At 61.5% G+C, this 452,107-nt stretch carries 409 protein-coding genes, 5 tRNA genes, 1 other RNA gene, 37 pseudogenes and 1 riboswitch (2 of these 453 only partly in view); of the genes and pseudogenes, 203 read left to right on the forward strand and 249 right to left on the reverse strand.

Translation table 11 applies throughout. From position 1 onward, the window contains the following. Positions 1-445 carry the 3' portion of an ATP-grasp domain-containing protein gene (locus ACZ1G0_RS00295; RefSeq protein WP_472735110.1) on the forward strand. The gene continues 710 nt to the left of window position 1, outside the view, so only the last 445 of its 1,155 coding nucleotides appear in the window; its start codon lies beyond the left edge, outside the window; the stop codon is at positions 443-445. Here ACZ1G0_RS00295 and ACZ1G0_RS00300 read toward each other — a convergent pair. Continuing rightward, the gene (locus ACZ1G0_RS00300) at positions 442-750 is read right to left on the reverse strand and encodes an HNH endonuclease (protein ID WP_472735111.1); all 309 of its coding nucleotides are present in this window, start codon (positions 748-750) and stop codon (positions 442-444) included. The genes ACZ1G0_RS00295 and ACZ1G0_RS00300 overlap by 4 nt on opposite strands. A 61-nt stretch (positions 751-811) precedes the next feature. Here ACZ1G0_RS00300 and ACZ1G0_RS00305 point away from each other — a divergent pair, with 61 nt between their 5' ends. Beyond that, a complete protein-coding gene (locus ACZ1G0_RS00305; RefSeq protein WP_472735112.1) occupies positions 812-2,131 on the forward strand; it encodes a mechanosensitive ion channel family protein in 1,320 nt (439 codons plus the stop codon). Beyond that, complete coding sequence (locus ACZ1G0_RS00310; protein WP_472735113.1) at positions 2,121-3,284, forward strand: TIGR03862 family flavoprotein; 1,164 nt, start codon at positions 2,121-2,123, stop codon at positions 3,282-3,284. The genes ACZ1G0_RS00305 and ACZ1G0_RS00310 overlap by 11 nt, the downstream gene beginning before the upstream one ends. Before the next feature lie 139 nt (positions 3,285-3,423). Here the strand turns inward: ACZ1G0_RS00310 and ACZ1G0_RS00315 are convergent, their stop codons facing one another. The 9 genes from ACZ1G0_RS00315 to ACZ1G0_RS00355 all read right to left on the reverse strand — a co-directional run bounded on the left by ACZ1G0_RS00315 (position 3,424) and on the right by ACZ1G0_RS00355 (position 14,869). Further along, a complete protein-coding gene (locus ACZ1G0_RS00315) occupies positions 3,424-4,560 on the reverse strand; it encodes a DNA recombination protein RmuC (protein ID WP_472735114.1) in 1,137 nt (378 codons plus the stop codon). Beyond that, positions 4,557-6,359, reverse strand: a complete 1,803-nt coding sequence (gene mutL / locus ACZ1G0_RS00320; RefSeq protein WP_472735115.1) for a DNA mismatch repair endonuclease MutL — start codon at positions 6,357-6,359, stop codon at positions 4,557-4,559. The genes ACZ1G0_RS00315 and mutL overlap by 4 nt, the downstream gene beginning before the upstream one ends. Before the next feature lie 31 nt (positions 6,360-6,390). Next, positions 6,391-7,707 (reverse strand): M16 family metallopeptidase, encoded by a 1,317-nt coding sequence (locus ACZ1G0_RS00325; RefSeq protein WP_472735116.1) that lies wholly within the window; start codon positions 7,705-7,707, stop codon positions 6,391-6,393. Then, a complete protein-coding gene (locus ACZ1G0_RS00330) occupies positions 7,704-9,038 on the reverse strand; it encodes a M16 family metallopeptidase (RefSeq protein WP_472735117.1) in 1,335 nt (444 codons plus the stop codon). Before ACZ1G0_RS00330 ends, ACZ1G0_RS00325 begins: the two co-directional genes overlap by 4 nt. Before the next feature lie 84 nt (positions 9,039-9,122). Then, entirely contained in the window at positions 9,123-9,644 is a 522-nt protein-coding gene (locus tag ACZ1G0_RS00335; RefSeq protein ID WP_472735118.1) for a DUF3035 domain-containing protein, read from the reverse strand. A gap of 57 nt (positions 9,645-9,701) precedes the next feature. Then, positions 9,702-10,169 (reverse strand): signal peptidase II, encoded by a 468-nt coding sequence (gene lspA / locus ACZ1G0_RS00340; RefSeq protein ID WP_472735119.1) that lies wholly within the window; start codon positions 10,167-10,169, stop codon positions 9,702-9,704. 110 nt (positions 10,170-10,279) lie between these two features. After that, positions 10,280-11,869 (reverse strand): bifunctional phosphoribosylaminoimidazolecarboxamide formyltransferase/IMP cyclohydrolase, encoded by a 1,590-nt coding sequence (purH, locus tag ACZ1G0_RS00345; RefSeq protein ID WP_472735120.1) that lies wholly within the window; start codon positions 11,867-11,869, stop codon positions 10,280-10,282. 18 nt (positions 11,870-11,887) lie between these two features. Beyond that, positions 11,888-13,588, reverse strand: coding sequence for a heparinase II/III family protein (locus tag ACZ1G0_RS00350; RefSeq protein WP_472735121.1), 1,701 nt, complete (start codon positions 13,586-13,588; stop codon positions 11,888-11,890). Positions 13,589-13,618: 30 nt separating this feature from the next. After that, a complete protein-coding gene (locus tag ACZ1G0_RS00355; protein WP_472735122.1) occupies positions 13,619-14,869 on the reverse strand; it encodes an RsmB/NOP family class I SAM-dependent RNA methyltransferase in 1,251 nt (416 codons plus the stop codon). A gap of 58 nt (positions 14,870-14,927) precedes the next feature. Here ACZ1G0_RS00355 and ACZ1G0_RS00360 point away from each other — a divergent pair, with 58 nt between their 5' ends. Continuing rightward, complete coding sequence (locus tag ACZ1G0_RS00360; RefSeq protein WP_472735123.1) at positions 14,928-15,149, forward strand: DUF1674 domain-containing protein; 222 nt, start codon at positions 14,928-14,930, stop codon at positions 15,147-15,149. Here the strand turns inward: ACZ1G0_RS00360 and ACZ1G0_RS00365 are convergent. Further along, positions 15,146-15,523 carry a dihydrodipicolinate reductase gene (locus ACZ1G0_RS00365; protein WP_472735124.1) on the reverse strand — a complete coding sequence of 126 codons (378 nt, stop codon included), beginning with the start codon at positions 15,521-15,523 and terminating at the stop codon, positions 15,146-15,148. The two genes, ACZ1G0_RS00360 and ACZ1G0_RS00365, sit on opposite strands and share 4 nt — an antisense overlap. A gap of 51 nt (positions 15,524-15,574) precedes the next feature. After that, positions 15,575-16,387, reverse strand: a complete 813-nt coding sequence (gene dapB / locus ACZ1G0_RS00370; protein WP_472735125.1) for a 4-hydroxy-tetrahydrodipicolinate reductase — start codon at positions 16,385-16,387, stop codon at positions 15,575-15,577. A 94-nt stretch (positions 16,388-16,481) separates the two neighbouring features. Here dapB and rbfA point away from each other — a divergent pair, with 94 nt between their 5' ends. The 5 genes from rbfA to ACZ1G0_RS00395 are packed head-to-tail and all read left to right on the forward strand — an operon-like array spanning position 16,482 to position 19,937. After that, a complete protein-coding gene (rbfA, locus tag ACZ1G0_RS00375) occupies positions 16,482-16,877 on the forward strand; it encodes a 30S ribosome-binding factor RbfA (protein WP_472735126.1) in 396 nt (131 codons plus the stop codon). Continuing rightward, the gene (locus ACZ1G0_RS00380; RefSeq protein WP_472735127.1) at positions 16,874-17,578 is read left to right on the forward strand and encodes a phosphodiester glycosidase family protein; all 705 of its coding nucleotides are present in this window, start codon (positions 16,874-16,876) and stop codon (positions 17,576-17,578) included. Before rbfA ends, ACZ1G0_RS00380 begins: the two co-directional genes overlap by 4 nt. Before the next feature lie 15 nt (positions 17,579-17,593). Then, entirely contained in the window at positions 17,594-18,505 is a 912-nt protein-coding gene (gene truB, locus ACZ1G0_RS00385; protein ID WP_472735128.1) for a tRNA pseudouridine(55) synthase TruB, read from the forward strand. A gap of 2 nt (positions 18,506-18,507) precedes the next feature. Then, complete coding sequence (locus ACZ1G0_RS00390; RefSeq protein ID WP_472737743.1) at positions 18,508-19,047, forward strand: DUF1643 domain-containing protein; 540 nt, start codon at positions 18,508-18,510, stop codon at positions 19,045-19,047. Further along, positions 19,044-19,937 (forward strand): alpha/beta fold hydrolase, encoded by an 894-nt coding sequence (locus ACZ1G0_RS00395; protein WP_472735129.1) that lies wholly within the window; start codon positions 19,044-19,046, stop codon positions 19,935-19,937. Before ACZ1G0_RS00390 ends, ACZ1G0_RS00395 begins: the two co-directional genes overlap by 4 nt. 53 nt (positions 19,938-19,990) lie before the next feature. Here ACZ1G0_RS00395 and ACZ1G0_RS00400 read toward each other — a convergent pair whose 3' ends face one another. Both ACZ1G0_RS00400 and ACZ1G0_RS00405 read right to left on the reverse strand, forming a co-directional pair. Further along, the gene (locus ACZ1G0_RS00400; RefSeq protein ID WP_472735130.1) at positions 19,991-21,289 is read right to left on the reverse strand and encodes a calcium-binding protein; all 1,299 of its coding nucleotides are present in this window, start codon (positions 21,287-21,289) and stop codon (positions 19,991-19,993) included. A 171-nt stretch (positions 21,290-21,460) separates the two neighbouring features. After that, entirely contained in the window at positions 21,461-22,561 is a 1,101-nt protein-coding gene (locus ACZ1G0_RS00405) for a calcium-binding protein (RefSeq protein WP_472735131.1), read from the reverse strand. Between the two features lie 197 nt (positions 22,562-22,758). Between ACZ1G0_RS00405 and rpsO the strand changes: the two genes are divergently transcribed. The 3 genes from rpsO (at position 22,759) to ACZ1G0_RS00420 (ending at position 26,058) form a co-directional block, all read left to right on the forward strand. Next, positions 22,759-23,028 (forward strand): 30S ribosomal protein S15, encoded by a 270-nt coding sequence (gene rpsO, locus ACZ1G0_RS00410; protein WP_472735132.1) that lies wholly within the window; start codon positions 22,759-22,761, stop codon positions 23,026-23,028. Positions 23,029-23,248: 220 nt separating this feature from the next. After that, the gene (pnp, locus tag ACZ1G0_RS00415) at positions 23,249-25,393 is read left to right on the forward strand and encodes a polyribonucleotide nucleotidyltransferase (RefSeq protein ID WP_472735133.1); all 2,145 of its coding nucleotides are present in this window, start codon (positions 23,249-23,251) and stop codon (positions 25,391-25,393) included. Positions 25,394-25,539: 146 nt separating this feature from the next. Further along, entirely contained in the window at positions 25,540-26,058 is a 519-nt protein-coding gene (locus ACZ1G0_RS00420) for a Flp family type IVb pilin (RefSeq protein WP_472735134.1), read from the forward strand. Here ACZ1G0_RS00420 and ACZ1G0_RS00425 read toward each other — a convergent pair. Next, positions 26,055-26,753: a hypothetical protein gene (locus ACZ1G0_RS00425; protein ID WP_472735135.1), complete on the reverse strand. Its 699-nt coding sequence runs from the start codon at positions 26,751-26,753 to the stop codon at positions 26,055-26,057. The two genes, ACZ1G0_RS00420 and ACZ1G0_RS00425, sit on opposite strands and share 4 nt — an antisense overlap. Before the next feature lie 161 nt (positions 26,754-26,914). Between ACZ1G0_RS00425 and ACZ1G0_RS00430 the strand changes: the two genes are divergently transcribed. Continuing rightward, on the forward strand, positions 26,915-28,936 hold the full coding sequence (locus tag ACZ1G0_RS00430; RefSeq protein ID WP_472735136.1) for a PhoX family protein: 2,022 nt from the start codon (positions 26,915-26,917) through the stop codon (positions 28,934-28,936). A gap of 49 nt (positions 28,937-28,985) precedes the next feature. On the opposite strand, the gene ACZ1G0_RS00435 is transcribed toward ACZ1G0_RS00430, so the two are convergent. Together ACZ1G0_RS00435 and mbfA are read right to left on the reverse strand one after the other, a co-directional pair. Continuing rightward, positions 28,986-29,918 carry an AEC family transporter gene (locus ACZ1G0_RS00435; protein WP_472735137.1) on the reverse strand — a complete coding sequence of 311 codons (933 nt, stop codon included), beginning with the start codon at positions 29,916-29,918 and terminating at the stop codon, positions 28,986-28,988. Positions 29,919-30,037: 119 nt separating this feature from the next. Beyond that, positions 30,038-31,012 carry an iron exporter MbfA gene (gene mbfA / locus ACZ1G0_RS00440; RefSeq protein WP_472735138.1) on the reverse strand — a complete coding sequence of 325 codons (975 nt, stop codon included), beginning with the start codon at positions 31,010-31,012 and terminating at the stop codon, positions 30,038-30,040. Positions 31,013-31,137: 125 nt separating this feature from the next. Between mbfA and ACZ1G0_RS00445 the strand changes: the two genes are divergently transcribed. Continuing rightward, the gene (locus ACZ1G0_RS00445; protein WP_472735139.1) at positions 31,138-31,752 is read left to right on the forward strand and encodes a TetR/AcrR family transcriptional regulator; all 615 of its coding nucleotides are present in this window, start codon (positions 31,138-31,140) and stop codon (positions 31,750-31,752) included. Between the two features lie 34 nt (positions 31,753-31,786). Here ACZ1G0_RS00445 and ACZ1G0_RS00450 read toward each other — a convergent pair whose 3' ends face one another. Continuing rightward, a complete protein-coding gene (locus ACZ1G0_RS00450; RefSeq protein WP_472735140.1) occupies positions 31,787-32,899 on the reverse strand; it encodes an S-(hydroxymethyl)glutathione dehydrogenase/class III alcohol dehydrogenase in 1,113 nt (370 codons plus the stop codon). A 75-nt stretch (positions 32,900-32,974) separates the two neighbouring features. Between ACZ1G0_RS00450 and ACZ1G0_RS00455 the strand changes: the two genes are divergently transcribed. The 5 genes from ACZ1G0_RS00455 (at position 32,975) to infB (ending at position 38,688) form a co-directional block, all read left to right on the forward strand. After that, positions 32,975-33,223, forward strand: a complete 249-nt coding sequence (locus tag ACZ1G0_RS00455) for an I78 family peptidase inhibitor (protein WP_472737744.1) — start codon at positions 32,975-32,977, stop codon at positions 33,221-33,223. 129 nt (positions 33,224-33,352) lie between these two features. Beyond that, positions 33,353-33,940 carry a ribosome maturation factor RimP gene (gene rimP / locus ACZ1G0_RS00460; RefSeq protein WP_472735141.1) on the forward strand — a complete coding sequence of 196 codons (588 nt, stop codon included), beginning with the start codon at positions 33,353-33,355 and terminating at the stop codon, positions 33,938-33,940. Beyond that, the gene (nusA, locus tag ACZ1G0_RS00465; protein ID WP_472735142.1) at positions 33,941-35,560 is read left to right on the forward strand and encodes a transcription termination factor NusA; all 1,620 of its coding nucleotides are present in this window, start codon (positions 33,941-33,943) and stop codon (positions 35,558-35,560) included. It abuts the gene before it with no gap. A gap of 18 nt (positions 35,561-35,578) precedes the next feature. Further along, a complete protein-coding gene (locus ACZ1G0_RS00470; protein WP_472735143.1) occupies positions 35,579-36,211 on the forward strand; it encodes an RNA-binding protein in 633 nt (210 codons plus the stop codon). Further along, positions 36,208-38,688 (forward strand): translation initiation factor IF-2, encoded by a 2,481-nt coding sequence (gene infB / locus ACZ1G0_RS00475; protein WP_472735144.1) that lies wholly within the window; start codon positions 36,208-36,210, stop codon positions 38,686-38,688. Before ACZ1G0_RS00470 ends, infB begins: the two co-directional genes overlap by 4 nt. A gap of 57 nt (positions 38,689-38,745) precedes the next feature. Here the strand turns inward: infB and tspO are convergent, their stop codons facing one another. Genes tspO through ACZ1G0_RS00490 form a run of 3 tightly spaced genes read right to left on the reverse strand, consistent with a single transcriptional unit; the run spans position 38,746 to position 41,802 of the window. Continuing rightward, positions 38,746-39,207 (reverse strand): tryptophan-rich sensory protein TspO, encoded by a 462-nt coding sequence (tspO, locus tag ACZ1G0_RS00480; RefSeq protein WP_472735145.1) that lies wholly within the window; start codon positions 39,205-39,207, stop codon positions 38,746-38,748. Between the two features lie 22 nt (positions 39,208-39,229). Beyond that, on the reverse strand, positions 39,230-40,237 hold the full coding sequence (gene crtB, locus ACZ1G0_RS00485) for a 15-cis-phytoene synthase (protein WP_472735146.1): 1,008 nt from the start codon (positions 40,235-40,237) through the stop codon (positions 39,230-39,232). After that, positions 40,234-41,802, reverse strand: coding sequence for a phytoene desaturase (locus ACZ1G0_RS00490; protein ID WP_472735147.1), 1,569 nt, complete (start codon positions 41,800-41,802; stop codon positions 40,234-40,236). Before ACZ1G0_RS00490 ends, crtB begins: the two co-directional genes overlap by 4 nt. A 132-nt stretch (positions 41,803-41,934) precedes the next feature. On the opposite strand from ACZ1G0_RS00490, the gene crtA reads away from it, so the two are divergent. From crtA to bchO, 4 genes are read left to right on the forward strand one after another with little or no spacing between them, the layout of a single operon-like run. Beyond that, positions 41,935-42,636, forward strand: a complete 702-nt coding sequence (crtA, locus tag ACZ1G0_RS00495; protein ID WP_472735148.1) for a spheroidene monooxygenase — start codon at positions 41,935-41,937, stop codon at positions 42,634-42,636. Next, positions 42,633-43,637 carry a magnesium chelatase ATPase subunit I gene (gene bchI / locus ACZ1G0_RS00500; RefSeq protein ID WP_472735149.1) on the forward strand — a complete coding sequence of 335 codons (1,005 nt, stop codon included), beginning with the start codon at positions 42,633-42,635 and terminating at the stop codon, positions 43,635-43,637. Before crtA ends, bchI begins: the two co-directional genes overlap by 4 nt. Beyond that, positions 43,634-45,343 (forward strand): magnesium chelatase subunit D, encoded by a 1,710-nt coding sequence (locus ACZ1G0_RS00505; protein ID WP_472735150.1) that lies wholly within the window; start codon positions 43,634-43,636, stop codon positions 45,341-45,343. Before bchI ends, ACZ1G0_RS00505 begins: the two co-directional genes overlap by 4 nt. Continuing rightward, positions 45,340-46,206 (forward strand): alpha/beta fold hydrolase BchO, encoded by an 867-nt coding sequence (gene bchO / locus ACZ1G0_RS00510; RefSeq protein ID WP_472735151.1) that lies wholly within the window; start codon positions 45,340-45,342, stop codon positions 46,204-46,206. The genes ACZ1G0_RS00505 and bchO overlap by 4 nt, the downstream gene beginning before the upstream one ends. 28 nt (positions 46,207-46,234) lie before the next feature. Here the strand turns inward: bchO and ACZ1G0_RS00515 are convergent, their stop codons facing one another. The 15 genes and pseudogenes from ACZ1G0_RS00515 to bchF all read right to left on the reverse strand — a co-directional run bounded on the left by ACZ1G0_RS00515 (position 46,235) and on the right by bchF (position 62,092). After that, the gene (locus ACZ1G0_RS00515) at positions 46,235-46,702 is read right to left on the reverse strand and encodes a c-type cytochrome (protein ID WP_472735152.1); all 468 of its coding nucleotides are present in this window, start codon (positions 46,700-46,702) and stop codon (positions 46,235-46,237) included. Between the two features lie 82 nt (positions 46,703-46,784). Beyond that, positions 46,785-47,996, reverse strand: coding sequence for a 5-aminolevulinate synthase (gene hemA, locus ACZ1G0_RS00520; protein WP_472735153.1), 1,212 nt, complete (start codon positions 47,994-47,996; stop codon positions 46,785-46,787). After that, on the reverse strand, positions 47,986-48,789 hold the full coding sequence (gene puhE / locus ACZ1G0_RS00525) for a putative photosynthetic complex assembly protein PuhE (RefSeq protein ID WP_472735154.1): 804 nt from the start codon (positions 48,787-48,789) through the stop codon (positions 47,986-47,988). Before puhE ends, hemA begins: the two co-directional genes overlap by 11 nt. A 67-nt stretch (positions 48,790-48,856) precedes the next feature. After that, positions 48,857-49,982: pseudogene (gene acsF / locus ACZ1G0_RS00530) on the reverse strand (magnesium-protoporphyrin IX monomethyl ester (oxidative) cyclase). Then, complete coding sequence (locus ACZ1G0_RS00535; RefSeq protein WP_472735155.1) at positions 49,979-50,275, reverse strand: hypothetical protein; 297 nt, start codon at positions 50,273-50,275, stop codon at positions 49,979-49,981. Before ACZ1G0_RS00535 ends, acsF begins: the two are co-directional and overlap by 4 nt. Positions 50,276-50,277: 2 nt before the next feature. Continuing rightward, the gene (gene puhC / locus ACZ1G0_RS00540) at positions 50,278-50,757 is read right to left on the reverse strand and encodes a photosynthetic complex assembly protein PuhC (protein WP_472735156.1); all 480 of its coding nucleotides are present in this window, start codon (positions 50,755-50,757) and stop codon (positions 50,278-50,280) included. A 17-nt stretch (positions 50,758-50,774) separates the two neighbouring features. Then, a complete protein-coding gene (puhB, locus tag ACZ1G0_RS00545; RefSeq protein WP_472735157.1) occupies positions 50,775-51,344 on the reverse strand; it encodes a photosynthetic complex putative assembly protein PuhB in 570 nt (189 codons plus the stop codon). Positions 51,345-51,451: 107 nt separating this feature from the next. Beyond that, positions 51,452-52,219, reverse strand: a complete 768-nt coding sequence (puhA, locus tag ACZ1G0_RS00550; protein WP_472735158.1) for a photosynthetic reaction center subunit H — start codon at positions 52,217-52,219, stop codon at positions 51,452-51,454. 17 nt (positions 52,220-52,236) lie between these two features. Continuing rightward, the gene (locus ACZ1G0_RS00555) at positions 52,237-53,679 is read right to left on the reverse strand and encodes a PucC family protein (RefSeq protein ID WP_472735159.1); all 1,443 of its coding nucleotides are present in this window, start codon (positions 53,677-53,679) and stop codon (positions 52,237-52,239) included. Then, positions 53,676-54,344: a magnesium protoporphyrin IX methyltransferase gene (bchM, locus tag ACZ1G0_RS00560; protein WP_472735160.1), complete on the reverse strand. Its 669-nt coding sequence runs from the start codon at positions 54,342-54,344 to the stop codon at positions 53,676-53,678. Before bchM ends, ACZ1G0_RS00555 begins: the two co-directional genes overlap by 4 nt. Next, positions 54,345-55,215: pseudogene (bchL, locus tag ACZ1G0_RS00565) on the reverse strand (ferredoxin:protochlorophyllide reductase (ATP-dependent) iron-sulfur ATP-binding protein). 41 nt (positions 55,216-55,256) lie between these two features. After that, a complete protein-coding gene (locus tag ACZ1G0_RS00570) occupies positions 55,257-58,808 on the reverse strand; it encodes a magnesium chelatase subunit H (RefSeq protein WP_472735161.1) in 3,552 nt (1,183 codons plus the stop codon). Next, positions 58,798-60,339 carry a ferredoxin:protochlorophyllide reductase (ATP-dependent) subunit B gene (gene bchB, locus ACZ1G0_RS00575; protein WP_472735162.1) on the reverse strand — a complete coding sequence of 514 codons (1,542 nt, stop codon included), beginning with the start codon at positions 60,337-60,339 and terminating at the stop codon, positions 58,798-58,800. The genes ACZ1G0_RS00570 and bchB overlap by 11 nt, the downstream gene beginning before the upstream one ends. After that, positions 60,336-61,604: a ferredoxin:protochlorophyllide reductase (ATP-dependent) subunit N gene (locus ACZ1G0_RS00580; RefSeq protein ID WP_472735163.1), complete on the reverse strand. Its 1,269-nt coding sequence runs from the start codon at positions 61,602-61,604 to the stop codon at positions 60,336-60,338. The genes bchB and ACZ1G0_RS00580 overlap by 4 nt, the downstream gene beginning before the upstream one ends. Then, entirely contained in the window at positions 61,601-62,092 is a 492-nt protein-coding gene (bchF, locus tag ACZ1G0_RS00585) for a 2-vinyl bacteriochlorophyllide hydratase (RefSeq protein WP_472735164.1), read from the reverse strand. The genes ACZ1G0_RS00580 and bchF overlap by 4 nt, the downstream gene beginning before the upstream one ends. 305 nt (positions 62,093-62,397) lie before the next feature. Between bchF and ACZ1G0_RS00590 the strand changes: the two genes are divergently transcribed. The 6 genes from ACZ1G0_RS00590 to ACZ1G0_RS00615 all read left to right on the forward strand — a co-directional run bounded on the left by ACZ1G0_RS00590 (position 62,398) and on the right by ACZ1G0_RS00615 (position 68,644). After that, positions 62,398-63,186, forward strand: coding sequence for a cobalamin B12-binding domain-containing protein (locus ACZ1G0_RS00590; RefSeq protein WP_472735165.1), 789 nt, complete (start codon positions 62,398-62,400; stop codon positions 63,184-63,186). Positions 63,187-63,228: 42 nt separating this feature from the next. Then, complete coding sequence (ppsR, locus tag ACZ1G0_RS00595) at positions 63,229-64,665, forward strand: transcriptional regulator PpsR (protein ID WP_472735166.1); 1,437 nt, start codon at positions 63,229-63,231, stop codon at positions 64,663-64,665. An 84-nt stretch (positions 64,666-64,749) separates the two neighbouring features. After that, a complete protein-coding gene (chlG, locus tag ACZ1G0_RS00600) occupies positions 64,750-65,658 on the forward strand; it encodes a chlorophyll synthase ChlG (protein ID WP_472735167.1) in 909 nt (302 codons plus the stop codon). After that, the gene (locus tag ACZ1G0_RS00605) at positions 65,655-66,938 is read left to right on the forward strand and encodes a BCD family MFS transporter (protein WP_472735168.1); all 1,284 of its coding nucleotides are present in this window, start codon (positions 65,655-65,657) and stop codon (positions 66,936-66,938) included. Before chlG ends, ACZ1G0_RS00605 begins: the two co-directional genes overlap by 4 nt. Before the next feature lie 3 nt (positions 66,939-66,941). After that, a complete protein-coding gene (locus ACZ1G0_RS00610; RefSeq protein ID WP_472735169.1) occupies positions 66,942-68,120 on the forward strand; it encodes a geranylgeranyl diphosphate reductase in 1,179 nt (392 codons plus the stop codon). After that, positions 68,117-68,644, forward strand: coding sequence for an isopentenyl-diphosphate Delta-isomerase (locus ACZ1G0_RS00615; RefSeq protein WP_472735170.1), 528 nt, complete (start codon positions 68,117-68,119; stop codon positions 68,642-68,644). The genes ACZ1G0_RS00610 and ACZ1G0_RS00615 overlap by 4 nt, the downstream gene beginning before the upstream one ends. A 16-nt stretch (positions 68,645-68,660) precedes the next feature. Here ACZ1G0_RS00615 and dxs (ACZ1G0_RS00620) read toward each other — a convergent pair whose 3' ends face one another. The 13 genes and pseudogenes from dxs (ACZ1G0_RS00620) to ACZ1G0_RS00680 form a co-directional block, all read right to left on the reverse strand. Then, positions 68,661-70,505 carry a 1-deoxy-D-xylulose-5-phosphate synthase gene (gene dxs / locus ACZ1G0_RS00620; RefSeq protein ID WP_472737745.1) on the reverse strand — a complete coding sequence of 615 codons (1,845 nt, stop codon included), beginning with the start codon at positions 70,503-70,505 and terminating at the stop codon, positions 68,661-68,663. Positions 70,506-70,692: 187 nt separating this feature from the next. Next, positions 70,693-71,816, reverse strand: a pseudogene (pufC, locus tag ACZ1G0_RS00625) (photosynthetic reaction center cytochrome PufC). Between the two features lie 2 nt (positions 71,817-71,818). After that, entirely contained in the window at positions 71,819-72,793 is a 975-nt protein-coding gene (gene pufM / locus ACZ1G0_RS00630; RefSeq protein WP_472735171.1) for a photosynthetic reaction center subunit M, read from the reverse strand. Positions 72,794-72,796: 3 nt separating this feature from the next. Next, entirely contained in the window at positions 72,797-73,657 is an 861-nt protein-coding gene (gene pufL / locus ACZ1G0_RS00635) for a photosynthetic reaction center subunit L (protein ID WP_472735172.1), read from the reverse strand. A gap of 129 nt (positions 73,658-73,786) precedes the next feature. Next, positions 73,787-73,945, reverse strand: coding sequence for a light-harvesting antenna LH1, alpha subunit (pufA, locus tag ACZ1G0_RS00640; RefSeq protein WP_472735173.1), 159 nt, complete (start codon positions 73,943-73,945; stop codon positions 73,787-73,789). A 12-nt stretch (positions 73,946-73,957) separates the two neighbouring features. Then, a complete protein-coding gene (pufB, locus tag ACZ1G0_RS00645) occupies positions 73,958-74,107 on the reverse strand; it encodes a light-harvesting antenna LH1, beta subunit (RefSeq protein WP_472735174.1) in 150 nt (49 codons plus the stop codon). A gap of 134 nt (positions 74,108-74,241) precedes the next feature. Continuing rightward, a complete protein-coding gene (gene pufQ, locus ACZ1G0_RS00650; RefSeq protein WP_472735175.1) occupies positions 74,242-74,469 on the reverse strand; it encodes a cytochrome PufQ in 228 nt (75 codons plus the stop codon). Beyond that, on the reverse strand, positions 74,462-75,943 hold the full coding sequence (gene bchZ / locus ACZ1G0_RS00655; RefSeq protein ID WP_472735176.1) for a chlorophyllide a reductase subunit Z: 1,482 nt from the start codon (positions 75,941-75,943) through the stop codon (positions 74,462-74,464). The genes pufQ and bchZ overlap by 8 nt, the downstream gene beginning before the upstream one ends. Continuing rightward, positions 75,937-77,508, reverse strand: a complete 1,572-nt coding sequence (bchY, locus tag ACZ1G0_RS00660; protein ID WP_472735177.1) for a chlorophyllide a reductase subunit Y — start codon at positions 77,506-77,508, stop codon at positions 75,937-75,939. The genes bchZ and bchY overlap by 7 nt, the downstream gene beginning before the upstream one ends. After that, positions 77,501-78,502: a chlorophyllide a reductase iron protein subunit X gene (locus ACZ1G0_RS00665; protein ID WP_472735178.1), complete on the reverse strand. Its 1,002-nt coding sequence runs from the start codon at positions 78,500-78,502 to the stop codon at positions 77,501-77,503. The genes bchY and ACZ1G0_RS00665 overlap by 8 nt, the downstream gene beginning before the upstream one ends. Then, positions 78,499-79,433, reverse strand: a pseudogene (gene bchC / locus ACZ1G0_RS00670) (chlorophyll synthesis pathway protein BchC). Before bchC ends, ACZ1G0_RS00665 begins: the two are co-directional and overlap by 4 nt. A 122-nt stretch (positions 79,434-79,555) precedes the next feature. After that, positions 79,556-80,536, reverse strand: coding sequence for a methyltransferase (locus tag ACZ1G0_RS00675; RefSeq protein ID WP_472735179.1), 981 nt, complete (start codon positions 80,534-80,536; stop codon positions 79,556-79,558). A gap of 148 nt (positions 80,537-80,684) precedes the next feature. Further along, the gene (locus ACZ1G0_RS00680) at positions 80,685-81,557 is read right to left on the reverse strand and encodes a polyprenyl synthetase family protein (RefSeq protein ID WP_472735180.1); all 873 of its coding nucleotides are present in this window, start codon (positions 81,555-81,557) and stop codon (positions 80,685-80,687) included. A gap of 79 nt (positions 81,558-81,636) precedes the next feature. Here ACZ1G0_RS00680 and crtD point away from each other — a divergent pair, with 79 nt between their 5' ends. From crtD to hslV, 3 genes are read left to right on the forward strand one after another with little or no spacing between them, the layout of a single operon-like run. Next, the gene (gene crtD, locus ACZ1G0_RS00685; RefSeq protein WP_472735181.1) at positions 81,637-83,166 is read left to right on the forward strand and encodes a 1-hydroxycarotenoid 3,4-desaturase CrtD; all 1,530 of its coding nucleotides are present in this window, start codon (positions 81,637-81,639) and stop codon (positions 83,164-83,166) included. Between the two features lie 38 nt (positions 83,167-83,204). Continuing rightward, positions 83,205-84,032 carry a carotenoid 1,2-hydratase gene (crtC, locus tag ACZ1G0_RS00690; RefSeq protein ID WP_472735182.1) on the forward strand — a complete coding sequence of 276 codons (828 nt, stop codon included), beginning with the start codon at positions 83,205-83,207 and terminating at the stop codon, positions 84,030-84,032. A 36-nt stretch (positions 84,033-84,068) separates the two neighbouring features. Further along, entirely contained in the window at positions 84,069-84,617 is a 549-nt protein-coding gene (gene hslV, locus ACZ1G0_RS00695) for an ATP-dependent protease subunit HslV (protein WP_472735183.1), read from the forward strand. Here the strand turns inward: hslV and ACZ1G0_RS00700 are convergent. Then, positions 84,614-85,186: a helix-turn-helix transcriptional regulator gene (locus ACZ1G0_RS00700; RefSeq protein WP_472735184.1), complete on the reverse strand. Its 573-nt coding sequence runs from the start codon at positions 85,184-85,186 to the stop codon at positions 84,614-84,616. The genes hslV and ACZ1G0_RS00700 overlap by 4 nt on opposite strands. A gap of 55 nt (positions 85,187-85,241) precedes the next feature. Here ACZ1G0_RS00700 and ACZ1G0_RS00705 point away from each other — a divergent pair, with 55 nt between their 5' ends. Genes ACZ1G0_RS00705 through ACZ1G0_RS00715 form a run of 3 tightly spaced genes read left to right on the forward strand, consistent with a single transcriptional unit; the run spans position 85,242 to position 89,579 of the window. After that, positions 85,242-86,324: an alpha/beta hydrolase gene (locus tag ACZ1G0_RS00705; RefSeq protein WP_472735185.1), complete on the forward strand. Its 1,083-nt coding sequence runs from the start codon at positions 85,242-85,244 to the stop codon at positions 86,322-86,324. 18 nt (positions 86,325-86,342) lie between these two features. Next, entirely contained in the window at positions 86,343-87,644 is a 1,302-nt protein-coding gene (gene hslU / locus ACZ1G0_RS00710; RefSeq protein ID WP_472735186.1) for an ATP-dependent protease ATPase subunit HslU, read from the forward strand. Between the two features lie 30 nt (positions 87,645-87,674). Continuing rightward, on the forward strand, positions 87,675-89,579 hold the full coding sequence (locus ACZ1G0_RS00715) for a sensor histidine kinase (RefSeq protein ID WP_472735187.1): 1,905 nt from the start codon (positions 87,675-87,677) through the stop codon (positions 89,577-89,579). Here the strand turns inward: ACZ1G0_RS00715 and ACZ1G0_RS00720 are convergent. The 10 genes and pseudogenes from ACZ1G0_RS00720 to ACZ1G0_RS00765 all read right to left on the reverse strand — a co-directional run bounded on the left by ACZ1G0_RS00720 (position 89,576) and on the right by ACZ1G0_RS00765 (position 99,077). After that, positions 89,576-90,894, reverse strand: a pseudogene (locus tag ACZ1G0_RS00720) (sigma-54-dependent transcriptional regulator). The gene ACZ1G0_RS00715 and the pseudogene ACZ1G0_RS00720 sit on opposite strands and share 4 nt — an antisense overlap. Then, positions 90,887-91,012 (reverse strand): hypothetical protein, encoded by a 126-nt coding sequence (locus ACZ1G0_RS00725; protein ID WP_472735188.1) that lies wholly within the window; start codon positions 91,010-91,012, stop codon positions 90,887-90,889. The pseudogene ACZ1G0_RS00720 and the gene ACZ1G0_RS00725 overlap by 8 nt, the downstream one beginning before the upstream one ends. After that, a complete protein-coding gene (locus ACZ1G0_RS00730) occupies positions 91,009-92,244 on the reverse strand; it encodes a c-type cytochrome (protein ID WP_472735189.1) in 1,236 nt (411 codons plus the stop codon). Before ACZ1G0_RS00730 ends, ACZ1G0_RS00725 begins: the two co-directional genes overlap by 4 nt. 2 nt (positions 92,245-92,246) lie before the next feature. Beyond that, on the reverse strand, positions 92,247-93,404 hold the full coding sequence (locus ACZ1G0_RS00735; RefSeq protein ID WP_472735190.1) for a formate dehydrogenase subunit gamma: 1,158 nt from the start codon (positions 93,402-93,404) through the stop codon (positions 92,247-92,249). A 104-nt stretch (positions 93,405-93,508) separates the two neighbouring features. Beyond that, the gene (fdh3B, locus tag ACZ1G0_RS00740) at positions 93,509-94,102 is read right to left on the reverse strand and encodes a formate dehydrogenase FDH3 subunit beta (RefSeq protein WP_472735191.1); all 594 of its coding nucleotides are present in this window, start codon (positions 94,100-94,102) and stop codon (positions 93,509-93,511) included. Positions 94,103-94,115: 13 nt separating this feature from the next. Beyond that, positions 94,116-97,013 carry a formate dehydrogenase subunit alpha gene (locus tag ACZ1G0_RS00745; protein WP_472735192.1) on the reverse strand — a complete coding sequence of 966 codons (2,898 nt, stop codon included), beginning with the start codon at positions 97,011-97,013 and terminating at the stop codon, positions 94,116-94,118. A 105-nt stretch (positions 97,014-97,118) separates the two neighbouring features. Further along, positions 97,119-97,304, reverse strand: a complete 186-nt coding sequence (locus tag ACZ1G0_RS00750) for a twin-arginine translocation signal domain-containing protein (RefSeq protein ID WP_472735193.1) — start codon at positions 97,302-97,304, stop codon at positions 97,119-97,121. A gap of 29 nt (positions 97,305-97,333) precedes the next feature. Next, a complete protein-coding gene (locus ACZ1G0_RS00755) occupies positions 97,334-97,930 on the reverse strand; it encodes a TorD/DmsD family molecular chaperone (protein WP_472737746.1) in 597 nt (198 codons plus the stop codon). Between the two features lie 5 nt (positions 97,931-97,935). Further along, a complete protein-coding gene (locus tag ACZ1G0_RS00760) occupies positions 97,936-98,547 on the reverse strand; it encodes a DUF3306 domain-containing protein (protein ID WP_472735194.1) in 612 nt (203 codons plus the stop codon). Then, a complete protein-coding gene (locus tag ACZ1G0_RS00765; RefSeq protein WP_472737747.1) occupies positions 98,544-99,077 on the reverse strand; it encodes a DUF3305 domain-containing protein in 534 nt (177 codons plus the stop codon). The genes ACZ1G0_RS00760 and ACZ1G0_RS00765 overlap by 4 nt, the downstream gene beginning before the upstream one ends. A gap of 362 nt (positions 99,078-99,439) precedes the next feature. Here ACZ1G0_RS00765 and ACZ1G0_RS00770 point away from each other — a divergent pair, with 362 nt between their 5' ends. Further along, positions 99,440-101,380: a 4Fe-4S binding protein gene (locus ACZ1G0_RS00770; protein WP_472735195.1), complete on the forward strand. Its 1,941-nt coding sequence runs from the start codon at positions 99,440-99,442 to the stop codon at positions 101,378-101,380. Here ACZ1G0_RS00770 and ACZ1G0_RS00775 read toward each other — a convergent pair. Next, positions 101,374-102,093 (reverse strand): hypothetical protein, encoded by a 720-nt coding sequence (locus ACZ1G0_RS00775; RefSeq protein WP_472735196.1) that lies wholly within the window; start codon positions 102,091-102,093, stop codon positions 101,374-101,376. The genes ACZ1G0_RS00770 and ACZ1G0_RS00775 overlap by 7 nt on opposite strands. Positions 102,094-102,146: 53 nt before the next feature. Here ACZ1G0_RS00775 and ACZ1G0_RS00780 point away from each other — a divergent pair, with 53 nt between their 5' ends. The 4 genes and pseudogenes from ACZ1G0_RS00780 (at position 102,147) to ACZ1G0_RS00795 (ending at position 104,577) form a co-directional block, all read left to right on the forward strand. Further along, a complete protein-coding gene (locus tag ACZ1G0_RS00780; RefSeq protein ID WP_472735197.1) occupies positions 102,147-102,338 on the forward strand; it encodes a DUF6494 family protein in 192 nt (63 codons plus the stop codon). Continuing rightward, positions 102,339-103,410: pseudogene (locus ACZ1G0_RS00785) on the forward strand (Mrp/NBP35 family ATP-binding protein). A gap of 19 nt (positions 103,411-103,429) precedes the next feature. Beyond that, positions 103,430-104,107 carry a biotin/lipoate--protein ligase family protein gene (locus ACZ1G0_RS00790; RefSeq protein WP_472735198.1) on the forward strand — a complete coding sequence of 226 codons (678 nt, stop codon included), beginning with the start codon at positions 103,430-103,432 and terminating at the stop codon, positions 104,105-104,107. Further along, positions 104,104-104,577: a DUF6505 family protein gene (locus ACZ1G0_RS00795; protein WP_472735199.1), complete on the forward strand. Its 474-nt coding sequence runs from the start codon at positions 104,104-104,106 to the stop codon at positions 104,575-104,577. Before ACZ1G0_RS00790 ends, ACZ1G0_RS00795 begins: the two co-directional genes overlap by 4 nt. 90 nt (positions 104,578-104,667) lie before the next feature. Here ACZ1G0_RS00795 and ACZ1G0_RS00800 read toward each other — a convergent pair whose 3' ends face one another. The 6 genes from ACZ1G0_RS00800 to ACZ1G0_RS00825 form a co-directional block, all read right to left on the reverse strand. Next, positions 104,668-105,462, reverse strand: a complete 795-nt coding sequence (locus tag ACZ1G0_RS00800) for an ABC transporter substrate-binding protein (RefSeq protein WP_472735200.1) — start codon at positions 105,460-105,462, stop codon at positions 104,668-104,670. Next, positions 105,459-106,163: an ATP-binding cassette domain-containing protein gene (locus tag ACZ1G0_RS00805; protein ID WP_472735201.1), complete on the reverse strand. Its 705-nt coding sequence runs from the start codon at positions 106,161-106,163 to the stop codon at positions 105,459-105,461. The genes ACZ1G0_RS00800 and ACZ1G0_RS00805 overlap by 4 nt, the downstream gene beginning before the upstream one ends. Then, positions 106,160-106,864: an ABC transporter permease gene (locus ACZ1G0_RS00810; RefSeq protein ID WP_472735202.1), complete on the reverse strand. Its 705-nt coding sequence runs from the start codon at positions 106,862-106,864 to the stop codon at positions 106,160-106,162. Before ACZ1G0_RS00810 ends, ACZ1G0_RS00805 begins: the two co-directional genes overlap by 4 nt. A 140-nt stretch (positions 106,865-107,004) precedes the next feature. After that, positions 107,005-107,592: a Smr/MutS family protein gene (locus tag ACZ1G0_RS00815; RefSeq protein WP_472735203.1), complete on the reverse strand. Its 588-nt coding sequence runs from the start codon at positions 107,590-107,592 to the stop codon at positions 107,005-107,007. Then, on the reverse strand, positions 107,582-108,424 hold the full coding sequence (locus ACZ1G0_RS00820; RefSeq protein ID WP_472735204.1) for an MltA domain-containing protein: 843 nt from the start codon (positions 108,422-108,424) through the stop codon (positions 107,582-107,584). The genes ACZ1G0_RS00815 and ACZ1G0_RS00820 overlap by 11 nt, the downstream gene beginning before the upstream one ends. Then, the gene (locus ACZ1G0_RS00825; RefSeq protein WP_472735205.1) at positions 108,421-109,086 is read right to left on the reverse strand and encodes a Tim44/TimA family putative adaptor protein; all 666 of its coding nucleotides are present in this window, start codon (positions 109,084-109,086) and stop codon (positions 108,421-108,423) included. Before ACZ1G0_RS00825 ends, ACZ1G0_RS00820 begins: the two co-directional genes overlap by 4 nt. Positions 109,087-109,184: 98 nt before the next feature. Here ACZ1G0_RS00825 and ACZ1G0_RS00830 point away from each other — a divergent pair, with 98 nt between their 5' ends. After that, a complete protein-coding gene (locus tag ACZ1G0_RS00830; protein ID WP_472735206.1) occupies positions 109,185-109,652 on the forward strand; it encodes an FxsA family protein in 468 nt (155 codons plus the stop codon). A 42-nt stretch (positions 109,653-109,694) separates the two neighbouring features. Beyond that, positions 109,695-110,195, forward strand: a complete 501-nt coding sequence (secB, locus tag ACZ1G0_RS00835) for a protein-export chaperone SecB (RefSeq protein ID WP_472735207.1) — start codon at positions 109,695-109,697, stop codon at positions 110,193-110,195. 49 nt (positions 110,196-110,244) lie between these two features. On the opposite strand, the gene dnaQ is transcribed toward secB, so the two are convergent. The 4 genes and pseudogenes from dnaQ to ACZ1G0_RS00855 form a co-directional block, all read right to left on the reverse strand. Further along, complete coding sequence (gene dnaQ, locus ACZ1G0_RS00840) at positions 110,245-110,922, reverse strand: DNA polymerase III subunit epsilon (RefSeq protein ID WP_472735208.1); 678 nt, start codon at positions 110,920-110,922, stop codon at positions 110,245-110,247. Further along, positions 110,915-111,495: pseudogene (coaE, locus tag ACZ1G0_RS00845) on the reverse strand (dephospho-CoA kinase). The gene dnaQ and the pseudogene coaE overlap by 8 nt, the downstream one beginning before the upstream one ends. Further along, positions 111,492-112,325, reverse strand: a complete 834-nt coding sequence (locus ACZ1G0_RS00850; protein WP_472735209.1) for a shikimate dehydrogenase — start codon at positions 112,323-112,325, stop codon at positions 111,492-111,494. The pseudogene coaE and the gene ACZ1G0_RS00850 overlap by 4 nt, the downstream one beginning before the upstream one ends. Continuing rightward, the gene (locus tag ACZ1G0_RS00855; RefSeq protein ID WP_472735210.1) at positions 112,322-112,912 is read right to left on the reverse strand and encodes a Maf family protein; all 591 of its coding nucleotides are present in this window, start codon (positions 112,910-112,912) and stop codon (positions 112,322-112,324) included. The genes ACZ1G0_RS00850 and ACZ1G0_RS00855 overlap by 4 nt, the downstream gene beginning before the upstream one ends. A 387-nt stretch (positions 112,913-113,299) precedes the next feature. Between ACZ1G0_RS00855 and hemJ the strand changes: the two genes are divergently transcribed. From hemJ to ACZ1G0_RS00890, 7 genes and pseudogenes are all read left to right on the forward strand, one after another. Further along, on the forward strand, positions 113,300-113,749 hold the full coding sequence (gene hemJ / locus ACZ1G0_RS00860) for a protoporphyrinogen oxidase HemJ (RefSeq protein ID WP_472735211.1): 450 nt from the start codon (positions 113,300-113,302) through the stop codon (positions 113,747-113,749). A 109-nt stretch (positions 113,750-113,858) separates the two neighbouring features. After that, a pseudogene (gene rho, locus ACZ1G0_RS00865) lies at positions 113,859-115,129 on the forward strand (transcription termination factor Rho). A 9-nt stretch (positions 115,130-115,138) separates the two neighbouring features. Beyond that, positions 115,139-116,404: a tRNA uridine-5-carboxymethylaminomethyl(34) synthesis GTPase MnmE gene (gene mnmE / locus ACZ1G0_RS00870; protein WP_472735212.1), complete on the forward strand. Its 1,266-nt coding sequence runs from the start codon at positions 115,139-115,141 to the stop codon at positions 116,402-116,404. A 2-nt stretch (positions 116,405-116,406) separates the two neighbouring features. Beyond that, entirely contained in the window at positions 116,407-118,278 is a 1,872-nt protein-coding gene (gene mnmG / locus ACZ1G0_RS00875; RefSeq protein ID WP_472735213.1) for a tRNA uridine-5-carboxymethylaminomethyl(34) synthesis enzyme MnmG, read from the forward strand. After that, positions 118,275-118,862, forward strand: coding sequence for a 16S rRNA (guanine(527)-N(7))-methyltransferase RsmG (rsmG, locus tag ACZ1G0_RS00880; protein WP_472735214.1), 588 nt, complete (start codon positions 118,275-118,277; stop codon positions 118,860-118,862). The genes mnmG and rsmG overlap by 4 nt, the downstream gene beginning before the upstream one ends. Then, entirely contained in the window at positions 118,855-119,637 is a 783-nt protein-coding gene (locus ACZ1G0_RS00885; protein WP_472735215.1) for a ParA family protein, read from the forward strand. Before rsmG ends, ACZ1G0_RS00885 begins: the two co-directional genes overlap by 8 nt. Beyond that, positions 119,638-120,522 carry a ParB/RepB/Spo0J family partition protein gene (locus tag ACZ1G0_RS00890; RefSeq protein WP_472735216.1) on the forward strand — a complete coding sequence of 295 codons (885 nt, stop codon included), beginning with the start codon at positions 119,638-119,640 and terminating at the stop codon, positions 120,520-120,522. Here the strand turns inward: ACZ1G0_RS00890 and ACZ1G0_RS00895 are convergent. Genes ACZ1G0_RS00895 through rph form a run of 5 tightly spaced genes read right to left on the reverse strand, consistent with a single transcriptional unit; the run spans position 120,512 to position 123,699 of the window. Next, entirely contained in the window at positions 120,512-120,865 is a 354-nt protein-coding gene (locus tag ACZ1G0_RS00895; RefSeq protein WP_472737748.1) for a YbaN family protein, read from the reverse strand. The two genes, ACZ1G0_RS00890 and ACZ1G0_RS00895, sit on opposite strands and share 11 nt — an antisense overlap. A gap of 4 nt (positions 120,866-120,869) precedes the next feature. Then, entirely contained in the window at positions 120,870-121,991 is a 1,122-nt protein-coding gene (gene hemW / locus ACZ1G0_RS00900; RefSeq protein WP_472735217.1) for a radical SAM family heme chaperone HemW, read from the reverse strand. Continuing rightward, entirely contained in the window at positions 121,991-122,371 is a 381-nt protein-coding gene (locus tag ACZ1G0_RS00905; RefSeq protein ID WP_472735218.1) for a RidA family protein, read from the reverse strand. The genes hemW and ACZ1G0_RS00905 overlap by 1 nt, the downstream gene beginning before the upstream one ends. 3 nt (positions 122,372-122,374) lie before the next feature. Further along, complete coding sequence (gene rdgB, locus ACZ1G0_RS00910; RefSeq protein ID WP_472735219.1) at positions 122,375-122,989, reverse strand: RdgB/HAM1 family non-canonical purine NTP pyrophosphatase; 615 nt, start codon at positions 122,987-122,989, stop codon at positions 122,375-122,377. Next, the gene (gene rph / locus ACZ1G0_RS00915) at positions 122,986-123,699 is read right to left on the reverse strand and encodes a ribonuclease PH (protein WP_472735220.1); all 714 of its coding nucleotides are present in this window, start codon (positions 123,697-123,699) and stop codon (positions 122,986-122,988) included. Before rph ends, rdgB begins: the two co-directional genes overlap by 4 nt. A gap of 102 nt (positions 123,700-123,801) precedes the next feature. Here rph and hrcA point away from each other — a divergent pair, with 102 nt between their 5' ends. Together hrcA and ACZ1G0_RS00925 are read left to right on the forward strand one after the other, a co-directional pair. Continuing rightward, positions 123,802-124,866, forward strand: coding sequence for a heat-inducible transcriptional repressor HrcA (gene hrcA / locus ACZ1G0_RS00920; protein ID WP_472735221.1), 1,065 nt, complete (start codon positions 123,802-123,804; stop codon positions 124,864-124,866). A gap of 2 nt (positions 124,867-124,868) precedes the next feature. Then, complete coding sequence (locus ACZ1G0_RS00925) at positions 124,869-125,447, forward strand: nucleotide exchange factor GrpE (protein ID WP_472735222.1); 579 nt, start codon at positions 124,869-124,871, stop codon at positions 125,445-125,447. Positions 125,448-125,471: 24 nt separating this feature from the next. Here the strand turns inward: ACZ1G0_RS00925 and ACZ1G0_RS00930 are convergent, their stop codons facing one another. Together ACZ1G0_RS00930 and ACZ1G0_RS00935 are read right to left on the reverse strand one after the other, a co-directional pair. After that, positions 125,472-126,299 (reverse strand): PfkB family carbohydrate kinase, encoded by an 828-nt coding sequence (locus ACZ1G0_RS00930; RefSeq protein WP_472735223.1) that lies wholly within the window; start codon positions 126,297-126,299, stop codon positions 125,472-125,474. Beyond that, positions 126,296-128,557, reverse strand: a complete 2,262-nt coding sequence (locus ACZ1G0_RS00935; protein WP_472735224.1) for an NADP-dependent malic enzyme — start codon at positions 128,555-128,557, stop codon at positions 126,296-126,298. The genes ACZ1G0_RS00930 and ACZ1G0_RS00935 overlap by 4 nt, the downstream gene beginning before the upstream one ends. Positions 128,558-128,606: 49 nt before the next feature. On the opposite strand from ACZ1G0_RS00935, the pseudogene mutS reads away from it, so the two are divergent. Next, a pseudogene (gene mutS, locus ACZ1G0_RS00940) lies at positions 128,607-131,271 on the forward strand (DNA mismatch repair protein MutS). Here mutS and dnaJ read toward each other — a convergent pair. Next, a pseudogene (dnaJ, locus tag ACZ1G0_RS00945) lies at positions 131,268-132,412 on the reverse strand (molecular chaperone DnaJ). The pseudogenes mutS and dnaJ overlap by 4 nt on opposite strands. A 78-nt stretch (positions 132,413-132,490) precedes the next feature. Next, positions 132,491-134,413: a molecular chaperone DnaK gene (gene dnaK / locus ACZ1G0_RS00950; protein ID WP_472735225.1), complete on the reverse strand. Its 1,923-nt coding sequence runs from the start codon at positions 134,411-134,413 to the stop codon at positions 132,491-132,493. A gap of 204 nt (positions 134,414-134,617) precedes the next feature. Here dnaK and ACZ1G0_RS00955 point away from each other — a divergent pair, with 204 nt between their 5' ends. Then, positions 134,618-135,283 carry an alpha-ketoglutarate-dependent dioxygenase AlkB family protein gene (locus ACZ1G0_RS00955; RefSeq protein WP_472735226.1) on the forward strand — a complete coding sequence of 222 codons (666 nt, stop codon included), beginning with the start codon at positions 134,618-134,620 and terminating at the stop codon, positions 135,281-135,283. On the opposite strand, the gene ACZ1G0_RS00960 is transcribed toward ACZ1G0_RS00955, so the two are convergent. After that, positions 135,284-136,105, reverse strand: a complete 822-nt coding sequence (locus tag ACZ1G0_RS00960) for an ABC transporter permease (protein WP_472735227.1) — start codon at positions 136,103-136,105, stop codon at positions 135,284-135,286. A 120-nt stretch (positions 136,106-136,225) separates the two neighbouring features. Between ACZ1G0_RS00960 and cysQ the strand changes: the two genes are divergently transcribed. From cysQ to ACZ1G0_RS00995, 7 genes are all read left to right on the forward strand, one after another. Beyond that, positions 136,226-137,002: a 3'(2'),5'-bisphosphate nucleotidase CysQ gene (gene cysQ / locus ACZ1G0_RS00965; protein WP_472737749.1), complete on the forward strand. Its 777-nt coding sequence runs from the start codon at positions 136,226-136,228 to the stop codon at positions 137,000-137,002. 128 nt (positions 137,003-137,130) lie between these two features. Next, entirely contained in the window at positions 137,131-138,030 is a 900-nt protein-coding gene (galU, locus tag ACZ1G0_RS00970; protein ID WP_472735228.1) for a UTP--glucose-1-phosphate uridylyltransferase GalU, read from the forward strand. A 46-nt stretch (positions 138,031-138,076) separates the two neighbouring features. Continuing rightward, positions 138,077-139,093: a glycosyltransferase family 2 protein gene (locus ACZ1G0_RS00975; RefSeq protein WP_472735229.1), complete on the forward strand. Its 1,017-nt coding sequence runs from the start codon at positions 138,077-138,079 to the stop codon at positions 139,091-139,093. Positions 139,094-139,206: 113 nt separating this feature from the next. Further along, entirely contained in the window at positions 139,207-140,217 is a 1,011-nt protein-coding gene (locus ACZ1G0_RS00980; protein ID WP_472735230.1) for a glycosyltransferase family 2 protein, read from the forward strand. Next, complete coding sequence (locus ACZ1G0_RS00985) at positions 140,214-141,905, forward strand: DUF5927 domain-containing protein (RefSeq protein ID WP_472735231.1); 1,692 nt, start codon at positions 140,214-140,216, stop codon at positions 141,903-141,905. Before ACZ1G0_RS00980 ends, ACZ1G0_RS00985 begins: the two co-directional genes overlap by 4 nt. Continuing rightward, positions 141,905-143,311, forward strand: a complete 1,407-nt coding sequence (locus ACZ1G0_RS00990; protein ID WP_472735232.1) for a nodulation protein NodH — start codon at positions 141,905-141,907, stop codon at positions 143,309-143,311. The genes ACZ1G0_RS00985 and ACZ1G0_RS00990 overlap by 1 nt, the downstream gene beginning before the upstream one ends. 10 nt (positions 143,312-143,321) lie before the next feature. Next, positions 143,322-144,080: an SDR family oxidoreductase gene (locus ACZ1G0_RS00995; protein WP_472735233.1), complete on the forward strand. Its 759-nt coding sequence runs from the start codon at positions 143,322-143,324 to the stop codon at positions 144,078-144,080. 47 nt (positions 144,081-144,127) lie between these two features. Here ACZ1G0_RS00995 and ACZ1G0_RS01000 read toward each other — a convergent pair whose 3' ends face one another. From ACZ1G0_RS01000 to ACZ1G0_RS01035, 8 genes are all read right to left on the reverse strand, one after another. Continuing rightward, positions 144,128-146,275: an NADP-dependent isocitrate dehydrogenase gene (locus tag ACZ1G0_RS01000; protein WP_472735234.1), complete on the reverse strand. Its 2,148-nt coding sequence runs from the start codon at positions 146,273-146,275 to the stop codon at positions 144,128-144,130. Positions 146,276-146,420: 145 nt separating this feature from the next. Next, complete coding sequence (locus ACZ1G0_RS01005) at positions 146,421-146,885, reverse strand: PTS sugar transporter subunit IIA (protein WP_472735235.1); 465 nt, start codon at positions 146,883-146,885, stop codon at positions 146,421-146,423. Positions 146,886-146,929: 44 nt separating this feature from the next. Continuing rightward, positions 146,930-147,502, reverse strand: coding sequence for a ribosome hibernation-promoting factor, HPF/YfiA family (gene hpf, locus ACZ1G0_RS01010; RefSeq protein ID WP_472735236.1), 573 nt, complete (start codon positions 147,500-147,502; stop codon positions 146,930-146,932). A 184-nt stretch (positions 147,503-147,686) separates the two neighbouring features. Further along, positions 147,687-148,442 carry an LPS export ABC transporter ATP-binding protein gene (gene lptB / locus ACZ1G0_RS01015; protein ID WP_472735237.1) on the reverse strand — a complete coding sequence of 252 codons (756 nt, stop codon included), beginning with the start codon at positions 148,440-148,442 and terminating at the stop codon, positions 147,687-147,689. Then, positions 148,439-148,927: an LptA/OstA family protein gene (locus ACZ1G0_RS01020; protein WP_472735238.1), complete on the reverse strand. Its 489-nt coding sequence runs from the start codon at positions 148,925-148,927 to the stop codon at positions 148,439-148,441. Before ACZ1G0_RS01020 ends, lptB begins: the two co-directional genes overlap by 4 nt. 17 nt (positions 148,928-148,944) lie before the next feature. Continuing rightward, on the reverse strand, positions 148,945-149,547 hold the full coding sequence (gene lptC / locus ACZ1G0_RS01025; RefSeq protein WP_472735239.1) for an LPS export ABC transporter periplasmic protein LptC: 603 nt from the start codon (positions 149,545-149,547) through the stop codon (positions 148,945-148,947). Positions 149,548-149,553: 6 nt separating this feature from the next. Beyond that, on the reverse strand, positions 149,554-150,168 hold the full coding sequence (locus tag ACZ1G0_RS01030) for a ribonuclease D (protein WP_472735240.1): 615 nt from the start codon (positions 150,166-150,168) through the stop codon (positions 149,554-149,556). A gap of 61 nt (positions 150,169-150,229) precedes the next feature. After that, positions 150,230-150,316: transfer RNA gene (locus ACZ1G0_RS01035), tRNA-Leu, on the reverse strand. A gap of 146 nt (positions 150,317-150,462) precedes the next feature. Here ACZ1G0_RS01035 and ACZ1G0_RS01040 point away from each other — a divergent pair. Continuing rightward, entirely contained in the window at positions 150,463-151,443 is a 981-nt protein-coding gene (locus ACZ1G0_RS01040) for a complex I NDUFA9 subunit family protein (RefSeq protein ID WP_472735241.1), read from the forward strand. Here ACZ1G0_RS01040 and ACZ1G0_RS01045 read toward each other — a convergent pair. Then, a complete protein-coding gene (locus ACZ1G0_RS01045) occupies positions 151,440-152,240 on the reverse strand; it encodes an undecaprenyl-diphosphate phosphatase (protein ID WP_472735242.1) in 801 nt (266 codons plus the stop codon). The two genes, ACZ1G0_RS01040 and ACZ1G0_RS01045, sit on opposite strands and share 4 nt — an antisense overlap. A gap of 162 nt (positions 152,241-152,402) precedes the next feature. Between ACZ1G0_RS01045 and ACZ1G0_RS01050 the strand changes: the two genes are divergently transcribed. The 7 genes from ACZ1G0_RS01050 (at position 152,403) to ACZ1G0_RS01080 (ending at position 162,548) form a co-directional block, all read left to right on the forward strand. Continuing rightward, entirely contained in the window at positions 152,403-153,839 is a 1,437-nt protein-coding gene (locus ACZ1G0_RS01050) for an NAD(P)-dependent oxidoreductase (RefSeq protein WP_472735243.1), read from the forward strand. Between the two features lie 116 nt (positions 153,840-153,955). Beyond that, the gene (locus tag ACZ1G0_RS01055) at positions 153,956-154,696 is read left to right on the forward strand and encodes an alpha/beta fold hydrolase (protein WP_472735244.1); all 741 of its coding nucleotides are present in this window, start codon (positions 153,956-153,958) and stop codon (positions 154,694-154,696) included. Further along, positions 154,683-159,221: a glutamate synthase large subunit gene (gene gltB / locus ACZ1G0_RS01060; RefSeq protein ID WP_472735245.1), complete on the forward strand. Its 4,539-nt coding sequence runs from the start codon at positions 154,683-154,685 to the stop codon at positions 159,219-159,221. Before ACZ1G0_RS01055 ends, gltB begins: the two co-directional genes overlap by 14 nt. A gap of 99 nt (positions 159,222-159,320) precedes the next feature. Continuing rightward, positions 159,321-159,977 carry a monofunctional biosynthetic peptidoglycan transglycosylase gene (gene mtgA, locus ACZ1G0_RS01065; RefSeq protein WP_472735246.1) on the forward strand — a complete coding sequence of 219 codons (657 nt, stop codon included), beginning with the start codon at positions 159,321-159,323 and terminating at the stop codon, positions 159,975-159,977. A gap of 50 nt (positions 159,978-160,027) precedes the next feature. After that, positions 160,028-160,693, forward strand: coding sequence for an FtsZ-binding protein FzlA (gene fzlA, locus ACZ1G0_RS01070; protein WP_472735247.1), 666 nt, complete (start codon positions 160,028-160,030; stop codon positions 160,691-160,693). Then, positions 160,693-161,715: a tRNA epoxyqueuosine(34) reductase QueG gene (gene queG / locus ACZ1G0_RS01075; protein ID WP_472735248.1), complete on the forward strand. Its 1,023-nt coding sequence runs from the start codon at positions 160,693-160,695 to the stop codon at positions 161,713-161,715. Before fzlA ends, queG begins: the two co-directional genes overlap by 1 nt. Further along, positions 161,712-162,548: an SDR family oxidoreductase gene (locus ACZ1G0_RS01080; RefSeq protein ID WP_472735249.1), complete on the forward strand. Its 837-nt coding sequence runs from the start codon at positions 161,712-161,714 to the stop codon at positions 162,546-162,548. The genes queG and ACZ1G0_RS01080 overlap by 4 nt, the downstream gene beginning before the upstream one ends. Here ACZ1G0_RS01080 and ACZ1G0_RS01085 read toward each other — a convergent pair. Then, a complete protein-coding gene (locus ACZ1G0_RS01085; RefSeq protein WP_472735250.1) occupies positions 162,545-162,733 on the reverse strand; it encodes a hypothetical protein in 189 nt (62 codons plus the stop codon). The genes ACZ1G0_RS01080 and ACZ1G0_RS01085 overlap by 4 nt on opposite strands. Positions 162,734-162,927: 194 nt before the next feature. On the opposite strand from ACZ1G0_RS01085, the gene ACZ1G0_RS01090 reads away from it, so the two are divergent. Next, the gene (locus ACZ1G0_RS01090) at positions 162,928-163,422 is read left to right on the forward strand and encodes a L,D-transpeptidase family protein (protein WP_472735251.1); all 495 of its coding nucleotides are present in this window, start codon (positions 162,928-162,930) and stop codon (positions 163,420-163,422) included. Here the strand turns inward: ACZ1G0_RS01090 and dalA are convergent. Beyond that, a complete protein-coding gene (dalA, locus tag ACZ1G0_RS01095; protein WP_472735252.1) occupies positions 163,419-164,003 on the reverse strand; it encodes a divisome-associated lipoprotein DalA in 585 nt (194 codons plus the stop codon). The two genes, ACZ1G0_RS01090 and dalA, sit on opposite strands and share 4 nt — an antisense overlap. Positions 164,004-164,171: 168 nt before the next feature. On the opposite strand from dalA, the gene ACZ1G0_RS01100 reads away from it, so the two are divergent. The 3 genes from ACZ1G0_RS01100 (at position 164,172) to ACZ1G0_RS01110 (ending at position 165,975) form a co-directional block, all read left to right on the forward strand. Further along, complete coding sequence (locus ACZ1G0_RS01100) at positions 164,172-164,759, forward strand: L,D-transpeptidase (RefSeq protein ID WP_472735253.1); 588 nt, start codon at positions 164,172-164,174, stop codon at positions 164,757-164,759. Positions 164,760-164,995: 236 nt separating this feature from the next. Then, on the forward strand, positions 164,996-165,175 hold the full coding sequence (locus ACZ1G0_RS01105; protein WP_472735254.1) for a hypothetical protein: 180 nt from the start codon (positions 164,996-164,998) through the stop codon (positions 165,173-165,175). A 101-nt stretch (positions 165,176-165,276) separates the two neighbouring features. Then, positions 165,277-165,975, forward strand: a complete 699-nt coding sequence (locus ACZ1G0_RS01110; RefSeq protein ID WP_472735255.1) for a ceramidase domain-containing protein — start codon at positions 165,277-165,279, stop codon at positions 165,973-165,975. Here ACZ1G0_RS01110 and ACZ1G0_RS01115 read toward each other — a convergent pair. The 3 genes from ACZ1G0_RS01115 to ACZ1G0_RS01125 all read right to left on the reverse strand — a co-directional run bounded on the left by ACZ1G0_RS01115 (position 165,887) and on the right by ACZ1G0_RS01125 (position 170,751). Continuing rightward, positions 165,887-168,847 carry an error-prone DNA polymerase gene (locus ACZ1G0_RS01115; protein ID WP_472735256.1) on the reverse strand — a complete coding sequence of 987 codons (2,961 nt, stop codon included), beginning with the start codon at positions 168,845-168,847 and terminating at the stop codon, positions 165,887-165,889. The two genes, ACZ1G0_RS01110 and ACZ1G0_RS01115, sit on opposite strands and share 89 nt — an antisense overlap. 124 nt (positions 168,848-168,971) lie before the next feature. Next, positions 168,972-170,147, reverse strand: a complete 1,176-nt coding sequence (rlmN, locus tag ACZ1G0_RS01120; RefSeq protein WP_472735257.1) for a dual-specificity RNA methyltransferase RlmN — start codon at positions 170,145-170,147, stop codon at positions 168,972-168,974. 76 nt (positions 170,148-170,223) lie between these two features. Then, a complete protein-coding gene (locus ACZ1G0_RS01125; protein WP_472737750.1) occupies positions 170,224-170,751 on the reverse strand; it encodes an invasion associated locus B family protein in 528 nt (175 codons plus the stop codon). A 135-nt stretch (positions 170,752-170,886) separates the two neighbouring features. On the opposite strand from ACZ1G0_RS01125, the gene ACZ1G0_RS01130 reads away from it, so the two are divergent. After that, positions 170,887-171,912 (forward strand): asparaginase, encoded by a 1,026-nt coding sequence (locus ACZ1G0_RS01130; RefSeq protein WP_472735258.1) that lies wholly within the window; start codon positions 170,887-170,889, stop codon positions 171,910-171,912. Here the strand turns inward: ACZ1G0_RS01130 and ACZ1G0_RS01135 are convergent. Both ACZ1G0_RS01135 and hspQ read right to left on the reverse strand, forming a co-directional pair. Beyond that, positions 171,909-173,993, reverse strand: coding sequence for an ATP-binding protein (locus tag ACZ1G0_RS01135; protein WP_472735259.1), 2,085 nt, complete (start codon positions 173,991-173,993; stop codon positions 171,909-171,911). The two genes, ACZ1G0_RS01130 and ACZ1G0_RS01135, sit on opposite strands and share 4 nt — an antisense overlap. Before the next feature lie 80 nt (positions 173,994-174,073). Further along, the gene (gene hspQ, locus ACZ1G0_RS01140; protein WP_472735260.1) at positions 174,074-174,400 is read right to left on the reverse strand and encodes a heat shock protein HspQ; all 327 of its coding nucleotides are present in this window, start codon (positions 174,398-174,400) and stop codon (positions 174,074-174,076) included. 81 nt (positions 174,401-174,481) lie between these two features. On the opposite strand from hspQ, the gene ACZ1G0_RS01145 reads away from it, so the two are divergent. Both ACZ1G0_RS01145 and ACZ1G0_RS01150 read left to right on the forward strand, forming a co-directional pair. After that, positions 174,482-175,363 carry an AEC family transporter gene (locus ACZ1G0_RS01145; RefSeq protein WP_472735261.1) on the forward strand — a complete coding sequence of 294 codons (882 nt, stop codon included), beginning with the start codon at positions 174,482-174,484 and terminating at the stop codon, positions 175,361-175,363. A gap of 65 nt (positions 175,364-175,428) precedes the next feature. Further along, positions 175,429-176,013, forward strand: a complete 585-nt coding sequence (locus tag ACZ1G0_RS01150; RefSeq protein ID WP_472735262.1) for a transglycosylase SLT domain-containing protein — start codon at positions 175,429-175,431, stop codon at positions 176,011-176,013. A gap of 148 nt (positions 176,014-176,161) precedes the next feature. On the opposite strand, the gene ACZ1G0_RS01155 is transcribed toward ACZ1G0_RS01150, so the two are convergent. Then, positions 176,162-176,578 carry a MerR family transcriptional regulator gene (locus ACZ1G0_RS01155; protein ID WP_472735263.1) on the reverse strand — a complete coding sequence of 139 codons (417 nt, stop codon included), beginning with the start codon at positions 176,576-176,578 and terminating at the stop codon, positions 176,162-176,164. 72 nt (positions 176,579-176,650) lie between these two features. On the opposite strand from ACZ1G0_RS01155, the gene ACZ1G0_RS01160 reads away from it, so the two are divergent. Then, the gene (locus ACZ1G0_RS01160) at positions 176,651-177,220 is read left to right on the forward strand and encodes a methyltransferase family protein (RefSeq protein ID WP_472735264.1); all 570 of its coding nucleotides are present in this window, start codon (positions 176,651-176,653) and stop codon (positions 177,218-177,220) included. 65 nt (positions 177,221-177,285) lie between these two features. After that, a complete protein-coding gene (locus ACZ1G0_RS01165) occupies positions 177,286-178,467 on the forward strand; it encodes an MFS transporter (protein WP_472735265.1) in 1,182 nt (393 codons plus the stop codon). A 147-nt stretch (positions 178,468-178,614) separates the two neighbouring features. Here the strand turns inward: ACZ1G0_RS01165 and ACZ1G0_RS01170 are convergent, their stop codons facing one another. The 5 genes from ACZ1G0_RS01170 to ACZ1G0_RS01190 all read right to left on the reverse strand — a co-directional run bounded on the left by ACZ1G0_RS01170 (position 178,615) and on the right by ACZ1G0_RS01190 (position 182,981). Beyond that, positions 178,615-179,712 carry a DNA methyltransferase gene (locus tag ACZ1G0_RS01170; protein WP_472735266.1) on the reverse strand — a complete coding sequence of 366 codons (1,098 nt, stop codon included), beginning with the start codon at positions 179,710-179,712 and terminating at the stop codon, positions 178,615-178,617. Between the two features lie 104 nt (positions 179,713-179,816). Beyond that, the gene (locus ACZ1G0_RS01175) at positions 179,817-180,428 is read right to left on the reverse strand and encodes a ribonuclease HII (protein ID WP_472737751.1); all 612 of its coding nucleotides are present in this window, start codon (positions 180,426-180,428) and stop codon (positions 179,817-179,819) included. A gap of 38 nt (positions 180,429-180,466) precedes the next feature. Then, positions 180,467-180,886, reverse strand: a complete 420-nt coding sequence (locus tag ACZ1G0_RS01180) for a hypothetical protein (RefSeq protein WP_472735267.1) — start codon at positions 180,884-180,886, stop codon at positions 180,467-180,469. A 100-nt stretch (positions 180,887-180,986) separates the two neighbouring features. Then, positions 180,987-182,189, reverse strand: a complete 1,203-nt coding sequence (locus ACZ1G0_RS01185) for a hypothetical protein (RefSeq protein WP_472735268.1) — start codon at positions 182,187-182,189, stop codon at positions 180,987-180,989. 21 nt (positions 182,190-182,210) lie between these two features. Continuing rightward, complete coding sequence (locus ACZ1G0_RS01190; protein WP_472735269.1) at positions 182,211-182,981, reverse strand: hypothetical protein; 771 nt, start codon at positions 182,979-182,981, stop codon at positions 182,211-182,213. 231 nt (positions 182,982-183,212) lie between these two features. On the opposite strand from ACZ1G0_RS01190, the gene ACZ1G0_RS01195 reads away from it, so the two are divergent. The 6 genes from ACZ1G0_RS01195 (at position 183,213) to ACZ1G0_RS01220 (ending at position 187,249) form a co-directional block, all read left to right on the forward strand. Next, the gene (locus ACZ1G0_RS01195) at positions 183,213-183,689 is read left to right on the forward strand and encodes a hypothetical protein (protein ID WP_472735270.1); all 477 of its coding nucleotides are present in this window, start codon (positions 183,213-183,215) and stop codon (positions 183,687-183,689) included. A gap of 94 nt (positions 183,690-183,783) precedes the next feature. Beyond that, positions 183,784-184,212, forward strand: coding sequence for a hypothetical protein (locus ACZ1G0_RS01200; RefSeq protein ID WP_472735271.1), 429 nt, complete (start codon positions 183,784-183,786; stop codon positions 184,210-184,212). A 31-nt stretch (positions 184,213-184,243) separates the two neighbouring features. Further along, the gene (locus tag ACZ1G0_RS01205; protein WP_472735272.1) at positions 184,244-184,870 is read left to right on the forward strand and encodes a MotA/TolQ/ExbB proton channel family protein; all 627 of its coding nucleotides are present in this window, start codon (positions 184,244-184,246) and stop codon (positions 184,868-184,870) included. An 8-nt stretch (positions 184,871-184,878) separates the two neighbouring features. After that, positions 184,879-185,340: an ExbD/TolR family protein gene (locus ACZ1G0_RS01210; protein ID WP_472735273.1), complete on the forward strand. Its 462-nt coding sequence runs from the start codon at positions 184,879-184,881 to the stop codon at positions 185,338-185,340. Next, the gene (locus ACZ1G0_RS01215; protein ID WP_472735274.1) at positions 185,340-185,744 is read left to right on the forward strand and encodes an ExbD/TolR family protein; all 405 of its coding nucleotides are present in this window, start codon (positions 185,340-185,342) and stop codon (positions 185,742-185,744) included. The genes ACZ1G0_RS01210 and ACZ1G0_RS01215 overlap by 1 nt, the downstream gene beginning before the upstream one ends. Then, entirely contained in the window at positions 185,741-187,249 is a 1,509-nt protein-coding gene (locus tag ACZ1G0_RS01220) for a hypothetical protein (RefSeq protein ID WP_472735275.1), read from the forward strand. Before ACZ1G0_RS01215 ends, ACZ1G0_RS01220 begins: the two co-directional genes overlap by 4 nt. A gap of 6 nt (positions 187,250-187,255) precedes the next feature. On the opposite strand, the gene ACZ1G0_RS01225 is transcribed toward ACZ1G0_RS01220, so the two are convergent. From ACZ1G0_RS01225 to icmH, 5 genes are all read right to left on the reverse strand, one after another. Next, positions 187,256-189,697 (reverse strand): serine/threonine protein kinase, encoded by a 2,442-nt coding sequence (locus ACZ1G0_RS01225; RefSeq protein WP_472735276.1) that lies wholly within the window; start codon positions 189,695-189,697, stop codon positions 187,256-187,258. Then, positions 189,694-190,554, reverse strand: coding sequence for a PP2C family protein-serine/threonine phosphatase (locus tag ACZ1G0_RS01230; protein WP_472735277.1), 861 nt, complete (start codon positions 190,552-190,554; stop codon positions 189,694-189,696). The genes ACZ1G0_RS01225 and ACZ1G0_RS01230 overlap by 4 nt, the downstream gene beginning before the upstream one ends. A gap of 141 nt (positions 190,555-190,695) precedes the next feature. Further along, entirely contained in the window at positions 190,696-193,239 is a 2,544-nt protein-coding gene (gene tssM, locus ACZ1G0_RS01235; protein WP_472735278.1) for a type VI secretion system membrane subunit TssM, read from the reverse strand. Then, positions 193,236-193,550, reverse strand: coding sequence for an OmpA family protein (locus tag ACZ1G0_RS01240; protein WP_472735279.1), 315 nt, complete (start codon positions 193,548-193,550; stop codon positions 193,236-193,238). Before ACZ1G0_RS01240 ends, tssM (ACZ1G0_RS01235) begins: the two co-directional genes overlap by 4 nt. A 1-nt stretch (position 193,551) precedes the next feature. Beyond that, complete coding sequence (gene icmH / locus ACZ1G0_RS01245) at positions 193,552-194,631, reverse strand: type IVB secretion system protein IcmH/DotU (RefSeq protein ID WP_472735280.1); 1,080 nt, start codon at positions 194,629-194,631, stop codon at positions 193,552-193,554. A 283-nt stretch (positions 194,632-194,914) separates the two neighbouring features. On the opposite strand from icmH, the gene ACZ1G0_RS01250 reads away from it, so the two are divergent. Beyond that, entirely contained in the window at positions 194,915-200,743 is a 5,829-nt protein-coding gene (locus ACZ1G0_RS01250; protein ID WP_472735281.1) for a beta strand repeat-containing protein, read from the forward strand. 100 nt (positions 200,744-200,843) lie between these two features. On the opposite strand, the gene tagH (ACZ1G0_RS01255) is transcribed toward ACZ1G0_RS01250, so the two are convergent. Then, complete coding sequence (tagH, locus tag ACZ1G0_RS01255; protein ID WP_472735282.1) at positions 200,844-202,511, reverse strand: type VI secretion system-associated FHA domain protein TagH; 1,668 nt, start codon at positions 202,509-202,511, stop codon at positions 200,844-200,846. A gap of 52 nt (positions 202,512-202,563) precedes the next feature. Continuing rightward, positions 202,564-203,157, reverse strand: a complete 594-nt coding sequence (locus ACZ1G0_RS01260; protein ID WP_472735283.1) for a DUF6931 family protein — start codon at positions 203,155-203,157, stop codon at positions 202,564-202,566. 232 nt (positions 203,158-203,389) lie between these two features. Here ACZ1G0_RS01260 and tssA point away from each other — a divergent pair, with 232 nt between their 5' ends. The 27 genes and pseudogenes from tssA to ACZ1G0_RS01395 all read left to right on the forward strand — a co-directional run. Then, positions 203,390-204,430, forward strand: a complete 1,041-nt coding sequence (tssA, locus tag ACZ1G0_RS01265; RefSeq protein WP_472735284.1) for a type VI secretion system protein TssA — start codon at positions 203,390-203,392, stop codon at positions 204,428-204,430. 71 nt (positions 204,431-204,501) lie between these two features. Beyond that, complete coding sequence (gene tssB / locus ACZ1G0_RS01270) at positions 204,502-205,014, forward strand: type VI secretion system contractile sheath small subunit (protein WP_472735285.1); 513 nt, start codon at positions 204,502-204,504, stop codon at positions 205,012-205,014. Between the two features lie 6 nt (positions 205,015-205,020). After that, positions 205,021-206,514 (forward strand): type VI secretion system contractile sheath large subunit, encoded by a 1,494-nt coding sequence (gene tssC, locus ACZ1G0_RS01275; protein WP_472735286.1) that lies wholly within the window; start codon positions 205,021-205,023, stop codon positions 206,512-206,514. A gap of 59 nt (positions 206,515-206,573) precedes the next feature. Further along, positions 206,574-207,095 (forward strand): Hcp family type VI secretion system effector, encoded by a 522-nt coding sequence (locus tag ACZ1G0_RS01280; RefSeq protein ID WP_472735287.1) that lies wholly within the window; start codon positions 206,574-206,576, stop codon positions 207,093-207,095. 92 nt (positions 207,096-207,187) lie between these two features. Next, the gene (locus ACZ1G0_RS01285; protein ID WP_472735288.1) at positions 207,188-208,006 is read left to right on the forward strand and encodes a type VI secretion system accessory protein TagJ; all 819 of its coding nucleotides are present in this window, start codon (positions 207,188-207,190) and stop codon (positions 208,004-208,006) included. Positions 208,007-208,009: 3 nt separating this feature from the next. Next, positions 208,010-208,507 (forward strand): type VI secretion system baseplate subunit TssE, encoded by a 498-nt coding sequence (gene tssE, locus ACZ1G0_RS01290; RefSeq protein ID WP_472735289.1) that lies wholly within the window; start codon positions 208,010-208,012, stop codon positions 208,505-208,507. A gap of 6 nt (positions 208,508-208,513) precedes the next feature. Further along, positions 208,514-210,391: a type VI secretion system baseplate subunit TssF gene (gene tssF / locus ACZ1G0_RS01295; protein WP_472735290.1), complete on the forward strand. Its 1,878-nt coding sequence runs from the start codon at positions 208,514-208,516 to the stop codon at positions 210,389-210,391. Beyond that, positions 210,355-211,386, forward strand: coding sequence for a type VI secretion system baseplate subunit TssG (gene tssG, locus ACZ1G0_RS01300; protein WP_472735291.1), 1,032 nt, complete (start codon positions 210,355-210,357; stop codon positions 211,384-211,386). The genes tssF and tssG overlap by 37 nt, the downstream gene beginning before the upstream one ends. Positions 211,387-211,399: 13 nt before the next feature. Then, positions 211,400-214,117, forward strand: a complete 2,718-nt coding sequence (gene tssH / locus ACZ1G0_RS01305) for a type VI secretion system ATPase TssH (protein ID WP_472735292.1) — start codon at positions 211,400-211,402, stop codon at positions 214,115-214,117. A gap of 69 nt (positions 214,118-214,186) precedes the next feature. Next, on the forward strand, positions 214,187-215,434 hold the full coding sequence (locus tag ACZ1G0_RS01310) for a hypothetical protein (RefSeq protein WP_472735293.1): 1,248 nt from the start codon (positions 214,187-214,189) through the stop codon (positions 215,432-215,434). 187 nt (positions 215,435-215,621) lie between these two features. After that, entirely contained in the window at positions 215,622-216,449 is an 828-nt protein-coding gene (locus ACZ1G0_RS01315) for an ion transporter (RefSeq protein WP_472735294.1), read from the forward strand. Beyond that, positions 216,446-220,027 (forward strand): type VI secretion system contractile sheath small subunit, encoded by a 3,582-nt coding sequence (gene tssB, locus ACZ1G0_RS01320; RefSeq protein ID WP_472735295.1) that lies wholly within the window; start codon positions 216,446-216,448, stop codon positions 220,025-220,027. Before ACZ1G0_RS01315 ends, tssB (ACZ1G0_RS01320) begins: the two co-directional genes overlap by 4 nt. Then, positions 220,027-220,323 carry a hypothetical protein gene (locus tag ACZ1G0_RS01325; protein ID WP_472735296.1) on the forward strand — a complete coding sequence of 99 codons (297 nt, stop codon included), beginning with the start codon at positions 220,027-220,029 and terminating at the stop codon, positions 220,321-220,323. Before tssB (ACZ1G0_RS01320) ends, ACZ1G0_RS01325 begins: the two co-directional genes overlap by 1 nt. Positions 220,324-220,344: 21 nt before the next feature. After that, positions 220,345-222,441 (forward strand): type VI secretion system Vgr family protein, encoded by a 2,097-nt coding sequence (locus ACZ1G0_RS01330; protein WP_472735297.1) that lies wholly within the window; start codon positions 220,345-220,347, stop codon positions 222,439-222,441. Positions 222,442-222,454: 13 nt separating this feature from the next. Beyond that, positions 222,455-223,066 carry a DUF6931 family protein gene (locus tag ACZ1G0_RS01335; protein WP_472735298.1) on the forward strand — a complete coding sequence of 204 codons (612 nt, stop codon included), beginning with the start codon at positions 222,455-222,457 and terminating at the stop codon, positions 223,064-223,066. A 72-nt stretch (positions 223,067-223,138) separates the two neighbouring features. Next, positions 223,139-223,363 (forward strand): PAAR domain-containing protein, encoded by a 225-nt coding sequence (locus ACZ1G0_RS01340; protein ID WP_472737752.1) that lies wholly within the window; start codon positions 223,139-223,141, stop codon positions 223,361-223,363. A 10-nt stretch (positions 223,364-223,373) separates the two neighbouring features. After that, the gene (locus ACZ1G0_RS01345; protein WP_472735299.1) at positions 223,374-223,859 is read left to right on the forward strand and encodes an FHA domain-containing protein; all 486 of its coding nucleotides are present in this window, start codon (positions 223,374-223,376) and stop codon (positions 223,857-223,859) included. Then, positions 223,856-224,797, forward strand: coding sequence for a type VI secretion system-associated FHA domain protein TagH (gene tagH, locus ACZ1G0_RS01350; protein ID WP_472735300.1), 942 nt, complete (start codon positions 223,856-223,858; stop codon positions 224,795-224,797). The genes ACZ1G0_RS01345 and tagH (ACZ1G0_RS01350) overlap by 4 nt, the downstream gene beginning before the upstream one ends. A 30-nt stretch (positions 224,798-224,827) precedes the next feature. Then, positions 224,828-226,168: a type VI secretion system baseplate subunit TssK gene (gene tssK / locus ACZ1G0_RS01355; RefSeq protein ID WP_472735301.1), complete on the forward strand. Its 1,341-nt coding sequence runs from the start codon at positions 224,828-224,830 to the stop codon at positions 226,166-226,168. Positions 226,169-226,260: 92 nt separating this feature from the next. Further along, complete coding sequence (tssL, locus tag ACZ1G0_RS01360; protein WP_472737753.1) at positions 226,261-227,706, forward strand: type VI secretion system protein TssL, long form; 1,446 nt, start codon at positions 226,261-226,263, stop codon at positions 227,704-227,706. After that, positions 227,645-231,286, forward strand: coding sequence for a type VI secretion system membrane subunit TssM (gene tssM, locus ACZ1G0_RS01365; RefSeq protein WP_472735302.1), 3,642 nt, complete (start codon positions 227,645-227,647; stop codon positions 231,284-231,286). Before tssL ends, tssM (ACZ1G0_RS01365) begins: the two co-directional genes overlap by 62 nt. Positions 231,287-231,299: 13 nt before the next feature. After that, the gene (gene tagF / locus ACZ1G0_RS01370; protein ID WP_472735303.1) at positions 231,300-232,028 is read left to right on the forward strand and encodes a type VI secretion system-associated protein TagF; all 729 of its coding nucleotides are present in this window, start codon (positions 231,300-231,302) and stop codon (positions 232,026-232,028) included. A gap of 97 nt (positions 232,029-232,125) precedes the next feature. Further along, the gene (locus ACZ1G0_RS01375) at positions 232,126-232,974 is read left to right on the forward strand and encodes a M15 family metallopeptidase (RefSeq protein ID WP_472735304.1); all 849 of its coding nucleotides are present in this window, start codon (positions 232,126-232,128) and stop codon (positions 232,972-232,974) included. Positions 232,975-233,046: 72 nt separating this feature from the next. Continuing rightward, the gene (locus ACZ1G0_RS01380; RefSeq protein WP_472735305.1) at positions 233,047-233,325 is read left to right on the forward strand and encodes a hypothetical protein; all 279 of its coding nucleotides are present in this window, start codon (positions 233,047-233,049) and stop codon (positions 233,323-233,325) included. Continuing rightward, positions 233,297-234,001, forward strand: coding sequence for a winged helix-turn-helix domain-containing protein (locus ACZ1G0_RS01385; protein ID WP_472735306.1), 705 nt, complete (start codon positions 233,297-233,299; stop codon positions 233,999-234,001). The genes ACZ1G0_RS01380 and ACZ1G0_RS01385 overlap by 29 nt, the downstream gene beginning before the upstream one ends. Positions 234,002-234,065: 64 nt before the next feature. Beyond that, positions 234,066-236,573, forward strand: coding sequence for a methyl-accepting chemotaxis protein (locus ACZ1G0_RS01390; RefSeq protein ID WP_472735307.1), 2,508 nt, complete (start codon positions 234,066-234,068; stop codon positions 236,571-236,573). Positions 236,574-236,751: 178 nt separating this feature from the next. Next, positions 236,752-237,830: pseudogene (locus tag ACZ1G0_RS01395) on the forward strand (IS3 family transposase); the annotation flags it as partial. 582 nt (positions 237,831-238,412) lie between these two features. Here ACZ1G0_RS01395 and ACZ1G0_RS01400 read toward each other — a convergent pair. Then, a tRNA-Arg gene (locus ACZ1G0_RS01400) sits at positions 238,413-238,489 on the reverse strand. Positions 238,490-238,635: 146 nt separating this feature from the next. Here ACZ1G0_RS01400 and ACZ1G0_RS01405 point away from each other — a divergent pair. Then, the gene (locus ACZ1G0_RS01405) at positions 238,636-239,622 is read left to right on the forward strand and encodes a LacI family DNA-binding transcriptional regulator (RefSeq protein WP_472737754.1); all 987 of its coding nucleotides are present in this window, start codon (positions 238,636-238,638) and stop codon (positions 239,620-239,622) included. Here the strand turns inward: ACZ1G0_RS01405 and ACZ1G0_RS01410 are convergent. From ACZ1G0_RS01410 to ACZ1G0_RS01425, 4 genes are all read right to left on the reverse strand, one after another. Further along, complete coding sequence (locus ACZ1G0_RS01410) at positions 239,619-241,031, reverse strand: L-serine ammonia-lyase (protein ID WP_472735308.1); 1,413 nt, start codon at positions 241,029-241,031, stop codon at positions 239,619-239,621. The genes ACZ1G0_RS01405 and ACZ1G0_RS01410 overlap by 4 nt on opposite strands. 66 nt (positions 241,032-241,097) lie before the next feature. Beyond that, positions 241,098-241,982, reverse strand: a complete 885-nt coding sequence (locus ACZ1G0_RS01415) for a lysophospholipid acyltransferase family protein (protein WP_472735309.1) — start codon at positions 241,980-241,982, stop codon at positions 241,098-241,100. Beyond that, positions 241,979-242,722 (reverse strand): glycosyltransferase family 25 protein, encoded by a 744-nt coding sequence (locus ACZ1G0_RS01420; protein ID WP_472735310.1) that lies wholly within the window; start codon positions 242,720-242,722, stop codon positions 241,979-241,981. Before ACZ1G0_RS01420 ends, ACZ1G0_RS01415 begins: the two co-directional genes overlap by 4 nt. Next, the gene (locus ACZ1G0_RS01425; protein WP_472735311.1) at positions 242,719-243,744 is read right to left on the reverse strand and encodes a glycosyltransferase family 4 protein; all 1,026 of its coding nucleotides are present in this window, start codon (positions 243,742-243,744) and stop codon (positions 242,719-242,721) included. The genes ACZ1G0_RS01420 and ACZ1G0_RS01425 overlap by 4 nt, the downstream gene beginning before the upstream one ends. 344 nt (positions 243,745-244,088) lie before the next feature. Between ACZ1G0_RS01425 and ACZ1G0_RS01430 the strand changes: the two genes are divergently transcribed. Continuing rightward, positions 244,089-244,676: an alpha-1,2-fucosyltransferase gene (locus tag ACZ1G0_RS01430; RefSeq protein ID WP_472735312.1), complete on the forward strand. Its 588-nt coding sequence runs from the start codon at positions 244,089-244,091 to the stop codon at positions 244,674-244,676. On the opposite strand, the gene ACZ1G0_RS01435 is transcribed toward ACZ1G0_RS01430, so the two are convergent. From ACZ1G0_RS01435 to ACZ1G0_RS01450, 4 genes are read right to left on the reverse strand one after another with little or no spacing between them, the layout of a single operon-like run. Continuing rightward, positions 244,673-245,803: an ABC transporter ATP-binding protein gene (locus ACZ1G0_RS01435; RefSeq protein ID WP_472735313.1), complete on the reverse strand. Its 1,131-nt coding sequence runs from the start codon at positions 245,801-245,803 to the stop codon at positions 244,673-244,675. The two genes, ACZ1G0_RS01430 and ACZ1G0_RS01435, sit on opposite strands and share 4 nt — an antisense overlap. Further along, positions 245,764-246,408: an ABC transporter transmembrane domain-containing protein gene (locus ACZ1G0_RS01440; protein ID WP_472735314.1), complete on the reverse strand. Its 645-nt coding sequence runs from the start codon at positions 246,406-246,408 to the stop codon at positions 245,764-245,766. Before ACZ1G0_RS01440 ends, ACZ1G0_RS01435 begins: the two co-directional genes overlap by 40 nt. 38 nt (positions 246,409-246,446) lie before the next feature. After that, the gene (locus ACZ1G0_RS01445) at positions 246,447-247,676 is read right to left on the reverse strand and encodes a Coenzyme F420 hydrogenase/dehydrogenase, beta subunit C-terminal domain (RefSeq protein WP_472735315.1); all 1,230 of its coding nucleotides are present in this window, start codon (positions 247,674-247,676) and stop codon (positions 246,447-246,449) included. Between the two features lie 53 nt (positions 247,677-247,729). Further along, positions 247,730-248,380: a fumarylacetoacetate hydrolase family protein gene (locus ACZ1G0_RS01450; RefSeq protein ID WP_472735316.1), complete on the reverse strand. Its 651-nt coding sequence runs from the start codon at positions 248,378-248,380 to the stop codon at positions 247,730-247,732. 101 nt (positions 248,381-248,481) lie between these two features. Between ACZ1G0_RS01450 and ACZ1G0_RS01455 the strand changes: the two genes are divergently transcribed. Continuing rightward, positions 248,482-249,504 (forward strand): aspartate-semialdehyde dehydrogenase, encoded by a 1,023-nt coding sequence (locus ACZ1G0_RS01455; protein WP_472735317.1) that lies wholly within the window; start codon positions 248,482-248,484, stop codon positions 249,502-249,504. On the opposite strand, the gene ACZ1G0_RS01460 is transcribed toward ACZ1G0_RS01455, so the two are convergent. From ACZ1G0_RS01460 to ACZ1G0_RS01470, 3 genes are all read right to left on the reverse strand, one after another. Next, complete coding sequence (locus ACZ1G0_RS01460; RefSeq protein ID WP_472735318.1) at positions 249,501-250,370, reverse strand: nickel/cobalt transporter; 870 nt, start codon at positions 250,368-250,370, stop codon at positions 249,501-249,503. The two genes, ACZ1G0_RS01455 and ACZ1G0_RS01460, sit on opposite strands and share 4 nt — an antisense overlap. Continuing rightward, positions 250,361-250,975: a DUF1007 family protein gene (locus ACZ1G0_RS01465; RefSeq protein ID WP_472735319.1), complete on the reverse strand. Its 615-nt coding sequence runs from the start codon at positions 250,973-250,975 to the stop codon at positions 250,361-250,363. The genes ACZ1G0_RS01460 and ACZ1G0_RS01465 overlap by 10 nt, the downstream gene beginning before the upstream one ends. A gap of 188 nt (positions 250,976-251,163) precedes the next feature. Beyond that, positions 251,164-251,814, reverse strand: a complete 651-nt coding sequence (locus ACZ1G0_RS01470; RefSeq protein WP_472735320.1) for a carbonic anhydrase — start codon at positions 251,812-251,814, stop codon at positions 251,164-251,166. 151 nt (positions 251,815-251,965) lie between these two features. Here ACZ1G0_RS01470 and ACZ1G0_RS01475 point away from each other — a divergent pair, with 151 nt between their 5' ends. The 4 genes and pseudogenes from ACZ1G0_RS01475 to ACZ1G0_RS01490 all read left to right on the forward strand — a co-directional run bounded on the left by ACZ1G0_RS01475 (position 251,966) and on the right by ACZ1G0_RS01490 (position 254,657). Beyond that, positions 251,966-252,349 (forward strand): hypothetical protein, encoded by a 384-nt coding sequence (locus tag ACZ1G0_RS01475; protein WP_472735321.1) that lies wholly within the window; start codon positions 251,966-251,968, stop codon positions 252,347-252,349. Between the two features lie 71 nt (positions 252,350-252,420). Then, positions 252,421-253,807: pseudogene (locus tag ACZ1G0_RS01480) on the forward strand (leucyl aminopeptidase family protein). A gap of 137 nt (positions 253,808-253,944) precedes the next feature. Beyond that, a pseudogene (locus ACZ1G0_RS01485) lies at positions 253,945-254,013 on the forward strand (hypothetical protein); the annotation flags it as partial. A gap of 365 nt (positions 254,014-254,378) precedes the next feature. After that, on the forward strand, positions 254,379-254,657 hold the full coding sequence (locus tag ACZ1G0_RS01490; protein WP_472735322.1) for a C40 family peptidase: 279 nt from the start codon (positions 254,379-254,381) through the stop codon (positions 254,655-254,657). Positions 254,658-254,663: 6 nt separating this feature from the next. On the opposite strand, the gene ACZ1G0_RS01495 is transcribed toward ACZ1G0_RS01490, so the two are convergent. Next, positions 254,664-254,993: a DUF2794 domain-containing protein gene (locus ACZ1G0_RS01495; protein WP_472735323.1), complete on the reverse strand. Its 330-nt coding sequence runs from the start codon at positions 254,991-254,993 to the stop codon at positions 254,664-254,666. 302 nt (positions 254,994-255,295) lie between these two features. Between ACZ1G0_RS01495 and ACZ1G0_RS01500 the strand changes: the two genes are divergently transcribed. Next, positions 255,296-255,985, forward strand: coding sequence for a DUF4336 domain-containing protein (locus tag ACZ1G0_RS01500; protein ID WP_472735324.1), 690 nt, complete (start codon positions 255,296-255,298; stop codon positions 255,983-255,985). 419 nt (positions 255,986-256,404) lie between these two features. Here the strand turns inward: ACZ1G0_RS01500 and asnB are convergent, their stop codons facing one another. Both asnB and ACZ1G0_RS01510 read right to left on the reverse strand, forming a co-directional pair. Beyond that, entirely contained in the window at positions 256,405-257,931 is a 1,527-nt protein-coding gene (gene asnB, locus ACZ1G0_RS01505; RefSeq protein WP_472735325.1) for an asparagine synthase (glutamine-hydrolyzing), read from the reverse strand. Between the two features lie 120 nt (positions 257,932-258,051). Further along, positions 258,052-258,918 carry a branched-chain amino acid aminotransferase gene (locus tag ACZ1G0_RS01510; protein ID WP_472735326.1) on the reverse strand — a complete coding sequence of 289 codons (867 nt, stop codon included), beginning with the start codon at positions 258,916-258,918 and terminating at the stop codon, positions 258,052-258,054. A 151-nt stretch (positions 258,919-259,069) separates the two neighbouring features. On the opposite strand from ACZ1G0_RS01510, the gene ACZ1G0_RS01515 reads away from it, so the two are divergent. The 8 genes from ACZ1G0_RS01515 to ACZ1G0_RS01550 all read left to right on the forward strand — a co-directional run bounded on the left by ACZ1G0_RS01515 (position 259,070) and on the right by ACZ1G0_RS01550 (position 266,030). Beyond that, the gene (locus ACZ1G0_RS01515) at positions 259,070-259,573 is read left to right on the forward strand and encodes a MarR family winged helix-turn-helix transcriptional regulator (protein WP_472735327.1); all 504 of its coding nucleotides are present in this window, start codon (positions 259,070-259,072) and stop codon (positions 259,571-259,573) included. Continuing rightward, positions 259,570-260,271 carry a response regulator gene (locus ACZ1G0_RS01520; protein WP_472735328.1) on the forward strand — a complete coding sequence of 234 codons (702 nt, stop codon included), beginning with the start codon at positions 259,570-259,572 and terminating at the stop codon, positions 260,269-260,271. Before ACZ1G0_RS01515 ends, ACZ1G0_RS01520 begins: the two co-directional genes overlap by 4 nt. Positions 260,272-260,325: 54 nt before the next feature. Next, positions 260,326-261,252 carry a histone deacetylase family protein gene (locus ACZ1G0_RS01525; protein WP_472735329.1) on the forward strand — a complete coding sequence of 309 codons (927 nt, stop codon included), beginning with the start codon at positions 260,326-260,328 and terminating at the stop codon, positions 261,250-261,252. After that, the gene (locus ACZ1G0_RS01530; protein ID WP_472735330.1) at positions 261,249-261,491 is read left to right on the forward strand and encodes an exodeoxyribonuclease VII small subunit; all 243 of its coding nucleotides are present in this window, start codon (positions 261,249-261,251) and stop codon (positions 261,489-261,491) included. The genes ACZ1G0_RS01525 and ACZ1G0_RS01530 overlap by 4 nt, the downstream gene beginning before the upstream one ends. A gap of 1 nt (position 261,492) precedes the next feature. Next, a complete protein-coding gene (locus ACZ1G0_RS01535) occupies positions 261,493-262,362 on the forward strand; it encodes a polyprenyl synthetase family protein (RefSeq protein WP_472735331.1) in 870 nt (289 codons plus the stop codon). Positions 262,363-262,374: 12 nt separating this feature from the next. Further along, complete coding sequence (gene dxs, locus ACZ1G0_RS01540; protein WP_472735332.1) at positions 262,375-264,297, forward strand: 1-deoxy-D-xylulose-5-phosphate synthase; 1,923 nt, start codon at positions 262,375-262,377, stop codon at positions 264,295-264,297. Between the two features lie 3 nt (positions 264,298-264,300). Further along, positions 264,301-265,224, forward strand: coding sequence for a restriction endonuclease (locus ACZ1G0_RS01545; protein ID WP_472735333.1), 924 nt, complete (start codon positions 264,301-264,303; stop codon positions 265,222-265,224). Positions 265,225-265,370: 146 nt separating this feature from the next. Beyond that, positions 265,371-266,030 (forward strand): androgen-induced gene 1 family protein, encoded by a 660-nt coding sequence (locus ACZ1G0_RS01550; RefSeq protein ID WP_472735334.1) that lies wholly within the window; start codon positions 265,371-265,373, stop codon positions 266,028-266,030. Here ACZ1G0_RS01550 and ACZ1G0_RS01555 read toward each other — a convergent pair. The 8 genes and pseudogenes from ACZ1G0_RS01555 to hslO all read right to left on the reverse strand — a co-directional run bounded on the left by ACZ1G0_RS01555 (position 265,984) and on the right by hslO (position 275,111). After that, complete coding sequence (locus ACZ1G0_RS01555; protein WP_472735335.1) at positions 265,984-266,793, reverse strand: ion transporter; 810 nt, start codon at positions 266,791-266,793, stop codon at positions 265,984-265,986. The genes ACZ1G0_RS01550 and ACZ1G0_RS01555 overlap by 47 nt on opposite strands. A gap of 3 nt (positions 266,794-266,796) precedes the next feature. Continuing rightward, on the reverse strand, positions 266,797-268,020 hold the full coding sequence (locus ACZ1G0_RS01560) for a class I SAM-dependent RNA methyltransferase (RefSeq protein WP_472735336.1): 1,224 nt from the start codon (positions 268,018-268,020) through the stop codon (positions 266,797-266,799). 89 nt (positions 268,021-268,109) lie between these two features. Beyond that, a complete protein-coding gene (locus ACZ1G0_RS01565; protein WP_472735337.1) occupies positions 268,110-269,963 on the reverse strand; it encodes an ABC transporter ATP-binding protein in 1,854 nt (617 codons plus the stop codon). Beyond that, positions 269,960-271,800, reverse strand: a pseudogene (locus ACZ1G0_RS01570) (ABC transporter ATP-binding protein). Before ACZ1G0_RS01570 ends, ACZ1G0_RS01565 begins: the two are co-directional and overlap by 4 nt. A gap of 101 nt (positions 271,801-271,901) precedes the next feature. Then, positions 271,902-272,405, reverse strand: a complete 504-nt coding sequence (locus ACZ1G0_RS01575; protein WP_472735338.1) for a LysE family translocator — start codon at positions 272,403-272,405, stop codon at positions 271,902-271,904. Beyond that, complete coding sequence (locus tag ACZ1G0_RS01580) at positions 272,402-273,568, reverse strand: CCA tRNA nucleotidyltransferase (RefSeq protein WP_472735339.1); 1,167 nt, start codon at positions 273,566-273,568, stop codon at positions 272,402-272,404. The genes ACZ1G0_RS01575 and ACZ1G0_RS01580 overlap by 4 nt, the downstream gene beginning before the upstream one ends. Then, positions 273,565-274,125, reverse strand: coding sequence for an NUDIX hydrolase (locus tag ACZ1G0_RS01585; RefSeq protein WP_472735340.1), 561 nt, complete (start codon positions 274,123-274,125; stop codon positions 273,565-273,567). Before ACZ1G0_RS01585 ends, ACZ1G0_RS01580 begins: the two co-directional genes overlap by 4 nt. Continuing rightward, the gene (hslO, locus tag ACZ1G0_RS01590) at positions 274,122-275,111 is read right to left on the reverse strand and encodes an Hsp33 family molecular chaperone HslO (RefSeq protein WP_472735341.1); all 990 of its coding nucleotides are present in this window, start codon (positions 275,109-275,111) and stop codon (positions 274,122-274,124) included. The genes ACZ1G0_RS01585 and hslO overlap by 4 nt, the downstream gene beginning before the upstream one ends. Before the next feature lie 75 nt (positions 275,112-275,186). Here hslO and ACZ1G0_RS01595 point away from each other — a divergent pair, with 75 nt between their 5' ends. After that, complete coding sequence (locus ACZ1G0_RS01595; RefSeq protein ID WP_472735342.1) at positions 275,187-275,621, forward strand: NUDIX domain-containing protein; 435 nt, start codon at positions 275,187-275,189, stop codon at positions 275,619-275,621. A 125-nt stretch (positions 275,622-275,746) separates the two neighbouring features. On the opposite strand, the gene ACZ1G0_RS01600 is transcribed toward ACZ1G0_RS01595, so the two are convergent. Further along, positions 275,747-278,002 (reverse strand): transglycosylase domain-containing protein, encoded by a 2,256-nt coding sequence (locus ACZ1G0_RS01600; RefSeq protein ID WP_472735343.1) that lies wholly within the window; start codon positions 278,000-278,002, stop codon positions 275,747-275,749. 216 nt (positions 278,003-278,218) lie between these two features. Between ACZ1G0_RS01600 and ACZ1G0_RS01605 the strand changes: the two genes are divergently transcribed. From ACZ1G0_RS01605 to ACZ1G0_RS01615, 3 genes are all read left to right on the forward strand, one after another. Beyond that, on the forward strand, positions 278,219-278,557 hold the full coding sequence (locus tag ACZ1G0_RS01605) for a P-II family nitrogen regulator (protein WP_472735344.1): 339 nt from the start codon (positions 278,219-278,221) through the stop codon (positions 278,555-278,557). A gap of 23 nt (positions 278,558-278,580) precedes the next feature. Further along, on the forward strand, positions 278,581-279,882 hold the full coding sequence (locus ACZ1G0_RS01610; RefSeq protein WP_472735345.1) for an ammonium transporter: 1,302 nt from the start codon (positions 278,581-278,583) through the stop codon (positions 279,880-279,882). A gap of 241 nt (positions 279,883-280,123) precedes the next feature. Continuing rightward, on the forward strand, positions 280,124-281,302 hold the full coding sequence (locus ACZ1G0_RS01615) for a type III PLP-dependent enzyme (protein WP_472735346.1): 1,179 nt from the start codon (positions 280,124-280,126) through the stop codon (positions 281,300-281,302). 257 nt (positions 281,303-281,559) lie between these two features. On the opposite strand, the gene trxA is transcribed toward ACZ1G0_RS01615, so the two are convergent. The 8 genes and pseudogenes from trxA to regB all read right to left on the reverse strand — a co-directional run bounded on the left by trxA (position 281,560) and on the right by regB (position 293,434). Next, positions 281,560-281,880: a thioredoxin gene (trxA, locus tag ACZ1G0_RS01620; protein WP_472735347.1), complete on the reverse strand. Its 321-nt coding sequence runs from the start codon at positions 281,878-281,880 to the stop codon at positions 281,560-281,562. A 68-nt stretch (positions 281,881-281,948) separates the two neighbouring features. After that, positions 281,949-285,282, reverse strand: a pseudogene (gene addA / locus ACZ1G0_RS01625) (double-strand break repair helicase AddA). Further along, on the reverse strand, positions 285,279-288,242 hold the full coding sequence (gene addB, locus ACZ1G0_RS01630; protein ID WP_472735348.1) for a double-strand break repair protein AddB: 2,964 nt from the start codon (positions 288,240-288,242) through the stop codon (positions 285,279-285,281). Before addB ends, addA begins: the two are co-directional and overlap by 4 nt. Next, entirely contained in the window at positions 288,235-288,906 is a 672-nt protein-coding gene (locus tag ACZ1G0_RS01635; RefSeq protein WP_472735349.1) for a nucleotidyltransferase family protein, read from the reverse strand. The genes addB and ACZ1G0_RS01635 overlap by 8 nt, the downstream gene beginning before the upstream one ends. Continuing rightward, positions 288,903-289,883 carry an aminoglycoside phosphotransferase family protein gene (locus ACZ1G0_RS01640; RefSeq protein WP_472735350.1) on the reverse strand — a complete coding sequence of 327 codons (981 nt, stop codon included), beginning with the start codon at positions 289,881-289,883 and terminating at the stop codon, positions 288,903-288,905. Before ACZ1G0_RS01640 ends, ACZ1G0_RS01635 begins: the two co-directional genes overlap by 4 nt. After that, complete coding sequence (gene tsaE, locus ACZ1G0_RS01645; RefSeq protein ID WP_472735351.1) at positions 289,870-290,352, reverse strand: tRNA (adenosine(37)-N6)-threonylcarbamoyltransferase complex ATPase subunit type 1 TsaE; 483 nt, start codon at positions 290,350-290,352, stop codon at positions 289,870-289,872. The genes ACZ1G0_RS01640 and tsaE overlap by 14 nt, the downstream gene beginning before the upstream one ends. A 39-nt stretch (positions 290,353-290,391) precedes the next feature. Then, positions 290,392-291,984 (reverse strand): PAS-domain containing protein, encoded by a 1,593-nt coding sequence (locus ACZ1G0_RS01650; RefSeq protein ID WP_472735352.1) that lies wholly within the window; start codon positions 291,982-291,984, stop codon positions 290,392-290,394. Between the two features lie 60 nt (positions 291,985-292,044). Continuing rightward, positions 292,045-293,434 (reverse strand): annotated as a pseudogene (regB, locus tag ACZ1G0_RS01655) (sensor histidine kinase RegB). A 136-nt stretch (positions 293,435-293,570) separates the two neighbouring features. On the opposite strand from regB, the gene ACZ1G0_RS01660 reads away from it, so the two are divergent. Beyond that, the gene (locus ACZ1G0_RS01660) at positions 293,571-294,125 is read left to right on the forward strand and encodes an ActR/PrrA/RegA family redox response regulator transcription factor (protein ID WP_472735353.1); all 555 of its coding nucleotides are present in this window, start codon (positions 293,571-293,573) and stop codon (positions 294,123-294,125) included. 399 nt (positions 294,126-294,524) lie between these two features. Here ACZ1G0_RS01660 and ACZ1G0_RS01665 read toward each other — a convergent pair whose 3' ends face one another. The 3 genes from ACZ1G0_RS01665 to ACZ1G0_RS01675 form a co-directional block, all read right to left on the reverse strand. Next, positions 294,525-295,403, reverse strand: a complete 879-nt coding sequence (locus ACZ1G0_RS01665) for a LysR family transcriptional regulator (protein ID WP_472735354.1) — start codon at positions 295,401-295,403, stop codon at positions 294,525-294,527. Between the two features lie 330 nt (positions 295,404-295,733). After that, a complete protein-coding gene (locus ACZ1G0_RS01670; RefSeq protein WP_472735355.1) occupies positions 295,734-296,219 on the reverse strand; it encodes a GNAT family N-acetyltransferase in 486 nt (161 codons plus the stop codon). Beyond that, the gene (locus ACZ1G0_RS01675; protein ID WP_472735356.1) at positions 296,212-296,814 is read right to left on the reverse strand and encodes an HD domain-containing protein; all 603 of its coding nucleotides are present in this window, start codon (positions 296,812-296,814) and stop codon (positions 296,212-296,214) included. Before ACZ1G0_RS01675 ends, ACZ1G0_RS01670 begins: the two co-directional genes overlap by 8 nt. A 92-nt stretch (positions 296,815-296,906) precedes the next feature. Between ACZ1G0_RS01675 and ahcY the strand changes: the two genes are divergently transcribed. Then, complete coding sequence (ahcY, locus tag ACZ1G0_RS01680) at positions 296,907-298,295, forward strand: adenosylhomocysteinase (protein WP_472735357.1); 1,389 nt, start codon at positions 296,907-296,909, stop codon at positions 298,293-298,295. A 157-nt stretch (positions 298,296-298,452) separates the two neighbouring features. On the opposite strand, the gene rpiB is transcribed toward ahcY, so the two are convergent. The 4 genes from rpiB to ACZ1G0_RS01700 form a co-directional block, all read right to left on the reverse strand. Continuing rightward, on the reverse strand, positions 298,453-298,893 hold the full coding sequence (rpiB, locus tag ACZ1G0_RS01685) for a ribose 5-phosphate isomerase B (RefSeq protein ID WP_472735358.1): 441 nt from the start codon (positions 298,891-298,893) through the stop codon (positions 298,453-298,455). An 82-nt stretch (positions 298,894-298,975) separates the two neighbouring features. Beyond that, positions 298,976-300,202 (reverse strand): D-amino acid dehydrogenase, encoded by a 1,227-nt coding sequence (locus ACZ1G0_RS01690; protein ID WP_472735359.1) that lies wholly within the window; start codon positions 300,200-300,202, stop codon positions 298,976-298,978. 133 nt (positions 300,203-300,335) lie between these two features. Beyond that, a riboswitch (glycine riboswitch) is annotated at positions 300,336-300,418 on the reverse strand. 72 nt (positions 300,419-300,490) lie between these two features. Beyond that, on the reverse strand, positions 300,491-302,014 hold the full coding sequence (locus ACZ1G0_RS01695) for a calcium-binding protein (RefSeq protein WP_472735360.1): 1,524 nt from the start codon (positions 302,012-302,014) through the stop codon (positions 300,491-300,493). A gap of 98 nt (positions 302,015-302,112) precedes the next feature. Next, positions 302,113-302,688: a TetR/AcrR family transcriptional regulator gene (locus tag ACZ1G0_RS01700; protein WP_472735361.1), complete on the reverse strand. Its 576-nt coding sequence runs from the start codon at positions 302,686-302,688 to the stop codon at positions 302,113-302,115. A 132-nt stretch (positions 302,689-302,820) separates the two neighbouring features. Between ACZ1G0_RS01700 and ACZ1G0_RS01705 the strand changes: the two genes are divergently transcribed. Both ACZ1G0_RS01705 and grxC read left to right on the forward strand, forming a co-directional pair. Further along, positions 302,821-303,327, forward strand: a complete 507-nt coding sequence (locus tag ACZ1G0_RS01705) for a YkgB family protein (RefSeq protein ID WP_472735362.1) — start codon at positions 302,821-302,823, stop codon at positions 303,325-303,327. Between the two features lie 50 nt (positions 303,328-303,377). Next, positions 303,378-303,647 carry a glutaredoxin 3 gene (gene grxC, locus ACZ1G0_RS01710; RefSeq protein ID WP_472735363.1) on the forward strand — a complete coding sequence of 90 codons (270 nt, stop codon included), beginning with the start codon at positions 303,378-303,380 and terminating at the stop codon, positions 303,645-303,647. Here grxC and ACZ1G0_RS01715 read toward each other — a convergent pair. After that, the gene (locus ACZ1G0_RS01715; protein ID WP_472735364.1) at positions 303,553-304,248 is read right to left on the reverse strand and encodes an HD domain-containing protein; all 696 of its coding nucleotides are present in this window, start codon (positions 304,246-304,248) and stop codon (positions 303,553-303,555) included. The two genes, grxC and ACZ1G0_RS01715, sit on opposite strands and share 95 nt — an antisense overlap. A gap of 72 nt (positions 304,249-304,320) precedes the next feature. Here ACZ1G0_RS01715 and ACZ1G0_RS01720 point away from each other — a divergent pair, with 72 nt between their 5' ends. The 3 genes from ACZ1G0_RS01720 (at position 304,321) to clpB (ending at position 308,756) form a co-directional block, all read left to right on the forward strand. Beyond that, entirely contained in the window at positions 304,321-305,043 is a 723-nt protein-coding gene (locus ACZ1G0_RS01720) for an extensin-like domain-containing protein (RefSeq protein WP_472735365.1), read from the forward strand. 71 nt (positions 305,044-305,114) lie between these two features. After that, a complete protein-coding gene (locus tag ACZ1G0_RS01725; RefSeq protein WP_472735366.1) occupies positions 305,115-305,456 on the forward strand; it encodes a DUF2853 family protein in 342 nt (113 codons plus the stop codon). A gap of 687 nt (positions 305,457-306,143) precedes the next feature. Beyond that, complete coding sequence (gene clpB, locus ACZ1G0_RS01730) at positions 306,144-308,756, forward strand: ATP-dependent chaperone ClpB (protein ID WP_472735367.1); 2,613 nt, start codon at positions 306,144-306,146, stop codon at positions 308,754-308,756. 30 nt (positions 308,757-308,786) lie between these two features. Here the strand turns inward: clpB and ACZ1G0_RS01735 are convergent, their stop codons facing one another. The 4 genes from ACZ1G0_RS01735 to ACZ1G0_RS01750 all read right to left on the reverse strand — a co-directional run bounded on the left by ACZ1G0_RS01735 (position 308,787) and on the right by ACZ1G0_RS01750 (position 312,025). Continuing rightward, positions 308,787-309,974, reverse strand: coding sequence for a DUF2235 domain-containing protein (locus tag ACZ1G0_RS01735; RefSeq protein ID WP_472735368.1), 1,188 nt, complete (start codon positions 309,972-309,974; stop codon positions 308,787-308,789). Between the two features lie 60 nt (positions 309,975-310,034). Further along, on the reverse strand, positions 310,035-310,340 hold the full coding sequence (locus ACZ1G0_RS01740; RefSeq protein WP_472735369.1) for a DnaJ family domain-containing protein: 306 nt from the start codon (positions 310,338-310,340) through the stop codon (positions 310,035-310,037). Between the two features lie 36 nt (positions 310,341-310,376). Then, a complete protein-coding gene (gene rsgA / locus ACZ1G0_RS01745) occupies positions 310,377-311,450 on the reverse strand; it encodes a ribosome small subunit-dependent GTPase A (RefSeq protein WP_472735370.1) in 1,074 nt (357 codons plus the stop codon). A gap of 89 nt (positions 311,451-311,539) precedes the next feature. Continuing rightward, complete coding sequence (locus ACZ1G0_RS01750) at positions 311,540-312,025, reverse strand: fasciclin domain-containing protein (protein WP_472735371.1); 486 nt, start codon at positions 312,023-312,025, stop codon at positions 311,540-311,542. 172 nt (positions 312,026-312,197) lie between these two features. Between ACZ1G0_RS01750 and ACZ1G0_RS01755 the strand changes: the two genes are divergently transcribed. Together ACZ1G0_RS01755 and ACZ1G0_RS01760 are read left to right on the forward strand one after the other, a co-directional pair. Further along, the gene (locus ACZ1G0_RS01755; protein WP_472735372.1) at positions 312,198-313,709 is read left to right on the forward strand and encodes an FMN-binding glutamate synthase family protein; all 1,512 of its coding nucleotides are present in this window, start codon (positions 312,198-312,200) and stop codon (positions 313,707-313,709) included. A 76-nt stretch (positions 313,710-313,785) separates the two neighbouring features. After that, positions 313,786-314,169, forward strand: coding sequence for a SpoIIAA family protein (locus ACZ1G0_RS01760; RefSeq protein ID WP_472735373.1), 384 nt, complete (start codon positions 313,786-313,788; stop codon positions 314,167-314,169). Positions 314,170-314,232: 63 nt separating this feature from the next. On the opposite strand, the gene ACZ1G0_RS01765 is transcribed toward ACZ1G0_RS01760, so the two are convergent. Both ACZ1G0_RS01765 and ACZ1G0_RS01770 read right to left on the reverse strand, forming a co-directional pair. Beyond that, positions 314,233-314,829 (reverse strand): enoyl-CoA hydratase/isomerase family protein, encoded by a 597-nt coding sequence (locus tag ACZ1G0_RS01765; protein ID WP_472735374.1) that lies wholly within the window; start codon positions 314,827-314,829, stop codon positions 314,233-314,235. Then, on the reverse strand, positions 314,826-315,569 hold the full coding sequence (locus tag ACZ1G0_RS01770; protein ID WP_472735375.1) for an SDR family oxidoreductase: 744 nt from the start codon (positions 315,567-315,569) through the stop codon (positions 314,826-314,828). Before ACZ1G0_RS01770 ends, ACZ1G0_RS01765 begins: the two co-directional genes overlap by 4 nt. A 78-nt stretch (positions 315,570-315,647) precedes the next feature. Here ACZ1G0_RS01770 and ACZ1G0_RS01775 point away from each other — a divergent pair, with 78 nt between their 5' ends. Then, positions 315,648-317,126, forward strand: coding sequence for a hypothetical protein (locus ACZ1G0_RS01775; protein WP_472735376.1), 1,479 nt, complete (start codon positions 315,648-315,650; stop codon positions 317,124-317,126). Positions 317,127-317,204: 78 nt separating this feature from the next. Here the strand turns inward: ACZ1G0_RS01775 and ACZ1G0_RS01780 are convergent, their stop codons facing one another. Continuing rightward, positions 317,205-318,530: an MmgE/PrpD family protein gene (locus ACZ1G0_RS01780; protein WP_472735377.1), complete on the reverse strand. Its 1,326-nt coding sequence runs from the start codon at positions 318,528-318,530 to the stop codon at positions 317,205-317,207. A 207-nt stretch (positions 318,531-318,737) separates the two neighbouring features. Here ACZ1G0_RS01780 and ACZ1G0_RS01785 point away from each other — a divergent pair, with 207 nt between their 5' ends. Next, positions 318,738-318,866 carry a hypothetical protein gene (locus ACZ1G0_RS01785; protein ID WP_472735378.1) on the forward strand — a complete coding sequence of 43 codons (129 nt, stop codon included), beginning with the start codon at positions 318,738-318,740 and terminating at the stop codon, positions 318,864-318,866. Between the two features lie 21 nt (positions 318,867-318,887). Here the strand turns inward: ACZ1G0_RS01785 and ACZ1G0_RS01790 are convergent. After that, positions 318,888-318,964, reverse strand: a tRNA-Met gene (locus ACZ1G0_RS01790). Positions 318,965-319,057: 93 nt separating this feature from the next. Here ACZ1G0_RS01790 and ACZ1G0_RS01795 point away from each other — a divergent pair. Together ACZ1G0_RS01795 and ACZ1G0_RS01800 are read left to right on the forward strand one after the other, a co-directional pair. Next, a complete protein-coding gene (locus ACZ1G0_RS01795; RefSeq protein WP_472735379.1) occupies positions 319,058-319,882 on the forward strand; it encodes an FAD-binding oxidoreductase in 825 nt (274 codons plus the stop codon). Then, a complete protein-coding gene (locus tag ACZ1G0_RS01800) occupies positions 319,882-320,433 on the forward strand; it encodes an FAD-binding oxidoreductase (RefSeq protein WP_472735380.1) in 552 nt (183 codons plus the stop codon). The genes ACZ1G0_RS01795 and ACZ1G0_RS01800 overlap by 1 nt, the downstream gene beginning before the upstream one ends. Before the next feature lie 41 nt (positions 320,434-320,474). On the opposite strand, the gene ACZ1G0_RS01805 is transcribed toward ACZ1G0_RS01800, so the two are convergent. Continuing rightward, positions 320,475-321,737 carry a DUF2254 domain-containing protein gene (locus ACZ1G0_RS01805; RefSeq protein ID WP_472735381.1) on the reverse strand — a complete coding sequence of 421 codons (1,263 nt, stop codon included), beginning with the start codon at positions 321,735-321,737 and terminating at the stop codon, positions 320,475-320,477. 346 nt (positions 321,738-322,083) lie between these two features. Next, positions 322,084-323,030: pseudogene (gene hemC / locus ACZ1G0_RS01810) on the reverse strand (hydroxymethylbilane synthase). Positions 323,031-323,144: 114 nt separating this feature from the next. Here hemC and hemE point away from each other — a divergent pair. Both hemE and ACZ1G0_RS01820 read left to right on the forward strand, forming a co-directional pair. Beyond that, the gene (hemE, locus tag ACZ1G0_RS01815) at positions 323,145-324,188 is read left to right on the forward strand and encodes a uroporphyrinogen decarboxylase (RefSeq protein ID WP_472735382.1); all 1,044 of its coding nucleotides are present in this window, start codon (positions 323,145-323,147) and stop codon (positions 324,186-324,188) included. Positions 324,189-324,212: 24 nt separating this feature from the next. Then, the gene (locus tag ACZ1G0_RS01820; RefSeq protein ID WP_472735383.1) at positions 324,213-325,346 is read left to right on the forward strand and encodes an NAD(P)/FAD-dependent oxidoreductase; all 1,134 of its coding nucleotides are present in this window, start codon (positions 324,213-324,215) and stop codon (positions 325,344-325,346) included. Positions 325,347-325,964: 618 nt separating this feature from the next. Here the strand turns inward: ACZ1G0_RS01820 and hemF are convergent. Next, a pseudogene (gene hemF, locus ACZ1G0_RS01825) lies at positions 325,965-326,848 on the reverse strand (oxygen-dependent coproporphyrinogen oxidase). A gap of 275 nt (positions 326,849-327,123) precedes the next feature. On the opposite strand from hemF, the gene ACZ1G0_RS01830 reads away from it, so the two are divergent. Then, positions 327,124-328,479 (forward strand): D-alanyl-D-alanine carboxypeptidase family protein, encoded by a 1,356-nt coding sequence (locus ACZ1G0_RS01830; RefSeq protein WP_472737755.1) that lies wholly within the window; start codon positions 327,124-327,126, stop codon positions 328,477-328,479. Positions 328,480-328,651: 172 nt separating this feature from the next. Next, positions 328,652-328,858, forward strand: a complete 207-nt coding sequence (locus ACZ1G0_RS01835; protein WP_472735384.1) for a cold-shock protein — start codon at positions 328,652-328,654, stop codon at positions 328,856-328,858. Positions 328,859-328,953: 95 nt separating this feature from the next. Here the strand turns inward: ACZ1G0_RS01835 and ACZ1G0_RS01840 are convergent, their stop codons facing one another. The 10 genes and pseudogenes from ACZ1G0_RS01840 to ACZ1G0_RS01885 all read right to left on the reverse strand — a co-directional run bounded on the left by ACZ1G0_RS01840 (position 328,954) and on the right by ACZ1G0_RS01885 (position 336,367). Further along, a complete protein-coding gene (locus tag ACZ1G0_RS01840) occupies positions 328,954-329,733 on the reverse strand; it encodes a succinate dehydrogenase iron-sulfur subunit (protein WP_472735385.1) in 780 nt (259 codons plus the stop codon). A 12-nt stretch (positions 329,734-329,745) separates the two neighbouring features. After that, entirely contained in the window at positions 329,746-330,009 is a 264-nt protein-coding gene (locus ACZ1G0_RS01845) for a hypothetical protein (RefSeq protein WP_472735386.1), read from the reverse strand. Positions 330,010-330,046: 37 nt separating this feature from the next. Beyond that, positions 330,047-330,847 (reverse strand): sulfotransferase domain-containing protein, encoded by an 801-nt coding sequence (locus ACZ1G0_RS01850; protein ID WP_472735387.1) that lies wholly within the window; start codon positions 330,845-330,847, stop codon positions 330,047-330,049. A gap of 28 nt (positions 330,848-330,875) precedes the next feature. Further along, a complete protein-coding gene (sdhA, locus tag ACZ1G0_RS01855) occupies positions 330,876-332,690 on the reverse strand; it encodes a succinate dehydrogenase flavoprotein subunit (RefSeq protein WP_472735388.1) in 1,815 nt (604 codons plus the stop codon). A gap of 13 nt (positions 332,691-332,703) precedes the next feature. Beyond that, complete coding sequence (gene sdhD / locus ACZ1G0_RS01860; RefSeq protein WP_472735389.1) at positions 332,704-333,075, reverse strand: succinate dehydrogenase, hydrophobic membrane anchor protein; 372 nt, start codon at positions 333,073-333,075, stop codon at positions 332,704-332,706. 11 nt (positions 333,076-333,086) lie between these two features. Then, entirely contained in the window at positions 333,087-333,470 is a 384-nt protein-coding gene (gene sdhC, locus ACZ1G0_RS01865; protein ID WP_472735390.1) for a succinate dehydrogenase, cytochrome b556 subunit, read from the reverse strand. Between the two features lie 254 nt (positions 333,471-333,724). Further along, positions 333,725-334,754, reverse strand: a pseudogene (locus ACZ1G0_RS01870) (MaoC family dehydratase). Continuing rightward, positions 334,751-334,954 carry a DUF1737 domain-containing protein gene (locus tag ACZ1G0_RS01875; RefSeq protein ID WP_472735391.1) on the reverse strand — a complete coding sequence of 68 codons (204 nt, stop codon included), beginning with the start codon at positions 334,952-334,954 and terminating at the stop codon, positions 334,751-334,753. Before ACZ1G0_RS01875 ends, ACZ1G0_RS01870 begins: the two are co-directional and overlap by 4 nt. A gap of 1 nt (position 334,955) precedes the next feature. Further along, positions 334,956-335,500: pseudogene (locus ACZ1G0_RS01880) on the reverse strand (NnrU family protein). 6 nt (positions 335,501-335,506) lie between these two features. Further along, complete coding sequence (locus ACZ1G0_RS01885; RefSeq protein WP_472735392.1) at positions 335,507-336,367, reverse strand: HpcH/HpaI aldolase/citrate lyase family protein; 861 nt, start codon at positions 336,365-336,367, stop codon at positions 335,507-335,509. A 257-nt stretch (positions 336,368-336,624) separates the two neighbouring features. Between ACZ1G0_RS01885 and ACZ1G0_RS01890 the strand changes: the two genes are divergently transcribed. Further along, the gene (locus ACZ1G0_RS01890; RefSeq protein ID WP_472735393.1) at positions 336,625-336,927 is read left to right on the forward strand and encodes a hypothetical protein; all 303 of its coding nucleotides are present in this window, start codon (positions 336,625-336,627) and stop codon (positions 336,925-336,927) included. Here ACZ1G0_RS01890 and ACZ1G0_RS01895 read toward each other — a convergent pair. Further along, positions 336,924-337,679 carry a sulfite exporter TauE/SafE family protein gene (locus ACZ1G0_RS01895; protein WP_472735394.1) on the reverse strand — a complete coding sequence of 252 codons (756 nt, stop codon included), beginning with the start codon at positions 337,677-337,679 and terminating at the stop codon, positions 336,924-336,926. The two genes, ACZ1G0_RS01890 and ACZ1G0_RS01895, sit on opposite strands and share 4 nt — an antisense overlap. Positions 337,680-337,837: 158 nt before the next feature. Here ACZ1G0_RS01895 and mdh point away from each other — a divergent pair, with 158 nt between their 5' ends. The 10 genes and pseudogenes from mdh to ACZ1G0_RS01945 all read left to right on the forward strand — a co-directional run bounded on the left by mdh (position 337,838) and on the right by ACZ1G0_RS01945 (position 350,339). Further along, positions 337,838-338,800 carry a malate dehydrogenase gene (gene mdh / locus ACZ1G0_RS01900; protein ID WP_472735395.1) on the forward strand — a complete coding sequence of 321 codons (963 nt, stop codon included), beginning with the start codon at positions 337,838-337,840 and terminating at the stop codon, positions 338,798-338,800. Between the two features lie 256 nt (positions 338,801-339,056). Beyond that, the gene (gene sucC, locus ACZ1G0_RS01905) at positions 339,057-340,250 is read left to right on the forward strand and encodes an ADP-forming succinate--CoA ligase subunit beta (protein WP_472735396.1); all 1,194 of its coding nucleotides are present in this window, start codon (positions 339,057-339,059) and stop codon (positions 340,248-340,250) included. A 24-nt stretch (positions 340,251-340,274) separates the two neighbouring features. After that, positions 340,275-341,072: a class I SAM-dependent methyltransferase gene (locus ACZ1G0_RS01910; RefSeq protein ID WP_472735397.1), complete on the forward strand. Its 798-nt coding sequence runs from the start codon at positions 340,275-340,277 to the stop codon at positions 341,070-341,072. A 19-nt stretch (positions 341,073-341,091) separates the two neighbouring features. Next, positions 341,092-341,979: a succinate--CoA ligase subunit alpha gene (gene sucD / locus ACZ1G0_RS01915; protein WP_472735398.1), complete on the forward strand. Its 888-nt coding sequence runs from the start codon at positions 341,092-341,094 to the stop codon at positions 341,977-341,979. 187 nt (positions 341,980-342,166) lie between these two features. Beyond that, positions 342,167-345,123, forward strand: a pseudogene (locus ACZ1G0_RS01920) (2-oxoglutarate dehydrogenase E1 component). Positions 345,124-345,128: 5 nt separating this feature from the next. After that, the gene (gene odhB / locus ACZ1G0_RS01925) at positions 345,129-346,616 is read left to right on the forward strand and encodes a 2-oxoglutarate dehydrogenase complex dihydrolipoyllysine-residue succinyltransferase (RefSeq protein WP_472735399.1); all 1,488 of its coding nucleotides are present in this window, start codon (positions 345,129-345,131) and stop codon (positions 346,614-346,616) included. Positions 346,617-346,816: 200 nt separating this feature from the next. After that, complete coding sequence (locus tag ACZ1G0_RS01930; protein WP_472735400.1) at positions 346,817-347,695, forward strand: Abi family protein; 879 nt, start codon at positions 346,817-346,819, stop codon at positions 347,693-347,695. Continuing rightward, the gene (locus tag ACZ1G0_RS01935) at positions 347,692-348,114 is read left to right on the forward strand and encodes an MAPEG family protein (RefSeq protein ID WP_472737756.1); all 423 of its coding nucleotides are present in this window, start codon (positions 347,692-347,694) and stop codon (positions 348,112-348,114) included. The genes ACZ1G0_RS01930 and ACZ1G0_RS01935 overlap by 4 nt, the downstream gene beginning before the upstream one ends. Before the next feature lie 59 nt (positions 348,115-348,173). Beyond that, positions 348,174-349,565, forward strand: coding sequence for a dihydrolipoyl dehydrogenase (lpdA, locus tag ACZ1G0_RS01940; protein ID WP_472735401.1), 1,392 nt, complete (start codon positions 348,174-348,176; stop codon positions 349,563-349,565). A 129-nt stretch (positions 349,566-349,694) separates the two neighbouring features. After that, positions 349,695-350,339, forward strand: coding sequence for a TerB family tellurite resistance protein (locus tag ACZ1G0_RS01945; RefSeq protein WP_472735402.1), 645 nt, complete (start codon positions 349,695-349,697; stop codon positions 350,337-350,339). Here ACZ1G0_RS01945 and ACZ1G0_RS01950 read toward each other — a convergent pair. Both ACZ1G0_RS01950 and ACZ1G0_RS01955 read right to left on the reverse strand, forming a co-directional pair. Further along, entirely contained in the window at positions 350,308-350,952 is a 645-nt protein-coding gene (locus ACZ1G0_RS01950) for a GntR family transcriptional regulator (RefSeq protein ID WP_472735403.1), read from the reverse strand. The two genes, ACZ1G0_RS01945 and ACZ1G0_RS01950, sit on opposite strands and share 32 nt — an antisense overlap. Beyond that, positions 350,942-351,659 (reverse strand): annotated as a pseudogene (locus ACZ1G0_RS01955) (M48 family metallopeptidase). The gene ACZ1G0_RS01950 and the pseudogene ACZ1G0_RS01955 overlap by 11 nt, the downstream one beginning before the upstream one ends. A gap of 82 nt (positions 351,660-351,741) precedes the next feature. Here ACZ1G0_RS01955 and ACZ1G0_RS01960 point away from each other — a divergent pair. Beyond that, complete coding sequence (locus ACZ1G0_RS01960; RefSeq protein WP_472735404.1) at positions 351,742-352,062, forward strand: TIGR02300 family protein; 321 nt, start codon at positions 351,742-351,744, stop codon at positions 352,060-352,062. 69 nt (positions 352,063-352,131) lie between these two features. Continuing rightward, a tRNA-Ala gene (locus ACZ1G0_RS01965) sits at positions 352,132-352,207 on the forward strand. A gap of 111 nt (positions 352,208-352,318) precedes the next feature. Here the strand turns inward: ACZ1G0_RS01965 and betA are convergent. The 3 genes from betA to betB are packed head-to-tail and all read right to left on the reverse strand — an operon-like array spanning position 352,319 to position 355,640. Beyond that, a complete protein-coding gene (betA, locus tag ACZ1G0_RS01970; protein WP_472735405.1) occupies positions 352,319-353,965 on the reverse strand; it encodes a choline dehydrogenase in 1,647 nt (548 codons plus the stop codon). Next, complete coding sequence (locus tag ACZ1G0_RS01975) at positions 353,962-354,186, reverse strand: DUF6552 family protein (RefSeq protein WP_472735406.1); 225 nt, start codon at positions 354,184-354,186, stop codon at positions 353,962-353,964. The genes betA and ACZ1G0_RS01975 overlap by 4 nt, the downstream gene beginning before the upstream one ends. Further along, positions 354,186-355,640 (reverse strand): betaine-aldehyde dehydrogenase, encoded by a 1,455-nt coding sequence (gene betB, locus ACZ1G0_RS01980; RefSeq protein ID WP_472735407.1) that lies wholly within the window; start codon positions 355,638-355,640, stop codon positions 354,186-354,188. Before betB ends, ACZ1G0_RS01975 begins: the two co-directional genes overlap by 1 nt. 25 nt (positions 355,641-355,665) lie before the next feature. On the opposite strand from betB, the gene betI reads away from it, so the two are divergent. Further along, the gene (betI, locus tag ACZ1G0_RS01985; protein ID WP_472735408.1) at positions 355,666-356,274 is read left to right on the forward strand and encodes a transcriptional regulator BetI; all 609 of its coding nucleotides are present in this window, start codon (positions 355,666-355,668) and stop codon (positions 356,272-356,274) included. 55 nt (positions 356,275-356,329) lie between these two features. Here betI and betC read toward each other — a convergent pair whose 3' ends face one another. Further along, on the reverse strand, positions 356,330-357,838 hold the full coding sequence (gene betC, locus ACZ1G0_RS01990) for a choline-sulfatase (protein WP_472735409.1): 1,509 nt from the start codon (positions 357,836-357,838) through the stop codon (positions 356,330-356,332). A gap of 139 nt (positions 357,839-357,977) precedes the next feature. Here betC and ACZ1G0_RS01995 point away from each other — a divergent pair, with 139 nt between their 5' ends. The 4 genes from ACZ1G0_RS01995 to ACZ1G0_RS02010 are packed head-to-tail and all read left to right on the forward strand — an operon-like array spanning position 357,978 to position 362,565. Then, positions 357,978-358,634 (forward strand): ABC transporter ATP-binding protein, encoded by a 657-nt coding sequence (locus ACZ1G0_RS01995; RefSeq protein ID WP_472735410.1) that lies wholly within the window; start codon positions 357,978-357,980, stop codon positions 358,632-358,634. Further along, the gene (locus ACZ1G0_RS02000; RefSeq protein ID WP_472735411.1) at positions 358,631-361,006 is read left to right on the forward strand and encodes an FtsX-like permease family protein; all 2,376 of its coding nucleotides are present in this window, start codon (positions 358,631-358,633) and stop codon (positions 361,004-361,006) included. The genes ACZ1G0_RS01995 and ACZ1G0_RS02000 overlap by 4 nt, the downstream gene beginning before the upstream one ends. Further along, positions 360,996-362,027 carry a lipocalin-like domain-containing protein gene (locus ACZ1G0_RS02005; RefSeq protein ID WP_472735412.1) on the forward strand — a complete coding sequence of 344 codons (1,032 nt, stop codon included), beginning with the start codon at positions 360,996-360,998 and terminating at the stop codon, positions 362,025-362,027. The genes ACZ1G0_RS02000 and ACZ1G0_RS02005 overlap by 11 nt, the downstream gene beginning before the upstream one ends. Next, positions 362,020-362,565: a pyridoxamine 5'-phosphate oxidase family protein gene (locus tag ACZ1G0_RS02010; RefSeq protein ID WP_472735413.1), complete on the forward strand. Its 546-nt coding sequence runs from the start codon at positions 362,020-362,022 to the stop codon at positions 362,563-362,565. Before ACZ1G0_RS02005 ends, ACZ1G0_RS02010 begins: the two co-directional genes overlap by 8 nt. 87 nt (positions 362,566-362,652) lie before the next feature. On the opposite strand, the gene ACZ1G0_RS02015 is transcribed toward ACZ1G0_RS02010, so the two are convergent. Further along, entirely contained in the window at positions 362,653-364,107 is a 1,455-nt protein-coding gene (locus ACZ1G0_RS02015) for a serine aminopeptidase domain-containing protein (RefSeq protein ID WP_472735414.1), read from the reverse strand. 79 nt (positions 364,108-364,186) lie between these two features. On the opposite strand from ACZ1G0_RS02015, the gene ACZ1G0_RS02020 reads away from it, so the two are divergent. Continuing rightward, positions 364,187-365,017, forward strand: a complete 831-nt coding sequence (locus ACZ1G0_RS02020; RefSeq protein ID WP_472735415.1) for a flagellar motor protein MotB — start codon at positions 364,187-364,189, stop codon at positions 365,015-365,017. On the opposite strand, the pseudogene ACZ1G0_RS02025 reads toward ACZ1G0_RS02020, so the two are convergent. Further along, a pseudogene (locus tag ACZ1G0_RS02025) lies at positions 365,014-365,821 on the reverse strand (LOG family protein). The gene ACZ1G0_RS02020 and the pseudogene ACZ1G0_RS02025 sit on opposite strands and share 4 nt — an antisense overlap. Before the next feature lie 121 nt (positions 365,822-365,942). Between ACZ1G0_RS02025 and dapD the strand changes: the two are divergent. Next, positions 365,943-366,770, forward strand: coding sequence for a 2,3,4,5-tetrahydropyridine-2,6-dicarboxylate N-succinyltransferase (gene dapD / locus ACZ1G0_RS02030; protein ID WP_472735416.1), 828 nt, complete (start codon positions 365,943-365,945; stop codon positions 366,768-366,770). Positions 366,771-366,813: 43 nt separating this feature from the next. Beyond that, positions 366,814-367,152 carry a hypothetical protein gene (locus ACZ1G0_RS02035; RefSeq protein WP_472735417.1) on the forward strand — a complete coding sequence of 113 codons (339 nt, stop codon included), beginning with the start codon at positions 366,814-366,816 and terminating at the stop codon, positions 367,150-367,152. 3 nt (positions 367,153-367,155) lie between these two features. Here ACZ1G0_RS02035 and ACZ1G0_RS02040 read toward each other — a convergent pair whose 3' ends face one another. After that, entirely contained in the window at positions 367,156-368,013 is an 858-nt protein-coding gene (locus ACZ1G0_RS02040; protein WP_472735418.1) for an N-formylglutamate amidohydrolase, read from the reverse strand. 124 nt (positions 368,014-368,137) lie between these two features. Between ACZ1G0_RS02040 and ACZ1G0_RS02045 the strand changes: the two genes are divergently transcribed. Both ACZ1G0_RS02045 and ykgO read left to right on the forward strand, forming a co-directional pair. Beyond that, positions 368,138-368,212 (forward strand) — tRNA-Val (locus ACZ1G0_RS02045). Positions 368,213-368,283: 71 nt separating this feature from the next. After that, positions 368,284-368,409 (forward strand): type B 50S ribosomal protein L36, encoded by a 126-nt coding sequence (gene ykgO / locus ACZ1G0_RS02050; RefSeq protein WP_008562923.1) that lies wholly within the window; start codon positions 368,284-368,286, stop codon positions 368,407-368,409. Positions 368,410-368,568: 159 nt separating this feature from the next. Here ykgO and ACZ1G0_RS02055 read toward each other — a convergent pair whose 3' ends face one another. Further along, positions 368,569-368,841: an NfeD family protein gene (locus tag ACZ1G0_RS02055; RefSeq protein ID WP_472735419.1), complete on the reverse strand. Its 273-nt coding sequence runs from the start codon at positions 368,839-368,841 to the stop codon at positions 368,569-368,571. Continuing rightward, positions 368,841-369,728, reverse strand: coding sequence for an SPFH domain-containing protein (locus ACZ1G0_RS02060; RefSeq protein WP_472737757.1), 888 nt, complete (start codon positions 369,726-369,728; stop codon positions 368,841-368,843). The genes ACZ1G0_RS02055 and ACZ1G0_RS02060 overlap by 1 nt, the downstream gene beginning before the upstream one ends. 192 nt (positions 369,729-369,920) lie before the next feature. On the opposite strand from ACZ1G0_RS02060, the gene ACZ1G0_RS02065 reads away from it, so the two are divergent. From ACZ1G0_RS02065 to dapE, 3 genes are all read left to right on the forward strand, one after another. Further along, a complete protein-coding gene (locus tag ACZ1G0_RS02065; RefSeq protein WP_472735420.1) occupies positions 369,921-370,526 on the forward strand; it encodes a Y-family DNA polymerase in 606 nt (201 codons plus the stop codon). Then, positions 370,517-371,050, forward strand: coding sequence for a DinB/UmuC family translesion DNA polymerase (locus ACZ1G0_RS02070; RefSeq protein WP_472735421.1), 534 nt, complete (start codon positions 370,517-370,519; stop codon positions 371,048-371,050). Before ACZ1G0_RS02065 ends, ACZ1G0_RS02070 begins: the two co-directional genes overlap by 10 nt. Positions 371,051-371,177: 127 nt before the next feature. Further along, positions 371,178-372,311, forward strand: coding sequence for a succinyl-diaminopimelate desuccinylase (gene dapE, locus ACZ1G0_RS02075; RefSeq protein WP_472735422.1), 1,134 nt, complete (start codon positions 371,178-371,180; stop codon positions 372,309-372,311). A 20-nt stretch (positions 372,312-372,331) separates the two neighbouring features. Here dapE and ACZ1G0_RS02080 read toward each other — a convergent pair whose 3' ends face one another. The 5 genes and pseudogenes from ACZ1G0_RS02080 to ACZ1G0_RS02100 form a co-directional block, all read right to left on the reverse strand. Continuing rightward, entirely contained in the window at positions 372,332-372,919 is a 588-nt protein-coding gene (locus tag ACZ1G0_RS02080; RefSeq protein WP_472735423.1) for a Pr6Pr family membrane protein, read from the reverse strand. A gap of 3 nt (positions 372,920-372,922) precedes the next feature. Beyond that, the gene (yaaA, locus tag ACZ1G0_RS02085; RefSeq protein WP_472735424.1) at positions 372,923-373,699 is read right to left on the reverse strand and encodes a peroxide stress protein YaaA; all 777 of its coding nucleotides are present in this window, start codon (positions 373,697-373,699) and stop codon (positions 372,923-372,925) included. Positions 373,700-373,750: 51 nt separating this feature from the next. Then, the gene (locus tag ACZ1G0_RS02090; RefSeq protein ID WP_472735425.1) at positions 373,751-374,086 is read right to left on the reverse strand and encodes a hypothetical protein; all 336 of its coding nucleotides are present in this window, start codon (positions 374,084-374,086) and stop codon (positions 373,751-373,753) included. A 116-nt stretch (positions 374,087-374,202) separates the two neighbouring features. Beyond that, positions 374,203-376,240 (reverse strand): annotated as a pseudogene (gene recQ, locus ACZ1G0_RS02095) (DNA helicase RecQ). Between the two features lie 205 nt (positions 376,241-376,445). Continuing rightward, positions 376,446-376,847, reverse strand: a complete 402-nt coding sequence (locus tag ACZ1G0_RS02100) for a DUF6525 family protein (RefSeq protein ID WP_472735426.1) — start codon at positions 376,845-376,847, stop codon at positions 376,446-376,448. Positions 376,848-377,013: 166 nt separating this feature from the next. On the opposite strand from ACZ1G0_RS02100, the gene ACZ1G0_RS02105 reads away from it, so the two are divergent. Further along, entirely contained in the window at positions 377,014-378,054 is a 1,041-nt protein-coding gene (locus ACZ1G0_RS02105) for a TRAP transporter substrate-binding protein (RefSeq protein ID WP_472735427.1), read from the forward strand. A 63-nt stretch (positions 378,055-378,117) separates the two neighbouring features. On the opposite strand, the pseudogene rsmD reads toward ACZ1G0_RS02105, so the two are convergent. Beyond that, positions 378,118-378,654: pseudogene (rsmD, locus tag ACZ1G0_RS02110) on the reverse strand (16S rRNA (guanine(966)-N(2))-methyltransferase RsmD). Then, a complete protein-coding gene (locus ACZ1G0_RS02115) occupies positions 378,651-379,853 on the reverse strand; it encodes an NAD(P)/FAD-dependent oxidoreductase (protein ID WP_472735428.1) in 1,203 nt (400 codons plus the stop codon). The pseudogene rsmD and the gene ACZ1G0_RS02115 overlap by 4 nt, the downstream one beginning before the upstream one ends. Positions 379,854-379,934: 81 nt before the next feature. Between ACZ1G0_RS02115 and ACZ1G0_RS02120 the strand changes: the two genes are divergently transcribed. After that, a complete protein-coding gene (locus ACZ1G0_RS02120; RefSeq protein ID WP_472735429.1) occupies positions 379,935-380,423 on the forward strand; it encodes a redoxin family protein in 489 nt (162 codons plus the stop codon). Positions 380,424-380,525: 102 nt separating this feature from the next. Here ACZ1G0_RS02120 and ACZ1G0_RS02125 read toward each other — a convergent pair whose 3' ends face one another. From ACZ1G0_RS02125 to ACZ1G0_RS02150, 6 genes and pseudogenes are all read right to left on the reverse strand, one after another. Beyond that, positions 380,526-380,801 carry a 4a-hydroxytetrahydrobiopterin dehydratase gene (locus tag ACZ1G0_RS02125; protein ID WP_472735430.1) on the reverse strand — a complete coding sequence of 92 codons (276 nt, stop codon included), beginning with the start codon at positions 380,799-380,801 and terminating at the stop codon, positions 380,526-380,528. Then, positions 380,798-381,976, reverse strand: coding sequence for a GNAT family N-acetyltransferase (locus tag ACZ1G0_RS02130; RefSeq protein WP_472735431.1), 1,179 nt, complete (start codon positions 381,974-381,976; stop codon positions 380,798-380,800). The genes ACZ1G0_RS02125 and ACZ1G0_RS02130 overlap by 4 nt, the downstream gene beginning before the upstream one ends. A gap of 30 nt (positions 381,977-382,006) precedes the next feature. Next, positions 382,007-382,756, reverse strand: a complete 750-nt coding sequence (locus tag ACZ1G0_RS02135; protein WP_472735432.1) for a glycerophosphodiester phosphodiesterase family protein — start codon at positions 382,754-382,756, stop codon at positions 382,007-382,009. Continuing rightward, a complete protein-coding gene (locus ACZ1G0_RS02140; protein WP_472735433.1) occupies positions 382,753-383,211 on the reverse strand; it encodes a RidA family protein in 459 nt (152 codons plus the stop codon). Before ACZ1G0_RS02140 ends, ACZ1G0_RS02135 begins: the two co-directional genes overlap by 4 nt. 10 nt (positions 383,212-383,221) lie before the next feature. Further along, positions 383,222-384,523, reverse strand: a complete 1,302-nt coding sequence (locus ACZ1G0_RS02145; RefSeq protein ID WP_472735434.1) for an HlyD family type I secretion periplasmic adaptor subunit — start codon at positions 384,521-384,523, stop codon at positions 383,222-383,224. Next, positions 384,520-386,254: pseudogene (locus ACZ1G0_RS02150) on the reverse strand (type I secretion system permease/ATPase). Before ACZ1G0_RS02150 ends, ACZ1G0_RS02145 begins: the two are co-directional and overlap by 4 nt. Before the next feature lie 163 nt (positions 386,255-386,417). Here ACZ1G0_RS02150 and ACZ1G0_RS02155 point away from each other — a divergent pair. Together ACZ1G0_RS02155 and ACZ1G0_RS02160 are read left to right on the forward strand one after the other, a co-directional pair. After that, the gene (locus ACZ1G0_RS02155) at positions 386,418-387,161 is read left to right on the forward strand and encodes an MlaA family lipoprotein (RefSeq protein WP_472735435.1); all 744 of its coding nucleotides are present in this window, start codon (positions 386,418-386,420) and stop codon (positions 387,159-387,161) included. Next, positions 387,154-387,750 carry an MlaC/ttg2D family ABC transporter substrate-binding protein gene (locus ACZ1G0_RS02160; RefSeq protein ID WP_472735436.1) on the forward strand — a complete coding sequence of 199 codons (597 nt, stop codon included), beginning with the start codon at positions 387,154-387,156 and terminating at the stop codon, positions 387,748-387,750. The genes ACZ1G0_RS02155 and ACZ1G0_RS02160 overlap by 8 nt, the downstream gene beginning before the upstream one ends. On the opposite strand, the gene ACZ1G0_RS02165 is transcribed toward ACZ1G0_RS02160, so the two are convergent. Next, positions 387,747-389,009 carry a SpoIIE family protein phosphatase gene (locus tag ACZ1G0_RS02165; RefSeq protein WP_472735437.1) on the reverse strand — a complete coding sequence of 421 codons (1,263 nt, stop codon included), beginning with the start codon at positions 389,007-389,009 and terminating at the stop codon, positions 387,747-387,749. The two genes, ACZ1G0_RS02160 and ACZ1G0_RS02165, sit on opposite strands and share 4 nt — an antisense overlap. 137 nt (positions 389,010-389,146) lie before the next feature. Here ACZ1G0_RS02165 and ACZ1G0_RS02170 point away from each other — a divergent pair, with 137 nt between their 5' ends. Next, positions 389,147-389,485: an Hpt domain-containing protein gene (locus ACZ1G0_RS02170; protein ID WP_472735438.1), complete on the forward strand. Its 339-nt coding sequence runs from the start codon at positions 389,147-389,149 to the stop codon at positions 389,483-389,485. On the opposite strand, the pseudogene ilvA reads toward ACZ1G0_RS02170, so the two are convergent. Both ilvA and ACZ1G0_RS02180 read right to left on the reverse strand, forming a co-directional pair. Next, positions 389,482-390,715 (reverse strand): annotated as a pseudogene (gene ilvA / locus ACZ1G0_RS02175) (threonine ammonia-lyase IlvA). The gene ACZ1G0_RS02170 and the pseudogene ilvA sit on opposite strands and share 4 nt — an antisense overlap. Then, complete coding sequence (locus tag ACZ1G0_RS02180; RefSeq protein ID WP_472735439.1) at positions 390,708-391,466, reverse strand: hypothetical protein; 759 nt, start codon at positions 391,464-391,466, stop codon at positions 390,708-390,710. Before ACZ1G0_RS02180 ends, ilvA begins: the two are co-directional and overlap by 8 nt. Positions 391,467-391,562: 96 nt before the next feature. Between ACZ1G0_RS02180 and ACZ1G0_RS02185 the strand changes: the two genes are divergently transcribed. Continuing rightward, complete coding sequence (locus ACZ1G0_RS02185) at positions 391,563-392,783, forward strand: argininosuccinate synthase (RefSeq protein WP_472735440.1); 1,221 nt, start codon at positions 391,563-391,565, stop codon at positions 392,781-392,783. Positions 392,784-392,890: 107 nt separating this feature from the next. Here the strand turns inward: ACZ1G0_RS02185 and ACZ1G0_RS02190 are convergent, their stop codons facing one another. Genes ACZ1G0_RS02190 through ACZ1G0_RS02200 form a run of 3 tightly spaced genes read right to left on the reverse strand, consistent with a single transcriptional unit; the run spans position 392,891 to position 395,630 of the window. Then, positions 392,891-393,874, reverse strand: coding sequence for an NADPH:quinone reductase (locus ACZ1G0_RS02190; protein ID WP_472735441.1), 984 nt, complete (start codon positions 393,872-393,874; stop codon positions 392,891-392,893). 43 nt (positions 393,875-393,917) lie between these two features. Continuing rightward, on the reverse strand, positions 393,918-394,925 hold the full coding sequence (locus ACZ1G0_RS02195; RefSeq protein ID WP_472735442.1) for an NAD(P)H-quinone oxidoreductase: 1,008 nt from the start codon (positions 394,923-394,925) through the stop codon (positions 393,918-393,920). 18 nt (positions 394,926-394,943) lie between these two features. Further along, complete coding sequence (locus ACZ1G0_RS02200) at positions 394,944-395,630, reverse strand: COQ9 family protein (protein WP_472735443.1); 687 nt, start codon at positions 395,628-395,630, stop codon at positions 394,944-394,946. A gap of 102 nt (positions 395,631-395,732) precedes the next feature. Here ACZ1G0_RS02200 and rpsU point away from each other — a divergent pair, with 102 nt between their 5' ends. Continuing rightward, positions 395,733-395,939: a 30S ribosomal protein S21 gene (gene rpsU, locus ACZ1G0_RS02205; RefSeq protein WP_472735444.1), complete on the forward strand. Its 207-nt coding sequence runs from the start codon at positions 395,733-395,735 to the stop codon at positions 395,937-395,939. A 69-nt stretch (positions 395,940-396,008) separates the two neighbouring features. On the opposite strand, the gene ACZ1G0_RS02210 is transcribed toward rpsU, so the two are convergent. The 4 genes and pseudogenes from ACZ1G0_RS02210 to ACZ1G0_RS02225 all read right to left on the reverse strand — a co-directional run bounded on the left by ACZ1G0_RS02210 (position 396,009) and on the right by ACZ1G0_RS02225 (position 399,610). Beyond that, complete coding sequence (locus tag ACZ1G0_RS02210) at positions 396,009-396,632, reverse strand: hypothetical protein (RefSeq protein WP_472735445.1); 624 nt, start codon at positions 396,630-396,632, stop codon at positions 396,009-396,011. Positions 396,633-396,636: 4 nt separating this feature from the next. Beyond that, entirely contained in the window at positions 396,637-396,771 is a 135-nt protein-coding gene (locus ACZ1G0_RS02215) for an aa3-type cytochrome c oxidase subunit IV (protein ID WP_472735446.1), read from the reverse strand. A 141-nt stretch (positions 396,772-396,912) separates the two neighbouring features. Then, positions 396,913-397,934, reverse strand: a pseudogene (locus tag ACZ1G0_RS02220) (MBL fold metallo-hydrolase). A gap of 9 nt (positions 397,935-397,943) precedes the next feature. Further along, positions 397,944-399,610 (reverse strand): annotated as a pseudogene (locus ACZ1G0_RS02225) (acyl-CoA dehydrogenase). A gap of 85 nt (positions 399,611-399,695) precedes the next feature. Between ACZ1G0_RS02225 and ACZ1G0_RS02230 the strand changes: the two are divergent. After that, complete coding sequence (locus ACZ1G0_RS02230) at positions 399,696-400,622, forward strand: L-threonylcarbamoyladenylate synthase (RefSeq protein WP_472735447.1); 927 nt, start codon at positions 399,696-399,698, stop codon at positions 400,620-400,622. 30 nt (positions 400,623-400,652) lie between these two features. Here the strand turns inward: ACZ1G0_RS02230 and ACZ1G0_RS02235 are convergent, their stop codons facing one another. The 4 genes from ACZ1G0_RS02235 to ubiA are packed head-to-tail and all read right to left on the reverse strand — an operon-like array spanning position 400,653 to position 403,840. Beyond that, positions 400,653-400,979, reverse strand: coding sequence for a hypothetical protein (locus tag ACZ1G0_RS02235; RefSeq protein WP_472735448.1), 327 nt, complete (start codon positions 400,977-400,979; stop codon positions 400,653-400,655). After that, positions 400,972-402,480 carry an OmpA family protein gene (locus ACZ1G0_RS02240; RefSeq protein WP_472735449.1) on the reverse strand — a complete coding sequence of 503 codons (1,509 nt, stop codon included), beginning with the start codon at positions 402,478-402,480 and terminating at the stop codon, positions 400,972-400,974. The genes ACZ1G0_RS02235 and ACZ1G0_RS02240 overlap by 8 nt, the downstream gene beginning before the upstream one ends. Beyond that, positions 402,471-402,824: a hypothetical protein gene (locus ACZ1G0_RS02245; protein WP_472735450.1), complete on the reverse strand. Its 354-nt coding sequence runs from the start codon at positions 402,822-402,824 to the stop codon at positions 402,471-402,473. The genes ACZ1G0_RS02240 and ACZ1G0_RS02245 overlap by 10 nt, the downstream gene beginning before the upstream one ends. Before the next feature lie 56 nt (positions 402,825-402,880). Further along, positions 402,881-403,840 carry a 4-hydroxybenzoate octaprenyltransferase gene (gene ubiA, locus ACZ1G0_RS02250; protein ID WP_472735451.1) on the reverse strand — a complete coding sequence of 320 codons (960 nt, stop codon included), beginning with the start codon at positions 403,838-403,840 and terminating at the stop codon, positions 402,881-402,883. Between the two features lie 11 nt (positions 403,841-403,851). Here ubiA and ACZ1G0_RS02255 point away from each other — a divergent pair, with 11 nt between their 5' ends. Genes ACZ1G0_RS02255 through ACZ1G0_RS02270 form a run of 4 tightly spaced genes read left to right on the forward strand, consistent with a single transcriptional unit; the run spans position 403,852 to position 407,051 of the window. After that, positions 403,852-404,574, forward strand: a complete 723-nt coding sequence (locus ACZ1G0_RS02255; protein ID WP_472735452.1) for a 16S rRNA (uracil(1498)-N(3))-methyltransferase — start codon at positions 403,852-403,854, stop codon at positions 404,572-404,574. After that, on the forward strand, positions 404,571-405,116 hold the full coding sequence (locus ACZ1G0_RS02260; protein WP_472735453.1) for a hypothetical protein: 546 nt from the start codon (positions 404,571-404,573) through the stop codon (positions 405,114-405,116). The genes ACZ1G0_RS02255 and ACZ1G0_RS02260 overlap by 4 nt, the downstream gene beginning before the upstream one ends. Then, on the forward strand, positions 405,113-405,655 hold the full coding sequence (locus ACZ1G0_RS02265) for a hypothetical protein (RefSeq protein ID WP_472735454.1): 543 nt from the start codon (positions 405,113-405,115) through the stop codon (positions 405,653-405,655). Before ACZ1G0_RS02260 ends, ACZ1G0_RS02265 begins: the two co-directional genes overlap by 4 nt. 25 nt (positions 405,656-405,680) lie before the next feature. After that, positions 405,681-407,051, forward strand: coding sequence for a glutamate--cysteine ligase (locus ACZ1G0_RS02270; RefSeq protein ID WP_472735455.1), 1,371 nt, complete (start codon positions 405,681-405,683; stop codon positions 407,049-407,051). Positions 407,052-407,105: 54 nt separating this feature from the next. Here the strand turns inward: ACZ1G0_RS02270 and ACZ1G0_RS02275 are convergent, their stop codons facing one another. From ACZ1G0_RS02275 to ACZ1G0_RS02315, 9 genes and pseudogenes are all read right to left on the reverse strand, one after another. After that, a complete protein-coding gene (locus tag ACZ1G0_RS02275; RefSeq protein WP_472735456.1) occupies positions 407,106-407,468 on the reverse strand; it encodes a hypothetical protein in 363 nt (120 codons plus the stop codon). A 12-nt stretch (positions 407,469-407,480) separates the two neighbouring features. Next, positions 407,481-407,933: a hypothetical protein gene (locus ACZ1G0_RS02280; RefSeq protein ID WP_472735457.1), complete on the reverse strand. Its 453-nt coding sequence runs from the start codon at positions 407,931-407,933 to the stop codon at positions 407,481-407,483. Positions 407,934-407,966: 33 nt separating this feature from the next. Then, positions 407,967-408,497, reverse strand: coding sequence for a GbsR/MarR family transcriptional regulator (locus ACZ1G0_RS02285; protein WP_472735458.1), 531 nt, complete (start codon positions 408,495-408,497; stop codon positions 407,967-407,969). Positions 408,498-408,555: 58 nt separating this feature from the next. After that, positions 408,556-409,011, reverse strand: coding sequence for a DUF805 domain-containing protein (locus ACZ1G0_RS02290; RefSeq protein ID WP_472735459.1), 456 nt, complete (start codon positions 409,009-409,011; stop codon positions 408,556-408,558). Continuing rightward, a complete protein-coding gene (plsY, locus tag ACZ1G0_RS02295; RefSeq protein WP_472737758.1) occupies positions 409,008-409,619 on the reverse strand; it encodes a glycerol-3-phosphate 1-O-acyltransferase PlsY in 612 nt (203 codons plus the stop codon). Before plsY ends, ACZ1G0_RS02290 begins: the two co-directional genes overlap by 4 nt. Beyond that, positions 409,609-410,884: pseudogene (pyrC, locus tag ACZ1G0_RS02300) on the reverse strand (dihydroorotase). Before pyrC ends, plsY begins: the two are co-directional and overlap by 11 nt. Further along, positions 410,881-411,321, reverse strand: coding sequence for a hypothetical protein (locus ACZ1G0_RS02305; protein ID WP_472735460.1), 441 nt, complete (start codon positions 411,319-411,321; stop codon positions 410,881-410,883). Before ACZ1G0_RS02305 ends, pyrC begins: the two are co-directional and overlap by 4 nt. Further along, positions 411,318-411,854, reverse strand: a complete 537-nt coding sequence (locus ACZ1G0_RS02310; protein ID WP_472735461.1) for a hypothetical protein — start codon at positions 411,852-411,854, stop codon at positions 411,318-411,320. Before ACZ1G0_RS02310 ends, ACZ1G0_RS02305 begins: the two co-directional genes overlap by 4 nt. Before the next feature lie 4 nt (positions 411,855-411,858). After that, entirely contained in the window at positions 411,859-412,824 is a 966-nt protein-coding gene (locus ACZ1G0_RS02315; RefSeq protein WP_472735462.1) for an aspartate carbamoyltransferase catalytic subunit, read from the reverse strand. A gap of 192 nt (positions 412,825-413,016) precedes the next feature. Here ACZ1G0_RS02315 and ACZ1G0_RS02320 point away from each other — a divergent pair. The 4 genes and pseudogenes from ACZ1G0_RS02320 (at position 413,017) to ACZ1G0_RS02335 (ending at position 419,251) form a co-directional block, all read left to right on the forward strand. Continuing rightward, a pseudogene (locus ACZ1G0_RS02320) lies at positions 413,017-413,795 on the forward strand (uracil-DNA glycosylase). After that, positions 413,792-414,334: a molybdenum cofactor biosynthesis protein B gene (moaB, locus tag ACZ1G0_RS02325; protein WP_472735463.1), complete on the forward strand. Its 543-nt coding sequence runs from the start codon at positions 413,792-413,794 to the stop codon at positions 414,332-414,334. The pseudogene ACZ1G0_RS02320 and the gene moaB overlap by 4 nt, the downstream one beginning before the upstream one ends. A gap of 75 nt (positions 414,335-414,409) precedes the next feature. After that, complete coding sequence (locus ACZ1G0_RS02330) at positions 414,410-415,876, forward strand: efflux RND transporter periplasmic adaptor subunit (protein ID WP_472735464.1); 1,467 nt, start codon at positions 414,410-414,412, stop codon at positions 415,874-415,876. Between the two features lie 3 nt (positions 415,877-415,879). Then, a complete protein-coding gene (locus ACZ1G0_RS02335; protein ID WP_472735465.1) occupies positions 415,880-419,251 on the forward strand; it encodes an efflux RND transporter permease subunit in 3,372 nt (1,123 codons plus the stop codon). Here the strand turns inward: ACZ1G0_RS02335 and ACZ1G0_RS02340 are convergent. After that, entirely contained in the window at positions 419,248-420,036 is a 789-nt protein-coding gene (locus ACZ1G0_RS02340) for a protein-disulfide reductase DsbD domain-containing protein (protein ID WP_472735466.1), read from the reverse strand. The genes ACZ1G0_RS02335 and ACZ1G0_RS02340 overlap by 4 nt on opposite strands. Before the next feature lie 174 nt (positions 420,037-420,210). Here ACZ1G0_RS02340 and ACZ1G0_RS02345 point away from each other — a divergent pair, with 174 nt between their 5' ends. After that, a complete protein-coding gene (locus tag ACZ1G0_RS02345; protein ID WP_472735467.1) occupies positions 420,211-420,732 on the forward strand; it encodes a YqgE/AlgH family protein in 522 nt (173 codons plus the stop codon). Here the strand turns inward: ACZ1G0_RS02345 and ACZ1G0_RS02350 are convergent. The 17 genes and pseudogenes from ACZ1G0_RS02350 to ACZ1G0_RS02430 form a co-directional block, all read right to left on the reverse strand. After that, positions 420,729-421,168, reverse strand: a pseudogene (locus ACZ1G0_RS02350) (molybdenum cofactor biosynthesis protein MoaE). The gene ACZ1G0_RS02345 and the pseudogene ACZ1G0_RS02350 sit on opposite strands and share 4 nt — an antisense overlap. Next, positions 421,168-421,413, reverse strand: coding sequence for a molybdopterin converting factor subunit 1 (gene moaD / locus ACZ1G0_RS02355; RefSeq protein ID WP_472737759.1), 246 nt, complete (start codon positions 421,411-421,413; stop codon positions 421,168-421,170). The pseudogene ACZ1G0_RS02350 and the gene moaD overlap by 1 nt, the downstream one beginning before the upstream one ends. Before the next feature lie 2 nt (positions 421,414-421,415). Further along, on the reverse strand, positions 421,416-422,078 hold the full coding sequence (gene pgsA / locus ACZ1G0_RS02360; RefSeq protein ID WP_472735468.1) for a CDP-diacylglycerol--glycerol-3-phosphate 3-phosphatidyltransferase: 663 nt from the start codon (positions 422,076-422,078) through the stop codon (positions 421,416-421,418). A 77-nt stretch (positions 422,079-422,155) separates the two neighbouring features. After that, positions 422,156-422,866: a purine-nucleoside phosphorylase gene (gene deoD / locus ACZ1G0_RS02365; protein ID WP_472735469.1), complete on the reverse strand. Its 711-nt coding sequence runs from the start codon at positions 422,864-422,866 to the stop codon at positions 422,156-422,158. A gap of 12 nt (positions 422,867-422,878) precedes the next feature. Further along, on the reverse strand, positions 422,879-424,738 hold the full coding sequence (gene uvrC, locus ACZ1G0_RS02370) for an excinuclease ABC subunit UvrC (RefSeq protein WP_472735470.1): 1,860 nt from the start codon (positions 424,736-424,738) through the stop codon (positions 422,879-422,881). 273 nt (positions 424,739-425,011) lie between these two features. Continuing rightward, complete coding sequence (locus ACZ1G0_RS02375) at positions 425,012-425,794, reverse strand: SDR family oxidoreductase (RefSeq protein ID WP_472735471.1); 783 nt, start codon at positions 425,792-425,794, stop codon at positions 425,012-425,014. Positions 425,795-425,804: 10 nt separating this feature from the next. Then, on the reverse strand, positions 425,805-426,746 hold the full coding sequence (locus ACZ1G0_RS02380; protein ID WP_472735472.1) for a calcium/sodium antiporter: 942 nt from the start codon (positions 426,744-426,746) through the stop codon (positions 425,805-425,807). Between the two features lie 7 nt (positions 426,747-426,753). Beyond that, entirely contained in the window at positions 426,754-426,942 is a 189-nt protein-coding gene (locus tag ACZ1G0_RS02385) for a hypothetical protein (protein ID WP_472735473.1), read from the reverse strand. Between the two features lie 3 nt (positions 426,943-426,945). Continuing rightward, complete coding sequence (locus tag ACZ1G0_RS02390; protein ID WP_472735474.1) at positions 426,946-427,743, reverse strand: S49 family peptidase; 798 nt, start codon at positions 427,741-427,743, stop codon at positions 426,946-426,948. A 67-nt stretch (positions 427,744-427,810) separates the two neighbouring features. Next, positions 427,811-428,908, reverse strand: a complete 1,098-nt coding sequence (locus ACZ1G0_RS02395) for a flagellar basal body P-ring protein FlgI (protein ID WP_472735475.1) — start codon at positions 428,906-428,908, stop codon at positions 427,811-427,813. Beyond that, positions 428,905-429,912: a hypothetical protein gene (locus tag ACZ1G0_RS02400; RefSeq protein WP_472735476.1), complete on the reverse strand. Its 1,008-nt coding sequence runs from the start codon at positions 429,910-429,912 to the stop codon at positions 428,905-428,907. The genes ACZ1G0_RS02395 and ACZ1G0_RS02400 overlap by 4 nt, the downstream gene beginning before the upstream one ends. 3 nt (positions 429,913-429,915) lie before the next feature. Further along, entirely contained in the window at positions 429,916-430,281 is a 366-nt protein-coding gene (locus ACZ1G0_RS02405; RefSeq protein WP_472735477.1) for a flagellar basal body rod C-terminal domain-containing protein, read from the reverse strand. A 208-nt stretch (positions 430,282-430,489) separates the two neighbouring features. After that, positions 430,490-431,371 (reverse strand): annotated as a pseudogene (gene flgK, locus ACZ1G0_RS02410) (flagellar hook-associated protein FlgK); the annotation flags it as partial. Positions 431,372-431,382: 11 nt separating this feature from the next. Next, complete coding sequence (locus ACZ1G0_RS02415) at positions 431,383-432,708, reverse strand: flagellar hook protein FlgE (protein WP_472735478.1); 1,326 nt, start codon at positions 432,706-432,708, stop codon at positions 431,383-431,385. A 104-nt stretch (positions 432,709-432,812) separates the two neighbouring features. Then, complete coding sequence (gene mepA / locus ACZ1G0_RS02420) at positions 432,813-433,670, reverse strand: penicillin-insensitive murein endopeptidase (RefSeq protein ID WP_472735479.1); 858 nt, start codon at positions 433,668-433,670, stop codon at positions 432,813-432,815. Then, complete coding sequence (locus ACZ1G0_RS02425; protein WP_472735480.1) at positions 433,663-435,015, reverse strand: MFS transporter; 1,353 nt, start codon at positions 435,013-435,015, stop codon at positions 433,663-433,665. The genes mepA and ACZ1G0_RS02425 overlap by 8 nt, the downstream gene beginning before the upstream one ends. 61 nt (positions 435,016-435,076) lie before the next feature. Continuing rightward, positions 435,077-435,604, reverse strand: a complete 528-nt coding sequence (locus tag ACZ1G0_RS02430) for an acyl-CoA thioesterase (RefSeq protein ID WP_472735481.1) — start codon at positions 435,602-435,604, stop codon at positions 435,077-435,079. A gap of 110 nt (positions 435,605-435,714) precedes the next feature. Here ACZ1G0_RS02430 and ACZ1G0_RS02435 point away from each other — a divergent pair. Continuing rightward, positions 435,715-436,001: pseudogene (locus ACZ1G0_RS02435) on the forward strand (YggT family protein). Here the strand turns inward: ACZ1G0_RS02435 and ACZ1G0_RS02440 are convergent. Then, the gene (locus ACZ1G0_RS02440; protein WP_472735482.1) at positions 435,945-436,187 is read right to left on the reverse strand and encodes a hypothetical protein; all 243 of its coding nucleotides are present in this window, start codon (positions 436,185-436,187) and stop codon (positions 435,945-435,947) included. The pseudogene ACZ1G0_RS02435 and the gene ACZ1G0_RS02440 overlap by 57 nt on opposite strands. A 91-nt stretch (positions 436,188-436,278) precedes the next feature. Here ACZ1G0_RS02440 and ACZ1G0_RS02445 point away from each other — a divergent pair, with 91 nt between their 5' ends. From ACZ1G0_RS02445 to ACZ1G0_RS02455, 3 genes are read left to right on the forward strand one after another with little or no spacing between them, the layout of a single operon-like run. Beyond that, complete coding sequence (locus ACZ1G0_RS02445; RefSeq protein ID WP_472735483.1) at positions 436,279-437,178, forward strand: D-amino acid aminotransferase; 900 nt, start codon at positions 436,279-436,281, stop codon at positions 437,176-437,178. Continuing rightward, the gene (locus ACZ1G0_RS02450; protein ID WP_472735484.1) at positions 437,175-437,843 is read left to right on the forward strand and encodes an SGNH/GDSL hydrolase family protein; all 669 of its coding nucleotides are present in this window, start codon (positions 437,175-437,177) and stop codon (positions 437,841-437,843) included. Before ACZ1G0_RS02445 ends, ACZ1G0_RS02450 begins: the two co-directional genes overlap by 4 nt. Then, the gene (locus ACZ1G0_RS02455; RefSeq protein WP_472735485.1) at positions 437,840-438,547 is read left to right on the forward strand and encodes a sulfotransferase-like domain-containing protein; all 708 of its coding nucleotides are present in this window, start codon (positions 437,840-437,842) and stop codon (positions 438,545-438,547) included. The genes ACZ1G0_RS02450 and ACZ1G0_RS02455 overlap by 4 nt, the downstream gene beginning before the upstream one ends. A 16-nt stretch (positions 438,548-438,563) precedes the next feature. On the opposite strand, the gene ACZ1G0_RS02460 is transcribed toward ACZ1G0_RS02455, so the two are convergent. Next, positions 438,564-439,301 carry an HAD family hydrolase gene (locus tag ACZ1G0_RS02460; RefSeq protein WP_472735486.1) on the reverse strand — a complete coding sequence of 246 codons (738 nt, stop codon included), beginning with the start codon at positions 439,299-439,301 and terminating at the stop codon, positions 438,564-438,566. Between the two features lie 103 nt (positions 439,302-439,404). On the opposite strand from ACZ1G0_RS02460, the gene clpS reads away from it, so the two are divergent. Genes clpS through ACZ1G0_RS02480 form a run of 4 tightly spaced genes read left to right on the forward strand, consistent with a single transcriptional unit; the run spans position 439,405 to position 441,886 of the window. After that, the gene (gene clpS, locus ACZ1G0_RS02465; RefSeq protein WP_472735487.1) at positions 439,405-439,728 is read left to right on the forward strand and encodes an ATP-dependent Clp protease adapter ClpS; all 324 of its coding nucleotides are present in this window, start codon (positions 439,405-439,407) and stop codon (positions 439,726-439,728) included. A 13-nt stretch (positions 439,729-439,741) separates the two neighbouring features. Beyond that, positions 439,742-440,719, forward strand: a complete 978-nt coding sequence (locus ACZ1G0_RS02470) for a methyltransferase (RefSeq protein WP_472735488.1) — start codon at positions 439,742-439,744, stop codon at positions 440,717-440,719. After that, on the forward strand, positions 440,720-441,520 hold the full coding sequence (locus ACZ1G0_RS02475; protein ID WP_472735489.1) for an SDR family NAD(P)-dependent oxidoreductase: 801 nt from the start codon (positions 440,720-440,722) through the stop codon (positions 441,518-441,520). A 24-nt stretch (positions 441,521-441,544) separates the two neighbouring features. Beyond that, positions 441,545-441,886 (forward strand): RidA family protein, encoded by a 342-nt coding sequence (locus tag ACZ1G0_RS02480; RefSeq protein ID WP_472735490.1) that lies wholly within the window; start codon positions 441,545-441,547, stop codon positions 441,884-441,886. 55 nt (positions 441,887-441,941) lie between these two features. On the opposite strand, the pseudogene ACZ1G0_RS02485 reads toward ACZ1G0_RS02480, so the two are convergent. Then, a pseudogene (locus tag ACZ1G0_RS02485) lies at positions 441,942-442,690 on the reverse strand (DUF1013 domain-containing protein). 130 nt (positions 442,691-442,820) lie between these two features. Between ACZ1G0_RS02485 and ACZ1G0_RS02490 the strand changes: the two are divergent. Beyond that, positions 442,821-443,450, forward strand: coding sequence for a ribonuclease T2 family protein (locus tag ACZ1G0_RS02490; protein ID WP_472735491.1), 630 nt, complete (start codon positions 442,821-442,823; stop codon positions 443,448-443,450). Here ACZ1G0_RS02490 and ACZ1G0_RS02495 read toward each other — a convergent pair. From ACZ1G0_RS02495 to ACZ1G0_RS02525, 7 genes and pseudogenes are all read right to left on the reverse strand, one after another. Continuing rightward, a complete protein-coding gene (locus ACZ1G0_RS02495; RefSeq protein ID WP_472735492.1) occupies positions 443,447-443,872 on the reverse strand; it encodes a hypothetical protein in 426 nt (141 codons plus the stop codon). The two genes, ACZ1G0_RS02490 and ACZ1G0_RS02495, sit on opposite strands and share 4 nt — an antisense overlap. 45 nt (positions 443,873-443,917) lie before the next feature. Then, positions 443,918-445,291 carry an EAL domain-containing protein gene (locus tag ACZ1G0_RS02500; protein ID WP_472735493.1) on the reverse strand — a complete coding sequence of 458 codons (1,374 nt, stop codon included), beginning with the start codon at positions 445,289-445,291 and terminating at the stop codon, positions 443,918-443,920. A 106-nt stretch (positions 445,292-445,397) separates the two neighbouring features. Then, positions 445,398-445,996, reverse strand: a pseudogene (gene recR, locus ACZ1G0_RS02505) (recombination mediator RecR). Beyond that, positions 445,997-446,341 (reverse strand): YbaB/EbfC family nucleoid-associated protein, encoded by a 345-nt coding sequence (locus tag ACZ1G0_RS02510; RefSeq protein WP_472735494.1) that lies wholly within the window; start codon positions 446,339-446,341, stop codon positions 445,997-445,999. Positions 446,342-446,586: 245 nt separating this feature from the next. Then, positions 446,587-446,973, reverse strand: a complete 387-nt coding sequence (locus tag ACZ1G0_RS02515; protein WP_472735495.1) for a hypothetical protein — start codon at positions 446,971-446,973, stop codon at positions 446,587-446,589. After that, on the reverse strand, positions 446,949-448,700 hold the full coding sequence (locus ACZ1G0_RS02520; RefSeq protein WP_472735496.1) for a DNA polymerase III subunit gamma/tau: 1,752 nt from the start codon (positions 448,698-448,700) through the stop codon (positions 446,949-446,951). The genes ACZ1G0_RS02515 and ACZ1G0_RS02520 overlap by 25 nt, the downstream gene beginning before the upstream one ends. A gap of 40 nt (positions 448,701-448,740) precedes the next feature. After that, positions 448,741-449,166 (reverse strand): Lrp/AsnC family transcriptional regulator, encoded by a 426-nt coding sequence (locus tag ACZ1G0_RS02525; RefSeq protein ID WP_472735497.1) that lies wholly within the window; start codon positions 449,164-449,166, stop codon positions 448,741-448,743. A gap of 106 nt (positions 449,167-449,272) precedes the next feature. Here ACZ1G0_RS02525 and rocF point away from each other — a divergent pair, with 106 nt between their 5' ends. Both rocF and ACZ1G0_RS02535 read left to right on the forward strand, forming a co-directional pair. Beyond that, the gene (rocF, locus tag ACZ1G0_RS02530) at positions 449,273-450,220 is read left to right on the forward strand and encodes an arginase (RefSeq protein WP_472735498.1); all 948 of its coding nucleotides are present in this window, start codon (positions 449,273-449,275) and stop codon (positions 450,218-450,220) included. Positions 450,221-450,225: 5 nt separating this feature from the next. Next, complete coding sequence (locus ACZ1G0_RS02535; RefSeq protein WP_472735499.1) at positions 450,226-451,272, forward strand: ornithine cyclodeaminase; 1,047 nt, start codon at positions 450,226-450,228, stop codon at positions 451,270-451,272. Positions 451,273-451,532: 260 nt separating this feature from the next. Here ACZ1G0_RS02535 and ffs read toward each other — a convergent pair. Next, an RNA gene (ffs, locus tag ACZ1G0_RS02540) (signal recognition particle sRNA small type) lies at positions 451,533-451,631 on the reverse strand. 37 nt (positions 451,632-451,668) lie between these two features. Then, positions 451,669-451,992: a hypothetical protein gene (locus ACZ1G0_RS02545; RefSeq protein ID WP_472735500.1), complete on the reverse strand. Its 324-nt coding sequence runs from the start codon at positions 451,990-451,992 to the stop codon at positions 451,669-451,671. Positions 451,993-452,041: 49 nt separating this feature from the next. On the opposite strand from ACZ1G0_RS02545, the pseudogene nudC reads away from it, so the two are divergent. After that, positions 452,042-452,107 (forward strand): annotated as a pseudogene (nudC, locus tag ACZ1G0_RS02550) (NAD(+) diphosphatase) (it continues 872 nt past the right edge of the window).

Consider the following 452,107-nt stretch of genomic DNA (forward strand, 5'->3'; position numbering starts at 1 on the left):
GGAACAGGCCTTCTTCGTGTCCGAATTCATCGACTACGCCTGCCCCACGGATGGCACATACCGGAAATACCGGATCACTTTGACCGATGGCGTCGCCCAGCCCTGCCATATGGCCATCGCGGACCAATGGGACGTTTGGTATTTGAACGCAGGGATGGATCAATGTGCGCACAAACGCGCCGCCGAGGCGCGCTTTATGGACACCTTCAAGGATGATTTCGCCCATCGTCACGGGGCAGCTTTGGCAGCCGTGGCACAGGTGTTCGGCCTCGACTACTTCGGCGTGGATTGCGCCGAGGATGCACACGGTAACCTTGTGGTGTTCGAGGTCGACAACGCCCTGATCGTCCACGATATGGATTGCCGCACGACATTCCCCTACAAGGCGCCGCACATGCGGCACGTCTTCGACGCCTTCAGCGCCCTTTTACACCGCCGCTGCTAACTGCGCTTCCACCCCCGCCGCCCGTGGGCCGTCTTGCCATGGAAATCATCGGGCCGCTTGCGCACCCACTTGATGAACTTTTCCAAACGGGGATGGCGGCGCAGCGCCTCGGGCGTATTCCAGACCCGGGCCAGCTCCGCCTCTGACGCGCTGGCGTGGATTTCATTATGACACACCTGATGCACCAGAACCGTAGGCCCGCCCTTTCCGCCGCGCAGTTTCGGCACAAGGTGGTGCAAGCTTTGCTTGGCGTGCGGCGGGATCGGGCGTTCGCACAACGCACATAGGGGCAGATCGTCGGACATGGCTGGCCTCCGTTTCTTTGTTGCCGTAAAGCTGGCTCAAAGGGCAACGGGGACAAGAGCCATGGAAAATCTGCCACCCATCGTAGGCCAGGCCTTGGGCTACATCCAACCCATCCTCGACGTGGCACTGGAATGGCTGACGTCCCCAGCCGCGTGGTCACAATTCGCTTTGCTGGTGGTGGCCTACGGTCTGGCGGTCTTCGCGTCACGTAAACTGGCACCCCTGCTGATGCGATTACTGACGCCCGAGGACGGGTCCACCACCATCCTGTCCAAGGTTCGCCGGTTCGCACGCATGTTCCTGCCCCTGCTGCTGCCCCTGCTTGCCTTTGTGTTCCTGTCCATCGGGGAACAGATCACCCGCTCGATCTTTGGGTCCGGCGCAGTGGTCGCCTTTGGCAAACGCGTGTTCCTGTTCCTCGCCGTGCGCGCCTTTGTGCGCGATATCCTGCACGACCCGTTCTTGCGCCTGCTGGGTCGCTACGTCGCAATCCCGGTGGCGGCCCTCTACACCATCGGCCTGCTGGAGCCGGTCACCGCTCAGCTGGACGCAACCGTGGTCCCCTTGGGCAACCTGTCGTTCTCGGTCCTTTGGCTGATCCGGTTCGCCGTGGTCGGCGGCGTGATCTTTTGGCTGGGCCGCTGGTCAAACGATCAATCCGCCAGCTACATCAAGGCCCAGGAAATGCGTCCCGCCACCCGGGAGCTGGCGGCCAAGGCTGCGGAAATCGCGATCTTCGGCCTCGCCTTCCTGATCGTGATGAACATCATGGGCGTGCCCCTGACGTCCCTCGCCGTGCTGACCGGGGCCTTGGGTGTGGGCATCGGCTTTGGCCTGCAGAAAATCGCGTCGAACTTCATCTCGGGCGTCATCCTCCTGCTCGAAGGGCAGGCCACCGTGGGCGATTTCGTCGAACTGGACGGCGGCGAGGCTGGCACGATCGTCAAGATGACCGCCCGCGCCGCGATCTTAGAGACCTTCGACGGCAAGTGGATCGTGGTCCCGAACGAAGACTTCATCGTTACCCGCGTCACCAACTACTCCGATGCCGGGTCCGCCAAACGATACGAAGTGGACTTCTCCGTCTCCTATGAAACCGATATCAACACAATCCCCGAGATTATCGGCAAGGCCGTCGCTGCCCACCCAGACGTCCTGTCCGAGCCCGAGCTGCCGGACGTCGAGCTGCGCGGCTTTGGCGACTTTGGCGTGGATTTCGCGGTGGAGTTCTGGTGCAACGGTCTGGACGACGGCAAGAACCGCTACACCAGCGATATCCGCTTCGTGGTCTGGAACGCCCTGAAAGACAACGGCATCAAGATCCCCTTCCCCCATCAGACGCTGGAGATTACCGGCGATCTGCGTACCCGTGGACGGTGAAACAGCCACAGACGCGCTGGTCATCGGCGCAGGCCCCGCCGGCCTGATGGCCGCCGAGACCTTGGCAGATGCGGGTCGCAAGGTCGTGATCTTGGATCAAAAACCCAGCCCTGCGCGCAAATTCCTGATGGCCGGAAAATCTGGGCTGAACCTGACCATGGCCAAACCGCTCTCCACCTTCGCCGCCCACTACGACACCGACTGGCTGGCCCCCATGCTGGCCACCTTCGGCCCCGCGCAAGTGCAAGACTGGGCGCGCGGTTTGGGTCAAGACATCTTCACAGGCTCCACTGGCCGGGTTTTCCCAAAGGTCATGAAAGCGTCTCCTCTTCTTCGCAATTGGCTCGCCCGTCTTGCGGACAAACAGGTCACCCTGCGCACCCGCCACCGCTGGACCGGATGGAACGGTAACGCGCTCACGTTCGACACCCCCACGGGCACCCAGAACATCACCCCCACTGTCACCGTACTCGCGTGCGGCGGGGCCAGTTGGGCGCGCTTGGGCAGCGACGGCGCATGGGCCGATTGGATGGACACCGCCCCCTTCCAACCGTCCAACGTAGGCCTGACGGTGCACTGGTCCGACCACATGTCCCGACACTTTGGCACGCCAATCAAGAACACTGGGTTAACGATCGACGGAAAAACCCACCGCGGAGAATTCACCCTCTCGGCCCGGGGACTTGAGGGCGGCGGCCTCTATGCTCTGTCCCCCGCCTTGCGCGCAGGCCACCCCCTCCACCTCGACCTGAAACCAGACATTAACCTTAACGACATCCGCGCCCGCCTCCAAAATCGTGGCAAGGCCAGCCTGCCCAACCATCTGCGAAAGGCACTGGGCCTGACCCCCGCCCAGATCGCTCTGCTGCAAGAATGGGGCCGCCCCCTACCCGATGACCTCGCCCCCCTGATCAAACACATTCCCGTTAAACACGATGGCTTCCGCCCCATGGACGAGGCGATTTCAACCACAGGCGGACTGCGCCGCACGGACCTCACCGACACATTGATGCTGCGCACCCGCCCCGGCACTTTTGCCTGTGGCGAGATGTTGGACTGGGACGCGCCCACGGGGGGCTACCTGATCACCGGATGCCTTGCCACCGGGCGACACGCCGGGCAGCACGCGGCCCAATGGATCGCATCGACCTAGCTTCATTGGGTTCCAAATACCCCGGAGTTTGAGGTGGAACCTCAACGCGCACGCGGCCCCCTCGATGGGGGTCGTGGGCGCGCCCCCGTCATAGGTTAACGCAAGAACAGTTTTGGCTCATGTGCACCGGCGTTTCTCGTTAACCTTTGGGCAGGGGGACCACCTCCGGCGCAGGCTCGTCGAACTCGAAGCTTTCCAGCCGGTCCGCTCGTTTTCCGGCCCGTTCCGCTGCCACCGATATGCCGTCTACATCCCGGCGGGCCTGATCAAAATGGGTCGACAGCTTCGCCGCCCGCTCCACCACAAGTTCCACATCCCGGTGCAGCATCGCCAACTGTTTGCGAATCTCGCCCGCCTGTTCCCGCATCCGCGCATCCTTCAAAATGGCGCGCATGGTGTTCAGGGTGGCCATACATGTTGTGGGGGACACGATCCAAACCCGCGCGGTGAACCCTTCGCGCACCAGTTCGGGGAAATTGGCGTGCAGTTCCGCATAGACCGCCTCGGACGGCAGAAACATCAACGCCCCATCCGCCGTTTCGCCTTCGATGATGTACTTGTCCGATATCGCGCGGATATGGGTCTTGATGGCAATGCGAAACGCCGTAACCGCCTGTTTCTTCTCTATTTCGCTGGCCGCACGGACCATGGCCTCAAAAGCTTCCAACGGGAATTTACTGTCGATCACGATGGGTCCGGGCGGGTTCGGCAGGTGGATCAGGCAATCGGCCCGCTTGCCATTGGACAGGGTCGATTGCAGGGCATAGCTGTCCGGGGGCAGGGCCTTGCTGACGATATCCGTCAACTGGATTTCCCCGAACGCCCCCCGGGTTTGTTTGTTCGACAGGATGTCTTGCAGGGACAGCACATCACCGGACAGCCTCTCGATCTTGGCCTGCGCCTTGTCAATCGTTTCCAACCGCTGCTGCAACTCACCTAATGACCGGGCCGTGCGGGTCGAAGTGCCGTGCAGGGTCTCGCCCATGGACTTTTGCACCTCTTCCAGACGCTGTTCCATGGTCTGCATCATCAAGGCCTGCGCCTTGGCTTGGGCGTCCGACACGGCTGTCAGCCCCCCGGTCAGCTGCATCTGACCATTGGCCAGCCCTTCGACCCGCTGGCTCAGGTGGCCCATGTGATGGGCCAGCGGGGCCACGGTCCGCGCCGCCCGGGCCGAGGCGCGCAGGGACAGGATCAGCAGCAGCAGGATCAGGGCCACAACCGCCCCACCGATCAGCGCGGCAAGGTGCAAAGGGTCAGACAGGTCAATTGTCATGTGCGGCCAAACAACCGTTCAATATCCGACAGTTGCAGATGCACATAGGTCGGACGTCCGTGGTTGCATTGGCCCGAATGGGGCGTTGCCTCCATCTCGCGCAAAAGGGCGTTCATCTCCTCCGGGCCCATGCGGCGGCCAGAACGGACGGACCCGTGACAGGCCATGCGGGACAGCACCGCCTCAATCCGGGCCTGCACGGTCAGGCTGTCGCCGGTGTCGTCCAACTCGTCCAAGATATCGCGCAGCATCGCCTCGGCGTTGACGGGGCCAAGGATCGCAGGGGTTTCCCGGACCGCCAGTGCACCGGGGCCAAAGGGTTCCAGCGTCAGGCCAAAGCGGCCCAGATCAAGCTCCATCAGGCGGGCGCAATCGCCCTGCGCCAATTCCACGATCTCGGGGATCAGAAGGGCCTGAGCCGCCACACCAGTCTCCGCCATCTGCCGTTTCAGCCGCTCATACACAAGGCGTTCGTGGGCGGCGTGTTGATCTACGATGACCATGCCCGTGGCGGTCTGGGCGATGATGTAATTCTCGTGCACCTGCGCGCGGGCGGCCCCAAGGGGGCGGTCGTCGGCGGGGGCAGGCGCGGCCGTCTCGAACCGGGCAGAGGGTTCGGCAAAGGCGGGCGTCTGCATCTGATAGGACAGGCTGCGCGCTTGGTCCGACGGGCGGTCCATCTGGTACACGGGGCGGACAGGCCCCTCTGGCTGCATGGCGCCCAAAGTCGCCGTGGCCACGGTGGTCGAGGCGCGGTGCCCCGCCCCGGCCAGCGCCTGACGCAGGCTGGACACGATCAGACTGCGCACGGCGGCAGGGTCGCGAAAACGGACCTCTGATTTGGCGGGGTGCACGTTGACGTCCACCCGTTCTGCCGGGCAGTCGATGAACAGCGCCGCCACCGGGTGCCGGTCGCGGGACAGAAAGTCGAAGTACGCCGCGCGCAAGGCCCCCAGCAGGACCTTGTCACGGACGGGACGGCCATTGACGAACAGGAACTGCGCCACCGCCGCCCCGCGTGAATAGGTCGGCAAGGCGGCATAGCCCGTCAGGCCGATGCCGTCCCGTTCCGCGTCGATGGGCAGGGCGTTTTCCGCGAACTCCGCCCCCAACACTTGTGACAAGCGCCCGTGCAGGGCGTCGAACAGGTCGCCCGATTGCGGGTCCGCGCGGAAGGTGACGCGGGGGGTATCGCCGGATAGGTCGCGCAGGGTGAAACCGACAAAGGGCTCCGCCATTGCCAACCGCTTGATCACGTCCGCCACCGCCTGCATCTCGGCTCGGTCCGTGCGCAGGAATTTCAGGCGCGCGGGCGTGGCGTAGAACAGATCGCGCAGCTCGACCACGGTGCCGGCGGACAGGGCGGCGGGGCGGGGCGCGTCGATGCGGCCCCCGTTGGCGCGCACCTCCATCGCCGTGTCGGAGCCGATGGCCCGCGAGGTGATGGTCAACCGACCCACCGCGCCCAAGGACGCCAGCGCCTCGCCCCGAAAGCCAAAGCTGTGGATGTTGGTCAGGTCCGACCCGTCAATCTTGGAGGTCGCGTGGCGCGACAGGGCCAAGGGCAGACTGGCGGCAGCGATCCCGTGGCCGTCGTCGGTGATGCGGATCAGGGTCTTGCCCCCCGCCACCACGTCCACGGATATGCGCCGCGCGCCTGCGTCCAGCGCGTTTTCCACCAACTCCTTCACCGCCGAGGCGGGGCGCTCGATCACCTCGCCCGCGGCGATGCGATTCACGGCAGCCTCGTCCAACTGACGAATGGCGGGTGCGGATATATTGCGGTCGGGGGCGTTCATGACCCAAGGGATAGCATGAACGCCCGCGATTCTAGAAGGGGCCGGATTCCAGATCTGTCGGCTGCCCCACGACGATGAAGTGCAGCGCGTCGGCGTCAAGGATACGGGCGGCGACCCGGTTCACATCCTCTAGGGTGATGGCGCGCACCTTGTCATTGCGCCCCGGGATGTAGTCGATGGGCAGGCCCGACGTCTGCATCCCTGACAGGATCCCTGCAATCCGGCTGTTCCCGTCAAAGCGCAAGGGGTAGGCCCCGGTGATGTAGGTGATGGCGCTGTCCAGTTCGGCCTGCGTCAGGCCGGTTTCGGCCATCTTGGCCCATTCGGTGCGGATCAGGTCGATGGCATCGCCCACGTTGTCGTTGGACATGGACGCCTGCCCCAGGATCGCGGCGGCATAGTCGCGGGGGACCATAAAGCTGCCGATGCCATAGGTCAGGCCACGTTTGACCCGGATCTCTTCGGTCAGGCGAGAGCCGAAGCCCCCCGCCCCCAGCACATGGTTCATCACCACAGCCGTCAGGTAATCGGGGTCATCAAACTCGATCCCTTCATGGCCAAACAGGATCACCGATTGCGGCGAGGGGAAGTCGATCACCGTCACACCGCCCGCCAACCCATGGGGCGCCTTGTCCGGCAGGGGCGTGTTGGACAGGGGCAGTTCGCCCAGCAGACGGTCCAGCAGGGGGCCAAGCTCCGCCGCAGAGATATCGCCCGTGACGCCGATGTGCATCCGGTCGCGCACCAGCGCACGCCGATGGGCGGCGCGCAGGTCGTCCACCGTCAGGGCGGCTACGGTTTCCGGCGTGCCTTCCATCTTGCGGGCGTAGGGGTGGCCCGGATAGGTCAGGGCCATCATCTGGGCGCTGGCGATTTCCTCGGGGTCTTGGGCATCGCTGGCAAGGATCGACAGAACCTGCCCGCGCACCCGTTCCACCGCGTCCTCGGCAAAGGTGGGATTGACCAAGGCCTCGCGCAGCAGATCAACGCTGGCGTCCCGGTTTTCGGTCAGGAACTGTGCGTTGATCGACACGGTATCGCGGAACGATTCAAAGCTCATGCGCGCGGCCAGGGATTGCACGGCCTCGGCAAAGGCTTGGTTGTCCATGTCGCCCGCGCCTTCCTCCAGCAGGCCCATCATCATGAAGGTCGCCCCCTGTTGGTCCGCCGGGTCCAGCACGGCACCGCCTACGATATTGATGTCGATGGCCATGAACGGGATCGAGGGTTCCTCGACCAGCCACGCCATGATCCCCCCGGGCGAGACGACGCGCTGGATCTCTACCTCCGCCTGTGCGGCAACGGGGGTGATCAGAAGGGCCGCGATACAGGTGCGCAGAAAGGTCATTGAGTCGCCTCCGTTTCAGGGCGGGACAGATAGGCGGTCACGGATTTCCGGGGGTCCAGAACCATGCGGCCCGCAGCGAGGATTTCCTCCTCGGTGATGGATTGCAGGATGTCGGGCCAGGCCTGCACATCCTCGACCGTCAGGCCTTGGGTCAGGGCCTGCCCATAGGCATTGGCCCGCCCCCGCAGACTGTCGCGGCCATAAATCTCGGTGGCACGCACCTGCGCCTTCAGCCGCTCCAGCTTGGCGCTGTCGATGCCCGCCTCGAAGAAAGTCTCTAGGGCGCGGTCCATATCCGCCTCAGCCTGTTCCAAGGTGCGGCCCGGGGTGGGCATGACGATCAAGCCAAAGGTCGTGTCGTCAAGGGATTGGCCGGAATAGAAGGCCGCCGTGTAAACAGCAGCACTTTCATCCTGTTGCAGCAGCTGTCCCATGTGGGACGTCGCACTGTCACCGCCCAGAAGGCTGGAAAACAGGGTCAGGGCCGCAGCGGTGCGTTGATCCCCGGGATCCCGTTCGGGGGCCAGATAGGTGCGCAGGACATAGGGGTTCGACACCCGCTCGTCCTGCATGTGGATGTAGCGGGCGGCGATCTGCGGCGGCTCTGCCACGCGGTCGCGGCGTTCCAACGTGGGCGACGGCGCGATGGGTCCATAATGCTCCTCGGCCAGCGCCTGCACCTCTGCCGGGTCCACGTCCCCCGCGACCACAAGCACGGCATTGTTGGGCGCATAATGCAGGGCATAGAAATCGAGGGCGTCTTGCAACGTCAACTCCTCCACCTCGTGCATCCAGCCGATGATGGGCCGACCATAGGCGTGGTTCAGGTATTGGGCCGCGCGCATCTGTTCGCGCAACAGGGCACCGGGGTTGCTGTCGGTCCGCTGGGCGCGCTCTTCCTTCACCACGTCCCGCTCCGTCAGCATGTCCTCGTCATCCAGCACAAGGTTGCGCATGCGGTCCGCCTCCAGCTGCATCATCAGGCCAAGCCGGTCCGAGGCGACACGCTGGAAATAGGCCGTGTAGTCATAACTGGTAAAAGCATTGTCGGACCCGCCCTGCGCCTCGACGATCGACGAAAACTCGCCCGGTGCCATGGTGTCGGTGCCCTTGAACATCAGATGTTCCAGAAAGTGGGCGATGCCGGATTTGCCCGCCACCTCGTCCGCCGATCCCACGCGGTACCAGACCATGTGGACGACAACCGGGGCGCGGGTGTCTTGAATCACCACGGCCTCCATCCCGTTGTCGAGGGTAAATGTCGTCACGCCATCCTCCGCCCATGCGGGCAGGGCCATGATCAGGGATGCGAGTGCTGCGATAATGCGCATGGGGCCTCCGGTCCGGTTATGCTGTGTCACAACATGGGCAAGGCCGCGCACAAGTCAACGCAAGCTACACGCGCTTGTGACCGGTCAGTCGCCCTGCGCCCCCTCGGGCGGGGCGGCAGGGGTGCGAATGCCCGCGTTGCGCAGGCGGCGCAATTCGGCGTGGTTGTCCAGCGACTGGGGTCGGTACGCGTTGAAATAGACGTTCACGTTGAACACACGTTCCAACAGCCGCCCGTCGTTCTGGCGGCGGAATTCAAGATCCTCGGCGGCCAGGGTGCCGCGAATGTCTTGCGTCACCCCGAACCGGGTGGCGCTGGCGACCAAGGCCCCGTTGCCCGCCGCACCGCGATCCGCGTTGCCCCCAAGGGCCGCCACAGCCTCGTCAAAGGGGGCGCGGTCACTGAGGTTGGTCCCACCGGGGGTGGGGGGCGGCAGGGTCGCATAATCCTCGGGCTGGACCAGCGGGCGCGTGGGCAGAATGGCAAATTCGTCCGGCGTGCCGTCCGCGGATCGGATATTCATCAACGCCGGGGTGTCGTTGCCACAGGCGCCCAGAATCATGGCCGCCGTCAGAACGCCAAAGGTGCGGTATGCTATGCGTGACATCTGCGCTGCCCTCACTATCGTGCCGTTACCTGCGTGTACCTCAAAGAACCGGGGGCGTCACGCCGCCTTTTTCTCGTCGGCAAAGATCACCAGCCCAAAAGCCCCGGCAAAGATGAAGACATCGGCGATGTTGAAGGTAAAGCGGTTGTCGATCCCGCAACACGACATGTTCAGAAAGTCCGCCACCGCGCCATAGATCACCCGATCCAGCGCATTGGCCAAGGCCCCGCCCACGATGAACCCGACCGAGATCAGGGTGACGGGCCGGGCCTGCCCCCGCGCCCAATAGACCAGCCAGCCCGAGACCCCCACCGCGATCACAATCAACACCCACCGCATGGCGGCGGCGCTGTCGGCAAACAGGCCAAAGTTGATGCCCGTGTTCCACCCCATGCGAAAGTTCAGATAGGGCGGAAACACATCCACCGCCAAGCGGGTTTGTAAATCCATCCAATGGACAACCCACAGCTTGGACAGCTGATCAATGGCAAAGGCCGCAAGGGCCGCGTAGAAAAGATGCTTCATAACGCCCCTGTACCCCAGTCAAAACGCACCGCCCACCCCCTCATTGTTCCAAAAATACCCTCGGGGGGTCCGGGGGCTGGCCCCCGGCGGGTCGTGCGCAGCGCGAAACCCTAGTGGCGGAAGTGGCGCATGCCGGTCAGGACCATGGCCAGACCGGCCTCGTCGGCGGCGGCGATGACCTCGTCGTCACGCATGGACCCGCCGGGCTGGATCACCGATGTGGCCCCCGCTGCCGCCGCTTCCAGCAGACCATCGGCAAAGGGGAAGAATGCATCCGACGCCACCGCGCTGCCTTTGGCAAGGCTTTCGGGCAGGCCCAGTGCCTTGGCCATGCGGTCTGCCTTGGCGGCGGCGATCAGGGCGCTGTCCAGACGCGACATCTGCCCCGCGCCCACACCCACGGTGGCCCCGTCCTTGACGTAGACAATGGCGTTGGACTTGACGTGCTTGGCGACTTTCCACGCGAACAGCAGATCGCGCATCTCGTCCTCGGTGGGGGCGCGTTTGGTCACCACCCGCAGGTCATCAAGGCCAACGAACCCTGTGTCCTTGTCCTGCACCAACATGCCGCCCGCCACCTGTTTGTAGGCCCGCAAAGCCGCCCGCATATCCGGCAGTCCGTCCGTGGTCAGCAGGCGCAGGTTCTTCTTCTTGGCGAAGATCTCGCGCGCAGCATCGTCGGCCCCGGGGGCGATGACGACTTCGGTAAAGATCTCGGTGATCTGTTCCGCCGTGGACGCGTCCAGCGGTTGGTTCAGGGCCACAATCCCGCCGAACGCACTGGTCCGGTCGCAATCAAACGCCTTTTGGTAGGCCTCGGTCAGGGTCGCGCCCTGAGCCACGCCGCAAGGGTTGGCGTGTTTGATGATCGCACAGGCGGGGCCATGGGCGGGATCAAACTCTGCCACCAGTTCAAAGGCTGCATCGGTGTCGTTGATGTTGTTGTACGACAGCTCTTTGCCCTGATGCTGGGCGGCGGTGGCCACGCCCGGACGCGCGCTGCCATCGGTGTAGAAGGCCGCGTTCTGATGCGGGTTCTCGCCGTAGCGCAGGCTTTGGGCCAGCTCCCCGGCGACCACCACGCGGCGCGGGGTGTCCTCGCCAATTGCCCCGGCCATCCAGGTGCTGACAGCGGCGTCATAGGCCCCGGTGCGCGCATAGGCGATCTGGGCGTGGCGCTGGCGGAAGGCCAGCGTCGTCTGCCCGTCGCCCGCGTCCAATTCAGCCAGCAGGGCGTCGTAATCCTGCACATCCACAATCGTCGTGACGAACCCATGGTTCTTGGCCGCCGCGCGGATCATGGCGGGGCCGCCGATGTCGATATTCTCGATCATCTCGGCATAATCCGCCCCGCGCGCCAGCGCCGCTTCGAACGGATACAGGTTCACGACCAGCAGGTCGATCTGGCCGATCCCGTGGTCCTGCATCGCCGCCACATGGTCAGGGTTGTCACGCAAGGCCAACAGGCCGCCGTGGACGGCGGGGTGCAGGGTCTTGACCCGCCCATCCATCATCTCTGGAAAGCCCGTCACATCGGCCACGTCCCGCACGTCCAGCCCGGCGTCCCGCAGGGTCTTGGCCGATCCACCAGTAGACAGCAGCTCCACCCCCCGCGCGGCCAACGCCTGTCCCAGTTCGACCAATCCGGTCTTGTCAGATACGGAAATCAGCGCGCGGGTCACAGGCACGAGGTCGGTCATGGGGCAGGTCCTTTGGTTCTACGAATGACCGGGGCCGTCGTGGGCCTTGGTCAGGGTCCAATCAATGCTGGCCGCATACTGTATCTGGCGGGCCGTTAACACGATCTGTTGTGTCGCACGTGGTTTCAGACGGCTGGGGTCCAGATAGACCGAGGGTTCCAGCGTCATCGCCTGCGCGCGAGGGGCGCGGAACACCCACACCTCGCCGCTGATCAGCGCGATAGAGATCGCCCGCCCCCCCAGATCGACACTGGCGTCCGCATCCGGGTGCAGGTGAAAGCGCACCTGAAACGGGATGCCTTGCAGCTTGACGGCGTCCATCGCCTTGCTGAACCGGTCCTTGTCGCGGCTGGACACGGCGCGCAGGCTGTCCTCGCCCTCCAGAGTGCGGCCATCCACGGACAGGATCAGGCGGCGCAGGTGCGTCAAGCCGTGGCTGGGCACATAGCCATCGTGGGACAGGATCAGGGCGCTGGCCTTCCGGTTGCCGGTCTTTTGCGCCGTCACTTTGCGCGGGGTCTGGATCAGGGGCGCCATGGGACCATCGGGGGTCATAACGGTCCCCCCGATCCTTGCGGACGAATAGCGTTCCAGCGACAGGGTCGAATGGCTGGCCGTGGCCCGGGCCGCCCGCGCCCAATCAGCCCCGAAATACCGCCCCGGTCCACAGTTCACGATCAGGGGGCAGGTGCCCGAGGACACCTCGAACGCCAGCGTGGAGGCATGGGCCGTCCCACTGCGCAAGGGTGGGGTGTCGGCGTCCACGACAACGGCGGTGCGTCCGTGTTGCAACGTGGCGAATCCCATGGCTGGACCTGTGGCCGCCGGGGTGCGCACGCCGCTGGTCACAAGGGCCTTGTCCAACTTGCCCGCAACACCCGGACCACCGCCGTGGAACCGGGCCAGCGCCCCATCCGTGTGACGCAGGGCGCGCAGGGTGGGCACGATACGCTCCATCGCGGCGTCGATCGGGTCGGGCACCACGGACCGGGCATCGGCCAGCGCAACCTTGGCCCATCCCAGCAGGGTGAACAGCTCCAACAGCTCTTCCGGATTGCGAGAGGCAAGGCCCCCGTCCGCGCTGATATCGTCGGTGACCGTGTCGGCCAACGCTTCGGCGGCGCGGTGGCGCAGGGGTTCCAACCCCTCCAGCGTCAGGCCGGCGTAGATCAGGCCCGTCAAGGCCTCGACCCGGGGCAGGCCGCGGGGGCCGCGGGGCCATTCGCGGGCCAGATAATTGGCCTGCCGGGTCAGGGACAGGAAAAGCCGCCGCTGGCCCGCGCTTTCCATCTGGGACAGCACAAAGGGCGCGTGTGTGATCAGGTGGATCAGGCGACGCCCCGTCAGCGCAGGGGTCCAGCCCGGCCCGCGCCCGGTGCCATAGCGCGTGATCCAATCCTGCAACCACACCTGCGCCAGCGCGCGGGCCTCCGCGTCGCCCACAGCCGCCAGATCCGACAGCCAGTCAAAGCCCTGCACCTGACGGGCCCACATGGGGTTGGGGGCGGGAACGGACCACAGGGACGCACCGGGGCGTTCCAGCAGGACCCCCGCAAACAGCAGGTTGCCTGCCATCAACTGCCGCCCCCGGGCGTAGGACCCGATGGCCTGAGGTTCGGGATAGCTGACCAGCGCGCGGGCCACACGCCCGGGCCGTGCGCGCAGCACCCGCCAGCGGCGGGCGGCGGCGGCAAGGCGGGCGCGGGTCAGGGTTGGCATGGGCGGCTCTGTCTGTTGGTTCAGGCTAACTTAGGACGGCACGCGCAGCTTGGCTATGTAGAACCCATCCATCCCGCCCTTGTCCGCCCACAGATCGGGCAACAGACGCAGGCCATGGGCGCTGGCGGTTTCGGGGGGTAGGCCAAGGGCGGCAGGGTCCAGCGGTTCGGCCCGCAAGCCCGGGTTGCGCTTCAACGCCGCCGAGACCTGATGCTCCCCCTCCACAGGCAGAAGGGAGCAGGTGCAATACACCAGCGTGCCGCCGGGTTTCACAAACGTCAGCGCCCGGTCCAGCAGTTGGTACTGCAACTTGGTCAGCGCCTCGATCTCGGCCTTACTGCGCAGGTGCGGCAGGTCGGGGTGGCGGCGGATGGTGCCCGTGGCCGAACAGGGCGCGTCCAGCAACACCGCATCGAACGGCGCATCCGGGGTCCAGCCCATGGCGTCAGCGGCCACGATGTCTGCCTGTAGCCCCGTGCGGGTCAGGTTCTGGGACAGGCGGCGCAGGCGTCCGGCGGACACGTCCAGCGCCGTGACCTGCGCCCCGGCGGCGGCCAGTTGCATGGTCTTGCCCCCGGGGGCGGCGCACAGGTCCAGCACACGCAGGCCCGCAACGTCCCCCATGGTGCGCACAGGCACGGCGGCGGCGGCGTCTTGCACCCACCACGCGCCTTGCGTGAACCCCGGTAGGGCGGTGACTTGTCCCGCCTTCGCGCGCAGGGACCCGGTGGGCAGAACCTCGCCCTCCAACCCCTCGGGGCGGTCGCCGCGCAGGGTCAAGTCAAGGGGTGCGCCCGCAAGGTGGGCGTCTTCGATGGCGTTCAGACGGTCCTGCCCATGGGCCTTGGCGACCATCGCGCGCAGCCACGGGGGCAGGGTCGCGGGGGGCAGAGCGTCCCAGCCCGCCTGATCCTCGGCCAATTTGCGCAGGATCGCGTTGACCATGCCACTGGCGCGCGCGGTCTTGGGCACCTCGTTGGTCAGGGACACGGCGGCATGCACCACACCGTGGGCGGCCCCCCCGTCAAGGCGCAGCTCTGCCACCGCCAGACGCAGTACTTGTTGGACGCGCAGGGGCGGGCGGCGCGTGATGTGGGGGCGCAGATAGGCGTCGATCCGCGCCAAGTGGCGCAGGACCAGCCCGGCCAAGCGCATGGCGCGCGCCTCGTCGGGGCCGTCCACGCGCAACCCGCTGGCCGCCTCGGTCAGCATCTGTTTTTCCAACAGCACGGCATGCAAAAGGCGCAAAGCAGCGCGGCGGGCGTCTAGGTCACTGGCCATGGAGGTCCTTTAACGGTGTAGGCTTGAGTAAAAGCATCTGCGGCGTATATCAAAGCCTATGACCGATACAACCGACCCCATCCCCGCACAGCCTAAGGAAACCGAGGCAGAGCGGCGCGCCAAACTGCCCGACATCGCCCGCAAAGCTCTGGAGGAAGCGGACGCCCGCAAAGCCGCCGCTGCCGCACAGGCGCTTCCGACGGAACTGGGGGGCCGCGACGGCCCCGATCCCGTGCGCTACGGCGATTGGGAAAAGAAGGGCATCGCCATCGACTTTTAACGCAGGCGCAGGTCTGCGGTGTCGCCCGTGCCCTTGTCCGCGATGAAACGCACCGTGTTGCCGCGCACCTTCACCATCTGGCAGTTGCGGGGCAACACCTCGTTCCCGTAGGACAGCGTGCGGCAGAAAAAGCCGTCCTCCCACGACCAATCGCCCGCGACCCGGCGACCAAAGGCGTTGCCCGTGATCTCGCCGTCCTCGGCCACGTCAAGGCTGATGCCAAGGCGGGTCAGGGATTTGCCCGTGACCATCTGCACAAATTCGGATTTGTCCGGGATCCGGTCAAAGCTGTCGCTGGCAAAGGCCCCGGGCGCGGGCGCCATGGCAAACACCGCAACCACACCGAACGCCGCTGCAAAAACCCAATCACGCATCGTCTAACCCCGTATTGTTTGTCCTTCCTACGGGCCAAACACGGGGTTGGATCACTTTAGGCCCAAAACATCCAACATATCGAAGGCACCGGGCCCCCGGCCCTGCCCCCATAGCGCGGCCTTGAGCGCCCCGCGCGCGAACACAGACCGGTCGCTGGCCACATGGCGCAGGGTGATCCGTTCGCCGTCGGCGGCAAACATCACGTCGTGTTCCCCGATGATATCGCCGCCCCGGATGGCGTGAAACCCGATGGCACCCCGTTCCCGGGCACCGGTGATCCCGTCGCGCGCCCGGTCCGACACCGTGTCCAGATCCACGCCGCGCCCCTGGGCCGCCGCCTCGCCCAGCATCAACGCCGTGCCCGAGGGCGCATCGACCTTGTGGCGGTGGTGGCCCTCGATCACTTCGATGTCGTAATCCTCGTCCAGGGCGGCGGCCACTTGCCGCACAAGCGTGGTCAACAGGTTCACGCCCAAGGACATGTTGCCCGCGCGCACAATAGTGGCATGGCGGGCGGCACGGTCCAGCACGTCGATATCATCCGCCGACAGACCCGTGGTGCCGATCACATGGACGGCGCGGGCCTGGGCCGTCAGTTCGGCCATGGCGACCGTGGCGGCGGGCGAGGTGAAATCAATCACCGCCTGAGCATCCTTGACCACCTCGATCGGGTCGTCGGTCACGGGCACGCCAGTGGCACTGCCGCCCATACACTCCCCCAGATCGCGCCCGGCCCAACCGTGGCCCGCCCGTTCCGTGACCCCCACAAGGCGGCACGCATCGCTGGCCTGCACCACCTGGATCAACATTTGCCCCATGCGGCCCGACCCGCCCATGACCACTATGCCCGGTTTATCGCTCATGCGTGCCTCCTTCGCGTTTCGCCTGTCTTGCGCAATTGCTTGCGCGGATGCAACGCTGGGCTTATGTGCCGGGGACTGGATAGGAGTGCACATCATGGGCAAAAAACGGTTTTCCGAGGGCGCAGGGCCAAGCCAGCGTCAGTTGCGCGTGGGCGAAGTCATCCGCCGCACCCTGTCCGAGGTCCTGTTGCGCGGCGACGCCCATGACCCCGAATTGACCCAACTGTCGATCACCGTGTCCGAGGTGCGCGTGACGCCCGACCTGCGGATCGCCACCTGTTTCGTGCTGCCCCTGGGCGGCAAGCAAAAGGCCGAGGCCATCGCCGCCCTGGCCCGCAACAAGGGCGAATTGCGCACGCTGGTGTCCAAGGGTCTGACGATCAAACACGCCCCCGAGCTGCGGTTCCTGATTGACGAAACCTTTGACCGGATCGACGAAACCCGCGCCTTGCTGGACTCCGACAAGGTGCGTCAGGATCTGGACAAGTGATCCGCGCGGCACTGGCGTGGCTGGTGCTGGCGGTCCCCGCGCTGGCCTGCGAACCGGTCCAGCATCGCGGGCAGGCCTTCACGGTGTGCGAGGTCGCGGCGGGCCAACGGATCGAGCTTGCCTTGCGCGGCGCGGACGGCCGCATCCTCGGCGCCTTCAGCCGGATCGAAACCGACGGCCAGATCGCCTTTGCCATGAATGCCGGGATGTACCACCCCGACCGCGCGCCGGTCGGTCTGTACATCGAAGACGGGGTTCAGGAAATGCGGCTGATCACATCCGACGGGCCGGGCAATTTCGGGATGCTGCCCAACGGGGTGTTCTGCGTGACCGAAAACGGGGGACTCGTGCGGGAAAGTGCACGGTTCGCGCGCGACTTGCCACAATGTGTGCACGCGTCGCAGTCCGGGCCGATGCTGGTGATCGACGGCGCGTTGCACCCCCGGTTTCTGCCCGACAGCACCTATCGCAACATCCGCAACGGGGTCGGGGCCAGCGAGGACGGCAGCCGCGTTGTCTTTGCAATTTCGGACACGCCCGTGACGTTTCACGAATTGGCCACCCTGTTCCGCGATGTGATCGGGGTGCCCAATGCGTTGTACTTTGACGGGCGCGTCTCGCGGTTGTATGCGCCGGGTATCGGGCGCAACGATCCCGGTCTGCCCCTTGGACCCATGGTCGCGGTGATCGACCCCGAATAATGTTAGAGTATTGATATGGCACGCAAAAAGAAGGGTCGCCCGGTTCACGGATGGCTGATCATCGACAAACCCGCAGGGGTCACATCCACGTCCGTGGTGGGCAAGGCCCGCTGGGCGTTGCAGGCGCAAAAGGCCGGTCACGCGGGCACCCTGGACCCGGCAGCGACCGGTGTTTTGGCCGTGGCCTTGGGCGAGGCGACCAAGACGGTGCCCTATGTGACGGACGCGCTGAAATGCTATCGCTTTGTGGTGAACCTCGGGGCCGCCACTACGACCGACGACGCCGAAGGCGAGGTGATCCAGACCGCCGACACCCGCCCCTCTGACGCCGAAATCGAGGCCGCGCTGGAAGGGTTCCGCGGCGAAATTATGCAAGTACCACCGCAGTTTAGCGCCGTTAAGGTTGATGGCGAACGCGCCTACGATCTGGCCCGCGAAGGCGAGGCGATGGACCTGGCCGCCCGTCCGCTTTGGGTCGACAGCCTTGACCTGATCGCCCGCCCCACCCCCGACACGGTCGAACTGGAAATGGTTTGCGGCAAGGGCGGCTATGTGCGGTCCATCGCCCGGGATCTGGGTACTGCTCTGGGTTGTTTGGGCCACGTCGCATGGCTGCGTCGCACTTGGTCCGGCGCGTTCGAGGCCGAGGACGGCCTGGCCTTCGATCAATTGGATGCATTGGCCCAAGACCCGGAATTAGACAAACATATCAAACCCTTGGAATGGGGTCTGGCCGATCTGCCCGAGGTGCCCTGCACCGCCGAGGCCGCCGCCAAGATGCGCAATGGCAACCCCGGTATGGTCCTGACAGCGGACGTGGACTACGGCGACGAATGTTGGGCCTCTCTGAACGGGCAAGCCGTGGCGGTGGGGGTGTTCAAGGCTGGTGAGCTGCACCCCTCACGCGTGTTCCAGACCTTTCAATGACGCTGATCACGCGCAGTCACACCAAGGGGGATGCACCATCTGTTGCGGTTTACTCGCCCTGTGAACACTATCGCTATGCCCTGACCCGGGTGTGGGACCCGGCGGGCAGTCGGGTGAATTTCCTGATGCTAAACCCCTCGACCGCGACCGAGGTGCAGAACGATCCCACCGTGGAACGCTGCGAACGTCGGGCGCGGGCCTTGGGGCATGGGGCGTTTCGGGTCACCAACATCTTTGCATATCGCGCCACGGATCCGCGCGACATGCGTGCGCAAGACGATCCCACCGGCCCCGACAATGACGCCGCCATCCTCGAGGCCGCAACATGGGCCGGCCACGTGATCTGCGCCTGGGGCACCCACGGCGCGCACCGAAATCGCGGTCCCGAGGTGGAAAACCTGCTACGCGCCACGGGCCTGCCCCTGTATCACTTGGGCCTGTCCAAGGCGGGCCATCCCAAGCACCCCCTCTATATCAGTTACGCCAAGCAGCCGGAACCGTGGGGGACGTGTGAACGGCCCCAAAACGAGGTGAGACCATGAGCGAGCTTCCCGGACTGACCCGAACAGACGTTATAGTGGATGGGGTACGTTTGGCCGTGCGGCACGGCGGAAAAGGTCCAACGCTGGTCCTTTTGCACGGTTTTCCGCAGAACCACCGATGCTGGGCGAAGGTCCTGCCCGATCTGTTTCAGCATTTTACCTGTGTTCTGCCAGACTTACGCGGTTACGGGGACAGCGCCGCACCTGCCAACGATGCGCAGCACAGGACCTATTCCAAACGGCGCATGGCCTTGGATGTCGTTGGCATCATGGATGCATTCGATATCCCTAAGGCGCGGATACTAGGTCACGACCGCGGGGCACGGGTGGCCTATCGGATGGCACTGGACCACCCGGACCGTGTGATGCGTCTTGGCATTATTGAAGTGGTCCCAACTGGCGACTTTTGGGCACACTGGTCAGCAGAACTCGCGATGAAGGCCTATCATTGGACCTTTCTTGCGCAGCCTGCCCCCTTACCAGAGCGTATGATCAATTCTGATCCGACGGCCTATATCGAATGGACTTTGCGCAGTTGGGTTTTGGGGGCAGACATGGGCGTGTTCCCAACCGCCAGTTTGGACAGCTATCTTGCGCAAGCCAAAGACCCCGCGCGGATTGCGGCAATGTGTGCCGACTATCGCGCCGGTGCAACATTTGATCGGGAACTGGACGACGCGGATCGCGCGAATGGGCGCACGATTGATATCCCCACATTGTTCATTTGGGCCCAGGCCGGGTTTCCGGCGCAAACGGGGGACGCGCCGGGCTGTTGGCGGGCGTGGGCGCCGTACTTGACAGATCACTCCATCACGTGCGGGCACTTTGCGATGGAAGAGAACCCGGGGGCCGTTGTCGATGTGGCCCTTCCGTTTTTCAAGGCGACGTAGAAAAGGCCCGCGCATCGGATGCGCAGGCCTTCGTAGTAGAAAGACAGAATGTGCTAGCTGGCGGCAGGTAATACGGGAACCAGCGTTACATCTGCAGCGCTGATCGTTCCGGTTCCGCGTACAATGGCCACGGCTTGGCCGTCCGCGATCACGATCGTGCCTGTACCGCCATCCGCTTCGGGTGCGAAAGTGATGACCGGGACGGCTGCGTCGCTGGCGTAAGTGACCTGCAAGGTCTCTGTCCCGGCGACAAAATCCGTCAAAACCGGCGCGTTCGCTGCCGTCACGTAGGTCCCTGTGCTGAAGGTGTCCGTACCTTCGCCCCCGGTGGCCTGATCCCCGTCACCGATCACGATGCTGTCGTCACCAGCGCCGCCATCAATTGTGTCGGCTTCGGTTTCCAGCACCTCTAGATCGAACGCGCCGTTGATCGTGTCATTGCCTGCACCGCCTTCCAGCACATCAATGCCGGAGCCGCCCAGCACGAGGTCATCGCCATCGTTGCCCGTGACCAGGTCGTTGCCCGCATCCCCCGACACGACATCGTCAGCCGCGCCACCTTGGATGGTATCATCGCCCTCCCCACCATTGACGAGGTCGTTGCCGAAGCGCCCGAATAGAACGTCATCTCCGTCCCCGCCGATCACGGTATCGCTGCCGGAACCGCCGTCGATTACGTCATCTCCAACGCCACCATCTGCGATATCGTCTTGGTTGCCGCCCGACAGCGTGTCATTGCCAACGCCACCAAGCAGGCTGTCCGAACCACCCTGACCAACAAGGGAGTCATTGCCCGCGCCGCCTTCGATGGTGTCATTGCCCACCTCACCACGCAGAACATCAGCGCCTTCCGCGCCAAAGATCAGGTCAGCACCGTTGTTGCCATCAATCGTGTCGTTTCCGCTGTCGCCGGAGAGGGTGTCTTCGCCATCGCCCCCGGCAAGTTTGTCATTGCCGAAACCGCCGGACAGCGCATCATCACCAGCCCCACCGTTAAGGGAGTCAAAGCCGGTACGCCCAAACAGAAAATCGTCATCATCGCCGCCGAACAGCGTATCGCCGTCGCCGCCACCATCTAGCGTATCTGCGCCCGCGTTTCCGCTGATCAGGTCAGCACCGGCGCGACCCAAAAGCCGGTCGTCGCCCGCATCTCCACCGATGGTATCGTTGCCGGAAAGTCCATCAAAGAGATCCCCTTCAGGCGTACCGGCGAAAAAGTCATCGCCATTGGTTGCAGGGTTCTCGGATTCAGCTGGAAGCGTCACACCGCCGGAATCATTGTCATCCCCTCCGAGGCCATCAACGAGCAACGACAAGGCAAGTACGGCACCAAGACCAATAAGCAAAAACATTTACGACTCCATCAGCGGGGGTTCAATTCTTGACGTCTAGGGTGCACATTCGCGGTCGGTTTGTCCATGAATTTCAAGATATCCGCCGTATTGTCAGGTACTTGGCAGACTGGTTGTTTCCAAAAGCAATCCAATGCGCGCCTAGCCACCTGACAGTTTCAACAACCACCATCACAGATCCAGTGGAACGAACCGAACGGCTGTGAGTGGCAGTTCTACAAGGCCTGATAGATGGGCAACCTCGAATCCATCAAGCAAGACGGAAATGCCACCATCAGCGTCGATGGTCGTGATGTCGGGCAGCGCTGCGCCGGCGGGAATAGCGAGCAGAAGTTCGTCCTGAAATGGGTCAAAGTCCGTGATCGTTGGGGCGTCATCATCCACGTAAAGTCCGGTGACAAATTCATCCGATCCTGCGCCGCCCGTAGCAATATCTGCCGCACCAAGGACCAGCACGTCGTCACCGATCCCACCGATCAAAAGATCGGCATCATCGCTTTCATCCCACGCCGACCCGCTGTTGGCCGCAAATGTACCGTCGAGCAAGTCATTGCCAGCACCACCCATAAGGGTGTCATTGCCCATTTGACCGAACATCCGATCATCGCCCTCATCGCCCAGAACAAGGTCGTCGCCAACGCCGCCCACGACAAGATCATCCCCTGCCCCGCCAGCCACGGTGTCATCACCATCACCACCGTCCACGACATCGCTGGCATAACCACCGCCAAGGCTGTCGTCGCCAGCATCCCCTGTGATCAGATCCCTGCCCATGCCACCGGACAGCGTGTCGTCGTCGCCGTTACCAACCAGCCAATCACCGGCGTCTGTACCCGCAATATCGTCCGGCTGTTCGGTGCCCAAAAAGGCTGGCTCGTTCATCAAAAGGCGCTGGAACAGATTACCTCCGGCCCCGTCAGAGATGTTCTTTCCATAGACCTGATCAACCGCCTCCGGCTGGCCGGGCAGGTCGGGTACAAAGCTGTCGGCGCTGAAAAACGGCACCATCATGGGCTGGGTTTGCGGCGGTGCGAGGTCATCCCCGGAATCGCCGGGAATTGGCTGTGGGCTAGGCGCGGGAAGATCGTCGGGTTCCTGCACCAACTCCGGCGCGGACCAGAAGGTATCAACCGGCACAACCTCCGGCTCTGGCGCGTCCTGCAGATCTTCGACGTCGGGGGCCTCTGCCGTATCTTCGTTGCCCGAATCCGATGGGGTCAGCGCCACGGCACCTGCCAACAAAAGACTGATCAGCCCAGCAAACATGAACATTTCAACACCTCGACCTACGCAGCCCACCATGGGTCTTTTACAATGCGTGGCGTCATTGTGATACAAACCAACGTTTAATTGGTTAACGCGCACTTTGGTCTTTTCAAATGAAGGGGGTGGGGCTATACGCGCCCATCTCTCGGCCCTGCTGGACGACATCCCGGCCTGCGCCTTCACCCTTAGACAAGGAGACCCCGATGTCGATCACTGCTGAAGAAAAAGCCCGCTTGATGAAAGAATTCGCAACGAAGGAAGGCGACACAGGTTCGCCCGAAGTTCAGGTTGCAATCTTGACCAGCCGCATCGCGACGCTGACCGAGCACTTCAAAAGCCATAAGAAAGACAACCACTCCCGCCGTGGTCTGTTGAAGATGGTGGCCCTGCGCCGGAAACTTTTGGACTACACCAAGTCCAAGGACGAGGCACGTTATCAAGACCTGATCAAACGTCTGGGCATCCGTCGCTAATCGACACTGCCTTTTAGGAAATGCAAACGCCCGCCGGTCCCCGCGCGGGCGTTTTTCTTTGCTTCCCAAACCGCTTAAACCCCTCTATACGCGCGCTATCTGAGACGTGACGCACTAACCCCGGCGCATGGTTATGATCAGGGGTGCGGTGGCAATGGGGCCGCCGATATACACGGAGGACCGGGCAGGGGCCCGGAGCGCCTCCACACAGGAAACTATGATGTTCAAAGTTGTGAAAAAAGAAATGGAGTGGGGTCACGACACCCTCACTCTGGAAACAGGTAAAATTGCGCGCCAGGCAGATGGTTGCGTGATCGCAACCTATGGCGAGACGTCCGTGATGGCCGCCGTCACCTTTGCAAAGGCGCAAAAGCCGGGCCAGGATTTCTTCCCCCTGACCGTGCACTACAATGAAAAATACTACGCCGCGGGCAAAGTCCCCGGTGGTTTCTTCAAGCGTGAGGCCCGCCCCACCGAGAAAGAAACGCTGACATCCCGTCTGATTGACCGGCCCTTGCGCCCTCTGTTCGTCGATGGTTTCAAGAACGAAGTTTTGGTGATCTGTACCGTTCTGTCCCACGATCTGGAAAACGACCCTGATGTTGTGGCCATGATCGCAGCCTCTGCCGCGCTGACCATTTCCGGCGCGCCGTTCATGGGCCCGATTGCCGGTGCTCGCGTTGGTTTCGTCGATGGCGAATACGTGTTGAACCCCGCCGTGGACGACATGCACGACCTGCGCAACAACCCAGAACAACGCCTCGATCTGGTTGTCGCCGGCACCAAAGACGCCGTGATGATGGTCGAATCCGAAGCCTATGAGCTGTCGGAAGCCGAGATGCTGGGTGCAGTGAAATTTGGTCACGACCAGATGCAGCCCGTTCTGGACCTGATCATTGATCTGGCCGAAGACGCCGCGAAAGAGCCGTTTGACTTCCAAGCGCCGGACTACAGCGACCTGTTCGCTGCCGTAAAGGCTGCCGGTGAAGAGCAGATGCGTGCCGCTTATGCGATCACCGACAAGCAAGAGCGCACCGCCGCCGTTGCCGCCGCCAAGGAGGCCGTGAAGGCCGCCCTGACCGAAGAGCAACTGGCCGACGAGAATCTGGGCACCGCCCTGAAAAAGCTGGAATCGGCTGTTCTGCGTGGCGACGTGGTGAAATCCAAGCGCCGCATCGACGGGCGTGCCTTGGACGAGGTGCGTGACATCGTATCCGAAACGGGCCTTCTGCCCCGGACCCACGGTTCCGCCCTGTTCACCCGTGGCGAGACCCAAGGTCTGGTCGTGACCACGCTGGGCACCGGCGATGATGAACAGTTCATCGACGCCCTGCACGGCAACTTCAAATCCAACTTCCTGCTGCACTACAACTTCCCTCCCTACTCGGTGGGTGAGGTTGGTCGCTTCGGCCCTCCCGGTCGTCGTGAAATCGGTCACGGGAAACTGGCGTGGCGTGCCTTGCAAGCGGTTCTGCCCGCGGCAACAGACTTCCCCTACACCGTGCGTGTGGTGTCGGAGATCACGGAATCCAACGGCTCTTCCTCTATGGCGTCTGTCTGTGGCGGTTCCCTGTCCATGATGGACGCAGGCGTTCCGTTGAAAGCACCGGTTGCCGGTGTGGCCATGGGTCTGGTGATGGAAGACGACGGTGACTTCGCCGTGTTGACCGACATTCTGGGTGACGAAGATCACCTTGGCGACATGGACTTCAAAGTGGCCGGGACCGAAGCGGGGATCACCTCCCTGCAGATGGACATCAAGATCGCAGGCATCACGCCCGCCATCATGGAACAGGCGCTGGAGCAGGCCAAAGCAGGCCGTATCCACATCCTGAACGAGATGTCCAAAGCCATCACCGGCGCGCAGGAATTCTCTGTCCATGCCCCGCGCATCGAGACGATGCAGGTACCCACCGACAAGATCCGTGAAGTCATCGGGTCCGGCGGTAAGGTCATCCGCGAGATCGTGGAAGTGTCTGGTGCCAAGGTCGACATCAACGACGACGGCATCATCAAGATCGCCTCGCCGAATGGTGAAGCCATCCAAAAGGCCTATGACATGATCCACTCGATCGTGGCAGAGCCTGAGGAAGGCAAGATCTACAAAGGCAAGGTCGTGAAGATCGTCGATTTCGGCGCCTTCGTGAACTTCTTTGGCAAGCGCGACGGTCTGGTCCACGTCTCCCAGATCGAAAACCGCCGTCTGTCCCACCCCTCGGACGTCCTCAAAGAGGGGCAAGAGGTGCAGGTAAAACTGCTGGGCTTCGACGATCGCGGCAAAGTCCGGTTGGCCATGAAAATGGTGAACCAGGAAACCGGCGAAGAGCTGACCAAAGAAGAGATGGATGCCGCCAAGGAAGGCTAAGCGCCCTTCTGTAGGGTGGGACTTGTCCCACCGCACGTCTCACGAAAACCCCGGTGGAAACACCGGGGTTTTTTGTTTCTGCGCCCAAAAATTGCCAAGCTTTTGGGGCATTACGTATCGCAAATGAGACGTGTGCAATGCTCTTAATGGACGAATCCGGAGCTGTAGCCGTGGATTGGGTCGTACTGACGGCTGGTCTCGTGGGTCTTGGACTTGCAACAATGGGCGTGGTCGGAAGTGGTGTTGAAGACGCCAGCGGTGACGTGGGCCAACAGTTGTACCGCGGGATCGTATCGCCTTACTTTCCTGGCTCTCTTGAACACTTCCAAGACGTCACGCCTGTCACCGGATGTGGGATTGGCGGTGATGATCCGTTTGTTGAATACGGACAAAAATGGGCTGATGCTGGATCAACGCTCGGTAGGGTTGGCAACGAAAATGGCTTCAACGCTGGGACATTGGAATTCTGGAACGACACCTATGGCGCGATGACACCACAAGAGCGGGCAGCGGAGTTGGCCACGCTAAACACCGCGGCTGCGGATCATTTTGACCCAGCCCTTGGTCTCGATGTGAATGGGCTGGTTAATGACAGCAGCGACGGTGTTAAAAACCCGTTCCGCCATGTTGTCCAAACGCTGATCTTGGAATGCTGGGACAGCTAGGAGCGCTGTCTGCACCACACCGTCCAGACGCCAATCACCAAGGCTCCGATCCCCGCGAGATAGGCAACCGGTCCCGTACCGTCATTTTGGATGACAATCGCAACGAGTGCCCAGACCAGTACGCCACCGTAGGCCCAACTTGGCCGGAGGCGCAAAACAACCATCCCAACCGTCAACGCAATCAAAAGCGCGACGATGGCCCAGCCGATTTGGCCAAAGGGTGGTAATCCAAACCCTGCCGTGACCAATCCGATAGACACCGACGAGGCCGCCGTCAGCCACCCGGCGTAAAGGCCAATCGCTCCGCCGATGGCCCATTCCTGTCCCCGTGGGGACACCAGCAGCGCCCAAAGGGCACCGGCCAACATCACCCAGATCATCACCGTTGCCGCCAAGGTCGACACCATCGCCACCGGCAACCAGAACACACCAACCGCCAGCGACAGGATCAACCCGAGGCGCGGCGCGTCCCACGCTGGGTCTTGGCGGTGCCGCCAGACACCCAGACCGGCCATAATGATCAGCCACAGATAGATCGGCCCCCACACGCTGAAGGCATAGCCCTCTGGCTGGATCGGCGGATCGATCTGCGGCACGGGATACAGGCTGGGATCAAACCCGTCGAAGGGCACGAAAAACGGCACCCCTGCAAAACACAGGGCAAGGATCAAGACGAGATAGGCGCGCAGGGACATGAAGGCTCCGGGGTCAGGTTTCCCATGACATAGACCCTTGCCGCGCCATCCGCACCCCGGCGTTACAAAAGTTTAATGCAACCGTCAAAAATCCATAACATGCGCGCCACACTCTTTGCGCGAGTCCACTGCTCGGACTTTCCAACACATGAGGATCAGCCATGTCTCGCGAAGAGATCATTCAATCTGATGAATACGGAAACAAGGCCGAAGCCTTCGAGGCCTTCGACGACATTCCAACCAATCCCAACCTACAGGGCACCATTGGCGAAGTGATCGCCAATCGCTATGGCCGCCGTGATTTTCTGCGCGGGGCTTTGGGTGTCACCGCCACCGCCACGTTGTTCGGCACCTCGGCCCTGATCGCGCCCGGTACGGCCCGCGCCGAGGCCAACAGCCGCTATGCCTTTGACGAACTGGCTTGGGGCAACGACGAGACGCACCATATCGCGGACGGCTACAACGCCGACATCCTGCTGCGTTGGGGCGATCCCATCACAGCCGACGCGCCCGACTTCGATCCCATGAACCAAAGCGCAGAGGCCCAGCTGAAACAGTTTGGCTACAACAACGACTACGTCGGGTTCTGGCCCCTGAATGCGGACCAAACTCGCGGCGTGTTGTGCGTGAACCACGAATACACCAACGAAGAGGTCATGTTCCCCGGCCTTGGCCGCCAGGACCGCGCAGACTTCACCGGCATGACCAAGGAACTGGTGGATATCGAAATGGCCGCCCACGGCGGCACCGTGGTCGAAATCGAGCAGGTCGGCGGCAAGTGGACCCTTGTGCGGGACAGCAACCTGAACCGCCGCATCACGCCGTTGAACACAGAGATGACCTTCTCTGGCCCTGCCGCAGGGCATGACCGTATGAAAACCATGGACGACGCCGAAGGTATGCGCGTGATCGGCACGATCAACAATTGCGCGGGTGGCATGACGCCTTGGGGCACATACCTGATGGCCGAGGAAAACTTCCACGGCTACTTCTGGTCCGACAAGCTGGACGCCGAAGGCAAGGTGGATATCTCCGAACAGGTCGAGGCCAAGTCGATGCTGCGCTACGGCGTGCCCGGACGTTGGTATGCCTGGGGCAAGTACTATGACCGGTTCAACATCGACAAGGACCCCAATCAGGTGAACAAGTTCGGTTGGATCGTCGAGGTGGACCCGATGGACCCCACCGCCACGCCGGTCAAACACACCGCCCTTGGCCGCTTCCGCCACGAAGGGGCCGAGACGACCGTGTCTACGGACGGCCATCTGGTGATCTATTCCGGCGACGACAACCGGTTTGACTACCAATACAAATATGTCTCCAAGGGTGTTGTGACGGGCAACAAGCAAGAGGATCGCAAATTGCTGTCCGATGGCACGCTTTACGTTGCGCGGTTCAACGAGGACGGTGTGATCGACTGGCTGCCGCTGGTCCACGGCACTGGGCCGCTGACCGCCGAGAATGGGTTCAACGATCAGGGCGATGTCATGATCGACACGCGTCTGGCCGCTGACCTGTTGGGGGCAACGCCGATGGACCGCCCCGAGGATGCCCAACCCCGCGGGGACGGCACCGCGGTGATCATGCTGACCAACAATTCGCGCCGCAAGGCCGATCAAGTCAATGCCGCCAACCCCCGCCCCGAGAGCAATTTTGGCCACATCATCGAAATCAAGGAAGACGGAGGTGACCACGCGGCCACGCGCGGCACTTGGGACATCCTTGTGAAATGCGGCGACCCGACGCTGGCCGAGGTGGGCGCCGAATGGCACCCGGAAACCTCGGAAAACGGGTGGTTCGGGTCCCCTGACAACTGCGCCTATGACAACGATGGGCGTCTGTGGATCTCGACGGATCAGGGGTCAAACTGGGGCCGCACCGGCAAATCCGATGGCCTGTATGCGCTGGAAACCGAAGGGGAGATGCGCGGCCATTCCAAGCTGTTCTTCCGCTGCCCCGTGGGCGGGGAGCTTTGCGGTCCCTACTTTGCCCAAGACAGCCAAACCCTGTTCCTTGCTGTGCAGCACCCGGGCACCGATGGCACCAAGGACTTCAAAGGGTTCGAGCGGGACAGCACCTTCGAAGATCCCGCCACACGCTGGCCGGACTTTGCGCCCAATATGCCGCCGCGCCCCTCGGTCGTGGTGGTCACAAAACAAGGTGGCGGCGTGATCGCTGTCTAAGTCATTTCGATGACGTGTTGGGCCCCGGGGGAAACCCCGGGGTCTTTTTCTACAGCAAGGGCTGAACCCAGCCGATCACAACGCTCACGGTAACAATGCTGATCGCGGTCGAGACAAGAATGGCTGCCGAGACCCGGGTGGGGGCCACGCCGTAGTGTTGGGCCAACATGAACACATTGCCCGCCACCGGCAGGGCCGAGGCGCTGATGACAACGGCCGCGTAGAAGGGGTCCACCGGGAACAAAACCAACACCGCCAGGGCCACCGCCGCCGGATGCAGCACCAATTTGCAAAACGTCAGCCAGCCCGCGACTTGCATCTTTTCGGCGGATTTGGAGGCGAGAGAGGCCCCGATTGCAAACAGAGCCCCCGGTGTCGCCGCCGCCCCTAGGATCGCCACGAAGTCGCGAACCGGTACGGGCAAATCCCATCCCGTGGACGACCAGATCAGCCCCGCTGTGATGGATACGATCATCGGGTTCTTGACGAGACCAACGCTGACCGTGCGCAAGATGGACCACCTTATCCGTCCCTCGCGGGATCCGACGATCAAGATCACAATCAGGGATGAAAAGACGATCAGATCCGCCGCTAGGATCAGCAACATGGGCCCGGCTGCGGCCTCGCCCAACAGCAGTACCAACATGGGGATACCGAGGAACCCAACGTTTCCGATCACCGCCACCTGTGCCTCGACCGCCGCCTCGGCCACTGACAGGCCTCGGTGAAACGCCACGGCGGTAGCGATCAGGTAGACAACACCGCAGGCCCATAGATAGGCCCCCACGAACTTCAGGTCGAACACATCCCCCAGGGACAGGTTTGCCGAAAAGCTGAACAGCATGGCAGACAGGGCAAAGTAGAAGACGAACTTGGTCAGGTAGGCCGTCGCCTCGTCCGTAAAGAACTTCGTCCGTCCAGCGAGATAGCCCACGCCGATCAAGGCAAAAAACGGCAGTGTCTTTAAAAAAATGGCCAGCATTGCACAGACTTACCGGGCCGTGAGACGCAAAGTCCAGCGTCCATGCCTCTTCGGGTCAAAAATACCCTCGGGGAGGTCCGGAGGGGTTGGCCCCTCCGGCGGGTTGCAACAGGCGGGCCCTAGCCCTGCCCGATCAAGACACCAGCCGCAAGCACCAACGCTCCGCCCACAACCACTTGCAACGTCGCGCGCCAGAATGGCGTCTGCATGTACCGGTTCTGGATCCATGCGATCGCCCAGAGCTCTACGAACACAACGGCAATCGCAATCACAGTCGCGGTCCAGAATTCGGTGATCAGATAGGGTAAAGCATGCCCCATCCCGCCCACTGTGGTCATGATGCCAGATGCAAATCCACGCTTGACCGGGCTGCCGCGTCCGGACAATTCACCATCGTCCGAGGCGGCCTCGGTAAAGCCCATGGAAATCCCCGCCCCCACAGATGCGGCAAGCCCGACAAGAAACGTGGTCCATGTATCTTGCGTCGCAAACGCCACTGCAAAGATCGGCGCAAGGGTCGAGACAGAGCCGTCCATAAGCCCAGCCAACCCCGGCTGAACCCAAGTCAAGACGAACTGGCGGTGGGACTTCTCAGCCTCTTCATCGCGCACGGTGTCGGTCAGGGCGCCGGTCAATGTGTTGGCCTTGGCTTCGTGCCCGGCCTCGGCGGCGGCCAGATCACCCAACAGTTTCCGCGTGCCTGCGTCTTGGGTGCGCGCTGCGGCCATCGTGTAGAACCGCTCGGCATCATGCTCCATCTGCTCTGCTTGGGCGCGGATGGTCTCAATGCCCAAATCCTCGATCAGCCAAACGGGCTTGCGGTTGTATAAGCCCGCCACGTGTTCGCGCCGCAACAAGGGGATGACATCCCCGAAACGCGATGTATGCAGGTCGATCAAGCGACGGCGATGACTATCTTCTTCGCTCGCCATGGCATCAAAGATCTTTGCACTGTCTGGGTATTCGGTGCGCAAGCGATCAGCATAGGTGCGGTAGATCCGGGCGTCATCTTCCTCAGAAGAAATGGCAAGCGCGAGGATTTCCTGTTCGGACAAATCCGAGAACCGGCGGCGGTACAATCGACCAAAAATCATCTTAAGCCCCACTTATTAGAACGATTCTAAAGTAGTCTTTTGGTACCTTGGCTTCAAGGCCAGCTTCTTGCCGAAACTGAACCATTCGGTTTATATGGTGGGGTAGCCTCGTTGGAGACCGTTGCATGAACATGGAGAACGCCATCAAACAGGGCCGTAAGTTCGACCAAGTTGTCGATGGCGCCGCCGTTGTGTTCATGCGCGAAGGGTTCGAAGGGGCCAGTGTCGATATGATCGCGCGCGAGGCTGGCGTGTCAAAGGCCACGCTTTACAGCTATTTCGCGGACAAAAAGCTATTGTTTGTCGAAGTCGCCCGCCGTGAAATTGCCCGGCAAGCCGAACTGACACTGGACCTGAACGACATCAACGCGCCCCCGCATGTGGTCCTGACCCGGGTCGGGCTGGCCTTCACCCGATTGATCCTGTCCCCCTTTGGGATGAGCGTCATGCGGGTTGTGATCGCAGAGGCGGAGCGTTTCCCAGTTGTCGGTCAAAGCTTTTACGACAACGGACCCAAAATGATGGAAGCCCGCATGGTCACCTATTTCGAAGTGGCCGAGAAGCGGGGCGAGTTGGCGATTGAGGACAAGGCGTTCGCAGCGCACCAATTCATCGAGCTATGCAAGGCCGGATGCCACGTGCGCTGCCTGACCGGGGTTGAAACCGTGCCCGGGCCAGACAAAATCACATATGTCGTAGACGAAGCCGTGAAGATGTTCATGGCACGCTACCGGGCCTAGGGCACCGTAGGGCGGGACTTGTCCCGCCCCACCACTAGTAGACGACGACGGAACGGATACTTTCGCCCGCGTGCATCAAATCGAACCCCTTGTTGATGTCATCCAGCCCCATGGTGTGGGTGATCATCGGGTCAATCTCGATCTTGCCGTCCATGTACCAATCGACAATCTGGGGGACATCTGTCCGCCCGCGCGCCCCGCCAAAGGCGGTCCCACGCCAGACGCGGCCCGTCACCAACTGGAACGGTCGCGTGCTGATTTCCGCACCCGCAGGGGCCACGCCGATGATGACGCTTTCGCCCCAGCCCTTGTGCGCAGATTCCAACGCCTGACGCATCACAGTCGTGTTGCCCGTGGCGTCAAACGTGTAGTCCGCGCCGCCTTTGGTCAGGTCCACGAGGTAGGGCACCAGATCGCCCTCGACCTCCTTGGGGTTCACAAAATCGGTCATACCAAAACGGGTCGCCATCTCGACCTTGCTGGGATTGATATCCACGCCAACGATCTGGTCCGCACCCGCAAGCCGCAGCCCTTGGATGACGTTCAGGCCAATGCCGCCCAAGCCGAAGACAATCGCGCGGCTGCCGATTTCGACCTTGGCGGTATTGATCACCGCACCGATCCCCGTCGTCACGCCGCACCCAATGTAGCAAATCTTATCGAAGGGCGCATCGGGGCGCACCTTGGCCAGCGCGATCTCGGGCAGAACCGTGTGGTTGGCGAAGGTCGAGCAGCCCATGTAGTGCAAGATCGGGTCGCCATCGAGGGTGGAGAACCGCGAGGTGCCATCGGGCATCAGGCCTTGGCCTTGGGTGCTGCGGATGGATTGGCAGAGGTTGGTTTTCGGGTTCAGGCAGTATTCGCACTCGCGGCACTCGGGGGTGTAGAGAGGGATGACGTGATCGCCCTTTTTCAGGCTGGTCACACCGGGGCCCACGTCCACGACCACACCCGCACCCTCGTGCCCAAGGATCGCGGGGAATAGCCCCTCTGGATCCGCACCCGACAGTGTGAACTCGTCCGTATGACAGATGCCAGTGGCCTTGATCTCCACCAAAACCTCGCCCGCCTTCGGGCCTTCGAGGTTTACATCCATGATTTCCAGCGGCTTGCCCGGGGCAACCGCAACAGCGGCACGTGTGCGCATAATGTCTCTCCCTTACTTGCGTTGACCGTGATGCAAAGGCACAATGGTGGCAAGATGTTACGTTTAATTCCCTTTATGGTCCTTGCGGCCTGCGTGCCAGCAGATGCTCAGAAAAGCCCCCGTTCCACGGGTCCTGATACCTGCAGCGTTTCCTCATTCGCGCACCTCGTGGGGGCGCCGCGCAGTGCGCTTGACGGGTTGGACCTGCCTGACCGCACCCGGATCATCACTCCGTTCCAGCCCATCACGATGGATCACCTGCCGGAACGTCTGAACATCGAACTCGACGATGCGGGCACCATTGTCCGGCTGCGCTGCGGCTAGGCATTTCAGACAGGGCTTGCTTACCCGCGCGACTCCGCCTATGTAGCGACCAACATCGGAGTGCTGCTCGCACCCACTGGAAATCAAGGCGGGCCGCACGGTCCGCTTTTTTGTTTCTAGGAGACGCCTTTGGCCGACATGATCGCCAAAACCGCCATCGACCAACGCTTGGCCCAGATTGTCACCCCCGTTATCGAGGATATGGGGTTTGAACTGGTGCGCCTGCGTCTGATGGGCGGCAAGACCGCGACGCTGCAAGTGATGGCCGAAAAACCCGAAGGCGGTATCGAAGTTGATGATTGCGCCACGATTTCCACTGCGCTAGGCGCGATCCTCGACGTCGAAGATCCCATCGTGGATGAATACAACCTCGAGGTCTCCAGCCCCGGGATCGACCGGCCCCTGACACGCCTCAAAGATTTCGACATGTGGGACGGCTATGTCGTCAAGATCGAGACCGAGAATACCATCGACGGCCAGCGCCGGTTCAAGGGGATCATCCGTGGGACCGAAGGCGACGAAGTCTTGATCGAGATTGAACAGGGTGGCGAGGACGTCACCATTGGCCTGAAATTCGACTGGCTGGCAGACGCCAAGCTGGTCCTGACCGACGAGTTGATCCGCGACGTCCTGCGGGCCCGCAAGAACGCCGGTGAAATTGACGAAACACAATTCGACGAAGTCGAAACCGTCTTGGATGACGAGGAGAACACATAGATGTCCATCACTTCCGCCAACCAGCTGGAACTGCTGCAAACCGCCGAGGCTGTGGCCCGCGAAAAGATGATCGACCCCGCGCTGGTCATTGAGGCGATGGAAGAATCGCTGGCCCGTGCCGCGAAGTCTCGTTACGGCGCCGACCTCGACATCCGCGTGTCCATCGACCGCAAGACTGGGCGAGCGACGTTCACCCGCGTGCGCACTGTGGTCGAAGATGATCTTGTCGAAAACGACAAGGCAGAACTGACGGTCGAGCAGGCCAAGCAGTACAAGGCCGACCCCGCCGTGGGCGACGAGTTGATCGACGAAGTGCCCCCCGTTGAAATGGGCCGCATCGCCGCGCAATCAGCCAAACAGGTGATCTTGCAAAAGGTCCGCGAGGCGGAGCGTGACCGCCAGTACGAAGAATTCAAGGACCGCGCCGGGACGATTATCAACGGCCTGGTCAAGCGCGAGGAATACGGCAACGTCATCGTCGATATCGGCGCGGGCGAGGCTGTGCTGCGCCGTAATGATAAGATCGGCCGCGAGACCTATCGCCCCAACGACCGTATCCGCGTCTACATCAAGGACGTGCGCCGCGAACCCCGGGGCCCACAAATCTTCCTGTCCCGCACGGCGCCCGAATTCATGGCCGAGCTGTTCAAGATGGAAGTGCCCGAGATTTATGATGGCATCATCGAAATCAAGGCCGTCGCCCGCGACCCCGGGTCCCGCGCCAAGATCGCCGTCATCAGCTATGACAACGCGATTGATCCTGTTGGGGCTTGTGTCGGTATGCGCGGCAGCCGTGTGCAGGCCGTTGTGAACGAATTGCAGGGCGAAAAGATCGATATCATCCCTTGGAACGAAGACGCCGCGACTTTCCTTGTGAACGCGCTGCAACCTGCCGAAGTGTCCAAGGTTGTGATCGACGAAGAGGCGGAGCGGATCGAGGTTGTCGTCCCTGACGAACAACTGTCCCTGGCCATCGGTCGCCGTGGTCAAAACGTGCGGCTGGCCTCGCAGCTGACCGCGCTTGATATCGACATCCTGACAGAGGCCGAGGAATCGGAACGTCGTCAGGCCGAGTTTGCCGAGCGTACCAAGCTGTTCCAAGACACGCTGGATCTGGACGAATTCTTTGCACAGCTGTTGGTCGCCGAAGGCTTTACCTCGCTTGAAGAGGTGGCCTACGTCGAGGTGGACGAACTGCTGGTCATCGACGGCGTGGACGAAGGCACCGCTGGCGAGTTGCAGGCGCGCGCCCGCGACTACCTTGAGGCGCTGAATGCCAAGGCCATGGAACGTGCGCAAGAATTGGGGATCGAGGACAGCCTTGTGAACTTCGAAGGTCTGACGCCGCAAATGCTAGCCGCTTTGGCCGAGGACGGTGTCAAGAACATCGAGGAATTCGCAACCTGCGCGGACTGGGAACTGGCCGGTGGCTGGACCAACGTGGATGGCAAGCGCGTCAAGGACGATGGCTTGCTGGAAGAATTCGGCGTGACGCTTGAGGAAGCGCGCGACATGATCATGACCGCCCGCGTGATGCTGGGCTGGGTGGATCCCGAAGAGTTGGCCGCCGAACAAGCTGCCGAGGCCGAAGCGGCCGCAGCCGAGGAGGCCGAGGTCTAATGGCCTCGGATCGCACCCTTGACGCGCGGCGGCAGAGACAAACATCGCAGTGACCCGGAACGGCGCTGCATCGCTACCGGAGAGGTCCATCCCAAGGCTGGCCTGATCCGGTTCGTTGTAGGACCCGAGGACACTGTCTATCCCGATCTGGCGGAAAAACTGCCCGGCCGCGGGATATGGGTGGCCGCAGATCGCGACGCCCTTGAACTCGCAATCGCGAAACGCATGTTTTCGCGCGGCGCTAAGAAGCAGGTACAAGTGCCCGAAGGTCTGCTAGACCTTGTGGAAGACGGACTGCTGAAACGTCTACAGAATACCATTGCACTGGCGCGCAAGTCGGGTCGTGCGGTCTGTGGGTACGAAAAAGTGCGGGGCTTCCTATATAGTGAACGCACCGCTGCTCTCATTCAGGCCTCTGATGGGTCCGAACGGGGGAAAACGAAACTCAGCACACCAGAGGGTGCGCGGTTCATTGGGCACCTTGGGTCTCACGAACTGGGCTTGGCCTTCGGGCGCGACCGCGTGATCCATGCCGCGGTCAGCACTGGTGAATTGGGCAAACGTGTTGTAGAGGAAGCCGCAAGGCTTCAAGGCATACGAAAAGTAAACGGCGGGAATGGGTCTGCCGAGAAGGATACGACGAACGCATGAGCGATAATGACGGCAAAAAACCCCTCGGTCTATCCGGGGGACCACGCAACGGTCAGGTAAAGCAAAGCTTTAGCCGCGGCCGCACCAAAAGCGTTGTGGTGGAAACCAAGCGCAAGCGCGTGGTTGTGCCCAAACCGGGCGCAGCTGGCCCAACCACACACAACGCCGCGCGCGCCAATGCCGAAGGATCCAAATCCCCGGCAGGTGCAACCAATGCGGAAATGGAACGTCGCCTGAAGGCGCTGCAAGCCGCCAAGGCCCGCGAGGCCGAAGAGGCGGAGCGCCGCAAGCGCGAGGAAGAAGAACGCGCCCTGGAGCGTCAGCGTCGTCGTGATGATGCGCAGGCCAAGGAGCGTGAAGAGAAAGAGCGCGAGGAGGCCCTGAAGGCCCGTGCCGAGGAAGAAGAGCGTCGCAAGGCAGAGGCAGAGGCCGCCAAGGCTGCAGCCGCTGCCCCCGTGCCGACCGCCAAACCAGAGGGTCGCCCTGCGCCCTCGGGCCCTCGGGTTGAAACGCCGCGCAAGCGTGAAGATGCGAATGCAGACAACAAACGTGGCCGTGGCCGCGGTGCTGATGATGCGCGCCGCTCCGGCAAGCTGACCCTGAACCAAGCGCTGTCCGGGGGCGAGGGCAACCGTCATCGTTCCATGGCCGCGATGAAGCGGAAACAGGAACGCCAGCGCCAAAAGGCCATGGGGAACGAGCAGCGCGAAAAGGTCGTCCGCGACGTCCAGCTGCCCGAGACCATCGTGGTGTCGGAACTGGCGAACCGTATGGCCGAACGGGTCGCAGCGGTTGTGAAAGCCCTGATGCAGAACGGCATCATGGCCACGCAGAACCAAGTGATCGACGCGGATACTGCCGAACTCATCATCGAAGAATTCGGCCATAAAGTGGTCCGCGTTTCCGATGCTGACGTCGAAGATGTGATCGACACGATTGATGACAAGGAAGAGGATCTGCAGGATCGTCCCCCCGTCATCACCATCATGGGCCACGTGGACCACGGCAAAACCTCGCTTCTGGATGCGATCCGGAATGCAAAGGTTGTGGCGGGCGAGGCTGGCGGGATCACGCAGCACATCGGCGCCTATCAGGTGAAAACCGACAGCGGCGCGGTGTTGTCCTTCCTCGACACCCCCGGCCACGCGGCGTTTACGTCGATGCGGGCCCGTGGTGCGCAGGTCACGGACATCGTGGTTCTGGTGGTGGCGGCCGACGACAGCGTCATGCCCCAGACAATCGAGGCTATCGCCCACTCCAAAGCGGCTGGCGTGCCTATGATCGTTGCGATCAACAAAATGGACCGTCCTGCCGCCGATGCGCAGCGCGTGCGCACCGAGTTGTTGCAGCACGAAGTCGTCGTCGAGGCTATGTCCGGTGACGTGCAGGACGTCGAAGTCTCTGCCCACACGGGCAAGGGGCTGGACGAATTGCTGGATGCGATTGCCCTACAGTCCGAGATCCTTGAACTGAAGGCCAACCCCGACCGCGCCGCCCAAGGTGCCGTGATCGAGGCACAGCTGGATATCGGTCGGGGCCCTGTGGCCACGGTGCTGGTGCAAAACGGGACCCTGCGTAAAGGCGATATATTTGTGGTGGGCGAGCAGTGGGGTAAAGTCCGCGCGCTGGTCGATGACAAAGGCAACCGTGTGGATGAGGCTGGCCCGTCGGTCCCCGTGGAGGTCCTTGGCCTCAACGGCACACCCGAGGCGGGCGACGTATTGAACGTCGTCGAAACCGAGGCGCAGGCCCGCGAGATCGCAGAATACCGCGAACAAGCAGCCAAGGACAAACGTGCAGCCGCCGGTGCTGCGACCACTCTGGATCAGTTGCTGGCCAAGGCCAAAGCGGACGAAGACGTGGCCGAACTGCCGATTGTGGTCAAAGCGGACGTTCAAGGCTCGACCGAAGCGATCGTGCAAACAATGCAGAAGATCGGTAACGACGAAGTTCGCGTGCGAGTGCTTCACTCGGGCGTGGGTGCCATCACCGAATCCGACATCACATTGGCAGAGGCGTCCGGCGCCCCTGTCATCGGCTTCAACGTGCGGGCCAACCCCCGCGCCCGTCAGGCCGCCAACCAAAAGGGCGTAGAGATCCGGTATTACTCGATCATCTACGACCTTGTGGATGACGTCAAAGCGGCCGCATCTGGTCTGCTGTCCGCAGAGGTGCGCGAGAACTTCATCGGTTACGCCGAGATCAAGGACACGTTCCGCGTCACTGGCGTGGGCAATGTGGCTGGGTGTCTGGTGACCGAGGGGGTCGCACGCCGTTCTGCTGGGGTGCGTCTGCTGCGCGACAACACCGTGATCCACGAAGGCACGCTGAAGACACTGAAACGCTTCAAGGACGAAGTGAAAGAAGTGCAATCGGGTCAGGAATGCGGCATGGCGTTTGAAAACTACGATGACATCCGCAAGGGCGACGTCATCGAGATCTTTGAACGGTCCGAAGTGGAGCGCACCCTGTCGTAAGGGGCGCCAAGCCTAACAAGAAGTAAAGGGCACCCTCGGGTGCCCTTTTCATTTTGGTCAAACCACTGCTGGCCGATTGCGCAAAACGATGCTTGCGTTCAATGCAGCCGCCACGCTTACCCAGACAACGTAAGGCGTGATCAACCAAAATGCGAATTGGTCCAACGCCCAAAGGCTGATCAAAAGTCCGACGACGGACAACCATAAAAACCCAATGATCACCAACCCTGCCCGTGGTCGCTGCAGGCCAAAGAAAACCGGGGTCCACAAAGTGTTCAGCGCGATCTGTAGCGCCCAAAATGCCATGGCATAGGCGGCTCCGTCCATCGGCGCGACACGGGCGCCCACATAGGCCAAAACCAGATACAGCACGGACCACGCAACAGGGAACATCCAGTCCTTGGGCGTCCACCACGGCTTATCCAATGCCCGATACCACGGGCCAGGCGGGAACATAGACCCGGTTGCGGCGGCTGCGCAGCATGCGCCAAAAAATATGATAAAAAGGGACCAATCCATTCACTACAGGTAGCCCGATTGGTCAGATGTCCAAAAGACCTCTGTCCTTCTTTTCCAATTGGGCGAAAACTTCGACCAATTGGTTGCCCCAAGTCGACGCGGATTGTCTGGTGGATGCGGCATCGACCAGAAAGGCCACCTCATCTAGGGGCCTTGCAAACAGGACGGGCGACTTCGGAAAAAGTGTCACCGCGCTGGCCTCGACCATGGATCGCGCGATCCAACGCAGCTTTTGCGCGCCTGTTGTGTAGGCGCGCTGGTTGATACTGTCGTAGCCTGCACGTTTGATCTCGCGCCCGATACCTTGATAGATGTGCCGCGCGGCAAAGATGCCGGGGCGCGCACCGGCAGGCAGGGATTTGATCCCAGCCTCGGATCGGATGTAAAGTCGCCGCGCCTCGTCCAGCAGACGGTGCACCATCTCGCGGACCTCCGGCGTGGCCTCTGGTGCGGCAAAGAAATCCTCAACGCTCATGCCCGCTTCGTCCAGCCAGTCCAGCGGCAGATAGATACGACGCGCGCGGGCATCCTCGCCCACATCGCGCGCGATGTTGGTCAGCTGCATGGCGACGCCCAGATCACAGGCGCGGGCCAAGGCATCCGCATCGCGCACGCGCATCAGCACGCACATCATGGCGCCTACTGCACTGGCCACACGAGCCGAATAGCCGCGCACGTCGGACAGGGTTTGATAGCGCCGTTCCATTCCGTCCCATGCAAGACCTTCCAAAAGGGCCTCTGGCAAAGCACGGGGCATGTCGAATTCTTCGATCATGGACGTAAAGGCACGGTCTGCTGGATCGTCAAAGGGCCGCCCCTCGTAGGCGCGCTCCAACCGGTCGCGCAGGCGTAGAACCGCCGGGGCCTTATCCTCCACCTCATCGACTGCGTCATCGGCCAACCGGCAGAACGCATAGAGCGCCAAGGCGGGGTCGCGCACGTTGGCCGGCAACAGCTTGGACGCCGCCCAGAACGATCGGGACCCGGTTCGGATCGCCTCGCGGCAGTGATCCAGATCGGCGGGGTTCATTCCGCAGCCTCGCGCACTTCGGCCCGGACGGGCACGGCATCGGGCACCAGTTTCGCCAGCACCTCCGCACTGCTGACCACGCCGGGCAGACCTGCACCGGGGTGCGTGCCTGCGCCCACAAGGTACAGGCCGGGCACTTCTTCAGAGACGTTATGGGGCCGGAACCATGCCGATTGCAGGATACGCGGCTCGATCGAGAACCCAGCCCCAAAGGGTGACAGATACCGATCCCGGAAATCGGGCGGCGTCAGCGTCATGGAGGCCGACAGGTGCTTCCATAGGCCGGGCATCATCTTTTCTTCGAGAACCGCCTGCACCTTTTTACGGTATTCCTCGGCCATAATCGTCCAGTCCACGGGGTTCTTGTGGTCAAGGTTCGGCACAGGGGACAGCGCATAGAAGGTGTCATCACCGTCAGGTGCCGCGCTCGGATCCGTGACTGTGGGGCGGTGGACATACAGGCTCATATCCTCGGCCAACTCGCCCTTGATAAAGATATCCTTCAACAGCCCTTCGTAGCGGGGGCCGGACAGAATGGTGTGGTGGCCCACGTCCTTCCACATGTCGCGGGTACCCTTGGTGCCGAAGTACCAAACGAACAAGCCCATGGACCACCGCCGGGATTTCACCTTACGGTTGGTCCAGCGTCTGCGTTTCACGTTCCGCAAAAGGCGAGTGTAGGTATGGCCCGCATCGGCGTTGGACACGACGATGTCGGCGGAAATTTCCGTGCCACCGGCGAGCTTTACCCCCGAAACCCGACCGTTGGAGGTCGTCACTTCGTCCACCTCCTCGCCCAAGATTACGCGGCCGCCTTGGTCCCGCACGACACCGGCCATCGATGTTGCCATCGCCTGCACGCCGCCCATGGCGTAGTGCACGCCAAACTCTTTCTCAAGGTGGCTGACAAGCGCGTACATGCTGGTCACATGCATGGGATCGCCGCCGATAAACAGCGGGTGAAACGACAGGGCCATGCGCAGCCGTTCATCCTTCACCCGGCGTTGTGCCAGTTTCAGGATGGATTGATCCGCGCGCAGCCATGCGAACTGGGGCAGGACTTTGATCGTTTCCCACGCCTCGTGCATCGGCTTGGCGACCATCCCTTCGAAACCGACGACATAGCGTTTCTCAGCGTCCTTCAGAAACTTGCGAAAGCCTACAACGTCGCTGGGGGACAGGCGGGCGACCTCGGCCTCCATGGCGGCGTCGCCTTTGCGGGCGGTGAATTTCTCGCCATCGGGGAACCAGATTTCGTAAAACGGATCCATGGCGCGCAGATCGACATCGGCGTGAAAGTCGCGCCCGCAATCGGCCCACAGCTGTTCGAACACTTGCGGACAGGTCACAATGGTTGGCCCAAGGTCGAACCGGTGGCCGTTGGAGGTGATCGAGGACCCGCGCCCGCCCACAAGGTCCAACCGATCAATAACCGTGACCCTGTACCCTTTGGCACCCAGCCGCATCCCCGCCGCCAATCCGCCCAACCCCGCACCGACAACGATGGCGTGGGGACGCCCGGGGGCACCAGGGTCGGCGATGAAAGAGGGGTCTTGGCGTGTCATGATAACGATACCCTAGGTCTGTCTAGTTAAGTTTACAAATAAACTGTCTAGCGATTCATGCAAGTGTCGGTTTCACTTCATATTTGACATGGGATGTGTCACACTAAGTTTACACCGTAGGAGAGAGTCGCGATGCAGACCGTCACGCTCAGCATTTTCCGGTACACGCCCGTATCGAATCGCATTTGGATGTTTGGCCAGATGGCGCTGGCCCGGCTGGCTTTGCCGCGCGTGCCCGGTATCGGGTTTTGGAAGATGTGTGGCTCCGGCACGGGCGAGGGGTTTACCCCGATCCCCAACACCGCTGTCTGGGCCGTTCTGGCCACGTGGGACAGTGCAGAGGCCGCCGAGGCTGGTCTGCAATCTCCCGTGTTCCAGAGGTTCCAGAATCGGTCGGATGAAAACTACACCCTGTACCTGAACACCATATCCGCCCGTGGCGTCTGGTCCGGACAGGAACCCTTTGAACCCACCACCGCAGACACCGGCCCCATTGCCGCCCTGACCCGCGCCACGGTCAAATTGCACAAAGCGCCGAAGTTTTGGGCGCGGGTGGGCAATATCAGCCGGATGGTGGGCAACGATACGAACGTCATGTTCAAGATCGGCATCGGCGAGGTGCCCTTGCTGCACCAAGTGACATTCTCGGTCTGGCCAAACGCCGCCAGCATGGCCGAATTTGCCCGAAATCACGGCCCCCACGCCGACGCCATCCGCGCCGTACGCGATGGGGATTGGTTCGCCGAAGAACTTTATGCCCGGTTCCGGGTCACCAAAACGACAGGCACATGGGAGGGGCAGACCCCCATCCCCAACACAAAGGTCGCCGCATGAACGCCCCCTTCCCCTTTTCCGCAATCGTCGGCCAAGACGAGATGAAACAGGCCATGATCCTCACGGCCATCGACCCCGGCATTGGCGGGGTTCTGGTGTTTGGGGATCGTGGGACTGGAAAATCGACCGCCGTGCGTGCCTTGGCGGCGTTACTGCCCCCGATCGACGCCGTTGCCGGATGCCCCGTAAATTCTGTGACCGAGGCGGGTATCCCCGACTGGGCGCTGGTTGAAAACCGCGAGATGGTGTCGAAACCGACCCCCGTGATCGACTTGCCCCTTGGCGCGACCGAGGACCGGGTGGTCGGCGCGCTGGATATCGAACGCGCGCTGACACGGGGCGAAAAGGCGTTCGAGCCTGGCCTTTTGGCCCGCGCCAACCGGGGGTATCTGTACATCGACGAGGTCAACCTGCTGGAAGATCACATCGTGGATCTGCTGCTGGACGTGGCACAATCGGGCGAGAACGTGGTGGAGCGCGAGGGCCTTTCGATCCGTCACCCCGCGCGGTTCGTGCTGGTCGGATCCGGCAACCCGGAGGAGGGCGAGCTGCGCCCGCAACTTCTTGATCGCTTTGGACTTTCCGTCGAAGTCGCCAGCCCCAAGGATATCGACATGCGGATAGAGGTGATCCGCCGCCGCGACGCCTATGAAAACGACCGGGCCGCCTTTATGGCCAAATGGCAGGCCGAGGACGCGACCCTGCGGGAGCGGCTTGTGACGGCCAAGGCAGACCTGCCCAAGGTGGGCACGGATGAGGCGGTCCTGCGCGATTGCGCGACCTTGTGTGTGACCCTTGGGTCCGACGGGCTGCGGGGGGAATTGACCCTGTTGCGCACCGCCCGTGCACTGGCCGCATTCGAGGGGGCCGACACCGTGACCCGCGCACACTTGCGCGCCATTGCGCCCATGGCCCTGCGCCACCGGTTGCGCCGCGACCCGCTGGACGAGGCCGGGTCCTCGACCCGGGTGGCGCGGGTGGTCGAAGAAGTTCTGGTGTGACCGAGGCGGGCGAAGAGCTTTGGTCCCGCGCCGCCCTTGCGGTAGCCTGCCTTGGGGTGGATCCTGCGGGCCTGGGCGGTCTGTGGGTGCGCGCGCGGTCCGGGCCGGTACGGGATCGGCTGGTGGCGGGACTGCTGAAGGCCCTGCCCCCCATGCCCGTCCGCCGGATCGCGCCCAACATCGGGGACGAGGCGTTGTTTGGCGGGGTGGACCTGACGGCGACCCTTGGGGCCGGAAAACTGATAAAATCCAAAGGGATACTGGGCACGCCCACGGCCCTAGTCCTGCCCATGGCAGAACGTGCCACGGCGGGTCTATCTGCGCGGCTTGCACTGGCACTTGACGGGGCGCAGGGCCACAGCCTGATCGCGCTGGACGAGGGCGCGGAGCCTGACGAACGGCTGGCCACATGCCTTGTTGACCGGCTGGGCCTGCACCTCGACCTGAGCGACTTGGCCATGGGGGATTGCCCCGAATTAGAGCCTGATTTCGACATGATCACACAGGCCCGCGCGCGCCTTGGCAGCATCACCGTGCACGCATCGGCGTTGGACACTGTAACCCGCGTCGCGACGGGCCTGGGCATCGACTCGCTGCGCGCGCCGATGCTGGCGCTGCGCGTTGCGCGCGCCTCGGCTGCGTTGATGGACAGCGACGAGGTGGAGGAAGACGACCTGACACTGGCCGTGGAATTGGTGCTGGCCCCCCGCGCGACACGGATGCCGGAGGCGCCAGAGGCCGACCCTGAAACACCCCCCGAAAACCACCCCGAAACACCCCCCGAAAATTCCGAGATCGAAAATGAGGGCGAAGAGGACGATGTGATCCCGCCCATCCCGGAGGAAATCCTGCTGGAAGCGGCGAAGGCCGTCTTGCCTGCGGACCTGCTGGCGAGGCTTGCCGCCGCCAAGGCCCCGCGCCGTGCACCCAGCGTCGGCGGCACCGGTGCGGCCAAGCGCGGCAACCGACGCGGGCGGCCCCTGCCCTCGCGCCCCGGGGCGCTGGATGGGGAAAATCGGATCGACCTTGTGGCGACCTTGCGGGCGGCGGCCCCTTGGCAACCGGTGCGGGCCAAGTCCGCGCCGGACCGCGCGGGCCTGCACATCCGCCCCGACGACATTCGCATCCGCCAGTTCGAGGAAAAGTCAGACCGCCTGATCATCTTTACCGTGGACGCCAGCGGGTCCGCCGCCATGTCCCGACTGGCCGAGGCCAAGGGCGCGATTGAGCTGTTGCTGGCCGAGGCCTATGCCCGCCGGGATCAGGTCGCGCTTGTCTCGTTCCGGGGGGATCAGGCCGAAGTCTTGCTGCCGCCCACCCGCAGCCTTGTGCAGACCAAGCGTCGCCTTGGCGCTTTGCCCGGCGGAGGCGGCACACCGCTGGCCGCTGGCCTGCGCGCGGCGATGGAGCTGGCGGATCAATCCAAGGGGCGCGGCATGACGCCATCTATCGCGATCCTGACGGACGGGCGCGCGAACGTATCGCTTGACGGCACCGCGAACCGCAAGCAAGCGGGCGAGGATGCGACGACACTGGCCCGGGCGATCCACGCCCAAGGCGTGCCCGCGCTGGTGATTGACATGGGCAACCGTCCGCAGCCTGCCCTGCGCGATCTGGCCGGGACCATGGGGGCGACCTATCTGCCCCTGCCCCGTGCCGATGCGCAACGCCTGTCCAGCGCGGTGGCAACAGCGCTGGAGGCATGAATTGGCGCAACCATAAATCTTACTGGCCCCATGGGCAGGCGTCCCGCTTTGTACATGTGCGCCCCCATCGCTGGCACATCCAGGACATGGGCGAGGGGCCGACCATCCTGCTGCTGCACGGTGCCGGGGCATCGACCCATTCATGGCGGCATTTGATGCCACTCCTTGCGCAGTCCCATCGCGTTGTGGCCGTTGATCTGCCCGGTCATGGGTTCACCATGATGGGCACGCGGGCAAGGGCGGGCCTTGATATGGTGGCCGAGGATTTGGCCGCACTGCTGATCCAGCAAGACATCGCCCCCCAGACAATCATTGGCCATTCCGCGGGCGCTGCCGTTGCCGCGCGGCTTGCCCTGAACCTTGGGGATCAGGTCCAGCGCCTGACGTTTATCAACGGCGCGTTCGAGATGTTTGACGGCATGGCCAGCTGGGCCTTTCCGGTGATGGCCAAGATCATGTCCCTGAACCCGCTGACCGGGCCCCTGTTCGCCTTGACCATGACGCCCGAGCGTACGCGTCAGATTTTGGAACAGACCGGGTCGCAGATCATACCGGAGGATGTGCGCCTATACCACGCGCTGGCCTCTGACCGGGCGCATGTGGAGGGGACCTTGGCCATGATGGCCATGTGGCGATTGGAAAAGCTGTGGCGGCAATTGCCGGACCTGCGCGCGTCCACGCTGTTCCTGACCGGGGCGAAGGATGCGGTCGTCGCGCCGGACGTATCGGTCCGCGCGGCCGCACGTGTGCCCGGTGCACAGATCGCCAACCACCCCGGCGGCCATCTGATCCATGAAGAAGACCCCGACTGGGTCGCAACACAGGTACGCGCCCACGAAAAAGGGCGGCCCGCAAACGCGTGACCGCCCCAATCAGCAGATGAAACCAGCCTTAGTTGGTGGTTTCTTCTTCCATCATCTCTTCCTTGGCTGGGGCCAGGGACACCAGATAGGCGTAGAGGTTCACGGCATCTTCTTCGTTGCGCACGCGGTAGGACATCTTGCCCCGTTCGCCTGTGCCGGTGGCTTCCTGCATCGCGCCGGTTGGGTCCTGGACGTAGGCCACGAAGAGGGCTTCGTCGTAGGTCAGGCCCTGTTCGTTTGCCGCTTCCAACAGTTTGGAGTAGCGGAAATCTTCCTGTGCGCCGACCGTGCGGCCCGCGATTGCGTACAGGTTGGGCCCTGTTTGCGCACGACGACCGGCCAGTGTTTCGCCCTCGTCATTGACGACGACGTGGCACGATACGCACTGACGAAATGCCTTTTCACCGGCGGCCGCGTCGCCGGTTGCGGCGTGGCCATCGGCGAATGCGGGGCCTGCGGCCAGAACGGCGGCGGCGAGTGTAAGACGTTTGATCATTCTAGATCTCCCTTTTTGAGAACTCTCAGTAACACAAACTAGCGAGTTATGTCAGGCGTTCCACAGGTTTCTCACCTTTTCGTTACGCAACCGCATGGGCCACGGCGCATTGCCGCCAAAGGGTGCGCAGGGCATCGACCAGATGGTCGATATCCGCATCGGTGTGCAGTGGGCCGGGGGTAAAGCGCAAACGCTCCGTCCCTTTGGGCACGGTGGGATAGTTGATCGGCTGCACATAGATCCCGAACTGTTCCATCAGGTAATCCGACAGCATCCGGCATTTGACCGGGTCCTTGATCATCACAGGGATGATGTGGCTGGGATTGTTGATGTGGGGGATACCGGCGGCGTCCAGTTTGGCCCGCAACTGGGCGACTTGGGCCTTTTGGGCGTCACGTTCCGCAGCCGACTCTTTCAGGTGCCGGATCGAGGCCGTGGCCGCCGCAGCCACCGCAGGGGGCAAAGCGGTGGTAAAGATGAAACCGGATGCAAAGCTGCGCAGGAAGTCGATCAGCGCCGCAGACCCGGTGACATAGCCGCCGACGCAGCCGAACGCCTTGCCCAGCGTGCCTTCGATCAGGGTGATGCGGTCCATCAGGCCCCGTTCCTCGGCCACGCCGCCACCCCGGGGGCCGTACATGCCCACCGCGTGCACCTCGTCGATGTAGGACATCGCGCCGTGCTTTTCACAAACGTCCAGAATCTCTTCGATGGGGGCGATGTCACCGTCCATGGAATAAACGCTTTCAAAGGCCACGATCTTGGTGGCATTGGCAGGCAGGGCCGCCAGTTTGCGATCAAGGTCCTCGGGGTCGTTGTGTTTCCAGATCACGCGGGGGCATTTGGCGTGGCGGATGCCTTCGATCATGGAGGCGTGGTTCAACTCGTCCGACAGGATCACCGCATTGGGCAGGCGCGACCCGAGGGTGGACAGGCTGGCCCAGTTGGACACGTAGCCGGAGGTGAACAGAAGCGCCGCCTCTTTGCCGTGCAGGTCGGCCAGCTCGGCCTCCAACTCCACGTGGTGGCATGCGGTGCCCGAGATGTTGCGCGTGCCGCCCGCACCGGTTCCATGGGCCTGCACGGCGTTGACCATGGCCTCTACGACCTTTGGGTTCTGACCCATGCCCAGATAGTCGTTCGAACACCAAACGGTGACGCTGTCCTGCCCCTCGCCGTGGTTCTTCACGTTTGGAAAGGTGCCGCAGTCACGCTCCAACTCTTGGAAAATCCGGTAATTGCCTTCTTCTTTGAGGGCATCGAGATGGGCTTTGAAAAGCGTGTCAAAGGGCATGTTCGGGTCCTTCCGGGTCTTCGTCTTTAGATTTGGGCAGCATCCACCGCCAAAGTTTTTCATCGGGCAACTTTACGACCATCAGCCAGTGTTCCAGCAGGGCCAAAGCGGTGAGGGCGGACAAAAGCGCAAAGCCCACCGCAGTGGCGGGGCTAGGGGCATCTGCCACACGTTCCAGCCAGCACGCGGTCGCAAACGACAGCGCGGTGACAGACGTTGGGAACAGCCAATTCACGCGGGCTTCGCGGAAATGGCTGGGAAGGTGACGCAGGGGCGAGGGGATGAACTCCACGTTGATTTTGCGCACACCCAGATACAGGTTCAGTTTCGCGCTGATACGCGCCACGAACAGAATGGCAAAGGTCCAGACGGCGAACCGGTTGGGCGCATGATGCGCCGCGAACAGCATCGCCACCAGTGCCGTGGCAAGGGCGATTTCGTGGTAGGCCACGGTGCCCCAGGCGCGCACGAAACGCTCCCACTCGGGCACACCTTGTTTCAGATAGGTGCGGTTGGGGCCGGTGATGATGCCGGTCAGAAACGACAGCTCGATCCAGCCCCAGATCGCCAGCGCGCTGAAAAAGGCAAGGTAGACCCCGGCCAGGTCCACCGCATGCAGGGAATGCCAAAACCCAAAAGCGCCCATGAACAGCAGCGGCAGGTTGCCCAGCGTCGCCCAAAGGTGCGCGTCCCGATGGTCCGCGCGGCGCACCATCAGAAGGATCAGCCCGGTGGAAAACCACCAAGCGAACAGGGCCACAAGCGCCGCGATCCAGGGGCTTGCAAACATCATGCACGCCCCCGGACGGTGGATCGAATATTCGTACGAATATTCGGGTTATGGTGACCCACGTCGCGCATCAGTAGGCAGGCTTTTGGATTGTGTTGACGGGCGGCGTGTTCGGCTTGGACGGGATTGTCAGCATCCCCACAAAGGCAAGGCCCGCGCGCACGTTCGACACCATCTTGGCCAGTTTGCCCCCGACGCCGCCCCGTTTGACGGCAGCGTCAGCGGCGATGTTGGCCGCGCGCAGCTTGGTCAGACCCTTGGCCCAACGGGGGTGGTCGATGTCCACGGTCAGCGGGAAGATCTGTTTCGACAACTCGGAGGTTTTTTCGAACACTGCGTGGCCGTACCAATCCACGTCCACGCCCAAAGCCTCGTGGAAGGCGGGGCGCTGGTGGTCGCGCACATACATCGTGGAATAGACCGCCGTCAGGAAGAACTTGATCCACAGCTTGTTGTCCCACCGCTGGGTCAGCTTGGGGTCGGTTTTCATCAGCAGGGCAAAGGCCTCGCCGTGGGAAAACTCGTCGTTGCACCATTCCTCGAACCACTTGAAGATCGGGTGGAACCGCTTTTCAGGGTGTTTTTCGAGGTGGCGGAAAATGGTGATGTAGCGCGCGTAGCCGATCTTTTCGGACAGGTAGGTCGCGTAATAGATGAACTTGGGGCGGAAGTAGGTGTACTTCTTTTGCTGGGTCAGAAACCCGAGGTTCACGGCAATCCCGGCCTCGCGCAGGGCATCGTTGATGAAACCTGCGTGCCGCGCCTCGTCCCGCGCCATCAGCTGGAACAGGGTGGTGATGTCGTCGTTGTTGCCGCGACGCTTCATTTCCTTGTACAGCACGCAGCCCGAGAATTCGGAGGTGCAGGAAGACACCAGAAAGTCGATGAATTCCGCGCGCAGCTTGGGTTCCATCCCGTCCCAATCGACGTGGTCCCAATCTTCGTTCTTGCGGAAGTGGCCCTTGTTGGGGTCCGCCTTCATCTGACCGATCAGCACGTCCCATTCATCGCGGATCCCGTCGACGTTGATGGCGTCCATCTCGTCAAAGTCGGTGGTGTAGAAACGGGGCGTCAGCAGGGTGTTCTGCATGGCCAGTTCTCGTGGCCCCTTCGCTGTCCACAACGGCATAGTTTTCAGCGGCCAGCGCCTGATCAGCGTCCACAGCATCGGCGGAGTGTTTGATGGGGGCATTCATACCGAAACCTCCTCAGAGAATGAAAATTCGCACAGTTCCATGATTTCAAAATCACCGGTCATGCGGGTCCAAAGCTGTTCCAGCTTGCTGGCGCGGGTGACGATGGCCGTGCGGTTCTCAGTCACGACCTCGCCAAAGGGAGCCATGATCTCGGGGCCTTGAACCTGAACGCTGTCACCGGGATAGATCACGCTGCCGTCGTTCAGACGGACATGGGCGTGCAGGGATTCAAAGCAGTGGCTGATTTCGACCGTGCAGGGGACGGTCTGTTTTTCGCGTGTGATAAGACCCATGATCATTCCTCCAACAGGGCGGCAAAGGTGGCCGCATTGGTTGCACCGAAGCCGATGAGTTCGGCACGCCAGTCGGTGTATTCGTCCCGCAAGGACAACTGACCGTTTTCAAACAGGATCAGTTGAATGGGCAGGTTTACATCGACGTTGGCTTGGGTGCGGACACGGTCCAGCACGCGGTAGACACCGGCGACAAAGCCGCCTTCGGTCTGGTCAAGGTTGGCGATCACACTGCCGTTGGCATCCATGACGCGGGCGGCGCCGGACATCTCGCCGGTGATGAAGATCGTGCGCTGTTTCAGGATCGGCACTTCGCCGACCATGGCCGGCATCGCCTCCAGGGGGCGGTCGGTCAGCCGGGCGTAGGTCACGATCACCAAGGCGCACATCACCAGCACGAAAAGCGCCCGCAACAGAACCGTGGGGATCATTTCCTTGTCACGCTCGACAAGCTTTTGTTCAGGGGTCAGGGGTCTGGCCATCTGGTCGTTCCTTTGCATTATTCTGCGGCGGCAAGTGGGGTCTGTACGGGGTCTATCCGTGCCACCTGAGGCCGTGCGATTTCGGGTTCTGCCACTTCGGCAATGATACGGGCCACGCGGGCAGCGTCGGGGATGGCGCGCAGGGCAGGTTCGGGCCGGGCAAACCGCCAGGGCCGCAGGTGGGGCCACAGGGTCAGGTAGCCGAACTGGATCTTGCCAATCGTTTGTAGCGCGATGGTCCCGGTGCCGTCTTTGCGCGTGGTCAAATTGGCGGCGGAAATCTTGGAATAGGGAAAGTTCAACGTCAGGGTCAGGGCCGCGCCGATGCGCATGGCCACCCGTTTGTTGGTCACGGTGTAGACCGTGGTCTGGGCCTGCGCCACCCCCGTCAGGAGGAGGCACAGGCAAGCAACTGCACCCAGGATCAGGTAGAAGGACGCGGCGATCAGCGATTCATAAACGCTCATCGTGGCGCCTGCCACCACCGCACGCCATGCGAAGATGACCACGAAATATCCAGCCACCCATTTGATGGCGAGGCTCTCTCGGGTCAGAGCCCACCAATTGGGTTTGCCCTGCCACAGCACTTCCTCCCCCTCGGGGGAAGCTCTGGCAGGCCACGAATGGGTTCTTGGTCAAAATCGTCATGGGGCATGGGTCCGGTCCTTCCGTGCCTGGGTTTCAGGGGGCCTGATTACAGTTGAGGCTCTTGGCGGGCAGGATCGGCGTAGAGTTTGCCGCCCCCCACGTAGCCAGAGATCTTGTCTTCCTCCAACAGCGTCACTTGCGTGGGGGATTTGGTCACGGGGATGCCCGCAAAGTTCTTGGCGTAAAGCGCCTTGATCTCGACGTTGGTCCGGTGGATGCGCGTAAGCGTCATGGGCACAAGGCGCTTGCCGCCATCGTTGTCCAGCTCGATTTCGAGGTAGCGAACCAGTTGTTCCGGCGCGTCCACCCACATGTCGCTGATGGTGCCAACGGTTACACCGTCACCGCCCACAACAGGCAAGCCACGGGGGTCACGACCAGCGGAAATGCGGAAGTTGCCAGCCGCCTCCATGGGGACGATCTTGGCATGGCCATGGCCGTCCAGTTCGGGCACATCGCGGCGCGCGGCCCAAGAAGCGGGGCCAACACCGTCCAGCATCGGATCGCCTGTGGGCTCCAACGGATAACCGTTCGCCTTGTTGGTCATGCGCAGGGCGACATCGCGGTCCGATTGCACGTCAGGGCCCGGCAGGGTCACGTCGCCACGGCCATGGGGCAGCTTGAACGTCTTGGTTTTGGTGGGCACGGGGAACGGCCCTTGGTTGGCGGCTACACTGCCGTCATCGTTTTCCAACGGATAGCCTTCGCGCATGTTTTCCGTCTGCAGGTAATAGATCAGGAGTGCGAAGAACCCCCAGAATAGCCAGATCGACAGGCTGGCGAGGTCAAAGTTGCCGAAGAATGGTTCCGTCATAGGAGCCTCCTAGTGTTTTAGGTCGGGAAGTCAGCGAGCCCGATCTTGCTGACGTCCAAGGGGTTGCGTTGGTCTGGTGAGCGGTGCCGCCCGACAAGTGGGCCGAGGGCGATAAGAGTGATGAACAAAAGGCCGATTTCGGTATGGTAAACGACCGAATAGCCGGTGGCGGGGGTGGCAAGCGCCTCGCCCAATCCGCCGTTCATGGCGACGGTGTTGACGGTGTCGCGCAGGCCACCACCGATGGCGGTGCTGACACCTTGGGCCGTGGCCTGTGCCGCGCCCCATGCGCCAAGGGCAAGGCCGCGACCGGCCATCCCCTGCGCAGGCATGGTCATGGCCGCGTGTAGGGTGGCCACGGCGAACAGGCCGCCGCCAAAGCCGATCAGGCACGCGCCCGTAAAGAACAGCGCCGTGCTGTCGAGAGGGCTGGCAAAGATCACGGCACTGAACGCCGCAAGGCCCACAAGGATGCCCCGCGCGGCGATGCGGTAGGGGTTCGTTTCGGCCCCCAGCCATTTCGCGGCCAATCCAAAGGCGCACAGCGCACCCACGGCCCAAGAGGCCGTCAGCAGCGTGGTCATGGAGACCGACAGGCCAAGGATCTCGCCGCCATAGGGTTCCAGCAGGACGTCCTGCATGTTGAACGCCATGGTTCCCAGGAACACGACGACCAACAGGCGCCCCGCCATGCCACCGGCGGCAAAGTCGGCCCATGCGTCCTTGAACGACGGCTGCGGGGCCTCGCGCTCGGCCTTAGTCATGGGGCGCACGGATTCCTGTTTCCACAGGGCGATCACATTCAGGACAAGGGTCATCAGGGCCGTGGCCTGGATCACCTGGACCAGCAGCAGCGGCGTAAAGTTCTGCAAGATCAGGCCAAGGACCACGGCGGAAATCAGCATCCCCATAAGGAAGGCCACATACAGCAGGGCGACCACGCGGGGGCGCGTCTCGTCGCTTGCGCGGTCTGCGGCCAGCGCAAGGCCTGCGGTCTGCGTCATATGCATGCCAAGACCGGTCATCACAAAGGCCATGCCCGCCAGAATTTCACCGGCGAAGGGGATGTCGTAGGCCGTGTCGCCCCCCAGCACCAGCAGGGACGTGGGCATGATCGCCAGCCCGCCGAACTGCCACAGGGTGCCGAACCACAGGTAGGGAATACGTTTCCACCCGATGGCACTGCGGTGGTTGTCGGACTTGAAGCCCAGAAGCGCGCGGAACGGGGCCACCAGAACCGGCAGGGCCACCATCATGGCGACCAGCAGGGCAGGCACGGAAAGCTCCACGATCATAACCCGGTTCAGGGTGCCCAGCAGCATGACAGCCGCCATGCCCACCGAGATCTGGAACAGCGACAGGCGCAGCAATTGGCGCAGGGGCAGCGCGGCTGATCCTGCGTCCGAGAAGGGCAACATGTTCAGCGTAAACTGTGTCAGGGGATGCCGTTCTTTGCTCATGCGCGATACTCCAGACAGCTGGAATGATAGAACCCGCTGTTGACCGTCTCGATCGCTTGCACACGGCCAGCGGCGGCGCGGTCAATCCGGTCCGGGCTGTGGGGGATCATCACGGGGCTGCGGTCGGACCGGGGGAACAGTTTGCCCATGCCCCAGAACGCCAAAAGGAACGGCGTGCGGGGGGCGACGGTGAACACGATCGCCTCGCGGGTGCGGGCGCCCAGATCGTCCAGCTTGGCGGCCAGGTCAGCGGCCTCGTAGTAGATCATGGAATCCATGGCGATGACGTAGTCAAAGGTGCCAAGGGCGGGATCAAACATGTCACCAGCGGCGAAACCCACCTGCGGGTGCAAGTGCTCGGGCACGCGCCGTTTGGCGATGTCGATCAGGCTGGGCGAGATGTCGATGGCGATCACATCCGCGCCCCGTTCGGCCAGGATTTCCGTCACCATGCCCGGACCGCACCCGGCATCCAGCACCCGCGCGCCGCGCAGGTCCGAGGGCAGACGCGACAACATGATCTGGCGCATCTTGTCCCGACCCGCGCGCACGGTTTTGCGCACGCCAGACACAGGCGCGTCCGAGGTCAGACGTTCCCACGTCTTGGTCGCGGTCTTGTCGAAGTATGTCTCGACGCGCGATTTTGTGTCAGCGTAACTTGCCACCTAGTCGAACCCCAACAATTCAAAGATTTCCCGGTCCGGCAAAGACGCCGGGGCCAGCGGGTCGGTTCCCGCATACAGACGCTGGGCCAGACGCAGGTATTCCGCGCGGCACTGGACGATGTCTTCCTCGTCGTCCATTTCGAACAGGGTCTTTTTCTTCAGGCGCGACCGGCGGATGGCGTCCACGTCGGGCATGTGCCCGATCCGGCTGAACCCGACCACATCGCAGTAGCGGTCCACCTCGTCCGTGTCCTTGGACCGGTTCGCCACACAGCCCGCAAGGCGGACCTTGTAGTTGGCCGATTTCGCCTGAACAGCGGCAATGATCCGGTTCATCGCATAGATGCTGTCGAAATCGTTGGCCGTGACGATCAGGGCACGGTCTGCGTGTTGCAGGGGTGCGGCAAACCCACCGCAGACCACATCACCCAGAACGTCAAAAATCACGACATCTGTGTTTTCCAACAGGTGGTGCTGTTTCAGCAGCTTGACCGTTTGGCCCACCACATACCCACCACAGCCGGTGCCTGCGGGGGCCGCCGGCTTCGACGCACATGACACCGTTGTAGCCCTCGACCACGAAATCCTCGGGGCGCAGTTCCTCGGGGTGGAAATCCACCTCCTTGAGGATGTCGATCACCGTGGACTGCAATTTGCCCGTCAGGGTGAACGTGCTGTCGTGCTTGGGATCGCAGCCGATCTGCAACACGCGTTTGCCCATCTTGGAAAACGCCGCCGACAGGTTGGAGGAGGTCGTGGATTTACCGATCCCGCCCTTGCCGTAAACGGAAAACACCTTGGCGCCTTCGATCTTGGCGCTGTCGTCCTGATGCACCTGGACGGAACCTTCGCCGTCCTGGCCGCGGAGAATTGGGGGGCTTTATCAAGTGCCATGGTCTAGTCGTCCTTCATTTATTCAGCGGCCACGTTCAGGCCTTCGAGCTGGTCTTCAAGCTCATCAGCGGCGTCTTGCAGAGCGGCGAGCGTGGCCTCATCCGGCTGCCAGAAATTACGGTCATTGGCCTCCAGCAGGCGGTTCGCCATGCGGGCAGAGGCTTGGGGGTTCAGGTCCGCCAGACGGCGGCGCATTTCGTCATCCAGCAGGAATGTCTCGGACAGGCGTTGATAGACCCAAGGGTCCACTTGGCCTGTGGTCGCAGACCAGCCCAGCGTGTTGGTAAACTGTGCCTCGATCTGACGGACACCCTCGTGCCCGTGCTGCAACAGCGCCTCGAACCACTTGGGGTTCAGGCTGCGGGACCGGGTTTCAAGCGCGACCTGATCGGCCAGCGTGCGCACCTTGTTGCCGCCCCGGGTCTGGTCCCCGATGTAGACGGCGCAATCCTCGCCCTTGGCGCGTTTGACTGCGCGGGAAATCCCGCCCAGCGTGTCGAAATAGTGATCCACCGTGGTCACGCCCAACTCGACGCTTTCCAGGTTTTGGTAGGCGACATCGACATCGGCCAGCGCGTTTTGCAACAGTTTCGTCGCCTGTTGCGCCTTGCCGTTGCGCCCGTAGGCAAAGCCTTTGCGCGCCTCGTAAGCATCGGCCAACTCCCCCTCGTCGTCCCATGCACCGCTGTCGATCAGGGAATTGACGTTGGCGCCGTAAGCGCCTTCGGCATTGGAAAAGACGCGCAAGGCGGCCTCTTCCATGTCGCAGCCCATCTTGGCTGCGTAATCCAGCGCATGGGCGCGGATGAAATTCTGGTCCAGCGGTTCATCGGCCATGGCGCACTGGTAGGCGGCATCGGCCAGCATACGGGTCTGCAACGGCAGAAGATCGCGGAAGATCCCGGACAGGGTCATCACCACGTCCACCCGCGGGCGGCCAAGTTCGGCCAAGGGCACAAGGTCTGCGCCGGACAAACGCCCAAAGCTGTCAAAGCGCGGGGTGCACCCCATCAGCGCCAGCGCCTGGGCCATGGGCCCGCCGTCGGATTTGATGTTGTCAGACCCCCACAGGACCAGCGCCACGGAATGGGGCAATTCGGCGTGGGTGGCCAACAGTTCATTGGCCTGCTTGATCCCGTCTTGCATCGCAAAGGCCGTCGGCATGCGGAACGGATCGAACGCATGGATGTTGCGCCCCGTGGGCAGCACGTCCGTGGATCGGATCAGGTCCCCACCGGGCACAGGTTCGATGTAGCGGCCCGACAGTGCACGCATCAGCGCGGGCAGTTCGGTGTCGTCTTGCAGCAGGGCGTCGATATGGGCCTTTGTCTCGGCATCCGCACCTTCGATCAGGTTCAGGTAATCGGCGCGGGCCTGAGCGCTGAAGGGGCGACCCACGATGTGCAGACCCTCGGGGATCAGCGCGTCTTCGGTCTCCAACAGACGCAGCCACAGGGCATCGGGGTCGCCGGACATATCCACGGCCTCGGCCTGAACGGCGATCAGATCGGCCAGCTCTTCGCGCTCGGCACTCGCCTCCAGCGCGCGGTAGCGGGTCAGGCTGTCCTTCAGTTCCAGCAACCCTTTGTAAAGGCCGGACTGCGACAGGGGCGGCGTCAGGTGCGTGACCGTGACCGCATTGCTGCGCCGTTTGGCCAGGGACGCCTCGGACGGGTTGTTGGAGGCATAGAGATACACATTGGGCATCTCACCGATCAGACGATCCGGCCAATCCCGCGCACCAAGGCCCGCCTGTTTGCCGGGCATGAATTCCAACGCGCCGTGCATCCCGAAATGCAGAACAACATCCGCCTTCAACTGGTTGCGCATCCAAAGGTAGAAGGTCGTGAACGCGTGGGTCGGGGCAAAGCCCTTCTCGAACAGCAGGCGCATCGGGTCGCCCTCGTACCCAAAGGTCGGCTGCACACCTACGAACACCTTGCCGAAATGCGCGCCCAACACGAAGACGCCGCGCCCGTCGGACTGGATCTTGCCGGGGGCAGGGCCCCAGACAGCCTCGATCGCAGCTAGGGGTGGCGTGGTGCGCACGATGGTGTCAGCGTCCACATGGGCGGCGACATTCGCCTCTTGCCCGTATTGTTTCGCATTGCCGTGCAGGATGGCGTGGCGCAGGTCGTCCACGGTTTCGGGCACGTCGACTTCGTAGCCATCGGTCTTCATCCGGCGCAGCACATTGTGCAGGCTTTCAAACACGGACAGGTACGCAGCGGTGCCCACAGCCCCCGCATTGGGCGGGAAGCCGAACAGCACCACAGCCACCTGTTTGTCCGCGTTGCGTTTGCGGCGCAGCAGGGCAAGGCGCAGGGCCTTTTCGGCCAGCACGTCGATCCGTTCGACACAGGGGGCCATTTCCTTGGCGTTGCCGGGTTTGGCACAGGTGTGCTGACACCCGTTGCACCCGTCCGCGCCATGGCGACCGGCGAAAATCGTCGGGTTTGTCGCGCCGTCCAATTCGGGCAGTGCGATCAGCATGGTGGTTTCGACCGGGCCCAGGCCCTGGGGCGCGGCGGCCCATTGGCCCAGCGTCTGGAATTCCAGCGGGTGCGCGGCGATATAGGGCACGTCCAGCGCCTTGAGAACCTGCACAGCGGCGTCGCTGTCGTTATAGGCAGGCCCGCCCACAAGGCTGAACCCGGACAGAGACACCAGCGCGTCAATCTGGACGCCGTCGCCGGTGTGAAAGAATTTCGCAATCGCGGGCCGACCGTCAAGGCCACCTGCAAAGGCCGGTATCACGCGGATGCCGCGCGCCTCGAACGTGCGGATCACATGGTCGTAATGGGCACTGTCGCCCGCCAAAACGTAGGACCGCATCAACAACAGGCCAATGGTGGCCACGGGGTTCGCGGGGCTGGGCAGGGCGCTTGCATCTTCGCCGATCCCGGTATCGGGGTGGTAGACACCCACCTCGGGGTATTCGATGGGGGCCTCGACCTTGCCGCCGCGCAGCGTGGCGTCGCTGGCATAGCGTCCCACAAGGAACCGCATCATCTGTTCGATGTTGTCGTCCGTGCCGCCCAGCCAATACTGCATGGACAGGAACCACGCGCGCAGATCTTGCGACTTGCCGGGAATGAACTTCAGCACCTTGGGAATCCGGCGCAGGATCTTCATCTGCTTTTCGCCCGACGCACCGCTGGGCTTTTTGGAGCCGCGCAGCTTTTTGAGGAACTTCATCGCGCCGGAGGCGGGCTTGGACATGTCCAGCTCGCCCATTTTGGTCAGGCTGATGATTTCGCTGTCGGAAATCACGGCAACCAAGGCGTCGCAGTCGTCGCGCCGCGCCTCAAGCGCGGGCTTGATCGCCTTCACCTGCTCTTCAAAGAAGATCAGGTTGACGACAATAATATCGGCATGGGCCACGGCGATCTTGCATTCCGCCAGCGCCTCGGGGTTCTCGCCCCATTCGGACGCCGCATAGGATTCAATCGCCAGACCCGGAAACTCTGGCAAAAGCCGTTCGCGCACGCGGTTGCAGGCAGCCATGGCATGGCTGTCCAACCCCACGATCACGACGCGGTAACCGGGTATGTCGGTACTATCGCGCATAATGCGCCTTTGCCTCGTATAGGGTGTCTTTGGAAATCTCGGTCACGCCACGTTCAGCCGCATACTTTTCGGTGTTGCGCTTGGCCTTGCCGCGGACAAAGAACGGGATTTTCTTGAGTTCTTTTTCCGCATCGGCCAGCCAGACCATGACGTCGGATCCGGTCTCGACCGGTTGTGGTTGGACCACTTCGGGGGCGGGTTCTGCATCCAGGGATTTGGGGGCATGGCCACCGTGGTGGCTTGGACCCGCCTCGTCGTGGAATTCGAAATCCTCGCGGAACATGGCCAGCAGGTGTTCTTCCAGACCCATCACCAGCGGATGGATCCACGTGTCGAACATCACGTTCGCGCCTTCGAAACCGACTTGGGGGCTGTAGCGCGCGGGAAAGTCCTGAACGTGCACGGGGGCCGAAATCACAGCACAGGGAATGCCAAGCCGTTTACCGATATGGCGTTCCATCTGGGTGCCAAGGATCATCTCGGGGCTGGCCTGCTCGATGGCCTTTTCGACCTCCAGGTAGTCATCCGTGATCAGGGCAGGCACGCCGATGTCCTTGCCAAGGGCGCGGATATCGCGGGCGAATTCGCGGTTGTAACAGCCCAGGCCCACGACCTCGAACCCCATTTCTTCGCGGGCGATACGGACGCTGGCTTTGACGTGGGTGGCGTCACCGAACACGAACACACGCTTGCCGGTCAGATAGGTGCTGTCCACGGACCGCGACCACCACGGCTGGCGCAGGCGGGTTTCATCCACGCGCCCGGGCAGACCGGTGATTTCGGCCACTTCGGCGATGAATTCGCGGGTGGCCCCGACGCCGATAGGCACAACCTTGGTGTAGGGCTGACCCAGCGTCTTTTCGAGATGACGGGCGGCGGTCTCGGCGTGTTCCGGGTACAGCAGCACGTTGAAATGCGCGCGGCCCAGTTTCATCAGATCGCCGGGTGTCGCGCCCATGGGGGCGGCGACGTTTACGTCCACGCCCATTTCGGACAGAAGGCCGGTCAGTTCCTCGACGTCGTCGCGGTGCCGGAACCCCAGGCCTGTCGGGCCAAGAATGTTGCAGGTGATCCGGTCCGTGCGGTCCATCGGTTTGGCCAAGGCTTTGACCAGCTGATAGAACGTCTCGTCGGTGCCGAAGTTTTCCTTGCGGCTGTAGCTGGGCAGTTCCAGCGCGATGACGGGGACGGGGATGCCCATGGTCTCTGCAAGGCCCCCGGGGTCGTCCTGGATCAACTCGGCGGTGCAGGACGCGCCGACGATCAGCGCCTCGGGCTTGAACCGTTCGTAGGCGTCGCGGGCGGCCTGTTTGAACAGACCGGCTGTATCCGCCCCCAGATCACGGGCCTGGAATGTCGTGTAGGTCACCGGCGGGCGGTGGTCGCGCCGTTCGATCATGGTGAACAGAAGGTCGGCGTAGGTGTCACCCTGGGGGGCGTGCAACACGTAGTGCAGACCCTTCATGCCTGTGGCGACACGCATGGCCCCCACGTGGGGCGGGCCTTCGTATGTCCAGACGGTCAGCTTCATTTCAACAACTCCTTCCGGCGCACGGGACGCGAGAAGAGGCCGGCCAGATCGCCCGCCTGTTCGTAGAAATGCACCGGGGTGAAGACCAATTCGATGGCCCACTTGGTGGTCAGGCCGTCAGCCTCTAGGGGATTGGCAAGGCCAAGGCCGCAGACGGTCAGGTCCGGGCGCGCCGCGCGGCAGCGGTCCAGTTGCAGGTCCACGTCCTGCCCTTCGGAAATGGTGGGGCCAGAGGCGATCATCTCCAGCTCGGCCTCCACAAGGCCCCGGTGGATAAAGGGCGCACCGATCTCGATGGCCTCCATCCCACATTCGCGGACAAGGAACCGGGCCAGCGGGATTTCCAACTGGCTGTCGGGAAAGAAGAACACGGACTTGTCGCGCAGGGCCTCGGACGCCTGGGCCACCGCCTTGCGGGCGCGGGCCCGGGGGGCGTCTGTGACGCGGGCAAAGGTTTCATCGTCCACGCCGAATTCGTCCGCAATGGCGCGCAGCCACAGGGTCGTGCCCTCTTCGCCAAAGGGGAATGGTGCGCGGATCTGTTGCGCGCCGCGCTTGGCCAACTCCCCCACGGTGTCGCCGAGGAAGGGTTGCAGCACGGCCATGACCGTGTTTGGCCCAACCCCGGGCGCACCGTCGGCCCGCGCCGCGGGGAGGACGCGAATAGGACCGATGCCCATGTCGCCCAAAAGCTGAAGCGCTTGATCTTCGACGACATCGGGCAGGGCACCCACGAGCAGCAGTTCGCGGGCGTCCGTATGGGGCAGCTGCGGCACCATGGAGGCAAGGCAGGCATCTTCGCCTTGGGTAAAGGTCGTCTCGATGCCCGAGCCTGAATAGTTCAGCACCGAGGTGTGCGGCGCGTGGATCTGGGTGAGTCGCTCTGCCGCGCGCTCCAGGTCCAATTTGATCACCTCTGACGGGCAAGAACCCACCAGGAACAACCGACGGATGTCAGGACGGCGTGACAGCAGGCGGGCCACTTCGCGGTCCAACTCCTCGTTGGCGTCGGCCATCCCGGCCAGATCTTTCTCTTCGAGGATCGCCGTACCGAACCGGGGTTCTGCAAAGATCATCACACCCGCCGCAGATTGCAGCAAATGGGCACAAGTCCGCGACCCGACCACCAGGAAGAACGCATCCTGCATCTTGCGGTGCAGCCAGATGATTCCGGTCAGCCCGCAGAACACTTCGCGTTGGCCGCGTTCCTTTAGAACAGGGGTGTCGGCACAGGTGGCGGTGGGGATATTGGCGGGTTGGTTCATGCCATCGCCTCCGATTGCAGGCGGGCCATGCGCAGTTTCCAGATGAACTGGCCTGCGTTGATGACGTAGGTAAAATAGGCGGCAAGGGCCAACCACATTTGCTCGGTCGGGGTCAGGGATCCGGTGAATAGCGCCCAAAGGTAGGCGGTGTGAAGGGCGATCACCACAAAGCTAAAAACATCTTCCCAAAAGAAGGGTTTAGCGAACAGGTAGCAGCCGAAGACGACCTTTTCCCAGATCGCGCCCGTGATCATGATCACATACAGGAACATCGTTTTTACCACGATGGAGGCAGAGGCTGCCACATACCCCTCGCCCGTCTGCAAGTAGCGGACGACAAGGTAAACGGACACCCCGAACGCCACAAATTGCAACGGCGCAAGCAGCCCTTGGATCGTGGTCCAAACGGTCTCGTCGCGACGCTTACGCTCTTCGGGGGTGTAAAGCCCTGTACGCGCTTTTTCTTGATTTTGTCGTTTGCCGGTCAACCCACGACTCCTTCTAGTCTTGGCCTAGAATGTCGCATATAGCGGGGGAGTGTCAACTAAAACTGACACGTGTAAAGTTGACATATTGAGGGTGTGGCCAACGCGCATGGATTCCAGGGGCAGTGCTTGCAGGGCCTAGCGCCCAAGGTTCAAGCGTACCGCGCGCAGGCGGAAATTCGCGAATGTGTCAATTAGCTTTGACATCGCACCCTGCAAAATGTGACAGTGGCGTCAGAGAGTCTCCGGATCCTTGGCGCAGAAGATCGTGAATTACGCGCAAAGGGTGTCAGCGGAGGGGTGTTACAATGGTTGATGGACCGAAGAAACCGGGCCAGACATCGAACCAATCGATAGAACGGGGCGGAGTGAACAGCTTGGCCGCGCGCGCTCTTTCTGTGCTTACTGCGCGGGGCGGGGCGATTGCGCACGACTATTCCAGTCCGCAGCTGCAAACGATTTGCGATGCCTTCGTCTCGACAGACGAAGATGCGCGGCACAAAATCGTGTCCGCCCTGGAATCCCACGGCCTGTCTCATAACGACATCATCGAACATATCGTGCCCACCACAGCACGGCTGATGGGGGAGCGGTGGTTCAACAATCAACTGTCCTTCGCAGATGTCACGATCGGCGTGGCCCGCCTGCAAGAAACCCTACGGTCCCTGACCGCCCGGACAAAACGCACCTCTGCGTTGAACGGCGACTGCATCTTGCTGGTTGTCCCACGCAGCGAACATCACACTTTGGGCGTCTTTGTCGTCGCCCACCAGTTCCGCAGACTTGGCATCGACGTGCGCATGGCCGTCGGCATGCACCCGATCCAAGTGGCGAACCTTGTGAAAAGACACCGCTTTTCAGCGGTCGGAATTACGGCCTCTGGCCGTAGAAGTCTTGCGTCAGCCCGCGAGATGGTTGAAATTATCAAAGGGAGCGTACCCCGGATCACCCGCATTGTGGTCGGAGGAAGCGTAACGTCACTGGATCTGGACATTCAAAGTCTGACCGGCGCCGATTATGTCACCTCGGACCCCGCGCGCGTAATTGAACTATGTGATCTGAATGCGTCGACCGCCACAACATTTGTGGATGGCTGAAGTTAACCGGAAGACAATGCGAAAAGCATGGATGGATAACAAATGAATACGCGCGAAACGGACTTCTGGAACGACCGCTCCGGCCCCAAGATCGCGCCGGAGCACTTCAATAAGATCGTGGCAACCGCCGCCGATCTGGCCATTATTCTAGAGGCGACGGGCAAGGTACAGTCCGTCGTAGTGAATCCCCTGAACCCAACCCTTGGCCGGTTGGACCATTGGCAAAACCGCGACATCCGCGAGTTTCTGGCCGAGGACAGCCTGTCCAAGTTAGAGGCACAGCTGGAGGCGCATCGCACGGGACATCCCGGGCAGGTGGACGCGATTGAGGTCAACCACTTCGACAATGCGAACTGGGAATTCCCGATTCGCTACACCATGCACCGCACGGGCGAAGACGATGTGATCCTGATGCTGGGCCGCGATCTGCGCCCCGTGGCAGAGTTGCAGCACCGTCTGGTCAAGGCGCAGCTTGCGCTTGAGAAGGACTACGAAACCCACCGGGACTTCGAGACGCGCTACCGCGTGATCATGGAAGCCGCGCGTGATCCCTTTGCCTTGATCGACGTGAACTCTGGCCGTGTGATCGACGTGAACTCTGCCGCCGCGCAGGCCCTTGGGGCCGAAGCCGACACCCTTGTGGGTTCCGCCTTTACCCAGGAATTCGAGGGGCGGCGGCGCGGTGAATTCATCGAGGCGCTGTGCAACGGGGCCTCCGGCTCTGGCGCGGGGCCGGTGACGGCGGAAACGCGGCGCGGCGGGAAAGCAGTGGCGATCCACCCTATCCTGTTCCGGTCCGCGGGTGACAAGGTTCTGCTATGCCGGATCGAAAGCGCCGAAAGCGCGGAAGTTGTCGCCGAAGAGTTGGCGATCACGCTTGCGGGCCTGTACCGCGATGGGACGGACGCAATGGTCTTCACCGACAACCACGGTCAGATCCGCTATGCCAACGAGGCGTTTTTGGCCCTGTGTGATGCGGGCAGCCAAGGGGATGTGCGTGGCAAATCGCTGGGCGATTTCATGGCACGTGGGTCTGTGGACCTGAAAGTGCTGACGGACAACGCCGCGCGCACGGGCAAAATGCGAGTCTATGCGACGCGGATCGAATCCACCTATGGCACCCAAACCAGCGTCGAGGTGTCCGCAACCCATCTGGCCGGGCAAACCACCCCAGGCTTTGCCTTTGTGCTGCGCGACACCAGCCGGATGGACGTGGTGCGCGAACAACCCACCAGCAACCTGCCCATGGGTGTCAGTGACGAGGCGATGCACAACGTGATGGACCTTGTCGGCTCTGCCCCGTTGAAGGACATCGTCGCCGCCACCACGGATGTGGTCGAGAAGATGTGCATCGAGACAGCGGTGGATCTGACCGACAACAACCGCGTTGCCGCGGCCGAGATGTTGGGTCTGTCGCGGCAGTCCCTTTACGTCAAACTGCGCAAGTACGGGTTGCTGAACAAAGACGGCGACGCCTGACCGTCAACTTTAATTGACACATTGAATGTAAAGTCGAGCGGGTTTTCCTTGCCCGACTCTATTTGCGTGCTATAGGCTGACAGTATGAGTGTCAGCTTAGATTTACAGTTGGCGAGCGACCGCCACTACCCCGAACCTCGTGCCATGCTGCGTTTGATCAAACCGATCACGTGGTTCCCGCCCATGTGGGCGTACCTGTGTGGCGTTGTCTCTTCTGGTGTGCCGCTGTCGTCGCATCCCGTTTTGGTGATCCTCGGCGTGATCCTTGCCGGGCCCATTGTCTGCGGCATGTCCCAAGCGGCCAACGACTGGTGCGACCGTCATGTGGACGCGATCAACGAGCCTGACCGTCCCATCCCCTCGGGGCGTATCCCGGGCCGTTGGGGGTTGTGGATTGCCTTGGCCATGTCGGGCCTGTCGGTATTCGTTGGTGCGTTTTTAGGCCTCTGGGGCTTCATCGCCACACTGGTTGGCGTAGCCGCTGCGTGGGCCTATTCGGTGGAGCCCATTCGCCTGAAACGATCCGGCTGGTGGGGTCCGGGCCTTGTGGGTCTGTCCTACGAGTCCCTGCCATGGTTTACAGGGGCCGCCGTCATGACCCTGGCCCTGCCGCGCCCCGAGATCATCCTCCTTGCCCTTCTGTACGGCATCGGGGCCCACGGCATCATGACCCTCAATGACTTCAAGGCGCTGGAGGGCGACCGCCAGATGGGCGTGAATTCCCTGCCTGTCACCCTTGGCCCCGAACGTGCGGCCAAGGTGGCCTGCGCCGTTATGGCCGCACCACAGGTCATCGTCTTCCTTCTGCTGATGGCATGGGACAAGGGGCCCTTCGCCCTGATCATCGCCACCAGCCTTATCCTGCAGTTCTACGCCATGGGCGTGATGCTGCGCGACCCCAAGGGCAAGGCCCCTTGGTACAACGGCACGGGCGTGACGCTCTATGTGCTCGGCATGATGGTGGCCGCTGTCGCCGTAAGAGGCATGGTATGACGCTGTCTTGGTTCCAGATCGTTCGCATGGGGTTCGTGCAGATGTGCCTAGGGGCGGTGGTGGTCCTGACCACCTCGACCCTAAACCGGTTGATGGTGGTCGAGCTTTCGCTGGCCGCCCTCGTGCCCGGTATCCTTGTGGCCATTCACTATGGCATCCAGATCACCCGGCCCCAATGGGGCTATCGGTCTGACACGGCGGGCCATCGCACGCGCTGGATCATCGGCGGTATGGCCGTCCTGTCCCTTGGGGCGTTTCTGGCCGCTGTCGCTGTCGTCTGGTGGCCCTCGGCCCCGACCGGCGCGCTTGCCCTGTCGGTCCTTGCTTACGTGCTGATCGGTGTGGGCGTGGGTGCCTCTGGCACATCCCTGCTGGCGTTGCTGGCCACGGCCACCGCCCCCCACCGCCGCGCCGCTGCCGCCACGATCACGTGGCTGATGATGATCCTTGGGATTGCCGTGACCGCTGGCACCGTGGGTGCGTTCCTTGACCCTTACTCCCCTGCCCTGTTGCTACGCATCGTCGGTATTGTGACCTTGGGGGCGGTCATCGTCACTGCCGTCGCCGTTTGGGGCATCGAAAAGCGGGTGCAGGCGAAATCCGAACCTGACGACACCCCCTTCCTCGACGGTCTGCGCGAGGTCTGGGCCGAACCCCGTGCACGCAGCTTTACCATCTTTGTGTTCCTGTCCATGACCGCCTATTTCATGCAGGAACTGATCTTGGAACCTTATGCCGGGATCGTCTTCAACTTCACCCCCGGGCAATCCACGTCCCTGTCGGGCGCGCAGAACGGCGGCGTCTTCGTCGGCATGGTCCTTGTGGGCATCGCGGGCACGGTCCTGAAACGCGGGTCCCTGCGGGCCTGGGTCGTGGCAGGGTGCCTTGGGTCAGCCATCGCGCTGGCCGTCGTGTCCGCCATGGGGCAGATCGGGCCGGACGCGCCACTGATCGCCGCTGTTGTCACGCTGGGCTTTTTCAACGGCATGTTCGCCGTCGCCGCCATTGGGTCCATGATGGCCCTGGCGGGCGAAGGCCGCAGCGCCCGCGAAGGCACGCGCATGGGCCTGTGGGGTGCAGCGCAAGCCATTGCCGCCGGGTTCGGGGGCCTGACCGGGGCCGCCGCCGCCGACATCCTGCGCCACTTTTTCACCGATGCCCAGGGCTTTGGCCTCGTGTTCCTTGCCGAAGCCGCCCTGTTCCTGATCGCCGCCATGATGGCCGTGCGCGTCATTGACCGCCGGCCCACCCCAGAACCAGACCTCGTACCGGGAGAATGACCAATGTTTGATGTAGTAGTCGTGGGCGGTGGTCCGTCTGGTGCGACGGCCGCCAATGATCTGGCGCTGGCTGGGCGGAAGGTGGCCATGATTGACCGGGCCGGGCGGATCAAACCCTGCGGCGGGGCGATCCCCCCGCGCGCAATCAAGGATTTCGACATCCCCGAAGATCAGCTCTGCGCCAAGATCACCACCGCCCGCATGATCAGCCCCATGCAACGCCGCGTGGACATCCCCATCGAGGACGGCTTTGTCGGCATGGTGGACCGGGAACATTTCGACGAATTCCTGCGGGTGCGGGCCACGGACAACGGGGCAGAGCGGATCACCGGCACCTACTTGCGGGTGGAACGGGATGTACAGGGCACCCATGTCGTCTATCGCGACAAGCAATCCGGCGAGGAACGCCGCGCCACCACCAAGCTGATCATCGGGGCCGACGGCGCCCGGTCCAACGTGGGCAAGCAAGAAGTGCCCGGCGGCGACAAAATCCCATACGTCATAGCCTATCACGAGATTATCGAGGCCCCCATGGCTGTGGCCAACTATGACCCCCAACGGTGCGACGTGATCTATGATGGCAAGATCAGCCCCGATTTCTACGGCTGGGTCTTTCCCCATGGCAAGACCGCCAGCGTGGGCATGGGCACCGAGCAGCTGGACATGGACCTAAAGGCCGCCACCGCCGACCTGCGCGTGTCCGCCGGCCTGTCCCAGTGCCAGACCATCCGCAAGGAAGGCGCGCCCATCCCGCTGAAACCGCTGGACCGTTGGGACAATGGCCGGGACGTGGTGCTGGCCGGTGATGCCGCCGGTGTCGTGGCCCCCAGTTCCGGCGAAGGGATCTACTACGCCATGGCGGGCGGTCGGGTGGCGGCCACTGCCGCGCAGGCCTGCCTTGCCAGCGGGAAGGTCAAGGACCTGCGGATCGCACGCAAACTGTTCATGAAGGACCACAAGGCCGTCTTCAAAATCCTGGGCGCGATGCAGGACGCCTACTACAAGTCGGACGAACGGCGCGAACGCTTTGTGTCCCTGTGTCACGATGTGGACGTGCAGAAACTGACGTTTGAGGCCTATATGAACAAGGAACTGGTGCACGCCCGCCCCTTGGCGCACCTGAAGATCGGGTTTAAGAACATCCGGCACCTTCTTGGGTTAGTGGCCCCGACACACGTATGACCATCATGATCCCGGCCTGGGTGAACGGCGAAATGACCCCCGTGGAAAAGCTGGACGCGCACCTGCGTGGGCTAAAGCACAAGGCCGTGTCGGTGTTTATCCTGCGCGGGGATCAGGTGCTGATCCAGCAGCGGGCGATGGGGAAATATCATTCCTCGGGGCTGTGGGCGAACACCTGCTGCACCCATCCCGAATGGGACGAATCCGGGGCCGACTGCGCCCGGCGTCGTCTGGACGAAGAACTTGGTATCAAGGGCGTGACCCTGACCCAGCGTGACACCATCGAATACCGTGCCGATGTCGGCGAGGGCATGGTGGAACATGAAGTGGTCGAGGTTTTTGTGGGCCGTGTCGACGCGCTGACCTGGGACCTGAACCCCGAAGAGGTGCAGGCCGTCCGCTGGATCAGCCTGTCTGACCTACGGTCCGAGATCGCACAAACACCGCAGGTGTTCACCCGCTGGCTGGAAATCTACATGAACGACCACGCCGAGATGATCTTTGCGGATCTGATCTCGGCGTAAGTCTCTATTTCGCAGTTTAGGCTCTGATCGCCGTTGCCTTTGCGGGCAGCGCGGCGAGGGACGTTTCCACCATATCCGCCGCCGTCAGACCCGCATCGGCGTACATGTCCGCAGGGCTGGCCTGGTCGATGAAACGGTCGGGCAGGGTCATGGTGCGGATGGCAAGGCCGTGGTCCAACTGTCCGGTCTTGGCCAGATAGTGCAGGACCATCGCGCCAAAGCCGCCTTCGGACCCTTGTTCCACCGTCAGCAGCACATCGTGATCCGTCATCATATCCACCAGATCGGTGTCCAAGGGCTTGGCAAACCGGGCGTCGGCCACGGTGACGGAATAGCCATGCGCCTCTAGCTGCCGGGCGGCGTCCAGCGCCTCGGACAAGTGCGCGCCCAGGCTGAGGATTCCAATGTCAGCGCCTTTTTGCAGGACACGACCCTTGCCGATCTCCAGCACCTCTCCTTGCGCGGGCATCTCGACCCCGACCCCTTCGCCGCGCGGATAGCGCAGCGCAATCGGGCCGCTGTCGTGGGCGGCCATAGTGGCCATCATATGGACCATCTCGGCCTCGTCGGCGGCGGCCATGACGGTCATGTTGGGCAGGTTGGACAGATAGGCGATGTCAAAGGCCCCGGCGTGGGTGGCCCCATCCGCCCCCACCAGCCCTGCCCGGTCGATGCAGAACCGCACGGGCAGGTTTTGCAAGGCCACATCGTGGACCACCTGGTCATAGCCCCGTTGCAGAAAGCTGGAGTAAATCGCGCAAAACGGCTTCAGCCCGCCCGCCGCAGCCGCAGCCGCAAAGGTCACAGCGTGCTGTTCGGCAATACCTACGTCAAAGACACGATCCGGGTGCACCTTTTGCAAGATATCAATCCCCGTGCCGCCGGGCATGGCGGCGGTGATGCCGATGATGGCCGGGTCGGCCTCTGCCTCGGCCAACAGGCGCTGACCGAACACCTTGGTATAGGCGGGCGCATTGGGGGCGGATTTCTGTTGCTGGCCCGTGTCCACGTCGAACTTGGCCACCCCGTGATAGCAGCAGTCCGACAGCTCTGCGGGGTTGTAGCCCTTGCCCTTCACCGTCACCGCGTGGATCAGGACCGGGCCCGTCGCCTCGGCGTGGGCGGCACGAAGGACGGACATCAGCTGTCCCATGTCATGGCCGTCGATGGGACCGATGTAGGTAAAGCCCAATTGTTCAAACAGGGTCGCGTCGCCCGTGGCACCGGTCATCAGGGCCTTGGCGCGTTCGGCCCCTTCACGGAAGGGCCCGGGCAGGGTTTCGGCAATGGCGTCGGCCATTTTACCAAAGGGGGAGTTTGCAAGACCGCTTAGATAGGTGGACATGGCCCCAACCGGGGGCGCAATCGACATTTCGTTGTCGTTCAGGATCACGAACATCCGGCGACCGTCGTGGCCCGCATTGTTCAGCGCCTCGTAGGCCATGCCAGCGGAAATGGACCCATCCCCGATGACGGCCACCGCGTCGCCCGTGTCCTGGCCCAGATCGCGGGCTACGGTGAAGCCAAGGGCAGCGGATATGGACGTGGACGAATGGGCCGCGCCAAAGGGGTCGTATTCGGATTCAGACCGTTTGGTGAAACCCGACAGCCCGTCCTTCTGGCGCAGGGTCAACATGCGGTCGCGGCGGCCAGTCAGGATCTTGTGCGGATAACACTGATGTCCCACGTCCCAGATGATCTTGTCGTGCGGCGTGTCGAAGATGGCGTGCAGGGCCACCGTCAATTCCACCACACCGAGGGAGGACCCAAGGTGCCCGCCGGTGTTGGACACGGTCCAGATCGTCTCGTTCCTGACCTCTGCGGCCAAACGGGCGAGATCGGCGTCGGACAACCCGGCCAGATCGGCAGGTACAGTGACCTGATCCAGCAGGGGGTTTTCGGGCGTGGGTTATGTTCGGTCATTGGGCGGTCGCTCCCGGTATGAATAAAAAACGCTCTGTGGTCGGTGTCCCGGCCACAGAGCGCAGTGGTGCCTACAAAAGGGACTGCAGGGCTTTCCCGCGCCAGCGTACCGGCGCGGAAAGGGTTTACTCGTAGACAGGTGCGCCGGTCGTGGCCAATTCGGGCCAATCCGCGATCACGTTCAGGCCGCCCATGGGTTTCTGGTACCCTTTGTGGCAGGTCTTACATGCGGCTTTCGGTGCATCTGCATACATCGGGCCAAGGCGGTTGTCGGGCAGGATGTCCGTCAACGGGATGATCCAATCGTTGTTGATCTCTTGCGCCATCGAGATGCCCAAGCTGGCCGTAGCCCACTGTGGCGTGATCGCACCCTCTGCCGCATAGAACGCACGGCTGTTGTGGCAGAACACGCAGTTCACACCGAGGGAGTTGGCGAAGTAGTTCATGAACGAATAGGTCCGTTCCGTCTGCTGGATGCTGGCCACTTCGCCCTCGGCGATGGACCCGGCAACCCGGCTTTCCAGATCATGCACCACAATCGTCTCGTAGTTGATCAGGTACTGATACAACGCGTCCGACGGCAGCGAGGTGAACTGGGACTGGATCGTCGCGCGGTTCTGCACAGCGGCCCAGCCTTCGGCGGCATCGGGGTTATTGACGGGGTCAATGCGATACCAAACCTCGGACGGTACGTTTTCGCCACGGTGGCAGGTGTAACAGTTCACACCGACCTCTTGATTGGCTTGGACGTGACCGACCCAGTCTTCGTTGATGCTTTGCGTCATCTGGATCATATTCCGGGCGACCACCTTGGTATAAAGGTCGTCGTCGGCATAGTTTCCTTCGTCCGCACCGGCGTGACAATAGGCACACCCCTGATCGGGGGCGACCCACAGGGTCATGGCGTTCATCAGCCGGTTGAAGTTCGCATCGGTCAGATCACCCAGAACCTGGACATTTTCATAGATGTCCCCGGCCAGCTCTTCCCCCTCTTCGGGGATGAAAGGCTCGTCGGTGTAGTAGTCCGCGATCGTGGGGTCTGGCATGGCTGCCTCGCTCACGAATTTGGTGACCGACATGCCCGTGCCACGGGGGCCGGTCTGCATGCTTTCCGTTGCGTAGGGTTGGCCAAAGCCCACCAGCAGGGCGGCGACGAAGACCGCCCCCCGACGGCACCGACGGCAATCGCCGGGCCAAAGATGTTGGTGGGGTTGTCCCGGTTCCAGTCATTAAACCACTTGGGTAACATGATCATTCACCTCCCGTGCCATAGAATTCGTAGCCATAAGGCTCGAGGTAGGTGGGTGCGAAGTAGTGCTCTTGCGCCCAGATGAACCAGTTGTCGACAACCGTGCCGGTCAGCAGGATCCCGATACCGCCCGTGATGGGGGTCAGGACTGCGAACCACCACGCCCAGCGGTGGATGCCTTCCATGGTGGCGTTAAAGCCCATGGTCCAGCGCCAGAAGAGGGCCGCCCGCTCGGATGCCGTGCCACGGTCATAAATCTGCTCCAGCTCGCGGTCGCCGCCGTAGCGGGTCACGGCCATGATGGTTGCGCCGTGCATGGCGAACAACAGGACCGAACCGTACAGGAACACGATCGAAAGGGCGTGGAACGGATTGTAGTACAGGTTGCCGTAGCGGATGGAAAACGCGGTTGTCCAATCCAGGTGCGGGAAGATGCCGTAGGGCACAGCCTCGGACCAGGACCCCATCAGGATGGGACGGAACAGCCCCAGCACAAGGAACAACCAGATGGCAGCGAGGAACGCCCATGCCACGTGTTTGCCCATGCCGTGGATCTGCGCCAGATAGTACGACCGATACCACCACGACATCACCGAGATCAGCAAGAAGAAGCTGGCGATGATGTACCAGCCGCCATCTTGCAGCGGTGGCATACGCAGGCCGTATTCGGGCGATGGTGGCTCAAGCGCCAGCCAGAACAGCTGCCGGATGAATTCCGGGATCGACCAGTCCACTTGGGCCAGCATGTTGAACCCAACAATGTTGAACCACAGCAGGCCCGTCGCCAGGGACACCACACCGGCCCAACCCAGATAGACGGGGCCAAGTTGTGCGTTGCCGATCCAGCCGATCAACGTGCTGAAGCTGGCGGATTTTGTGCGGTCTTCCAGGCCTTCCTTGGGCTCCATGCCCATTTCCGGCTCTGACTGGACCTGCACTTGCGTGAAGATGTTTTGATACTCAGGCCACATTGACATGACTTACATCCCTCCCGTTGCTTGAGCGGCGGCTTGGACGGACGGCCAGATTGGCAGGTCCAACCACCAGTTCCACCATTCCGGCCAACCTTTGGTCCAGACCGGACCAGAGATCACGATACAGATCGCCGACCAGAATCCCGCGTTCAGCGCCAGCAGCAGACCCACACGGTGGATGCCCAGCGTGCCGACCGAATAACCGATGAAGTCACGGAAAAAGGTGTCTTCGTGGTCTGGTGTCTTGGCCTCTTCGCCCTTTTCAGGGTTGGCAGCGGACAGAACCAGCGCGCCGTGCAGCGCCAGGGCCAGGGTGGTTGTGAAGAAGAACGTCACAGCCAGCATATGTGCCGGGTTGTAGTGGAAGTGCAGGTAGGCGTAGCCCACGTTGCTGACCCAATCGAGGTGGCTGAAAATCCCGTAAGGGAAACCATGACCCCAAGCGCCCAGCAGCAGCGGGCGGAACACCACCAGCGTCACATAGGCAAAGATCGCAAAGCCGAACGCCACGGGGACGTGATAGCCCATGCCAAGTTTCCGGCAGATCTCGACCTCGCGCAAAGCCCAGGAGATGAACGCCCCGACCGCACAGAATGTGATGATTTGCCAAAGGCCGCCTTCCAGCAGCGGTGCCATGCCCAATCCATAGGAAAGGTCGGGCGGGGCGATGTTGATGGTCCAGGGGTTGAACGTGCCTTGCATGGCAGCCCCCCAGAAAATTAGAATTGTCCCGAGAGCGGCGAAGAAGATCGTCGTTACCCCAAAGAAGCCCACATAGAAGGGGCCGACCCAGAAGTCGAACAGATCGCCACCGATCAGCGTCCCTCCGCGGACGCGGTATTTTCTCTCGAAGCTGAGCAGTGCCATACTCTCTATCTCCGCGTAATTGGCGGGCGGCGGTGGCGTAGTATACGTCTTTTGCCGTCCTGTTTGTGGTTTGGCGCGGGCGGCGGTCTGCGTCGCCCGGCACCTTGGTATTAGGTCCCTAGACCGGCATTACATGCCGGCGTTGGTAGCTGCGGTTTCGAACCAGTTGATGCCGCTCGAAAGCAGAACCAGGTGGATCATTGCAGCCAGAAGGAACAAGAAGACGCCCTGCGCCACGAAAACGCGACGGGGGTCAAAGACGAGCCAGACTTTGTAAAACTTTGCCATTTCATCTATTCCTTAGAACCAGGGGAACACGATCCAGGTCGCGATGTGTGCAAGAACGGCAACGGCCACGAATAGCCAGAGCCCGCTCATGTACACCGCGTGCAGTTCCTGGGCCTGCTCGTCGGTAAGACCTGTGAAAGAGAGGTCGGATTTATCAGCCATGGAGGTCTCCATTAGATAGACTGACGCCGCATACCCTGCGGCCGGGCCCCGACAGCGGTTCATTCCACTGTCGGCCATTCGCGCCCCGAGTCGGTTGGGACGCAAACCTCGTGTCTCGCCTTCCCCCTTGGGGATCAGGCCGAGAAAATCAGGGACGTGACGGTCTGCGCCTGGGCCCATGCTTTGTGCAGGACACCCTTTTGCAGGCTTTCACGGTCCGATTGGATCAGGGCGATCACGGTGCCGATCAGTGCCAAAGGCAATGTGACCAGCAGGATGGCGCCAAAGTAGAACCAGTATTCCGCTGTGGGCCGCTTGGAATGGCGGGCAAAGTGCGGGGTATTCGTGGTTTGGTCAGACATGTGTCAGCTCCCTCTCCGATGTGAATGATGTTGGTGCGAGGGCCTGAACGGTCTCGCGCACCACCCGGTCGTGACCTTGCGCAAGGGCCGACTTTTCGGCCTCGTCACGCAGGTTTTTCGCCGCGGAAATGCGGGTCAGAACGGGGTGTGTTTCTACGATCTTGCCCAGCAAGACCTCTGCATCCGTGTCCCATGGGAAATCACGGCGCAGTGTTGTGGGTGTCGCCTCGGCGGCGTCCATTTCCGTGCCAAGAGGCAGGATGTGGAACAACGCGTCGAACAGGCCATTGCAGACCTCTTGCAACAGGTATGTCGCCCCGGCGTAGCCCATGAACGGTGTGCCCGTGGCCCGACGGATCGCGGCACCGGGGAACGACGCAGGAATAAACGCAGGGCTGGGTCCGTGACCGCCCTTCATTTCCGCCAGATACATCTTTTCGTTGATCGACCCCATGACGATCAGGGGGCGTGTCGCGTGCAAGGTCTCGCGCACCTTATCGTTGTCGGTCTTGCGACCGGCGACGCGGGCGGTGGCCAGCGCGCACGGCAGGCCCAGATCGTTTTCCAGATAATTGCGGATGCCCCGGGCATAGGTTTCATTGGCGACAATCGCAAAGGACGCGGTGGCAAAGAAATCCTGCGTCACGGACCGCCACAGGTCCCACACGGGTTTGATCGTGGAATGCTTTTCCCGCTCGATGAACGGTTCGGGGTCAAGGTCCAGCATCTCGCCCAGCTTGCGCAGGAAGGCGGTGGTGGATTCGATCCCGATGGGCGCTTGCAGGTAGGGTTTGCCCAGCACTTCGCACAGGCCCCGGCCAAACTCGCGGTACATGCAGACGTTGACGTCCGCATTCACAAGGTTGCGCATCTCGGCCAGGTGGGCGCCCAGGGGCATCACCATGTTGACCTCGGCGCCGATGCCTTCGATCAGACGCCGGATTTCGGCGAGATCAGAGGGCATGTTGAAGGTGCCATACATGGGCCCAAGGATGTTCACGCGGGGGGCGGCCCCCTCCTCACGTTTCTTCTCGGGGGGCATACGCCCCTTGGTCATGCCGAATTCCGTAAAGATCCAGGTCATGGCACGGTCGGCACATTCCCACTGATCCTCGTCGATCGTGCGCGGCAGGAACCGTTGGATGTTGGTGCCCATGGGCGTCACGCCGCCGCCGATCATCTCGGCAATCGACCCGGTGACAACCACCGCAGGCAAGGCCGGATCCAGAGTGTTCCAGGCCCGCTTCATCGCGCCCTCGGTCCCGTCGCGGCCCAGCTCCTCTTCGCCCAGACCGGTGGTCACGATGGGCAATTCATGGGGTGGCAGGGCATCGGTATAGTGCAGCACCGAGGTGACAGGCAGGTTTTCACAGCCCACCGGGCCGTCGATGACAACTTGCAAACCTTTGACGGCACAGAACGCATAGACTGCACCCCAATAGCCACCTGCGCGGTCGTGATCTTGCACTAGCATTTCACACCCCCGTTCGCGGCCATCCGGGCCTTTTCGGCGCGTTCCAGCTTTTTCTGCTGATTGGCGCGGAATTCGGGACGCAGGTTCGGGGACCCTTCCCAGACACCGGCGGTGTCGCCGTGACCCACACCTTCGAAAAAGTCCTTCATGTGGTCGAAACGGTCCTTGTTCGCCATGGCGGCGTTCACGACCTGTTGCAGGCTGCCCGCACCCATTGGCCCCATCAGGGGACGGGCGGAAATCAGGTTGGTGAAGTACAGACCCGGGATCGCCAGTTCCTTGGCCTTTTGCACAACGGGGGTGGTGCCGATGGCCAGATCCGGCTTGATCGCCTCCATCGCGGCGCAATCATCTTCGAGGCTGGCGCGGAATTTGACCTTCACGCCCTTGGCCTCCAACCACTCCAGATCGGCGGCGGACCATTCGGTCTTAGGACACGCGGTGCCGACGTAAGGCACATTTGCCCCACTCTCGATCAACAGGCGCGCGACCAGCAGTTCGGACCCTTCATAGCCCGACAGCGTGATCGTCCCATCCACACGGGCACCGGCAAGCGCCCCCTTGATCGCAGGCAGGAACGCGTTTTGTGCTGCGGCCACCATGTCAGGTTTGACATTGAACGCATCACCGACAGCCGCCAGCCAAGCGGCCGTGCCATCGTGACCAACAGGGGCCGATCCGATGATCGGTTTGCCTGCGGCCTGAAACTCGCGAATGGCGCTCGTATAAAACGGGTGGATCGCAGCGACAGCGCCGCAATCCAAAGCAGAATAGAGCTCGCGCCACTCACGGCAGGGAACGACCGGACCTGCCGCCAGACCGAGTGGCGCGAGCATCCCTCCGAGACCAATGGGGTCGGCAGGGAACATTTCGCCCAACAGGGTAACCGTTGGGCGATCTGATTTGCCCGCAGCAGGGGCGGCAACTGGTCCCGCCTCTACTTCTTGGCGGGCATAATTGAGCATGGCGCCAGCGAGGACATCCTTCGCCTCCGCATGCGTCGGGATGCCAAAGCCCGGAACGTCGATCCCGACGATCCGAACCCCGTTGATTTCGTCTGGCAACAACCGCAGGGGCACACCGGACGCGGTGGGCACACATAGGTTGGTCACAACGATGGCATCGTACTTTTCCGGATCGGCCATTTCATGGACCGATTCCCGGATATCCTCGAACAACTTGCCGGTCACAAGCGTCTCGGAATTAAAGGGGACGTAGCCGACACTGCGGCGCGCCCCGTAAAAGTGGCTGACAAAGGTCAGGCCAAAGACGCAGCAGGCCGATCCAGACAGGACCGTGGCCGTGCGGCGCATCCGCAACCCAACGCGCAAGGACCCAAAGGCCGGGCACATGGATTGCGGTTTGTCGTGGGGACCTTGGGGGTAGTCCTTGGCGAACTGGTCCAGAATGTCGGACATGCCGGACGCGCGCGCTTTGGCTTCCATCTGCTCGCCCGGGGCATGACAGCCCATGCCGTCAACGGGCGCCTCCGTGCGCTCGATGGCTTCGCCGCGGTCAACTTCAACCTCCGTCGCGCGGTCATATGTGATCTCGCGCTCAGACATTGTCGTAAACGACCTCCAGGGATTCTACGGGGGCGGAATTCTTGCCGCGCATGTCCGTGTCCGTGGCCGGTTCCAGCGTGACACCCGCGCCCGTGTCGGACCCGTCGAACAACTCCAACAACCCGTCTTGGGACAGGGCGGTGGGGCGCATGGGGGGCGCTTCGGCCACGTTGTCCCCAAGGGCGGCAAACAGCGCGCCCCATTCGGATTCGGACGTGCCGACGATCTGATAGTTCGCGGATTTCTTGCGCAGGTCATCATTCTGGGGAATGGACGCCAGCACCGGGATATCGACGGATTTCGCAAAGGCCTGCGCCTCGCCCGACCCATCGTCCTTGTTGATCACAAGACCCGCAACACCGACGTTCCCGCCCATCTTGCGGAAGTATTCCACAGCCGAACACACATTGTTGGCCACATACAGCGACTGCAAATCGTTGGAGGCGACAAGGATCACCTTCTGCGCCATGTCACGGGCAATCGGCAGGCCAAAGCCGCCGCAGACCACATCGCCCAGGAAATCCAGCAAGACGTAGTCAAAGTCCCAATCGTGGAACCCCAGCTTTTCCAGCAGTTCAAACCCGTGGATGATGCCACGCCCGCCGCAGCCGCGGCCGACCTCTGGCCCGCCCAATTCCATGGCGAAGACACCGCCGCGCTTGAAACAGACGTCACCGATTTTGACTTCTTCACCGGCCAGCTTCTTCTTGGTGCTGGTCTCGATGATCGTCGGGCACGCCTTGCCGCCGAACAGCAGGCTGGTGGTGTCGGATTTCGGGTCACAGCCGATCAGCAACACGCGTTTGCCCTGTTCGGCCATCATGTGGGACAGGTTCGCCAGCGTGAATGATTTGCCGATCCCGCCTTTGCCATAGATCGCGATGATCTGGGTTTTCTTGGTCGGCTCCCCTTGGGGGACCTCCAGCGTAGGCTCGGCAGCCTCGTCGCGCAGGGTGTTGTCGTAGTCCGTCAGGTTAGGCACATCGAGGGTCATTCGGCGCTCCAATCAAGTATCATCTTCAGGCAAGCCGGATCATCGAACGCGGTCTGATACGCACTCGCGGCTTGGGTGGGGGTGGCCCGGTGGGTGATCAGACCCGACAGCGACAGGCTGCCGTCGTCGATCATGGCGCGGGTGGCGGCCAGGTCGTCGCGGGTCCATTCAGCGGCGATGCGCAACCGCGCCTCGCGCATGAAGGCCGGGGGGAACGCGAAGGTCAGGGGCGCAGGGTAGAACCCCGCAAGGCACACCTCGCCGCCCTTGGTCAGTCGCCCGATCAGGTCGTTCAACAGATCACCGTTGCCCGAGGCATCCATGATGTTGGCATAGTCTTTGCGGTCGTCCGCATCGGGCGCGATCACGTCGTAACCTGCGGCACCGGTCATGCGGTCGGGGTTCACTTCCCACACCGTGGGGGTCGCCCCCTTGGCCGTTGCGATCCGCGCCAACAGGCGACCGAAGACGCCGTGACCCACGATCAGGTCAGGCAGTTCAGCGCGCGGCGCACAAAGGGCATGGTAGGCGGTGGCGGCCAACGCCAGCAGAGCCCCTTCGGCCCCCATGGCGCGGTCGATCTTCACGGCGCGGGCACTGTCGGACACAAGCCGCGAGGCCGCGCCACCGAACAAGCCTTTGACATCGCCAAAGCAGTTGGCACCGGGCACAAACACATGATCCCCGACTTTGAAATCCGCGTCCGCACCGGCCTCGACCACCTCACCGGCGGCTTCGTACCCGGGCACAAGGGGATAGCCCATGCCGGGAAAGGGGGCATTTGACCCGACCAGAACAGCTTTTCGGTGCCGGTCGAAATCCCCGAATGACGAATGTCCACGACGATATCCCGTGGCCCGGGGGCGGTCAGCGTGACCTCTCCGAGGGCGATGGCCTTGGGGCCTGTCAGGATTACGGCTGGGGTCGTCAAGGGTCTTCTCCGGTCGTTCTCGCAGGGGCTGTCTGGGACTCACCTGCGTCATTCTGTACTTGTCAGGATAAACTTACAGGCGGTGTTGTCAATCTAAACTGACACATGCGGTTGAAATCTGTCTAGCCGCCCTTACAGGCGCTGATGACATGGGTCACAAACGGGCGGCGACTGCCGTGATCCGTGATGTCCGAAAACCCCGCAACCCTCAGCATTCCTTGGATTTTCTCCGGGCTGCGGGCCTGACCCGTCTGCATCGCAAGGGTGTACAGGGCAAAGTACGCATCCCCACACCGGCTGGGCGTATCGCCCCCGGTCATAGGCTCCGAAATCACCAAACGCCCCCCAACGGGCAGAGTGTCATAAATCTTGGACAGCAGCGCCGCGACGGTGTCGTCGGAATGGTCATACAGGACCCGGATCAGCGTGATCACATCCGCGCCCTGCGGCAGCGGATCATCCCGAAAGCTGCCGGGCGTGATCGTGACTCGATCCGTCAGGCCCGCGCGGGCGAACCGTTCCTGCGCCCCCGGAACCACCGCCGGAAGGTCGAATAGATGCAGATCATGCACGAGTCGCGCGCCAACTGCTGCAAGGAATGCACCAGTCCCGCCGCCGATATCCAGCACGGTTTGGCGGGATTTCTCGCCCCGTTTTGCGCAATTGAGATTAACAAGCGTTAACGTATCCTCGGCCACCAGCACTTGGCTTTCGGCCATCAGATCGGAATAGGTGGCAGCGGTTTCGGGGTCCTCGGCCTGTGCGGCACCAAAGACATAGGGCCAGAAATGCGCCAGTTCGGTGTCGCCCCCGCGCAGCATGGCGACGGGGTTTTCAAGGTCACGGTAGAAGGCGCCGTGGTGGGTCACCATCGCCTCCAGACCCGGGACGCCCAGCATCGCAGCGCCCAACCGACCGGGCCGATACTTGCCCTTGCGATCCCGCTTCATCAGGCCCAGCGCCGTAGCGGCATCACACAGGATCCCCATGCGCCGTTCGTCGATATCGGTGCCGCGTGCTAGGTCAGCGGCAGTGACAGGACCGCCCATCATCCGGTGGATCAAGCGCAGCTCGACCACCGCGTGCAGGACTTGGGAATACACGAAACCGCTGACCAGATCGAACAGCGCCTCGCCATCCTTGCGGGCAATGCGGCGGGTCAGGGAAAGCGGGCCGCCCAGCTTTGAAACCGTCGGCTAGAGATCAGGCGCGGAAACCACGGACCCTTGCGGGCGGGGGCATCCACGGCGGTCATTCCGCTGGCGTCCCTGCGGGCAGGATGGGCGTCAGTTTGATCGCCGTCTTGCGCACCATCTCGGCCAGCATGGCTTCGCCGGGACAAGACGGGATGGAGCTGATCGCGCCACCCAGAATGTCATTTAGCCTTTTAATTGCGCCCTTTACGCCGAATTCCGTGACCGCAGAGGGACGGTCGTGTTTCTCGTCCTGGCCCTGCGGCTTGCCCGTGACGCTCTCGTCATACAGCGCGTCCAACAGGTCGTCGGCCACTTGGAACGCCTCGCCAATACGGGATCCAAGCTCGCTCCACGGCTCCGGATCCTGGCCAGCGGCCAGCGCACCCATGCGCGTGGCGGCGGTGAAAAGGGCGCCCGTCTTGGCGCGGTGATAGGCGGACAGGTCGATCTTGTCTTCGCTTTCCCAGCCTTGGCCCGCGCAGATTCCGTTGGGCATCCCGGTAAAATGCGCCAGTTCCCCCATCAGTTGGGCGGCGCGCATGGGGTCGTCTTCGGCCACCCGGGCCAACGCTGCGAAGCCTTGTACGATCAGGCTGTCGCCGGTCAAAAGGGCGATGGCCTCGCTCTCGGCCTTGTGGACCGTGGGCTTGCCGCGCCGGATGTCGGCGTCGTCGAAACAAGGCATGTCGTCGTGCACGAGGCTGGCGCAATGGATCATCTCCAGCGCGACGGCGGTGGCATCGGTCAGGCGCGGGGTGCGGTCGCCGCAGGCCATGGCGACGGACATGGCGATGGTCGGTCGAATGCGCGCGCCCCCGGGTTTCATCGCATATGTCAGCGCCCCGGCAAGGCGTCCGGGCACGGGACCTCGCGCGGCCAAAGCCAGTTCAGCGTCAATGGCGTTTTCGATCCGGGCGGAAAGGGGCATGTCGGTCGTTCCTGCAATATGTCAGTGATTTCTGACAACGTACTGTAAACCAAACTGGACAATACATGCGAAGGAGTCAATGATATCCGACATGTCGCAAAAGATTGTCATCATCGGCGCCGGCGTCGGCGGCCTCGCCAGCGCATTGCGCCTGTCGGGCGATGCTGAAGTTATCGTATTGGAATCGCACGATAAACCAGGCGGAAAGATGCGGACTGTGCCGTCTGTTGCTGGACCCGTAGATGCAGGTCCCACCGTGATGACCATGCGTTGGGTGTTCGAGGATTTGTTCCGCAGCGCCGGGGCTGAATTGTCCGATGAAGTGACATTGGTGGCCGAAGACGTACTGGCGCGCCACTGGTGGCCCGATGGCAGCACGGTCGATTTCTACGCCGACCGCGCGCGCACCCTCAATGCCGTTGGACAGTTCGCCGGGGCCAAGGCCGTGCGGCAATTCACCCGGTTCTGCGATCGCGCCGCAAAACTGTTCGATGCGTTCGACGCCCCCATGATGCGCGCGGCGGAGCCGAACCTTTCGAAGCTGACCGCCCACGTGCTGCGCAACCCGTCTTTGATCCCCGCCATGGCCCCGGGCCTGTCACTCGCGCGCAGCTTGGCCATGACCTTTGACGACGCACGCTTGCAGCAATTGTTCGGGCGCTATGCGACCTATGTGGGTGGGTCGCCCTATGCCTCTCCGGCGGTGCTAGGCCTGATCTGGCACGCAGAGGCGCAGGGCGTCTGGCGCGTGGACGGCGGGATGCACAATCTGGCCGCCGCGATGGAGCGTGTGGCCAAGCGCAAAGGCGTCACGTTTCACTACGACACCCATGCCACACGGATAGAAGTGCAGGGCGACCGCGCCGTTGCAGTGCACACGGACAAGGGCCGCTTTGCCGCCGATCAGATCATTTTTGCAGGCGATCCACAGGCTCTGACACGTGGATTTCTGGCCGAAGGGGTGCGCGACGCCGTGCCCGCCGACACAGTCAGCCCTCGAAGCCTGTCTGCCTATGTCTGGTCCTTTGCCGCCGAACCGTCTGGCGTGCCGCTGGACCATCACAACGTGTTTTTCACCGACGAACCGCGCGCAGAATTTGACGCCTGCGGGCGCGGTCAGATGCCCGCCAAAGGCACGCTTTACGTCTGCGCGCAGGATCGCGGTACCCAGTCTGTCCCCACGGGGACAGAGCGGTTCGAAATCATCCTCAACGGCCCACCCCGCCGCGCGACAGACCCTAACCCGCAGGAAATGACCCAATGCCGAACGACCACCTTCGACCGCCTGGCCGACATGGGCCTGCAGTTCACGCCGACGCCGGACACGCCATCCCTGACAACGCCCGAGATGTTCAACGGATTGTTCCCGGGCTCGGACGGGTCGCTGTACGGGCGATCCCCACATGGGATGACGGCAGCCTTGAGGCGTCCGACGGCACGCACCCGCATCCCGGGTCTGTATCTGGCAGGGGGCGGAGCACACCCGGGGGCGGGGATCCCGATGGCAGCACTCTCCGCCTTGCACGTGGCCGCGGCGATCGAGAGCGACCGAACTTCGACCTCTGTGTCCCCGAAAACGGCTATGCGTGGTGGTACATCGACGGCCTAAGCGATTGCGGCACCCGTGCCATCAGCATCATCGCCTTTGTGGGATCCGTGTTCAGCCCTTGGTATCGGTGGTCGGGTCGCCGCGATCCTGCCAACCACTGCTGCATCAACGTCGCCACCTACGGACGCGGCGGGCGGTGGACCATGACAGACCGGGGGCGGTCGGCGTTGCAACTGTCCAGCGACACGATGACCGTTGGGCCATCGTCGCTGCATTGGGATGGGGAGACGCTGTTGATTGATATCAACGAGGTTTCCACGCCCCACGCACAACGTCTGTCGGGCAAGGTCAGAATTCGACCCAAGAACGTCACGAACATTGAACTCCCCCTGACCAAGGACGGCAGTCACATCTGGCGCCCCTTTGCCCCCAGCTCGGACATTGAAGTCGATCTGAACCGCCCCGGGTGGCAATGGTCGGGGCATGGGTATTTCGACAGCAACTTTGGCACTGCGGCGCTAGAGGATGATTTCAGCTATTGGACATGGGGCCGGTTTCCTGTGCCCGGCGGGTCGGTCACATTCTACGACGCGGACCGTCGCGATGGCACGTCCCTGCACACGGCGGTGCGGTTTGGGGATGACGGGTCGATCGAACAAATCGACGGCCCACCCCTGACCCGGTTCAAACGGTCCCGGTGGTTGGTGAAACGCGAGACCCGATGCGATGCGGGCGCGCCCCAGCCGCGCGAGGTCAAGATGATGCTCGACGCGCCGTTCTATTCCCGCAGTGCGGTGGAGACGACCATCGACGGACATCGCACCGTTGGTGTCCATGAGGCGCTGGACCTGAACCGTTTCGGCTCCAAACTGATCAAGCCCATGCTCGCAGTCAAAGTCCCGCGCCGCGCCCGCTGGCAATTCTGACCCGCGCCCTCCATATTGTTGAAAACGGAGGCTGACATGAGCGATTTTCCAAACTGGCACGGCACCACCATCATCGGCGTCCGCAAGGGCGGGCAGGTGGTGATTGCGGGCGACGGACAGGTCAGCCTTGGCCAGACCGTGATCAAGGGCACCGCGCGCAAAGTGCGGCGGATTAAGCCCGGTGGTCACGAGGTTATAGTCGGGTTCGCCGGGTCCACCGCCGATGCGTTTACACTGCTTGAACGGCTGGAGACCAAGCTGGAGGCCACCCCCGGCCAATTGGCCCGCGCCAGTGTTGAACTGGCCAAGGACTGGCGCACGGACAAGTACCTGCAAAAGCTGGAGGCGATGTTGATCGTCACCGATGGCACTGACCTGTTCGTGATTACCGGGGCGGGCGACGTGCTGGAACCCGAACATGACGTCACCGCAATTGGATCGGGTGGGAACTATGCGCTGGCCGCCGGGCGCGCCCTGATGGACACCGACCTGTCTGCCGAAGAGATCGCGCGCAAAGCCATGGCGATTGCGTCCGACATCTGTGTCTACACCAACGGCAACCTGACCGTAGAGGCGATCGGCTAGGCCTCCCTCTCGGCCAGACTGGCCAGCAGGCCCGGGCGGTCGGCGCGGAAATCGCCTGCCCCAACCGTTATCCCCCGCATGTGTCGGACAAAGAACTTGCGATGATCGTTGCGCAGGCCGCACCACGCCAAGACCTGAAACCCGCTGGCCGGGTGGATCACGGCAAGGGGCAGGACGGTACGGGCTGTGATTTCGCCCTCAAGGTCCGTGTAGCGGAACGACAGGGGGCGTGCCGCGGCGATGGCATCATGGACCGTTTCCAAGGCCGGGCCATCCTCTGGCCGCCACGCGCCAAGGCCCCCGCGCCAACGATAGGCCCGCAACACCTGCACCAAGTGCTGCGCACCGGGCAGGCGGGGTTCGATCAGATCCACCAGTGCCCCTGCATCCGCGTCGATCACCGGATCGCCCAACGCCTCTAACAGGACGATCCCGCGCAATAGGCTGTGCAGGGTGCGGTCGTCGATCTGGGCCAAGTGCGCGTCCACCTGCGCGGCGGACAGGCATTGAGGTGACAGCATCGCCAAGGCAATCCCGCCGAACATGTTTCTGCGTGTGATCTGTTGCATGGGCCTTTCTACCACGCTCTTGCGGCCCGGCGCTACGGCGCTTAGGCCTGTGGGCATGTTGCGCCTTTTGCCCCTGATCCTGCTGCTGACCGCCTGCGCCCCTCGGGCCGCTTTGGTGCCTGTCCCCATGGGGACAGAAGTGGCGACGCGCGATATCTTTGTGACGACGCAGCGCGGTATCGACCCTGAAACGGGACAACCCGGAACTCTGCGCAGGGAACAGGCCACCGTTACCCGCTATGCCATTACCCTGCCCTCAGACCGTAAACCGGGGGCCGTGTCCTACCCAAAGGGCACTGTGATCGACCCTACGCGGCATATGCTGGTGGCAGAGGAACAGACCCTAGAAAAGCCAATCCCCGCCCTAAACCGCGCCTTGCGCGAAAGCCCGGACAAAGAGGTGATGCTGTACATCCATGGCTACAACAACACCTTTGCGGACGGTATCCTGCGTCAGGTCCAGATGGTCGAGGATTTTGGCTTTGACGGGGTCGCGGCGCACTACGCTTGGCCGTCTGCGGGGCATCCCTTGGGCTATGCCTATGACAGGGATTCGGTCCTGTTTGCCCGGGATGGGTTGGAGCGCACCATCGAAACCCTTGCCGCGACCCAAGCGAAGGGGCTTGTGATCGTCGCACACAGCGTCGGGTCCGCCCTGACGATGGAGGCGCTGCGCGGCCTTGCCATTGCGGGACGGCACGACGTGTTGAACCGGATCAGCGCAGTTGTGCTGATCTCCCCAGATGTGGATGTGGATGTATTTCGCGCCCAAGCTGCGCGCATCGGCCCCCTGCCCCAGCCGTTCGTGATCTTCACCTCTGCCCGGGATCGCGCCCTTCGGCTGTCTGCGGGCCTCACGGGACAGTCCGCACGGGTCGGCAACCTTGCCAGCGCCGAACCGCTGGCCGATCTATCCGTGACCCTGATTGACGTCGCCGCCCTGTCACGCGGCGGGGACGAGGCGCGGCACCTGACGGCCGTCAGCTCGCCGCTCGCGATCCGGATCATTCGGCAGATGAACAGCATCGACGCGGCCCTGGCCGCCGACCCCTCGACCCGCGCTGGTCTGATCCCCGGCACCGTGATCCAAGTGCGCAACGCCACACGCATTGTACTTAGCCCCAGAGCGTCTAACTAAGAGGCAAAGGAGACCGCCATGACCACCCTGACCCCCCGCGAGATTGTGTCCGAACTGGATCGTTTCATCATCGGCCAGAACGACGCCAAGCGGGCCGTGGCCGTGGCCCTGCGCAACCGTTGGCGGCGCAAGCAGTTGGGCGATGATCTGCGCGACGAGGTGTACCCCAAGAACATCCTGATGATCGGCCCCACCGGCGTGGGCAAGACCGAGATCAGCCGCCGTCTGGCGAAACTGGCCCGCGCACCGTTCCTGAAGGTCGAGGCCACGAAATTCACCGAAGTCGGCTATGTCGGGCGCGACGTGGAACAAATCATCCGCGATCTGGTGGAATCGGCAATCACGATGGTCCGCGACCACATGCGCGAGGACGTAAAGGCCGGTGCCCACCAGGCCGCCGAAGATCGTGTGATCGACGCGCTGGCCGGGGAAGATGCCCGCGAAGGCACCCGCGAGATGTTCCGCAAAAAGCTGCGCAGTGGCGAGCTTGATGACAAGGTGATCGAGCTGGAACTGGCCGATACCTCCAACCCCATGGGCGGCCTGGAAATCCCCGGCCAACCCGGCATGGGCCAGATGATGGATCTGGGCGCGATGTTCGGCAAGGCGTTCCAGCGCACGGTCAAGAAACGACTGACTGTCGCGGCCAGCTATGACCTGCTGATCGAGGAAGAGGCGGACAAGCTGCTGGACGATGAAACCGTCAAGCGCGAAGCGATCACTGCTGTTGAACAGAACGGCATCGTGTTTTTGGACGAGATCGACAAGGTGTGCGCCCGGGCCGATGCGCGCGGGGCGGATGTATCCCGCGAAGGGGTGCAGCGCGACCTGCTGCCCCTGATCGAGGGCACCACCGTCAGCACCAAGCACGGCACGGTAAAGACCGACCACATCCTGTTCATCGCGTCGGGCGCGTTTCACGTGGCCAAACCGTCGGACCTGCTGCCCGAACTTCAGGGCCGCTTGCCCATTCGCGTGGAACTGCGTGCCCTGACCGAAGACGATTTCGTCCGTATCCTGACCGATACCGACAACGCCCTGACCCGGCAATACACCGCCCTGATGGCCACCGAAGACGTCACCGTGACCTTCACCTCCGAAGGGATCGCAGCGCTGGCCAAGATCGCGGCGGAAGTGAACGAAAGTGTGGAGAACATTGGCGCGCGGCGCCTGTACACCGTGCTGGAACGGGTGTTCGAGGATCTGTCCTTCCATGCCCCCGACAAGGGCGGGCAACAGGTGACGGTGGATGCCGCGTTTGTCGAGGATCAACTGGGCGAACTGGCCCGGTCCACGGACGTCAGCCGCTACGTGCTTTGACCGAGGGGCGCCCGCTGCTAGGGTCGGCGCATGAACCCGCTTAGATCCGTTCGCCTGCGCCTGTTGACGCTGGCCCTGCTGCCCCTCGTGGCGCTGATGCCGCTGTTGTTCTTTCTAGCGATGGCACGATGGACAGCGGACTATGATCAGGTCCTGACGGACAAGGTCGCCTCGGACTTGCGGGTGGCGGAACAATACCTTGCCCGCATCATGGACAACACCGGCGAGACGGTCGCCGCGATCGGGCAAAGCGCCGGATTGCAGGCAATCCTGAACGAAAACCCGTATACACTTGGGGGATACCTAGAAACGGTCGCGGCGCGACAGGGCTTGGATTTCCTGGTTTATGTACCCCTGCTCGTTGCAAACGACAGCAGTTGGCCCGTGATCCGCCAAGCCGCCACCGGTGTGCCTGCAACGGCGATTGACGTCATGGCCCCCGATGACATGCCCTACCCCGTGGCCAACCGTGCGCGCCTGACCCTGATCGACACGCCCGCCGCGGCACCCACCACCGAAAATGAAGAGGCCCGCGGCATGGTGATCCACACGGCCAGCCCGGTGGATCTGCCCGGACACACGGGCGTGCTGGTGGGTGGTATCCTTTTGAACCGAAATCTCGACTTTATCGACACGATAAACACTTTGATTTACAGCGAGGAAGCTCGCGCAGGCACTGTCACACTGTTTCTGGACGATGTGCGCGTGTCCACAAATGTGCGTCTGTTCGAGGATGTCCGCGCCCTTGGCACACGGGTCAGCGCCGAGGTCCGCGCCCGCGTACTGGACCAAGGGCAGACGTGGCTGGACCGGGCCTTTGTGGTGAACGACTGGTATATCTCAGGCTATGTGCCCCTCACGGACAGCTTCGGGGATCGGATCGGGATGCTCTATGTCGGGTTCCTCGAGGCACCGTTCAACGCGACCAAGCGGTCGGCCTATGGGGCGATGGTTGGTGCGTTCCTGATCGTGATCCTGCTATCTGCGCCGCTGTTGTTGCGCATGGCCTCGGGTATCTTTGAGCCGCTGGAAAAGATGACCAAGACCATGCGCAAGGTAGAGGGTGGTGATCTGACCGCTCGCAACGGCCCCCAGACCCGACGCGACGAGGTCGGACAAGTTGCACGGCACCTCGACAGCCTTTTGGATCAAGTGCAAGAACGGGACCGCGCCCTGCGCAACTGGGCCGCTGATCTAAATGATAGGGTCGATTCCCGCACCCGCGAGCTGCGCGAGGCGAACGACAAACTGGCCGAGACTTACCAACAGTTGGTGGTGTCGGAAAAGCTGGCCTCTATCGGCGAAATCACCGCCGGTGTGGCACATGAAATCAACAATCCCGTGGCCGTCATCCAAGGCAACGTGGACGTGGTGCGGCAAACCCTTGGGGACACACGCGCCGTCGACACGGAACTGAACCTGATCGACCGACAGGTGCAGCGGATCGAGGCGATCGTGTCCAAACTATTGCACTTTGCGCGGCCCGTGGATCACAGCCCCGGGATTGCCGCCCTTGGCCCTGTTGTGACCGATTGCCTGATCCTTGTGGAACATGAGCTGTCCCGCGCCAACATCACGGTTCAGACCAACCTCGGCCCCGCCCCCGCTGTGCCCGCACAGACCGGAGAGTTGCAGCAAGTCGTCATAAATCTGTTGATGAACGCGATGCAGGCGATGAACGGGGCGGGACAGATCACTCTGACACTCGACACCCACAAGGGCGGCGCGCGCCTACGGGTGACGGATACGGGACCCGGCGTGCCCAAGGATAAGCTGACCCATGTGTTTGACCCCTTCTTCACCACCAAGTTAGGCGAAGGCACGGGGCTGGGTCTGTCCATCAGCCAACAAATCGTGGGGCAAGCAGGCGGTCAGATCAGCGTGCGCAATCTGGACCAAGGGGCAGAGTTCACAGTCTGGCTGCCCGCCGCCTAACCGGACCACGTGGCGAATTTGCGGTCTATTGTCTTGCGACTGACCCCGAGGCGGCGGGCAGCCTCGGCTCGGTTGCCGCCACAGGCATCCAGCACCGCCATGATGTGACGTTGGGTGACCAGTTCCAGATTTTCGATGGCCTCGGCCCCTGTGACCGGCCCGTCACCTGCAAATTCAGGGGGAAGTGGCCAAGGATCAAGGACCGCTCGATAGTGTTGCGCAGTTCCCGCACATTGCCGGGCCATCCGTAGCGGCGCAGGTTCAACAGGGTCTGGTCATCCAGTGCCAAGGGGGGCACGGCCAGTTTGCCAGCGATGTCTGTCATGAACATGGCGGCCAGTTCCACCAGATCTTCGCCCCGTTCGGCCAAGGTTGGCATCTGCACACCAACGACGTTCATTCGGTGGTACAGATCCGCGCGGAAGGTGCCTTTTGCCACCGCGTCGGGCAGGTCGGCGTTGGTGGCAAACAGGAACCGCAGGTCCAGCGGCACATCCCGTTCTGCCCCAAAAGGGCGGATGCGGTTGTCCTCCAGCACACGCAGGATAGCGGCCTGAACGGTGTCGGGCATCTGCGCGACCTCGTCTAGGAACAGAGTGCCCCCGTCCGCGTTCAGAAATAACCCGTCCGGGCCATCGACACGCCCAAACAAGTGTTCAGCCAGACGATCACCGGACAACGCGGCGCAGTTGATGGGGACAAAGGGTTTGTCCGCACGATTTGATAATCCGTGCAGGGTGCGGGCGGCAATTTCCTTGCCTGTCCCGCTGGCCCCGGTGAAGAGGACCGGTGTGGGCATGGGGGCCAGTCGGTGCAACAGGGCACGCACCTCTGTAATCGCGGGGGATTTGCCCAACAAACGCACAGGCGCGCCCTCGCCCAGCTCGTGCCGCAGTAGGGAATTCTCGCGGCGCAGCACCTTGCGATCCATGGCGCGGGCCACTGCGTTCAGGATTTGATTGGCGCGAAACGGCTTTAGAACGAAATCGACCACCCCCGCGCGCAAGGCGTTGATGGCGGTTTCCAAGTCGGCATAGGCAGTGATCATGATCGTGTCGGCAAAAAGACCCACGTCCTGCTGCGCCTTGATCCAGTCCAGGCCGCGCGTGCCGGGCATGATGTTGTCGAGGATCACAAGGTCGAAGTGTGCCTGATCCAACAGCGCTTCTGCCTCGGTCACGCTGGCGGCTTGGCCGACGTGGCGACAGCGCGGCTCCAACACCTTGGACAGAAAGTTGCGCATGCCCGGTTCGTCGTCGATCACCAGAACCGAGGCCGCCGCAAGGCTGGCCCCGTAATCGGGCGCGTCAGTCAAGCCGAACGGCCTCGCCGCTCAGGCGATCTGCGTTGGAAAAACCGATCTGTTCCAGCACCACATTTGCGCCGACCGAAATCACGACGATGGCTACAAATCCGATCCACATGGCTTTCATCTGTCTTCTCCGTCTTTGGTTGCGTCGCGCATATAGGCGATCAGGTCTGCCCGATCTTCGGGCGCGGTTATCCGTTGCATGGGCATCTTGGACCCGGGGATATAGTGGTCCGGGCCAATGTCAAACAGCGCGTCGATGGTGTCATCGTTCCAGATGATGGGCGAGCCGTCCAGCGTGTCTGAATAGGTATATCCGGGCACCACGCCCGCTTGCCGCCCGAAGACACCGGCAAGGGTTGGACCCGCCTTTCGGGACGGGCCGGGGGTCAGGTCGTGGCAAATGGAACACTTGCGCGCGAACTGCCGTTCGCCATTGGGCATGGTGTCGGCATCGGCCAGAAACGGGCGGGTCGGACCAGCGATAGGGTCGAATTCGCCCAGCAAGGCCACAGGCCAGCCATAGGCTACATCGTCAATCCCGCCCGCATAAATCATCTGACCCTGCGGCCCGAAGGCAAGCGCCCAGATCGGACCTTGGCGGGTGGCCCTGAAGTCCCGTGTGATGCGCCAGTCCACCGTGTCGATCATCATGATGAAACCGTCACCATCTCCGACGGCCAGTTGATGGGTGTCCGCATGATAGGCCATGGCCAGCACCGGGCGGCGTTCCAGCGTGAAGTCCCGGATGGCTTGGCCAGTCTGGGCATCCACAACTCGGGTCACACCGTCGACGGCACCATAGGCCAGCCAATCGCCCCCAAGGACCAGAGTGTTGACCCCGAACCCATTGCGCACCAACGGCTCAGGCGAACGACCATCGGTGAAGTGTCGGGTGATCTCGCCCTTGGTGGTGGCGACCAGCAGATCATCGCCCTGCCACACCACATCGTTCACCCCACCACGCGTGTCGATCACTGTACCCTCTGGCCACAGCCGGACCGTCCCGTCCCATGAACCGGAGGCAACCTGTGGACCCACGGCAATGCTGGTCACCTTACCTAGATGTTCCCCGATCACCCCGCCGGGCCATGCACGTACGGTGAAATCGTCAGAACCGGAATAGATGGTCTCGCCGTCTACAGTCAGGGCCGTCACCGCTGCCGCGTGACCATCCAACCATTCGGGTAGACGGTCTGTCCAGCGGCCCAAGGCGTTGTCGAAACTGGCGGTGATCACTTGGCCCGCATCGGACACGGCGATCCCCATGATGGGGCCGCCGTGTCCTTTGAGCGTTGTGAAGTCCTGCGCGGCGACGGGCGAGGCCAGCACCGCACAGATCAACAAGGCGCGCATGGCTACTCTGCCGGGGTGGCGTTCGGCGCTTCTTTGGCCTTCACCTCGTCCAACCAAATGGAGTGGTGTTGATGCGCCCAAGCCTCGTCCACCTCGCCGGTGGTCATCGCCTCGGCCGCGCCCTCCATTCCGACGGACCCGATGTAGATATGCGCGATGATGATTGCCATCAGGACAAAGGCCGCCATGGCGTGGATCAGGGTTGCAAACTGCATTTCCTCGTGGGGCGACAGCTGTTGTGGCAGCGCCTCGCCCAAGATCAGGCCCGACAGCCCCATGTCGTTCATCACGGTGAACACAGGGGCAAAGATCTGCACCTCGAACGGGAACAGCAAGGACACGCCTGTCAGAGAAATCGCACCGCCAAACAGGATCACAGACCAGAAAATCAGCTTTTGACCCGCGTTAAACTTCTTGGCCGGGGGGTGCTTGGACCCGATGATACCGCCAAACTGACGGAACCACGTGATATCGTGGCGGTTTGGAATGTTGTGAACGACCCATAGGAAGAACACCATCACCAGCGCGACCATAAAGGGCCAAGCGACGTTGTTGTGGACGATCTTGGACAGCCACAGAATGTTCGCATTCGCCTCGTGACCGAACAACGGGATAATCACCGCGCGGCCGAACAAAACCGCCAAGCCGGTGAAGCCCAGCAGGATGAATGACCCAGCCAGAACCCAATGGGCAAACCGTTCGATAAACTGAAACCGGGTGACGGTGCGTCCATTCATGCCTGCATCCACTGCGATCCGACCGCGCAGCAGGTAGAACACGGCCAACGCAATCAGCGTCCCGATCAAGGCCCAACCGCCGTAGGTTGCCATCGGCCCTTCACGGAACTGCAGCCACGTCATGCCACGGTCTTGCATGACGACGCGCGCCTCTGGTCCGCCGGCAGAGACTTCGACTTCTTCGGTCCCAAACCGCAGAGCGGCCCAGATGTCGCTATCGGATGCACCCCCAAGGGTGCCCAGCTGATTGGCGTGGCCCGCAGCTGTGCCGTCGCTGAATGGTGCAGGAGGCTGGCGCATTTCGCCGCCGGTGCCCGCCTGACGGGCCAGAATATCTTCGAGTGTGGTGCCGGGCGCCTGTTGGGCTACGGCAGGAAATGCCAATGTGAGGCACGTAATGAATAGGCATAGAAGGGCGCGCATTTTGGGTCCTCTGCTATCGGGGTGGGAGGACACCTGTCCTCAACCTGTCGGAAAATTGGAAAACCCCGGGCCCCATACAAAGGCCCGGGGTGGAAAGCGGGCTTTTACCCGTCTTTCTGTTCGTAGGCTGTACCCCAGCCCCAAGCGCCGGAGCCAAAGCCACGGGCGACCACACGCTCGCGGTAAATGGCGGACACGACGTCGCCGTCACCAGCCAGCAGCGCTTTGGTGGAGCACATTTCAGCACAGATCGGCAGCTTGCCTTCGGCAATACGGTTACGACCGTATTTGCTGAATTCAGCGTTGGAGTGGGTTTCCTCGGGGCCACCGGCGCAGAAGGTACATTTGTCCATCTTGCCGCGGCTGCCAAAGTTGCCCGCCTGCGGGTACTGCGGCGCGCCAAACGGACACGCGTAGAAGCAGTAGCCACAGCCAATGCACAGATCTTTGGAGTGCAGAACCACCCCATCGTCTGTCTGATAGAAGCAATCCACCGGGCACACGGCCATACAAGGCGCGTCCGAGCAGTGCATACAGGCCACGGAAATCGAGCGTTCGCCCGGTTGTCCGTCCTGAATGGTCACCACACGGCGCCGGTTGATGCCCCAAGGCACCTCGTGTTCGTTTTTACACGCGGTGACGCAGGCGTTGCATTCAATGCAGCGTTCGGCGTCACACAGGAACTTAGCTCTTGCCATGTTTCAGGTCTCCTTAAGCTACAGAGATTTTGCAGAGAGTCGCCTTCGTCTCCTGCATTTGGGTCACGGAGTCGTACCCGTAGGTCTGTGCCGTGTTGGTGGATTCACCCAGCACATACGGATCCGCCCCCTCGGGGTATTTGGACCGCTGGTCTTTGCCTTGGAAATGACCGCCGAAGTGGAACGGCATGAAGGCAACGCCCTCGCCGACCCGTTCAGTGACCATGGCCATGACTTTGACCTTGCCGCCTTCGGGCCCTTCGACCCAGACCTGCGCGCCGTCCCGAACACCAAGGTTGTTGGCATCGCGGGTGTTGATTTCGACGAACATGTCTTGCTGCAATTCAGCCAGCCAAGGGTTGGACCGGGTTTCGTCCCCGCCGCCCTCATACTCCACCAGACGGCCCGAAGTCAGGATGATCGGATAGTCCTTGGAGAAGTCGTTTTTCTGGATCGACGCATAGAGGGTCGGCAGGCGGTAGGCATGACGGTCCTCGTATGTCGGATAGTCTTCGACCAGATCACGACGGTTGGTGTACAGCGGCTCGCGGTGCAGGGGCACCGGATCGGGGAAGGTCCACACGACCGCACGCGCCTTGGCGTTGCCGAAGGGCGCACATTCATGCTTGATCGCCACCCGCTGGATGCCGCCCGAAAGGTCAGTTTTCCAGTTGGTTTTCGGACCGGCCACTGCATCAATCGCGGCGCGTTCCTCAGGCGTCAGGTCACTGTCCCAACCCAGATCCATCAGCATCTGCATCGTGAATTCGGGGTACCCATCCTGGATTTCCGAATTCTTGGAATAGACGCCTTCGGCCAGCAGGTTGTCCCCGTCCCGTTCCACGCCAAAACGCGCACGGAAGGTCAGGCCACCTTCGGACACAGGCTTGCTCATGTCGTACAGGTTGGGTGTGCCGGGGTGATTGATCTCGGCGTTGCCCCAGCAGGGCCATGGTAGACCGTAATAGTCCCCATCAGCCGGGCCACCGATCGCCTGCAACGTGGTGCGGTCGAAGGTGTGCTGGTTTTCCATGTGCATCTTCAGACGCTCGGGCGTTTGACCCGTGTATCCGATGGTCCACATGCCCTTGTTGATCTCCCGCAGGGTCGATTCAGGGTTGGGCGTGTTTTCGTCGTCCATCTCGATGTTGCGGAACAGACGATCGGCAAACCCGAACTTGTTCGCGAACAGGCCAATGATTTCATGGTCCGCTTTGGATTCGAACAGCGGGTCCATGATCTGCTCACGCCACTGGATAGACCGGTTCGATGCCGTGACAGACCCACGGGTTTCAAACTGCGTCGCAGCAGGCAGCAGGTACACACCATCGGTGCGGTCATGCAGCACGGCAGACACGGTGGGGAAGGGGTCGATCACGACAAGCATGTCGAGCTTTTCCATCGCCGTCTTCATCTCCGTCATACGGGTCTGAGAGTTCGGCGCGTGGCCCCACAAAACCATGGCGCGCACGGCGGCAGGGTTGTCCGTGTTTTCGGGGTCTTCCAGAACACCGTCGATCCAGCGAGATACGGGGATCCCGGTCAGGTTCATCAGCGCCTTTTCCTTGCCGTCCTTGCCGGTGGTGGTCGCGAACTGACCTTTCAGCCAATCTAGATCCTCGCCCCAGACACGCGCCCAGTGGGCCCATGCGCCCGCCGACAGGCCGTAGTAGCCGGGCAGCGTGTGGGACAGAACGCCAAGGTCCGTCGCACCCTGTACGTTGTCGTGGCCGCGGAAGATGTTGGTACCGCCGCCCGATGTACCCATGTTGCCCAGGGCCAGCTGCAGGATGCAATACGCACGGGTGTTGTTGTTGCCGTTGGTGTGCTGTGTGCCACCCATACACCAGATCACGGTGCCGGGGCGGTTGTTGGCCAGCGTCCGGGCCACACGTTTCAGCTGGGAACCGGGGGTGCCGGTGACACGCTCCACTTCCTCGGGCGTCCACTTGGCAACTTCTTCCTTGATCTGGTCCATGCCCCAAACGCGGGTGCGGATGAACTCTTTGTCTTCCCAACCGTTTTCAAAGATATGGTACAGAATACCCCAGACCAGCGCCACGTCGGACCCGGGACGGAACCGCACGTATTCGTCGGCGTGGGCGGCGGTGCGCGTAAAGCGCGGGTCGCACACGATGACGGGGGCGTTGTTTTGTTCCTTGGCTTTCAGGATGTGCAGCAGGGACACGGGGTGCGCCTCGGCTGCGTTTGACCCGATCATGAAGATCGCCTTGGAATTGTGGATATCGTTGTAGCTGTTGGTCATGGCGCCGTAGCCCCATGTGTTCGCAACACCCGCAACGGTGGTCGAGTGGCAGATCCGCGCCTGGTGATCCACGTTGTTCGTGCCCCAATAGGCGGCGAACTTGCGGAACAGATAAGCCTGTTCGTTGTTGTGCTTGGCAGAGCCGAGCCAGTAGACGCTATCGGGGCCGGATTCCTTGCGGATATCCATCATGCCGTCGCCGATCTCGTTGATCGCTTGCTCCCAGCTGATGCGTTTCCATTCCCCGTTTTCTTTCTTCATCGGGTACTTCAGGCGGCGCTCGCCGTGGGCGTGTTCGCGGACAGCAGCCCCCTTGGCGCAGTGGGCACCCAGGTTGAAAGGGCTATCCCAACCAGGTTCTTGCCCGGTCCAAACGCCGTTCTGCACCTCGGCCACGACGGTACAACCGACCGAACAGTGGGTGCAGACAGATTTCTTGAGGTCTACCGCGCCAGTGGCCGCACCAGCGGCAGCATCGGCTTTGGTGACAGTGCCGCCCGTCGCGGCAATCGCAGCAAGGCCACCAATGGCCAAACCGCTGCCACGCAGGAACGCGCGGCGGTCGACAGATTTCTCTGCGACATCAGACAGGATCGAGGTCCGTTGGGAGCGTCGCGCAACCCCATTGGTCTTTTTCCTAAGCATGTTTCACTCTCCTCCCTTTGGGCATACGCCCTTCGGGTCGTTCAGGTTTTCCTTGGACAGTCGGGCGTCACGCAACCAGTCGTCCTCGGGCTTGGGTACGGCGTCCTAGAAACGGGCGCTGTCGAGGTAGGCGCGGGTGTGCGCGGTGTCCTGCATCGTCTCGGATGTCAGGTCTGGCTGGGCGGCTTCGGCGGTCCCGCCTGTCGCGGTCAAGGCGACCGCTGCGGCAGGCGCAGATGTTGCAGCCAGTTTGAGAAAGTCGCGGCGCGAGGCCTCTTCCTTCTTGGACATGGGATATCTCCCCTTCTTGGTTACGCGGATCATTCCGCAGTCATTCGGAAGGACTCCGCCTCGATCTCCATGAAAATCCGGCCCACCTGAGCCAAAGATGCATAAAGGACCGAGGACTTTGCCCCTTCCAAATCCGAATAAAACAGACCGGCCCAAGGGCCGATGTGCTTGTTGTAAAACGCCCGCTGGTCGGACAGGGTGGCGGGCGTGCCGAACCGTCCCACGATCAGCGCGCCCATCATCTCCATCAGGGATGCGATGTTGTCCTCAGGCTCGAACACGTTTTCGGCCCGAGTCATGGCGCTGGCGGCCATGTCTTGACGCAGGGCCGCCAGCGGTTTTTCGTTCAGGAACCCGGTCAGGTAATAGCTGGCGTAGGGCAGCAATTCGCCCCGGGCCAGACCGATGAACAGGGCGTTGTATTCCCGTTCAGCGGCGGCGGGTTTCGTGACCTTGGCAACCTTGGCCAGACTGGTGATCGCCTGACCCAAGGGCGTGTCGTCGCCCGAAAGACCCGCCGTTTGGGCCAACAGCATTTCATCAGGCGGCCCGGCCAACATCAGGCCAAGGTAGTTGTACAGGTCCGCGCGCAGGCGATCCTCTTCGTTGATCTTTGTGTCAGGCATCGCGCTCACGCGGGGCTCCTTTGATCATCAGGAAAGGCAAAGCGCATGCGTTTCGGCACGCGCGGGGCGGGGTCGGTTTCTTCAGTCTCGGGGGGATCGTAAGCCGGGGTCTGGTCCAGCGCAGGGTCGTCGTCTTCTGCTGCCGCTACCAAAACAGTCTCTGTTTCAAGGTCGTCCGGCAGGTCGTCGGTCATGTCGTCCTCCGCCTCGGCTTTTGCCTTGGCGGCCTCTTCCTGGGCGATGACATGCTTCAACATGCCTTTGCCCACTTGGTACGCGGTGGCCATGTTTTCGATCACACAGGCCGCGTCGGTGAAATCCTCGCCGTAGTCTACCAGCCCGTCGACATTTGCCAGTACGGGGTTCAACCGCCACAGCTTGCGCAGGGCGCGGCTGCGGATACGGGCGGGCACAGCCTTGGACATGAAGGGGGTGAAATCATCACCTTCGACCAGCGTATCGGGATCGGGCAGACCGAGATCTGCGAGGATCTCTTCGTCCGATTTTTCAGCCAAGGCCGCTTCGCGCGCTTCGGCCTCGGCCAGTTCAGCGCGGGCGGCCTCGGCGGCTTGTTCGGCCTCAACCCGGGCGCGGCGGCGGGACCAGAAATCGCTCATTGCATGACCCTCCGGCGTTTGCCTTGGGGGGAGCGGTAGACATCGGACGCCTGCGCGATCCGTGCATCCCCTACACCATCTTCGACCTGATCCGTGCGGGTTTTGTCACGCTTGCGCTTTTTGAACGCCTCTTCGGCGTGGTGCTGATCTACGAAATCCTGAACCCAGGCGCGCAGGGCATCGGGCATGGCGACTTTCTCGATGATCTCTTCGCCGCTGTCGCAATAGTCCTGCGCCTCGTACGGGGAGGCAGTGGCGAGGATGATGTCCAAAGGGTGATCCGTCCCGTCCCGCATCACAATGTAAATCGAGGGCACTTTCGCGTGTAGGCCGTGCAGGTAGGCTTCGGTATCCGCGCCGAACAGTTCCAGCATTACCGTGTCGGCATGAAATTCGACGGCGTCCCCTTCACGGCGCAACTCGCGCCACGTGGCAGGGGCCGCACCGGGCAGGACGGCAGCGGCGGTCCATGCATGCGCGGCCCAGCGGGTCACCCCGGGGGTGCGCCGAATGACGATGCCTAGGGGCAAGGTCGCATATGGGCCACGATAATCGGACAAATGGTCGTTCCTCCGCATACAACGGTGCACCATTTGACTTCGCCCGCCAAAGCCCCATTTCGCCGCATCAGGCAGATTTTGCACATGGCGGTCACATTGGGTAAATGCACCGAACCATTGCGCGCCACTTAGACAAACTGTCTAACTTTATTGTTTCCGTCAGGTTTGGGGTTGGCACCGCTGGTTAGGTGATTCGTCTCTGTGCGGCGCGTTCGTCCACTGCGGTTCCCTCGCAAAATGCACTTGCCGACCGTCCTCAATCATGGCCTTTTGAACCCAATAAACCGGCTGCGATAACGCACCTGGAAAGGGACCAACAGCGGGAGGAATCGATGTCTAAGACGTTGATTTTATGTGATTGTGCAGGGACGCAATCGCTCGATTCGGACGGCCTATCCAAGACGACAGGACTTGCATGCTCCAAGGTGCACACAGGACTGTGCACGGCGCAAGTTGACCTCGCGGCCAAGGCCCTATCGGGAGGGGATGCAATAATTTGTTGCGGTCAGGAAACCGCCCTGTTCGAAGCCCTCGCAGACGAAATCGAGGCCCCTGCCCCCGCCTTTCTAGACCTAAGAGATCGGGCCGGTTGGTCCGATGATCCCGCCTCCAAACTGCCCAAAATGTCCGCCCTTGCAGCAGAAGCAGTCTTACCCGTTGCCCCCACCAAAGCGATGGACGTGGAAAGCGAAGGCATCTGCCTGATTATCGGTCCCGAGGATCGCGCAGTGGACGCCGCCACCAAACTGGCGGATTTCCTGACGGTCACCGTCTGCATCACCGACGATGTCGACCCGCCTGCGTCCCGCGATTTCGATGCGATCCGGGGGCGTGTGCGCCGGGCAACCGGTGCGCTTGGCGGGTTTGAAGTGACATTTGACGCCCTGCAACAGCGCGACCCGGCGGGCCGTATCCCCACATGGACCGACCCCCGCGATGGCGGGCAATCGGCCTGTGACGTGATACTTGACCTGACTGGCGGCACACCAATGTTCCCCGCCCCGGAAAAGCGCGAAGGTTATCTGCGCCCCGATCCCGGCGACCCGCTGTCCGTGGCCAGCGCCGTGATGGAGGCAAGCCATCTCGTCGGCACCTTCGAAAAACCGCTGTATGTGAAACTTGAACCGCTGTTGTGCGCCCATTCCCGCGCGGAACAGACCGCCTGCACCAACTGCATAGACATTTGCCCCACAACCGCGATCACATCTGCGGGTGAACATGTGGCGATTGACCCTATGGTCTGCGCCGGTTGCGGGGCCTGTTCGGCGCTGTGTCCTTCCGGGGCCATCAGCTACGATGCCCCCGCCGTAGACATGACGTTCCGCCGTGTTCAGACCCTTGCAAAAGGGTTCCTGGACGCTGGCGGCACCGCGCCGCGCCTGTTGGTCATGGGGTCCGAAGGGGCCGAGATGGTGCGCATGTCCGCACGCTTCGGCCGCGGTCTACCCGCCGATGTCATCCCGATGGAGATGTCGGCCCTGAACGCCTTTGGCCACGCGGAAATGGTGGCTGCCATCGCCGCCGGATTTGCGGATGTGACCGTACTGCTCAACCGGGGCACGGACCGTCTGGCCATGACACAAGAGGTTGCGCTGGCCAATGCCATCAGCGACCGGGTGCGCGTGCTGGATGAACAAGATCCCGACGTCATGGAAGCGGCCCTGTACGACACACAGGCCCCGGACCCCATCGCGACCCCAGTGCGCCCCATGGGCACCCGGCGGCAGATCACCCGCACGGCGGCCAAGGCACTGGTGGGCGAACAGACCCTAACCCTACCTGACACCGCACCCTATGGCGCAGTTCTGGTGGATAAGGACAGCTGCACCCTGTGTCTGTCTTGCGTGTCCTTGTGTCCCACGGGTGCGCTTGGCGATAACCCCGACCTGCCCCAGCTGCGGTTCCAAGAGGACGCCTGCCTACAATGCGGCCTATGCGCAAACGTCTGCCCCGAGGATGCGATCACTTATGAACCACGCCTGAACCTGACCGACGCGGCCCTGAACCAGACCGTGATCCACGAGGAGAAGCCAGCCGAATGCATCGAATGCGGGGCTCTATTCGGTGTCCAATCCACCATCGACAAGATAATGGAGAAACTGGCCGGCAAGCACAGCATGTTCGCCAACCCCGAGGCGTCACGGATGATCCAGATGTGCGACAACTGCCGGATCAACGCCCAGTACCACAGCCAGAACAACCCGTTCTCCGGCGGGGAACGGCCCAAGCCACGAAGCACCGATGATTACCTGTCCAATCGGAAAGATCACTGATGACGCAGGGGCGCACCCAAATCGGCGGGCGTGATCTCGGCCACATAGGCCAGGATCGCGGTCAGCTCATCTTGGGTCATCTCGATAGGCACGATTGCAGGCGGCAGATGGGCTTGGAACGGCTGGGTGATGTCTGCGATCTGAGTGAACGAGCCGTGGGGTTGCAGGACGTAGAACGCGCTGAACCTGTACTCCCAATCGGGGAACGTGCGCATCACCGCAAACGACGGGGTAGACCCGATGGACCCCATGCGCCCCGCGTCCGTCACCGCGTGGCAACGACCGCAGTGCGCCTCGGCCAGAACCAGGCCTTGGGTCGCGTCGCCATCAAAGACGGGCAGGGTATCGACTACGGCCGTGGCCTGCGGCAGAGTGAACATGCCATCGGCATACGACAGCACAGTGCGCTGTCCAATATCGCCCGTCAGCCAGTCTTTGAACCGCTGGGCGCCGGGATGGTCCGTGACGCTCAGGTGCCAAATTTGGTCACCCACAAACACGGGGGCTCCCGACGACCCCAGCCGCGCCTCCGCCCGATCCTCAAGGTGGACCAATTCGACCCTAACTTGGGTCTTGAGGCTGAAGCGCGGCAGGATATGCTGCATCAGCCCCGTATCGACCAACGCTTGGGGCACTGCCAAACGCACCAACCTGTCATCCGCCACCGCCGGGCCGCACAGGGCAAGGCATATCATCAAGATCACCACTCGCATGGGATCAGCCTAGAGAGCGGCCCACACATGCGTCAACCACACCGGAGAAACCCATGAGCGACGATTTCAACATGTCCATGCGCAAGTTCCTGAAGCAGGTGGGTGTCACCTCGCAACAGGCCATCGAGGACGCCATGCGCGATGCAGAGGCCTCGGGCAAGGAATTCACCGCCAAGGCCGTTATCACCATAGACGGGCTCGACATGGAACACACCGTATCCGGCACGATCAAGGGGCGCGATTGAATGGCTAACCGTGACGTAGTTCTCGAGGTTCTAAAGGGCATTGACGATCCATCCGGTGGCGACATCGTCAGCAGCGGCGTGATGCGCGCCTTGAATGTGGACGGGGGTGCCGTGCGCTTTGTGATGGAGATTGATCCGTCCAAAGCCGACGCCTACGGGGTTGCCAAGGATCAGGCCGAGGCCGCCTTGAACGCTTTGGATGGGGTCGAAACCGTGTCTATCGTGCTGACGGGGCACACTGCCTCCGCCCCGCCGGACCTGAAGGGAGGTGGCCACAGCCATGCAACCGCGAAACCAGCGGGCCCCGAGGCGATCCCCGGCGTGGACCGCATCATCGCGATTGCGTCCGGTAAGGGCGGCGTGGGCAAATCCACAGTGTCTGCCAACATCGCTTGCGCGCTTGCAGCCGAGGGTCGCCGCGTTGGCCTGCTGGATGCAGACGTGTATGGCCCCAGCCAACCGCGCATGTTGGGTGTATCAGGCCGCCCGGCGTCACCCGATGGCAAAACCATCCTGCCCATGCGCAACCACGGCGTCACCATGATGTCGATTGGCCTGATGACAAACGAAGACCAAGCCGTCGTCTGGCGCGGCCCCATGCTGATGGGGGCCCTGCAACAGATGATGAGTCAGGTGCAATGGGGCGCACTGGATGTTCTGCTGGTGGACCTGCCCCCCGGCACCGGGGACGTACAGATGACCCTTGCGCAAAAGGCCCCTGTGGATGGGGCGGTGATCGTCTCGACCCCCCAAGACGTGGCCCTGATCGACGCGCGCAAGGGCGTAGACATGTTCAACCAGCTGGGCGTTGAAATCGTCGGCATGATCGAAAACATGTCCACGCATATCTGTTCCAAGTGCGGGAACGAGGAACATGTGTTCGGCCATGGCGGCGTCTCGGCAGAGGCGGCGAAGATGGGCGTCCCCCTTCTGGCCGAAATCCCACTGCATCTGTCGATCTCGACAGGCAGCAGACGGCGGCGCGCCCATCGTGGTATCCGCCCCCGACAGCCCCCAGGCCGAAGCGTTCCGCAAAGTCGCCCGCGACCTGATCGCAAAGGGCAAGGCATGACGCCCACCTTCCCCCTTTGATGTCCGGTGAGGCCGTCCAAGGCGCGACCAGTCCCATGGCGGTGGCGGTGCAACGCGCCGTCATGGGCTGTGAAGCAGGCCTTGTGGTCTACAACCTTGCCGCCGATCACATCGCCGCCGCACTTGTTTTTGCGCCCGAGGTTCCCCTGCGTGACGCCGCAGCGATGCTGCCCCTGTGCGGTGTCGGCTTCCAGAACGCCCTGGGCGCGCTGGCACCGCCGGAATTGGCAGTCCATCTGGACTGGCAAGGCGGCATTCGGGTCAATGGGGCGGCCTGTGGGCGCATGCAAATGCAAGCCTCCACCACCGAACCGCATGAAACCCCCGAATGGCTAGTCGTAGGCTTTGAAGTCCCCTTGATGCTGGCCGCAGTACCCGGCGATGTGCCCGATCAGACCGCCCTGTTTGAGGAAGGCTGCGCCGAGGTCGACCCCGTCCACCTGATCGAAAGCTGGTCGCGCCACACCTTGTCCTGGATCGCCCGCTGGGAAGACGAGGGCCCACGCCCCCTGCACAACGAATGGCGCGGCCTTGTGCCCGATATTGGCGAAGACGTCTCTGTCTATGGTAAATCCGGCACCTTCATGGGCGTGGATGAAAGCTTTGGGATGCTCTTGCGCACGGAGACTGGCACCGAACTTATCCCCCTCACCCATCACTTAAAGGAAACGACATGAAACTGGCCCGCGCCATCCACTTTGACGAGTCCGACATGCGCGTCTTTGCCAACCCTGCCCGCACATCGGAATGGTGCGTGTCCGGCGGGTTCGAGTTTTCGAACTGGGGCGAAGGCGACCTGGAGGGAAAAGCCCGCCAAGCCTTTGCCAATGGTTGGATGGGTGTCGAAACAAGCGGACGCGTGACCTTTGTGGCCGTCACCCAAGCCACCCAAGCTGAAATCGACCACGTCACAGATACTCTTGCCCAACACTTCGTCACATATTACGGGGCCCCAAGCCTGGAGGCCGCACGCCCTGTTGCCGCCGACGAGGTGATGCATATGATGGACCTCTGCGCGGACCATGATCCGAACACTCTTTTGACCGTAGCCCGTGAATTGACCGAAGCCGGCGTCAAGGAATCCTACCGATCCATCGAACCGCAAGAAGCTGGCCTTGACCAGTTTGCCATCCACGTGAGTGAATAGAAAACTGACCCTTTCATTGGGTCAAAAATACTCCTGGGGGGTCTGGGGGCAACGCCCCCAGCGTGGCGATGGACCAAAGGTCCAGCGCAATCACTCAGCGTTGAAGGTAAACAAGGTCTCTCCGTTGATCTGATAGCTATTGATCAACTCACGCGCGGTGTCGGACACCAACCAAGCCTCGAGCGTCTTGGCCGCGTCCTCGTTTACATGCCCATGCAGTTCGGGATTTACGGGCAAATAGGCGTATTGGTTGAACAACACCGGGTCCCCGGCAAACAACAACGCCAGATCCCCCTTGTTGCCAAAATTCAACCAACTTGCGCGATCGGACATGATGTAGGCGTTAAGGCCAGATGCGGTGTTCAGCGCTGCGCCCATGCCTGCGCCGACTTCTTTGTACCACGCGCCCTCAGGCGCGATGCCTGCGCCAGACCACAGGGACAGCTCTTTCTTGTGGGTGCCACTGTCATCACCGCGGCTAACAAAATTCGCCTGCGCCTCGGCCACGGCAGTCAAAGCGGCAGCGGCATCGTCAGCACCCGTAACGCCGGCTGGATCGCTTTCAGGGCCGATAAAGACAAAATCATTATACATGATCTCTGTTCGATGGGTGCCATAACCCCCCTTGATAAAGGCATCCTCAGCTGCGCGGGAATGTACCAGAATGGCGTCCACATCACCCGCCTCACCCAGACGGATCGCTTGACCCGTGCCGACGACCAGCAATTGCACCTCTAGCCCGGTATCTTCTTTGATCGCGGGCAGCAGAACGTCAGACAACCCGGAATTGTGAAAGCTTGTCGTGACAGCCATCTTCATCGTTTCGGCAGAAACAGGCATGGCAAAGGCGATCGCGGTCAGCGCGATTGTAAGGTTACGGATCATTCCAAGATATCTCCTCTGATAAAGGCCTGCGCCTCTGCGGTCGCGGGCCGGTGAAAAAAGGTCTTTGCATCTGTCACTTCACGCACCTCGCCCCGGTGTAGGAACAGCACGTCATCGGCCAAACGCCGCGCCTGTCCCATGTCGTGGGTCGACATGATCAGGCGGGTCCCATTGGCGGCTGCTTCGGTCAAGATGGTCTCGATGTCCTTGGTGGCACGTCCGTCCAGGCTGGCGCAGGGTTCGTCCAGAAACAAAACTTGCGGTTCGGTGATCAGCGCACGGGCCAGCGCCATTTTCTGGCGTTCTCCGCCAGACAGATCCGGTGCGCTGCGGTCCAGTGCATGACCAAGCCCGACCCGAACACCCCAATCCGCCGCTTGTGCGCGGGCGATTTTGCGCGACACCCCTCGCAGCACCAACGGATAGGCGATGTTGTCACAAACCGTCCGGCGCAGAAGGATCGGCTGTTGAAACACAAAGGACTGGGCGTGCAGGGCGTCGCTGGCCCATTGCACGGTGCCGGATTTCAAACGCACCAAACCGTGCAGCATCTTGAGAAGGGTCGTCTTGCCCGCGCCGTTCGGACCCATGACAATCGTGGTGCCGGTGTTGCGCGCGATGGTCAGATCAATGGGCCCGACAAGAGTCTTGCCACGCCGCGCCACGACAGCACCCTCGACAATCAGGGGAAACAGGCTCACCACCGACCCTCCCGTTCTGTGCGGGACAGGCCATGGATTGCGCCGTTTACGATGACCGCCAGTCCGATCAGGACGAAGCCAAGCGCCAGGGCCAAGGCGAACTCTCCCTTGCCGGTTTCCAGCGCGATGGCGGTGGTCAGCACCCGTGTGGCGTTGTCGATGTTTCCGCCTACGATCATGATCGCGCCCACTTCGCCGATAGCGCGGCCAAAGCCCGCCAAGGCGGCCGTCAGTAGGGCGCGGCGACCGTCCCAGATCAGGGTGCGCACCCGCTGCATCCGGGTCGTGTTAAGAGAGATCAGCAGGTCGTGATATTCAGACCAAAGGTCACGCATGGATTGATGCGCGATGGACGCTATCAGAGGCACGATGATAATCACCTGAGCGATGATCATGGCGGACGGGGTGAACAAAAGGCCGAATACGCCAAACGGCCCAGACCGGGACAGCAGAACGTAGACAATCAATCCGACGACCACGGGCGGCAAGCCCATCAGCGCGTTTAGGAACGCCACTACGGTACGGCGAAACCGGAACCGCCGGATTGTCAGGAACGCGGCAAGGGGCAAGGCGATGGCGCAGGCGATGACCAGCGCGGTCAACGTCACCTGAAGAGAGCGCAGGGTGATATCCACCAGCTCTGCATCCAAGGTGGCGACCATCCACGCCGCCTGCACCAGACCTTGCCATAGGTCGTTCAACCGCAATCCCTCCGCTTTCGTATACCTAGGAACACCATTCCGACGCACGGCAAAAGGGCCGAAAACTCATGCGGGCATGCATTGGTCACAATGACCATGGACTGTGGTAGGTTGGGCCTAAACTGGACAGAATGTCCAGTCTAGCGATGCCTGCGCAGATAGACGTAATAGGCGCCGCTACCACCGTGGGACTGATGTGATTCAGTGACTTGCAACACGATCGCCCCGAGGGGCGGCATGGACAGCCATTGGGGCACTTGGTGTTTCAAAACTCCGCGCCGGATCGGGATTGGGCCTTCGTCCTGCTTGCTTTTGCCCTTACCTGTCACGACCAGCACCAGCCGTTTCCCATCGGCATAAGCACTTTGCACAAATCGGGTCAGGGTGGGGTGGGCCGAGGCCAGCGTCATGCCATGCAGGTCCAGCTTACCCTCTGGCCGCAGTTTGCCTCGCTTCATCCGTTGGTGAGTCTTGCCATCCATGCGCAGAGGTGCAGCATGGACTTGGTCACGGATACTGGGCAACAGATCATGGCGCGGCGTTGTGGCGCGAGCGGTCTGGCCAATATCAAAGGGGTTGATCTTGTGTGGCGTGCGCATCTTGGGCTTGGGCTGTTGGGCGGCGGGGGCGATATGCTGGGCGCGGCGGTGCAAGGGATCCGCGGTCTCGATCACACGGGACCAAAGCTCTCTCTCCTCTTCCGACAGACCTTTGCGTTTACGCGCCATCTTTCGCCCTCAGCTGTACCATGCGCCCGGTGCCGTTCATTGTGGCGGCCTGTGCGCCCGCCGTTGCCCCTGTTCCATAAAAGATATCGACACGATGTGCACCCTTGATGGCGCTGCCGATATCTTGGGCGATGACCAGACGGTTACCATCCGGAGCCTCGATCCACACGGGCGTGCCAAGGGGGCAATGGTCCGGATCCACGGCAATGCTACGCCCGGAGGTCACCGGCAGGTCCATCGCACCAAGTGGACCGGAGTGTTCGGGGATGTCCTGTTCACGAAAAAACACGTAAGAAGGGTTTTCCAGCAACACCTCGTCGCTGTGCAACCGAACCCAATCCTTGACTTGATCCGCAGTGATGGTGGCGGCTTGTAGCTCCCCGCGCTCAATCAGAACTTTGCCGACCGATACGTAAGGATGGCCGTTTTTGGCCGCGAAACCGATGCGCTGCGTTCTTCCATCGGGGAAACGCAATCGGGCAGATCCTTGCACTTGGACAAAAAATACCTCGACCGGATCACGGACCCACGCGATTTCGTGCCCCTTTCCAAGATCGGCGTAGACGATCTGCGCGCGGGGGGCGGTGCAGCCAAAATCACGGTGCAAGGGCGCGGTGAAATCAGGCGTCCAAACGGGCGAGGCCTGTACCTCCGGCTCATAGTACCCTGTGAAATGGGCCTGTTGAAAGGGCGCGAGTTCAAAGTTGTCCTCGAAAAACCGACGCGCATCGCGAACGCCCGCATGTTCAGGCGCTGAAACGACAAACGCCGCCAATGCGGCGGCGTGGTCGTCCCGATCCCAGCCGGGCAAATCCGTGAAACGCAGGGTCACCCGCCCGTCGCCGTCAACTGCCAGTTGGGATCGTCTGACCCCATCTCGCGGCCAAAGGTCCAGACGTCACGTGCTTTCTTGATCTCGTTCGGGCTGCCTTCAATAATCTCACCATCGGCGTTACGCACAACGCTTGTCAGCTCACCCACAAAGCGCAGGGTCACTTCACCGTAATTGGTGTCACGATCAAACGTGGCCTCTTGCAAAGTGACTTCGCGGACGCCCACAAAGTTTGCGTCAATTGTCAGGCCCTTGTCTTCGCGATCCGCAATCACGTCTACGAAGGCTTGCTCTACATCATCGGACAGAAAGGGTTTGATGTCGTCGATATCACCATTCTCAAATGCCATCAGGATCATCTCGTAAGCACCGCGGGCACCCCCGATGAATTCGGACACGTTAAATCCTGGCTCTGCCATTTTCATGGCGGCCAGTGCCTTGGCACTGTCGGTGCCATCATCGACATGATCCGTGATGTCGCGATCAGGGCCGCCTTCGATCACCTCGAAGTCACGGCGCACTTGGCGGCCAGTGACAGAGTCGGGCAAATCTTTCGGAGGCGCTTCGAACCCGTCACGGGTGCCAAGCACATTTTTAAGGCGGAGGATGAGGAAGAGTGCGATCCCTGCCAGGACCAGAAGTTGTATCACGGCGTTTTCCATCGTTAGATCCCGGGCTGGCGTTTTAATTTGACTGCCCGTTACCTATGTAAGGCGGGCAGGGGGTCAAGTCCACAAGACCCCGAAAAAGGATATCTTTCATGTGGTTATTTTGGATCTTTGTCTCGGTTCCCATCATAGAGATCGCTTTGTTCATTCAAGTGGGCGGTTGGCTGGGCCTGTTTCCGACGCTAGCCATCGTGATCGCGACCGCCGCATTGGGCACCTATTTAGTGCGCAGTCAGGGTCTGGCCGAAATGGCACGTCTGCAACGGTCGTTTTCGGAACTACGCGACCCGACCGAACCGCTGGCCCATGGGGCAATGATCCTTGCATCGGGTCTGTTACTGCTGACACCGGGATTTTTCACTGACGCGGTGGGATTTGCCCTGTTGGTGCCCGGCGTCCGGTCTGCCTTGCTGCGATATCTGCGGACCAAGGTAAAAGTGCAAAGCTTTGAGTTTGGCGGCCAGCGCAGTGGCAATCCACGTGCCGAAGACGATGTGATTGATGCAGAACCCATTCGCCACGACCCGTCGCGCCCCTCTGGCTGGACCAAGCCTGACTAGGCTGATATCCCCGCCCAGAGATTTTTGAATTGGAGAGCCACAATGGCCGAAGAAAACACCCCTGCCGCCGCACCGGAACAACCCGCCGCCCCCCAGATGAAGGTTTTGGGCCAGTTCACCCGGGACATGTCATTTGAAAACATCGCCGCCCAAAAGGGTATCCAAGGCGAGGCACAGCCTGATATCAATGTTCAGGTTGGTCTCGATGCCGGCAAGCGCAGCGAAGACAACCAGTTCAACGTGGCGATGAAGCTGAAAATTGATGCCAAAGCCAAAGGAACCGAGCAGCCGATCTTCCTAATGGAGCTGGACTATGCCGGGATTTTCTACATCGAAAACATCCCAGAGGCGCAGTTGCATCCCTACCTGTTGATCGAATGTCCGCGCATGCTGTTCCCATTTGTGCGCCGCATCGTGTCGGACGTGACCCGCGACGGTGGTTTCCCGCCCCTTAACTTGGAACAGATCGACTTTGTGAACCTGTACCGCCAAGAGATTGCCCGGCGGATGCAGGCAGAGGCGGATGCCGCGCCGAAGTCCTGATTTAAGGTCTGATTTTACTAGACGCCGTGCCCTAGGGTGCGGCGTTTTTTTATTGCAGTTTCACCCAAAGGGCCGCGTCGCCCATCTTGGCCACAAATGCCTCGTGCGCCTGCTTTTCCGCCTCTGTGATCCGAGGGGCCAATGGCACGGGACGTTGTCCAGCGCGGCGACCATTGCCCGTCTGTTGACCCGTCCCGGCTAGGCCAAAATCAGGCTGCCGCCCGCCGATCAGCTCTAGGTAGACTTCGGCAAGGATTTCACTGTCCAAAAGTGCGCCGTGCTTTTCCCGGGCGGAGTTGTCGACACCGAACCGACGACACAAAGCATCCAAGGAGTTCTGGGCCCCGGGAAACCGTTTGCGCGCAATTTCAAGCGAATCCACGATTTGCGAGGGTGGGATTTGCGGCAGGTTGGCCCAGCCGAATTCAGCATTCATGAACCGCAGGTCAAACTGGGCGTTATGGGCCACCAGCTTTGCATCCCCAACAAAATCGAGAAAGTCCTGCCCGATCTTAGCAAAGGTGGGGAAATCCTTGAGGAAATCAATCGACAAGCCGTGTACCTGAAACGCACCCTCAGGCATGTCGCGTTCAGGGTTGATGTATTGGTGATAGGTGCGGCCCGTGGGCACGTGGTTGTTCAACTCCACCGCGCCGATTTCGACAATACGGTCGCCTTCATTTGGGTTGAAACCTGTGGTTTCCGTGTCGAATACGATCTCACGCATTTTGCAACGCCTCCAATATCCCGTCTACCTGTGCCGTCGCCGTTTCCATGTCCACCGTGGGGATCACAAAATCCGCGCGCTGGCACTTTTCTGCGTTGGGCATCTGATGGGATTTGATGATCTCGAACTGATCCTCGGACATCGTGCCCCGAGCTAAGACCCGTTCGCGTTGGATTTCATCATCCACGTGAACGACCGCAACATAGTCCATCTGATCTTCGGCCCCTGTCTCGAACAGCAGCGGTATGTCCACGACAACTACGGACGCGTCAGAATGTTTCGCCAGAAAACTCTCTCGATCGGCAGCCACCAAGGGATGCACGATCCCTTCGATGACTTTCAGGCGGGCGGGGTCTTCTTGGATCAGGGCCTTGAGGTGGCTGCGATCCACGCGATCCCGGTGTACGGCAGTGGGGAAGTGCTGAGCCACTTTCGCGACGGCCGCACCCCCTCGGCATACATCCGGTGCACGGCGCCATCTGCATCCCATACGGGCACGCCGCGATCCGCAAACATCTGGGCAGTGGTGCTTTTGCCCATGCCAATCCCGCCGGTTAGTCCCAGAACGATCATGCGGACAGCACCGCGCGGCGCAGGTCTTCGTCCACGGTTGGGGTCGTACCGAACCACCGCTCGAAACCCGGGGCAGCCTGATATAGCAACATCCCAAGACCATCGACCGTGGTACATCCCGCCGCCTCTGCCGTTTTGAGCAATTGCGTCCGCAGCGGCGCGTAAACGATATCCGTCACGACAGTCGCCGGGGACAGACCATCCAGCGGCACCCGCAGCTCTGCCTGCCCTGTCATACCAAGGGACGTCGTATTCACCAGCAGTCCCGCACCATCAAGAATGTTTCCGGCCTGCGCCCAGTCCACGACCTCGACCTTTGCCCCGAAATGGGCGCGCAACTGATCGGCTCGCACGCGAGTTCGATTGGTTAACCGGATGCGGGGCACGCCTGCGCCGATCAACGCGGCGATGATAGCACGCGCAGCGCCGCCCGCACCCAGCACCACAGCCGGACCAGACTGCGGATCCCAGCTAGGTGCGTAGTGTTTCACGTTGGACAAGAACCCGATGCCATCGGTGTTATCCGCCTGCACGCGCCCATCGGAAGAAAAGGTCAAAGTGTTCGCTGCCCCGATCAAGGCCGCGCGATCCGTAACGCTGTCGGCCAAATCCAAGACAGCCTCTTTGTGAGGGATCGTCACGTTCACGCCCCGAAACCCCAGCTTCGGCAAGGTGATCAGCGCGTCCTGCAAATCAGACGACGCAACCTCCATCGGAATATAGTGACCGTTGATCCTATACCGATCCAGCCAATGTCCGTGCAAAGCCGGGGAGCGGGAATGTCCGATAGGCTGTCCAATGACGCCCGCAAGAATGAGTTTGTCGGTCATCCGTCGATCACTCCTCTGGTCACAAGATAGCCTAGCAGGGGCAACAGCGGCAGGCCAAGCACCGTAAAATAATCCCCATCGATCCGGTGAAACAAGCGCGCGCCTTCTTCTTCCAGTTTATAGGCCCCCACAGACCAGCGGATGCTGTCCCAATTCCGTTCAACATAGGCGTCAATGTAGGCGTCGGGCAGGGTGCGCATGGTCAACTTCGCTTCACCGATGAAGCGCCAGACTGGCTTGGCATCCTCGACGATCACCGCGGCGGACAGCAATTTGTGCGTTTGACCGGACAGAGCGCGCAGCTGCGCCCGGGCTTGGTCTGGGGTTTCGGGTTTGGAGAACATCTGGCCCCTTAATTCCAACACCTGATCACAGCCCAGAACCATGCCCGGTATGCCTTTGTCCGCCACCCGCCGCGCCTTCAGCTCAGCCAAAGTGTCGGCAATATCGCGGGGCTTCGCCTGTTCAGACAAAAGGGACGCCTTGATCATCTCTTCGTCGACGGGGGCTTTGCGCACTTCAACCGGAACCTGCGCATTTTGCAGCAGCTTAAGGCGAATCGACGAGGCGGAGGCGAGGGTGAGCATGGGGATAACCCTTTGCGTAAGTCGGTTGTTAAGAGAGCTTAAAAAACTGTGAACAAAGCGGTAGCGCAATTTTCTGGGGAAAACACCGGCTTTCTGATTGCCTTACCCCCGGGGTATCAGTGATCGGATGTGCATGACCCTTACCTGTGCAAGAAATAAAAGGTCCACGAGAACAAAATTGGACTATCCACAGGTCATATACTATATAATCCTTTGATAATGCTAATAAAATTATATTTTCTGCGTTATACACACGAATATGGATGTGAACAAATCAGATCTTGCATAACACCAGTTACCCCCGTTCTTCACAGGCCCTACTAAGAACAACAATTATCTTTTTCTTTATATTTATTAAGGGTACGTCAGTTCCAACGAGGACGCGCTATGACTGATTTTCTTCTGACCGTATATCCATGGACCAAGGCACTGCATGTGATCTCTGTAATCGCATGGATGGCTGGTCTGTTCTATCTACCCAGGCTTTACGTTTATCACGTGGAGGTTGTCGGAAACACCGGTGACACGGCTGGTCTGTTCCAGACGATGGAACGCCGGCTTTTGCGTGCGATTATGAATCCTGCCATGATCGCCACCTGGGTGTTTGGTCTTGCGCTGGCAGCAACTCCTGGTGTGATCGCAGGCGCATTTTGGTTCTGGCCAAAGTTTGCCGCGGTTCTGGCAATGACGTGGTTTCACCACTGGTTGGGCAAACGGCGAAAGGACTTGATGGTGGATCAAGAACAGCTGACCGGTCGCACCTACCGGATGATGAACGAGGTGCCGACCGTGCTGTTGATCGTCATCGTCATCATGGTGATCGTAAAACCCTTTTGACTTTTTGGCGCCGGCGGCATAGCTGCGTGGCAACGGTGGGCCGTCCTGGCCCGACAACCGATCCCCTTTGACGACACATACGATGCGCAGTCGCGCCGGAGGACCTAACATGTCCACAGAAAAACTCTCTCTCGGAGATCTTAAAGCCAAGCCCGCTAAGGACTTGCTTCCCCTCGCAGAAGAGCTGGAGATCGAAAACGCTTCGACCATGCGCAAAGGTGAGATGATGTTCTCGATTCTGCGCGAACGGGCCGACGAAGGCTGGGAGATTACGGGCGACGGTGTTTTGGAAGTGCTGCAAGATGGCTTTGGTTTTCTGCGCTCGCCCGAGGCGAACTATCTGCCCGGCCCTGACGATATCTACGTATCCCCCGACGTGATCCGTGCGCATTCGCTACGTACTGGCGACACCGTCGACGGGGTTATGGTCGCGCCGGACGAGAACGAGCGTTACTTTGCCCTGACAACGGTAAACTCGATCAACTTCGAGGCGCCGGAAAAGGCCAAACATAAAGTCTCTTTCGACAACCTGACCCCCCTGTATCCGGATGAGCGTTTGAAGATGGAGATTGAGGATCCAACCCTCAAGGACCGGTCTGCGCGTATCATCGATCTTGTGGCGCCCATTGGGAAAGGCCAACGGTCGCTTATCGTTGCCCCCCACGCACGGGTAAGACGGTTCTTTTGCAGAACATCGCCAAGTCCATCGAGACCAATCACCCAGAATGCTACCTCATGGTTCTGCTGATTGACGAACGTCCCGAAGAGGTGACGGACATGCAGCGTTCTGTGAAGGGCGAAGTCATTTCGTCTACCTTCGATGAACCCTCCACGCGCCACGTGGCCGTGTCCGAAATGGTGATTGAAAAGGCGAAACGTCTGGTCGAACACAAGCGCGACGTCGTGATTTTGCTCGACTCCATCACTCGACTGGGTCGTGCCTTCAATACGACTGTACCGTCGTCGGGCAAAGTTCTGACCGGTGGTGTGGATGCAAACGCCTTGCAGCGGCCAAAACGGTTCTTTGGTGCCGCGCGGAATATCGAGGAAGGTGGTTCCTTGACGATCATCGCAACGGCCCTGATCGACACGGGGTCTCGGATGGACGAGGTAATCTTTGAAGAATTCAAAGGCACCGGTAACTCCGAAATCGTCCTGGATCGCAAGATCGCGGATAAACGGGTTTACCCTGCGATGGACATTCTGAAATCCGGCACTCGGAAAGAAGACTTGCTGGTCGATTCAAAAGACTTGCAGAAAACCTTTGTCCTGCGTCGGATCCTGAACCCCATGGGGACAACAGATGCGATCGAATTCCTAATCGGGAAGCTGAAGCAGACCAAGACAAATTCAGATTTCTTCGATTCCATGAACTCCTAGGGACAACCTATGGATACCATCTACGCACTGGCAACAGCGCAAGGAAAGGCGGGCGTTGCCGTGGTGCGCCTGTCCGGTCCCGCTGCGCATGCGGTTGGTGTAGGTCTGGCTGGCACGCTGCCAGATCGGATGGGTTTGCGCGTGTTGCGCAACGGGGATGATGTTCTTGATCAGGCCCTGATATTGACGTTCCAGGCGCCTAACAGTTTCACGGGTGAAGACGTCGTCGAACTCCACTTACACGGCTCTATCGCTATTGTCGCGGCGGTGATGCAGGCAATCTCAGAAACCGGGCTGGCTCGATTGGCGGAACCCGGAGAGTTCACGAGACGCGCCTTGTTGAACGACAAAATGGACCTGACCGAAGTCGAGGGGTTGGGCGATCTGATTGATGCTGAAACCGAGGTCCAACGTCGCGAAGCGATGCATGTCTTTTCAGGTGCTTTGCGCCAACAGGTAGAATTGTGGCGCTCGGACTTGATCCGGGCTGCAGCGTTACTTGAGGCGACCATTGATTTCGCAGACGAAGAAGTGCCCGAGAACGTGTATCCTGAGGTCATCACTCTACTGACCCGGACGCTTGAAAGTCTTGGCACTCAATCCGCTGGGGTGTCAGCAGCGCAAGAATTGCGGCGTGGATTTGAGGTAGCAATCGTCGGACCGCCGAATGTTGGAAAATCTACGCTTCTGAATGCTTTGGCGGGGCGTGAGGCGGCAATCACCTCAGAGGTGGCGGGTACAACGCGCGACGTTGTTGAGGTTCGGATGGACCTTGGGGGCCTTCCGGTGACGCTACTAGATACGGCGGGTATCCGTGATACGGATGATACCGTTGAAAAAATGGGTGTTGCTTTGGCGAAGGCCCGGGCCGAGGCAGCCAGTTTACGGGTCATTCTTTTGCCTGGTATTGATGCGCACCCAGAAGTGCAGCCACAGCCCGGTGATATTGTGCGTGTCTCGAAAGCAGATCTAACGGGTCAAGGGCTATCGGCGAAGACCGGAGAAGGTTTGGATGAACTGGTTGCCGATATTACTGCGCAGCTTCAGCAGCGTGTCTCGAACGTGGGATTGATTTCGAGAGAACGTGATCGGGTGGCTATTTCAACTGCGAGGGAACGTATATCCCATGTGCTGTCGGATATTGATATGGTGGAGCCAGAAATCCTTGCGGCGGAAATCTATGGCTCGGTGCAGGCGCTAGAAGCGATCATTGGTCGCGTTGGTGTGGAGAACGTGCTAGACGAAGTTTTCTCGTCATTCTGTCTTGGAAAGTAGGAGTGTTTCACGTGAAACATTTTGACTTCGATGTTATTGTTGTTGGTGGCGGTCATGCTGGCTGTGACGCTGCGCATGCGGCGGCCCGTATGGGTGCTCGCACTGCATTGATCACCTTGAACCTATCAGGGATCGGTGTGATGTCCTGTAACCCCGCTATTGGTGGGTTGGGGAAGGGGCATCTTGTGCGCGAGATCGATGCTATGGATGGTCTGATGGGCCGTGTCGCAGATGCGTCGGGCATTCAGTTCCGCCTGTTGAACCGTCGAAAGGGACCCGCTGTTCAGGGGCCACGGACCCAGGCCGACCGTCATGTATATCGGCGAACGATGCTGTCTGAGCTTCAGAATACTGAAAACCTGTCCATCATTGAGGGAGAAGTCGCTGATTTTCTGGTGCAGGGAGAGCGCGTCGTTGGCATAGTGCTGGCCGACGGATCGCAGATTTCTGCTGGAGCTGTAGTTCTGACCACCGGAACATTCCTGCGCGGCGTTATTCACATTGGTGACGTCTCGTATCCGGGTGGTCGGATGGAAGACAACCCTTCGATCAAATTGGCAGAGCGGATCGATGAATTCGACCTACCGTTGGGACGGCTGAAAACAGGCACACCGCCTCGTATTGATAGCCGGTCCATCAATTGGGACGGGCTCGAGATGCAGCCAGCTGACGACGATCCTGTTGTGTTCAGCTTTCTGAACAAGTTTCCCGCTTGTCGCCAAGTCTCTTGCGGCATAACGCATACAAATGCGCGCACTCATGAGATCATCGAGGCGAATCTTGAACGGTCGGCCATGTATGGCGGCCATATTGATGGTGTTGGGCCCCGTTACTGTCCGTCCATTGAAGATAAGGTTGTCCGTTTTGCTGACAAAGACAGCCATCAGATTTTTCTGGAACCTGAAAGTCTGTCAGACAATGTGATCTATCCAAATGGCATCAGCACGTCGTTACCCGAAGATGTGCAGCACGCCTATGTACGTTCCATCAAGGGGTTAGAGAAGGCAGAGATTCTGCAACCGGGCTACGCGATTGAGTACGATTACGTGGATCCAAGGGCATTGCGCCCAACCCTTGAGGTTAAGAACGCGCCTGGACTGTTCCTTGCAGGTCAGATTAACGGCACAACCGGCTACGAGGAGGCGGCAGCCCAGGGCATGGTTGCGGCGATCAATGCCGTTCGCCTCGTTAGGGAGCAAGAAGCCGTGATGTTCTCTCGCTCTCAAAGCTATATTGGAGTGATGATTGACGATCTTGTCACGCGTGGTGTGACAGAGCCATACCGGATGTTTACAAGCCGCGCTGAGTTTCGTCTGTCGTTGCGAGCAGACAATGCAGATCAACGCCTCACGCCTCTTGGAATTGAGATAGGCACCGTCGGAAAAAAACGGTCAAAGGTTTTTGAAGCAAAGATGGATGCTTTGAGTGTATCGCGTGCATCGCTTGATGCAAAGGTACTCACGCCGAAGCAAGCGCGCGAGGTTGGCCTGATGGTAAAGGAAGATGGCCAACGTCGTTCTGCTTTTGACCTGTTGGCTTTTCCAAACATTAGTTTTGAGCGTCTGGTCGTAATATGGCCTGATCTGTCGGCGGATCCCGAGATTGTGCAACAGATTGAGCGTGACGCGATCTATGCAAGTTATGTTGAACGGCAACGCGATGACGTCGCGGCGATGAAGCGCGATGAAGCGCAGATCATTCCGCGCGGTTTTGCATACGAAGGACTTGAGGGACTATCGAATGAGCTCAAGTCGAAACTGTCCACGGTAGAACCGGAGACATTAGGCCAAGCCAGCCGAATTGACGGGATGACGCCAGCGGCGCTCACATTGATTCTTGCGAAGTTAAAACAAGATCAGCGAAAACGCGCATGACTGTTTCACGTGAAACATCTGAGCGGCTGGATCACTTCGCGCACCTCGTCCGCAAGTGGAATCCGAAGATAAACCTCGTGTCCAAGTCCTCGCTGGCCGAGCTTCAATCACGTCATTTTGCAGATTCAGCGCAGCTTTTGGACGTTGATCCCGGGGGTCGTCATTGGGTTGATCTGGGATCGGGCGGAGGGTTTCCCGCGATCGTTCTGGCTTGTATGACTGCAGATGATCCCACGCGTCGGTATACGCTGGTGGAAAGCGATCAGCGGAAGGGTGCTTTTCTGCGCACTGCCATCCGCGAGATTGGGCTTCATGCAACGGTAATTTCAGCCCGGATTGAAGCGCTTGAACCACTGAATGCTGATATTCTGTCTGCGCGCGCCCTCGCGCCTTTGTCCCAGCTTTTGGACTATGCGATTCAGCATCTGTGTCCAAACGGCACCGCGCTTTTCCTTAAGGGCGCCAGTCATAGAGAAGAGCTGCGGCAAGCCCTTGAAAGTCACAGCTTTGATGTTCAAACGGTGATCAGCCAGACGGACTCTGGTGCTGTGATTTTTAAGATCAAGGACATTGCACGTGCCTAAACCAAGAATTATCGCCATCGCCAACCAGAAAGGGGGCGTTGGCAAAACAACAACATCCATAAATCTTGGAGCTGCTTTGGCAGCAAAGGGCCAGACCGTTCTTCTGATCGATATCGACCCTCAGGGAAATGCCTCCACCGGCTTGGGGATCGAGCCGGAAGATCGCGAAGTGACCGCTTATGACATTTTGCTGGATGACGTTGCCTTGTCGACTGCTGTCCAACAGACGGAGGTTCCCAATCTTTCGATCATTCCGGGTACGACGGACCTCAGTTCTGCAGATATTGAATTAAGCAAGATCGATCAGCGTGTGATCTTGATGCGTGAGGCGCTGCGCGATCCTTATTCGGACAACTTTGACTATATCCTGATAGATTGTCCGCCTTCACTGAACCTTTTGACGGTGAATGCCTTTGTGGCCGCCAATTCGGTTCTGGTCCCGCTTCAGGCTGAATTCTTTGCACTAGAAGGTTTGAGCCAACTGTTGTTGTCTGTGCGCGAGGTCCGTGAAACCGCGAATAAAGGGCTGCGTATCGAAGGTGTTGTTCTGACTATGTTTGACAAGCGCAATAACCTTTGCGCCCAAGTCGAAGATGATGCCCGCGAAAACCTTGGCGATCTTGTGTTTAAGACAATGATCCCGCGCAATGTACGTCTGTCCGAAGCGCCCAGTTACGGTATGCCGGTGACAAATTTTGACCCATCGTCGCGCGGGGCCGTGGCCTATAAATCACTGGCAACAGAACTGCTGCACCGCAACGGGAAGGACGTTTAGATGGCTGATAAGAAAGAACGCCGTGGCTTGGGCCGTGGCCTGTCTGCGTTGATGGCGGATGTTACGCCCGAGGCAGGTGCAGAGGTGCCCGCTAGCCCACGTCGCCCAGACCTGATGGTCCCGGTAGAGCGCGTGCATCCGAACCCGGATCAGCCGCGCCGAACCTTCACTCCTGACGACATGCGTGATTTGACTGCATCCGTTAAGGAAAAGGGCGTGATACAGCCGCTCATCGTGCGCCCTGATCCGCAGCGTACGGGTGAATATCAGATTGTTGCTGGCGAACGTCGGTGGCGTGCGGCGCAGGCGGCGCAGTTGCATGAGTTGCCGGTGATCTTGCGGGAGTTCGACGACACTGAAGTCCTCGAAGTTGCTATAATCGAAAACATTCAGCGGGCCGATCTGAACCCTGTAGAAGAGGCCGCAGGGTTTCGTCAGTTGATGGATCGTTTCGGTCACACCCAGGAAAAACTGGCCGAGGCTTTGGGCAAGTCGCGCAGCCATATCGCGAACCTACTGCGGCTGCTCAATTTGCCGGAGGATATTCAGAACCATGTGCGCGAGGGCAAGTTGACCGCAGGCCATGCACGCGCGCTGATCACTGCCGACAATCCCGTGGCGCTTGCTAAGGAAGTTATCGCCAAGGGGCTCTCGGTCCGGGAGACAGAGCGATTGGCAAAGGGTAAATCAGAGCCTAAGTCAAACTCTCCGCGCCCGAAGGTGTCTAAGGATGCGGACACACGGGCCCTGGAAGGGGATCTGTCTGCCGCGCTCGGAATGGCGGTTGATATAAACCATACGGGCGAGGGCGGCACGCTTTCGATCCGGTACAAGTCGCTGGACGATCTGGATGCGCTGTGCCGGTTGCTTTCGTCTAGACAGTAGGCCGCGACCAGATAAAGGCGCCAACGCAACACAGCACCATAACCTGTAGGATCAGAACTGTCGCTGCCACGCCCATCATGGCTGCGATCGCAAATGCTCCGGCCATTGCCACTGTCGCAGCGTACTTGCCGCGTCTACTGATCGCCCCGTGTTCACGCCATGCGGTGATCGGTGGACCAAACATCGGGTGACCCACTAACCAATCGTGCAGGGTTGTTGAAGATCGTGCAAAGCAGAATGCGGCAAGTAACATGAACGGTACGGTGGGTAATAGAGGCAACGGAACCCCCAATAGCCCGAGGGCAAAGGCGATGCAGCCGCCGATAAACCAAAACACCCGCATCGGGCTACCCCGCCAAAAGCTCTCGTAATATGCCATTTAGAACCGGCTTTCCCCTGGAGGTAGCGCGGATATGTGTTTTGCTTAGGTCGATAAGGTCTAAATCTTGCAATTGTGTGACTTTGTCCGAGGGAAGTGCGCCGCAGCGCTGCAATTCAGCACCTTCCGTCAGGCGCAGCGCCATCATCAGGTATTCGGTCCTGATTTCATCTTCGGGCAGGATTTCACGCGTGCCATCTCCGTTGCCCGTGTCCTCGACCTGTTTCAGCCACCCGAGCGGGGCCTTGGGCGTATCCGTCGCGATACGTTGCCCGTCTAGGTCAAGCCGACCGTGGGCGCCTGGCCCAATCCCGACCCATTCACCCCCGCGCCAATAGATTAAGTTATGGCGACTTTCAGACCCGGGCGCGGCGTGGTTCGAGATTTCATAAGCCGGAAAGCCGTGTTTGTCCGTGATCTCTTGGGTCATGTCATACATATCCGCACCCAGATCGTCGTCCGGCAGGCCGCGCAGACGGCCACGGGCGAACCGATCACCGAAGGCAGTGCCGTCTTCAATCGTCAATTGATACAGGGACAGGTGATCCACTGCCATGCTAAGAGCTTGATTTAATTCGTCTTTCCATTGATCTAAGGTCTGATCCTGGCGCGCATAGATCAGGTCGAAGGACACACGGTCAAAGGTTTGTCGCGCAATATCAAAAGCTTGCATTGCTTCCTTAACGGAATGCATGCGCCCAAGCGCTTTGAGGTCCGCGTCATTGAGCGCCTGTGCGCCCATGGACACACGTGAAACACCAGCGGCGCGGTATCCCTTGAAACGGCCCGCCTCGATGCTGGTGGGGTTTGCTTCAAGGGTGACCTCCAGGTCATTGGCTGTGGGCCATAATTTCCGAACGCGTTCAAGTATCGCGTGAACTAATTCGGGTTGCATCAGGGAAGGGGTGCCGCCCCCAAAAAAGACACTATGCAGCACTTTTGGCCCTGTTTCGGCTGAATAACGGTCAAGCTCTGTCAGATAGGCGCGTTGCCAGCGATCTTGGTCAATCGCCGCGGACACATGACTGTTGAAGTCACAATAAGGGCACTTGGCCTGACAAAACGGCCAATGAAGGTACAGCCCAAACATCAGCCGCGAAACGCCGTAACTTCGATTTCATATAGCATTTCTGGTTTCATCAACTGCGCGATCACCATGGTCGCGGCCGGGCGAACCTCGCCCAAATGTGCGCCAAGGATCGGAACCACCTGATCCACCAACGCCCGGTCCGAGATATAGTGCGTAACGCGCACCACGTGTGACATATCAAACCCCGCCTGACCCAACACCGATTTGACAGTGGCAAAACAATTCTCTGCCTGTTTTGTAATCGTCTGGGGTATTTCCATGGTGATGTAATCATAACCGGTGACACCGGCCATGAAACACCAGTCACCCTGAACCACGGCGCGGGAATATCCGACTTCGACCTCAAAAGGCGATCCGGTGGAGATCAGGCGTTTCGTCATGGATCAGTCCTTTGCGGGCAGAATGGCTTTCAGTTTCTCGACGGCGCGGGCGCGGTGGCTGATTCTGTTCTTCTCCCAACGGTCCATCTCGCCAAACGTAATGTCATATCCGTCCGGGACAAATATCGGATCATACCCGTGCCCCTGATCGCCACGCATGGGCCAGACGACCTGCCCGGGCATGACACCTTCGAACACTTCGTCGTGGCCATCGGGCCAAGCAAGAACCAGTGTGCAGTTGAAGGCGGCGGTGCGAGGGTGAGGGGCGTTGGCGGCCTCCAACTCGTTCCAAGTGCGGGTCATGGCCATAACGAAATCCCGCCCGTTGGGCGTTTCGGCCCAATCCGCAGTATAGACACCGGGCGCACCGCCCAGACCATCCACCGTGATGCCGCTGTCGTCGGATAGAGCAGGCAGGCCTGTGGCCTGCGCCGCCGCGTGTGCCTTGATGCGGGCGTTTCCTACGAAGGTCGTCTCGGTCTCGTCGGGTTCAGGCAGGTTGTGGTCCGCGTTGGAGGTGCAGCTGATGCCATAAGGGTCCAATAGGGCGCGCATTTCCTCCAGCTTGCCCGTGTTGTGCGTGGCGATCAGCAGTTTGTCCCCTGTGAACTGTCTCACTTGGTGGCCTCTGCTTGGCAAGCGACCAGCTCGGCCACACCTTTTTTGGCCAACCCCATCAACTCTCCGAATTGATCTTCGCTGAACGTTGCGCCCTCGGCACTGGCTTGAATTTCGATCAGCCCACCGTTGCCTGTCATCACGAAATTACCATCCGTTCCGGCCTGGCTGTCCTCGGGGTAGTCCAGATCCAGTACAGGCTGGCCTGCATAGATCCCGCAAGACACCGCCGCTACATGATCCGTGATCGGGTCGGTGATGATATCGCCTGCCTTCAACAGCTTGTTCACCGCAAGACGCAGGGCAACCCAACCCCCGGTAATCGACGCACAGCGGGTGCCGCCGTCGGCCTGGATCACATCGCAATCAACCGTGATCTGGCGTTCGCCCAAGGCGTTCCGGTCGATACAGGCCCGCAAGGACCGCCCGATCAGCCGCTGGATTTCCTGCGTGCGGCCCGATTGCTTGCCGCTGGCAGCTTCGCGCCGGCCCCGGGTGTGGGTGGCGCGGGGCAGCATGCCGTATTCTGCCGTGACCCAGCCTTGGCCTGTGTTGCGCAGGAACGGTGGCACGCGTTCCTCTAAGGATGCGGTGCACAGCACTTTCGTTTCACCACAGGAAATCAGAACGGATCCCTCGGCGTGTTTCGTGTAGCCCACCTCGATGGACATGGGGCGCATTTCATTAAGCTCGCGGCCGGATGGGCGCATGGGATATCTCCTGGCATTTAGATTTGCTCTTGTCTGCCCACGCGGGGACCAAAGCGCAAGCCGATTGACCGGGACGTGCAGGCTGCCTAAATCTATACAGCCATGGAAAATCGCGCCGAACTCTTAGATCAGATGAATGACCGGTCCCGCGAGGTGTTCCGCCGGGTGGTCGAGGGGTACCTGCATGACGGCGGCCCCGTAGGCAGCCGCACCCTGACCCGCGATTTCAGTGAAAAGGTCAGTGCGGCGACAATCCGCAACGTGATGAACGATCTGGAATACCTTGGCCTGTTGGAGGCGCCGCATGTCAGCGCGGGCCGTATTCCCACACAACAGGGTCTGCGCATGTTCGTAGATGGTATCCTTGAAGTGGATGATCTGGGCGACACGGACCGCGCGGCGATCAACGCGACCCTCGGGACAAATGAAGCGGACGTGGGTCAAATGCTGGACCGAGTGGGCAGCGCGCTGTCTGGGATCACGCAAGGTGCGTCACTGGTGTTGGCCCCCAAACAAGAGGCCCCAATCAAACACATCGAATTTGTGTCTCTGGCCGCAGACCGCGCGCTTGTCGTGCTGGTGTTTGCGGACGGCCACGTAGAAAACCGCGTTTTCACCCCGCGCCCTGGACAAACGCCATCGTCCATGCGGGAGGCAGCGAATTTCCTGAATGCGTTGATTGAGGGCAAAACCCTATCGGACTTGAAGGGATTGATGGAGTGTGAGGTAGCGGCGCGGCGTCAACAGATCGACGCTTTGGCAGCCGACATGGTGGAACAGGGCATTGCTGTCTGGGAAAATCCCGGCGAAACCCAAGAACGCCTGATCGTGCGGGGCCGGTCAAACCTGCTTGGCGAACAATCCCCCGAAGAGTTGGACCGCATTCGCACCCTATTTGACGACCTCGAACGCAAGCGCGACATCACCGAATTTCTGGAACTGGCCGAGGAGGGTGACGGCGTGCGCATTTTTATCGGCTCTGAAAACAAACTTTTCTCGCTTTCGGGTTCAAGTCTCGTGGTTTCCCCGTATATGAACGCGGACCGTAAGGTAATTGGCGCTGTGGGGGTGATCGGGCCCACGCGTTTGAATTACGGCAGGATCGTCCCGATCGTGGATTATACGGCGCAGCTTGTCGGAAAGCTGCTGTCCGACCCGAAGAGGTAAGCATGATGGACCCGAAAGATAACGAGCCATTCCTGGACGACCCAGAGGCGCTAGAAGAAGAATTGATGGATCTGGACGCGTTGGAGGCCGAAACGGACGAACACGGCGAAGCGCCCACGCCGACGGCAAATGTTGACGCTGTTGTGGCAGAGCGTGACGAGTATAAAGACCGCTTCATGCGGTCGCTCGCCGATCTTGAAAACACACGCAAGCGGGCGGAGCGTGATCGGCGCGAGGCCGAAAAATACGGCGGCTCCAAGCTGGCGCGGGATTTGTTGCCGGTCTACGACAACTTGGCCCGTGCGCTGGATGCGGCTGGAGAAGCGGACGATGGCGTGGTCGAAGGCATCAAGCTGACGCAGAAAGAGCTGCGGACCGTGTTCGAGAAACACGGCATCACTGTCATTGCGCCTGAGGTCGGTGACAAGTTTGATCCGCAAATCCACCAGGCAATGTTCGAGGCACCGCTGCCCGGCACCAAAGCGGGTGAGATTATCCAAGTGGCCGCCGCTGGCTTCATGCTGCACGAACGGCTTTTGCGTCCCGCGCAGGTCGGCGTGTCTTCGACACCCGCCAGCTAGGGGCGAGGTGGGACAAGTCCCACCCTACAGACGAGCGTCTACATCAGACGCATGGGGCATCGCATCTGCGGTGCCCTTTTTCGTGACCTGTAGACCGCCTGCGATGATTGCCCGGTTCAGGGCCTGTTCGCGGGTCATCCCTGCATCAAGGCTGGCAATCAGATAGCCTGCAAAGCAGTCTCCGGCTCCGGTTGTATCTACGACCTGTTTCACGGGAAACGCTGGTGCTGTGGCCGTTCCGATCCATTCGGCCCCCTGTGCGCCTTTGGTCACCACGCGTTCTGTAGGTATATCGCCTAAGCGTTCCATCAGCGCGTCGTTTTCAACCTCGTTACATAGCATCAGGTCAATGTAGGGCAGCATATCGCGCACAGCGTCGGCGTCGAAGGGCGCTGCGGAATAGGCTATGTTTAGTCCCTTTTCCGTGGCCGTGGCGGCGACGAAGGCGGTGTCATTCGCCTCTTCTTGCAGCATCAGCCAATCGCCGGGTTTCGTCGTGTCAAAGTCGGGTAGGGGAATGGCATGGTTTGCGCCCGGGAACAGCAGGATGGCGTTTTCGCCCGCCCGGTCCACTTGGATCATTGCGTGACCCGTGGGGGTGCCCACTTGTGCGATTGACGTAGTGTCTATTCCGGCCCTCTTCAGCAGGTCCACGGTCCAAACCCCATCAGCGCCTACCGCACCGATATGCGCCACCCGGGCGCCTGCGCGGGCGGCGGCGACGGCTTGGTTCGCACCCTTGCCGCCCAGACCCTTATCGTAGGCCAAGGCAGCCAGCGTTTCGCCCGGGGACGCCAGATGATCGACCCTGTAAAAGTGGTCAATGTTGATGGACCCATAGACCCAGATCATCCGCCCACCTTGCACGCCGCCATCAGCGCCATGTTCAGGATGTCGTTAACGGTGGATGTGGTCGATGCCACCTGTACTGGTTTATCGAGGCCCGTCAGGATTGGCCCGATAATCGTTGCCCCTCCCATCTCCTGCATCAGCTTGGTCGAGATACTGGCGGAATGGCGGGCGGGCACGACCAGTACGTTGGCCGGCCCAGTCAGTCGGCTGAACGGGTAGTTTGCCATGACCTCTGGGTTCAGGGCCACGTCTACGGTCATCTCGCCTTCGTACTCGAAATCCACGCCCCGGGCGTCGAGCACGGCGGGGGCGTTGCCCATCTTCTCAGCGCGTTCGGACACCGGATAGCCAAAGGTCGAGAACGACAGAAAAGCCACGCGCGGGGTCAGTCCAAGGTCGCTCGCGACCCGCGCGCCTGCAGTTGCAATATCAGCAAGATCATTCTCATCGGGCCATTCGTTCAAAAGCGTATCGCCCATGAACACGATCCGGCCCTTGTTCAGGATCGCAGTGATCCCCACAGCGCCCGAGTTATCCTCGACGTCAAACACATGCTGCATCAGGCGCATGATGTGGGCCGACTTGCGGGTAGCCCCGGTCACCAATCCGTCACCATGCCCATGTGCCAGCATGAGGGACGCGAACACATGTCGGTCGCGGCTGGCGAGCCGGTGGACATCTCGCTGATCGTAGCCTTTACGTTGCAGACGCTCGTAGAGGAACGTCTTGTAGGTGTCCAAGTGCGTTGTGTTCTCGGCGTTCACGACAGTCAGTTCCCGCATGGCATCGCTCAGGCCTGCCTCTTCTAGCTTTTCCCGAACGTCATCGGGACGACCTACGACCAGCGCCTTGCCAAAACCGTTGCGTTGGTAGGCGACAGCGGCGCGCAGAACGCGGGGATCATCCCCTTCGGCGAAGATCATAGTGGCCTGCGCAGCACGGGCGCGCGTGTTCACGCCTTGAAGGATCGACTGGGTCGGGTCCATGCGGTTGCGTAGGGACTGGGTATACCCCTCCATATCCACAATGGGCCGCCGTGCCACACCTGTGTCCATGCCGGCCTTTGCCACAGCGGGTGGGATCACGTGGATCAGGCGGGGGTCAAAAGGCGTGGGAATGATGTAATCGCGTCCAAAGGACAGTTTGCGCCCGTAGGCCATTGCAACCTCATCCGGGACGTCCTCGCGTGCGAGGTCGGCCAGAGCACGGGCGCAGGCAATTTTCATGTCGTCGTTGATTGCGCGGGCGTGAATGTCTAGCGCGCCCCGGAACAGGTAGGGAAAGCCCAGCACGTTGTTCACTTGGTTCGGATAGTCGGACCGCCCCGTGGCGACGATGGCATCTACGCGGACCTCGTGCGCTTCCTCCGGTGTGATCTCGGGATCGGGGTTAGCCATCGCAAAAATGACTGGGTTATCGGCCATGTTCTTGACCATTTCTTGGGTCACAGCGCCCTTGGCAGACACACCCAGAAACACGTCGGCCCCCTTCATCGCGTCATCCAGTGTCCGCAGATCGGTAGCGACGGCATGGGCGGATTTCCACTGGTTCATCCCCTCGGTCCGGCCTTGGTAGATCACGCCCTTGGTGTCGCACATGATGCAATTTTCGTGACGCGCGCCCATGGATTTCAGCAGTTCCAGACAGGCGATACCGGCGGCCCCTGCACCGTTCAGCACGATGCGCACATCCTCGATCTTTTTGCCCGAAATCCGCAGGGCGTTGATCAAACCGGCCGCGCAAATCACTGCCGTCCCGTGCTGGTCGTCGTGGAAGACGGGGATATCCATCTCTTCCTTCAGCTGCTGCTCGATCATGAAACATTCGGGGGCCTTGATATCCTCAAGGTTGATTCCGCCGAATGTCGGCCCCATCAGTTTACACGCGGCGACAAACGCGCTGACCTCTTCGGTATCCAGTTCGATGTCGATGGAATTGACGTCCGCGAATCGTTTGAACAGGACTGACTTGCCCTCCATCACCGGTTTGCTGGCCAGGGCGCCCAGGTTGCCCAGCCCCAAAACCGCTGTCCCGTTGGAGATCACGGCCACCAGATTGCCCTTGGTCGTGTAGTCATAGGCGGTCGCGGGATTGGCTGCGATTTCCTCGCACGGTACCGCAACGCCGGGGGAATAGGCCAGCGACAGGTCGCGCTGTGTGGCCATGGCGGTCGAAGCCTGAATGTCGATTTTGCCCGGACGGGGTTCAAGGTGGTAGGCCAATGCCTCTTCGCGGGTGACTTTTGTTTTGCTGGCCATTTCATCCTCCGTTTGCACACTGCATAACGGGTGGGCGAAGGGGGACGCAATGGCACAGCTTACGCCCATGATGGCGCAATATCTGGAAATCAAGGCCGAGGTGCCCGACGCCCTGCTGTTCTACCGCATGGGTGATTTCTACGAGATGTTCTTTGATGATGCCGTGGCAGCCGCCGAGGCGTTGGATATCGCCCTGACCAAGCGCGGCAAGCATGAGGGCGAGGATATCCCCATGTGCGGCGTGCCTGTGCATTCGGCCGAAGGATATCTATTGACCTTGATCCGCAAGGGGTTCCGCGTGGCCGTGGGTGAACAGTTGGAAACCCCCGAAGAGGCCAAGAAACGCGGCTACAAATCCATTGTCAAACGGGGTGTGGTGCGGTTGGTCACGCCCGGCACACTGACCGAGGAAAGCCTGCTTGAGGCGCGGCGCCACAACTACCTTGCCGCCTATGCCGAGGTCCGAGAGGAAGGTGCGCTGGCGTGGGTCGATATTTCGACCGGTGCGTTTCACGTGACACCTTGCCCCCGAGTGCGGTTGGGACCGGACTTGGCCCGGCTGGCCCCGCGAGAGGTGCTGGTGGCAGACGGCTCTGAAGACCTGCGCGAGGTTGTCGAGGATGGGGGCGCTGCCATGACCGCGGTGGCCCGATCTTCGTTTGACAGCAACGGGGCAGAGGACCGGTTGCGCCGCCTGTTCGATGTCGCCTCGATGGAAGCGTTCGGCACTTTCACCCGCGCTGAACTGGGGGCCATGGGCGCGGTCGTTGATTACCTGGAAATCACCCAGCGGGGCAAGCTGCCCCTGTTGCGCCCCCCGTGCGAGAGGCGGCGCAGGGGTTGGTTCAGATCGACGCCGCCACCCGTCGAAATCTGGAGATCACGGCCGCTATGTCCGGCGGGCGTGAGGGGTCTTTGCTGACCGCTGTGGATCGCACCGTCACTGCAGGTGGGGCGCGTCTGCTGGAACGGCGCTTGTCCGCGCCATCGACCCAAGTGGATGTGATCACCGCGCGGCATGATGCGGTGGACTGGGCGTGCGGTGGGACAAGTCCCACCCTACGGGACGCTTTGCGCAGATGTCCGGATATGGACCGGGCCGTATCGCGTTTGTCGTTGGATCGCGGTGGACCGCGGGATTTGGCGGCGGTGCGCAACGGGTTGGCGCAAGCTGCTAGCCTTTGGTCCACACTTTCACCGCAGGATTTGCCCGATTTGGTGCGCGATGCTGTAGGTGACTTGACCGGTCACGACGCTTTATTGGACCGATTGGATCAAGCGCTGGTCGCAGAACCGCCCTTGATGCTGCGCGATGGTGGTTTGGTCGCCCCCGGCTATGACACCGCATTGGACGAAGCGCGCACCCTGCGCGACGAAGGGCGCGGCGTGATCGCGGGTATGCAGGCAGAATTTGTAGAGGCGACCGGGATTAACAGCCTCAAGATCAAACATAACAACGTGCTGGGGTACTTCATCGAAGTGACGGCCCTGCACGGCGATAAAATGCGCGAAGACACAAGGTTCATTCACCGACAGACGACCGCGAACCAGGTCCGGTTTACGACGGTCGAATTGTCCGACCTTGAGACTCGTATCTTGAACGCCGGTGCACATGCGCTGGAGATCGAGAAGCGTATCTTTGAGGCGCTCCGGACCGACGTTCTAGCCTCTGCCGACATGATCTATGCAACGGCCCGAGCCCTGTCGGAAATCGACGTGACTTGTGCACTTGCTGATCTGGCCGAGGCGGAAAATTGGCGCAGACCACGGGTCGACACCTCACGCGCATTTGACATCAAAGGGGGCGCCACCCTGTGGTTGAACAGGCATTGCGCCGGGAGGGAACGCCCTTTGTGACCAATGATACCAGTCTGTCCGCCGAGGATGGTGCCGCCATTTGCCTGCTGACCGGGCCAAACATGGCCGGTAAGTCGACGTACCTTCGTCAGAATGCGCTGATCGCGTTGTTGGCGCAGGCGGGTAGTTTCGTGCCAGCTGACAGTGCTCATATCGGCGTTGTGAGTCAGTTATTCAGTCGCGTTGGTGCGTCAGATGATCTGGCGCGGGGGCGGTCGACATTCATGGTCGAAATGGTCGAAACGGCGGCGATTCTAAATCAAGCCAACGACCGTGCGTTGGTCATTCTGGACGAAATCGGACGAGGGACAGCCACCTATGATGGCTTGTCGATTGCGTGGGCGACTTTGGAACATCTGCATGATGTGAACCAATGCCGTGCCCTGTTTGCAACCCATTACCATGAGATGACGCAGCTGGCGGCAAAGATGCCGGGTGTCGAGAACGCCACCGTGGCTGTGAAGGAGTGGGAAGGCGATCTAATCTTTGTGCACGAGGTCAAACCGGGTGCTGCGGATCGGTCCTATGGTGTGCAGGTGGGAAAACTGGCGGGTTTGCCCGCAAGCGTGGTGGAACGTGCACGAGTCGTCCTTGAAGCGCTGGAAGAAGGGGAGCGGTCGGGCACATCGCAAAAGGCTTTGATCGATGACTTGCCCTTGTTCGCTGCGACGCCTGCCGCTGCGCCGGTTGTAACCAAAAACAGCGCGGCCGAAGAGCGCCTGCGCGAGGTACTGCCAGATGAACTGACCCCGCGCGAAGCGTTGGATTTGATTTATGAGCTGAAACGTTTGACGTCAGGGGGGCGGGATAAATCCCGCCCTACTGTAGGGTGGGACTTGTCCCACCGCCCCGTCTAGTTGGTCATCCCGTCCCAGAACTTCTTTACTTTCTTAAAGAAAGTCGCGCCTTCGGGGTTGTTGTCTTTCGACAGTTTCTCGAACTCTCGCAGAAGGTCTTTCTGAGCAGAGGTCAATTTCACGGGTGTTTCAACGGCAAGTTCAATGAACATATCGCCAACACCACCGCCGCGCAGCGCTGGCATACCTTTGGACCGAAGACGCATGCGACGCCCGGATTGCGACCCTTCGGGTACCTTAACACGAGATCGGCCACCGTCGATCGTCGGTACCTCGACTTCACCACCGATAGCGGCGGTCGTCATGGACACAGGAACCCGGCAATAGAGGTCGATATTGTCCCGTTCAAATATCGGGTGCTGTTGCACTTCGATAAAAATGTACAGATCGCCGCTTGGACCGCCGCGCAAGCCAGCTTCGCCCTCGCCAGACAGGCGAATCCGTGTGCCGGTTTCCACACCTGCAGGAATGTTGACGGACAGCTGGCGTTCTTTTTCTACCCTACCTGCACCACCACAGCCTTTGCAGGGGTTTTTGATGATCTGACCGGCCCCGTTACAGGTGGGACAGGCCCGTTCCACTGTGAAGAAACCCTGTTGCGCGCGGACTTTACCCATGCCCGAACACGTAGGGCAGGTTGATGGTTCAGACCCCCTTCAGAGCCGGAGCCATTACAGGTCTCGCAGCCAACAGCGGAGGGTACAGTGATCGTTTCAGTCGTGCCGTTGTAAGCATCTTCCAGCGTCACGCGCAGATTGTAGCGCAGGTCAGACCCGCGGGTTGCCCGTTGTCCCCCACGGCGCTGCTGTTGCCCGCCCATGAAGTCACCAAACAGATCTTCGAACACATCCGAAAATGCGCTGGCGAAATCGCCCTGACCACCCTGCGGACCACGGGGCCCGCCACCCATACCGCCATCGAAGGCCGCATGGCCAAACCGGTCATAGGCCGCTTTCTTCTCGGCGTCCTTCAGGATTTCGTAGGCTTCGTTCGCTTCCTTGAACTGCGCCTCTGCATTCGGGTTGTCCGCGTTGCGGTCCGGGTGCAGTTCCTTGGCCTTTGTGCGGTAAGCCTTTTTGATTTCGGCGGCGTCAGCACCTTTGCTGACCCCCAAAACCTCGTAAAAGTCACGTTTTGACATTGTCTCGCGCTCCTAGAAACGCAAGCGACCGGCCCTTAGGCCAGGCCGGTCGCGCGTTTGTTCCCATCTGGCCCAAGATTAGGCGCGTTTGTCGTCGCCAAGATCTTCGAAGTCGGCGTCGAGGATATCTTCATCGGCACCCTTGTCACCGGCATCGTCCACATCTTGCGGCGTGTCTTCGCCAGCTTCGGCCTGTGCTTTGTAGATCGCTTCGCCCAGCTTCATCGCGGCTTCGGTCACGTTCTGGATACCTGCCTTGATCTTATCGGAGGGGGTATCCTCCTTCTCAAGATCGTCTTTCAGGGCAGCTACAGCCAATTCGATCACTTCGACCGTGCTTGGGTCAACCTTGTCCGAATGCTCTTCCAGCGACTTTTCGGTGGAATGGATAAGCCCCTCGGCCTGGTTGCGGGCCTCGACGCTTTCGCGGCGTTCCTTGTCAGCCTCGGCATTTTCCTCGGCTTCTTGCACCATGCGTTCGATGTCATCATCGGACAAACCACCGGACGCTTGGATCGTGATCTTCTGTTCCTTGTTGGTGCCTTTGTCCTTGGCACCCACGGACACGATGCCGTTGGCGTCAATGTCGAAGGTCACCTCGATCTGGGGCAGACCGCGAGGCGCTGGTGGGATCTCTTCCAGATTGAACTGGCCCAGCATCTTGTTGTCAGCGGCCATTTCACGTTCACCCTGGAACACGCGGATCGTCACGGCGTTCTGATTGTCCTCGGCGGTTGAGAAGACCTGAGACTTTTTCGTCGGGATCGTCGTGTTGCGGTCGATCAGGCGCGTGAACACACCACCCAGCGTCTCGATGCCCAGCGACAGGGGCGTCACGTCCAGCAGGACCACGTCCTTGACGTCGCCTTGCAGAACACCGGCCTGAATCGCTGCGCCCATGGCGACGACTTCGTCCGGGTTCACGCCTTTGTTCGGCTCTTTGCCAAAGAACTTCGACACTTCTTCAATCACCTTGGGCATGCGGGTCATACCGCCGACCAGAACGATCTCGTCGATTTCGTTTTTGGCAAGCCCGGCGTCTTTCAACGCGGCTTGGCATGGTTTCAGCGATGCTTTGATCAGGTCCGCAACAAGGCTTTCCAACTTGGCACGGGTCAATTTCATCACAAGGTGCAACGGCTGACCGTTAGATCCCATGGAGATGAAGGGCTGGTTGATCTCTGTCTGCTGGCTGGAGGACAGTTCGATCTTAGCCTTCTCTGCGGCCTCTTTTAGGCGCTGCAAAGCCATTTTGTCCTGGGTCAGATCGACAGAGTGCTCTTTCTTGAACTCACCGGCGAGGTAGTTGACGATGCGCATGTCAAAGTCTTCACCGCCGAGGAACGTGTCCCCGTTGGTCGATTTCACCTCGAACAGGCCGTCGTCGATTTCCAGAATGGTCACGTCGAATGTACCACCACCAAGGTCATAGACTGCGATGGTTTGCGTGTCTTTCTTGTCCAGGCCGTAGGCCAGCGCCGCAGCTGTGGGTTCGTTGATGATGCGCAGCACTTCAAGGCCCGCGATCTTACCGGCGTCTTTGGTCGCCTGACGCTGGGCGTCGTTGAAGTAGGCGGGCACGGTGATGACGGCCTGTGCCACGTCTTCGCCAAGATAGCTTTCGGCGGTTTCTTTCATCTTTTGCAGGATCAGCGCGGAGACCTGCGCAGGCGAGTATTTCTCGCCGCGGGTCTCGACCCACGCATCGCCATTGCCGCCGTTCACCACTGCGAAAGGCATGTTCTTTTTGTCTTTGGCAAGATCGGCATCATCGAACCGACGCCCGATCAGACGCTTTACGCCAAAGATGGTGTTTTCGGGGTTCGTCACAGCCTGACGTTTCGCAGGCTGGCCGACCAGTTTTTCATCCTCGGTGTAGCCGACGATGGAGGGAGTGGTGCGCGCACCTTCGGAGTTTTCGATGACGCGAGGCTGCGAGCCGTCCATGATGGCGACGCAGGAGTTCGTTGTACCGAGGTCGATACCGATGACTTTGGCCATGGGAATGTTCCTTCTTTCTTAGGCGATTACTATCGGGACGGGCCTGTTTACAGCCCCCGTCCCATGATCCCGAGTGAAGCGGGGAGGCGCTTCGGACGGTATATAGGTTGGGGTCTATGACCTCGCAAGGTGATTGCGATCAGGCTGGAGCGGAAAAAATAATGGAAATTGAGTCTTTTCGGTTCAAATGGCGGGATCAAGATGATGCAACATGAGATCCCCGTGCCCCGGCCTTTGCTTGTGAAGGGGTTTGCAATCTATAAGGGATTGCTGCCAGCCCATGTGCAATCGGCAATGGTAGAGGATGTCCGCGCGGTCGTTGCACAAGCCCCGTTGTTCACCCCAATCACCCCGTCCGGCAAGGCGATGAGCGTGCGCATGACCTCGGCCGGGGACTGTGGGTGGGTGTCGGACCGGGTCGGCTATCGCTATGACTGCCAGCATCCAAACGGCATACAATGGCCCGCGATACCGCCGTCAATTTTGAATGTGTGGCATGCTGTGTCCGAGGTGGACTGTGTACCAGACAGTTGTCTGATCAACTTCTATCAGCCTGACGCGCGTATGGGGATGCATCAAGATCGGGACGAGGGTTCGTTCGACTGGCCAGTTGTGTCTGTGTCCTTGGGCGATGACGCGCTGTTCCGCATGGGCAACGTAGAGCGCGGTGGCAAGACGGAGTCCCTTTGGCTGTCATCCGGCGACGTTGTCGTCATGGGCGGAGAGGCACGCCTTGCCTATCACGGCGTGGACCGGATCAAGCCCGGTACCAGCACCTTGTTGCGCCATGGGGGTCGGATCAACCTGACACTGCGCGTTGCACGCGCGGGATCAGGTATATCGCCTAAGACTCCCGGCAAAGGCCTATGATCACTTGCCTGCTGACCAGCTGGCAGAGGCGCGACGCCGCGTAAAGAATTCGCCCATCAGACCCACCATGAGAAACCCGAGGCTGAAATACAGGGCGTATTCCCAGTTCGTGTAGTGCGGCGAATAATTGATGAAGATATAGCCACGCGCTTGGTCAATCGTGTGAAACAGCGGGTTCCAAGAAAAGAACGGCAGCATGGTGCTGGGCAGCGTGTTGGCTACAAACATCTTGCCAGATGCGACCATGTTCAGGCGCGAATAGATCGAATTCAGGATATTCACGAACTGGGGCGCCCATGGCTTCATCGCGAGTAGGACAAGGCCAATGGCGATGCCTGATAGCCACGCCAAGGCAAACATCAGAAATGCAGAGACGGGATCAAGAATGTAGATGGGATTGATTAGGACATGGATGCCGAAAATCACCACAGCCATTGCCAGAACCTGTAAATATAGAGCTGACAATGCCGCTGCAGCGATGGACACAATCGTGTTCATGGGGGCGTGTTTCATCATGGGGGACGATGGCCCCTCGGCCCCGATGACTGCGCCAACGGCCTTGTTGTGGGTCAGAAACAAGAAAATGCCCGACATCAGGTACAACATGAAGTCGCCGCGGATCGCGTTTCCCTTCATTCCCAAAACAGTGAACATCAGATAGAAGGCACCGACGAAAATCACTGTCTGCAAGATTTCCAGGCCTAGCCCGATCAGCGCATTGGAATGGGTCTTGCGCACCTTGGCGACGGTGGTGTGATAGATCAAATCCATCATCATCGCCGCACCGCTTAGGCGCGTTTTCTTGCGTTCTTGATAAAACATACCCAAACCTCGTTGCATTGCATGGCGCGCGTCAAGCGACCATAACAAGCATACCTCAATGACACATACAGCTCTGACGGCTGATTATTAAGGACTTATGTAGTGGCTGATTTTGACCAAATGATGGCTGTGTTCCGAAAACTTGCACTCGAAGCCGGTGACGTGATCATGGAGGTGTATGGCCGCGATGACTTCGACGTCAAATCCAAGTCTGACGATAGCCCTGTGACCGAAGCGGACGAGGCCGCAGATGCCGTTATTTCCGCAGGGCTGCGCGCCGCATTTCCAGACATCCCCTTGGTGACGGAAGAACAGGCGGCGTCCCATGGCCAGACCGTCAGCACCTTCATTATTGTAGACCCGTTGGACGGCACCAAGGAGTTCATTCACCGGCGCGGCGATTTCACGGTCAATATCGCCTATGTTAAGGACGGTGTTCCAGTGCGTGGGGTGGTCTATGCCCCAGCCAAGGATCGGTTGTTCTACACCAACGCCACTGGTCAATCGGTTGAGGAGGCCGCACCTTTCGCAAAGCAGGCAGTGGGCGAGGTGCGCCCGATCAAAGTGTCTGATCCCGATGCCTCGGCGCTTTTGGTTGTGGCTTCGAAATCTCATCGGGATGCGGCGACCGACGATTATATCAATAAGTACCACGTTTCGGATATGCGCAGCGCTGGATCTTCTTTGAAGTTCTGCTTGATCGCGACCGGAGAGGCGGACCTATACCCCCGACTTGGCCGCACGATGGAATGGGACACCGCCGCCGGGGATGCTGTTTTGCGTGGTGCGGGCGGGCATGTTGTACGGTTCGATGACAAGACCCCTCTGGCTTACGGAAAACCAGGCTTTGAAAACCCTCATTTTATCGCACATGCGCCAGGATTCAATTTAGCTTGAAAAATCGCATAATGTGCTGAATTTTCCCGCATATGAGTTGCCTTGGTGCAGTTTCCCCTAAACAAAGCCTAAAATATGACTTGTCCGCGTGGTACGCCCGGTGAGCAGTAAAGAGTGAGGCAGACGACATGAAACGCAAGGTTACCAAGGCCATCTTTCCCGTTGCGGGGATGGGCACGCGATTTTTGCCGGCAACCAAGGCGGTTCCAAAGGAAATCCTAACCCTCGTGGATCGGCCCCTGATCCAATACGCGATTGATGAGGCGCGCGAGGCCGGGATCAAAGAATTCATCTTTGTCACATCTCGCGGCAAAGGTGCGCTGGAGGATTATTTCGACCGCGCCCCAGAGTTGGAGCGCAAGCTGCGCGAGGACGGCAAGTCTGACCTGTTGACCGAGGTGAAGCGGTCCAACATGGACAGCGGTGCCATTGCCTATATTCGCCAGCATCAGGCCCTTGGTCTTGGCCATGCTGTTTGGTGCGCGCGCAGGTTGATTGCGAATGAACCCTTCGCAGTAATCTTGCCAGACGACGTGATTGCCGCCGAAACGCCTTGTCTGAAACAGATGGTCAAGGCTTACGAAGAAAACGCAGACATCGGGAATATGGTCGCTGCGATGGAGGTTCCGTCGGATCGAACCTCTGCCTACGGTATTTTGGACGTGAAGAAAGACTTCGGTCATATGGTTGCCGTCAAAGGCATGGTGGAGAAACCCGCTGCTGGGACTGCCCCATCAAACTTGGCCGTTATTGGGCGGTACATCCTGACACCCAATATCATGCGCCAGTTGAACCGGGCCAAGCAGGGGTCGGGTGGTGAGATTCAACTGACGGATGCGATTGCTGCGGAGTTGGCTGAAACAGACGATGTGTTCGGCTACCGGTTCAAGGGTCGGCGCTATGACTGCGGGTCAAAGGCTGGCTTCTTGCAGGCGACCGTTGCCTTTGCCCTGGCCCGCGACGACCTGCAGGAGGAGTTGTCGGATTTCCTGCAGACGGTTGTAACCACAGGGTCAGACGACCAATAGCGAAAAAAGACCTGCTCTGACGGCGCGCGTTCGTTACACGATAAGTATGATTGACTGGGACGAACCGATGGTCGCCTACAAGCTGCGCTGGCGCAGGCGCAAACTATTGTGGCGTGCCTTGCGCAGGCGGCGACAATTGGCGCCTGAAGTGGACCGCACCCAAAGTATCAACCAGCGTTCTATCCTTGCCTTTGCTACTGTGCGAAACGAGGAGGTACGACTGCCCTACTGGCTGCAACACCACCGCGCCTTGGGGGTGGATCATTTCCTGATTGTTGATAACGGCAGCGATGACAATACCCTTGGTTTGTTAAGCGATCAGCCTGACATCTCGGTCTGGTCAACAGGGTACGGCTACAAGGCCAGCCGGTTTGGGATGGATTGGATCAATTGGCTGCTGTGCCGCTACGGACATCGCCATTGGTGTCTGACCCTTGATGCGGACGAGCTGTTCATGATGCCCCACCACGGAACCCGTGATCTGCGGGCACTGACTGAATGGCTGCACGGGACGGGACAGCGCAGTTTTCCGGCAATGATGCTGGATCTTTACCCCAAAGGCCCGCTGCGTGACGCATCCTACGCTCCCGGTCAAAATCCGGTCGAGTCGATCCCCTTTTTCGATCACGGCAACTACGTGATGACGCGCCAGCCCAAGCTACAAAACCTGTGGCTGCAAGGTGGACCCCGGGCGCGTGCGTTCTTTGCCGCCGACCCCCGCCGTGCGCCGACCTTGTCAAAGGTGCCTTTGGTGAAATGGAACCGCCGGTTTGCCTACGTCAGTTCCACACACACCGCGCTGCCCCGCCGTCTGAACCACGTCTACGAAGACGGAGAGGGGCCATCCGGTGTGTTGCTGCACACCAAGTTCTTGAACTCCATCGTCGCCAAATCGGCCGAGGAAAAAGCGCGGCGCGAGCATTTCGAGAACTCGGACCTCTATGATGCCTACTACGATGCCCTGATCGACAACCCGACCCTCTGGACCCCCCACTCCAAACGCTTCACCTCGTGGCGACAGTTAGAGGCCTTGGGCCTGATGAGCCGGGGAGGATGGATTTGAAACTCTCCTTGTTTACCAATGCTCTGGAAGGGGATAGTGTGATTGTCAGGGATTTGGAAACCATCGTGGCGGTAAAAGACACAATGCGATTTCTAGAGGCACGAGACTAACCCATGGGCATTCTATCGTCATATCGTATGCGTTGGCATCGCCGGTACTGGCGCATGCGGGCTGTGGTGCGGCGCAAACAGCTCCAGTCGGTGAAAAACCGCACCCGACAAATTCGGCGCAACGATATCCTGTCTTTCACAACAATCCGAAATGAACGCATTCGTCTGCCGTATTTCCTGAAATACTACCGCGACCTTGGGGTGCAGCACTTCTTCTTCGTGGACAACAACAGTGACGATGGCACGCGCGAATACTTGGCACAGCAGCCTGATGTGTCCGTTTGGGTCACGGATGCCAGCTACAAGAAATCCGCGTTCGGTGTGGATTGGCTGAATTGGTTGGCCCGGCGCTATGCCCATGGACACTGGACCCTGACCGTCGATGTGGACGAGTTCTTTGTCTATCCGTTCAGCGACACGCGCCCTTTACAGGCGTTGACCGACTACCTTGATGCCTCCTCTATCCGCTCTTTCGGTGCGATGCTGCTGGACATGTACCCTAAGGGCCGTATCGACGCGCAACCCTATCGGGAGGGGCAGAACCCCTTCGAGATTGCGGCATGGTTCGACAGTGCGAACTATACCTTGAAACGCAATCCCCTGCTGTGGAACCTTTGGATCCAGGGCGGCCCTCGCGCGCGCCTGTTCTTCCCCGATGCGCCCCTTGATGCACCGGCGTTGAACAAAACACCGCTGGTCAAGTGGAACCGCGCCTATGCCTACGTGAGCTCCACCCACGCGTTGCTGCCCCGGGGTCTGAACGTCACCTATGACCGGCACGGGGGCGAGAAAGCCTCGGGCGTGTTGCTACACGCGAAATTCCTGTCCACGTTCAATGCCAAGGCCGAAGAAGAGTTGGTGCGCGGTCAACACTACGCGGGATCCGTCGAATACAAGGCCTATGCCGAGGGTCTGAAAGACAAGCCGCAGTTTTGGTGCAAATGGTCCGAACGCTACATAAATTGGCGACAGTTGGAAATTCTGGGCCTGATGTCCAAGGGGAACTGGGCATGAGTGTTGGGTTCCTGATGATGGTTCACACCGCCTTTGATCGCGCTGAACAGGTGGCGCGGCACTGGGCGGAGCGGGATTGCCCCGTTGTCATTCACGTGGACAAGCGGGTGCGCTGGAAGCGGTTCAAGGCGTTTCGAGACGCGCTGTGTGACGTGCCCAACATCCAGTTCTCTGATCGCGTGCGTGTGGAATGGGGCCGCTGGTCCATGGTGCAGGCCACCCAGATCGCCGCCGAGCAGATGCTGCGCGAATACCCGGATGTCCGGCACGTGTTCCTTGCGTCCGGATCTTGCGCGCCGCTGCGCCCGGTCGAGGAATTACGGGCCTATCTGGATCGCCACCCCCGTACAGATTTCATAGAGTCTGTGACCACGCGCGAGGTGGACTGGGCGGTCAACGGGCTGGAGCAGGAACGTTTTACCTTGCGGTTCCCGTTCTCGTGGAAACGCCAGCGGTTTCTATTTGATGCCTATGTGCGCGCCCAACGCCTGATCAAGTTCAAACGCCGCGTGCCCGAAGGGTTGGAACCGCACCTTGGCAGTCAATGGTGGTGCCTGACCCGTCAGACCCTGTCGGCGATTCTGTCCGACCCGCAGCGCAAAGTGTACGACCGCTGGTTCTCTCTGGCTTGGATACCGGACGAAAGCTATTTCCAGACCCTCGTGCGCAAGTACTCCACGGACGTCGAAAGCCGATCCCTGACGCTGTCCAAGTTTGACCATCAAGGCAAGCCGCACATCTTTTACGACGACCACCTCGCGCTTCTGCGCCGTTCTGACTGTTTTGTCGCACGCAAGATTTGGCCGCGGGCCAATGGGCTGTACAAGGCCTTCTTGAACCCCGGCAAGGACCCTGCCCGCACCGTTGATCCAAACCCGGGCAAAATTGATCGCGTGTTTGCCAAGGCGCTGGAACGACGCACAAAGGGTCGCGCCGGTCTGTACATGCAGTCGCGCTTCCCGAAGTGGGATTGGGAAAACGGTAAGACTTCGGCACGCTATAACGTGTTTTGTGGCCTATCCGAAGTGTTTGACGACTTTGAACCGTGGCTGGACAAGCGGATCGGTGGCCGAGTCCATGGACATCTGTACGCGCCTGACCGTGTGCATTTTGCGGGGGGTGAACAGGTGTTCAATGGTTGCCTGTCCGACAGCGCGGCCCTGCGGGACTACAAGCCCACGCAGTTTTTGACGAACTTGATCTGGGCCACGCGGGGCGAAACACAGAGTTTTATGTTTGGCCCCGGCGACACCCAAAAAGCCAAAGAGCTGATGGTGTACGACCCCAACGCCTACATCGCCATCGTCACGGGTGGTTGGGCCGTGCCGCTGTTCCAATCCAACCGAAACTTCGCCGAGATCCGGGCAGAGGCCGCGCGTTTGCAAGCGATTGAGCGTAAGTTCGTTGATCTTGCTCAGACCGTCCACGTGAAGGCCAAGGTGCGGGTCTGGAACCTCGCAGACTTCGTCGCGTCACCCATGGAAAACCTGCAACTGGTTTTGGATGACATCTCTGGCCCATCGCCCCGCATCCTGACCGAGGCACCGCGCATGCATGATCTGACCGGTTTTGGTCAATTCCTGCAAAACCTGCGTAATCAGGGGATGAAGCCGACAATGATGGGCGACTTTCCGGTCCAAAATGCCGCCCCCGCGCCTGACGGTGCGAAACCCTATGCGGTGAAATGATGGCAGGGCGTTTCGACTACTTTGTGGTGTTTGCGGAAATGCGCACCGGCTCCAATCACGTGGAAGAGTCGATCAACAGTTTCGAGGGCCTCCATTCCTACGGCGAAGTGTTCAATCCGGTCTTTATGGGGCACCATAATCTGACGGATCTGTTTGGCCATACCATGGAAATGCGCGCAGCCGATCCGCGCCCGCTGCTGCGGTTGATGGTGGAAAACACGGATGGGCTGCCGGGGTTTCGGTTCTTTTACGACCATGATCCACGAGTTTTGGATGATATCCTGACAAACCCACGCTGCGCCAAGGTGATCTTGACGCGCAATCCCGTGGACAGCTTTGTATCGCTGGAAATCGCGCGGGCCACGGGGCAGTGGCGCCTGATGAACGAGAAAAAGCGAAAGGTGCAGTCGATCACGTTTGATCCTGCGGCTTTCGATACGATGATTGCGGACACGGGTGCCTTTCAGGCCCGCGTCCGCGATACCCTGCGCCGCACCGGCCAAGCCGCGTTTGAGCTGCGGTACGAAGATATTAACGACCTTGAGGTGATCAACGGATTGGGCGCCTATCTTGGGGCCGTGCGGCCATTGGAAAAACTGCCCGGCAATCTGAAACGGCAAAACCCTTTTGGCCTGCGCGACAAGGTCAAGAACTACGACGAAATGCAGGCCCATCTTGCAGCGACCGGGGCCATGGGCGGCTCTGACACGGGCGGTTTTGAGCCGGATCGCGGGCCCGCTGTACCGACGTTCGTCGCGGCCGCGACCTCGCCTTTGTTGTTCATGCCGATCACCGGAGGGCCAACAGATCAGGTCACCGCTTGGATTCAGGCGCTGGACGGGGCCGCGCCACAGACTGGTTTCAGCCAAAAGACCTTACGTCCGTGGATGCGCCAAAATGCACCCTACGACAGTTTCACGGTGGTCCGACATCCGCTGGAGCGCGCCTATCATGTGTTCAACACATGCCTTGTCCCACGGGATATTGAGGGCTTCGAGGATATTCGTGCGACTTTGATCAAGCATCACGATGTACCCATCCCGCGTCCCGGTCCTGTAGCGGGTTACACGCTGGAGGATCATCGCGCGGGCTTTGTCGCGTTTCTGGAATTCATAAAGCGTAACCTGAATGGGGCTACGGGCATGCGCACGGACGCAAGCTGGGCATCGCAGTTTCAGACGATCCAAGGATTTGGTCAGGCTGCCCCGCCGATGCAGATCATTCGGGAACGAGACTTGCCCGATGCGCTGTCTGCCTTTGGGGATGCAGCGTTGCCTGAAGAACCTGCCGCCATCTTCCCCCTAGCTGATGTCCACACCCGCGCGTTGGAGGATCTGTGCCTAGAGGCCTACCGCCGCGACTACCTGACATTCGGTTTCAAACGCTGGGACCGCGAAAATCGTTAAAGGATGCGCTATGCAGATGTTCTCCCTTTCGGGTCGTCGTGCCCTGATCACTGGATCATCCCAAGGGATCGGCTTTGCCTTGGCACGCGGACTGGCGCAAGCAGGGGCCGAGGTCGTGTTGAATGGCCGTGATGCCACCAAGCTGGAGGCGGCGGCAAAGGCGTTGCGGGGCGAGGGGGCAACAGTACACACCCTTGCCTTTGACGCCACCGACCACGCCGCCGTACGCACCGCCATTGATGGGATCGAAGGTGATCACCCAATCGACATCCTGATCAACAACGCCGGGATGCAGCACCGCACCGCCCTAGAAGACTTCCCAGCCGACGCATTCGAGCGGTTGTTGCAGACCAACGTGGCCAGTGTCTTTCACGTGGGCCAAGCGGTCGCGCGTCACATGATCAAGCGTGGTACGGGCAAGATCATTAACATCGCCAGTGTGCAAACCGCCTTGGCGCGTCCGGGCATCGCACCCTACACTGCCACCAAGGGCGCTGTGGGGAACCTGACCAAGGGCATGGCCACGGATTGGGCGCAGCACGGGTTGCAGTGTAACGCCATCGCGCCCGGGTATTTCGACACGCCCCTGAATGCGGCGCTTGTCGCAGATCCGGAGTTCAGCGGCTGGCTGGAAAAACGCACCCCTGCCGGACGCTGGGGCAAGGTAGAGGAGTTGGTTGGTGCAGCCGTTTTCCTGTCGTCCGATGCTTCCAGCTTTGTGAACGGGCATACGCTGTATGTAGACGGGGGCATCACTGCGAGCCTTTAACGCAAAAGGGCGCCCAGAGGCGCCCTTTTGTTTGTTCTGTGTCGATTTTAACCGATGATCGCATTCAGCGTGGCTGAGGGGCGCATGACGGCCGACACCTTGTCTGGTGCGCCGTGGTAGTAGCCACCCAAATCCGCTGGGGCACCGCGTACGGCGGCCAGTTCTGCCACGATGTCAGCTTCTTTGTCCGCAAGCTGCGCTGCAATTGGGGCAAAATGGGCCGCTAGCTCCGCGTCGTCGGTCTGTGCGGCCAAAGCCTCGGCCCAGTAGCGGGCGAACCAATAGTGGCTGTCGCGGTTGTCGGGCTGGCCAACCTTGCGGCCTGGGCTGCGGTCATGGTCCAGAACGCCTTGGGTCGCGGCGTCTACGGCGGCCCCCAGAACAGCGGCCTTGGCATTCCCCTTGGCGGAGGCGAGGAAGTTCAGGGATTCACCCAGTGCGCAGAATTCCCCAAGGCTGTCCCACCGCAGGTGGTTCTCTTCAACCAGCTGTTGGACGTGCTTGGGGGCAGAGCCACCTGCGCCGGTTTCAAACAACCCGCCGCCTTGCATCAGTTTGACGATAGACAGCATCTTGGCCGAGGTGCCCAGCTCGAGGATGGGGAACAAGTCCGTCAGGTAATCGCGCAGCACGTTGCCAGTGATGGCGATGCTGTCTTGGCCCTTGGTGATCGTTTCTAGCGAGGCGCGTGTGGCGGCGCGCGGTGCCATGATTTCGAACTTGTCAGATACGCCAGCGGCGGCAAGGATCGGTTCTACATAGGCGATCAGCTGCGCGTCGTGGGCCCGGTTTGCATCCAGCCAGAAGATCGCACGCGCGCCGGTGGCCGCTTGGCGATCCATGGCCAGTTTGACCCAATCCTCGATGGGTGCCTGTTTCGCAGTGCAGGACCGCCAGATGTCGCCCTTTTGCACGTCATGGCTGTGCAGCACGTCGCCATTGGCCAGCACGATGCGGATGGTGCCATCGGCAGGGGCTTGGAAGGTGGTGGGGTGGGACCCGTATTCTTCGGCTTTCTGGGCCATCAGACCGACGTTCTGCACGGTGCCAGCGGTGGTCACGTCCAGCTTGCCGTTCGTTTTGAAGAACTCGACCGTTTCATCATACACAGGTGCGTAAGAGCTGTCAGGAATCACGCAGGTCGTGTCCGCTTCCTCGCCCGAGGGGCCCCAGCCCTTTCCGCCCGCCCGGATGACAGCCGGCATGGAGGCGTCGATGATCACATCCGATGGAACGTGCAAGTTCGTGATGCCCTTGTCAGAGTTCACCATATACATGGGCGGCTGCGCGGCGAGGTTCGCCTGATAATCCGCGATCACAGCGTCAGAGGCACCGTCGAGTACCGTGCCCATGCCCCCATTCGCGCCGGGCAGTGCGTGCTTGCCGAACAGGTCTGCAAAGAACACCTCGCAAGCGTGGCCAAAAATGATCGGGTCGCTGACCTTCATCATGGTGGCCTTCATGTGCAGAGACCACAGGGTGCCATCTTTGCGCGCGACCTCGATGCTATCGGCAAGAAACGAGCGCAGTGCCGCGACCGACATAAAGGTCGCGTCACATACGGTGCCTTCGTCCAGCTGTACGCCGTCCTTCAGCACTGTGGTGCCGTCTGCGCCGACGAATTCAATCTTGGCGGCGCCGGCTTGCGCGGCCGTGATCGTGGCGCTGACTTCGTTGGAATAGAAGTCCCCACCTGACATGGAGACGACAGAGGTTTTGCTATCAGTTGTCCACTCGCCCATGCGGTGCGGGTTGTTTTGGGCAAATTTCTTGACGGCACCCGCCGCGCGACGGTCGGAGTTGCCCTCGCGCAGGACGGGGTTCACGGCAGAGCCTTTGATGGCGTCATATTTGGCCTTATCCTCGGCGGTCCCGGGGTAGGTGGGGATGTCATAGCCTTGCGCCTGTAGTTCCGCGATTGCGGCATCCAGCTGTGGTTGGCTGGCGGAGATGTTGGGCAGCTTGATCACGTTGGCTTCGGGCGTTTTGACAAGTTGGCCCAGGGCAGCCAGATCGTCGGGATGATCGGTAAATGCTGCAAGGATGCGACCCGCCAGCGAGATGTCCTTGGTTCCAACGGTGACGCCGGCAGGGGCGGCAAACGCGCGGATGATCGGAAGAAGGGAGGCGGAGGCCAGCTCGGGCGCTTCGTCTACGGTGGTATACACAATATCCGGCGTTGCGTTTTCTGCCATGGGTCTCGTGTCCTTTTGAAATCATTGGGGATTGGGTGCCCGACAAGCGGACTTGGGGGCGGAATACTCGATTCCACAATTAGTTCAACATGACAGAAGGGCGCGGTTCGATCCGCACCCTAATGATGTTCGCGTTGAAACTGATTTAAGCCGCTTGGCTGGCGTCTGTTTGGGTCAACAGGGTGTACAACAACGCAGGGTCATTGTTCGCCCGCAATGCAGTGCGCAAGGATGGATTGCGCAGGCTGCGCGATACCAGAGCCAGTGCCTTCAGGTGAGCGACGCCTGCGTCCTCGGGTGCAAACAGCGTAAATACCAGATCTACAGGTGCGCGATCAACGGACCCAAAATCCAGCGGCTGCTCCAGTCGAACGAAGGTACCAACCACGTTTTCCAAACCGGGCAAACGCGCGTGGGGCAGAGCGACGCCGTCGCCGACACCAGTCGGGCCGAGGTTTTCACGATCCTGCAAAGCGGTTGCCGCATCGGTGCACGGTATACCGTGCACTTCGCGCGCCAATTCTCCTAGCGTTTGAAACAGCCGCTTCTTACTGCTTACACTTGAGAATACCTTAACTGCCCCGGGGGCGAGGATATCAGTCAGTTCCATGTTTTGGACCCCAAGTTAACGGCGGTCTGGCGCCGTTGCTTCACTCACGTGGTCTGAGGATCAACCCATCCCACGTTCCCATCTTCTCGGTGATAGACCACATTGATCGCACCGTTTTTTTCGTTCTGAAACACAAGCACAGGAGCACCCGCAAGTTCCATTTGCATCACCGCTTCGCCTACGGACAGGGACTGCACCTTTGTCTCCATCTCCGCCACGATCAGCGGTTGAAGCGATTCAGGCTCTTCCTCTTCGCCATGCGTACTTGGAGCGAGGATATACGAGGATGCAGCCGACAATTCAACCGGCTGTGCACGTTGGCGGTGATGGTCCTTAAGACGACGTTTATAGCGGCGCAGCTGCTTCTCCATCTTCTCGCCGCAGCTGTCAAAAGCAGCATAGATTTCAGTGGCTTTCGCCCGTGCTTGTGCCGTCAGCCCAGTAGATAGGTGGACCACCGTTTCACAAACATATTCATGCGCGTCGCGGGAAAAGATCACAGTCGCATCAGTCGGTCGTTCTGCATATTTGTCCACAATCACGCCGAGTTCGGTTTTCACGTGGGTCTGCAGGGCTTCACCGATGTCGATTTGTTTTCCGCTGATTTGGTAGCGCATGACGCCTCCTATACTGTCAGGTTGAACGATGGGGCACCGTACCCGCGAGGCGGGCGGTTGTTGCAGGCCTGTTGCGTGATCGTGTCACGCGAATGGGGGCACTACGGTCTTCCATCACTATGATTGGGCGCTGAAAGGGGGCGGCTGTCAACTTAAAGGATTGCTTGACACGGTTTGGTCGCAGTCAGCGCGAAAAGCTGTCACCAAGGTAGACGCGGCGGACATTTTCGTCCTCGACGACTTCATCTGCACTACCACTCATCAGGACGCCACCGTCGTGCAGGATATAGGCACGGTCCACGATCTGAAGCGTTTCGCGGACGTTGTGATCGGTGATCAGTACACCGATTCCCCGGGTCTTGAGCTGTGAGACCAGTCCGCGAATATCCCCAACTGCAATCGGGTCAACGCCGGCAAAAGGTTCATCCAGCAGCAAATACCGGGGATTCGCAGCCAGACAGCGTGCGATTTCCACACGGCGGCGTTCCCCACCGGACAGGGCCATGGCATTGGCGCGGCGTAGGTGTTCGATGTGAAACTCACCCAGCAATTCTTCGAGGCGGCGTTTGCGGACCTGCTTTTTCGGTTCCGCAACCTCAAGAATGGCCATGATGTTTTCTTCGACAGACAGGCCGCGAAAGATCGACATTTCTTGTGGCAGATACCCGATCCCGGCGCGGGCCCGGCGGTACATGGGCAGATAGGTGACATCGCGGCCGTCCAGTTCGACCTGACCTGCATCGGGGCTGACCAACCCGGCAATGCAATAGAATGTCGTGGTTTTGCCGGATCCGTTTGGCCCCAACAGGGCGACGACCTCGCCCCGGGCCAATTCGATCGAGACGTCCTGAATGACAGGCCGTTTCTTATAGCTTTTGCGCAGGTGATTGATCCGGAGCCCGCCTGACCCTTCGGCCACAGTCAATTCAGGTTTGCTCATTCGGAGACCTGCAAGGTCGTCCGCACCCGGCCCGATACAGTGCCCGCACCTGTGTTCAGATCGACGACCAGACGCTCGCCGGACAGCGCGCTGTCGCCTTGGACCAGCAGAACGTCGCCGGTCATTTCGATCTGGCCACTGCCCAAGGTATAGATCGCTTCTTGCCCCTCGGCGGCGTCTGGGCCGGAGACGATCACAACATCCCCCTTCGCGCGCAGACGTTCGATAGAGCGGTCACCGTTTGTTTCCGCGTAGTCCACGTAAACCTCGTTCGCAGACAGTCGCAGGGTATCCTGGATGATCACAACATTGCCCAGCAACGTTGCCTTGCCTGTGGCTTGGTCCACTTGCAGACTGTCGGCAGACACCTCAACCGGCGCGCTGCGATCAATGTTGCCGCCGCCAAATCCGACGTTGGCCGTCTGGGCGGTCACTGTCACAGGGGCCAGCATAAGTGTGGCGCAGACGGCAATAAGGCGAAGCATTGGAAAGTCCTTTGGCGCTATTGCGGCTGGTATAGCAGGCGCACGCCACCTTCGAAAAGCAGAAGCTGTGCGCCATTTTCCCCGCCCCCCGACAAACGCATCTGCCCGGCGGTGATCTGACCAAGTGGGGTAGTCCCGACGACTTCGGTCGGGGCGAAGATTTCCAGCTGGTTTACGTCAGCAAATAGTTGATCTGTGGTCAGCGCGAACTCCAGCGAACTGCGCACAGAAACGTCGCGCGACAATTGCAACGTGCGCGCGCCGGTGTCGATCAGACCACGCTCTGCGCGCACAAACAGGGTGTTTGCGCCGGCAAGTCCGTCCATGGCCAGGCTAAGGGCATCGGTGGTCATGCGACGGGGGTTGGCTTGATCGGGCCGGGCAAGGTCGGATTTTACCGAAAAGGTCGCGGCATCCTCGGTCACGCCCGCAAACCAAGGGTCGGTCAGGCGTTGCTCTGTCGCGCGATCCTCAACGCCCTCGGGCGCTGTGGCCAATGCGTCATCTGGGTTCGGGCGACCGGACACGTAGAACATCAACGACAGCATCACGAGGGCCAGTAAAGGCAGCGCCACTTTCGCGCCAAAGACCACGCGGGAATACAGGTTGTCGTTGGCCATGGTGCCCTAGCTGTGTGCGAAGATGTCCGTCTCGGGATAGCCGATCAGGTCCAGCTTGGCACGTGTCGGCAAAAAGTCGAAGCAGGATTGCGCCAATTCCAGCCGACCCTCCCGCTCCATCCGGGCGTTCAGCGCATCTCTAAGGCGGTGCAGGTACAGAACATCGGACGCGGCGTAGGCCATCTGCGCCTCGGTCAGGTCGGGCGCGCCCCAGTCTGACATTTGTTGCAGCTTGCTGATATCGACCTGCAACAGTTCTTGCAGCAGGTTCTTCAGGCCGTGGCGATCGGTGTAGGTGCGCACAAGGCGGCTGGCGATCTTGGTGCAATAGACGGGTGCGGTCAGCGCGCCAAACGCATGGTACATGGCGGCGATATCGAATCGGCCGTAATGGAACAGCTTCAGCACCTTGGGATCGGTCAGCATCCGGCACAGGTTGGGCGCCTCGGTCTGACCCTTGGCAATTTGCACCAGATGCGCCGTACCGTCGCCAGACGACAATTGGATCAAGCACAACCGATCACGGTGCGGATTCAGGCCCATGGTTTCACAATCAATCGCCACCTCTGGACCTAGATCCAGATCGTCGGGCAGGTCGCCTTGGTGCAGGGTAATGGTCATGAAGGGCCTCCGGATACGACAAACGCCCGGAGGCGACCCCGGGCGTTTTGTTAAACCGATGTGGTGCCCAGAAGAGGACTCGAACCTCCACGTCCATACGGACACTGGCACCTGAAGCCAGCGCGTCTACCAATTCCGCCATCTGGGCAGCACCACATTGGTAGCGGCGATGTACGGAAGGGGGCGGGGGTGTCAATGCCCAAGTTGCCCAGAATCTGCCCGCGACGCGATGAACCTTGAGCGCGCGCCGCAGGACCAGTAAGGGAGGGGGAACGACCAGAGCGAGAGTTTCCAATGTCCAAGCTAGTGACCATCTTCGGCGGATCCGGTTTTGTGGGCCGCTACATCGCGCGCCGCATGGCCAAAGAAGGCTGGCGCGTCCGCGTTGCCGTCCGCCGCCCGAACGAGGCGCTTTTCGTGAAACCCTATGGTGCTGTGGGTCAGGTAGAGCCGATCTTTGCCAACATCCGCGACGATGCGAGTGTGGCCGCTGCGCTGCAAGGGTCCGATGTGGTGGTGAACTGCGTGGGCATTCTGGCCGAGGCCGGAAAGAACACCTTTGACGCCCTACAGGCCGAAGGGGCCGAACGGATCGCCCGTCTGGCCAAGGCTGCCGGTGTAGCCCGCATGGTGCAGGTGTCCGCGATTGGCGCCGACTCGCAAAGCACATCGGCTTACGCACGGACCAAGGCAGCGGGCGAGGCTGGCGTCTTGCAGCATTTCCCCGATGCCACGATCCTGCGGCCATCCATCGTTTTCGGGACCGAGGATGAATTTTTCAACCGCTTCGGCGCGATGGCGCGTTTCTCGCCTGCGTTGCCCGTTGTTGGTGCGGACAGCAAGTTTCAGCCCGTGTTCGTGGATGATGTCGCTGCCGCTGCGGTCAAGGGCGTGTTGGGTCAGGCCCCCGGCATATACGAGCTTGGCGGCCCGGACATAGAGACCTTCAAAGAGCTGATGGAACGTCTGTTACACGTGATCCAGCGTCGCCGCCTTCTGCCGACGATCCCGTTTTTTATGGCACGGATCATGGCCTTTGGACTGGATATGGCGCAGGTGGTGACCTTTGGCCTTTTCAAGAACAAGATGATCACCCGCGATCAGGTCAAGCAGTTGCGCAAGGACAATGTGGTGGGTGAGGGTGTAAAGACCTTTGCGGATCTTGGTATTCAGCCAACGGACATGGATGCCGTTCTGGAATCCTACCTTTGGCAATATCGCAAGCACGGCCAATACGCTGAGATGATGGACAGCGCCAAGCAGCTCAAGGACTAGCTGTAAGCGATGCTCAGCAAGATGATCCCAAGGATCACGCGGTAGATCACGTAGGGCGTAAAGCTGACGGACCGCAGCAAGCGCATCATCAGGATCAGCGCCACGAGGGCGGCAAAGAAGGACAGGACGGCTGCGATCAGGCCGTCTTTTACCATGTCAGGGCTGGCGTTTTGGGCCGCGTCCAGACCGACCAGTGTGCCGCTGGCGATGATCGTAGGGATCGACATCAGCATGGCAATACGAGCGGAGCTTTCGCGGTCAAAGCCCAAGAACCGCGCGCCCGTGATACAGGCCCCGGACCGGGACGTGCCGGGGATCAGGGCAACCGCCTGCCACAGCCCAAGGATCAGCGCGCCACGCAAGCTCCACTGACTGTCATGGCGCTGCGCGGGGCTGTAACGATCCGCGGCATACAGGACGAGGCCGAAGATCAGCATGGTCCAGCCGATCACCGCAATGGACCGCATCGCATCATCAAGCCCCGTCAGTTTCAGGATCAAGCCCGCTATGATCACGGGGATTGTGGCGATGATAAGGCACAGGGTCAGGCGCGCATGATCCGTGTGACGGCGCATGGCAAGGTGGCCCAAACCGATGAACGCGCGACCTACCTCGGTCCGGAAATACAGCATCACCGCCAGCAGGGTGCCCACGTGCACGGCAACGTCAATCACCTGACCCTGATCATCCAGACCCGTCAGTTGCGGCAGTAGAATCAGGTGACCGGACGAGGAGACCGGCAAAAACTCGGTGATTCCCTGAATGATGGCGACCAGAAACAGATGGAAAAGGCTCATAAAATCCTCAATAGGTCAGTATTGTTTACTTAATAATTGATAGCGCAACACGCAAAATCCGGAACTGCGCTCTTTTTACCTATATATAGGTCAGCTATTATGACTTTTCTTTTCTGTCTAATCCCGGTATGGGGCGGGTTCGGGAACATTGGAGGATTCATCATGGCGACCCAAAAGATGCTTAAGTTCGTATCGCTTGACCAGGCGACGCCGGAGAAACGCTCTGCTGATGCCCGTAAAGAAGATTTCGGCGAGATTTACCAGCAGTATGCCGCAGAACAGGCCGCCGCCCAAGCGTCTCGCTGTTCCCAATGCGGCGTGCCCTACTGCCAATCCCACTGCCCGCTGCACAACAATATCCCCGACTGGCTGAAACTGACCGCCGAGGGGCGCCTTGAGGAAGCCTACCAAGTCTCCCAAGCCACCAACACCTTCCCGGAGATTTGCGGCCGCATCTGCCCCCAGGACCGCCTGTGCGAAGGCAATTGCGTTATTGAATCCTCGGGCCACGGGACAGTCACCATCGGATCGGTGGAAAAATACATCACAGACACCGCGTGGGACAACGGCTGGGTCATGCCCATCGCGCCCCCTGTGGAACGCACTGAACATGTCGCCGTGATTGGCGCTGGGCCGGGCGGTCTGGCGGCGGCTGACTTCCTGCGCCGTCAGGGCGTGCAGGTCACCGTCTATGACCGCTACGACCGCGCGGGCGGGCTGCTGACCTATGGCATCCCCGGCTTCAAGCTGGAAAAAGACGTGGTCATGCGCCGCAACGACCAGCTGGAAAAGGGCGGCGTGAAGTTCGTTCTGAACACCACCATCGGCCAAGACATCACCTTTGAAGAGATCCGCGAAAGACACGATGCTGTGGTCATTGCCACCGGCGTCTACAAGACCCGCGATTTGTCCGGTCCCGGCAGCCAAGCGGACGGGATCGTCAACGCCATCGACTTTCTGACCGCCAGCAACCGCAAATCCTTTGGCGACGCTGTGCCCGAATTCGACAGCGGTGCCCTGTCCGCCGAGGGCAAGCGTGTTGTCGTGATCGGCGGCGGCGACACGGCGATGGACTGTGTGCGCACCTCGATCCGTCAGGGCGCGACCTCTGTCAAATGCCTGTACCGCCGCGACCGTGCCAACATGCCCGGGTCCCAGCGCGAGGTGGCAAATGCCGAGGAAGAGGGCGTGGAGTTCGTCTGGCTGACCGCGCCCAAGGGCTTTACCGGCGACCCTGTCACCGGCGTCATGGTGCAGAAAATGCGTCTGGGCCAGCCCGACGCCACGGGCCGCCAATCCCCCGAGGTGATCGAGGGGGCGGATTACGTCGAAGAGGCGGACATGGTCATCAAGGCGCTGGGCTTCAGCCCCGAGGATCTGCCCACATTGTGGAACCAACCGGACCTGCCCGTGACCCGCTGGGGCACCGTGAAGACCGATTTCACCACGCACCAGACGGACATGGATGGTGTCTATGCGGTGGGGGATATCGTGCGCGGTGCGTCCCTTGTGGTCTGGGCGATCCGCGATGGGCGCGAGGCGGCAGAGGCGATCTTGCAGCGCTTCAATGCCGCAGCCGCGTCGGTGGCCGCAGAGTAATTCGGCACCCCCGAAACCCACCCCGAAACCACCCCCGAAACGGACCCCGAAAAAATCCGGGGTCCAAAATGGGCAAACGTCAACAACATTGACCTAACCTTAGGCTTGACCCAAACATGGCTCTGACCATCGAAACCCTGCACCAAGACGCCGACCTGCGCTTTCGCTGGTTGGCCGGCACGTCGTCGCGTGTGGTGGTGGCGTTTGCGGGGCGGGGCCATGAATACGGCGGCGCGCCCGTGGATGAATTTGCCGGGTCCGCCAGCCAAGGTGGACAGGACAATGTGTTGTTCGTGACCGACCGCCAGCAGGGTTGGTATTCCCACCCGCGGCAGTGGGACCGGATCGTCCGGTTTGTGTCGGACGTGGTGCAGTTGGAACAGTTGAAACAGGTCGTGACCCTTGGCACGTCCATGGGCGGGTTCGGGGCGTTGTTGTTGCCCCGGGATATCCCCGTGGCCCGCGCCATCGCCTTTGGCCCACAGGTCAGCATGGACCCCGCCATCATCACCGAGGATCGTTGGCCCACGGACAAGATCATCGTGGAGGGTCTGCCTGCGGCCAACGTCGGGGACACCCTGACCGACCGGACCGAATACTACGTGACCGTCGGCCACTCTGCCCCCAAGGACCGGGCGCAGATCAATCTATTGCCCGCGGTGCCCAACCTGCGCCGCTGGATCCTGCCCGGTTCGGGCCACAACATTGCCAAGCGGCTGAAAACGGCGGGCCTGTTGTCTGCTGTGATCGCCGCCATGATCGAGGGGCGGCGGTTCGCCGTGAACACCCTGTTTGATGAATACCGTGCGTGGTCCGCCGCGCTGCATGAAAGGAGCGTCTCTGATGACCAAGTTTGACACCGAATGGGCGAAGGCCGAGGAAGCCAAGCGCAAATGGATGGCAGAGAACACTCTGTACCATGAAGAGTCCGAGCATTCGTCTTGCGGCGTGGGTCTGGTGGTGTCCACCAAGGGCGAAAAATCCCGCGCGGTTGTGGAAAACGGCATCGCCGCGCTCAAGGCGATTTGGCACCGCGGTGCAGTGGATGCGGATGGCAAGACCGGTGACGGCGCGGGCATCCACGTGGAAATCCCCGTAGACTTTTTCTACGATCAAGTGCGGCGCACGGGTCACGAGCCCAACATGGACCAGTTGCTGGCCGTGGGTCAGGTGTTCCTGCCGCGCACGGATTTCAACGCTCAGGAAACCTGCCGCACGATCGTGGAATCCGAAGTGTTGCGTATGGGTTATTACATCTATGGTTGGCGTCACGTGCCGGTGGATGTGTCCTGTCTGGGGGAAAAGGCCAACGCCACCCGTCCCGAGATCGAGCAGATCCTGATCTCCAACACCAAGGGTGTGGACGAGGAAACCTTCGAGCGGGAGCTGTATGTGATCCGCCGCCGCATCGAAAAGGCTGCCGCCGCCAATGGCATCCGGGAGTTGTACATCGCCTCCCTGTCGTGCCGGTCGATCATCTACAAGGGCATGATGCTGGCCGAACAGGTCGCCGTATTCTACCCCGACCTGATGGACGAGCGGTTCGTGTCGGCCTTTGCGATTTATCACCAGCGGTATTCGACCAACACCTTCCCCCAGTGGTGGTTGGCGCAGCCCTTCCGCATGTTGGCCCACAACGGCGAGATCAACACGCTCAAGGGCAACCTGAACTGGATGAAGTCCCACGAGATCCGCATGGCGTCTTCGTTCTTTGGCGACTTGGCCGAGGATATCAAACCCATCGTACCCGGCGGGTCGTCGGACAGTGCTGCGTTGGACGCGGTGTTCGAGGTGATGGTTCGCGCGGGTCGGTCCGCCCCCATGGCGAAAACCATGCTGGTGCCCGAGAGTTGGTCCAAGCAGGCGGTGGAACTGCCCAAGGCTTGGGTCGATATGTATGAATACTGCAACTCCGTGATGGAGCCGTGGGACGGCCCCGCCGCCCTGGCCATGACCGACGGTCGTTGGGTCTGTGCTGGTCTGGACCGCAACGGCTTGCGCCCCATGCGGTACGTTGTGACAGGCGACGGTTTGCTGATCGCCGGGTCCGAGGCGGGGATGGTCCCCATTGACGAGGCCACAGTGGTCGAAAAGGGCGCCCTTGGCCCCGGTCAGATGATCGCCGTGGACATGAAAGACGGCGGGTTGTTCCACGACGCCGAGATCAAGGACAAACTGTCCGCCGAACGTCCCTTTGGCGAGTGGGTGCAAAAGATCACCAACCTTGAAGAAGTGACCGGCGGCGTGACCGAGACCGCGACCTTTGCCGGCCCTGACCTGCGCAAACGTCAGGTGGCGGCGGGCTACAGCATCGAGGAGTTGGAGCAGATCCTGGCCCCCATGGCCGAGGACGGCAAGGAAACGCTGGCCTCCATGGGCGACGACACGCCCAGCGCCGTTCTGTCCACCCAGTACCGGCCCCTGTCCCACTTCTTCCGCCAGAACTTCAGTCAGGTCACCAACCCACCCATCGACAGTCTGCGCGAATACCGGGTCATGAGCCTGAAGACACGGTTCGGGAACCTGAAAAACGTGCTGGACGAGGACAGCAGCCAGACCAACATCCTTGTGCTGGACAGCCCCTTTGTGGGCAACGCCCAATTCGATGCGATGGTCGGGCAGTTTGGCGACAGCGTTGTGACGCTGGACTGTACCTTCCCCGCCGGTGGGGGCCAAGGGTCCCTGCGTGTCGCGCTGGAGGCGATCCGCGCGCAAGCCGAAGACGCCGTGCGCTCTGGTGCCGGCCACATCGTGCTGACGGATCAAAACCAAGGCGCGGGCCGCGTGGCCATGCCCATGATCCTTGCCACCAGCGCCGTGCACAGCTGGCTGACGCGGAAGGGGCTGCGCACGTTCTGCTCTGTCAATGTGCGGTCGGCGGAATGTATCGATCCCCATTACTTTGCCGTGCTGATCGGCTGCGGGGCGACGACCGTGAACGCCTATCTGGCCCAAGACAGCCTTGCGGACCGGATCGAACGGGGCCTGCTGGATTGCACCCTGACCGAGGCCGTGGCGCGGTATCGCAACGCGATTGACCAAGGGTTGCTGAAAATCATGGCCAAGATGGGGATCAGCGTGATCTCCAGCTATCGCGGTGGCCTGAACTTCGAGGCAGTGGGCCTGTCCCGCGCCATGGTCAACGAATTCTTCCCCGGGATGCTGTCGCGCATTTCCGGCATCGGCGTGAACGGGTTGCAATCCAAGGTCGAGGAAATCCACGCCAAGGCCTTTGCCCAGCAGACGGATATCCTGCCCGTGGGCGGCTTTTACAAATCCCGCCGGTCCGGCGAGAAGCACGCGTGGGAAGCACAGACCATGCACATGCTGCAATCGGCCTGTAACAGCGGCAACTACCAGATGTGGAAGTCGTTTAGCGACAAGATGAAGGCGAACCCGCCGATCCACCTGCGCGACCTGCTGGCGATCAAGCCTATGGGTGAGGCGGTGCCGATCGAAGAGGTGGAATCGATCACCTCGATCCGCAAGCGGTTCGTGACCCCGGGCATGTCGCTGGGCGCGCTGTCGCCCGAGGCGCACAAAACGCTGAACGTGGCGATGAACCGGATCGGTGCGAAATCCGACAGTGGCGAGGGCGGCGAAGATCCCGCACATTTCGTGCCCGAGGCCAATGGCGACAACCCGTCGGCCAAGATCAAACAGGTGGCCTCTGGCCGCTTTGGTGTCACGGCGGAATACCTGAACCACTGCGAAGAGCTGGAGATCAAGGTGGCCCAAGGGGCCAAGCCCGGCGAAGGCGGGCAGTTGCCCGGCATGAAGGTCACGGACCTGATCGCGCGTCTGCGCCATTCCACCAAGGGCGTGACCCTGATCAGCCCCCCGCCGCACCACGATATCTATTCCATCGAGGACCTCGCGCAGCTGATCTATGACCTGAAACAGATCAACCCGCGCTGCAAGGTGACGGTGAAGCTGGTCGCCTCTTCCGGTGTCGGTACGATTGCCGCCGGTGTGGCCAAGGCCAAGGCCGATGTGATCCTGATTTCGGGGCACAACGGCGGCACGGGGGCGTCGCCCGCGACGTCGATCAAATACGCCGGTCTGCCATGGGAAATGGGCCTGACCGAGGCGCACCAGGTTCTGGCCATGAACAAGCTGCGCGAACGTGTGACCCTGCGCACGGACGGTGGCCTGCGCACGGGCCGTGACATCGTCATGGCCGCGATGATGGGGGCCGAGGAATACGGTATCGGCACCGCCGCCCTGATCGCTATGGGTTGCATCATGGTGCGTCAGTGCCAGTCCAATACCTGCCCCGTGGGTGTCTGTACCCAGGACGAAGCGCTGCGCGACAAGTTCACCGGCAACGCCGACAAGGTCGTGAACCTGATCACCTTCTATGCGCAGGAAGTGCGGGAAATCCTCGCGTCTATCGGGGCGCGGTCCCTGGATGACGTGATTGGCCGGGCGGATCTGTTGAGCCAGGTGTCCCGCGGGTCGGCGCATCTGGATGATCTGGACCTGAACCCCCTGCTGCTGACCGTGGATGGGGCGGACAAGATCGTCTATGATCGGAACAAGCCGCGCAATGCCGTGCCAGATACCCTGGACGCGCAGATCGTGAAAGACGCGCACCGCTTCCTTGAGGACGGCGAAAAGATGGCCCTGTCCTACGCGGTGCAGAACACCCTGCGGTCCATCGGCACGCGGGTGTCCAGCCACATCGTCACGAACTTTGGCATGCGCAACGACCTGCAACCCGATCACCTGACGGTGAAGCTTGAAGGCTCTGCCGGGCAGGCGCTGGGGGCCTTCGCGGCCCCGGGGCTGAAGCTGGAGGTGACGGGGGATGCCAACGATTATGTGGGCAAGGGTCTGTCCGGGGGCACGATTGTGGTGCGTCCGCCCATGAACTCGCCGCTGGTGGCGTCGGATAACACGATCATCGGGAACACGGTTCTGTACGGGGCCACCGATGGCTATCTGTTTGCCGCCGGGCGCGCCGGGGAACGGTTCGCGGTGCGCAATTCCGGTGCGAAGGTCGTGATCGAGGGCTGCGGGTCCAACGGGTGTGAATACATGACCGGTGGGGTTGCGGTGATCCTTGGGTCGATCGGGGCCAACTTTGGTGCCGGTATGACCGGGGGCATGGCCTATCTGTACGATCCCGAGGGCGTGTCTGGCCCGCTGATGAACATGGAAACGCTGGTGACATGTGCCGTGACCGTGGATCATTGGGAGGCGCAGTTGAAAGGCCTGATCGAGCGGCACGCCGCCGAGACCGGGTCCCGCAAGGCCGCCGAGATCCTGCAACACTGGGACCTTGAGAAGGGCAACTTTGTGCAGGTCTGTTCCACCGAGATGTTGGACAAGCTGCCCGCCCCCTTGGGTATCGAAGAAACGGCTATTCCTGCGGAGTAGTCCGGCTCGCTCGACCGGGGCCCCGGATAAATCCTGTGGGCCCCGGCGCTCCCTCTCCGGCGGACATGCCGTCCGGGTGCCTGTGGCGGAGGTTTCGAGATGATCAGATGGTTGCGCAAGTGGGTGATCCGGTTGGTCGTCGGCGTGGCCTTGGTCGTGGTGGCATGGGTCGGTCTGTACCGGTTCGTGAACCCGCCCATGACGGTGTTTATCTGGGAAGAGCGCGCGCGGCTGGGCGAGGTGCGGTGGGACTGGGTCCCGTTGCAGGACATCGCCCCCGTGATGCGCCGGTCCGTAGTGGCCGCCGAGGATGCGAATTTCTGCCTGCACTGGGGGTTTGACACCGCCGCCATTCGCGCCGCCATCACCGATGGGTCGGGCAGGGGGGCCAGCACGATCACCCAGCAAGTCGTCAAGAACGTGTTTCTGTGGCACGGGCGGTCGTGGGGCCGAAAGGCCCTTGAGGCGACCCTGACCCCGCTGGTCGAGGCGTTGTGGCCCAAGGCGCGCATCATCGAAGTGTATTTGAACGTGGCCGAGTTTGACGAGGGCGTGTTCGGCGTGGGGGCTGCGGGGCCTTGGTACTTTGGCGCCGCACCTGCGGATTTCACCCCCCAGCAGGCCGCGCAACTGGCCGCCGTTCTGCCCGCGCCCAAGGTGCGATCCGCCCGTGCCTCTGGCCCCCGTGCGCGCGCCATCGCCGATGGGGCCGCCACGATTGCCCGCGACAGCCGCAGCGCCTGTCTGGACGGTTGAAGCGGCGCGCCGGGCGGGGCACAAGGGGTAGACCCAACCCGGATGTTCACATGTTAGAGCTGTATCATTTCGCCCTGTCCCCCTTTTGCCGCAAGGTGCGCCTCGTGCTGGCCGAGAAGAAGCAAGAGGTGAAGCTGATCGACGAGCGGTACTGGGAAGCCAGCGCGGATTTCAAACGCCGCAACCCGGCGGCCAAGGTGCCAGTGCTGCGCATTGACGGAAAGTTCCTGAGCGATTCCGGCGCGATCTGCGAATACATCGAAGAAACGATGCCCCAGCCTGCCCTGATGCCCACCGACCCGATGGAGCGTGCAGAGGTGCGCCGTCTGGTGGCGTGGTTCGATGACAAGTTCCACCACGAGGTGACGGCGAACCTTGTGTACGAACGGGTGAACAAAAAGCTGACCCGGGGCGGCTATCCCGATGGCAAGAACGTCAAGGCCGGGGCCAAGGCGATCAAGTTCCATCTGGACTACATGGGCTGGCTGCTGGACCACCGGCGCTGGCTGGCGGGCAACCACATGACTATTGCGGACTTTGCCGCCGCGGCACACCTGTCCTGTCTGGACTATATCAGCGATGTGGATTGGAACCGGAACCAGTTGGTCAAGGATTGGTACGCAACGATGAAGTCGCGCCCTGCGTTTCGGTCGATCCTGGCGGATCAGATCCCGGGGTTCCTGCCGCCCAAGCAATACGCCAACCTCGACTTTTGATGGACCGCGCCCAGATCGAGGCGCGGGCACTGTCCGAGGGGTTTGCCAAGATGGGGGTCTGCGCCCCCGATGCGATTCCCGATGCGCCGGCGAGGTTGGCGGCGTTTGTGGATCAGGGCCGCCACGGGCAAATGGCGTGGATGGCGGACCGCATGGAATGGCGCGGCAACCCGGCGGCCCTGTGGCCCGAGGCGCGGTCGGTGATCATGTTGGCCGAACCCTATACCCCCGATCACGACCCGCTTGCGGTGCTGGACCGAAAGGACCGCGCCGCGATCAGTGTCTACGCGCAGCACAAAGACTATCACGACGTGGCCAAGAAACGCCTGAAACGCCTGGGCCGCTGGATGGTCGAACAGACGGGCTGTCAGATCAAGGTGTTCGTGGACACGGCCCCTGTGATGGAAAAGCCCTTGGCGCAAGCGGCTGGGCTGGGCTGGCAGGGCAAACACACCAACTTATTGGCGCGGGACCTGGGCAACTGGTTCTTTCTGGGGGCGATCTTCACCACCCTGGACCTGCCGCGCGACACCGCACAGACCGACAATTGCGGCACCTGCCGCGCCTGTCTGGATATCTGCCCGACGCAGGCCTTTCCGGCGCCGTTCCAACTGGATGCGCGGCGGTGCATTTCCTACCTGACGATTGAACACAAGGGCCCGGTAGAACCGGCGTTGCGCGCGCGCATGGGCAACCGGATCTACGGCTGCGACGATTGTCTGGCGGTGTGCCCGTGGAACAAGTTCGCGGTCGAGGCGTCAGAGGTCAAATACCATGCCCGCGACGACCTGCGCGCGCCCAAACTGGCGGAATTGGCTGCATTGGGGGATACTGAATTTCGTACGAAATTCAGTGGCAGCCCGATCAAACGGATTGGGCGGGACCGCTTTGTCCGCAACGTCTGTTATGCCATCGGGAACAGCGGCGATGCTGGGCTGCGGGCTGCGGTGCAACCCTTGTGCGATGACAGTGACCCGGTTGTGGCCGATGCGGCCCGCTGGGCGATGGAGAGATTGCGATGAACCTGCTGAGCTTTGGTCACGGATATAGCGCCCGGGCGTTGACCACCCTGCTGCTGCCCCAAGGTTGGACAGTGACCGGCACCACGCGCACGGCGGACAAGGCCGAGGTGCTGCGCGGTGAAGGGGTGACGCCGGTGATCTGGGGGGATCCGGTGCCGCTGGCCGAAGCGACCCATGTGTTGATCAGCGCGGGACCGGGGCCCGAGGGCGACCCAGTTCTAAACACCTACGATCTGGGCGATCTATCGGGCAAATGGGTGGGCTATTTGTCTACCACAGGCGTGTATGGCGACCATCAGGGAGGGTGGGTGGACGAGGACACGCCCCTGACCCCCAGCACGCGCCGTGGGCAAATGCGGGTCGAGGCCGAGGCCGCGTGGCAGGCCATTGCCCCCCACGTGCATATCTTCCGGCTGGCCGGGATTTATGGCCCCGGGCGGGGACCGTTTGCCAAGGTGCGGAATGGCACGGCGCGGCGCATCATCAAGCCCGGGCAGGTGTTCAGCCGCATCCATGTCGAGGATATCGCCCAAGTGCTGGCCGCCAGCATCGCGCGCCCGAACCCGGGCGCGGTGTATAATCTGTGCGACAACGATCCTGCCCCGCCCGAGGACGTGATCGCCTATGCCGCCGAACTGTTGGGCGTGCCTGTGCCCGAGGCCGTCGATTTCGAGACCGCCGATATGACCCCCATGGCCCGCAGCTTTTATGCCGAAAGCAAGAAGGTGCGGAACGACCGGATCAGGGAAGAGCTGGGCGTGCAGCTGCGCTACCCGGATTACCGGTCGGGCCTAGAGGCGCTGTTGGCCCAAGAGAGCCAGAACAGCGATTAGTTTGCGGCGGCACCGATGAACAGCAGGGCCAAGACGGGCACCAGCCAGCCGTTGCCAGCCGAAGAGGTCTGTTCTTCAATCACGACCGGGGTAATCGTGGGTTCGATAATCGGTTGATCCATGCCGCCAGAAAGGGCTGCGGTCGTGTACAGGGATAGGGCGGTGGCTAGTGCGATGCGTTTCATGTCTGCCTCATGGGTATGGCCCGTTGCGGGCCTTGTTTGGTCTTCTGATCGTGTTATTGCGTTGTTTACGATTGCGAAACAATCCGCTGCGGACGTTCTGGCGCGTCTGTTGTGCAGGTGCAGCAAGGGTCTAGGCTGGGCACCACATTATGGGCTATGCTTCCCCTAACCCACGAAATAGAGGTCGGCAGATTATGGCATTTTCAAGGCGATTGTTCCTGTTCGGCTTGGTCCCGGCCGCTTTGTCCGCCTGTTCGAAGTTCGCAAGCTATGACGGGCCGCAAGTGACTCGGATCGAGGTGCAGAAAGGCAATCGCAAGATGTACCTTTTGCACGGGGACACGGTCCTTGAGGCCTATGACATCCAGCTGGGGTTCACCGCCGCAGGACCCAAGCAGTTCGAGGGGGATGGCAAGACGCCCGAGGGGCGCTACTACATCGACCGGCGCAACCCGAATTCGGCGTTCTATCTGTCCATCGGGATCAATTATCCCAACGCCGCCGACCGCGCCTATGCGCGATCGCAGGGCAAAAGCCCTGGCGGCGATATCTTTATCCATGGTTGGGGCGACAAGCGGCGCAGCCGGTCAGAGGATTGGACCGCCGGCTGCATCGCCGTAAAGAACCGCGAGATGCGGCAGATCTATGCGATGGTCGAAAACGGAACCCCGATCGACATCTTTCCCTAGGCGCCTGACCCGTCGCTGATGGCGGTCTGATCCACGTCCGGGTTGTTGGCGGGGGCCACGCCTGCACGGGCCTTGGTGCCCATGTTCAGGGTCCACCAGATTTTGCCGTTGGGTTCCTGGAAGAAGCCAAAGCCCATGTCCCGCGCCTCTGGGTCGAGGATCACGTCTTTGGGCCCGGGCTCTTGCATCCATGCGGCGACGGTTTCCAGTTCGGACTCGTAGGTCTCTGACAGGGTTTCGCCCAGCAGGGTGCCCGGATACCCCACACGCCGCGCCCGGTCGATGGGGGACGACCCGTCAGAGCCGAAGTGCCAAGGCCGGTTTTGCACGGACATGTCCCGCGCGTGGGTGGCCGCTGCGGCGGTCAGTTGTGCATCAAGGGCCACAGGCGCGACACCGGCCCCTTGGCGCAGGGCGTTCACGGCATCCAGCACGCGGAACGGAATCCGATCCGCATCGCGGGACGAAATCCGGTAGAGTTTCGGCAAGGGCTTGCCATCGGGACCCAGCGTGGGGGGCGGCGCGGTACAGGCCGCCACGGCAGAGGATGCAAGCAAGGTCAGGACAAGGCGTCGGTTCATGAATTCTATTCCCACAAGGGTTTGTTTCGCCATTGGATACAGCGGAGCGTGGCGCGGATCAAACACTCGCCTGCAAATCTCTGCCAATCGGCCAAGTTTGATTTGCGATTGCGGCATCTGGGCCATAGGCGTGTTACAAATACATTGTTTTGTAAGAGGGATGCGTAGATGAACGATCTAGACCGTCGCCGTTTTCTGGCCGCTGGTGCGGCCTCTGTCTTGGCAACACCTGCCTTGGCCCAAGGGGTCGAAGTGCCTGATACCGTTGAGTTTGAGGCCGATATTTCGGCCTCCACACGCAGAAATACATCCAGCTTTCGGTCCCTGCGGTGGGAACCTTACTTCGACACTCTGAACAATGGTGCGATTCTGGTCGATATCACGTCGCGCGCGTTGCACTTTTGGGAACAGGATGGGACCTATCACCTGTACCCAAGCTCTGTCCCCCTGAGCGAAGAGCTGACCCGTCGCGGTCGTACGCGTGTCGTACGCATGGTCGAGGGTCCCAGCTGGCGTCCGACCCCGTCCATGAAAAAGCGTAACCCCGAGTGGCCCGATTTCATCGGCCCCGGTCCCGAGAACCCCTTGGGCACCCATGCGCTGTATCTGACGTGGACCTACTACCGGATCCACGGCACCCATGACACGCGCAAGATCGGACGGCGGTCGTCCAACGGCTGTATCGGCCTGTACAATGAGCATATCGCCGAGGTCTACGCGATGACCAAAAACGGCACTCAGGTTCTGGTGATCTAGGACCCTGTGCACAGAGCGGCCTTAGGGCCGCTTTTTCAACCTGTTACATCCTTGCCGCAGTCGCCAAAAACTATGTTGCTAATTTGACGACATTCTGGTTTTGCTAAGGTGACCTTTGTGTTCGTGGCGTTGCAGTCCCGTCGGATTGCTTCTTCAAACGAGCCACGAGGTACAGACTTGGGTGTCATGGGTGGGCAATGGTGCACCTCGCATGGCGTATCTTGAAGGAAAAAGACATGAAAAAAATCGCTCTCGCAGTCGCTTTCTCTGCAGTTGCAACCGCTAGCTTCGCTGGCAACCCTGCTCCCGTCGTTCTGGAGCCTGCAGTAATCGTTGAGGAAACATCTTCCTCCAACGGCGGCATCCTGGTGCCTCTGCTGGCCATCGTTCTGCTGGCAGCTGCAGCCGCTTCCTAAGCGCTGTTTACACGTTTTGAGAAAGGCGTCCTTCGGGGCGCCTTTTTCTTTTGGACCTTTGGTCGCCTTTAAGCCGCCCGTTGATGTGATAAAGCGCGTTTATGCACGGGCATCCTCACCATCTTGATCTGTATTGCGAACGCCTTGATCCCAGTTTCTGGGCCGAGCCTATCAACGCCCTCAGCAATCTTGCCTTTATTCTCGCCGGCCTTTGGGCATGGCGGGCGGGGCCGAATGGACCAATGGATCGCATTTTGATCCTCTGGGGCGCATCGGTCGGCGTCGGATCGTTTCTGTTTCATACCTTCGCCACCGCTTGGGCGGAATTGGCCGATGTCATCCCCATCTGGAGCTTTGTTGCCGCCTACGTTGTCACCGTCATCTGGCGCATGACGGGGGGCGAATTGGCCAAGACGGTACGGATCGTGGGCATCACCACGGTTTGCGTGGGTGGGTCCATGTGGTTCACCATCGGTGATGTGGCCACAGATGCCGGTGGGCCGGGGGCGTTCAATGGGTCCACGCAATACATCCCGGCCCTTCTGGCATTGGCATTTTTCACGCTTGCCACACAAGTGCGCCGCCATCCCGCACGGCATTTGGTACTGGCCGCGACCGCCTGTTTCTGCGCGTCTTTGGTGTTCCGCACCGTCGATCTGGACCTGTGCGAGGCGACATTTGGTCTGGGCACACACTTCCTATGGCATGTGTTCAATGGTGCGATGGTGGGTCTGTTGCTGATGGTCCTGATCCGTCACCTGCCCCCGCCGGGAACAGATGGGGCGACAGGATCGGCCTAAGCAGGGCCATGGGATGGGCGCGCAACGACAGACGGAGGGAGACGTAATCCTCCACCACTTCTTCGCCCAAGGTCATGGCGGGCAGGTTGGCCGGGTCCTCGTTGATCACCTCGCCGTCGATATCATGGGCGAACAGGGGCAGGGGCTGGGTTTTGAACAACGCCTTTGCCTCCCACAGGGCGTCGCGGCGGTTCAGCCCAATGGCGGCAAAGGCGTCCGCCTCGGCCAGGACGGTCAGCATCCGCGCCCCCAGACCCGCCCGCCGCCAGACATCCGCGACCGACCCGTATCCGTTGCCGCGCGCGGCGACCAACCAGCGGGCGTCGTCCTCCTTCATGCCCTTGATCATGCGGAACCCCAGACGCAGGGCCAGCCGCCCATGCATGTCCCGTTCCATGGTGCAGTCCCATGTGCTTTCGTTCACGCAGACGGGGCGGATTTCGACGCCGTGTTCGCGCGCATCGCGCACCAGTTGCGCAGGTGCATAGAACCCCATGGGTTGCGAGTTCAGCAGTGCGCAGCAATAGATGCCGGGATGGTGGCATTTCAGCCAAGCGCTGGCATAGACCAGCAGGGCAAAGCTGGCGGCATGACTTTCGGGAAAGCCGTAGGATCCGAACCCTTCGATCTGGCTAAAGCATTTTTCGGCAAAAGCGTCGTCATAGCCGTTGGCTTTCATCCCGCGCAGGAACCGTTCGCGCAGTTCGGACACATTGCCGTGTTTCTTGAAGGTGGCCAGTGCGCGGCGCAGGCGGTCGGCTTCCTCGGGGGTGAATCCCGCGCCGACGATGGCGATCTGCATGGCCTGTTCCTGAAACAGGGGCACGCCAAGGGTTTTGGACAGCACCTGGCCAAGCGCATCGGACGGGAAGCTGACCTCCTCCTCTCCGTTCCGGCGGCGGATATAGGGGTGGACCATGTCCCCCTGGATCGGGCCGGGGCGAACGATGGCCACCTCGATCACCAGATCGTAGAAACACCGGGGCCGCATCCGGGGCAGGAAGTTCAACTGCGCCCGGCTTTCCACTTGAAAGACCCCGATGGCATCGGCGCGGCACAGCATGTCATAGACCTGTGGGTCCTCGGCAGGCAGGCTGGCCAGATCGTAGTCAATCTGGTGGTGCATTTGCAGCATCTCGAAGGACCGGCGGATGGCCGACAGCATCCCAAGGGCAAGGATATCGACCTTGAGAATACCAAGCGCGTCGATATCGTCCTTGTCCCAACAGATGACCGTGCGATCCGCCATACTGGCGTTCTCGATGGGCACAAGTTCGTCCAGCCGCCCCTCGGTGATCACAAACCCGCCCACGTGTTGGGACAGGTGCCGGGGATAGCCTTGGATCTGCATGATCAGATGCAGGGTCTGGATCAGGGTGCGGTCATTGGGGTCGAGCCCGATCTCGCGCAGGCGTTCGGGCTCCAACCCGTTGGTGGACCAGAATCCCCAAATCTGGCTGGACAGGGCGGAAATCACATCTTCTGACAGGCCCATGACCTTGCCCACCTCGCGCACGGCCCGCTTGCCGCGATAGTGGATCACGGTGGCGCAAAGGCCCGCGCGATGACGACCGTAGCGTTCGTAGATGTGCTGGATCACCTCCTCGCGGCGGTCGTGTTCGAAATCCACGTCGATGTCGGGGGGTTCGTTCCGCGCCTCCGAGACAAAGCGTTCGAACACCATCGTCCCGATTTCAGGCGAGACAGAGGTCACCCCAAGGGCATAACACGTAATCGAATTGGCCGCCGATCCCCGCCCCTGACACAGAATGTCGTTCTTGCGGGCGAAATCCACGATGTCGTGGACGGTCAGGAAGTAGGGGGCAAAGCCCAACTTGCCGATCAGGGTCAGCTCATGCGCCAACTGTTGCGCGGCCTTATCGGGGATGCCACGGGGATAACGCCAGCGCATCCCGTCCCGGGCCAGCCGCGCCAACCGTTCATCAGCGGTCTCGCGCCCCACCAATTCCGATGGGTATTCATAGCGCAACTCGTCCAGGGAAAAGGTGCATCGGGCCAAGATGGCTTGGGTCTGCGCGATCGCTTGAGGATGGCCCTTGAATATCTTGGCAATCTCGCGCGGGCCGCGCAGACGCTGCTCCGCATTGGCCAAGGCATCGGCCCCCATATCAGCCACCCGTTGCCCCGTCCGAATGGCTGTCATGACATCGGCCAAACGCCGCTGCGCGGCCCGGTGCATCATGGGCGCGGCAGAGGCGACGGTGGGAATACCGTGCCGTTTCGCCATCGCGGCCAAACCCTGAAACCGGTTCTTGTCTTGCCCATCGTAAACAGGGGCCATCACCAAGGACACCTGCCCGGGAAAGCGGCGCGTCAAGCGGTGCAAGTCTTGCCACGTCTCGCCCGCGCCGCTTTGCCAATGATGCGCTTGTGGCACGACCAACAGTTGCAACGCCTCGCCCAACTCCATCAGGTCGTCCAGCGTCAGATGGCACTCTCCCTTCGGCGCGCGTAGCCGTCCTCGGGATAAGAGTGCCGTCAATCGCCCCCAAGCCGTCCGATCCTGCGGCAGGGCCACAACTTCGAACCCGCACACCAGAACCAGACGTGTCGCAGGCACCAACCGTGGCACGCAGTCCACCACAACCGTTTCCGGATCAACAGGTGCACCTTTAGGCCGCGGCGGCCCAACGGGTCCGTCCACCGACAGCGCCTCTGCCCGTCCCTTCACTTGCCGTGCCACTTCGCGACAGGCCACGTGGGCCCGTACAATCCCAGCGACGGAGTTCACATCCGCAATGGCAAAGGCCTCCATCCCCAGTTCCGCCGCCCGAAAAGCGTAGTCCTCGGGGTGTGACGCACCGGTCAGAAACGTGAAGTTGGAGGTGATACAAAGCTCTGCGAATCCCATCACCAGCCATGATATTCACCTTTTGTTCTTTTCGCGAGTCCTTGCTTCATCGGGTTAAAAATACTCCCGGGGGTCTGGGGGCAGCGCCCCCAGCGTGGCGACCGCGTCAGCGGGCGCAAAACCTTTAGCGTGTTTCCGCCTCGATCTGCGCGCGGGATTTCCGTGCCCGTTCCGTCGCAGATTTCAACTGCCCACACGCTGCCATGATGTCTTCGCCCCGTGGGGTCCGGATCGGCGTCGCATAGCCCGCCTGATAGATCACATTGGCAAAGGCGTGGATGCGGTTGTTGGACGACCGTTTGTAGGGCGCGCCAGGCCATTCGTTGAACGGGATCAGGTTTATCTTGGCCGGGATGCCTTTGATCAGCTCCACCAGACGGTGTGCGTCTTCAAGGCTGTCATTCACCCCTTCCAACATCACGTATTCAAAGGTGATCCGTTCTGAATTGGACAGCCGGGGATAGGCGCGCAGGGACTCCAACAGGGCCTCGATGTTCCAGCGCTTGTTGATCGGCACCAGCTTGTCACGCACCTCGTCCGTGGTGGCGTGAAAGGACACGGCCAAAAGACACCCTATCTCCTCAGCGGTGCGCGCGATCTCGGGCACCACACCGGACGTGGACAGTGTGATCCGGCGGCGCGACAGGGCGATCCCCTCGCCATCCATCGTGATTTTCATCGCATCCCGGACATTTTCGAAATTATACAGCGGCTCACCCATGCCCATCAGAACGATGTTCGACAGCAGACGCGTCTCATCCTTGGGCGCTCGGCCCAGCTCTGGCCATTCGCCCAGATCATCGCGGGCGATCAGGATTTGACCTACGATCTCGGCGGCGGTCAGGTTGCGCACCAGCTTTTGTGTCCCGGTATGACAGAACGAACACGTCAGGGTGCAGCCCACTTGGCTAGAGATGCACAGGGTCCCGCGACCCTCTTCGGGAATGTAGACCGTCTCGACCTCATGCCCGCCAGCGATCCGGACAAGATACTTGCGGGTGCCATCTTCGGAGACTTGACGCGATACGACTTCCGGCACGGCAATCACGAAATGCTCGGCCAATTGCGCACGGTATGCCTTGGCCAAGTTCGACATCAGGTCGAAGTCGCGCACGCCTTTGGCGTACAGCCACTGCCACACCTGACCCACGCGCATTTTGACCTGTTTGGGCGGCGTGCCCATGGCCTCTAGCGCTTCGGCCAGCTGCGGGCGGGTCAGGCCGATCAGGTTCGGCTTTCCCTCCGGCGCTTTGCGCGGAAGGGTCATAACGTCCTGCGTGATGGGCGCGCTTACAGTCATGCGGGCACTCCAAAGGGGCTCAAGGTGTCGATTGAGCCCCTCCTATAGGTCGATTCATCGATTTTGCCCAGAGGGCTTAGGAACAGCGGCGTTCCGCATCGTCGTGCGAGGCCGTGAAGCCCAGCAAGCTGAACGTATCCCGCGTCGTCGTCCCGCGCGAGGACACACCCGTGACCACCGCTTCGGCCCCGCGTTTCATTGCCGCCACGATCCGGGCGTCATCTTCGGGCGAGGCGGACCAGGCCAACTCGCCGTCGGTGATCAACTCGAAGCTTGAGCTGCCGATTTGCAAGGAAACGGTCGAGTTTGGACGGAACGGATAGCCACCCGTGAAACTGACCTCGCCCTTCTTCTGGCTTTCGGGCCAGAACGACACGAACAGGCGGATATCACCGCGACGGGCCGCAACCACGTTGCCCCCGCGCGTGTTCACGCTTTCCTTTTCCTTGGACACGATCCAGCACTGGGTCGGATTGTCTTCGACAAAGACGGACCAATCCGTGTTGGAATTCACACGGTTCGTGCTGGTTTGTTGCGCATATGCGCTCGACGCCATTGCCAACAATGCAATGGTGGCGACGGTTTGGGTCACCCACGAATTCATCTGTATCACAGCCTCCGCTGTATTTGCCTCGGATGCCGCGCGCGACCTGCGTTTCCAGGTTTCAAAGAACACGCGGCGGTGTTTCAATTACTGCATAGCAATGATAGCGCGAAAAAGCTGCTTTGGGAAAGCCCCATGGCAGAAAATCGCCAATGGGAGTGTGAGTTTATGGGTGCAGAGAAGCTGGTGACCCTGTTTCGAGGCGACATCGAGGAATCGAGCCACCTTGGCCACGCCGTGATTTGTGACGGCAAGGGCGAGGTGATCGAGGCTTGGGGCGACCCGGAGGCGCTGATTTTCCCACGCTCATCCTGCAAGATGGTGCAGGCGTTGCCCCTGATCGAAAGCGGTGCCGCGGATGCCTTCGGTCTGACACCCGCGCAACTGGCGCTGTCCTGTGCCTCTCACAATGGCGCGGCGATCCATACGGACAGGGTGGGCGCGTGGCTGGCGGGTCTTGGGTTGAGTGATGATGACTTTCGCTGTGGCCCGCAGGTGCCCGACGATGTGCCTGCCGCCCATGGGTTGGTGCGCGCCGGTGAGACGCCTTGCCAGATCCACAACAATTGTTCCGGCAAACACGCCGGGTTCTTGACCCTGAACCAGCATCTGGGTGGAGGGACGGAATACGTTGATCCCGATCACCCTGTGCAGCAGGCGGTTTTCGCGGCGTTCGAAGAGGTGACGGGTGAAAACAGCCCGGGGTTTGGGATCGATGGGTGCTCTGCCCCGAACCAAGCGGTGTCCCTTCATGGCCTTGGACGCGCAATGGGGGCCTTTGCCGCCGCGCGCGAAGATGGGGACCGGCGCGCGCAGGCCATGGTTCGGTTGCGCCAAGCCATGGCCGCCCATCCGGACTTGGTCGCAGGCGAGGGGCGGGCCTGTACCGCGCTGATGCGCGCTGCCCCGGGTGTGGCCGTCAAAACCGGGGCAGAGGCTGTGTTCGTTGCGATCCTTCCCGAACAGGACCGAGGCATCGCCGTTAAGATCGTGGACGGTGCAACTCGCGCGTCCGAGGCTGTGATTGCAGCGTTGTTGGTCCGCCTAGGCGTTTTGGACGCAGCGGACCCCGTTGCCCGGCGTTACACCCACGGGCCCCTGACCAATCGCCGCGACTTGACGGTGGGGCATATGCAGGTGGCCCCGTCGCTGCTGGCCTAGTCGTCCCCTTCCAAGCGCATGCTCTCGGGGCACATCGCATCGAGGGCTGCGCGCAATTCCGCCTTTTTCAGGGGTTTGGTCATATAGCTGTCAATGCCGGACTGTAGAATTTGCGCATCATCCCCGTCCATTGCATGGGCGGTCATCGCCATGATGGGCGTGTGCGGCAGGCCCAGTTCTGCTTCGATCTGGCGGATGGCGCGACTGGCCTCCATCCCGTCCATCTCTGGCATAGAGATATCGGTGCAAATCACATGGGGACGGAGGGTCTGAAACGCCTCCACCGCCTGTGCTCCGTTCTCGACGATGGTCAGATCAATGTTGAGGCCCTTGAGCATTTTCCGAAAGACCAACTGATTGGTCTTGTTGTCCTCTGCTGCAAGCAGACGGATTTTTGTATCTGGCTTGCGTGCTTCAACAATCTCCTCCGCCAAGTCGCCCAACGTCTTTCGTAGGGCGTGTGTCGAGAATAACGGCGGAAGGATCGGGATGCCTTGGCCTTTCAAGGGCGGGGGCAATTGGCTGGAATGGCCCACGAATAGCATAGCTGCATCCGTTTGTGGTATGACGCCGGCCTCTTTGCCTACGATCAAAATCTGGGCGGCCTCTGGTTCGACACATTCCAAGCCAAGTCCTTGTGCGTGCGCTTTCAGAATTGGATATTGTTCTTGGGGAAGGCCAATGGATGAGATGCGACAGCCGGAAAGGGCGATTGTGTCGGGTTTGTCCTCTGCGTGATCAATGCCAAGTGGCAGCGTGACCGAAAACGTCGTGCCGGTGCCTTCGACGCTCGACAAATTCAATGTCCCGCCCATGCGTTCGGCCAGTCCTTTCGTGATGGCCAAGCCCAGACCCGTACCTTCAAACTTGCGGTTTTTCTCGTCTTCCACCTGACTGAATTCTTCGAAAATCGTGGCCTGCATGTCCGGCGCAATACCGATTCCGGTATCTTTGACGTGAATGGATACCAAACGCCGTCCTTCTGCATCGTGACCGCCCATTTCGACTGACAATGTTACGTGCCCCGCCTGCGTGAATTTCACAGCGTTGCCTACAAGGTTGGTCAGGATCTGACGCAATCGCCCGCGATCTGCGACAAAGCCCGTTGGCGCGCACATCGGGTAGTGGAACAAAAAATCCAGCCCCTTTTCCTCGGCCGCTGGTTCGGACAGGCGCATCACCTCTAGCATCAAATCCTCTAGGTGCAGCGGTTCGGAGCGGAAGTTGATTTTCTCCGCCTCCATCTTCGAAAATTCGAGGATGTCGTTGATAATCACCAGTAGGGATTCGCCCGAGGACCGAATCGTTTCCGCATAAAGGCGCGCCTCTTCATCCAGATCAAAATCCATCAGCAGATCGGCCATGCCCACAACGCCGTTCATGGGGGTCCTGATTTCGTGGGACATCTTGGCGAGGAAGGCGGACTTGGCCTTGTTGGCGGCCTCGGCGGCATCGCGCGCCTCGGTCAGCTGCGCCTCACGTTCCATGGTGCGCGTGATATCTGTGACCATGCTGACCATGTCGCCATCGTCGGACAGCTGATCCTTCAGCCGCATGAACCGCCCGTCAAATAGGCGAATGGTCATGTCGGGTATGAGGTCCTGTTCCCACCGCTGGATCATCGTGTCGATCCAATCCTCTGAGTCCGTTTCGCCGATATCAACGATGCCTTCGTCCACCATAATTTGCAGGATCAGGTCGTAGGGCGCGCCCAGGCCAACTTCTTCGTAATCGCGGAAGAATTGCATGTAGTGGCGGTTGGCCGCTACCAAGCACCAGTTTTTGTCGAACAAAGCAAATCCGTCGTCGATGGATTCCAGCGAATCCCACAACCGGCGTTCCGCCCGTTCGGCCTGTGCTGTGGCGATGTTGAGGTCCGCCAAAGCCTGTTGATTTTGTCCGGCAAGCTGTTGGTTTTCCTGCTGTTGCAGAGACACCGTATCCGTCAGCTTGTCCGCATGGGTCGCAAGCTGGCGATTGGCGTCGTACAATTCGTCAGACTTTTGGGCCAGCAGACGCTCTGCTGCCAAACGCTTGCGCCGTTCGCGCGCAAGCCTGTCATCTTGGGCCGGGTGGGACATGGATACTCTCGGACTATTGCGCTACCAGATGCGCAGATAACCGTGAATCCAAGTTTAATGCCGTGCAGATTCCTGCGCGATCAGTTCAGATCAAAATGCAGCGGGTATTTGCCCCCGTCCCATGCACCGAACAAATCAGGGATGTCGGGATGGGTCACAGGTTCGCCGGTGGGATCAATCACAAGGTTCTGCTCTGACACATAAGCCACGTAATAGCTTTCCTCGTTTTCGGCCAGCAGGTGGTAGAACGGCTGATCCTTGCGGGGGCGGGCGTGTTCCGGGATCGCATCGTACCATTCTTCGGTATTATTGAAGACAGCATCAATGTCGAACACCACCCCGCGAAAGGGGTGCTTTTTGTGGCGCACGACTTGACCGAGCGTAAATTTAGCTTGGGTTTTCAGCATTGCGCCTCTCCTTGACATCTTCCTAGCCGCCTGCGACGCCGCTTGTCTAGAAGCGCTGCCTTAAATGGTCGGAAACAGATTGTGAACCTTGTCCTTACAGTCCTCGAAATCACCGCGCCGGTGTTCCTTTTGGCGGGGGTGGGGTTTGCATGGGTGAAGGCTGGGTTCGATTACCCGGTCGAATTTGTGACCCGCCTCGCCATGACCCTTGCGATCCCCTGCCTGATCTTTGTGGCACTGATGACCACGGACATTGATCCAGGTGCATTGTCGTCGGTCGCGCTGGCGTCCGTGGTGGCCTACCTTGCGCTGAGTCTTGTGGCGTGGGTCGTGGTCAAGGCCTTGCGGCTGGACCTGCGCACCTTCATGGGGCCGCTGATCTTTGGCAACACCGGCAACCTTGGCCTGCCTGTGGCGTTGTTTGCCTTTGGAGATCTGGGGCTAGGGTTCGCGGTGGTGGTGTTCGCGGTCTCGGCCATCTTTGTGTTTACGTTGGGCGTCTGGCTGGTGGCGGGCGAGGGGGCGTGGGGCAAGGTGCTGCGCGAACCCATGGTGCCCGCGACCCTGCTGGGCGCGTTGTTCCTGTGGCAGGGGTGGCAGACGCCGACGTTCCTGACAAATGCCTTGGGCCTGATCGGGGACATGGGGATCCCCCTGATGCTGATCACACTGGGCGTGGCTGTGGCCCGCCTGACCCCCGGCGACGTAACCCGAGCCATCTGGCTGTCAGCCCTGAAAGTCGTTGTTTGCGCGGGACTGGCCTATGGCATCGGTACGTGGTTTGGCCTGCCGCCCGTGCCCCTTGCCGTGCTGGTGGTGCAGCTGTCGACGCCTGTGGCAGTGACGTCTTTCCTGCTGGCGGAAAAGTACGGCGCGGACAGTGACGCGGTGGCGGGGCTGGTCGTGATTTCGACCCTGATGTCCATTGGCACCATCCCGCTGACACTGGCCTTCTTCGTCTGACCGTTTTCAAGGGCGCGCCAATGCGCTATGATACCGCCAATAATGAACCCCGAGCAGGTCACCACATGAAACGTTTCTTTATGCTAGCCGCCGTGCTGGTTTTGTCCGCATGCAGCGGCGGTCCCGGCAAGGCCCCCAGGAACCTCGACAACGCCTGTTCCATCCTTGAACAGCGCCCCGGATACCTGCGCGCCTTCAAAGCCGCCGAGCGGAAATGGGGCGTTCCGGTCCATGTCCAAATGGCCTCTATGTATCAGGAAAGTAAATTTATTTCTGACGCGCGCACCCCGTTCCGCTACACCCTTGGCGTGATCCCTACAGGCCGTCAATCCAGCGCATTCGGCTATTCCCAAGCCCTTGATGGCACGTGGGAGGAATATAAGCGCGACCAAGGCAAACGCAGCGCCCGCCGGGACCGGATCAAGGATGCGACCGACTTTATGGGTTGGTATAAATACCAAACATTCCAAGATCTTGGCATTCCACTGGACGACGCACGCAACCAATACCTTGCCTACCACGACGGGCGCACGGGATACCGACGCGGCACGTGGAAGCGTAAGCCGTGGCTGATCCGCGTTGCAGGTGAAATCGCTGCCCGCGCGGATCGGTATGAACAGCAGTTGGCCACCTGCCGCGTCCGCCGTTGACCACTTCCCGGGGTGTCCAAAACCGCAACAGTCGGTGTGCACCCCGTACATACACGGCCACACTCTTAGCGCTGGGCCGTCAACCTTTGCGGGACATCGCAGCCCTCGAGACGTCCATCACCCGGCTCGCTCAGACGACGACCTGTCGTCAGTGATCCCCTTCGCACATCCCATGATCCGCCAAAGCCGCCAGCAGCGAACAGGCATCAGACGAGCGATCGCCGTCACAGGTCTGCGATATGCGCGCCAATTCGTGCTCCAGCGCCCGCAGTTTGGCGATCTTGTGGCGTACGTCTTGCAACTGGTCGCGCGCGATATCGGTCGCCTTACGGCAAGATCGGTCGGGCGTATTTTGCAGGTCAATCAGCGCGCTAATGGAGGACAGGGCAAAGCCCAGGTCTCGGGCATGGCGCACGAACAACAGGCGTTGCAACCCATCTGGCCCATACCTGCGCTGGTTGCCAGCCGTGCGTTCGGCGGCGGGCAGTAGGCCAGCGTTTTCATAATAGCGGATCGTCGCAACCTTGACCCCAGTGCGCCGGGACAGCTGACCGATAGAAAGCATAGAAACCTCTTGAACCTCTAGTGACTAGAGGTCTTACACAAGGTGCATCGTGATACAAAGAAAGGTTTTCCGATGTTCGAGATGTTGCAGGCCCATGGGCAGACCCTGTTTTGGATTGGCATGTTGATCGCTGCGGGCACCCTTGGGGCCATTGTTTGGTCCATCGCTGTGCCCGCCCGCCGCTTGTGGCCCCCGAAACGCTATACCCGGCTGACACCCTTTATGGTTTGGGTGCCGACGTTTGCGCTGTTCGGGGTGTTGCTTGTGCTGGGGATCGTGGGATGGGGCGCGATGGATTGGCCCGGCGCGGTCCGTTACACGCTTGGTCCTGTGTTGCTTGTCCTTGGCCATCTCGCGGTCTGGACAGAGGTTGCGCGGTTCGGTGTGCCACAAACGGGGGGTGCCGTGGGTCTGTTGCGGGTGCAGGGTCTGTACCGCTATTCGCGCAACCCGCAGTATGTTGCAGACACCATGATCGTGCTGGGGTGGATCGTTCTGTGTGCTACGCCTTTGGTTGTGGTGTTGGGTGCGACCTCGATCCTTGTTCTGATCGCCGCCCCCTTCGCGGAGGAGCCTTGGATGGCTGACACCTATGGCACGCCCTACCTTGCCTACCGGTCCAAGGTCCGCCGATTTTTCTAGCCTGATGTGGGTGGGGGCGGCTGTCGGGCTACGTTTTGCCAAGCATCCCATCCCACAGGTCGCCCATGTCTGCCCTATCCCTTTTGACCAATCGTAACTTCGCCAGTCTTCTGGCGGCCAACACCATATTGGGCGCGGCGTTTCCGGTGCAGCTGATTTTGGGTGGCTTGGCGGGGTTGGCGCTGGCACCTGATCCCGCGTGGGCGACCGGGCCATCCTCGGTGCAGACTTTGGCGGGCCTTGTGGCCGCTGCGCCGTTCTCCCTTTTGATGGGGCGGATCGGGCGGGCGGCGGGGTTTGCCCTTGGGGGGCTTTTGACGATCCTGGGCGCGGTTCTGGCCGTTCAAGCCGTCTTGACCCAGAATTTCACCCTTCTGTGCGCGGCGCATTTCCTGATGGGCGCGGGCTGGGCGGGGTTCCAGTACTTCCGATTCGCCGCTGGTGAAGTCGTCGCCCCCGCCTTGCGCCCGGTGGCCATCTCCCTGATGCTCAGTTCCCTGTTGGTCGCCGCCTTGCTGGGTCCGCAGATCTTTATCTGGACCAAGGACGCGCTGGACCCCGTTGCCTTTGCCGGGGCTTATGGCGCCGTCGCAGTGATCGCCACGCTGGGGGTGCTGCCCCTGGCCCTGACCCGCATCCCCCAGCCCAGACGCGCGCCCCGGGACCCCAGCATCAGCCGCTTGGCCGCTCTGCGCCGCGCCCAGGTGCGCCGGGCCGTGGGTGTGGCGGCGGTGGCCCAAGGGGTGATGGTGTTCCTGATGATCCCCACGCCCATCGCCATGATCGGTTTTGGGTTCACCGAGACCACGGCCAGCGACGTCGTTCGCTGGCACATCGTGGCCATGTTCGCGCCCAGCTTTTTCACGGGCTTCCTGATTCAACGGTTCGGGGCGCAAACGATCGCATATGTGGGCCTGTCCCTGATCGTGCTGGCCGCCTTGGGCGCGGCGACGGGCCTATCTGCGCTGCATTTCTACGGCGCGCTGATCGTGCTGGGCCTAGGCTGGAATTTCGGGTTCATCGGCGGCACCACCATGCTGGAGGCGGGGGTGTCGGACAAAGAAAAATCCGCCGTGCAAGGGGCCAACGACACGATTATCGCGCTGGTCTCGACGGTGGCCGCCTTTGCTGCGGGGTCCGTGGTCTCGGGCTTTGGCTGGGCGGTGCTGACGCTGATCTCGGCGGGGATGGTGGCCACGGCGCTGGCGGTCCTTTTGGCCGGGCGGCGCGGGCCTTTCCGGGGGTAGCCTCGCTTCATTGGGTCAAAAATACCCAAAAAAACCCCCACCGGACTTGGGCAGTCGGCGGGGGTGAAGTGGCGCGTGTCCCAAAGATCGGGCGACACGCGCTGGCGGTAAACTTTTTTGACTTTGTTGGAGCGGGTGTACTTGCCCTTACATCTCCGCCCGAATTTGTTGGCGCAGCAGGTCGATGGGCACCTTTTTGCCCTCGGACCTATAGCACCAGTACGTCCAACCGTTGCAGCTTGGCGCGCCTTCCAGCGCGGCGCCGACCTGGTGGATCGATCCTTTGACGTCCTTGCCCACAAGGGTGCCATCCGCGCGGACTTTGGCGCGATAGCGACCGTTCATGGAATACAGCTCTTCGCCCGGGCGCAGCATGCCGCGTTCGACCAGTTGGCCAAAGGGCACACGGGGTTCCGCGCGTTTGGAGGTGCTGACCTCAAGCGCCTCCTTGTCGAACTTGCGCACCTTGGCAAGGCGGCGCTCGGCGACGGCGCGATAGCCCGCCTCCCGCTCGATCCCGATGTAATCGCGACCCAGCATTTTCGCCACAGCCCCGGTGGTGCCTGTTCCAAAGAACGGGTCGAGCACGACATCGCCGGGGTTGGTCGTCCCCACCAGCACGCGGTGCAGCAGGGCCTCTGGTTTCTGCGTCGGGTGGGCTTTGTCGCCATTGGCGTCTTTCAGACGCTCGTGTCCCGTGCAGATCGGAAGGGTCCAGTCGGACCGCATCTGAACGCCCTCGTTGAGGGATTTCAGCGCCTCGTAGTTGAAAGTGACCTTGGATTTCTCGGTCTTGCCGGCCCAGATCATTGTCTCGTGGGCGTTGGTCAGGCGTTTGCCGCGAAAGTTGGGCATGGGATTGGTCTTGCGCCAAACCACGTCATTCATCATCCAGAACCCCTGGTTCTGAAGTTCCGCACCGACGCGGAAGATGTTGTGATAGCTACCGATGACCCAGATCGCGCCGTTCGGCTTCAACAGGCGGCGCGCGGCGGACAGCCAGGCGCGGGTGAAGGTGTCATAGGCCATGAAGCTGTCGAACTGGTCCCAATGGTCGTCGACAGCGTCGACTTGGGAATTGTCCGGGCGATGCAACTGCCCTTTCAGTTGCAGGTTGTACGGAGGGTCCGCAAAGATCAGGTCGATGGAACCCTCGGGCAAGGAATTCATGCGATCAATACAGTCGCCATCCAATATCTTATTGAGCGGCAGCGCGTTGACTGCCGGTGTCGATCTTTGTGCCATGTCTGCCTCATTACCGCCGGATCATTGCCCGTGCTTTGTTATTGAGACCACCATGACGGGTTGAGGATTCGCGGTCAAAGCCGGGAATGGGGCGAAATTGGGCCTTATTGCGGCCACAAGATGTTGTGGATAGGTCTAAAGCTTCTACGATGATGTGGTGTCACGCCCATTGTTTCCAATCCGGCACGGTGTGTTGCCGTGCCGTAGCCTGCGTTCGTCTCCCACCCGTAGCCGGGGAACTGTTGCGATAATGCCACCATGCCTTTGTCCCGCCTTGTTTTCGCCAAAACAGAGGCAGCCGCGATGGACAGGGATCGGCTGTCGCCCTTGATAAGCGTCATCGCAGGGCAGGGCAGGCCCCGGGGCAGGTCGTTGCCGTCAATCAGCAGGAAATCGGGGGTCTGGGGCAGGGCGTCTAATGCGCGGCGCATGGCAAGATGGGTGGCCTGACGGATGTTGATCCGGTCAATCTCTTCCACGCTGGCCTCGCCGAACCCGATGTCAGCCACGGCGTGCAGGGCCTCGGCCATGGCTTCGCGTCGCTTGGCGGACAGCTTCTTGCTATCGGTCAGGCCTTCGGGGGCTACGCCATGCAATCGCACGGCACAGGCCACCACGGGACCGGCCCAAGGCCCACGTCCGACCTCGTCCACCCCCACAACATAAGAGGCGCCCCTTGCGGACGCCTCTTGTTCATATCTCAGATCAGGCATCATGCCTTTGGTGTCGGCCAAGTCGGGTGCCCATGCAAGTCTTAGCCGCGCACCCAGCCTTCGTTGCGCAGGCACTTTGGGCGGTACAGAAACCGCTGGCCACGGTCCGTGCGCACCTTGCGCAGACAGTTGGGCGGTAGGGTCCCGGCCCGTTGCACGTTGTTCTGGGCACAGCGCGCGCCAAAGCCCCGGATCACCTTGCCGTTGCGGTTCACCACTTCGCGCAGGCAGCGGGCGGGGATCACCTTGCGGTGGCGGGGCTTGTGCACTTGGTGGCCGTAGGACTGACGGGCGGTGACCGTAGTCTTGCCATCAGCCTTCGCCGCCTCGGTCAATACATAGAGCAGGGCAAGCCCCCCCAGAACCTTGGCCACATCCCGCCCGTCAGCGGCGGCGGGCAAAGTGAAAGTGGTCAGGGCAAGCGTGGCGGACAGCGCCATGGCGGTCAGGTGTCGAAACATCGGTGCATCCTTTCGGGTTTGCAGGTTGGATGCCTAACCGTGGCCGCGTGGGGCGATGTCGCTCAATATCGGGGGGCGTTATCGGATAACAGCGCCAGCTTTAGGCTGCTTTGCGCAGGATCGCGTCAATGCGGGTCAAAGCAGCGTTGCCTACGGCGCGAATCTTCACATCCTTGAACCCGTTGTTGGTGTCCACATCCCGGAACACGCCCTGATCCAGCGTCGCGCGCATCTGGATCGTGGACTTGAGCGCCTTTGCGATCAGAATGCGGCGCTTGGTGGTGTCTGCTTCCGCTGCGGCGGCGCCCAAGGCGGCGTCAAGGCCGGGGTCCAATTTGGCCAAGTCGTTAGCCAGCGCCTTTGTCTTGGCGGGCAGGTCGGGCAAGTCCAGATCGGCACAGGTCGTCAAGATTGCGGCCTGTAGTTGCGCCATCTGCGCTGTCATTGCCTTGCGGGAGGCATCCCAGATTTTGCGCGCCTCGAACAGGTGCGCAATTGCGGCAGTCTGGGTGTCAGTCGGCGTCTGGGTGACCGCAAGTTTCGCCAAGGCTCCTTGGATCTGTTTCAGCCCGGCCGTCGAGGTGCTGCCTGCCGCAATGCCCTGATCCACCTTGTCCATGGCCGCCATCAGCCTCGGTTTGGCGGGGCCGTCTGGCAGGGCGTCGATCCGTCCGCGCAGGGTCGCTGCGGCCTTGGTCAGTGCGGCGTCGGACACGGCGCTGCCTTGCGCCTTGGCGAGTGTCGCAAGGGCCGCCTCGATTTGGTCAAACCCTTTGCGGGCAGCGTCGAGGTCTTGGGATTGCAAGGCTTTCACAGCTGTCTTGAAGTGCTGCAACAGGCGCGCCTGTGCGGGGCCCTCGGTCGCGGCAAGAGCCGTTTGGACCTGAGTGGCCCGGGCACGTAGGGCGCTTGTATCCGGCGTTGTCTCCTCGCGCGCTGCGGCAGTTTCTTCCACTGCCATGTCCAGCAGGTCCCCCTCGGCGGTCAGGACGCGGATATCCATGATCACCTTCTGCGCGCGGAAATACAGTTTCAGACGCTTGGCCAAGGCAGGCAATTCGCGCAGACAGGTCAGGGTGATCAACTTGCCTTCCACCGCGCAGGTGCCGAAGGCGTATTTGGTGCCGGGCGATTCGGCGTTCAGTTCACGCCCCAGGTTCTTTGGCGTCTTTTTGCGGTGCATGGCGAACACGTCTTCGTCCGCCGAAGGTCCGTAGCAATAGGCGAAGGACAAAGGTTTCATGCGGGCGAGCTTTAGATGCTTTTTCAGCTCTGGCCCGGTCAGGATGACGTCATCGGCCATCGGGGTCCTTTCGCGTGCGGATCAGCGGAACACCCCGATCCCGCCACCGCCCGTATTCAGGCGAGGCCGTGCAGGAGCCGCCGGGGCGGGTGCGGGCGCTGGTGCCGGGGCAGAAGCCCGTGGCGTTGTTGTGCGTCGCGGGGTTGTGGCGCGCACCGGGGCCGCCGCGACCGGTGCGGTGCATTGGACGTCGCCATTGATCAGGATGGCGCGAAACAGCGATGGCGTGGGGGCCGGGTCCGACCAGTCCACATCGTCCAGTTCGTCGAAATACTCCCCCACTGACCGGCGAGAGCCCGGTCCCCAAGCGCCATCAATCCCGGAACGGTAGCAATTCATGCGCGCCAGTTCCGTTTGCAGAACGCGGTTCAGCTGGCCTTGTTCGGGGTCAAGGTGCCCCTCTTCCACCAGTTGGCGGAACAATTCGGGGTTTGTTTCGCGCAGGGTCGCGCGCGCCTCTAGGTCATCGAGGTCAAAGCTGATTTGTTCCACCGTGGCAGGAAGCAGGGTTTCAATGCCAAACGACGCCTCGTCCCCCGCCTCGATGGTGCCAAGGATGATGGACGGCTGGGGCCGCCCCGCCGCCGTGACAGAGGCGCGAACTATACCTGAGCCCAAGCCCGCAACGGAGGGTGCCCCGGCTGGTACGTTAAGCGTGGCCAACACGATGTCGCCATTGTCCGGGGCAACGTCTATGACCAGCGGTTCTATCAACAGTCCCTGCGCCTGCGCGCCAACGGACAGCCCGACCGACATGGCAATCCATGCGCCAAAGCGGGTCAATGCGGTCATGGGCCGTGAGTTGCGTGGCATTAAAACGATCTGCTCTAACTACAATAACAGCAGCATAGCGCGCAAAAACGCGATCTCGCAAGCCTGTCGCCGTTAGATGCTTGGGGGTGTCCTGCCTCCGCACCACAATATTTAGACGGTCGGCGGCATTTGTTGCAAAAATCGCGCAGAATTTTATGGGGCATGCAATCCGAGGGTGAAAATGCGGCTTAAGTCTGTTATCGTTCTCAAATGATTAGAGCAGCATCCATTTCATTAGCACTTATCGCGACCTCCGCCGGGGCGGGCCTTGGACTGTCCGCATTGCACGAGGCACGTTTGGGCTCGGCTCCGCAATTCGTGACGACGGGTAATGTCGAACCCACACAAAGCGGCTTTATGATCCCCACATTTGCACCGACCCTTGTGTCGGCCCCCGCTGGCGCGGCTATCGCGCCCTCGGCCTTTGAAATTGCACAACCGCTGACGGTGTCGATGCGCCCCGTGAAGCGCGGCGCACCCGCCCAAGTGGTTGAGGACGCACCGATGTTGGCTGTCGTGGCCGCACCCGCGCGCACGTCCAACACGCTGCCGCACAGGCCCGTGGCAACCGCGCCGTCCTATGTACCGTCGTTCACCGCACTTGAAACAGTTGTGGCTACGTCTGGCAGCGCGATGGCACTGTCGGCACCGATGCAGCCGGATTATCTAGTTGGCGTCTACCGCTAGGTAACGCAGGGTCAATGAACGGTTGACTTGCCGCGAACGAACGCTCCACAGTGAAGGGTGTATAGATTGCCCTCACTTTTTTAAGGAGCCTCCTATGGGACGATTTTCCGTTCTGGTCCTTGGCCTTTTGGCCACGATGGCCACCGGCGCACAGGCGCAAGATCAATCCGGCATCTCTCTGGAGTTGAACCGCGCGACTGCGACGGATTCGGGCGGGTGCCAAGTCGTGTTCTTCGGCAACAATCAACTTGATACCGACTTCAGCGAGGTCACTTGGCGCTTGGCAGTGTTTGATGCTGATGGCGTGTTTCGCAACCTTTTGGCCCTGCCTCTTGGCGCGCTGAGTTCCGGCAAACGCCGCGTGGTGCAGTACAATCTGCCCACCGCCTGCACCGATCTGGGCGAAATCATTGTGAATGATGTAGCCATGTGCGAAATGGCGGACGCTCCCGGCGAAACCAGTAGCGCATGTTTGGACCAATTGACGGTTACAACCCGTACAGATATCGCCTTCGGGCTCTAGGCGCGCGCGGCGCACGATCAAAGGTCAGCACATGTCTATTTTACAAATCGCCTCCTACGGGATCTATGGTCTGCTTGGGATCTTGTCGTTCTTTGCCCTTGGCGTGGGTTTGTTCAAAGTTGTTCAGTTCGCGCGCATGGGTGTGGGCAAACGTGCAGCGGCGGATAAGATTTTGGATGACTGGCTGAATGGTCGCGTCGATCAAGCCATCGCGGCGGCGGGTGAACGTAAGTCTGTTCTGGCACGTATTTTGCAGGCGGTCTTTTCCGGTATTCAAGCCCGCCCCACCGATGTCAGCTATGCCGAGGAACTGTCGCGTCAAACCGCGATCATTGAATTGGCCACCATGAGCGAGCGAATGCGCTCGTTGGACATGGTCGTGCAGGCGGCACCGATGCTGGGCTTGCTGGGTACCGTGGTCGGTATGATTGACGCGTTTTCGGTTCTGGCTGCGACCGAGGGGGCAGTTGATCCCACGGGTCTGGCGGGTGGCATCTATGTCGCGCTATCCACAACGGCGGCCGGTCTGGTCATTGCGCTGGTTGCCTTCTTCATAGCCACATGGCTGGAGGGAAAAATTGACCGGGAGCGCAACATGATCGAGGCGCTGATGTCGGCGGCCATCCACGGGCGCGTTGATCCCAACGCAGCCAAGTAGGCCCCGGCATGAGCGGCCGCCGCGCCCCCTTGCCAGAGCGTCCCAGACGCTATCGCTTTGCACTCACGCCTCTGGCGGATGCGATGTTCCAGCTGCTTATCTTCTTTATGCTGTCATCTAGTTTGACGCCCTATTCATTGATCACCCTGCAAAGTGCTGCCCCCGAGATGGATGTGTCCGAGGATGAAGCCCCCTCGGGTGGCAACGGGGAAGGTGATGGTCCTGCTGCCGATGCGCAGACCCCCACGATCTGGACCGTGGGTCGGGACAGCGTTTTGACGGCGGGCGAGACGTTTCGCATGGATCAATTGGTTGATCTGGCCGACGCTCTCGGATCGCAGGCGGCCCCCGCGTCGCTTGTGCTGATCGTGCGCGAGGATGCCCGGATTCAAGATGTCGCCACCGCCCTTGAGGCACTGGAACGTGCTGAAATCTCGGGCGTACAAATCACTAAAGAAGGGGGCCGCTGATGCGCAATTCTCGCCTGCCCTCTCGCCGCCCGCCGCAAGGACTGGACAGCTCCCTGGCAATTGTGAACATCGTACTGTTGTTGATCTTTTTCTTCATCGCCACGGGATCGATCCTGAATTCCCGCACGGTCGAGGTGGCCCTGCCAGAAACCACGGAATTGCCGCTAGACCTGTTGCCTAAGCCGCTACTGACGGTCTCGGCCTCAGGTGACATGACCTTGGATGGTGAACCGTTCGAGACGGGCACCTTGGCAAGCCTACTGCTGGACAGTCCAACATTGCACGTTCTGGCCGACCGGGATTTGTCGGCGGGCACTTTGCTGGACATGTTGGATGACGAAAACCTTGTGGCCGTGGCCGTTCGCCTGGTGACGCTGCACAGCAAGGAAGAGGCCACACCATGAGCTTTCTTCCATATTCCGGTTCCGACAATCCGGTGTGGTATGGGGCCATGGGTTTGTCGACGGCGACGCACATTGGTTTGGGCGTCGCATTGGTTGTCTCCGGCAGTCTGGCCCTGAACCCCGTCGCGTCCGAGATCGAAAGCAGAGAGCCGGAGTTTCTGGTCACGCTGGAAATTCTGGATGCAGAGGTGATCGAAGACACCCAACCCGTGATTGACGACCGTATCCCCGAAGACGCCGAAGAGATGCTGCCAGAGGTCGAAGACTTGGCCGTATTGGAGCCGGAGGCCGAAGACCTTGCCCAGCCAGAGGCGCTGGAGCCTGAACCGGCCCTAGATCCGGTCGAAGAGGTTTTGCCCGAGCCTGAAGTGTTGGAGCCCGAAGTCGCAGAGGTGACCCCATCGGAACCCGAGGTGTTGCCGGAGGTCGTTCCCGAAGCATTGCCCGAGGTCACAGAATTGGCCGAAGTGGTGCCAGAGGTGCTGGACCCGGAACCCGTTGTGCCAGAAGTCCTCGCACCGGAGCCTGAGGAGCCCGACACCCTTGCCATCACCGACTTGATGGAAATCGAAGAGATTGTAAATCCTCTCGCCGAAGGCGGCGGCAGTGCGCCTGAACCCGAAATTTTGCCCCAGGCAGAGGATTTTGCGGCTCTGATCTTGCCAGAACCGGAACAGCCCGCGGCAGACGAAACCGTTTTGGCCCCCGAGCCGCAGCCCGTCATCTTGGAAGAGCCTGAGGAGGTCGCACCGATCCTTGAGTCCGGTGAGATCATCGAAGAGGTACCAGAGGCCGCGCCGGTGCCTGAAGTTGTCCCTGAAATCGAGCCTGAAGCTGAACCCGAGGCACCCGCCGTCCCGCAAGTGGCGCGGGTGGCAAACCCAACCGCGTCTGATGTTGCAATCGGTGCCCTGTTGCGCCGTATCCGGGCGACACCGGATGTACAGTGTACACTCGCCCTTCCCCGCCGCGCCTCGACCGGGGCCGGACTGTCTTTGATTGGCGCGGATGATGCGGCGCTAGAAGAACTGGCCACCCGCATCGTCGAAGGCCTAGAGAGCGAAACCGCCCAGTCGCGCGAGCTAATCGATGGCCGCCAATGTGCTACCCTTGATGCCCTGCGTCAGGCGGAAAGCTACCCGGCCAGCCGCCTTGGGCTTTCGTTGGACAGCACAACCTTGTCCAGCGGCGATACCCTGACAGGCCGGGTGCTGGGTGCAGATGGGCTGTTCCTGACCCTGATGGTGATTGACGATAACGGCGTAGTCCAAAATCTTGGGCCCTTCGCGCAGATCGCCGACGGCGTCCCGACGTTCGAGGCCCCAATTGCCCGCGCCGGGGGCCAACGCGAAACCCGCCAGATCGTACTGGCCATTGGTGCCCCGGGCGCGCCGTTGAACCTGGGTGATCGTTTCGGCCTAGAGGCGCAGGAGGTGTTCGCCTCTGTCCCCGCTGACGTGCTGAAAAGCCTTGTCTTTGGGATCGCGACGATTGATGTGCGCTGACCCGGTCTAGCGGGTCAGTTCCAGATAGGCGATGTCGACCGCGCCTTGGCCATCCACCGCAAGTTCTCGGGTCAGAAGAGGCAGAAACTCCGCCGCTGAAATCCCGTCCTGCATGGCGGCCGCACGCACCAAGGCACTGTCCGAGGCGGTCGTAATAATAATGTAGACACCCGGCGTGGCCGAAGGCAGGCGGAAGGAGAACCGTCGTTCGTCCCCAATCGGATCCTCCAGCTGGCGCATCAGCGAATACATCCGCCCGTTCTGGTCAACCAAAGCGAGGAAGTTCTGCCGTCCGTTGGAACCGTGCAGTGTGCCCACGATCCCATCGTTGCGGGGGCTGACATTGGCGGACAGTGACATTTCGATAGCAGATCCGCGCGTGCCCTGGAACGTACGGGCAAAGTCCAAAACGGCGCAATAAACGTCGGGTGTCGTGCGCGTGATGACATCTGGCGTCACCCCGTATTCCGTACCGAAGGCCGCGCCTAGACTGCGCAGGGGGCCGACCTGTGGGGCGAACCCTTCGATCACGCCGGCAGATGCCCCATGGTTGCGCTGTACTGCGTAGGCGCAGCCCTCGGGTGTTGCGGTGGCAAGGAAGGTTGCGCGGCTGTCGGGAAGACGTTCCAGCCCGGCGGCGACTGCATCCTCGGGGCTTAGTACCTCGGCCTGCTCGCCTTGCATCGCGCCCATGATCTGGTCGCCAAAGACATAGAAACCGCCCGCCCCGGCAGCAATCACCACAGCCATCGCCATTACAAACCCCATGCCGCCCTTTTTCTTGGCCGCCTCGGTCAGAGCCTCTTGGGGCGCGGTGCCCGGGGCTGTGGTGACTTGCGCCCGCGATGTCATCGGCACTGCTTGCAACCCCGGAACGGCCCGGTCCTCTGCCGGTGGGCGCGTACCCCGCCGGGTCGACAGGCCCGTCAGGGCGCCGTCGAAGTCCGAAAGCTCTTCGATCACTTCCTGCATGGATTTGATCCGCAAGGCCGGATCCGGTTGCAGCATAGACGCCAGGAGATCCTGGAAGATAAACGGAATACCGGTCAGATCCGGGATCGTCATACGTTTCTGCACGGCATCCGCAATAGAACTGCCCATAGGCAGGGGCTTGCCCAAGATCATTGCGACCATCAACAGACCCATTGAGTAGACGTCGCTTTGCCCCTCGGCGTCGCCACCATACAGCCCTAGTTGTTCAGGCGAGACGTACTTCAGCTTGCCCGCAAATTCGTTTCCGATGGTCCCGTCCTTCACCGCAGAGGAGCGCGAAATGCCAAAGTCGATCAGAACAGCTTTTTCAATATCTCCGTCTGGCAGCATCACATTGTCCGGTGACAGGTCGCGGTGGACAATTCCGATCTGGTGCGCGCGGGCAAGGCCGTCGGCCAAGCGCATGGTCAGTTTGACAACCTGCCGGTTCGATAGGCCCCCATCCGTTTCCAGCTTGTCGGACAGTTTCGTCCCTTGAATGAAACCCATGACCAGCGCGTGAAAATTCATGTTCTGGTCGGGGGGGACGTATGCAAAATAGCGCACGATCGCATCATGGTGCAGCTGACGCAGGGTACGCGCCTCGCGTTTAAACATGGTGCTGACTTTGTCATCCTCGGCCATTTCTGGCAGGATCACCTTGATCGCCACAGCCTCGCCCGTACCGATTTCAACGCCCCGGAACACGCGACCCATGCCGCCTTGATCCAGCCGTTCCTCAACCCGGTACATATTGTTGATCACCGTGCCGACGTCCAGCGCGCTGAGGGGCGTTGCCGGTGCACCACCCATAGCCGGTGTTTCAGTGAAGGTCGGCGCATTGGTGGCGGTGGACGGCTCCCTTCGGCGCGGGCTACTGGTGACAATGGTGCGATCGTCATCGTCGTTCATCGGGCCACGCTGGGTTACAATGGTTTTGTCGTCGTCGCCCGGCGGAGCGGTGCGCGCCGGGGCAACCGGAGGTACTGCAACGATGGTCCGGTCACCTTCCGGGGCTGGGGCGATGCCAAAGCCATCATCATCCTCGACATGCGGCGTCGTTGCGGCGGCCTTGGCGGCTGCCAGATCAGCTGGGGTAAACATAACGGTGCGGTCCGCATCATCCTCGGCCACGGGGGGTCCACCAAACCCAACGTCATCACCTGCGGGCCCGTCTTGGCTCTGTGCCTTTGCAACAGCAGCGGAAAGTTCATCCGGGGTGAACAAGATCGTGCGATCTGGATCTTTGTCAGTCCCGGTATCGGGCGTCGTGCCTTTTGCTTGGGCAACAGCGGTGGCCAGTTCATCAGGTGTGAACATCACGGTGCGATCAGCGTCGTCGTCCACTTCTGGCGGGATCTCGCCTTTGGCTGCCGCGACAGCTGCGGCCAAATCGTCCGGGGTGAACATCACCGTTTTGTCTTCGTCATCCTGCGGTGGTTGGCTCCGCGGTGGGTCTGTTTTGTCGTCGCTCATAGGGTGCCCTCAAACTCGGGGTAGGCGCTCGCCGCCTCAAACTCCGGCAATTTATTGCGCCGGCACCGTAGCAAGATCACGGAAGTATTGTCCTTGCCGCCCCGCTCCAACGCGGTCTCGACCAGCGCGTGGCACAGGGGTTCCAGTGGACCATGACCAACTTCGCGCAAAAGGTGCGTCAATTCCGGCGCCTCGAAATACTCCGTCAAACCGTCAGAGCAGATGAGAAACACATCCGCATCCATCAGGCTGTCTTGTACCATGTCACATTCTGGCTGATCCGTGACGCCAATGGCCCGGGTGATGACGTTCTTACGGGGCCAATTCTCCGCCTCTTCTGCGGTGATCTGGCCAGTGTCAAACAGCATCTGCACTTCGGTGTGGTCCCGGGTCACTTGGGCCAACTCGCCGCCTCGAAACCGATACACTCGGCTGTCGCCCGACCAGATAGCGGCGAATTTGTCCTGTTGGATCAGCAGCGCCGCAATGGTGGATCCAATCGCTTCGCTGCCCAATTCGTCGGCCTTTTGGCGGATAATTGAATTGGCGCGGGACAGGCGTTCCAGAAAACGGGACTTCAAGTCCAGCGCGCCTGCCGGCACGCCCACGGTCTCTAGCTCTGACACGATAGTCTGGCTGGCGAAATCGCCGGCCGTGTGACCGCCCATTCCGTCGGCAACAACCCATAGACCCGCTTGGGGCAATTCAAGGATCGAATCCTCGTTCAACTTGCGCACGCACCCCACATCTGTGCGCACCGAAACCTCAAACCGATACAGCGCCTCGGACAGCATGGCGCGGCCCATCTGGCGAGGAGGATGCATCGGGGTGGGTGGCAAGGTGATGTCTTCGTTCATCGCGATCTTTCCTTTGTCGCCCCATTGAATGTCGGGCGGCGCGCGCAGCTTGGATCAATACAAGCGCGGATTGACTACAGACTGTCCCGCCAGTTCGTCGCTGTCCAGCATTTGGTGGCATTTTCGCGGTGCGCGAATGGTTTATTGCGCCAAGCGCGCTTGGATCGTGGTCGCTGCGCGCAGAGTAAAATCCGTCAGGGCCTGTGGCATCGCTTCGGCAGGGGGCCGGATGGCAAGGGCCGCCTGCACTGCCCGGGGGCTGTCGGCGCGGCTCAAAGCATCCATAGCAGCGGTCAAGGCCGACATTTGTCGAGGATCGCTGACAAGGGCCTGCCAGCGGTCGGCTTGAACCGCGTCGTTGATGATTGCGGCCTCGGTTGGATATTGCAGGCCCTGGGCTACAGTTGCAATTAGGCGGCGGGTTGAAGCGCCAAGGGTCGCCCCGGCATCCGGGGCCGGCTCTATACGGCTCAGCAGGCCGTCCCACGCCCGCGCAACGTCTTGACCGTAAAGGCGCGCAACGTCCTGCGCGATGTCGGGGTTGGCTTGGGGCGTGCGTCCCAAAACCCACCCTTCGGATGCCAAAATCTGCGGCGCACGGGTGATCGCGTCGCGCGTGACGGCGGTGTATCCATCGGGGGTCAGAAGCGGGTCTATTTCCAGTGTCCCAAGGCCCCGCCCATCGGTGACGCGAAGCCCTGCGTCCGCACCACTGGCGGCAAAGGGGCGGCGCACAGGAAGGCGCCCCCCTTGTCCCTTGCGTGCCGCAAGCACGATGTCTGCGTCGGTTAAGCCGGCCAAAGCAAGCCGCGCCCCTTCCACCAAATCGGCAGAGGCGGGCACGATGGGCGTCACCCGGCTGTCCAGTTCCAGCATGGCAGCCAGGTGCAGATTCGTGGTGCGATAGCTTTCCGCGTCTGTGGTGAATTCGGGGGCCCATGCGCGGGCAAAATACGATTGGATAGACAGATCATCGGTCGGCCCTGCCTTCGCCGTCAGTAGGTAGACCCGCAGAGCCTGATAGGCTGCGCGCCCCTCGCCGCTTGCAATCGCATCAACCAGATCACGTTCTAGGCGCAGCATCATGCGCGGGCGCAGCATCTGTTCCAGCGCGTCGGAGTAGGCCTGTACACCGGCGGCCCGAATACTGTCGCGGCGGGACAGGCCAACGTGCCAAGTCTGATCCAAGCCCGCGCTTGCTTGCCAGCCGCCGGGCGTGTCGCGCACGAGTGCCAGCGCGCCGAGGATGGGTCGGGGGCTGGGATCTGTAATCTGGCGTTGCGACAGGACCGGGGCCACGGCTGTCAGATAGGCCCTTGTCTGTGCATCCGCCGCCCGGACCAGTGAGGCGCTGACCCAAAAGCTGTTCCCTATCAGGGCCATGGTTGCCAAAGTGGCGGTGGCAATCATCCCGATCCCTGCACCCCGCAGGATGCGTCGTATGGTCAGGCGACGCGTATCTTGTCCGACCCAGCCACGTTCGGGAAACACGACCTCGCGCAGCAGGTCATGCAGAAAATAGCTGCGCCCCCGGCCTGACATGAACCCGCCAGCATTGCTGTCCCCGGCCATTGCACCGAGGATCTGGTCAAAGGGTGTGCCTTGTTGTGTGCCAGAGGTGAAGTAGAAGCCACGCAGCACGGCCTGCGCTGTGCCCTCGCCTTGAAACACCAACCGCAGGAACAGGGCCAGGTTGTCTTTCAACGCGTTCATCTGGCTGGGGAACCGCATTAGGGCATGGCGGGATGGGGTGTCCTTTTCGGATGCCATGCGCGCGGGCATTTGATCGCCGAGGCGGGCGACAAGCGTGTCGAACTCGGCTTCGACCTTTGCATGTGTTGCCTCGACGGGATTGCGGGTCTGGAAGGTAACGCCCCAGACCCCTTTGCGTGCCTTGGCGGATAGTTTGCCAAAGTACTCGCGGAACCCGGACACAAGGTCTGCTTTGGTGAACACGGCATAGACCGGCACTTGCACGCGCAATGCTGCGTTGACTTCTGCCAGACGGGAACGGACGGCGGCGGCGTGGGCGGCCAGAAGCTCATCCTCGCCGCGCATAAGGTCATCGCAGGAAAAGGCCAGCAGAATGCCGTTGATCGGCTGATCGGCGCGGGTGCGTTTGAGTTCGGTTAGAAACGCCGCCCAATCGCGCGCGTCGCTGTCTGGATCACTTTCGTGAGTGGTGTAGCGGCCGGCTGTGTCGATCAGAACCGCCTCATCGGAGAACCAGAAATCGCAATTGCGCGTTCCGCCTACTCCAGACACGCTGGCTGGCTTATTGCCGGGGAAAGCAAGGCCGGAATGGACCAGCGCCGTCGTCTTGCCTGCGCCGGGTGGTCCGATCACCACGTACCAAGGCAGCGTATAGAGTGAGGCTGACCCCTTGGATCGCTTGAGACGTGCAACGGCCTCGGCCATGCGGGCAGACAGGACGTCTCCGTCGCCTGTGTCAGTTGTCAGCTCTGCCTCAAGCGCTTGAGCCGATTTGACTTTGCTGCGGTATTGCAGCCAGCCGCTGAGGCCAAAGGCCAGCAGTGCGAGCACCGCTAAGCCTGTGCGCACGCCGGGGCGGCCAAGGTCGGATATGCCCAGCAAGGGCAAGCCGAACCAGATGACAGCCACCATCATGCACAGGCCAAGCAGGACCCATATGGCGCTGAGGGCCAGTATGAACCGCCGTTTCATTGTCCGCCCTCACGCGCAATCAGGATCTCAACCCTGCGGTTAAGGCTACGGGCGGCGGCAGTGTTTTCCTGGCTTAGCGGCCGAGAGGGGCCGATGCCTACCACCGATACGCGATCCGGTGATATCAACAGGGGACGCAGGGCATCGGCCACCGCGGCCGCACGGGCGCGAGAGAGGTCTTCGTTGGTTTTGAACACGCCAAGGCCGTTCAGCGGAATGTTGTCGCTGTGCCCTTCGATAATGATCGCACCGGGTTCGGTGTTCAGAACCTCTGCAATTGGTGTCAGAACCGGGGTAAGGTCGTTTTGCAAGTCAGCTCCCCCAGAAGAAAACTGTAACTCTCGTCCCAGACGGATGACGATGAAATCGCCCAAAGGTTCCACGGTCGCACCGATCTGTGAAAGTGCCTCTGTCACGCGGTCCAGTTGTGGGGGCGGGGGGGATGTAGGTCGCGACCGGCTCAGACGCTGCCTCGGGCAATGGGGTCGGGAACACGGGCAGTGTCAGGGCCGCGCGTTCGATCGTAATGTCACGCACCGTGGACGGGGCCAGAAGCATGTTTTGAACAGCTTGTGTTTCGCGAGTCAGCATGGTGGCGAGGCTTGCAAAAAGCACGATCACCATGGCACCGGCGACAGACGCGATCAGCCAAAGGGGGGCCATCCGGTGGCGCAGTCGATCTCGCAAGATCACGGGTGTCCAGCTATGCGAGAGGCTGGTGCCATAGTCTTGCACCTGTGACAGCGCTTCAAATGCCGCTGCACGCTTTTCGGCGACGCGAGCGGGGCCTTTGGGATGATCGCGATAACGCCCTTCGTATCCCAGCCCCAAGCAGACCAGCATCAATTCCAGCAAGGGAGCGTATTCAGCTGGGTTTTCGGTTGCAGTGCGCAGGTAGGCGAAAAAGCTTTGTGATCCGTGGTCTAGGCCAAACAGTTCCGATGTCAGAGTGCGCGCCTGATCCGGGTGATATCCGGGCATGGTTTCGCAAACATCGTCTGTCATGGCAGCAAGGCAAACCTTGGCAAGTTGCACGATATTTGGCGGTAAATTCGCCTCGGCGGCATTGCCTGCGGTCTTTTGGATAAACGATTTTGCGGCTTGGCGCAGGTTTGTGGCGGTTATTTCAACCTCGCCCATGCGCACGCGGGACAGGATGCCAAGGAAGGGGAGAGCGGTGGAAAGCAGTGGATTGCTGAGATCAGCCGAAGTCGTGGAAAGTGACAACGATTGCCGCGCGGGCTGTTCACCTCTTGGCGGCGCCTGTACTCGCGCTGCCTGTGCCGAAGCGGGTGCAGGCCGCCGGACACTTGATCGAGCCCCGGACCCCGATACGCCGCCTGTAACCATCGTCCGAAAGACGCCATCGTCCCGTGGGCTTGCGGTGGTCATGGTCGATCCGTCGTCATAAAAATCTCCGGCTGGCGCAAATTGCGGGCGCTTGAGAAACAGTGCCGATGCGAAAGAGATGCGTCAAGTTTCGTGAACTGCGCGGGCATTTCCTGAAATAGCGCTCAAAGACCTATGCAAGGGCGCAACAAGGGAAGAAAAATTCCGCTTTTGCACCTGTAGGGATTGACCATAGGGCAAGCGCATGTTGGCGTTACGCAAATTTTCGCGCGCTCGCGCGTGGCGCCTCCAATTCCGAGGCACACACATTTAAAGGACGTCCGCTATGATCAAGCTTCTTCAAACAACAGGCCAAACCGGTATCCGTCAACGCAGCTTGCGCAAGCATTGTCGCCTTGGCCGTGCAACGGAGCTTGTGTTTGTGTTGGCGTGCGGCGCAACCTTGGTTGTCGCGGACGATGTTGTGGCACAAACCCTGACATGGGATAGCGATCCAGTGACCCCTGGCTTTCAGGCCGCCGCTGGCACGTGGGACGGCACAACACCCAACTGGAGAGACACCGGACAGACGGCATTCTCCGCTGGCGCAAATGCGATCTTCAATGCTGGCGGTGCTTTCACTGTCACGATGGGGTCTGCAGTAACGGCAGGTGATCTGTCGATTACCGGTGCTGGGCAGGCCATCACGATTGACAGCATTGGTGGCGGTGCGACGCTGACGGTCAATGGCGACATCCATGTGCAGGCCGGTAGCACGTTGGAAATTACGACAGGCACAACAGGCACGCTCACCAGCGTGGCGGCCGGTGACATAACGCTGAACTCCACCTCTGCTGCGGCAGAGGTAAGCCATGGCGGCTTGGGCGATTTTACCCTGAATTCCAATGTGACGGGCAATGCGTCTAACACTGGGTCTGGCACGCTGGAAGTGTCCGCTGGCGTAGGTGGTAATCTTGTCCAATCCGGCGCCGGCACGACAAATGTCAATGGAGGCGGCTCTGTCACGGGTACGTCTGATGTGTCAAACGGGACAATGGTCGTTCAAGGCGGGATGCTGACAGGCCAGGCGAACGTTTCCGCCAACGGCAATCTGGACGTGACCAGTGGCAGCACCGGCACCGTTCAAGCCACAGGCGGCGATGTTGATATATCTGGCGGTACAGTTACTGAACTTGATCTGGACAGTGGGACCGGGCACAGCATTTCTGGCAATGGCTCGGTCACGGGCGCGACGACGATCAATAACGCAACCCTGACTCAGACCGATGCGAACAGCTCTTTGAATACTGTTGAATTGGGTGCCGGAGGTCGGTTGGACGGCAACGGCGGTGAGGCCGGAATGGCGACGAACAATGGCGGTCAGATTTTTGCCGAGGGCACTGATTTCGCCAGTTTGGTCAACAACAACGGTACGGTGCGCCTGCGCGCCGGATCTGACGTAGACGGAACAACCACAGTTGCGGCTGGCACCGTCACGCTGGATGGTGGCGCACTTACGGGTGACGCCACTGTGAATGGTGGTCGCCTGACCGTTCGCAGTGGTACGGCCGGCACAGTGATAGCCAATATGACTGGCGATGTAGACATAAGTGGCGGTACGGTCAGCATTCTTGATTTGAACGGTGGTGCGGGACACTCCCTGACGCAGAATGGGCAAGTTACAGGCGCGGTCACCATCAATGACGCGACTTTGACGCAGACTGGTACGAGCAATCTTGGTACCGATGGAACAACCCATAGCACGGTCACTGTAGGGTCTGGTGGCGTTTACAACGGTAATGCGGGCGAAGCGGGAAATGTCGTCAATAATGGTGGCACCGTGCGTGGTGCGGGCACTGACTTTGCAAGCCTGAACAACATGGCCGGTAACACGTCGGTTTCCGCCGGGACGACCGTGGATGGCACGACAACAATCGGTGGCGGCGTTGTTACGGTGAACGGTGGTGCGCTTGACGGTGCTACGACGCTAAATGGTGGTACGCTGACTGTGTCCAGCGGTTCCGCAGCGGCGGTCACCGCTGCGACCGGCGCAACGTCGGATGTCAACATCTCTGGCACCGGCAGTGTGGCGAGCCTTGATCTAAATGTGGGGACCGGACACTCAATCTCTGGCACTGGTCAGGTGACAGGTGCGACGACGATTGATAACGCGACGCTGACCCAGTCCGGCACTAGCACGGTGGCGTCCGTGGCTGTCGGCACGGGCGGGACCTACACAGCGAACGGCGGCAACGCCGGTGCAGTGACCAACACGGGCGGTACGATCACCGCTGCGGGCACTGACTTTGCGAGTCTGGACAACCAGAACGGCACAGCGGCGATCAATACGGGAACAGACGTGTCTGGAACGACCACTGTTTCCGGCGGCACAGTAACCGTTGGTGGCGGGTCTCTGACTGGTCAAGCGACGGTGTCTGGCATTGGTACGCTGACCGTAAACAGTGGGTCTGCGGGCACGGTTCAAGCCACAGGGGGTGATGTGAACGTTGCCGGTGGTACGGTTGCGGTTCTCGATCTGGATGGAGGTGCGGGGCACAGTGTTTCCGGCACTGGTCAGGTGACGGGTGCGACGACGATTGATAACGCGACGCTCTCGCAGTCTGGGACAAGCACCGTTGATACCGTGACAGTAAACGCAGGCGGCGGCTATGTTGCTGCCGCTGGTGAAGCCGGAGATGTTGTTAACGCTGGCGGCACAATCAATGCGTCGGGTACGGATTTTGCGAGCCTTGACCAACAAGGTGGAACCACAAACATTCGCGCGGGCACGGATGTCGACGGCACGACCACTGTATCGGGCGGAACTTTGAACGTGGGCGACAATGTGCAGGCGGGTGGCAACCTGATCGGCGACACAGAGGTCACTGGTAACGCTACGACAGGCGGACAGTTGAACGTAAACTCCGGCTCGACTGGGAAGATCACCGTTAACACGGCGAATGGCAATGCTGGCGATGTTGATATCGCAGGTGGTACTGTTGGCAGCCTAGAAATCAATGCAGGCACCGGAAACACGATATCCGGCGGCTCTGTAACAGGTCTTACGGACATCAATGGCGGCACGTTGGCAATGTCTGGCGGCACCCTGAACAACGTCACCAACGGTGGCAGTTTCCAAGTTCTGGACGGTGCAGGCTCTGTTAATGGCACCTTCGTGAACGAGGCGGGCGGGACCATCGACGGGACGCAGATGACGACTGGCCGCACGTTGACTATCACAGGCACCGGCGCGGCGGCGGGTACGCCGACCTTCACGCATGGCGGTAACATTACGACCGCTGCAGGCGCTCCGCTCACAATCCAAAGCGCGCAAATCCTTTTGCAAAATGGTGCCTTGTTCAATTCCACCAGCAACCTTGATGGTAACGTGATCTTTGATGGAAACATCACCAACCAAGCGGATCTGAACATCACAGGTGCGATGGCTGTAACCGGTGATATCCGTAACGAGAACACGCTGGATATCTCGGACATGCTGGACATGGCGGGCAATGACATCACCAATACAGGTGCTGGACAGCTGAATGTTGATGCCGGCGGTTCCATCACTAATGGTGGAACCCTAACGAACGAGTTGGGCGCGGACGTTACGGTGGATGCCACGACCTCTGCGACAATGACTGCGGTCAACAACAGCGGTGCAGGATCGACAATAACGGTGGACGGGACGCTTGGCGGCACGGTGACAAACTCTGCCGGGGCGCAGCTGGCCGTGAACGGGACCGGAACCAACGAAGGTGCCGTTAACGGCAACATCATGAACTCTGCTGATCTGGACCTGGCAGGTGGTGCTGCAGTCACTGGCACGATTGATAACCAAGATCTTACGGGCGCTGGTGGGACGCGCGGTGATATGGATGTCACCGGCGGCGGCATCACAACCGTGTCGGGCAACGTAACAAACGCCGGTGATCTGGACATCAACGCAAGTGAGTTGGACCTGACAGGCGCAGGCGGTACGCTGACCAACAACAACGGCGGCACTGTTACGATTGCGGGGCTTGACGGTACGCTGGACGGTGATCTGACGAATAACGTCGGCGGTACGGTCACAGTGAACGCAAGCGACGCTGGTGGTAACATGGCGACGGCCGGTATTGACGGCGCGCTTACCAATCTCGGCGGGACAGCGGTTCTACAGGACGGGTCTGTGTCGTCCTTCAATAACGCCAACGCCGGCGGGACTCGTGGTGATATGGATATCACTGGCGACTTCACGCTGGATGGGTCCTCCACCAACTCCGGTGATCTGGATATCACGGCTGGTACCACGACGCTGGCAACCGGGACGCTGACCAACCAATCTGGCGGTATTACGACAATTGCTACAGGTGCCACAGTGGACGGTGTAGGCGTTGGGCATGTGGTCAATCAAAGCGGTCTGGGCGGCACCGCTGGTCTGGTTCTTGGCGGTACGATCGCCAACGCATGGTTGGACAACCAAGCGGGCGCTATCACTGACATCAGTGGGACAGCCGCATCGGTGACGGGCGCCTCTGGCACCGGCTTCGGTATCGTGAACCGAGCCAATTCCACCCTCAATGTCGCCAATGGCACGGCTGTTGCTGTGACGAGCGGGGTTGAAAATACGGGAACCACGAACCTCGGCGGTACGGTCACCGGAAATGTGACAAACATTGGCAATATCGTTGCGCAAGGCAGTGCGGGTACGATCACCGGGGACCTGACAAACTCCGGCGTTGTCAACTTGACCGAAGTGGGGTCTGACCTGACTGTGAACGGTGATCTGACCATGACTGGTGGCAGCGTCAACATGCAGAACACCAACCCTGCAGGCGGCAATACACTGACAGTCGGCGGCAATGCCGTTTTGGCTGGCACGATCTCGGTGGATGCGGATATCTCGGGTGCTGCCGGCGGTACAGACGTGATTGCTGTGACTGGCACCGTGTCTGGCAGCATCGCGCTGGCCTTTGAGACATTCGGAACACCGGCAGACATTGGGACAGGTCTTACGATCATCAGCGGGTCTGACTTGACGGGGCTGACCTTTGCCAATGTGACCGGGTTGAATAATATTGCGCAAGGGTTCAATTACTTTGTTGGCCTGAACGGTGCCGGTACCGAAGCCTTGCTGCAGCGGACCATCAGCGGCAGCATCGCAGGTGCGGCGGCCGGTGTCGCCCTGACAGAGGGCATTATCGGTGTGATCGTAAACCGACCCACAAGCCCATACGTGGCTGACCTTGCGACAGATCCAGGTGATGATCCCTGTGGTCCTGGCGGTTGGGTGCGTGCAACCGGGGGTGCAGCAGAAGGGAATGGTTCGTTCACAGATACCACAGCTGGCCTGAGCAATAACTCCCCCGTTGATTTGTCTTATGCCGGTATTCAGTTTGGTGGCGACTTTGCCTGTTTCGGTGGGCAAGCGAACGGCTGGGACCTCGCATTCGGGGCGATCGGTGGTGTGAACGTCGGGTCTACGACGTCCAGCGAGTTGGACTTTGTAACACGTGGTGTGAACAGCACGACAGAGACGGACTTTACCCAGACCTATATTGGCGGGTACATGACCGCTGCACGGGGAAGCCTGTTTGCGGATCTGCAGTTCCGGATGGAACAGACGGATTTCGAGGCGAACGATACGCAGCTGACCGGCAATTCGAACATCTTCAGCAATACCAAGTTTTCGAACAACAGTATGACGCTGTCGGGTGCGGTTGGATACGCCATCCCAATCCAGGCGGTACAAGGGCTTAGCTTTGTCGGGACGGGTGGTTTTGCCTTTACCAAGTCTGAAACCGATCAGATCAATCTGACCAATGGTGGTAATCTGGTTCTGTCTGATCACACCAGTAAGCTGGGTTTTGTCAGTGCGACGTTGGCACGGTCTGTGCCTTTGCCTGACGAGATCAGCTTGATCAGCTACTTCGGGACGGCCACGCATTATCAAGACTTCACGGGTGACCGGACCGCTGTCTTTACCGCAGCGAATGGTAACACATCGAACCTGTCGCTGCCTAGCCTTGGTTCCTACCAAGAGGTCAGCGCTGGTGTGAACTACCTGCGTCTTCTGTCGCCGGGTCAGGCCGGTGGGCCGCGTCAGTTGAACGCCGCGGCTCGTTTGGATATGCGCAGCGGCGAAAATGTAGACAGCTGGGGTCTGACGGCGCAGGTTCGTTTGCAGTTCTGATTGCGAAGGGGCGCCACTTGCCGCCCTTTCTTTAAATTTGAAAAGCCGCGTCTCTGACCCTCGGAGACGCGGCTTTTTTGTCAAACCACTGCTGCTTGCCTTATAGCTTGCGCAGGGCCGCGCTGTAGTGGCGGCCAAAGGCGGCGGTGAAAGCATCCTGCATTGCTTGTTGCTCGTCCGCGCCGTCATCGGCCATATCAGTCCGCTCTGCCCAACGTCTGGTGAACTCATCCCAATGTCGTTTTGAGCTGCCCCCGCCGAGCAGTTTACGTCCGCTATCCCCGCCCATGATCTCTTCCGGTGCTAAACCTGCTAGCACATCTGCCAATGCAGGCTGGATCGCAGCCACCAACGCCATTTGATGTCGCCGTATATCTGACAGAGCGTTGTCGATGCCATCTGCTCCGCTCATGTAGCCGTCACGTGGGGATAGAAACAGCTCAGCAAAAACTTGATCGGCCTGCGAAGTAAACTTTAGCGGATTGTTTCGCGACGCGGTCATCATTGTACGATCTTCGTTCGAGACTTCATATTTTGCCATCTGGCGATCATGCAGCATACCTTGCACCGTCGCGATCATGACCTTAAGCGTCTCGCCTGCATTTCGGCCCAATTCCTCGGGCGACAGGGTCGGTTTCACGTCGGCTCCCAGCCCGGCCCCCTCTAGAAAGCCGCGAAGAAACGCATCGTCGTCAGACGCTTTACCTTCTGTGGGGGACGGTGAGGGCTTTGCCGACGTGATTGATGTAGCCGCGACGGGTACCGGGCTTCCGACCGGGGCATTTGCCTCCGAAAAATTCTCACCCACCGATGTTGGTTCCCGCGCGGGTTCAGGCGTTATGGATGGCTCCGCGAAAGGGTTGTCCCCCATGGACGGTACCTCTGCGGTGGATCCGTCAAATTGTTGCGGTTCTGGAATTGGCGTAGGTGCTGCGCTTGGTTGCCCAAATGGGGCGTCCCCCAAAAGATCATCCAAATCGTCTAAGGAGGGATTAGGCGCAGGCGGCACCACTGAAGCCGCACTTGCGTGTGATCCAGCTGTGGGAGGGCTGGTCACCGGTCCACTTATGCCGTTTGTACTCTCTGCAGCCCGGCGCGCCATTTCCGCAAAATTAGGTGCTTGGGTCACTGCAGACGGCGCGTGTGTTTGCCCAAGCGCGGCCGGCGTTGGCACATTTCCCGGTGCCTGTGTGGCTGGTGGCGCAGATTTCTCCTGCAGCGCTTTAAGATGGGGCGGCAGGGACATACGTCCGGTTGTTTGTGTTCCTATTTCCAGACCTGTTGAGACGCTGAGCGGCGGACTGGGAGGTTCTAGCGGGCCATCGCCCAGAAGATCATCAAACAGATCAAGACCTGATTTTTCCATGCTTGTAGGTGCGGTAGGTTCCGGGGGCGGTGGCGCGACCGGAGCGACAACAGGTTCGATTGGCGGTGGAGCGGCCACAACCGGCGCGGTAAGTTCCACGCAGATTACGTACGGACCAATTTTAATCCGATCCCCGTCGTGCAATACATGAGGTGCGGGCAATCGGCTGGCTTGCCCGTTCAAAAACGTGCCATTCGTAGAGCGGTCCGTCAGGGTATACCCGTCCTCGCCTTGGCTTATGGTCACATGGCGCCCCGAGATAAATCGGGTCGAGTCGGGCAAAACCCAATCATTTCCTGCCTTACGACCGATACTGATCTCGGGTCGGTCCATAGTGAAAGACGGAAAAACGCCTTGAGACACGACATCTTCGTTTTCGATGCGCAACTTCAGGATCTGCATGGGCCGGGGCCTCCGATAGAGTGCAGCGAGTGCGGCTGACCAACAGCTCGGTTTAAAGCAACATCATGCGTGCAAGGGCACGATCTATCATATGTTCTAGCGCGGCGGGTTTTTGATCAAGCCCCACTTGGCCCAAGGCCCGCAGGACACCGGAGCTGACAGCACGTGGGCAGCGCCAGCCGGGGACCTCTACGGGATCATTTGGCGCTAGTGGACCACCAGACCAACCCACTGCAAGCGCAAGGTACACCGCCGCAGACCGCCGAGGTGCAAAGAGGGCACGCTGCATAGTGTTCCAGCGATTTTCGGAATTGGGCATATCGATCCATTCACCGACATAGTGCATCAGTTGGACATCATCCCCGGACAAGTTTGGCAAAAGACTGTTGAGTGTCTCAACACCCCAGCCGATGGCCATTTGCGGTTCCATCGCAAAGGCGACGACTGTGACCGCATCCTCGGGCGTATTGGATGCGCGCAGCCTTGCAATGTAGGCGCGCAATGTCTCATCCATCCCTGGTGCAATCTGAACAAATTCCGCGACTTGGGGCATGCGTTCGAAAAGCGCCTGAGGCGAATCAAAGCGGGTCATGGGTGCAGGTGGCAGGGTCTTGTCCTCGCCGGCGTCATCAAAATCCACTGTCATAGAATAAATGCCTTCCCTTTCGTCAATTCTGCGCTTGTCCGCAGGCTAGGTCAATCGTTTGCGCAAGGGTTTGGTAAGCGTATTGGTAAGAATGGTTTGACTGCACAGTGTTTTTGCCGTCCTTCTAACCCTAGTCAAAAAGTAATTTTATGTTAGGGTTCATTCACGTCGCGTGACATTTCTGCGTGGCCGAGGACCATTTAAAAAAGAATAATCCAACGTCGGGGGTGACATGGACGTAGAGGCCCTTCTTCAAAGCCATGGGGATGATGAACCCAGTGGCGAAGATCTGGAATACGATCCCGTCTTTACGCAGATGGAAATTGCGGCCCAGCCCGGTGAAGAGCGTCAGGCTGGCGATGAGATTTTGCCAGGAGAAGATCCGGATTATAAGGAAGTCGTAACGCATGCTTACGACATTATGGAACGTAGCCATGATCTGCGTGCCGGCATTTTCATGGCAGAGGCGCAGTTGCGGTTGCGTGGCTTTCCAGGTTTCGCTCAGGCCACTTCGTACATCGCCGGATGTCTTACCCAGCATTGGGATACGTGCCATCCGCAGCTTGACGAGGATGATGGCGACCCAGTCATGCGAAGCAACGCCGTGCTTTCGCTGGCCGATCAAAATCGGATCATTCTCGGGGTGCGCCGCGCGCCTTTGACTGCATCGCGGATGTTTGGTGGGATTGGCCTACGCGATATAGATGTGGCCGAAGGCGTCATCGCCGCGCCCAGCGATATGGAAAATGTACTTGACCCAGCCGGTGTTGCCGCCGCTTTCCAAGATACGAATGACGATGATCTGACCGAGATACGCGATGCGGTTGCGCAGGCCCTTTCTGATGTTGAGGCGATATGTGCTGCGTTTGACGAACATGTTCCAGGACAGGGTCCTGATCTCGATCCACTGCTGAAAAATCTGCGCGCCGCTCAGGCCCGACTTGGCGGTGATCAGCCTGTCACCGAAGATGAACAGGTCGATGACGATGTCGCTGGTGCGGATCAATCCGCGCCACAAGGTGGCGGAGGAATGGCTGCTGGCGGTGGTATTCCGGGGGCGATCAACTCAACCAACGATGTGCAGAATGCATTGGATCGGATCATTTCCTATTACGAACGAAATGAACCCTCGAGCCCGGTGCCGATCCTATTGGCGCGTGCAAAAACACTTGTTGGCGCAGACTTTATGACAGTGATCCAGAACATGGCTCCAGATGGTATGGAAATGGTCCGTACCATTGGCGGCTTGAAAGATGATGACGACGACTATTGACCCACGATGCCAGTGGGGCCAGCATGGTCCGGCGGCGTTTAGAGATTGATATTGAAACGGAGAGCTAAGACATGGCGAGTTCACAAAAGTTTATTGCACGCAATCGTGCCCCTCGCGTGCAGATCGAATACGATGTGGAGTTGTATGGCGCCGAAAAAAAGGTCCAGTTGCCTTTCGTCATGGGCGTGATGTCGGACCTCGCGGGTAAATCCGAAGTCGCGCAGCCCGGTGTGGCCGATCGCAAGTTTCTCGAAATTGATGTCGACAACTTTGATGACCGCATGAAATCGATGGCACCGCGCGCAGCCTTTACCGTGCCGAATACTCTGACTGGCGAAGGGAATATGGCTGTCGATATCACTTTCGATTCGATGGATGATTTCAGCCCTGCCGCCATCGCCGCAAAGGTGGAGCCGTTGAAGGAATTGCTGGACGCGCGAACACAGCTTTCGAACCTGATGACCTACATGGACGGCAAGTCCGGTGCAGAAGACCTGATCGCCAAGATCATGCAGGATCCAACATTGCTAAAGACATTGGCCGCCCAACCTGCCCCACAGGCAGATGGCGACAAAGAGGAGTAAGTGAGTATGGCCGAACTTGAAACCGAAGCCTCCGGCGGTGCAGAAGCCACGGCATTTGGGTCCTCCGACTTTGAGAACCTTTTGAAGAAAGAATTCCGACCCAAGTCGGATCAAGCCAAGACAGCCGTTGAGCAAGCGGTAAAAACGCTGGCAGAGCAGGCATTGGCAAACACAGCTCTTGTATCTGACGACGCGTTGCGGTCCATCGAAAGCATTGTTGCAGAGATCGACAAGAAGCTGACAGAGCAAGTCAATCTGATCTTGCACCATCCTGATTTCCAACAGCTGGAAAGTGCGTGGCGAGGTCTGCATCACTTGGTGAACAACACCGAGACCGATGAGATGCTGAAAATTCGGGTCATGAACATTTCCAAAAAGGAAATGCACAAGACTCTGCGGAAGTTCAAAGGCACCGCTTGGGACCAATCACCGATCTTCAAGAAGATTTACGAAGAAGAGTTCGGCCAGTTCGGCGGAGAGCCCTATGGCTCTTTGGTTGCAGACTATCACTTTGACCACTCCCCTCAGGACGTGGAACTTCTGGGCGAGATGGCAAAAATTGCAGCCGCCGCGCACGCCCCGCTTATTACGGGTGCTAACCCAACGCTGTTCCAAATGGACAGCTGGTCGGAATTGGCGAACCCTCGCGATCTTTCCAAGATTTTTCAAACGCCGGAGTACGCCGCGTGGCGGTCCCTGCGTGAAAGCGAAGATGCTAAGTACGTCGGTTTGGCAATGCCCCGAATGCTAAGCCGTATGCCCTACGGGTCCAAAACGGACCCTGTTGAAGCCTTTGCCTTTGAAGAGGATACCGACGGTGCGGACAGCAGCAAGTACGGCTGGATGAATGCGGCCTATGGTATGGCTGTGAACATCAATCGTTCTTTCAAGGAATACGGCTGGTGCTCGCGTATCCGCGGCATCGAGTCCGGCGGTGCTGTTGAAGGCCTGCCCAGCCATACGTTTCCATCCGACGATGGTGGCGTAGATCAGAAGTGCCCAACGGAAATCGCGATTTCTGATCGGCGCGAAGCCGAGTTGGCCAATAACGGTATGATGCCACTTGTACACCGCAAAAACTCTGATCTTGCGGCGTTCATCGGTGCGCAATCACTTCACAAGCCGGCGGAATATGACGATCCAGATGCCACCGCGAACGCAAATTTGGCAGCGCGTCTGCCATACCTGTTTGCGACGTGCCGCTTCGCCCACTACCTCAAGTGTATCGTGCGCGATAAAGTTGGGTCTTACAAAAGTCGTGATGACATGCAGGATTGGCTCCAAACGTGGGTCAATCAGTATGTTGATTTCAATTCTGATACATCTCCGGAATCGGTCAAGGCGCGTCAGCCCCTTGCTGCTGCCGAAGTTGTCGTCGAAGAGGTCGAGGGTAACCCCGGCTATTATAGTTCCAAATTCTTTCTTCGACCTCACTACCAGTTGGAGGGTCTTTCTGTGTCCCTTCGCCTGGTATCTAAATTGCCGACGGAGAAGGGTTAACGCACTTCTCTACCGTGGCATACCGTTCCTGCAACAAACTTATATAAGGATTCCAATCCATGGCATTTGACGCCTTTATGTACATCCCCGGTGTAAAAGAAGTCGAAGGGGAGACCCAAGACGACGCAATGTCCAAAAAGAAGGCATTTGAAATTCTCAGCTTCGAAATTGGTGCTGAGAACAACATCAACATCGGATCTATTTCTGCCGGTGGTGGTGCTGGTAAAGCGACTTTTAAAGAACTGACTGTAACAAAGAAAACGGACACCGCATCCTGTGGTCTGTTTGCAAAGCTTTGCACCGGTAAGCACTTCGATGATGGTCACATCGAACTGCGCCGTTCTGGCGGCTCCGACGATGGATCTGGTGGCCTGTTCCTGCAGTTTGATTTCAAACTGCTCATGGTGCAGGACATCAGCTGGTCTGGTTCTGACGGTGATGACATTTGTGAAGAAACGCTGGTGTTCCAGTATGGTGCGATGAAAGTCACGTACCACGCACAGGACACCAAAGGTAAAATGAAAGAACACAGCAACGCAATGTGGAGCCGTGTCAAAAACAAAGCTGACCTCATAGTGTAGCGACGATGCGGCGCGCTTGTATCTCAAAGTGCGCTGTTTTCGGCAGACCCTTTCAGGGTCTGCCTTTCCCTTTTTCCCGAAGGAGAGCATGCGTGAACGCCGCAGAGCTACTGAAAACCGGCGATCTTGACGCCACGCTCGACGCGCTGTCGGCTATGATACGCGGGGATGCTTCGAACGGGGCACTTCGGATTTTTCTTTTCCAATTGTTGGCTGTGCGCGGCGACTGGAAGCGCGCCATTGCGCAACTGAAGGTATCCGCCGAGTTGGACCCAATGGCCGTGCCCATGGCGCAAACATACCGCGAAGGGATCGTGTGCGAGGTCTACCGCGAAAAAGTGTTCGCGGGAGATAAAGAGCCGTTGATTTTCGGTGAGCCTCAGGAATGGTTGGCCCTTTTGGTTGAGGCTTTGAAGGCCAATGCAGCGGGCAATGCGGATCAGGCCGCCGACATGCGCAGCCGCGCATTTGATATGGCACCGACGACAAGTGGTACCTTGGATGACATCAAGTTTGACTGGATTGCTGACGCTGACATGCGACTGGGCCCTGTCCTAGAGGTGATCATCAATGGTAAGTACTATTGGATGCCATTTACGGCGCTTGCCAAGATTGAATTTGAGGACCCTGCCGACCTTCGTGATGCGGTCTGGACGCCTTGCACCATCACCCTTGTGAACGGCGGCGACATGGTTGCTCTCATTCCGACCAGGTATGCCGGCACGGCCAGCGAAGGGACTGACGCCCAAAAACTCGCCCGGTCGACGGAATGGGTTGACCTAGGGGCAGAGACGTTTGCCGGACGTGGCCAGCGCCTGTTCGCGACTGACACGGGCGATACGGCTTTGATGGATGTGCGTCTGATTGAGTTTGAAAACGCACGGACTGACTCCGCCGCGAAGGAAGGCTAGGCAATGTCGGACAAGATGATCGCAGAACGGCTACAGCCATCGCTGCTGGATCGTCTAACCGACGACGCACCGCACGAGGTCAAAGAGCGCCGTGATGACCGCGTGATTGACCTGCGGCAGCTGCGAGAGATCATTCAGCGTGACCTCGCATGGCTTTTGAATACCTCGAACAACCTGCGCGTCATTGATCCGGACGTGTACCCTCACGCCGCAAATTCCGTGCTGAACTATGGTATCGCCGAGGTGGCTGGCGATTATTCAACCTCGGAGCGGGCAGAGAAGATCAGACGGTCCATTATGGCTTCCGTGCAGGCGTTTGAACCACGCATTCATCCTGGCTCCTTGATGGTCGAGGTTCGGGAGGAAACCGAAAACCGAAACATGGTCGTAAACTACGATATCCGCGCTGATATGTGGGCACAGCCGATGCCAATGGAACTATATTTGCGCAGTCAGGTCGATGTGACAACGGGCGAGTTGAGCCTGGAAAGGATCGCCTAGAGCGTCATGGATACCCGGCTTCTAAAACACTACGAGGGTGAGTTGGCGTATATGCGCGACATGGGCAATGAGTTTGCTCAGTCCTATCCCAAAATTGCTGCGCGTCTTGGCATGGACGGGTTGGAGGTCGTTGATCCTTACGTCGAACGTCTGCTTGAAGGTGTCGCGTTCCTGTCGGCCCGCGTTCAGTTGGAGTTGGAGTTACAGTTTCCCGCGCTTACCTCGCATCTGCTGGAAATTGTCTACCCACATTATCTGGCACCGACGCCGTCCATGATGGTCGCTCAGTTTGAGCCTGACATGCAATCAGGGGCGTTAAAGGATGGCTACATCATCCCACGGGGAAGTGAGCTGCGCAGTGCCCTAGGTGAAGGAGACCAGACCCCATGCGTGTTTCGCACCGCGTCGGACGTCACTTTGTGGCCGATCACGGTATCAGAGGCAGAGTATATTGATGGGCGCGGAGAGCTTGTCGCCGCCGGTGTATCGCGAGAGACCGAGGCCCGCGCCGCAATCCGTCTGCGTCTGAAACGTCACGGGCGGCAACCGATCTCTGAGCTTTCGTTGGACAACCTAACCCTTTTTCTCAGTGGGCAAGAGGGTAAGAACTGGGCGCTCCATGAGCTGCTGTCTACACAGGTCACAGGTGTTGTGGGGCGTTCCACGGATCGTCGCGACGACTGGATCAGCGAAATGCCTCAGGCGGATGTTACGCCGCGCGGCTATGATCCCGAGGACGCGCTGTTACCCACACCTTTGCCCAGTTTCGATGGCTATCGTTTGTTGCAAGAATACTTTGCCATGCCGGAGCGGTTCCACTTCATTGAACTGTCCGGCATTTCATTGGCCCTGACCCGGGCCAAAGGTGATGACATTGATCTGTACATTTTGCTGCGCGAGGGGAACGCTGATATTGCCGCCGGTGTTACGCCCGAGGCGTTCGTTCTGCATGCAGTGCCCGCGATCAATTTGTTTTCCAAGCGCTGCGACCGCGTGCACATTAGCCCCACAACAGTTGATCACCACGTCGTAGCTGACCGTACTGCTCCTCTGGATTTCGAGATCTACGCGTTGAATTCAGTCGTTGGAATCTCGGCACAGGGCGAGGATGATGTCCCGTTTCGTCCGTTCTACTCAGCCGACGATCTTACGGCTGCCGGTGATAACCATTTGGCATATTACACCGTGACCCGCAAAATGCGGCAACGGACCGAGAAAGAACGTTTGAAAGGGGTCCGTACCTCCTACCTTGGATCGGAAAACTATCTGACCCTAGTTGATTCCGGGCAAGCACCGTTTGGCGCGTCACTGGACCAGCTGGCTGTAAAGGCCATGGTTACGAACCGGGATTTGCCCTTACTGCTGCCCACGGGTTCTGCGGATGTGTTCCACCTACCTGAGGGCGGGCCCGTTGCGCGCATTCGCACACCCGTATCGCCGACCCGTCCTCGACCGTCATTGGCGCAGGGGGATACGGCATGGCGGCTGATTTCGCATCTGAGCCTGAACTATCTGTCAATTGAGGGCGGCCCTGACAAAGATGGGTCGGCAGCTTTGCGGGAACTTATCGGGATTTATGCCCCGGCTGGTGACAAGGTGCTTGAAAAACAACTTGAAGGGTTGGTCAGTGTTTCTACCCGGCCCATCGTGCGGCGTATGGCAGATGAGGTTCTGTCAACCGCCGTGCGCGGCTTAGAGATCTCCGTCAAATTCGACGAAAGCTTTTTTGAAGGCACCAGCGCCTATGCGTTGGGTGCAGTTCTAGAGCGTTTTTTCCGGAAATACGTCACTTTGAACAGTTTCACAGAAACAGTCTTAACCACCCAACAGAGAGGGGAAATTACACGATGGAGGCCGGAAAGCGGTCTGGGAAGGATCATTTAAGCAGGCTAGACGACCTGCGTGATCACCCGGAACATCACCACATCTTCCACGCCATGCGTATCATTGAGGCGGCTTTTCCCGATCATCCCCGGATCGGCAGCGCCCGGCGTCCGCGCGAGGAAATGGTGCGTTTCGGTCAAGAGGCGGAACTGAATTTTCCGCCCTCTACCATCAGTCGCTTCAAGAAACCTCAGGGTGATCAGCCTGGCCACCTGACCAACCGGTTCTTTGGACTTTTTGGTTCTAACGGTCCGCTTCCTTTGCATTTGACGGAATTCGCACGTGGTCGTGTCCGCCACCACCGCGATCCGACCTTCATCGCTTTTGCCGACATGCTGACGCACCGTCTGCTGACCTTATTCTACAGGGCGTGGCGATCGGGCCAACCGGCCCCCAGCTTTGATCGCGGCAGCAATGATGATGTCGAGGTAAAGGTTGCAGCAATCGCCGGTTTTCACGGAAGTAAACTCCGCGAAGGGGATCCTCTACCGGATGTTTCCAAGCGGCATTTCGCGGGACTTTTGGCGCAAGGCCCAAAGAACGCCGAAGGGTTGCGATCCATGGTACAGGCGTTTTTTGGCACACGGGTCGAGATTGAGGAATTTGTTGGCTGTTGGCTGGAACTGGAACCCGGGGATCGCTGGCAAATGGGCCAGCCAGCGCAGCTGGGGCGCACTGCCTCAATCGGGGAAAGGGTGTGGTCGCGTTCGGCCAAATTCAGGCTACGGATCGGACCACTCGCCTATGATGACTACCAAAGACTTTTGCCCGGGGGTGCCTCACTGGGGCGCCTGCGGGCTATTGTGCGTAATTATGTGGGCGACGCTTTAGATTGGGACGTGAACCTGATCTTACGCGCTGAAGATGTGCCCGAGCCCATTTTGGGGCAAACTGTCCAACTGGGCCAAACCAGCTGGATCGGAGAGAGACAATCAAAACAAGACGCTGCCGACCTGTATCTGGAGCCGAACGCCCAGATGCGCACTGCAGTATAACAGGGAATTTGAAATGACAGAGATCAGCCGTGTCGCGCTTTTCGGGAAACTGAACACACTTGGTTACAAAGCCATCGAAGGGGCCACTGTTTTTTGCAAAATGCGCGGCAACCCGTATGTCGAGGTCGTGCACTGGATGCACCAAATCCTGAACAACCAAGACAGTGATATCCACCGGATCATTGATCATTTCGATCTGGACATGAGTGCGATTGCGACTGAAGTGACGGCAGCTTTGGATGCGTTACCGCGTGGGGCGTCGTCCATTTCGGACCTTTCTTCCCACCTTGAGGATGCGATGGAGCGGGCGTGGGTTTGGGGGTCTTTGCTTTATTCGTCCAATCAAGTGCGCACTGGGCATATTATTCTGGGGATGCTGGAAACACCCAGCCTCAAAAACATCCTGACAGGGATTTCTCCAACACTAGCAAGCATCAAGCCCGATGATTTGGCCGATGATTTTCATAAAATCACCGATGGATCGCCAGAGGATCATATGAAGCCGCAGGACGGGTCCTCCACGGGCGGCGGCGCAGTTCCCGGCGAAGCATCGGGCGCCATGGCACCTGGTCAAGATGGCGGCGAGGCGCTGGATCAGTTCTGTACCGATCTGACGGAGCAAGCTCGCAACGGAGAGATCGATCCTATCGTTGGCCGGGATGAAGAGATCCGGCAGATCGTTGATGTTTTGATGCGGCGGCGGCAGAACAATCCGATCCTGACTGGCGAGGCTGGCGTTGGAAAAACGGCCGTTGTAGAGGGCTTCGCCTTAAGGATTGCACGCGGTGACGTGCCCCCTGCGCTTCAAAACGTGCGCCTTTTGGTTTTGGACGTCGGTTTGTTGCAGGCCGGTGCCAGCATGAAGGGTGAGTTTGAAAATCGTCTGCGCCAAGTGATTGACGAAGTGCAGGCCAGCACAACCCCGATTGTGATGTTCGTGGACGAGACGCACACCCTTGTCGGGGCAGGCGGTGCCGCTGGGACCGGCGATGCGGCGAACCTTCTGAAGCCTGCTTTAGCGCGCGGGACGCTGCGCACCATCGGGGCGACCACTTGGGCCGAATATAAAAAGTACATCGAGAAAGATCCGGCCCTGACACGTCGTTTCCAAGTTGTTCATGTTGAAGAGCCCGGCATCTCAAAGGCCATCCTGATGATGCGCGGCATTGCCTCGATGCTCGAAAATCACCACAAGGTGCAGGTCTTGGACGAAGGTATCGAGGCGGCGGTGACTCTCTCCGCGCGTTACATCCCCGCGCGCCAGTTGCCCGATAAATCCGTCAGCCTGCTTGATACTGCATGTGCGCGCGTCGCCGTCAGCCAGCACGCCGTCCCTGCGCAGGTGGATGACAGCCAACGCCGGATTGAAAGCCTGACAACCGAATTGGATATCATAGGTCGGGACGAAACGGCTGGTTTCGACGTGACGGAACGGCGCGCAACGGTTGAGGCAGCCGTCGCTGAGGAGCAGGAGCGGTTGACGGCTTTGAAAGCCAAGTGGGAGGCCGAGAAGGCGCTGGTCGATGAAATAATCGCCTTGCGGGCGCAGTTGCGTGGCGAAGGCCATGAGATTGAGGGCACAGGCACCGTTGAAGGCGCAGAGGCCGACGCAGCCGCGCCCAAGGGTCTGTCGGACGCGGATCGCGCCGCCCTGATGGATCAACTCAAAGCCAAAAATGTGGAATTGGAAGCAGCGCAAGGCGATACGCCACTGATCCTGCCCATCGTGGATCATCAAGCTGTGGCCAGCGTGGTCGGCGATTGGACTGGCATCCCTGTGGGGCGGATGGTCAAGGACGAGATTGAAACGATTCTGACTCTTGAAGATCACCTTGCCAAACGTGTCATTGGCCAGGATCACGCGATGAAGATGATCGCCAAACGCGTGCAGACCAGCCGCGCGGGCTTGGACAATCCGTCCAAACCCATCGGTGTTTTCATGCTGGCGGGCACCTCCGGTGTGGGTAAAACCGAAACAGCACTTGCTCTGGCCGAAGTCATGTACGGCGGAGAGCAAAATGTGATCACGATCAACATGTCCGAGTATCAAGAGGCGCATACGGTGTCGTCTTTGAAAGGTGCACCTCCGGGTTATGTCGGATATGGTGAAGGCGGTGTCCTGACCGAGGCCGTGCGCCGCAAGCCGTACTCTGTTGTACTGCTCGATGAGGTCGAAAAGGCCCACCCGGATGTGCACGAGATCTTCTTTCAGGTCTTTGACAAGGGCGTCATGGAAGATGGTGAAGGCCGGACGATTGATTTCAAGAACACTCTGATTTTGCTGACGTCTAATGCCGGGACCGATATTATAACTGACCTGTGTTCTGACCCTGATCTGATGCCGGATCCGGAGGGTATGGCCAAAGCAATCCGGGAGCCGTTGCTAGAGGTGTTCCCACCCGCTTTGCTAGGTCGTCTGGTTGCGATTCCCTACTATCCGCTGTCGCCGGATATGATCGGGCAAATCACCAAGCTGCAGTTGGGTCGTATCCAAAAACGGGTGGCCGAAGCCCATGGCGTAGCCTTTGAGTACTCCGATGCAGTGGTCGAAGAGATCGTCAACCGTTGTCAGGAAACGGCAAGTGGCGGGCGCATGATTGATGCAATTGTCACAAACACCATGTTGCCCGATATCTCCGCCGAGTTTTTGCGCCGGATGATGGAAGGTGACGAAATCAACAAAGTGACGATTGATGTCACAGATAACGATTTCACCTACAGTTTTGAGTAACACCACCTCATCGTGCGCCGGATATTTCCCTGCGCACGGTCAAATCAATTTTGAACAAGGATTAAGATCATGGCGAAAGACTATGTACGCAATTGGAAGAACGTAGACGTCGGCGCGTCCGGCCTTGAAATGGTAAAGCCACCGCAGCTGAACTTTAAGGTTGAGGTTGCGCTGGATAAAAAGATCGCCAAGGAGGCGGCCAAGGATCCACTGCTGATCCAAGAGTTTGACGACAAGGTTCAAGAAATACTTAAGCAGGCCAAGAAAACCGTCACAGATAAGTGCAAGGTTTTTGACAAGTTGTTTGTGTCCATGGTCGCCAAGGGCGCTGATGACAAGATGATGGCCAAACAGCTAAAGGGCCTGAACGACGCGATCAAAAATGATATGAAGGTCGCCGAGAAAGCAGCCGAGTTGGGCATTCAGCAGGTTTGGAAAGAACTGCAAGCTCAGCGGAAAGAATGGAAATCCTTTAAGATCAAGATCGCCTGTTCCATCGCGGGCACACTTGCCGGCCTGGCCGTTTCCATTGTGGCACTTGCAACCTCGCCATGGTCCGGCGGCGTGGGTGGGGCGCTGGCAGTGGCAGGTTTTATCAAAACCGCAATCTCTTTGGCCCAAGACGTTAAGAAGATCGCGATCGACATTGATGCCGCAAGCAAAGAGCTGCGCTTTCATCTGGGGGTGATTGAAAAGGCCGCCCAGAAAAAGGGCCTATATGCTATGAACGAGATTTCGGGAGCGGTTTTGAACGAATTTATCGGTATCGCGCAACCGACCCTGAAGTCTGCCCAAGACTGCATGGATACCCTCAAGGCAAAATATGCGCAGATGGTGGTCAAGGTGCACGAAATGGCCAAGACCATGCAAAAGGCGTTGAAGGCGCAGGAGAAACTGAAGAAGGACTTTTTGGCGGAAGCGGCCAAGAAGCTGAAAAAACACCCTGTGAAGGATAAAGCGGGTCAGCTTAAGCTTTTGCAAAAGAACTACGACAAGGCATTGGTCAAGAACTACGCTCAGGTTGATGACGCGATTGACCGGATTGGTACCATGTACCAAGACACCAAGACTTGGGCACCCAAGGTGAAGGACTTGTCTGATCGCGTCAAAAAGGTCGAACTCAAGGACCCCAAAGGTCTTAAGGTGTTCCGCGAAGTCGTGAAGGTTGCTGGCGTCGCGACGTCGGTCATTGATGGCAACTCCATTGCGAGCAAGTCCAGTGATCTTGCGCTAGGACTTGGCGGCGCCGCCGGTGGATATGTCTACGATAAAATTGTCAGTAAGGCAGTCGATGGCACCGTATTCGATGCCGCTTAAGTCCTGATCTCTTTGCTGGGTCCAAAATGCGGCCCAGCAAATGAACGTATAAGGAAGGATCGGGAAGTGGCTGTTTTGAACAATTGGACGCAGTGTTCGAGAGCGCTCGGATTTCTGTGCACACACCAGTTAAAGTAGACCAAACATGGACCCAGCCACTGCACCCACTACCCCACAGCCCACACACATGCGTGCGCGTGTGCGGAAATTTATCGAACAAGCTTGGGTGCATAACACAATCCTTGCCATCATCATTTTCAATGCGATCACGTTGGGATTGTCCACGTCTGACGGGGTGCAAGAGAATTTCGGGACGCTGATCTGGTACATTGAGCGGATCGCGCTCACGATCTTTGTGATTGAGTTGATGTTGAAACTCTATGCTTATGGCTGGTCGTTTTTCCAAAACTCGTGGAACGTGTTTGACCTGATCGTCGTGGGCGTTGGGCTATTACCGCAAAGCAACCAATTGTCTGCGCTGCGTGGGTTGCGCGTGATCCGTGCCCTAAGGCTGCTATCCGTGATCCCGCAGATGCGTGCTGTCGTGCAGGCCTTACTGGACGCTTTGCCCGGAATGGGTGCGGTCATGGTAATGATCTCGATCGTCTTTTACGTCTTTGGCGTCATGGCCACGATTATGTACGGCGATACCTTTGATGAGTGGTTTGGTACGTTGGGCCGCAGTCTGTACACATTGTTTCAGATCATGACCTTGGAAAGCTGGTCCATGGGCGTTGTACGACCTGTGATGGAAACGCATCCCTTTGCATGGGCCTTCTTTGTGCCGTTTATAATCATTACCGCCTTTTCGGTTCTGAACCTGTTTATCGGTTTGCTGGTCAACACCATGCAAAGCGCGGTGGAGGAAGAAACCGAGGCGGAGTTTGAAAAACTGCGTGCCCTCGTGCGTGCTGAAACGGATCAAGTGGACGCCAACGTCACCGCCCTGCACGCTGAAATTTCTGCTTTGCGCGAAGAATTGCGACAGGCCAGATCAGGAGGGAACACGAAATGAGTGGTTCGCAAAAATTCATAGCCCGCAATCGCGCACCGCGTGTACAGATCGAATATGACGTAGAGCTTTATGGTGCCCAGAAAAAGGTACAGCTGCCCTTTGTGATGGGTGTCATGTCGGACCTCTCGGGGAAGTCAGAACAGCCCAAAGTGGTGGATCGGTCCTTTCTAGAAATCGACGTAGACAGTTTCGACGACCGGATGAAGGCGGTTGCGCCTCGCGCTGCGTTTACTGTTCCGAACACCCTTACGGGTGAAGGCAATATTGCGATCGACATGACCTTCGAAAGGCTTGATGATTTTTCGCCCGAAGCCATTGCCGCCAAGACCGAAGGTTTGGCTCCTTTGCTTGAGGCGCGCCGGCAGCTTGCGGATCTTATGGCGTATATGGACGGGAAGGCCGGCGCGGAGGCGCTGATTGAGAAGTTGCTGGCCAGCACCGACTTGATGGCTGCGGTCAGTGGATCTGCGCAGGGCAACGAGGCCACGGAGGCGGCATTGGCATCCCTTCGCGCGGTAGAGATTGCCGAAGACGCACCCGATCGCACCGACGCAACCCTCGCCGCTCTGGCTGAAAGCGCGCCGGCAGAAATGCCAGCGCAGGACAAAAGTGCCGATGTGCTGGCAGGTTTGGAGCGGATCGAAACTGTCGAAGAAGTCGGCACAACCGCTAATGTTCTAGCCGGGATTGAAGCCATAGAGGACACCCCGACAGAGCCGAGTGCTGCGGATATTCTTGGAGATATTGAGGCCCCCGAAGTGACGACCGAGGGCCAAAACGTTGATGATGTTTTGAACAGCCTTCAAGCTCCGTCTGAAGACGCAGCCGAGGATGCGTTCGATGATATTCTAGGATCCATTGAGGCGGTCGAGGAAGCGCCTGCCGAAGATCAAGCCGCCGATATCCTTGCCGGGATTGAGGTCGTGGTTGAAGATGAGAAAGCAGACAATGCTGATGACATTCTCAGCGGGATAGAACCTGTGCCCGTAGAAAACACTGTCGATACCACGGACGATGTGTTGGGTGCTTTGGAACGGGTCGAGGCAGAGGTGGAAGCTGCCTCGGCAGCGGACATCTTGGCGGAATTGGAGGTTGTTGCGCCCGAAGAGGCCGAGGACACGACGCGCGCCGTACTAAGCGGCTTGGACGCTCCGACCGAAGCACCCGCGCAAGATGATCTGGATGATATTTTGGCTGGGCTGGAGACGACAGCAGAGCCTGACGTCGGCGATGATTTAGACGATATTCTGGCCAACCTTGAGCCATCCGCGGCCGAAAATGCGGATGATACGCTGGATGACATTTTGGCCGATCTCGAAATGCCGGAACCCCAAGGCAGTGATGAGACTCTTGACGATATACTCAACGGTGTTGAAGCGGTTGAGGCGCCGGCCCAAGCCTCCGACGCTGACCTAGACGGCATCTTGAGCAGTTTGGATGCGGTACAGGATGGCGGAGCGGGCGAAACCAGTGAACTTGATGATATTCTCAATAGCCTAGAGGAAGGACAGCCACAGACGGCCAGTGATGATCTTGACGATATTCTTTCGAGCCTTGGCGATGATGTCGCTGGGAAAGACGTTGCCGATGTAGATACCAGTCTCGCTGGTCTTGACGATGCCAAGATGGGCAATGACGACGAAGTGTCTGAACCCGATCTTGATGCGCTGCTTTCCGGTTCGGATACTGCATCGTCAGAAGCGGATGAAACTGACGAGGATCTGGACGCATTGCTAGCCAGTCTTTCAGATGACGAAGACGATGATGGCGGCGATGATCTTGATGCTCTAATGGCTGGTCTTGGGGAAGAGGACGTCAGCCCTGCTTCCGCCGAAGGATCCACCAGAGCCACGCCCAAACAATCCCCTTTCGGGCACATCTCGGTTTCGCGCCCTGCGCGGTCGGATTTGAACCGCAAGAAATTTCGAATTGCATTGTTCGGAGATTTTACAGGGCGTTCTGCCAAAGGGCTGATGGAGACCGGGGATGCCTTGCGCAATCGCGTTCCGATTGCATTGGATGTGGACACGGTCGAGGAGGTTATAGAAGGGTTTGCTACCACCTTGACGCTGCCGATCGGCAAGGATGGGGCGGGGGTGCAAGTGCCCCTGCGCGAGTTGGACGACCTACACCCTGACGAGTTATTCGAAAACTTAGAAATTTTCGATGCGATCAAAGGCCTGCGTCAACAGCTGGACATCGGGTCGATGGCTGATAGGGCGGGTTCACGGCTGCAAGAATGGGCGAAGCAATACGGCACAGCGGTCAAGCTGCCCAAAGTGTCTGCCGGGTCCACCATGCCAGTAAACCGAAAGCTGACAGATTTTCAGGCGCTGATTGGGGACACAAATGGCGCACTGTCCGAGGTTGGCCCGATCGACAGCCTTCTGGCACAAATCGTGGGTCCCCATGTTGTTAAGGCGCCGGATGCCGGGGCTGCGGCGATGAAGGTCGCCGTGGACGAGGCGCTGTCATCAGCGATGCGCTTAGTGCTCCATCATCCGGATTTTCAGGCAGTTGAGGCGCAGTGGCGCTCTCTTGATCTATTGGCGCGTAGGATTGAAACCAACGCAGACTTAGAGATCATGCTTTACGATGTATCTGCCGAGGAACTTGCCGCTGATTTGGCTGCGCAAGAGGATTTGGCGGGCAGCGGCTTGTTTGGCCTTCTGGCCGACGTCCTCGACCCCGAAGATGGAGCAGGCGGATATTCTGCCCTGTTTGGCCTTTATACTTTCGAGGAAACCCCACCTCACGCAGAGCTTTTGGCACGGATCGGACAGGTCGGAGCCCATGTTGACGCGCCCTTCTTTGCGGCGATCACCCCGACCTATCTTGAGACCGCCAAAGAGGATCGTCACCCATTGGTCGCTCAGGCTTGGGATGCCCTGCGCGATCTGCCCGAAGCACATTACCTCGCTTTGGCCAGTCCTCGCTTTCTGCTGCGTTTGCCCTACGGTGCGCGGTCCGAACCCATTGATCCTTTTGATTTCGAAGAGTTTACGCCTCACGAGGGGTTGCGTGGTATGCTGTGGGCCAACCCTGCGGTTCTGACGATGATTTTGCTGGCGGGCACCTATACCAAGGACGGCAAGGCGATGGATCTCGGATCCATCATGTCGTTAGGGGATTTGCCGTACCACTACGTGACTGACCGGCACGGGGATCAGGTTGCAATGCCTTGCACGGAGCGTAACCTGACATCCGATGCCGCCCAGATGACTTTGGGCCGCGGCTTCATGCCGGTTGTCTGGATGAAGGGGCGCAACGAGATTCGCCTTGGATCTTTCCGATCCCTTGCAGGGACAATGATTGCGGGACCGTGGGAAGACGAGGTGCCCCAGCCACGCGCCACTACTGGTGCGGGTGTTCTAGAAGTTGACGCAGATATCCCTAGTGATGATGCAGCACTCGCCACAGGCGAGGGCGTTGATCCCCTCGATTTTGGTTCCGAGGCAGACAGCGGTGACGATGATCTTGACGCCTTGCTGGCAAGCTTTGAAGGCGATGACGAAACAGAAGGGGAAGATGATGATGCGATGGACGCAGAACTCGCCGCTTTGTTGGAGGGGCTATAATGATCGATGAAGAAACCGCATCGGACACAGATGACGAACCAGAGATCGTCTTGGTCGGCTTTAACCGAAACAGCTATTTTCTGTACAAGGGGGAGGAATTCATAAATGATATATTGTTAGTGGATGGTGTGTTTCCGACGCCTCTGCTGTGTGTACATTTTGATTCTATTTTTGATGCCCGCGAAATGCTCGGGGATGGGTTTGCAACCAATGATTATTGGGCCATCCACGAAGAAATCGTGAAGCGATTGCGGCAAGACGGTATGTTGTTGGAGAAGGATGCCTCTGGCGCGTGATCCTGATTAAGGAGGCTGGCGATGCCCAGTAAAGTTGATTTAGAAAACCGTGAGGTGTGGATCGAGGGCAGTTATTCATCTAAGCCCGTGAACCTGAAAAATGCCCGCGTCGTCGATGGGTTCTCGATGTTGACCGAAACGACGATCGAATTCATTTCGTCCGATACATCGCTTGATATGCAAGACATCCTTGGCTCTGAGATGACCTTGGTCATGAAGGATTCAGATCAGGAAGAGCGCTATTTTACGGGCGTCTGCGTGTCGTGCGAATATGTCGGGCTGTACGAAGGGCTGGTCTTGTTCGTGGCCGAGGTGCGCCCATGGCTTTGGTTCCTGACCCGCACCCAAGAAAACCGCATTTTTCAGGAAAAGACGGTCCTAGGCATCATTGAAGAAATCCTAGGAGACTATGGGTTTTCCAGCGACTTGGAAAAGAAGACCACGGGAACATACAAAACGCGCCCTTACTGCGTCCAATATCACGAGACGGACTTTGATTTCCTGTCTCGGTTGATGGAAGAGGAAGGGATCTACTACTACTTCCGCCAAGACGGGAAGAAACTAAAGATGGTTCTGGCCGATGCCATCAGTGCTCATGCGCCGACGCCCAAACACGCCACAATTGACTTCAAGTTCAAGGAAAAGACTTACCGCCGGAACGAAGACCACATCTTTGACTGGGCTGAAGGCACAGGTGTAACGACCGGCAAAGTCACGTTGAACGACTACGATTTTGAGAGCCCCAAGGCAGATCAGAAAAAGGTCAAAATGTCCGCAAAGGGCAACCACAGTTATAAGAATTACGAACACTACCGCTATCCTGGGCACCATCGCATTGCCGGCACGGGCGAGGAATTTGCCAAGGTCCGGATGGAAGCAATGGCAGTAGAGCATCTGATCTCGCGGGGTGCGGGGAACGTGCGGACCTTGGGTGTTGGCCAAACCTTCAAGTTAAAGGATCACCCGCGCAGCAATAACAATCAGGAATACTTGATCACGCGCGCCACGCATTACATGCAGATCGAGACGGATTACGAGGACGACGAGACGAAAAAGCCGTTGTTTGACACGCGTATTCCTGTGGACGAGGACAACAACGATACCTACCGCGTGGTGTTCGATGTAATCCCGAAATCAGTACCTTTCCGCGCACCACAAACTACGCCTTGGCCCGAGATTAACGGGTTACAAACGGCTGTGGTCACCGGCCCATCGGGAGAGGAGATTTACACCGATCAGTATGGTCGTATCAAAGTTCAGTTTTTCTGGGATCGGCTTGGCCAGAAAGACGAAAAGACCACCTGCTTTGTCCGATGTGTCATGCCTTGGACGGGCAAGGATTGGGGTATGATCTCCATCCCGCGCATCGGGCAAGAGGTTGTGATCCAGTTTGAGGAAGGCGATCCAGATCGTCCGATTTGTACGGGCATGCTGTACAACAAAGACACGATGCCCCCCTACGGCTTGCCCGGAAACATGACTCAGACCGGGATCAAAACCCGGTCCACCAAAGGGGGCGGCACCGATAACTTCAATGAGCTGGTTTTTGAGGACCTGAAGGACAGCGAATTTGTCCGTTTGCAGTCTGAAAAAGACTACAAAGAAATCATCAAGAACAACGCTGAAATCACGATCGGGATGGAAAAGCAGGATCCCGGTGACTTGACGCAAACAGTATATCACACAAAGACCGAGACGATCAAAACCGGGGACCATATCTTTAAGGTCGAAAGCGGTAATCAGGACATCTTTGTCAAAACCAATCACACCGAAAAGATTGAAGGCAAGTCAACAAACACCATCACCGGAAACTATACGCAAACCGTCACAAGTGGCGACGTCACGCGCAAGGTCTCCAAGGGGTCTGAAAGCCATACCGTGTCTTTGGGTGACCTGTCGGTAGACACAACCGCCGGATCAATCGCTATTTCCGCAGGGATGGAGATTAAGCTGAGTGTCGGGGCCAACTCGATCACGATCGACAATTCTGGAATAACGATAAAAGGCATCATGGTGAAAGTTGAAGGTCAGGCGACGGTTGACGTCGGTTCTCCCATGACGACTGTTGAAGGTGATGCGCTACTCACCCTCAATGGCGGTCTAACGATGATCAACTAGGCGGGATGTAAAGATGGCAGAACGCTTTTCTGATCTGAAGAAGATTCCCGACCAGCCAGCAGCTCGATTGTTGGCAATGAACAATGCAAAGCTAAAAACAGCTTTGTCCGCTCCGGCCAGCGCGTCCGTGCCAGTGGTATTGGCTGAATTGAACGAGGCCCAGGCATGGGTAGATATGATCCGACTGGTATCTGTGTCGCTGCCTCCGCGAGAAGTGGTGTGGTGGGGGTGTCTGGCTGGCCGTGACGTAGTGGGTGGCGGCACCAGTCTTTGTCTGAAAGCGGCGGAAGCATGGGTGTTTGGCCCGACCGAGGAAAACCGTGCGACGCTTGAAAAAGTGATGGAAAGCGAAGGATCCGGGGACAAGGCAGCCCTATGTGCGACAGCTGCCTTCTATGCGCCGGGTGATCTTGGACCGGGCGACATGGCGCAGCACCCGGCACCCGTTGGCGTTGTGGCCGCTTGTTGTTTTGGCATTAACCTGAAGACGCTATCGATTGGCAAGGATACGGATTTTCGTTTTCAACTCTCGATTGAGCGGGCGCTGGACATTGCGCGGGGCGGTAATGGTGCGGTAGCATTGAACGCATCGCCAAAAGCAGCCCCTGCCGAAGTCAAAGGATAAACAGTCATGCCAGGACTACCCCAAGCGCGTATTACCGACATGCATGTGGGGCCCTGTACCATGGGCGCTCCGATGCCGATTTTGCCACCAGCGGCGTTTACTGTTCTTGTGTCAAATCTGCCGGCTGCGCGGATGACTGACCTGTGCGCAGGTGCCATGCCACCCGTGCCGCATCCAATTGCCAAAGGTTCGGCAACTGTATTGATCCAGAAAATGCCAGCGGCCCGTATCGGTGACATGTGTGCGGCAAGCGGTGCGATTGTCATGGGTGCATTCACTGTGTTGACAGGGGGGTAGGGCCAGACCGATGTCCATCACCCTGCGCTTCCAATCCACAGGCAGTATTCCAGGCCGTGGCGATCCGGTGACTATGAATGGCCCGTCGCTGACCATTGGTCGCGGGCCTGAGAATGACCTCGTTTTACCAGATCCGAATCGTGAGCTGTCAAAGCGTCACTGCGCGATCGAGGATCACAACGGCAATGTGATCGTTGTAGATTTTTCGACCAATGGGACATTTCTCAATTACGGTAAGCTCGCCCTTGGGCCGACACCAACGCCCGTGAACGATGGCGACATTATCTCGGTTGGCCCTTATGAAATTTTGATAAGTATCCAGTCGGGCGAGGTTCAGGGCGGCATTGCCGATCCGCTCGACATGGGATCTGTATCGCACGGTATTGCGGCCAACGCACCGTCGAACGCTGATTTGTTGGATGCCCCCGGTGATGGTGGTGATTTCTTGGACGATCTGCTGGGGGGACTGGCGGATTGGTCGGGCCCGGTTCAGTGACCCGAGAGCAGCCGGGCGAAGACGGTTTGATGCCACCACTTGGCGTGGATGATGACGGGTTGTTGCCCCCTGCGCCCGACCCAATGGACGGGTTTGGATCCAGCATCGGGTCACATAATGCAGCGGGTCAAGACAGCTTTTCACCTCCCTCTGCTGCGCAGGCTTCTGGCGCGATTCCAGATGATTGGGATGATTTGCTTGCTCCTACGCCATCCACGCCCGCAGCTGCCAATCCCTATGCACAGCCTGCAACACCAACCCCACAAAACGCGTTTACGGCAGATGCATTGGGTGCTGGCGAGAGCTTTGGGGGCGATGCTGTGCCGGCAGCAACACCGCCGCAACAGTTGCCAGCGGGTGGTGCAGCTTCGTCGGCCTTTTTAAATGCTCTGGGGGCGCAGGACGTGCAAATTGCACCAACCGAAGTCGTGCCAACCATGGCGCGCATGGGACAGGTCATGCGCATGATGATTGAAGGCTTGCGCGAAATCCTAATGACGCGTCAGTCCATCAAGTCTGAATTTCGCATTGAACAAACCATGATCCAGATCGGCGGCAATAACCCGTTGAAATTCTCGCTATCCGCCGATCAAGCCGTCGAAACAATGGTGCGGCCCACTGCCAAAGGCTATCTTAGTGCGCAAGAGGCGACAGCCGAGGCATTGAAGGACATCAAGGCCCACGAGGTGGCGATGATCACCGGGATGGAGGCGGCGCTGAAGGGTGTCTTGGGCAAGCTTGATCCCAAAGTGCTTGAAAAAACGATTTCCAAGGACAGCAGTCTTACCGGTATGCTCAAAAGTAAGAAAGCGCGCTACTGGGAAATCTATGAAGACCGCTTTGCCGAGATTTCCGATCAAGCAGAGAACGATTTCCAAGAGTTGTTCGCCAAAGAATTTGCTCGGGCGTATCAAGACCAGTTAGACAAGCTAAAGTGATAAAGACGTTGAAACCAAAGGCGGTCATGAATGTCGTGGGACAGTAAGGTTCTATGGTCCGAGGGATTGTTCCTCCAGCCCCATCATTTTCAACAATCCGACCGTTACATGGAAGCGATGGTGGGCGGTCTTGCGCGGCGCGTAGCACCCTATCTATGGGGCATCAACGCGCTTGAAATTGACGACGAGGCGCTGAAGGTTGGTCAGTTCTCGATCAAACGCGCAGCCGGTCTGACACAAGATGGCACGGCGTTTCAGGTGCCTGCGTCCGATGATCATCCGCCTGCGCTTGATGTACCTGATACGATCAAAGACTGCATTGTCTACTTGACGGTTCCGCAACGTCGTCAAGGCGCGCTAGAGGTTGACATGACCGGCGCGGAATTGTCGGCGGCCCGCCTGCGCCCGTCCGAAATAGAAGTCAGCGATGTGACATCTGCGGGAAAAAAGGCAGTAACGTTGGGCGTTGGGAAATTGCGCCTACAGTTCGCTCTTGAGGTAGATGACCTGGCCGACCGTTTGTGCATCCCAATTGCAAAAATCATTGAAGTGAAGGCCGATAAGGAAGTCGTTCTGGACCGCGCTTTTGTTCCGTCCTGTATCGACTGCCAATCTGCGCCGGTTCTGAAAGAGTTTTTGCGTGAGCTTGATGGCTTGTTGGATCACCGCAAGTCGGCACTCGCTGGCCGTCTGTCAGAGGGTGGCGGCACTAAAGGTGTGGCTGAGATTTCAGATTTTCTACTTCTAATGGTGGTCAATCGGATGCAGCCAGTAATGCGTCATTTGGCGCAGATTGAGAACCTTCATCCGCAACAGCTTTATACGGCCTGTCTGTCCCTTGCGGGTGAGCTATCTACCTTTATGTCCCCCACCAAGGCAGCCCCTGAGTTTCCATCCTATGCCCACGATAATCTGACCCAGACATTTGCCCCCGTTGTCAAAGTCCTGCGTCAGTATCTTTCGTCGGTTCTGGAGCAAACCGCAATTGCGATCCCATTGGATCCGCGAAAGTACGGGATTTCGGTTGGGATCATTGCAGACCGCAAACTGCTTTCGACTGCCGGTTTTGTCCTGGCTGTACAGGCTGATATTCCGGCCGAGAATATTCGGCGTCATTTCCAAAACCAGTCTAAGATTGGTCCCGTTGAAGAAATCCGCCAACTCGTGAATTCCGCTTTGCCGGGGATACCGTTACGACCACTACCTGTAGCGCCGCGACAAATTCCGTATCATGCAGGCGTTGTTTATTTTGAACTGGACGGCGACAGTCCCCATTGGGGTAGGATGTCAACATCGGGCGGTGTCGCCGTCCATGTCTCGGGCGATTTTCCCGGGCTTAAGATGGAGCTTTGGGCCATCCGTCAGGGTTAAGCTGACGCTGTTTGGCGGGCCCTTTGCGCTAAGCAATAGATCAACCAAACCCGTGTGGGGTCCGGTTGGAAAGTGTTTTTGGGGGACGTGATATGTCAGGCAACGATCCATTTGGAGAGCCAGAAGACGGCGACCGCACCATAATTCGGCCAAATCCCGGCGGCAGACGGGGAATGCCCACTTCCCCTACGCCTGCGGCGCAGCCAGCCGCGAGCCCTGATTTTGGCGCTGGCGTGCCGCAAAACGCGCCGTCCATGCCGCAACCCCAGCAAGGGGGCGCTTTTGGTGTGCCGCAGCCCGCAATAGCCGCTGCGCCGGGCGACTCGCCCGCTGGTGATCCAGCGGTGGAGCAAGGCATGACAGGGATGAACCCGATCAATGCGGCGGCTGCTACCCTGTTTTCGCTGGTTTCGCGCATCCGGAACCGGGCCCAGCACATGGATCCGGAAAAACTGCGTCGATCTGTTGTTGCCGAGGTACGGGGTTTCGAAAATCGATCGTTGCAAAACGGCATTGATGCACAGGAGGTTAAGATCGCCCGATATGCCATATGCGCCACCATTGACGACGTCGTCTTAAACACGCCGTGGGGTGGTCAGTCTATTTGGGCGCAGCAATCCATGGTTGGTACGTTTCACAAAGAAACTGTGGGTGGTGACCGTTTCTACGATCTTTTGGCCCGTCTGGAAAAAGAGCCGGGAACAAACATTAACCTTCTAGAATTCCTATACATGTGCTTATCGCTTGGATTTGAAGGGCGCTTGCGGGTCGAGCAACGCGGTACCGAGAAACATATGGAAATTCGTGCCGGACTAGCGCGGATCATACGTGCACAACGCGGCGTGGTTGAGGCTGATCTATCGCCTCATTGGCGCGGTGTAGAAGAACCCCATCGTGTTCTGTCGATCTGGAAGCCGGTTTGGATCACATCTGCAACGGTTGCACTGGCCCTAACGATCGCTTTTCTCTCCATGAGTTGGATGTTGAACCGATCTACCGAACGCGTGTTGGGCCAATTGTCAGTGCTAGATCCAGGGGTGCCGGCAGAACTTGTCCGGCGTGCGCCACCTCCCATCGTTGCAGAGCCGCCTCAAGAAGAAATGGACCGAGTGCGCGGGTTCTTGGATCAAGAGCTGGAGGATGGAATCGTCGAAGTTTTTCAAGACTACTCGACGATTACAGTGCGGCTGGCAGGCTCTGGCATGTTCGGATCCGGGTCGGACAGACTGGATCCCAATTTCGATTTACCACTGTCGCGTGTCGCCGAAGCGTTGGAAGATACAAAAGGCCCGATCATTATCGTGGGTCATTCGGATAATCAGCCGATCCGTTCATCACGGTTCCCGTCCAATCAATATCTGTCCCTTGCGCGCGCGGAGGCTGTTCGGCGTACTCTGGCTGGGCAGATCAGCAATCCTGATAGGCTGGGCGCCGAAGGGCGTGCCGACAAAGAGCCTATCGCGGATAATAGCACCCGTGAGGGTCGCGCGAAAAACCGGCGTATTGAAATCGTTTTGGTTAAGGAAAACGAAGCATGATTTTGGCTTATCTGCGCCGCCTTGGGTCGGCTCTGTCCATCGTCTTGATCGTCACGGTCGCGTTTTCCGCGATGGTTTGGTTCCTTGGGCCAATTCTCAGTTTCGGAGAGAGCGCCCCGTTCCTGAGTGTCTTTTCCCGCCTGATTACAATCGGCATCATCGTTTTTCTAGCCTTGCTGACAATGCTGCTGATTATTCTGCGGCGGTCGAAAAAAGAAAAAAGATGGAGGAGGATATTGTCGAAAGCATCGACGATATGTCGGATGAAGATGATGAAGTGGTTAAGGCCGAATTGGCAGAGCTGAAGGGCAAGCTCAAAGATGCGCTGGTTACTCTGCGCAAGTCGAAGGCAGGCCGACGGTCTTTGTACGAGTTGCCTTGGTACATCATGATCGGTCCACCCGGTGCCGGTAAGACAACGGCCATCGAGAATTCTGGTCTTCAGTTTCCTTTGAATGACGGTGGTGAACGGACCGAGATCAAGGGCGTTGGCGGGACCCGGAATTGTGATTGGTGGTTCTCGAACGATGCAGTCCTGATTGATACCGCTGGGAGATATACAACTCAAGACAGCGGTGCAGACGAGGACAATGCGGGCTGGCTGGGCTTCTTGAACCTTTTGAAACGCAACCGTGCCCGCCAACCTATCAACGGGGCTATCGTTGCAATTTCCCTGTCTGACCTTTCGATGCAGGATGAGGCACAGCAAAAGGCCCATGCTGCCGCCATTCGTCGCCGGTTGCACGAATTGCGCGAAAAGCTCGGTGTTCGGTTTCCAGTTTATGTCATGTTCACCAAGGCCGATTTGATTGCCGGGTTTACAGAGTTCTTTGACAACATGGGCCGCGAGGAACGTGGTCAGGTTTGGGGTTTTACCCTGCCTCTTCCAAAGAAGTCCAAGAAATCGGCCTCGCCAATGGCCGCGTTTGATGAAGAATTCGGTGCGCTTTTGGCGCAGTTGAACGCTCAATCCCTTGAGCGGATGCAACAAGAAACAGATCACCAGCGTCGGTCTCTGATCTCTAGCTTTCCTGCGCAAGTGGCTACAGTACGGCACACTGCCAAGGCATTTCTGGATGAAGTTTTCCAAGAAAATCGTTTCGAGAACCGACATCTTTTGCGTGGAGTGTACTTTGCCTCGGGCACTCAAGAAGGGACGCCAATTGACCGTTTGATGATGGGCATGGCCAACACGTTTGGTATTGGGCGTCAGGCAATTGGGACGGGCCGCGGGTCGGGTCGTTCGTACTTTTTGACTCGTCTCTTCGAAGGTGTGATCTTTCCGGAGGCTGGTCTCGTCAGTGCCGATGATAAAACGGTACGCCGGTACAAATGGACCAAACGCGTTGCTATCATGGCGGCTGTTATCGGCGGTATTGGCGTGACCAGCATTTGGGCGCGTAGCTATCTGGGCAATGTTGCGTTGATTGATGATGTGGCGCAGACCGTGGACAATTACCGCACAGTGTCAGCTCAGATCCCCGCAAGTCCGATCGCAGACAGCGACCTTCCATCTATCGTGCCAGCGTTGAATGTATTGCGGTCCGCGCCAACGAACCCTGCCAACGGTGATGTACGACCTGAACGTACAATGACGTATGGACTTTATCAGGGGCGCGTTTTGGGCAACCAAACAGGCCAGACCTATACAGCGGCACTGAATCAGCATCTTTTGCCCCGCCTGATCTTGCGGCTGGAAGAACAGATTCAAGCGAACGTCAACAACCCGGATTTTCTCTATGAAGGTCTAAAAATCTACATGATGCTTGGTCAAAAAGGGCCAATGAACCGGGATTTGGTCAAGGAATGGATGGTCGCGGATTGGAGCGTTGCGTTCCCGGGGGACGCACGCGCACAATTGCGCGGCGACCTGTTCAATCATTTATCGTTCATGTTGGACAAGCCTATGGATGAAGTGGGTCTGAACGGTCCTCTGGTGGAACAAGTACAGGGCTTGCTGTCCGAAATGCCATTGGCGCAACGGGTCTATAACTCAATCATCAATTCACCTCGTGCCAAGGAGCTACCAGAGTGGCGTCTGACCGATATTGGTGGGCCAGCAATCAGCCGGGCGATCGTGCGATCCTCCGGTCGTGGGCTGTCGGACGGCGTTCCAGGCATTTTTACCTATGATGGGTTCAATAATGTTTTCTTGGACGAGGCACTCGGTGTGGCCCAACGGGTTCAGCGGGAAAGCTGGGTCCTCGGTGAACGTGGTGCCAGCGAGCAGTCGGAGGCGGCATTGGTCGCAATGAGCCGTGATGTCTTGGATCTGTATTACACCGACTACATCTCGCAATATGATCAGGTGTTGGGCGATATTGATATCATCCCGATGGAAAGCTTGCCTCATGCTGTTGAGGTCACAAACGTGCTGTCCGGACCAACTTCGCCATTGGTCAACATTCTCACGGCCATCGCCGACGAGACCAAGCTGACGGAACAGCGCAGTGCAGGTGGCGCAAGCGGGCTGGCGGCCGGTGCAGGCGAAATCGCGACCATGGAGCTGGAGTCGACGATGTCGGCGCGTAGTCAGATGTTCCTGAACACGCTGACCAGCAGTGCAACAGGCGGCCAAGGCGGAGAAGATGCGCCAGCACCGCCGGGTTCGTTTGTCGAAGACCGGTTCTCGTGGCTGCATCAGTTGACCGAAGAGGTGCGCGGCCAACCTTCGCAACTCGCGGAGCTGATTGGACGTTTGACCGAGGTCTACAACGAGTTGAATAAACTGTCGTTCGCGGGTGGGGTCGGTGCGGGTGCCGGCGATGCGACGGCCATTGTACGCTTTCAAGAGCTTGCCAATCGTCTCCCTGGACCGATCCAGCGTTGGTCCACGCAGATCTCGACGGGGTCCTCGGGTATTACGGCCGATGGGACACGCGCCAGTATTAACGCACAATGGCAAAGCCAAGTGCTCCCCTTTTGCCAAAAAGCATTGGATAACCGTTATCCATTCACGCGCGGTGCAAGGGCAGATGTGGCGATGGGCGACTTTGAACGCCTGTTTGCACCCAACGGTCTGATTGACACGTTTTTCAACGAAAACTTGCTGCAATATGTGGATACCCGCGCGCGGCCTTGGGCGTGGAAAAAGGTGAATGATGCTGATCTCGGGATTTCGCAGTCAGTTCTGCAACAATTGCAATATGCATCCGAAATCCGTGATGCATTCTTTGCAGGTGCACCAAATCCAACCGTAAAATTCCAAATCACACCCGAGGCTTTGGATCCCAAAGCGCAAAGCGTTGTGTTGGAAATTGACGGTCAAGAGGTGGCGTTTCAACATTCTGCCGCGCCGCGCCCTGCTGCCATTACATGGCCAGGTGCAGTGGGTTCGGCGCGCATCGTGATGCAACCGGCGCCACAAAATGCGGGCAATTCCATTGCACGCGACGGACCTTGGGGTTGGTTCCGACTTCTTTCGGCGGCCGAGGTGCGCCGCACGAATGTGTCTGATCGGAACCGTGTGATCTTCAACGTTGGGGGACGCATAGCGATTTTCCAACTGCAGTCAGGATCTGTGTTGAACCCGTTTTCACTTCCGGCTTTGGGTAAGTTCAAATGCCCAACGTCCTTCTAGACGGAGCTAGGGTATGAGCGGTTTCGGCGCCTTTGGCAAAATTCCCGATTTAGGTGACTTTTTTCGGCACAACTTGCCTGCAGGGTTTGTGAAGACTTGGGACACGTGGCTCCAAGGTGCCATGATTGACAGCAAATCCGTTTTGGGCAGCGGTTGGGACGATGCCTACATGTCTGCTCCGATCTGGCGGTTTACCTTGCAGGCGGGCCATGCTGGACCTTCTGCAATGTCTGGCATTCTAATGGCCTCTGTCGATCGCGTCGGTCGACAGTATCCTCTGACCCTGGTGTCACCGCATGGCGGTGGATCAGCTGCACTCACGCACTTGGCCAATAGAACGACTTTTGAACAGTTAGAGGAAGTCGCCCTGCAAATGTTGGATGATACCGGACGTCGTGACGGCCTTATTGCAGCGCTAGAGACCGTTCACATCATTGAACCGCAAGCATGTCCGACAGGATTGCCCTATGCTGGGCCGCTGCCCGTTGAACAGGTCCTTGCTGCACAAGCGATAGACCATTCATACGGCGCATGTTCGGTTTGGTCGACGATGACGGATCGAGATCACAGATTGATGACATCAAGAGGTCTGCCGCAAGGATCCGAGATGCGAGCCCTCTTTCATCTGGATGCACCCTTGTGGGGCGCAGGCGGTGCACCCGCTGCTGTTGATCTGGACGATCTTATTCCTGCCCCCTTGGATGATCCGTTGGACGCGCTTTTAGGCAAGTCCTCCCTGTGATATTTATTCAATGATCAAGAACGGCGGAACTTGCCCCTTCGTCCCCTGTTGAGAGTGCACAATGGAAAATCGACTTATCCAGATCATACTCGGCGTTATGGGGCTGATCTTCGTCGGCATACTGGTACTTGTCTACTTTCAGTTCAGGCCGGAACCTGAAATTCGATATGCATCCGATGGTGATTTATCTAATGCGGGACCAGCTATAGACTCTGGTGCGCGGATCGAAATTGAAGTGCTGCGCTCGCAGATTGAGGCACTTGGTTCTCAAATTGAACAGCTGCAAAAATCCATCGCGATTTTGGAGTCTCGCCCCGCCCCAACTGCTGCGCCACTGGGTGACAGTGGGCCACGCGAACTGGGGGGTGCCTTTGCCAATGACGGACCGAATGCATTGCTCGATTCTTATGCTCAGGTCGTATTGATTGGGGCCCGGCGGGACCTGAACGAGGGGCTGCGCCACGCATCGCCCAGCTATCTTACAGGTATCTTCGGGCCGCCAAGGGCCAGCCTCACCTCTGACTGCTTGCCTATGACAAACGCCCGACTGCGCGCCAAACTGAAGACGGAGAGGGTGGGACCGATCCGCGTGCGCATGGTGGAACCTGCAATAGAAAGTCTCCGTTCTGTTTTCTCCAAGATCGAGGAGGCTGACCCCGACTTGTATGCCCGTATCAACACGGCCGGTGCCCTTTGTGTACGGCATATTCGAGGCGCACCCGGTCGGGCGTCGTCTCATGCCTTTGGTCTTTCGGTCGACCTGAATATCGACGGAAAGCTCGATGTACTTGGGGATGGCCGCACTCAATTGGGTCTGACGATCCTCGCTGATTTTTTCCGCGCAGAAGGTTGGTATTGGGGTGCGGGTTTCTCACGTGAGGATAGCATGCATTTTGAGGCCAGCCGCGATTTGGTCGAGCGCTGGATATCTGAGGGCAAGCTATAGGGTCAGGCTCGTTATCGGATAACCGCGGCGTTGCCATTGTATAACCACGGTGTTGTGGCCCATTGTTGGCGTATGAAACTGCTCCTTCCCTTCGTCTCGGCACTATTTCTGGCAACGTCTGCGCAGGCGGTGTGCTATGCCGACTATAAGGCAAAGCGCGATAATCCCCTGCGGCTGCATTATGGTGTCGTTCAGATAAACGGACCCTGCACCGCTAGTGCTGCGCAGGCCGAGATTGCGCGACGCATCGCCCGCGACGGGTGGCAGGTGTTGAACGTGGTCTCCCTGTTTGACGACAGCGGCCTTGAGGAAAGGAGGGACAGTGCAGGTGATTACTTCCTCCGCTACTGAAACACGCCGGGGCGGCAGCCGCGTGGTGGCCATCGGGATCGTGGCCATTGTCGTGATTCTGGCATTGGCGGCGGTCTTGCTGTTCGCCGCTCTGCCTGACGCCAACGCCTTTAATGCCCGTGTTGAGCGGATTTTTATCGAAAATGATGACCTGACGGGGGCGGCAGAACTGCGTCTGCTGGAAATCCTTGCGCAATCGGGAACGACATTCTCACAGGTGCTGGTCAGCTATCGAATGGCCATCTTTGTCCTACTGATTTTCGCGACCGCGCTGCTGGTGGCCTGCCTTATGTTTCTGGTCACGATCATCGCTCTCAACCGCCGCATGGGCGAGATTGAGCGGTCAGGAATTCAAGTCTCTTCTCTGTTGATATCCCGTCCGGAACGCATTGTTTTACTGAACAATATGGAATTCAAACTGACCGAGGCCGCGATTGAAACGCTGTCCGTTCTGGCCGAAGCACGCTTGGACGACGAGGTGCTATCGGGGGCCGAGATCGAGGCCATGATCACCGGACGTGCGCGCGAGGATTGCGACGAGGCCGCGGGTGCCACCAGGATCAAACGGCTGCGCGACACCCTTGGCAATCAAATGGTCAGCGAACTGCTGGTCAAGAACATCGCACGCCGTGGTTACGTGCTGGCGATAGATCAAGATGTTATCAAGATGCTCTGAGCGTGTGACCGTTTGTTAAGGTCTTTGCGTTGAGATGCCTCCAACCAGATAGTTGGAGAGATCAATGCTGAAACGTTTGCAGGCCATGTCGCTTAGTTCTGCTATGCTGACAGTGGCGCTTTTGGGTTTGCTGTCCTTGACGTCCATTGCGGGCGTGTTCCTTGCCTCGGACATAAGGTCGATGGGGTATATGCAAGGTGACCAAAAAGTTGTCGCCGTGGCAGCCAGCATCGGCGCACTCACCCACGAGATGCAGAAAGAACGCGGCATGTCTGCTGGGTTTCTGGCCAGTGGTGGCAGCGAATTTGGTGACCAACTGCAACAACAGCGGACCATGACCGATCAGGCGATCTCGGCGTTTGTTTCTGGTATGACGAACCTGCGGGGTCAGATTGCGGACACATGGGTCTTGGCGGCATTAGACAAAATTGACACAGACCTTGCCAGTTTACGGGCGCTGCGCGCGCGTGTGGATACGCAGTCTATTTCGATACCTGATTGGGTTGGGACGATCACGCAGATCAACAATGATGCAATCGATCTTTTGCCCCTGTTGGGTCGTGATATTTACTACGCGGGGACCGCGCGAGCGACCCAGCGTCATGCGTTGTTGATGCGTGCCAAGGACCTTGCGGGATTAGAACGGGCAACAGGTGCTGTGGGTCTCGGGGCCGCAGCGACCGGCGATGGCCATATCCCGCAACCGATTCTGGATCGCTTCATTGGGCTGACACGCAGTCAGGACCTTTTGTTTACAACCTACGGACAAATGGCTTCTGTCCCGCTCCGCGAAGAGCTGGATCGCTTCAACGCTCTACCCGCGACCACAGATGTTGAACGCTATCGTGCACTCTTGATTGGCAACGATCCCGCCCAATTGGAAAGCGTCAGCGGCGCGCAGTGGTTCGAAAAGATCACTGCAAAGATCAACGGTATCAAAAGCGTCGAAGATGCTGGCCTGCGCGAGATTCAGACTATCGCAGACGAGGGAATACAGACCCTTTGGGATCGCGTGGTGTTCAAAAGCGGTATCATGCTGGTGGGTATCACCCTGCTGTTTGGCGCGGTCCTAATTTTTGCGCGCACTGCCGGCACGTCGCTTTCCGCCATAACGCGCCACCTAGAGCGTTTGGCAAACGATGATTTGGATCACCCTGTTCCAGAGTGTCCACAACGCGATTTGCGCAAGGTTTGCGCTGCGATTGAAGAATTTCAAGAGAACCGTAAGGGCTATCTGAAACGCCTCGCCCGTGAACTTCAGCAATCCGAAGCCTCTCAGGTCGAGATTGAACAAACCCTGGAAGCTGTGTCTCAGGGCAGCTTTAACCGCCGGGTGAATGTTGCGGATCTACATGGCCTGCAACGTGTTCTTGGCGACGGTTTGAACAGTATTTTAGAAGTCGCAGAGACCTTTGTTACTGAGCAAGCCTCTCGCGATCAGTCCGAAAAAGAGGCTGCAAAACGTCAGCTTATTTCGCAAAAGAATGCCGTTGACCAAATCCGTCGCGTTGTCGAAGCCTGCGCTGAAGGCGATTTTTCAAAGCGACTTGATATCCAGTCCGAAGACCCTGCTTTGCTGCAATTAGCAGGCGGCATTAACAGTATCTCGGACATCAGCCAACGCAGTCTTAGTGCGTTGCAGACAACGCTCACCGCTCTTGCAAATGGTCGATTGGATGTTCGTGCAGAAGGCCATTTCCGAGGTCTCTTCGGTGAAATGGCCGAGGCGATGAATCTGGCGCTGGAGAATCTTTCATCACTACTTGGCGATATTGAGGTTTCAGCGAAGTCTTTGGGCGGCGCCTCTGGTCGCCTCAAGACGGCCTCTCATGAACTGACCCGCAGCGCTGAAAGTCAGGCCAGCGCGGTTGATCAATCCGCTAGCGCAGCAGACGCATTATCGGAGTCTGTAGATCAGGCAAGCGAGGATATGGCGCGGGGTAAGGATTTGTTGGGGGTCATGGACGCATCCGCTCAGGACATGGAGCAAGTGGCTGATCGCGCCGTCAGATCAATGACTGATATCGAGACAGCTTCGGCAGAGATGGCCAAAATCGTCGCAACAATTGAGGGTATCGCATTCCAGACAAACTTGCTGGCGCTGAACGCATCAGTTGAAGCTGCGCGTGCAGGTGCTGCCGGAAAAGGCTTTTCCGTGGTAGCCACTGAGGTACGATCCCTTGCTGGGCGCTGCGCCGACGCGTCTCAACAGGTCGGCGCACTGATCAAGGATAACGTAGCTTTCGTTCAACAAGGTGCGGATTTGGTCCGGCAAACGGGGGACTCGGTACAAGAAGTCCGGAAGTCTGTATCTGAAACACTTGATATTGTTCATTCCGCGGCGGAAGGCGCAACGCTCCAATCCCGGGCTCTCTCTGAACTGAAAATAGCTATGCAGCAGCTGGATCGCCTTGCCCGAGCCAATGCAGAACTTGCCCATGAAAATGGCGGTATCATGGAGGCTTTGTCAGCAGATCAGCAGCGGCTTTCAGCGTCACTTCATAAATTTGACACTGACAGCAACCAGAACTCTTTTGGTTCCGACCAAGACGCATGGGAAGCGGTCGCCTAGTGTGGCGACGCTGGCCGTCTTCCCTATAGGATATGGAATGTAGAGATATCTTGGACCAGTCGCGGTTTTGTGCCTCTTGAGGTTCCCCTAGATTTGTAGATGCTTTGCCCCCTAACTTTGAGGCGAGGAGGCCGACAGTGGGACAAGCAATTACAGCGATGATTTCAAGCGCGATGCGGTGCATCAGATCACGCTGCGGGGGTATCCGGTTCGGGAGGTGTCCCTGCGATTGGGCGTCAGCACGCATTCTCTTTACAAGTGGATGAAGCTGTTCGGGGAACCGACATCCAAAGCGAACATCATCGACCACGCAGCAGAGAACAGGCGACTGAAGCGCGAGCTGGCCAGGGTCACTGAGGAGCGCGACATTCTAAAAAAGGCAACGGCGTACTTCGCGCGCGAGTCCCAATGAAGTACGCCTTCATCCGGGCGCATCGCGGAGAGTTTGGCATCCGCGCCACGTGCCGGGTGCTGCGGGTTCATTTCAGCGGCTTCTAGGCATGTCTTAAGGAACCGTTAAGCCACCGTGCGCGGGAAGATGTGCGCCAGACAGACCTGATCTGGCTGGCCTGGACGGACAGCGGCAAGGTCTATGGCTATCGCAAGCTCACGGACGATCTGCGCGGTCAGGGCGAACAGGTTTCCGAGAACCGGGTGGCGCGCCTGGCGTCTCTGGCCGGGATCGCTGCACAGATCGGTTACAGACGCCGTCCGGGTCGCTACGGCGGCAAGCCAGCAATCGTTGCCGAGAACAAGCTGGAGCAGCGATTCCAGGCTTCTGCTCCCGATCAGGTCTGGGTGACCGACATCACGTACATCAAGACCCATGAAGGCTGGCTGTATCTGTGCGTCGTCATCGACCTGTTCTCGCGCCGGGTTGTCGGCTGGTCCGCCCAGTCCCGCATGACCACAGACTTGGCCTTGCAGGCATTACTGATGGCCGTCTGGCGCAGAAAGCCAGAAGGGAAGGTCATGGTACATTCCGATCAAGGCTCGCAGTTCACAAGCCGCGAATGGCAGACGTTTCTCCACCAGCACAATCTGGAACCGAGCATGGGTAAGCGCGGGAACTGCCACGACAACGCCGTCGCCGAGAGCTTCTTTCAGCTGCTGAAGCGGGAGCGCACCAGACGGCGGACATATCCAACCCGCGAAGACGCAAGGCGGGATGTGTTCCACTACATCCCGATGTTCTACAACCCAAAACGCAAGCACACAAACAATGGCATGCTGTCGCCTGTTGATTTCGAAATCAGAAAGCACAAACTGAACAAGGCAGACGTCCAGGAAACTAGGGGCACCTCACTCAAAGCGAACGCTGACTCAATGCAGGTGGTCTTGTATGGACCTCGAACTTTTGCGGATATGACCGCTGAAGAACGGGTCAGAGCTTGCTACTTCCATACTGTGCTGAAGTCGATGGCAGGCGAACGGATGCGGAACGCCACTTTGTGTGAAAGGCTCGGTATGGATGCCAAGAATGCCGCTCAGGCAACAAACGTCATTCGCAAGACCATGGATGCAGAGCTGATCAATGATGCAGATGAGGATCACCCTCGTGCAGGCTACCATCCTTGGTGGCACTAGTTTCTTGATCCACTCTTGATCCTGAGTGCCCTTTGGGCTTTTTACAATCGACTGTAGTCCACGTTTACAATGGCTTAGCTGCACTTCCCCTATCGGAAGTTTCTTGATCCACTCTCGAGCAAAAATTTCCACCGAGACACCAGAGCAAGCTCTGCATCCACCAAGGTCAAACTCGCATCAAACACCATGAGGATTAACGCTTCCGCACACCTTTGGGTGTGTTGGCAATTTCCTCAATGAAATCAGTAGGGCTGGCGACCCCGGCAGGATTCGAACCTGCAACCTGCCCCTTAGGAGGGGGCTGCTCTATCCAGTTGAGCCACGGGGCCGTTGTCCAACAGTGCGACGATGCGCAGGTTGGTGCAAGGCTTGTCTCGGATGTGAGTTTACCGCTAACAAGGAGGCCAGACTGAAAGGACAGATTTTGGTTATACGACCGGGTGATGTGCGGCGCGGGCAGCTTACGCTGCGAGATGTGTCTGAGGCTTCGGGCGTGTCAGAGATGACCGTCAGTCGCGTGTTGCGCAACCGTGGGGACGTCTCTGCCAAGACCCGAGAGCGTGTTCTGGAGGCCGCGCGGGCGCTTGGTTATGTCCCAAACAAAATCGCCGGTGCACTAGCCTCTAATCGCGTAAATCTGGTGGCTGTCATTATCCCCTCGCTCAGCAACATGGTGTTTCCAGAGGTGCTGGCGGGAGTAAATGAAATCCTTGAAGAAACGCCCTTGCAGCCAGTCGTTGGGGCCACGTCCTACAAACCTGTACAGGAGGAAAAGGTCCTGTACGAGATGCTGTCATGGCGCCCGTCCGGCGTCATCATTGCGGGCCTGGAACATTCCGAGGCGACCCGTGCCATGTTGGCGAACGCTGGATGCCCTGTGGTCGAGGTGATGGATGTTGACGGTGAACCTGTCGATGCGGCCGTGGGGATCAGCCATTGGCGCGCTGGCTACGAGATGGGTCAGGAAATTGTAAAACGCGGTTATCGTCGCGTGGGGTTCATGACGACCACGACCGAAGGCGATCACCGCGCGCGCAAGCGCAAAGAGGGTCTGGAACGTGCTTTGGCCGAAACCGGCGTCTCTCTCGCGGACGAGATGTATTATTCCGGCAGCTCCGGTTTTGCCAAAGGGCGCGAGATGACGCGGGATATGATGGAACGCACTGCTGATCTGGACTTTCTGTATTACTCTAACGATCTGACCGGTGCCGGCGGGCTGTTGTACTGCCTTGAACAGGGCCACGATGTGGGCGGTGATCTTGGGATGGCGGGGTTCAACGGGTTCACTCTGCTGGCGGGGCTGCCCAAACGCCTTGCCACGACAGACAGCTGTCGCCGCGAGATTGGCCGACAGGCGGCGCAAATCATTGCAGGGCAGACGGTCTTTGACGAGGCGTCGGATCGCAAGATCGAATTGGACCCCACCTTTGACCCAGGCGATACAATCCGCGCGGTTCGCTAACACTCCGGCAGGTTCACGGCGAGACCACCAAGGCTGGTTTCTTTGTACTTTTCTGACATGTCGATGCCGGTTTGGCGCATGGCCTCGATACAATTGTCCAACGGCATGAAGTGTTGGCCGTCCCCCCGCAAGGACAGCGATGCAGCGGACACAGCCTTGATGGCGCCCAGCCCGTTGCGTTCGATGCAAGGCACCTGCACCAGTCCGCCCGCCGGATCGCAGGTCATGCCCATGTGGTGTTCAAGTGCAATTTCTGCGGCGTTTTCGATTTGTGCGTTGGTTCCGCCAAGGGCTGCGCATAGACCGGCGGCGGCCATGGCGGCGGCGCTGCCGACCTCGCCCTGACATCCAACCTCGGCCCCCGAGATCGAGGCGTTATGTTTGACCAAGCCGCCGATTGCGGATGCCGTCAGTAGGAAGGTCTCGATCCCCTCGGCGGTCGCGCCGATGCAATGGTCGCGATAGTAGCGCACCACAGCCGGCACCACCCCGGCGGCCCCGTTGGTGGGACTGGTCACGACCCTGCCCCCGGCGGCGTTCTCCTCGTTCACGGCCATGGCGTAGACGGATAGCCAGTCGTTCACCACGTGAGGTTGCGCAAGATTTTGGCCCGCCTCTGCCAGCAATTGTTCGTGGATTGCCTTGGCGCGGCGCTTGACGAACAGGCCACCGGGCAGGGTCCCTTCCATCCGCAAGCCTCGTTCAATACAGGCATCCATGGCGGACCAGATACCCGCGATGCGATCCTTCAAGTCGCGCGCGGACATATGCGACAGCTCGTTCGCGCGCTTCATCTGGGCGATCGTCTTGCCGGTATCCGCGCCCATCTTGAGCATCTCAGCGGCGGAGCCGAAGGGATAGGGGTAGCCCGCCTGTGCCTTGTCCGCATGCAAGTCGTCTGCTCCGCCGTGACGCGTTGCCTCCAACTCTGCCTCGGTGACGACGAAACCGCCGCCGATCGAATAGTAGGTCTCCTGCATGTACAGGTTCCCGTTGGTGTCAAACGCACGCAGAATCAGACCGTTGGCGTGGCCCGGAAGGGCGGGGCCGTAGTCAAAGGTGATGTCGGTGTCAGGGTCAAACCGAAGGGGGAGGCCGTCCAGTTCCACAGTTTTCGATGTGCGCAGATCAGCCTCCAACGCTTCGGCCTTGTTGGGATCCAGTGTAGCGGGGGCAAACCCCATCAGGCCCAGCATGACGGCGCGATCCGTGGCGTGACCCTTGCCGGTAAACGCCAGCGACCCGTGCAAAGACGCTGCCAGCGCGGCAACCTCTCCCGCGCCGGGTTCCCGTTCGCGCCCCCCGCGCAGGTCGTCCAGAAACCGCGCGGCGGCGGTCATGGGGCCCATGGTGTGCGACGACGATGGGCCAACGCCAATCTTGAAGATGTCGAAAATGCTTAGAAACATCATGCGCCTCTTTTGATCTACAATGACCGAGGCGGCGACGATACAGCACGCTACATGCGACCGGGATCAGTCGCCTTGCGACCTTGACTGCTGCCACGGCATCAGTTTCCAGCGGTTGTGCAGCCAGTACCATTGCCCGGGGTTGGCCTTTATTTGTGCGGACATGACATCGTTGAACGTCTGCATCATCTGCTCAGGCGTCGAGTGAGGGATTGGGTCCAGTGCGGTGACGCGCACCCCGCCCGGTACGCGAAGGCCAAAGACGGGCACCAAGGGCAGGTCATAGCGCAGGGCCAACTCCGCCGGCGAAAGGGTCGTGGCTGCGGGCTGGTCCATGAAGGTCAGCACCGTATCGTCCTGCACAAATTGATCGCACAGCAGCGCCATGAAACCCCCGGATCGAATGTGGCGCAGCATATCGCGGGTGCCTGCCTTGCCTTTGGGGATGATCGGCGCGCCGCCTGCCTCGATCCCTTTGCGGAACAGGGGTTCGTAGTAGGGATTGTTGTTGGGCCGATAGAGCGCCCCTGTTTCCAGCCCTTGGGCGCGCAGAGCGTGGCGCACAGCCTCCCACTGGCCAAAATGCCCTGACACGATGATTGCTCCGCGTCCTTGGGATTTGGCGCTGTGCAGAGCGTCCAGTCCGGGGCCCGTGATCTGGAACGCCGCCGCGACCCTAGCATATTCATCGTTGTACAGAATCTCCGCCAAGGTACGCCCGATGTTGCGGCAGACCTGTCCCAGGATACGCAGGCGTTCGGGCCGGGGCATGTCCGGGTAGACGCGCTCCAGGTTCGTTAGGCAACGATTGCGCAAAGGCGGCACGATCCGCACCATGGCGTTGACCAGATGGCCGAACAGATTGGCCCGCCAGCGCAGGGGCAGGATGCGCGACACCCACAGCAGGGCGCGCAGGATCACCATCTGGGCGATATGGCCTGCTTTCCTCATGCGCCGCGATTGGCGTTGCGTTTGGCGTAGGCGCGCATTTGGGCACGGAAGAGGGGGCGTTTGACCTCGCGCACCAACTTGGCCAGCAAGGGCTGCCCCTTGGATTGGATCGTCGTCCCGCCCAGCATGGCAGAGGTTTCCGTTACGCCAGACGGCTGGATCAAGGCGGGCCGCACGCCCGTGCCCCAAGAGGTTTGCAAAAAGACGTCGAGGGGGCGGTCAAAGGTTTGGCTTGCCTCAGCCAGCTTGGCGGCGGCCCAGCCGGACACGACCGTACAGTTGGATCGCAGCGCGGCAAGCTCGGGCAGGTAGAGGGAATGGGGCCCGTGGCTGTGCAACGCAGGCCCCACGTCGTTGATCACACGCGGTTGCAGTTGGATGATCCCGAACGTCTGGATGTGCGCCAAGGCCAGCTCTATCGCGCCAGTGTGCAAGGTGGGATCAAGGGTCGTGTCATCTTCATAGATAACGGCCGCCTCGGTCCCCTGTTCCACCATCTCGCGCCAGATCGTGCGATGGGACAGAAAGCACCCACATTCGCCTGCACCCAGTTTGAACGGAAAGCGCGGCTGCATCGTTTCGCGACCATAATCGCCCCAAACGGCATCATGGGGCAGGTTGCGCGCGTCCACGGCAGGGGTGATCTGACAGGGCACAGGGGCGCCGCGGATGATCGCCTCGACAGCCGGTTTTCGACCTTCAGCGCGCAACAGGTGGATGATGTACCCTTTAGTGGTCATGTTTTGTCCCTCAGTTCCGCGTAGACCTTTGCATATCCATCCGCCTCTGTCTGGGCGCTGTGATGTGTCGTCGCGGCGGTGCGGGCCGCGCGGCCCATGCGTTTCAGGCGTGCGGGGTCCGACAACAGGGCGCTGACAGCGCGTTCGGCGGTTTGGCCCACAGGGACCACTGTGCCGGTCGTGCCATCGTGACTGAACTGGCGAAAGTAGCCCGTGTCGCTGGCCACAAAGGGCACGCCTGCGGCCATCCCCTCCAGTGGTGTCATGCCGTACCCTTCGTAGCGGGGCAGGGCCACGATCAGCGAAAGGGCGGGCAGGATACGGGTCAGTGCCTCAGGCGATTGTTCACCCACGAACAGGATGCGATCAGACAGGCCAGCGGCTGCGACTTGCGCGCGAAGTCCCTCTTCAAAGGACTTGTGCGTGCGCCCTGCGCGCCCAATGACAAGGGCCGTGGTGCCCGGATGATCCGGCAGCACCTTGCACATGGTGTCCACGAACAGATCCGTCCCTTTTTCGGGTCTGATCCGACCAATCGCCGCCACGCCACGCACGCCCCCGTAGCCGAGGCTGGCCCATGCCGCGGCTCGGTCCCGTGCGGGGGTCAACGCATCTGCATCCACCCCATGGGGTACGACGGCGCGCACATTCGGGACATACTCGGCTGCCTTCTCCGTGGTTGCCACAACGGCATCCATGCGCGAGATCAGCCAGCGGGGATAGGCGGAATGGCGGCGCTGCGCGGCAGAGGTGAAGACCAGCCTGATCGGCAGGCGCAGCACATCCCGCGCCCAGATCCCCGCGCGCATCTCGGGGTTGCGGCGCATGTGCCAGATGATCGGCGCGCGGGACAGGGCCCTTGCGGTGGACAGAGTAATCGGGTCTGGGCAACCGGGCAGGGGGTGACCCACAAGGCGCAGGTCCAGTGCCGACATCTGCGCCCGCACCACATTTGCCGCCGTGGCAGAGACCCCGGTGTAGTTGGGGTTGAAGTTGGTGACGATCAGGTCGGGCGCTTGCATGTGGACCGCTATGCCTCAGGCTTTCGGCTGCGTCCAGACGGTGCTAGTCCTTGGGGCAACAGGCAAGGGTGCGCGATGATCTACGTCAGACTTTTGGGGGGCTTGGGCAACCAGCTGTTTCAATACGCCACGGCCCGCGCGTTATCCTTGCGTCTTGGCACCGACCTGGCCGTCGATCTGCGCGAGGCACGGGCCCAACCGCAAGCCTGGGCGGCCCCCGCCCTGCACCATTTCAACGCGCCCTTTCGGGCGGATGGTCCGGGCCTTCCCCCTGCGCGCGGGGGGCTGCGGTATCAGGTCTGGCGGCGGTTTGGGCGCACCCCCGGTTTCTGCGCGAGCAGGGGTTGTGCTTTAACCCCGCGATCTTTGACGCGCCCGACAACAGCTACCTGCACGGCTATTTCCAGACGGAACGCTATTTTGCCGATTTCCTGCCGCAACTGCGCGAAGACCTGACCATCGTGACCCCGCCAAACGCGCAGAACGCGGATTGGATCGCGCGTATCGCACAGACCCCAAATGCGGTGTCGGTGCACCTGCGCCGGGGGGACTATCTGGCCGAGGGCAGCCAGCATGGACAGTGTTCGGCGGCGTATTACACCGCTGCCCTTGAAAAGATCGCGCAGGATGCCGGAGCGCTGCCCCATGCCTTCGTTTTCTCCAACGATCCAGCGTGGGCCAAGGACAACCTGATCCTTCCGTGCCCGATGACGGTGGTGGGTCACAACACACCTGAACAGCACTACGAAGATCTGCGCCTGATGGCGACCTGTGATCACCACGTGATCGCAAATTCCACGTTCTCGTGGTGGGGGGCGTGGTTGAACCCGGACGCGGGCAAGCGCGTGATTGCCCCATCGGTCTGGTACAACGATCCAAGCCTGTCGAACCCGGATATCTTTCCGCCCGGTTGGACTGTGATATCGGCCTAATGCTGGTCCTTGAACTGTAAGGCGTGCAGTTGGGTGTAAAGCCCCCCTTGGGCCAGCAACGCCTCGTGCGTGCCCTGTTCCGCCAATTGACCGTCACGCATGACAAGGATCTGATCCGCGTCCCGGATCGTGGACAGGCGGTGGGCGATCACGAGGGTAGTGCGCCCACTGGACAGCTTGTCGAGGGCTTGCTGCACCAAGGTCTCGGACCGGGCATCCAGGGCCGATGTTGCCTCGTCCAACAACAGTACGGGCGCTTCGCGCAGCAGGGCACGGGCGATGGCCACCCTTTGGCGCTGGCCACCAGACAGGTTGGATCCGCGCGCACCGACTTGGGTGTCCAGCCCGTCTGGCAGATCCGACAGGAAGTCGCTGACATGGGCCGCCTCAACAGCGGCCATCAGTTGAGCATCGGTGACGTCTGCGCGCCCGGCCGTGATGTTCTCGCGCAGGGTTTCGTCAAACAGCAGGGTCTCTTGCGAGACCACGGAAAAGTGCGACCGTAGATCGGCCAATGACGCGGTGCGGATATCAGTACCGCCCAAAGTGATCGTCCCGGATTGCGGGTCGGCCAGCCGGGTCAGGGCGTTGAACACCGTCGTTTTGCCCGCACCGGACAGGCCCACAAGCGCCGTGGTTTGCCCAGCCGGGGCGGTAAAGGACAGGTCGCGCAGAACCGGAGTGGTCCCGTAGGACAGAGTCACGGCGTTGAATTGGATGTCCGGGTTGGTGATCTTCAGCGGCGCTGTGCCCTGATCCTTCACGACGGCCTCGGTATCCAGCATGTTGAAGATGCGGTGCAGGCTGGCCAGCATGGTTTGATAGGTGCCCGACAGGGCTGCCAACCGCCGCAACGGTTGGAAGGCAAGGGCGAGGGCCGTGAAGAACGACATGAACTCGCCCACGGTTTTCTCGCCCGCGATGATCTCGGACCCGCCGTAGACCAGAACGGACAGAAAGCCGAGGCCGACCGCCACATCCACCAGCGCGGGGGCGGCGGCATAGCCAGCGGTCATCTTGACCGAGGCGTTGACGTGTTCGGCGGTGACGGATTTGAACCGCGCGGCCTGATACGCCTCCATCCGGTTCAGCTTGATCGGAGTGATCCCGTGGAAAATCTCGTCCAACCGGGTGGTGCGGCGCCCCGCAATGTCCCGCAAAGAGAAGCTTTTTTGCGGATGTAGCGCTGTACCCCGAAAGACGGCAGCATCAGGATCGGGATGCCGATGACGGCCACCAAGGTCCAAACCGGATCGACCGAGATCGCCACGACCATCAGGGACAACAGACCCACCGCGTCCCGGCCCGCACTCAACAGCAGAGCATTCCACGCCGTCTGCACCGCAAGGATATCACCCTGCACCCGTTCGATCAGCGTGCCCGGCGGGTTGGCATTGTGGAACGTATTGTCCAGCGCCAAAACGTGGGTCAGCAGGTCCTGTTGGATCACGGCGGATGATTTGTAGGACACGTGGGCCAGGATCGTCCGTTGCGCCAGCCCCGTAAAGGCGCGCAGCATGAACAGGCCAAAGATCACCAAGCCCACGAACCAGATCATGTCCGCCCGCCCCTCGATGAACAGCCAGTCGAACATCGGTTCCAGCATGTAGGACAGGGCACCCAGCGTGCTGCCTTCGATGATCATCAGGACAGCGGCGAGGGCGACCAGTTTCCAATGGGGTTTCAGATAGCCATGCCAAAGGCGGGACAGGGGTTTGTCTACGGTTTCCATGGGGTGCAGGTAGCTGCTTTGCGTCCGCACGCCAAGGGTTACACGTCGTCGCGCCGTTCGCCGGGTTCCGGTGTCAGGCCATAGGGGGCCGCCAGTCCCCAGACGTGATCGGGGATCATGTGCTTCATCCGTTCTGGGGCCGCGCGGCGTAGATGCAGGATCGTCTCTACCGCCTTCATCTCAAGGCGGGCCTTGGCGAATTCCAAACCCTTGGGCCCGATGCGTGGTTGCAGGAACGACACGATGGGCCGCACCCAATCGGGCATCCGGCGCAGGGGCAGGCCGCCTGCAGCGCGCGCGGTGTTCTCGGCAAAGCCTTTGACGGCCGCCGCGCGCTTGCCGCTGCTGCCCACGGGGGACAGGGCGATGTCATTGCCAAGGGCGCCCAACATCTCGGCCCCGCGGTCGTTGCGCACGATGATCCACTGGTCCCCCTCGCCTGCCATGTAGCCCACGGTGATATCGGCCAGCGCATTGGTGTAGTCAGTGCAGGTCCGGCAGGTCAGGGGAAAGAAGTCGTCCGCAAGGTTGCTGATGGGCAGGGACAGGAACGGGATCAGTTTCTGGGTACCGTTCTGGAACCGCAGTTCGACCCGGTAGTCGGCGCGGAATTCAAGATAGGTCACGGTCTGGGGCGCGTCCGTCAGCAGGGCCAGAAAGTCGTGGAAGTTCTCGGTCGTGGTGTTGTCGCTGCACGGCGTGCCCATGACGTAGATCCGGTCAAAGCCCAGCTGTGCCTCGATCCCGCGCAGAGCGTGCACTTGGCACGGGATCCCGATCACGGCAATCCGCTTGTGGCCAGCGGCGGCGGCGGGTTCCAACAAGGATAGTAAGGGCGCATAGCCCATGCGCATACCGCGCACCCGGGCCATGTCGGCGGCGTCGGTGATCAGGACGGGCACAGGGCGAAAGATGTCGTCTTCGGCAGGGGCCAGTGTCAGCACCGCATCCACCGCCCCGTCTTGCAGCAGTTGTGCCGCGAGCGAGGTTGTCACCCCCGTCCACTGCGCCCCCGGTTTCGGGTCGCGCATCCGGGCGCGGTGCATCGCTATGTGAGGGCCAAAGAACTGTTGCAGGGTGTCCATGGTGCGCGCGGCCCCGTGAGTCTGCGCCTCTAGCTTGCCGAAATCAGGGGTCGTGAATTGGCAGACCTTGCCGCATTGATTGGCCAGCTTCATCCGCGACAGGCCGCAATCGGTGCACATCTTACCCCGGGGCAAGGCGTCTGCAGGGGTAGGTGCGAAGAGCGAGGGACTGGCGTCGGGCATAGGATTTCCTTTGCCCGCATTGTAAACCTATCTAGCGAACTGTCTACTTTAGTTTACACCGCATCTGTAATTTGTAGTGAAATGGGCGCGAGCCCGTCGATTTCGCCCGCCAGCCTATCCCCCGGCTGCACCGGCCCCACGCCCGCTGGGGTTCCGGTCAGGATCACATCGCCCTCGCCCAAGGTGTAGAACCCGGACAGATGCGTGATGATCTCGGGCACGGACCACACCATGTCCGACAGTCGGGCGTCTTGGCGCGCGACACCGTTTTGGGACAGGGCGATCCGTTGATCCGCGATCTGGAATCCCAGCGTCATGTGCGCGAACACGGCGCTGCCTTCGACATCCTTGCCCAGCGACCATGGCCGCTGCTTCTTGCGCTCGCGCAGTTGAAGGTCCCGCCGGGTCATGTCCAGCGCGCAGCCCGCCCCGATCATACCATGGGCGCCCATGAACACCGCCAGCTCCATCTCGTAGTGGTGGTTCTCTGTCCCCTTCGGGTAGGGCACACCCGCGCCTGACACCACGCCATGGGCCGCAGACTTGGTGAAATAGAACGGCGCTTCGCGGTCAACCTCCAGCCCCATTTCGGCGGCATGTTCGGCGTAGTTTCGGCCCACACAAAAGATGCGGCGCAGGGGGTAGGCGCGCCCGTCTGTGGTGGGCACGGCAAAGGGCGGGTCGGGTGGGAACAGGTAATCCATGGGCGCATAATAGACGGTGATGGTGTCGCATCAAGGAATAGCGCTTCCCCCTTGGCAGCCCACGGGGTAAGAGGCGCGCGATACAAACAAAGGACGAGATTATGGGTTACAAAGTCGTCGTCGTGGGCGCCACAGGCAATGTGGGCCGCGAAATGCTGAACATTCTGGCCGAACGCCAGTTCCCCGTGGACGAGATTGCCGTTCTGGCATCGCGCAAATCCTTGGGCACGGACGTAAGCTTTGGTGACAAAACCCTCAAGACCAAGGACCTTGCGACCTTTGATTTCGCTGGATGGGACATCGCGTTTTTCGCTGTCGGTTCTGCCGCGACCAAGGAATTCGCACCCATCGCCGCCAAGGCTGGTTGCGTCGTGATCGACAACTCCAGCCTGTACCGCTACGACCCGGACATCCCCCTGGTCGTGCCCGAGGTGAATCCCGAGGCGGTCGACGGCTACACCAAGAAAAACATCATTGCGAACCCCAACTGCTCCACCGCGCAGATGGTTGTCGCGCTGAAACCGCTGCATGACCGCGCGCGGATCAAACGTGTCGTCGTCAGCACCTACCAATCGGTATCCGGCACCGGCAAGGACGCCATTGACGAGTTGTGGGACCAGACCAAGGGCATGTATGTGCCCGGTCAGGAACGCGCGCCCAACGTCTATACCAAGCAGATCGCCTTCAACGTGATCCCGCATATCGATGTGTTCATGGACAGCGGGGACACCAAGGAAGAGTGGAAGATGGTGACCGAGACGAAGAAGATCGTCGATCCTGCCATCAAGGTCACAGCAACCTGCGTACGGGTGCCCGTGTTTGTGGGTCACGCAGAATCGATCAATATCGAGTTCGAGGATTTCCTGGACGAGGACGAGGCTCGCGAGATCCTGCGCACGGCCCCCGGTATCCTTGTGGTCGATAAGCGCGAGGATGGCGGCTACGTCACCCCCGTGGAGTGCGTCGGTGATTTCGCCACCTTCATCAGCCGCATCCGTCAGGACGTGACCGTGGAAAACGGGATCAACCTGTGGTGCGTGTCCGACAACCTGCGCAAGGGCGCTGCGTTGAACGCGGTGCAGATCGCCGAGACGCTGGGCAAACGCTGCCTGAAAAAGGGCTAAAGCACCAGCGACAGCAGGCCCAGACTGACAAACAAGATCATCCCGCCCGCCAGGACCTGGAGGGCGGGAAGCGCGATGTGGACCGTGTTCAGCGGCGAGGACGTCGCAAAGGTGATCCCCCGCGCCACGGTGCTGGACACAGCCACAAGCGACGTCAGCGCCGCCGTGCCCAGCCCCATGACGAGGACCGCCGCCACGCCCGCCGCCTTGATGTCCATTTGCCACGCGATCACCAACAAGAATACCGCGCCCGTACAGGGCCGGATCGCGATGCTCAGGATCAAGGCAACCGCGTCGCGCAGAGATCCGACCTTGGCTGCTTGATCCGGGGTAGGGCCGTGGCCATGGCATCCGCAATCATCGCTGTGCACATGGGTGCGGGCGGACAACAGCGCGCGCGCACCACGCCACACGATGATCCCTCCGATCAGCGCGATGGCGATATAGCTGGCAGGGGCCAGGATATCCTCGGTGACGCGGGTCATTTGGGCGGCACTCGCCTCGATCAGGGCGAAACCACCATAGACCAGCAGGATCGCCCAGAGGGACTGCGCGATGCTAGAGGCCAGCGCCAACCCCAGCAGACGCCCGGCACTGACCGATGACCCCAGACCCACACCGCCGATGACAAACTTGCCATGACCGGGCCCGAGCGCATGCACGAACCCGTAAGCCCCCGCCGCAAGCAGCAACGCGGCCCAAGCCCCCGGTGCCCCGGTTTTCAGGGCAAACACTCCGTCCGCCATATCCGTTTGCAGGGCACGTTGCTGTGTTAGTGCCCATTGCAGCGCGCCGGTGTTGGACCATGACCACCACACCGCCCCGGCCCCTATGGCCAGCAAAAGGATCAACAGGATCACGCGCATGTCAGAAAGATGCGGTCTGTGAACAGGCGTCCGATGTCGGTGTCCTCGGGCGTTTCATCACGATCTAGCTGCGACAGCTGCATAAGGGTGGTCTCGACCCAGCCTGGGTTTGCCTCTGGGTCGAACTGCTGCACCGTGGCCAAACACGCGTCCGCTGTGCCCAGCAGCCTCGGCGATTCTGCGATGCCGAACGCAAAGAAGTGGGTGTCCTCGTAGAACTCCACCTTCAGCGTGTCGGTCCCAAGGGACAGGGGCGCGGCAAGGTCGCGGACAAAGGTGACCTCCAACCGGTTGCCGATCAGGCGCACATCGAAATCCCGGGGCGGCGCCAAGGCGACAGGTACGTCCTGGTAGGCCAGCCGTGCCGCACCGTTGAAGGTATCGGACCAGTCAGACTCGAAGGTAATGATCTCGGCATAGTCTGCCTCTGTCAGGGTCCAATCGGACCCTGGATCAATCTCTAGCGTGGACAGGACGAACAACGTTTCCAGCGGATCGTAGAGCCACGTCACCTCGATCCGGGTCAGCTGCGCGTCGTCTGCAAAAACGAAATCCACGCGCCCGTCGATGAACACATGGGGGTGTGCCGCAGCTGGGGGGACCATGTCACAGCCAGCACAAACCACCCAACCACCAGAAGGCGCGCAAGGGTCGCTGTCCTGTTCATCACGGTCCGAACGCGCACAAAGCTGCTCCATCTTGGGACAAAAGCGTAGTGCCTTTACCTGATAAAGGAACAGCAGTCATGTCCAGTCCCAACCAACAAGGCTGGAGGATTGAGCGGCGCGTGGTCCTAAATCCGCCCAAAGGCGTCGGCCTTAGGGTCGTAACACTCCAACCCGCCTTCGCTGATGTCCGTCCACAACCCGTGCAAGGCCAGCGATCCCTCTTTCACGCCCTCTTCCACAAAGGGAAAGGTCATCAGGTTTTCCAGACTGGTCAGGACTGCGCGTTTCTCGAATGCCTCCAGCCGTTCCCCTTGGTCTTCGATGTCCTTCACGGACGCATAGCCCGGGCGCAAGATGTCCATCCAACGGCCCACGAAACTCTCTTTGCGGTCCAATTCGGGCGCATGTCCGGCGCACATATCATGGCACCCCTGCACCCCGCCGCAGCGGGAATGGCCAAGGATGATGATCGACGCCACCTTCAGGGCGGTCACTGCATACTCAATCGCGGCCGAGGTGCCGTGCTGTGCGCCATCGGCGGCATAGGGCGGAACAAGGGCTGCGATGTTGCGGTGGATAAAGAACTCCCCCTGTTCGGCCCCAAAGATCGACGTCACATGCACCCGGCTGTCACAGCACGAAATGATCAGCGCGCGGGGCCGCTGTCCCTCGTCGGCCAGACGTTTGTACCACGCATGGTTTTCGGTGAAGGTCGTCGCCTTCCAGCCGTGGTAGCGTTGTACCAGCGGGGCGGGCAGGGGTTTGGCGTGTTGCATCAGGTCGGTCGCAATCTTTGCTAATTTGACAATGGTCTATGGGGAATACGCACCGATTTCGAGGGATTTGTTGCCGCAAGGGGTAAGAGGTTGTTCACAGATGCCGGTGCAGATTGCCCGTGCTGTGGGGGCGCAGCGAGTGGAGACTAGGATGAAACACGGGGTTGCAGTGCTGCGCCACGAAGAAGTCGTGTGTTTTGACGCCGACCAGCTAGAGGCCCTGTGCCAAGAGCGGGGCGATGAAGGCGCGGAAAAAATTATTGTCGAGGTGCTGTCGCAGGGGACACAAATGTTGTCCGCAGCGCAGGTCGCGTGGAGCGTTGGGGACTGGACCCGTCTGGACATCATGGCACAAGCGGTGGGCGAACTGGCCGCGCGGATCGGTATGACAACTTTGGCGCAAGTGGCAGGCGATGTGCGGGCCTGTATCGCCAACGGGGATGCAACCGCAGTGGCCGCCACAGTCATGCGGATGCAGCGCCTTGGGGACAATTCTGCCCAAGCCATCTGGTCGCTGGATCAAAATTCCCCCTAAAGCGGGCGTGATCTGCCCTTGCGACCAAATGTGGGCAAGGTAGGCTGCGCAGCAAGTTGAGGGGACACGCAATGACCGCCAAATTCGCAACACCGGACACCCGCGCGCTGCCGATCCATGTGCTGCGGCCCACCGATCTGGAGGGTTGGCTGGATGCGCAGTCGGATCACGCGCGCGCCTGGGTGCAAAGCTGCGGCTTTCGCGCTGGGCTGGGAGAGGTGTTGCGCCTGCCCGGTGAAGACGGGGCTTTGGCGGGCGCTGTTTTGGGCTGGGGCAAGCCATCGGACCATACGCGCAGTCGGTTCAACATGGCCCGCGCCCCCGCCGCGCTCAAGTCCGGCACTTTCCGCCTTGAGGCCCCTTTTCTGACCGGCGACGCGCTGGACGAGGCGGCCTTGGCGTGGCTGTTGGCGGGCTACAAGTTTGACCGCTACGCCCCGCAAAGCGCGCCCAAGGCGCAACTGATTGCCCCGCGCGGTGTAGATGCCGCCCGGATCGAGGCCATTGCCGCCGGCGAATTCCTGACCCGCGACCTGATCAACACCCCCGCCGCCGACATGGGACCCGAGGAGTTGGAGCTTGCGACCCGCAGCCTGGCCGAACAATTCGGCGCTGACATCAAGGTGATCGTGGGGGACGACCTGCTGACCCAGAACTTCCCCATGATCCACGCGGTGGGCCGGGCCGCCGAACAGGCCCCGCGTCTGATCGACATGACATGGGGGGACACCGGCCCAACGGTGACGCTGGTGGGCAAGGGCGTGTGTTTTGACACCGGCGGGCTGGACCTGAAACCGGCGTCCTCCATGGCTTTGATGAAAAAGGACATGGGCGGCTCGGCCACTGTGCTGGGTCTGGCGCATATGATCATGGCGACGGGGCTGGGCGTGCGCCTGCGCGTCCTGATCCCGGCGGTGGAAAACGCCGTTGCGGGCAATGCCTTTCGCCCCAAGGACATCTTGCAATCCCGCAAGGGGCTGACGGTCGAGGTCAACAACACCGACGCCGAGGGCCGCTTGGTTCTGGCCGATGCGCTGGCTTTGGCGGACGAGACACCGCCCGACCTGATGATCTGCATGGCCACGCTGACAGGGGCCGCGCGTGTGGCGGTGGGGCCTGATCTTGCACCTTATTTCACGGATGACGATGCCCTTTCCATGGCCCTTGGTCATGCCGCGAACAAGGCGCGCGACCCAGTCTGGCGCCTGCCCCTGCACACACCCTACGAACGGATGATCGAACCCGGCATCGCGGATCTGGACAACGCACCCGCGGGGGTTTGCGGGGGCCACCACGGCGGCTTTGTTCCTGAACCGATTTGTGACGGAAACCCAACGATTTGTGCACTTTGACATCTACGGCTGGAACCCCGCCGCGCACCCCGGACGCCCCAAGGGAGGCGTCGGCATGGGCGCCCGCGCCATCCTGGAGGCGCTGCCACAGGTGCTGGACCTATGACCGACGCGGTGATCACAGATCGGCGCATGTTGCCCGCCAATGGCTATGCTGCGGGGATCGAGCTGAAGGGCGAGGTTGACGCCGCCCGCTACGTCAAGGGCACGGTCAAATCCGTGCTGCAACCCTTGGTCAACATCATGGACGAACCACGCGGCAAACGTACCTCGCAGCTGCTGTTCGGGGAGCGGTTCCGTGTGATTGACGAACGCGATGGCTACGCCTTTGGTCAGGCGGAGCGGGACGGCTACTGCGGCTACATCGTTGCGGGATCCTTGGGCGGGGCTGAGCAGCCCACCCACTGGGTCGCCGCCCCGGCGACGCACCTTTACCCACGCGGAGAGTTGAAAGCGCCGCCCGAGGTCGCGATCTTCTTTGGAAGTCAGGTCCATGTGGTGTCCGACCACGGCGATTTCCTCAAGATCAGCACGGGCCACTTCATTCCGCGTGCGCATCTGCAACCCCTAAACGCGCGCTTTTCCGACCCGGTGGGCGTGGCGGACCTGTACCTCGGAACCCCCTATCTGTGGGGGGTAACAGTCGCTGGGGCGTGGATTGTTCGGGCCTTGTCCAGATGGCGCTGTTGGCCTGCGGGATGGAGTGTCCCCGGGACAGTGACCAGCAGACCGCCTTGGGTCGTGACCTCCACCACGGGGAGCCGTACTTGCGCGGCGATCTGGTGTTCTGGAAGGGGCACGTGGGCATCATGGCCAGCGACGACATGCTGATCCATGCCAACGCCCACCACATGGCCGTGGCTTATGAGCCCATCGCCGAGGCCCGCAAACGTATGCGTGATGGCAGCACAGGCGACATCACCGCCAAGAAAAGACTGGCCTTACCAGAGGGTTAGACGCGTTCAGTCGATCGCCCGGATCAACTTCCGCTCCAGCACGCGCAACACCGTGCGCAGGTCGTGCCCGCGTTTCAACACCCGCCCGTCCATGCCGATGACGGCATAGGCCCCCTGCTTGGTGGCCAGCTTGGGACGCTTTTCGATCCGGTACATGGGCTGCTCGGCCGTCCGACGAAACACCGAGAAAATGGCGACTTCCTTCAGGGATGAAATCCCGTAATCGCGCCATTCCCCGGCCGCAACCATCCGACCGTACAAGCTTAGAATCACTTGCAATTCAGTACGATGGAAGCTGACCTGCTGCGGCGCGACGAAGGGGGAATGGGCTGTCATAGGGGTAGACTTGCGCCTTGTTCACATGAAATCAACCCCGACACGGTTTTGCCTCAAAAACACCGCTGCATGGCCCCGGACACTCCGTACTCCCGCCACGCATGGCCTGCATACAAGGGTCATAGCGAGTATTTACTCCAGTCCCGGCGCGGCGCTTTTCTTGCCCCCACCCAGTGCGCCACGTCGGGACACTCGCTATCCAGATCACGAGGCGAAAACGCCCGGAACGAGCAGCCCCTGTCGGTGAAACGGCAGGGGCTATAATCGTTGTAGGGGCCCATGGCGAGTGATACGTCTCAGCCATGTTGGAACCCATTGGTGCACATGCTTGGATCGCGGGCGGACCCTGCGTATCGTTTGCGGGCTTTCACTATCCCACACGTATGACGGTCTTCCGTCTATCAGGCGGGGATTTGATGATCATTTCTCCGATTGCGATGACCGAAGGATTACGGCAGGGCATCGTCGCGCTTGGCCAAGTGAAACACATTGTGGCGCCCAATCACCTTCATCATCTCTTTGTGCCGGAATGGGTCGCGGCATTTCCAGATGCGCAAACATACGCCGCTCCAAACGTTCGCGGCAAATGCAGGGCCGTTCGTTTCGATGCCGACCTGACCGATACTCCGGACCCCGCGTGGGCCGGGCAATTGGAACAGATTGTCCTGCGGGGTAACGCGATCACAACCGAAGTGGTGTTTTTCCACCGTGCCAGCAAAACGGCAGTCTTCACAGACTTCATTCAACAGTTTGATCCCGGCTGGTTCAAAGGATGGCGCGGAGTTATTGCGCGCCTTGATCTGATGGAAGGGCCGACAGCGCAGGTGCCACGTAAGTATCGCTTTGCTACAACGGACCGGACTTTACTGCGCTCAGGTGTCCGGCAAATCCTAGGTTGGAACGCAGACCAAGTTGTCATGGCTCACGGAGCACTGATCAGAAAAGGCGGGGCTGCAGCCTTGCGTCGCGCCTTCAAGTGGTTGAATCCCTAGCGCCTTAAAGATGCCCCAAAAGGACCGCGGAAAGGTCTCTGACGCATCGCGAATCTGACACGCAGCATCCTCATACCTTTCCTCAGAAGCGAGCAACATGCTCACCCCGACGCGGTCCTTATCTTGCCCCCACCCAGTGGTCCGCGTCGGGAACTTCTGAACAGATATAAGGCAGAACGCCGGAACGAGCAGCCCCCGCACCAAGAGAACTTGGGCGGGGGCTTTCGTTTTGGAACGGTCAATTTCGGTCAAAAAGAGGGTGCCACCCGGCGTGCACCCCTCGTACACCCCATGTGCAGACGGATCGCGGCGCGGGGGTGTTGCCTATTTTTGTTCGTATGAAGACAAAGTAGGTGTGCACACCGGCCATGCCGTCACAAGCTTAGCGCGCAGAAGGGGCCTTTCGTTACGCTGGCTCTTCAGCCGTTTGCAACGCGTCCCCCTTCCCAGTGCCCGGCATTCTCGATGATCCTTTCGGCGTCCTGATACTGGTCGCGTAGAATGCGCTCATACAGGGCGGCCTCGTCTTCGCGGCTGACAGGCGCAGGTTTGCCCGTCAGTGCGGCGAGGGCTCCTTCAAGTGCGCTGACCGTACCGGAGCCTTCGTCAAACTGCGCCTTTTTACGCCATGTCAGATCGTCGGGCAGCAGATCAGCGCAAGCCTTACGTAGGATCCATTTTTCCGTGGTCGGTCCGGTGGATTCCAGCGCATCGGGATCGGTGCGCATCAGCTTGAGTGTTGCGGGGATCGATTGCGAGAAGTCGATCAGATCACGGTCCAGGAATGGCGTGCGGGCCTCCAGGCTTTCGGCCATGGTCACACGGTCGACCCTTTGCAGGTTAATATTGTGCATCGTGCCAAGGCTTCGAGTCAGCTCATCTGCCAGCGCGCGGGGTGTGTCCACATAGGCGTGATGGTAGGTGTATCCAGCGAACAGCTCATCCGCACCTTCGCCGGTGAGTACAGCCTTGACGTGTTCACGTGCCAGACGCGCCGCAAAGAGCGTGGGAACCGCGCTGCGCACGAGGTCGATATCCGCACTCTCCAAGTGATAGATGACATGAGGCAGATTCTTGACAAGGTCCTCTGCCGTAAATGCGTATTCGTAGTGGTCCGAGCCGATGTGGTCAGCGACCTTCCGCGCGGCCTCCAGATCGGGAGAGCCTTCGGTACCGACCGAAAATGTCTTGAGCGGACCTTTGCCTTCCGCTGCAAGGATTTTCTGCGCAATCGCCGCGATGATCGAGCTGTCCAGCCCGCCCGACAGGAACGAGCCGACCTCCACGTCAGCGACCATCCATTTTGCGACGGCCTCCTCCAACACCAGCCGCAGTTCGCGAGCGGTGCGACCGACATCCAGATCCGTCTCTGGCTCCGCTGCGCCTTGCGGCGTGCGATACCATTGGCGCCAGCCATCCACACTGTCGTACAGCGAGCCTGGTGGGATCGCTTCCACGCTGTCAACGGGGATGCCGTCGAAGGCCTTTAGCTCGGAGGCGAAGGCAAAACCCTCACCGATTTTCGCCACGTAAAGGGGCTTAATTCCAAGTGGGTCGCGCGCGGCAATGATCCGATTGCGCGTGGCCAGTACAAAGGCAAACATCCCGTCAAGGCGACTGATCCAGCGGCTTTCGCCAGATCGGAACAGATGCAGGATTGATTCGCTGTCGCTGGCCGTTTCAAAGGCGCTTTCGCCCAAGATAGAGCGCAGATCTTCGTGGTTATAGATTTCGCCGTTGGCCACCAAAAGGTCGTTCGTCTGGTGTATTGGTTGTGCGCCATCCTCTGGCCCGATGATCGACAGTCGGCAATGCGCCATGATCACCGGAGAACCGGGAAGCCGTGATATCTGAACTGCATCCGGACCGCGATGAGCGATCTTGCGGATCATCCGATCCGCAAGGGCCTCATCACCAATATTCCAAAGACACACAAATCCACACATGAGTTCACTCCAAACTGATTTGTGGTGCGCCTATCATGGCCACAGCGTTTGTGTAAGGCGACTTTGGTCCGCGCATGAGCCCGGCGCACGTCACGGTGCGCGCCGGGAATGGTGACTGGCTTACGCCCGGACCAATTTCTCATAATCGCTGGCGATCTCTTGGGTCAGGGCGCCGACTTCGAAGTTGTAGTCGCCGATCTGGCCCACGGGGGTGACTTCGGCGGCGGTGCCGGTCAGCCAGCATTGTTGGAAGCCTTCCAGTTCCTCGGGCATGATGACGCGCTCGTGCACGGTCAGACCCTTGTCGCGCAGCATCCCGATGACCGTCTGGCGGGTGATGCCGTTGAGGAAGGCGTCGGCCTTGGGCGTGTGCACCTCGCCGTCCTTGACGAAGAAGATGTTGGCCCCCGTCGCCTCGGCCACGTAGCCACGGTAGTCGAACATCATCGCGTCGGAGCATCCTTTGGCCTCGGCGGCATGTTTGGACATGGTCGCGATCATATAGAGGCCCGCCGCCTTGGCTTGGCTGGGGGCGGTTTCGGGCGAGGGGCGTTTCCATTTGGCGATGTCGAGTTTGGCGCCCTTGGTCTTGGCCTCGCCGTAGTAGTTGCCCCATTCCCATACGGCCACGGCCAGGTGGACCGGATTGCGGGCCGATGCGACGCCCATATCCTCGCCCGCGCCGCGCCATGCCACGGGGCGCACGTAGGCGTCGGTCAGCCCGTTGGCGTCAAGGGCGGCCTGTTTCGCGGCCTCGATTTCATCCACGGTGTAGGGGATGTCGAAGTCGATCAGCTTGCCAGAGGCGATCAGCCGTTCGGAATGCTCGCGTGACTTGAAGATCTTGCCGGAGTAGCAGCGCTCGCCCTCGAACACAGAGGAGGCGTAGTGCATGGCGTGGGTCAGGATGTGCACGTTCGCGCTGCGCCATTCCACCAGTTTGCCGTCCATCCAGATCTGACCGTCCCGGTCGTCATATCCTGCCATTTTCCGTCCTCCGTTTCGCAATGTTGCGCAATATAGGTCCGCATCGGATATAAAGTTGCGCAAAAACTGTGAATCGCTACCAATGGGTGCTTGGAATGTCAACAAGGCTGACGTAGTTTGCAGGCAGAAGTGATGAAAAGGGAGGCAGGGTATGAACCAACCCGGCCCGACCGGCGGCGAAAGCCTGCTGTTTTTGACCGACGAGCAGTTGCGCAAGGGCATCGAGGCGATGTTCTTTGCCTATCGCGGTTTCACCCATGACCCGGATCAGATCCTCGCGGACTATGGCTATGGCCGCGCCCATCACCGGGCGGTGCATTTCATCCATCGATCCCCGGGGACCACGGTGAACAACCTGTTGGGAATTTTGGGCGTGACCAAACAGTCGTTGAACCGGGTGCTGCGGACGCTGCAGGACGACGGGCTGGTGGTGGCCGAGGTGGGGCAACGCGACAAGCGTGAACGCCACCTGCATCTGACCGACAAGGGCAACGCCCTCGAACGCGCCCTGTCCGAGGCGCAGCGCGCCCGTATGCGCGCCGCCTTCCGCGAGGCCGGACCGGGGGCTGTGGCGGGCTTTCGCACCGTGCTGGAACACATGATGGACCCCGAGATGCGCAAACACTACGCCAAACTGACGGAGGGCGAGCGATGAGCGACCCGTATCAGGCCCACGTCCTGCTGGTGGATGATGACGAACGCATCCGCACGCTGTTGCAAAAGTACCTTGTGCGCAATGGCTTCTTGACCACGGCCGCGCGGGACGCCGCTCACGCCCGGCGCATCCTGTCGGGACTGGATTTCGACCTGATCGTGCTGGACGTGATGATGCCGGGCGAGGATGGCATTTCCCTGACAAAGTACATTCGCACCGTCAGTGCCGCCCCCGTGATGCTGCTGACCGCCAAGGGCGAGACAGAGGACCGGATCGCAGGCTTGGAGGCGGGGGCCGATGACTACCTGTCCAAGCCCTTCGAGCCGAAGGAGCTGCTGCTGCGCATGTCCGCCGTGCTACGCCGAGTGCCGTCGGTGGGCGGGGCGGCGACACCCAAGGTCCTGCACCTTGGGGCCGTGCGCTACGACACCGACCGCGGAGAGTTGTGGCAGGGCGGCGAGCTGGTCCGCCTGACGGCCACGGAAAACGCCCTGATGCGGATTTTCGCCGAAACCCCGAACGCGGCGGTCACCCGCACGGAATTGGTCGAGAAACTGTCCCGCGACGGCGTGCAAAGTCAGGAACGGGCCGTCGATGTGCAGATCACCCGCCTGCGTCGCAAGATCGAGGTGGACCCGAAACAGCCGCGCTATCTGCAAACCGTGCGCGGGGCAGGCTACATGCTGGCGCCTGAATAGCGCGACCGTAGGGCGGGACTTGTCCCGCCGCCCCCCGTGGGCCATGCAGGGGGCATGACCACTGCGCTTTATACCCACCCCGCCGCCCTGTCCCATGTCACCCCTGACGGCCACCCCGAACAGGTGGCGCGCCTGCGTGCGATCCTCGATGCGCTGGACGGGCTGGACCTTGACCCGCGCACCGCTCCCATGGCCGAGGATGCCGCCCTGCTGCGCTGTCACCCGCAGTCCCACCTTGACCGCCTGCGCGCCCTATCCCCTGCATCGGGCGAGGTGGCGATCGACGCCGACACATGGATGAGCCCCGGCAGCCTGGAGGCCGCGTGGCGCGCCGCCGGGGCCAACATCGCCGCCGTGGATGCGGTCATGGCCGGGGATGTGGCCAACGCCTTTGTCGCCATGCGCCCGCCCGGGCACCACTGCGAACGGGACACTCCCATGGGCTTTTGCCTGCTGGGCAACATCGCCATCGCCGCCAAACATGCCGCCGAGGTCCATGGCCTGTCCCGCGTGGCCGTGGTCGATTTCGACGTGCACCACGGCAACGGCACGCAGGATCTGCTGTGGAACGAGGCGCGGACCCTGTTCATCTCGACCCACCAATCGCCGCTCTATCCCGGCACAGGTGCGATGGATGAAATGGGCGCCCACGGCAATATCCTGAACCTGCCCCTGCGTCCCAGGGGCGGCAGTGCCGACGCCCGCGCGGCCTTTACCGATGGGGTCCTGCCGCGCCTGAACGACTACAAACCTGAACTGCTTCTGATCTCAGCGGGGTTTGACGCCCACACCGCCGATCCCTTGGCGAACCTGAACTGGACAGACGCGGATTTCGCGTGGATGACGGACCGCCTGTGCGATGTGGCCGACACCCATTGCAACGGGCGGGTGGTGTCCACGCTAGAGGGCGGCTATGATCTGCAGGCGCTGGCCTCGGCCACGCGCGCCCACGTTGAAACCCTGATGGAGCGCGGCCAATGACCGACACCCCCGTACCCGAGATGTCCTTTGAACAGGCCATGGCCGAGCTTGAATCCGTTGTGACCCAGTTGGACCGGGGCGAGGTCGCGCTGGATCAGTCGATCAAGCTGTATGAACGGGGCGCGGCCCTCAAGGCCCATTGCGAGGCCAAGCTGCGCGAGGCCGAGGAAAAGGTGGAACAGCTGGTTCTGAACGCAAACGGCCAGCCCACGGGCACAACGCCGGTCACTGGCCAGTAACGTGTTCAAGGAAGACCTCGCAGCCGGGCAAGCGGCGCTGCAATCCACACTGGACGACCTGATCGCGACCCAGCCGCCCAGCCAGATCCGCGATGGCATGGCCTACGCCAGTGCGGGTGGCAAACGCCTGCGCGGGTTTCTGGCCATGGAATGGGCGCGTGTTCTGGGGGCCGACGCCGAGGCCGCCCTGCGTGTGGGCGCTGCGGTGGAATGTGTGCACGCCTATTCGCTGGTCCATGACGATCTGCCCTGCATGGATGACGACGCCCTGCGCCGTGGCCTGCCGACGGTGCATGTCCAATGGGACGAGGCTACGGCGGTGCTGGTGGGTGATGCCCTGCTGACCCTTGCGTTTGAAATTCTGGCCGATCCCATCACCCACCCCGACGGGGCCGTGCGTGCCGCCCTGTGCCTGTCCTTGGCCCGGGCGTCGGGGGCTGCGGGCATGGTACTGGGACAGGCCCAGGACATTGCCGCCGAAACCGCCCCAGCCCCTCTGACGCTGGACCAGATCAAGGATCTACAGGCCAACAAGACGGGCCGCCTTATGGTCTGGCCCTGCGAGGCGGCGGCGATCCTGGCCGGGGCCGACCCACAGGGGCCTGTGACATACGCCCAAGCCATTGGGCTGGCCTTTCAAATCGCGGATGACATTCTGGATGTCGAAGGGGACGCGGCCAAGGCCGGCAAGGCCCTGCAAAAGGATGCCCAGGCAGGCAAGGCCACCTTCGTCAGCCTGCTGGGCCTGGATCAGGCCCGGGCCGAGGCCGAGGGGCTGGTCGCCCACGCCCACCGCGCGCTTGCGCCTTACGGGCAAAAGGCCGCAACCCTTCGCGACATCGCCACCTATATTGTGGACCGTGACCACTAAGGAGCCGCCACCATGTCGGACGCACAATCGGGCCGCCCCCATACCCCCCTGCTGGACCGCATCGCCAGTCCCGCAGACCTCAAGGCCCTGTCGGACGCCGAACTGACCCGCCTTGCGACCGAGTTGCGCCGCGAGACGATCTGGACCGTCAGCCAGACCGGAGGGCACTTTGGCGCGGGTCTGGGGGTGGTGGAGCTGACCACGGCGATCCACGCGGTGTTCGACACCCCCCGCGACCGCCTGATTTGGGACGTCAGCCACCAGTGCTACCCGCACAAGATCTTGACGGGTCGCCGCGACCGGATGCTGACCATCCGCCAGAAAGACGGGCTGTCCGGTTTCACCAAACGCACTGAAAGCGTCTATGACCCCTTTGGGGCCGCCCATTCCAGTACCTCTATTTCCGCCGCCCTTGGGTTCGCCATGGCCCGGGAATTGGGCGCGCCGGGCAACGGGGACGCTATCGCGGTGATCGGGGACGGGGCGTTGTCGGGCGGCATGGCCTACGAGGCGCTGAACCACGGCGGCCACCTGGGCAAACGCCTGATCGTGATCCTGAACGACAACGAGATGTCCATTGCCCCGCCCGTGGGGGCCATGTCGTCTTATCTCTCGCGCCTTTATGCGGGCGCACCGTTCCAGGACTTCAAGGCCGCCGCCAAGGGGGCGGTGTCCCTGCTGCCCCCGCCCCTGCAGGAAGGCGCGCGCCGGGCCAAGGAAATGCTGAAAGGCATGACCGTTGGCGGCACCCTGTTCGAGGAGTTGGGCTTTTCCTACGTCGGTCCCATCGACGGCCACGACATGGACAGTCTGCTGGACGTGTTGCGCACCGTAAAGGCCCGGGCGGATGGCCCGATCCTGATCCACGCCATTACGCAAAAGGGCAAGGGCTACGCCGAACACCGCCCCGACCGGGGCCATGCCACCGCCAAGTTCGATGTTGCCACTGGCGAGCAGAAGAAAGCCCCCAGCAACGCGCCCAGCTACACCAAGGTCTTCGCCCAGGCGCTGATGCAAGAGGCAGCCCATGACGACAAGATCGTCGCCGTCACCGCCGCCATGCCAGATGGCACCGGCCTGAACCTGTTCGCCGAAAAGTTCCCCGCCCGCTGTTTTGACGTAGGTATCGCTGAACAACACGGGGTGACGTTCTGTGCGGGGATGGCCGCGGGCGGGATGAAACCCTTTGCCGCGATCTATTCCACGTTCCTGCAGCGCGGCTATGATCAGGTGGTCCACGACGTGGCCCTGCAAAACCTGCCCGTCCGCTTTGCCATTGACCGCGCGGGGCTGGTGGGGGCCGATGGCGCAACCCATGCGGGCAGCTTCGACATCGCCTATATGGCCAACCTGCCCAACATGGTTGTCATGGCCGCAGCCGACGAGGCGGAGCTGTGCCATATGGTGGCCACCGCCGCTGCCCATGACGATGGCCCGATTGCCTTTCGCTTTCCGCGCGGCGAGGGGGTCGGTTGCGACATGCCCGAACGCGGCACGCCGCTGGAGATCGGCAAGGGCCGGATGGTGGCGACCGGGTCCCGCGTTGCCATCCTGTGCTTTGGCGCCCGTCTGCGCGAGGTGATGGAGGCGCGCGAAAACCTGATCGCACGCGGCATCACCCCCACCGTGGCCGATGCGCGTTTTGCCAAGCCGTTGGACCGGGAGATGATCCTGACGCTCGCCGCCGAACACGACGCCCTGATCACCGTCGAGGAAGGGGCTGTGGGCGGCTTTGGGTCCCATGTGGCCCAGCTGCTGTCGGACGAGGGCGTGTTCGACCACGGCCTGCGCTTCCGGTCCATGGTGCTGCCCGATACGTTCATCGACCAGGCGGGCCCCCGGGACATGTACGCCGAAGCTGGCCTGAACGCCGAGGACATCGAGACCAAGGTGCTGGAAGTGCTGGGCGTGGATGTGCTGAAGGCGAAGGCCTAGGACATGGCAATCCCCGACTATCAGACCTTGATGCGGCCGGTGTTGGAAGAATTCGCGAAGGGCGAACGGACGGTGCGCGATGTGCTGCCGGTTTTGGCGCAGCGCTTCAATCTGACCGAAGACGAGGTTGAGGAGCGGGTGCCCTCGGGCGCCAAAACGTTCCTGGCTGATAGAGCCCACTGGGCGCGCACTTACCTTGCAAAGGCGGGGCTGCTGGAAAGTCCGCGACGTGGATCACATGTCATCACCCCTCGGGGAGAGACCTTGCTGCGGCAGCATTCGGGCCCCATCACCAACGCGGTGTTGGGCCAACTTTCAGATGATTTTGAGGCTTGGCGCACCTCTTCCGCCAAAGATACCGGTGATGCAAACCCATTCAGTGCGCCCGAACTCTTAGACAGTACCCCCGATGATGCCATGGCCGCGGCTTTCGCACAGCTTGACGCCGCCCTGCGGGACGAAATCCTGACGGCTGTGTTGACCCTCTCGCCCGCGCGGTTCGAACAGTTGATCGTCGATCTGCTGTTGGCCATGGGCTACGGCGGTGGCGATGCGGATATGGGGCGGGCCTTGGGTAAGTCGGGGGATGGGGGCATCGACGGGGTGATCAACGAGGATAAGCTGGGTTTGGATGCGGTCTATATCCAGGCCAAACGCCATGCCCCTGACAACAAGGTGGGCCGCCCTGCAATACAGGCCTTTATCGGGTCCCTGACGGGGGAGGGGGCCAACAAGGGCGTCTTCGTCACCACCTCTGACTACTCGCGCGAGGCGCGGGACTATGTCGAGCGTATCCAGCAGCGGGTGATCCTGATCAACGGCGATCGTTTGGCGCGCCTGATGATCCAGCACGACGTGGGCGTGCGGGTGCGCCAGACTTATCTGATCCGGTCCATTGATGAGGATTACTTTGGGGACGCCACGTAGGGTGGGACTTGTCCCACCTCTTCCCCGGGGGCGGCGGGACAAGTCCCGCCCTACCGCAACCATCCTTCAAGTCTGTCAGGCGTGCCCAGATCCAAGGGACGTGGCGTCCGGGTTTACTTGGGGGCCGCGCGCCGTAGGCTGGGCCCATGACACATAGCACCCCTGTCCGCATATACCGCGCCGTCACCCTTGCCCTTGCGTTGTTCTACTTCGGCTTTCTGTTCACCACGGCCGATCTGTCCACCTTCGGCTGGCAGTTCCGGTTCCTGACGGTCTGGGGCCTGTGCGCGTCCCTGGTATCCGCGTGGTTCATGGTGCGCCTGTCGTTCGGACGCAGCACCGCCCGGCACGAGGTTTGGGCCGGCATGACCGCCGTGCTGAACGCCACGGTCGTTCTGATGTACTGGAAGATCTACTTCACCGACCCCGCCTTGTTTTATGGCGCCGATGGTGGTCCCGATCACTTGCACCAGGAATACTACCTGCACGCGGTCGGCCCGGCCCTGCAAATCATCGACGCGCTGTTCCTGTTGGGCGTGTTCCGCCGCCCCCTGCGCAGCCTTGCCGCCGTATCCGTTGTGCCTGTCGCCTACATCGCTTGGGCAGAGCTGGTGTTGCAGCGCCTGAACACCACGCCCACAGGCTCCGTCACCTCGGGCCTGCCCTATCTGTTCCTGAATGACATGGCCCCGGAGGCACGCATGGGGTTCTACGTGACCACCGTGGCCACGATGCTGGCGCTGTTCACCATTGGGACGGCTATGGCTTGGGGCTTGCGTTGGTTAGGCGTGCCTCGATCGCCTTGAGGCGCGCCATGACTTCGTCACGATACTTGTCCTCTTCGACCTTGTTCTCCTCCTCGGCGGCCTCCTGCATCGAATTCACGACCAGACCAACCACAAGGTTCACCACCGCGAAAGTGGTCAACAGGATAAACGGCACAAAGAAAACCCATGCATAGGGGTAGACCACCATCACCGGACGCACGATCCCCATGGACCACGATTCCAGCGTCATGATCTGGAACAGGGAATAGCCGGACCGGCCCAGCGTGCCGAACCAGTCTTGGAAATTCGCCGCCTGTTCCGGGGTGCAGGTGGCGCAATCGCCACCGAACAGCTTGGTGGCCATCACCGCACCGATGTAGAAAATCAGGGTCATCAGGCCGAACACCGACACCATGCCCGGAATCGCCCGCAGAAACCCTTCGACCACCCGGCGCAGGCTGGGGATCACCTTGACCAGCCGCAGCACCCGCAGGATCTGCAATGCACGCAGGACCGACAGGGATTGACCCGAGGGGGCCAGCGCGATGCCGACGATGATCAGGTCAAACCAATTCCAGCCGTCACGGAAAAACCGCGTACCCTTGGCCACCAGCTTCATGCTGATTTCGACCACAAAGATCGTCAAACATAGGGTGTCCAGCGTCCGGATCAGCGGCCCGGCCGATGCCATGATGCTGTCAGACGTCTCTAGCCCCAAAAGGATTGCGTTGAAGACAATCACCGCAATGATGAAATTGCGAAAGCCGGCGGTTTCGACAAATTGGTCCAGCTTTTGGCGCATGGGTCAAACTTTCGTAAAAGAGGTCACCATCTCGATATGCGGCGACCAGCGGAATTGGTCAACAATCTGTACCCTACCAATGTCATAGCCCGCAGCTATCAAAATCGCCGCATCCCGGGCAAAGGTCACCGGGTTGCAGCTGACGGCGGCAATGCGTGGGATGCCGGATTTGGCCAGTTGGCGGGTCTGAGCCTCGGCGCCCGCGCGGGGCGGGTCAATGATGGCCCCGTCGAACCGGGGGCGGCCAAAGATCTCGAAATCCTCCTGGATCAGGGGGTTGCGGAACAGGTCACGCACCTCGGCGGTCATGGGTTTCAGGCCCTGGTTGTGGCGGATGCCCTGGTCCAGGGCGTCCAACAGGGCACGGTCGCCCTCCACGGCGTGGACCGCCGCGCGCCGCGCCACCGGAAAGCTGAAGGTGCCGCAGCCCGCAAATAGGTCCACCACCTGCGCGCAGCCCGCCACCGCTTGGGTCACAGCGGCGACCAGCGCGGCCTCGCCGTCCGGGGTGGCCTGCAGGAACGCGCCGGGGGGCGGGACGATGCGCGCGCCGCCCATGTCCTGCCCCGGGGGCTGGGCGACCAGCAGATGCTCGCCCTCCCACGTCAGGCGGGCAAAGGCCCCGCCAAAGGGGGCCATGGCCCCGCGCATGGGGCCGTCCAGCGGCTTGCCCCCCTGCACGTCGCAATCCACCCCCGTGTCACCCAAGGTCAGGGCATAGCGGACCTCACCGGACCGGCTGGCGGCCACGCGGGTGATCGCCTCCAGTGTGGGGACAACGGCCAACAGTTTTGGGTGCAGGATCAGGCAACCGGGCACAGGTGTGATCGTGTCGGACGCCCGCGCGTGAAACCCGACCAACGCGCCCTTTTTCGTGCGCCGGGCGGTCAGGGTCGCGCGGCGCCGGGTGCCGGGGGCCGACACCAAGGGGGCCAGAACCTCGGCCTCGATACCTTGGGCGCGCAGGGCGGCCTCGACCACGCCGCGTTTCCATCCCGCCACAAACCCGTCGCTGGCGTGTTGCAGGCTGCATCCGCCGCAGGCATTGTAATGGGCGCAGGGGGCCTTGACCCGGTCGGCCACAGGTTCCAGCACACGCACATCGGTCAGGCGGTCGCCGTTCGGCGTGCCGTCCACCACTTCGCCGGGCAGGGTGCGGGCTGCAAACAGGGGCCCGGGGGCGATGCCGTCGCCCTTATGGCCCAATCGTTCAATCTTATATGTCATGGCAAGCCTCTACCCCGCGGGCATCTTACGCGAAACCCCCTGCTTCATTGGGTCAAAAATACCCACAGCCCCGCAGGGTCCGGTGCAGCCTATTCCGCCGCCTCTGCGATGCCGATGAACCCGCCCGATTGCCGGTCCCAATAGCGCGCATAGAGCCCGCCGCGTGCCAGCAGTTCCCCGTGGGTTCCATCCTCCACCACGCGGCCCGCGTCCATCACGACGATGCGGTCCATGCGCGCGATGGTGGACAGGCGGTGGGCGATGGCCAGAACGGTCTTACCCTCCATCACGCGGTCCAGGGCGGTCTGGATTTCGGCCTCCACCTCGCTGTCCAGGGCGCTTGTGGCCTCGTCCAGCACCAACACCGGCGCGTCCTTCAGGATGGCGCGGGCCAAGGCGATCCGCTGGCGCTGCCCGCCCGACAGCTTGACGCCCCGCTCGCCTAGATGCGCCGCATAGCCCGTGCGGCCCGCGTGGTCTTTCAGGGTCAGGATGAAGTCATGCGCCTCCGCCGCCCGTGCGGCAGCCTCGATCTGGGCGTCGGTCGCGTCAGGGCGGCCATAGATGATGTTGTCCCGCGCGGACCGGTTGAACATCGCCGTTTCCTGGGTGACCATGCCGATCTGGCGGCGCAGGCTTTCCTGTGCCACATCACGCAGGTCATGGCCGTCGATGGTCACCCGCCCCTGTTCGGGGTCCGCAAGGCGCAGCAACAGGGACACCAGCGTGGATTTTCCCGCGCCCGAGGCCCCGACGATCCCCAGCTTTTCCCCCGGGGCGATGGCCAGCGTCATGTCCTGCACGCCGCCTTCGCCCTTGCCATAAGTGTAGGTCACGTCCTGCAAGGCCAGTGCGCCGTCCACCGCGTCCAAGGTGCGCGCGCCCGGCGCATCGATCAGGTCGTGGGGCGGGGTCAGGGTTTGCATCCCGTCCTCGATCTCGCCCACGTTGGCGTACAGCGCCATCAGCGTAAAGCTGACCCAACCGGTCATCTGCGCAATGCGAAAGCTGACGGCCCCGGCGGCGGCGATGTCCCCGGCGGTGGCTTGGCCCGCCTGCCACAACAGAACGCTCGCCCCGATCAACAGCACGGGCAGCAGCCCGCCCACGGCCATCAGGGTGAAGCGGAACAAGGCGGACAATTCTCCGAAATCCAGCGCCTTGTCGCGCAGGCGAGCCATGGCATCCAGGGCCGTGCGATCCTCGTGTTCCGTGTGGCCGAACAGCTTGACGGTCTTGATGTTGGTGACCGTGTCCACCACCTGCCCCGTGACCATGGCCCGGGCCGAGGCCCGCGCCCGGGACCGTTTGCGGATCATGGGCATAAAGAATTTGAACATCGCGAAATACAGGCACAGCCACAGGCCCAGCACCACGCCCACCCGCCAGTCGATGGTCAACAGCAGCACCATGGTGCCCGCCAGCGTGGCCAGGGCAAAGGCCACGACGTTGATCACCTCGGCGGTCACATCGGTCACGGCGCGGGCGGTCTGCATCTGTTTCTGGGCGATCCGCCCGGCAAAGTCGTTGTCAAAGAACGTGGTCGAATGGCCCAGCGTCCAGCGGTGCAGGCGCGATTGCACCAGCGGATAGATGTTGGGCGGCACCACCAACCCATTGAACGCCGCTGCCGCCCCGAACACCAGCGGGCGCAGGGCGATGAAGAACACCACGAACAGCGCAAGGATCGGCCAGTTCTGCGCAATGAAATCCTGCGGCCCGGCGGCCACGGCGGTGTCGATCACCGCGCCCAGCAGGTAGGCGCTGATCACCTCGGTCGCGCCCGCAAGGCCCGACACCGCAAAGGCCACGATCAACACGGGCCACGCCCCCGCCAGACACCATTTCAAGAACGCCCAAAGGGTGCGGGGCGGCGCGGTGTCTGCGGGCTGGAACGGCTCGATCCGGTTGCCCAGCCATGTCTTGAACCGGTGCCACATCATTCCGCCGCCTCCGCGCCCAGAAACCCGCCGGACTGGCGGCCCCAGAAGTTTGCGTAAAGACCGCCCGCCGCCAACAGGTCAGCGTGGGTGCCGTCTTCGATGATCTTACCACCATCCAGCACGATGATGCGGTCCATCTGCGCGATGGTGGACAGGCGGTGGGCGATGGCGATGACGGTCTTGCCTTCCATCATACCATAAAGCGTATCCTGGATCGCGGCCTCGACCTCGGAATCCAGCGCGCTGGTGGCCTCGTCCAGGACAAGGATCGGCGCGTCCTTCAGGATCACGCGGGCCAGCGCCACCCGCTGACGTTGCCCGCCGGACAGTTTCACGCCCCGCTCGCCCACATGGGCGTCATAGCCGCGGCGGCCCTGGGGGTCCTCCAGTTCAAGGATGAAGTCATGGGCCTCGGCCTGTTTGGCGGCGGCGATCACGTCGTCCATGGTGGCATCGGCGCGGCCATAGCGGATGTTGTCGGTGACGGATCGGTGCAGCAGGCTGCTGTCTTGTTGCACCATGCCGATGACGGACCGCAGGGAATCCTGCGTCACGCCCGCGATGTCCTGCCCGTCGATCTCGATCACGCCGCGCTCGGCGTCGTAGAAGCGCAGCAGCAGCTTGACGAGGGTGGATTTGCCCGCCCCCGACCGTCCCACAAGGCCGATCTTTTCGCCCGGGTGGATGGTCAGGTTGATGTCGTCCAGCCCCCGGCCGCGCGCCCGTAATGGTGGGTCAGCCCGCGCAGTTCGACCTTGCCATGGGTCAGGGCCAGCGGCTTGGCCCCCGGCGCGTCCACCAGTTTGACCGGGTCTGCGATGGTCTCTAGGCCCTCGGCCACGACGCCAAGGGACCGAAAGAACGTGGACACCGCCCACATGATCCAGCCGGTCATGGCGTTCAGGCGCAAGGTCAGGGCCGTGGCCGCGGCGACCACGCCCACGGACGCGCTGCCCTGCATCCACAGGACCACGGCCCAGCCGACAACGCCCACGATCAGGAACCCGTTCAGGGTCGTCAGGCCCACGTCCATCTTGGTGTAGATCCGCATTTCCCGGGCAAAGGTCTGGCGGGTCTGTTCAATCGCGTCGCGGGCATAGTCCACCTCTTGATTATGCTGGGCGAACAGTTTGACCGAATGGATGTTGGTATAGCTGTCGACCACACGCCCCGTGGTCATGGACCGCGCGTCGCTGCTGGCCTTGGACGCAGGCCCAACCCGGCGCATGGTCCAGCGGATCAACAGGCCGTACAGCACGAACCAGACGATCAGAGGCAGGGCCAGGCGCGGGTCGGATCCGGCCAGCAGGATCGCCGCCCCCACCAGATAGGCGACCGAGAACGTCAGCGCGTCAAACACCTGAAACACCGCGTCACCGGCGGCGGGGGGCGCCTGCATCACCCGGTTGGCGATGCGCCCTGCAAAGTCATTCTCGAACCAGCCCACGGATTGCCGCAACACCTGTCGGTGCGCGCGCCAGCGGATCAGGGTGCCAAAGTTCGGAATGATCGCGTTGTTCAACAGCGCCACATCCAGCATCTGCAACAGGGGCCGCAGGGTCACAAGGAACACGGCCGCCGCGATCAGTTCCATGCCGTGGTCGGCCCAGACCACCTCGGGCGTGCCGTTTGACAGCAGGTCCACGACCCGGCCCATGTACCAGATCAACCCGATCTCGATCACCGCGACCACGATGGACATCAGGGCGGTAAAGGCGAACAACCGTTTGAACGGCTGGCTCATCTGCCACAAAAATGGCCACAGCCCCCGGGGCGGCGTGTCTTGGGCGGGGTAGTCGACGTAAGGGTCGACCAGTTTTTCAAAGCGTTCCAACATGACGTGATATGTAGCGGGTTATCCTGCGAAAACCATGGCCGCCGAGGCGGCCAGCGCCGCCGCCATGGTCAGGTTGAACACCCGCCACGCCGTGGGCGTGGTCAGAAGGTACGCCAGAAGCGTGCCCGCGATGGACCAGAACAGGCAGACAAACAGGTTGATGCCCGAAAAGGCCGACCCGATCCGGGCGGCCTCGGCCAAGGGGGCAGGGCGGATGCGAACCCCGCCGAGGCGGCCAACGCCACGGCCCAGACCTTGGGGTTGATCCACTGGAACAGCACCGCTTCGACAAAGGTGAACGGCTTGTCCCGGCCCTTGTCGCCGCTGGTGGGCTTGGCAACGGCCAACTTGTAGGCCATCCACAGGATCCACGCCGCCGCCCCGATCTGCAACGCCAGCTTCAGGGCCGGGGCCTGCAACAACAGCGCCCCGATGCCAAGGGCCGTCAGCCCGGCGGTGATGCCCACCCCCGTGGCCACGCCCAGCACATGGGGCAGGGTGGGCCGAAACCCGAAGCGCGCCCCCGATGTGGTGATCAGGATCACGTTGGGGCCGGGCGAAAACAGACCGGCAAAGACAAACGCATAAAGGGGGTCGATGGTCATAGGCCCTGCCCCTCCAGCCAATTCAGCAGGGCGCGCGCGTCTGCCGCCCCGCGTGTGGCTACCCATCGCCCGCGCGCGGCGGCCAGCGCTGCACCCAGTTGCGGCCCGGTGCGGGGGGCCAGATCGCGCGCCCTCAGGGGAAAGGTCGCGCGCGCCCCTTCGGCCAGACCGCCCGTGTCCAACGGCACCTCCAGCAAGGCCGACCGCAGCAACAACGCCTGGGCGCCGACGGACGCTCCCAAATGATGTCCAAGGGTAAAGGCATCCGACATGTTCTCTGCACTCTCGCGCAGCTGTGCGATTGCCTTGGCTTCGGACTTTGACAGGCGCAGACCGCTCAGATCTCCGCCAAGGCTGGCCAGACGCACCACCCAGGGATCATAGGCCGAGCGCCCCCCTTCATTGGGTTCCAAATACCCACACTCCGTTTCAAGATGCACCAAGATGGGCAAGGCCTTGGCACCCGCGCCCGGCAGGATCCGTCCCAAAATCCCCGCCTGCGCCATGGTGGCAACGACTGACGCAGGGTCCGGGGCGGCCAGCAACTTGCGCATCTCGTGGCCGATCCGTTCGGCGCTGATCCGGTCCAGGCCCTCTTGGCCCGCGGCACAGGCCGCCAGCCCCTCGGCGTCCATATCGGCCCCGTACCACGCGGTGAACCGAAAGAACCGCAGGATGCGCAGGTAGTCCTCGGTGATCCGATCCTCGGCCCGCCCGATGAACCGCACCCGCCGCGCCCGCAGATCGGGCAGCCCGCCCAGGGGGTCCACCACCGCCCCGTCCGCAGCGGCATAGAGCGCATTCATGGTGAAATCGCGCCGCGCGGCGTCTTGGGTCAGATCGGTGCCAAAGGCCACAACCGCGTGGCGGCCATCGGTGGTCACATCCCGGCGAAAGGTCGTCACCTCGTGGGGCGCACCCCCTGCGATCACAGTCACCGTGCCATGGTCAATGCCCGTGGGCAGGCACCGCAACCCGTCGCAGGCCGCCAACGTCTGGTCCGGCGTGGCAGAAGTCGCGATGTCGATATCCGCCACAGGTGCCCCCAGCAAGGCATTGCGCACACAGCCCCCCACGGCATAGGCCTGATGCCCCGCCCCTGTCAGCCGCGCCAGCACCGCTTGCGTGCCGGGTGCGGCCAGCCAGTCGCCCGTGACCTTCACAGCCGGTCCGCCAGCGCGCGCAGCGTCCGGGCGGTCGCCCCCCAGATGTAATAGGGGCCATAGGGCACGGTATAAAACTGCCGCCATGTGCCGCGCCACATGCGCCGCTCGATGATGTAGTTCGCGGGGTCCATGACGTGGGACAGAGGCACGGTGAACACCTCTTGGACTTCGCCGGCTTCGGGCACGATATCGAAAGGGTCGATTATGGCCAAAACCGGCGTCACCTGAAACCCCGTCACAGTCTCGTGGGGCGGCAGGGTGCCCAGCACGCGGGCGCCGGGCAAACCGACCTCTTCCCGCGCCTCGCGCAGGGCGGCGTCCACGGCGCCCTCGCCCGGCTCCTGCTTGCCGCCGGGAAAGGCGATCTGGCCGGGGTGGTGTTTCAACTTGCTGGACCGTTTCGTCAGCAACACCCGATCCCCCTGCACGGCGATCAACACCGCCGCATCGCGCAGGCGTCGCCCCTCGGGCAGGACCACCCCTGGCACCAGATCATAGTCAGACGTGGCAGCGCCCGCCCCCACGGCAGCGCGCAGGCGGGCCTCGGTGATCATTCTGCCTCGAACCCAAGGGTTTCGGGGCGGAACTTGTAATGCGCCCCGCAGAATTGGCAATCGGCGGTCACCGTGCCCTCCGGCGTGGTCATATGCCCGATGTCCTTGGCCGAATAGATCGACAGAGAGGTGCGCACGCGCTCCTCCGAACAGGTGCAGCCAAAGGTGATGGGCTGGGCGTCATAGACCCGCGGCGCTTCCTCGTGGAACAATCGCACCAGCAGGTCCGTGGGGGCGACTTGGGGGCCGATCAGCTCCATCTCTTCGACCGTGTCCAGCAAGACGTTGGCGCGGGTCCAGTTCTCGGTGCCATCGTCATCCAGCAGGTCGCTGGCCGCCAACAACCCGCCCTCGCCAGACCCCTCTTCGCCCTTGGCAAAGGGGCTGGCCTTGGGCATGTGCTGCAACATCACACCGCCCGCGCGCCAATGGGCCCCGTTGCCTTCGTCGGACCGCCCGTAGGTCAGGGCGAACCGGGTGGGGATCTGCTCGGACTGGGCAAAATAGGTCTCGGCACAGGCGGACAGGGACCCACCGGCCAAGGGCGTGATGCCTTGATAGGGCTGCATGTCCTTGCCCTGGTCGATCAGGATCGCAAAGTACCCTTTGCCCACCATTGAGAACAACGGAACATCCGCGTCCAGCCGATCCGCATCATAGGACGCATAGGCCCGCATCCGCGCAGGGGCCCCATCCTTGGTCGGGCCATAGTAATCCGTTGCAATCAACCGCACAGGTCCGTCCCCGCGCACCTGCAACGACAACTTCCACCGCAGATCCATGGTCTGCCCGATCAAGGCGGTCAGCAGGGCCATCTCGGCCACAAGGGCCTCTACCATCGCCGGATAGCTGTGCTGGGCCAGCACAGCCTCCAACACGCCGTCAAGACGGGCCACACGACCGCGAATATCCGCATTATCGAGCTGAAAGGGCAGAACAGTGTCATCCCAGGCGATGTGAGTGCCCAGATTGGTGCCGGAAGTCATTGGCTTTTCCTTAACCTAGAGGTTGGCTTAAGGACGCCATATAAGCGCCATAACGCCCATTTGAAAGGCCTGCCCATGATCCCCCGCTTTGGCCCCGCCGTCGACCCATCGGTCCGCTACACACTGCGCCCCGGCGCCTATGCCGTGCTGCCCCGGGGCGGACAGGTCCTGCTGACCCATCAGGCGCAGCCCTGGCCCGAATTCCAGCTGCCCGGCGGCGGCATTGATCCGGGCGAAACACCGGTTCAGGCCCTGCACCGCGAGGTGATGGAGGAAACCGGCTACACCATCGCCACGCCACGCCACATCGGCACCTTCCGCCGGTTCGTCTTCATGCCCGAATATGGCATCCACGCCGAAAAGGTCTGCCACATTTTCGTGGCCCTTCCCGCCCTGCGCAAAGGCCCTCCGACCGAGGCGCACCACACCATCCACTGGGTCGACCCGCAAGCCGCCCTCGACTTACTGGAAAACGAAGGCGACCGGGCCATGGCCGCCCGGGTCCTGTAGCACCCCGCCATCCCTCATTGTTCCACAAATACCCTCGGGGGTGAGGCGCGCCGCGCCGAGGGGGCAGCGCCCCCAGACCCCAAAACATCACGTGCGGCGCAGCCGCGCCTTTGGGTCAAACACCGTCAGTCCCCGCGCAGGATCCGACCCAGGGCGCGGAAGGGGTCCCATTCCGGTTCCGCCGCCGGGGCGGGGGCGGGCGCTGGGGGCGGGGCGGGGGGTTTGCGTTCGGCCGCAGCGTCGATCATCGGCAGGTCGCGGATCGGCAGGCCCTCGTGCACGCGCACCATGGTCTCGCGCCAGATTTCGGCGGGCAGGCCACCGCCCGTCACACCGGACAGGGGCGTGTTGTCGTCATACCCCATCCAGACGCCCGCCACATAATCCCCGGTAAACCCGATGAACCACGCATCCCGCGCGGCCTGTGTGGTGCCGGTCTTGCCGGCTACGGGCCGCCCATCGGGCAGGGCGGCGCGCCCGCCGGACCCGACCTCGATCACCTGGTTCATCATGTAGACCAATTGCCGGGCAGAGCTGTCTTGGATCACACGTTCCCCAACGCCGCCCTGTTGCACCAACAGCGGCGTGTTCTCGCCCTGCAAGCGCAGCTCCACCAGACCATAGGGTGTCACAGACGACCCGCCGTTCAGGATGCCCGCATAGGCCCCCGTCATCTCCAGCAGGCTGCTCTCCGACACCCCAAGGGCCAGGGCGGGGCCTGCGGCCAGATCGCTTTCGATCCCGAACTGCTGGGCCACGGTGCGCACGGTGTCCCGTCCCACCTCTTCGGACAGGCGCACGGCGGCGGTGTTCAGGGAGTTGGCCAGCGCATAGGTCAGGGACACCTCGCCGTAGAATTCATTGGTATAGTTGCGCGGGGAATAGGCCCCCGATCCCGGCACATTGATTGTCAGGGGGCCGTCCAGAACCCTGTCGTCGAACCGTTTGCCCAGATCAAGGGCGGCGGCATAGACAAAGGGCTTGAAGCTGGAGCCGGTCTGCCGCTTGGCCTGCACCGCGCGGTTGAACAGTCCCGCGCCACGGGTGGACCGCCCGCCGACCATGGCGCGCACGGCGCCGTCGGCGCTCATCACGACAATGGCCGCCTGCGCCTCGGACCCTTCGCGCACCTTTTCGTCGAACACCTGGGCCAGCGCCTCTTCGGCGGCGGCTTGCAGGCGGGCGTCAAAGGTGGTGCGGATCACCACATCCTCGGTGGTGTCGCGGGTCAGGAAACTGGGGCCGGATCCCATGACCCAATCGGCAAAGTATCCCCCCGCCTGTTCCCGCGCGGCCGCCGACAGCGTGGCAGGGTTGGCCATGGCCTGGGCGTGTTCGGCACTGGTCAGATAGCCCTGTTCGCGCATCAGGCGCAGCACCGTCGCCGCGCGCCGCTGTGCGCGGTCCAGATCGCGGGTGGGGGCGAAATAGCTGGGCGCCACCAGAAGACCCGCCAGCATGGCCGCCTGTTGCGGGTTCAGATCCCGGGCAGGGATGCCAAAATAGACCTTGCTGGCCGCCTCGAACCCGCGCGCGCCCGCCCCAAGGTAGGCGCGGTTCAGGTAGATGCCCAGCACCTCGTCCTTGGTGTACTTGGCCTCCAGAGCCATGGCGAAGGGGACTTCGCGCACCTTGCGCCAGACGCTGCCCACGCGGCAGTCGGCCTCGTACTCCGCCTCGGTCAGGCCGCTGGTGGGATCATAGGGCACGCCCAGACACACAAGCTTGGCCACCTGTTGGGTCAGGGTGGATCCACCGTTGCCCGACAGCGGGCCGCGCCCCTCGGCCAGGTTGATCCGCACGGCGCTGGCGATGCCGATGGGGTCTACGCCCGGGTGCAAGTGAAAGCGCTTGTCCTCGGTCGCAATGATCGCGTTGCGCAGATGCGGCGAGATATCGTCCGCCGTGATCCGTCCGCCGAACTGGTCCCCGCGCCATGCAAAGGTGTTGCCATAGCGGTCGCGCAAGGTGACGGACCCGCGATAGCGCCCGTCCACCAACTCCTCCATGGGGGGGATCAGGGTGTAGTTGTAGGCCACCGCCGCGCCAAGGATCAGGGCCGCCACCGCCGCCGACCGCCAGATGATCGACCAGATCAGGCGGAACACGAACCGGATCACTTGGGCAAAGAACATCAGGACCCGGCCCAGCCCGGTCTTGGCCACACGCTTGCGCCCGCCCTTGGTCTTGGACTGGGCAGCGTGCCATTGACCCGACAGTTTCTTGGCCAGCGTGTTTTGCTTTTGCGGGCTGCGTTTGCGCGCAGGGGTCTTGCGCGCGGGCGCTTTGCGTCGGGACGCGGCGGGGGTGCCGCGCGTCCCTTTGGGGGTGGTTTCGCCATCTGCTCGGGCCTGTTTGAAGGTCTCGCTTTGGGACACCATAGGCGGATCGTGCCGGATTGTGGACCGATAGATTCGCTCCGCCGCGTTACAATTTCGCCTAAAAAAGCGCCTTTGCCTGAAAATTGTGCAAAAACAGCCGCCAATCGTGCTGCGACTGCATAAAATGCGCGTCGATTTGTTGAGGATTGACCCGCCGAGCGCTGACTTACCGACATCGCGATCCGCAAGGGCCGCAACAATCGGAAGGGGAAACTCGTGAAACTCATCATCGCAGCAATCAAGCCGTTCAAGCTGGAGGAGGTCCGCGAAGCGCTGACCACACTCGGCGTGCGCGGCATGATGGTCACCGAGATCAAGGGCTTCGGCTCGCAGTCCGGTCACACCGAAATCTACCGCGGCGCGGAATACGCCGTGAACTTCGTGCCCAAGGTCAAGCTGGAGCTGGTCGTCGCCGACAGCATGGCCGACCAAGTGGTCGAGACCATTCAGACGACTGCCAAGACCGACAAGATCGGCGACGGCAAGATTTTCGTCCTCGACGTGAACCAGGCCGTGCGTGTGCGTACCGGCGAAACCAACGACGAAGCGCTTTAAGCGTTCTGAAGAGGGATTTACCTATGTCCAAGAAACTACTCCTGACGACGCTGGCCACAATGGCCCTGCCGTCCGTCGCGCTGGCCCAAGACGCCGCGCCCGATGTCTACCCCTATATCCTGACCACGCTGCTGTTCCTTGTGGGTGGCTTTCTGGTGTTCTGGATGGCCGCTGGTTTCGCCATGCTGGAGGCGGGCCTTGTCCGCTCCAAAAACGTGACAATGCAGCTGACCAAGAACATCGCCCTGTTTTCCATCGCGGCCATCATGTACTGGCTGGTCGGCTTTGGCATCATGTACCCCGGCGAATGGCTGATCGAAGGCTGGCTGGGTCCGTTCTTCGCCATCACATCGCTTGAACCCGTCGGCCTGGCCGTCGAAGACGCCGCCCTGGACTATGCGTCCGCCGGGTCGGACTTCTTCTTCCAGCTGATGTTCTGTGCCACCACCGCGTCCATCGTGTCCGGTACTCTGGCCGAACGTATCAAACTGTGGCCCTTCCTGATCTTCGTGGTCGTGCTGACAGGCTTCATCTACCCGATCGAGGCATCCTGGCAGTGGGGCGGCGGCTGGTTGTCCGAGGCAGGCTTCTCTGACTTCGCAGGCTCCACCCTCGTGCACGCAGCAGGCGGTTTCGCAGCCCTGGCCGGCGCCATCATCCTTGGCCCCCGTCTTGGCAAATACAAAGATGGCAAGACCATTCCGATGCCCGGTTCCAACCTTGCACTCGCCACCTTGGGTACGTTCATCCTGTGGCTGGGTTGGTTCGGCTTCAACGGCGGCTCGCAGCTGGCCATGGGCACCGTGGGTGACGTAACAGACGTCTCGCGCATCTTTGCCAACACCAATATGGCCGCTGCCGCCGGTGCTGTCGCTGCCCTGATCCTGACGCAGGTTCTGTACAAAAAGGTCGACCTGACCATGGTGCTGAACGGCGCGCTGGCGGGCCTTGTGTCCATCACCGCTGAACCCCTGGCCCCCTCGCTGTTCGGCGCGCTGCTGACCGGTGCCGTGGGTGGTGTGATCGTGGTCTTCACCGTGCCAATGCTGGACAAGTTCAAGATCGACGACGTCGTCGGTGCCATCCCGGTCCACCTGATTGCGGGTATCTGGGGCACGCTGGCCGTGGCCTTCTACACCGGCAACTGGGGCGCACAGATCATGGGCATCGTGGCCATCGGCGCCTTCGTCTTCGTCACCTCCGCCATCGTGTGGTTCATCCTGAAGGCGACCGTGGGCATCCGCGTCACCGAGGAAGAAGAGATCAACGGTCTCGACAAAGCCGAACTGGGCATGGAAGCCTACCCAGAGTTCTCCAAGGGCTAGACCCTCGCAAATCAAACCAAGCCCGGGCGCGCAGGTGCCCGGGCTTTTTTGCGTTTTGGGGTGCAGAAAACGCTTGATCGGAATCAAGACCGGTTGTACGCGGCGCTCATAGACGCCAACGCACGCGCCTCTGGCGAGGTGGGCAAGTCCCCACGCGGTTACGTAGCGACGGTAACGTCTCTTTTGGAAGTGAGCGGTCTGTGCCCCGAAGGGGAATGGCCGGGTCTATTGGAGATGACCAATGAACGCATACGTAACCGACCTGTCGGGTCGTACCCCTGTCTGTGCGCCAGAGTTTGCCCGCACCCGCGTGGAAACCTATATCGCCAGCACCGATTTCGAAATCCCGACCCTTGTGATCGACACCGATGTGGTGGCGCGCAACTACGCCGACCTGTCCCGGGGTCTGGGCCGCGCCCATATCCACTATGCCGTCAAGGCGAACCCACACCCGGCGATCCTGTCCCGGCTGGTGGCCCTTGGGTCCGGGTTCGACGCGGCGTCCCGTGCCGAGATTGCCCAATGTCTGGCGGCGGGCGCACAGCCCCACCAGATCAGCTTTGGCAACACCATCAAAAAGGCAGCGGACGTGGCATGGGCCCACGCCATGGGCATCACCCTGTTTGCCGCCGATGCGGAGGCAGAGCTGGACAAGATCGCCGCCAACGCCCCCGGCGCGCAGGTCTACATCCGCGTGATCGTCGACAACCCCGAGGCCGACTGGCCCCTGTCGCGCAAATTCGGCTGCGCGCCCGCCAAGGTGCTGTCCCTGCTGGCCCATGCCCGGCAGGCGGGCCTGACCCCCGTGGGCCTGTCGTTCCATGTCGGATCCCAAACGCGCGAGGCACGCATGTGGACCGGCACGCTGGACCAGGTGGCGGCAATCTGGGCGGCCGCTGCGGACTATGACCTGCACCTGCTGAACATCGGTGGCGGGTTTCCGGCCTACTACGGCCAGGACATCGCCCCCATGGACGTCTACGCCCGGGATGTGATGGCGTTGATCGACGCGCGCTTTCCGGGGGCCAGCCATATCATGGCCGAACCCGGGCGCGGGCTGGTGGGGGATGCGGGGGCCATTGCGGCCCAAGTCCTGCTGGCCGCCAAAAAGTCCGAGGATGACGTGCACCGCTGGGTCTATCTGGACATCGGCAAATTCTCGGGGCTGGCGGAAACGATCGACGAGGCGATCCGGTATCAGTTCATCACCCCGCGCGATGGCGACCCCATGGGGCCTTGCGTGCTGGCCGGGCCAAGCTGTGACAGCGCGGACGTTCTGTACGAACAGCGTCCCGTGCAGCTGCCGCTGTCGTTGCAATCCGGGGACAAGGTGATCATCCGCAACTGCGGGGCCTATACCTCGACCTATGCCAGCGTCGGGTTCAACGGCTTTCCGCCCCTGGACGTGGTGGTCCTGTAGCGGCCGGTGGCGCCGCGTCGGGCGGTGTCCCTGTGGCCACCGTCGCACCCGCGGCGCGGTGCACCGTCATGCGTGCATCGGGCCGGCTGGCATCAACCGTTGTGTTGATTTGGCACAGGTCGGCGCAATCCCGCGCCACGGGGCCGACCTGATCCAGACCATGCACGGGTTTGCCGCGACCCGTGCGGGATCATGCACGAGTCACGCCCACAAAAAAGGCGCCCCAAGGGGCGCCTTTTTCGCGGATTTGTTCGGGATCAGACGCTTTCGTCGATCCAGCCCTTGAGGGCCGCCTTGGGCGCTGCGCCCACTTTGTTCGAAATCACTTCGCCATCTTTGAACATGAACAGCGCCGGGATGCCGCGCACACCCATCTGTGCGGGGGAGTTCGGGTTCTCGTCCACGTTCACTTTGACGATTTTGACCTTGCCTTCGTACTCTGCAGACAGCTCTTCCAGGGCGGGGCCGATCTGCTTGCACGGGCCGCACCATTCGGCCCAAAAGTCAACGATTACAGGGATTTGCGACTGACGCACTTCGGCGTCAAAGGTGTCGTCGGATACAGCAACAGTGGCCATGGAATCATCCTTTGTGGGGGGCCGCAGGGCGGCGATTGGCCGGAACGTAAGAACGTGAAGGGGCGGCGTCAACCATCCGTTGTTGTGGCCAGCGCCCCCATCACTAGATCGTGGGGCAATTCCATCAGCGTCGCCGTGCGGGTCCACAACAGGGCCGTGCGCACTTGTTTGTCCGGATAGATATGGGACAGGGCGTGGGCATAGGCCCCCATCTGGCGCAACAGGCCAAGGGGCGTGTCTTGTGGTGCGTCGGGAACCACTACATTTGATTTGAAATCAATAGCTTGCACGTAAGTATCGGTCACGATCAGCCGGTCGATGATCCCCTCTAGGGGCTGGTCCGAACCCGGTAGGGGCGGCGCGGTGAAGGGCACCTCGGCCAGCGTGCCCGGGGCGAAAACCTGCGGCAGGGCGGCCCGGGTGGCGGCGGCCTCGGCCCTGATCTGGTCGGCATCAAGGCCTTCGGGAAGGTCGGGCAGGGGCATATCACCGTGTTCCAGCAACAGGTGCAGGGCCGTGCCGCGCGCCTTTGCGAGGTCTTCGGGCAGGGCATCGCCCTCGCTAACACCTTGACCTGTCATGATTTTCGCACCGCCAAGCGCCGATGGGCTGATTGGGGCAGGCGCCACCTCCGGCGCGGGAGCATGGCTGTGCAGCCAGCCCGGCGCGCTGATCCGAGCGGGGGGCGTGACCGTTGGGGCCGTGCCCGGCGTCGTCCAATCCCCCGATTGCAGGACCAGCCCGCCGTCAGGGGTGGCCAGCGCGCCAAGGGCCTCTGCCCCTGCGCGGATCATCTTGTACCAGCTGGAGTTTTCACGCCTGCTGTCGCCCAAGGGGCCAGCAGCCCCGACGATCAACCACGATTCCGCCCGGGTCAGCGCGACATACAGCAACCGGTCCGCCTCTTCGGCCTGCACGGCGCTGCTGGCGGCGCGCGCTTGGATCAAGGACACCGGGCTGTCTTCATTCGAGCCTTTCCAATAGGTTAGCCCCTCTGGTCCCTCGACCAACGCCGCGCCGCGCCCGCTGCGCAGGGCCTCCGTTTCGGGCAGGATCACGATGGGGCTTTCTAACCCCTTGGCCCCGTGGACCGTCATCACCCGGATCAAACCGCCGCCCGAGGCTTGCTGGCGTTTGATCTGCACGTCATCGGCGTCCAGCCAGCCGATGAAGGACACAAGGTTCGGCACCTCGGTCGCCTCATAGTTCAGGGCGAGGTAGAGCAGGGCGTCGATCCCCTCTTCACACTCCTGCCCCAACCGGGCCACCAGGTTGCGCCGTCCGCCGTGGCGGGTCAGCATCCGGTCCAGCAATTCGTAGGGACGGCGGTAATCGGCCCCGTCGCGTAGGTCCGTCAGAATGTCCACGGCGACAGGGTGGGTGTCCCGCGCGTCCCGCAAGGCGCCCCACAGGTATTGCGGCCCGCGGTTGTGGGCGAGGCGGAACAGGTCCTGCTCCGACAGTCCGAACAGGGGGAGCGCAGAACGGCGGCGAGCGACAGATCATCCTCCGGCGTGGCCAGAAACCGCAACAGTGCCGTCAGATCGCGCACTGCCAACTCCTGCGCCACGTTCATCACATCCGCCCCGGCAAAGGGCAGGCCCCGGCGTTTGCATTCGGCAATGATCGCCCCGTACAGCCCCTGCGCCTGCGCACGAGGATGGTGATGTCGCCGGGTTGCACGGGGCGGCGTTCCTTCTTGACCTCGATCGGCGTGCCTGCGTTCAGGATGGCCTCGATCCGGTCGGCCACGGCCACCGCCATGCGCACGTGGTGGTGGTTGCGGGCGGGGCGGTCCACGGCGTCGAACCAAGTCCGGTCTTCGTCCTCTTCTTCTTTGATTTCAGGGATATGGGGCAGGATGTCCACGCGGCCCGGTTTGGTATCAAAGAAGGCCGCATGGGCCACGTCGTCGCCCGCGCCAGGGGCTTTGCCGCCGCCGCAAACCTCGTCCACCAGTTCCAGCAACAGGGGCGAGGTCCGGAAGGAAAAACGCAATTCTTCGGTCTGGAAGGGCGCGTCGATTGCGGCGAAGGCTTGGGCAAAAGCGTCGCGTTGGGTGTCGAACTGGCTGGGGTCTGCGCCTTGGAAACTGTAGATCGACTGTTTCTTGTCCCCCACCACAAAGATCGTGCGCGTGACGTCGGCCCGTGCGCCTTCGCCCGTGGCAAATTCCTGCGCCAGGGCGCGCACCACCTGCCACTGGATCGGAGAGGTGTCTTGCGCCTCGTCCACCAGAATGTGGTCGATCCCGCCGTCCAGTTTGAACAGCACCCATTGCGCCACGTCAGATTTCGATAACAGGGCATTGGCCCGCGCGATCAGATCGTCGAAGTCCAGCCAGCCCCGCGCGGCCTTGGCGGCTTCGATCTGGGCCAGATAGGGTTGGGCAAAGGCGTGCAGGGCACAGGTGCGTTCGGCGGCCATGTAGGCCCGGCGGCGCGCGCTCCATTCGGCGCAGCGTTCGGCGATGTGCAGCAGGGCATCATAGGCATCGCCAATCTGCGCGGCGAGATCCTTGTTCAGGGCCGGATTGGATTTGGGCCCGAAGGGGGATTTCGTGGCGGGCCCTTGCAGCAACATGCCCTCGAGCGTGCGCACATCCGACAGCCCCGGGGTGTCCCAATCCATCCCCTCGATCTTGCGCGCAAGGCTGCCATTTTTGCCCTTTTCCTCGTGGGCGATCAGGGGCAACAGGGCGTGAAAGGCGTCTTGAGCCACGGGGAACAGCTCGCCGATCATGGCGTTGAGGTCAAAGGCGGGATCGGCGTCCAGGGCGTCGAAAATCTCCTTGCGGCTGACAGGCGTGGCAAAGGCCTTGCGGGTGTTGATGACCGCCTTCGTGAAGGCCTCTGCGTCTTGGTCGGTCAGGTGGCCTGCGACCGCGTCGAACAGGGCCTCCCCTTCCGCGCTGTCCACAAACGCCTCTAGGGTGTCGGCGGCAAGGATGCGCTTCTGGCGGTCGTCCATTTCGCTGAACTGCGGTGACACGCCCGCCTCTAGGGGAAAGCGGCGCAGAAGGGACGCGCAGAAGGCGTGGATCGTCTGAATTTTCAGGCCGCCCGGCGTCTCGATCGCCCGGGCAAACAATGTGCGCGCATGAGAAAGTCGCGCCGCATCGGGCACGTCGGCGCCCATTTCGGCCAGCGCGTCCGTCAGTTGCGCATCCGTGGCCATGGCCCATTCACCCAGTTGCGCGAACAGGCGGTTCTGCATCTCGCCTGCCGCCGCCTTGGTGTAGGTCAGGCACAGGATGCGTTCGGGCGGCGTCCCGTCCAACAACAACAGCGCCACACGGTTGGTCAGCACGCGGGTTTTGCCAGAGCCCGCGTTTGCTGACAGCCACGTGGATAGGCCGGGGTTGGCGGCGGTGATCTGGGCGCGGGTGGCGGCGTGCATCATGGGTCCAGCCTTATGGTTTGTGCCGTGGCGGTGTCATCCCATTCGCCCAAGCGGGCCAAGTGGTCGTAGCCGTAGTCATAGGTGATCTTCTGCATCGCCCGCCGCGCGGTGTAGCCCTTGCCCGGCGCGTCATAGGACGAAATCAGCTGGATCAGCCCCGCCCGCACCTGGGCCAGCAGGTCGTCGGTCAACTCCACCGGGGTCTCTTCGCCTGTGCCCGACAGACTGAGGTAAGACAGGCCGCTGACCTTGCGTTTGCCGAGGGATTTGAACCCGCCGTCCTCGACGATCAGCGCTTCCAGAGGCAGTTGTTTGTCGAACAGGTGCTGCACGTCCGGCGAGGGGGCCTTGCCGGTTTTGTAGTCATAGACCACCACAGTCCCGTCGGCGCGGGTGTCGATCCGGTCCGCTTTGCCCGACAGGCGGAAGTCGCCAGCGGGCGTGGTCACGGTGGTGCCGCCCTTTTCCTCGATCAATCCGGGTGTGCCCTGCGCGCGCCGCTCCGCCTCGGTTGCAAGGAACCACGGGACCGTGCGCATCAGCTTGGCGCGCCACAGGCGGCGGTTGGCGGGCCATGGAGATTGTTCCTCCAGAACCCGGGTCAGAGTATCCTCCATCAGGGCGGCGGGGTCCTCGGGCAGGGCGTCCGGCGTGGCCTTGATGAAGGTCTCCAACACATCGTGCAGGACCGATCCGCGCAGGCGGGCGTCCGGGCTTTGGCGCAAGGGGTCAAGGGGGCGCAGACGCAACACATGGGCGGCATAGATCGCGTATGGATCGCGGATCAGCTTCTGGATCTCGGTCACCGACAGGCTGCGCGGGCGGGCGGCCACGGGCGGTGCGGGCGACGGGCGTGGGGCCGGGTCCACGGCGGTGGTCGGCAGGTCTAGGGTTTGGGCCAGCGCGGTCCACTTGCTCCCCCTTTCCCGCATCTCCGCCAGCGCGCCTTGGCCCGTGTCGCCCAAGCCCGACAGCAGGTTCGTCAATCGGTTCAGCCAGCGCGAGGGCACGGTTTCCGTTTCCGCATCCCGGATGGACCGGGTCAGCCAGACCTTTGCCCCGCTGATCGCCTGTTGGAAATCGTGCGCCGACAGGCCGACGCGGCGGTCCGGGGATCGCAGGCCTACTTGCGCGCGCATGGACCTGTTCATCCACGGGTCGGGATTGGGCAGGCCCGGCCATGTGCCGTCGTTCAGCCCGGCCAGGATCACGGTGTCGGTGGCTTGTATCCGCGCCTCCATCGGGCCCCAGATCAGGACCTGGGGGTTGGGGCGCACGGGATCGCGCACCTCGCCGCTGAGGGCATCGGTGGCCAGCGTGGCATAATCCGTCGCCGTCATCGGGGCAGAGGTTTCCTTGGTCAGCGTGTCCATTGCGGCGCGCGCTGCCTCGCCCTCTTTGCCGTCCCAAATTCTGTCGCTGCGGGTCAGGGCCGTGATCAGTGCCAGATGCGCAGTCAGATGGGTGCCAAGGGGGACGTCGGGGACGGGCGTGCGCAGGGTGTCTGTCACCCCCGCCAGCCAGTCGACCCATGGGCCAATCGTCGTGTCCGGGTCCAGCCCCCGGTCCGCGCGCCGGGCCTCGCGGGCGTGGGCCCAGTCGCGCAGGGCCGGACCGTTGGGAAAAGGCATGCCGCCGCGCAGGGCCTCAAGCTCCAGATCCCGGGTGTGGCGCAGGTGCTCGCCGCGCAGATCGTCCCGGTGCACCAGTGGGTGTTTCAGAACCGCCAGCAGGTCTTCGCCGGTGATCTGCTTGCCGCGCAGGCGCGCGACCATGCGCAACAACCGACCGGGCGCGGACAGGCCAAGGGGCAGGCCCGCGCTGTCGTCCGGCTCGATCCCCCAACGGTCCAGCGCCGCCGTGACCTGTCGGGTCAGCATCCGGTCTGGCGAGATCAGGGCCACGGTCTCCCCGGCCTCGACGCCCGCGCGCAGGCGCAGGGCGATGGTCAGCGCCTCTTCCCGGGCGTTGGCGGCCTCGACCAAGGTCAGGCCAGCGGTGGCCGTTGTCAGGTCTGGCAGGTCTGGCCCCTCGGTCCGCCACTGGTCTGTCACCGGGGCCGGGCGCAACGCCAGCGAGACCAGCGCGTTGCGTTCGGGGGCGGCGGGGGCAAGGGTGGACCATTGGGCCACGTCGCCCGGACCCGCGCCAATGGCGGACAACAGGGCGTGGTAGCGGAACTGCGGATGTTCTTCGCCTTCGCCCCGTGTGGCGGCCTCGGCCAAGGCGGACCAAACTGCGTCCGGCGTGTGCCCATCAAAACCGGGCAGGATCAGCGCCCCGTTGGGCAGGGCCATGACCGCCTGCATAAGGCGCAGGGTCGGCCCCCGCGACCCGGTGGAGCCTGCGACGATCACCGGACCTTTGGGCGGCTGCACGGCCCAATGCGCGGCCAATGCGGCCACGGCGCGGGATTGCCGGGCCTCGGGCGTGATGATGCGCGCGGCTTCCGCGTCCAGATCGAGGTAGTCCGTGACGATCCGCAAGAACCGCAAGGACCGTTCCCAGTGTTCCGACAATTGGTCCGTTTTGATCGTTTCGAGGGCGGCGGCGGGGACGTGCTCCTCCTCCATCTCGGCCAACAGGTCACGCAGGCTTTTGGCCAGATCGAAGGCCGCGCTGCGGGGGGCAAGGCCCGGCATCGCATCCAGCAGCTGGCCCACCAGTTGCGCCAGTTCAAGTTGGATTGACAGGTTCGTGGCTGCGTGCGGCAGGGGTGCCGTCGGGATCAGGGCCGCCGGGTCGCTGACCACATGCAGGCGCGGCAGGAACGCAGCCCCGTCCGCACGGAACAAGGCCTGTAAGCGGCGGGCCATGCGGCGGGTGTTGACCAACAGGGTGACGCGGGCCATCGCCTCGGGCGGTTGATCTGCCATGCGGGCGCGCAGACCGTTGTACAGCGCGCGCGAAAAATCGACGCCCATGGGTTCGCCATAGACACGGGGGGCATGTTCAAACATGGCGCAGCATATCCTCTGCCAGCGGGATGCCTTCGGGTGTGCCCACATCGGCCCACCCGCCCGTGTGTAGGGCCCCGCCCACGCGCCCTGCGGCTAGCATCGGCGCCCATAGATCGCGCAGAGAGAAGGCGGTTTTGTCGATGGCGTAAAGCCCTTCGGTTTTCATGATGGCGGCCCCGGTGAAGGTCAGCCCCTCCGGTTGCACACTGGCCATGCCGTCGGTGATCGCAAACTTCCACCCGCCCTCGCCGCCCAAGGCCCGGGTGGGGTCGATCAGCAGCAACAGTGCATCCATACGCTCCGGGTCCCACGCGGCGCGCAAGGTGTCGGCGGCCATTGGGCCGGTCCATGCGGCGTCGGAATTCAGGGTCATCACCGGGTCCGGGCCAAGCACGGGCAGGGCGTTGCGCAGACCCCCGCCGGTTTCCAGAACTTCGCCCGCTTCTTCGATGAAGGTCACGTCGCGCGGATCGAGGTACCGGCGCAATTGCGCGGCGCGGTAGTGCCCGTTCACGACGATCTTGCCGGGGTGCGCCGCGTGCGCTTGATCCAAGGCGTGGTCGATCAGGGGGCGGCCCGCCACCTCGACCAGCGCTTTGGGGCGGGTGTCCGTCAGGGGCCGCATCCGGGTGCCAAAGCCAGCGGCGAAGATCATCACGTTCATCGGCGCGCCTCGATTTCTGCCAGTTTTTCCGGGGTTGGTGCGGGCAGGTCGGCAACGAGGGCGGCGAGGGTGGCAAGGTCCGGGTGCGCCAGGTCGCGTTGCAACAGGTCCCAAACGCGCGGGATCAGGGGCAGATAGCCTGCCTTGCCATCCCGCAGCCATAGCCGCGCAAAGACGCCAAGGATGCGTAGGTTCCGCTGTGCGCCGCAAATCGCGTAGTCGCGGGCGAAAGTCTCGGGGCTCGTGCCGGTGGTGGAGCAGTAAAGGGCGATCATCGCAGCCTCGGTTTCGGGGTCCACGTCCCGGCGCGCGTCTTGCAGCAGGGACACCAGATCATAGGCCGCAGGACCGATCATGGCGTCTTGAAAATCAAGCAGACCGACCCGCGCATCGCCCGCCTGATCTGGCAACCACAGCAGGTTTTCTGCGTGGTAGTCCCGTTGGACCAGCACGCCGGGGCCGCTGATTGTGGCGGCAAGGCGGGTCACTTCGGCGCTGATCGCAGCCTCGGTCTGTCGGTCCGGCGCGTACCAGACGCTGACCAGACCGGCCAGCGATCCCATGGTGGCGGCGTCGTAGGACGCAACCCCCGTGGGCAGTGGGGCGCGGTGCAGGGTGATCAAAGCCTGCGTTGCGGCGGTGTAGAGCTGCGCCTCCAGATCGGGGGCGCGCGCGAGGACCCGGGCGAACAGGTCGTCGCCCAGATCCTCCAGCACCAAAAACCCGTTCTCTGCGTCTTGCGCCAGGATCGCCGGTGGGTTCAGGCCGATCGTGCGCAAGTGTTCCGCGATACGCACAAAGGGGCGGATGTCTTCGCCCTTGGTCGGAGGGGCGTCCATCAATACGACCGTGGTGTCGCCCATGTGCAGGCGTTCGTACCGCCGGTTCGATGCGTCACCTGCAAGTGGGGCACGCCGCGCTTTGGCCCACGGGGTGGTGTCCAGAAAGGCGCGGATCAGGGGGTCACGGTCGGTCATGCAAAGCCTTCAGTCCCGGGCGTAAATGCGCCGGCAGGTTGGTAATGGTGAGTGTGCGGTGGTCGGGGTCGTCCGTGTGGTCAAACGCAAAGGTTGTGGCACCATCGGGCGTGTCGGCCCCCAGGCGATCTGGCCATTCGATCAGGCACAAAGCTGTGGTCCAAGCGGCATCAAGGCCCAGTTCCAGCACCTCGTCCGGGTGGGCCAGGCGGTAAAGGTCACAGTGCCAGATCTCTAGGTCACCGGCTGCGTAGGTTTGCACAAGCGTGAAAGTGGGGGAGGGGACGTCTTCGGGCGGTTGCCCCGCCTGTCCCTGAAGGGCTTGGATCAGGCTGCGGGAAAAGGCGGTCTTTCCAGCCCCGACAGGCCCTTGCAGCAAGACCGTATCACCTGCGCGGAGGCAGGGCGCCAGCCCTTGGGCGAGCGCATCCGTGTCCTGCGTCGATGTCAGTAGGTATGTTGCATCCATGCCCGCCAGTTAGCCGCCCGCGGGCAGGGGCCGCAAGGGTCAGCTGGCCACGCGCGCCGTAGAGAATTCAAGGGCGGGACGTGTTTCTGCGGCAACTGCTGTTTCCTGCTTGAAGGTCACAAGGGTCATACTGCCGGGCAGGGGGGTCACGCGCAGATCTAGGTCGGTGCCTTTTTGCATGCGAATTGTGTCGGACCATTCCGCCCGATCGTTCATCGAACTGACGAATTCGCGCAAGTCCCCCCACAAGGGGTTTGGGGCGCATGCGGATTGCCAGCGGCCGACCGTGTGCGCGACCGATGCTTCGCCCGAGGCAGAAAGGGGGTCGTGGTCCCACAGGGCCACATACCCTTCGTTCGTCAAAAGAACCTGACCTGCGGAAGAGAACACCACCATTGCGTCATCGCAGGCATTGATCACGGCCTGAAACAGCTCCAACTCTGCGCGGAATTTGCGCGTGGCGGAGATGTCTGCGCTGATGTCCTCGATCAGCAGGGCAATCGCTCCGTCAGAGTGAGGGCGGGCTGTCACACGGTAGGTCTGGCCGGTGGGCAGGGTCCATGTTTCCTCGTAAGTGCCCCGGTCGGGCATTTGATCCAAGTTGACCAATCCGTCGCGCCATTGCTTGTAGTTCTTCGGCTCCGGCAGGCGTTGACGTTCGCGCAGGTTGTCAAAAAAGCTTTGCAGTGTTGGGCGGCTGGTCAGCCATGCGCCGTCCAGTTCCGTCAGGTCCATCAGGGCCGGGTTGAACAGGGCCAGCGCCCCATCGCGGTCAAAGATGGCCAGACCTGTTGGCAAAAACGCAAAGGTCTTTGTGAGGGTTTGAATGAACGTCCTCAGCGATTCCTCTGCTTTGACCACGCGGTCCAAGGGGACCGCATGGGCGAAGGTGATGCCGTTGATGGGCTCAGCCGCTGAAAGCTCAAACCACGATGGGGCGGTTTGATTGGCCACGTCCAGCTTGCGTCGCCCTTGGCCTGTTGCCATGCCATCCAGATTGGGAAACAGGGCGGGCATGGGCCAAACCTGCGCCGCCTCCGCCCCCTTGGAGGTTTGGACGGCGGTGCGATAAGCCTTGTTGGCCCAGATCACACGCCCTTCTGCATCGCAGGCCCAGCCGAGGATGGGGGTCGAATCCGTGGCTGTGCGCAGAGTCGCAAGTTCGCGGTGCAGGCTGTCGTTGGTGGCACTGTCCACGCGCAGGGTGGTCTGATCCTCGCCCGCGGCGGCAACACTGATCCGAATGCTGTCCCCGTCCTGCGTACCGGATATGTGCATGATGTCGGTGCCCAAGCGCCCCTCCAGGTGGAACGCCTCGCCGGTGGTGCGCAGGGCGGCAAAGGCCGGTTCTACCCCGTCGGTCAGTTCGGCCAGCGACGCCTCCAGCGCGTCCCAGGCGCCCAAATGATCCACCGGGGTCGGGATCAAAAAGCCCGCGCCCGAGGAATGGCTGATCAAATACCCGTCCTGAAATACAAAGGTGCGCGGTTCGGAAAGCATGTCCTGAGAGGTGAATTGCGGCCCCGCGTGTACCCGTGTGGCCAGCATCAACAGCGCGGCGTAGACCCCGAGGGCGGCCACAAAACTCAGCCCGCCGATAAGGGACAGTTGTAGCAAACCGATCTCAGCCATGATCACACCTCTCGCGCTTTCCCACATAATGAAGCCAGAGTGCTTAACGACCGGTTAACGTCACAAATCGAAGGGCTGGTTCTCGCCCAATGGCCCCTTGGAGGTGTCGATAATTGCGGCTGCGGGCCATGTCACATTGACGATCGCACCGGAGCGGTCGCCCTTTTCGGATTTCTCAAGAAACGGGTCGGACCCGTTGGCAAAACTGACCTTGGCCCCGGTGCGTTCCAACAGGGTCTTGGCGATGAACAGGCCAAGGCCCATCCCCTCGTACCCCTTGCGCCCCTCTGACGCGCCCCGCGCGGGTTTGCGGCGGCGCAGGAAAGGGTCGCCGATGCGGTGGATCAACTCGGCCGGGTAGCCGTCGCCGTCGTCCACAACGCGCACCTGAATGGTATCGTTGGTCCAGTGCACGTCAATCCAAACCCGGGCGGTGGCAAAGTCAACGGCGTTCTGGATCATGTTGCGCAGCCCATGCATCAGCTCTGGCTTGCGCATGACGATGGGGTGGACGGGGGCGCCGGGATTTCGGCCATCGGTAAAGCTGTAGATGATGCGGATCCCCCTGTGTTCGTGGGGCTCTGCCGCCTCGCGCACCAGGGCGGACAGGGGCACGGTGCGCAGGTGTTTGTCGTCCTTGCCCGCCCGCCCCATGGACCGCATGATGTCGCGGCACCGGTCGGCCTGCTGCCGGATCAGTTGGGCATCCTCGCGCAGCGCGGGGCTGTCGTCCAATTCATCCGCAAGCTCGCTGGCCACAAGGGTGATGGTTGCCAGAGGCGTGCCCAACTCATGGGCAGCGGCGGCAATCACACCGCCCAGATCATGAAGCTTTTGTTCCCGGGTCAGGGCCATTTGCGTGGCGAACAGAGCGTCGGACATGGTGTTGCGTTCGCGCGTGACCCGGTAGGCATAGGCGGACAGAAACAGCGTGCCCACGATGATCGCAAACCAGAAGCCCACCAAGTAGATCTCGGGCATTTCCAGAATGAACCCTTCCTGCGTGCGCAGGGGGATGTGGAAAAATGCAAGGACCGTCATCAATACAAGGCTGATGGCGCCCAGCAACAGGGTGGACCGCAGGGACAGGGCCGTAGCCGAAATCGTCACGGGCGCGATGAACAGCAGGGCAAAGGGGTTGTTCAGCCCCCGTCAGGAACAGCAGAAACGTCAGTTGCGCCACGTCGAACAACAGGGTCAGCATGGCGTCCCGGTCCGACAGGCGCTGGTTCACGGGGAACACGGTCATGGCCATCAGGTTTGCGATGACCGACGATCCAACCGCCAGAAAACACAGGCCTAATTCGATCCGCAGGGTCAGGAAAAAGCTGGCCACCACCAGCGTGATCGTCTGCCCCAACACCGCCATCCAGCGCAGGTTGATCAACGTGCGTAGGCGGACCCGGTCGTCACGGGCGCCGTAGGGGATATCGGTGTTTGCTGTGCTCACGCCGCACACCCAAAGCCTGAGCGCGCCGAAAAGCAAGCGAAATGAAGCAGCACACCCATAAGCTGCAACGCGCGGCATTTGACGGGACGCAAAAAGCCGCCTACCAATAAAGAAAAACAGCCAGGAGGAGACCGGAGTGGCTGATGAAGGGACACTGGACCTAGGACCAGACAAGACACTGCTTTTGGTAGATGACGACGAGCCGTTTTTGCGCCGTCTGGAACGCGCAATGGACAAGCGCGGGTTCGAGGTCGAGGCGGCGTCAAGCGTGGCCGCCGGCATCGCAATCGCCACCGCCCGACCCACGGCCTATGCTGTGATTGACCTGCGGCTGGAGGACGGCAACGGCCTTGATGTTGTTGAAGTTCTTAGGGAAAAGCGCCCCGACGCCAAGATCGTCGTACTGACGGGATATGGTGCGATTGCCACGGCGGTGGCCGCGGTCAAGATCGGGGCCACGGATTACCTGTCCAAGCCTGCGGATGCCAATGACATCTGCAACGCCCTGCTGGCCAAGGGCGATGACCTGCCCCCACCCCCGGAAAACCCCATGAGCGCGGATCGCGTGCGGTGGGAGCATATCCAGCGGGTCTACGAGCTATGTGATCGCAACGTGTCGGAAACCGCGCGCAGGCTGAACATGCACCGTCGCACATTGCAACGCATCCTTGCCAAACGCAGCCCCCGGTGAGGTCCAAAACCCGCGATTTTGACGATCTGGGTTTTACCCCCGAAAACACCCCCGAAACCCACCCCGATTTTTTGTCGGGTTGCGCGCGGGGGGCTTTTGGCTTTGGCGCTGTCGGTGGCCTTGTCGGGCTGCGGGATCAGCGTGCCGCCTTCAGCCCCTGTGCCAGCCGTCACGTTCCAAACCACGGCCACCGGCCTGACGGTCCTGCCTGACGGGCGCGAGATCGGCTTTGGCCGGGATTGGGACAATGTCTCTGCGACCCTGACCGCCCTTCTGGGCCCGCCGTTGGACAGTCGCGCGTGCGGCACGCGGGTGGTCACGCGCTGGCCCGGGGGCTGGCGCTGGTCCATGACGACAAACGCTTCGTCTCGGTGGGGTGTGACCGGACGAGCTGACCGGTTAGGCGCCTGCGGTCACCTGCCGCCGCAACCAGCGCGACAGGGTGCGTCCCCGTGGGGACACCAGCCCCGGTTGCGTCACCAGCCAATAGCCCAAATCGTCCGAGGTCTGCGCGCACAGCTTGACCAGCGCGCCCGAGGCGAGGTCCCGTTCCGCCAGCGCGCTGGATTGCAGGGTCAAGCCCAGCCCCGCGCGGGCGGCGGCGAGGATCATGCCGTTGGTGGCGAAGGTGCGGATCTCCATACAGTCTTCGTCCAGACACAGGTCTCGTGCGAGGATGTGCTTTTCCGCGCGGCTGTCGTCCATCAGCCAGATGTGATCCTGCAAGGCGCGCACCTCGGTCACGGGCGCGATCCCCATGGACGGCGCGGCACAGACCGCAAAATCGCCCAGCAGAAGGGGCTGCGCGTCTAGGCCCGGCCAGTCGCCGCGTCCGTACCGGATGGCAAGGTCGATCCCGTCCCGGCGCAGATCTATCACGGTGTTGCTGGGGCGGATCGTGACGTCGATGTCCGGGTGATCGGCCCAGAACGCGCCGATGCGGGGCATCAGCCAGTTTTCCGCGAACGAGGGCGTGCAGGCAATCGCCAAGGGCCGATCTTGGGTCAGGGCGGTAATCTGGGCGCAGCCTTGGGCGATGGCGGTGAAACCGTCCGACAGGGAGGCCGCCAGCAGCGCCCCCTCGGGGGTTGGGGTCATGCCCCGGCCCGTGCGTTTCAGCAGGGGCAGGCCAAAGTGCGCCTCCAGGGTGCGGACGTGCTGGGCGATGGCGGCGTGGGTCACGTTCAGTTCCCGCGCGGCGGCGGAATGTGCGCCGGTCCGGGCCGCAGCCTCGAACGCGCGGAGCGCTGGCAGGGAGGGGAGAGTGCGCCAATCCATATTGTTAGTTATACTTACAGTATGGAAATTGTCCAGAGTCGCATTGGCCAGGCCTGTTGGCTAGCAAGGGGCATCACCAGACAGGAGAGACCCGATGTTCACCCCCTTGCCGATGCCCTGTTCCGCAGCCGCCGCAGCCGCTGGTCGCCCCATGCGTCCATGGAAAAACGCAAAACCCTGCAGGGGTATAAAGATCAGGAAGAGGCGTTTCGCGCCCATTTGATGCGACACACCCACTATCGCTAGTCTTTGCGCGCCTTGTGCGGGCGGATTTGGGTATTTGTGACCCAATGAAGCCCGGGCCGTGTGTCGGGGCCAAGGCGGCGCATTTTAGTAAAGGTCGAAGCGTTTGAGGACCTTGTCCACCACGGTGCCGTCGCCAAGCGTCACACCCACCACCCGTTTGTAATCGCGAAAGCCCCGGGACTGGTAGTAGGTCATACCGGGCGTGTTGTCGGCGCGGATGTGGGCGTTGATCCATTGATAGCCCAGCTTACGGGCGGCGAGCTTGCTGGCCTCGAACAGTTTGGACCCGATCCCCAGCCCCGTGCGCCCCTCGGCCACGAAGGTGCCGATGTCGCCCGCCTCGGGCGGGATCTGGTCCCATGGGGCGACCAGTTGGAATCCGAGGATCTCGCCGTCCTGTTCGGCCAGCAACCAGCTGGATCTGTCCGGCGCGCGGTTCATCCAGTCGCGCATGTAAACGGCGTTGATCGTGTCGGTCATCGCCGTCGTGCCGCCGGTGCGGATAATCGCGTTCAGCAGGTCCGCCATGGCGGCGGCGTCAAACGGTTGGGCGGGGCGTATATTAAGCATCCATCGCTTCAAGCAGCTCTGCATGGCGGGCGGTGTAGTCGGCGCGGACCTGCATCGGGGGGCGCAGGCGGATCGTCAGGCCGTGGGTCAGGGCGGGGTCGATGCGGCCAAAGAACTTGTCGGCCTCGGCCGGGGTGAAGCCCGCGATCTGCGTTGCCTCCAACCAAGCGGAGACCTTGTCGGCGGCCTTGATCTGTTTCTTGATCCGGGCAGGCACCGTTGCGGGCAGGCCGTAGCGCAGGTGGATGGCGGCCATCAGGCGGTCGTCCAGCCTTTCGTACCCCGGACCCACGGCGGCCTTCACGGGGCTGATCATGTCACCGATCACGTATTCGGGCGCATCGTGCAGCAGGGCCGCCATGCGCCATTTGGCGGGCGCATCGGGGTTTTGGCGGGCGAACAGCGCCTCGACCAGCAGGGAATGTTCGGCCACGGAATAGGCGTAGTCGCCCCGCGTCTGCCCGTTCCAGCGCGCCACAAAGGCCAGACCGTGGGCGATATCCTCGACCTCGATATCCATGGGGGTCGGGTCCAGCAGGTCAAGGCGGCGGCCCGACAGCATACGCTGCCATGCGCGGGGTGGTTTTGGCGGCATTTAGCACCCTTTCACGAGGCCGTGGACGTTTCGAGGGGACAGTGTTAAGGCCTGCCCAATTGAATTCAACCCGTGACGAGGAGCCATCCAACATGGCAAACGATTATATCGTAAAAGACATCTCTTTGGCAGCGTTCGGCCGCAAAGAGCTGGACATTGCAGAAACCGAGATGCCGGGCCTGATGGCGCTGCGCGAAGAGTTTGGTGCGGCCAAGCCCTTGGCGGGCGCGCGGATCGTGGGGTCGCTGCACATGACGATCCAGACCGCCGTTCTGATCGAGACGCTGACCGCCTTGGGGGCCGATGTCCGCTGGGCGTCGTGCAACATTTTCTCGACCCAAGACCATGCGGCGGCTGCCATTGCCGAGGCCGGTGTGCCTGTGTTTGCGATCAAGGGGCAAAGCCTTGAAGAGCATTGGGATTACCTCGACAAGTCGTTCATGTTCGAGGACGGCCCCAACATGATCCTGGACGATGGCGGCGACGCGACCTTGTACATCCTGCTGGGTGCCCGTGCCGAAGCCGGGGAAGAGATCATCCCCGTGCCGCAGTCCGAGGAAGAAGAGGTCATCAAGCAGCAGATCGCCAAGCGTATGGAAGCCAGCCCCGGTTGGTTCACCAAGATGAAGGGCCAGATCAAAGGCGTCTCCGAAGAGACCACCACCGGTGTCCACCGCCTGTACGATCTGCACAAGAACGGCCAGCTGCCGTTCCCTGCGATCAACGTCAACGATTCCGTCACCAAGTCGAAGTTCGACAACAAATACGGCTGCAAGGAATCGCTCGTGGACGGCATCCGCCGCGCGACCGATACGATGCTGGCCGGTAAGGTTGCTGTCGTCTGTGGCTATGGTGATGTGGGCAAAGGATCGGCCGCGTCGTTGGCCGGTGCCGGTGCCCGTGTGAAGGTGACCGAGGCCGATCCGATCTGTGCGCTGCAAGCGGCCATGGACGGGTTTGAGGTCACGCTGCTGGAAGACGAAGTCGCCACGGCAGACGTGTTCATCACCACCACCGGCAACAAGGACGTCATCCGCATCGAGCACATGCGCGAGATGAAGGACATGGCGATCGTGGGCAACATCGGCCACTTCGACAATGAAATCCAGGTTGCTGCGCTGAAGAACCACAAGTGGACGAACATCAAAGAGCAGGTGGACATGATCGAGATGCCCTCGGGCAATCGCATGATCCTGCTGTCCGAAGGGCGTCTGCTGAACCTTGGTAATGCCACGGGTCACCCGTCCTTCGTGATGTCCGCGTCCTTTACCAACCAGGTTCTGGCGCAGATCGAGCTGTGGACGAAGGGCGAAGAGTACCAGCCCGGAGTTTACATCCTGCCCAAGCATCTGGACGAGAAGGTCGCCGCGCTGCACCTTGCCAAGGTGGGTGCGAAGCTGACGAAACTGGACAAAGAGCAGGCCGATTACATCGGCGTGCCACAGGACGGTCCTTTCAAGCCAGAGCACTACCGCTACTGAGCGGCGGGGCCGGGGACTGGGGGCATCGAGCCCCCGCCCCCGGATGAGAGGCGCTGCCTCTCAAACTCTCCGAGGGTATTTTCGGAACAATGAGGGGGTGCGGAAACGCGCCCTCTTTTTTGGTTTGGGGCGCGGGCCTGTGTCGATGGGGGCGGCGCTACCCCTCCAGCGCCTTGATCATATCCACCCGCGTGCCGTGGCGGCCGCCTTCGAAGGTGGCGTCGAGGAAGGCGTCCACGATGTCCAGCGCCAGCATGTCGCCCACGACGCGGGCGCCGAGGGCGAGGATGTTGGCGTCATTGTGTTGACGGATCATGCGGGCCGAGAAGGTGTCCGAGCAGACGCCGCAGCGCACGCCTTTGACCTTGTTGGCGGCCATCATGATGCCTTGGCCGGTGCCGCACAGGATGATGCCCAGATCGGCCTCGCCGCCTGCGACCGCGCGGCCGGCGGCGGCCCCGTGGTCGGGGTAGTGGGTGCTGGCGGTGGTGGTGGGGCCGATGTCGGTGACGTCAAAGCCGCGCGCGGCGATATGGGTGGCGATGGCTTGGCGCAGGTCGATGGCGGCGTGGTCGCTGGACAGGACGATACGGGTCATGGGGGCTCCGGGGTCAAAAGGTTGCCCCGGTTCCTACAGGTTCGGGGCAAACGCGCAAGACGCTTGCCCCGGGGTGCGGCCTTTAGGCGGGCATTTCCGTCTGGATCGTCTCGGCGATGATCTCGGCGGTGGCGGCGGACAGGGTCCAGCCGAGGTGCCCGTGGCCCGTGTTGTAGTAGACGCCGGGGCGTTTGCCGCCCTTCACCAGAGGCACCATGTTGGGCATCATTGGACGCAGGCCCGCCCAAGGCACGGCATGTTCGGTTTCCACGTCCGGGAACAGGTGTTCCACCCATTTCAGAAGGGGTTTGACCCGGTCGTCGCGGATGTCCCAGTTGTAGCCGTTGAACTCGGCGGTGCCAGCCACGCGGAACCGATCCTTGCCCAGACGGCTGGTGACGATTTTGGATTCGTCGTCCAGCAGGCTGACCCAGGGGGCGGCGTTCTGGCTGGTCTCGTCCTCCAGGTTGACGGTGATGGAGTAGCCCTTGACGGGGTAGATGTTCACCCGGTCGCCCAGCATCTTGCCGATCTTGCGGCTGCCGACGCCTGCGCAAACCACGATACCGTCAAATTCGGCGTCGAACGCGCGACCGTGGTCCTCGGTCCAGGTGACCTTATGGCCCGTGTTGGTCTGTTTGAGTTGCGTGACATTGGCGTTGAAGTGGAAGGTGACGCCCTGCCGTTTGCACGCCTCCGACAGGCCGCGGCTGTATTTGTGGATGTCGCCGGTCATGTCGGATTGGGTGTAGTAGCCGCCGTAGAAGTCCCCGGTCAGGGCGGGTTCGATGGTCTTGATTTCGGACGGGGAGACGGCCTCGCGGGTCAGGCCGCCCTCGGCCAGAAGGGCGTTCACCTTGGTGGCGTGGTCATATTCCTTTTTGGATTTGTAGATGTGCAGGATGCCCCGGTCTTCGATGTCGAAACCGAACCCCTCGCGCTGTGCGGTCGAGATCAGGTGATCGCGGGCCGTGATGGCAAGGCGCACGGTGTCCACGGTGTTCTGGCGATAGCGGGGGATGTTGGCGACGAATTCGGCCATCCAGGAATATTTGTGCCAGCTGGGTTTGGGGTTCACCAGCAGGGGCGCGCCGCGTTGGGTCATCCATTTGAGACCCTTGATCACGGTGGACCATTGGTTCCAGACCTCGGCGTTGGAGGCGGACAGCTGCCCGCCATTGGCAAACGAGGTGTCCATGGCCGCATAGCGGTTCTGGTCGAACACGGTGACGTCATAGCCGCGCTTCATCAGCGAATAGGCAGTGGTGACGCCGGTGACACCGGCGCCGATGACGGCAAATTTCTTCATTGGGCTTCCCCCAGTTAGAACAAGACCTGACGCACATGTGTGCGCCGCTTATCCCCTCTGTCTTGGGACCTGAGAGTGACACGCTTGCGCGCTTGCTCCGTCGGTGGGCCTGTTGGCCGCTCTCCAGATTGTCAACTTTTGCGCAGTCCGTTTGCCTGAGAGTTTCCGGGGGTTGCTCCTTCGGCGCCAGTGACTGGACTCTCCTGCGCAAAGCCTGTCGTGACATTTGCTGGATAGGTCGGGAGGGCGGTTCTGACAAGGCCAAATCCGCCCACCCCGAAAAAGAGGTCAGTTGATCACGATTTGATCGGCCGTCAGGCCCGTGACGCCGGTCAGGCGGATGGTGCTGCTGCCTGGGTCTGTGCCATCGGCCAGCGGGGTGAAGGTGACGACCACATCCGTGAAGGCACCGTCCTCGGCCTCGGCCACTGCGACCGAGGCGACGGTCATGCCTTGGGTCTGGAACACGCCCACCTCCAGCACGTCTTCGGTCACGTCGAAATCCTCGACCAGCAGGAAGGGCGCGGCTGCCGCGCCGCCGGTTGCCCCGCGCACGCGGGCGTCGATGGTGTCTTGGCCTGTGCCCGTGACCACAGTGGCCGCGCCGTCGGCATCGTTGAAATCGGTCCAGACCGTAAAGGCATCGTTGCCCGACCCACCATCGCCAGAGGCACCAGCCTCGATTTGCAGGGTATCGTTGCCTTGGTCCCCAAAACCCGCCGCCCCGGCATTTACGGCGATAAAGTCATCGCCCAGCCCGCCGCGCGCCTCGGTGCCCGCGCCAGAGGCGGTGATGTTGTCGTTGCCATCTTGGCCCAGCAGGGTCGCGGCGCTGTCGCCTTGGTTGGACAGGGTATCGTCGCCCAGTCCGCCCAAAGCCTCGCCGTTGATCAGGGTGATGTCGTCGTCCCCCAAACCACCCGTGACCGTGACGGCCCCGGCATCCGTGGGCACCAGCCCTTCGTCGAGGAAGCGGATCGTGTCGTCGCCCTCGCCCCCATCCACGGTGCCGCCATCGGGCAGATCCAGCAGGTCGTCGCCCGCGCCGCCGTTCAGGGTCACGTTGGATGCGGTTGCGTCCAGACGGTCGTCCCCGGGGCCGCCGTCCACGGTGATCCCGTCCGCCTGTGCACGAATCCAATCGGTGCCCGGGGTGCCGATGGTGTTGGTGGTCACGTCCGCGCGTTCGGCGTCGTTGAAGGTCAGTTCGAAGTCTTCGTTCAGGAAAGTGATCAGTTCGTCGCCGTCAGTGTTCGCCTCGACATAAAAGACGTTCAGGGGGGCTTGGGTGTTGATCTGGGGCAGGACGTCGGCCAGCTCGCCCTCGTTGGGCCAATCGAAGGCGTCGGCGCTGGCGGACAGATCGGTGGTGCCTAGCAATTGCAGGCCGAGGGCGGTTTCCAGATCGGCCAGTTCATAGGGGGCCTCGCCCTCGGGCGCGCCGGGGATGCCGTTTTCGCCCCAAGTGTCGATGGCCGGGTCCACGTCCGCTGGCACAAGGTAGAAGCGTGTTTCGAACGTCTCGACGAAGTTGTCCTCGTCATCCTCCGTGTCCAGATAGACAAAGGCGGCAAGGGTGCCGGTCTCGCCTTCTGCCAGTTCGATGTTCACGGCCCCATCGTCGCCTACGGTCAGCATCGCCCCGACGTCCTCGCCGTCGGGTGCGTCGGGCATGGGGCCGAGGGGGTCTGGATCAACGACATCTGGATCGGCATCTGGATCTACGCCGTCGTCCGTCACCTCGGCTGTGCCGCTGCTTGAAAAAGCGGCTCCGAAGAACACTGCTGCCAACGCCAAAACCAACCAATCCATGTCGAAACCTCAAACTTTCCCGTTAAGGGGACAGCGTTAAGGATTGAGATACCACGAGTCGAGTCCGCACACGGGGACGGATTGTTTCCGTTCCGTGCCTAGTCGCCGGGCAGCGCCGCCAACATGGCGTCCTTGGCAGCGACCAGCGCATCGCGGGACTGGCCGCTGCGCGCCATGATGCGCAGGCCGGAATAGACCGTCAGGATCAGCTGCGCGGTGGCTTTGTCGTGGTTCGGCAGGGCGGCGGTGAGGGCGGCGTGCATCTTGGCATAACCTTGACGCACCCGGGCCGCCGTGTCGGTGTCCAGCGCGGCGCGGTCTGCGGTGGCGTTGCATAGGAAACAGCCGCGCCTGTCACCTGCGTCCAGTGCCGTGATGGGGGCGGACAGGAAGGTGTCGATCCGGTTGCGCGCGGGGCGCGCAGTGTCGCGCAGCATCTTGACCGCCCCGTCCACCGCCGCCGTCTCGTAGTGGGCCAAGGCGGCCTGGTACATGGCCTGTTTGTTGCCAAAGGCGGCATAAAGGCTGGCCTTGCCCAGCCCGGTGGCGTCCTGGATGTCGCGCAGGCCCGTGCCCTCAAAGCCGTGTTCCCAGAACAGCGCCGTGATTTTGACCAGCGCCTCGTCCGGGTCAAAGGCCCGGGGGCGGCCGGGGGCAGGGGTGTCATGTGTCATCACGGGGACCTCACGGATCTGTGTAAAAAGATTTGTAGACCAAGTGGTCCAATATGTCTACATCTGCGTCATCGGCCATCGCGCCAAACCTTGTACCTGAAAATGGACCATTCGGTCCAGAAAGAGAAAACCATGACTGATGCAACTTACTCTCCCGCTGCTGCCCCCCGTGATCTGTCCGTGCTGGGCGATCGTGTGACCGCCCTTGGCGTCCACGGTCTGCGCTTTACCACGGCCACCGTGCTGGGCTGGATCGGGGCGATGAAATTCACCGCCTACGAGGCCGGTGCCATTCAGGGGCTTGTCAGCTCCAGCCCATTGACCGCATGGCTCTATGACGTGTTTTCACTGCAGGGGGCGTCGAACCTGATCGGCGCAACCGAGATCGCCATTGCCGCCCTGATCGTGCTGGGTGCGAAATTCCCCAAACTGGCCCTGCTGGGTGCCGTGGGGGCATTGGCCACGTTCCTTGTGACCTCCAGCTACTTATTCACGGCGCCCGTGACCGAACCCAGCCTTGGCGGGTTCCCCGCGCTGTCGGTCGTGCCGGGTCAGTTCCTGCTCAAGGATATCGTGCTGCTGGCGGGGGCTGTGTTCCTGTTGGGCGATGCCCTGCGCCGCGTTGGCCAGAAATCCTAACCTCAATTGCCCCGGCCCGCGCGGTCGGGGCCCCATGATCGGAGGCCGTTATGCGCCCACATGTGACCATCTATACCAAAGACTATTGCCCCTATTGCAAGGCCGCCAAGGCCCTGCTGCGGGCCAAGGGTGTGCCCTTTACCAACCATGAAATCACCGGGGATGCCGCAGGGCGTCAGGTGATGATCCAGCGCGCCGGGGGCCGCACCACCGTGCCCCAAGTGTTCATCGGCACCACCCATCTTGGCGGCTATACCGAGTTGGCGCAGGCCGATGCCTCGGGCCACTTGGACAAGCTGTTGAATGCGGAACGGGCCTAACCTGCGGCGGTGAGGGGGAGACATAGCCCTCCCTCACCACGTCTGGGTCATAGGCCTTGCGGGCAAAGACGTGTTCGACCAAGGGCGCAAAGCTGTCCAGAGGATCGGTGTCGTAGTCAGGGTCAAAGCTGGCCTGATCCCAGCGTTCGCAAAAGGCCGCGCAACTGTCGAAACAGGGGTGGTCGCGGAACCGGTCGCGGGCGTTTTCGTCCCAGCCGTAGTGGTGGGCGTAGTAGATCATCTGGAAAATCCCGTGGTGTTCCACGACCCATGCGCAGTCCCACCGGACGAAGGGGCGGATCACCTCCGCCGACATGCGGTCGTGGTTTTGCGGGGCCAACCCGTCACCGATATCATGCAGCAGGGCCGAGACGATCCAGTCCACGTCTGCCCCGTCGCGCCGCGCCCGGGTGGCCGATTGGAGCCCGTGGTCCAGACGGGTGATCTGATACCCTTCCAGCGTGGCCTCGCCCTGTCGGCGCAACTCGTCCATGACGCGGGCGGGGGTCAGGCGCAGATAGGGCTTCTCCAAACGCTCCAACAGGTGGTAATCGGCGGCGGTGCCGTCTTTCATCTGGGTGAAACTGACTTTGTCTGACATGGGGTCCTCCGTCCGCTAACAGGGAGGGTAGGCGGTTTTTCAAAAAGGGCCAAGCGCGGTCATGGAGGTTCCTTGAAAGGATTGAGACGTTTGTGGCGGATGACGGTGGCCTTGGCCACGGCGGCCGCTGTGGGGGTCGGAGCGTGGTGGTTGATCGACGATCCACGCAGCCCCCTGCCGCCCCATTGGAACCCCTTTGCCCCGCTGGATGTCACCGCCCCCGTCACGTGGATGACCGGGTCCAAGTTGCGGCTTGCCCTGACCTCGGACGCGGCCTGCATGGCGGCTCTGTCGCCCGTGGCTGACGTGACGCTATTGCCGCCGAAGGTGGACAGCGACCAGTGCGGCATTGACCCGCGGGTGCGCCTGTCGGGGATTGCTGGCGTGACCCTGCGCCCGGTCGAGACCACCTGTGCCGTGGCCCTGCGCCTTGCCATGTGGCAGACCCACACCGTGCAGCCCACAGCGCAGGATTTGCTGGGCCAAGGCATCACCCACCTGCACCACCAAGGCAGTTACAATTGTCGCCCGATACGCACCCCTCGGGGCACCAGCACGCGCATGTCCACCCACGCCACCGCCGAGGCGATTGACATCCGTGGCGTTCGCTTGGCCGATGGGACTGATCTGCCCCTGCTGGGCAATTATGACGGACCCAGCCCACAAGCGCGGTTTTACCGGCGGCTGCGCGACGGCGGATGCACGTGGTTCAATACGGTGCTGGGCCCCGAATTCAACGCCCTGCACGCGGATCATTTCCACATGCAAAGCGTGGGATGGGGCGGATGCCGCTGATTTCCCCTTGGCATAGCGGCGCGGGCGGGGGTAGCGTTCGCACACAAACAATATCCAAACGGGGAACTATCATGGGAAAACGCGACGATCTGATCGCCCAATATGCCGACGACCTAAAGAACAAGGTTGGCGTCACGCCTGACATGGACCTGCTGACGAAAGTTACGATTGGCTGCGGTCCTGCGATCTATAATGCGGATGCGTCCACCGTGGCCGGGTCGCAACCGTCGGAGCTTGAGACAGTCAAGAACAACTTTCTGATCAAAAAGCTGGGCCTGCCAGACAGCCCCGAGCTGATGGATGGCATCAACGCTGTGATCGAACAATACGGCAAGTCCGAGCGCAACAAGTACCGCGCCGTTGTGTATTACATGCTGACCAAACATTTCGGAAAAGAATCCGTTTACGGCTAGGGCCGGACAGGAATTCTTGGATCGGGGCGCCTTTGGGCGCCCTTTTTCGTGCAAGATCGGATGAAATGAAAGAAGGGTCCCGCGCAGCGCGGGACCCCCTTGTTCACAATCCTCGCCTTTGCAGTCTGCGCAAAGCAACCGGGACATGGCGGTGCAAGGCACCAGTCGGGCACCCTTTCCGTTCGAGGCAGTCAGAACGGACGGGCGGTGCTACGAAGCGGGACAGGCGGCGTCGAGCAGACACGCAAATGACTTCGCAGCGGGCGATCGCGACAAGGCAACCAGGCAAGCGCCTGCACCTCACGTCGGACCGATAGAAGGGCGAGCATCGAATGTGTCGGTGCGGGCCCGTGAAACTCTGTGTGGGTGGGGACACACGCCAAGGGCGGTGCTTTCGCTACTCCTGAATTGCCCCTGCTTTGCAGGTGGCTGCTACCGCGCGGTTTGCCTGTGCGCGGTAACAAATTGAACTCATTACACTGTGTGGATGTTATCCACAGATACACTATACTTACGCGTGTTAACTTTTACAATTTTTTAGATTTTCAGGCAGGTGAAAGAAAATGAATACCTGAGTGGCTGCAATGTCTTGCAAGGCCGCGTTTCTATCCCCACATCTGGCCTGAGGCCCATACAGCCGTGCCTAAAGAGGGCGGCGCATCCGGGTGCTTGAGATAGGAGAAAGCCATGGACTTTGACAAGTTTACGGAGCGGTCGCGGGGGTTCCTGCAAGCCGCTCAGACAATTGCCATGCGGGACGGACACCCGCAATTGACCCCAGACCACATGCTAAAGGCCCTGCTGGATGATCCAGAGGGGATGGCGGCCAACCTGATCACCCGCGCGGGCGGCGCACCCGATCGCGTGTTGCAGGCCGTTGAACTTGCCTTGTCGAAACTGCCCAAAGTGTCGGGCGGCGGACAGCCCAGCCCGGACCGCGCGCTGGTGCGCGTGCTGGACGAGGCCGAGAAGGTCGCGACAAAAGCGGGCGACAGTTTCGTACCCGTTGAACGCGTGCTGACCGCGTTGGCCATGGTGAAATCTGGCGCCAAGGATGCGCTGGACGCCGGTGCGGTGAACGCTCAGGCCCTGAACGCCGCGATCAACGATCTGCGCAAGGGGCGCACGGCGGACAGCGCGTCCGCCGAGGACAGCTATGACGCGCTCAAGAAATACGCGACCGACCTGACCGAGGCCGCCCGCGAGGGGCGCATTGACCCCATCATTGGCCGTGACGAGGAAATCCGCCGCGCCATGCAGGTCCTGTCGCGCCGCACCAAGAACAACCCTGTACTGATCGGGGAACCGGGCGTGGGTAAAACCGCGATTGCCGAGGGGCTGGCCCTGCGGATCGTGAATGGTGATGTGCCAGAGTCACTGCGTAATAAAACTCTCATGGCGCTGGACATGGGCGCGTTGATCGCGGGCGCGAAATACCGGGGCGAGTTTGAGGAACGTCTGAAGGCCGTCGTCAATGAGGTGACTACCGCCGCGGGCGAGATCATCCTGTTCATCGACGAAATGCACACGCTCATGGGCGCGGGCAAATCCGACGGTGCCATGGATGCGGCCAACCTGATCAAACCGGCGCTTGCGCGCGGTGAATTGCACTGCATTGGGGCCACCACTCTGGATGAATACCGCAAGTACGTCGAAAAAGACGCGGCGCTGGCCCGCCGGTTCCAGCCTTTGGTGATCGAGGAACCCACCGTCGAGGACACCATCAGCATCCTGCGCGGCATCAAGGAGAAGTACGAGCTGCATCACGGGGTGCGCATTTCTGACAGCGCGCTGGTGCAGGCCGCGACCCTGTCCAACCGCTACATCACCGACCGGTTCCTGCCCGACAAGGCCATCGACTTGATGGACGAGGCCGCCAGCCGATTGCGGATGGAAGTCGACAGCAAACCCGAAGAACTGGACGCGCTGGATCGCCAGATCCTGCAAGGCCAGATCGAGGTCGAGGCGTTGAAGTTGGAGGACGACACCGGCTCCAAGGATCGTCTGGCCAAGCTGCAAAAGGACCTTGCGGACCTACAGGAACAATCGGCGCAGATGACCGCCAAGTGGCAGTCTGAACGGGATCAATTGGATGCCGCCCGGGGCCTGAAGGAACAGTTGGACCGTGCCCGCGTTGATCTGGATACGGCGAAACGGGAGGGCAATTTCGCCAAGGCCGGTGAATTGCAATACGGCACGATCCCGGGGCTGGAAAAGGCGCTGGAACAGGCCGAGGCCCGCGAAGGCGACATGATGGTCGAGGAAGCCGTGCGCCCCGAACAGATCGCATCCGTGATCGAACGTTGGACTGGGGTGCCCGTGGCCAAGATGCTGGAAGGCGAGAAGGAAAAGCTGCTGCGCATGGAGGACGAACTGGGCCGCCGGGTCATTGGTCAGCGCGCCGCTGTAACGGCCGTATCCAACGCCGTACGCCGTGCGCGCGCCGGGCTGAACGACGAGGCACGGCCCCTGGGGTCCTTCCTGATGTTGGGGCCCACGGGCGTCGGCAAAACGGAATTGACCAAGGCGCTGGCCGAGTTCCTGTTCGACGACGACAGCGCCATGGTGCGGATTGATATGTCCGAATTCATGGAAAAACACTCTGTCAGCCGTCTGATTGGCGCGCCTCCGGGTTATGTCGGCTATGATGAAGGTGGCGTGTTGACCGAGGCTGTGCGTCGGCGTCCCTATCAGGTCGTCCTGTTCGATGAGGTCGAAAAGGCCCACCCGGATGTGTTCAACGTACTGCTGCAAGTGCTTGATGACGGGATGCTGACCGATGGTCAGGGCCGCACCGTGGACTTCAAGCAGACGCTGATCATCCTGACGTCGAACCTTGGGGCGCAGGCGCTTAGCCAGCTGCCCGATGGGGCCGATGCAAGTGCGGCCAAGCGCGATGTGATGGACGCCGTGCGCGCCCATTTCCGGCCAGAGTTCCTGAACCGTCTGGACGAGACGATCATCTTTGACCGTCTGGCCCGCGCGGATATGGACGGGATCGTGGACATCCAGCTGGCCCGCCTGATGAAGCGTCTGGCCGGGCGCAAAGTGCAGCTACAGCTGGACGAGGCCGCCCGGACATGGCTGGCCGACGAGGGCTATGACCCGGTGTTTGGTGCACGCCCCCTGAAACGGGTGATCCAACGGGCGCTTCAAAACCCACTGGCCGAGATGATTTTGGCCGGAGAGGTCGCGGATGACACCGTCGTGCCCGTCACCGCCAACGCGGACGGGCTGGTCATAGGTGAACGCATTGCCGCCACCAACCGCCCCACCCCGGACGACGCGGTGGTGCACTAAGCTCAAAGGCCCCGGGCAGCCGGGGCCTTTTCATGCGGGCAAGGTATCATTGCCGTAAATCGTCTGGTCCCGCAGCGCCGCAAGCTCCACGGAAATCTGTGCAAGGCTGCCCGGGCGATAGGGGCGGAACCCCTCTGCTTTGCCTTCCGCCATCCAGCGATTGCGGGCGCTGACATGCAGGTCCTCCAACCGGATCGGTCCAGGGCGATCTACCTTGTGCAGGCGCAACAACCGGTCGAATCCCTTGGGCGGCGCTGAATGGTTGCGCAGCGGACCTATCTCGCTTTCTTCCTTGCCCAGATCGTACACAAGGCGGTGGTTGAACCCCAATCCTTGCGCTCTCGCGCCGTCGATCATCCAGCGCAGCGTGATTGCAGACAAATCCGTTATGTCGCCGCCCCCACCCACGGACCCATGGTCGCCCGCGAAGTAAAGCTGATGATATGGGGTCCCCTCGGCCCCCGCATTCAGCGTTTCGGTGTTGTCCCAGACCGTGGGCAAGAAGGTGCCCCGGTGTTCATCTAGGGCGATGGCGTGCCGGGCAGCGCGGACCATGGACGACAGGTTGGCATCGTGAAAGCTGTATTTGGCGGCCATTCTGGGCCCGAGCACGGGCACCCCGCGCGGTACGCCAAGGGCCATGACCGTGTCCCAGACCCCCAGAAAGGCGATCTGCAAAAGATGCGGTGCAGCCATGCCAAAGCTGTCGCGCCACGCGACCTCTCGCGCGCTGGTGGCCACATGGGGCGACATGCGGCTTCGGAAGGCATGGCTTTCCTCGGAATTGGGATGGGTTTTGGCATTGCCCCGGGTGCGGTAGCGGCGCAGTGCCTCGGGCATCAGGTGCAGCTTGTCCCGGGGCAAGATCCCCGTAGATCGGATAAATCCCGTCAAGCTACGTGCGGTATAGGCGCCGCGCGAAAAGCCAAGGATGAAGATCTCATCCCCCGGTTCATAGGCGAACACGAGGTGGCGGTAGGCTTCCTCGACGTTCTCGATCAGGCCCCAGCCCAAGGCGCCGCCCAGCTTGCGGTCGGTCCAGCGCGCCAATCCATTGGACCCGCGCCCTGTGCCAACACCGGGGACATAGATCGGGACCTGCGTCACGCCGACCGGGTCAATCGGTTCCATCATTTGGGCAAAACGGACGACGTTGGTGGGGGTTTGACTGTCCGACCTGTTCCACGTCCCATCACATAAAATCACGATGCGCTTCATATGGGCATCCTTTCAAACTGGTTTCAAAAATACCCATGGACGCGGAAAAGTTGCCCCGGGTCAGCGCCGCATGCGCTCCATCTCGATGGCGAGGCGGGTTTGCAGGTCGGCCAAGACCTGCATCTGTGCCTTGCGTGCCTCCGGGTCGGTGAGGGCGGTCAGGTGCTGGGCGGCCGCCTTGATGTCCTCGCGCAGGACGACGACGGGGGGTTTGATCTTGCCCTCGCGCGCCGCTTTCTGGGCCATGTCCACGAACGGATCGCGGCTGGTGTCGATGGGTTTGCCCGCGCAAGACAGGTTGTCGAACGCGCCGTCTTTGCTGGCCGCGTCCAGTTGTTGGTCAATGAAGCTTCGCAGGATGGACATGGATCGGGTATATCGCCCGTGGCCCGGTCCGCGCCACTATTTCTTGCCCTTGCGCGCGTGTTTGCCCCGGATGGCCTTGTTCACCATCTTGCCGAACTCTTTGTCCTGTTTGCGGCGTTCGGCGAGGGTGGCGGTGTTGTGCGCCTCTTCGGCCAGCAGTTTGCGCCAGCGGTCCAGCCGCCCTTGGTCGATTTGCCCCGCCTCCATCGCGGCGCGGATCGCGCAGCCCGGTTCGGTGTCATGGGCGCAGTCGTTGAACTTGCATCCGTGGGCAATGTCGTTGAGATCCGCAAACAGCGCGTCGATGCCGGCGGCCACGTCCGTCAGCTGCAATTCGCGCATGCCCGGCGTGTCCAACACCACCGCGCGCCCGGGGATCATGTGCAATTCGCGGTGCGTGGTGGTGTGCCGGCCGCGGGCGTCGTCCTCGCGGATGCCCTTGGTGTCGATGTTGCCCCCGGTCAGCACGTTGGTCAGTGTGGATTTGCCTACGCCCGAGGACCCGAGGAAGGCCACTGTCTGCCCTGGCTTTGTCCAAGGGGCCAACGCTGTGGCGGGTGCGTCGCTGCGTGCGTCCAGCACAAAGACCTCGATATCCGGGGCGGCGGCGCGCACTTGGTCGACATAGGTCGCCGGGTCCGCGCACAGGTCCGCCTTGGTCAGCACAATGACCGGGGTGATCCCCGCATCCAACACCAGTGCGATATAGCGTTCCAGCCGCGCCACGTTGAAATCCGCGTTGCAGGACGACACGATGAACGCCGTGTCGATGTTGGCCGCGATCAGCTGCACGCTGCGGTCATGGCCGGGCGCGCGGCGCTGCATCAGGCTTTTGCGGTCCAGCAGGACGCTGTGACTGGGCCGATCCCTGTCCAGCAGCAGCCAGTCCCCCACGGTGACATCGGCGTTGGGCGGCAGGGTCATATCCACCCCGTCCCCCGTCACCACCAAGCCGCTGCGGTGCACGCGGGTCACGCGCACAGGCGGCGTTGCGGTCAAGGCATCGGCGTCGATCTGCGCGGCGAAATACGCGCCCCAGCCAAAGGCGGCGAGACCCGTGACGGGCTGCGGTTTGGCACCGGGCAGAAAGGCGGAGAAATCACGGCTCATACCCCATAGGTAGGGCCAACCCCCGTCCCCCGCAAACGCAAAAGGCCCCGAGGTTTCCCCCGGGGCCCATGCGCTTGATCAAGCCGATCTTACATCGGGGGCATGATCACCGCATCAATAACGTGGATCACGCCGTTGGATGTTTCGATGTCTGCCGTGGTCACGTTGGCATCGTTGACCATCACACCATCGTCCAGATCTATCGTGATCTCGCCGCCCTGTACGGTGGCGGCCATCATGTCGTCCTGCAGGTCGGTGGACATCACTTTGCCCGGCACGACGTGGTAGGTCAGGATCGACACCAGTTGGTCCTTGTTCTCGGGCAACAACAGGCTTTCGACCGTGCCTTCTGGCAGGGCTGCAAAGGCGTCATCCGTGGGGGCGAATACGGTGAAGGGGCCTTCGGATTTCAGGGTATCCACCAGATCAGCGGCCGTGACAGCGGCGACCAGTGTTTCGAATGTGCCGGCACCCACTGCGGTGTCGACGATGTCTTTGGAATGCCCGCCTGCGAATGCAGGTGCGGTTGCCAGTGCCAGTACAGAGGCCAGTGCAAAAGTGGTGATACGTTTCATTGTGTCATCTCCTATTGCTCCCCTCGACCTGAGGGGGATGACAGTCATATGGAGCGTATTATGCCCAAGGTAAGTCACGAAAAATCACAGACGCGTGAGTTCACATTTTGCCATAACCTGTTGACCTGCTGCCCGCAGAAGCGCCCAATGTGCAAAAGCGGAGGAGACGCAGATGTTCTTGATGGAATGGGCAGGCTGGGCGATCGAAGTGCTGGCCTTGGCGTTCGTGTTTCTGATCGGGCTGGCCATGGCTGTGGCCTTGATCTTCTTCATCATCGACCGCAGCCAGACGCGCGACGCGATCCGGCGCAACTATCCGGTGATTGGGCGGTTCCGGGGGCTGTTCACGGAATTGGGCGAGTTTTTCCGCCAGTATTTCTTTGCCATGGACCGGGAAGAACTGCCGTTTAACCGGGCGCAACGGGACTGGGTCAAACATGCCTCCGAAAGCAAATCCAACACCATCGCCTTCGGCTCGACCCGCAACATCGCCAGCCCCGGCACCGCCTTGTTCGTGAACGCGGCCTTTCCCCCGCTGGAGGATCAGTTTGCCAGCACCCAGCCCATGATCATCGGCCCCACCGCGCGCGAACCCTATACCGCGACGCAGATTTTTCACCTTTCGGGGATGTCCTATGGCGCCATCTCGAAACCTGCCGTGCAGGCCTTGTCCCGGGGCTGTGCCGAGGCGGGGATCTGGATGAACACGGGCGAGGGCGGCGTGTCCGAGTTCCATCTGGAGGGCGGCGCAGACCTTGTGTACCAGATCGGCACGGCGAAATACGGGGTGCGTGACAAGGCGGGCAACCTTGATCCGGCCAAGCTGCGCGAGGTCGCCAGCCACCCCCAGATCAAGATGTTTGAAATCAAGATGGCCCAAGGGGCGAAACCCGGCAAGGGCGGTATCCTGCCTGCCGCCAAGATCACACCAGAGATTGCCCGCATCCGGGGGCTGGAACTGGGCCAGGACGGCATCAGCCCGAACCGCCATGACGGGGTGGACACTTGGGACGACATGCTGGACCTGATTGCGGAGATCCGCGAGATCAGCGGCAAGCCGGTGGGAATCAAGGTCGTGGCCAGCGCCCGCGAACCGTTCGAAGAGCTGTTCGCCGTGATCAACAAACGCGGCCCCTCCAGCGCGCCGGACTTCATCACTGTGGACGGGGGAGAGGGCGGCACAGGCGCGTCGCCGATGCCCTTGATGGACCTTGTGGGCATGTCGATCCGCGAGGCGCTGCCGATGATGTCCAACCTGCGCGACACCGCCGGGTTGAAGGACCGCATCCGGTTGGTCGCCTCGGGTAAGCTGATCAACCCGGGCGACGTGGCATGGGCCATGGCCGCAGGGGCGGATTTCGTTGTGTCCGCGCGGGGGTTCATGTTCGCACTTGGCTGTATTCAGGCCCTGAAATGCAACAAGAACACCTGTCCCACGGGCATCACGACCCACGATCCGCGCTTCCAAAAGGGGCTGGTGGTCGAGGATAAGTGGCGCAAGGTCGCCGCCTACGCCAAGGGCGTGATCCACGAGGTGGAGACGATCGCCCACTCTGTCGGCGCGTCCGAGCCGCGCTTGATGCGGCGGCGTCATGTGCGCATCGTGCAGCCCGACGGCACATCCATCCCCATGAACGAGCTGCACCCCCGCGACGTGCGCGTCACGGCCCAAGCCGCCGAGTAGGACGTCCCAGCCCTACGCGCCACCTGACGGGAACCAAAGCGCCGCTCTGCGCGTTTGCAGTGCAAAGGAGTGCCCAATGTCCGTCTACGTCAAAACCCACGACACCGCCCCGATCTTCACGCTGCATGTCACCGACAAGGTCACGCAGGATGAAATGGATCATGCCCTGCCCGAAATCGAAGCATTCGTAAAACGCCATGGTCGCGTGCGCATGTTGCAAGTGGTCAAGGACTACGAAGGGTTTGAGATGTCCACCATCTGGTCCGGCCTCAAGTTCGACAGCCAATACATGGACAAGTTTGACCGCGTCGCCATCGTATCCGATCAAGACTGGGTGACGCCGATCACGCGCCTGACCACCGCCATCACAGCCATTGAAATGAAGCACTTTGCTCCCGAGGACGAGGCGCAGGCAGAGGCGTGGGTGGCCGAAGGTATCCCCGGCGACGTTCCGGCCTAGCCCTGCTTCTTCTGGTCTAAGATATCCTTGTGGGTTTGGGGTCGGCGCCCACAATGCCAGCGCCTAGACCATCGCCTTGATCGCCGCCACGTGGTGCGCAGAATGGGCCTCGGCCACCAAGGCACAGGCATCGTCCAAAGGGGTGGCCGTTATTCGGTCCACCAGTCCCCAAGCCAGCGCCTCCTCTGCTCCGATCTTCACGCCCCCGGCCAACAGCAGCTTGGCACGGGCGGGTCCGATCAGGGTGCGCAGGCGGGCGGGGTCACTGGGTTGCGGCAAGTATCCCAGCCGCGCCACCGGGTAAAAGAACCGCGCGCCGGGCACGGCCAGACGGATGTCGCAGGCCAGCGCCATGCCCATGGCGCCCCCCGCCAGCGTCCCGTTCAGCGCGGCGACGGTCAGGCAGGGCAGGGCGGCAATCGCGCCCGAGGCTTCCTCCCACACGAGGTTGGTGGGCAGGTCGGTCTTGGCGGCGTCCAAATCCATGCCCGCGCTGAACACCTTGTCGCCCGCGCCGGTCACCACAAAGGCCGTGCAGCCTGCTGCCCCAAGGGCCGCGTCCCGCACCCCCGCCAGCATGTCGTAGGTCAGGGAGTTCGCCTTGTCCGCCCGATCAATCGTGACGACCCGGACGGCCCCGTGATCCTCGATACGGATCATGTCAGGCCCACGGCGCGGCGGATGCTGTCGTCGCGCAGAGAGATTTCGCGCCCATTCCAGCTGTCCGCCTCGGCTCCGCACATCCACAGCAGCGCCCGGGCGGGCCAGTCGGCGGGAATGTGATCCTCCCAATCCAACTGGCTGACCGGGTTGATGCCCGAGGCTTTGATGTCGCGCTGCATCTGGGTGGCCACGGTGCCCGGTGACAGCCCCATGATCCGCAGGTCCGGGTGCTCCAGATGCGCCGCTGCTGTCAGCATCGCCGCCCCCGCCTTGGAGGTGCAGTATCCGCTCCACCCCTCCAGGGCGTTGTGCGCCGCACCCGAGCTGATGGTGATCACCGTCCCCGACCCCTGCGCCTGCATTACCGGTAGGGCCGCGCGCATGCCGTAGAACACGCCCTTGATGTTGACGTCGATGATCTGGTCCCAGGCCTCGGGGTCCGCTTGGGCGATGTGTTCCACCGGGGTCAGCAGACCGGCGTTGTTGATCAGCACGTCCAGTGACCCAAATTCCGACGCGGCGGCGCGGACCGCTTGATCCACCTGCCAGAACTTGGCCACGTCGCATGGGATGGCCAGCGCGTTCGGCCCGATCTCGCCTGCCAGATCCGCGATGGCCTCTGCGTTGCGGGCCAGAAGGGCGACCTGCGCGCCCGCCTCTGCAAAGACCCGCGCCGCTGCTGCCCCGATCCCCCGGGACGCCCCGGTGATGACCACGCCCTTACCGCTCATATCCATGTCGCAAACCCTTTCCGCTTGACCCCACGCGCGCCACAGGCGCACCTTTGCTGCGCACCATTCAAAGAAAGGTCCTTCATGTCAAAACGCATTCTTCTTAGCAGCGCATTTATGCTGTGCGCCGCCCCCGCCCTTGCCGATATTTCGGCACAAGACCTGTGGGCCGAATGGCAATCCGTGCAGGCCGCCCTTGGTACCACGGCAACCGCCGCAAGCCAAAGCTATGCAGGCGGGGTGCTGACCCTGGACGGTGTGACCTTCCGCACGGAACAGGCCGGAACCACCAGCCTGATCGAGATGCCCCAGATCGTGATGACAGAAACGGGTGCCAATGTGATCAAGGTCACCCTGCCCACCCGCAGCACCGTTGCCACGAACCAGCAGTTGGAACAGGTCTCGACCCAAAGCACCGCGACCATCGTGCTGGAGGGGGCCAGCCTGCGCGTGACCAGTGACGGCGACATGCGCGACTACGATATCGCGGTCGCGCGCATGGGCTACGAAGACGTGCAAACCGTGGTCGATGGCCAGCCGATCCAGATGGATGTCTCGCTTGAAGTGACCGATATGGTGTACGACTGGCAGATCACGCGGGGTGGTGACAGCGGGCCTTTCGTGGCGGATGTTACGGCGGCGACCATGTCCATGACCGGCGGCCTGCAAGAGGATGGCGACAACGTCACCTTCAGCTGGACCGCCACGGATTTGACCAGCACCACCACCGGGGCGATGCCCTTCACCCCCATGGCCGAGGGCGCGTCCTTTTTTACAACTGGCCTGACGGCTATGGGTGATTTCGTGCACCAAGGCAGCACCTTCATGATGCAGGTCGAGGATGACTTCGAGGGCTTCAAGATCGAGGGCACCTCGGGCGCGGGGCGTCTGGATATTGCCATGGGACCCGATGGCCTGACCTACGGCACGCAAAGCACGGACGTAAACATGTCGGTTCTCACCGCGGCCTTTCCTCTGCCGGTCGAGGCCTCCATGGCTGGGGCGGGCCTGTCTCTGACCATGCCTGTGACCGTGTCTGATGCCGCACAGCCCTTCGCCCTGCGCGTGGCGCTGGAGGGGTTGGAGGTCAGTGATATGTTGTGGGGCATGTTTGATCCCGCCGCGCAACTGCCGCGCGATCCCGCGACCCTGATCGTGGACGTGACTGGCATGGGCAAACTGAACGCCGACATCTTTGGCGGGCCAGAGGCGCTGGCCGGTGTCACCGAACCCTTCACCCCCGAAACCCTGTCCATAGACGCCCTGCGTCTGTCCTTCGGCGGTGCACAGCTGACCGGCACAGGCGCGGGGGCGTTCAACACCCAAGCCATGGCCTTCGGCGGCCCGCCGATCCCGTTTGGCAAGTTGAACCTGCGCCTTGAGGGTGGCTTTGCCCTGCTGGATACGCTGGTGGCCATGGGCATGATCCCTGAAATGGAGGCTGCGGGCATCAAGGGCATGGCCGGCGTCGTTGCCCGCCCCGCCGGGGACGATGTGCTGGAATCCGAGATCGAGTTGACCGAGGACGGTGGTCTGATCGCCAATGGGTTGCCGCTTCAGTAATTCACGGATCAAACCGCACAGACCAAACGCCCCCGGCACAGCCTTCCGGGGGCGTCTTTCGTTCGGCTGCCGCCGTTTTTAATGTCCCGGGCGGGCCATCATTTGGATCACGTCGTCTCCACTGGTCCGATCCGGCAGCGCTGCAATCAGCGCTCGCAACGACTGCGCCCGCTCGGGGCCGATGACGGGGCTTGCGAGGCGGTCGAACTTGTCCGCAATCCCCTCTGCCGAAATGGGATGTTCGGGGTCGCCCTGTGCCTCGGTTACGGGCGAGGTCAAAGTGCGCCCATCCCGCGTAGACAGGTGCACCACCGCAAGTCGCCGCGCCGGAAAGACCGCGTCGAATTCCGGGCGCGTGGTCATTTTGACCTGCCGGGCCAGCGCAAGGATATCCGGGTCCGTATAGCCCGCGCTGCCAACTTCTGCCACGCCGATGGTGCCGCGCCACACCGCCGCTGCGACGGAAAACGGTAAGGAATACTGCGCCTGTTCGGTGGATGTGGGGATTGCGTGCAGGCGAGACGCCTCGTGAAACGTCTCTACACTTAGTGCCGCGATGTCTTGCGCGGCCAGATCATGGGCCTGCATCAGGTGCAGCACGGCCTCGACCGCTGGTTGGGCCCAACGGCAGACGGGATACAGTTTGATGTATTGTTCTGCGATGTACCAACGCTGACCCAGATCGGCCCAGAGGGGGGCCACATCCGCGCCCTCGATCGTGATGGCAGGGGCACCGGTGAACCCGTCCCGGGCCAAATAGGCCGCCGAGACGCCCGCCATGGCCCCCCATCCAGACCCATCCTTGACCATGGTGGGGTGATCAATGCAGCGCATCATCTGGGACCGTGGCCCGTGAAATTCGGCAATCCCCATCGCCTCTCGGGTACGGGTTGTGTCAAGGGCCAGCGCCCGCGCGCCGATGGCCGCACAGGCCAAGGCAATCCATGCGCCCGATGTGTGATAGTCCTGCGCGGTTGCATGCAGGGCGATGCCCGCACGGGTTCCGATCTCATACCCTATGGCGATGCGGGTCAGCACCTCGGCGCCGGAACACCCTTGGGACAGGGCCAGCGTTGCGGCCACCACACCGCAGCCCACGTGGCCCTTGGTGGGCTTTGAACCGTCGTGGGCATCCAGTGCATCTGTCGTCATGCCATTGGCCAAGGCCGCGCCCACGGGCGAAACGAGCCGCCCATCTTGCCACAGCAGTGCCCCGGCCTGCGCCCCGGCTGCAAAGTGGTCCGCAGCGTGATTGCGAATGATCCGCGACAAATCCGTGGTAGAGGCGGCGATGGCGACGCCCAATGTGTCGGTCAAGCCGCGTATGGCATCTGCGATCACCCGGGGCGGCAAATCCCCGAACTGGGTGTCGAGGGCGAAGTGGAAGGGGGCAGGCGATGACATGGCATTCTCCGGCGGTGTCTGATCCGAGGATGCCATGGAGCGACTTACGTTCTGGCCTGAAATGACGGCTAATTGTGTCGAGAGCGACACGAGGACCATCGCCTGTTTGGTGGCCTGATTTGCCCCAGACTTTGCGCGCGCGAGATTTTGTGGCATACTGACGCATACAGACAGCGTTCAGACCGCGCCAAGTATGGGGGAATAACCATGGATATACTGTTTTGGACAGCGGCGACGTTTATGTCGGTGGTCCTGATTGCGCGGGTCGCGGTGCCGAAAATCGCGCCTGAGTCCGCACTGGCCCGGTTCTTACAGAACACGATCCGGTTTGACTGACTCATACCGATTCAGAGTTGTTGGTGGCGGTACAGGGACTTGAACCCCGGACACGCGGATTATGATTCCGCTGCTCTAACCAACTGAGCTATACCGCCACTGACGCGCCAATTACGGAATGGCGCACGGCCCGTCAAGACCCTTTTCCCCGCTGTCTGTCTCTGTATGGTCTGCGGGAAGGAGGGACCACCATGACACTGATCGCAGACCTGACCGACGCCCTAGGGGCCGCCCATGTGCTGACCGGAGCCGACCTTACCCCCTACGCCACCGATTGGACGGGCAAGTACCCCAGCACCCCCACCTGCGCCGTGCGACCAGCCGATACCGCGCAGGTAGCAGCCGCGGTGCGCATCATCGCATCCCACGGCGCGGCGATCATCCCTATGGGCGGCAACACCGGACTGACCGGGGCCACGCAGACCCAAGACGGCGTGGTCGTGTCACTGGAACGGATGAACGGCGTCACGATAAAACCGGACGCGAACCTTGCCATCGTGCAGGCGGGGGCGATTCTGCAACAGGTCCACGATGCCGCTGATCCCCACAATCTGATCTTTCCTCTGACCTTCGGCGCGCGCGGATCGGCGCGGATCGGGGGCTGTCTGTCCACCAACGCGGGCGGGTCCAACGTAGTGCGCTATGGCTCCACCCGAGGTCTGTGCCTGGGTCTGGAGGTGGTGCTGGCCAATGGCGAAATCCTCGACATGATGACCGAATTGCACAAGGACAACTCAGGCTACGATCTGCGGGACATGTTCATTGGGGCCGAGGGCACGCTGGGCATCATCACCGGGGCGGTGCTGCGCCTGTTTCCCAAGCCCACCAGCTATGCCACCGCCTTTGTGGCCTGCCCGGACCTGCACGCCGGCCTTGCGCTGCTGGACCGGCTGAAGCGCGACAGCGGCGGTATGGTCGAAGCGGCGGAATACATGCCCGACACCTACATGCACACGTTGGCCCGCCTGCGCCCGGACCTGCGCCAACCCTTTGCGCAAGTGCCCCCTGCACCTTGATGGTGGAACTGGCCGCCACTGGCACGGACATGGGCCCGGTCCTTGAGAACACGCTTGCCCAAGCCGCCGAGGATGTCCTGATCACCGACGCCATCATCGCCCAGAACGACACCCAAAGGGCATGGATATGGGAGTGTCGGGAAGCCGCGGGCGAGATCACCTTTGCTGAGTTGCCCTTTGTCAACGTGGACATCTGCCTGCCCCTGGACCGCATGCCCGCCTTTTTCGAGCGTATGGACCAAGTCCTGCCGCCCCTGACGCCGGGCTATCGCGACCTGACCGTGGCCCATTTGGGCGATGGCAACATCCACTACACGGTCTACCCCAAGGACAAGGCGGAGGCGCATATGGCTGCGATCCAGGACACCATTGATGCGGTGACGGTGGAACTGGGCGGCTCGATTTCCGCTGAACACGGGATCGGGGTGTCGAAGCTACCCACCCTTTCGGCGCACAAAGACAAGGTCGCCCTGTCGGTCATGCGATCGGTCAAACAGGCGCTGGATCCGAACGGGGTGATGAATCCGGGTAAGGTCATCCCCGCGCTTTGACGAAGTGTGATCGGGTGGGGGGCGGTGGGACAAGTCCCACCCTACTGCGGTCGGCCCACCGCAATGCGTCCAAGGCGATCTTGGTCGCTTGGGCGCAGGCCATCGTCGCGGGTGGCATGATCCAAGGCAAGGGCTGCGGTCTGAATGGCGGCCCCGCGCAGGGCTGGATGTTCCGCGTGGGACAAATCCCGCAAGGCCGTGCGCAGGCAGAGGGCGATTTCCATCTTGTCGGCCCCGTCCCGTGCGATCTGTATAAAGGCCGCCTCCAGCAACTGCGCGACCGGGGTCGCGGGTACGAATACGCGATCGGCGATCAGAGCCTCCGCGTCTGGTGCCGTCCGGGCGAAATCCCACAAGAGCCCCTTGAGGCGCAGGATCACCTGCACTGCCGTGCCGGAATCGTTGATCCCCGGGGACAAGGCCCGGCTGGCAATCTCAGCCAGCACGATCAGGCCAAAGGCGGCGTCCTGTTCAAAGGTGCGGGTGTCCCCAAACACGAAACACTTTGCGATTCTTTGCAGAACCTCGGAGCCGGGGTCACTGGACAGCAGGGCAATCTGCTCCCCTTCCAGCACGTGGGTTCCGGGCACTTTGAGCACATAGGTAAAGACATGGGGCGGCAGCTTGTCCTGCAGGCCGTCCACATCCACCAGTTGAAGATAGCCCGTGCAGGGGGCGGGTACGACAATCGCCCCCGCGGGTATCACTGTTTCAGCGGTCAGTGAACGGGCGCATAGCGTCGGATAACGGGCTAGGTTCAACAGCGGCTCTGCGGCCCGCTCGACCACCTTGTCGATGCTGTCATCCACACTGCCCAAGGTGCCCAGATGGTCAATCCAGCGCAGAATGGCGGCTATGATCATCACCACTATCAGGGCTGTGACCCCCATGACCACCGGGGCTGCGCCGGGCGCGTAGAACCCAGCCTGATACAGGACGATGGACCCCAGCGAATAGACAAAGGCCCCGATGAACACGGCCAACACAGATTGGGTCGTCGTATCCTCCAACAGCAAGCGGTGCACACGCGGCGTTGTTGTGCTGGCCGCTGCGCGGTGAGCCGACACCATCACGTTCAGCGAAAAAGTGGACACTGCCAGCATCGAAGACGCAAGGATCGTCAGCACTGGAATCACGGAGTCGAAGTCCAACAGCGCATCGGTTTCGACAGGGATAAACCGCTGGATCAAGGGGCTGATCACCGCGACGGCCAAGGACAACAGCGCATACAGCGCCACCCGCAACCCAAGGTGCCGATAGTAGCGCATGAAAATCATGAAAGGCCATTTCAGCCGGTTGAGCATTCGCACCGCCTCCGCTTGCACGTCCCACCCTAGGGCAACGGGCGGGCCTTGGGAAAGCCGATACCGGCGAGGCGCGGTGTTGCCAGCCCTTTGGCAGCCGGGCGGTGGGACGAGCCCCACCCTACGATAGGCCGTACCTGCAATCTCAAGAAGCCGCCAAGGGCAAGCGCATGGCGGCACAGATCGCCGCAGTTCTGGTTCGGGTTTACGTTTGCGAAAGGGCGACCCGGCCACTGTCCCTGTGGCTACGAGTGACAACTCGACTGGCATGCCAACGTCAATGTACAGTCACAGCGCGTTTTGGAGGCGACCGGGACCCCACCTTTGTGATGGTGTCAGTTCAGGTTTACACCCGCCAATCGAAGAAATCCTTGGGCGCGCGGGCCAGCAGGCGGGCGGCTACGGCCTCGCCCATATGGGCGGCGTCCTCGATGGGTGCGCTTTCTGCATCCGTTAGAACTTCGGATCCATCGGGGCGCAAGATCTCGGCACGGAAGTGGATCGTGCCGCCCTCTAGCGTGGCAAGGCCCGCGATCGGCGTTTCGCAGGACCCGTCCAAAGCCTTGAGGTAAGCCCGTTCACAAGCCAGACGCTGACCCGAGGCGGTGTCGTGGATCGCGGCCAGCATCTCGGCGGCGCGCATGTCGTCGGCGCGGCGCTCGATCCCGATGCAGCCCTGTGCAACGGCAGGCAGCATATCGTCTTCTTCGATCGCTGTTTTGGGCACGTCGGCCATTTTCAGGCGGTTCAGACCGGCCATGGCAAGAAAGGTCGCGACGGCCACGCCATCGTTCAGTTTCTGCATACGGGTCTGAACATTGCCTCTGAATTCAACAAGTTGCAGATCAGGACGGCGGGCGGCCAGTTGCGCGCGGCGGCGCAATGAAGACGACCCGACCACGGCCCCCTCGGGCAGATCCGCGATGCCCTTGTGAGCAAAGGACACGAAGGCGTCCCGCACGTCCTCGCGCGGCAGGTAGGTGTCCAGCAACAGCCCCTCGGGCTGATCCACGGGCATGTCCTTCATGGAATGGACCGCGATGTCGATGGCGCCTGACAACATGTCGTCCTCAATCTCACGGGTAAACAGGCCCTTGCCGCCGATCTCTTTGAGGGGGCGGTCCAAGACGCGGTCGCCGGTGGTTTTGATGACCTTGATCTCGAAGGCTTCGTGCGGCAAATCATAGGCAGCGGCGAGGCGTTGGCGCGTCTCGTAGGCCTGGGCCAATGCAAGGGGGACCCCCGCGTGCCGATTTTCAAAGGAGCGGCAGGGGTAGGCAGTGTGATCGTCATAGGTCGGTCTCTTTGTGTGTCAACTTGACTTGACATGGTCTGTTGGGTCAGTTTGACACCAGACACCCCCCAGAGTCCAGAGCCTTGGGGTAATATATACGAAGGAATGGCCAAATGACCGAAACAAAAACGCTGATGCGCGCCCTGCGCGGCGAGACACAGGCCGTACCGCCGATCTGGATGATGCGTCAAGCGGGGCGCTATCTGCCTGAATACCGCGCCACCCGAGCGCAGGCAGGCGATTTCCTTTCCTTGTGCTATAACAGTGAGTTGGCGGCCGAGGTCACGCTGCAACCGATCCGCCGCTATGGGTTTGACGCGGCTATCCTGTTTGCTGACATCCTGCTGGTGCCCGATGCATTGGGGGCGGATTTGTGGTTCGTCACCGGCGAAGGGCCGCGCCTGTCCACCATCACCACCGAATCCGATTTCGCTAAGATCAAAGGTGCAGATGATATCCACGACCACCTTGCCCCGGTCTACGAAACCATCCGCATTTTGCGCAAGGAACTGCCTGCGGAGACGACACTTATCGGGTTCGCTGGCGCGCCTTGGACTGTTGCAACCTACATGATCGCTGGGCGCGGTACAGCGGATCAAGGGCCAGCCCATGCGTTGATGGGCGAAAACACCGCTCTGTTCGAGGCGGTCTTGGACCGCCTGACGGACGCCACGATCACCTACCTCGATATGCAAATCCAAGCGGGCGCCGAGGTGGTCAAACTCTTTGACAGCTGGGCTGGGTCGCTGAAAGGCGATGCATTCGAGAAATATGCCGTCGCACCTGCCAAGAAGATCATCGCCGCCCTCAAGGCCAAGCATCCCACCGTTCCCATCATCGCTTTCCCGCGCGAGGCGGGCGATGGCTACATCGGGTTCGCCTCCAAAACGGGTGCGGATTGCGTTGCGCTCGACAACTCGATCACGCCAGAGTGGGCCGCGGCCAACGTCCAGAAGGACGTTTGCGTGCAGGGCAACCTCGCCAGCCGACACATGGTGACGGGCGGCCAGGATCTGATCGACGAGGTGCGTCACATCCGCGAGGCGTTCAGCAAGGGCCCGCACATCTTTAACCTTGGCCATGGGATCACCCCTGACGCCGATCCTGAAAACGTGGCGCTGATGATCGAAACCCTGCGCGAAACAGTTTCCGCCTAGGCGAACCCATGCAAAGGTGCGGGTATGAGCACCTTTGATTACATCGTCGTTGGCCGTGGTCTTATGGGCGCGGCCTGCGCGCGCCACTTGGCCGAGGCGGGATACAGCGTTGCCCTTGCAGGCCCGGATGAGCCGACGAACCGTCAAACCCACGATGCACCCTTTGCCAGCCACCACGATGCAGGCCGGATCACGCGCCACGTGTCCCATGACCCCATTTGGTCGGACCTGTCTGCCGCCTCGATCGCCCGCTACCGGGACCTCGAGGCGCGCAGTGGCATTCCCTTCTTTCACGAAGTCGGGGCCTTGATGGCCGGGCGGCACACGCCTGCCATGACGGACTTCACGTCGGGTATTGAAGCGATGGCGGATCACTATGGTGCGGCCCGCATGACCGCAGATGAGGTCGCGGCGCGCTTTCCCTACCGCTTGCCGTCTGATGCCGTGATCAGCTACGAGGCCAAGGGTGGCGGATGGGTCGACCCGCGTTCCCTGCGCCGCGCGGAGGAGGCGTTAGCGGTGAAGGCAGGTGCGCAGATCTACCCCCTGGCGGCAACGGCACTTACGGGGCAAACCGTCACCCTGTCTGACCAGACCCAGATCAGCGCGTCGCAGATTGTCTGGGCTACCGGTGCTTACGCGCGCACCCAAACCATCCTGCCCCGCATCCCCGACATGCGCGTCTATGCCCGCACCATCGCCTTTGCCGAAACGCAGGGGCCCCATGCGGATATGCCAACACTGATCTGGGTGCCGGAGGGTCTGGATGATGACCTCTACATGCTGCCGCCCATTCAGTACCCGGATGGGCGCTGGTTGATGAAAATCGGCGGAGAGGTCGACAGTCCGCTTCTGACCACAGACGCCGAGATGACAGAGTGGTTCCGCAGCGCAGGTCGGGCCGAGGCAGGCGCGCGCTTGTTGAGCCATCTGCGCGACGTGCTGCCCGATATGGCGTGGGGCGCGACCCATACCGAACCCTGTGCGGTGACCTTCACGGCCACCGGATACCCCTACATTGATCGCATGACCGACGGTCTGACAATAATGACTGGGGGCAACGGGGCCGGGGCCAAGTGCTGTGACGAACTGGGCCGTCTTGGTGCCGTGGTCGCGCAAGGGGGTACTGCCCCGGGGTTTGAGGCGGTTTTTGTGTAGGCGTGCTATCGGAAGTGGTCGTCCGTGGTGGCTTACCGCACGATTGGGCCAAAATGCCTTTGGGTCAGCCTAAATCCCGATTTGAAAACCCGAGTCTGAAATGTGATGGTCAATGTGCGTTGATAAGAATGCCTCGGAGCAGCTGAACATGGCCACAAACACTGCGTTCACGCATATCCGTATCGGGGACCATACTCCTGAGTTCGAGAAAATCGCGCTCATAGGTGTGTCTGTTATGGCCACCTCTGTCTGTTTGGGTTGGGCAACGTTGCAGAAGACCGAGGCCAATGGACGATTTACTTTGGGTGGTTTGGTATTGTTTTTTGGGCCTGCCGCTTCTTGGCCTGCTACATCGGCTTTTCTTTGGCCCCGAGTTCTGCGTTGAATTCACACCGAATGGGTTTATTGACCGGCGCCAGTCTAACGCCATTGTTTCTGAATAGGCTAACGGGCCATGGCGATATGTTTATGCCAACGTCGGATCTGGAAGAGCCGTGTGACACCATTTGGCGCCTTTTCCAAACTTACCTCGTGGAACACAATCCCGCAGCACTTGAGACTGCGAAACCCACATAGTTTTTGCAAAAGGGGCGGTGGGACAAGTCCCACCCTACAGGGTCAGACCCACTTTGCCTCAGGCGGCATAGACATCAGGACGGCATCGATGTTGTGCCCGGTTTCCAATCCGAACTTGGTGCCACGGTCCCAAACAAGGTTGTATTCCGCGTATAGGCCACGGTGCATCAGTTGCGCCTCTTTGTCGTCATCGGTCCAGGACTCGTCCCGGCGTTTTTCGGTCACGCCGACGAAGGCAGGCAGAAAGGCGCGGCCCACGTCCTGGGTGAAGGCAAAGTCCTTGGCCCAGTCGCCGGTGTTGTGGTCGTCGTAAAAGATGCCGCCTACGCCCCGAGCTCGGCCGCGGTGGGGGACAAAGAAATATTCATCCGCCCATTCCTTGTAGCGGGGGTAGTAGGTGGGGTCGTGCCTGTCGCAATAGTCCTTAAGGACGGCGTGGAACTGGGCCGTGTCCTCCTCGATCTCGATGCAGGGGTTCAGGTCAGACCCGCCACCAAACCACCACGCGTGGGGGGTCCAGAACATCCGGGTGTTCATGTGCACAGCTGGAGTGCGGGGTTGCGCATGTGCGCGACCAACGAAATGCCCGATGCCCAGAACCGGGGGTCATCGGCCATGCCAGGCAGGTCCTTGCGCGCGGCCATGGCGGCCACGGCACGGGGTTGTAAGGTGCCATGAACGGTCGAGACGTTGACGCCGACTTTCTCGAACAACCGGCCACCGCGCATCACGGACATCAGACCGCCGCCGCCCTTGCCTTCGTCCCGGGTGGTTTCGGTCACTTCAAACCGTCCTGCAGGAAGGTCCGCAAAGGGGCCGGTTGTCTGGTTGTCCTCAAGGGCTTCGAAGGTGGCAACGATCTCGTCCCGAAGGGTGCGGAACCAAGCGCTTGCCTGCTCTTTCCGGGTGTCAAACATTTCGGTCATTCAAGTGTCTCCTGTAGTTGACACAATTTAGCAGGGATTTTGGGGCAGTGCCACTGCGCTGTCCTCGCTATCTTGTGGCTGTGGTCTGAAGATACACGACACTTGGGGACGGCGTTAACAAATAAGGCCATTTTGGGGCAATCCGCATTAACCGTAGAAAACAAAGGGTGATTCCGGTTATCCTAAGGTTAACGCCCACAAAAAACACGGGCACCCCAGGCAGATCGAGCAGAGATTTGACCAAACGATTGCAACACTTGGCCCTCGCGGGCCTGATGGCTTTGGCTTTGACCATGAGCTTTGGCGGCCGCGTAGATGCGGCGCCCTACGCGGCCATGGTCATTGATGCACGCACGGGCGAGGTGCTGCACTCGCGCAACGCCGATACGCGCCTGCATCCGGCGTCCCTGACCAAGATGATGACCCTGTATGTGGCTTTTGAAGCCATTCGGCTGGGCGAGATCACGTTGGACACGCAAGTCACCGTATCGCGCAAAGCCGCCAACGAGGTCCCGTCCAAGTTGGGCCTGCGTGCCGGGCAGCGGATCAAGCTGCGCTATTTGATCCGCGCGGCGGCCGTGAAGTCCGCAAATGACGCCGCAACGGCCATTGGCGAAGCGATTTCGGGCAGCGAAGCGAAGTTCACCGCGCGGATGACCCGAACCGCCAAGGCTTTGGGTATGACGCGCACGACCTTCAAGAACGCACACGGCCTGACCCAAGCGGGGCACCTGTCGACCGCGCGGGATATGACCACGCTCGGGCGGCGTCTGTTCTACGACTACCCGCAGTACTATAACCTGTTCAGCCGCAAGACGACCGATGCGGGCATCAGCCAAGTGCGCAACACCAACCGGCGCCTGCTGTCCAACTACCGCGGGGCTGATGGCATCAAGACGGGCTACACGCGCGCCGCCGGGTTCAACTTGGTGGCCAGTGCAGAACGGGGGGAAGAACGCATCATCGCAACCGTTTTTGGCGGACGTTCTACCGCGACGCGAAACGCCCGGATCGCCGAGTTGCTGGACATGGGGTTTGAACGCGCGCCAAGCCGCGTGGCCGAACGGAAGCCGAGCTTGCCGGTTTATGGGTCTGTTGCCTCCGCACCGGTCAAGCTCACGTCATCCATGCGTCCTGTGATGCGGCCCGGCGCGGCGATTGATCCGGCGTCTATCGCGGTCGCCGCCTTGGCACCGACCCCTGCTCCACGCGTACAGGGGGATCTGTCTACCAGTGGGCAACAGGTGCTGGCCCCCAAGACGATCCGTGTTTTGCCGCGCCAGACGGCGACTGCGGCGCCGGTGCAAACCATCGTGCCCCCGCCGCGCCCCCCGGTTCAGCTGTTCGAGGATACGGACACTGCCCCACGTGAAGTCGTCACGCGCGCTGCCAGCGGAGGGTCTGGGCAATACGGTATCATATTGGAAACACAAGGTTCTCGGTCTGCGGCGGACAAGTTGTTGCTGCGTACCGCGTTGCAAGAGTTGGGCACCCTAGACGGTGCGTTACGCAAAGTGACTGAAAGTCGCCGTGGCTACCGCCCGTCCTTTGTCGGCCTGAGTGAGACACAGGCCCTGCGCGCCTGCACCCGACTGATCGCACGCAATGTGACATGCGAAGTAAAGGGCTGATAACTGAACGTCGCCCGGTTCACCGTTGACGTAGGGCGCGTGACGTGTCAGTTGAACAAGCGTTCTAAGCTAATCGACTGCCTGAGTATCAACCGGGTCAGCATCTTCGATCTTCGCTGATACCGCCATACTGCCGCATTTCGTGGGCAGGATTGATACGAGGAGACACGGAATGGCCACTGGCACCGTGAAATGGTTCAACACCACTAAAGGCTACGGCTTCATCGCACCTGACAATGGCGGCAAGGACATTTTTGTTCACATTTCCGCAGTTGAGCGGTCCGGTTTGACCGGCCTGGCGGACAACCAAAAAGTAAACTTCGAGCTGAAAACCGGCCGTGACGGCCGCGAAAGCGCAGAAGAAATCGAACTGGCCTAATTCGGCATTCGATCAGACCACATAGGTTTGACCAAATTGAAAAGCCGCCCCATGGGGCGGCTTTGTTCGTTTTATGGTCGGTGCCTTTTGCAGGCTTAGACGTGCCGATCCACCATCATCTTTTTGATCGAGGCGATGGCCTTTGCTGGGTTCAACCCTTTGGGACAGGTCTTGGTGCAGTTCATGATCGTGTGGCACCGATACAGTTTGAACGGGTCCTCGAGTTGGTCAAGCCGTTCGCCCGTTGCCTCATCCCGGCTGTCGATCAGCCAGCGGTAGGCGTGCAGCAGGGCCGCCGGGCCGAGGTATTTGTCGCCGTTCCACCAGTAGCTGGGGCAGGAGGTCGAACAGGACGCGCACATGACACATTCGTAAAGGCCATCGAGTTTCTTGCGGTCCTCGATAGACTGGCGCCATTCCTTGGCTGGGCGGTTCGTCTTGGTTTCCAGCCACGGCATAATGCTGGCGTGTTGAGCGTAGAAGTGCGTCAGGTCGGGGATCAGGTCCTTGACCACGGGCATGTGGGGCAGGGGATAGATTTTGACGTCGCCCTTCACCTCGTCCATGCCGTAGATGCAGGCCAGCGTGTTGATACCGTCGATATTCATCGCGCAGGATCCGCAGATCCCTTCGCGGCAGGAGCGGCGGAAGGTCAGGGTGGGGTCGATCTCGTTTTTGATCTTGATCAGCGCGTCCAGCATCATCGGCCCGCAGGTGTCCATATCGACGAAATAGGTGTCGACGCGGGGGTTTTGGCCATCATCAGGGTTCCAGCGGTAGATCTGGAACTTGCGCAGGTTGGTGGCACCCTCGGGCTTGGGCCACGTCTTGCCCACGGTGATCTTGGAGTTTTTCGGCAGTGTGAACTGAACCATGGTCGTCTCCTTTCAGAGGTTTTGCAAAAGCACCGGCAGGCCGTCTGTGGCAAGGCAGGTGATCGTATCGGGGCGGCGGACGATGTCCACCACTGTTTGGGTCGTGGTTGCGTCAACACCGGTGGCAGCCGCGCGGGCAAGGGTGAACAACTCGCCTGATTCGGCATTATCGATCACGCAGTCGGTGGCGGGCTCCAACGGCACGCCCGGGAATTTGTCCGCCAGAATGGGGCGCACGGTTTGGCGCGCGGCCTCTCGGGTGAGGTCGGTCGTCACCTGGGTCGGGGAGCATGCCATCAGGAGCAGGAGGGGGCTAAGCCGCAGCATCCAACGCCTCCAACCAATTTGTGGCGTGGTCCTCGTAGCCCAGTTGCACAAGGGCATGCCCGTACTTCTGCGCGTAGGGTTCGGCAACAGCCCGGGGCAGCTTGGTACGCCATTGGGCAACTTGACCGTCGATGACATGCAGCTTGATCCGGTCATGACGCTTGGCTTCGTCTGCCAGGCCGCCGAACAGGCTTTTGGACCAAAAGGCTTTGACACCGATCGCCACTTCGTCCTCGTCAAACCCGAGAGCGCGCAGGGCGCTGCGGAACAGGCCACAGGTGGTGTCTTGCATCAGGTTCTCGTACCGCAACTCGATCGTGTTGGGGCGGTTGTAGTCCCACGCCAGCATCTGTTCGAGGGTCACCTTGTGCTTTTCATCCATCTCGAACAGCAACTTGTCCGTGTCTGTGGCCAGACTGTTCAGGTGTTGTTGATAGGTTTTGCCACCAAGGTCGGCGCGTGCCTCGTGCAAAAACTCTTCCCCACCTTCCGGGGCCTTTTGGTGATAGCGCATCCCCGACAGCAGCACGTCGCGCGGGTCGCGGATCAGGTGCAGGATACGGGCATCCGGCCGGGTCAGGATGGTCTCGTGAAAGCGCGACGACCATTGGGTCAGAAGCACGCGCCCGGTGTCAGGGATGTGACGTGCCGCACGTGGGCCGTAAGCGCCGTGCGACGGGATGTTAAGGCGCTCCGAAATCAATCGAAACACCTGACGCATCCAGATCGTGCCGGTCTTGTGGTGGGTGCCGACACAGATCACGCGGGGGGCGGTGGTATCATCCATCACCGCCCCCGGTATGTTGTGTTGCGGATCAATACACCCGGGCCTTGGGCGCGATCTTTTTCAGGTCAATCCCGCCTTCGTTGTGGGACGTGAGCGGATCAAGGTGCACCGCGCGGAAACCCAGATCTGCCTTGGACGGGTTGCCGCCCTTGAACCATGTGAGCGAGTGTTTGCGCCATTCCTCGTCGTTACGATCGGGGTAATCCTCGTGAGCATGGGCACCACGGCTTTCCTTGCGGGCCGCGGCGGCGGTGATCGTGGCCACAGCGTTTGGCATCAAGTTGGCCAGTTCCAGCGTCTCCATCAGGTCGGAGTTCCAGACAAGGCTGGTGTCCGTGACCGCCAGATCGTCCAGTTTCCCAGCGATGCCGACCATGTCCTTGCGGCCCTGCTCCAGCGTTTCGTCTGTGCGGAACACGGCGGCATCGCGCTGCATGGTCTTCTGCATCTCCAGGCGCAGCTCGGCGGTGCCGACCTGCCCGCGCGCGTGGCGCAGCCCGTCAAAGCGCGCCAGCGCCATGTCCACCGAGCGTTGGTTGGGCGTGGGCACTGCGGTGTCGGGGTCCACGATTTGGCCTGCGCGGATCGCCGCGGCGCGGCCAAAAACCACAAGGTCGATCAGCGAGTTGGATCCCAAGCGGTTCGCCCCGTGCACCGACGCACAGCCCGCTTCGCCGACAGCCATCAGGCCCGGGGACACGCGGTCTGGGTTATCGGCGGTTGGTGCCAGCACCTCGCCCCAATAGTTCGTGGGGATGCCGCCCATGTTGTAGTGAACGGTGGGCAGAACCGGAATGGGTTCCTTGGTCAGGTCGACACCGGCAAAGATGCGTGCGGACTCCGAAATGCCGGGCAGACGTTCGGCGAGCGTCTCTGGCGGCAGGTGGTTGAGGTGCAGATGGATGTGATCCCCCTCGGCCCCGACACCGCGCCCTTCGCGGATCTCCAATGTCATGCAGCGGCTGACCACGTCACGGGATGCAAGGTCCTTGTAGGTCGGCGCGTAGCGTTCCATAAACCGCTCGCCCTCGGAGTTGGTCAGGTAGCCGCCCTCGCCCCGCGCGCCCTCGGTGATCAAACAGCCGGAGCCGTAGATGCCCGTGGGGTGGAACTGCACAAACTCCATATCCTGCAGGGGCAGGCCTGCGCGCGCCACCATACCGCCACCGTCGCCGGTGCAGGTGTGGGCCGAGGTCGCGGAGAAATAGGCGCGCCCATAGCCGCCCGTGGCCAGCACGACCATTTTCGCGCTGAACAGGTGCAGGGTGCCGTCATCCAGCTTCCAGCACAGCACGCCTTGACACACGCCGTCTTCGGACATGATCAGGTCGATGGCGAAATACTCGATGTAGAATTCGGCATTGTTCTTGAGCGATTGCCCATAGAGCGTGTGCAGGATCGCGTGGCCGGTCCGGTCGGCGGCGGCACAGGTGCGCTGCACCGGGGGACCTTCGCCAAACTCGGTGGTGTGACCGCCGAAGGGGCGTTGGTAGATCTTGCCCTCTTCGGTGCGCGAGAAGGGCACGCCGTAGTGTTCCAGCTCGTAGACCGCCTTGGGCGCTTCGCGTGCGAGGTATTCCATGGCGTCCGTATCGCCCAGCCAGTCCGACCCTTTGACGGTATCGTACATGTGCCATTGCCAGCTGTCGGGGCCCATGTTGGACAGGCTGGCCGCGATGCCCCCTTGGGCTGCCACCGTGTGGGACCGGGTGGGGAACACCTTGGTCACGCAAGCGGTACGCAACCCCTGCTCGGCCATCCCGAGTGTTGCACGTAGGCCCGCGCCACCAGCGCCGACCACGACCACGTCGTATTCGTGGGTTTCATATTCATATGCTGCCATTGGGTCGTTCTCCTTAGAGGGCCATCTTGGCGAGGGCAAATAGTCCGAAAGCGATCAAAGAGTAGGTCACGACCGTACCGCCGATCAGCAGGATTTTCATGGTGGATCCGCGGGCGTAGTCGGTGACCAGCGCCTCGAATCCCTTGTTGAAGTGCTGCAGCCCGAACACCAGCATGAGGGCGGTCAGAACCGCAGGTACAGGACGCGCGAAGGTCGCCATGACTTCGGCATGGGTGCCGCCAATGGCCGATCCAAACGTGTACAGCCAAATGGGCAGCAGGATTGCAAGACCAACGGCGCTGACAGTCATGTACCAGTGATGCTCGGTGCCACCACCGGATGCGCCTTTGCCCTCGGCACGTTTGCGGGCGGTAAGATAACGCATGATCAGCCCCCTTAGACGATAAGTACGGTCAGAACGGCCAAGACGACCGAACCGATGATGCAGGCAAGGCCCAATTTCTCGGCGGTTTCGATGTCCAACCCGTGGCCCGCGTCGAAGTACAAATGCCGCAACCCTGCAAGGTAGTGATACCAAACGCCGACCAGCGAGGCGAAGATCAGTGCCTTGCCAAGAATTGAGGTCAGGAACCCGTTTGCGACTGCAAAGTAGTCAGGCCCGGACGCGGCTGCGACCAACCACCAGACCAAAACGAACGCAGTGATGATCAAAGCGTTGCCTGTGATCCGGGTCAGGATCGAAGAGATTGAAGTGATCTGCGGGCGATAAACCTGCAAGTGCGGTGAAAGCGGCCGTTCACCGCGGTTCACGTCAGCCATGACGATGTCCCTTTCAAGAATTGGTCGTTCTCTATCTTTGCTATAGAGATATCAAACCAGACCGAAGAGTCACGCGCCTGATCCTTTGAATCCAACCCAAAAGCAGAGCGAATTGCCGCACAAGGCCAATATGTGATCACGAAATCTGAGCCTGTGATCACAAAAATCGGTCTGCCCTACATACTGGCGTACCTACTTCTTTGCGTCGAAAATGCCCTTGGGGGTGTGGGGGCTGGCCCCCACCTCCTGCACTCTCAAAGGGGCATCAGCGCCCAGTAATCCAGGTCCAGCAGCACTTCTGGCACATACTTCCCATCTGCCCCTTTCAGGGCAAAAGGATCCCCCCTTCGTCGCAACCAGCCGCAGCCGGATTGCACCAACGCCTGGGGCGCTGGTTTCGGCTTTGTCCAAGACCTCAGACCACGCTTTGACAGTATCGCCGCTGTAGCAAGGGTTTGCGTGGGCACCAGAGTTCAAGCCAACGATCATCTGCGCGTTGGCCAGCCCGTTGAAGGACAGGGTGCGGGCCATTGAAATCACGTGACCGCCGTAGATCAGGCGTTGGCCGTCAGGGCGGAAGGTGGCGTCAAAGTGGACCTTGGCGGTGTTCTGCCAAAGGCGGGTCGCGATCATATGTTCGGCTTCTTCGATGGTGACGCCGTCGACGTGGTCGATCTGCTCACCGATCTCGTAGTCGCCCCAGCGGTGGGGCTCTCCGGACAATTCAAAATCGTAGGTGGTGAAATCCAGCCCCGCGGGAATGGCCAGCGTTGCGGGGTCCACGACCTTTGCCAAGTCCGGCAGCACCGTTTCGGGCGCGGGCGCATCCATGTCCCGTTTGCGCACCATCACCCAACGAACGTAGTCCATCACAACGTCGTCGCGCTGGTTCAGGCCCCGGGTACGCACATAGACGACACCGGTTTTCCCGTTGGAGTTCTGCTTGACCCCGATCACTTCTGACTCGGACCGCAGGGTATCGCCGGGGTACACGGGCAGGTGCCATCGCCCCTCGGCGTACCCGAGATTGGCGACCGCGTTCAGGGAAACGTCCGGCACGGATTTACCGAAAACCACGTGAAAGGCCACCAGATCATCTATCGGGCTGGCGGGCAGGCCACTGGTCTGGGCGAATGCATCCGACGAATAGAGGGCGTGGCGTGCGGGGTACATCGCGTGATACAGCGCCCGCTCGCCGCCAGATACCGTGCGCGGCACGGCGTGGCGGATCACCTGGCCAACCTTGTAATCCTCGAAAAAGCGGCCTGCGTTTGTCTTGCTCATAGGGTTCCCAATCTGACTTCGGGGTCGTAATCGCCGTCCGTGTCTTTGGTGACGGCTTGGGCGCAGCGTACCACGCCGCGCGCCGCGTCAAAGGTCATGGTGGGGTCGCCGTACAGCTCCCATCCTTTTGACAGGGCGTCGGTGACCTTGTGGCAAAAGGCGGATGTGTCGTCTTCGGTCAGCAAGCGGTAGGCGCGCATGTTATACCCCCACCGGGCTGACACCCAGCCAAACGTGGATCGCCATGACGATGACCATGATGACAACACCGATGATCAGGGCCTTGATGTCGCCCTTGACCGATACATTGGTGGGCCGGTCCCAAGGGGCGGATTTGTTGATGACAATCACGGATACGACCGCCCACGCCAGCAGCCCGCCGAACAGAATGACCGACGCCAGATCACCGTTCACCAACAGGTGCGCCACCGCCCAGGTCTTGAAGGCGGTCAGCTGCGGATGGCGGATCTTGGCGGAGAGGGTGCCTTTGGCGGCGCCCACACCGTACAGGTAAAACGCCAGCAACATCAGCAGGTTGTTCACGTGCACCAGAAATGCGGGCGGGTACCAAAGGGGATGAACTCCGCCCCGCGATAACCGATCACCATCAGCACGATGCTTCCCACAAGGGCCAGTGCGACGGCCCCTTTGCCCGCGTTGCCCATGCCGCCGCGCAGATCCGGCGCGATACGTTTGAAAAGATGCGCCAGCGCCCAAAGGGCGACGCCAAGGATCAGAAGGGTCATTGCAGGTTACTCCGTTGCCGCGATGGCGTCGGCGATGGCCAACGTCTTGCGGGCTGTTTCCACATGCAGGTTTTCTACGATCTTTCCGTCCACCACGGCAACGCCTTGCCCTGCAGCCTCGGCCGTCTCGAACGCGTCGATCTGGCGGCGGGCGAGGTCGATGTCGGCCTCCGATGGGCTGAAGGCTGTGTTGCAGACCTCCACCTGTGCGGGGTGGATCAGGGTTTTGCCGTCCATCCCTAGGTCGCGGCCCTGTTCACACTCGGTGCGCAGGCCTTCATCATCCTTGAACGCGTTGTAGACCCCGTCGACACAGATGATCCCAGCAGCGCGAGCGGCCAGCAGGCAGGTCTGCAATGCCTGCATCAGGGGCAGGCGGTCGGCGCGGAACCGGGTGTTCAGGTCCTTGGCCAGATCGTTGGTGCCCATGACAAAACCTGCCATGCGCGGGGCTGTCGCGATTTCCAGCGCGTTGAAAACGCATAGGGGTGTTTCCATCATCGCCCAGATCTGGGTGTCGGCGCAGGCAGGGTGCGCGTCCAGCAAAGCGGCCAACGCCTCGATATTCTTGGCGCTGTCGACTTTGGGCAGCAGGATGGCTTGGGGTCCAACGGGGGCAATCGCGGCCACATCGTCAGCGCCCCACGGGGTGGACAGGGCGTTGATCCGCACGATCTGCGCGCGGTTGCCATAGCCCCCGGACGTCAAGGCGCTGGCCAGGGTTTGCCGCGCGCCTTCCTTTGCGTCGATGGCCACCGCATCCTCTAGGTCGAAAATGATCGCGTCCACAGGCAGAGTGCGGGCCTTTTCCAAAGCGCGATCCTTGGATCCGGGAATGTAGAGTACGGAACGATAGGGCTGTGCCATGGGGCCTCCGGCGCGAAAGTTGTGCTGCGTTGCGGCGACGCAGACCACACTGCGCAACAATACGCAACCCTGATGTGCCGTTTTGAATGATTATTGCGCCATCGCGGCGCGACCGTGGGCCGTTAATCTTTCTTTAGCCCCTTTTGCGTACCGTGATCTTATCTTGATCGGCCCAGCCGGTCGCACATCGGGGAGGACGGTTTGCGCAACTGTTCCCAATGTTGCGACCCGTGCCCCTAACGAAAGGAACCATGAATATGACACGGACACTCTTTCTGGGCGCGGCCCTTTGGTATTTGACCAGCGTGGGTGCGGTCGCGCAGACTGCCTGCGGAGAGCGGGGTTTGATCGTCGAACGACTGACCTCGGTTTTCGGTGAAACGCGCCGTGGGCTTGGCCTGTCGTCCAACAACGGCGTTATGGAGGTTTATGCATCCGAACGGACTGGGACATGGACCGTCGCTGTCACCTTGCCGGATGGCCGCATGTGCCTGCTGGCCAGCGGTCAAGCCTTTGATGACAATGTCGACCCACTGTCGATTGCGGATACGGACGCCTAGGTCAACGCATCCCAAATCAGTTTTGAGCCGGTGCAAATCAACAGGACATAGGTCAGGGCAAAAAAACATCGCTCGGGGATAAGATAGTGGGCCTTGACCCCGAGCCATGCGCCCAAGACGGCAAAGGGCGCGAGGTAAAGGTTCGCCCAAATAGTGTCTGCGGTGAAAATTCCGATAAAGGCGTAGGGCACAAATTTGAGGCTATTGATTACCCAGAACGTGATAACTGTGGTGGCCTGATAGGTTGTCTTTCCAATGTTTTGCGACAGCATGAACACAGCCACGGGCGGGCCGCCTGCGTGACTGACAAAACTGGTAAACCCGCCGACCATGCCGGCAAATGCACCAAACCATGGGCGGAATGGCTGCGGCGCGATCCGCACCCATTCCCTGGATCGCGCCACCTGATAAGCTACAAACCCGATCGAGATTGCGCCGATCAACAACCGCAGCGCATCTGCATTGGCGACCTGATACAACCACACCCCAAACGCAACGCCCGGCACCGCCCCCAAACACAGCACGCGCACGGAGGGGGCGTGCCACTTGCGCCAGTAGGGCCGTAGCGTCGACACATCCACCAGCATCAACAGGGGCAGCATGACGCCAAGCGCGGTTGCAGGTTCCAGAACCAGCGCCAGAATCGGGGTGGCGGCGAAGGCCGCGCCCGATCCAAAGCCGCCCTTGGATATACCCGCAAAGATCACCGCCGGGATCGCCAGCAGAAAAAACATCAGGTCAAAGGTGATCATCGTTCTCTCCGAAAATCGCGCCGCCGTACATGCTTAGCCCTAAGTTGAATACAATCGTATGCCGATGGGACCCTGTGCCGCGTTGCAGCGGTCTTGCGTGGTTTGGCCCTTGGCGCTAGGCGTGGCGCCAACTTTCAACCTGACTGGAGCCCTTTTCCATGGCCAGACCTAAAATCGCGCTGATCGGCGCAGGCAACATCGGCGGCACGCTCGCCCACCTCGCAGCTGTGAAAGAACTTGGCGACGTCGTCATGTTCGACATCGCCGACGGCCTGCCCCAGGGCAAAGCGCTCGACATCGCAGAATCCGGCCCGTCCGAAGGGTTTGACGCGACCATGTCCGGTACCTCGGACTACGCCGACATCGCGGGCGCGGACGTCTGCATCGTGACCGCCGGTGTCGCTCGCAAGCCGGGCATGAGCCGTGATGACCTGCTGGGTATCAACCTCAAGGTCATGAAATCCGTCGGTGAGGGCATCGCTGCCCATGCACCAAACGCCTTTGTCATCTGCATCACCAACCCGTTGGACGCCATGGTCTGGGCCCTGCGCGAATTCAGCGGTCTGCCCCACAACATGGTCTGCGGCATGGCCGGTGTGCTGGACAGCGCGCGCTTCCGCCACTTCCTTGCCGACGAATTCAAGGTTTCCATGCGGGATGTGACGGCCTTTGTTCTGGGCGGACACGGCGACACGATGGTGCCGTCCGTCCGTTACTCCACCGTGGCCGGCATCCCCTTGCCCGATCTGGTTGAGATGGGCTGGACCAGCCAAGAGAAGCTGGACGCTATCGTACAGCGCACCCGTGATGGCGGCGCCGAAATTGTGGGTCTGTTGAAAACAGGCTCCGCCTTCTACGCCCCTGCGACCAGCGCCATTGAAATGGCCGAGGCGTTCCTGAAAGACCAAAAGCGCGTTCTGCCTTGCGCCGCCTACTGTGATGGCGACCTTGGTGTGAAGGGCATGTACGTGGGTGTGCCAACGGTCATCGGCGCCGGTGGTGTAGAGAAGATCGTGAACATCAAGCTGACCAAAGACGAGCAAGAGATGTTCGACGCATCCGTTGCGGCCGTCAAGGGATTGGTCGATGCCTGCAAAGGGATCGACGAGACCCTCGCCTGATCTTTTGACCACCAACATTGCTCGAAAGCCCCGTCTGAATAGGCGGGGCTTTTACGTGTGGGCGATTCGCACAGACCAAGCCTCAGCAGCTTCTTGTATTCAATCGCATACCGATTTGTGATCACACGTTCTAGAAGTGTGATCACAAAGGCAAGAAAATACCCCATAACCCCCCACATGCGTCGTTATGGCGTTTTATACGCTCGTTTGCCTGTGTCACGACAATGACAACGACAGCAAAACGGGACGATTTCCGATGAATATCCATGAGTACCAGGCCAAGGCCCTTCTCCGCCAATACGGCGCCCCCGTGTCTGATGGGCGCGTTGTCCTGAAGGCCGAGGACGCGAAAACCGCTGCGGGCGAGATGGACGGTCCCCTTTGGGTCGTAAAGGCGCAGATCCACGCAGGTGGCCGCGGCAAGGGGTCTTTCAAAGAGGCTGACGCCGGTGAAAAAGGCGGCGTGCGCCTGACCAAGTCGGTGGAAGAAGCCGCAGAAGAGGCCAAGAAGATGCTGGGCCGCACGCTGGTCACGCACCAGACCGGCCCCGCAGGCAAGCAGGTCAACCGCATCTATATCGAGGACGGGTCCGGCATTGAAACCGAACTCTACCTCGCTCTGCTGGTGGATCGCCAAACCAGCCGCGTGTCTTTCGTCTGCTCCACCGAGGGTGGCATGGACATCGAAGAGGTCGCAGAATCGACACCCGAGAAAATCCTGTCTTTCAGCGTTGATCCGGCCACGGGCTACCAAGGGTACCACGGGCGTCGCATCGCGTTCTCGCTGGGCCTGAAAGGCGCGCAAGTAAAACAGTGCGTCAAACTGATGGGCCAGCTGTTCCAAGCCTTCGTCGAAAAAGACATGGAGATGCTGGAAATCAATCCCCTGATCGTTACCGACAGCGGCGACCTGAAATGCCTCGACGCCAAGATCGGCTTTGACGGCAACGCGATCTACCGCCACGCCGACATCGCCTCTCTGCGCGACGAGACGGAAGAGGACCCCAAGGAACTGGCCGCATCCAAATTCGACCTGAACTATATCGCGCTGGACGGCGAGATTGGGTGCATGGTCAACGGCGCTGGTCTCGCCATGGCAACGATGGACATCATCAAGCTGTACGGAGCGGAGCCTGCAAACTTCCTCGACGTAGGCGGCGGCGCGACCAAGGAGAAGGTCACAGAAGCGTTCAAGATCATCACCTCGGACCCCAACGTCAAAGGCATTCTCGTGAACATCTTTGGCGGCATCATGCGCTGTGACGTGATCGCAGAGGGTGTTGTGGCGGCTGTTAAGGAGGTCGGTCTTCAGGTCCCCCTCGTTGTGCGTCTTGAGGGCACAAACGTCGAAAAGGGCAAGGAGATCATCAACACCTCCGGTCTGAACGTGATCGCTGCGGACAACCTGAAAGACGGTGCGCAGAAGATCGTGAAAGCGGTTAAGGGTTAGGCCCCGGCCTGATCGGATGTGACGGTGTTATCTGCACCCACATATCGCCCCTGTCCGGCTTGCGCCTCGGACCTGATCGCTGATCTTGCGGCTTATGCGCGGGATCAGTGGCGCATCGGGATGTGCGCGGTGTGCGATTTCGTACACCTGCGCAATCCGGTCGAGTACGACGCCCTTGAGGAAGAGTATTCGTGGGACGTGACCTACGAGGCTGTGGGCAATGCGGCGACCAAGAAACGCAGCGGGTTGAGTAAGCTGGCCTATGAGGCGCGCAAGCTCGGCTACCGTTTGCGCGGGCGTTCAGCGTCGCTGTACCTGCGCCATTTTCGTTCGGGTCGCATCATTGATGTGGGCTGTGCGGATGTGGTGCGGTTCGAGGCACCGGTCGTTCCCTTCGGGATCGAGCTGTCCAAGTCCCTGGCGGCCAAGGGTGATGCCAAGATGCGCGCCATGGGTGGGTTTTGCATCCAAGGCCCCGGGGCCGATGCGATCTGGAACTTCGACGCGGACAGCTATGACGGGGTTCTGATGCACAGCTATCTGGAGCATGAGGTGGCGTTTGACCGCGTGCTGCGCGGCGCTTTGCGGGCGCTTAAGCCCGGGGGCAAGGTGTTCATACGTGTGCCGAACTACGCCTCCTTGAACAGGCGGATCGCCGGAGGCAAGTGGCCCGGCTTTCGCTATCCCGATCACGTCAATTATTTCACGCCAACGACCCTGCGCCGCGCGTGCGAGGCCGCTGGTTTTCATTTCCAGACCTTGAACAGACACAAGATCTGGCTCGACGACAACATTCAGGCGCTGGCAACCAAGCCCGCGTAAACGACGATAGGAAGCGACAATGGCAATCCTCGTAAACGAAAACACAAAGGTCATCTGTCAGGGCTTCACCGGCTCGCAGGGGACGTTCCACTCTGAACAGGCGATTGCCTATGGCACGCAGATGGTTGGTGGCGTAACCCCCGGCAAGGGCGGTCAGGATCACCTTGGCCTACCCGTGTTCAACTCGGTCCATGAGGCCAAGCATGTCACCGAGGCGAATGCGTCTGTGATCTACGTGCCGCCCCCCTTTGCCGCCGACAGTATCCTAGAGGCGATTGACGCCGAGATGGAACTGATCGTGTGCATCACCGAAGGCATCCCGGTGCTGGACATGATGAAGGTGAAGCGCGCGTTGGAAGGGTCGGCCAGCCGCCTGATCGGGCCCAACTGCCCCGGTGTCATCACGCCGGACGCCTGCAAGATCGGCATCATGCCGGGTCACATCCACAAGCGTGGGTCGGTGGGTGTTGTGTCGCGTTCCGGTACGCTGACCTACGAGGCAGTGAAACAGACCGCTGATCTGGGTCTGGGGCAATCGACCGCCGTGGGCATCGGGGGCGACCCCATCAAAGGGACAGAACACATCGACGTGCTGGACATGTTCCTCGACGACGACGAGACACATTCGATCATCATGATCGGTGAAATCGGCGGCTCCGCCGAAGAGGAAGCCGCTGAATTCCTTGCAGAACAACGCAAAAAGGGCCGTTGGAAACCCACCGCGGGCTTCATCGCGGGTCGTACGGCCCCTCCGGGCCGCCGCATGGGCCACGCGGGCGCGATTGTGGCCGGCGGCAAAGGCGACGCGGAAAGCAAGATCGAAGCGATGAAATCCGCAGGCATCGTCGTGGCCGAAAGCCCCGCAACCCTGGGCGAAGCCGTGCAAGAGGCGATCGCAAAGGGCTGATCCGACCCGTGCATGTTTGCGCACGGATCGCGCAAAACCCGTGCACGTTTCGCAGCAGATGGCGGCCAAGGCGGCCTGCTGACACAAAATAGGGTCCGTCCGGAATTGATCCGGGCGACCTGACACACCGGCCCCCGGGCCACCATCCGACAGCCTTTGGCGACGGCCAAAGGGGGAGACATTGGACATGACCGAACAGAGCTCGAACGACCAATTCCACGCCTCTAGCTTCATGCAGGGGCACAACGCGGAGTACCTCGAACAGATGTACGCCCGCTATGCCAATGACCCGGCGGCGGTGGACGCCTCTTGGGCGGAGTTCTTCCGGGCCCTCGGCGACGACGAGGTCAGCGTCAAGCGCGAGGCGGAGGGGCCAAGCTGGGCCCGTGCCGATTGGCCCCCCAGCCAACCGACGATTGGACCGCAGCGCTGACCGGCGAATGGGCACCCGCCGCCGAGGTCAAGGGCGCTGGTGACAAGATCAAGGCCAAGGCCGTCGAAAAGGGCCTTGAGGTGACGGACGAACAGATCAAGCGCGCGGTGCTGGATTCGATCCGCGCCCTGATGATCATTCGCGCCTACCGGATCCGGGGCCACCTGATCGCGGACATCGACCCCCTTGGCATGCGGTCCACGACACCGCACCCGGAGCTGGATCCGAAGTCCTATGGCTTTACCGAGGCGGACATGGACCGCCCGATCTTCATCGACCAAGTGCTGGGTTTGCAGGTCGCCTCGATGCGGCAAATCATGGAAATCGTGAAGCGCACCTATTGCGGCACCTTTGCGTTGCAATACATGCACATCTCGGACCCCGAGCAGGCGGGCTGGCTGAAGGAACGGATCGAGGGTCTGGGCAAGGAAATCGCCTTCACCCGCGAGGGGCGCAAGGCGATCCTGAACAAGATGGTCGAGGCCGAAGGCTTCGAGAAATTCCTGCACGTCAAATACATGGGCACCAAGCGGTTCGGTCTGGATGGGGGTGAGTCCCTGATCCCTGCGATGGAACAGATCATCAAGCGCGGGGGCAACCTTGGCGTGAAAGAGATCGTCATCGGCATGCCCCACCGCGGCCGTCTGTCCGTGCTGGCCAACGTGATGGGCAAACCCTACCGCGCGATTTTCAACGAATTCCAAGGCGGATCCTTCAAGCCCGAGGACGTGGATGGATCGGGCGACGTGAAATACCACCTCGGCGCGTCCAGCGACCGGGAATTTGACGGCAATTCCGTCCACCTGTCCCTGACCGCGAACCCCAGCCACCTGGAGGCGGTGAACCCCGTTGTTCTGGGCAAGGTGCGGGCCAAGCAGGACCAGTTGAACGACCCCACACGCCGGGCCGTGATGCCCGTCCTGTTGCACGGGGACGCGGCCTTTGCGGGGCAGGGTGTTGTGGCGGAATGTTTCGCCCTGTCCGGCCTGCGCGGTCACAAGACCGGCGGCACCATGCACATCGTGGTGAACAACCAGATCGGGTTTACGACGGCCCCGCACTTCAGCCGGTCCAGCCCCTATCCCACGGACAACGCGCTGGTGGTTGAGGCGCCGATTTTCCACGTCAACGGCGACGACCCCGAAGCGGTGGTGCACGCCGCCAAGGTCGCAACCGAGTTCCGGCAGAAGTTCGGCAAGGACGTGGTGCTGGACATCTTCTGCTATCGCCGGTTCGGCCATAACGAGGGCGACGAGCCCATGTTCACCAACCCGGTCATGTACAAGAAGATCAAGGGCCACAAGACCACCCTGTCGCTGTACACCGAACGTCTGGTCAAGGACGGTCTGATCCCCGAAGGCGAGATCGAGGACATGAAGGCGGCGTTTCAGGCGCACCTGAATGCGGAATTCGAGGTTGGCAAGGACTACAAGCCCAACAAGGCCGACTGGCTGGATGGCAAGTGGTCCCATCTGGACAAGAACAAAGAAGATTACGTGCGCGGCGAAACGGCGATTTCGCCCGAAACCATGGCCGAAGTGGGCACCGCCCTGACCCGCGTGCCCGAAGGGTTCCCCCTGCACAAGACCGTCCAGCGCCTGCTGGAAAGCAAGGGCAAGATGCTGGAGACGGGCCAAGGGTTCGATTGGGCCACGGCCGAGGCGCTGGCGTTCGGCTCCCTTCTGACCGAAGGGTACAAGGTGCGTCTGTCGGGGCAGGATTCCACGCGTGGGACGTTCAGTCAGCGCCACTCTGGCCTGATCCATCAGGACACCGAGGAACGCTATTACCCCCTGAACAACATCCGCGAGGGGCAGGCCCAGTACGAGGTGATTGACTCAGCGCTGTCCGAATACGCGGTGCTGGGGTTTGAATACGGCTATTCGCTGGCCGAACCCAATGCCCTGACCATGTGGGAAGCGCAGTTTGGCGATTTCGCCAACGGCGCGCAGATCATGTTCGACCAGTTCATCAGTTCCGGTGAATCGAAGTGGCTGCGCATGTCCGGTCTGGTCATGCTGCTGCCCCACGGGTTCGAGGGGCAGGGGCCCGAGCACTCCTCTGCTCGGTTGGAACGCTTCTTGCAGATGTGCGGCGGTGACAACTGGATCGTGGCCAACTGCACCACGCCCGCCAACTACTTCCACATCCTGCGCCGCCAGCTGCACCGCGATTTCCGCAAGCCGCTGGTGTTGATGACGCCGAAATCCCTGCTGCGCCACAAGCTGGCCGTGAACGAGGCGGCGGATTTCACCATCGGGTCCAGTTTCCACCGGGTGCTGTGGGATGATGCGCAAAAGGGCAATTCGGACACCAAGCTGGCCGCCGATGACAAGGTCAAGCGCGTGGTGATCTGTTCGGGCAAGGTCTATTACGACCTGCTGGAAGAACGGGACGCGCGCGGCATCAACGACATCTACCTGCTGCGTCTGGAACAGTATTACCCCTTCCCTGCGCTGGCCTTGATGAAAGAGCTGGAACGGTTCAAGGGGGCCGAGATGGTCTGGTGCCAGGAAGAGCCCAAGAACCAAGGGGCGTGGACCTTTGTGGAACCCAACATCGAGTGGGTCCTGACACGCCTTGGCGCAAAACACACACGGCCCGTTTACGTGGGCCGCTCCGCCTCTGCCTCGCCCGCGACGGGCCTGGCGTCCCAACACAAAGCACAACAAAGCGCGCTCGTGAACGAAGCGCTGACGATCGAAGGATAACGACCATGGCCATCGAAGTAAAAGTGCCCACTTTGGGCGAATCCGTGACCGAGGCCACCGTGGCCACGTGGTTCAAGAAGCCCGGCGATTCGGTCGCCGTGGACGAGATGCTGTGCGAGTTGGAGACCGACAAGGTGACGGTCGAAGTGCCCAGCCCCGCCGCTGGTGTGCTGGCCGAAGTGGTCGCCGCCGAAGGCACCACCGTGGGTGTGGACGCGTTGTTGGCCACCCTGTCCGAGGGGGAGGGCGCCGCCCCGGCCCCCGCTGCTGCCGCCCCGACCGCTGCGCCTGCCAGCGATGCCGTGGACGTGATGGTCCCAACACTGGGTGAAAGCGTCACCGAGGCCACCGTCAGCACGTGGTTCAAGAAGGTGGGCGATACCGTCGCCCAGGACGAAATGCTGTGCGAGTTGGAGACCGACAAGGTCAGCGTCGAGGTGCCTAGCCCCGCAGCCGGTGTCCTGTCCGAAATCGTGGCCGCCGAAGGCACCACCGTGGATGCCAGCGCCAAGCTGGCCGTGATCGGGGGCAGTGCAGGTGGCAGCGCGGCCCCGGCGGCTGCGCCGACCACGCCCGCCCAGCCTGCCCAATCGGGTGGCAAGGACGTGGAAAACGCGCCCTCTGCCAACAAGATCATGGCCGAGAAAGGGATCGATCCCGCGACCGTCCAGGGCTCTGGCCGCGATGGTCGCATCATGAAGGAGGACGTGATGGGCGCTGTGGCCGCCGCCGTCCCCGCCGCCCCGGCCCCTGCGGCCAGCGCCCCACGCGCGCCCGTGCCCGCCGATGACGCCGCGCGCGAGGAACGGGTCAAGATGACCCGTCTGCGCCAGACCATCGCCAAGCGCCTGAAGGACAGTCAGAACACCGCCGCCATGCTGACGACCTACAACGAGGTCGACATGTCCGCCACGATGGCGCTCCGCAAGGAATACAAGGACCTGTTTGAAAAGAAACACGGGGCGCGTCTGGGCTTTATGTCCTTCTTCACCAAGGCCTGCTGCCACGCGCTGCGCGAAGTGCCCGAGGTCAACGCCGAGATCGACGGCACCGATATCGTCTACAAGAACTTCGTCCACATGGGCATCGCCGCAGGCACGCCCACGGGCCTTGTGGTGCCGGTGATCCGCGACGCGGACCAAATGTCGTTTGCCCAGATCGAGAAGGCCATCGCCGAAAAAGGCAAACGCGCCCGCGACGGCAAACTGTCCATGGCAGAGATGCAGGGCGGGACGTTCACGATCTCGAACGGCGGGGTCTATGGCTCGCTGATGTCGTCGCCCATCCTGAACCCGCCGCAGTCGGGCATCCTTGGGATGCACAAAATCCAGGACCGCCCCGTGGTGGTGAACGGAGAGATCGTCATCCGCCCGATGATGTATCTGGCGCTAAGCTACGACCACCGGATCGTGGACGGCAAAGGCGCCGTGACGTTCCTTGTCCGCGTGAAAGAGGCGCTGGAGGATCCACGCCGGTTGTTGATGGATTTGTGAGAAGGGCCAAAGGGTGCGTCAAGATGTAATTAATTTGAGAAATCTTTCTCTTGATAAGCGAGTCGTACGATGCAATATCAGTCGTAATACGGCTGGCCCCTCTGTTGCTTCGTCACAAGGGTCGGCCTTTTTTGTCTTATAACAAGCCATATCTGACGATACCCCAACAGATCGAACTGTTGCGCAATCGAGGCATGGTAGTGGATGACGTAGCCCGTGCCGCTGAATACTTACGTCGTATTGGCTACTATCGATTAAGTGCTTACTGGCACCCCATGCGGCAACGCACAGATGGTGGAGTGGTCGAAGACAATTTTGTGCCAGGCACAACGTTCAAAGAGACCACTGATCTCTATACTTTTGATAGTCGTTTGAGGCTGATTACACTTGATGCACTTGAGCGTTTAGAAGTCAGTTTGCGCACTGAGGTCGCACTCACTCTCGGTCGCCATGGGCCGCTCTCCTATCGACAGACTTCGTTCTTTGGGCCTTCATTTAAGCGTCCGACCAACAAGGGCACTGGCCCAACCAAGCACCGTGAGTGGCTTCGGCGATTTGACAAGCGATTTAGTGAATCGAAAGATGCTTTTGCTGAGCATTTTCGAGCAAAGTACCCAGGCGATGATATGCCGATTTGGATTGCTGTGGAGTTGTTAGATTTTGGTCCGCTGTCCCATTTGATTTCTGGGATGAGCCACTCAGACTTAGCGCTCGTTGGCAATGGTTACGGTGGAATTTCGCCAAAGCAAATTATCTCTTGGGCTCGCTCAATGGCGTTTGTAAGAAATGTTTGTGCTCATCATGCAAGGCTGTGGAATAAGCCGCTTATAAATTCTCCAGCAGTTTTTGGCTCTGACACGCCGTCAACGCTGAAGCATTTACAAAACGCACCAGGAAGAGAAACGCGTTACTACGCAATGGCGTGCGTGTTGAACTACTTGTTGTGTCACGCCAACCCCCGTTCGTCTTGGCGTGAGAGGTTTGTTCACTTACTGGATTCTTTCCCTTCCAGCTCTCGTCTTTCACTTGAAGCTGCTGGATTTCCGCAAAAATGGAAGGAAGAGGCCATATGGCAATGACCCCCGAACTCACCGCCCTCACCCTCGCCGCACTTCTCCAGGTCGTCCAATTCGTCCTGATGGCGGTGCCGGCCAACCTTGAACTGGGCACCGCCAAAACCCTGTCCCCGCGCGATCCTGACCGCCTGGGCAAGCCCTTGGCCGAACAGGTCTCGCCCAAGACCTCGCGCCTGTTTCGTGCGCTGAACAACCATTTCGAGGGGTTGATCCTCTTCTCCATCGCCGCCCTTGTGATCCACACGAGCGGCCAGTCCACCCCCTTCACCGCGGCCTGCGCCTACACCTACCTGATCGCGCGCGTCGCCTATGTCCCGGCCTACTACTTCGGCTGGACCCCGTGGCGCAGCTACATCTGGTTTGTTGGCTTCGGCGCGACCACTCTCATGCTACTCGCCGCCCTGACCCCCTCATTGTTCTAAAAATACCCTCGGGGGGTCTGGGGGCTGGCCCCCAGCGGCACAACACAAGGAAACGACCCATGGCAAATTACGACGTCATCATCATCGGCTCCGGCCCCGGCGGCTATGTCTGCGCGATCCGTTGCGCACAACTGGGCCTGAAAACAGCCGTGGTCGAGGGGCGCGAGACCTTGGGCGGCACCTGCCTGAACGTGGGCTGCATCCCGTCCAAGGCGCTGCTGCATGCCTCCCACCAGCTGCACGAGGCGGAGCATAACTTTGCCAAGATGGGCCTGAAGGGCAAATCCCCTTCCGTCGATTGGAAACAGATGCTGGCCTACAAGGACGACGTGATCGGCCAAAACACCAAGGGGATCGAGTTCCTGTTCAAAAAGAACAAGGTCGATTGGCTGAAAGGCTGGGGCAGCATCCCCAAGGCCGGTGAGGTCAAGGTGGGCGATGAGGTCCACACCGCCAAACACATCATCATCGCGTCGGGGTCCGAACCTGCGACCATCCCCGGGGCCGAGGTCACGATCGACGAGAAGGTCGTCGTCACCTCCACCGGCGCGCTGGAGTTGGGCAAGATCCCCAAGACCATGACCGTGGTAGGCGGTGGCGTCATCGGGTTGGAGCTGGGCTCGGTCTACGCCCGCCTGGGTACGCAAGTGACCGTGATCGAGTTCATGGACGGGATCACCCCGGGCATGGACCTGGAGATCGCGCGCAGCTTTCAAAAACTGCTGACGAAACAGGGGCTGACCTTCATCACCGGGGCCGCCGTCAAGAAGGTCGAGGCGAACAAGACCAAGGCCAAGGTGCACTATCAGCTGCGTAAGGACGACAGCGCCCATGTGCAGGACGCGGATGTGGTGCTGGTGTCCACGGGGCGCAAGCCGTTTGTGGATGGGCTGGGCCTGGAGGCGCTTGGCGTCCAAGTGTCCCCACGGGGACAGATCGTCACCGACAGCTACAAGACCAATGTCCCCGGAATCTATGCGATTGGCGATGTGATCGACGGCCCGATGCTGGCCCATAAGGCCGAGGACGAGGGCATGGCCTGCGCCGAGATGATCGCCGGTCAGCACCCCCATGTGAACTACGATGTGATCCCCGGTGTGATCTACACCCACCCCGAGGTGGCCAATGTGGGCAAGACCGAAGAACAGTTGAAAGAGGCGGGCGTTGCCTACAAGGTCGGCAAGTTCTCTTTCATGGGAAACGGTCGCGCCAAGGCGAATTTCGCCGCCGACGGGTTTGTGAAGCTGCTGGCCGATGCGAAAACCGACCGCATTCTGGGGTGTCACGTGATCGGCCCCATGGCGGGCGACCTGATCCACGAGGTTTGCGTGGCCATGGAATTTGGCGCCGCCGCCGAGGATCTGGCGCGCACCTGCCATGCTCACCCGACCTTTAGCGAGGCAATGCGCGAGGCGGCCTTGGCCTGCGGTGACGGCGCGATCCACGCCTAAGCGGCCTTGCCCGGTCGCGCGGGCACGCCACCAAGTTGCCTACAAAAGGCGGCGGGACGGTCACAGTCCCGCCGCCTTTTGCGTGTCTTTGGGACGGGTATCGTCGTCAATCCCAAAGGTTCCTGTCCAATGTTTCTGGTTGCCCGCATGTTCGCCCGTCTGTTCCGCCCTCTTGCCATTTTGGGGGTGCTCTATGTCCTTTTCTTCGGCGCGGCTGCCGAGGCGGGTGTGTTGGACCCACTGCGTGCCGTGTTCCCATGGCCCGGGCTGCTGGCGGTTTGCGCATTGGTGGTGCTGACAGGCCTCGCGTTCGTGCAAGAGTTCAACCGCCGCCGTCGTCTTGCCATTCGGGAAGAGATTTTCGGCCTGAACGACCACGCGGTGTTCAACTTTCTGGACGCCATGTGCCATGCCGCTGCGGCCGATGCGCGGACGGAACGGGCCGAGGTGGACTTCATCCGGTCCCTTGCGGTGGATCTGACGGGGCTGGACTACACCCCCGCCCATATCGCCGAGGCCATTGCCTGCTGTGACCGCCTGACCGCGCCTAAGGCGTTTCGTCGCTTTGGGGCCGGGCTGGACCGGGATCAACGCCGGATGGTGTTGCGCGGGGCGATGTCCGTGATCCTGTCAGACGGCGGTGTGTCGAGGGCCGAGCAGCGGTTTCTGACCCATATGGCCAAGGGTCTGGGCGTGTCGCGCGGGGACCTGTCCACCATGACAGACGCGATCATGGATCACATCACGTCGCCAACATCCGCAACCCTTGGGTGACATCGGCGCGCACCGCAAGGCGCAAGCCCGGCTCGTCGCCCGCGCGCAGGGCGCTGACGATCAGGCGGTGGTGATGGGGCACTTCGGTCCGGCGCAAACGGCCGTAGAGGGCGCGCATGGTCGGCCCCATTTGCAGCCACACCGTTTCCGCCATGGCCAGCATCGCGGGTGCCTGGGCGCGCAGGTACAGGGTGCGGTGGAATTCAAGGTTCGTGCGGATGTAGCCCACCGCGTCCCCCTTTGCGATCTGCTCTGCGATGGCGCGGTTGATCGCCTCCATCCGTTCGATCAGGGCCATGTGGGCGCGGGGCAGGGCGCGAATGGCCAACTCCGGCTCCAGCAGGGCGCGGATCGACGCCAGTTCCTCGATCCGTTCGTTGGACAGGGCGGGCGTGGCCACCCGGCCCGAATTCGACAGGGACAGCGCCCCTTCGGCCACCAAACGGCGCAACGCCTCGCGCGCGGGTGTCATCGACACGCCGTATTCCTTGCCGATGCCGCGCAGGGTCAGGGCCTCGCCGGGGGCAAGCTCGCCGTGCATGATGCGGGTGCGCAGGCCGCGGTACAGCTTGTCGTGGGCGGCGCTGCCACCGTCGCGGGGGTTAATCAGCATCCATGCCTCCGGGTTTGAAGTCCCATCCTTGCAGGTCCGCGCCATGGGTTTTCAGCCACGCGCGGTGGGGGGCGTGACCGGGCATCAACGCCTCGACCTGCGCCCAGAACCGGGTCGAATGATCCATATGCGCCAAGTGCGCCACCTCGTGGGCGGCGACATAGTCCAGCACCAAGGGCGGGGCCATCACCAGCCGCCACGAATACATCAGATCGCCCCGGGACGTGCAGGATCCCCAACGGGACCGGGTGTCGCGCAGGCTGATCTTGCCAAAGGGGCGGCCTAGTCGGGTGGCATAGCGTTCGGTGGCCTCGGTCAGGTGGGTGCGCGCGAGCGTTTGCAACAGGACCTTCACGCGCGGACCCACGCGGGCCGGATCGTCGGGCACCACGATGGCGTCGCCGGTGAACCTTGCCACCCGCGTGGGCCCCGACACCACGGGCACGTCACGCCCCTGCATGGGAAAGGGGCTGCCAATCGCAGGGCGGCGCACACCGGGCACGCCCGCCAGATGCTTGCAGAATCCAATCGGCCTTCGACCGGGCGAACGCCTCGGCCTCGGACAGTGATCCGCGCTTGGGCAGGCTTAGGGTCACACGCCCATCCGTGCGCCCCACCCGCAGCGTCATGCGCCGGGCGCGGGCGGACCTGCGCAGGGTGACCTGCACGGGGGGCGTGCCATCAAGGGTGATCAACTGGTCGGTCATTGGGGAAAGGCTTTGACACCCCTTGCACCTTGTGGCAAGCGTCCCCAATTCATTGGCCACATCAAACACCAAAGGGATCGTCATGCCCAAAGAAGAATGGGGTGTGAAGCGCCTGTGCCCGGAAACCGGCAAACGCTTCTACGACCTGAACAAATCACCCATCATCAGCCCCTACACGGGCGAGGTTGTGAACATCGACACCGGGGCCAAGACCCGCGTGTTGGTTGCCGACAAAGATGACGCCGCCAACAAGAAACCAGAGGACGACGTTCTGATCGACGACGACGACGATCTGGACGAAGACGTCGCTTTGGAATCGGACGACGACGTGTTGGACGACGATGACGAGGACACCGTGTCCTTGGACGAGATCGCTGACGTCAGCGACGAAAAAGACGAATAAACTGGTCTTGCGCGGCGGATTTGCCCTTGCGGGCCGCCGCGCAAATCCATAATACCCAGATCACGGTTTGGGGCCTTAGCTCAGCTGGGAGAGCGCCTGCATGGCATGCAGGAGGTCAGCGGTTCGATCCCGCTAGGCTCCACCAAATCACCCCATGATAGTTCGTTGTTGTCCCGCTGTCGTTGGTTCACATGCGCCACGTTAGGTCGGGGCAAATGTCTGATATCTAAAGTTTTATTGAGATCTTACGCGCCCCCTAGCGTTGGGACGTTTCCCAGTTTGGGTGGAACCACGGCTGTAGGTTCGATGCGGGCAGGGGGCTGCGGCCCAAGATGTGGTCCGATGCCTTTTCCCCGACCATGATGCTGGGCGCGTTCAGGTTGCCGTTGGTGATCTGCGGAAAGACAGAGCTGTCGGCCACGCGCAGGCCGTCCACACCGATCACGCGACATTCCGGGTCGACCACGGCGCTTGGGTCGCCCGCTGCGCCCATCCGGCAGGTGCCGCAGGGGTGATAGGCCGATTCGACATGGGTGCGGATAAAGTCATCCAGTTCCGCGTCCGATTGTACGGCATCGCCCGGCTGGATCTCGTGTTTGACGTAGGGTTTGAACGCCTCTTGGGCAAAGATCTCTCGGGTCAGGCGGATGGCGGTGCGGAAGTCCTGCCAGTCCTGGTCCGTGGACATATAGTTGAACTGGATGCGCGGGGCGGCAGTGGGGTCGGCGCTGCGCAATGTGACTTGCCCGCGGGACGGGGACCGGTTTGGTCCCACATGGGCCTGAAACCCGTGCCCTTCGGCGGCGGTTTGCCCGTCATAGCGCACGGCGATGGGCAGGAAATGATACTGGATATCCGGGTAGCGCACGCCCGCGCGCGACCGGATGAAGCCTGTGGATTCGAACTGGTTTGACGCGCCAAGGCCGGTTTTGGTGAACAGCCATTGCGCCCCGATCATCGCCTTGGACAACAGGTTCCAATGTTTGAACAGGGTGATGGGCTGGCTGCAGGCCATTTGCAGGTACAGCTCCAGATGGTCTTGCAGGTTCTGTCCCACCCCGGGGCGATCGGCGATCAGGTCAATGCCGTGTTGCGCCAGCTGCGCGGCGGGCCCAATGCCGGAGTGCATCAGCAGCGCGGGCGAATTGATGGCAGAGGCGGCGACGATCACCTCGCGCCTTGTGCGCACAACTTGGGGGCCCGCGGGTGTCTCGACCTCGACTCCCACGGCGCGGCCGTTCTCGATCACCACGCGGCGGGCGAGCGCGCGCATCACCGTCAGGCGTCCGGTGGCTTTGGCGGGTTTGAGGTAGGCGTTGGCGGCGGACCAGCGGCGGCCCTGCCACACGGTTTGTTCAAACGCGCCGAAGCCCTCTTGCTGGTGGCCGTTGTAGTCTTGGGTCACCGGGTAGCCCGCCTGCGCGCCGGCCTCGACAAAGGCATGAAACAGGGGATTTTTGCGCGGGCCTCGGGTGACGTGCAGGGGGCCGTCCGTCCCGCGCCACGGCGCGCCTTCGCCGTCGTGGGCGTTTTCCATCCGGTTGAAGTAAGGCAGCACGTCCCCATAGCCCCAGCCTGTCGCGCCCATCTCGGCCCATGTGTCGAAGTCGCCCGCGTGCCCGCGCACGTAGATCATCCCATTGATCGACGAGGACCCGCCGATCACCTTGCCGCGCGGGCAGTGCATTTCGCGCCCGCCAAGGTGGGGTTCGGGATCGGACCGGTAGCCCCAGTCGTAGGTCGCCATGTTCATAGGGTAGGACAGGGCGGCGGGCATCTGGATCAAGGGGCCTGCGTCGCTGCCCCCCGTCTCTATGATGGTCACGGTGCGCCCGGCCTCGGTCAGGCGGTACGCCATGGCACAGCCCGCGCTGCCCGCGCCGATGATGACATAGTCGCTCATGCGTTCAGAAAGCCCGTCAGCAGCGAGATGAACGCCCCCACATGCACCACCATGATCGCTCTGTCATTCCACATGGCCCCCACGGCAAACCACAGGAAAATCCCGATGAAGAACGCATAGATGTTCCACGGCGTGTAATTCAGCCCGGTCAGGCCATAGCCGATCAGTTGGACGACGGTGGCCACCCATTTGGTGATGTCGACGGGTTTCATCGTGGTCATTAGAATTGCGCCTCGCATTTGCCCATGCGCACATAGACGGATTTCAACTGGCTGTAGTGTTCGATGGCCGCCTTGGAATTCTCGCGCCCCACGCCGGACAGTTTGGACCCGCCGAAGGGGGCCTCGACCGGTGCGTCGTTGTAGGAATTGATGAAGCAACTGCCCGCCTCCAGCTGGGCAATGACCCGGTGCGCGCGGGACAGATCGCGGGTGAAGACACCGGCGGACAGGCCGAAGGCGGTGTCGTTGGCGCGGGCGATGGCCTCGGCCTCGTCGGCAAAGGACAGGACGGCCATGACGGGCCCAAAGATTTCCTCGCGGGCGATGGTCATGTCGTCGGTCACATCCGCGAACACCGTGGGTTCGACGAAGAACCCCGGTAGGGTGGGACTTGTCCCACCGCCCGTGACCAGTCGCGCGCCCTCGGCTTGGCCCTTGGCGATGTAGCCCATGACGATGTCGCGCTGCCGGGCGCTGACAAGGGGGCCAAAGTTCGTGGCCGGGTCCTGCGGGTCGCCCAGCACCGCGCCCTGCAGGCGTTCGGTCAGGCGGGTCAGGAACGCCTCGCGTATACCGTCCTGTACGAACACCCGGGTGCCGTTGGAACAGACTTGGCCAGAGGAATAGAAGTTCCCAAGGATCGCCCCCGATACCGCGCTGTCCAGGTCCACATCGTCAAAGATGATCAGGGGGGATTTGCCGCCCAGCTCCATCGTAACGTTCTTGATGTCGTGTGCCGCGGCGGCATAGACCTTGCGGCCCGTGGGCACCGATCCGGTCAGCGACACCTTGTCCACACGGGGGTCCGTCACCAGCGGCGCCCCCACCGCCCCGGTCCCCTGGATCACGTTGAACAGGCCCGCCGGTGCGCCTGCTTCGTGCAAGATCTCTGCCACTTTCAGGGCACAGAGCGGCGTGGTTTCAGACGGCTTGAACACCATGGCATTGCCGCAGGCCAGCGCAGGCGCGCCTTTCCAGCAGGCGATCTGGGTGGGATAGTTCCACGCGCCAATGCCGACACAGACGCCAAGGGGCTCGCGCCGGGTATAGACCCAATCCTCGCCCAGCTGGATGTGCTCGCCCGTCAGGCTGCCCGCCAGCCCGCCGAAGTATTCCAGCGCGTCCGCCCCCGAGGTCGCGTCCACCGCGACGGTTTCTTGGTACGGCTTGCCGGTGTCATAGGTTTCCAGCACCGACAGGTCATGGTTGCGGTCGCGGATGATATCGGCGGCGCGGCGCAGGACCCGGCCCCGCTGCGTGCCGGTCATGGCCGCCCAGACCTTTTGCGCGGCCTTTGCCGCATCCAGCGCCTGGTCGATAATCGCAGGCGTCGCCTCGTGCAGGCGGGCGATGACCTTGCCCGTATAGGGGTAGATGACGTCCAAAGGCGCGCCGCTGGTGTCCTCGACGTACTGACCGGCGATGAAGTGGCTGGCCTTGGGCTGGGTGTCCATGTTGCGCGCTCCTGCAAAAACTTGTATGGCGGTACAAGTTTTTGCGGTTCCAAGCAATGACGATTTCGCGCAAGTTGCCTCCATGGCAGGCAAACGGATCAGAGATACCCGCAACGCGCAATTGATCGAGGCCGCGATCTGCGCCTTGGCACAGCGCGGCTATGCGGATGTGACCATGGCCGACATCGCCCGGCGCGCGGGCGCAACCGCGCCCTCGATCACCTACTACTTTGGGTCAAAGGCAGGGCTGATGGAACGGACCATGCGCCATGTCCTTGGGTTGCTGCGGGTGGCCCATGTCGAACGCCTGCGCAGCGGTGATCGGTTGGAGGCTACGGTCTGCGCCAACTTCGATGCGCGGGTCTTCACGCCCGATCATTGCGCGGTGTGGGTCCAGTTCTGGGCCAATGCGCCCTTTGATCCGGCGCTGGCACGCTTGCAACGGATCAATCGCATGCGGGTCGAACGCCATTTGGTCGCCGGGTTGCGCGGGCGCGTGGCGGATCCCAAGGCGGCTGCCTCGGACCTTCAGGCCTGGATGGACGGCATGTGGCTGTCCGTGGCCCAGGGCGCGCCCGCCGATCCGGCGGCGGCCCAAAGTGCCGCCCGCGCCTTTATCGCGGGGCGTACGTAGGGCGGGACTTGTCCCGCCGCCCCCGGGCGCAGAGGTGGGACAAGTCCCACCCTACCTATTCCCCGCGCGGATACCGGGCCACGTCTTCGACGGTGTTTAGATCCATGTGGTTGCGCATATAGCGTTCCGACGCCTTTTGCAGGGGCTGGTAGTCCCAGGGGTAGTAGCCGCCCTCACGCAGGGCTTCGTAGACGACCCAGCGTCGGGCCTGGCTGGCACGCACCTCGGCGTCGAACCGGTCCAGATCCCAACGCGCCTCTGACTTCGCGCGCAAGGAATTCAGGGTGCCTGCGTGGGCCGGGTCGCCTGCAAGGTTTTTCAGCTCGTACGGGTCGTCTTCCAGGTTGAACAGCTGATCGGGATCCAGCGTGCAACGGTTGTATTTCCACGGGCCGTAGCGCAGCGAGACCAGTGGCGCGTAGGACGCCTCGGCCGCGTATTCCATGGCCACGGGCGTGTCGCGTTTGGCCCCGCGTGCAAAGGGCAGAAGGGTTTCCCCGGTGGTCCAGGGCATGACCTCCTCCATCGACACGCCTGCGAGGTCGCACAGCGTGGGGCAGACGTCGATGGTGCTGACCGGGTCGGTCACGGTGCGCGGTTCCAGCCCCGGGGCGCAGACCATCAGGGGGACGCGGGCGGAGCCCTCAAAGAACGACATCTTGAACCACAGGCCCCGCTCGCCCAGCATGTCCCCATGATCGGACACGAACAGGATGATCGCCTCTTGGCGGGTGGCTTCCAGGGCGTGCAGCACCTCACCGATTTTGTCGTCCAGATAGCTGATGTTGGCGAAATAGGCCCGGCGGGACCGTTTGATATCGTCTTCGGTGATGTCAAAGCTGCGCCAGTCGTTGGCATCAAAAATGCGTTGCGAATGGGCATCGTGGTCGGCGTATTTCATGGCCGGGACGGTTGGCAGCAGGTAGTCGCAGTCTTTGTACAGGTCCCAGTATTTCTTACGCGCGACGTAAGGGTCATGCGGATGGGTGAAGCTGACGGTCATGCACCAGGGGCGGTCGTCCTTGCCGCGCGCATAGTCATAGACCTTGCGGGTGGCGTGGTAGGCGACCTCATCGTCGTATTCCATCTGGTTGCTGATTTCAGCCACGCCAGACCCGGTGACGGACCCCATGTTGTGATACCACCAGTCGATCCGTTCCCCGGGTTTGCGGTAATCGGGCGTCCAGCCGAAGTCCGCCGGGTAGATGTCGGTGGTCAGGCGTTCCTCAAACCCGTGCATCTGGTCGGGGCCAACGAAGTGCATCTTGCCCGAGAGGCACGTGGCATAGCCCGCGCGCCGCAGGTGGTGGGCGTAGGTGGGCAGGTCGGACCGGAACTCGGCAGCGTTGTCATAGACCCCTGTGGCGGAGGGCAGCTGCCCGGTCATGAAGCTGGCCCGGGCCGGTGCGCACAGCGGGGACGCTGTGTAGGTGTTGGTGAAGCGGACCGAACGGGCCGCCAACCGCTTGAGGTTGGGCGCGTGCAACCAATCTGCGGGGCCATCGGGGAACAGGGTCCCGTTCAGCTGGTCCACCATGAAGATCAGGATGTTGGGTTGTGTCATGTTTGGCTCCCTTTGGTGCGGTGGTAGGCCGGGACGCTGGGTGTCGGCAAGCCGATTGGAGGCTCTGCCTCCAAACCTCCGAGGTATTTTTAAAACAATGAGGGATTGAAGCGGGGCACGCGGGGTCTACCGTCCAGCCATGGTTTTAGAAGTGCGCGACGTCACCAAGAGTTTTATCACCGGCGAAGGGCCCCTGCCGGTCTTGCGCGGTGTGTTCCTGTCTTTGGGGCGCGGGCAAAGTCTGGCGCTGACCGGGGAAAGCGGGTCGGGGAAGTCGACGCTGCTGTATCTGGTTGCAGGCCTGGACGCGGTGGATAGTGGGTCGATCCGCGTGGACGGTGTCGATCTGGCGGGGATGGATGATGCGGGCCGCGCGGGATTACGACGCGGTCAGGTCGGGTTGGTGTTTCAGCAGTTCAACCTGATCCCCTCCCTCGACGTCGGCGCAAACCTGTCGTTTCACGCGCGTTTGTCCGGGCGCCATGATCCGGCGTTGGTGGCGCATTTGGCGGATCGGTTGGGCCTTTCGGCCCTGCTGGACCGCTACCCGGAACAGTTGTCCGGCGGGCAGCAGCAGCGGGTCGCCATTGGGCGCACGCTGGCCGCCAAGCCGCCCCTGATCCTCGCGGATGAGCCGACGGGCAATCTGGACGAGGCCACGGGTGACGCCGTCATGGACCTGTTGTTGGAACTGGTGGGCGAACAGAACGCCGCCCTCTTGATGGTGACCCACTCGACCCGCTTGGCCGCGCGGCTAGACGCCGTGGCGCATTTGCGCGGCGGCATGATCGTATGACGGGTGCGGCGGCAGGGGCGCTTTGGTCCCACTGGCGGCGGCACCTTGTGCAATTGGCCACGCTGGTGATCGGGATCGCCCTTGCGTCCGGTCTTTGGATCGGGGTGCAGGCCATCAACGCCGAGGCGCGCAGCAGCTATGCCCGCGCCGCCGCGATGCTGGGTCAGGACCAGCTGGACCGGGTGGAGCGTGCGGACGGCCCCATGACCCTGGCCGATTTCGCGCAGTTGCGCCGCGCCGGGTGGCTGGTGGCCCCTGTATTGCAGGGCGGCTATCGCGGGGTGCAGGTGGTGGGGATCGACCCTTTTACCACGCCACCGGGGCAAGGCGTGCCGAACCTGTCCGAGGCGGGGGACCTGACCGCGTTCTTGCAGGGCACCCGGGTCTATGTGGAACCGGGCCTGCAAGCGGATCTGCCCCATGGGATCACCGCCGTACCCCTTGCCAGCGTCGCGCCGGGCACCATCGTGGCCGATATCCGCACCGCGCAGCGTTTGTTGCGCACGGACCGGATTGACGGGCTGCTGGTTCTGGCCAACCAACCGTCGGGTCTTGCGCCCCTGTCCGACATCGCCCCGGACCTGATCCGCCGCGCGCCCGAGGGCGGCAGCGATATCGGGCGGCTGACGGCTTCGTTTCACCTGAACCTGACGGCCTTTGGACTGCTGTCGTTCGCGGTGGGGCTGTTTATCGTCCATGCCGCCATCGGCCTTGCGTTTGAGCAACGGCGCACCCTGTTTCGCACGCTGCGGGCATTGGGCCTGACGTCCCGGGCGCTGGTCGGGTTGCTGTTGGCCGAGGTGCTGGTGCTGGCCATTGTCGGTGGGCTGCTGGGGGTGTTGATCGGTTACGCCGTGGCGGGCGCGCTGTTGCCCGGGGTCGCGGCGACCCTGTCGGGGCTGTACGGGGCGGGGGTATCCGGCAGCTTGACCCTGTCGCCGTGGTGGTGGGCATCGGGCCTTGGGATCGCCGTGGCGGGCGCGTTGGTGGCCGCGGGCCAAAGCCTTTGGCGGCTGGCCCGCATGCCCGTCCTTGCCCCGGCCATGCCGCGCGCTTGGGCGCGGGCCAGTGCGGTGGCGTTGCGCAGGCAGGGGCTGTTTGGGCTGGGCTTGATCCTGCTCTCCGGTCTGCTGGCCGCCTTTGGTCAGGGCCTGTTGGCGGGCTTTGCCTGCCTGGCCGCGTTGTTGATTGGGGCGGCGCTGGTCCTGCCCGTGGTCCTGTCCGGCATCCTGCGCGGGTTGGAGCGGACGGCCAAGGGGCCGCTGACCCAGTGGCTGTGGGCGGACACGCGGCAACAATTGCCCGGCCTGTCCCTGGCCTTGATGGCGCTGATGCTGGCGCTGGCGGCCAACATCGGGGTCAGCACCATGGTTGGCAGCTTTCGCGGCACCTTCATCGGGTGGCTGGACCAGCGCCTTGCGTCGGAGCTGTATATCACCACCCGCACCCCGTCCGAGGCGGAGGCCTTTGTGGCGTGGATCACCCCCCGCGCCGATGCCGTCCTGCCGATTGTCAGCGCCGAGGCGCAGTTGGCAGGCGCGCCAGGCGATGTGTTCGGGATCAAGGACCACGCCACCTACCGCGACCACTGGCCCCTTTTGGCGCAGGCCCCGGGAGTGTGGGACGCGGTGGCCGATGGATCGGGCGTCTTGATCAACGAACAGATCGCCCGGCGCGAGGGGCTGTGGCTGGGGGCCGAGATCGCGGTGACCCCCACCCTGCGCTTGCCCGTCGTGGGGGTCTATTCGGACTACGGCAACCCGGTGGGGCAGGCGATCGTGGGGATCGACCTGTTCGCGGCGACATTTTCGGATGTGGTGCCCTTGCGATTTGCCCTGCGCACCAAGGAAGCAGGCGCGCTGCGGGACGCGATTGTGGAGGACTTCGGCCTGCCCCGGGATCTGACGATCAACCAGTCGGAGGTGAAGGCCTTTTCCCTGCGGGTGTTCGAGCAGACGTTCCTGATCACAGGGGCGCTGAACGTGCTGACCCTTGGGGTCGCGGCCTTTGCCCTGTGGGCATCCTTGACGACTTTGGCGGGTATGCGCCTGCCGCAATTGGCCCCGGTCTGGGCCCTTGGCCTGACCCGCCGCCGCCTTGCCTGGATGGAGCTGGCGCGCACCTTGGGGCTGGCGGCCCTAACGGCGTTGATCGCACTGCCCGTGGGCCTGTTGTTGGCGTGGGTCCTGTTGGCCATCGTCAACGTCGAGGCGTTCGGCTGGCGTCTGCCCATGTCCCTGTTCCCGGGCGATTGGATCGTGCTGGCCTTCTGGGCGCTGCTGGCGGCGGGCCTGTCGGCGGCCTTGCCCGTGCGCAGGCTGGCCCGGATGGAGCCGTCCCGATTGCTGCAGGTGTTTGCCCATGCGCGTTAGTCTGATCCTGATCTTTAGCCTATGGGCGCAGGTGGCCCTGTGCCAAGGGTTCGCCGGGCTGGGCGAGGATGCAGAGGGGTTTTCCGTGCCCACGCCCGACCCTGTGTTTGATTTTCCCGGCGATCACGGCCCCCACCCGGACTACCGGATCGAATGGTGGTATCTGACCGCAACCCTGCGCGGGGACGACGGGCGAGACTATGGCATCCAATGGACCCTGTTTCGCAGTGCCCTGTCCCCGGGGGGACGGCAGGTCTGGATGGGCCACGCGGGCCTGACCACGCCCGACGCCCACTTCACCGCAGAACGCCTTGCCCGCGATGACGTGGGGCAGGCGGGGGTCTTTGCCGATCCGTTCGAGGCGTGGATCGACGATTGGCAGATGATCTCGCGCGCGCAGGGCGGTGGGGACGCCTATGACGCCCTTGACCTGACGGCCCGCTTTGCCGACGCGCGCTATGATTTGCAGTTACAGGCCCAAGGCCCGCTGGTGTTTCACGGGGACAAGGGGTTCTCGGTCAAATCGGCCAGCGGTCAGGCCTCCTATTATTATTCGCAGCCGTACTACACGGTCACGGGCACCCTGCATCTGCCGGACGGGCCAGTGCAGGTGACGGGGCAGGGGTGGCTTGATCGAGAATGGTCCAGTCAGCCCCTTGAGGCGGATCAGGAGGGGTGGGACTGGTTCTCGCTCCACTTCGAGGACGGGAACCGCCTGATGGCGTTCGGTCTGCGCGGGGCGGGGCCGGATTTCAAATACGCCAGCTGGATCGAGGCCGATGGTACCCTGACCCCCACCAACGCCCTGACCCTGACGCCCTTGGGCACTGCGCGGGTCAAAGATCGGGACGTGCCTGTGCACTGGCGCATTGAACTGCCGGAACGGGACCTCGACATCGAGGTCGTGGCGGTGAATCCGCAGTCGTGGCAAGACACGCTGTTCCCCTATTGGGAGGGGCCGGTGCGGGCCACAGGCACCCACAACGGCATAGGATATCTGGAGATGACAGGCTATGAATGACCCCCTGCACCGTTTGGACGGGACCCTGGATCAGGTGTGGCAACGGCTGGGGCGGGGTGTAGCCGACGCGCGCCATTCCTTTCGCACCCCCGTGATCGCCACCACCGGGGCCGAGGGGCCAGAGGCCCGGGTGGTCGTCCTGCGCCGCGCTGACCGGACCAAGGCAGAGCTGGAGGTGCACACCGACGCCCGGTCCGCCAAGGTCGCGGCCTTGACGCAAGACCCGCGCATGGCGTTCCTGTTTTGGGAACCCAAGCATCAGTTTCAGGTCCGTATCCGCACCCAGGTGCAGGTGATCCGTGACGATACCGACCGGTGGGCCAAGGTGCCCGCCCACAGCCGCTGGAACTACGGCGCGGAACCCGCACCCGGCACGCCCATCGACAGCCCCGCCGCAAGTACCGGCCACGATCCTGCGGCCTTTGTGGCGCTGGTGTGCAAGGTGGTCTGGATTGACACGCTGTACCTTGCGCGGGACCTGCACCGCCACGCGCGGTTCACCGGGCCGGGTTGGACGGGCACCTGGGTCGCGCCCTAAGTGCTGGTGGTTTCGCCTGACGGCGACCCGCCGGGGGAGGCTCTGCCTCCCCCGGACCCCCTCCGAGGTATTTCTGGCCCAAAGATGTCAGGCGTCGAACATGGGAAAGCTGACGCCGAGGGCCCAGCCGAGGCAGATGCCAAGGCCCACCCCCGTGGCTACGACCGCTCCTGTTCTGCGGCCAACCCATCCGCCCACCACGCCAAAGCTGGCAAAGAACAGGGCGATCAGCGGAATGATCAGCAACAGGAAGAACAGCCGTTCGAAATCGAGGGCGGTTGCGATGGCCAGCGAGCCGAGAAAGCCCACCCGCGCCGCTGTCTTGCGCGCAAGTGTTGCAGCGCCCGCTTGGGTCAAAGCCGCCTCTGCGATCATGGCGGGGATGGCACCGGCGATGATGGCCAGCAGGACCGGTATGCGCGCGGCCACGGGGGCAAAGCTGGCCACGTAGCGATCCAACAGCCCGCCGAACGCCAAGATCCCCCACGCCGCCAGGGCCAGTGCCGCCCAAGGGGCAAGGCCGCCGATCCGCACGCCCCCGGCGCGCAGGATGGCAAGGGTCAGCACGCCGTAAACCGCCGCGTGCACCGCAAGGTAATCCGCGACCAGAACGGGTAGGAACCGCAGGTCGAAGGGCGCAAGCACCAGCGGGGTGACAATCGCCGGCACGCCGGCCGCGACCCAGAACACGCGCGACGGGACGGGGCGCGGGGGAAGGCCAGCGGGCAAGGTGCGCGCCAAGGGCCATGCGATCATCACTACGCCCGCAAGGGCAAGCACGATCCAGCCCCCCGTGGCCGCGATCTGTGTGCTGCTGCTGCGGTCAAAGGCGGCGTCCAGCCACGCCACAGTTTCGCGCAACGCGGTTTGGGAATACAGGACGCCCACGTGTTCCACCCCTGGCGCAACCACCGCGCGGCGCTGGACTGTACCCGCGCTTGCCGTTTGCTCATTCGGGACATCTGCCACCATGGCGACCGCGTCCGTGGCGGCGTCGCGCAGCATCCCCTCGAACTGGCCCGCGATCATCAACAGGCGGGCCGGGGCCTGCGCGTCCACCACCTGGCTGAACATCGAAATGCCGACGACCGTGTCAATCCCGTCCGCCACGGCCACCCGGGCCAGCACGTCCGTCGCCATGGAATGACCCAGCAGGGCAAGCCCATCCTCTGCCTGTGGCAGGGTCCGGGCATAGGCAATCACGCGCCGGGTTTCGTCCATCAAAAGGCGGGTGGTGCCGTCGATCGCGCTGACGTCGCCGGACATGGGCACCGGGTTTGCCCCGTGGCCTTCGAAATCAAAACTGACCGCGACATAGCCCGCGCGGGCCAGGGTCAGGGCATAGGCCTCCATCAGTTGGCGCGACCCGGCAAAGCCGTGGGCGATCACGACAACCGGCCCCGGCGTGGTGCTGTAGACCGTGACGGGGGTGGTGCCCACTGTCGCTTCGGCCCGGTCAATGCCACTACGGGCCTGTTCCAGCTGCCAGATGCCAAGGGTCAGGGCGGCGAGGCCGATCAGGCCGATGATTAGTCTTTTCATGGGCGTGAGGTAGCACAGGCGGCTGCGCGTTAAACCCCTGTTCAACCTTGGGTGCTAGGTCCGGTGGCAGGAGGGTCCGATGGCCGACGATAAACGCCCGATCATTATCAAACGCAAAAAGGTGATTGCCGGGGGCGGGCACCATGGCGGCGCGTGGAAGGTGGCCTATGCGGATTTCGTGACCGCGATGATGGCGTTTTTCATGCTGATGTGGCTGTTGAATGCCACGACCGAGAACCAGCGCAAGGGTTTGGCGGATTATTTCAACCCTGCCGTCCCGCTGACCCGTGCCTCTGGCGGGGGGATGGGGGCCTTGTCAGGCGAATCGGCCTTTGCCCAGGAAGACTTGGTGCAGATGGGACGCGGCGGCCTTGGGGAGCAGGAGGGCGTTGTGCAGCAGGCCCTTGGCACCTCGGGCGAGGATGAGGCGCGGCAGACCGAGGACGAGGCGTTGCAGCAAGCCGCCCTGATGATCGGGATCGGTGGCGACAGCCTTGTGGAGGAGTTGGGCCAACGACAGGTCTTGGCACGCCTGACGGACGAGGGGCTCGTGGTGGAATTCTTCGCCACCCAGAACAGCCCCCTGTTTGCCCCTGACGGGACCGACCCCATGCCTGTGACCCTATCGCTTGTGGATATGGTGACGCGCATGTCGGCGTTGTTGGACAATGATCTGGCGGTGGCGGGTCACACCCGTGCGCAGCCCATTGTTGCGGCCACAGATACGACTTGGGCTGTGTCATCTGACCGCGCGCACAGGGTGCGGGAATTGCTGGTCGCGGCGGGGGTTTCGCCCAGGCGCGTGGCGCGGGTCGCGGGGCACGCGGACCGGGACCTTGCGGCCCCGGTGGCGCCTTTGTCCGTACGTAACGACCGGATCGAGGTGATCTTTCTGCGCAACCGGATTTAGGGGGTCCAGTTTTCGATGGCCTCGATGGCCTCGTCCGCGGTTTCGACGAACTTGAACAACTTGAGGTCTTCGTCCGAAATGGTCCCTGCATCCGCCAGCGCCTCCCAGTTGATGATGGACCGCCAGAAGGTTTCGCCGAACAGCAGGAACGGGATCGGCTCCATCCGTTTGGTCTGGATCAGGGTCAGGGCTTCAAACATTTCGTCCAAGGTGCCAAAGCCACCGGGAAAGACACACAAGGCGCGTGCGCGCATCAGAAAGTGCATCTTGCGCACTGCGAAATAGTGAAAGTTGAAGCAGAGCCCGGGGGTCACATACTCGTTGGGGGCCTGTTCGTGGGGCAGCACGATGTTCAACCCGATGGACGCCCCGCCCGCGTCGGTGGCCCCGCGGTTGCCCGCCTCCATCACGCCGGGACCGCCGCCTGTGATGATCACGTTCTCGCGGCCATAGCTCTCCATGGATTTCGCGGTCATCTTGCGGGCAAACTCCCGCGCCTCGTCGTAGTATTTCGACAGGCCCGCAAGCGTTTCGGTCCGCGCGGGCTGCCCTGGCTCAGGAATACGCGCACCCCGAACATCACGATGGTGGAGGTGATCCCCTGCTCCGCCATGATCATCTCGGGTTTCAGCAACTCCAACTGCAACCGCACCGGGCGCAACTCCTCGCGGCACAGGAACTCGTCATCGGCAAAGGCCAGACGGTAGGCGGGCGCGCGGGTTTGGGGGTGTCGGGCACCTCGGCGGCGGTCTTGCGATCTTGGCGGCTGTCGCGGAAGACGTGGGTGCGGGGGTCGTCTTTCATGGGGCAATCCTTTTGGCTGCTGCGGATCACCAGCCTAGGGGCATTGTCCGCGCGCCACAACGCTTCCCTTTCGGGCCCTTGCGCGCTATGTGCCCGGCAACAGTCACGAAAGGGTCCACCCATGTCCAACGCACAGCTTGAAACCGCCATCGAAGCCGCCTGGGAGGCCCGCGATACCATCAGCCCCGCGACCACCGGTGAACAGCGCGAGGCGATCGAGGACACCCTGAACGCCCTGGACAGCGGCCAGCTGCGGGTGGCGGAGCGTCAGGACAACGGCGACTGGCACGTGAACCAATGGGCCAAGAAGGCGGTCCTGCTGGGCTTTCGGATCAAGGACATGGAGATCCACGACGGTGGACCGCAAGGGGCCGGTTGGTGGGACAAGGTCGACAGCAAGTTCAAAGGCTGGGACGCGGGCAAATGGCAATCCGCCGGCTTTCGCGCCGTGCCCAACTGCGTCGTGCGCAAATCCGCCTTCATCGCGCCCGGTGTGGTCCTGATGCCATCCTTCGTGAACCTTGGCGCCTATGTGGACGAGGGCACCATGGTCGACACATGGGCCACCGTGGGCAGCTGTGCGCAAATCGGCAAGAACGTGCACCTGTCGGGCGGCGTGGGCATCGGCGGTGTGTTGGAACCGATGCAGGCAGGCCCGACGATCATCGAGGACAACTGCTTTATCGGGGCGCGCTCCGAGGTGGTCGAGGGCTGCATCGTGCGCGAGGGTTCCGTGCTGGGCATGGGCGTATTCATCGGCCAATCCACCAAGATCGTGGACCGCGAAACCGGCGAAGTGATGTACGGCGAAGTGCCCCCCTATTCCGTGGTCGTGGCCGGGTCCATGCCGTCGAAAAACGGCGTCAACCTCTACTGCGCTGTCATCGTCAAACGCGTGGACGAACGGACCCGGTCCAAGACCGGCATCAACGAATTGCTGCGCGACTGACAGTAGGGTGGGACTTGTCCCACCGCCCACCCTGGAGGGTGCTATGGCTGATCCAAAGAAACCCAAACGCCAGCAGCATGTGTATACTCTGCTGGTCCAAGTGGGCCGCCACGAAGGTGACGGCCTGCCTGATGGCAGCACGGGGGCTGCGCTGATGTGCTATGCCGCCGGTGTGGACGAGGACGAGGCCGTGCGCGAAACTGTGGCGCTGTTGAAGCACGCGGACCTCGCACCCCTGGAGGTCACGGGCTACGGCACCTTGGGCGAGCGGTTGGCCGAGGGGCACGACATCAGCGACGAAGAGCGCGCCTTGATGGATCGCGCGCTGGCCGAAAACTCGGTCGTTGTGGCACAGACCACCACGTTCTACGACAAGGATTAGGGGCTATTCGGCCGCAAGACCGATGGCCCCTGTCTGCCCAATCGCGACGATCTGTTCCATCACAGTGGACAGACGCCGCTTGAGCGGGTTGAACCCTTCGTTCGGGGCAATCTTGGCCTCGTCCATGTAAAGGGCGCGGTCAATCTCGATCTGAACGGCGTGCTGGCCGCGCACGGGGCGGCCGTAGTGTTGGGTGATATAGGCCCCGGCAAAGGGGCTGTTGCGCGCCACGCGAAAGCCTGCCTTGCGGAAAATCGCCTCGATCTGGGATACGATCGCATCGCTGGCAGAGGCGCCGAAGCGGTCGCCCAGCACGATCTGGGGCGGGGTGCGGGTGCGGCCTTGTTCAATTGCCTCGTGGGGCATGGAATGGACGTCGATCAAAATGCTTTGCCCATGTGCCGCGCGCGCCTGATCCAGCAGATTTTGCAAGGCGGCATGGTAGGGTTTCCACACGGTGTCGATGCGGGCGTAGGCCTCGGCCCGGGAAACCTTGCCCCGGTAGATCGCACGCCCGTTGGCCACCACGCGCGGGATGACGCCCAGCCCGGAACTGACGCGCGGGTTCAGCGCCCCGCGCGGCACGTCCGCAACCACTGCGGGGTCCATTTCATCGACGCTGCGGTTGAGGTCGATCCACGCGCGCGGCGCGTCAGCCAACAGCAAGGGCGCGCCGAAATCGGGCACATCGCGCAGCAGCAGGTCGATAAACGCGTCCTCGGACGAGCGGATGCCAAGCGAATCAAGCACTGACGCGCGCAAGAACTGCTCCGAATAGGCCCGGCCAGAGTGGGGCGAGGCCACGACGACGCAAGATGTGCGCTGTGCGGGGGGCAAAATGTGGTACGCAGGCTGATCCATGGGCTCTCCTTAGGGTTAGATATAGACAGGTTTTCGGAATTGCCAAAAGGTCCTTGCACCGACCGGCCAGCGGTTCTATAGCACCCCTCACAAATATGCGGCTTTCGCACCGTGTGGTTGTATTGCGTGATTAGCTCAGCGGTAGAGCACTTCGTTGACATCGAAGGGGTCACTGGTTCGATCCCAGTATCGCGCACCATTCACCGCCCTTGATACAAGGGCACGACAGGAACAGGCGCCATGTCGCGCGCCGGGCACAGGAGAGAGACCATGAAGGTCAAGAACTCGCTTCGTTCGCTCAAGAACCGCCACCGCGACTGCCGCGTTGTACGTCGCAAGGGCCGGGTCTATGTGATCAACAAGACCCAGCGTCGGTTTAAAGCTCGTCAAGGCTGAGGCCAGAGTTTAACTGAACGCAAAAATGGAAATAGCCGCCCCCTTGGGCGGCTTTTTTCGTATGGCGGTCCGCCCGCGCTTTGCCCTGCCCGGCGCGTCCCACCCGCCCACCCCCGCCCCGCTCAGCCCAAAGCGCGGCCGGACCGGGGGCGGGATCGGTTAGTCGTTGATGTCGTAGTCAAACGTCTTGGGCGCGTCGTTCGGTTTGCGGAAGGCGTAGCGCAGGCCGATCCACGCGGCGAGGGACAGGACCGCCCAGATCGCCATCAGGCCAGCGGTGCTGGTGCCTGCCAGAACCCCCGTCAGTAGGCCCAGACCGACCGCAGCGGCCCCGACTCCAAAACCCAGCAAGACGAAGGCAGGGGCCAGCATTTCAGCGATGCCAAGGGTCAAGGCCCCCACCATCCAGACCCACCAGATCTGAAACACCATCAGCCCCGCCCTTTCAGCATTTTGAACGCCTCGCCAAAGGCATCCATGGCCGATGCGGGCAGGACCACGGTGCTGGACCCTTGGGACCCCCCAAGGGCCGTCAGTGCCTCGACCTGTTTGAGGGCGACTTGGTATTGCGCGGCCTCAAGGCCGTTTTCCTTGATCGCCATGGCGACGACCTGGGTGGCGTAAGCCTCGGCATCGGCTTCGATCCGGCGGGCCTTGGCGGCCTGTTCGGCGGCATAAAGCTCTGCATCCGCCGCCAGTTCCACGGCGCGACGCTCGCCCTCTGCCTCGGTTACGGCGGCGCGGCGGGCGCGTTCCGCGTTCAGCTGTTGCAGCATGGCATCCCGGGTGGCCTGATCCAAGTTCACGTCCAGCAGTTCGGCGCGGGTAACCTCGATCCCCCAGTCGTCCACGGCGTCTTCGATGAAAGTCTTGATCTCGGCCATCAGGACGGCGCGGTTGGATTGCACCTCGTCCAATTCCATCTTGCCGATCTGGGCGCGGACGATCCCGGCCACGGTGGTGGCAATGGCGGCGTCCACATCGCGGATCCGGTAGACCGTCTTTTCGGGTTCCAGGATGCGGTAAAACACCGAAGTTTCGACCTGCACCAGCACGTTGTCGGCGGTGATGGCGTCCTGACTTGCGTTGGGCAGTTGGCGTTCAAGGATCGACACCTTGTGGCGGACCTTGTCCAGAAACGGCACGATCAGGTTGATCCCCGGCCCCAGCACGGATTGCAGGCGGCCAAACCGTTCCACCACGTGCTTTTCCGACTGGGGCACGATCCGCACGCCCAGCATGATCACCACGATCACAAACACCGCCAGCGCGATCCACACCGCGTTGTTGCCTGCAAATTCCAAAAGCAATTGTTCCATCAAGATCCCCTCGTTTTCCAAGATATAGGCGGTGGTGGCGCGCCCGCCTAGGGGCATATAGACTAGCGCCATGCCATCCTTGTGCCGCGAGTGTTTCGAAACCTTTGACGCAGGCGCGCGCTGCCCCGCGTGCCGCAGCCCCCGTGTGACCAGCCACCCGGAATTGTTTGACCTGTCCATTGCCCACATGGATTGCGACGCCTTTTACGCCAGTGTGGAAAAGCGCGACCGGCCAGAGTTGGCCGACAAACCCGTGATCATCGGCGGCGGGCGCCGGGGGTGGTGTCGACCTGTTGCTACATCGCGCGGATCAAGGGGGTGCGGTCGGCCATGCCCATGTTCCAGGCGCTGAAATTGTGCCCGGAGGCAGTGGTGATCCGGGGCCGCATGGACGTGTACGTGGAGGTGTCGCGTCAGGTGCGCGCCATGATGGAAGAAATGACCCCCGCAATTGAGCCATTGTCCCTGGACGAGGCGTTTCTGGACCTGACCGGCACCGCGCGCCTGCATGGCGTGCCCCCCGCAGTGATGCTGGCCCGGCTGGTCAAACGGATGCGGGTTGAGATCGGGATTACCGGGTCCATCGGTTTGTCCCACAACAAGTTTCTGGCCAAGGTCGCCAGTGATCTGGACAAGCCGCGGGGCTTTTCCGTGATTGGCCGTGCCGAGACGGAGGACTTTCTGGCGGACAAGCCCGTGCGGATGATCTGGGGGTTGGTCCCGCAGGGCAACAGGCACTGGAAAAGGCCGGCATCCGCACCTTTACGGACCTGCGCCGCTGGGATCGCGTGGATCTGAGCGCGCGCTTTGGGTCCATGGGGGATCGGCTGTGGCATCTGGCGCGGGGGCAGGATCGGCGCAAGGTCAGCCGGGACAGCGCCATGAAGTCCATTAGCAACGAAACCACCTTTGGCGATGATACGGCGGATGTGGATGTGCTGGACGGCCATATCTGGCGGCTGTCCGAAAAGGTGTCCGACAGGGCCAAGGCCAAGGGGCTGGCCGGGCGCGTGGTGACGTTGAAGCTGAAACGGGCGAATTTCGCGCTGGTGTCGAAACGGGTGTCCCTGTCTGATCCGACGCAGATGGCAGATCGGATTTATCGCACGGCCCGGGGGCTGTTTGAGGCCAGCGGGCAAAAGGGGCCGTTCCGCCTGTTGGGGGTTGGGCTGTCTGATCTGGTATCAGCGGGGGATGCGGATCGCACAGGTGATCTGCTGGACCCCGATGCAGGCAAGCGGGCCGAAGCGGAGCGGGCCACGGATGCGATCCGGGAACGGTTCGGTCCGGATGCGATCGTGAAGGGTCGGGCGCTGCGGTAGGGGGCGCTGCCCCCGCGCGTTCCGCGCTCCCCCGAGGGTATTTGTGGAACAATGAGGGGGGTGGTGTTGTCCCCACGGGGACACGGTAGGCGTTGTCCCCACGGGGACGGGCGGTTAACCTTAATGGATGATTGATCCCGTTGACCTGACCGCCCGCCTTGTCCGTTGCCCCTCTGTCACGCCTGTGGAGGGGGGCGCGCTGGAGCTGTTGGCGCAGGTCCTTGGGGACGCGGGGTTTGTCTGTACCCGTGTGGACCGGGGCGAGACGTCGAACCTGTTTGCCCGTTGGGGGAAGGGGCGCACTTTTGGGTTCAACGGGCACACGGATGTGGTCCCGGTGGGTGATCTTGCGGCCTGGACCAAGGACCCCTTCGGGGCTGAGATCGAGGATGGCTGGCTCTATGGGCGGGGGGCCACGGACATGAAGTCCGGCGTGGCGGCCTTTGCTGCCGCAGCCATTGATTTCGTAACGACCACGCCGCCAGATGGGTCAGTGGTTTTGGCGATCACCGGCGATGAGGAGGGGCCCGCCACGGATGGCACGGTGGCCCTTTTGGACTGGATGGAGGCTCGGGGCGAGACGATGGATGTCTGCCTTGTGGGAGAGCCGACAGCGGTCGAGCACATGGGCGACATGATGAAGATCGGGCGGCGTGGCAGCCTGACCGCCTGGATCAAGATCACCGGAAAACAGGGACATGCGGCCTACCCCGCCCGTGGTCTGAACCCCATGCCCGCTATGGTGCGCCTGATGGATCGGTTGGCCAGCACGCCGTTGGATCAGGGCACTGATCATTTCGAACCTTCGACCCTTGCGATCACCACGATTGATGTGGGTAACCCGGCCACCAACGTGACCCCGGATCACGCCAAGGCGACGGTCAACATCCGGTTCAATGATGCGCACACCGGGGCCTCGATCACCCGGATGATTGAGGGGCACCTGTCTGCCGTCGAACAGGAATTCGGCGTGCAAGCGGACCTGAAGATCAAGCTGTCAGGCGAGAGTTTCGTCACCCCGCCCGGCCCCCTGTCCGACCTGATTGCCGCTGCCGTCACCCGGGAAACCAACCGCCAGCCTGTGCTGTCGACGACCGGGGGCACCAGCGACGCGCGCTTTGTGAAGGACCACTGTCCGGTGGTTGAATTCGGCCTTGTGGGACACCGGATGCACGGCATCGACGAGCGTGTCCGGGTAGAACAGATTCACCAGCTCAAGGCGATCTATCACGGCATCCTGACGGACTATTTCAACAGTTAACGCTCGCCTGAAACAGGGCGTCACCCTTTGGCGCCCAACCTGCCCATGATCCACGCCAAGGCCCCCGCAAGGGCGGCAATCGCAAGGCCCAGAAGGGCCGCGTTCCGGGCGAAGGTCGTCGCGCCAAGGGTGCCGAGGTCCAGAAACGGATAGGGATAGGCGCCCGTGACCGCCCCCCGCGCGACAACGTAGGCCAAGTAAACTGCAGGCCAGACAAGGGACAGTCCAACCGCGCGCCACAGCCCGCGCACCTTGGCGAACGCCAAGGCCCATGCCAGCATGCCCAGCGGCACCACCGTGTGCAGCAGTTGGTTGGTCACGCGCGCCCGGCCGGAAAAGTCATCACCGGGCCCCAGCAACACGTGATAGACCAGCCCGACCGCCATCACGGCCACCGTCACCCCAAACAACAGCCAGTCCGACAGCCGCACCCCAAGGGCCACGGCGGTCATGGACAGGGCCACGGCCAGTGCCGTCAGCAGGGTAAAGTACTGGGCCAGAAACCATAAAGCATGGGGCAGGCCGTCGGCCTCGGGCAGGGCAAGGTCCACGCGCAAGGCCAGACCCGCCCACGCCAACAGGGCCACAAGGGCGGCGGCGGCGCGCATGGCTTAGGCCGCTTTGCCGGCGGCTTGGTCAGGGCGCAGGAACACCGGCGCCAGTTCCGTGGATCGGTCGGGCTGATAGGCGTAGCCGCCGGTGTTGAAGGCAGTCAAAGCCTCCGCCTCCGACACGCGCTGTTCTACAATGAACCGGGCCAGCGCCCCGCGCGCCTGTTTGGCGTAAAAGCTGACGACCTTGGGACCGCCGGGCTTGTCCTCCAGAAAAGTGGGGGTGATCACAGGCACGTCCAGCGCCGCCCGGTCCACCGCGCCGAAGTATTCCTGACTGGCACAATTCACCAACCCCTTGGCACCAGTCGCCTGCGCTTGCGCGTTCAGGGCCTGCGCAATCCGGTCGCCCCAAAAGTCGTAAAGGGTCTTGCCGCGCTCCGTCGCCAGTCGGGACCCCATTTCCAACCGGTAGGGGCGCATGGCGTCCAAGGGGCGCAACAATCCATAAAGGCCCGATAGAATGCCAAGATGGTCTTGGGCATAACGCAGCGCGTCGTCGTCCAAGCTGGACGCGTCCAACCCGGTGTACGTGTCCCCGTCGAACATCAAGGCCGCAGGACCCGTGTCCTGCCCCTCGAAATCTGCGAAACGCTCGGCATTCAGTTGCGCCAGTTTTTCCGAGATATGCATCAGCTTGCACAAGGCTGGTACGTCTAAATCGCGCGCTACCCGCGCCAGTTCCGCCGTGTCCTTCGGGAAACGGGGCTGCGTCAGGGGCAGGTCCACGGTGCGGGTCGTGTTGAGTTTCTTCGCGGGCGAAATGACGACAAGCATGGGAACCTCCGACTAAGCTTTGCCCTAAGATAGAGGCACAACGCCCCGTGTCTAGGGATCTGCCCCGGGATGCACACCCGTGATGTAGGACCGGGGGGCAAAGGATAGCGCGACGGCGAACTGACAGGGCTGCGTAATCATGGCGCGCAGTTGCATATCCAAGTCGCGCACAAGCGTATCACAAAACGCGGCGTCCCGGTGGGGTTTGTCCAACATCATAACCTCGACCAAAACATGGCTGTGGTGCGTGATCGCCGCAGGATAAACTCGCCCCTTACAGGCCCCCGCATCTGCGTCATGGGACAGGATCACGGCCTCGATCCGCGCCATCATGTCCTCCAGCGGCAGGTCCAATTCCACTGAATACTTGATGTCTGCCTGTGGCATCGCCTTTCCTTCTTGCGCGGGCCGCCGTCTTCATTGGGTCAAAAATACCCCTGGAGGGGGTCTGGGGAGGCAAAGCCTCCCCCAGCGTCGCGATGCGGCGCAGCCGCGGCGCAAACCTAGCCTGACTCCAACACCTCGATAAAGGCATCTCCGAACCGTTCAAAGTGCCGCGCGCCCAGGATCTCGTTCCAGCACCGTAGGGTCCGGGGTGGCGCTGGCGACCTTGGCCAGCTGTGACGACGAACAAGACATCGGTTTCAGCGTCCCGCATTCCCCGCGCTGCAATCGCGCCTGCACCGACAGCAGGGTGTCATAGGTGTCGCCCGCTCCGCGTCCGGCCAGCTTGCGGCGGGCGGGGTGTTGGTCGGTGGGGGCATCGCCGGTGATGACACCCAAGAATTCCGCGCCGTATTTTTCCAGTTTCTTCGCCCCCACACCGCCAATGCGGGCCATATCGTCTAGGGTCTGCGGCCGAGTTTCGGCCATCTCTATCAAGGATTTGTCGGTGAACACCACATAGGCCGGGACCTGCTGCGCCTCGGCCAGGGCACGGCGCTTGGCCTTCAGGGCTGACAGCAGGGGCGCATCCTCGTCCGATACCATGGCTTTGACCGCAGGGCGGCGTTCGGCGCGGGCCAGCATGTCGCGGCGCAGGGTGATCTCGGCCTCGCCGCGCAGGATCGGGCGGGCAGCTTCGGTCATGCGCAGGGCCCCGTGGCGTTCGGGATCCGGGCGGATCAGGTCCTGACCCATCATCTGTCGAAAAATCGCCTGCCAGATCGGGCGGGGGGTGTCGGTGCCCACGCCAAAAGTGGGTAGGGCGTCATGGCCCCGCTGACGCACCTTGTCGGTCTCGTTGCCCAGCAACACGTCGATCAGGTGGCCGGCCCCGAAATACTCCCCCGTCCGCAGGATTGCCGACAGGGCTTTGCGCACGGGCGTGGTGGCGTCGAACAGATCGGGGGGCGAGGCGCACAGGTCGCAATTGCCACAGGGAGCCGCCTCTTCGCCAAAATACCCCAGCAGGGTCACGCGGCGGCAGACATGGGCCTCGGCCAGGCCCAGCAGGGCGTTCAGGCGCGCGTGGTCGGCGGCTTTCATCTCGGGCGGGGCCAACCCCTCGTCGATCTGCTGACGGCGGAACCGGATGTCGTCGGACCCAAACAGGGTCAGGGTGTCGGCGGGGGCCCCGTCCCGGCCCGCGCGGCCGATCTCCTGATAATACCCTTCCACCGACTTGGGCAGATCCGCATGGGCGACCCAGCGGATGTCTGGTTTGTCGATCCCCATGCCAAAGGCCACGGTGGCGCAGACGATCAACCCGTCCTCGCGCTGGAACCGGCGTTCCACGATGCGCCTGTCCTCGGCCTCCATCCCTGCGTGGTAGTGGCATGCGGTGTGGCCGTCCTCGCGCAAGGCGCGGGCCAGGCTTTCGGTTTTGGACCGGGTGCCGGTGTAGACGATGCCCGACTGCCCCTTGCGCGCGGCGGCAAAGGACAGGATCTGGCGGCGCGGGTTGTCCTTGGCGGCAAAGGCCAGCATCAGGTTGGGCCGGTCAAAGCCATGCAGGAATGTGCTGGGGGTCTCGCCATCGAACAGTCGGGTAACGATTTCGGCCTGAGTTTCCGCGTCGGCGGTGGCGGTAAACGCGGCCAGAGGCACGCCGAGTGCGCGGCGCAAATCGCCAATGCGCAGGTAGTCGGGGCGGAAATCGTGGCCCCACTGAGAAACACAATGCGCCTCGTCCACGGCAATCAGGGAACAGTTCGCACGCCGCAGCATCCGTTCCGTGCCCGAGGACGCCAGCCGCTCGGGCGCGATATAAAGTAGTTTGAGGGACCCGCGGTCGATGGCTTCCCACACCGCGTCTGTCTCTTCTTCAGTATTGCCCGAAGTCAGCGCCCCCGCCTCAACGCCCAATTCCTGCAAGGCGCGCACCTGGTCGCGCATCAGGGCAATCAGGGGCGAGATTACGACCGTCACACCGTCGCGCACCAATGCTGGCAGCTGGAAACACAGAGACTTGCCGCCGCCCGTGGGCATAATGGCAAGCGTGTTTTGACCTGCGACCACAGCCTCCACAATCTCTTGCTGGCCGGGGCGGAAGGCGTCGAATCCAAAGATTTGGGACAAAAGGTCCGTGTGCGTGGGCATTAAGGCGCCTTGGAGCTAAATCTGGTGAAAATCACCACAACTTCTAATACATTTAGCGAAGTTTCCAAGGGGGAAGCGCAGGATGACGGCGTACACTCCGCCCCCTGTATCTGCCCCTTATGCCGGGAATTCGCAGCCTTGCTTCGTGTCGATCTGTGGCAAGGTGCTCCCATGGATGACACAGGTGATGTCATTACCCCTCCCGCTAAAGCAAACCTTGTCCCTGCCTTTGCCGGTTCGTTAAGTGCTTGGAGTGACTGTTGTGGCAGCCGTGATCCTTGTGATCCGCGCGCTGTGCTGTTTCAGACATTGGGCCTGCGTTATGCACCGTGTTGAGCGCAGATCGGGTGTTCTGCCCCCAGATCGCCGCTGCATCCTTTGCCACGCGGCGCCGTTCCAGTGCGTCTAATGCCCGCAAGGCGGCGTCTTGGTTGCCGGTGCGTGCGAGGGCGGCGCGGTAGGCGCGCAGGACGGACCGCGCGCGCCAAGGCAAAAGGGCGCCCGATAGCCACGCGCGCAGATGTGCGGGCAACATGTCGTATTCGTCCATGGGGCGTTCGGCGCGACGTTTGCGGCGCAGGGTACTGCGGGTTTGAGTGCGTGCCATGGGGCCTCCGTCTGTTGTTAGGGTTTGATATGTTATTATATAACATACTTCAACCGCGACACCCCCACCCCTTGCCAAGGGGAAGGCAATCGGGTTTTCCCCTAACACGTTCGAACCGAAACAAGGTAAACCTGACTTACCTTTTCACAGCAAAGGAGGGCAGCCCGTGAAATTGCTCGCCCCATTGGCGCTTGTCGCCGCACTGACAACCACAACCGCTTTCGCCCAAGAGGTGACGCTGCGCTTTCAGCACTTCGTTTCGCCCGCGTCTGCGAACCCGACACATTTCATGCAGCCCTGGGCCGATAAGGTCGAAGCCGACAGCAACGGTCGCATAAAGGTGGAACTCTATCCCTTTATGCAACTGGGCGGCGGGGCCGCTGAACAATACGACCTGATCCGCGATGGCGCGGTGGATGGCGGCTGGGTCATCCCGGGCTACCAGCCGGGTCGTTTCCCCGAGGCCGAGGCGCTGGAACTGCCGTTCATGGTCACGAAATCTGGCGAAGAGGCCAGCATGGCTGCATGGGAATTCACGCAAGAGCATCTGATGGATGACTTTGCAGATGTCCACGTGATCGCGGCCCACATGCATGGGCGCGGTCTAATCCACGCCAAGGGCCCTGCGCCGCTGGCCGTCGAGGACCTTGAGGGTCTGCGGTTGCGTGGCCCATCCCGCCCCGCGACCCTGTTGCTGGACAAACTGGGGGCCGTGCCTGTGGGCATGCCTGTGCCGGCCTTTCCAGAGGCGCTGGCCAAGGGCGTCTTGGATGGCGGTGTGATCACTTGGGAAATGGCACCCAGCCTGAAGCTGGACGAGTTGACCGACAGCCACACGGATGTGGCCGGGGAAAAGTCCCTGTATAACCTGTACTTCATCTGGGCGATGAACAAGGACCGCTACAATGCCTTGCCAGAGGATCTGCGCGCGGTGATTGACGCCAACTCGGGCGCGATGGCTTCGGCCTGGGCGGGCCGGGCCCATGACACGGGCGACGTCTTTGGCCGGTCCGTGATGGAGGACGCGGGCAATGAGCTGGCGGTAATGTCGCCGGAGGTCACGGCCCAGATCGCGGCTTTGGGTGACGAGGTGATTGCAGAATGGATCGCGGATGCCACGGCCAAGGGGCTGGACGGGGCCGCGCTGGTCGAAAGCGTCCGCGTCAAGGTCGCCGCCAATCGCCTTGTGGCTGAGACGGCGGACTAAGCGCCCCGTAGGGTGGGACTTGTCCCACCGCCCCCGCTCGGGGGAGGCGGGATAAATCCCGCCCTACTTTTCAGCGATCGTGATAATCGTATCGCCATAGGTGCGCTGGTCCAACTGGGTCAGCGCGTCTGTCAGTTTGGGGGTGGCTTTCCTCCCAGACCACAAGCGCACCGGGGGCGATCCAGTCGGACAGGGCCTCCATCGCGGCCTCGCCCATCTGTTTGCCGTAGGGCGGATCCAGGAACACCAAGTCGAACTGCCCCGGGGCGGCCCTGCGCGGCGCGCGTCCCGGGGGATCAGCGCGGCCTCGGCCCCCAGAAGGCGCGCGTTTTCGCGCCAGATGGTCTGGGCCTTACGCCCGCTTTCGATCGCGGTCAGGTGGACGGCCCCACGGGACAAGGCCTCGAACCCAAGGGCCCCGGTTCCAGCAAATACATCCAGCACGCGCGCGCCTGTGATTGGATCGCCGTAGGCGTTGACCAGAATGTTGAACAAGCTTTCGCGGGTGCGGTCCGTGGTGGGGCGCAAGTGCGCGGCGGTGTCGCCCGCCCCCACCGAGGCCAGCCGGCGGCCCCGCCATGCCCCGCCGATGATCCTCACCGCAGCAGTGCCTTGAGGTCGGTGTCGGGGTCTTCCACGGCCATTGGGTCGGGGGATTTGCCCGCCTCGATCAGCCTTTTGCCCACCATGTAATCACGCGGCGCGTTCATGGCGTCGACCGCCAGCAGAGTGTCCCCGGCGTAATACCAATGGGAGCGGGTGCCCGCGCCTTCGCGCACTGCAACGCGGTCATAGCCTGTGTTCAGACCGGCGATCTGAAGCTTCAGGTCGTATTGATCGGACCAGAACCAAGGTTTCGCCGTATATGACAGATCCGCGCCCAGCATGTTGCGCGCGACGATTTCCGCTTGATCAATGGCGTTGGGCACGGATTCAAGGCGGATGCGGCTGCCGCGATAGGGGAACGAGGCCGCATCCCCCGCCGCCCAGATGTGTGGCACAGAGGTGCGGCCATGGCTGTCGGTCTCGATCCCGTTGTTCAGGACGCAGCCCGCCGCCTGTGCAAGTTCGGTGGCGGGGGCAATGCCGACGCCCACGATGACCATGTCCAGATCCAGCGTGTCGCCGTTGGACAGGACCGCCCCGGCGACGCGGCCCGTGCCGGTCAGGCGGTCCAGCCCCACGCCTTCGCGGATGTCCACGCCGTGGGCCGCGTGCAGCGCGCGCATGTAGTCCGACGTCTCTGGGGCTGCAACCCGTTGCAGGATGCGATCGGCCATTTCCACGACTGTGACGGCCATGCCTTTTTTGGCACAGACCGCCGCGGCCTCCAGCCCGATGTAGCCGCCCCCCACGATCAGCACACGTTTGCCCGCCGCCACCTCTGGCGCCATGGCGTCTATGTCTGCGAGGTCGCGGATGGTGTAGACGCCGTCGAGATCGCCGCCGATGGAAGTGGGCAGGCGTCGGGGCCACGATCCCGTGGTCAGGGCCAATTCGTCGTAAGGCAAGGTCTCGTGTCCGATTTGGATCGCCTTGGCGGTGGGGTCGATGCCCGTGACCCGGGTGCCCAGACGTAAGGTAATTTCTTGGTCAGTGTAGAACGACTCTGGCCGCAGGAACAACCGCTCCAACTCCATATCGCCCAGCAGATAGGCCTTGGACAGGGGCGGACGTTGGTAGGGCAGGACGGGTTCGGCCCCGATCAGGGTCACATCGCCTGCGTACCCGTCGGCCCGCAGTTTGGCGACAAGGGATGCGCCGGCTTGGCCCGCGCCCACAACGACTATGCCTGACATGCCCGATCTCCTCTGGCTGGGGGTCGTGGGAAAGCTATATGTGGGACAGAGAAAAACGCAATCACGAACGGAGAGACAACGATGGCGATTTCAAAAGGCGACACCCTGCCGGACGCAAACCTGATGCGCCTGGGGGCGGAAGGGCCAGAGGCCGTGTCCGTGGCCGACCTGACCAAAGGCAAGCGCGTGGCGATCTTTGCCGTGCCCGGCGCGTTCACGCCCACCTGCCATTCCGCCCATGTGCCCAGCTTTATCCGCACCAAGGACGGGTTCGCGGAAAAAGGCGTGGAGGATATCATCTGTGTGTCCGTCAACGACCCGTTTGTGATGAAGGCCTGGGGCGCCGATACCGGTGCAACCGATGCGGGGATTCACATGCTGTCAGATGCGGAGTCTGCGTTCACCAAGGCCATCGGCATGGATTTCGACGCGCGCCCCGCCGGTCTGATGGCGCGGTCCAAGCGCTATGCGATGCTGGTCAATGACGGCGTTGTCGAAGTCTTCCACGAAGAAGAAAGCCCCGGCACCTGCGAGATTTCCGGTGGTGAGGCTCTGTTGGCCGAAGCTTAGACTTTGTTGAGGTTTGGGGGCCGGCGCGGAGCACCTCCCCCGAGGGTATTTTTGAAGCAATGAAGGGGCGGCGCGCCTTGGCAGCCGCCCCTGTTTTGTTGTCTATGCCTCATCCATGGCTTGGGCCAGAGTGAGGTCCAAGTCGGATACGCCGCCTACGTCATGGGTGGTCAGGGTGACTTCGACCCGGTTGTAGACGTTGAACCATTCGGGGTGGTGGTTCATCTTTTCCGCCGTGATGGCCATGCGGGTCATCCAGCCGAAGGCCTCGACGAAGTTGGCGAATTTGAAGGTTTTTTGGATGGCATCGCGCCCCTCGACCGCGTTCCATCCGTCCAAAGTGTCTACTGCGCGCATGGCGCCGATTTTGTCCGTCATTGCTGTTCCTCGATATTTGCTTTTTTGAATGGCCCGTAGGCGGTGAGAATTTCGATGTCTTCTGCGATGGCGGCCGCTTCGGCGCGCAGGTACTGGGCGATGGCGTCGCGCAGGCCGGGGTCGGCGATCCAGTGCAGGCTGTGGCAGGTGACAGGCAGGTAGCCGCGCGCCAGTTTGTGATCACCCTGCGCCCCGGCCTCGACCCGGGTCAGCCCGTGCCGGATGGCGTGGTCGATGGCCTGATAGTAACACAACTCGAAGTGCAGGCAGGGGTGGTGTTCGGTGCATCCCCAGTAGCGCCCGAATAACGTCTCGCGCCCGATGAAGTTCAGCGCCCCGGCCACATAGCGCCCGTCCCGTTCCGCCAGACACAGCAGCATGTCATCGCGCAATGTCTCTTGGGCCGCGTCGAAAAACGCGCGGGTCAGGTAGGGGGTGCCCCATTTGCGCGCGCCTGTGTCTTGGTAGAACTGCCAAAAGGCGTCCCAGTGTTCGGGCTGGATCGCGTCGCCGGTCAGGTTGTGGATGGTGCCGCCAAAGGCTTGGGCCGTGCGCCGTTCCTTGCGGATGGTTTTGCGTTTGCGGGAACTGAGGGCGGCGAGGAAGCCGTCGAAATCTGCATAGCTATCGTTCAGCCAGTGGTACTGCTGTGACGAGCGCCCCATCAGGCCCATATCCTCGCCCTTTATGCGCTCGGCCTCGGTGCAAAAGGTGATGTGCAGACCACTTATGCCGTTCTGATCGGCCAGTTGCACTGCCCCTTGGATCAGGGCGGCGGTGCCGGTGTCGTCCCATCCGTCCCGGCACAGGAACCGGCGGCCCGTGGCAGGGGTGAAGGGCACGGCCTGTTGCAGCTTGGGGTAATAGCGCCCACCGGCCCGTTCATACGCATGAGCCCAATTGTGATCAAAGATGTATTCGCCCTGACTATGGGATTTGGCATAGACCGGGGCTGCGGCGATCAACTGTCCCTCTGCTCGGGCGGTCAGGTATTGCGGGTGCCATCCAGTGCCGGTGCCCACGCTGCCTGATGTTTCCAACGCGCGCAGAAAGCGGTGGGTGGTAAACGGGTCATCGGGCCGTCCGCCGCCGGGGTTCGCGCAGGCGTCCCACTCGGCCGCGTCCATATCCGCCAGCGAAGGCAGGACCGTGATTTCGATCTGTGCGTCAGACATGGGGGTGAAGTGGCCCTGCGACGGCATCCGTCAAGACGGGGTGTAGCCTTCGAAGGTGATCTGGTGGGCGACTTTGCGGGCCTTCGCCTCGGCCTCGGCGCTGCGGATGGTCCATGTGAGGATGGGCACGCCGCGCGCACGCAGTTTGGTCACGGGGGCAGCGGTCAAATCCGCCGCCTCATGGCTGATGAAACACGCGCCCACCGCATCGAAATCGGGTATGGTGCGCAGGCGGTCGCACGTTGCAGGGGCCAACGGGGCCCAGACCGCTGGATCATAGGAGGATGTGACCAACCCGCGCGGGATCTGCGGGGCGACGCGGGCCATATGTGCCATGCTGTGGGGGTTGAAGGACATGACGGCGACGGGGCCGCCGTAGGGTGCAAGGCACTGCACCACGGCGTCTTCAAGGGGGCCGATGTTTGGACCCATTTGCCCGTCTTGGTCCTTGACCTCGATCACCAGGGGAACCTGACCTGCCACGATGTCCAGCACCTCGGCCAAGGGGGGCACGTCTTCGCTTGACCCGCGCAGGGTGACCGCGCGCAGGTCGGCGGCGGTGCGGGCGCGCACGGGGCCTGTGGCATCGGTCAGTCGGTCCAGATCGTCGTCATGGAACACCATGGCGCGGTTGTCGGCGGTCAGTTGCACGTCCACCTCGATCCCCCAACCGCCCGCCACGGCTGCACGGATCGCGGCCCGAGAATTCTCGGGCCCCGCCGCACCATGCAGGGCGCGGTGGGCAAAGGGGCGATCAAGGAAACCGGCGGGTAGGGTCATGCGATCTGGAAGATGCCTTCGATTTCCACGGCGACACCGAAGGGCAGGGACGCGGCGGATACGGCGGACCGGGTATGACGGCCCGCATCGCCCAAAGCCTCGACCATGAAATCGGAACAGCCGTTGATGACCTTGGGTTGGTCCGTGAAATCGAGGCCAGAGTTTACGAACCCTGTCAGCTTCACCACCCGCACCAAACGGTCGATGTCGCCGTCGCAGGCTGCCTTGACCTGAGCCAACAGTGCAATGCCGCAGGCGCGCGCGGCCTCGGCGCCCTGTTCCACGGTCAGGTCTTGCCCGACTTTGCCGGTGATGAACCCGTCGGGGCCTTGGCTGACCTGGCCCGATACATAGACCATATCGCCCACCACAGCGAAGGGCACGTAGTTGGCGGCGGGGGCGGGGGCGTTGGGCAGCTCGATCCCCATCTGGGCGAGTTTGGCGGCGTAGGACATTGTGGTCTCCTTAGCTTTCGCGGAAGGCGCGGTTGAAATAATCAAGGAAGGGTTGGAGAAGGTAGGTCATGGGTGACCGATCTTCGGTCCGGATGAACGCTTCGACGGGCATGCCGGGCAGCAGGGTCTTATCGCCCAGCTTCGCGATTTCGCCGGGGGCCAGCGACAACTCGGCCCGATAGAACGTGGCCCCGGTCGTGTCATCGGTAAAGGCGTCGGGGGACACCAAATCAACGTTGCCCACAAGTTCCGGCGTGGTGCGGGCGTCAAAGGCGGACATGCGCAGGGTGGCGGTCTGACCGGGAAAGACTTGGTCCACATGGATCGTGTCCACCCGGGCCTGAATCACCAGCGGGCGGTCTTGGGGGACCAGCGACAGGACGGGTTCGGCGGCGCGGATCACGGCGCGTTCGGCAAAGACGATCAGGTCAAAGACCACCCCATCCACGGGCGCTCGGATTTCCATGCGGGCCAGTTGTTCATCGGCAGCGCGCAGTTGTTCGCCCATCTCCAACGCGCGGAATTGCAGGTCGCGCAGTTGGCTGATGGCCTCTTCCCGCAGTCGGTTGGTTAATTGCAGGATCTCGATATCAATTTCTGTGGCGCGGCCTTGCAGTTCAGCGACCGAAGCCGTGAATTCGCCCACCTGACCACGCAAACGCGCATCTTCGCGGCGCAGGGACAGCACCCGGCTGGCTTGGGCCAGACCGCGATCCAGCAGACCTTGCTGGGCCTCCAGTTCTTCTCCGATCAGGTCCAGCTGTTGGGTCAGGGCCTGTTGCTGGGCGCTGATCCCTTCGATCTGGTTGCCGATCTGGGTCTTGCGCCGTTCGAGCTGATCCACGGACCGGGCTTGCGTTTCGCGGCGGGCCTGAAACAGGCTGACTTGGCCTTGCAGCACCTCGGCGGTCTCAGGGCTGGTGGCCTGTGCCAGCAGGTCATCTGGGAACACAACCTGTGTCGTCCCGTCCCGTTCGGCCCGCAGGCGCGCGACCCGGGCGCGGATTTCGATCAACTGGCTGCGCAGGATATCGGCGTTGGAGCGCAACAGCGTGTCATCCAACCGAATGAGCACATCGCCAGCGGCCACACGGTCGCCCTCGTCCACAAGGATTTCTGCCACGACACCGCCGTCCGGGTGCTGTACCACCTGACGGTTGCTGTCGACGGCGATCTGGCCAGAGGCAACGATGGCCCCGGCAATCGTGCTGCCCACGGCCCAGGTGCCAAACCCACCCAGCAGGATCAGCAGCCCGATCAGCCCGATTGTGGTGTAACGTCGGGCGGACCAGCGGTTGGACTGAACGCTCATACCACGCCCCCCGGCTGTTTGCGGGCCTGAATCTGCCCGGCGTTTGCGACCATCTTCTTCAGCACCTCGTCCCGGGGGCCAAAGGCCGTGCGCACCCCTTGGTCCAGCACCATCAGCAGTTCACATTCCTTGATCGCATCGGGCCGGTGGGCGATGATGATCACGCTTTTGCCCTCTGCCTTCATGGTGCGAATGGCGGTGTTCAGGGCCACGGTGCCCTCGTTGTCCAGATTGGCGTTGGGTTCATCCAGCACCATCAGCACCGGGTCGCCATACATGGCGCGCGCCAGTCCGATCCGCTGCATCTGCCCGCCGGACAGGCGGCCCCCGGCGGCGGACACAGGCGTGTCATAGCCTTGGGGCTGTTGCAGGATCATCTCGTGTGCGGCGGCCTTTTGCGCGGCCTTTACGATGGCCTCGGGGTCGGGGTTTGGCGAGAGGCGCGCGATGTTTTCGCCGATGGTGCCATCAAACAGGGTCACGGACTGTGGCAGGTAGCCGATGTAGCTGCCCAGCACGTCCGGATCGTATTGATCCAGCGTCGCGGCATCCAGCCGGATCTTGCCCGCCGCAGGGGACCACGCCCCGGTCAGCGCCTTGGCCAACGTGGATTTCCCGGCACCCGAGGGGCCGATGATCCCAAGCGCCTGCCCGGGTTGCAGCGTGAACGAACAGCCGCGCAGGGTGCCTTGGGCGGCGCCGGGGGGACGACCGTCACCTGCTCCAAAACCAGTTTGGCGGCGGGTCGGGGCAGGGGGTGCGGTCCTTGTCTGGCGGCACCATGGACAGCAGTTCCGTCAACTCGCGCCAGCCCTTTTGCGCCGCGTGCACGACCTGCCACTGGCCAATCGCCATCTCGATGGGGGCCAGCGCCCGACCCAACAGGATAGAGCCTGCGATCATCGCGCCCGCCGTCATCTCGCCCCGCAAGACGATATAGGCTCCCAGGCCCAACATCGCCGATTGCAGGAACAGACGCAGGGTCTTGGTGGTGACGGTGAAGAACCCTGCCCGATCCGAGAATGTGATGGCCCCGTCCAGCGATTTGGTTCGCGTGCTCATCCAGCGTTGGAACGCCGCCCCGCGCATCCCTAGCGAGGCGATCAGTTCAGCCTCGCTTGCCAATTGTTGGGCGGTGTACTCGGCGCGGGCGTTGGCCATGTTGGCCTCGGCCATGGGGCCTTTGGTCATATATTGGTTGATCGCGGTGATCGTGATCAGAATGACACCACCGACCGTGGCAAGGATGCCAAGCCACGGGTGCAAAATGAAGATCACGATCAGAAACAGGGGCGTCCAAGGGATATCAAACAGCGCCAAAAACGCCGGAGAAGACATCAGCCGTTGCACGGCCTCCAGGTCGCGCAGGGCATTTTTGTCAGCCGCTTTGCCCGGGGCGGCGGCCCGGCGGCGCATCTGCGCCTTGAACACGCGGGCATCGAGGTCCGATTGAAACCGCGCGCCCACCCGCGCCGTTACCCGTCCGCGCACGTGATCCAATATCCCCATCATGGCAAACAGGAACACCAGCAGGACCGTCAGTGCGACCAGCGTTTCCTCGGACCGGCTGCCCAGCACGCGGTCATAGACTTGTAGCATATACAGCGGGCCGGTCAGCATCAGGGCGTTCACCGCCATCGAAAACACAAAGACCAGAACGAACAATCCCCGGCTGCGGTTGCGCACGGCGGACAGTTCGCGTTTTCCGGGGGACAGGTCGGTCGGTGTCATGGCGGGTCCTGCGTTGCCCCGTGTTTGCCACGGGTGTCACAATTTTGTGTCTAAGGCTGCTTCATCCCCGTTCTATCGGTGGAGTTTTGCGAAGGCTATCTATATCTAAAGCCATGCTGATAGTTAAACGCCAAGTAGTCTGATGACAAAAACATATAACCCAATGATCCGTTTTGTAGCTTCCGTTTTGGTGGTGGCCTCTTTGGGCGCATGCGCTGCGCCGCAGGTCGAGACTGTGACACGTGACCCGAACGAGGCTGACAACCGCAAGATACACGCCTTCAACAAAGGGTTGGATCGGGCCATTTTGCGCCCTGTCGCGCAGACCTACGGCAAGGTCGTGCCGAACCCGGTCCGCAAAGGTCTGGCCAACATGGCCAACAACCTAGAGGCGCCGGGCGATGTCCTGAACAACGCGCTTCAGTTTCGGATTGGTCAGGTGGCCCATAACTCCACGCGGTTCCTGATCAACTCCACCGTCGGTGTGGCAGGCTTGTTTGACGTTGCAACTGCGATGGGCATTGATGAACAGCCCACAGATTTTGGGGAAACCCTGTTTTACTGGCGCGCTCCCGAGGGTGAGTATGTTGAATTCCCGGTGTTTGGGCCCAGCACCTCTCGCGTGGCAATTGGGCGGATCGTCGATATCGCGATGAACCCGGTGTCCACGTTCGTCACAGCCACACCTGAGGCAGGCATTGCGACCGCGATCAACGTCGTGGATGTCGTCGGCGCGCGCGAGCGTAATGCGACGGCCATCGACAGTGTGCTTTATGACAGTGCCGACAGCTATGCCCAAGCGCGCAGTGTTTATCTGCAGAATCGCCGTTTTCAATTACGCCAGAATGCTGGTGCCGAAGAGTATTATGATCCCTACGAGGACCCCTATGGACCGATTGATGAATAAGATTGACCGACGTGCCGTTATTGCCTTGGGCGCGGCTGGTGTTGCAAGCTTGGCTTTACCAGCGTCTGCGCTGACCTCGGCGCAGGCCAGCGCACTGGTCTCCAGTGCGGTTAGGGATATCAACGCGATCATAAGTTCCGGCAAGTCCGAAGCCGAGATGATCCGCGATTTCTCGCGCGTTCTGGGTCGGTATGGCGATATGGACATTATCGCGCAATCGGTGCTGGGTCGTCCGTGGCGGCAGGCCAGCGGATCCCAAAGGCGCGCCTTTACCGAGGCGTTGCAAGGTTATCTGGCGTCTAAATACGGGCGGCAATTCCGCAGGTTCATCGGTGGCAATATCGAGGTCCAGTCGGCTCGTGCGATCAACAGCTTTTATGAGGTGAAAGCCTTAGCGATCCTGCGCGGGGAAGCACCGGTCGAAGTGATTTTCCTGGTGTCAGACAGGTCCGGGTCCAACAAGTTCTTCAATCTTGTGGTCGAGGGGATCAGCCTGCGCACAACGGAGAACGTCGAAATCAACTCGATCCTAGACCGCAACCGGGGTAACATTGACGCGCTGATCGCCGAGTTGAAGCGGTTGGCTTAGGGCTCCCAAGGCGTGCGCTCCAACAAAATCATGGAAACGTCGTCTTCGAATTGGGTGTGGCCAAGCGCCGCCCCGAGGTCTTCTTCAAGGCCCGGCAGGATCATATCAAAAGGTGTTGCCGCATGGCGTGCCATAAGGGTGCAAGTGCCATCTTCGCCCAACATCTGACCATTTGGCAAGAACGCCTCGGTCAGCCCGTCAGAGCATAGCAGCAATCGATCCCCCACGTTCAGGTGCGCTGAAAACCGTTCATAAGTTACATCCGACAAAAGCCCCACTGGCGGTCCACCGTCGCCTAAAACCTCTGCCGCGCCATCGCTGCGCTGCACGATTGGGTGCGGATGGCCGGCTTGGCAGATATCTAGTGCGCCGGTCTTTTGGTCAAAATATGCAAGCGTGGCCGTGAAATAGATGTCAGTGTCCAATTCGGCAAGAATCAGATGATTGATCTGTGCCATCACCTCTTGTGGGCTGTTCAGCCGCATCCGCCCGGCCATATCGGTTGAAAATGCAATGGAGCGGTGGGGTTCGCGTACCGAAAAAAGACCCGACAATCGCCCCGTCATCAAAGCCGATGCAATGCCATGTCCGGACACATCGAGAGAGTATATCCCAATTTTCTGGGCGTTAAGTGGGAAACACCCCACAAGGTCGCCGCCAACCTGACCACAGGTGATCAGACGGCTGGCGACAGCACCGCCACGGACGTCGATGATCGGTGGCGGCATCAAGGATTGCTGCAATTTCCGGGCTTCGGCCAAGTCACGATCAATACCCGCTTGCAGGTCCTGTAACTCCCCTAGGGTTTGAGACAGCACTTCGTTTTGCGCCTGTACAGCTGCCTGCGTGCGCAAGACACGTGCCCCGGCGCGGATACGGGCACGTAATTCGACCCAGCTGACGGGCCGCGTTACAAAATCGTCGGCACCTGCATCCAGCCCAAGCGCGCGTTCCGAATGTTCTGACTGCGACGTCACAAGGATGAAGTAGCAGTAGTCACGGTCCAATTTACGCAGCGCACGGCACAGGTCAGGCCCGTCCATGCCAGGCATGGACCAATCGCTGATGACCAGATTGATGTCGGTCGTCTGGCAGATCTCCAAGGCTTCGGCGGCGCTAGCAGCCTCGGCAACGTCATATCCGGCCCGGCGCAGGGTCATCCCTAGCAGGTGACGCTGGGCACGACTGTCGTCCACAATCAAAACCTGTCCATTGATCGCGGGCGCCGCCCCATCTGAAATCATCTTTGCGGCCGTCATGCGGTCCCTCGTTGAATGTACGCGCTTACTTAGCTGCCGAAGTCTTAAGGCATCCTAAAGCGTTGCATTTTCACGATCCGACGGAGCCGAGTTAACTTTCCCTACAGGTTTGAAGAGCACCCTAGTCGCTCTAATGGTTGGATTTTGACATGATTGATTGGGCCCGGCTGGACGAACTGCGCGATGAAATAGGAGCGGAGGATTTGGCGGAAGTTTTGGAGATGTTTCTGGACGAAGTTGATGGCAAACTGGCTGAATTAACGAACGGTTCACACCGCCCCGATCTGGCTGCGGATCTTCATTTCGTGAAAAGCAGCGCGATGAATATCGGGCTTGAGCAGCTGGCGTCATTGTGTGCAAAGGCCGAGGTGCAGGCGCGGGATCAGCCGGAACAAATTGATCTGGATGCCATCACCGATTGCTACGCCAAATCAAAGGAACAATTGGTTAAACTGCGTGCGACCAATGCGGCCTAGATAAGAAATTCTGACAGAATGGAGTCTTCGGTGATGTCACGGTGGTCAAAACCCAATTCATCCATCTTGCGGCTGAGTGCAGCGAATCCGTCGGGTTCCGTCGTCTCGATCCCGATCAAGACAGATCCGAAATTGCGCGCTGACTTTTTAAGATATTCAAATCGAGCGATGTCGTCGCCGGGACCTAGCAGTCCGAGGAACTCGCGCAGTGCACCCGGGCGTTGGGGCATGCGCAGCACGAAGTACTTCTTGCGCCCAAGATACCGCATGCCGCGTTCCTTGACCTCTGGCAAACGCTCGAAATCGAAGTTGCCGCCCGACGTGACACAAACGACTGTCCGGCCCTCGATCTCGAGGCGCAGGTCTGCCAGCACGTCGATGGACAAGGCGCCGGCGGGTTCCAACACCATCCCTTCGATATTCAACATTTCCTGGATGGTGACACAAAGCCTGTTCTCTGGCGCGCGCAGGACGTGTTGCGGTGGCGTCTGTCGCAGGATGTCAAACGTGCGCGCCCCGATCCGCGCAACGGCGGCACCGTCCACAAAGCTGTCAACCCTTGGCAACGTCGTCGGCGCGCCGTGGGCCAAGGCGGCCGTCAAACTGGCCCCACCCGCAGGTTCTACATATCGCATTTCGGAGGATGCGCCGGTCGCGCGCAGATACGCCGTCATGCCCGAGGACAGGCCACCTCCGCCAACGGGCAGGATCACCATACCCGGGGCTTGCCCCAGCTGGTCCATCATCTCGACGGCAACGCTAGCTTGGCCTTCAATCACGTCCGCGTCATCAAAGGGGGACAAAATGCGCGCCTTCGGCCTCGCAATAGGTCTGGGCGGCCTCTAGGGTTTGATCGAAGTAATCCCCAACAAGCCGAATGGTCACGCGGTCCCCGCCAAAGGCTCGCGTTTTTTCAATCTTTTGACCGGGTGTTGTCACGGGCATGAAGATCACCCCATCCACCGCCATTTGGCGACACATGTAGGCGACTCCCTGAGCGTGGTTCCCGGCGCTTGCGCAGGCAAACTTGGTCTTGCCCTTCGCACGACGCATGGCGTTGAAGGCGCCTCGGATCTTGTAGGATCGCACCGGGGTCAGGTCTTCGCGTTTCAGCCAGATATCTGCCCCAAACTTGTCCGACAAATAGGCGTTGCGCTGCAGCGGCGTCGCCTCAAACACATCGCGCATGGATGCGGCGGTGGCCCGCGCCCGGGTTGGAAAATCAGTCAATGGCTCGGCCTTGGACAAAGTGACCGTAAAGCGTGGTCAGCAACGACACCCCGACCATTGTTGTGATCCACGTGATCACAAGCTGATACAACATGTTGATCCAAACGGGTCCCCCTGCCTGCATGGGCAGGGACAGGGCGGAATACAGCAAGCTGGAAATCAGCGCGACGCCAAATACCGTGGCCGATTGCCCGCGCGTGGCGTCCCAGGATTCGCCCAATGTCATCTTTTCACCCACCGCACCGGCGGGCAGGATCAAGGCAAGGCGGTAGAACAGGATCATCAAGATTGCGGCCGTGGCCACTGTCAAAGCGGCCAAAACGATCTGGTTGGGCAATGCGACTGCAATGACGCCAATTGCCAGACCAATAGGAATCATGGCGATTATCATGACAAGGCCCAACAGGATGGTCCGTCCCAAGTACCCCCAGAACAGACCGGCGGGAAACTGCGGGAAAACTCCGGATGGTGTTTCCTGCAACAGCACAAATCGGTGCCAGCCCACAGCCATCCAGATGAAAACCAATGCCTGCAAGATGGCCATGGCAAGGACCGTGCCTGCGATCCCCAATCCCTCCGACCCCGCCTGCATCGGATCAATAGAAGGGGCATTGATCCACTCAGGCACCTGCGACGTGGCGTAGACCACTCCGGCGGCATAAATCAGGGACAACGCACCGGTGATGCGCAGGGCCTCGGGCAGGTTGTTCCACAGCAAGGTGCAGGCTTTCAAAAACAATTTCCAGGCCATGGGGTCCTCCGTCGGGCGATGTGCAACACTTACGCCACCTTGCACGCCCACGCAATTCGCGCTAGCCCGCCCGGGATCACAGCGTAGGAGGCCCCCATGTCCGCACCCAAGAAAGTCGTTCTCGCCTATTCCGGTGGCCTCGACACCTCGATCATTCTGAAATGGCTGCAAACAGAATACGGCTGCGAGGTCGTGACCTTTACAGCCGATCTGGGTCAAGGCGAAGAGTTGGAACCCGCCCGCGCCAAGGCCGAGATGATGGGCGCATCCGACATCTATATCGAGGACCTGCGCGAAGAGTTCGTGCGCGATTTCGTGTTCCCGATGTTCCGCGCCAATGCGGAATACGAGGGGCTGTATCTGCTGGGCACCTCGATCGCGCGGCCTTTGATCTCCAAACGTCTGGTGGAAATCGCCGCCGAGACCGGGGCCGATGCCGTGTCCCATGGCGCGACCGGCAAGGGCAACGATCAGGTGAGGTTCGAGTTGGCGGCCTATGCGCTAAACCCTGATATTCAGGTGATTGCACCGTGGCGGGAGTGGGACTTGTCGAGCCGGACCAAACTGCTCGATTTCGCAGAAAAGCACCAAATCCCGATCGCCAAGGACAAACGCGGCGAGGCGCCGTTCTCGGTAGACGCCAACCTGTTGCACACCTCCTCCGAGGGTAAAGTGCTGGAAGATCCCGCGCAGGAAGCACCTGATTACGTGCTGCAACGCACCACCCGCCCCGAGGATGCGCCCGACACGCCCGAGATGGTCGAGATCACCTTCGAGAAAGGTGATGCGGTTGCCATCAACGGCGAGGCAATGTCGCCAGCCACAATCCTGACCCGTCTGAACGAGCTGGGCGGAAAGCACGGCATCGGCATTCTGGATCTGGTGGAGAACCGTTTTGTCGGGATGAAATCCCGTGGCATCTACGAGACCCCCGGCGGCGCCATCCTGTTGGAGGCGCACCGTGGGATCGAGCAGATCACTCTGGACAGTGGCGCAGGCCACCTGAAAGACAGCATCATGCCCCGCTATGCGGAGCTGATCTACAACGGTTTCTGGTTCAGCCCAGAGCGTGAGATGCTGCAAGCCCTGATCGACAAATCCCAAGAGCATGTGACCGGCACGGTGCGTGTGAAGCTGTACAAAGGGTCGGCCCGGACCGTGGCGCGTTGGTCTGACCATTCCCTGTATTCCGAGGCGCATGTGACGTTTGAAGATGACGCAGGGGCCTATGATCAACAGGATGCTGCGGGCTTCATTCAGTTGAACGCCTTGCGGCTGAAGCTGGTGGCGAACCGGAACAAGCGCGTGCTTGGATAGGTTTTGCGCCGGACCTTTGGTCCGCCGCGACGCTGGGGGAGGCTTTGCCTCCCCCCAGACCCCCACCGGGTATTTGTGACCCAATGAAGCCGCAAGTCTGAGGGGGCCTATATTTCGATCAGGATCGACCCTGCGCGGCCCCCGGCGGTAACCGTGTCATGTGCACTCGCGCAATCATTCAGATTGAAGGTCTTTGCGATGCGAAGGTCCAAGGCACCGCGTTCCAGCAGGCGGTGTAAGTGCGCGATGGCCGTGCTGCGTTCTGGGGGCGTCAGGATGTAGATCAGGACTGTCTTGATCGTCACCGCTTTGAACATCAGGGGATAGTAGGGCAGTGCAGGTTCAATGACGCGGGCAGAGCCGTAGGCCGTGATTGTGCCACCCTCCCGGATGACTTGCGTGTTGGTTTCAATGTTTGCGCCGAACTCGACCTCTATGATCTCGTCCACCGGGCCTTGGTTCGCGGCGCGTATCTGGACTGCCAAGTCTGGGTCTGCGTAGTCCAGCACGGTGTGCGCGCCTGCGTCCCGCGCGGCCTCCAGACCGGTACCATGGGCCGTGGCGATCACCTTTGCGCCGCTTGCCACCGCAATTTGCACGGCGATATGGCCGACCGTACCGGCGGCGCCGCTGATCAGCAGGGTTTTGCCGTCCACGGGTCCGTTGCCCAGCACGGTGTGGCAAGCGGTCAGGCCGGGGATGCCAAGAATAGCACCTTCTGAGAAAGTTGTGTTTTCAGGTAAGGGCACAGCTTGATCGGCGGGCAGGGCGATGTAGTCCGCAGCTGTCCCGAAAGCGCGTTGCCATTGACCGTTCCAGACCCAGACGCGCTGTCCGATGCGGTTTTGGTCCACACCTTCGCCCACCGCCGCGATTTCGCCCGCACCGTCGCTGTGGGGAATGATCACTGGGAAAGCAGGTTCGGTCACACCGGGTCGCCCACCCGCACGGACTTTGACGTCCGATGGGTTGACGCCAGAGGTGGCCAGTCGCACCAGCACCTCGCCCGGGGCAGGATCGGGGGTGGGGACGTCTGATAGGGTCAAGACCTCTGACGCTGGGCCGAATTTGGAATAGGTGATGGCGCGCATGATGGTATCCTTTCCGTAGGCTGGGACTTGTCCCACCGTACCGTTAGCTGACGTGCAGAACGATTTTGCCGATGTGGTTCGAGGCTTCCATATGGGCGTGGGCGGCAGCGGCCTGTTCCAGTGGATAGGTGCTGTCCATGATGGGCTTGAGCGTCCCGGCCGACAACAGCGGCCAGACATCGCGCAGCAGCGCGTCGGCGATCTGTGCCTTGGCCAAGTCAGACTGTGGCCGCAGGGTCGATCCGGTGATGGTCTGGCGTTTCATCATCAGGGGTGCGAAGTTCACCTCGACCTTGGGGCCTTGCAGAAAGGCGATCTGGACGAGGCGTCCTTCGACCGCCAAGGCGCGCAGGTTGCGGGGCAGGTAATCGCCGCCCACCATATCAAGGATGAGGTGCGCGCCGCCTTCGGTCTTGAGCACATCGACGAAATCCACCGCGCGGTAGTTGATCGCCCGTTCGGCCCCAAGGTCCAGACAGGCCTGACACTTGGCGTCTGACCCGGCGGTGGTGAACACCCGCGCGCCCCACGCCCGGGCCAGCTGGATCGCTGTTGTCCCGATGCCTGAGGACCCGCCATGGACGAGGAAGCGTTCCCCGGCCTGTAATCCGCCGCGCTGGATGACGTTGGAATAGACGGTGAAATAGGTTTCGCACAGGGCCGCCGCCTCGGCCATGGACAGGCCGTCGGGGATCGGCAGGGCATGGTCCGCGTGGGTCGTAGCATATTCCGCGTAGCCGCCGCCGGGCAGCAGGGCGCAGACGCGGTCGCCCACGGCCCATTTCGACACGCCCGGACCGATGGCCGCCACGGTGCCCGAACACTCCAAACCGGGCAGGTCACTGGCGCCCTTTGGCGGGTTGTAGAGGCCCGCACGTTGCAGGGCATCTGGGCGGTTCACTCCGGCGTAGGCGACCTTGATCAAGATCTCGCCCAGTCCGGGCGCGGGGACATCACGGGATGCGGGGACCAGCACCTCAGGTCCGCCGGGTTCTTTGATTTCAATGACTTGCATCTGCACGGGCGCGGCCTTTCCAAATGGTTCGCCCATGCCTAGCAGATGGACCCCCTATCGGGAAGCAGGCGGCGTCCACCGGCCCGGCAGATCATCGCGTGACTGTGGCGGGCGTACACGGGACAGGGCCCAAAGCGGACCGGCCAGCACCTTGGACAACACAGGATTGCCGGTCACGGCCCCTTTCACCTTTTCGAACTGCATCACGTTTTCGATCCGGCGATCAAGGAAGGCCCACGTGTCCTGATGGTTCAGGGAATCGTCCCCCAGCCAGAACAGGACGGTTGATCCGTAGACCCCCGACAGGGTCGCGCGTTTGGTGTACCAGTTGTAGTCGTCAGAGGTGTCGCCAAGGGCACTCCAGATTGCATCCGCTGTGCCCCATAGGGCGCGGGTGCCATCGGCGGCATAGATGGGCAAGGCAAACAGGGTGGTGCCGCGGCGCACGGCCTCCTTGTCGGCCTCGACCAGTTCCAGGCGCAGGCGCACGGCGTGGGCGACCCGATCCCGGAACCGCATGTCCGCCAGGTTTGCCTCGGCCAGGGCGTCAACCATCTGCGCATCGCCGCGCCGGTGGAAGGCCAGCGCAAGGTCCACGGCCCCTCGGGGGAAGGTGGCGCGGGCCACAGCCGGGCTGACGCCTGTGTCTTCGATCGCGGCGCGGAAGGTCGGTTCGGACCAACCGTCGAAGGGGACATGCATCAGGGCGGCTTCGATCATCTTGTCTGTAAGGTCGTTCATGGGGCGCTCCTATCACTTGACTGGACAAGATAGGGGATCCGCGCTAAACGGCCACTTCCTGCACTTACGCTAACTCTAACCTAGGAAGGTGGTGACAACCACATGCAGGTATCGGTCCGCGACAACAACGTCGATCAGGCTCTTCGTGCCCTGAAGAAAAAACTTCAGCGCGAGGGTGTGTTCCGCGAAATGAAGCTCAAGCAGCATTTCGAGAAACCGTCTGAGAAAAAGGCCCGTGAGAAGGCGGAGGCAATCCGTCGTGCTCGCAAGCTGGCTCGGAAGAAAATGCAGCGCGAAGGGATGATGTAAGTCACCCGGCCGCTGGTAGCCAAGAATTGAAAACCCCCGGGGCGTCCGCCTGCGGGGGTTTTTGTTTGCCTATTGGTTTAGGATTTCGGCGGCCCGCTGCGCGGTGCGTTGGTCGCGCAACGCCTCGAAGTTGTTGTCAGGGCTGTCGTCAAAGATCTTGGTCTCGACAACGCCGGGGATGGTGGCGAAGTCATCCATGATCCGGTCCGGGAACCAAGCCGACCTGATTTGATCAAAGCCCAACTCGCGCAGGATGCCACTGACGGCAATGCCGCAGTTGGCTTGGGGCACGGGGCCACGGGCGCGGGATAGGGCGATAGCGCGGGCGGCGATGTCCGGGGTGACCGTCACCTCTTGCGTCACGACGTGGTAGGTCTCGCGCGCGTGATAGTCGATGAAGAAATCCACCATCGTCGGGGTCATGCCGAAGATCACGTCGTTCTGTTCTGGGGCGGTCGGGTGATACCACGACCCAGCCGGGTCAAACAAAACCCGTTGGTTGCCCGAGATCATAAGGGCAGAATGTCCCCCCGCGCCGCTGCGATTATTGATCGCGGTGATCAGGGTCAGGGTTGGCGGACCGGGGTGGACGTAAGCTGCACGGGTCACCTCCGCATCGGGTGCAAAGGTCGCTTCGGCCCCGCAGGCCGCTAGGCCCAGCAGCATCAGGCACGCAAGGGCAAAGCGGCGCATGGGATCAGCGCGCGAACAGGGCGAGGAAGACCAAGACGGCCAAGATCGCGTAGATCGTGTATTTGGTGAAGGTCACGAAACCGTTGAAGGTTTTCTCGTGCTCGGTGGTGTCCATGGACCCGTGTTTGTGTTCGGCCATTTGGGTATCCTCAACTGTCTGGTTGCGTAGGCGGTGTAGCGGGTTTGGACGGGGCTGTCACGGGGTGCGATATGGATAATTGCGCGCACCCCTTGGGGCCAGCCCCCAAACCCCCGAGGGTGTTTGGGGAACAATGAGGGACTAGGCGGCGCGCCATGTGTAGGTGCCGTCTGTGTCCGTGACCCGGATCGCGCGTCCTGTGGCCGTCAGGTGGTTCAGGTGAGCGATAGTTTCCACAAAGGCCAGCCCATAGGTGCCCGCGTTCACGGTACGTTTGAACAGCGGCGCAAAGCAGTCGCCGCCCTTGCGCGGGGTTTGCAGGTGCGCGTGCAGGCGGTCCAGCGCCCCGTGATGGTTGTCCGCCAGTTGGCGCATGCGTGTGGGCAGGCCGCGGTAGGGAAGCTTGTGCCCCGGCAGAACCAGATGTTCAGGCCGGGCGAGGGGGTCAGGGCCGCGCAGGAGGCGAGCCAATCGCCCACGGGATCGGCCTCCGGCTCCGTCGCGTAGACGCCCAAGTTGGGCGAGATGGAGGGCAACAGTTGATCGCCCCCAAGCACCAAGTCTCCGCCGACCTCGTACAGAACCGCGTGTTCCGGGGCGTGGCCGTGACCTGTATGCACGTCCCACGTCCGACCGCCCAAGGTGATCCGGTCGCCCTGTTTGATCCGGGTATAGCCAACAGGCAGGGGGGCCACGCAGTCGGAAAAGTTGAAGGGACGCTCGGTCGCCCGGTAGGCCAGTACGTCTGCGTCCATGCCGTTGATGCGCCAAAACTCCAGTGTTTCGGGGGTGGGCAGGGGTTGGTCATCGAAGGTCAGCATCCGTGCGGTCAGCCACGCTGTGCGGGTCGTGATCAATTCTGCGCCTTTGGACTGGAACCAACCCGCCAGTCCAATGTGGTCGGGGTGGTGGTGGGTGGCCAGCACGCGGGTGATGGTGCCCAGTTGCGCCGTCAACTTGGCCAAAATCGCCCGCGTGCGTTTGGTGTCGAACCCGGTGTCCACGATGGCCCAGCCATTGTCCTCGCGCAGGAAAAAGACGTTGACGTGGTCCAACGCCATGGGCAGGGGCAGGCGCGCCCACATCACCCCCTCGGCCACCTCGGTCAGGGTGCCCTCATCGGGCGGGGAGGCCCAAGGGTAGTCGATCCGCCCGTCTGTCATGTCTGTGCCTTACGCTGCCAAATCCTCTGCGCTGATGGCGTACAGGGTTCCGGCGCCGAGGGACACCTTTGCCAGTTCGGCATGGGCCTCGGGCAGGGCGCGGGCGGTATAGTGGTTGGCCAGCTTGCTCCATTTGCCCCCCGCGCTTGCCGCACGCAGCAGGGACCATGCACCGATCACGCGGGCAAAGGCGGCAAGGTAGGGCACGGCACCTGCGTTGCGGTCCTGGGCGTCTTGTTGCACCAGCCATTCGGTCTTGGCGCGCAGGGCGGCGGCGGCGGCGGACAAGTCTGGGTGGTCGAAGGCCGCGACCTCGTCCAGCAGGGCATGGGCAGCGGCCCCCCGTCCATCATCTTGCGGCCCACAAGGTCCATGGCCTGGATGCCGTTGGTGCCCTCGTAGATCGCGGCGACGCGCACGTCCCGGGCATATTGGGCGGCGCCTGTTTCCTCGATGTATCCCATGCCGCCGTGCACCTGGATGCCCGTGTTGGCCACGTCGATGCCCACGTCCGTGCCGTAGGCCTTGGCAATGGGGGTCAGCAGTTGGGCGCGCGCCTCCCACTTGGGATCACCAGTGGCCGTGGCCATGTCGATCGAGACGGCGCACTCCATGGCAATGGCGCGGGCGGCCATGGTGTCGGCCTTCATGCCCGCCACCATGCGGCGCACGTCTGCATGGTCAAAGATCGCGGTCTCGCCCATGGGGGTGCGGCCCTGACGGCGGTCCAGGGCGTAGTCCAGCGCCTTTTGGGTCGCGGCCTCGGCGATCGACACGCCCTGCATGGCGACCCCGAGGCGGGCGTTGTTCATCATGGTGAACATGGCGCGCATGCCGGTGCCCGGTTCCCCCACGATCCAGCCCTTGGCGCCGCGGTATTCCATCACCGCAGTGGGGCAGCCCGCTTGCCCCAGTTTGTGTTCCAGACTGATCGGGCCGAGGTCATTGGCGACCCCGAGGGTTCCGTCCGCGTTGGGCAGGATTTTAGGAACCATGAACAGGCTGATGCCCTTGGTGCCCTTGGGGGCGCCGGGCAGTCGCGCCAGCACCAGATGGCAGATGTTGTGGCACAGGTCGTGATCGCCGCCAGATATGTAGATCTTCTGCCCCGTGATCGCGTAGGTGCCGTCGTCCAGCGGTTCCGCCTTGGTGACCAGAGCCCCCACGTCGCTGCCCGCTTGCGGTTCGGTCAGGTTCATGGTGCCGGCCCATTCGCCAGAAATCAGCTTGGGCAAATACAGGTCCTTGATGGCGTCGCTGGCGTGGTGTTCTAGCGCCTCGATCTGGCCTTGGGACATCAGGGGCAGCAGTTCAATCGCCAGACAGGCGGACCCGACCATTTCGTTCACAGCCATGGTCAGCGTGATCGGCAGCCCCATGCCGCCGTAGTCCGGGCTGGCGGCCATGCCAACCCATCCCCCTTCCGCAAGTGCTTGCCATCCCTCAATAAATCCGGGGGGCATGCGCACCTTGCCGTTCTCCAACCGCGCGGGATGGGTGTCGCCTACACGGTTCAGGGGGGCCAAAACCTCCTGCGACATCTTGGCGGCTTCGGTCAGGATGGCGGCGATCAGGTCGGGGGTGGCATCGGCAAAGCGGTCGGTGGCGGCGACGCGGTCGAACCCCACCGTGTCCAGCAGGTGGCGGATGTCGTTCACAGGGGCGGTGTAGGTCATGGGGTCCTCCGGTTTTCAAGCGGGCGTGGCTGGGGTAACCGTAGGCAGGCCCCGGGCCGCAAACAATGGAAACGCTGCGTTACAGATGACCCGACACCTGCACCCCACCCCCGATGGATTGGCCGAGGCCAGCGCCCTTTTGCGCGCCGGACAGCTGGTCGCCTTCCCGTCCGAGACGGTCTACGGGCTGGGCGGGGATGCCACCAGTGACACGGCCTGCGCCGCTATATTTAGTGCCAAGGGCCGTCCTACCTTCAACCCCTTGATTGTACACGTGCCGGATCTGGCCCATGCGGAACGCTACGCCGTGGTGTCAGACGCCGCGCGGGCCCTCGCCGAAAGGTTCTGGCCCGGCCCTTTGACACTGGTGCTGCCGGTCAAACAGGGCCTGTCGCCACTGGTCACGGCGGGTCTGGACACCGTGGCCATCAGGGTGCCCGCGCACCCCGTGGCGCAGGCGTTGTTGCGGGCGGTGGATCTGCCGCTGGCGGGGCCTTCGGCCAATGCGTCGGGCACGGTTTCGCCCACCACGGCGGCCCATGTTTTGAAGACTTTGGACGGTCAGATCGCCGCGGTACTAGAGGGCGACTCGTGCACGATTGGGGTCGAGTCGACGATTTTGCGTGCTGATTCCCGCACGCTTCTGCGCGAAGGGGGCCTTGCAGCCGAAGAGATCGAGGCGATCATCGGACCCCTGACCCGGGACACCACGCCGGGTCGCGTGCAGGCGCCGGGGCAGCTGTCGTCCCACTACGCGCCCGGGGTGCCGGTCCGCTTGGGCGTCACCACCCGGGACCCCGATGCCGTGCTGATCGGGTTCGGTCCTGTCGGCGGGGACATCAACTTGTCCGTGTCCGGGAATGTGGTCGAGGCGGCGGCCAACCTGTTCGGTGCCCTGCACGACGCCGATGCTATGGGGCGGACGCGCATCGACGTGGCCCCGATCCCGCAGGTGGGTCTGGGCCGCGCGATCAACGACCGTCTGGCCCGGGCGGCGGCCCCCAGACCTTAGGGCCCGGACCGCACCCCTAGGCCAACGCCCTTAGGCCTTGCTGACCGATTCGATGTAAGAGCGCAGCTCGCTGCTTTCTTGCCGGGCTTCGCGCAGGCCCTCCATGGCGGCGGCCAGTTCGGCCTCTGTCTGGCTCAGCTGACCTGTCAACTCCGCCTCGCGGTGTTGCAGATAGGTGATGGCCTGATCGCGCATTTCCTCGGCCTCGTGCAGGGACTGCGCCATGGTTTCCAGTTCCGCCATGTCGGCATTGGCCAGACGGCTAAAGCGGTGCATCAGCCACGATGTGAACCACCCCAAGGCAAACGCGATGAAAAGGATCACCGCGATGGTGATGATGAATTCGGACCTATTCATTTGTCGTCTCCTGCGCGGGTGCCGCGCCATCGGGTATCAGGCGGAAGGCGATGCGGCGGTTGGCCTCGCGGCCTTCTTCGGTGCCGTTGTCGGCAATGGGTTGGGTTTCGCCATAGCCCACCGCCGTCAGCTGATCGGGGTTCACCCCCCGGTTCACAAGGGCGTTGCGCAGGGCATCGGCGCGCTGTTGGCTCAGGTTCAGGTTCATCTCTTCGCGGCCCTGACTGTCGGTGTGGCCGCCCAGCTCGATCCGCACGCGGGTGCAATCCTCGAAGGCCACGGCAAGCAGGTCCACCTGATCCAGCGTGTCGGCGGCGATCTGGGCCGAACCGGGGTCAAAGGTGATCTTCTTGTCCGTCAGGACTTGGTTCATCCGGTCCACACATTCCGCAGGTGTCGGAATGTTGGCAGTGGGGTCCAGCATCTCGTCATAGCGGACATCGACGGTGAAATTCGCGCTTTCGCCCAGTTTTGACGACAACAGGCGGGTCAGGTCCGCCCGCGCGGTCTGGGACCCGGTGACGCCGCGCAGCTCCACCACCTCTGGCTGGACGACCAGCGATCCGTGGGCGAGGAAGCTGAGCCCCTCCAGCCCCGCAAGCACGCGCACGGGCCAGCCCTCGGGCAGGTCATTGTCTTGGCGGGTGGCGATGTAGGTGTCGTCCACGCCGAAATGGGCACGGGCAAAGGACAGCACCGCAGCCTCTTGGGCCAGATCGGACAGGCGGCCGCGCATCTGTGTGATGCCTTCGGGGGACCGGGTGGCGACAAATTCCACCACCGCGTCGCTTTCGCCCGTGCCGTCGATTTCCAGCTTGGGCGGCAGGACGGAGTGCAGCGAGAACACATCCGGCAAATCGCTTTCCAGCTGGCCGGTGACTTGGTCAAACACCGCCTGTTCGGTGGTGTCCGTAGCGATCAGGGTCACATCCGCATCCGAAAAGGTCAGGGACCCGCCGCCCAGATCGTCCAGCGCCTGCATGGCCGTTTCCACCGCATCGGCCCAGCGGACCGTGGGCACGCCCAGACCGATGACGCAGTTGTGCTTGTCCGCGAATCCGATGTTGCTGGCGGCGCGCAGGATCTGTTCCATCGCCTCGGGGGTGTCGGCGGAACAAGCGTCGAAGGCCACATCCTCGCCCGCCTTGGTGATGCGCAGGGTGAAGGGCGTGATCACCGGGCGCGGGGCCGAGATGTCCATGACCAACCGCACGTCGTCGGGTTTGGCGCGGGCAAGGCGTGCCTCGATCCGGGCCTTTTGTTCGGGGCTGTCGGAAACGGCGGTGACCTCGACCCGGTTCGCATTGATCGAGATCTTGGAGCGCGGCAGCCCGTCCAGCGCATCAAGGCCAAACGCCAGTGCGTCGTCCCAGTTGCCCGGTTCCGCGTGGTCCGAGGTTTCTACCATGTCGGTGACAGGTTTGGACAGGTTCAGCGCCTCGATCCCGCGTGCGATTTCGTCCTGCGCGCCCGAGGCGGGGACCAGCCCGATCAGGGACACGCCCGTCTCGTTGCGCAGGATTTCCAGCGAAAAGCGTGGGGGGCAAGGCTGGCGGGGTCCACCACGTCCATGGCGTCGATCAGGCGGTCGGGGTCCACCACGGTGCCCGCAAGGGTCAGGGCGCGAAAGCGCGCGGCCTCGGTCGGGGCGGTGCCGGTCAGCGCCAGTTGCAGCCCGTCCGCAAAGGCCTGTCCCCAGCCAAGGTCGTTTTCGGCCAGCACCGCCTCGACGGCCTGGACCGACGTGCGTTCGATCCAGCGCGCGCCTAGGTGCGCGGTGCCCCATGCCAGGACGCCTGCGCCTGCGAAGGCGGCGGTGGCCACCAATGTGGATGCTTTGATCATGCCTATCCCGAAGTCGTCTGTCGCTCTGCTTTAGCCGGGCGTGCCGGGTCCTTCAATCACACGAAGGCCGCAATGGCGAAAAACAGCGCAGGGATCAGGCCCGCGTCCCGGTTGGACTTGAACAGGCGCAGGCAGTTTTCCGTGTCGTCGATTTGCAGCTGGCCCAGTTGCCACGCCATGTGCCAGCCGAACAGCCATACGCCGCCAAGGGCCAGAACCAGCGCCAGAACGCTTGCGCCCGGGGTCAGGGCCACGATGACCGCCGCCCCCATCAGCAGGACCGACAGGGCCAGAAAGCCGCGCAGCCACGCGTGGGTGTTGGTGCCGAACAGGCGGGCGGTGGATTTCACGCCGATCAGCGCGTCATCCTCACGGTCCTGGTGGGCGTAGATCGTGTCGTAGAACAGGGTCCAGCTGATGCCCGACAGGTACAACAGCACCGGGGCCCACGACAGCGACCCGGTGTGCGCCGCCCAGGCCAGCAGGGCGCCCCAGTTGAATGCGATGCCGAGAAAGGCCTGAGGCCACCACGTGAACCGTTTGGCAAAGGGGTATATGGCCACGGGCAGCAGGGCCAGCACCCCCAGCCCGATGGTGAACCAGTCGTAGCTGAACAAGATGGTGGCCGCGATCAGGCATTGGGCGGCGGCCCAGACCAGCGCGCCCTTGACGGTGACTTGGCCCGCGGGGATGGGGCGGGACCGGGTCCGCTCCACGCTGCCGTCGATGTCGCGGTCTGTGATGTCGTTCCACGTGCACCCGGCCCCGCGCATCAGGAACGCGCCCACCGCGCAGCTGCCCACGATCCACAGGTCCCACAGGCGCGGCGCATCGCTGGCCGCCGCCAGCGCAACGGCCCACCAGCACGGCAACAGCAGCAGCCACGTCCCGATGGGCCGGTCCGCCCGGGACAGGCGCAGGTAGGGCCGCGCCCAGCCGGGGGCACGGGTGTCGACCCAGTTGCCCCGCGCGGCATCGGCAACTTGGACGTCTGGCGTTTGGTCGGTGGGGGACATAATGTGCCTGCATGACGATAAGCAAAGTTCGCCTCTATGTAGACCAGCCCCTTGGCCCTTCGCAATCGCTGGCCCTGAACAAGGATCAGGGCCATTACCTGTCGGGCGTCATGCGCCTGGGCGAAGGGGACAGCCTGACCGTGTTCAACGGGCGCGACGGGGCGTGGCGCTGCGAGATCGCCAAGGTCAGCAAGCGCGGCGGCATCCTTGTGGCGCAAGACCAGACCGCGCCGCAAATGGACCCGCCGGACCTGTGGCTGCTGTTCGCGCCGATCAAAAAGGCCCGCACGGATTTCATCGTGGAAAAAGCGACCGAGATGGGGGCGGCCCGGATCTGCCCCGTGTCCACCCGCTATACCAATTCCGACCGCATCCGGCAGGACCGCCTGCAAGCCCATGCCATCGAGGCGGCAGAGCAATGCGGCGGCACCTTTGTGCCCGAAGTGGCGGAGCTGCAACGGCTGGACAAACTGCTGGACGCATGGCCCGCCGACCGCCGGATCATCTTTTGCGACGAGGGGCGCGTGGGGCAAGCGGTGCTGCGCGCCGCAATCGAGGCCCCCGCCGCGATCCTGATCGGACCCGAGGGCGGCTTTGCCCCCGAAGAACGCGCCCGGCTGGCGGGGATGGAGAACGCCACCGCCATCAGCCTTGGCCCCCGCATCCTGCGCGCCGACACCGCCGCCGTCGCGGCCCTGACGTGGTGGCAATTGCACGCGGGGGATTGGGGGTGAGGCTGCACCTGTTCCACGGGACCGACCGCTCCCTCGTGGTGTTGCAGACGCCGGATCGCTTCTGGCGGATGATCGCGTGGGACCGGGCTGACGGTTTTACCCCCGGTGACTGGGTGCAGATGGACATCGACCCCGACCGGTGCAGCCTGTCGCCCGATGGCGCGCATTTTTTGTGGTTTGGCACGGACGACCGCCCCGACCGCGCCGCCAAGGGGGCCTACACGGCCATCAGCAAGCCGCCTCTGTTCAAACCCGTGGCGCTTTATCCCCAAGGGGACAGCTATGGCGGCGGGGGCTATTGGATCGACGCGCAGCGGTTCGTGATCCAGACCGGCACGGCGACCGAGGATATCGTGGGCGAGGCCCCCGACCTGATCCGCGCCGATACCGAGGCGCGCCGGGCCATTCTGACCCGCGGGGTCCGCCGCCGCGCCCGGGCGCTGGACCCGGTCCCGCCCCTCGACTTGCCCTACAGAACCCAGGGCGCGCGACTGATGGACGGGGCGCGGGTGATCAAGGATTTCACGGATATGCACCCATGAGCTTTATCCGGCCCGAGGCCCGCGCCGCCCTGTCCCGCTGGGCCGAAACCCTTGTGGGCGCGGCCCTTGTCGTGCTGGGCCTGTGGTTGGCGATCACGCAATACGGCTTTCCCGCAGGGCTGGGCTGGGCGGTGACGGCCCTGGGCGCGGCGCTGGTCTTTACGGGCCTGCGCCATGCGCTGTTCACCCGGGCGGGGGAGGCCCCGGGCATCGTCGAAACCATCGAGGGGCGGATCACCTACATGGGGCCGATCCTGGGCGGCACTGTCGCCATGGATGATTTGCGCAAGATCACCTTTCGACGGACCAAACTGGGCGAGGCGTTCTGGACCCTCACCTCCCTCGATCCGCAGCCCCTGATCATTCCCGCAGGCGCCCAAGGGGTGGAAAAGCTGCTGGATGCCTTCACCGCGCTGCCCCGGTTCGACACGGGCCAGATGGTGCGCGCTGTGCAGTCGCGCACACCGACCACGCGGACGATTTGGACCCACCCGGACGCGCGCAGCCTTGACTTGCCCGCCCCCGCGCGCCACCCGTAGGACGCGCAACAGAAAGAACCCATCCATGTCTATTCCCCAGTCCGGCGGTGGTCCGATCACCGACCTATCGCAACTGCCCGCCCTGCTTGAAAAAGGGTGCAAACCCAAGGATCAGTGGCGCATCGGGACCGAGCATGAAAAGTTCGGGTTCTGCGAAGACACCCATCTGCCCCTGCCCTACGAGGGGCCCCGGTCGATCAAGGCCGTGCTGGAGGGATTGCGCGATGGGTTCGGCTGGTCCCCCGTGTTGGAGGGGGGCAATATCATCGGGCTGGAAAAGGACGGCGCGAACGTGTCGCTGGAACCCGGCGGCCAGCTGGAGCTGTCTGGCGCGCCCCTGGAGACCATCCACCAGACCTGTGACGAGGTGAACACCCATCTGGCCGAGGTGCGCGCCGTGGCCGACAAGATCGGTGTCAAGTTCATCGGACTGGGGGCCGCCCCTGAATGGACCCACGACCAGATGCCGATGATGCCCAAGGGGCGTTACAAGCTGATGACCGACTACATGGACCGCGTGGGCACCATGGGCAAAACCATGATGTACCGGACCTGCACGGTGCAGGTGAACCTGGATTTCGGGTCCGAGGCGGACATGGTGCAAAAGCTGCGCACGGCGCTGGCGTTGCAGCCCGTGGCGACGGCTTTGTTCGCAAACTCTCCGTTTCTGGAGGGGCAGCCGAACGGCCACAAATCTTGGCGCGCCCGGGTGTGGCGGGATCTGGATGCCGACCGCACGGGCATGTTGCCGTTTGTGTTCGACGAAGGGTTCGGGTTTCAGGCTTGGGCGGATTGGGTGCTGGATGTGCCCATGTACTTTGTCTACCGCGACGGCAAATACATCGACGCCCTTGGCCAGTCCTTCCGTGATTTCCTGAAAGGGGAGCTGCCCGCCTTGCCCGGTGAAACCCCGACCCTGTCGGACTGGGCCGACCACCTGACCACCGTATTCCCCGAGGCGCGGATCAAGCAATTCCTTGAAATGCGCGGGGCGGACGGCGGCCCTTGGCGGCGGCTGTGTGCCTTGCCTGCCTTCTGGGTGGGGCTGATGTATGACCAGACCGCGCTGGACGCGGCGTGGGACATCGCCAAGGGCTGGGACGCGGAAACCCGCGATGCGTGGCGCGTGGCCGCCAGCGAGGGCGGTTTGCAGGCAACAGTGGGCGGCGTGAAGATGCACGATCTGGCCCGCGAGGTTGTGTCGATTGCTGAAAGCGGCCTGAAGGCCCGGGCCAAGCCCGGCGCGGGCGGCATGGTGCCCGACGAGACCCATTTCCTGAACGCCCTGCAAGAGACGCTTGAGACGGGCCGCACCCCCGCCGATGAGCTGCTGGCCCAGTACCACGGGGCATGGGGCGGGGATCTATCCCGCATCTACGCGGAGCACGCATACTGAAACGGCCCCGCCCGTGGGGGCCGTTGTGTTGGGGTATTTTTGACCCAATGAAGCCTAGACCGCAGCGCCTTGGATGTCGGCGTTTGCGCGGGTTGTTTTGACCTCGGATACGACGCCCCGCAGGGTCGCCATGGCTTGGCTGAACCCAAGACCCAAGGCAAGGCTGGCGATGCCAAGGGCGGCAAACAGGGCGGCGGGGCCGGTGTCGATCAGAACGGGCAAGATGATCGCTGCCAGTGTGACCCCGCCCAGCCCGATGGCGCTGTAGCCTGTGGCGATGGTGATCGAGGCCGAGCGGGCGGCACCGTTGCTGATCGGGCAGGTGCCCATCATTGCGCCGATTTTCAGGATCATGGTGACAAGGCCGCCGAGGACCCCGAGGGCGACCGCGAAATAGATGGCGTAGAGTGTGAACATGACAGCCTCCTTTCAGACCGTTTGGGGAAAGTTGGGGTTGCGCAGGCGCTGGTAGACGCTGCCGAAGATGGCGCACCACAGGGCGCCGTGGGCCATGGCCAGCGCCCATAGCAGGGCAACGCCGGTCAACGCGCCAAGGGCGTCGTCCGTACCTTGGGTGATCAGGGCACCGCCGAGGTAGAGCGCGGACAGGATGCCCCCGCCCGTGGCGTTCAGTACAAAGCCCATCCACCCGAAATTCGTGCGGCCCCGGCGGATCATGGCCCACAGGATTGGTGCGCCGATTAGCAGGTAAGGCAGGGCCCCCAGCACCACGCCGACGGTTGGCACCAAGAACAAGGGCGCGCCAAGGATGCCGGGGATCAGGGGGCCCGCCAGCAGGGCGATGGTAAAGGCAACCGGGTCCACAAGCTGCGTAGGCGGGGTGTGGCCGGGCCAGAGTATCTTTTTACTAAATTCGGTCATTTCTGTCCTCACAGAATTAGTGCGGCAAAATTTTTAGCTGCGACTGCCCGGGATAAAACGTGCGATGCCCGCGCCCAGTTTCAGTACCGCCATCTGCACCCCACGGGGCAGGCGGGACACGTCGCGGTACCAGGTGTCGAACATCTCCATCAGCTCCAGCGTCTCGGACATGCGTTTGGCCATTTCGGGGCCAGTGCCATCGGTCTGAGCGGCGACGACCACGGGGCGCAGGGCCTCCATCGTGGGTTCAAATTCGCGGGCGCGGCGGCCCTCGACCACCACGTTCACAAGGTCGAACATATCGCGGACAGAGGTGAAGTGATCACGCCGGTCGCCCAATTCACGCTTGGCTTGGACCAGTTTCCAGCTTTGCAATTCGCGCAGCCCGTTAGACACGTTGGACCGGGCGAGGTTCAGGGTCTCGCAGATCTCTTCCTGGGTCAGGGGGCGGGGCGAGATGTGCAGCAGGGCGTGGATCTGGGCCACGGACCGGTTCACGCCCCATTTCGCGCCCATCTCCCCCCAGTGGAGGATGAAATCTTGGGCGGCGGGGCTGAGGTCCATGAATGCGACTCGATCTGTAATTTCTCTGATGACAGAAATAACAGATATGACGATCAAGTCAATCCTGACCGGATCGCCAGTCCCGCGCCTTCTTGGCGCTGGCGTCCATCACCTCGTCATAGGGGGTCTCGGCGGTCATGCCCGACCGATCCACCCGCCAATCCCCCGCGAAGCCGGTCTTGCCAAAGGGGTTGGGGCCGTATTCGTTGGCCCCCTCTTGGCTGCGGCGGGTGGCGAGGTAGATGAAGATGATCAACCCGACCAGCGGCACAAAGGAGATCAGGATCCACCAGCCCGATTTGCCGATGTCGTGCATGCGGCGCATGGCAACGGCGATACTGGGCAAAAGGATCGCCAAGCAGAACAGAATGTTGATGACATCGCCAAGCAGCGTGGTCACGAGGTTGCCCAGAAAGCCGAACAGCACGAACCACCAGTATTCCGACCGCTGGGCGCGCCCCTGGAAATCCGCGTATTTCGAAAAAGCGGTTTTGACAGCGTCCACAAAGGTCATTTCTTTTTCCCGATCTTGGGCTCTGTGCCCTGTTTCAATCGCGCGATGTTTTCACGGTGGCGCATGCCGATCAAGACGGCCAGCGCGATCAGCAGGCCCTGCATGTCGGCGTGGTCCAGCAGGACCGCGCACATGGGCGACAGGGCGGCGGCCACAAGGGCCGCAAGCGATGATATGCGGAACAGCGCCGCCGTCACCGCCCATGTGGCACAGGCTGCAAGGCCCAGCGGGAACGACAGGGCCAGCAAGGTGCCAAGGAAGGTGGCCACGCCCTTGCCGCCCTTGAACCGCAGGTAGACCGGAAAGCAGTGGCCCAGGAACGCGGCGAAGGCGGCCAGTTGCGCCGCATCCTCGCCCACCAGCGCCCGGGCGGTCAGAACGGCGATGGCGCCTTTGCCGCTGTCCAGCACAAGCGTCAGAAGGGCGGCGAGCCTGTTGCCCGTGCGCAGGACATTGGTGGCCCCGATGTTGCCGGACCCGACCTTGCGCAGATCGCCCAGCCCGAACACTCGCGCCATGACAAGGCCAAAGGGCACGGCTCCCAGCAGATAGGCGGCCACGGCGACCGCGCCCAGAACGGGCAGGGCGGTTGTCACCTCAGGCAGCATGGGCACGCTCGAACACGGGCATGCCTTCGACGTAGGTGGCCAGTACGCGCCCCTCCATCCGGTGGCCGTCAAAGGGGGTGTTTTTCGATTTCGACTTCAGGGTGCTGCGGTCCATGACGAAGGGCGCGTTCATGTCGAACAGGACCAGATCCGCAGGCGCGCCCACGGACAGGCGCCCGCCGGGCAGGCCAAGGCGTGTTGCCGGGGCCAGCGACAGGGTGCGCCACAGGGCGGGCAGGGTCATGTGACCGCCGTGCACCAGACGCAGGGCAGCGGGCAGGAAGGTTTCCAGACCGACCGCGCCCGACGCCGCCTCCTCGAAAGGCAGGCGCTTGCTTTCCTCGTCTTGGGGGGTGTGCATGGAACACAGGATGTCGATGGTGCCATCCGCCAGCGCCTCGACGATGGCAAGGCGGTCGTCCTCGTCCCGCAGGGGGGCTTGACCTTGAAGAAGGTGCGGTAGTCATCCACGTCCAGCCCGTTGAGTGTGGCGTGGTGGATCGAGGTGGCGGCGGTGACGTCCAGCCCCTTGGCCTTGGCCGCGATCAGGGCGGGCAGGGCGCAGGCGGTGGTGATCTGGTCGGCGTGATAGCGTGCGCCCGTCATTTCCACCAGTGCCAGGTCCCGTTCCAACCCCATCCGTTCAGCCAGGGGGAGACGCCCGGCAGGCCGCGCAGGGTGGCGAATTTGCCCGAGGTCACCGCGCTGCCCCGGGACAGGCCGGGGTCCTGGGGGTGGGCGATGACCAGCGCGCCCAAGCTGCGGGCATAGGTCATGGCCCGCGACAGCACGCGTGTGTCGGTGCAGACCGCGTCGCAATCGGTGAAGGCGCGCGCGCCTGCGTCCATCAGAAATCCGATCTCGACCATCTCGCGGCCCGCGCGGCCCTTGGTCAGGGCGGCCATCTGTTCGACCCGCACGTTGGCCACGTCCCGGCCCCGGCGCAGGGCGTATTGCAGGGTTTCGGGGGTGTCGACGGCGGGGTCCGTGTCGGGGCGGCAGACCATGGTGGTCACACCGCCGGCGGCGGCGGCGGCCCCTGCGGTCTTGAAGCTTTCCTTGTGACGCTCCCCGGGCTCGCCGACCTTGACGCCCATGTCCACGATGCCCGGGGCCAGCACCTTGCCGTCGCAATCCACCACTTGGGCGGCGGTGGCGGCGACGTTGATGCCTGCGATCTCTCCGCCCTCGACCAATAGGGAGCCCAGCGTCTCGGTCCCCGCCTCGGGGTCTATCAGGCGGGCGTTGGTAAACAGCAGGCTCATGATCCGTTCCGTTCATACAGGTGGTTTTCCAGCCAGTAGACATAGGCTGTGTTGGCCACGGAATACGTGGTGCTGCCCGCCCCGCGCAAGTGCAGCGTGGCCCCGATGCGCCGGATGCGGCGGATTTGGTCGAACCGAAGGGACCACAGGAACTGGCCGTTCTTGATCTCGCCGATGCGGCGGGTGGTGATCAGGTAGGTGGAGGGCGGGCGCAGGGACGCAATCGCCACCAGCGGGATCAGCCCGATCAGGGGGCCGATGACGACTGCACTGTCCAATTGATAGGTGCCGCCCCGGATCAGCCAGACCACAAGAATGCCGCCGGGCAGGGACAGCAGCGCGATCAGGATTTCCGTGATCAGGCGCACGTGCCGATCCTCGTGCAGCAGGGTCACGGGGGCCTCGTCGGGCAAAGGCATGCGGGGCAGGTCGGTCACGCCAGCACCAGCAGGACAAGGGCCGCCGCCAGCAGCAGGGCAAGGACCATGACCCACGCAGGGGCCTTCCGCGTTCGACTGCGCTGCGCGGTTGCTTGCGGCGCGGGTGTCAGGTCCACGGGCGGTGCGGTCCTTGGCGTGGTATCGGCGTGTGCGGGCAGGACGCTGGCGATGTGGCGCAGATTCGGGTCGGGGGTCAGGGTGACAGGGGCCCGACCAACGGCGGCGGGGGTCAGGACGATGACGTATCCGCCAAGGGCGTCGAGCTTGGCCGCTATCGGGGCAAGGGTGTCGTGGGGAATGTCGTAGGCCTCGGACAGGTAGGTGCGCAGGCCGATCGCCTCAATATCCGCGATGGCGAAGACCTCTGTCTGGGTGTCGTCCAGGGCTTGGTGCCCGAACAGGTCGGGCAGGTTGGTCGCGGTGTCCGGGTCGCGCAACTGGGTCAGAAAGGACCGGGTCCGCACATCCACACCGTCACTGACGGCAAAGATATGGATGCGAGGGTCGTGCGCGGGCAGATCCAAGTTCACGAGGTCACACCATCACGCCCCGGGCGGCCTGTTGTTCGGCGCGGGCCGAAATCAGGTTTTGCGCCAGCAGGTCCATGGCGGCCATGCGCACGGCCACGCCCATCTCCACCTGTTCCTGAATGACCGAACGGTTGATGTCATCGGCCAGAACGCCGTCGATTTCCACGCCCCGGTTCATGGGGCCGGGGTGCATGATGATGGCGTCGTCTTTGGCGTGAGAGAGTTTCTCGGCATCAAGGCCGTAGCGGTGATAGTATTCCCGTTCCGACGGGATGAACCCGCCGTCCATACGTTCGCGTTGCAGGCGCAGCATCATGACCACATCCGCGCCCTCCAGGCCCTTGCGCATGTCGTCGTACACCTCGACCCCGAAGTCGGCCACGCCGCTGGGCATCAGGGTGGGTGGCCCCACGAGGCGCACGCGGTTTTCCATCTTGCCCAAGAGGATCAGGTTGGACCGGGCCACGCGGCTGTGGGCGATATCGCCGCAAATGGCGATGGTCAGGCGGTGCAGGCGGCCCTTGGCCCGGCGGATGGTCAGGGCATCCAGCAGGGCCTGGGTCGGGTGTTCATGCCGCCCGTCGCCCGCATTCAGCACCGCGCAGTTCACCTTTTCCGCCAGCAGGTTCACCGCGCCGGAATGGGGGTGGCGCACGACCAACAGGTCCGGGTGCATGGCGTTCAGGGTCAGGGCGGTGTCGATCAACGTCTCACCCTTTTTGATCGAACTGGCCTGCATTGCCATGTTCATCACATCCGCGCCCAGACGCTTGCCCGCCAGTTCGAAGCTGGCTTGGGTGCGGGTGGAGTTCTCGAAGAACATGTTGATCTGGGTCAGCCCCGCCAGCGCGTCCCCGTGTTTGTGCGCCCCCCGGCCCCGGTCTGCATAGCGGTCGGCGAGATCCAGAAGCGTTGTGATTTCAGTGGGGTGCAGGGGTTCGATCCCCAAAAGGTGTTTCTGACGGAACATGGTATCCCCTTTGGTTGCGTCTTGCTTATAGGCGGGCGTGGGCCTGTGGTTCAATGGGATTGCGCTGCCTGTCGGCATCGCCTTGCTGGGGGAGGCTTTGCCTCCCCCAGACCCCCTCCAGGGGTATTTGTGACCCAATGAAGGGCGCGGTTTTCGCTAGTGAAGGTTGGACGCGCGGAGTACGTTGGGCGCATGGAGTCGGTGGAGCATATGGAACCTTGGGTCGCGCGCGCCTTGCTGGAATGGCAGGTTGAAATGGGTGTGACGGATGCGATTGCTTCGGCTCCTGTGGATCGCTACGCCTTGGCGGTGAAGCCCAAGCCCGCGCCTGTGGTCAAGGAAGCGCCTGCGCCTGAAGAATTTGTGCAAGTTGATCCCGTGGCCGAGGCGCGCGAGGTTGCCGCCCGGGCCGGATCCTTGGAGCAGTTGGCGGCGGGTCAGGCGGCGTTCACCCATTGCGGGTTGAAGGCCGGAGCGCGGAACTTTGTGTTTTCGGATGGGCAGGTGGGCGCGCGCGTGATGATCGTGGGCGAGGCCCCGGGCCGGGACGAGGACCAGCAGGGCAAGCCCTTTGTGGGTCAGGCCGGGCAGCTGTTGGACAAGATGCTGGCGGCCATCGACATGGGGCGGGCCCATGCCGATATCGCGCGGGCTGTCTACATCACCAACATCCTGCCGTGGCGCCCCCTCAGAACCGCGATCCAGAGGCCGCCGAGATCGCCATGATGCTGCCGTTTGTGCAGCGCCACGTGGACCTTGCCCAGCCGGATTTTGTGATCCTGATGGGCAACATCGCCTGCCGGGCTGCCCTTGGCAAAGCCGGGATCACGCGGCTGCGGGGCAGATGGACCGAAGCCTTCGGACGCCCGGCCCTGCCTATGTTCCACCCGGCCTACCTGTTGCGGCAACCCCATGCAAAGCGGGACGCTTGGGCCGATTTGTTAACCCTGAACGCGAGGTTGAAGACATGAGCCGGATTGACGAAACACTCGATTTTGTACCGGTGCGGATTGCGGTGTTGACGGTGTCGGACACGCGCGGGCTGGATCAGGATCGGTCGGGCGACGTGCTGGTGGGGCGGATTGCGGACGCAGGCCACACCCTGGCCGCGCGCATGATCCTGCCCGATGAGCGGGACCAGATCGCAGGCCAGTTGCGCGCATGGGCGGCGGATCCGACGATTGACGTTGTGATCTCCACGGGCGGTACGGGGCTGACCGGGCGGGACGTTACGGTCGAGGCGCACCGGGACGTCTACGAGAAGGAGATCGACGCCTTCGGCACGGTGTTCACCATTGTGTCGATGCAGAAGATCGGGACCTCGGCCATCCAAAGTCGCGCCACGGGCGGGGTTGCCAACGGCACCTACATGTTTGCCCTGCCCGGCAGTCCGGGGGCCTGCAAGGATGCGTGGGACGAGATTTTGGGCAAGCAGCTCGATTTTCGGCACCGCCCCTGCAATTTTGTCGAAATTTTGCCCCGTCTGGACGAACATCTGCGACGGAAATAGATCACGGGTCCGTGTAAGCTTTGGATTCCGCGGCGCGCGGCTTACCTTATAGAGACTAAATCGCGGAGGCTTCCCATGCGTTTTCTCGGTCGCAGTTTGATTGGCCTGTTCCTTTTGTCCCTGACACTGGGTCTGTTCACCTTTGCCGGAGCCACGGTGTACGGCGCGTTGCAGGAACGTTGGGCCAAAGAGGATCGGCAGCGCCCGGCCCGGGAACGGGTGTTCGCGGTCAACGTCATCACGGCGGACCCGGGCACTGTGACCCCCGAATTGCAGGTCTTTGGCGAGGTGCGCGCGGCCCGGGTGCTGGAGTTGCGCGCGCCGGTGTCGGGCACAGTGGTCGAGGTTGCGGATGGGTTTGAGGAAGGGGGCGCGGTCACCTCTGGTCAGATGTTGCTGCGTATTGATCCGGCCGAGGCACAGGCGGCTGTGGCCACGGCGCGAAACGATTTGAACGAGGCTGTAGCCGACGCGCGGGATGCGGAACGGGCCTTGGCCTTGGCCACCGAAGAACTGGCGGCCGCCCAAGCGCAGGCCGACCTGCGGGCACAATCCCTGACCCGCCAGCGCGACCTTGCGGAGCGTGGGGTCGGCTCTGTCGCGGCGGTCGAGGCTGCGGAACTGGCGGCGGCGGCAGCCCAGCAAGCCATTCTGACGCGCAAGCAGGCCATCGCAAGTGCGGAGGCGCGGATTGACCAAGCCGTCACGGCCATGGAGCGTCGCCGCATCGCCCTGACCGAGGCGGAGCGGGAGCTGGCGCAGACCACCGTCTACGCCGATTTTGCGGGGACGCTGTCCGATACCTCCGTCACCTTGGGCGGGCTTGTCACCGCCAACGAACAGATCGCGCGCATCATCGACCCGACGGACCTGGAGGTTGCCCTGCGCCTGTCCACCGCGCAGCACGCGCGGTTGCTGGACGACGGCGGCAGCCTGCGTGACGCGCCCCTGACGATCGCGTTGGATGTGCTTGGGCTGGACGTGACCACCACTGGGACGCTGACGCGCGAGGCGGCGTCCGTGGGCGAGGGGCAGACCGGGCGTTTGGTCTTTGCCAGTCTTGATGCCCCGCGCGGCTTCCGCCCCGGGGATTTTGTCGAGGTCCGGATCGAGGAACCTGCCTTGCCGTTCGCTGTCCGCCTGCCTGCCACCGCCCTGTCGGCGCAGTCCCAGGTGCTGGTGCTGGGCGAGGATGAACGGCTGGAAGAGCTGCCCGTGACCCTGTTGCGCCGCCAAGGCGACGATGTGCTGGTCCGGTCCCGCGCCCTTGCGGGGCGCGATGTGGTCGCTGAACGCACGCCTCTGCTGGGGGCTGGCATCAAGGTCCGCCCCCTGCGTCCCGGTGCGGCCGCCGGTGACGCGGAGGACGCGGCTCCGACCACCATCGCGCTGGATCCTGAACGCCGCGCCCGCATCATCGCCTATGTCGAGGCCAACACCTTTATCCCCGATGACGTGAAACAGCGCATGCTGGGCCGTCTGGCCCAAGACGAGGTGCCGGTGTCCATGGTCGAACGGATCGAAGCCCGGATGGGGAGCTGACACGTGGGTATCATCAGCTATTTCACCCGTCACCGGACGCTGGCCAACCTGCTGCTGCTGATCCTGATTGCCAGCGGCTTTCTGGCCCTGCCCAATATGCGGGCGCAGTTCTTTCCAGATGTGATCGTGGAAAACGTCACCGTCAATGTTGGCTGGGACGGGGCGGGGGCCGAGGATGTGGACAGCGGCATCGTCAACGTGCTGGAACCAGCGCTATTGGCCGTCGAAGGTGTGACCGAGACCGAGGCGACCAGCCGCGAAGGCAGCGCCACCATCACACTGGATTTCGAGCCGGGCTGGGACATGTCCCGCGCCGCCGACGATGTGCAACAGGCTGTGGACCAAGTCACGGGCCTGCCGGACGAGGTCGACGACCCCGAGGTGCGGCGCGGCGCATGGCGGGACCGGGTCACGGACGTGGTGGTCACGGGGCCGGTGGGCGTGGACCAACTGGCGCGCTTTACTGATGAATTTGTCACACGGCTGTTTGCCGAAGGGGTCACGCGCACCACCATTCGCGGCATCGCGGCACCCGAGGTGATTGTCGAAGTATCCACCGCCAGCCTGATCCGTAACGACGTGACCCTGTCCGAGATTGCGCAGGCCATCGGCGCAGAGGCGGAGGCGGATCCCGCAGGGGATGTATCCGGCGCAAATGCGCGCGTCCGCACGGGGGTCGAGAAACGATCCGTGGCCGAAGTCGCGGGCGTTGTGATACGGCGCGGGGCGGACGGGGACGCCCTGACCGTGGGGGACGTGGCCATCGTACGCTCCGAAGGGGTGGACCGCGAGCGCGCCTATTTCGTGGAGGCCAACAACGCGATCTCGATCCGGGTGGACCGATCCGCCGCAGGTGACGCCATCGGCATCCAGGAAACGGTCGAAGAGGTCGCGGCAGAGATGCAGCTGGGCCTGCCCGAGGGCACACAGATCCAGCTGATCCGCACCCGGTCCGAGGCGATCACGGGCCGGATCGGTATTCTGGTCGAAAACGCGCTCTACGGTTTGGCGTTGGTGGTTGGCTTGCTGTTTTTATTCCTGAACGCCCGCACGGCGTTCTGGGTGGCGGCGGGTATCCCGGCGGCGCTGATGGCGGCGATTGCGTTGATGTATGCGGCGGGCCTGACGATCAATATGATTTCATTGTTTGCGCTGATCATCACGTTGGGCATCGTGGTGGATGACGCCATTGTGGTGGGCGAACATGCGGATTTCCGGCACCGACGCTTGGGCGAAGACCCTGTGACGGCGGCGGAAAACGCGGCCAAGCGTATGGCCCTGCCCGTATTTTCCGCCACCCTGACCACCGTGATTGCGTTTTTCGGATTGGTGGCCGTGGGGGGGCGCTTCGGTGATTTGATTGCGGATATCCCCTTCACTGTGATCGTGGTCCTGATTGCCAGCCTTGTGGAATGTTTCCTGATCCTGCCCAACCACATGGCCCATGCGCTGGCCCATTCGGCCAAGGAACACTGGTACGACTGGCCCTCACGCACCTTCAACAAGGGGTTCCGCTGGGTCCGCGAAACCCTGTTCCGCCCCCTGATGCAGATCGTGGTCAAGGCGCGCTATCCGGTGATTGCGGGCATTGTGGTCCTGCTGTCCCTACAGGCCGCGAACTTTATCCGGGGCGACGTGCAGTGGCGCTTTTTCAACGCGCCCGAGCGTGGGTCAGTGACGGGCAACTTCGCCATGGTGGAGGGGGCCAGCCGCGCCGACAGCATCGAGATGATGCGCGAGATGCAGCGCGCCACGGAGGCCCTGGCCGCACGCTACGAAGAGGAGTTTGGCCGCAACCCGCTGGCCTTTGTGCTGGCGGAAATCGGGGGCAATTCAGGCCGCGCGCTGGACAGTGCCGCCGATAAGGATGGCGACCTTTTGGGGGCCATCTCTATCGAGTTGATCGACGCCGACCTGCGCCCCTATTCCAGTTTCCAGTTCGTGGGCGAATTGCAGGACGAGGTGCAGCGTCACCCCCTGCTAGAGGAAATCTCGTTCCGGGGGTGGCGGTCCGGGCCCGGCGGCGATGCCCTGTCGGTGGAGTTTTACGGCGCCGACAGCGCCACGCTGAAACAGGCCGCCGAGGCGCTGAAGACCGAAGTCGCGCAGTTTGGCGAAGTCTCGGCGGTACAGGACAACCTGCCTTACGACAAGGACGAACTGATACTGGAGCTGACGGCGACAGGGGAACGTCTGGGCTTTGACATCGACAGTCTGGGGCGCGAGTTGCGCAACCGTCTGGGCGGGATCGAGGCTGCGACCTTCCCCGTGGGGCCGCGTACGGGCACCATCCGGGTCGAACTGCCAGAGGCAGAGCTGACAGCCGATTTCCTTGACCGCACTTTGATCCGTGCGGAAAACGGCACCTATGTGCCTTTGGCCGATATCGTGACAAGTCAGACCCGGTCGGGCTTTGGCACGATCCGGCGGGACAATGGGCTTCGGGTGGTCACAGTGACCGGCGACATTTCAGAGGATGACCCGGCCCGCGCCACCCAGATCATTCAGATCCTTGAAACGGAAATCCTGCCGCGCATTGCTGCCGAAAACCAAGTGGCGTTTCAGCTTGGCGGTTTGGCAGAACAGGAGGAGGAATTCCTCTCCGACGCCCTGCTTGGGTTCCTTTTGTGTCTGCTGGGCATCTACCTCGTACTGTCATGGATTTTCGCCAGTTGGACCCGGCCCATGGTGGTCATGGCCATCATTCCCTTCGGCTTGATCGGGGCGGTCTACGGGCACATCGCGTGGGACGTGCCTTTGTCGATCTTCTCGATCGTGGGGCTGATCGGAATGACCGGGATCATCATCAACGACTCCATCGTGCTGGTGACCACGGTGGATGAATATTCCGAGGACCGGGCGCTTGTGCCAGCCATCGTGGACGCGGCATGTGACCGGTTGCGGCCTGTGTTGCTGACGACGTTGACGACGGTTCTGGGTCTTATGCCCCTGCTTTACGAGACATCAGCCCAAGCGCAGTTCCTGCGGCCCACTGTGATCACCCTGTCCTACGGGCTGGGCTTTGGCATGGTGCTGGTTCTGTTGCTGGTGCCTGCGCTGCTGGCGGTGGGGTTTGACATGCAGAGACAGACAAAGGCGTTTCGCCGTGCGCTGCGCTTGCCCGCACGCGGGACGGGGCGCGGCTTTGGCATTGCGTCTTACGCTGTCGCAGCGCTGATTGCGGTTTGGGGGGCGCTGACCATGGGGCTGTGGCTGGCAGAGGGGGCATTGCCCGCACCTCTTGCCAACGTCCTGCCGATGGAGGTCGCAAGCACGGGCCAAGTGCTTGGCCTGTTCGTCGGGGGCGCGGCCACCATAGCGTTGACGGCTTATGTCTTGGGCGGGTTGACGATGATCCGGCGGCGTGCGGCCTAGCGGGCGCAGCCTTGGTATTCAACGGCGCGGTTGCCGCTGATCACGGTGAAACGCAGGGCGTCCCGGTCAATGGACAGGGCGCTGCCTTGGGGGACCATAAATTCGGTTCGGGTGGACAGGGTCGCACCCTCGCGGCGTACGTCGGTGTCGGTGATCCACAACCTCTCCGCCGCGCGCGCCATTTCCACGGCAACGTAGGGGGCGTTCCCGCGTGGTGCGGGCACCTGTGCGTTCAGCATCAGCCCCTCGTCACTGGGCCGGATGGAGCAGCGCACTAGGCCACGGCCGGGGCGCGGTTGGTTCGCCATCTGGGCCTTGATCGCCGCATCCACTGCGCCACCGGGATGCAGCACGGCATCTACCTTCAAGCGTGCGGGCAGGCAGATTGTCTCGCACACTCCAATATCCAAGGTTCCGCGCAGCCGGATCGGTCCGGCGCTGGTGGCCTGCAAGGTCAGGGGCAGGATGAAGTCGGTGTCGTAGCCCAAAGACGGCTCTCCGGCGGTGAGCACGACGCGCGGGGTAGGCCAGTGGTGCGCAATGCCGCTGAGGTTGCGAGAGCTTCGCCAGTCGAACTTTGGTGCAATGCCCGTGGCCCCAGGACTGCGCCAATAGGTCTTCCATCCCGGGGCGAGCGTGAACTTCAGTGCCGTGACATGGCGCGCACCATCCCGCCAGCCGGACAGTACCTGCACGGATATCACCTCGTCCACACTGGCCCATTGGATCTGGGCCGCGACGGGCAGGGGGGCGATCAAGGCCAATATCAGGGCTATTATGCGCATGGATTAGGCATAGCCCCCCGCGTTCCACGGGAAAAGACACGATCCGCGCGCGAAATCACACACAACCGTGAGCGGCGCGCGCTTTCCCCTATTGCGCGTGAGAAATAGACAGTACAACTGTCAACTGTGAGAGACACTTTGGCAAATAACCTGACTGGCAAATTGCTGATTGCCATGCCCTGCGTGACTGACCCCCACTTTCAGCGCAGCGTGATCTACCTGTGTGCCCATTCAAATACCGGGGCCATGGGACTGGTCGTAAATCACCGCGCCACTGGGGTCAGCGTGATGGATTTTCTCAAATCCATGTCCTTGGACCCCACGAACCTGTACAATCGTACGGTGCATGTGGGCGGCCCAATGGAGCCCGAGCGCGGCTTTGTCCTTCATTCGCCAGAGTATGACGCAGGCGCGGCCACGCTGAAGATCAATCGCGGGTTCTCGATGACCACCACGGATGAGGTGCTAGAGGATTTGGCCGCAGGTGTCGGGCCAAAGCGTTGGCTGATCACCTTGGGCTATGCCGGTTGGAAGGCGGGCCGTCTGGAGGCCGAGATCATGGAAAATATGTGGCTGACCCTGCAACCGGGGCCGGGACTGGTGTTTTCCGAGCGTGACAGTGCAAAATGGACAGATGCCCTGAACCTGCTGGGCGTTACGCCAGAGATGTTGTCAGGGGCGGCAGGTCACGCCTAGGTCCAGCGATCCAGTGCGGCTTCGTCCTCGTCGCGGGCGGCGACCCAACCTTCGCCCTTGCCTGTGGCTTCTTTTTCCAGAAGGGTGCGCGGGATTTCAGGTAATCCATCAGGAATTCGGCAGCAGCAAAGGCATCCGCCCGGTGGCGTGACGCAGTGGCGACCATCATGATCTGATCCTGTGCGTGCAGCCTTCCGTACCGGTGGATCACTAAAACGTCCGACAGAGACCACTTTTGCTGTGCCTGTTCCGCGATTTGGGTCAGGGCGCGTTCGGTCATGCCGGGGTAGTGCTCGATCTCCATGACCGACAGGCCGTCGGCCACATCGCGTACCATGCCTTGAAAGGTGACAATCGCGCCGGTGTCCGGGGTCTTGCCGAACTGCGCCAGCTCGGCCCCCAGATCAAAGTCTGCCTCTTGCACAAGAATCCGCATCAGCCACCTGTCATGGGCGGAAAGAAGGCGACCTCGCGGGCACCGGCCAGCGGGGTATCGAGGTCCACAAGGTCCTGATCCACGGCCGCGCGGATCGCAGACATATCCGCAAAGGCCACGGCATATCGTTCCTCGCGGGCGCGCAACTCCTCCAGAAGGTCGGCTACGGTTGCGGCTTCGGTCTCGACCACCTCGCGGGGCAAGCCGATCCGTTCCCGGACCCATGCGAAATAAAGCACGTCGATCTTCATGTTTCCCTCAAAAATGGTAGCGCCTTGCGGAAGTAGTCGAACCCCGTGATGGCGGTCAAAGCGGCGGCAACCCACAACAGCCCCGTGCCCAGCCACCACGTCACCTCGGCCCCTTGCAGGTTCCACAGCAGGCCAATGTCGTCGGGAATCGCGCCGTTGATGATACCGTCCACCGTCGCCTGATCCATGCCGATCGTCATGTCGAGGGCGTTGTGCTGAAACACGCCGGTGGCGAACAGGACAGCGATGGCGACCATCTGGGCGGTGGTTTTCCACTTAGCTAGTTTGGTGACGGCCAATGTGCCTGCCGTGTCGCCGAGAAACTCGCGCAACCCGCTGACAAAAACCTCGCGGAACAGGATGATCGTCGCGGGCAACAGGATCCAGGGGTTCATGCCCGAAAACCCGGTGATGACGCACAGGGCAATGACCACCATCGCCTTGTCCGCGATGGGGTCCAGCATGGCGCCGAATTTCGATTCCTGTTTCCACGTGCGCGCAAGATAGCCGTCCAGCCAATCGGTCAGGGCGGCGGATACGAACAGGATCAGGGCGAACCAGTCGGCATAGGGCCGGGCGAAGTACAAGAACATCACCGCAACGCCGGGGGCCGCGATCAGGCGCAGCAAGGTCAGGACATTTGGGATCGTCATGGGCATGGCTTGTGATACCACCCTTTGCCCCGGGAACAATCCCGATTAGCGGTTTGAAGGGGATGCCGCCCGAAATGCCCGCGCTATGAGGGGGGAAAGGCAGCCTCCAGCGCGATTTCCACCATGTCCGAGAAGGACGTCTGCCGCGCCTCTGGGGACATTTCCTCGCGGGTGATCAGGTGGTCTGACACGGTCAGAACCGACATCGCCCGCACCTTGTGCCGTGCGGCGAGGATGTAAAGCTCGGCCGTTTCCATTTCGACCGCAAGGATGCCGTGGCGGGTCATCACCTCGTTCAGGTCCGGGCGTTCGTCGTAGAAGGTGTCCGACGAATAGATGCCGCCCACGTGGATGGTGCTGTCCTTGGATTGTGCGGCTTTGTAGGCGGCGGACAGCAGGTGGAAATCTGCACAGGGCGCAAAGTTGAGCTCCTTGAAGATCGACGAGGATGGCGTTGCGATTGTCGTCGCCGTTTGCGCCAGGATCACGTCGCGCAGGTTGACGTGTTCCTGCATCGCCCCGGTGGAGCCAATGCGGATCAGCGTCTTGGCGCCGTACTCTTTGATCAATTCGTTGGCGTAGATCGACAGGCTGGGCATGCCCATGCCCGACCCGTGGATCGTGACCGGGTTCCCACGCCACGTGCCCGTATAGCCCAGCATCCCGCGCACGTTGTTGACCAACTTGGGATCGTCTAGAAACGTCTCGGCCGCCCATTTGGCGCGCAAAGGGTCGCCGGGCATCAAGACAGTTTCCGCTATTTCACCGGGTTGGGCGTGGATATGGGGGGTCATGGCAGGGTCCTGTCAGTTGCGATCATGGAAATAGTCGTGGATGGTTTCGGCCAGTGCGCCGCTGATCCCGTCAACGGCGCGCAGGTCGGCCAGTCCCGCGCGGGCCACGGCCTTGGCGGAACCGAAGTGGGCCAGCAATGCCCGTTTGCGCCCCGGACCCACGCCCGGCACATCGTCCAATGGATTCTTGGTGAAGGATTTCGCGCGTTTGGCCCGGTGGGTGCCAATGGCAAATCGGTGCGCTTCGTCCCGCAGACGTTGCACAAAATACAGGACCGGGTCGTTGTGTTTCAGGGCAAAGGGCCGCGCGCCGGGGCGGTAGAATTCTTCCTTGCCGGCGTCGCGGTCGATGCCTTTGGCCACGCCGATAAAGGGCACATCGTCCACGCCCAGCTCGCCCATGATCTCTTCCACTGCGCTGATTTGGCCTGCGCCGCCGTCGATCAGCAACAGGTCTGGCCAGGCGTCGGTCTGGCGGTCGGGGTCCTCTTTGAGCAAGCGTTTGAAGCGGCGGGTCAGCACCTCTTTCATCATGCCAAAGTCATCGCCGGGCGTGATCTCGTCGCCCTTTATGTTGAACTTGCGGTACTGGGATTTCATCAACCCATCTGGACCGGACACAATCATCCCGCCCACCGCGTTGGTGCCCTGAATGTGCGAGTTGTCGTAAACCTCGATTCGTTGGGGCGGGGCGTCCAGATCAAAGGCCTCGGCCAACCCGCGCAGCAGTTTGCCTTGGGTCGCAGCCTCTGACATCTTGCGGGCCAGACTTTCCCGGGCGTTCCGCGTGGCCCCGGCCACAAGGTCAACCTTTTCGCCGCGTTGGGGCACCAAGATCTCGACCTTGCGACCGGCCTTTTCCGACAAGGCTTGGGCCAGCAGATCGCTGTCCTGCACGTCATGGGACAGGATCAACTGACGCGGCACGTCCTTGGTGCTGTAGAATTGGCCCAAGAAAGCCTGCATCACCTCGGTCTCGGACACCTCTGCCCCGACGCGCGGGTAGAAGTCCTTGTTGCCCCAGTTCTGATTGGCGCGGATGAAGAACACCTGTACGCACGCCTGCCCGTGTTCCATGTGCAGGCCCACGATATCCGCCTCCTTCACGCCGCGCGGGTTAATGCCCTGCACAGACTGCACATTCGTCAGCGCGCGGATGCGGTCGCGCAGGGCGGCGGCGCGCTCGAACTCCATATCTGCGCTGGCCTGTTCCATTTGCGCGGCGAGGGTTTCTTGGATTTCGGTCGAATTGCCCGCAAGAAACTGTTCGGCGTCCTTGACGGTCTTGGCGTAATCCTCGGCGCTGATTTTGCCGACGCAGGGGGCGCTGCACCGTTTGATCTGATACAGCAGGCAGGGCCGCGTGCGTGTCTCGTACATGCTGTCCGAACAATTGCGCAGCAGGAACACCTTTTGCAGCTGGTTCAGGGTGCGGTTCACCGCGCCCGCGCTGGCGAAGGGTCCAAAGTATGTGCCCTTTTCGCTTTTCTTGCCGCGATGTTTCTTGATTTGCGGAAAGGCGTGGTTCTTGCCGATCAGGATATTCGGAAAGCTTTTGTCGTCCCGCAACAGCACGTTGTACCGGGGTTTTAGCTGTTTGATCAGGTTCTGTTCCAGCAGCAACGCTTCGGTTTCCGTGCGCGTGGTCAGGAACATCATGCTGGCGGTTTCGCGGATCATCCGCGCAATACGGCCAGAGTGGCCGTTCGGATTGGCGTAATTCGCCACCCGTTTCTTCAGGCTCTTGGCCTTGCCGACGTACAGCACCCGGCTTTCGCTATCCAACATCCGGTACACGCCGGGCGAGCCATCCAGCGTTTTCACATAGGCCGCGATCAGGTCGTGGCCGGTCAGCGGAGCGGTTTCAGTCATAGGGCGATTCCTTGCATTGGCTGCAATGATACGATCCTTGGCGCAAGTGTGAAGCTATCCACGTATTCTGTGGATAAGTCTGGGGGGCGTATGACAACCCCTTTGGAATCCCGAGGCTTTTTTACTTTTCTGTTACAATGCTTAATTTATGGGCATTATACTAACCTTCTGAAATTAATAATAAAAATAAATAAATTCTCGCAACACGCTGAATTTACGTATGATTTTCACGCTTATGTGAACGTCATGCGCCCCGGTGGACAATATGGCGCGCTACTCCACCCCAAGGACATCAGGGGTCTGCCAGGCCAGGTGTTGTCCGCCGTCGATACACAGAAGCTGCCCTGTCACCGCAGGGGCGTTTAGCAGATACTGCAGCGCGCCGGTGATATCGTCCACATTGGCCCCCCGCCCAAGTACGGTTGCAGCGCGCTGCTTGGCAAAGTGTTCCGCTGATTGCCGCCCGCCTTGCAGGGTGGGGCCCGGGCCAATGCCGTTCACCCTGATATCAGGTGCCAGCGCCTGCGCTGCGGTCTGGGTGAACGCCCAAAGGCCCATCTTGGCGATGGTGTAGGTCATGAATTCCGGCGTCAGTTTGCGCACGCGTTGGTCAATCATATTGACGACAAGGCCGCTTGCGATGGGCTCGCCTGCCGCATCCGTGGCGCCTGTCGGGCATTGGGCTGCAAAGGCTTGGGTCAGCATGACCGGACCGCGCAAGTTGGAATTTACATGCCGGTCCCAGCTGTCCCGGCTCGCGGTTTGCAGGGTGTCGTATTCGAATATTGACGCGTTGTTGATCAAGCACGTAAGCGGCCCGCCAAGCGCTTGCGCCGCGCGTGGAACGAGGGCCTCCATCTCATCGAGATCCAGCAGGTCTGCTTGGATGATCTCGGCCCGCTGCCCTGCAGCACGGACCCGTGCCGCCGTAGCCTCTGCCCCCTCGGCGGAAGATGCGTAGTGCACCGCGACGTCAAACCCCTCGGCCGCCAGTGTTTCCGCCATGGAAGCGCCCAAGCGCGCCCCGGCGCCGGTCACAAGTGCACGTTTTTGCATCGTAGTCTCCTCAGAACAGGAGGAACAGGTAGGCCGCATAAAGCCCCGTCAACACCACGCCCCATGTCCGGGTGATATCTTGTTTGAAAAACACAAACGGGATCAGCAACAGCGATGCGCCCAGCATGATCCAAAGGTCGAACGTCAGGAACGAAGGCGCCACAGGGATCGGGCCAACGAATGCCGCGACACCGATGATGCCCAGCAGGTTGAACATGTTGGATCCGATCACGTTGCCCAAAGCCACATCGGCGTGGCGGCGCAGGGCCGCCATGACGGTCGTGGCGAGTTCGGGCAGCGATGTGCCAATGGCGACCAATGTCAGGCCGATGATCTCGTCACTTATGCCGAACTCTTCGGCTATGAAGGTCGCGCTGTCCACCAATAGGTTCGCCCCAAACGGCAGGCCGATCAGCCCCACCACAATATAAAGAATGATGCGCCACCATGGCAGATCTGGGTCTGCGCCCTCCACCTCTTCTTCATCATTCGCGGCGCTCATATGGCGGCGAGCATCAAGGGCGGACCACGTCAGGATGACAGCCAGTGCGACCAATAAAATGGCGCCGTGCCACCAGATGAACACGCCGGTAAAACACAATCCGATGAATAAGACCGTGCCCAACATCATCAGGACGAAGTCCCGGTGTGTCTGGCATTTCGACGTCTCAAGGGTTGCAAGTATGGCCGGGATGCCAAGCACTAATAGCACGTTGGCGGTGTTTGACCCGACCACGTTGCCAAGGGCCAAACCAGGCACACCGTCCAGAATGGCTTGGACCGAAATCAAGAGTTCCGGCGCAGAGGTGCCAAAAGCAACGATCGTCAGGCTGACAATCAACGCGGGCAGACCCAAGCGCAACGCCAAGTTCACGGCCCCTTTGACAAGCGTGTCACCGGCAACCAGAAGGATCACCAAACCCAAAATGACTGTCACAATCGCAAATGCCATGGTTACTTCATCCTTTGGATTTGCTGTTTTTGCAGGGGCACGGGGATGCGCCGACCTTTGGCGCACCGCAAGCGCGGCAACGGCCACGCCCCAGTCGCTTGGGGTTGATTGCACCGATTCCCGGCAGGCGCAGGCGACCGAACATCGCCAGGATGGCCATGCCGATCAAGAAAAACGTAATGATCTTGAGCAGCATCGACTACAGGCCAAACCGAGCCCAATGGGCGCGATCCTCGATGGATGCCAAGACAGCGCCACCAGCCTGCGCCCCGAGCCTTTGCAACAGTGGACGTTTCTGGCCATGGCGGATGAATTTGACCTTATCGCCGTAAAGGTCGCGCATGACGTCCTCAAGGTGACCCACTCCGTCCACCAGCCCGACCTCAATCGCTTTGCGCCCCACCCAGATTTCACCAGTGAACAAGTCACGATCATCGCTAAGCCGTGTGCCGCGTGTGTCTTTCACATGTTGAATGAAACTATCGTGGATTTGACCCTGCAGGGATTTCAGACGCTCGATGTCTTCTGCGCGTTCTGGGCGGAATGGGTCCAGCATGGATTTGTCTTTGCCCGCCGTATGTACCCTGCGTTCTACCCCTTGGCGCGCCAGAAATTCATGAAACCCGAACGACGCTGAGATGACACCGATGGAACCGACGATAGAACTCTCATCCACATAAATGTCGTCGGCGGCGCAGGCCAACCAGTAACCACCGGACGCGGCCACATCTTCGACAAAGGCGTGCACCGGGACATCGTGTTCCTTCGCCAAACGGCGAATATGCCGACCGATCAGCGCGCTTTGGACCGGGGATCCCCCAGGGCTGTTGATGGCCAGCGCGACGGCCTTGGGTTTACCCTTTGTGAACGCCCGTTCCAAAAGGGGACGCAGAGCGGCGCCGGACAACCCGCCGCGGCCACCCGAGGCGATCACGCCCTGCAAACGAATGACGGCCACAGTGGGCGGCGTTTTGACAAAGGGGATCCAGCGTTTCATGCACAGGATGTAGAGTGATCAAAGGAGCGGAACAAGACGCGCGCGGGGTTATTCTGGCGCAACGGGGCTAGCGCACAATAAAATCGGCATGCAGCGCTCCGGCCGCTTTGATGGATTTGAGGATGTCGATCATATCGCGTGGGGATACGCCAAGGGCATTGAGACCTGCGATCACCTCCGACAGGTTTGCGCCTTCGCGAATTTCGGCCAAACCGATGCCTTCTTCTTCGTCCAAGGCGACATCCGTGCGTGGGACGACAATCGTTTCGCCATCGGCAAAGGGGTTTGGTTGCACCACAATCGGTTGTTCTTGGATGCGCAGGGTCAGATTGCCTTGGCTGACGGCGACGCGACTGATGCGAACGTCTTCGCCCATGACGATGGTGCCGGACCGTTGATCCACCACAACGCGCGCCCTTTGCTCGGGTTCGACACGAATGTTTTCCACGATGGACAAGGCATGGGCAGGCGAGGGTTGCCGCGTGCGCGCGATATCCAGCACGACCGTGCCCGCATCCAGCATGCGTGCGCTGCTGCGAAACTGGCTGTTGATGGCGCTTTCTATCCGCCGGGCCGTTGTGAAATCGGGCGACCTCAGTGCAAGGCGCAGTTGGGTCATGCCGGCAAAATCAAACGCCACTTCCCGTTCGACCCGCGCGCCGGAAGGGATCATGCCCGATGTCGGCACGCCTTGTGTCACCCGCGCTCCATCCCCTTCGGCCGTGGCACCGCCCGCGATAATGGTGCCTTGGGCGACCGCGTAGATCTGTCCGTCCGCTGCGGTCAAAGGGGTCATGATCAGTGTGCCGCCCAGTAGGCTGTCGGCGTCACCAATGGCCGACGCGGTGATGTCAATGCGGCTGCCGGACCGTGCAAAGGGCGGCAGACTTGCCGTGACGATCACGGCCGCCACGTTGCGCGGGCGAAACTGTTCTCCGGTGACGTTGACGCCGAGACGTTCCAGAATGCTGGTCATGATCTCTTCGGTAAAAGGGGCGTTGCGCAGGCCGTCCCCGGTGCCGTTGAGCCCAACAACCAAGCCGTATCCGATCAGGTCGTTCCCGCGGACCCCGTCGAATTCCACCAGGTCCTTGATCCGGATTGGATTGGCGGCAGCGCTGCTGATCGAGAAAAGAACCGCAAAGGTCAAAAGCCATTTTATCATCTTAGGAAATCCGTCAGTTTGAGGTTCGCGACACGGCTGGTGATCACATAGAGGGCTTCCAACTGGGTGCTGATTTGCTGCAACTCGGTCGCCGTTTGAAAAGGGTCGGCGGACAGCAAATCTGCGCGGGTTATATCCAGGGCTGTGCTTTCGCTGCGCAAGTTGGTCCCAATCCGGTCAATTAGTTCCTGAGAGCTGCCAACGCTGGCCTGCAACTGCAGAAACTGGTTGCCAGTGGAGATCAAATCTACGCCCACCTGAGCGATAACGTCCCGCCGTGCAGACCCAGTGTCGGGCAGAGAGGATGTTGGCAGCAAGGCCACTTTCGCCATGGCGGCCAAGCTGTCGCGCACCGCTTGCGTGTCTGCGGTGACTTCCATGGTGGTGCGGGTGTCCTCATTCAACAAAAAGGGGGACATCGGGCTGGTGCTGCCTTGAAAACCGCTGTTTTCAAAATCACCACCCGGGCCGAACCAAGCGTCAATCCGATCGGTGTAATCCTGGACGTCAGTCACACCGGTAACAACGGTTTGTAAGCTCGCAAGCATCGCTTCGGCATTGGCGAGGGGCGGCGTGTCTGTCGTTTGTCCAGAAAACACATGCCGCCCGCCCACAGCGAGGTTCATCGTGTTGATCAAACTGTCCATGCGAGACTGTGCATCGCCCGCTTTCACTTCGATCAGGCCGAAGGCACCAGACCCGGTCGTGGACATGATATCAGATGCGAAAGTCGCCACCGATTCTTGCGCTTGGGTCAACGCAGCCTGGGCGGCATCGAAGTACACGCCTGCTTCGTTCGTGGATCGCAAGTAGCTTTCATTGATACGGCTGGCGCGTTCGATGTTGCTGAGTACCGAAAAATCGTGCCCGACCGCCTTGGCCGTATCCGCCTGTAGCCCTGTCGAAAGCTCTTGGCTCAGGCGCGTGATGTCTGTTTTGGCGGCGCTGGATTGTCGGTTCAGCATAAATGCTGTGGACAGGTCACCTGTTGAAAAAATGCTCATGGCCTAGATCCTCGTCAATCGATCCATCATATCGCCGACCACTTCGACGATACGGGCATTGGCCGCGTAGGCCTGTTCGATCAACAACAGCCGTTGCATTTCGAAATCCGTATCCACGCCCCCGCGCAGCTCCTGTTCTTGCAGGGCGGTCAAGCGGTTGGATGTGAAGGCCTCGGCGGTGTCGGCTTGGTTGCGTTCGGAACTGACCAGCGACAGAAGGTCCGATGCTAGTCCAGCAGCTGTGCGCGAGGCAGTGATGAAGTCGCCGGATGCTTGGGTGCGAGATATGTTCAAGGCACCGATGTAGCGATCCAATTGCGCGCTGTTGCCGATGGCACCGGGTGTTGTCGCCCCAAGTCCGTCGCGCAACCGCCACAACGCCCCCCTGATCCGGTGAGACAAGGGCAGAGACGCTGAGACGCGACGCGAGGCCCACCTCGGTCAATGGATCAAAGGCAGCCCCTTGATCCGTGAACAGGCCCGGTGCGCCAGGGGCGCGCGTTGGGTCGAGGTCCGGTGCCTCGAACCGTTCAATCAAGTCGCGCGCGACGGCGTCGATGCGGGTATGTGCGGTGACGGCTGTGCGATCACGAACTTCGAAAAGAGCCGCCAGCTTCCCGCCTTGCACAAGGCCTTGATCGGTTTCAACAGCCACCGGACGACCATTAAACGAAAGCCCAGACAGGCCGCCAGATTGCAGGGTCATTTGTGGTGTGATCATCGCCGTACCGTCGAAATCAAACCGCCCCGGGGTGCCATCCAGTAGAACCAAACCACCCTTTGAGATCAGGGCAACCTCGCCGAAATCGCGGTTCACCTGTTGGACAGGGATCATTTGCGCGACGCTGTCCACCAGTTTCTGGCGCTGATCAATCAGCGTGTTGTTATCTTGGTTAGAGGTCGCGCCACGCCGGATCTGCCCGTTGAGTTCCGCAATCTGTTCGAGGTTGGCATTTAGGGTTTGGACTGTGCTGGCGATGGATTTGTCTGCCCTGACCCGGGCTGCACTGATTTCAGAGGAAATACCCGCGATTTTTGACGCAACGCCTTCTGCAGCCGATAGGACAGCGGACAGGCGCCCGGTGCTGTCAGGGCGCGCCGCAGCTTCGATCAGTGCGCCCTCAAAGCGCGCCAGAGTTCCGTTCAGGCTGGCCGGGTCATCGGGTAGGCCGATGGCCGTTTCCATGTCCCGTTGAAACGAAGCAAGGGTGCTGGCCTGCATCTGTGCTGCGTCCGCGCCGCGACGGTCGGCCAGCAGGCGCGGATCAACTTGTCGTTCTACGCCAACCACCCGCACGCCCGCACCCGATGACCCCAATCCCGTAGATGTCAATTCGACGCTACGCACGCCGTACCCGGGCGTGTTGGCATTCGACACGTTGGCGGACACCACCTCGGCGGCGCGCGACGCAGCGGTCAATCCGCTGAGCGCGGAGGAAAGGGAAGAAGACAGGCTCATACCCTAGACGATCAGCGTTTGATGTTGGTGGTTTCTTGCAACATCTCGTCCACGGTCTGGATGACCTTGGCGTTGGAATTGTAGGCCCTTTGTGTCTGGATCAGTTGGGTCAATTCCGCTGCGACGTCCGTAGAGCTTTCTTCGCGGGTGAAGCCTGCCATGTCACCTGTTGGTCCGTCCCCGGCATCCCACAGGAACAAGGAGCCCGAGTCGGGAGATACTTCGAACGTCTGGTTGTTCTGGGAAATCAGACCGTTCGGATTGGGCACGTCTGCCACTGGGATCTGGTAGATCGTTTTGGTGAATCCAATGTCGTAGATCGCCTTCAGGTATCCACTGGCGTCCACTTCGACCGAGCTGAGGTTGCCGACCGGGCTGCCGTTTTTATTCACGGCCACCGGTGCAAAGGAGTTGGACAGCTGGGTCAGGCCCCGCGTGTCATTGTAGCGGCCGATATCAATGGTCATGGACCCGCCGCCGGCCACGTTGATCGACAATTCGCCCGTGTCGGTATTGTAGGACCCAGTGCCGGGGGTGACGGAATTGTCCACGACATTTGCCAGCGCACCCCCGGACGCTTGCGACCCATCGAAGCGAATTGTGTAGTCGCCGACTGTCGCGCCACCCTGTGCTTGGTCTTTGATCACAAGGTTCCATGTGTTTGATGCCGGATCGCTCGCGTTTGCAGGAATGGAGGGCGTGAACTCCATCATAAGGGTTTGAGACGTGCCAAGGTTGTCGAAATACTCAACAGGGAAATCGCGTGTCTCGCCCAACTGGCCAGCCTGCGTTTCAGTTGCAGGCAGGTTCAGGCCCAGTTCCACGCGGGTGGTCGGATCGCCTGCGAATTGGTTCAAATTGACGCGCACAGGCTCCAACCCTTCGGCGGTGGTACGGGGGAAGTTCGGGATTTCACCGTTGGGCATGGCAGGCCAGCCCATCAACACAAGTCCCGTATCCGTGCGCAAAATGCCGGAGCTGTCGGGACGGAAAGAACCGGTCGTGGTCAGCATGAGGGGCAGGTCACCGCCAACATTGTCGACTGCCGTGATGTTGGTTACAGGCAACAGGCCGCGTCCTGCAATGGCAAGGTCGGTCGGGTTGTCCGTGTTCACAAGTGTGCCCTGTTCATCCACCATGCGGTAGGTCGTAACCCTGACCCCACCGGCGGAGTATTTGCCGCTGGTCTGGTCAATCACGAGAGACGAGAAATCGGCGACGGCCCGTTTATAGCCATAAGTGCCGGAGTTCGCGATGTTGTCAGAGATGGTGGCCAAGCGGCTGGCGTTCACGTTCAGGCCCGCGACACCCGCATTGAGCGAGGAAGAAATGGTCATAGCTGCGCCTTTCTGCTGCAGAATACTCGTAGTTCCACAGCGTTCATCGCAGGCCTGACTTAACGTCGCCCTAACAGATCAAATGCGATCTATTTTGACCAAGCTCATTTCTGCGCGGGTGCGTTCAAAACGGCGCGGCAGGATTGCGGCAGATCCGCCATGCGCAGCTCCACCCGTTTAGCGGGGGCCGGTGCATTTGGGTTTGGCGGGGGCGGGTTGAGGATGTCGTTCACCCAGTTCTGCGCATCTGCACAGCCATTGCCGGGGGGCGGGGGCGATTGATCCACACACTCGCGGGCGCCACGTGGGCATTTCAGCCGGATGTGCATGTGATAGTGATGGCCCCACCACGGGCGCACCTTGCGCAGCCAGTTCTTGTTGCCCGTCTCATCGTTGCACATTTGCACCTTGGCCCCGGGAAAGATGAAGATACGCGCGACCCGGCGGTCTTTGGCGGCGGCCTTGATCAGTTCGTGGTGGGTGCGTGTCCAGCGGCTGTTGACATAGGCGCCTCGGTCCCGGCGCATGGATACGGCGGATAGGTTTTCTCGCTCGCGACGTGTCAGGTTCATGCGCTCGGTAGGGTACAGCCAAACGTCCACATCCAACCCGGTCTGGTGGCTGCGATGCCCGGTCAGCATGGGGCCACCGCGCGGTTGGCTCATATCACCCACATAAAGCCCCGCCCAGCCAAGGCGTTTGGCATCGCGGGACAGGTCCTGCACAAAGTCCACGGTCCGGGGCAGTGCCCAGTTGCGATTGCGGGACAGGCGCATGGCCTGCCAAGTTGGTCCGGTTTCGGGCAGAGCGACAAGGCCCGCAGCACACCCTTTGGCATAGCCGCCGATGGGTTCGGGCGATTGTGCGGATCCCAAGGCCACGGCCCCGAACTGTTGCTTGGCGATTGGTTCCGCCGCCATCGGGGTGGCAAGCAGGCAGATCAAGGCGGCAAGTCTAAACATGGGGTTCCTCCGTGCGCGGGCCATCGGGCTTGACCCATATCATCAGGATCAGGCCAAGAATGAAAAGCCCTGCGACGGGTAAAACACCGACGCGCTGACTTTCGCTGACAAGGGTGACAAAGCCGATCAGCATAGGGGCCAAAAAGGCCGTGGCCTTACCGGCAAGTGCGTAGAGACCGAACGCCTCGGTGATGCGGCCCCCGGCGACTTGTCGGACCAACATGGTGCGAGAGGCCGCCTGCAGCGATCCGCCCGCCGCCCCGATCAGGCACCCAAGGATGTAGAACGCGATGTCGGGCGCGGGGCTGGCCGCGTCCACCGCCATGAACAGCACACTGTCGCGGGACACCAGAACGGTGCTGATTGAGACAGCCAGCAACACGACGATGCAGAGCACAATCACGGGTTTCGGCCCAAACCGGGCGTCCGCGTGCCCCCCAAGCCACGCAAACAGCGCGCCGGTGATTGCTGCCAATATGCCGAACACGCCCACATCCACCGGCGTCCAACCCAGCACACCCACGGCATAGATGCCGCCAAAGGTGTACATCCCGTTCAGGGCGTCGCGGTAGAACATCGACGATAGCAGGTAGGCGGAAAAGCTGGGCCGTTCGGGCAGGGACCGCAGGGTGCGCCAGAGGTCCCCCATCACCTTGCCCATCTTCACCTTGGCCGTTGATTTGGGCGGGCGCACTTCGCGCACGAACAGAAAGAACGGGATCATGAACACAATGAACCACAGGGCGGTGACGGGGCCAACGGACCGTGTGCCTTCGCGTGCCTCGGCATCCAACCCGAACAAGGGCGCGTTTCCCAACAAGGTTACGCCGCTTTCGTTTTCGGCCAGCAGCGTCAGCATCAGGATCAGGGCAAAGACACCACCCAGATAGCCCATCGCCCAGCCAGAGCCTGAGATGCGGCCAATTTCTGCGCGGGTGCCAAGGCTGGGCAGCATGGCGTTGGTGAAGATCGTTGCAAACTCCATCCCGATCAGGCCGATGCAGAAGACCACCAGCAGCAGCACGACGTTTTCCATGTCGGGTACGGCAAACCACAAAGCGGCCGCACCCATCACATACAGCGCCGAGAAAACCCAGACCCAGATCATTCGCCGCCCGCTGCTGTCTGCCACCGCACCAAGGAAGGGGGCCATCAGGGCGATCACAATGCCCGAGGCCCCGATGGCAAAGCCCCAATAGCTTTGCGCAAGGACCGGGTCCGACACGACCGCAGAGGCAAAGTAGGGGCCAAAGATGAACGTCAGCAGCAGGGTGTTGTAGGGCTGGCTGGCCCAGTCAAACATCATCCAACCGAAAATGCGCTTGCGCGCGGAAACCTCGGCCATGGGCCATCCCCCCCGTTTTTGAATACAGGACCCGGTAGGCGGGGTGATTGCAACCTTTACCTTACATTTCGGGGGGCCAGGGGCGGTGTGCATCCGCGTTGATCCATGCCTTTACCCAGTCGGGCAAAGCGGGCATCTCAGGGTTGCCCAAGGCTTGCAGGACCCGCGACACCGGCACGATGCCGTTGCGATCCGTCACGGCAGACCGGTACAGGATGTGCGAACAGCAGGTGTCTCCGCGCCACATGCTTTGTTCCAGATAAATGAATTTATCATCCGCTCCTAACGCGCGTGATCGCATCTCGACCCGCTGGAACATGCGGACCCTGCGGCGGTAGCGGACGGAGGCTCCGGCCATTGTCAGGCCCCATCGTTCACGGCGCAGGGCCTCGAACAGGCCTGTGCGGCGCCCAAGGGGCAGGCGGCCAAGATCATACAGGGTCAGGGTGCGCCCGTTGTTCAGTTCCCACCACAGGTCAATGTCGGAGGGCCAACAGATGTGGTGGCTGACATGGGTGCCGTCGATGGGCAGGGATGGGGCGTTCCGGAATTTCCAGAACTCCTTAACTAATCGGATCATAGGGTACATGGAGGCCGGATCGCCTGTCTTGACGCGGACGTCAACCCATACCTCGGGTCAACGGCTTGCAGGGCCCGTGCCCGCGCACTACCTATCGGTCAACCAAGGAAGGGCCTGCCATGCAATCTCTGTTTGAAATCCTGATGATGCTGATCGGTGTCGCCAAGATGATCATCATCATCCACATCATCATGTCGTGGCTGCTGAACTTTCAGATCCTGAACTACAACCAACCGATCGTGGGTCAAATCTGGGATGGCCTGAATCGGTTGCTGGAACCTGTCTACGGTCCAATTCGCCGCGCACTTCCGCAGATGGGGGGCTGGACCTCGCCCCCCTTGTCGTGATCCTAGGCATCTTTGCCTTGGAAACGATCCTGCGCAACAACGCTGCGGTCTTTTACTAGGGTCGGCTGCACGTCTTGGGGGCAGGTGGCGCATTCGGCTGTGTGGTCGGACATCTTGTGATCCATCACCGTTCCCGCGGCCATGGCGACAAGTAGAATGGCGATCTTCAGGTTCATCACTTGGGTGCGTGTCATGACTTCCTCCGTCATTTTCGCCTCGATGATGGCGCGGGCGCGGTGTGGCATCAATGCACGCCAGCGTGAGGTCACGGCTCTGTGACCTCTTGGCGGCCAATCTCCGCCGATCTATCATTCCCCGACAAGCGAAGGAACGCCGATGACCACCGAAGCCTCCACCCACGAAGCCGAAGAAGACGCCCGCAACAAGGATCTGTTGATCTGGGTCGACGGTCAGTTGAAACATCGATCCGAGGCGGTCGTCTCGGTCTATGACAGCGGCTTCATGCTGGGTGATGGCGTCTGGGAGGGGTTGAGGCTTTACAACGGCACATGGAGCTTTGCGGACGAACATCTCGGTCGGTTGTTCGAGGCGGCCAAGGCGATTGACCTCGACATCGGCATGACGCCGGATCAGGTCTTTGCGGCGCTGGAGGCCACCCGCGCGGCCAACGACATGCACACCGACGCCCACGCCCGCCTGATGGTGACGCGCGGGGTGAAGCGCCTGCCGTTCCAGCACCCGCGCTTGTCCGTGTCGGGGCCGACGATGGTCATCATCATGGAACATTCCAAGCCCAAGATCCCCCGTCCCATTCGTTTGGCTACGGTGCCCCACCAGCGCGGGTTGCCCATGACCCAAGACCCCAAGCTCAACAGCCATTCCAAGCTGAACTGTATCCTCGCCTGCATCGCCGCCGAGAAAGCTGGGGCAGACGAGGCGCTGATGCTCGACGTCCACGGGTTCGTGAACACGACCAACGCCTGCAACTTTTTCATCGTGCGCAAGGGTGCGGTTTGGACCAGCACTGGCGATTACTGCATGAACGGGATCACCCGGCAAAAGGTCATCGACCTGTGCCGCGCCAATGACATCCCGGTGTTTGAACGGAACTTCTCGCTGGTCGATACCTACGGCGCGGACGAGGCCTTTCTGACTGGCACCTTCGGCGCGCAAACTCCGGTCGGAGAGGTCGATGGCCGCGTCATCGGGGACGGCCAGCTTGGCCCAATCACCCAGCGTATTCGTGGCCTTTACAAAGACCTCGTTGGCGCATGAAGTTGTGGCAGGCGCCTATCGTAGCGGCCCAGGGGGCATGGCTGTTGGCCTCGCGCCCCCGGTTGCAGGAACCGACCGGCGCGCGCGAAGGGGTCGCGGGGTACGGACCCGAACTGCGGCTGCTCATCTTGGGGGATTCCTCCGCCGCCGGGGTGGGGGTCGCGCAGCAATCACAGGCCCTGTCCGGTCGGCTGGTCGCCGCCCTTGCCCCCCTTCGCACGGTCCACTGGCGGCTGACGGCGCGCTGCGGTGCGACTACGGCCACGACCCTGAAGCGCCTGCGCGCCTTGCCTGCTGACACCTACGACGTGGCAGTGCTGGCCGTTGGCATCAACGATGCCAAGAACGGTGTAACAGAGGAGACCTTTGCCCAGAACTATGGGACACTCCTGCAAGAACTCCCCGCGAGCAAGATCATCTGTACGGCCCTCCCGCCCGTCGGTGATTTCCCGATCCCCAGCCCCCTGCGCACCGTGATGGCCAAACGGCGCGACGCTTTTGACACCCGCTTGCGCCAAATCGCCGGGGCCGCAGGCGCGATCCACATGACCTTCGATGTGCCGATCACCTTGGAAATGCTGGCCCGGGACGGCTTGCATCCCGGGGCCAAAGCCTATGCCCTTTGGGCAGAACACCTCGCCCCCTTGATACTGGAGAGCCAATGAAAATCGCCATGTGGTCCGGCCCACGCAATCTGTCGACGGCCATGATGTACAGCTTCGGTGCGCGCAGTGATTGCGCCGTGTGGGATGAGCCGTTCTATGCCCCCTACCTTGCGACGACGGGTGCCGATCATCCCATGGCGGATCAGATCATCGCCGCCCACGACGCGGATGCGGCCTCCGTCGCGCAGAGCTGTGCTGGCCCGATCCCGGACGGCACGCCGCACTGGTATATGAAACACATGCCGCACCACATGTTGCCCGGCTTTCCGCTGGAATGGGCCGACGGGTGCACAAACATCCACCTGATCCGCCATCCTGCTCGCGTGCTGGCCAGTTATGCGGTGAAACGCGAAACCGTGACGTTAGAGGATATCGGGTTCGCTCAACAAGCGGTGCTATATGATCGGATCGAAGGACCGGTCATCGACAGTGCCACCATCCGGGCCAATCCGCGTGCGGCCTTGCAAAAACTCTGTGCCGAAATTGGCTTGCCTTGGGACGAGGGCATGTTGCGCTGGCCCGCCGGGGGGCACAAGGACGACGGCATCTGGGCACGTCATTGGTACGGAGCGGTGCATCGGTCCACGGGTTTCGCCGATCCAGAGGGGCCCTTGCCACCCGTTGCCCCACACCATCAAGTCATCCACGATGCCGCATTGACGTACTATCAGGCCCTCTCCTCCCGCGCGCTAACGTTGGATTAAGGTTAGTCGCCTGCCTTCATTGGGTTCCAAATACCCCCGCCGCAGGCGTCCCGCCCGACCCAATACGCGCCACCAAATCGGGCAGCGCGCCCAGATCAGGCAACGCATGGTAGCGCGGGTGGTCTTCGGGCACGTCCGCATGCTCCAATTCCCACGACAGTTCAAACGGTACGAACACGCCCCAGGCGCCGGCCTCAATTGCGGGCACAACATCGGACTTCATCGAGTTGCCGACCATCATCGCTGCCTCGGCCCCGTCCCCGTGGCGGGCGAACAGGTATTGATAGGTCGCGCGGGTTTTATCGCTGACCACGCAAACCTCGTCGAAATACGGGTCCAGCCCGGATGCGGCCACTTTGCGTTCCTGATCCAGCAGGTCCCCCTTTGTGATCAGCAACATCCGATACTCCCTCGCCAAGGCCGTTACGGCCGCGCGCGCATGGGGAAACAGATCAACCGGGTGGCGCAGCATCTCGCGCCCGGACGCAAGGATGTCCGAAATCACGTTGGCAGGCACGCGGCCATCTGTGACCTCGATCGCGGTTTCGATCATCGACAGGGTAAAGCCTTTGATCCCAAAGCCGTAGTGCCCGATATTTCGACGCTCCGCAGCCAGCAACCGCGCCTTCAGATCGGGCCCGTCTGCATAGTCCGACAGCAGGTCCACAAACCGGTCCTCGGTCACGCGAAAGTAGGTCTCGTTATGCCAAAGCGTGTCGTCGGCGTCGAAACCGATAGTGGTGATTAACGCCATTGGCAGATTGCCCCCTTTTCTCTCGTGCGTGTCAGATTATATTATGACACCAGAACGCAAACCCCAACCGCGCAGGTGCCCCTTGGTCCTCCCATCCACTTCCATGTCAGAGACGGACAAACCCGACGACGGCGACACCTCGGTCATCACCGAGACCAAGCCAAAGACGGCCAAACCGCCAATGTACAAGGTGATGTTGTTGAATGACGACTACACCCCGATGGAATTCGTGGTGCATGTGCTGGAACGATTCTTTGGGATCGGCCATGGGCAAGCGGTCGAAATCATGTTGACGGTGCACAAAAAGGGCCTTGCGGTGGTGGGTGTGTTCAGCCACGAAATCGCCGAGACGAAGGTGGCCCAAGTGATGGATTTTGCCCGCCGCAACCAACACCCCCTGCAATGCACCATGGAGAAGGAGGAGTAATCCTCCGTCCGGTATGACCTCCCGACTTCGTTTTGCGCTGGACAACGGCGCGATTGACCTGCCCGAGGGTACGTTGGCTGTGATGCGGCCCGATGGGGCCTATGACTTTGGCGATATCGCGCCGGACCTGTTGCGCGTCGTGCAGGGGTTTCAGCCCGATGTCGCAGCATTGGAACGGCGCGGGTTTGCGGTGACGCCGACCTTGGATACTGGCGCGGACGCAGCGCTTGTCGTGGCTCAAAAGGCCAAGGCGTTGACCCTGTCTTTATTGGCGGATGCCATAGTCGCCTTGCCCAAGGGGGCCACCATCATCGTTGATGGGGCCAAGGGCGACGGGGTCGAGACGATCTACAAAATGTGCCGCAAGCTGTTCGAATGCTCGGCTGCGGTGTCCAAGAACCACGGCAAGGTGTTCTCCTTTCCCAACACCGGCGCGGTGCCGGAGGGCTGGCGCGCCGAACCTGCCACAGTGGACGGTTTCACAACCGTGCCGGGCGTATTCTCGGCAGATGGTATTGACCGGGGATCGGCGTTGTTGATGCAGACGCTGCCGCCCGTCGCAGGGGCGGTCTGTGATCTGGGGGCGGGCTGGGGCTTTCTGTCGGCCAGTGTCCTGGCCCGGGGCGACGATATCACATCCATCGACTTGATCGAGGCGGAGTGGTTGGCCATCCAAGCCGCGCGTCTGAACGGCACCGATCCCCGGGCGTGCTTTCACTGGACCGATGCACGGGATTGGTCCGGGCGCTACGATTGGGTGATCTCGAACCCGCCGTTTCACATTGGCCGCCAAACCGCGCCCGAACTGGGACAGGCCTTTATCCGCACGGCGGCCCGCACCCTTGCCCCGCGCGGCACCTTTGTGATGGTGGCCAACCGGCACCTGCCCTACGAACACGCCCTCGAGGCCTGTTTTGCAGAAACGGTGGTCTTGGCGGACCAGGGCGGGTACAAGGTCATTTCGGCACGCCGTCCGCGAAAGGAACGCTAAATGGCCCTTGGGATCACTGGAAAAACCGCCATCGTCACGGGGGCGGCCAATGGTGTTGGCCTTGCCATCGCCCGCCACTTCGAGGAACGGGGCGCCAAGGTGATGTGCGTGGACCGGGACGAAGACGGGCTGCGCGAACAGATCGGCACCGAGAACGAGAACTTGCGATTCTTTGCGGGCGATCTGCGCGAGCGTCTGACCGTCGCAAACCTCTTGTCGGCCACTTTGGACGCGTTTGATCAGGTGGATATCCTTGTGAACTCCAGCCGACAGATCGTCAAAACCGATCCGCTGGATCCCGAGGATGACAGCGTCGAACAACTGTTGCAGCAAAATCTGATGACCTCCCTGCGGGTCAGTCAGGCCGTGGCCAAGAAAATGATCAAACAGGCTGAAACCGATGGGCGGGACGAGGGGATGATTGGATCCATCATCAACATCTCCTCCATCGCGGCGCGCCGCACCCAGCCCGAACTGATGGCCTATTCCATCGCCTCTGCGGCTTTGGACCAAGCGACGCGCAGCCTTGCAGTCGCCTTGGCCCCCCACCGCATCCGCGTGAACTCCGTCGCCTTTGGATCGGTTATGTCCGCGTCGCTGAAAGCGGCCTTGAAGGAAGATGTCGATCTGCGCGGCGCGATCTGTGACGGCACCCCCATGGGCCGCATCGCCAAACCATCCGAAGTCGCCGATGCCGCGCAATTCCTTGCGTCGGACGGTGCGGGTTTCATGACCGGGCAGACCTTGACTGTGGACGGCGGGCGCACCCTGCTGGACCCGGTCGAAGGCCCGGCACACTAATCACAACCAACGCAGGAGGCCGTTATGATTGAACGGATCGAAACAGGGGTACGGTCGTCCAAGATCGTCAAACACAACGGTGTGGCCTATATCACCGGTCAAGTGGGCGAAGGAGCTACCATTCAGGAACAGACGACCGAATGTCTGCGCCGTCTGGATGCCTTGCTGGAACAGGCGGGATCGTCGCGCAAACAGATGCTGCGGGCCACGATCTGGCTGGCAGATATGAGCGATTTTGCTGCACTGAACGAGGTCTGGAACGCTTGGGTCCCCGAAGGTCATGCCCCCGCCCGCGCCTGTGGCGAGGCGAAACTGGCCCGTCCCGAACTGCGGGTCGAGATCATTGTGGACGCCGCCTACGACTAGGCGCAACGGCCTGATCTGATGCGAAAAGCCCGCCGGGATACGGCGGGCTTTTTGCTTACTTGTCTTCGTCTTCGTCGTCATCCTCACCCGAGGGCAGGTTGAAGAAGCTGTCCGCATCGCGACCGCTTGTGTCGGGCTCTTTCTCTTCGTCGTCACCCGTCAGCGAGAATGTTTCGAGACCGGCAATCGCCGACGGGATTTTGGGTTCGGGATCGCCGCCCAAGGATTGTTCCGTCGACACCAGCTTGCGACGCTCGTCGTCTGTCATCACACCGTCGGCCTTGGCCTTGGCGGCGGCTTTCTGAACTGCGGCGTCCAGCTCGCTTTGCTTGCACAGGCCGAGGGCAACAGGGTCGATGGGCTGCATGTTCTGGATGTTCCAGTGCGTACGCTCGCGGATCGACTGGATCGTGGGCTTGGTGGTTCCGATCAGTTTGGAGATCTGGGCATCGGTCAGTTCTGGGTGGAATTTGACCAACCAGAGGATCGAATTTGGACGGTCCTGCCGTTTCGACAGGGGGTGTAGCGTGGGCCACGGCGCTTTTCCTCGCCCACAGCGGCGGGGTTGAACTTCAGCTTCAGCTTGTGCAGCGGGTTCTTTTCGGCCGCGTCAATCTCGTCTTGGGTCAGCTGGTTGTTGGCGACCGGGTCAAACCCTTTTACGCCTTGGGCCACGTCGCCGTCCGCGATGCCCTGCACCTCCAGCTCGTGCAGGCCACAAAAGTCGCCAATCTGTTTGAAGCTTAGGGTGGTATTGTCCACCAGCCATACGGCGGTGGCTTTGGCCATGATCGGTTTGTTCATCACATCTCTCCTTACGGCAAAGCGTCTCCGGCGCCCGGGCTGGGCGACAACCTTTTGAGGGTTGCGGGTTCTCGCTTTTGGGGGAACTTGCAGGGTATATATGCGGAAAGTCAAAGTGAGGGAAGAGCGAATGCGGTGGTTGGTTTTGGTGCTGTTGATGACGGGCGTGGCGCGGGCTGATGGCGAACGGGCAGGGGACTTCGACTACTACGTTCTGGCCCTGTCGTGGACGCCCACGTGGTGCGCGTTGGAAGGGGACGCGCGGGACAGTGACCAATGTGACCGGGGGCGCGGCTATGGGTTCACCCTGCACGGCCTTTGGCCGCAGTTCGAGGAGGGCTGGCCCGCCTATTGCCCCACGGCCAAGCGCTCGCCCTCGCGCAGCGACACGCGGGCCATGGCCGATATCATGGGGTCCGGCGGGCTGGCGTGGCACCAGTGGAAAAAACATGGGGTCTGTTCCGGGCTGTCGTCGGATGCTTATTTTCAGGCGTCCCGCACCGCCTATGACGCCGTGAACAGACCGCAGGTTCTGCGCAAGCTGGACCGCGAAATCACCGTCCCAGCCCGCGTGATCGAGCAAGCCTTTCTGGAGGCGAACCCGGACCTTGCACCGGATCAAATCACGATCACCTGCAAGTCTGGCCGCATCCAAGAGGTGCGCGTCTGCTTGACCAAAGACCTAGAGCCGCGCCGCTGCGGGGCGGACGTGATCCGCGATTGCAGGATGGACGACGCCCTGTTCAGCCCCATGCGCTAGCCCTCTAACGGCACACCGTTTTCATCCACATCCCGACCAGCAATGTCACGATAACCTGCCTCGCGAATAAACCCGTTAATTTCTTCCCAGAACTCGGGCTGAAGCGGGTCAGCGCTTTCGTAGCTGACGATCACGCCGTTTTCATTTACGGGATAGGTTTCGCCATCGATTACGATTTCTTCGGCGACCCATGCAGGCAAAGCGTTTTCACAATCCCCCGCACCCGCAGAGCATGTTTCTCCGCTTCCGAAAGTGGTTTTGATAATCTCATCGGCCTTAAGCTGAGTGTCGATGTCCGTGGAAACATTGGCGACACCGCTGGATACGACGGCCATCACGGCAAGTCCAAGTCCGACGAGTGCGGCGGTCAGAACCACCCAATCGACGGTCACAGCGCCTGTGTCATCATACGCAAAGTTCATTTTCGACTCCTTCGTTAGGTATTGCGGGGTCGATCTATGTGATGACTATGAACTTTTTGGGGCAATCGTTCGATCATCCAACCTTTCCACCCAATATTCTGCCGTGTTTGGGCGACCCAGCAAAAACCCTTGAGCATAGCGCACGCCCAAGCTGCGGACGGCTTCCAATTCTGCCTCGGTCTCGATTCCTTCGGCGATGATGTCGAACCCCAGATCGGCGCCCAAACTGACCAAGCCTCTGATAATGGAAGACTTGCGTTCGTCCTCGGTCAAGGCGCGGATAAAGCTGCGGTCCACCTTCACGATGTCCACGGGATAGTCGCGCAGGCGTTCCAAATTTGACAGACCTGTTCCGAAGTCATCCAAAGCCACGCGAATGCCGGCCTCGCGCAGATCGGCCACGAGGGCGCGGGCATGGTCGGGGTCGTTGATCACCGTCGTCTCGGTGATCTCGAAAACGGTGTGTTCCGCAGGCAGACCGTTCAACAGTTCTGCGGCCCACGTCTTGGACCGTTTACGGTGCTGTTCCATGAAGCGGCTAGAGATGTTGAACGCGCAATAGATGGGCCGATCCAACATGGCAAAGCTGCGCCCGGTGCCGTTTGCCTCTTCCAAGGGAGGGCGGACAGAGTGGCGGTAGTTGCTGGTCATGATGTCAATGAAGTCTTCAGGCAGCAACGTCACGCTGTCATCCTTGATCCAGCGGATCAGCGCCTCCACGCCTACGGCATGGCCCTCTTGCAAGTCCCAAATGGGTTGCACGTGGTAGGTGATCTCGCGGTCCTCCACCGCTTGGCGTAATTGCTCCAGCGTCGGTTTGGCGCGGCGTTTGGCGAGGTTGGCAAAGATTTCGTGATCTGCGACCTGAACGGCGTTGCCGCCCCGTTTCTTGACCGCGTGCAGGGCGCTCTCTGCGACGATCAAGCCGTCGATCAAGGTTTCTTCGCGAGTGACTTCGGCGATACCGATCGACGTGGTGCGATGCACCTCTGTCCCGGTGGGTGCCCGCGTTTGGGCAATGGCAGGCAACAGTCGATCCGCCAAAAGGCGCGCGCCTTGCCAGGGTGCGTGATGGACGATGCAGAATTCATCGCCGCTGAGCCGGGCCACGAAATCGGGGGCGGTCAAGTGGTCTTGTATGGTCTTGCTTATGGCGATGATCAGGTGGTCCGCCACCTGACGTCCATAGCCATCGTTGACCGACCGCATATCGTCGATATCCATATATATCAGAGAGATGGGCGCGCTATGCTCGGTCCCATCAACATATTCCGCAAGAAATCGGCGGCTTTTGGCGTGGGTCATGTGGTCTTCTGACACTTCTGACAACAGCGCTGCATTCCGACCCTCTATGGCGCGCAAACGTCGCCAAAGGAACAGAACGACGATGCCGGTAGTCAGAAAGGCCGGAACGGCCACCCAAATAGGCACAACGATGAGGAGCGGATGGATCAAAATGCACCAGAATAAAAACAACACTTACCCCGGTACGGCTGCGCGTCAAAACGTTTTCTGCCGGCGTGGACTAGATCGCCTTGCGAGAGGTCAGCGCGGCACCGATTGTACCATCATCCAGATAATCCAGCTCGCCACCGATAGGAACGCCTTGGGCTAGGGTCGTGATGGAAACGCCCGTACTCTCAAAATCTTGGGCGATATAGTGGGCGGTGGTCTGCCCCTCCATCGTGGTGTTAAGGGCAAGGATCAGTTCGGAGATGCCCTCAGTCGTGATGCGATCACGCAGTTTGGGCAGGTGCAGATCCTCGGGGCCGATATCATCCAGTGGCGACAGGGTGCCCCCCAGCACGTGATAGCGCCCCTTGAACACCTGCGCGCGTTCCATGGCCCACAGATCCGCCACATCCTCGACCACGCAAATCTGGCCCGTCGCCCGCTTGTCAGCCGCGCAAATGGGACAGATATCGGTGGTGCCGATGTTCCCGCAGTTCAGGCAATTGCGTGCCGTTTCAGAGACTTGGGTTAACAGGCGTGCCAAGGGCAGCATCTGTTGGTCCCGCTTTTTCAGCAGGTGCAATACGGCCCGTCGCGCGGATCGGGGCCAAGCCCGGGCAGCTTGGCCATCAGTTCAATCAGCGCCTCAAGGTCCGCCGTGCCGTTGGCCATTTAGAACGGCAGCTTCATGCCGGCGGGCAGGCCCATGCCTTCAGTCAGGGCCTGCATTTCCGATTGGCTTTTCTCGGCGGCCTTGGTCTGGGCGTCCTTGATGGCGGCGAGGATCAGGTCTTCTACGACTTCTTTCTCGTTGGGATCAAAGATCGTGGGGTCGATATCCAGCGCCGTCAGCTCGCCCTTGGCGGTTGCGGTCGCCTTGACAAGGCCAGCGCCGGACTCGCCGGTGACGGTGATCGAGGCCAAGTTCTCCTGCATCTCTGCCATCTTGGTCTGCATTTCCTGGGCTTTTTTCATCATGCCCGCCATGTCGCCAAGTTGGCCTAGTCCTTTTAGCATTGCGCGTCCTATCGTCGTGAGTGCGTGTCAGTTTCACATGACAGACTAGCGGCCCGGCGGCTGGGTCGCAACGGGCGTTCACCATCCTTGCTATCCCGCAATACCGCGCTCGGGCGAAGGTTGATGAATGTCAGTGACGCCTTACCAAAACCGGAGGGGCAGTGCGGCGGGGCATCGAGCCCCTTGCCCTGCGGGAGGGTTCCACCCTCACACTCCCGGGGTATTTCGAACCCAATGAAGGGGCATCAGGTCTTGGGTTTGGGCATGGTCCAAAGGACAGTGCCGATGCATAGGCCAGCGGCTGCAGCGATGGCGGCCCATGGGTGCCCCCGGCAGCCTTCGAGGATTGCGGCGGCGTCAAGGCCCGTGGGGTCCGGTGCAAGCAGGAAGTAGCTGAGGAACGCCCAGATCACGCAGGCGACCATTCCGCCAGAGGCGCTGCGAAAGGCGATGGCCATGGCGGTGGCACCGATTGCAAACAACACTGGCCCTGTTGTGGCAAGGTAGAGCAGTTCGTCCCACGGGGACACCGGGGTCCCGTCCCACGTGGGGCGTTCCTTGTCGCACACTTCGGCCCGTGCTGCCGAGGGCAGCAGCAGGGCCAGCGCTAGCCCTCTTCGAAGGGGTCCCATTCGTCGGGCACCTCTGGCAGGGCGTCGGCTTGGGCCTCGGCGGTGATTTGTTCGGGGGTCTTGATGTCGATGATCTTGGCCCCGGGGAAGGCCGCGAGAACCGCCTGCATCATCGGGTGATCCTGGGCTTGGGCCTGTAGGGCTGCTTCTTCGGCGTCGCGGTCCTCGGCGATGGTGGGTTTGCCGCCCTCCGACACGACTGAAATAGCCCAGCGGTTGCCGGTCCAGCCTTGCAGGCGTTGGCCCAAGCGTTGTGCAAGGTCGGGCGCGGCGTTGGGCGCGGGTTCGAACTCGATCCGACCGGGGGCATAGCTGACCAACCGGACGCCGGTTTCCACCTCGATCAGCAGTTTCACTTCGCGTTTGGTGCGGATCAGGTCCACCACGTGGTCAAAGCTTGCGTAGCGTTCCAACCCCGGCGCGTGTGCAACGGCGGCGGCGAGAGCGGTGCCGGACGCGGCCCTGCGTGCCGTGTTCTGGGCTGCAAGGTCCGGAGGCGCTGCGGATACTGCACCGCCGCCGTTCGGGCCAGCGGGCGCGCGGGCTGGGGCGGCGGTACTGGCCGGGGCCGCGGCCTGCAGTTTGCGGATCAGGTCATCGGGACTTGGCAGGTCAGCCACATGGGTCAGGCGGATGATTGCCATTTCCGCGGCCATCATGGCGTTGGGGGCGGCGGCGACTTCTTCGAGGGCCTTGAGCAGCATCTGCCACATGCGCGTCATGGCGCGCATGGGCAGGGCCTCGGCCATGGCCTGGCCCCGGGTGCGTTCTTCGGGCGCGATGGTGGGGTCATCGGCGGCGTCGGGCGTGATCTGTATCACGCTGACCCAATGGGTGATTTCCGCCAGATCGCGCAGCACCGCCAGCGGGTCGGCCCCGTCGGCGTATTGGGCCGACAGTTCCGACAGGGCGGCGGCGGCCTCTCCCTTCATGATCAGGTCGAACAGGTCCAGCACCCGAGACCGGTCCGCCAGCCCCAGCATGGCGCGGACCTGGATCGCGGTCGTCTCACCGGCGCCGTGGCTGATGGCCTGATCCAGCAGGGACATGGCGTCGCGCACCGACCCTTCGGCGGCGCGGGTGATCAGGGCCAAGGCGTCGTCAGCGATTTCTGCGCCCTCAAGGTCCGCGATTTTGCGCAGATGGGCGATCATCACCTCAGGCTCGATCCGGCGCAGGTCAAACCTTTGGCAGCGCGACAGGACGGTCACGGGGACCTTGCGGATTTCCGTGGTGGCAAAGATGAATTTGACGTGTTCGGGCGGTTCCTCCAACGTCTTGAGCAGGGCGTTGAAGGCAGAGGTGGACAGCATGTGCACCTCGTCGATTATGTAGATCTTATAGCGTGCCGATGCCGCACGATAGTGAACGGAATCAATGATTTCGCGGATATCGCCCACCCCTGTGCGAGAGGCGGCGTCCATTTCCATCACGTCCACATGGCGCCCCTCGGCGATGGCGATGCAGTGTTCGCAGGTCCCGCAGGGATCGGTCGTGGGGCCGCCGGTGCCGTCGGGGCCAATGCAGTTCATCCCCTTGGAAATAATGCGCGCGGTGGTGGTTTTGCCGGTGCCGCGGATGCCCGTCATGATGAAGGCCTGGGCGATGCGATCCGCCTCGAAGGCGTTGCGCAGGGTGCGGACCATGGCCTCCTGGCCGATCAGGTCGGCAAAGGTGGCGGGGCGGTATTTGCGGGCGAGGACCTGATAGGCGGGCTGCTGTGTCATGGCCGCTACGATAGCAGGGTGGGGGCCGGGGTCCAGTGCGTTAGGACGTCAGTTTGGTGGTCAGCATCAAGTTCGTCTCGGACGTCGTCACCCCTTCGTAGCGCCGGATCGCAGTCACAACTTTGTCAAGTTCTTCAAGGGTTTGCGCCCCCAACTCCACGATCAGGTCCCACTTCCCGACGGTGGAATGCACGGCGCGCACAGGGCCCAAGCCGCGTAAGGTGCGGGCGATGCGGTCCAGGCCCCGCCCCTCGATCCCCAGCATCATCATCGCACGGACCGGATGTGTCTGCGTATCCTCGGCCAGAACCACGGAGTACCCCAGTATAACCCCCTGATCTTGCAGCTTTTTCATCCGCGCGCGGATCGTGGCGCGGGTCAGGCCCACCAGCGTTTCAAGGTCCGACAGGGACGCGCGGGCGTTGCGGCGCAGTTCTGCGATGATGGCGCGGTCGTGACTGTCCATATTGATCGCTACGACTCCCGAATTGGATAACTTGCGTCCGATATAGCCAGTTAGAGCCCTATTTTATACCCCGAATTGCGCGGAAAACAGGGGAAAGGAGAGGCCCATGGACAAGCAAAACTGCATATTGGTCGGCGCGCCCGTGGATTGTGGCAAGCGCAGGCGCGGCTGCATGATGGGGCCCGATGCCTATCGCACCGCCGGCCTGACCGAGACCCTGACCGACCTTGGGCACCGGGTCAGCGACCGGGGCAATGTGGCAATCCCGCAACACCCCGAAACCCACCCCGAAAAGCCCCCCGAAACCCACCCCGATAGTCCTCTGCACGCCTTGGCGGAGACGGTGGCCTGGACCCGCGCCCTGACGCAGGCCGCGCAGGCCGCCGCAAGGGACGGGTTCCCGATCTTTCTGGGCGGGGATCACGCCCTGTCCATGGGCACCGTGGCGGGGGTGGCGCAGGCCACGGACAAGCCGCTGTTCGTGCTGTGGCTTGATGCCCATACCGACCTGCACACGCCCGTCACCACGACGTCTGGCAACCTGCATGGCACGTCGCTTGCCTATATCACCGGGGCGCCGGGGTTCGACGCCTTCCCGCCGATGCCGCAGCCGGTGCCATCGGACCGGGTCGCGCTGTTGGGTCTGCGGTCTGTGGACCCGGCGGAACGCGCGACCCTGGCCGCCACGGACATGACGGCCGTGGACATGCGCATGATTGACGAGGGCGGCATTGCCCGTCCCCTGGCCGACTTCCTGGCGCGGGTGGCGCAGGCGGGCGGGGCGCTGCATGTCTCGCTGGATGTAGATTTCCTCGACCCCGGTGTCGCCCCCGCCGTGGGCACCACGGTGCCCGGCGGTGCCACCCTGCGCGAGGCGCATCTGGTCATGGAAATGCTGTGCGACAGCGGCCTTGTGACCTCCCTCGATCTGGTGGAACTGAACCCCTTTCTGGATGAACGCGGCCGCACGGCCAGCCTGATGGTGGATCTGACCGCCTCCCTTTTGGGGCGGCGCGTGTTCGACCGCCCCACACGTCCCTTTTTGCAACGGTGATCCCTATGACCAATCTGCCCTCTGATCTTGCCTATGTCCCCTTTGTCAGCGTCGAGAACATGATGCGCCTGATCCACCACATCGGATTGGAAAACATGTTGCGCGGGCTGGCCGACGCCATCGAGGCCGATTTCAGGCGCTGGCCGCAATTCGACAAGACCCCCCGCGTGGCCAGCCATTCGGCCGAAGGCGTGATCGAACTGATGCCCACCTCGGACGGAGAGGTGTATGGGTTCAAATACGTCAACGGCCACCCCAAGAACACCCGCGACGGCCTGCAAACGGTCACCGCCTTTGGCGTGCTGGCGCAGGTGGACACGGGTTATCCGGTGATGCTGACGGAAATGACGGTGCTGACGGCCCTGCGCACGGCGGCGACCAGCGCCATGGTGGCGCGGCACCTGGCCCCCAAGGGGGCAACGGTCATGGCCATGATCGGCAATGGCGCGCAGTCGGAGTTTCAGGCGCTGGCCATGAAGGCCGTGGTCGGCATCGAGGAAGTGCGCCTGTACGACATCGACCCCGCCGCCACCGCCAAGGCCGTGGGCAACCTGCGGGGACAGGGCATTCGGGTGGTGGCGTGCCAGACCGCCGAACAGGCGATCGAGGGCGCGCAGATCATCACCACCTGCACCGCCGACAAGCAATACGCCACCATCCTGACCGACAACATGGTGGGCGCGGGCGTGCACATCAACGCCATCGGCGGCGACTGCCCGGGCAAGACCGAATTGCACCCGGCGATTCTGGAACGGTCCAGCGTGTTCGTGGAATTCCCCGAACAATCCCGGATCGAGGGCGAGATCCAGCAAATGCCCGCCGATTTCCCCGTCACCGAGATGTGGGAGGTGATCACAGGCGCCGCGCCGGGCCGCACGTCCGATCGGCAGATCACCCTGTTCGACGGGGTGGGCTTTGCGATCGAGGATTTCTCGGCCCTGTGTTACGTGCGGGCGCAGTTGCAGGACACGGGCCTGTTTCAGGCGCTGGACATGCTGGCGGACCCGGACGATCCGCGCGATTTGTTCGGGATGGTGCAGCGGGCGGGGTGATGCGAATTTTCGTACGAAAATTCGATTGGTGCAATTTTTCATGCGAAAAATTAGGAAGCGCGGCGCGGGAAAAGAGGTAGGCCTTGCGCCTGTCGCGCAACGCGCACCACTGCGTGATAAACACGCTCTCGCCAGCATGTGCTTTGCACATGCGACTGCCGCGAACCTGTGCTGGATCTGTTATCTTGCCTGACCCTCTCGACAGGTTTTCTTGCAGAAAACCGTCGGCCGGGCGACGCGCACCGCTTCGCGGTACGCTGGGGTGAGAGGTTGGACATCGACCCAAGTGGGGCTCGTTGTGGCTGCTTCCTTCCGGACCTGACCAGGTTGGCGAGGCACTTGCCCGCGCCAACCCCTCGGCCCTTCACATAGACAGAGTCGCGCCCCGTTGCAAGATCACAGGCAAAACAGGCTGCGTGCCAGGGCGTAGCAGGTCTGCGGGTCGCCCAGCCCGTCCACACCCACCCGGGCATAGACGTAGCGGTCATCGTAGCTGATCGTCGTGGTGCCCCGGATCACGTCCCAACAGGCGTTGGGTTGCAGTTTGCACAGGGTGACCAGCGCCCCGTCCAGCCCCATGTCGGCCAGGTTCACGTCGGTGTTTTGCACCGCTGTCAGGGTCTGGTCCTTCAACAAGGCCTCGACCCCGTCCTGGGTCGGTTTGGTGAACACAAGGGCCAGTGTGGCGGCGATCAGGGCGTAGGCTATGTACTTGAACATGACGTCTGGCTACACCCGGGCCGAACGCGAGGCAAGGGAGCCAGGGGCCATGAAACACGCAGAAACAGTGACCTTTGGGGGCAGCGGTCTGGACCGGGCCGAAGATCTGCGCCGG

The sequence above is a fragment of the Thalassobacter sp. HA4-2 genome (assembly GCF_055693705.1).

What these genes read in the sequence shown, in the direction of transcription:
- ACZ1G0_RS02165 (WP_472735437.1), bottom strand. Translation starts at nt 389,009, where the DNA reads ATGACGGCCGCAAAGATGATTTCAGATGGGGCGGCGCCCGCGATCAAT.
- cysQ (WP_472737749.1), top strand. Translation starts at nt 136,226, where the DNA reads ATGATGGCTGTGTTCCGAAAACTTGCACTCGAAGCCGGTGACGTGATC.
- ACZ1G0_RS01465 (WP_472735319.1), bottom strand. Translation starts at nt 250,975, where the DNA reads ATGGTCCCCCCAGCTGCGGCACACCCCCATGTGTTCATCGACGGGCGC.
- tssF (WP_472735290.1), top strand. Translation starts at nt 208,514, where the DNA reads ATGGATACCCGGCTTCTAAAACACTACGAGGGTGAGTTGGCGTATATG.
- ACZ1G0_RS00355 (WP_472735122.1), bottom strand. Translation starts at nt 14,869, where the DNA reads ATGGCCAGTGACCTAGACGCCCGCCGCGCTGCTTTGCGCCTTTTGCAT.
- ACZ1G0_RS01125 (WP_472737750.1), bottom strand. Translation starts at nt 170,751, where the DNA reads ATGAATTCGTGGGTGACCCAAACCGTCGCCACCATTGCATTGTTGGCA.
- ACZ1G0_RS01545 (WP_472735333.1), top strand. Translation starts at nt 264,301, where the DNA reads ATGGCAATCCCCGACTATCAGACCTTGATGCGGCCGGTGTTGGAAGAA.
- ACZ1G0_RS01005 (WP_472735235.1), bottom strand. Translation starts at nt 146,885, where the DNA reads ATGGAACTGACTGATATCCTCGCCCCCGGGGCAGTTAAGGTATTCTCA.
- ACZ1G0_RS00770 (WP_472735195.1), top strand. Translation starts at nt 99,440, where the DNA reads ATGTCTAAGACGTTGATTTTATGTGATTGTGCAGGGACGCAATCGCTC.
- dnaQ (WP_472735208.1), bottom strand. Translation starts at nt 110,922, where the DNA reads ATGCGTGAGATCGTATTCGACACGGAAACCACAGGTTTCAACCCAAAT.
- ACZ1G0_RS02155 (WP_472735435.1), top strand. Translation starts at nt 386,418, where the DNA reads ATGATCCGTTTTGTAGCTTCCGTTTTGGTGGTGGCCTCTTTGGGCGCA.
- ACZ1G0_RS01040 (WP_472735241.1), top strand. Translation starts at nt 150,463, where the DNA reads ATGTCCAAGCTAGTGACCATCTTCGGCGGATCCGGTTTTGTGGGCCGC.
- ACZ1G0_RS00535 (WP_472735155.1), bottom strand. Translation starts at nt 50,275, where the DNA reads ATGGGTCTTATCACACGCGAAAAACAGACCGTCCCCTGCACGGTCGAA.
- ACZ1G0_RS01080 (WP_472735249.1), top strand. Translation starts at nt 161,712, where the DNA reads ATGAACCTGCTGAGCTTTGGTCACGGATATAGCGCCCGGGCGTTGACC.
- ACZ1G0_RS01725 (WP_472735366.1), top strand. Translation starts at nt 305,115, where the DNA reads ATGGGAAAACGCGACGATCTGATCGCCCAATATGCCGACGACCTAAAG.
- ACZ1G0_RS02390 (WP_472735474.1), bottom strand. Translation starts at nt 427,743, where the DNA reads ATGAAACGCTGGATCCCCTTTGTCAAAACGCCGCCCACTGTGGCCGTC.
- ACZ1G0_RS01525 (WP_472735329.1), top strand. Translation starts at nt 260,326, where the DNA reads ATGACCACTGCGCTTTATACCCACCCCGCCGCCCTGTCCCATGTCACC.
- ACZ1G0_RS01615 (WP_472735346.1), top strand. Translation starts at nt 280,124, where the DNA reads ATGAACGCATACGTAACCGACCTGTCGGGTCGTACCCCTGTCTGTGCG.
- ACZ1G0_RS00800 (WP_472735200.1), bottom strand. Translation starts at nt 105,462, where the DNA reads ATGATCCGTAACCTTACAATCGCGCTGACCGCGATCGCCTTTGCCATG.
- mdh (WP_472735395.1), top strand. Translation starts at nt 337,838, where the DNA reads ATGGCCAGACCTAAAATCGCGCTGATCGGCGCAGGCAACATCGGCGGC.
- ACZ1G0_RS01215 (WP_472735274.1), top strand. Translation starts at nt 185,340, where the DNA reads ATGCGCAATTCTCGCCTGCCCTCTCGCCGCCCGCCGCAAGGACTGGAC.
- ACZ1G0_RS01310 (WP_472735293.1), top strand. Translation starts at nt 214,187, where the DNA reads ATGGCGAAAGACTATGTACGCAATTGGAAGAACGTAGACGTCGGCGCG.
- yaaA (WP_472735424.1), bottom strand. Translation starts at nt 373,699, where the DNA reads ATGCTTGTCGTCATTTCGCCCGCGAAGAAACTCAACACGACCCGCACC.
- ACZ1G0_RS02255 (WP_472735452.1), top strand. Translation starts at nt 403,852, where the DNA reads ATGACGATAAGCAAAGTTCGCCTCTATGTAGACCAGCCCCTTGGCCCT.
- ACZ1G0_RS00405 (WP_472735131.1), bottom strand. Translation starts at nt 22,561, where the DNA reads ATGTTCATGTTTGCTGGGCTGATCAGTCTTTTGTTGGCAGGTGCCGTG.
- sdhA (WP_472735388.1), bottom strand. Translation starts at nt 332,690, where the DNA reads ATGGCAGCATATGAATATGAAACCCACGAATACGACGTGGTCGTGGTC.
- ACZ1G0_RS01440 (WP_472735314.1), bottom strand. Translation starts at nt 246,408, where the DNA reads ATGGAAACCGTAGACAAACCCCTGTCCCGCCTTTGGCATGGCTATCTG.
- ACZ1G0_RS00455 (WP_472737744.1), top strand. Translation starts at nt 32,975, where the DNA reads ATGGTCCTTGCGGCCTGCGTGCCAGCAGATGCTCAGAAAAGCCCCCGT.
- ACZ1G0_RS01130 (WP_472735258.1), top strand. Translation starts at nt 170,887, where the DNA reads ATGGCAGAAAATCGCCAATGGGAGTGTGAGTTTATGGGTGCAGAGAAG.
- ACZ1G0_RS01155 (WP_472735263.1), bottom strand. Translation starts at nt 176,578, where the DNA reads ATGCTTTCTATCGGTCAGCTGTCCCGGCGCACTGGGGTCAAGGTTGCG.
- clpB (WP_472735367.1), top strand. Translation starts at nt 306,144, where the DNA reads ATGGACTTTGACAAGTTTACGGAGCGGTCGCGGGGGTTCCTGCAAGCC.
- ACZ1G0_RS01330 (WP_472735297.1), top strand. Translation starts at nt 220,345, where the DNA reads ATGCCCAGTAAAGTTGATTTAGAAAACCGTGAGGTGTGGATCGAGGGC.
- grxC (WP_472735363.1), top strand. Translation starts at nt 303,378, where the DNA reads ATGCGCCCACATGTGACCATCTATACCAAAGACTATTGCCCCTATTGC.
- ACZ1G0_RS01050 (WP_472735243.1), top strand. Translation starts at nt 152,403, where the DNA reads ATGGCGACCCAAAAGATGCTTAAGTTCGTATCGCTTGACCAGGCGACG.
- ACZ1G0_RS00985 (WP_472735231.1), top strand. Translation starts at nt 140,214, where the DNA reads ATGAGTGTTGGGTTCCTGATGATGGTTCACACCGCCTTTGATCGCGCT.
- hrcA (WP_472735221.1), top strand. Translation starts at nt 123,802, where the DNA reads ATGGAAAATCGCGCCGAACTCTTAGATCAGATGAATGACCGGTCCCGC.
- ACZ1G0_RS02495 (WP_472735492.1), bottom strand. Translation starts at nt 443,872, where the DNA reads ATGAACTTTGCGTATGATGACACAGGCGCTGTGACCGTCGATTGGGTG.
- puhE (WP_472735154.1), bottom strand. Translation starts at nt 48,789, where the DNA reads ATGATGTTTGCAAGCCCCTGGATCGCGGCGCTTGTGGCCCTGTTCGCT.
- fzlA (WP_472735247.1), top strand. Translation starts at nt 160,028, where the DNA reads ATGTTAGAGCTGTATCATTTCGCCCTGTCCCCCTTTTGCCGCAAGGTG.
- ACZ1G0_RS02135 (WP_472735432.1), bottom strand. Translation starts at nt 382,756, where the DNA reads ATGACCCTACCCGCCGGTTTCCTTGATCGCCCCTTTGCCCACCGCGCC.
- ACZ1G0_RS01455 (WP_472735317.1), top strand. Translation starts at nt 248,482, where the DNA reads ATGGGTTACAAAGTCGTCGTCGTGGGCGCCACAGGCAATGTGGGCCGC.
- ACZ1G0_RS00830 (WP_472735206.1), top strand. Translation starts at nt 109,185, where the DNA reads ATGTGGTTATTTTGGATCTTTGTCTCGGTTCCCATCATAGAGATCGCT.
- pnp (WP_472735133.1), top strand. Translation starts at nt 23,249, where the DNA reads ATGTTCAAAGTTGTGAAAAAAGAAATGGAGTGGGGTCACGACACCCTC.
- ACZ1G0_RS02290 (WP_472735459.1), bottom strand. Translation starts at nt 409,011, where the DNA reads ATGACCTTTGTGGACGCTGTCAAAACCGCTTTTTCGAAATACGCGGAT.
- ACZ1G0_RS01150 (WP_472735262.1), top strand. Translation starts at nt 175,429, where the DNA reads ATGAAACGTTTCTTTATGCTAGCCGCCGTGCTGGTTTTGTCCGCATGC.
- ACZ1G0_RS02115 (WP_472735428.1), bottom strand. Translation starts at nt 379,853, where the DNA reads ATGTCAGGCATAGTCGTTGTGGGCGCGGGCCAAGCCGGCGCATCCCTT.
- tagH (WP_472735282.1), bottom strand. Translation starts at nt 202,511, where the DNA reads ATGCAGATCCTGAAGTTGCGCATCGAAAACGAAGATGTCGTGTCTCAA.
- ACZ1G0_RS00850 (WP_472735209.1), bottom strand. Translation starts at nt 112,325, where the DNA reads ATGACCGACAAACTCATTCTTGCGGGCGTCATTGGACAGCCTATCGGA.
- sucC (WP_472735396.1), top strand. Translation starts at nt 339,057, where the DNA reads ATGAATATCCATGAGTACCAGGCCAAGGCCCTTCTCCGCCAATACGGC.
- ACZ1G0_RS01850 (WP_472735387.1), bottom strand. Translation starts at nt 330,847, where the DNA reads ATGGATGATACCACCGCCCCCCGCGTGATCTGTGTCGGCACCCACCAC.
- tssB (WP_472735295.1), top strand. Translation starts at nt 216,446, where the DNA reads ATGAGTGGTTCGCAAAAATTCATAGCCCGCAATCGCGCACCGCGTGTA.
- hemE (WP_472735382.1), top strand. Translation starts at nt 323,145, where the DNA reads ATGACCGAAACAAAAACGCTGATGCGCGCCCTGCGCGGCGAGACACAG.
- ACZ1G0_RS00730 (WP_472735189.1), bottom strand. Translation starts at nt 92,244, where the DNA reads ATGCGCGCCTTGTTGATCTGTGCGGTGCTGGCCTCGCCCGTCGCCGCG.
- tssH (WP_472735292.1), top strand. Translation starts at nt 211,400, where the DNA reads ATGACAGAGATCAGCCGTGTCGCGCTTTTCGGGAAACTGAACACACTT.
- ACZ1G0_RS00960 (WP_472735227.1), bottom strand. Translation starts at nt 136,105, where the DNA reads ATGTTTTATCAAGAACGCAAGAAAACGCGCCTAAGCGGTGCGGCGATG.
- plsY (WP_472737758.1), bottom strand. Translation starts at nt 409,619, where the DNA reads ATGCTGCCTGAGGTGACAACCGCCCTGCCCGTTCTGGGCGCGGTCGCC.
- ACZ1G0_RS00745 (WP_472735192.1), bottom strand. Translation starts at nt 97,013, where the DNA reads ATGCTTAGGAAAAAGACCAATGGGGTTGCGCGACGCTCCCAACGGACC.
- ACZ1G0_RS01740 (WP_472735369.1), bottom strand. Translation starts at nt 310,340, where the DNA reads ATGTCCATCCTGCGAAGCTTCATTGACCAACAACTGGACGCGGCCAGC.
- ACZ1G0_RS01325 (WP_472735296.1), top strand. Translation starts at nt 220,027, where the DNA reads ATGATCGATGAAGAAACCGCATCGGACACAGATGACGAACCAGAGATC.
- ACZ1G0_RS00825 (WP_472735205.1), bottom strand. Translation starts at nt 109,086, where the DNA reads ATGGAAAACGCCGTGATACAACTTCTGGTCCTGGCAGGGATCGCACTC.
- tssG (WP_472735291.1), top strand. Translation starts at nt 210,355, where the DNA reads ATGGAGGCCGGAAAGCGGTCTGGGAAGGATCATTTAAGCAGGCTAGAC.
- dalA (WP_472735252.1), bottom strand. Translation starts at nt 164,003, where the DNA reads ATGAACCGACGCCTTGTCCTGACCTTGCTTGCATCCTCTGCCGTGGCG.
- ACZ1G0_RS01210 (WP_472735273.1), top strand. Translation starts at nt 184,879, where the DNA reads ATGAGCGGCCGCCGCGCCCCCTTGCCAGAGCGTCCCAGACGCTATCGC.
- dapE (WP_472735422.1), top strand. Translation starts at nt 371,178, where the DNA reads ATGATTGATCCCGTTGACCTGACCGCCCGCCTTGTCCGTTGCCCCTCT.
- ACZ1G0_RS02470 (WP_472735488.1), top strand. Translation starts at nt 439,742, where the DNA reads ATGACCTCCCGACTTCGTTTTGCGCTGGACAACGGCGCGATTGACCTG.
- ACZ1G0_RS01995 (WP_472735410.1), top strand. Translation starts at nt 357,978, where the DNA reads ATGGTTTTAGAAGTGCGCGACGTCACCAAGAGTTTTATCACCGGCGAA.
- ACZ1G0_RS01760 (WP_472735373.1), top strand. Translation starts at nt 313,786, where the DNA reads ATGTCCGTCTACGTCAAAACCCACGACACCGCCCCGATCTTCACGCTG.
- mbfA (WP_472735138.1), bottom strand. Translation starts at nt 31,012, where the DNA reads ATGATTTTTGGTCGATTGTACCGCCGCCGGTTCTCGGATTTGTCCGAA.
- ACZ1G0_RS01575 (WP_472735338.1), bottom strand. Translation starts at nt 272,405, where the DNA reads ATGACCATCGACCCCCTTTATGCGTTTGTCTTTGCCGGTCTGTTTTCG.
- rocF (WP_472735498.1), top strand. Translation starts at nt 449,273, where the DNA reads ATGGACAAGCAAAACTGCATATTGGTCGGCGCGCCCGTGGATTGTGGC.
- ACZ1G0_RS00705 (WP_472735185.1), top strand. Translation starts at nt 85,242, where the DNA reads ATGTTGCGCCTTTTGCCCCTGATCCTGCTGCTGACCGCCTGCGCCCCT.
- ACZ1G0_RS00395 (WP_472735129.1), top strand. Translation starts at nt 19,044, where the DNA reads ATGAGCGAGCTTCCCGGACTGACCCGAACAGACGTTATAGTGGATGGG.
- ACZ1G0_RS01185 (WP_472735268.1), bottom strand. Translation starts at nt 182,189, where the DNA reads ATGGCCGATGACGTCATCCTGACCGGGCCAGAGCTGAAAAAGCATCTA.
- ACZ1G0_RS00990 (WP_472735232.1), top strand. Translation starts at nt 141,905, where the DNA reads ATGGCAGGGCGTTTCGACTACTTTGTGGTGTTTGCGGAAATGCGCACC.
- ACZ1G0_RS01175 (WP_472737751.1), bottom strand. Translation starts at nt 180,428, where the DNA reads ATGATGCCTGATCTGAGATATGAACAAGAGGCGTCCGCAAGGGGCGCC.
- ACZ1G0_RS02210 (WP_472735445.1), bottom strand. Translation starts at nt 396,632, where the DNA reads ATGCGCCGCTTTGCCCTTGCGTGCCTGATGCTGCTGGGCCTAGCGGCC.
- moaB (WP_472735463.1), top strand. Translation starts at nt 413,792, where the DNA reads ATGAGCCGGATTGACGAAACACTCGATTTTGTACCGGTGCGGATTGCG.
- dapB (WP_472735125.1), bottom strand. Translation starts at nt 16,387, where the DNA reads ATGAGCGATAAACCGGGCATAGTGGTCATGGGCGGGTCGGGCCGCATG.
- ACZ1G0_RS00420 (WP_472735134.1), top strand. Translation starts at nt 25,540, where the DNA reads ATGGACGAATCCGGAGCTGTAGCCGTGGATTGGGTCGTACTGACGGCT.
- ACZ1G0_RS00715 (WP_472735187.1), top strand. Translation starts at nt 87,675, where the DNA reads ATGAACCCGCTTAGATCCGTTCGCCTGCGCCTGTTGACGCTGGCCCTG.
- ACZ1G0_RS00305 (WP_472735112.1), top strand. Translation starts at nt 812, where the DNA reads ATGGAAAATCTGCCACCCATCGTAGGCCAGGCCTTGGGCTACATCCAA.
- ACZ1G0_RS01550 (WP_472735334.1), top strand. Translation starts at nt 265,371, where the DNA reads ATGACACATAGCACCCCTGTCCGCATATACCGCGCCGTCACCCTTGCC.
- pgsA (WP_472735468.1), bottom strand. Translation starts at nt 422,078, where the DNA reads ATGCCCATGACGATCCCAAATGTCCTGACCTTGCTGCGCCTGATCGCG.
- ACZ1G0_RS01105 (WP_472735254.1), top strand. Translation starts at nt 164,996, where the DNA reads ATGAAAAAAATCGCTCTCGCAGTCGCTTTCTCTGCAGTTGCAACCGCT.
- ACZ1G0_RS01190 (WP_472735269.1), bottom strand. Translation starts at nt 182,981, where the DNA reads ATGACCGCATTGACCCGCTTTGGCGCATGGATTGCCATGTCGGTCGGG.
- ACZ1G0_RS02525 (WP_472735497.1), bottom strand. Translation starts at nt 449,166, where the DNA reads ATGGACAGTCACGACCGCGCCATCATCGCAGAACTGCGCCGCAACGCC.
- ACZ1G0_RS00430 (WP_472735136.1), top strand. Translation starts at nt 26,915, where the DNA reads ATGTCTCGCGAAGAGATCATTCAATCTGATGAATACGGAAACAAGGCC.
- ACZ1G0_RS01555 (WP_472735335.1), bottom strand. Translation starts at nt 266,793, where the DNA reads ATGCGCCAAAAGCTGGACCAATTTGTCGAAACCGCCGGCTTTCGCAAT.
- icmH (WP_472735280.1), bottom strand. Translation starts at nt 194,631, where the DNA reads ATGACCACCGCAAGCCCACGGGACGATGGCGTCTTTCGGACGATGGTT.
- bchZ (WP_472735176.1), bottom strand. Translation starts at nt 75,943, where the DNA reads ATGCTAGTGCAAGATCACGACCGCGCAGGTGGCTATTGGGGTGCAGTC.
- betC (WP_472735409.1), bottom strand. Translation starts at nt 357,838, where the DNA reads ATGACACAACCCAACATCCTGATCTTCATGGTGGACCAGCTGAACGGG.
- bchB (WP_472735162.1), bottom strand. Translation starts at nt 60,339, where the DNA reads ATGAAGCTGACCGTCTGGACATACGAAGGCCCGCCCCACGTGGGGGCC.
- ACZ1G0_RS02270 (WP_472735455.1), top strand. Translation starts at nt 405,681, where the DNA reads ATGTCTATTCCCCAGTCCGGCGGTGGTCCGATCACCGACCTATCGCAA.
- ykgO (WP_008562923.1), top strand. Translation starts at nt 368,284, where the DNA reads ATGAAGGTCAAGAACTCGCTTCGTTCGCTCAAGAACCGCCACCGCGAC.
- ACZ1G0_RS01160 (WP_472735264.1), top strand. Translation starts at nt 176,651, where the DNA reads ATGTTCGAGATGTTGCAGGCCCATGGGCAGACCCTGTTTTGGATTGGC.
- rbfA (WP_472735126.1), top strand. Translation starts at nt 16,482, where the DNA reads ATGGGCAAAAAACGGTTTTCCGAGGGCGCAGGGCCAAGCCAGCGTCAG.
- ACZ1G0_RS01565 (WP_472735337.1), bottom strand. Translation starts at nt 269,963, where the DNA reads ATGATGTGGCACCGGTTCAAGACATGGCTGGGCAACCGGATCGAGCCG.
- ACZ1G0_RS02535 (WP_472735499.1), top strand. Translation starts at nt 450,226, where the DNA reads ATGACCAATCTGCCCTCTGATCTTGCCTATGTCCCCTTTGTCAGCGTC.
- bchO (WP_472735151.1), top strand. Translation starts at nt 45,340, where the DNA reads ATGAATTGGCGCAACCATAAATCTTACTGGCCCCATGGGCAGGCGTCC.
- nusA (WP_472735142.1), top strand. Translation starts at nt 33,941, where the DNA reads ATGTCCATCACTTCCGCCAACCAGCTGGAACTGCTGCAAACCGCCGAG.
- dapD (WP_472735416.1), top strand. Translation starts at nt 365,943, where the DNA reads ATGTCCAACGCACAGCTTGAAACCGCCATCGAAGCCGCCTGGGAGGCC.
- addB (WP_472735348.1), bottom strand. Translation starts at nt 288,242, where the DNA reads ATGTTTGAACATGCCCCCCGTGTCTATGGCGAACCCATGGGCGTCGAT.
- ACZ1G0_RS01895 (WP_472735394.1), bottom strand. Translation starts at nt 337,679, where the DNA reads ATGATCACCTTTGACCTGATGTTTTTTCTGCTGGCGATCCCGGCGGTG.
- ACZ1G0_RS02010 (WP_472735413.1), top strand. Translation starts at nt 362,020, where the DNA reads ATGAATGACCCCCTGCACCGTTTGGACGGGACCCTGGATCAGGTGTGG.
- ACZ1G0_RS00435 (WP_472735137.1), bottom strand. Translation starts at nt 29,918, where the DNA reads ATGCTGGCCATTTTTTTAAAGACACTGCCGTTTTTTGCCTTGATCGGC.
- trxA (WP_472735347.1), bottom strand. Translation starts at nt 281,880, where the DNA reads ATGGCCACTGTTGCTGTATCCGACGACACCTTTGACGCCGAAGTGCGT.
- rpiB (WP_472735358.1), bottom strand. Translation starts at nt 298,893, where the DNA reads ATGACCCGTATCGTCCTGTCCAGCGACCACGCCGCCATCGACCTGCGC.
- ACZ1G0_RS01390 (WP_472735307.1), top strand. Translation starts at nt 234,066, where the DNA reads ATGCTGAAACGTTTGCAGGCCATGTCGCTTAGTTCTGCTATGCTGACA.
- ACZ1G0_RS00300 (WP_472735111.1), bottom strand. Translation starts at nt 750, where the DNA reads ATGTCCGACGATCTGCCCCTATGTGCGTTGTGCGAACGCCCGATCCCG.
- ACZ1G0_RS00605 (WP_472735168.1), top strand. Translation starts at nt 65,655, where the DNA reads ATGACGCTGTCTTGGTTCCAGATCGTTCGCATGGGGTTCGTGCAGATG.
- ACZ1G0_RS00425 (WP_472735135.1), bottom strand. Translation starts at nt 26,753, where the DNA reads ATGTCCCTGCGCGCCTATCTCGTCTTGATCCTTGCCCTGTGTTTTGCA.
- ACZ1G0_RS00580 (WP_472735163.1), bottom strand. Translation starts at nt 61,604, where the DNA reads ATGAACCAACCCGCCAATATCCCCACCGCCACCTGTGCCGACACCCCT.
- ACZ1G0_RS02235 (WP_472735448.1), bottom strand. Translation starts at nt 400,979, where the DNA reads ATGAATAGGTCCGAATTCATCATCACCATCGCGGTGATCCTTTTCATC.
- ACZ1G0_RS00735 (WP_472735190.1), bottom strand. Translation starts at nt 93,404, where the DNA reads ATGCGCGCCCTTCTATGCCTATTCATTACGTGCCTCACATTGGCATTT.
- ACZ1G0_RS02430 (WP_472735481.1), bottom strand. Translation starts at nt 435,604, where the DNA reads ATGTACCCTATGATCCGATTAGTTAAGGAGTTCTGGAAATTCCGGAAC.
- ACZ1G0_RS02005 (WP_472735412.1), top strand. Translation starts at nt 360,996, where the DNA reads ATGCGCGTTAGTCTGATCCTGATCTTTAGCCTATGGGCGCAGGTGGCC.
- pufL (WP_472735172.1), bottom strand. Translation starts at nt 73,657, where the DNA reads ATGGCACTGCTCAGCTTCGAGAGAAAATACCGCGTCCGCGGAGGGACG.
- tssK (WP_472735301.1), top strand. Translation starts at nt 224,828, where the DNA reads ATGTCGTGGGACAGTAAGGTTCTATGGTCCGAGGGATTGTTCCTCCAG.
- lspA (WP_472735119.1), bottom strand. Translation starts at nt 10,169, where the DNA reads ATGAAGCATCTTTTCTACGCGGCCCTTGCGGCCTTTGCCATTGATCAG.
- lptC (WP_472735239.1), bottom strand. Translation starts at nt 149,547, where the DNA reads ATGGCCAACGACAACCTGTATTCCCGCGTGGTCTTTGGCGCGAAAGTG.
- ACZ1G0_RS01785 (WP_472735378.1), top strand. Translation starts at nt 318,738, where the DNA reads ATGGATATACTGTTTTGGACAGCGGCGACGTTTATGTCGGTGGTCCTG.
- ACZ1G0_RS02400 (WP_472735476.1), bottom strand. Translation starts at nt 429,912, where the DNA reads ATGAGCATTTTTTCAACAGGTGACCTGTCCACAGCATTTATGCTGAAC.
- hemA (WP_472735153.1), bottom strand. Translation starts at nt 47,996, where the DNA reads ATGCCCTTTGACACGCTTTTCAAAGCCCATCTCGATGCCCTCAAAGAA.
- ACZ1G0_RS01250 (WP_472735281.1), top strand. Translation starts at nt 194,915, where the DNA reads ATGATCAAGCTTCTTCAAACAACAGGCCAAACCGGTATCCGTCAACGC.
- ACZ1G0_RS02120 (WP_472735429.1), top strand. Translation starts at nt 379,935, where the DNA reads ATGGCGATTTCAAAAGGCGACACCCTGCCGGACGCAAACCTGATGCGC.
- ACZ1G0_RS02415 (WP_472735478.1), bottom strand. Translation starts at nt 432,708, where the DNA reads ATGACCATTTCTTCCTCGCTCAATGCGGGTGTCGCGGGCCTGAACGTG.
- ACZ1G0_RS00555 (WP_472735159.1), bottom strand. Translation starts at nt 53,679, where the DNA reads ATGAGCAAAGAACGGCATCCCCTGACACAGTTTACGCTGAACATGTTG.
- purH (WP_472735120.1), bottom strand. Translation starts at nt 11,869, where the DNA reads ATGACCGACCTCGTGCCTGTGACCCGCGCGCTGATTTCCGTATCTGAC.
- ACZ1G0_RS00610 (WP_472735169.1), top strand. Translation starts at nt 66,942, where the DNA reads ATGTTTGATGTAGTAGTCGTGGGCGGTGGTCCGTCTGGTGCGACGGCC.
- ACZ1G0_RS02060 (WP_472737757.1), bottom strand. Translation starts at nt 369,728, where the DNA reads ATGGAACAATTGCTTTTGGAATTTGCAGGCAACAACGCGGTGTGGATC.
- ACZ1G0_RS01715 (WP_472735364.1), bottom strand. Translation starts at nt 304,248, where the DNA reads ATGTCAGACAAAGTCAGTTTCACCCAGATGAAAGACGGCACCGCCGCC.
- ACZ1G0_RS01045 (WP_472735242.1), bottom strand. Translation starts at nt 152,240, where the DNA reads ATGAGCCTTTTCCATCTGTTTCTGGTCGCCATCATTCAGGGAATCACC.
- rsmG (WP_472735214.1), top strand. Translation starts at nt 118,275, where the DNA reads ATGACTGTTTCACGTGAAACATCTGAGCGGCTGGATCACTTCGCGCAC.
- ACZ1G0_RS01960 (WP_472735404.1), top strand. Translation starts at nt 351,742, where the DNA reads ATGCCCAAAGAAGAATGGGGTGTGAAGCGCCTGTGCCCGGAAACCGGC.
- queG (WP_472735248.1), top strand. Translation starts at nt 160,693, where the DNA reads ATGGACCGCGCCCAGATCGAGGCGCGGGCACTGTCCGAGGGGTTTGCC.
- ACZ1G0_RS01280 (WP_472735287.1), top strand. Translation starts at nt 206,574, where the DNA reads ATGGCATTTGACGCCTTTATGTACATCCCCGGTGTAAAAGAAGTCGAA.
- ACZ1G0_RS02330 (WP_472735464.1), top strand. Translation starts at nt 414,410, where the DNA reads ATGCGTTTTCTCGGTCGCAGTTTGATTGGCCTGTTCCTTTTGTCCCTG.
- ACZ1G0_RS01340 (WP_472737752.1), top strand. Translation starts at nt 223,139, where the DNA reads ATGCCGATTTTGCCACCAGCGGCGTTTACTGTTCTTGTGTCAAATCTG.
- ACZ1G0_RS01475 (WP_472735321.1), top strand. Translation starts at nt 251,966, where the DNA reads ATGAAACACGGGGTTGCAGTGCTGCGCCACGAAGAAGTCGTGTGTTTT.
- ACZ1G0_RS01170 (WP_472735266.1), bottom strand. Translation starts at nt 179,712, where the DNA reads ATGGCACAAAGATCGACACCGGCAGTCAACGCGCTGCCGCTCAATAAG.
- ACZ1G0_RS00365 (WP_472735124.1), bottom strand. Translation starts at nt 15,523, where the DNA reads ATGCGTGATTGGGTTTTTGCAGCGGCGTTCGGTGTGGTTGCGGTGTTT.
- sdhC (WP_472735390.1), bottom strand. Translation starts at nt 333,470, where the DNA reads ATGGCTGACGTGAACCGCGGTGAACGGCCGCTTTCACCGCACTTGCAG.
- ACZ1G0_RS02275 (WP_472735456.1), bottom strand. Translation starts at nt 407,468, where the DNA reads ATGTTCACACTCTACGCCATCTATTTCGCGGTCGCCCTCGGGGTCCTC.
- ACZ1G0_RS02245 (WP_472735450.1), bottom strand. Translation starts at nt 402,824, where the DNA reads ATGATCAAAGCATCCACATTGGTGGCCACCGCCGCCTTCGCAGGCGCA.
- ppsR (WP_472735166.1), top strand. Translation starts at nt 63,229, where the DNA reads ATGAATACGCGCGAAACGGACTTCTGGAACGACCGCTCCGGCCCCAAG.
- ACZ1G0_RS01670 (WP_472735355.1), bottom strand. Translation starts at nt 296,219, where the DNA reads ATGCTTAATATACGCCCCGCCCAACCGTTTGACGCCGCCGCCATGGCG.
- ACZ1G0_RS00490 (WP_472735147.1), bottom strand. Translation starts at nt 41,802, where the DNA reads ATGACACGCCAAGACCCCTCTTTCATCGCCGACCCTGGTGCCCCCGGG.
- mutL (WP_472735115.1), bottom strand. Translation starts at nt 6,359, where the DNA reads ATGAACGCCCCCGACCGCAATATATCCGCACCCGCCATTCGTCAGTTG.
- ACZ1G0_RS00895 (WP_472737748.1), bottom strand. Translation starts at nt 120,865, where the DNA reads ATGCGGGTGTTTTGGTTTATCGGCGGCTGCATCGCCTTTGCCCTCGGG.
- fdh3B (WP_472735191.1), bottom strand. Translation starts at nt 94,102, where the DNA reads ATGGCAAGAGCTAAGTTCCTGTGTGACGCCGAACGCTGCATTGAATGC.
- ACZ1G0_RS01510 (WP_472735326.1), bottom strand. Translation starts at nt 258,918, where the DNA reads ATGGCAGGATATGACGACCGGGACGGTCAGATCTGGATGGACGGCAAA.
- tssC (WP_472735286.1), top strand. Translation starts at nt 205,021, where the DNA reads ATGGCCGAACTTGAAACCGAAGCCTCCGGCGGTGCAGAAGCCACGGCA.
- ACZ1G0_RS02140 (WP_472735433.1), bottom strand. Translation starts at nt 383,211, where the DNA reads ATGTCCTACGCCGCCAAACTCGCCCAGATGGGGATCGAGCTGCCCAAC.
- ACZ1G0_RS02340 (WP_472735466.1), bottom strand. Translation starts at nt 420,036, where the DNA reads ATGCGCATAATAGCCCTGATATTGGCCTTGATCGCCCCCCTGCCCGTC.
- ACZ1G0_RS01675 (WP_472735356.1), bottom strand. Translation starts at nt 296,814, where the DNA reads ATGCCGCCAAAACCACCCCGCGCATGGCAGCGTATGCTGTCGGGCCGC.
- mtgA (WP_472735246.1), top strand. Translation starts at nt 159,321, where the DNA reads ATGATCAGATGGTTGCGCAAGTGGGTGATCCGGTTGGTCGTCGGCGTG.
- ACZ1G0_RS00925 (WP_472735222.1), top strand. Translation starts at nt 124,869, where the DNA reads ATGATGGACCCGAAAGATAACGAGCCATTCCTGGACGACCCAGAGGCG.
- ACZ1G0_RS02100 (WP_472735426.1), bottom strand. Translation starts at nt 376,847, where the DNA reads ATGGCACGCACTCAAACCCGCAGTACCCTGCGCCGCAAACGTCGCGCC.
- ACZ1G0_RS02490 (WP_472735491.1), top strand. Translation starts at nt 442,821, where the DNA reads ATGCGGTGGTTGGTTTTGGTGCTGTTGATGACGGGCGTGGCGCGGGCT.
- betA (WP_472735405.1), bottom strand. Translation starts at nt 353,965, where the DNA reads ATGAGCGACTATGTCATCATCGGCGCGGGCAGCGCGGGCTGTGCCATG.
- pufA (WP_472735173.1), bottom strand. Translation starts at nt 73,945, where the DNA reads ATGGCAAAGTTTTACAAAGTCTGGCTCGTCTTTGACCCCCGTCGCGTT.
- ACZ1G0_RS02375 (WP_472735471.1), bottom strand. Translation starts at nt 425,794, where the DNA reads ATGCAAAAACGTGCACTTGTGACCGGCGCCGGGGCGCGCTTGGGCGCT.
- ACZ1G0_RS01165 (WP_472735265.1), top strand. Translation starts at nt 177,286, where the DNA reads ATGTCTGCCCTATCCCTTTTGACCAATCGTAACTTCGCCAGTCTTCTG.
- rpsO (WP_472735132.1), top strand. Translation starts at nt 22,759, where the DNA reads ATGTCGATCACTGCTGAAGAAAAAGCCCGCTTGATGAAAGAATTCGCA.
- ACZ1G0_RS02385 (WP_472735473.1), bottom strand. Translation starts at nt 426,942, where the DNA reads ATGCTGCTCAAGATCATTACGTTTTTCTTGATCGGCATGGCCATCCTG.
- ACZ1G0_RS01420 (WP_472735310.1), bottom strand. Translation starts at nt 242,722, where the DNA reads ATGACCACTAAAGGGTACATCATCCACCTGTTGCGCGCTGAAGGTCGA.
- ACZ1G0_RS02185 (WP_472735440.1), top strand. Translation starts at nt 391,563, where the DNA reads ATGTCCGCACCCAAGAAAGTCGTTCTCGCCTATTCCGGTGGCCTCGAC.
- tssB (WP_472735285.1), top strand. Translation starts at nt 204,502, where the DNA reads ATGGCGAGTTCACAAAAGTTTATTGCACGCAATCGTGCCCCTCGCGTG.
- ACZ1G0_RS02455 (WP_472735485.1), top strand. Translation starts at nt 437,840, where the DNA reads ATGAAAATCGCCATGTGGTCCGGCCCACGCAATCTGTCGACGGCCATG.
- ACZ1G0_RS02395 (WP_472735475.1), bottom strand. Translation starts at nt 428,908, where the DNA reads ATGATAAAATGGCTTTTGACCTTTGCGGTTCTTTTCTCGATCAGCAGC.
- clpS (WP_472735487.1), top strand. Translation starts at nt 439,405, where the DNA reads ATGTCAGAGACGGACAAACCCGACGACGGCGACACCTCGGTCATCACC.
- tssL (WP_472737753.1), top strand. Translation starts at nt 226,261, where the DNA reads ATGTCAGGCAACGATCCATTTGGAGAGCCAGAAGACGGCGACCGCACC.
- ACZ1G0_RS00350 (WP_472735121.1), bottom strand. Translation starts at nt 13,588, where the DNA reads ATGCCAACCCTGACCCGCGCCCGCCTTGCCGCCGCCGCCCGCCGCTGG.
- galU (WP_472735228.1), top strand. Translation starts at nt 137,131, where the DNA reads ATGAAACGCAAGGTTACCAAGGCCATCTTTCCCGTTGCGGGGATGGGC.
- tssE (WP_472735289.1), top strand. Translation starts at nt 208,010, where the DNA reads ATGTCGGACAAGATGATCGCAGAACGGCTACAGCCATCGCTGCTGGAT.
- ACZ1G0_RS01765 (WP_472735374.1), bottom strand. Translation starts at nt 314,829, where the DNA reads ATGATCCGTATCGAGGATCACGGGGCCGTCCGGGTCGTCACGATTGAT.
- rpsU (WP_472735444.1), top strand. Translation starts at nt 395,733, where the DNA reads ATGCAGGTATCGGTCCGCGACAACAACGTCGATCAGGCTCTTCGTGCC.
- betI (WP_472735408.1), top strand. Translation starts at nt 355,666, where the DNA reads ATGGCGGTACAAGTTTTTGCGGTTCCAAGCAATGACGATTTCGCGCAA.
- ACZ1G0_RS02195 (WP_472735442.1), bottom strand. Translation starts at nt 394,925, where the DNA reads ATGGGCGAACCATTTGGAAAGGCCGCGCCCGTGCAGATGCAAGTCATT.
- ACZ1G0_RS01975 (WP_472735406.1), bottom strand. Translation starts at nt 354,186, where the DNA reads ATGACCACGATGAAACCCGTCGACATCACCAAATGGGTGGCCACCGTC.
- ACZ1G0_RS00400 (WP_472735130.1), bottom strand. Translation starts at nt 21,289, where the DNA reads ATGTTTTTGCTTATTGGTCTTGGTGCCGTACTTGCCTTGTCGTTGCTC.
- ACZ1G0_RS01585 (WP_472735340.1), bottom strand. Translation starts at nt 274,125, where the DNA reads ATGATCACCGAGGCCCGCCTGCGCGCTGCCGTGGGGGCGGGCGCTGCC.
- ACZ1G0_RS00955 (WP_472735226.1), top strand. Translation starts at nt 134,618, where the DNA reads ATGCAACATGAGATCCCCGTGCCCCGGCCTTTGCTTGTGAAGGGGTTT.
- ACZ1G0_RS02510 (WP_472735494.1), bottom strand. Translation starts at nt 446,341, where the DNA reads ATGCTAAAAGGACTAGGCCAACTTGGCGACATGGCGGGCATGATGAAA.
- ACZ1G0_RS01205 (WP_472735272.1), top strand. Translation starts at nt 184,244, where the DNA reads ATGTCTATTTTACAAATCGCCTCCTACGGGATCTATGGTCTGCTTGGG.
- hemW (WP_472735217.1), bottom strand. Translation starts at nt 121,991, where the DNA reads ATGTTTGGGCTGTACCTTCATTGGCCGTTTTGTCAGGCCAAGTGCCCT.
- ACZ1G0_RS02475 (WP_472735489.1), top strand. Translation starts at nt 440,720, where the DNA reads ATGGCCCTTGGGATCACTGGAAAAACCGCCATCGTCACGGGGGCGGCC.
- ACZ1G0_RS01110 (WP_472735255.1), top strand. Translation starts at nt 165,277, where the DNA reads ATGCACGGGCATCCTCACCATCTTGATCTGTATTGCGAACGCCTTGAT.
- ACZ1G0_RS02315 (WP_472735462.1), bottom strand. Translation starts at nt 412,824, where the DNA reads ATGTTCCGTCAGAAACACCTTTTGGGGATCGAACCCCTGCACCCCACT.
- ACZ1G0_RS01115 (WP_472735256.1), bottom strand. Translation starts at nt 168,847, where the DNA reads ATGGGATTCGCAGAGCTTTGTATCACCTCCAACTTCACGTTTCTGACC.
- ACZ1G0_RS00975 (WP_472735229.1), top strand. Translation starts at nt 138,077, where the DNA reads ATGATTGACTGGGACGAACCGATGGTCGCCTACAAGCTGCGCTGGCGC.
- ACZ1G0_RS01795 (WP_472735379.1), top strand. Translation starts at nt 319,058, where the DNA reads ATGACACTGATCGCAGACCTGACCGACGCCCTAGGGGCCGCCCATGTG.
- ACZ1G0_RS01195 (WP_472735270.1), top strand. Translation starts at nt 183,213, where the DNA reads ATGATTAGAGCAGCATCCATTTCATTAGCACTTATCGCGACCTCCGCC.
- ACZ1G0_RS00325 (WP_472735116.1), bottom strand. Translation starts at nt 7,707, where the DNA reads ATGACCTTTCTGCGCACCTGTATCGCGGCCCTTCTGATCACCCCCGTT.
- mnmE (WP_472735212.1), top strand. Translation starts at nt 115,139, where the DNA reads ATGGATACCATCTACGCACTGGCAACAGCGCAAGGAAAGGCGGGCGTT.
- ACZ1G0_RS00780 (WP_472735197.1), top strand. Translation starts at nt 102,147, where the DNA reads ATGAGCGACGATTTCAACATGTCCATGCGCAAGTTCCTGAAGCAGGTG.
- ACZ1G0_RS02230 (WP_472735447.1), top strand. Translation starts at nt 399,696, where the DNA reads ATGACCCGACACCTGCACCCCACCCCCGATGGATTGGCCGAGGCCAGC.
- chlG (WP_472735167.1), top strand. Translation starts at nt 64,750, where the DNA reads ATGAGTGTCAGCTTAGATTTACAGTTGGCGAGCGACCGCCACTACCCC.
- ACZ1G0_RS01695 (WP_472735360.1), bottom strand. Translation starts at nt 302,014, where the DNA reads ATGGATTGGTTGGTTTTGGCGTTGGCAGCAGTGTTCTTCGGAGCCGCT.
- ACZ1G0_RS00935 (WP_472735224.1), bottom strand. Translation starts at nt 128,557, where the DNA reads ATGGCCAGCAAAACAAAAGTCACCCGCGAAGAGGCATTGGCCTACCAC.
- rlmN (WP_472735257.1), bottom strand. Translation starts at nt 170,147, where the DNA reads ATGACTGTAAGCGCGCCCATCACGCAGGACGTTATGACCCTTCCGCGC.
- ACZ1G0_RS01515 (WP_472735327.1), top strand. Translation starts at nt 259,070, where the DNA reads ATGAACCAACCCGGCCCGACCGGCGGCGAAAGCCTGCTGTTTTTGACC.
- ACZ1G0_RS02265 (WP_472735454.1), top strand. Translation starts at nt 405,113, where the DNA reads ATGAGCTTTATCCGGCCCGAGGCCCGCGCCGCCCTGTCCCGCTGGGCC.
- ACZ1G0_RS00450 (WP_472735140.1), bottom strand. Translation starts at nt 32,899, where the DNA reads ATGCGCACACGTGCCGCTGTTGCGGTTGCCCCGGGCAAGCCGCTGGAA.
- ACZ1G0_RS01315 (WP_472735294.1), top strand. Translation starts at nt 215,622, where the DNA reads ATGCGTGCGCGTGTGCGGAAATTTATCGAACAAGCTTGGGTGCATAAC.
- ACZ1G0_RS01650 (WP_472735352.1), bottom strand. Translation starts at nt 291,984, where the DNA reads ATGGCTGAGATCGGTTTGCTACAACTGTCCCTTATCGGCGGGCTGAGT.
- ACZ1G0_RS01135 (WP_472735259.1), bottom strand. Translation starts at nt 173,993, where the DNA reads ATGTCCCACCCGGCCCAAGATGACAGGCTTGCGCGCGAACGGCGCAAG.
- ACZ1G0_RS00445 (WP_472735139.1), top strand. Translation starts at nt 31,138, where the DNA reads ATGAACATGGAGAACGCCATCAAACAGGGCCGTAAGTTCGACCAAGTT.
- ACZ1G0_RS02125 (WP_472735430.1), bottom strand. Translation starts at nt 380,801, where the DNA reads ATGACGGACAAAATCGGCGCCATGCGCGCAGTAGACACTTTGGACGGA.
- ACZ1G0_RS00360 (WP_472735123.1), top strand. Translation starts at nt 14,928, where the DNA reads ATGACCGATACAACCGACCCCATCCCCGCACAGCCTAAGGAAACCGAG.
- ACZ1G0_RS01220 (WP_472735275.1), top strand. Translation starts at nt 185,741, where the DNA reads ATGAGCTTTCTTCCATATTCCGGTTCCGACAATCCGGTGTGGTATGGG.
- ACZ1G0_RS00615 (WP_472735170.1), top strand. Translation starts at nt 68,117, where the DNA reads ATGACCATCATGATCCCGGCCTGGGTGAACGGCGAAATGACCCCCGTG.
- ACZ1G0_RS01750 (WP_472735371.1), bottom strand. Translation starts at nt 312,025, where the DNA reads ATGAAACGTATCACCACTTTTGCACTGGCCTCTGTACTGGCACTGGCA.
- ACZ1G0_RS01375 (WP_472735304.1), top strand. Translation starts at nt 232,126, where the DNA reads ATGGGGCTGATCTTCGTCGGCATACTGGTACTTGTCTACTTTCAGTTC.
- ACZ1G0_RS01610 (WP_472735345.1), top strand. Translation starts at nt 278,581, where the DNA reads ATGTCCAAGAAACTACTCCTGACGACGCTGGCCACAATGGCCCTGCCG.
- lptB (WP_472735237.1), bottom strand. Translation starts at nt 148,442, where the DNA reads ATGAGCAAACCTGAATTGACTGTGGCCGAAGGGTCAGGCGGGCTCCGG.
- ACZ1G0_RS01520 (WP_472735328.1), top strand. Translation starts at nt 259,570, where the DNA reads ATGAGCGACCCGTATCAGGCCCACGTCCTGCTGGTGGATGATGACGAA.
- ubiA (WP_472735451.1), bottom strand. Translation starts at nt 403,840, where the DNA reads ATGTCCCCCACCGACCAAACGCCAGACGTCCAAGTTGCCGATGCCGCG.
- ACZ1G0_RS02440 (WP_472735482.1), bottom strand. Translation starts at nt 436,187, where the DNA reads ATGCCACACCGCGCCCGCGCCATCATCGAGGCGAAAATGACGGAGGAA.
- tsaE (WP_472735351.1), bottom strand. Translation starts at nt 290,352, where the DNA reads ATGGATGCAACATACCTACTGACATCGACGCAGGACACGGATGCGCTC.
- ACZ1G0_RS02445 (WP_472735483.1), top strand. Translation starts at nt 436,279, where the DNA reads ATGACCACCGAAGCCTCCACCCACGAAGCCGAAGAAGACGCCCGCAAC.
- ACZ1G0_RS01820 (WP_472735383.1), top strand. Translation starts at nt 324,213, where the DNA reads ATGAGCACCTTTGATTACATCGTCGTTGGCCGTGGTCTTATGGGCGCG.
- ACZ1G0_RS01835 (WP_472735384.1), top strand. Translation starts at nt 328,652, where the DNA reads ATGGCCACTGGCACCGTGAAATGGTTCAACACCACTAAAGGCTACGGC.
- ACZ1G0_RS01950 (WP_472735403.1), bottom strand. Translation starts at nt 350,952, where the DNA reads ATGCTGATTAACCCCCGCGACGGTGGCAGCGCCGCCCACGACAAGCTG.
- hslO (WP_472735341.1), bottom strand. Translation starts at nt 275,111, where the DNA reads ATGACTTCCGGCACCAATCTGGGCACTCACATCGCCTGGGATGACACT.
- ACZ1G0_RS01890 (WP_472735393.1), top strand. Translation starts at nt 336,625, where the DNA reads ATGACACGGACACTCTTTCTGGGCGCGGCCCTTTGGTATTTGACCAGC.
- ACZ1G0_RS02215 (WP_472735446.1), bottom strand. Translation starts at nt 396,771, where the DNA reads ATGGCCGAACACAAACACGGGTCCATGGACACCACCGAGCACGAGAAA.
- ACZ1G0_RS01020 (WP_472735238.1), bottom strand. Translation starts at nt 148,927, where the DNA reads ATGCTTCGCCTTATTGCCGTCTGCGCCACACTTATGCTGGCCCCTGTG.
- pufB (WP_472735174.1), bottom strand. Translation starts at nt 74,107, where the DNA reads ATGGCTGATAAATCCGACCTCTCTTTCACAGGTCTTACCGACGAGCAG.
- ACZ1G0_RS00515 (WP_472735152.1), bottom strand. Translation starts at nt 46,702, where the DNA reads ATGATCAAACGTCTTACACTCGCCGCCGCCGTTCTGGCCGCAGGCCCC.
- sdhD (WP_472735389.1), bottom strand. Translation starts at nt 333,075, where the DNA reads ATGCGTTATCTTACCGCCCGCAAACGTGCCGAGGGCAAAGGCGCATCC.
- puhA (WP_472735158.1), bottom strand. Translation starts at nt 52,219, where the DNA reads ATGACGGAACCATTCTTCGGCAACTTTGACCTCGCCAGCCTGTCGATC.
- ACZ1G0_RS01055 (WP_472735244.1), top strand. Translation starts at nt 153,956, where the DNA reads ATGGCTCTGACCATCGAAACCCTGCACCAAGACGCCGACCTGCGCTTT.
- ACZ1G0_RS00755 (WP_472737746.1), bottom strand. Translation starts at nt 97,930, where the DNA reads ATGCCTGACACAAAGATCAACGAAGAGGATCGCCTGCGCGCGGACCTG.
- ACZ1G0_RS01425 (WP_472735311.1), bottom strand. Translation starts at nt 243,744, where the DNA reads ATGCAAGCGCCCGACCTGATCGTCACCAACTTCAACCCCAACTACACC.
- ACZ1G0_RS01090 (WP_472735251.1), top strand. Translation starts at nt 162,928, where the DNA reads ATGGCATTTTCAAGGCGATTGTTCCTGTTCGGCTTGGTCCCGGCCGCT.
- crtB (WP_472735146.1), bottom strand. Translation starts at nt 40,237, where the DNA reads ATGAACCCCGCCGATCTGGATCACTGCCGCGAGGCGATCCGAACCGGG.
- hemJ (WP_472735211.1), top strand. Translation starts at nt 113,300, where the DNA reads ATGACTGATTTTCTTCTGACCGTATATCCATGGACCAAGGCACTGCAT.
- ACZ1G0_RS01500 (WP_472735324.1), top strand. Translation starts at nt 255,296, where the DNA reads ATGTTGGAACCCATTGGTGCACATGCTTGGATCGCGGGCGGACCCTGC.
- hspQ (WP_472735260.1), bottom strand. Translation starts at nt 174,400, where the DNA reads ATGCTGAAAACCCAAGCTAAATTTACGCTCGGTCAAGTCGTGCGCCAC.
- ACZ1G0_RS00930 (WP_472735223.1), bottom strand. Translation starts at nt 126,299, where the DNA reads ATGATCTGGGTCTATGGGTCCATCAACATTGACCACTTTTACAGGGTC.
- ACZ1G0_RS01450 (WP_472735316.1), bottom strand. Translation starts at nt 248,380, where the DNA reads ATGGATTACCTGTTCCCACCCGACCCGCCCTTTGCCGTGCCCACCACA.
- puhC (WP_472735156.1), bottom strand. Translation starts at nt 50,757, where the DNA reads ATGGCCAGACCCCTGACCCCTGAACAAAAGCTTGTCGAGCGTGACAAG.
- rsgA (WP_472735370.1), bottom strand. Translation starts at nt 311,450, where the DNA reads ATGAGCCGTGATTTCTCCGCCTTTCTGCCCGGTGCCAAACCGCAGCCC.
- ACZ1G0_RS02425 (WP_472735480.1), bottom strand. Translation starts at nt 435,015, where the DNA reads ATGGCCGAGGTTTCCGCGCGCAAGCGCATTTTCGGTTGGATGATGTTT.
- ACZ1G0_RS02040 (WP_472735418.1), bottom strand. Translation starts at nt 368,013, where the DNA reads ATGGATCAGCCTGCGTACCACATTTTGCCCCCCGCACAGCGCACATCT.
- bchI (WP_472735149.1), top strand. Translation starts at nt 42,633, where the DNA reads ATGAACGCCCCCTTCCCCTTTTCCGCAATCGTCGGCCAAGACGAGATG.
- ACZ1G0_RS02000 (WP_472735411.1), top strand. Translation starts at nt 358,631, where the DNA reads ATGACGGGTGCGGCGGCAGGGGCGCTTTGGTCCCACTGGCGGCGGCAC.
- ACZ1G0_RS02200 (WP_472735443.1), bottom strand. Translation starts at nt 395,630, where the DNA reads ATGAACGACCTTACAGACAAGATGATCGAAGCCGCCCTGATGCATGTC.
- ACZ1G0_RS00330 (WP_472735117.1), bottom strand. Translation starts at nt 9,038, where the DNA reads ATGCGCATTATCGCAGCACTCGCATCCCTGATCATGGCCCTGCCCGCA.
- ACZ1G0_RS01945 (WP_472735402.1), top strand. Translation starts at nt 349,695, where the DNA reads ATGTTTCTGGTTGCCCGCATGTTCGCCCGTCTGTTCCGCCCTCTTGCC.
- ACZ1G0_RS01380 (WP_472735305.1), top strand. Translation starts at nt 233,047, where the DNA reads ATGAAACTGCTCCTTCCCTTCGTCTCGGCACTATTTCTGGCAACGTCT.
- ACZ1G0_RS00335 (WP_472735118.1), bottom strand. Translation starts at nt 9,644, where the DNA reads ATGTCACGCATAGCATACCGCACCTTTGGCGTTCTGACGGCGGCCATG.
- crtA (WP_472735148.1), top strand. Translation starts at nt 41,935, where the DNA reads ATGCAGACCGTCACGCTCAGCATTTTCCGGTACACGCCCGTATCGAAT.
- ACZ1G0_RS00665 (WP_472735178.1), bottom strand. Translation starts at nt 78,502, where the DNA reads ATGACCCTCGATGTGCCTAACCTGACGGACTACGACAACACCCTGCGC.
- ACZ1G0_RS01530 (WP_472735330.1), top strand. Translation starts at nt 261,249, where the DNA reads ATGACCGACACCCCCGTACCCGAGATGTCCTTTGAACAGGCCATGGCC.
- tspO (WP_472735145.1), bottom strand. Translation starts at nt 39,207, where the DNA reads ATGGATTGGTCCCTTTTTATCATATTTTTTGGCGCATGCTGCGCAGCC.
- ACZ1G0_RS00905 (WP_472735218.1), bottom strand. Translation starts at nt 122,371, where the DNA reads ATGACGAAACGCCTGATCTCCACCGGATCGCCTTTTGAGGTCGAAGTC.
- tssA (WP_472735284.1), top strand. Translation starts at nt 203,390, where the DNA reads ATGGACGTAGAGGCCCTTCTTCAAAGCCATGGGGATGATGAACCCAGT.
- ACZ1G0_RS02145 (WP_472735434.1), bottom strand. Translation starts at nt 384,523, where the DNA reads ATGAGCGTTCAGTCCAACCGCTGGTCCGCCCGACGTTACACCACAATC.
- ACZ1G0_RS01935 (WP_472737756.1), top strand. Translation starts at nt 347,692, where the DNA reads ATGACCCCCGAACTCACCGCCCTCACCCTCGCCGCACTTCTCCAGGTC.
- ACZ1G0_RS02015 (WP_472735414.1), bottom strand. Translation starts at nt 364,107, where the DNA reads ATGAAAAGACTAATCATCGGCCTGATCGGCCTCGCCGCCCTGACCCTT.
- infB (WP_472735144.1), top strand. Translation starts at nt 36,208, where the DNA reads ATGAGCGATAATGACGGCAAAAAACCCCTCGGTCTATCCGGGGGACCA.
- hslV (WP_472735183.1), top strand. Translation starts at nt 84,069, where the DNA reads ATGAGCGATTTTCCAAACTGGCACGGCACCACCATCATCGGCGTCCGC.
- ACZ1G0_RS02280 (WP_472735457.1), bottom strand. Translation starts at nt 407,933, where the DNA reads ATGACCGAATTTAGTAAAAAGATACTCTGGCCCGGCCACACCCCGCCT.
- pufM (WP_472735171.1), bottom strand. Translation starts at nt 72,793, where the DNA reads ATGTCAATGTGGCCTGAGTATCAAAACATCTTCACGCAAGTGCAGGTC.
- ACZ1G0_RS01470 (WP_472735320.1), bottom strand. Translation starts at nt 251,814, where the DNA reads ATGCAACACGCCAAACCCCTGCCCGCCCCGCTGGTACAACGCTACCAC.
- betB (WP_472735407.1), bottom strand. Translation starts at nt 355,640, where the DNA reads ATGGACACCCAGCCCAAGGCCAGCCACTTCATCGCCGGTCAGTACGTC.
- ACZ1G0_RS01200 (WP_472735271.1), top strand. Translation starts at nt 183,784, where the DNA reads ATGGGACGATTTTCCGTTCTGGTCCTTGGCCTTTTGGCCACGATGGCC.
- sucD (WP_472735398.1), top strand. Translation starts at nt 341,092, where the DNA reads ATGGCAATCCTCGTAAACGAAAACACAAAGGTCATCTGTCAGGGCTTC.
- ACZ1G0_RS02545 (WP_472735500.1), bottom strand. Translation starts at nt 451,992, where the DNA reads ATGTTCAAGTACATAGCCTACGCCCTGATCGCCGCCACACTGGCCCTT.
- ACZ1G0_RS01560 (WP_472735336.1), bottom strand. Translation starts at nt 268,020, where the DNA reads ATGACATATAAGATTGAACGATTGGGCCATAAGGGCGACGGCATCGCC.
- ACZ1G0_RS01770 (WP_472735375.1), bottom strand. Translation starts at nt 315,569, where the DNA reads ATGGATATGAGCGGTAAGGGCGTGGTCATCACCGGGGCGTCCCGGGGG.
- ACZ1G0_RS02345 (WP_472735467.1), top strand. Translation starts at nt 420,211, where the DNA reads ATGCCCTGCGTGACTGACCCCCACTTTCAGCGCAGCGTGATCTACCTG.
- ACZ1G0_RS00315 (WP_472735114.1), bottom strand. Translation starts at nt 4,560, where the DNA reads ATGACAATTGACCTGTCTGACCCTTTGCACCTTGCCGCGCTGATCGGT.
- ACZ1G0_RS00815 (WP_472735203.1), bottom strand. Translation starts at nt 107,592, where the DNA reads ATGGCGCGTAAACGCAAAGGTCTGTCGGAAGAGGAGAGAGAGCTTTGG.
- uvrC (WP_472735470.1), bottom strand. Translation starts at nt 424,738, where the DNA reads ATGACTGAAACCGCTCCGCTGACCGGCCACGACCTGATCGCGGCCTAT.
- ACZ1G0_RS01260 (WP_472735283.1), bottom strand. Translation starts at nt 203,157, where the DNA reads ATGACAGTGGATTTTGATGACGCCGGCGAGGACAAGACCCTGCCACCT.
- ACZ1G0_RS01775 (WP_472735376.1), top strand. Translation starts at nt 315,648, where the DNA reads ATGTCAAAACGCATTCTTCTTAGCAGCGCATTTATGCTGTGCGCCGCC.
- ACZ1G0_RS02520 (WP_472735496.1), bottom strand. Translation starts at nt 448,700, where the DNA reads ATGACACAGCAGCCCGCCTATCAGGTCCTCGCCCGCAAATACCGCCCC.
- ACZ1G0_RS01705 (WP_472735362.1), top strand. Translation starts at nt 302,821, where the DNA reads ATGACTGATGCAACTTACTCTCCCGCTGCTGCCCCCCGTGATCTGTCC.
- truB (WP_472735128.1), top strand. Translation starts at nt 17,594, where the DNA reads ATGGCACGCAAAAAGAAGGGTCGCCCGGTTCACGGATGGCTGATCATC.
- odhB (WP_472735399.1), top strand. Translation starts at nt 345,129, where the DNA reads ATGGCCATCGAAGTAAAAGTGCCCACTTTGGGCGAATCCGTGACCGAG.
- ACZ1G0_RS01800 (WP_472735380.1), top strand. Translation starts at nt 319,882, where the DNA reads ATGGTGGAACTGGCCGCCACTGGCACGGACATGGGCCCGGTCCTTGAG.
- ACZ1G0_RS02130 (WP_472735431.1), bottom strand. Translation starts at nt 381,976, where the DNA reads ATGTCTGACGCACAGATCGAAATCACGGTCCTGCCTTCGCTGGCGGAT.
- ACZ1G0_RS01840 (WP_472735385.1), bottom strand. Translation starts at nt 329,733, where the DNA reads ATGGTTCAGTTCACACTGCCGAAAAACTCCAAGATCACCGTGGGCAAG.
- ACZ1G0_RS02080 (WP_472735423.1), bottom strand. Translation starts at nt 372,919, where the DNA reads ATGCGCGCCGCCGCCGCCCTTGTGGCCCTGTTGGCGTGGGCGGGTCTG.
- rph (WP_472735220.1), bottom strand. Translation starts at nt 123,699, where the DNA reads ATGCGCCCATCCGGCCGCGAGCTTAATGAAATGCGCCCCATGTCCATC.
- ACZ1G0_RS02450 (WP_472735484.1), top strand. Translation starts at nt 437,175, where the DNA reads ATGAAGTTGTGGCAGGCGCCTATCGTAGCGGCCCAGGGGGCATGGCTG.
- ACZ1G0_RS01690 (WP_472735359.1), bottom strand. Translation starts at nt 300,202, where the DNA reads ATGAAGAAATTTGCCGTCATCGGCGCCGGTGTCACCGGCGTCACCACT.
- ACZ1G0_RS00590 (WP_472735165.1), top strand. Translation starts at nt 62,398, where the DNA reads ATGGTTGATGGACCGAAGAAACCGGGCCAGACATCGAACCAATCGATA.
- ACZ1G0_RS01635 (WP_472735349.1), bottom strand. Translation starts at nt 288,906, where the DNA reads ATGAACGTGATGATCTTCGCCGCTGGCTTTGGCACCCGGATGCGGCCC.
- ACZ1G0_RS00995 (WP_472735233.1), top strand. Translation starts at nt 143,322, where the DNA reads ATGCAGATGTTCTCCCTTTCGGGTCGTCGTGCCCTGATCACTGGATCA.
- ACZ1G0_RS00680 (WP_472735180.1), bottom strand. Translation starts at nt 81,557, where the DNA reads ATGCCCCTTTCCGCCCGGATCGAAAACGCCATTGACGCTGAACTGGCT.
- ACZ1G0_RS01885 (WP_472735392.1), bottom strand. Translation starts at nt 336,367, where the DNA reads ATGGCACAGCCCTATCGTTCCGTACTCTACATTCCCGGATCCAAGGAT.
- ACZ1G0_RS01875 (WP_472735391.1), bottom strand. Translation starts at nt 334,954, where the DNA reads ATGCGCGCCTACCGCTTGCTGACCGAAGACGACACATCCGCCTTTTGC.
- lpdA (WP_472735401.1), top strand. Translation starts at nt 348,174, where the DNA reads ATGGCAAATTACGACGTCATCATCATCGGCTCCGGCCCCGGCGGCTAT.
- dxs (WP_472735332.1), top strand. Translation starts at nt 262,375, where the DNA reads ATGTCGGACGCACAATCGGGCCGCCCCCATACCCCCCTGCTGGACCGC.
- hslU (WP_472735186.1), top strand. Translation starts at nt 86,343, where the DNA reads ATGACCACCCTGACCCCCCGCGAGATTGTGTCCGAACTGGATCGTTTC.
- bchY (WP_472735177.1), bottom strand. Translation starts at nt 77,508, where the DNA reads ATGTCTGAGCGCGAGATCACATATGACCGCGCGACGGAGGTTGAAGTT.
- ACZ1G0_RS01495 (WP_472735323.1), bottom strand. Translation starts at nt 254,993, where the DNA reads ATGACAGCCCATTCCCCCTTCGTCGCGCCGCAGCAGGTCAGCTTCCAT.
- ACZ1G0_RS01600 (WP_472735343.1), bottom strand. Translation starts at nt 278,002, where the DNA reads ATGGTGTCCCAAAGCGAGACCTTCAAACAGGCCCGAGCAGATGGCGAA.
- pufQ (WP_472735175.1), bottom strand. Translation starts at nt 74,469, where the DNA reads ATGTCTGACCAAACCACGAATACCCCGCACTTTGCCCGCCATTCCAAG.
- ACZ1G0_RS01410 (WP_472735308.1), bottom strand. Translation starts at nt 241,031, where the DNA reads ATGTTTCTAAGCATTTTCGACATCTTCAAGATTGGCGTTGGCCCATCG.
- ACZ1G0_RS00980 (WP_472735230.1), top strand. Translation starts at nt 139,207, where the DNA reads ATGGGCATTCTATCGTCATATCGTATGCGTTGGCATCGCCGGTACTGG.
- ACZ1G0_RS01230 (WP_472735277.1), bottom strand. Translation starts at nt 190,554, where the DNA reads ATGAACGAAGACATCACCTTGCCACCCACCCCGATGCATCCTCCTCGC.
- ACZ1G0_RS01030 (WP_472735240.1), bottom strand. Translation starts at nt 150,168, where the DNA reads ATGACCATTACCCTGCACCAAGGCGACCTGCCCGACGATCTGGATCTA.
- ACZ1G0_RS00795 (WP_472735199.1), top strand. Translation starts at nt 104,104, where the DNA reads ATGAAACTGGCCCGCGCCATCCACTTTGACGAGTCCGACATGCGCGTC.
- hpf (WP_472735236.1), bottom strand. Translation starts at nt 147,502, where the DNA reads ATGCGCTACCAAATCAGCGGAAAACAAATCGACATCGGTGAAGCCCTG.
- ACZ1G0_RS01700 (WP_472735361.1), bottom strand. Translation starts at nt 302,688, where the DNA reads ATGACACATGACACCCCTGCCCCCGGCCGCCCCCGGGCCTTTGACCCG.
- ACZ1G0_RS01595 (WP_472735342.1), top strand. Translation starts at nt 275,187, where the DNA reads ATGATCCCCCGCTTTGGCCCCGCCGTCGACCCATCGGTCCGCTACACA.
- ACZ1G0_RS02380 (WP_472735472.1), bottom strand. Translation starts at nt 426,746, where the DNA reads ATGGCATTTGCGATTGTGACAGTCATTTTGGGTTTGGTGATCCTTCTG.
- ACZ1G0_RS01780 (WP_472735377.1), bottom strand. Translation starts at nt 318,530, where the DNA reads ATGTCATCGCCTGCCCCCTTCCACTTCGCCCTCGACACCCAGTTCGGG.
- ACZ1G0_RS00775 (WP_472735196.1), bottom strand. Translation starts at nt 102,093, where the DNA reads ATGCGAGTGGTGATCTTGATGATATGCCTTGCCCTGTGCGGCCCGGCG.
- ACZ1G0_RS00750 (WP_472735193.1), bottom strand. Translation starts at nt 97,304, where the DNA reads ATGTCCAAGAAGGAAGAGGCCTCGCGCCGCGACTTTCTCAAACTGGCT.
- ACZ1G0_RS01085 (WP_472735250.1), bottom strand. Translation starts at nt 162,733, where the DNA reads ATGAAACGCATCGCACTAGCCACCGCCCTATCCCTGTACACGACCGCA.
- ACZ1G0_RS01460 (WP_472735318.1), bottom strand. Translation starts at nt 250,370, where the DNA reads ATGCGCGTGATCCTGTTGATCCTTTTGCTGGCCATAGGGGCCGGGGCG.
- deoD (WP_472735469.1), bottom strand. Translation starts at nt 422,866, where the DNA reads ATGACCCCCCATATCCACGCCCAACCCGGTGAAATAGCGGAAACTGTC.
- ACZ1G0_RS00570 (WP_472735161.1), bottom strand. Translation starts at nt 58,808, where the DNA reads ATGCGCGATAGTACCGACATACCCGGTTACCGCGTCGTGATCGTGGGG.
- ACZ1G0_RS01335 (WP_472735298.1), top strand. Translation starts at nt 222,455, where the DNA reads ATGGCAGAACGCTTTTCTGATCTGAAGAAGATTCCCGACCAGCCAGCA.
- crtD (WP_472735181.1), top strand. Translation starts at nt 81,637, where the DNA reads ATGATATCCGACATGTCGCAAAAGATTGTCATCATCGGCGCCGGCGTC.
- ACZ1G0_RS01735 (WP_472735368.1), bottom strand. Translation starts at nt 309,974, where the DNA reads ATGAAGCGCATCGTGATTTTATGTGATGGGACGTGGAACAGGTCGGAC.
- dnaK (WP_472735225.1), bottom strand. Translation starts at nt 134,413, where the DNA reads ATGGCCAAAGTCATCGGTATCGACCTCGGTACAACGAACTCCTGCGTC.
- ACZ1G0_RS00725 (WP_472735188.1), bottom strand. Translation starts at nt 91,012, where the DNA reads ATGAAAGCCATGTGGATCGGATTTGTAGCCATCGTCGTGATTTCGGTC.
- ACZ1G0_RS02020 (WP_472735415.1), top strand. Translation starts at nt 364,187, where the DNA reads ATGGCCGACGATAAACGCCCGATCATTATCAAACGCAAAAAGGTGATT.
- ACZ1G0_RS01225 (WP_472735276.1), bottom strand. Translation starts at nt 189,697, where the DNA reads ATGAGCGACGACAAAACAGACCCACCGCGGAGCCAACCACCGCAGGAT.
- ACZ1G0_RS02160 (WP_472735436.1), top strand. Translation starts at nt 387,154, where the DNA reads ATGAATAAGATTGACCGACGTGCCGTTATTGCCTTGGGCGCGGCTGGT.
- ACZ1G0_RS01000 (WP_472735234.1), bottom strand. Translation starts at nt 146,275, where the DNA reads ATGGCAGAAAACGCAACGCCGGATATTGTGTATACCACCGTAGACGAA.
- ACZ1G0_RS01805 (WP_472735381.1), bottom strand. Translation starts at nt 321,737, where the DNA reads ATGCTCAACCGGCTGAAATGGCCTTTCATGATTTTCATGCGCTACTAT.
- tssM (WP_472735278.1), bottom strand. Translation starts at nt 193,239, where the DNA reads ATGAAACGGCGGTTCATACTGGCCCTCAGCGCCATATGGGTCCTGCTT.
- ACZ1G0_RS00790 (WP_472735198.1), top strand. Translation starts at nt 103,430, where the DNA reads ATGTCCGGTGAGGCCGTCCAAGGCGCGACCAGTCCCATGGCGGTGGCG.
- ACZ1G0_RS02190 (WP_472735441.1), bottom strand. Translation starts at nt 393,874, where the DNA reads ATGCGCGCCATCACCTATTCCAAATTCGGCCCAGCGTCAGAGGTCTTG.
- ACZ1G0_RS00700 (WP_472735184.1), bottom strand. Translation starts at nt 85,186, where the DNA reads ATGCAACAGATCACACGCAGAAACATGTTCGGCGGGATTGCCTTGGCG.
- mepA (WP_472735479.1), bottom strand. Translation starts at nt 433,670, where the DNA reads ATGTTTAGACTTGCCGCCTTGATCTGCCTGCTTGCCACCCCGATGGCG.
- gltB (WP_472735245.1), top strand. Translation starts at nt 154,683, where the DNA reads ATGACCAAGTTTGACACCGAATGGGCGAAGGCCGAGGAAGCCAAGCGC.
- ACZ1G0_RS02180 (WP_472735439.1), bottom strand. Translation starts at nt 391,466, where the DNA reads ATGGCCTGGAAATTGTTTTTGAAAGCCTGCACCTTGCTGTGGAACAAC.
- asnB (WP_472735325.1), bottom strand. Translation starts at nt 257,931, where the DNA reads ATGTGTGGATTTGTGTGTCTTTGGAATATTGGTGATGAGGCCCTTGCG.
- ACZ1G0_RS01665 (WP_472735354.1), bottom strand. Translation starts at nt 295,403, where the DNA reads ATGGATTGGCGCACTCTCCCCTCCCTGCCAGCGCTCCGCGCGTTCGAG.
- ACZ1G0_RS00855 (WP_472735210.1), bottom strand. Translation starts at nt 112,912, where the DNA reads ATGCTCACCCTCGCCTCCGCCTCGTCGATTCGCCTTAAGCTGCTGCAA.
- ACZ1G0_RS01100 (WP_472735253.1), top strand. Translation starts at nt 164,172, where the DNA reads ATGAACGATCTAGACCGTCGCCGTTTTCTGGCCGCTGGTGCGGCCTCT.
- ACZ1G0_RS02515 (WP_472735495.1), bottom strand. Translation starts at nt 446,973, where the DNA reads ATGGGACCCCTTCGAAGAGGGCTAGCGCTGGCCCTGCTGCTGCCCTCG.
- ACZ1G0_RS00890 (WP_472735216.1), top strand. Translation starts at nt 119,638, where the DNA reads ATGGCTGATAAGAAAGAACGCCGTGGCTTGGGCCGTGGCCTGTCTGCG.
- tagF (WP_472735303.1), top strand. Translation starts at nt 231,300, where the DNA reads ATGAGCGGTTTCGGCGCCTTTGGCAAAATTCCCGATTTAGGTGACTTT.
- ACZ1G0_RS02090 (WP_472735425.1), bottom strand. Translation starts at nt 374,086, where the DNA reads ATGCCACAGGCAGACATCAAGTATTCAGTGGAATTGGACCTGCCGCTG.
- ACZ1G0_RS01445 (WP_472735315.1), bottom strand. Translation starts at nt 247,676, where the DNA reads ATGCCCGACGCCAGTCCCTCGCTCTTCGCACCTACCCCTGCAGACGCC.
- ACZ1G0_RS01755 (WP_472735372.1), top strand. Translation starts at nt 312,198, where the DNA reads ATGTTCTTGATGGAATGGGCAGGCTGGGCGATCGAAGTGCTGGCCTTG.
- ACZ1G0_RS01640 (WP_472735350.1), bottom strand. Translation starts at nt 289,883, where the DNA reads ATGACCGACCGTGACCCCCTGATCCGCGCCTTTCTGGACACCACCCCG.
- ACZ1G0_RS02285 (WP_472735458.1), bottom strand. Translation starts at nt 408,497, where the DNA reads ATGGACCTCAGCCCCGCCGCCCAAGATTTCATCCTCCACTGGGGGGAG.
- ACZ1G0_RS02460 (WP_472735486.1), bottom strand. Translation starts at nt 439,301, where the DNA reads ATGGCGTTAATCACCACTATCGGTTTCGACGCCGACGACACGCTTTGG.
- ACZ1G0_RS02035 (WP_472735417.1), top strand. Translation starts at nt 366,814, where the DNA reads ATGGCTGATCCAAAGAAACCCAAACGCCAGCAGCATGTGTATACTCTG.
- ACZ1G0_RS00760 (WP_472735194.1), bottom strand. Translation starts at nt 98,547, where the DNA reads ATGAGCGATTTCTGGTCCCGCCGCCGCGCCCGGGTTGAGGCCGAACAA.
- ACZ1G0_RS02055 (WP_472735419.1), bottom strand. Translation starts at nt 368,841, where the DNA reads ATGGTGTTTCAGATCTGGTGGGTCTGGATGGTGGGGGCCTTGACCCTT.
- ACZ1G0_RS01180 (WP_472735267.1), bottom strand. Translation starts at nt 180,886, where the DNA reads ATGTTTCGACACCTGACCGCCATGGCGCTGTCCGCCACGCTTGCCCTG.
- ahcY (WP_472735357.1), top strand. Translation starts at nt 296,907, where the DNA reads ATGGCAAACGATTATATCGTAAAAGACATCTCTTTGGCAGCGTTCGGC.
- ACZ1G0_RS02480 (WP_472735490.1), top strand. Translation starts at nt 441,545, where the DNA reads ATGATTGAACGGATCGAAACAGGGGTACGGTCGTCCAAGATCGTCAAA.
- ACZ1G0_RS01415 (WP_472735309.1), bottom strand. Translation starts at nt 241,982, where the DNA reads ATGAGGAAAGCAGGCCATATCGCCCAGATGGTGATCCTGCGCGCCCTG.
- ACZ1G0_RS01490 (WP_472735322.1), top strand. Translation starts at nt 254,379, where the DNA reads ATGGCGCTGTTGGCCTGCGGGATGGAGTGTCCCCGGGACAGTGACCAG.
- ACZ1G0_RS01830 (WP_472737755.1), top strand. Translation starts at nt 327,124, where the DNA reads ATGGCTTTGGCTTTGACCATGAGCTTTGGCGGCCGCGTAGATGCGGCG.
- secB (WP_472735207.1), top strand. Translation starts at nt 109,695, where the DNA reads ATGGCCGAAGAAAACACCCCTGCCGCCGCACCGGAACAACCCGCCGCC.
- ACZ1G0_RS01345 (WP_472735299.1), top strand. Translation starts at nt 223,374, where the DNA reads ATGTCCATCACCCTGCGCTTCCAATCCACAGGCAGTATTCCAGGCCGT.